The sequence below is a fragment of the Allopontixanthobacter sediminis genome, assembly GCF_009828115.1.
GTDB lineage: Bacteria > Pseudomonadota > Alphaproteobacteria > Sphingomonadales > Sphingomonadaceae > Allopontixanthobacter > Allopontixanthobacter sediminis.
The window spans coordinates 565,049-1,026,421 of sequence record NZ_WTYL01000002.1 but is presented as its reverse complement, the minus strand read 5'-3'; the positions used below and the strand labels follow the sequence as shown (position 1 = coordinate 1,026,421).

General features: G+C 60.1%; 424 protein-coding genes, 3 tRNA genes and 5 pseudogenes (1 of these 432 running past the window's edge). 189 read left to right on the top strand and 243 right to left on the bottom strand.

The window, feature by feature from the left end:
- On the bottom strand, positions 1-347 hold the 5' portion of the coding sequence (locus tag GRI65_RS10590) for a NupC/NupG family nucleoside CNT transporter (RefSeq protein WP_160756443.1). The gene continues 964 nt to the left of window position 1, outside the view; 347 of the gene's 1,311 nt are visible here — the first part of the coding sequence; it begins with the start codon at positions 345-347; its stop codon lies off the left edge, out of view.
- Positions 348-478: 131 nt separating this feature from the next.
- On the opposite strand from GRI65_RS10590, the gene GRI65_RS10585 reads away from it, so the two are divergent.
- Positions 479-1,168, top strand: a complete 690-nt coding sequence (locus GRI65_RS10585) for a queuosine precursor transporter (RefSeq protein WP_160756442.1) — start codon at positions 479-481, stop codon at positions 1,166-1,168.
- On the opposite strand, the gene GRI65_RS10580 is transcribed toward GRI65_RS10585, so the two are convergent.
- Genes GRI65_RS10580 through GRI65_RS10570 form a run of 3 tightly spaced genes read right to left on the bottom strand, consistent with a single transcriptional unit; the run spans position 1,165 to position 2,424 of the window.
- Positions 1,165-1,611: a DUF6691 family protein gene (locus GRI65_RS10580; RefSeq protein ID WP_202391252.1), complete on the bottom strand. Its 447-nt coding sequence runs from the start codon at positions 1,609-1,611 to the stop codon at positions 1,165-1,167. The genes GRI65_RS10585 and GRI65_RS10580 overlap by 4 nt on opposite strands.
- Positions 1,612-1,615: 4 nt before the next feature.
- On the bottom strand, positions 1,616-2,044 hold the full coding sequence (locus GRI65_RS10575; protein ID WP_160756441.1) for a YeeE/YedE family protein: 429 nt from the start codon (positions 2,042-2,044) through the stop codon (positions 1,616-1,618).
- A gap of 50 nt (positions 2,045-2,094) precedes the next feature.
- The gene (locus tag GRI65_RS10570; protein WP_160756440.1) at positions 2,095-2,424 is read right to left on the bottom strand and encodes an ArsR/SmtB family transcription factor; all 330 of its coding nucleotides are present in this window, start codon (positions 2,422-2,424) and stop codon (positions 2,095-2,097) included.
- Positions 2,425-2,552: 128 nt separating this feature from the next.
- Between GRI65_RS10570 and GRI65_RS10565 the strand changes: the two genes are divergently transcribed.
- Both GRI65_RS10565 and GRI65_RS10560 read left to right on the top strand, forming a co-directional pair.
- The gene (locus GRI65_RS10565; RefSeq protein WP_160756439.1) at positions 2,553-3,824 is read left to right on the top strand and encodes a DUF3422 family protein; all 1,272 of its coding nucleotides are present in this window, start codon (positions 2,553-2,555) and stop codon (positions 3,822-3,824) included.
- A gap of 157 nt (positions 3,825-3,981) precedes the next feature.
- The gene (locus GRI65_RS10560) at positions 3,982-4,467 is read left to right on the top strand and encodes a c-type cytochrome (protein ID WP_232844040.1); all 486 of its coding nucleotides are present in this window, start codon (positions 3,982-3,984) and stop codon (positions 4,465-4,467) included.
- A gap of 78 nt (positions 4,468-4,545) precedes the next feature.
- Here GRI65_RS10560 and hemA read toward each other — a convergent pair whose 3' ends face one another.
- From hemA to bchF, 14 genes are read right to left on the bottom strand one after another with little or no spacing between them, the layout of a single operon-like run.
- Positions 4,546-5,766, bottom strand: a complete 1,221-nt coding sequence (gene hemA / locus GRI65_RS10555; RefSeq protein WP_160756438.1) for a 5-aminolevulinate synthase — start codon at positions 5,764-5,766, stop codon at positions 4,546-4,548.
- Positions 5,767-5,785: 19 nt separating this feature from the next.
- Complete coding sequence (puhE, locus tag GRI65_RS10550) at positions 5,786-6,568, bottom strand: putative photosynthetic complex assembly protein PuhE (RefSeq protein WP_160756437.1); 783 nt, start codon at positions 6,566-6,568, stop codon at positions 5,786-5,788.
- Positions 6,562-7,638, bottom strand: a complete 1,077-nt coding sequence (gene acsF, locus GRI65_RS10545) for a magnesium-protoporphyrin IX monomethyl ester (oxidative) cyclase (protein ID WP_160756436.1) — start codon at positions 7,636-7,638, stop codon at positions 6,562-6,564. The genes puhE and acsF overlap by 7 nt, the downstream gene beginning before the upstream one ends.
- Positions 7,638-7,934, bottom strand: a complete 297-nt coding sequence (locus tag GRI65_RS10540) for a hypothetical protein (RefSeq protein ID WP_332872635.1) — start codon at positions 7,932-7,934, stop codon at positions 7,638-7,640. Before GRI65_RS10540 ends, acsF begins: the two co-directional genes overlap by 1 nt.
- The gene (gene puhC, locus GRI65_RS10535) at positions 7,931-8,407 is read right to left on the bottom strand and encodes a photosynthetic complex assembly protein PuhC (RefSeq protein WP_160756435.1); all 477 of its coding nucleotides are present in this window, start codon (positions 8,405-8,407) and stop codon (positions 7,931-7,933) included. The genes GRI65_RS10540 and puhC overlap by 4 nt, the downstream gene beginning before the upstream one ends.
- Entirely contained in the window at positions 8,404-9,021 is a 618-nt protein-coding gene (puhB, locus tag GRI65_RS10530; RefSeq protein WP_160756434.1) for a photosynthetic complex putative assembly protein PuhB, read from the bottom strand. The genes puhC and puhB overlap by 4 nt, the downstream gene beginning before the upstream one ends.
- On the bottom strand, positions 9,018-9,788 hold the full coding sequence (gene puhA / locus GRI65_RS10525; RefSeq protein WP_160756433.1) for a photosynthetic reaction center subunit H: 771 nt from the start codon (positions 9,786-9,788) through the stop codon (positions 9,018-9,020). Before puhA ends, puhB begins: the two co-directional genes overlap by 4 nt.
- 39 nt (positions 9,789-9,827) lie before the next feature.
- Positions 9,828-11,264, bottom strand: coding sequence for a BCD family MFS transporter (locus GRI65_RS10520; protein ID WP_160756432.1), 1,437 nt, complete (start codon positions 11,262-11,264; stop codon positions 9,828-9,830).
- On the bottom strand, positions 11,261-11,974 hold the full coding sequence (gene bchM, locus GRI65_RS10515; RefSeq protein ID WP_160756431.1) for a magnesium protoporphyrin IX methyltransferase: 714 nt from the start codon (positions 11,972-11,974) through the stop codon (positions 11,261-11,263). The genes GRI65_RS10520 and bchM overlap by 4 nt, the downstream gene beginning before the upstream one ends.
- Entirely contained in the window at positions 11,974-12,864 is an 891-nt protein-coding gene (bchL, locus tag GRI65_RS10510) for a ferredoxin:protochlorophyllide reductase (ATP-dependent) iron-sulfur ATP-binding protein (protein ID WP_160756430.1), read from the bottom strand. The genes bchM and bchL overlap by 1 nt, the downstream gene beginning before the upstream one ends.
- 13 nt (positions 12,865-12,877) lie before the next feature.
- Positions 12,878-16,465: a magnesium chelatase subunit H gene (locus GRI65_RS10505; protein ID WP_160756429.1), complete on the bottom strand. Its 3,588-nt coding sequence runs from the start codon at positions 16,463-16,465 to the stop codon at positions 12,878-12,880.
- Entirely contained in the window at positions 16,455-17,996 is a 1,542-nt protein-coding gene (gene bchB / locus GRI65_RS10500; RefSeq protein ID WP_160756428.1) for a ferredoxin:protochlorophyllide reductase (ATP-dependent) subunit B, read from the bottom strand. The genes GRI65_RS10505 and bchB overlap by 11 nt, the downstream gene beginning before the upstream one ends.
- A gap of 4 nt (positions 17,997-18,000) precedes the next feature.
- Positions 18,001-19,284: a ferredoxin:protochlorophyllide reductase (ATP-dependent) subunit N gene (locus tag GRI65_RS10495; RefSeq protein ID WP_160756427.1), complete on the bottom strand. Its 1,284-nt coding sequence runs from the start codon at positions 19,282-19,284 to the stop codon at positions 18,001-18,003.
- Positions 19,281-19,739, bottom strand: a complete 459-nt coding sequence (gene bchF, locus GRI65_RS10490) for a 2-vinyl bacteriochlorophyllide hydratase (protein ID WP_232844039.1) — start codon at positions 19,737-19,739, stop codon at positions 19,281-19,283. The genes GRI65_RS10495 and bchF overlap by 4 nt, the downstream gene beginning before the upstream one ends.
- Before the next feature lie 287 nt (positions 19,740-20,026).
- Between bchF and GRI65_RS10485 the strand changes: the two genes are divergently transcribed.
- The 7 genes from GRI65_RS10485 (at position 20,027) to GRI65_RS10455 (ending at position 26,698) form a co-directional block, all read left to right on the top strand.
- Positions 20,027-20,986: a cobalamin B12-binding domain-containing protein gene (locus tag GRI65_RS10485; protein ID WP_160756426.1), complete on the top strand. Its 960-nt coding sequence runs from the start codon at positions 20,027-20,029 to the stop codon at positions 20,984-20,986.
- A gap of 15 nt (positions 20,987-21,001) precedes the next feature.
- Positions 21,002-22,423 (top strand): transcriptional regulator PpsR, encoded by a 1,422-nt coding sequence (ppsR, locus tag GRI65_RS10480; protein ID WP_160756425.1) that lies wholly within the window; start codon positions 21,002-21,004, stop codon positions 22,421-22,423.
- Between the two features lie 90 nt (positions 22,424-22,513).
- A complete protein-coding gene (chlG, locus tag GRI65_RS10475; protein WP_160756424.1) occupies positions 22,514-23,416 on the top strand; it encodes a chlorophyll synthase ChlG in 903 nt (300 codons plus the stop codon).
- The gene (locus GRI65_RS10470; RefSeq protein ID WP_160756423.1) at positions 23,416-24,741 is read left to right on the top strand and encodes a BCD family MFS transporter; all 1,326 of its coding nucleotides are present in this window, start codon (positions 23,416-23,418) and stop codon (positions 24,739-24,741) included. The genes chlG and GRI65_RS10470 overlap by 1 nt, the downstream gene beginning before the upstream one ends.
- Positions 24,738-25,934: a geranylgeranyl diphosphate reductase gene (locus GRI65_RS10465; RefSeq protein ID WP_160756422.1), complete on the top strand. Its 1,197-nt coding sequence runs from the start codon at positions 24,738-24,740 to the stop codon at positions 25,932-25,934. Before GRI65_RS10470 ends, GRI65_RS10465 begins: the two co-directional genes overlap by 4 nt.
- Complete coding sequence (locus GRI65_RS10460; protein WP_160756421.1) at positions 25,931-26,413, top strand: TspO/MBR family protein; 483 nt, start codon at positions 25,931-25,933, stop codon at positions 26,411-26,413. The genes GRI65_RS10465 and GRI65_RS10460 overlap by 4 nt, the downstream gene beginning before the upstream one ends.
- 9 nt (positions 26,414-26,422) lie before the next feature.
- The gene (locus GRI65_RS10455; protein ID WP_160756420.1) at positions 26,423-26,698 is read left to right on the top strand and encodes a hypothetical protein; all 276 of its coding nucleotides are present in this window, start codon (positions 26,423-26,425) and stop codon (positions 26,696-26,698) included.
- Between the two features lie 108 nt (positions 26,699-26,806).
- Here GRI65_RS10455 and GRI65_RS10450 read toward each other — a convergent pair whose 3' ends face one another.
- The 8 genes from GRI65_RS10450 to GRI65_RS10415 all read right to left on the bottom strand — a co-directional run bounded on the left by GRI65_RS10450 (position 26,807) and on the right by GRI65_RS10415 (position 37,784).
- A complete protein-coding gene (locus GRI65_RS10450) occupies positions 26,807-28,312 on the bottom strand; it encodes a CoA-acylating methylmalonate-semialdehyde dehydrogenase (protein WP_160756419.1) in 1,506 nt (501 codons plus the stop codon).
- A 149-nt stretch (positions 28,313-28,461) separates the two neighbouring features.
- Entirely contained in the window at positions 28,462-29,322 is an 861-nt protein-coding gene (locus GRI65_RS10445; protein ID WP_202391251.1) for an FAS1-like dehydratase domain-containing protein, read from the bottom strand.
- 396 nt (positions 29,323-29,718) lie between these two features.
- Entirely contained in the window at positions 29,719-30,324 is a 606-nt protein-coding gene (locus tag GRI65_RS10440; protein WP_160756418.1) for a nucleotidyltransferase family protein, read from the bottom strand.
- Positions 30,311-31,240: an XdhC family protein gene (locus tag GRI65_RS10435; protein ID WP_160756417.1), complete on the bottom strand. Its 930-nt coding sequence runs from the start codon at positions 31,238-31,240 to the stop codon at positions 30,311-30,313. Before GRI65_RS10435 ends, GRI65_RS10440 begins: the two co-directional genes overlap by 14 nt.
- Positions 31,241-31,326: 86 nt before the next feature.
- Positions 31,327-33,522 (bottom strand): aldehyde oxidoreductase molybdenum-binding subunit PaoC, encoded by a 2,196-nt coding sequence (gene paoC / locus GRI65_RS10430; RefSeq protein WP_160756416.1) that lies wholly within the window; start codon positions 33,520-33,522, stop codon positions 31,327-31,329.
- Between the two features lie 2 nt (positions 33,523-33,524).
- Positions 33,525-34,475, bottom strand: a complete 951-nt coding sequence (locus tag GRI65_RS10425) for an FAD binding domain-containing protein (protein ID WP_160756415.1) — start codon at positions 34,473-34,475, stop codon at positions 33,525-33,527.
- Between the two features lie 2 nt (positions 34,476-34,477).
- Entirely contained in the window at positions 34,478-35,179 is a 702-nt protein-coding gene (paoA, locus tag GRI65_RS10420) for an aldehyde dehydrogenase iron-sulfur subunit PaoA (protein ID WP_202391250.1), read from the bottom strand.
- Between the two features lie 73 nt (positions 35,180-35,252).
- Positions 35,253-37,784: a cellulase N-terminal Ig-like domain-containing protein gene (locus tag GRI65_RS10415; RefSeq protein WP_202391249.1), complete on the bottom strand. Its 2,532-nt coding sequence runs from the start codon at positions 37,782-37,784 to the stop codon at positions 35,253-35,255.
- Positions 37,785-38,059: 275 nt separating this feature from the next.
- On the opposite strand from GRI65_RS10415, the gene GRI65_RS10410 reads away from it, so the two are divergent.
- Positions 38,060-38,563 (top strand): hypothetical protein, encoded by a 504-nt coding sequence (locus tag GRI65_RS10410; RefSeq protein ID WP_160756413.1) that lies wholly within the window; start codon positions 38,060-38,062, stop codon positions 38,561-38,563.
- A gap of 15 nt (positions 38,564-38,578) precedes the next feature.
- On the opposite strand, the gene GRI65_RS10405 is transcribed toward GRI65_RS10410, so the two are convergent.
- The 10 genes from GRI65_RS10405 to GRI65_RS10360 all read right to left on the bottom strand — a co-directional run bounded on the left by GRI65_RS10405 (position 38,579) and on the right by GRI65_RS10360 (position 47,532).
- On the bottom strand, positions 38,579-39,937 hold the full coding sequence (locus tag GRI65_RS10405) for an APC family permease (protein ID WP_160756412.1): 1,359 nt from the start codon (positions 39,935-39,937) through the stop codon (positions 38,579-38,581).
- Positions 39,934-41,274, bottom strand: a complete 1,341-nt coding sequence (locus GRI65_RS10400) for a DUF418 domain-containing protein (RefSeq protein WP_160756411.1) — start codon at positions 41,272-41,274, stop codon at positions 39,934-39,936. Before GRI65_RS10400 ends, GRI65_RS10405 begins: the two co-directional genes overlap by 4 nt.
- Before the next feature lie 88 nt (positions 41,275-41,362).
- Positions 41,363-42,154 (bottom strand): SDR family NAD(P)-dependent oxidoreductase, encoded by a 792-nt coding sequence (locus GRI65_RS10395; protein ID WP_160756410.1) that lies wholly within the window; start codon positions 42,152-42,154, stop codon positions 41,363-41,365.
- A gap of 163 nt (positions 42,155-42,317) precedes the next feature.
- Entirely contained in the window at positions 42,318-42,767 is a 450-nt protein-coding gene (locus tag GRI65_RS10390; protein WP_160756409.1) for a hypothetical protein, read from the bottom strand.
- 251 nt (positions 42,768-43,018) lie between these two features.
- Entirely contained in the window at positions 43,019-43,915 is an 897-nt protein-coding gene (locus GRI65_RS10385) for an FAD:protein FMN transferase (RefSeq protein WP_269816325.1), read from the bottom strand.
- Between the two features lie 119 nt (positions 43,916-44,034).
- The gene (locus tag GRI65_RS10380; RefSeq protein WP_160756407.1) at positions 44,035-44,838 is read right to left on the bottom strand and encodes a DUF4198 domain-containing protein; all 804 of its coding nucleotides are present in this window, start codon (positions 44,836-44,838) and stop codon (positions 44,035-44,037) included.
- Positions 44,839-44,889: 51 nt separating this feature from the next.
- Positions 44,890-45,408 (bottom strand): DUF2271 domain-containing protein, encoded by a 519-nt coding sequence (locus GRI65_RS10375; RefSeq protein ID WP_160756406.1) that lies wholly within the window; start codon positions 45,406-45,408, stop codon positions 44,890-44,892.
- A 20-nt stretch (positions 45,409-45,428) separates the two neighbouring features.
- Entirely contained in the window at positions 45,429-46,109 is a 681-nt protein-coding gene (locus GRI65_RS10370) for a PepSY-associated TM helix domain-containing protein (protein ID WP_160756405.1), read from the bottom strand.
- A 342-nt stretch (positions 46,110-46,451) separates the two neighbouring features.
- Positions 46,452-46,652 carry a hypothetical protein gene (locus tag GRI65_RS10365; protein ID WP_202391247.1) on the bottom strand — a complete coding sequence of 67 codons (201 nt, stop codon included), beginning with the start codon at positions 46,650-46,652 and terminating at the stop codon, positions 46,452-46,454.
- Between the two features lie 151 nt (positions 46,653-46,803).
- Complete coding sequence (locus GRI65_RS10360) at positions 46,804-47,532, bottom strand: M50 family metallopeptidase (protein ID WP_232844037.1); 729 nt, start codon at positions 47,530-47,532, stop codon at positions 46,804-46,806.
- 1,347 nt (positions 47,533-48,879) lie between these two features.
- On the opposite strand from GRI65_RS10360, the gene GRI65_RS10355 reads away from it, so the two are divergent.
- The 3 genes from GRI65_RS10355 (at position 48,880) to GRI65_RS15140 (ending at position 52,694) form a co-directional block, all read left to right on the top strand.
- Entirely contained in the window at positions 48,880-51,129 is a 2,250-nt protein-coding gene (locus tag GRI65_RS10355; protein ID WP_160756404.1) for a hypothetical protein, read from the top strand.
- A 213-nt stretch (positions 51,130-51,342) separates the two neighbouring features.
- The gene (locus tag GRI65_RS10350; protein WP_160756403.1) at positions 51,343-52,212 is read left to right on the top strand and encodes a phage exclusion protein Lit family protein; all 870 of its coding nucleotides are present in this window, start codon (positions 51,343-51,345) and stop codon (positions 52,210-52,212) included.
- A 26-nt stretch (positions 52,213-52,238) separates the two neighbouring features.
- Positions 52,239-52,694, top strand: a complete 456-nt coding sequence (locus tag GRI65_RS15140; protein WP_202391246.1) for a hypothetical protein — start codon at positions 52,239-52,241, stop codon at positions 52,692-52,694.
- 25 nt (positions 52,695-52,719) lie between these two features.
- Here the strand turns inward: GRI65_RS15140 and GRI65_RS10340 are convergent, their stop codons facing one another.
- From GRI65_RS10340 to GRI65_RS10295, 10 genes and pseudogenes are all read right to left on the bottom strand, one after another.
- A complete protein-coding gene (locus tag GRI65_RS10340; protein ID WP_232844036.1) occupies positions 52,720-53,349 on the bottom strand; it encodes a hypothetical protein in 630 nt (209 codons plus the stop codon).
- A gap of 89 nt (positions 53,350-53,438) precedes the next feature.
- A complete protein-coding gene (locus GRI65_RS10335; protein WP_202391245.1) occupies positions 53,439-56,444 on the bottom strand; it encodes an HsdM family class I SAM-dependent methyltransferase in 3,006 nt (1,001 codons plus the stop codon).
- Positions 56,441-56,773: a regulatory phage cox family protein gene (locus tag GRI65_RS10330; protein WP_232844035.1), complete on the bottom strand. Its 333-nt coding sequence runs from the start codon at positions 56,771-56,773 to the stop codon at positions 56,441-56,443. Before GRI65_RS10330 ends, GRI65_RS10335 begins: the two co-directional genes overlap by 4 nt.
- Before the next feature lie 259 nt (positions 56,774-57,032).
- Entirely contained in the window at positions 57,033-58,394 is a 1,362-nt protein-coding gene (locus GRI65_RS10325; protein ID WP_160756402.1) for a hypothetical protein, read from the bottom strand.
- A gap of 16 nt (positions 58,395-58,410) precedes the next feature.
- On the bottom strand, positions 58,411-59,493 hold the full coding sequence (locus GRI65_RS10320) for a hypothetical protein (protein ID WP_160756401.1): 1,083 nt from the start codon (positions 59,491-59,493) through the stop codon (positions 58,411-58,413).
- A gap of 13 nt (positions 59,494-59,506) precedes the next feature.
- Positions 59,507-59,848: a hypothetical protein gene (locus GRI65_RS10315; RefSeq protein WP_160756400.1), complete on the bottom strand. Its 342-nt coding sequence runs from the start codon at positions 59,846-59,848 to the stop codon at positions 59,507-59,509.
- Positions 59,849-60,916: 1,068 nt separating this feature from the next.
- Entirely contained in the window at positions 60,917-61,276 is a 360-nt protein-coding gene (locus GRI65_RS10310) for a hypothetical protein (RefSeq protein WP_160756399.1), read from the bottom strand.
- 162 nt (positions 61,277-61,438) lie between these two features.
- Complete coding sequence (locus GRI65_RS10305) at positions 61,439-61,780, bottom strand: hypothetical protein (protein WP_160756398.1); 342 nt, start codon at positions 61,778-61,780, stop codon at positions 61,439-61,441.
- Between the two features lie 67 nt (positions 61,781-61,847).
- Positions 61,848-62,366 (bottom strand): hypothetical protein, encoded by a 519-nt coding sequence (locus tag GRI65_RS10300; protein ID WP_160756397.1) that lies wholly within the window; start codon positions 62,364-62,366, stop codon positions 61,848-61,850.
- Between the two features lie 166 nt (positions 62,367-62,532).
- Positions 62,533-63,230: pseudogene (locus tag GRI65_RS10295) on the bottom strand (transposase); the annotation flags it as partial.
- Between the two features lie 219 nt (positions 63,231-63,449).
- Between GRI65_RS10295 and GRI65_RS10290 the strand changes: the two are divergent.
- From GRI65_RS10290 to GRI65_RS10255, 8 genes are all read left to right on the top strand, one after another.
- Complete coding sequence (locus GRI65_RS10290) at positions 63,450-65,036, top strand: class I SAM-dependent DNA methyltransferase (protein ID WP_160756396.1); 1,587 nt, start codon at positions 63,450-63,452, stop codon at positions 65,034-65,036.
- An 86-nt stretch (positions 65,037-65,122) separates the two neighbouring features.
- Entirely contained in the window at positions 65,123-66,400 is a 1,278-nt protein-coding gene (locus GRI65_RS10285; protein WP_232844096.1) for a restriction endonuclease subunit S, read from the top strand.
- Positions 66,401-67,420, top strand: a complete 1,020-nt coding sequence (locus GRI65_RS10280) for an SIR2 family NAD-dependent protein deacylase (protein WP_160756395.1) — start codon at positions 66,401-66,403, stop codon at positions 67,418-67,420.
- Positions 67,417-70,554 carry a type I restriction endonuclease subunit R gene (locus GRI65_RS10275; RefSeq protein ID WP_160756394.1) on the top strand — a complete coding sequence of 1,046 codons (3,138 nt, stop codon included), beginning with the start codon at positions 67,417-67,419 and terminating at the stop codon, positions 70,552-70,554. The genes GRI65_RS10280 and GRI65_RS10275 overlap by 4 nt, the downstream gene beginning before the upstream one ends.
- Positions 70,551-71,558, top strand: a complete 1,008-nt coding sequence (locus GRI65_RS10270) for a restriction endonuclease (RefSeq protein ID WP_160756393.1) — start codon at positions 70,551-70,553, stop codon at positions 71,556-71,558. The genes GRI65_RS10275 and GRI65_RS10270 overlap by 4 nt, the downstream gene beginning before the upstream one ends.
- 579 nt (positions 71,559-72,137) lie before the next feature.
- Positions 72,138-72,344 (top strand): hypothetical protein, encoded by a 207-nt coding sequence (locus GRI65_RS10265; RefSeq protein ID WP_160756392.1) that lies wholly within the window; start codon positions 72,138-72,140, stop codon positions 72,342-72,344.
- A gap of 378 nt (positions 72,345-72,722) precedes the next feature.
- Complete coding sequence (locus GRI65_RS10260; protein WP_160756391.1) at positions 72,723-73,844, top strand: hypothetical protein; 1,122 nt, start codon at positions 72,723-72,725, stop codon at positions 73,842-73,844.
- Positions 73,845-73,877: 33 nt separating this feature from the next.
- The gene (locus GRI65_RS10255) at positions 73,878-74,606 is read left to right on the top strand and encodes a type II toxin-antitoxin system PemK/MazF family toxin (RefSeq protein ID WP_160756390.1); all 729 of its coding nucleotides are present in this window, start codon (positions 73,878-73,880) and stop codon (positions 74,604-74,606) included.
- Positions 74,607-74,895: 289 nt separating this feature from the next.
- Here the strand turns inward: GRI65_RS10255 and GRI65_RS10250 are convergent, their stop codons facing one another.
- Positions 74,896-76,836 (bottom strand): DUF2075 domain-containing protein, encoded by a 1,941-nt coding sequence (locus GRI65_RS10250; protein ID WP_160756389.1) that lies wholly within the window; start codon positions 76,834-76,836, stop codon positions 74,896-74,898.
- A 39-nt stretch (positions 76,837-76,875) separates the two neighbouring features.
- Between GRI65_RS10250 and GRI65_RS10245 the strand changes: the two genes are divergently transcribed.
- Positions 76,876-77,640: a thermonuclease family protein gene (locus GRI65_RS10245; RefSeq protein WP_202391244.1), complete on the top strand. Its 765-nt coding sequence runs from the start codon at positions 76,876-76,878 to the stop codon at positions 77,638-77,640.
- Positions 77,641-77,903: 263 nt separating this feature from the next.
- Here GRI65_RS10245 and GRI65_RS10240 read toward each other — a convergent pair whose 3' ends face one another.
- From GRI65_RS10240 to GRI65_RS10210, 7 genes are all read right to left on the bottom strand, one after another.
- Entirely contained in the window at positions 77,904-78,431 is a 528-nt protein-coding gene (locus GRI65_RS10240) for a hypothetical protein (RefSeq protein ID WP_160756388.1), read from the bottom strand.
- A 153-nt stretch (positions 78,432-78,584) separates the two neighbouring features.
- Positions 78,585-79,700, bottom strand: coding sequence for a tyrosine-type recombinase/integrase (locus GRI65_RS10235; RefSeq protein ID WP_160756387.1), 1,116 nt, complete (start codon positions 79,698-79,700; stop codon positions 78,585-78,587).
- A complete protein-coding gene (locus tag GRI65_RS10230) occupies positions 79,700-80,176 on the bottom strand; it encodes a helix-turn-helix domain-containing protein (RefSeq protein ID WP_160756386.1) in 477 nt (158 codons plus the stop codon). Before GRI65_RS10230 ends, GRI65_RS10235 begins: the two co-directional genes overlap by 1 nt.
- 51 nt (positions 80,177-80,227) lie before the next feature.
- Positions 80,228-80,416, bottom strand: coding sequence for a helix-turn-helix domain-containing protein (locus tag GRI65_RS10225; protein ID WP_160756385.1), 189 nt, complete (start codon positions 80,414-80,416; stop codon positions 80,228-80,230).
- A gap of 78 nt (positions 80,417-80,494) precedes the next feature.
- Positions 80,495-81,046: a hypothetical protein gene (locus GRI65_RS10220; protein WP_160756384.1), complete on the bottom strand. Its 552-nt coding sequence runs from the start codon at positions 81,044-81,046 to the stop codon at positions 80,495-80,497.
- A gap of 55 nt (positions 81,047-81,101) precedes the next feature.
- A complete protein-coding gene (locus GRI65_RS10215; protein WP_160756383.1) occupies positions 81,102-82,322 on the bottom strand; it encodes a tyrosine-type recombinase/integrase in 1,221 nt (406 codons plus the stop codon).
- A gap of 185 nt (positions 82,323-82,507) precedes the next feature.
- A tRNA-Leu gene (locus GRI65_RS10210) sits at positions 82,508-82,594 on the bottom strand.
- 206 nt (positions 82,595-82,800) lie between these two features.
- Between GRI65_RS10210 and GRI65_RS10205 the strand changes: the two genes are divergently transcribed.
- Positions 82,801-83,754, top strand: coding sequence for an SDR family NAD(P)-dependent oxidoreductase (locus GRI65_RS10205; RefSeq protein ID WP_160756382.1), 954 nt, complete (start codon positions 82,801-82,803; stop codon positions 83,752-83,754).
- A 2-nt stretch (positions 83,755-83,756) separates the two neighbouring features.
- Here the strand turns inward: GRI65_RS10205 and GRI65_RS10200 are convergent, their stop codons facing one another.
- From GRI65_RS10200 to GRI65_RS10170, 7 genes are all read right to left on the bottom strand, one after another.
- Positions 83,757-84,257: an NfeD family protein gene (locus GRI65_RS10200; protein ID WP_160756381.1), complete on the bottom strand. Its 501-nt coding sequence runs from the start codon at positions 84,255-84,257 to the stop codon at positions 83,757-83,759.
- 2 nt (positions 84,258-84,259) lie between these two features.
- The gene (locus GRI65_RS10195) at positions 84,260-85,273 is read right to left on the bottom strand and encodes an SPFH domain-containing protein (RefSeq protein WP_160756380.1); all 1,014 of its coding nucleotides are present in this window, start codon (positions 85,271-85,273) and stop codon (positions 84,260-84,262) included.
- A gap of 107 nt (positions 85,274-85,380) precedes the next feature.
- Complete coding sequence (locus GRI65_RS10190) at positions 85,381-86,688, bottom strand: serine hydrolase domain-containing protein (protein WP_232844034.1); 1,308 nt, start codon at positions 86,686-86,688, stop codon at positions 85,381-85,383.
- 34 nt (positions 86,689-86,722) lie between these two features.
- Positions 86,723-87,625: a dienelactone hydrolase family protein gene (locus GRI65_RS10185; protein WP_160756379.1), complete on the bottom strand. Its 903-nt coding sequence runs from the start codon at positions 87,623-87,625 to the stop codon at positions 86,723-86,725.
- Between the two features lie 98 nt (positions 87,626-87,723).
- Positions 87,724-89,085: an acyltransferase family protein gene (locus GRI65_RS10180; RefSeq protein WP_160756378.1), complete on the bottom strand. Its 1,362-nt coding sequence runs from the start codon at positions 89,083-89,085 to the stop codon at positions 87,724-87,726.
- A gap of 44 nt (positions 89,086-89,129) precedes the next feature.
- On the bottom strand, positions 89,130-89,984 hold the full coding sequence (gene purU, locus GRI65_RS10175) for a formyltetrahydrofolate deformylase (protein WP_160756377.1): 855 nt from the start codon (positions 89,982-89,984) through the stop codon (positions 89,130-89,132).
- Position 89,985: 1 nt separating this feature from the next.
- The gene (locus GRI65_RS10170) at positions 89,986-91,008 is read right to left on the bottom strand and encodes an NAD(P)H-dependent flavin oxidoreductase (protein ID WP_160756376.1); all 1,023 of its coding nucleotides are present in this window, start codon (positions 91,006-91,008) and stop codon (positions 89,986-89,988) included.
- A gap of 206 nt (positions 91,009-91,214) precedes the next feature.
- On the opposite strand from GRI65_RS10170, the gene katG reads away from it, so the two are divergent.
- Positions 91,215-93,404 carry a catalase/peroxidase HPI gene (katG, locus tag GRI65_RS10165; protein WP_160756375.1) on the top strand — a complete coding sequence of 730 codons (2,190 nt, stop codon included), beginning with the start codon at positions 91,215-91,217 and terminating at the stop codon, positions 93,402-93,404.
- Between the two features lie 87 nt (positions 93,405-93,491).
- Here the strand turns inward: katG and GRI65_RS10160 are convergent, their stop codons facing one another.
- The 3 genes from GRI65_RS10160 to GRI65_RS10150 form a co-directional block, all read right to left on the bottom strand.
- A complete protein-coding gene (locus GRI65_RS10160) occupies positions 93,492-95,816 on the bottom strand; it encodes a TonB-dependent receptor (protein ID WP_160756374.1) in 2,325 nt (774 codons plus the stop codon).
- A gap of 94 nt (positions 95,817-95,910) precedes the next feature.
- Positions 95,911-97,080, bottom strand: a complete 1,170-nt coding sequence (purT, locus tag GRI65_RS10155; protein ID WP_160756373.1) for a formate-dependent phosphoribosylglycinamide formyltransferase — start codon at positions 97,078-97,080, stop codon at positions 95,911-95,913.
- 8 nt (positions 97,081-97,088) lie between these two features.
- Entirely contained in the window at positions 97,089-98,381 is a 1,293-nt protein-coding gene (locus GRI65_RS10150) for an aspartate kinase (protein ID WP_160756372.1), read from the bottom strand.
- 55 nt (positions 98,382-98,436) lie between these two features.
- On the opposite strand from GRI65_RS10150, the gene ubiG reads away from it, so the two are divergent.
- Positions 98,437-99,207, top strand: a complete 771-nt coding sequence (ubiG, locus tag GRI65_RS10145) for a bifunctional 2-polyprenyl-6-hydroxyphenol methylase/3-demethylubiquinol 3-O-methyltransferase UbiG (RefSeq protein ID WP_160756371.1) — start codon at positions 98,437-98,439, stop codon at positions 99,205-99,207.
- A gap of 5 nt (positions 99,208-99,212) precedes the next feature.
- Here the strand turns inward: ubiG and GRI65_RS10140 are convergent, their stop codons facing one another.
- Both GRI65_RS10140 and GRI65_RS10135 read right to left on the bottom strand, forming a co-directional pair.
- Positions 99,213-100,274, bottom strand: a complete 1,062-nt coding sequence (locus tag GRI65_RS10140) for a glycerophosphodiester phosphodiesterase family protein (protein WP_160756370.1) — start codon at positions 100,272-100,274, stop codon at positions 99,213-99,215.
- On the bottom strand, positions 100,253-100,603 hold the full coding sequence (locus tag GRI65_RS10135; protein ID WP_160756369.1) for an ArsC family reductase: 351 nt from the start codon (positions 100,601-100,603) through the stop codon (positions 100,253-100,255). The genes GRI65_RS10140 and GRI65_RS10135 overlap by 22 nt, the downstream gene beginning before the upstream one ends.
- 174 nt (positions 100,604-100,777) lie before the next feature.
- On the opposite strand from GRI65_RS10135, the gene GRI65_RS10130 reads away from it, so the two are divergent.
- Positions 100,778-100,942, top strand: coding sequence for a hypothetical protein (locus GRI65_RS10130; protein ID WP_160756368.1), 165 nt, complete (start codon positions 100,778-100,780; stop codon positions 100,940-100,942).
- A gap of 270 nt (positions 100,943-101,212) precedes the next feature.
- Here the strand turns inward: GRI65_RS10130 and ruvC are convergent, their stop codons facing one another.
- The 7 genes from ruvC to GRI65_RS10095 all read right to left on the bottom strand — a co-directional run bounded on the left by ruvC (position 101,213) and on the right by GRI65_RS10095 (position 104,358).
- On the bottom strand, positions 101,213-101,686 hold the full coding sequence (ruvC, locus tag GRI65_RS10125; protein WP_160756367.1) for a crossover junction endodeoxyribonuclease RuvC: 474 nt from the start codon (positions 101,684-101,686) through the stop codon (positions 101,213-101,215).
- Positions 101,687-101,699: 13 nt separating this feature from the next.
- Positions 101,700-102,050 (bottom strand): DUF3147 family protein, encoded by a 351-nt coding sequence (locus tag GRI65_RS10120; RefSeq protein ID WP_160756366.1) that lies wholly within the window; start codon positions 102,048-102,050, stop codon positions 101,700-101,702.
- Positions 102,050-102,799 carry a YebC/PmpR family DNA-binding transcriptional regulator gene (locus GRI65_RS10115; RefSeq protein ID WP_160756365.1) on the bottom strand — a complete coding sequence of 250 codons (750 nt, stop codon included), beginning with the start codon at positions 102,797-102,799 and terminating at the stop codon, positions 102,050-102,052. Before GRI65_RS10115 ends, GRI65_RS10120 begins: the two co-directional genes overlap by 1 nt.
- Positions 102,800-102,871: 72 nt before the next feature.
- Entirely contained in the window at positions 102,872-103,276 is a 405-nt protein-coding gene (locus GRI65_RS10110; RefSeq protein ID WP_269816310.1) for a GNAT family N-acetyltransferase, read from the bottom strand.
- Positions 103,277-103,331: 55 nt separating this feature from the next.
- Positions 103,332-103,649 (bottom strand): heavy metal-binding domain-containing protein, encoded by a 318-nt coding sequence (locus GRI65_RS10105; protein WP_160756593.1) that lies wholly within the window; start codon positions 103,647-103,649, stop codon positions 103,332-103,334.
- 73 nt (positions 103,650-103,722) lie between these two features.
- Positions 103,723-103,959, bottom strand: coding sequence for a DUF2312 domain-containing protein (locus GRI65_RS10100; protein ID WP_160756363.1), 237 nt, complete (start codon positions 103,957-103,959; stop codon positions 103,723-103,725).
- An 87-nt stretch (positions 103,960-104,046) separates the two neighbouring features.
- Positions 104,047-104,358, bottom strand: a complete 312-nt coding sequence (locus GRI65_RS10095) for a DUF1244 domain-containing protein (protein ID WP_160756362.1) — start codon at positions 104,356-104,358, stop codon at positions 104,047-104,049.
- 47 nt (positions 104,359-104,405) lie between these two features.
- On the opposite strand from GRI65_RS10095, the gene pyk reads away from it, so the two are divergent.
- From pyk to GRI65_RS10080, 3 genes are all read left to right on the top strand, one after another.
- Positions 104,406-105,875 carry a pyruvate kinase gene (gene pyk, locus GRI65_RS10090; RefSeq protein WP_160756361.1) on the top strand — a complete coding sequence of 490 codons (1,470 nt, stop codon included), beginning with the start codon at positions 104,406-104,408 and terminating at the stop codon, positions 105,873-105,875.
- 65 nt (positions 105,876-105,940) lie between these two features.
- Positions 105,941-106,492, top strand: coding sequence for a manganese efflux pump MntP (locus GRI65_RS10085; RefSeq protein ID WP_160756360.1), 552 nt, complete (start codon positions 105,941-105,943; stop codon positions 106,490-106,492).
- Positions 106,493-106,651: 159 nt separating this feature from the next.
- Positions 106,652-106,873, top strand: coding sequence for a hypothetical protein (locus GRI65_RS10080; RefSeq protein ID WP_160756359.1), 222 nt, complete (start codon positions 106,652-106,654; stop codon positions 106,871-106,873).
- 78 nt (positions 106,874-106,951) lie between these two features.
- Here GRI65_RS10080 and gltX read toward each other — a convergent pair whose 3' ends face one another.
- Together gltX and GRI65_RS10070 are read right to left on the bottom strand one after the other, a co-directional pair.
- Positions 106,952-108,283 (bottom strand): glutamate--tRNA ligase, encoded by a 1,332-nt coding sequence (gene gltX, locus GRI65_RS10075; RefSeq protein ID WP_160756358.1) that lies wholly within the window; start codon positions 108,281-108,283, stop codon positions 106,952-106,954.
- 27 nt (positions 108,284-108,310) lie between these two features.
- The gene (locus tag GRI65_RS10070; protein ID WP_160756357.1) at positions 108,311-108,745 is read right to left on the bottom strand and encodes a hypothetical protein; all 435 of its coding nucleotides are present in this window, start codon (positions 108,743-108,745) and stop codon (positions 108,311-108,313) included.
- Between the two features lie 122 nt (positions 108,746-108,867).
- Between GRI65_RS10070 and GRI65_RS10065 the strand changes: the two genes are divergently transcribed.
- Entirely contained in the window at positions 108,868-110,001 is a 1,134-nt protein-coding gene (locus GRI65_RS10065; RefSeq protein WP_160756356.1) for a serine hydrolase domain-containing protein, read from the top strand.
- 57 nt (positions 110,002-110,058) lie between these two features.
- Here the strand turns inward: GRI65_RS10065 and GRI65_RS10060 are convergent, their stop codons facing one another.
- The 3 genes from GRI65_RS10060 to rpoB form a co-directional block, all read right to left on the bottom strand.
- Positions 110,059-111,228 (bottom strand): S41 family peptidase, encoded by a 1,170-nt coding sequence (locus GRI65_RS10060; protein ID WP_160756355.1) that lies wholly within the window; start codon positions 111,226-111,228, stop codon positions 110,059-110,061.
- Between the two features lie 106 nt (positions 111,229-111,334).
- Entirely contained in the window at positions 111,335-115,651 is a 4,317-nt protein-coding gene (gene rpoC / locus GRI65_RS10055; protein WP_160756354.1) for a DNA-directed RNA polymerase subunit beta', read from the bottom strand.
- Between the two features lie 77 nt (positions 115,652-115,728).
- Positions 115,729-119,934 (bottom strand): DNA-directed RNA polymerase subunit beta, encoded by a 4,206-nt coding sequence (gene rpoB, locus GRI65_RS10050; protein ID WP_160756353.1) that lies wholly within the window; start codon positions 119,932-119,934, stop codon positions 115,729-115,731.
- Between rpoB and GRI65_RS10045 the strand changes: the two genes are divergently transcribed.
- The 6 genes from GRI65_RS10045 (at position 119,933) to rplL (ending at position 122,844) form a co-directional block, all read left to right on the top strand.
- A complete protein-coding gene (locus tag GRI65_RS10045) occupies positions 119,933-120,172 on the top strand; it encodes a hypothetical protein (RefSeq protein ID WP_160756352.1) in 240 nt (79 codons plus the stop codon). The two genes, rpoB and GRI65_RS10045, sit on opposite strands and share 2 nt — an antisense overlap.
- A gap of 303 nt (positions 120,173-120,475) precedes the next feature.
- The gene (locus GRI65_RS10040) at positions 120,476-121,015 is read left to right on the top strand and encodes a DUF2975 domain-containing protein (RefSeq protein ID WP_160756351.1); all 540 of its coding nucleotides are present in this window, start codon (positions 120,476-120,478) and stop codon (positions 121,013-121,015) included.
- Positions 121,015-121,221: a helix-turn-helix domain-containing protein gene (locus GRI65_RS10035; protein ID WP_160756350.1), complete on the top strand. Its 207-nt coding sequence runs from the start codon at positions 121,015-121,017 to the stop codon at positions 121,219-121,221. Before GRI65_RS10040 ends, GRI65_RS10035 begins: the two co-directional genes overlap by 1 nt.
- A gap of 96 nt (positions 121,222-121,317) precedes the next feature.
- Positions 121,318-121,551 carry a hypothetical protein gene (locus GRI65_RS15135; RefSeq protein ID WP_202391242.1) on the top strand — a complete coding sequence of 78 codons (234 nt, stop codon included), beginning with the start codon at positions 121,318-121,320 and terminating at the stop codon, positions 121,549-121,551.
- Between the two features lie 331 nt (positions 121,552-121,882).
- Positions 121,883-122,398, top strand: coding sequence for a 50S ribosomal protein L10 (rplJ, locus tag GRI65_RS10030; RefSeq protein ID WP_160756349.1), 516 nt, complete (start codon positions 121,883-121,885; stop codon positions 122,396-122,398).
- 77 nt (positions 122,399-122,475) lie between these two features.
- Positions 122,476-122,844, top strand: coding sequence for a 50S ribosomal protein L7/L12 (rplL, locus tag GRI65_RS10025; RefSeq protein WP_160756348.1), 369 nt, complete (start codon positions 122,476-122,478; stop codon positions 122,842-122,844).
- Between the two features lie 94 nt (positions 122,845-122,938).
- On the opposite strand, the gene GRI65_RS10020 is transcribed toward rplL, so the two are convergent.
- A complete protein-coding gene (locus GRI65_RS10020; protein WP_160756347.1) occupies positions 122,939-124,735 on the bottom strand; it encodes a cation:proton antiporter domain-containing protein in 1,797 nt (598 codons plus the stop codon).
- 148 nt (positions 124,736-124,883) lie between these two features.
- On the opposite strand from GRI65_RS10020, the gene GRI65_RS10015 reads away from it, so the two are divergent.
- The 3 genes from GRI65_RS10015 (at position 124,884) to groL (ending at position 128,418) form a co-directional block, all read left to right on the top strand.
- Positions 124,884-126,269 carry an MATE family efflux transporter gene (locus GRI65_RS10015; protein ID WP_160756346.1) on the top strand — a complete coding sequence of 462 codons (1,386 nt, stop codon included), beginning with the start codon at positions 124,884-124,886 and terminating at the stop codon, positions 126,267-126,269.
- A gap of 154 nt (positions 126,270-126,423) precedes the next feature.
- The gene (groES, locus tag GRI65_RS10010) at positions 126,424-126,711 is read left to right on the top strand and encodes a co-chaperone GroES (protein WP_160756345.1); all 288 of its coding nucleotides are present in this window, start codon (positions 126,424-126,426) and stop codon (positions 126,709-126,711) included.
- A 51-nt stretch (positions 126,712-126,762) separates the two neighbouring features.
- Entirely contained in the window at positions 126,763-128,418 is a 1,656-nt protein-coding gene (gene groL / locus GRI65_RS10005) for a chaperonin GroEL (RefSeq protein WP_160756344.1), read from the top strand.
- Between the two features lie 105 nt (positions 128,419-128,523).
- Here groL and GRI65_RS10000 read toward each other — a convergent pair whose 3' ends face one another.
- The gene (locus GRI65_RS10000; RefSeq protein ID WP_160756343.1) at positions 128,524-130,800 is read right to left on the bottom strand and encodes a DUF305 domain-containing protein; all 2,277 of its coding nucleotides are present in this window, start codon (positions 130,798-130,800) and stop codon (positions 128,524-128,526) included.
- 90 nt (positions 130,801-130,890) lie between these two features.
- Positions 130,891-131,688, bottom strand: coding sequence for a sterol desaturase family protein (locus tag GRI65_RS09995; RefSeq protein ID WP_160756342.1), 798 nt, complete (start codon positions 131,686-131,688; stop codon positions 130,891-130,893).
- 52 nt (positions 131,689-131,740) lie between these two features.
- Between GRI65_RS09995 and GRI65_RS09990 the strand changes: the two genes are divergently transcribed.
- The gene (locus GRI65_RS09990) at positions 131,741-132,319 is read left to right on the top strand and encodes a TIGR04282 family arsenosugar biosynthesis glycosyltransferase (RefSeq protein ID WP_160756341.1); all 579 of its coding nucleotides are present in this window, start codon (positions 131,741-131,743) and stop codon (positions 132,317-132,319) included.
- Positions 132,316-133,041, top strand: coding sequence for a glycosyltransferase (locus GRI65_RS09985; RefSeq protein ID WP_332872634.1), 726 nt, complete (start codon positions 132,316-132,318; stop codon positions 133,039-133,041). The genes GRI65_RS09990 and GRI65_RS09985 overlap by 4 nt, the downstream gene beginning before the upstream one ends.
- Here GRI65_RS09985 and GRI65_RS09980 read toward each other — a convergent pair.
- Together GRI65_RS09980 and GRI65_RS09975 are read right to left on the bottom strand one after the other, a co-directional pair.
- Positions 133,007-134,062: an SDR family oxidoreductase gene (locus GRI65_RS09980; protein WP_160756340.1), complete on the bottom strand. Its 1,056-nt coding sequence runs from the start codon at positions 134,060-134,062 to the stop codon at positions 133,007-133,009. The two genes, GRI65_RS09985 and GRI65_RS09980, sit on opposite strands and share 35 nt — an antisense overlap.
- Positions 134,056-135,111 carry a methyltransferase domain-containing protein gene (locus GRI65_RS09975; RefSeq protein WP_160756339.1) on the bottom strand — a complete coding sequence of 352 codons (1,056 nt, stop codon included), beginning with the start codon at positions 135,109-135,111 and terminating at the stop codon, positions 134,056-134,058. The genes GRI65_RS09980 and GRI65_RS09975 overlap by 7 nt, the downstream gene beginning before the upstream one ends.
- Positions 135,112-135,240: 129 nt before the next feature.
- On the opposite strand from GRI65_RS09975, the gene GRI65_RS09970 reads away from it, so the two are divergent.
- The gene (locus tag GRI65_RS09970; RefSeq protein ID WP_160756338.1) at positions 135,241-136,659 is read left to right on the top strand and encodes a dihydrolipoyl dehydrogenase family protein; all 1,419 of its coding nucleotides are present in this window, start codon (positions 135,241-135,243) and stop codon (positions 136,657-136,659) included.
- A complete protein-coding gene (locus GRI65_RS09965) occupies positions 136,656-137,651 on the top strand; it encodes a radical SAM protein (protein ID WP_232844033.1) in 996 nt (331 codons plus the stop codon). Before GRI65_RS09970 ends, GRI65_RS09965 begins: the two co-directional genes overlap by 4 nt.
- An 11-nt stretch (positions 137,652-137,662) precedes the next feature.
- Here GRI65_RS09965 and mtnP read toward each other — a convergent pair whose 3' ends face one another.
- Positions 137,663-138,529: an S-methyl-5'-thioadenosine phosphorylase gene (mtnP, locus tag GRI65_RS09960; RefSeq protein ID WP_160756336.1), complete on the bottom strand. Its 867-nt coding sequence runs from the start codon at positions 138,527-138,529 to the stop codon at positions 137,663-137,665.
- Between the two features lie 80 nt (positions 138,530-138,609).
- Between mtnP and GRI65_RS09955 the strand changes: the two genes are divergently transcribed.
- Both GRI65_RS09955 and GRI65_RS09950 read left to right on the top strand, forming a co-directional pair.
- Complete coding sequence (locus tag GRI65_RS09955; RefSeq protein ID WP_160756335.1) at positions 138,610-139,017, top strand: baeRF12 domain-containing protein; 408 nt, start codon at positions 138,610-138,612, stop codon at positions 139,015-139,017.
- Between the two features lie 108 nt (positions 139,018-139,125).
- On the top strand, positions 139,126-140,154 hold the full coding sequence (locus GRI65_RS09950) for a serine hydrolase (RefSeq protein WP_160756334.1): 1,029 nt from the start codon (positions 139,126-139,128) through the stop codon (positions 140,152-140,154).
- Positions 140,155-140,256: 102 nt separating this feature from the next.
- On the opposite strand, the gene GRI65_RS09945 is transcribed toward GRI65_RS09950, so the two are convergent.
- The gene (locus GRI65_RS09945; protein ID WP_160756333.1) at positions 140,257-140,508 is read right to left on the bottom strand and encodes a hypothetical protein; all 252 of its coding nucleotides are present in this window, start codon (positions 140,506-140,508) and stop codon (positions 140,257-140,259) included.
- 35 nt (positions 140,509-140,543) lie between these two features.
- Positions 140,544-140,813, bottom strand: a complete 270-nt coding sequence (locus tag GRI65_RS09940) for a hypothetical protein (protein ID WP_160756332.1) — start codon at positions 140,811-140,813, stop codon at positions 140,544-140,546.
- Between the two features lie 291 nt (positions 140,814-141,104).
- Between GRI65_RS09940 and polA the strand changes: the two genes are divergently transcribed.
- The 3 genes from polA (at position 141,105) to GRI65_RS09925 (ending at position 146,373) form a co-directional block, all read left to right on the top strand.
- Positions 141,105-143,954 (top strand): DNA polymerase I, encoded by a 2,850-nt coding sequence (gene polA, locus GRI65_RS09935; RefSeq protein WP_160756331.1) that lies wholly within the window; start codon positions 141,105-141,107, stop codon positions 143,952-143,954.
- A gap of 62 nt (positions 143,955-144,016) precedes the next feature.
- Positions 144,017-145,252, top strand: coding sequence for a sensor histidine kinase (locus GRI65_RS09930; RefSeq protein ID WP_160756330.1), 1,236 nt, complete (start codon positions 144,017-144,019; stop codon positions 145,250-145,252).
- Between the two features lie 38 nt (positions 145,253-145,290).
- On the top strand, positions 145,291-146,373 hold the full coding sequence (locus GRI65_RS09925) for a mechanosensitive ion channel family protein (protein ID WP_160756329.1): 1,083 nt from the start codon (positions 145,291-145,293) through the stop codon (positions 146,371-146,373).
- Positions 146,374-146,397: 24 nt separating this feature from the next.
- On the opposite strand, the gene GRI65_RS09920 is transcribed toward GRI65_RS09925, so the two are convergent.
- Positions 146,398-148,704: a CDC48 family AAA ATPase gene (locus GRI65_RS09920; RefSeq protein ID WP_160756328.1), complete on the bottom strand. Its 2,307-nt coding sequence runs from the start codon at positions 148,702-148,704 to the stop codon at positions 146,398-146,400.
- A 571-nt stretch (positions 148,705-149,275) separates the two neighbouring features.
- Here GRI65_RS09920 and GRI65_RS09915 point away from each other — a divergent pair.
- Entirely contained in the window at positions 149,276-149,983 is a 708-nt protein-coding gene (locus tag GRI65_RS09915) for a CoA transferase subunit A (RefSeq protein ID WP_160756327.1), read from the top strand.
- A gap of 113 nt (positions 149,984-150,096) precedes the next feature.
- Positions 150,097-150,732 carry a CoA transferase subunit B gene (locus GRI65_RS09910; protein ID WP_160756326.1) on the top strand — a complete coding sequence of 212 codons (636 nt, stop codon included), beginning with the start codon at positions 150,097-150,099 and terminating at the stop codon, positions 150,730-150,732.
- Positions 150,733-150,823: 91 nt separating this feature from the next.
- On the opposite strand, the gene metK is transcribed toward GRI65_RS09910, so the two are convergent.
- The 6 genes from metK to hisS all read right to left on the bottom strand — a co-directional run bounded on the left by metK (position 150,824) and on the right by hisS (position 158,073).
- Entirely contained in the window at positions 150,824-152,047 is a 1,224-nt protein-coding gene (gene metK / locus GRI65_RS09905) for a methionine adenosyltransferase (protein WP_160756325.1), read from the bottom strand.
- 41 nt (positions 152,048-152,088) lie between these two features.
- Positions 152,089-153,717 carry an apolipoprotein N-acyltransferase gene (gene lnt / locus GRI65_RS09900; protein WP_332872633.1) on the bottom strand — a complete coding sequence of 543 codons (1,629 nt, stop codon included), beginning with the start codon at positions 153,715-153,717 and terminating at the stop codon, positions 152,089-152,091.
- 60 nt (positions 153,718-153,777) lie between these two features.
- Positions 153,778-154,674 (bottom strand): DUF4167 domain-containing protein, encoded by an 897-nt coding sequence (locus GRI65_RS09895; protein WP_202391241.1) that lies wholly within the window; start codon positions 154,672-154,674, stop codon positions 153,778-153,780.
- Positions 154,675-154,908: 234 nt separating this feature from the next.
- A complete protein-coding gene (prmC, locus tag GRI65_RS09890) occupies positions 154,909-155,739 on the bottom strand; it encodes a peptide chain release factor N(5)-glutamine methyltransferase (RefSeq protein ID WP_160756590.1) in 831 nt (276 codons plus the stop codon).
- Between the two features lie 7 nt (positions 155,740-155,746).
- On the bottom strand, positions 155,747-156,814 hold the full coding sequence (gene prfA / locus GRI65_RS09885) for a peptide chain release factor 1 (protein WP_160756323.1): 1,068 nt from the start codon (positions 156,812-156,814) through the stop codon (positions 155,747-155,749).
- Positions 156,811-158,073: a histidine--tRNA ligase gene (hisS, locus tag GRI65_RS09880; RefSeq protein WP_160756322.1), complete on the bottom strand. Its 1,263-nt coding sequence runs from the start codon at positions 158,071-158,073 to the stop codon at positions 156,811-156,813. The genes prfA and hisS overlap by 4 nt, the downstream gene beginning before the upstream one ends.
- A gap of 122 nt (positions 158,074-158,195) precedes the next feature.
- On the opposite strand from hisS, the gene ppa reads away from it, so the two are divergent.
- Positions 158,196-158,750: an inorganic diphosphatase gene (gene ppa, locus GRI65_RS09875; RefSeq protein WP_160756321.1), complete on the top strand. Its 555-nt coding sequence runs from the start codon at positions 158,196-158,198 to the stop codon at positions 158,748-158,750.
- Positions 158,751-158,762: 12 nt separating this feature from the next.
- On the opposite strand, the gene GRI65_RS09870 is transcribed toward ppa, so the two are convergent.
- From GRI65_RS09870 to GRI65_RS09860, 3 genes are all read right to left on the bottom strand, one after another.
- A complete protein-coding gene (locus tag GRI65_RS09870) occupies positions 158,763-160,187 on the bottom strand; it encodes a mechanosensitive ion channel family protein (protein WP_332872632.1) in 1,425 nt (474 codons plus the stop codon).
- A gap of 2 nt (positions 160,188-160,189) precedes the next feature.
- Positions 160,190-161,536 (bottom strand): TldD/PmbA family protein, encoded by a 1,347-nt coding sequence (locus GRI65_RS09865; RefSeq protein WP_160756320.1) that lies wholly within the window; start codon positions 161,534-161,536, stop codon positions 160,190-160,192.
- 88 nt (positions 161,537-161,624) lie between these two features.
- Positions 161,625-162,002 carry a hypothetical protein gene (locus GRI65_RS09860; protein ID WP_160756319.1) on the bottom strand — a complete coding sequence of 126 codons (378 nt, stop codon included), beginning with the start codon at positions 162,000-162,002 and terminating at the stop codon, positions 161,625-161,627.
- A gap of 193 nt (positions 162,003-162,195) precedes the next feature.
- Here GRI65_RS09860 and lptB point away from each other — a divergent pair, with 193 nt between their 5' ends.
- The 5 genes from lptB (at position 162,196) to GRI65_RS09835 (ending at position 166,716) form a co-directional block, all read left to right on the top strand.
- The gene (lptB, locus tag GRI65_RS09855) at positions 162,196-163,023 is read left to right on the top strand and encodes an LPS export ABC transporter ATP-binding protein (RefSeq protein WP_232844032.1); all 828 of its coding nucleotides are present in this window, start codon (positions 162,196-162,198) and stop codon (positions 163,021-163,023) included.
- Positions 163,024-163,081: 58 nt separating this feature from the next.
- Positions 163,082-164,560 (top strand): RNA polymerase factor sigma-54, encoded by a 1,479-nt coding sequence (gene rpoN, locus GRI65_RS09850; RefSeq protein WP_160756318.1) that lies wholly within the window; start codon positions 163,082-163,084, stop codon positions 164,558-164,560.
- A gap of 174 nt (positions 164,561-164,734) precedes the next feature.
- Complete coding sequence (gene ctrA / locus GRI65_RS09845; RefSeq protein ID WP_160756317.1) at positions 164,735-165,430, top strand: response regulator transcription factor CtrA; 696 nt, start codon at positions 164,735-164,737, stop codon at positions 165,428-165,430.
- 85 nt (positions 165,431-165,515) lie between these two features.
- Positions 165,516-166,220 (top strand): tRNA (guanine(46)-N(7))-methyltransferase TrmB, encoded by a 705-nt coding sequence (gene trmB / locus GRI65_RS09840; RefSeq protein ID WP_160756316.1) that lies wholly within the window; start codon positions 165,516-165,518, stop codon positions 166,218-166,220.
- 82 nt (positions 166,221-166,302) lie between these two features.
- Positions 166,303-166,716, top strand: coding sequence for a BLUF domain-containing protein (locus GRI65_RS09835; RefSeq protein ID WP_160756315.1), 414 nt, complete (start codon positions 166,303-166,305; stop codon positions 166,714-166,716).
- Between the two features lie 7 nt (positions 166,717-166,723).
- On the opposite strand, the gene GRI65_RS09830 is transcribed toward GRI65_RS09835, so the two are convergent.
- Positions 166,724-168,985, bottom strand: a complete 2,262-nt coding sequence (locus GRI65_RS09830) for an NADP-dependent malic enzyme (RefSeq protein WP_160756314.1) — start codon at positions 168,983-168,985, stop codon at positions 166,724-166,726.
- Between the two features lie 138 nt (positions 168,986-169,123).
- On the opposite strand from GRI65_RS09830, the gene mutS reads away from it, so the two are divergent.
- Genes mutS through GRI65_RS09815 form a run of 3 tightly spaced genes read left to right on the top strand, consistent with a single transcriptional unit; the run spans position 169,124 to position 172,618 of the window.
- On the top strand, positions 169,124-171,787 hold the full coding sequence (gene mutS / locus GRI65_RS09825) for a DNA mismatch repair protein MutS (protein ID WP_456298124.1): 2,664 nt from the start codon (positions 169,124-169,126) through the stop codon (positions 171,785-171,787).
- A gap of 41 nt (positions 171,788-171,828) precedes the next feature.
- Positions 171,829-172,179, top strand: a complete 351-nt coding sequence (locus tag GRI65_RS09820; RefSeq protein WP_160756313.1) for a hypothetical protein — start codon at positions 171,829-171,831, stop codon at positions 172,177-172,179.
- Between the two features lies 1 nt (position 172,180).
- Positions 172,181-172,618, top strand: a complete 438-nt coding sequence (locus tag GRI65_RS09815; RefSeq protein WP_160756312.1) for a YidH family protein — start codon at positions 172,181-172,183, stop codon at positions 172,616-172,618.
- A gap of 19 nt (positions 172,619-172,637) precedes the next feature.
- On the opposite strand, the gene GRI65_RS09810 is transcribed toward GRI65_RS09815, so the two are convergent.
- The 5 genes from GRI65_RS09810 to gluQRS all read right to left on the bottom strand — a co-directional run bounded on the left by GRI65_RS09810 (position 172,638) and on the right by gluQRS (position 175,709).
- Positions 172,638-172,994, bottom strand: a complete 357-nt coding sequence (locus GRI65_RS09810) for a hypothetical protein (RefSeq protein ID WP_160756311.1) — start codon at positions 172,992-172,994, stop codon at positions 172,638-172,640.
- Between the two features lie 74 nt (positions 172,995-173,068).
- On the bottom strand, positions 173,069-173,938 hold the full coding sequence (locus tag GRI65_RS09805; RefSeq protein ID WP_160756310.1) for a 3-hydroxyacyl-CoA dehydrogenase family protein: 870 nt from the start codon (positions 173,936-173,938) through the stop codon (positions 173,069-173,071).
- A gap of 103 nt (positions 173,939-174,041) precedes the next feature.
- Positions 174,042-174,626 (bottom strand): cob(I)yrinic acid a,c-diamide adenosyltransferase, encoded by a 585-nt coding sequence (locus tag GRI65_RS09800; RefSeq protein ID WP_160756309.1) that lies wholly within the window; start codon positions 174,624-174,626, stop codon positions 174,042-174,044.
- Positions 174,627-174,641: 15 nt separating this feature from the next.
- Complete coding sequence (locus tag GRI65_RS09795; RefSeq protein WP_160756308.1) at positions 174,642-174,872, bottom strand: HIG1 domain-containing protein; 231 nt, start codon at positions 174,870-174,872, stop codon at positions 174,642-174,644.
- Positions 174,873-174,881: 9 nt separating this feature from the next.
- Positions 174,882-175,709 (bottom strand): tRNA glutamyl-Q(34) synthetase GluQRS, encoded by an 828-nt coding sequence (gene gluQRS, locus GRI65_RS09790; protein ID WP_160756307.1) that lies wholly within the window; start codon positions 175,707-175,709, stop codon positions 174,882-174,884.
- A gap of 144 nt (positions 175,710-175,853) precedes the next feature.
- Between gluQRS and GRI65_RS09785 the strand changes: the two genes are divergently transcribed.
- The gene (locus GRI65_RS09785) at positions 175,854-176,462 is read left to right on the top strand and encodes an HNH endonuclease (RefSeq protein ID WP_160756306.1); all 609 of its coding nucleotides are present in this window, start codon (positions 175,854-175,856) and stop codon (positions 176,460-176,462) included.
- Between the two features lie 436 nt (positions 176,463-176,898).
- Here the strand turns inward: GRI65_RS09785 and kynU are convergent, their stop codons facing one another.
- The 7 genes from kynU to dksA form a co-directional block, all read right to left on the bottom strand.
- Positions 176,899-178,119 carry a kynureninase gene (gene kynU / locus GRI65_RS09780; RefSeq protein ID WP_160756305.1) on the bottom strand — a complete coding sequence of 407 codons (1,221 nt, stop codon included), beginning with the start codon at positions 178,117-178,119 and terminating at the stop codon, positions 176,899-176,901.
- The gene (gene kynB, locus GRI65_RS09775) at positions 178,116-178,760 is read right to left on the bottom strand and encodes an arylformamidase (protein WP_160756304.1); all 645 of its coding nucleotides are present in this window, start codon (positions 178,758-178,760) and stop codon (positions 178,116-178,118) included. The genes kynU and kynB overlap by 4 nt, the downstream gene beginning before the upstream one ends.
- Positions 178,757-179,548: a tryptophan 2,3-dioxygenase gene (locus tag GRI65_RS09770; protein WP_160756303.1), complete on the bottom strand. Its 792-nt coding sequence runs from the start codon at positions 179,546-179,548 to the stop codon at positions 178,757-178,759. The genes kynB and GRI65_RS09770 overlap by 4 nt, the downstream gene beginning before the upstream one ends.
- Before the next feature lie 74 nt (positions 179,549-179,622).
- A complete protein-coding gene (locus GRI65_RS09765; protein ID WP_232844031.1) occupies positions 179,623-180,000 on the bottom strand; it encodes a DUF4112 domain-containing protein in 378 nt (125 codons plus the stop codon).
- A gap of 101 nt (positions 180,001-180,101) precedes the next feature.
- Positions 180,102-181,574: an ABC transporter substrate-binding protein gene (locus GRI65_RS09760; protein ID WP_160756302.1), complete on the bottom strand. Its 1,473-nt coding sequence runs from the start codon at positions 181,572-181,574 to the stop codon at positions 180,102-180,104.
- A 91-nt stretch (positions 181,575-181,665) separates the two neighbouring features.
- Entirely contained in the window at positions 181,666-182,052 is a 387-nt protein-coding gene (locus tag GRI65_RS09755; protein ID WP_160756301.1) for a PilZ domain-containing protein, read from the bottom strand.
- A 170-nt stretch (positions 182,053-182,222) separates the two neighbouring features.
- A complete protein-coding gene (gene dksA / locus GRI65_RS09750; RefSeq protein WP_160756300.1) occupies positions 182,223-182,681 on the bottom strand; it encodes an RNA polymerase-binding protein DksA in 459 nt (152 codons plus the stop codon).
- Between the two features lie 293 nt (positions 182,682-182,974).
- Between dksA and GRI65_RS09745 the strand changes: the two genes are divergently transcribed.
- Entirely contained in the window at positions 182,975-183,304 is a 330-nt protein-coding gene (locus GRI65_RS09745) for an SEL1-like repeat protein (RefSeq protein WP_160756299.1), read from the top strand.
- A gap of 28 nt (positions 183,305-183,332) precedes the next feature.
- On the opposite strand, the gene GRI65_RS09740 is transcribed toward GRI65_RS09745, so the two are convergent.
- Genes GRI65_RS09740 through GRI65_RS09720 form a run of 5 tightly spaced genes read right to left on the bottom strand, consistent with a single transcriptional unit; the run spans position 183,333 to position 186,650 of the window.
- On the bottom strand, positions 183,333-184,469 hold the full coding sequence (locus GRI65_RS09740; RefSeq protein WP_160756298.1) for a GNAT family N-acetyltransferase: 1,137 nt from the start codon (positions 184,467-184,469) through the stop codon (positions 183,333-183,335).
- Entirely contained in the window at positions 184,466-185,269 is an 804-nt protein-coding gene (locus tag GRI65_RS09735) for a glycerophosphodiester phosphodiesterase family protein (protein ID WP_160756297.1), read from the bottom strand. Before GRI65_RS09735 ends, GRI65_RS09740 begins: the two co-directional genes overlap by 4 nt.
- Positions 185,241-185,702: a RidA family protein gene (locus tag GRI65_RS09730; protein ID WP_332872631.1), complete on the bottom strand. Its 462-nt coding sequence runs from the start codon at positions 185,700-185,702 to the stop codon at positions 185,241-185,243. The genes GRI65_RS09735 and GRI65_RS09730 overlap by 29 nt, the downstream gene beginning before the upstream one ends.
- Positions 185,699-186,331 carry an HAD family hydrolase gene (locus GRI65_RS09725; protein WP_160756296.1) on the bottom strand — a complete coding sequence of 211 codons (633 nt, stop codon included), beginning with the start codon at positions 186,329-186,331 and terminating at the stop codon, positions 185,699-185,701. The genes GRI65_RS09730 and GRI65_RS09725 overlap by 4 nt, the downstream gene beginning before the upstream one ends.
- Positions 186,332-186,359: 28 nt before the next feature.
- Entirely contained in the window at positions 186,360-186,650 is a 291-nt protein-coding gene (locus GRI65_RS09720) for a DUF3572 domain-containing protein (RefSeq protein WP_232844030.1), read from the bottom strand.
- Between the two features lie 93 nt (positions 186,651-186,743).
- On the opposite strand from GRI65_RS09720, the gene GRI65_RS09715 reads away from it, so the two are divergent.
- Complete coding sequence (locus GRI65_RS09715) at positions 186,744-187,139, top strand: response regulator (protein WP_160756295.1); 396 nt, start codon at positions 186,744-186,746, stop codon at positions 187,137-187,139.
- On the opposite strand, the gene GRI65_RS09710 is transcribed toward GRI65_RS09715, so the two are convergent.
- Positions 187,126-187,692 carry a Pycsar system effector family protein gene (locus GRI65_RS09710; protein ID WP_202391237.1) on the bottom strand — a complete coding sequence of 189 codons (567 nt, stop codon included), beginning with the start codon at positions 187,690-187,692 and terminating at the stop codon, positions 187,126-187,128. The two genes, GRI65_RS09715 and GRI65_RS09710, sit on opposite strands and share 14 nt — an antisense overlap.
- A gap of 162 nt (positions 187,693-187,854) precedes the next feature.
- On the opposite strand from GRI65_RS09710, the gene GRI65_RS09705 reads away from it, so the two are divergent.
- The 3 genes from GRI65_RS09705 (at position 187,855) to GRI65_RS09695 (ending at position 191,061) form a co-directional block, all read left to right on the top strand.
- Positions 187,855-188,094 (top strand): acyl carrier protein, encoded by a 240-nt coding sequence (locus GRI65_RS09705; protein ID WP_160756294.1) that lies wholly within the window; start codon positions 187,855-187,857, stop codon positions 188,092-188,094.
- 2 nt (positions 188,095-188,096) lie between these two features.
- Positions 188,097-189,350 carry a serine palmitoyltransferase gene (spt, locus tag GRI65_RS09700; RefSeq protein ID WP_160756293.1) on the top strand — a complete coding sequence of 418 codons (1,254 nt, stop codon included), beginning with the start codon at positions 188,097-188,099 and terminating at the stop codon, positions 189,348-189,350.
- A 73-nt stretch (positions 189,351-189,423) separates the two neighbouring features.
- On the top strand, positions 189,424-191,061 hold the full coding sequence (locus GRI65_RS09695; RefSeq protein ID WP_160756292.1) for a tetratricopeptide repeat protein: 1,638 nt from the start codon (positions 189,424-189,426) through the stop codon (positions 191,059-191,061).
- A gap of 15 nt (positions 191,062-191,076) precedes the next feature.
- Here GRI65_RS09695 and GRI65_RS09690 read toward each other — a convergent pair whose 3' ends face one another.
- On the bottom strand, positions 191,077-191,721 hold the full coding sequence (locus GRI65_RS09690) for a YqaA family protein (protein ID WP_160756291.1): 645 nt from the start codon (positions 191,719-191,721) through the stop codon (positions 191,077-191,079).
- Between the two features lie 243 nt (positions 191,722-191,964).
- On the opposite strand from GRI65_RS09690, the gene GRI65_RS09685 reads away from it, so the two are divergent.
- The 5 genes from GRI65_RS09685 to GRI65_RS09660 all read left to right on the top strand — a co-directional run bounded on the left by GRI65_RS09685 (position 191,965) and on the right by GRI65_RS09660 (position 195,272).
- Positions 191,965-192,483, top strand: a complete 519-nt coding sequence (locus tag GRI65_RS09685; protein ID WP_160756290.1) for a hypothetical protein — start codon at positions 191,965-191,967, stop codon at positions 192,481-192,483.
- A complete protein-coding gene (locus GRI65_RS09680; RefSeq protein WP_160756289.1) occupies positions 192,470-192,958 on the top strand; it encodes a terminase large subunit domain-containing protein in 489 nt (162 codons plus the stop codon). Before GRI65_RS09685 ends, GRI65_RS09680 begins: the two co-directional genes overlap by 14 nt.
- A 23-nt stretch (positions 192,959-192,981) precedes the next feature.
- Positions 192,982-193,083, top strand: a complete 102-nt coding sequence (locus GRI65_RS15530) for a DUF2793 domain-containing protein (RefSeq protein ID WP_160756288.1) — start codon at positions 192,982-192,984, stop codon at positions 193,081-193,083.
- A 435-nt stretch (positions 193,084-193,518) separates the two neighbouring features.
- Positions 193,519-194,637 (top strand): OmpA family protein, encoded by a 1,119-nt coding sequence (locus GRI65_RS09665; protein ID WP_160756286.1) that lies wholly within the window; start codon positions 193,519-193,521, stop codon positions 194,635-194,637.
- A 101-nt stretch (positions 194,638-194,738) separates the two neighbouring features.
- The gene (locus tag GRI65_RS09660) at positions 194,739-195,272 is read left to right on the top strand and encodes a superoxide dismutase family protein (protein ID WP_160756285.1); all 534 of its coding nucleotides are present in this window, start codon (positions 194,739-194,741) and stop codon (positions 195,270-195,272) included.
- Here GRI65_RS09660 and GRI65_RS09655 read toward each other — a convergent pair.
- The 7 genes from GRI65_RS09655 to GRI65_RS15395 form a co-directional block, all read right to left on the bottom strand.
- A complete protein-coding gene (locus tag GRI65_RS09655; protein WP_160756284.1) occupies positions 195,269-196,849 on the bottom strand; it encodes a spinster family MFS transporter in 1,581 nt (526 codons plus the stop codon). The genes GRI65_RS09660 and GRI65_RS09655 overlap by 4 nt on opposite strands.
- Positions 196,830-197,534, bottom strand: a complete 705-nt coding sequence (gene queC / locus GRI65_RS09650; RefSeq protein ID WP_160756283.1) for a 7-cyano-7-deazaguanine synthase QueC — start codon at positions 197,532-197,534, stop codon at positions 196,830-196,832. Before queC ends, GRI65_RS09655 begins: the two co-directional genes overlap by 20 nt.
- 62 nt (positions 197,535-197,596) lie before the next feature.
- On the bottom strand, positions 197,597-198,034 hold the full coding sequence (locus tag GRI65_RS09645; RefSeq protein WP_232844029.1) for a DUF3617 domain-containing protein: 438 nt from the start codon (positions 198,032-198,034) through the stop codon (positions 197,597-197,599).
- Positions 198,035-198,099: 65 nt separating this feature from the next.
- On the bottom strand, positions 198,100-198,993 hold the full coding sequence (hslO, locus tag GRI65_RS09640) for an Hsp33 family molecular chaperone HslO (protein WP_160756282.1): 894 nt from the start codon (positions 198,991-198,993) through the stop codon (positions 198,100-198,102).
- A gap of 61 nt (positions 198,994-199,054) precedes the next feature.
- Positions 199,055-199,978 (bottom strand): ornithine carbamoyltransferase, encoded by a 924-nt coding sequence (argF, locus tag GRI65_RS09635; RefSeq protein WP_160756281.1) that lies wholly within the window; start codon positions 199,976-199,978, stop codon positions 199,055-199,057.
- Between the two features lie 4 nt (positions 199,979-199,982).
- A complete protein-coding gene (locus tag GRI65_RS09630) occupies positions 199,983-201,173 on the bottom strand; it encodes an aspartate aminotransferase family protein (RefSeq protein ID WP_160756280.1) in 1,191 nt (396 codons plus the stop codon).
- Between the two features lie 142 nt (positions 201,174-201,315).
- A complete protein-coding gene (locus GRI65_RS15395; protein ID WP_160756279.1) occupies positions 201,316-202,128 on the bottom strand; it encodes a cold-shock protein in 813 nt (270 codons plus the stop codon).
- A gap of 277 nt (positions 202,129-202,405) precedes the next feature.
- On the opposite strand from GRI65_RS15395, the gene GRI65_RS09620 reads away from it, so the two are divergent.
- Genes GRI65_RS09620 through GRI65_RS09605 form a run of 4 tightly spaced genes read left to right on the top strand, consistent with a single transcriptional unit; the run spans position 202,406 to position 205,825 of the window.
- The gene (locus GRI65_RS09620) at positions 202,406-202,843 is read left to right on the top strand and encodes a TIGR01244 family sulfur transferase (protein ID WP_160756278.1); all 438 of its coding nucleotides are present in this window, start codon (positions 202,406-202,408) and stop codon (positions 202,841-202,843) included.
- A complete protein-coding gene (locus tag GRI65_RS09615) occupies positions 202,843-203,262 on the top strand; it encodes a hypothetical protein (protein ID WP_202391236.1) in 420 nt (139 codons plus the stop codon). Before GRI65_RS09620 ends, GRI65_RS09615 begins: the two co-directional genes overlap by 1 nt.
- The gene (locus GRI65_RS09610) at positions 203,255-204,217 is read left to right on the top strand and encodes a sterol desaturase family protein (RefSeq protein WP_160756277.1); all 963 of its coding nucleotides are present in this window, start codon (positions 203,255-203,257) and stop codon (positions 204,215-204,217) included. The genes GRI65_RS09615 and GRI65_RS09610 overlap by 8 nt, the downstream gene beginning before the upstream one ends.
- A 24-nt stretch (positions 204,218-204,241) precedes the next feature.
- Positions 204,242-205,825, top strand: coding sequence for a GMC family oxidoreductase (locus GRI65_RS09605; protein WP_160756276.1), 1,584 nt, complete (start codon positions 204,242-204,244; stop codon positions 205,823-205,825).
- 114 nt (positions 205,826-205,939) lie between these two features.
- On the opposite strand, the gene GRI65_RS09600 is transcribed toward GRI65_RS09605, so the two are convergent.
- The 13 genes from GRI65_RS09600 to glpX form a co-directional block, all read right to left on the bottom strand.
- Entirely contained in the window at positions 205,940-207,307 is a 1,368-nt protein-coding gene (locus GRI65_RS09600) for an ammonium transporter (protein WP_160756275.1), read from the bottom strand.
- 20 nt (positions 207,308-207,327) lie between these two features.
- A complete protein-coding gene (locus GRI65_RS09595; protein WP_160756274.1) occupies positions 207,328-207,666 on the bottom strand; it encodes a P-II family nitrogen regulator in 339 nt (112 codons plus the stop codon).
- 148 nt (positions 207,667-207,814) lie between these two features.
- A complete protein-coding gene (locus tag GRI65_RS09590) occupies positions 207,815-208,534 on the bottom strand; it encodes an endonuclease/exonuclease/phosphatase family protein (protein WP_408609040.1) in 720 nt (239 codons plus the stop codon).
- Positions 208,524-209,084 (bottom strand): pyridoxamine 5'-phosphate oxidase family protein, encoded by a 561-nt coding sequence (locus tag GRI65_RS09585; protein ID WP_160756273.1) that lies wholly within the window; start codon positions 209,082-209,084, stop codon positions 208,524-208,526. Before GRI65_RS09585 ends, GRI65_RS09590 begins: the two co-directional genes overlap by 11 nt.
- Positions 209,085-209,115: 31 nt before the next feature.
- The gene (locus GRI65_RS09580; RefSeq protein WP_160756272.1) at positions 209,116-210,651 is read right to left on the bottom strand and encodes a peptide chain release factor 3; all 1,536 of its coding nucleotides are present in this window, start codon (positions 210,649-210,651) and stop codon (positions 209,116-209,118) included.
- Positions 210,652-210,653: 2 nt separating this feature from the next.
- The gene (gene pheT / locus GRI65_RS09575) at positions 210,654-213,056 is read right to left on the bottom strand and encodes a phenylalanine--tRNA ligase subunit beta (protein WP_160756271.1); all 2,403 of its coding nucleotides are present in this window, start codon (positions 213,054-213,056) and stop codon (positions 210,654-210,656) included.
- On the bottom strand, positions 213,053-214,153 hold the full coding sequence (pheS, locus tag GRI65_RS09570) for a phenylalanine--tRNA ligase subunit alpha (protein WP_160756270.1): 1,101 nt from the start codon (positions 214,151-214,153) through the stop codon (positions 213,053-213,055). Before pheS ends, pheT begins: the two co-directional genes overlap by 4 nt.
- 72 nt (positions 214,154-214,225) lie before the next feature.
- Entirely contained in the window at positions 214,226-215,110 is an 885-nt protein-coding gene (locus tag GRI65_RS09565) for a helix-turn-helix domain-containing protein (protein WP_160756269.1), read from the bottom strand.
- Between the two features lie 103 nt (positions 215,111-215,213).
- The gene (gene rplT, locus GRI65_RS09560; RefSeq protein WP_160756268.1) at positions 215,214-215,573 is read right to left on the bottom strand and encodes a 50S ribosomal protein L20; all 360 of its coding nucleotides are present in this window, start codon (positions 215,571-215,573) and stop codon (positions 215,214-215,216) included.
- Between the two features lie 42 nt (positions 215,574-215,615).
- On the bottom strand, positions 215,616-215,819 hold the full coding sequence (gene rpmI / locus GRI65_RS09555) for a 50S ribosomal protein L35 (protein WP_160756267.1): 204 nt from the start codon (positions 215,817-215,819) through the stop codon (positions 215,616-215,618).
- Positions 215,820-215,983: 164 nt separating this feature from the next.
- Positions 215,984-216,754: an inositol monophosphatase family protein gene (locus GRI65_RS09550; protein ID WP_160756266.1), complete on the bottom strand. Its 771-nt coding sequence runs from the start codon at positions 216,752-216,754 to the stop codon at positions 215,984-215,986.
- A gap of 1 nt (position 216,755) precedes the next feature.
- The gene (locus GRI65_RS09545; RefSeq protein ID WP_160756265.1) at positions 216,756-217,691 is read right to left on the bottom strand and encodes a ribose-phosphate pyrophosphokinase; all 936 of its coding nucleotides are present in this window, start codon (positions 217,689-217,691) and stop codon (positions 216,756-216,758) included.
- 110 nt (positions 217,692-217,801) lie between these two features.
- Complete coding sequence (glpX, locus tag GRI65_RS09540; protein WP_160756264.1) at positions 217,802-218,824, bottom strand: class II fructose-bisphosphatase; 1,023 nt, start codon at positions 218,822-218,824, stop codon at positions 217,802-217,804.
- 54 nt (positions 218,825-218,878) lie between these two features.
- Between glpX and GRI65_RS09535 the strand changes: the two genes are divergently transcribed.
- The gene (locus GRI65_RS09535; RefSeq protein ID WP_202391235.1) at positions 218,879-219,334 is read left to right on the top strand and encodes a hypothetical protein; all 456 of its coding nucleotides are present in this window, start codon (positions 218,879-218,881) and stop codon (positions 219,332-219,334) included.
- A gap of 9 nt (positions 219,335-219,343) precedes the next feature.
- Here GRI65_RS09535 and GRI65_RS09530 read toward each other — a convergent pair whose 3' ends face one another.
- Together GRI65_RS09530 and GRI65_RS09525 are read right to left on the bottom strand one after the other, a co-directional pair.
- A complete protein-coding gene (locus GRI65_RS09530) occupies positions 219,344-220,690 on the bottom strand; it encodes a homoserine dehydrogenase (protein ID WP_160756263.1) in 1,347 nt (448 codons plus the stop codon).
- 139 nt (positions 220,691-220,829) lie between these two features.
- The gene (locus GRI65_RS09525; RefSeq protein WP_160756262.1) at positions 220,830-221,675 is read right to left on the bottom strand and encodes a hypothetical protein; all 846 of its coding nucleotides are present in this window, start codon (positions 221,673-221,675) and stop codon (positions 220,830-220,832) included.
- Between the two features lie 338 nt (positions 221,676-222,013).
- On the opposite strand from GRI65_RS09525, the gene GRI65_RS09520 reads away from it, so the two are divergent.
- The 5 genes from GRI65_RS09520 (at position 222,014) to GRI65_RS09500 (ending at position 225,336) form a co-directional block, all read left to right on the top strand.
- On the top strand, positions 222,014-222,691 hold the full coding sequence (locus GRI65_RS09520; protein WP_160756261.1) for an energy transducer TonB: 678 nt from the start codon (positions 222,014-222,016) through the stop codon (positions 222,689-222,691).
- A gap of 81 nt (positions 222,692-222,772) precedes the next feature.
- Positions 222,773-223,558 (top strand): MotA/TolQ/ExbB proton channel family protein, encoded by a 786-nt coding sequence (locus GRI65_RS09515; protein ID WP_160756260.1) that lies wholly within the window; start codon positions 222,773-222,775, stop codon positions 223,556-223,558.
- A gap of 88 nt (positions 223,559-223,646) precedes the next feature.
- Entirely contained in the window at positions 223,647-224,180 is a 534-nt protein-coding gene (locus GRI65_RS09510) for an ExbD/TolR family protein (RefSeq protein WP_202391234.1), read from the top strand.
- 91 nt (positions 224,181-224,271) lie between these two features.
- Entirely contained in the window at positions 224,272-224,715 is a 444-nt protein-coding gene (locus tag GRI65_RS09505) for an ExbD/TolR family protein (RefSeq protein ID WP_160756259.1), read from the top strand.
- A gap of 186 nt (positions 224,716-224,901) precedes the next feature.
- On the top strand, positions 224,902-225,336 hold the full coding sequence (locus GRI65_RS09500; RefSeq protein ID WP_232844028.1) for an ExbD/TolR family protein: 435 nt from the start codon (positions 224,902-224,904) through the stop codon (positions 225,334-225,336).
- Between the two features lie 15 nt (positions 225,337-225,351).
- Here the strand turns inward: GRI65_RS09500 and GRI65_RS09495 are convergent, their stop codons facing one another.
- The 4 genes from GRI65_RS09495 to GRI65_RS09480 are packed head-to-tail and all read right to left on the bottom strand — an operon-like array spanning position 225,352 to position 230,377.
- Positions 225,352-227,808 carry a ligase-associated DNA damage response DEXH box helicase gene (locus tag GRI65_RS09495; RefSeq protein ID WP_160756258.1) on the bottom strand — a complete coding sequence of 819 codons (2,457 nt, stop codon included), beginning with the start codon at positions 227,806-227,808 and terminating at the stop codon, positions 225,352-225,354.
- A gap of 47 nt (positions 227,809-227,855) precedes the next feature.
- Positions 227,856-229,259 (bottom strand): phosphoglucomutase/phosphomannomutase PgmG, encoded by a 1,404-nt coding sequence (gene pgmG, locus GRI65_RS09490; protein ID WP_160756257.1) that lies wholly within the window; start codon positions 229,257-229,259, stop codon positions 227,856-227,858.
- 9 nt (positions 229,260-229,268) lie between these two features.
- Positions 229,269-229,559, bottom strand: coding sequence for a J domain-containing protein (locus tag GRI65_RS09485; protein ID WP_160756256.1), 291 nt, complete (start codon positions 229,557-229,559; stop codon positions 229,269-229,271).
- On the bottom strand, positions 229,556-230,377 hold the full coding sequence (locus GRI65_RS09480) for a division plane positioning ATPase MipZ (RefSeq protein ID WP_332872630.1): 822 nt from the start codon (positions 230,375-230,377) through the stop codon (positions 229,556-229,558). Before GRI65_RS09480 ends, GRI65_RS09485 begins: the two co-directional genes overlap by 4 nt.
- Before the next feature lie 133 nt (positions 230,378-230,510).
- Between GRI65_RS09480 and panC the strand changes: the two genes are divergently transcribed.
- A complete protein-coding gene (gene panC / locus GRI65_RS09475) occupies positions 230,511-231,377 on the top strand; it encodes a pantoate--beta-alanine ligase (RefSeq protein WP_160756254.1) in 867 nt (288 codons plus the stop codon).
- A gap of 21 nt (positions 231,378-231,398) precedes the next feature.
- Here panC and GRI65_RS09470 read toward each other — a convergent pair whose 3' ends face one another.
- The 7 genes from GRI65_RS09470 to GRI65_RS09440 form a co-directional block, all read right to left on the bottom strand.
- Entirely contained in the window at positions 231,399-233,081 is a 1,683-nt protein-coding gene (locus GRI65_RS09470) for a flotillin family protein (protein WP_408609047.1), read from the bottom strand.
- Positions 233,082-233,164: 83 nt separating this feature from the next.
- A complete protein-coding gene (locus GRI65_RS09465; protein WP_269816306.1) occupies positions 233,165-233,803 on the bottom strand; it encodes an OB-fold-containig protein in 639 nt (212 codons plus the stop codon).
- Positions 233,804-233,922: 119 nt separating this feature from the next.
- A complete protein-coding gene (locus tag GRI65_RS09460; protein WP_160756252.1) occupies positions 233,923-235,458 on the bottom strand; it encodes an acyl-CoA synthetase in 1,536 nt (511 codons plus the stop codon).
- A 191-nt stretch (positions 235,459-235,649) separates the two neighbouring features.
- Positions 235,650-236,282: a M23 family metallopeptidase gene (locus GRI65_RS09455; protein WP_332872629.1), complete on the bottom strand. Its 633-nt coding sequence runs from the start codon at positions 236,280-236,282 to the stop codon at positions 235,650-235,652.
- Positions 236,283-236,446: 164 nt separating this feature from the next.
- Positions 236,447-237,292 carry a ferritin-like domain-containing protein gene (locus tag GRI65_RS09450; protein ID WP_160756251.1) on the bottom strand — a complete coding sequence of 282 codons (846 nt, stop codon included), beginning with the start codon at positions 237,290-237,292 and terminating at the stop codon, positions 236,447-236,449.
- Between the two features lie 8 nt (positions 237,293-237,300).
- On the bottom strand, positions 237,301-237,792 hold the full coding sequence (locus GRI65_RS09445; protein ID WP_232844027.1) for a peroxiredoxin: 492 nt from the start codon (positions 237,790-237,792) through the stop codon (positions 237,301-237,303).
- The gene (locus tag GRI65_RS09440) at positions 237,789-240,560 is read right to left on the bottom strand and encodes a bifunctional [glutamine synthetase] adenylyltransferase/[glutamine synthetase]-adenylyl-L-tyrosine phosphorylase (RefSeq protein WP_232844026.1); all 2,772 of its coding nucleotides are present in this window, start codon (positions 240,558-240,560) and stop codon (positions 237,789-237,791) included. Before GRI65_RS09440 ends, GRI65_RS09445 begins: the two co-directional genes overlap by 4 nt.
- Before the next feature lie 117 nt (positions 240,561-240,677).
- Here GRI65_RS09440 and GRI65_RS09435 point away from each other — a divergent pair, with 117 nt between their 5' ends.
- Positions 240,678-242,363, top strand: coding sequence for a M28 family metallopeptidase (locus GRI65_RS09435; RefSeq protein WP_160756250.1), 1,686 nt, complete (start codon positions 240,678-240,680; stop codon positions 242,361-242,363).
- A gap of 16 nt (positions 242,364-242,379) precedes the next feature.
- Positions 242,380-243,363: an agmatine deiminase family protein gene (locus GRI65_RS09430; RefSeq protein WP_160756573.1), complete on the top strand. Its 984-nt coding sequence runs from the start codon at positions 242,380-242,382 to the stop codon at positions 243,361-243,363.
- Positions 243,364-243,433: 70 nt separating this feature from the next.
- On the opposite strand, the gene GRI65_RS09425 is transcribed toward GRI65_RS09430, so the two are convergent.
- Positions 243,434-243,808, bottom strand: coding sequence for a VOC family protein (locus tag GRI65_RS09425; protein WP_160756249.1), 375 nt, complete (start codon positions 243,806-243,808; stop codon positions 243,434-243,436).
- Between the two features lie 142 nt (positions 243,809-243,950).
- Here GRI65_RS09425 and GRI65_RS15390 point away from each other — a divergent pair, with 142 nt between their 5' ends.
- Positions 243,951-244,082 carry a hypothetical protein gene (locus tag GRI65_RS15390; RefSeq protein ID WP_269816305.1) on the top strand — a complete coding sequence of 44 codons (132 nt, stop codon included), beginning with the start codon at positions 243,951-243,953 and terminating at the stop codon, positions 244,080-244,082.
- Position 244,083: 1 nt separating this feature from the next.
- On the opposite strand, the gene GRI65_RS09420 is transcribed toward GRI65_RS15390, so the two are convergent.
- From GRI65_RS09420 to GRI65_RS09410, 3 genes are all read right to left on the bottom strand, one after another.
- Positions 244,084-244,788 (bottom strand): sulfite exporter TauE/SafE family protein, encoded by a 705-nt coding sequence (locus GRI65_RS09420; RefSeq protein ID WP_160756248.1) that lies wholly within the window; start codon positions 244,786-244,788, stop codon positions 244,084-244,086.
- Positions 244,789-244,840: 52 nt separating this feature from the next.
- Positions 244,841-246,862: a threonine--tRNA ligase gene (gene thrS / locus GRI65_RS09415; RefSeq protein WP_160756247.1), complete on the bottom strand. Its 2,022-nt coding sequence runs from the start codon at positions 246,860-246,862 to the stop codon at positions 244,841-244,843.
- Positions 246,863-247,097: 235 nt separating this feature from the next.
- Entirely contained in the window at positions 247,098-248,771 is a 1,674-nt protein-coding gene (locus GRI65_RS09410) for an alkaline phosphatase D family protein (protein ID WP_160756246.1), read from the bottom strand.
- Positions 248,772-248,932: 161 nt separating this feature from the next.
- Between GRI65_RS09410 and GRI65_RS09405 the strand changes: the two genes are divergently transcribed.
- The 7 genes from GRI65_RS09405 to GRI65_RS09375 all read left to right on the top strand — a co-directional run bounded on the left by GRI65_RS09405 (position 248,933) and on the right by GRI65_RS09375 (position 258,002).
- A complete protein-coding gene (locus GRI65_RS09405) occupies positions 248,933-249,106 on the top strand; it encodes a hypothetical protein (protein WP_160756245.1) in 174 nt (57 codons plus the stop codon).
- A complete protein-coding gene (locus GRI65_RS09400; protein WP_160756244.1) occupies positions 249,103-249,708 on the top strand; it encodes a hypothetical protein in 606 nt (201 codons plus the stop codon). Before GRI65_RS09405 ends, GRI65_RS09400 begins: the two co-directional genes overlap by 4 nt.
- Positions 249,705-249,941: a helix-turn-helix transcriptional regulator gene (locus GRI65_RS09395; RefSeq protein ID WP_160756243.1), complete on the top strand. Its 237-nt coding sequence runs from the start codon at positions 249,705-249,707 to the stop codon at positions 249,939-249,941. The genes GRI65_RS09400 and GRI65_RS09395 overlap by 4 nt, the downstream gene beginning before the upstream one ends.
- 174 nt (positions 249,942-250,115) lie before the next feature.
- On the top strand, positions 250,116-250,856 hold the full coding sequence (locus GRI65_RS09390; RefSeq protein ID WP_160756242.1) for an alpha/beta fold hydrolase: 741 nt from the start codon (positions 250,116-250,118) through the stop codon (positions 250,854-250,856).
- A 29-nt stretch (positions 250,857-250,885) separates the two neighbouring features.
- Positions 250,886-251,737 (top strand): tetratricopeptide repeat protein, encoded by an 852-nt coding sequence (locus GRI65_RS09385; protein WP_160756241.1) that lies wholly within the window; start codon positions 250,886-250,888, stop codon positions 251,735-251,737.
- A gap of 211 nt (positions 251,738-251,948) precedes the next feature.
- On the top strand, positions 251,949-256,682 hold the full coding sequence (locus GRI65_RS09380; RefSeq protein WP_160756240.1) for an NAD-glutamate dehydrogenase: 4,734 nt from the start codon (positions 251,949-251,951) through the stop codon (positions 256,680-256,682).
- A gap of 93 nt (positions 256,683-256,775) precedes the next feature.
- On the top strand, positions 256,776-258,002 hold the full coding sequence (locus GRI65_RS09375; protein WP_160756239.1) for an NAD(P)/FAD-dependent oxidoreductase: 1,227 nt from the start codon (positions 256,776-256,778) through the stop codon (positions 258,000-258,002).
- On the opposite strand, the gene queG is transcribed toward GRI65_RS09375, so the two are convergent.
- A complete protein-coding gene (gene queG / locus GRI65_RS09370; protein ID WP_160756238.1) occupies positions 257,986-259,068 on the bottom strand; it encodes a tRNA epoxyqueuosine(34) reductase QueG in 1,083 nt (360 codons plus the stop codon). The genes GRI65_RS09375 and queG overlap by 17 nt on opposite strands.
- 53 nt (positions 259,069-259,121) lie before the next feature.
- Between queG and GRI65_RS09365 the strand changes: the two genes are divergently transcribed.
- The 4 genes from GRI65_RS09365 to msrB all read left to right on the top strand — a co-directional run bounded on the left by GRI65_RS09365 (position 259,122) and on the right by msrB (position 263,441).
- On the top strand, positions 259,122-260,120 hold the full coding sequence (locus GRI65_RS09365) for an ABC transporter ATP-binding protein (protein ID WP_408609046.1): 999 nt from the start codon (positions 259,122-259,124) through the stop codon (positions 260,118-260,120).
- Positions 260,117-261,379, top strand: a complete 1,263-nt coding sequence (locus GRI65_RS09360; RefSeq protein ID WP_160756236.1) for an ABC transporter permease — start codon at positions 260,117-260,119, stop codon at positions 261,377-261,379. Before GRI65_RS09365 ends, GRI65_RS09360 begins: the two co-directional genes overlap by 4 nt.
- Positions 261,380-261,496: 117 nt before the next feature.
- A complete protein-coding gene (locus GRI65_RS09355) occupies positions 261,497-262,843 on the top strand; it encodes a cytochrome P450 (RefSeq protein ID WP_160756235.1) in 1,347 nt (448 codons plus the stop codon).
- Between the two features lie 100 nt (positions 262,844-262,943).
- Positions 262,944-263,441, top strand: coding sequence for a peptide-methionine (R)-S-oxide reductase MsrB (gene msrB, locus GRI65_RS09350; protein WP_160756234.1), 498 nt, complete (start codon positions 262,944-262,946; stop codon positions 263,439-263,441).
- Here the strand turns inward: msrB and GRI65_RS09345 are convergent, their stop codons facing one another.
- From GRI65_RS09345 to GRI65_RS09330, 4 genes are all read right to left on the bottom strand, one after another.
- Positions 263,442-265,211: a hypothetical protein gene (locus GRI65_RS09345; protein ID WP_160756233.1), complete on the bottom strand. Its 1,770-nt coding sequence runs from the start codon at positions 265,209-265,211 to the stop codon at positions 263,442-263,444.
- Positions 265,208-265,624 (bottom strand): GtrA family protein, encoded by a 417-nt coding sequence (locus GRI65_RS09340; RefSeq protein ID WP_160756232.1) that lies wholly within the window; start codon positions 265,622-265,624, stop codon positions 265,208-265,210. Before GRI65_RS09340 ends, GRI65_RS09345 begins: the two co-directional genes overlap by 4 nt.
- A 38-nt stretch (positions 265,625-265,662) precedes the next feature.
- On the bottom strand, positions 265,663-267,261 hold the full coding sequence (locus GRI65_RS09335) for an NAD(P)/FAD-dependent oxidoreductase (RefSeq protein ID WP_160756231.1): 1,599 nt from the start codon (positions 267,259-267,261) through the stop codon (positions 265,663-265,665).
- Between the two features lie 120 nt (positions 267,262-267,381).
- Positions 267,382-268,056 carry a PilZ domain-containing protein gene (locus GRI65_RS09330; RefSeq protein ID WP_160756230.1) on the bottom strand — a complete coding sequence of 225 codons (675 nt, stop codon included), beginning with the start codon at positions 268,054-268,056 and terminating at the stop codon, positions 267,382-267,384.
- Positions 268,057-268,382: 326 nt separating this feature from the next.
- Here GRI65_RS09330 and GRI65_RS09325 point away from each other — a divergent pair, with 326 nt between their 5' ends.
- Positions 268,383-268,841 (top strand): DUF4126 domain-containing protein, encoded by a 459-nt coding sequence (locus tag GRI65_RS09325; RefSeq protein ID WP_232844025.1) that lies wholly within the window; start codon positions 268,383-268,385, stop codon positions 268,839-268,841.
- Between the two features lie 88 nt (positions 268,842-268,929).
- On the opposite strand, the gene GRI65_RS09320 is transcribed toward GRI65_RS09325, so the two are convergent.
- A complete protein-coding gene (locus GRI65_RS09320) occupies positions 268,930-270,156 on the bottom strand; it encodes a hypothetical protein (RefSeq protein ID WP_160756229.1) in 1,227 nt (408 codons plus the stop codon).
- Between the two features lie 236 nt (positions 270,157-270,392).
- Complete coding sequence (locus tag GRI65_RS09315) at positions 270,393-271,190, bottom strand: alpha/beta fold hydrolase (protein ID WP_332872628.1); 798 nt, start codon at positions 271,188-271,190, stop codon at positions 270,393-270,395.
- Between the two features lie 200 nt (positions 271,191-271,390).
- Between GRI65_RS09315 and GRI65_RS09310 the strand changes: the two genes are divergently transcribed.
- Both GRI65_RS09310 and GRI65_RS09305 read left to right on the top strand, forming a co-directional pair.
- The gene (locus GRI65_RS09310; protein ID WP_160756228.1) at positions 271,391-272,035 is read left to right on the top strand and encodes a glutathione S-transferase family protein; all 645 of its coding nucleotides are present in this window, start codon (positions 271,391-271,393) and stop codon (positions 272,033-272,035) included.
- 103 nt (positions 272,036-272,138) lie between these two features.
- Positions 272,139-272,594 (top strand): tRNA (cytidine(34)-2'-O)-methyltransferase, encoded by a 456-nt coding sequence (locus tag GRI65_RS09305; RefSeq protein WP_160756227.1) that lies wholly within the window; start codon positions 272,139-272,141, stop codon positions 272,592-272,594.
- Between the two features lie 13 nt (positions 272,595-272,607).
- Here the strand turns inward: GRI65_RS09305 and GRI65_RS09300 are convergent, their stop codons facing one another.
- Entirely contained in the window at positions 272,608-274,659 is a 2,052-nt protein-coding gene (locus GRI65_RS09300; protein ID WP_160756226.1) for a GMC family oxidoreductase N-terminal domain-containing protein, read from the bottom strand.
- Between the two features lie 198 nt (positions 274,660-274,857).
- Between GRI65_RS09300 and GRI65_RS09295 the strand changes: the two genes are divergently transcribed.
- Entirely contained in the window at positions 274,858-275,511 is a 654-nt protein-coding gene (locus GRI65_RS09295) for a glutathione S-transferase family protein (RefSeq protein ID WP_160756225.1), read from the top strand.
- Positions 275,512-275,595: 84 nt separating this feature from the next.
- Here the strand turns inward: GRI65_RS09295 and GRI65_RS09290 are convergent.
- The 3 genes from GRI65_RS09290 to GRI65_RS09280 form a co-directional block, all read right to left on the bottom strand.
- A tRNA-Leu gene (locus GRI65_RS09290) sits at positions 275,596-275,680 on the bottom strand.
- Positions 275,681-275,827: 147 nt separating this feature from the next.
- The gene (locus GRI65_RS09285; RefSeq protein WP_160756224.1) at positions 275,828-276,109 is read right to left on the bottom strand and encodes an integration host factor subunit beta; all 282 of its coding nucleotides are present in this window, start codon (positions 276,107-276,109) and stop codon (positions 275,828-275,830) included.
- Positions 276,110-276,267: 158 nt separating this feature from the next.
- Complete coding sequence (locus GRI65_RS09280; RefSeq protein WP_160756223.1) at positions 276,268-276,615, bottom strand: GntR family transcriptional regulator; 348 nt, start codon at positions 276,613-276,615, stop codon at positions 276,268-276,270.
- A gap of 214 nt (positions 276,616-276,829) precedes the next feature.
- Between GRI65_RS09280 and GRI65_RS09275 the strand changes: the two genes are divergently transcribed.
- The 4 genes from GRI65_RS09275 (at position 276,830) to GRI65_RS09260 (ending at position 282,044) form a co-directional block, all read left to right on the top strand.
- Entirely contained in the window at positions 276,830-278,584 is a 1,755-nt protein-coding gene (locus tag GRI65_RS09275; protein ID WP_160756222.1) for a peptide MFS transporter, read from the top strand.
- A gap of 17 nt (positions 278,585-278,601) precedes the next feature.
- Positions 278,602-279,975, top strand: a complete 1,374-nt coding sequence (locus GRI65_RS09270; RefSeq protein ID WP_160756221.1) for an amidohydrolase — start codon at positions 278,602-278,604, stop codon at positions 279,973-279,975.
- Entirely contained in the window at positions 279,972-281,276 is a 1,305-nt protein-coding gene (locus tag GRI65_RS09265; RefSeq protein WP_160756220.1) for an amidohydrolase family protein, read from the top strand. The genes GRI65_RS09270 and GRI65_RS09265 overlap by 4 nt, the downstream gene beginning before the upstream one ends.
- Before the next feature lie 84 nt (positions 281,277-281,360).
- Positions 281,361-282,044, top strand: a complete 684-nt coding sequence (locus GRI65_RS09260) for an NnrU family protein (protein ID WP_160756219.1) — start codon at positions 281,361-281,363, stop codon at positions 282,042-282,044.
- Between the two features lie 15 nt (positions 282,045-282,059).
- Here GRI65_RS09260 and dxs read toward each other — a convergent pair whose 3' ends face one another.
- The 7 genes from dxs to rpe all read right to left on the bottom strand — a co-directional run bounded on the left by dxs (position 282,060) and on the right by rpe (position 289,700).
- Positions 282,060-283,985, bottom strand: coding sequence for a 1-deoxy-D-xylulose-5-phosphate synthase (dxs, locus tag GRI65_RS09255; RefSeq protein ID WP_160756218.1), 1,926 nt, complete (start codon positions 283,983-283,985; stop codon positions 282,060-282,062).
- A gap of 80 nt (positions 283,986-284,065) precedes the next feature.
- A complete protein-coding gene (locus GRI65_RS09250) occupies positions 284,066-284,530 on the bottom strand; it encodes a Fur family transcriptional regulator (RefSeq protein ID WP_160756217.1) in 465 nt (154 codons plus the stop codon).
- Positions 284,531-284,584: 54 nt separating this feature from the next.
- Positions 284,585-285,274, bottom strand: coding sequence for a peptide-methionine (S)-S-oxide reductase MsrA (msrA, locus tag GRI65_RS09245; RefSeq protein ID WP_160756216.1), 690 nt, complete (start codon positions 285,272-285,274; stop codon positions 284,585-284,587).
- The gene (locus GRI65_RS09240; RefSeq protein WP_160756215.1) at positions 285,271-285,408 is read right to left on the bottom strand and encodes a hypothetical protein; all 138 of its coding nucleotides are present in this window, start codon (positions 285,406-285,408) and stop codon (positions 285,271-285,273) included. Before GRI65_RS09240 ends, msrA begins: the two co-directional genes overlap by 4 nt.
- Before the next feature lie 138 nt (positions 285,409-285,546).
- Positions 285,547-287,136: a bifunctional phosphoribosylaminoimidazolecarboxamide formyltransferase/IMP cyclohydrolase gene (purH, locus tag GRI65_RS09235; protein WP_160756214.1), complete on the bottom strand. Its 1,590-nt coding sequence runs from the start codon at positions 287,134-287,136 to the stop codon at positions 285,547-285,549.
- A gap of 6 nt (positions 287,137-287,142) precedes the next feature.
- Complete coding sequence (locus GRI65_RS09230; RefSeq protein ID WP_232844023.1) at positions 287,143-288,963, bottom strand: heparinase II/III family protein; 1,821 nt, start codon at positions 288,961-288,963, stop codon at positions 287,143-287,145.
- A 62-nt stretch (positions 288,964-289,025) separates the two neighbouring features.
- Positions 289,026-289,700, bottom strand: a complete 675-nt coding sequence (gene rpe, locus GRI65_RS09225) for a ribulose-phosphate 3-epimerase (RefSeq protein WP_160756212.1) — start codon at positions 289,698-289,700, stop codon at positions 289,026-289,028.
- 332 nt (positions 289,701-290,032) lie between these two features.
- On the opposite strand from rpe, the gene GRI65_RS09220 reads away from it, so the two are divergent.
- Positions 290,033-290,533, top strand: a complete 501-nt coding sequence (locus GRI65_RS09220) for a DUF2141 domain-containing protein (RefSeq protein ID WP_160756211.1) — start codon at positions 290,033-290,035, stop codon at positions 290,531-290,533.
- Here GRI65_RS09220 and GRI65_RS09215 read toward each other — a convergent pair.
- Together GRI65_RS09215 and GRI65_RS09210 are read right to left on the bottom strand one after the other, a co-directional pair.
- Positions 290,530-291,447 (bottom strand): hypothetical protein, encoded by a 918-nt coding sequence (locus GRI65_RS09215; protein WP_232844022.1) that lies wholly within the window; start codon positions 291,445-291,447, stop codon positions 290,530-290,532. The genes GRI65_RS09220 and GRI65_RS09215 overlap by 4 nt on opposite strands.
- Positions 291,444-292,493, bottom strand: a complete 1,050-nt coding sequence (locus GRI65_RS09210) for a diacylglycerol/lipid kinase family protein (RefSeq protein WP_160756210.1) — start codon at positions 292,491-292,493, stop codon at positions 291,444-291,446. The genes GRI65_RS09215 and GRI65_RS09210 overlap by 4 nt, the downstream gene beginning before the upstream one ends.
- Before the next feature lie 151 nt (positions 292,494-292,644).
- Between GRI65_RS09210 and GRI65_RS09205 the strand changes: the two genes are divergently transcribed.
- Together GRI65_RS09205 and GRI65_RS09200 are read left to right on the top strand one after the other, a co-directional pair.
- The gene (locus tag GRI65_RS09205; protein WP_160756209.1) at positions 292,645-293,868 is read left to right on the top strand and encodes a M20 metallopeptidase family protein; all 1,224 of its coding nucleotides are present in this window, start codon (positions 292,645-292,647) and stop codon (positions 293,866-293,868) included.
- A 26-nt stretch (positions 293,869-293,894) separates the two neighbouring features.
- Positions 293,895-295,430, top strand: coding sequence for a long-chain-fatty-acid--CoA ligase (locus GRI65_RS09200; RefSeq protein ID WP_160756208.1), 1,536 nt, complete (start codon positions 293,895-293,897; stop codon positions 295,428-295,430).
- 230 nt (positions 295,431-295,660) lie between these two features.
- On the opposite strand, the gene GRI65_RS09195 is transcribed toward GRI65_RS09200, so the two are convergent.
- The 6 genes from GRI65_RS09195 to GRI65_RS09170 all read right to left on the bottom strand — a co-directional run bounded on the left by GRI65_RS09195 (position 295,661) and on the right by GRI65_RS09170 (position 302,501).
- Positions 295,661-296,695: a cell wall hydrolase gene (locus GRI65_RS09195; protein WP_160756207.1), complete on the bottom strand. Its 1,035-nt coding sequence runs from the start codon at positions 296,693-296,695 to the stop codon at positions 295,661-295,663.
- 94 nt (positions 296,696-296,789) lie between these two features.
- On the bottom strand, positions 296,790-297,458 hold the full coding sequence (locus GRI65_RS09190; protein ID WP_160756206.1) for a PEPxxWA-CTERM sorting domain-containing protein: 669 nt from the start codon (positions 297,456-297,458) through the stop codon (positions 296,790-296,792).
- A 931-nt stretch (positions 297,459-298,389) separates the two neighbouring features.
- The gene (locus GRI65_RS09185; protein WP_160756205.1) at positions 298,390-299,184 is read right to left on the bottom strand and encodes a CpsD/CapB family tyrosine-protein kinase; all 795 of its coding nucleotides are present in this window, start codon (positions 299,182-299,184) and stop codon (positions 298,390-298,392) included.
- 10 nt (positions 299,185-299,194) lie between these two features.
- The gene (locus GRI65_RS09180; RefSeq protein ID WP_160756204.1) at positions 299,195-300,661 is read right to left on the bottom strand and encodes a GumC family protein; all 1,467 of its coding nucleotides are present in this window, start codon (positions 300,659-300,661) and stop codon (positions 299,195-299,197) included.
- Positions 300,658-301,887, bottom strand: coding sequence for a hypothetical protein (locus GRI65_RS09175; RefSeq protein WP_160756203.1), 1,230 nt, complete (start codon positions 301,885-301,887; stop codon positions 300,658-300,660). The genes GRI65_RS09180 and GRI65_RS09175 overlap by 4 nt, the downstream gene beginning before the upstream one ends.
- Complete coding sequence (locus tag GRI65_RS09170; RefSeq protein ID WP_160756202.1) at positions 301,884-302,501, bottom strand: polysaccharide biosynthesis/export family protein; 618 nt, start codon at positions 302,499-302,501, stop codon at positions 301,884-301,886. Before GRI65_RS09170 ends, GRI65_RS09175 begins: the two co-directional genes overlap by 4 nt.
- 218 nt (positions 302,502-302,719) lie before the next feature.
- On the opposite strand from GRI65_RS09170, the gene GRI65_RS09165 reads away from it, so the two are divergent.
- The 4 genes from GRI65_RS09165 to GRI65_RS09150 all read left to right on the top strand — a co-directional run bounded on the left by GRI65_RS09165 (position 302,720) and on the right by GRI65_RS09150 (position 307,186).
- The gene (locus GRI65_RS09165; RefSeq protein WP_160756201.1) at positions 302,720-304,300 is read left to right on the top strand and encodes a tetratricopeptide repeat protein; all 1,581 of its coding nucleotides are present in this window, start codon (positions 302,720-302,722) and stop codon (positions 304,298-304,300) included.
- Entirely contained in the window at positions 304,285-305,736 is a 1,452-nt protein-coding gene (locus GRI65_RS09160; RefSeq protein WP_160756200.1) for an exopolysaccharide biosynthesis polyprenyl glycosylphosphotransferase, read from the top strand. Before GRI65_RS09165 ends, GRI65_RS09160 begins: the two co-directional genes overlap by 16 nt.
- On the top strand, positions 305,726-306,505 hold the full coding sequence (locus GRI65_RS09155; protein ID WP_160756199.1) for a WecB/TagA/CpsF family glycosyltransferase: 780 nt from the start codon (positions 305,726-305,728) through the stop codon (positions 306,503-306,505). The genes GRI65_RS09160 and GRI65_RS09155 overlap by 11 nt, the downstream gene beginning before the upstream one ends.
- A gap of 177 nt (positions 306,506-306,682) precedes the next feature.
- The gene (locus GRI65_RS09150) at positions 306,683-307,186 is read left to right on the top strand and encodes a serine O-acetyltransferase (protein ID WP_160756198.1); all 504 of its coding nucleotides are present in this window, start codon (positions 306,683-306,685) and stop codon (positions 307,184-307,186) included.
- Between the two features lie 3 nt (positions 307,187-307,189).
- Here GRI65_RS09150 and GRI65_RS09145 read toward each other — a convergent pair whose 3' ends face one another.
- From GRI65_RS09145 to GRI65_RS09130, 4 genes are read right to left on the bottom strand one after another with little or no spacing between them, the layout of a single operon-like run.
- The gene (locus GRI65_RS09145) at positions 307,190-308,188 is read right to left on the bottom strand and encodes a glycosyltransferase (RefSeq protein ID WP_160756197.1); all 999 of its coding nucleotides are present in this window, start codon (positions 308,186-308,188) and stop codon (positions 307,190-307,192) included.
- Positions 308,185-309,207: a glycosyltransferase family 2 protein gene (locus GRI65_RS09140; RefSeq protein WP_160756196.1), complete on the bottom strand. Its 1,023-nt coding sequence runs from the start codon at positions 309,205-309,207 to the stop codon at positions 308,185-308,187. The genes GRI65_RS09145 and GRI65_RS09140 overlap by 4 nt, the downstream gene beginning before the upstream one ends.
- Positions 309,204-310,391 carry a glycosyltransferase family 2 protein gene (locus GRI65_RS09135; RefSeq protein WP_160756195.1) on the bottom strand — a complete coding sequence of 396 codons (1,188 nt, stop codon included), beginning with the start codon at positions 310,389-310,391 and terminating at the stop codon, positions 309,204-309,206. The genes GRI65_RS09140 and GRI65_RS09135 overlap by 4 nt, the downstream gene beginning before the upstream one ends.
- 1 nt (position 310,392) lies before the next feature.
- Entirely contained in the window at positions 310,393-311,610 is a 1,218-nt protein-coding gene (locus GRI65_RS09130; protein ID WP_160756194.1) for a glycosyltransferase, read from the bottom strand.
- 115 nt (positions 311,611-311,725) lie between these two features.
- Between GRI65_RS09130 and epsI the strand changes: the two genes are divergently transcribed.
- Positions 311,726-312,466 (top strand): exosortase-associated protein EpsI, V-type, encoded by a 741-nt coding sequence (gene epsI, locus GRI65_RS09125; protein WP_160756193.1) that lies wholly within the window; start codon positions 311,726-311,728, stop codon positions 312,464-312,466.
- A gap of 195 nt (positions 312,467-312,661) precedes the next feature.
- On the opposite strand, the gene GRI65_RS15525 is transcribed toward epsI, so the two are convergent.
- Entirely contained in the window at positions 312,662-312,922 is a 261-nt protein-coding gene (locus tag GRI65_RS15525) for a hypothetical protein (protein WP_160756192.1), read from the bottom strand.
- Positions 312,923-313,136: 214 nt separating this feature from the next.
- On the opposite strand from GRI65_RS15525, the pseudogene GRI65_RS09115 reads away from it, so the two are divergent.
- A pseudogene (locus GRI65_RS09115) lies at positions 313,137-313,397 on the top strand (integrase core domain-containing protein); the annotation flags it as partial.
- 224 nt (positions 313,398-313,621) lie between these two features.
- On the opposite strand, the gene GRI65_RS09110 reads toward GRI65_RS09115, so the two are convergent.
- Positions 313,622-314,608 (bottom strand): glycosyltransferase family 4 protein, encoded by a 987-nt coding sequence (locus GRI65_RS09110; protein WP_160756191.1) that lies wholly within the window; start codon positions 314,606-314,608, stop codon positions 313,622-313,624.
- Positions 314,609-315,391: 783 nt separating this feature from the next.
- Here GRI65_RS09110 and GRI65_RS09105 point away from each other — a divergent pair.
- Positions 315,392-317,116, top strand: a complete 1,725-nt coding sequence (locus GRI65_RS09105; protein ID WP_232844021.1) for a hypothetical protein — start codon at positions 315,392-315,394, stop codon at positions 317,114-317,116.
- An 85-nt stretch (positions 317,117-317,201) separates the two neighbouring features.
- On the top strand, positions 317,202-318,503 hold the full coding sequence (locus GRI65_RS09100) for a hypothetical protein (RefSeq protein WP_160756190.1): 1,302 nt from the start codon (positions 317,202-317,204) through the stop codon (positions 318,501-318,503).
- A 411-nt stretch (positions 318,504-318,914) separates the two neighbouring features.
- On the opposite strand, the gene GRI65_RS15520 is transcribed toward GRI65_RS09100, so the two are convergent.
- Positions 318,915-319,229, bottom strand: coding sequence for a transposase (locus tag GRI65_RS15520; RefSeq protein ID WP_408609039.1), 315 nt, complete (start codon positions 319,227-319,229; stop codon positions 318,915-318,917).
- A gap of 152 nt (positions 319,230-319,381) precedes the next feature.
- On the opposite strand from GRI65_RS15520, the gene opgC reads away from it, so the two are divergent.
- On the top strand, positions 319,382-320,464 hold the full coding sequence (gene opgC / locus GRI65_RS09095) for an OpgC domain-containing protein (RefSeq protein WP_160756189.1): 1,083 nt from the start codon (positions 319,382-319,384) through the stop codon (positions 320,462-320,464).
- Positions 320,465-320,481: 17 nt separating this feature from the next.
- Positions 320,482-320,616, top strand: a pseudogene (locus GRI65_RS09090) (transposase domain-containing protein); the annotation flags it as partial.
- 699 nt (positions 320,617-321,315) lie between these two features.
- On the opposite strand, the gene GRI65_RS09080 reads toward GRI65_RS09090, so the two are convergent.
- From GRI65_RS09080 to GRI65_RS09070, 3 genes are all read right to left on the bottom strand, one after another.
- Positions 321,316-321,945 carry a hypothetical protein gene (locus GRI65_RS09080; RefSeq protein WP_160756187.1) on the bottom strand — a complete coding sequence of 210 codons (630 nt, stop codon included), beginning with the start codon at positions 321,943-321,945 and terminating at the stop codon, positions 321,316-321,318.
- Between the two features lie 99 nt (positions 321,946-322,044).
- On the bottom strand, positions 322,045-323,088 hold the full coding sequence (locus GRI65_RS09075) for a glycosyltransferase family 2 protein (RefSeq protein ID WP_160756186.1): 1,044 nt from the start codon (positions 323,086-323,088) through the stop codon (positions 322,045-322,047).
- Between the two features lie 63 nt (positions 323,089-323,151).
- Positions 323,152-324,519 (bottom strand): oligosaccharide flippase family protein, encoded by a 1,368-nt coding sequence (locus tag GRI65_RS09070; RefSeq protein ID WP_160756185.1) that lies wholly within the window; start codon positions 324,517-324,519, stop codon positions 323,152-323,154.
- Between the two features lie 272 nt (positions 324,520-324,791).
- Between GRI65_RS09070 and xrtV the strand changes: the two genes are divergently transcribed.
- A complete protein-coding gene (gene xrtV / locus GRI65_RS09065; RefSeq protein ID WP_160756184.1) occupies positions 324,792-325,679 on the top strand; it encodes an exosortase V in 888 nt (295 codons plus the stop codon).
- Here xrtV and GRI65_RS09060 read toward each other — a convergent pair.
- Positions 325,676-325,930, bottom strand: coding sequence for an XrtV sorting system accessory protein (locus GRI65_RS09060; protein ID WP_160756183.1), 255 nt, complete (start codon positions 325,928-325,930; stop codon positions 325,676-325,678). The two genes, xrtV and GRI65_RS09060, sit on opposite strands and share 4 nt — an antisense overlap.
- A gap of 110 nt (positions 325,931-326,040) precedes the next feature.
- Between GRI65_RS09060 and GRI65_RS09055 the strand changes: the two genes are divergently transcribed.
- The 9 genes from GRI65_RS09055 (at position 326,041) to rfbB (ending at position 333,049) form a co-directional block, all read left to right on the top strand.
- Positions 326,041-326,883, top strand: a complete 843-nt coding sequence (locus GRI65_RS09055) for an EpsD family peptidyl-prolyl cis-trans isomerase (protein WP_160756182.1) — start codon at positions 326,041-326,043, stop codon at positions 326,881-326,883.
- A 602-nt stretch (positions 326,884-327,485) separates the two neighbouring features.
- Positions 327,486-327,626, top strand: coding sequence for a hypothetical protein (locus GRI65_RS15280; RefSeq protein WP_232844020.1), 141 nt, complete (start codon positions 327,486-327,488; stop codon positions 327,624-327,626).
- Entirely contained in the window at positions 327,623-327,715 is a 93-nt protein-coding gene (locus tag GRI65_RS15510; RefSeq protein WP_408609044.1) for a hypothetical protein, read from the top strand. The genes GRI65_RS15280 and GRI65_RS15510 overlap by 4 nt, the downstream gene beginning before the upstream one ends.
- Positions 327,716-327,726: 11 nt before the next feature.
- A complete protein-coding gene (locus GRI65_RS09045; protein WP_160756180.1) occupies positions 327,727-328,584 on the top strand; it encodes a hypothetical protein in 858 nt (285 codons plus the stop codon).
- A 202-nt stretch (positions 328,585-328,786) separates the two neighbouring features.
- Positions 328,787-329,329, top strand: a complete 543-nt coding sequence (locus GRI65_RS09040; RefSeq protein ID WP_160756179.1) for a retropepsin-like aspartic protease family protein — start codon at positions 328,787-328,789, stop codon at positions 329,327-329,329.
- Positions 329,330-329,723: 394 nt separating this feature from the next.
- Entirely contained in the window at positions 329,724-330,608 is an 885-nt protein-coding gene (gene rfbA / locus GRI65_RS09035) for a glucose-1-phosphate thymidylyltransferase RfbA (protein ID WP_160756178.1), read from the top strand.
- The gene (gene rfbC, locus GRI65_RS09030; protein ID WP_160756177.1) at positions 330,599-331,144 is read left to right on the top strand and encodes a dTDP-4-dehydrorhamnose 3,5-epimerase; all 546 of its coding nucleotides are present in this window, start codon (positions 330,599-330,601) and stop codon (positions 331,142-331,144) included. Before rfbA ends, rfbC begins: the two co-directional genes overlap by 10 nt.
- Positions 331,141-331,998 carry a dTDP-4-dehydrorhamnose reductase gene (rfbD, locus tag GRI65_RS09025; RefSeq protein ID WP_160756176.1) on the top strand — a complete coding sequence of 286 codons (858 nt, stop codon included), beginning with the start codon at positions 331,141-331,143 and terminating at the stop codon, positions 331,996-331,998. Before rfbC ends, rfbD begins: the two co-directional genes overlap by 4 nt.
- On the top strand, positions 331,991-333,049 hold the full coding sequence (gene rfbB, locus GRI65_RS09020) for a dTDP-glucose 4,6-dehydratase (RefSeq protein ID WP_160756175.1): 1,059 nt from the start codon (positions 331,991-331,993) through the stop codon (positions 333,047-333,049). Before rfbD ends, rfbB begins: the two co-directional genes overlap by 8 nt.
- 245 nt (positions 333,050-333,294) lie before the next feature.
- Here rfbB and GRI65_RS09015 read toward each other — a convergent pair whose 3' ends face one another.
- Positions 333,295-333,762, bottom strand: a complete 468-nt coding sequence (locus tag GRI65_RS09015; protein WP_160756174.1) for a PEPxxWA-CTERM sorting domain-containing protein — start codon at positions 333,760-333,762, stop codon at positions 333,295-333,297.
- 514 nt (positions 333,763-334,276) lie between these two features.
- Positions 334,277-334,930, bottom strand: a complete 654-nt coding sequence (locus tag GRI65_RS09010) for a DsbA family protein (protein ID WP_160756173.1) — start codon at positions 334,928-334,930, stop codon at positions 334,277-334,279.
- 542 nt (positions 334,931-335,472) lie between these two features.
- On the opposite strand from GRI65_RS09010, the gene GRI65_RS09005 reads away from it, so the two are divergent.
- Positions 335,473-336,093, top strand: a complete 621-nt coding sequence (locus GRI65_RS09005) for a PEPxxWA-CTERM sorting domain-containing protein (protein WP_160756172.1) — start codon at positions 335,473-335,475, stop codon at positions 336,091-336,093.
- 381 nt (positions 336,094-336,474) lie between these two features.
- Here GRI65_RS09005 and GRI65_RS09000 read toward each other — a convergent pair whose 3' ends face one another.
- A complete protein-coding gene (locus tag GRI65_RS09000; protein ID WP_160756171.1) occupies positions 336,475-336,996 on the bottom strand; it encodes a PilZ domain-containing protein in 522 nt (173 codons plus the stop codon).
- A gap of 317 nt (positions 336,997-337,313) precedes the next feature.
- Here GRI65_RS09000 and GRI65_RS08995 point away from each other — a divergent pair, with 317 nt between their 5' ends.
- The 4 genes from GRI65_RS08995 (at position 337,314) to GRI65_RS08980 (ending at position 340,423) form a co-directional block, all read left to right on the top strand.
- The gene (locus GRI65_RS08995) at positions 337,314-337,682 is read left to right on the top strand and encodes a response regulator (RefSeq protein ID WP_160756170.1); all 369 of its coding nucleotides are present in this window, start codon (positions 337,314-337,316) and stop codon (positions 337,680-337,682) included.
- Between the two features lie 356 nt (positions 337,683-338,038).
- Positions 338,039-338,260, top strand: a complete 222-nt coding sequence (locus GRI65_RS08990) for a hypothetical protein (protein ID WP_160756169.1) — start codon at positions 338,039-338,041, stop codon at positions 338,258-338,260.
- Positions 338,261-338,278: 18 nt separating this feature from the next.
- Positions 338,279-338,545, top strand: a complete 267-nt coding sequence (locus GRI65_RS08985) for a sensor histidine kinase (protein ID WP_332872639.1) — start codon at positions 338,279-338,281, stop codon at positions 338,543-338,545.
- 933 nt (positions 338,546-339,478) lie between these two features.
- On the top strand, positions 339,479-340,423 hold the full coding sequence (locus GRI65_RS08980) for a fatty acid desaturase (RefSeq protein ID WP_232844019.1): 945 nt from the start codon (positions 339,479-339,481) through the stop codon (positions 340,421-340,423).
- Between the two features lie 385 nt (positions 340,424-340,808).
- On the opposite strand, the pseudogene GRI65_RS15505 reads toward GRI65_RS08980, so the two are convergent.
- Positions 340,809-340,919: pseudogene (locus tag GRI65_RS15505) on the bottom strand (PEPxxWA-CTERM sorting domain-containing protein); the annotation flags it as partial.
- A gap of 629 nt (positions 340,920-341,548) precedes the next feature.
- Between GRI65_RS15505 and GRI65_RS15275 the strand changes: the two are divergent.
- Positions 341,549-341,839, top strand: a complete 291-nt coding sequence (locus tag GRI65_RS15275) for an ATP-binding protein (protein WP_408609038.1) — start codon at positions 341,549-341,551, stop codon at positions 341,837-341,839.
- Positions 341,840-342,303: 464 nt separating this feature from the next.
- Positions 342,304-343,566: a hypothetical protein gene (locus GRI65_RS08970; RefSeq protein ID WP_160756166.1), complete on the top strand. Its 1,263-nt coding sequence runs from the start codon at positions 342,304-342,306 to the stop codon at positions 343,564-343,566.
- Between the two features lie 96 nt (positions 343,567-343,662).
- Here the strand turns inward: GRI65_RS08970 and GRI65_RS08965 are convergent, their stop codons facing one another.
- Both GRI65_RS08965 and GRI65_RS08960 read right to left on the bottom strand, forming a co-directional pair.
- The gene (locus GRI65_RS08965) at positions 343,663-344,259 is read right to left on the bottom strand and encodes a PEPxxWA-CTERM sorting domain-containing protein (protein WP_160756165.1); all 597 of its coding nucleotides are present in this window, start codon (positions 344,257-344,259) and stop codon (positions 343,663-343,665) included.
- A 282-nt stretch (positions 344,260-344,541) separates the two neighbouring features.
- Positions 344,542-345,195 (bottom strand): DUF642 domain-containing protein, encoded by a 654-nt coding sequence (locus GRI65_RS08960; protein WP_160756567.1) that lies wholly within the window; start codon positions 345,193-345,195, stop codon positions 344,542-344,544.
- A 680-nt stretch (positions 345,196-345,875) separates the two neighbouring features.
- On the opposite strand from GRI65_RS08960, the gene GRI65_RS08955 reads away from it, so the two are divergent.
- Positions 345,876-346,253, top strand: a complete 378-nt coding sequence (locus GRI65_RS08955; protein ID WP_160756164.1) for a PilZ domain-containing protein — start codon at positions 345,876-345,878, stop codon at positions 346,251-346,253.
- Between the two features lie 167 nt (positions 346,254-346,420).
- Here the strand turns inward: GRI65_RS08955 and GRI65_RS15270 are convergent, their stop codons facing one another.
- A complete protein-coding gene (locus GRI65_RS15270) occupies positions 346,421-347,095 on the bottom strand; it encodes a PEPxxWA-CTERM sorting domain-containing protein (RefSeq protein WP_232844018.1) in 675 nt (224 codons plus the stop codon).
- A 373-nt stretch (positions 347,096-347,468) separates the two neighbouring features.
- Here GRI65_RS15270 and GRI65_RS08945 point away from each other — a divergent pair, with 373 nt between their 5' ends.
- The gene (locus tag GRI65_RS08945) at positions 347,469-348,788 is read left to right on the top strand and encodes a hypothetical protein (protein WP_160756163.1); all 1,320 of its coding nucleotides are present in this window, start codon (positions 347,469-347,471) and stop codon (positions 348,786-348,788) included.
- A 431-nt stretch (positions 348,789-349,219) separates the two neighbouring features.
- On the opposite strand, the gene GRI65_RS08940 is transcribed toward GRI65_RS08945, so the two are convergent.
- Positions 349,220-350,530 (bottom strand): glycoside hydrolase family 130 protein, encoded by a 1,311-nt coding sequence (locus tag GRI65_RS08940; RefSeq protein ID WP_232844017.1) that lies wholly within the window; start codon positions 350,528-350,530, stop codon positions 349,220-349,222.
- Positions 350,484-352,121: a glycosyltransferase gene (locus tag GRI65_RS08935; RefSeq protein WP_332872627.1), complete on the bottom strand. Its 1,638-nt coding sequence runs from the start codon at positions 352,119-352,121 to the stop codon at positions 350,484-350,486. The genes GRI65_RS08940 and GRI65_RS08935 overlap by 47 nt, the downstream gene beginning before the upstream one ends.
- On the opposite strand from GRI65_RS08935, the gene GRI65_RS15265 reads away from it, so the two are divergent.
- The 6 genes from GRI65_RS15265 (at position 352,113) to GRI65_RS08910 (ending at position 359,298) form a co-directional block, all read left to right on the top strand.
- Positions 352,113-352,328: a hypothetical protein gene (locus tag GRI65_RS15265; RefSeq protein ID WP_232844103.1), complete on the top strand. Its 216-nt coding sequence runs from the start codon at positions 352,113-352,115 to the stop codon at positions 352,326-352,328. The genes GRI65_RS08935 and GRI65_RS15265 overlap by 9 nt on opposite strands.
- 1,378 nt (positions 352,329-353,706) lie before the next feature.
- Positions 353,707-354,243: a PEPxxWA-CTERM sorting domain-containing protein gene (locus GRI65_RS08930; protein WP_160756161.1), complete on the top strand. Its 537-nt coding sequence runs from the start codon at positions 353,707-353,709 to the stop codon at positions 354,241-354,243.
- Positions 354,244-355,076: 833 nt separating this feature from the next.
- A complete protein-coding gene (locus GRI65_RS08925; RefSeq protein WP_160756160.1) occupies positions 355,077-355,625 on the top strand; it encodes an RNA polymerase sigma factor in 549 nt (182 codons plus the stop codon).
- Positions 355,626-355,635: 10 nt separating this feature from the next.
- A complete protein-coding gene (locus GRI65_RS08920) occupies positions 355,636-356,367 on the top strand; it encodes an anti-sigma factor (RefSeq protein ID WP_160756159.1) in 732 nt (243 codons plus the stop codon).
- 288 nt (positions 356,368-356,655) lie between these two features.
- Positions 356,656-358,716, top strand: a complete 2,061-nt coding sequence (locus GRI65_RS08915; protein WP_160756158.1) for a YadA-like family protein — start codon at positions 356,656-356,658, stop codon at positions 358,714-358,716.
- Positions 358,717-358,755: 39 nt separating this feature from the next.
- The gene (locus tag GRI65_RS08910) at positions 358,756-359,298 is read left to right on the top strand and encodes a hypothetical protein (protein ID WP_202391232.1); all 543 of its coding nucleotides are present in this window, start codon (positions 358,756-358,758) and stop codon (positions 359,296-359,298) included.
- A 548-nt stretch (positions 359,299-359,846) separates the two neighbouring features.
- Here the strand turns inward: GRI65_RS08910 and GRI65_RS08905 are convergent.
- Complete coding sequence (locus GRI65_RS08905; RefSeq protein ID WP_160756157.1) at positions 359,847-362,816, bottom strand: EAL domain-containing protein; 2,970 nt, start codon at positions 362,814-362,816, stop codon at positions 359,847-359,849.
- Between the two features lie 287 nt (positions 362,817-363,103).
- Complete coding sequence (locus tag GRI65_RS15445) at positions 363,104-365,374, bottom strand: DUF11 domain-containing protein (protein ID WP_160756156.1); 2,271 nt, start codon at positions 365,372-365,374, stop codon at positions 363,104-363,106.
- Positions 365,375-366,279: 905 nt separating this feature from the next.
- Here GRI65_RS15445 and GRI65_RS08895 point away from each other — a divergent pair.
- The 10 genes and pseudogenes from GRI65_RS08895 (at position 366,280) to GRI65_RS08850 (ending at position 379,453) form a co-directional block, all read left to right on the top strand.
- Positions 366,280-368,268 carry a serine hydrolase domain-containing protein gene (locus GRI65_RS08895; RefSeq protein ID WP_160756155.1) on the top strand — a complete coding sequence of 663 codons (1,989 nt, stop codon included), beginning with the start codon at positions 366,280-366,282 and terminating at the stop codon, positions 368,266-368,268.
- Positions 368,269-368,398: 130 nt separating this feature from the next.
- Positions 368,399-368,757, top strand: a pseudogene (locus GRI65_RS15255) (integrase core domain-containing protein); the annotation flags it as partial.
- A gap of 798 nt (positions 368,758-369,555) precedes the next feature.
- Positions 369,556-369,693 carry a hypothetical protein gene (locus GRI65_RS08885; protein ID WP_160756154.1) on the top strand — a complete coding sequence of 46 codons (138 nt, stop codon included), beginning with the start codon at positions 369,556-369,558 and terminating at the stop codon, positions 369,691-369,693.
- Positions 369,694-370,189: 496 nt separating this feature from the next.
- Positions 370,190-371,461: an HD-GYP domain-containing protein gene (locus tag GRI65_RS08880; protein WP_269816304.1), complete on the top strand. Its 1,272-nt coding sequence runs from the start codon at positions 370,190-370,192 to the stop codon at positions 371,459-371,461.
- Between the two features lie 286 nt (positions 371,462-371,747).
- A complete protein-coding gene (locus GRI65_RS08875) occupies positions 371,748-373,367 on the top strand; it encodes a putative bifunctional diguanylate cyclase/phosphodiesterase (RefSeq protein ID WP_160756152.1) in 1,620 nt (539 codons plus the stop codon).
- A 101-nt stretch (positions 373,368-373,468) separates the two neighbouring features.
- Positions 373,469-374,113 (top strand): LysM peptidoglycan-binding domain-containing protein, encoded by a 645-nt coding sequence (locus tag GRI65_RS08870; RefSeq protein WP_160756151.1) that lies wholly within the window; start codon positions 373,469-373,471, stop codon positions 374,111-374,113.
- 65 nt (positions 374,114-374,178) lie between these two features.
- The gene (locus GRI65_RS08865) at positions 374,179-375,852 is read left to right on the top strand and encodes a protein kinase domain-containing protein (protein ID WP_332872626.1); all 1,674 of its coding nucleotides are present in this window, start codon (positions 374,179-374,181) and stop codon (positions 375,850-375,852) included.
- Between the two features lie 10 nt (positions 375,853-375,862).
- Positions 375,863-376,855, top strand: a complete 993-nt coding sequence (locus GRI65_RS08860; RefSeq protein ID WP_160756149.1) for a type VI secretion system-associated FHA domain protein — start codon at positions 375,863-375,865, stop codon at positions 376,853-376,855.
- Positions 376,856-376,920: 65 nt separating this feature from the next.
- Positions 376,921-377,625, top strand: a complete 705-nt coding sequence (locus GRI65_RS08855; protein ID WP_332872625.1) for a PP2C family protein-serine/threonine phosphatase — start codon at positions 376,921-376,923, stop codon at positions 377,623-377,625.
- Positions 377,626-378,004: 379 nt separating this feature from the next.
- Positions 378,005-379,453 (top strand): DUF1593 domain-containing protein, encoded by a 1,449-nt coding sequence (locus tag GRI65_RS08850; protein ID WP_160756147.1) that lies wholly within the window; start codon positions 378,005-378,007, stop codon positions 379,451-379,453.
- A 563-nt stretch (positions 379,454-380,016) separates the two neighbouring features.
- On the opposite strand, the gene GRI65_RS08845 is transcribed toward GRI65_RS08850, so the two are convergent.
- The 7 genes from GRI65_RS08845 to GRI65_RS08820 all read right to left on the bottom strand — a co-directional run bounded on the left by GRI65_RS08845 (position 380,017) and on the right by GRI65_RS08820 (position 386,614).
- Positions 380,017-381,939 (bottom strand): proprotein convertase P-domain-containing protein, encoded by a 1,923-nt coding sequence (locus GRI65_RS08845; RefSeq protein ID WP_160756146.1) that lies wholly within the window; start codon positions 381,937-381,939, stop codon positions 380,017-380,019.
- Between the two features lie 250 nt (positions 381,940-382,189).
- Entirely contained in the window at positions 382,190-382,714 is a 525-nt protein-coding gene (locus tag GRI65_RS08840) for a MarR family transcriptional regulator (RefSeq protein ID WP_160756145.1), read from the bottom strand.
- Entirely contained in the window at positions 382,711-383,286 is a 576-nt protein-coding gene (locus GRI65_RS08835; protein ID WP_202391231.1) for a JAB domain-containing protein, read from the bottom strand. The genes GRI65_RS08840 and GRI65_RS08835 overlap by 4 nt, the downstream gene beginning before the upstream one ends.
- 5 nt (positions 383,287-383,291) lie before the next feature.
- Positions 383,292-383,723 carry a hypothetical protein gene (locus GRI65_RS15130; protein ID WP_202391230.1) on the bottom strand — a complete coding sequence of 144 codons (432 nt, stop codon included), beginning with the start codon at positions 383,721-383,723 and terminating at the stop codon, positions 383,292-383,294.
- 38 nt (positions 383,724-383,761) lie between these two features.
- Positions 383,762-384,100: a hypothetical protein gene (locus tag GRI65_RS08830; RefSeq protein WP_160756143.1), complete on the bottom strand. Its 339-nt coding sequence runs from the start codon at positions 384,098-384,100 to the stop codon at positions 383,762-383,764.
- Between the two features lie 45 nt (positions 384,101-384,145).
- Positions 384,146-384,640, bottom strand: a complete 495-nt coding sequence (locus GRI65_RS08825; protein ID WP_160756142.1) for a response regulator transcription factor — start codon at positions 384,638-384,640, stop codon at positions 384,146-384,148.
- 849 nt (positions 384,641-385,489) lie between these two features.
- Entirely contained in the window at positions 385,490-386,614 is a 1,125-nt protein-coding gene (locus GRI65_RS08820) for a GGDEF domain-containing protein (protein ID WP_160756141.1), read from the bottom strand.
- Positions 386,615-386,942: 328 nt separating this feature from the next.
- Between GRI65_RS08820 and GRI65_RS15500 the strand changes: the two genes are divergently transcribed.
- Positions 386,943-387,152, top strand: a complete 210-nt coding sequence (locus GRI65_RS15500; RefSeq protein ID WP_160756140.1) for a transposase — start codon at positions 386,943-386,945, stop codon at positions 387,150-387,152.
- A 386-nt stretch (positions 387,153-387,538) separates the two neighbouring features.
- On the opposite strand, the gene GRI65_RS08810 is transcribed toward GRI65_RS15500, so the two are convergent.
- The 8 genes from GRI65_RS08810 to GRI65_RS08780 form a co-directional block, all read right to left on the bottom strand.
- Positions 387,539-388,345 carry an FkbM family methyltransferase gene (locus GRI65_RS08810; RefSeq protein ID WP_160756139.1) on the bottom strand — a complete coding sequence of 269 codons (807 nt, stop codon included), beginning with the start codon at positions 388,343-388,345 and terminating at the stop codon, positions 387,539-387,541.
- 184 nt (positions 388,346-388,529) lie between these two features.
- Complete coding sequence (locus GRI65_RS08805) at positions 388,530-389,288, bottom strand: glycosyltransferase family 2 protein (RefSeq protein WP_160756138.1); 759 nt, start codon at positions 389,286-389,288, stop codon at positions 388,530-388,532.
- A gap of 8 nt (positions 389,289-389,296) precedes the next feature.
- Positions 389,297-390,325: a glycosyltransferase family 2 protein gene (locus tag GRI65_RS08800; RefSeq protein ID WP_332872624.1), complete on the bottom strand. Its 1,029-nt coding sequence runs from the start codon at positions 390,323-390,325 to the stop codon at positions 389,297-389,299.
- A complete protein-coding gene (locus GRI65_RS08795; protein ID WP_160756136.1) occupies positions 390,322-391,533 on the bottom strand; it encodes a glycosyltransferase family 4 protein in 1,212 nt (403 codons plus the stop codon). Before GRI65_RS08795 ends, GRI65_RS08800 begins: the two co-directional genes overlap by 4 nt.
- A gap of 11 nt (positions 391,534-391,544) precedes the next feature.
- Positions 391,545-392,816 (bottom strand): oligosaccharide flippase family protein, encoded by a 1,272-nt coding sequence (locus tag GRI65_RS08790; RefSeq protein WP_160756135.1) that lies wholly within the window; start codon positions 392,814-392,816, stop codon positions 391,545-391,547.
- Between the two features lie 596 nt (positions 392,817-393,412).
- Positions 393,413-395,086 (bottom strand): gamma-glutamyltransferase family protein, encoded by a 1,674-nt coding sequence (locus GRI65_RS08785; RefSeq protein ID WP_202391229.1) that lies wholly within the window; start codon positions 395,084-395,086, stop codon positions 393,413-393,415.
- Positions 395,087-395,118: 32 nt separating this feature from the next.
- A complete protein-coding gene (locus GRI65_RS15385) occupies positions 395,119-395,250 on the bottom strand; it encodes a hypothetical protein (RefSeq protein ID WP_269816302.1) in 132 nt (43 codons plus the stop codon).
- Positions 395,251-395,398: 148 nt separating this feature from the next.
- On the bottom strand, positions 395,399-396,646 hold the full coding sequence (locus GRI65_RS08780) for a serine hydrolase domain-containing protein (RefSeq protein ID WP_232844016.1): 1,248 nt from the start codon (positions 396,644-396,646) through the stop codon (positions 395,399-395,401).
- A gap of 168 nt (positions 396,647-396,814) precedes the next feature.
- On the opposite strand from GRI65_RS08780, the gene GRI65_RS08775 reads away from it, so the two are divergent.
- From GRI65_RS08775 to GRI65_RS08755, 5 genes are read left to right on the top strand one after another with little or no spacing between them, the layout of a single operon-like run.
- A complete protein-coding gene (locus GRI65_RS08775; RefSeq protein WP_160756133.1) occupies positions 396,815-397,726 on the top strand; it encodes a LysR family transcriptional regulator in 912 nt (303 codons plus the stop codon).
- 56 nt (positions 397,727-397,782) lie between these two features.
- Positions 397,783-398,817 (top strand): N-acetyltransferase DgcN, encoded by a 1,035-nt coding sequence (gene dgcN, locus GRI65_RS08770; RefSeq protein ID WP_160756132.1) that lies wholly within the window; start codon positions 397,783-397,785, stop codon positions 398,815-398,817.
- Entirely contained in the window at positions 398,775-399,758 is a 984-nt protein-coding gene (gene dgcA / locus GRI65_RS08765) for an N-acetyl-D-Glu racemase DgcA (RefSeq protein ID WP_160756131.1), read from the top strand. The genes dgcN and dgcA overlap by 43 nt, the downstream gene beginning before the upstream one ends.
- A 53-nt stretch (positions 399,759-399,811) precedes the next feature.
- Positions 399,812-401,359 (top strand): N-acyl-D-amino-acid deacylase family protein, encoded by a 1,548-nt coding sequence (locus GRI65_RS08760; RefSeq protein ID WP_232844078.1) that lies wholly within the window; start codon positions 399,812-399,814, stop codon positions 401,357-401,359.
- A gap of 2 nt (positions 401,360-401,361) precedes the next feature.
- On the top strand, positions 401,362-402,606 hold the full coding sequence (locus GRI65_RS08755) for a dicarboxylate/amino acid:cation symporter (protein ID WP_160756563.1): 1,245 nt from the start codon (positions 401,362-401,364) through the stop codon (positions 402,604-402,606).
- Between the two features lie 2 nt (positions 402,607-402,608).
- Here GRI65_RS08755 and GRI65_RS08750 read toward each other — a convergent pair whose 3' ends face one another.
- Together GRI65_RS08750 and GRI65_RS08745 are read right to left on the bottom strand one after the other, a co-directional pair.
- Entirely contained in the window at positions 402,609-404,456 is a 1,848-nt protein-coding gene (locus tag GRI65_RS08750; RefSeq protein ID WP_160756129.1) for an amidohydrolase family protein, read from the bottom strand.
- The gene (locus GRI65_RS08745; RefSeq protein WP_160756128.1) at positions 404,453-406,450 is read right to left on the bottom strand and encodes a S9 family peptidase; all 1,998 of its coding nucleotides are present in this window, start codon (positions 406,448-406,450) and stop codon (positions 404,453-404,455) included. The genes GRI65_RS08750 and GRI65_RS08745 overlap by 4 nt, the downstream gene beginning before the upstream one ends.
- 114 nt (positions 406,451-406,564) lie before the next feature.
- Between GRI65_RS08745 and dacB the strand changes: the two genes are divergently transcribed.
- Both dacB and GRI65_RS08735 read left to right on the top strand, forming a co-directional pair.
- On the top strand, positions 406,565-408,124 hold the full coding sequence (dacB, locus tag GRI65_RS08740; RefSeq protein ID WP_232844015.1) for a D-alanyl-D-alanine carboxypeptidase/D-alanyl-D-alanine endopeptidase: 1,560 nt from the start codon (positions 406,565-406,567) through the stop codon (positions 408,122-408,124).
- Between the two features lie 228 nt (positions 408,125-408,352).
- Complete coding sequence (locus GRI65_RS08735) at positions 408,353-411,394, top strand: TonB-dependent receptor domain-containing protein (RefSeq protein ID WP_160756127.1); 3,042 nt, start codon at positions 408,353-408,355, stop codon at positions 411,392-411,394.
- A gap of 103 nt (positions 411,395-411,497) precedes the next feature.
- Here GRI65_RS08735 and GRI65_RS08730 read toward each other — a convergent pair whose 3' ends face one another.
- From GRI65_RS08730 to GRI65_RS08720, 3 genes are all read right to left on the bottom strand, one after another.
- Entirely contained in the window at positions 411,498-412,232 is a 735-nt protein-coding gene (locus GRI65_RS08730) for a GntR family transcriptional regulator (protein WP_332872623.1), read from the bottom strand.
- A gap of 4 nt (positions 412,233-412,236) precedes the next feature.
- Positions 412,237-413,139 (bottom strand): N-acetylmuramic acid 6-phosphate etherase, encoded by a 903-nt coding sequence (locus GRI65_RS08725; RefSeq protein ID WP_160756125.1) that lies wholly within the window; start codon positions 413,137-413,139, stop codon positions 412,237-412,239.
- A gap of 91 nt (positions 413,140-413,230) precedes the next feature.
- Positions 413,231-414,112, bottom strand: a complete 882-nt coding sequence (locus tag GRI65_RS08720) for a BadF/BadG/BcrA/BcrD ATPase family protein (protein WP_160756124.1) — start codon at positions 414,110-414,112, stop codon at positions 413,231-413,233.
- A 370-nt stretch (positions 414,113-414,482) separates the two neighbouring features.
- On the opposite strand from GRI65_RS08720, the gene GRI65_RS08715 reads away from it, so the two are divergent.
- Genes GRI65_RS08715 through GRI65_RS08705 form a run of 3 tightly spaced genes read left to right on the top strand, consistent with a single transcriptional unit; the run spans position 414,483 to position 417,123 of the window.
- The gene (locus GRI65_RS08715; RefSeq protein ID WP_160756123.1) at positions 414,483-415,496 is read left to right on the top strand and encodes an SIS domain-containing protein; all 1,014 of its coding nucleotides are present in this window, start codon (positions 414,483-414,485) and stop codon (positions 415,494-415,496) included.
- Complete coding sequence (nagA, locus tag GRI65_RS08710) at positions 415,493-416,653, top strand: N-acetylglucosamine-6-phosphate deacetylase (protein WP_160756122.1); 1,161 nt, start codon at positions 415,493-415,495, stop codon at positions 416,651-416,653. The genes GRI65_RS08715 and nagA overlap by 4 nt, the downstream gene beginning before the upstream one ends.
- Positions 416,650-417,123, top strand: coding sequence for a TIGR02594 family protein (locus GRI65_RS08705; protein ID WP_160756121.1), 474 nt, complete (start codon positions 416,650-416,652; stop codon positions 417,121-417,123). Before nagA ends, GRI65_RS08705 begins: the two co-directional genes overlap by 4 nt.
- An 86-nt stretch (positions 417,124-417,209) precedes the next feature.
- Here GRI65_RS08705 and GRI65_RS08700 read toward each other — a convergent pair whose 3' ends face one another.
- A complete protein-coding gene (locus GRI65_RS08700; protein ID WP_202391278.1) occupies positions 417,210-418,907 on the bottom strand; it encodes an AmpG family muropeptide MFS transporter in 1,698 nt (565 codons plus the stop codon).
- A 536-nt stretch (positions 418,908-419,443) separates the two neighbouring features.
- Here GRI65_RS08700 and lysA point away from each other — a divergent pair.
- On the top strand, positions 419,444-420,709 hold the full coding sequence (gene lysA, locus GRI65_RS08695) for a diaminopimelate decarboxylase (protein ID WP_232844013.1): 1,266 nt from the start codon (positions 419,444-419,446) through the stop codon (positions 420,707-420,709).
- A gap of 352 nt (positions 420,710-421,061) precedes the next feature.
- Here lysA and GRI65_RS08690 read toward each other — a convergent pair.
- Positions 421,062-421,138 (bottom strand) — tRNA-Arg (locus GRI65_RS08690).
- A gap of 163 nt (positions 421,139-421,301) precedes the next feature.
- On the opposite strand from GRI65_RS08690, the gene GRI65_RS08685 reads away from it, so the two are divergent.
- The 9 genes from GRI65_RS08685 (at position 421,302) to GRI65_RS08645 (ending at position 429,601) form a co-directional block, all read left to right on the top strand.
- Entirely contained in the window at positions 421,302-421,691 is a 390-nt protein-coding gene (locus GRI65_RS08685) for a hypothetical protein (protein WP_160756119.1), read from the top strand.
- 105 nt (positions 421,692-421,796) lie between these two features.
- Positions 421,797-422,258 (top strand): MmcB family DNA repair protein, encoded by a 462-nt coding sequence (locus tag GRI65_RS08680; protein ID WP_232844012.1) that lies wholly within the window; start codon positions 421,797-421,799, stop codon positions 422,256-422,258.
- A gap of 85 nt (positions 422,259-422,343) precedes the next feature.
- The gene (locus GRI65_RS08675; protein ID WP_160756117.1) at positions 422,344-423,075 is read left to right on the top strand and encodes a sterol desaturase family protein; all 732 of its coding nucleotides are present in this window, start codon (positions 422,344-422,346) and stop codon (positions 423,073-423,075) included.
- A gap of 53 nt (positions 423,076-423,128) precedes the next feature.
- Positions 423,129-423,572 carry a DUF2141 domain-containing protein gene (locus GRI65_RS08670; protein ID WP_332872622.1) on the top strand — a complete coding sequence of 148 codons (444 nt, stop codon included), beginning with the start codon at positions 423,129-423,131 and terminating at the stop codon, positions 423,570-423,572.
- Positions 423,573-423,732: 160 nt separating this feature from the next.
- On the top strand, positions 423,733-425,373 hold the full coding sequence (locus GRI65_RS08665) for a PAS domain-containing protein (RefSeq protein ID WP_160756115.1): 1,641 nt from the start codon (positions 423,733-423,735) through the stop codon (positions 425,371-425,373).
- A gap of 121 nt (positions 425,374-425,494) precedes the next feature.
- A complete protein-coding gene (locus GRI65_RS08660) occupies positions 425,495-426,463 on the top strand; it encodes an alpha/beta hydrolase (RefSeq protein ID WP_160756114.1) in 969 nt (322 codons plus the stop codon).
- Between the two features lie 10 nt (positions 426,464-426,473).
- Positions 426,474-427,829 carry a M48 family metalloprotease gene (locus GRI65_RS08655; protein WP_160756113.1) on the top strand — a complete coding sequence of 452 codons (1,356 nt, stop codon included), beginning with the start codon at positions 426,474-426,476 and terminating at the stop codon, positions 427,827-427,829.
- 18 nt (positions 427,830-427,847) lie between these two features.
- Positions 427,848-428,546 (top strand): DsbA family protein, encoded by a 699-nt coding sequence (locus tag GRI65_RS08650; RefSeq protein WP_160756112.1) that lies wholly within the window; start codon positions 427,848-427,850, stop codon positions 428,544-428,546.
- Positions 428,543-429,601 (top strand): M48 family metalloprotease, encoded by a 1,059-nt coding sequence (locus GRI65_RS08645; RefSeq protein WP_160756111.1) that lies wholly within the window; start codon positions 428,543-428,545, stop codon positions 429,599-429,601. The genes GRI65_RS08650 and GRI65_RS08645 overlap by 4 nt, the downstream gene beginning before the upstream one ends.
- On the opposite strand, the gene GRI65_RS08640 is transcribed toward GRI65_RS08645, so the two are convergent.
- The gene (locus tag GRI65_RS08640; protein ID WP_232844011.1) at positions 429,559-430,197 is read right to left on the bottom strand and encodes an HD domain-containing protein; all 639 of its coding nucleotides are present in this window, start codon (positions 430,195-430,197) and stop codon (positions 429,559-429,561) included. The two genes, GRI65_RS08645 and GRI65_RS08640, sit on opposite strands and share 43 nt — an antisense overlap.
- A 93-nt stretch (positions 430,198-430,290) precedes the next feature.
- Here GRI65_RS08640 and GRI65_RS08635 point away from each other — a divergent pair, with 93 nt between their 5' ends.
- The 5 genes from GRI65_RS08635 (at position 430,291) to GRI65_RS08615 (ending at position 434,476) form a co-directional block, all read left to right on the top strand.
- Positions 430,291-431,553, top strand: a complete 1,263-nt coding sequence (locus GRI65_RS08635) for a sensor histidine kinase (RefSeq protein ID WP_160756110.1) — start codon at positions 430,291-430,293, stop codon at positions 431,551-431,553.
- Positions 431,550-432,347, top strand: a complete 798-nt coding sequence (locus GRI65_RS08630) for a LytR/AlgR family response regulator transcription factor (RefSeq protein WP_160756109.1) — start codon at positions 431,550-431,552, stop codon at positions 432,345-432,347. The genes GRI65_RS08635 and GRI65_RS08630 overlap by 4 nt, the downstream gene beginning before the upstream one ends.
- A gap of 37 nt (positions 432,348-432,384) precedes the next feature.
- Positions 432,385-433,245: a carboxylating nicotinate-nucleotide diphosphorylase gene (nadC, locus tag GRI65_RS08625; RefSeq protein ID WP_160756108.1), complete on the top strand. Its 861-nt coding sequence runs from the start codon at positions 432,385-432,387 to the stop codon at positions 433,243-433,245.
- A 78-nt stretch (positions 433,246-433,323) separates the two neighbouring features.
- The gene (locus GRI65_RS08620) at positions 433,324-433,758 is read left to right on the top strand and encodes a hypothetical protein (protein ID WP_160756107.1); all 435 of its coding nucleotides are present in this window, start codon (positions 433,324-433,326) and stop codon (positions 433,756-433,758) included.
- On the top strand, positions 433,697-434,476 hold the full coding sequence (locus GRI65_RS08615; protein ID WP_232844010.1) for a ribonuclease T2 family protein: 780 nt from the start codon (positions 433,697-433,699) through the stop codon (positions 434,474-434,476). The genes GRI65_RS08620 and GRI65_RS08615 overlap by 62 nt, the downstream gene beginning before the upstream one ends.
- On the opposite strand, the gene GRI65_RS08610 is transcribed toward GRI65_RS08615, so the two are convergent.
- Positions 434,473-434,928 carry a nucleoside deaminase gene (locus GRI65_RS08610; protein WP_160756106.1) on the bottom strand — a complete coding sequence of 152 codons (456 nt, stop codon included), beginning with the start codon at positions 434,926-434,928 and terminating at the stop codon, positions 434,473-434,475. The two genes, GRI65_RS08615 and GRI65_RS08610, sit on opposite strands and share 4 nt — an antisense overlap.
- A gap of 200 nt (positions 434,929-435,128) precedes the next feature.
- Between GRI65_RS08610 and rpmB the strand changes: the two genes are divergently transcribed.
- Positions 435,129-435,428 (top strand): 50S ribosomal protein L28, encoded by a 300-nt coding sequence (rpmB, locus tag GRI65_RS08605; RefSeq protein ID WP_160756105.1) that lies wholly within the window; start codon positions 435,129-435,131, stop codon positions 435,426-435,428.
- A 100-nt stretch (positions 435,429-435,528) separates the two neighbouring features.
- Here rpmB and GRI65_RS08600 read toward each other — a convergent pair whose 3' ends face one another.
- From GRI65_RS08600 to xseA, 4 genes are read right to left on the bottom strand one after another with little or no spacing between them, the layout of a single operon-like run.
- On the bottom strand, positions 435,529-436,539 hold the full coding sequence (locus tag GRI65_RS08600) for an esterase-like activity of phytase family protein (protein ID WP_160756104.1): 1,011 nt from the start codon (positions 436,537-436,539) through the stop codon (positions 435,529-435,531).
- The gene (locus GRI65_RS08595; protein ID WP_160756103.1) at positions 436,536-437,447 is read right to left on the bottom strand and encodes a M23 family metallopeptidase; all 912 of its coding nucleotides are present in this window, start codon (positions 437,445-437,447) and stop codon (positions 436,536-436,538) included. The genes GRI65_RS08600 and GRI65_RS08595 overlap by 4 nt, the downstream gene beginning before the upstream one ends.
- Positions 437,447-437,650 (bottom strand): DUF2093 domain-containing protein, encoded by a 204-nt coding sequence (locus tag GRI65_RS08590; RefSeq protein ID WP_160756102.1) that lies wholly within the window; start codon positions 437,648-437,650, stop codon positions 437,447-437,449. The genes GRI65_RS08595 and GRI65_RS08590 overlap by 1 nt, the downstream gene beginning before the upstream one ends.
- Before the next feature lie 24 nt (positions 437,651-437,674).
- Positions 437,675-439,150 (bottom strand): exodeoxyribonuclease VII large subunit, encoded by a 1,476-nt coding sequence (xseA, locus tag GRI65_RS08585; RefSeq protein WP_160756101.1) that lies wholly within the window; start codon positions 439,148-439,150, stop codon positions 437,675-437,677.
- Here xseA and purD point away from each other — a divergent pair.
- Positions 439,149-440,447, top strand: coding sequence for a phosphoribosylamine--glycine ligase (purD, locus tag GRI65_RS08580; protein WP_160756100.1), 1,299 nt, complete (start codon positions 439,149-439,151; stop codon positions 440,445-440,447). The two genes, xseA and purD, sit on opposite strands and share 2 nt — an antisense overlap.
- 12 nt (positions 440,448-440,459) lie before the next feature.
- Here the strand turns inward: purD and GRI65_RS08575 are convergent, their stop codons facing one another.
- Positions 440,460-441,455, bottom strand: a complete 996-nt coding sequence (locus GRI65_RS08575) for an adenosine kinase (RefSeq protein WP_160756099.1) — start codon at positions 441,453-441,455, stop codon at positions 440,460-440,462.
- A gap of 145 nt (positions 441,456-441,600) precedes the next feature.
- On the opposite strand from GRI65_RS08575, the gene GRI65_RS08570 reads away from it, so the two are divergent.
- From GRI65_RS08570 to GRI65_RS08560, 3 genes are read left to right on the top strand one after another with little or no spacing between them, the layout of a single operon-like run.
- Entirely contained in the window at positions 441,601-442,299 is a 699-nt protein-coding gene (locus tag GRI65_RS08570; RefSeq protein ID WP_160756098.1) for an EI24 domain-containing protein, read from the top strand.
- Entirely contained in the window at positions 442,299-442,745 is a 447-nt protein-coding gene (locus GRI65_RS08565) for a hypothetical protein (protein ID WP_160756097.1), read from the top strand. Before GRI65_RS08570 ends, GRI65_RS08565 begins: the two co-directional genes overlap by 1 nt.
- A gap of 60 nt (positions 442,746-442,805) precedes the next feature.
- Positions 442,806-443,747 (top strand): hypothetical protein, encoded by a 942-nt coding sequence (locus GRI65_RS08560; protein ID WP_160756096.1) that lies wholly within the window; start codon positions 442,806-442,808, stop codon positions 443,745-443,747.
- A 9-nt stretch (positions 443,748-443,756) separates the two neighbouring features.
- Here the strand turns inward: GRI65_RS08560 and GRI65_RS08555 are convergent, their stop codons facing one another.
- The 10 genes from GRI65_RS08555 to GRI65_RS08510 form a co-directional block, all read right to left on the bottom strand.
- Positions 443,757-444,125 carry a HesB/IscA family protein gene (locus tag GRI65_RS08555; RefSeq protein WP_160756095.1) on the bottom strand — a complete coding sequence of 123 codons (369 nt, stop codon included), beginning with the start codon at positions 444,123-444,125 and terminating at the stop codon, positions 443,757-443,759.
- Positions 444,125-444,610: an SUF system Fe-S cluster assembly protein gene (locus GRI65_RS08550; RefSeq protein WP_160756094.1), complete on the bottom strand. Its 486-nt coding sequence runs from the start codon at positions 444,608-444,610 to the stop codon at positions 444,125-444,127. The genes GRI65_RS08555 and GRI65_RS08550 overlap by 1 nt, the downstream gene beginning before the upstream one ends.
- Positions 444,610-445,830: a cysteine desulfurase gene (locus tag GRI65_RS08545; RefSeq protein WP_160756093.1), complete on the bottom strand. Its 1,221-nt coding sequence runs from the start codon at positions 445,828-445,830 to the stop codon at positions 444,610-444,612. Before GRI65_RS08545 ends, GRI65_RS08550 begins: the two co-directional genes overlap by 1 nt.
- Positions 445,827-446,582 carry a SufD family Fe-S cluster assembly protein gene (locus tag GRI65_RS08540; RefSeq protein WP_160756092.1) on the bottom strand — a complete coding sequence of 252 codons (756 nt, stop codon included), beginning with the start codon at positions 446,580-446,582 and terminating at the stop codon, positions 445,827-445,829. The genes GRI65_RS08545 and GRI65_RS08540 overlap by 4 nt, the downstream gene beginning before the upstream one ends.
- Positions 446,582-447,337, bottom strand: coding sequence for a Fe-S cluster assembly ATPase SufC (sufC, locus tag GRI65_RS08535; RefSeq protein ID WP_160756091.1), 756 nt, complete (start codon positions 447,335-447,337; stop codon positions 446,582-446,584). The genes GRI65_RS08540 and sufC overlap by 1 nt, the downstream gene beginning before the upstream one ends.
- Positions 447,338-447,345: 8 nt before the next feature.
- On the bottom strand, positions 447,346-447,837 hold the full coding sequence (locus GRI65_RS08530) for an endonuclease domain-containing protein (protein WP_160756090.1): 492 nt from the start codon (positions 447,835-447,837) through the stop codon (positions 447,346-447,348).
- Positions 447,830-448,165 (bottom strand): hypothetical protein, encoded by a 336-nt coding sequence (locus tag GRI65_RS08525; RefSeq protein ID WP_160756089.1) that lies wholly within the window; start codon positions 448,163-448,165, stop codon positions 447,830-447,832. The genes GRI65_RS08530 and GRI65_RS08525 overlap by 8 nt, the downstream gene beginning before the upstream one ends.
- Positions 448,162-449,673 carry a Fe-S cluster assembly protein SufB gene (gene sufB / locus GRI65_RS08520; RefSeq protein ID WP_160756088.1) on the bottom strand — a complete coding sequence of 504 codons (1,512 nt, stop codon included), beginning with the start codon at positions 449,671-449,673 and terminating at the stop codon, positions 448,162-448,164. Before sufB ends, GRI65_RS08525 begins: the two co-directional genes overlap by 4 nt.
- Positions 449,670-450,149, bottom strand: coding sequence for an SUF system Fe-S cluster assembly regulator (locus GRI65_RS08515; protein WP_160756087.1), 480 nt, complete (start codon positions 450,147-450,149; stop codon positions 449,670-449,672). Before GRI65_RS08515 ends, sufB begins: the two co-directional genes overlap by 4 nt.
- Before the next feature lie 131 nt (positions 450,150-450,280).
- Positions 450,281-451,189 (bottom strand): helix-turn-helix transcriptional regulator, encoded by a 909-nt coding sequence (locus tag GRI65_RS08510; RefSeq protein WP_160756086.1) that lies wholly within the window; start codon positions 451,187-451,189, stop codon positions 450,281-450,283.
- 304 nt (positions 451,190-451,493) lie between these two features.
- Here GRI65_RS08510 and GRI65_RS08505 point away from each other — a divergent pair, with 304 nt between their 5' ends.
- The 4 genes from GRI65_RS08505 to GRI65_RS08490 all read left to right on the top strand — a co-directional run bounded on the left by GRI65_RS08505 (position 451,494) and on the right by GRI65_RS08490 (position 457,193).
- A complete protein-coding gene (locus GRI65_RS08505; RefSeq protein ID WP_160756085.1) occupies positions 451,494-452,525 on the top strand; it encodes a quinone-dependent dihydroorotate dehydrogenase in 1,032 nt (343 codons plus the stop codon).
- 10 nt (positions 452,526-452,535) lie between these two features.
- Complete coding sequence (gene ggt, locus GRI65_RS08500) at positions 452,536-454,272, top strand: gamma-glutamyltransferase (RefSeq protein WP_160756084.1); 1,737 nt, start codon at positions 452,536-452,538, stop codon at positions 454,270-454,272.
- Between the two features lie 98 nt (positions 454,273-454,370).
- Positions 454,371-456,173 (top strand): AMP-dependent synthetase/ligase, encoded by a 1,803-nt coding sequence (locus GRI65_RS08495; RefSeq protein WP_160756083.1) that lies wholly within the window; start codon positions 454,371-454,373, stop codon positions 456,171-456,173.
- Positions 456,174-456,188: 15 nt separating this feature from the next.
- Positions 456,189-457,193, top strand: a complete 1,005-nt coding sequence (locus GRI65_RS08490) for an NAD(P)H-binding protein (protein ID WP_332872621.1) — start codon at positions 456,189-456,191, stop codon at positions 457,191-457,193.
- A gap of 2 nt (positions 457,194-457,195) precedes the next feature.
- Here the strand turns inward: GRI65_RS08490 and GRI65_RS08485 are convergent, their stop codons facing one another.
- The 3 genes from GRI65_RS08485 to GRI65_RS08475 all read right to left on the bottom strand — a co-directional run bounded on the left by GRI65_RS08485 (position 457,196) and on the right by GRI65_RS08475 (position 459,317).
- Positions 457,196-457,720: a hypothetical protein gene (locus tag GRI65_RS08485; RefSeq protein WP_160756082.1), complete on the bottom strand. Its 525-nt coding sequence runs from the start codon at positions 457,718-457,720 to the stop codon at positions 457,196-457,198.
- 212 nt (positions 457,721-457,932) lie between these two features.
- Entirely contained in the window at positions 457,933-458,916 is a 984-nt protein-coding gene (thiS, locus tag GRI65_RS08480) for a sulfur carrier protein ThiS (RefSeq protein WP_160756081.1), read from the bottom strand.
- Positions 458,913-459,317 carry a MerC domain-containing protein gene (locus GRI65_RS08475; RefSeq protein WP_232844009.1) on the bottom strand — a complete coding sequence of 135 codons (405 nt, stop codon included), beginning with the start codon at positions 459,315-459,317 and terminating at the stop codon, positions 458,913-458,915. Before GRI65_RS08475 ends, thiS begins: the two co-directional genes overlap by 4 nt.
- A 165-nt stretch (positions 459,318-459,482) precedes the next feature.
- Here GRI65_RS08475 and GRI65_RS08470 point away from each other — a divergent pair, with 165 nt between their 5' ends.
- Complete coding sequence (locus GRI65_RS08470; protein WP_160756080.1) at positions 459,483-460,556, top strand: COX15/CtaA family protein; 1,074 nt, start codon at positions 459,483-459,485, stop codon at positions 460,554-460,556.
- Positions 460,553-461,284, top strand: a complete 732-nt coding sequence (locus tag GRI65_RS08465; protein ID WP_160756079.1) for a hypothetical protein — start codon at positions 460,553-460,555, stop codon at positions 461,282-461,284. The genes GRI65_RS08470 and GRI65_RS08465 overlap by 4 nt, the downstream gene beginning before the upstream one ends.
- Positions 461,285-461,373: the final 89 nt, after the last annotated feature.

The following is a 461,373-nucleotide window of genomic DNA, read 5'->3' as shown; positions in this document are numbered from 1 at the left end:
ACGCGCTGCATGATGCCGAGGTGGTAGAGGATCGAGACCAGCGACGCGAAGAACACGATCACCGGCAGCGCCCCGAGCGCAAAGGTATTGGACAGTGGGTTGTCCGCCCCGAACAGGAAGGCGGTGCCTTCATTGGCATAGGACAGCAATGCCGATACCCCGTCCGCCATGGTCCGGATAACCCGGCGTCCGGTGTCCGTCCCCAGCACCAGGAACGCCATCAGCAATTGCAGCGCGAAGGCCGCACTGACGATCCGCAACTTGATCCGCTTCTTGCCGACCGACAGCAGAAAGGCGAGAAACAGGATTGCAACTACGCCGATCAGGCTGTTCAGGAAAAGGGGCATGGGCGCTTTCGGGGAACGACAGAGAAGCGTTGCTATTCGCCTTTTGCGGCGCTGGCGTCAAATGGACTTATCAGCAGCGATCCACAGCGGGATACTTCCCTTTTTCGATATCAGCCAATAGGCATGGCGCGATGAACGACACCTCATCTGCGGCGCCGACCGTGACACCAGCGCCAACGCCGCCTGCCATCCCCCGATCGCTGTTCGTGTTCGCGCTGATTTACGGCGGAATGACGGTGATTGCCGGCGTGCTCGGGTTCAAGCAGGTGGCGCTTGGTCCGCTCGCGGTCGAGGCGGGGATTTTTGCTTTCCTGATGCTGGTGGTCCTGTCGAGCACGGTGGCGCAATTGCACGGGCAGGCCATGGCCAACCGGATGGTGTTCTGGGGTTTCCTGCCGCTCGCGGGGGCTGCGTTGCTGGTCTTGCTGGTGCTGGTGTTGCCGCCGTCCGTGAACATGCCTCCGGAAAACATTTCCGCATTCGAGCGGGTGTTGTCCCAGACACCCCGCATCATGGCGGCCGGGCCGGTCGCCTACGGCGTCTCGCTACTGCTCAACGTCTGGATCTTCGAGCGGCTGCGCGGGAAGAATGACAGCGGCGGCAATTTCAGCATCATGCTGCGCGGAGCGATTGCGTCTGCCCTCAGCCAGGCGATCGACACGCTGATTTTCGTGACGCTCGCCTTTTACGGCGAATTTCCGATCGGTTCGCTGATAGCCGGCCAGATGCTCGCGAAGGTCGCGCTCAGTTTCTTGCTGGTGCCATTCCTGATCACGCTGTTCGTGACCTGGGCGAAGACGCTCGACCGCAAGCCGCTCTAGCTCCGCACAAGGCCCGAACGGCTGCGAAGGATCGGCAGGTCGGTGACGCTGTGTAGCCACATGCCCGCCAACATCGCTCCTGCAAATAGCCAGGTCTGCCACGCGCCGAGCGCCAGCCCTGCGAGCGCTGGCCCGGGGCAATAGCCGACCAGGCCCCAACCCAGACCGAAGATAGCGCCGCCAATCAGCAATTGGCGGTCCAGGGTACGGTTCTCAGGAATATGGAAGGCGGTGTGCAGCAGCGGCCGCCGCATCCGGCGGGTCACTACATAGGCGAGTGCGGACGGAACCAGCGCTCCGCCCATGACAAACGCCAAGGTGGGATCCCACGCACCGAACAAGTCGAGAAACGCGATCACGCGCGCCGGATTGGTCATATCGGACAGGGTCAGGCCCGCGCCGAAAATGACTCCGGTCAGCAAGGCGGCAAGGACGTTTCGCATGATATCAGGCTCCGATTACATGGCGCATCACGCCGACCAGCAGGAAACCCGCCGCCATGAAAGTCGCGGTCGCGGCAATGGAGCGTGGTGACAGTCGGGCCATCCCGCACACCCCGTGGCCGCTGGTGCAGCCGTTGCCCAACCGGGTTCCGAAGCCGACGAGCAAACCGCCCGCAATAATCAGCGGGATCGAGGATGTGACGATAACGTCGGGCGCACGAACAAATCCTGCGATCAGCACAGCGCCGATCGGCAGCCCCAGCACGAAAGCCAGCGCGTGCGAGCGCCTGGGTCCGCTATCGGCAATTCCGGTCGCCCGGGCGAGCATTCCGCTTACCCCGGCAATCCGCCCGGACAGCAGCAGCAGGAGCGCAGCGGCAGTGCCGATCAGCAGGCCTCCGGCGAGGGCCACAAAGGGATCAAGCGGTTCCATCGAAGTTCCTCACAATGTTTCCAGCGAATGTTTTTGATTGGGCGTGCAAGTCACTTTCCGAGTTCCGGGCAGAAGATTTCATGCAGTAATTCCAGGACCCGAAGTGCGTTCGGATCGGCAATCCGGTAATGGAGCGACTGCGATTCACGGCGAAACGTGACCAGTTCCTGCTCCCGCAGCTTGGCGAGGTGCTGCGACAGGGCGGACTGGCTCAAACCAACCCGCTCGACCAGCGCGCCGACCGGTAGCTCCCCCGATGCCGCGAGATGACACAGGATAAGCAGCCGCGGACCACTCGACAGCGCACGCATCAGCGCAGCCGCCTCCTCCGATTTCTCAACCATGGCGGAAAGATCGATGGCATCAGCATTCAAACTCATGCAGTCCTTATATTCACTATTTCTAAATTAGCAAGTTCTTTTATAATCTGAAGGTCACAACATTTTGGAGGCAAATCGGCCACTTTGCTGTAGAATGTCGGGCATCGGGCGTTTCGAGGGGGGAGCAAGTGAGGCCGGACGACCATCCTTTGCGGCAATGGGCCGTCGACGAGATGCATCTGCGCCGGTTCGCGCCGGTGCCGCCCCATTGCGAAATCTTCCAGTCAGTCCGCCTGATCGAGGCGCAGGACCGCGATCGGGAAGACCGGATGCTGATTGGCGACAAGCCCCCGTTCGACGAATGGCGTCTTGCTTCCCGCGATGCCACGGGCAGCCATGCAGGCGGCATCATCTTCCTGTGGGAACGGCACACCGAAGCCAGCACCCTGACCCTGATTTTTCCCCACGAATGCCCCGCAGATGTCCGCGCGCCCTATATCGCCTGGATGGAACAGTGGGTCGGCTCCGTCGTGCGCGCCACCCGCGTCTTCGTGATCCCGGACCAAGATGAGGTCAACAACATCTCCGCCGCCAAAGGCATGGATGTGAGCGATCAGGTCTGTTCCGATGTCAACGGCGGGATCCGCATCTGGTCTGATTTCAGCCTGCGTGACGACGGGTACGGACGGTTGATCGTCAGCGCCGGTAACGTCTCCGATGCCGAACGTGGCCGGATCGTGCAGCGACTGCAGGAGCTGGGCAATTACCGCAATCTGGCGCTGCTCGGCCTGTCGACGGTCCAGCATTACGGCCCGCAGGCCGACAAGCTGGAGGAAGAACTGTCCGACCATGCCGACCGCGTGGCGCGGATGCAGGACAGCGCTCAGGACGACCGCCTGCTCCAGGAACTGATCGAGATATCCTCCCGCCTCGAAGTAATCCGCTCCGCCACCGGTTTCCGCCTCAGCGCCACCGCAGCCTACGCCGACGTGGCGGCGGACCGCCTGCAGGCGCTCGAGGTGCGGCCGGTCCCCAATCGTCAGAGCCTCGCCGAATTTACCGAGCGCCGCCTGGTCCCTGCGGCCCGCACCTGCGCGGTATTCACCGACCGGCTGGCCCGGATCGCCGAACGGATATCGCGGGTGATGCACACGCTCGACGTGCGGGTCGACACCAGGATCAAGGCCCAGAACCTGATCCTGACCAAACGGATGGAGCGCTCGATCCAGCTACAATTCCGGCTGCAGAGCCTGATCGAGGCGCTTTCCGTTATCGCAGCCGCCTATTACCTGATCGGCCTGGTCAAATTCCTGGTTGCGGGCGCAGCTGCGTGGCCTTTCGGTTCCACGACAGACCTGGTGATCGGGGCCATCACAATACCTGCAATCGCGGCCATTTATGCCTTCGTCCGGCACTCCCGCGGCAACGTGTTGAAGGAGGAGGATCTGGACACCGATTAGTTCGGTTTTACCCTCGGTGGAGCGGTCTGGGAAATACTTTCCATCTCGCCGGTATTAGGGTAGCAATGGAAGCATTGATCATCGGGTCAATAAGAAAGCTATGGGAGTGTATATGCTCAGACTTCAGGCAATGGCAGGCGCAGCCGTTTTAGCGGTTATGACAGCGGCTTGCTCGGGTGGAGAATCCGAACCCGCCGAACCCGCGGCAACCAGCGAACCGGCCGCGCCGGCAGCACCCGCTGCTGTCGAAACAACCGCCGCCGCTGATCCCGCTGCGGCCGCTGGGGCCCCCGCCGACCAGTGGGCGACTACTGATGGCATCGCCTATGCCAGCCTGACCGGTGACGCGGCCGCCGGCAAAGTCGTCTTTGCGCAGTGTCGCAGCTGCCATGTGACCGAGCCCGGCGTCAACAAGACCGGTCCATCGCTCGCAGGAATTGTCGGCCGTACCGCCGGATCGGTGGATGGCTACAATTATTCCCCGGCCAACGCCAACAGCGGCATAACGTGGACCGAGGAGCATCTGTATGCCTACCTCGAAAATCCGCAGCGCGTCGTCCCCAAGACAAAGATGATTTTCCCTGGCCTGCGCGACGCGCAGAAGCGTGCGGACGTGATTGCCTATCTCAAGAATCCAACCTGATCGATCGATCTTGCGGGAATGAAAAGGGGCCGGTCATCCGGCCCCTTTTTGTATCTGCATTCGGTTCGGCAATCGGAATCAGGCGGCAATATCCCGCCGCGCCAACTCGCAATGCGACCAGATTTCGCTCAGCGCCGAGAGCAACCGGTCGATATCTCCGTCGCTATGCACCGGTGACGGAGTGAGACGCAGCCGTTCGGTCCCCCGGGGCACCGTCGGATAATTGATCGGCTGTACGTAAATACCGTGGTTTTCCATCAGCCAGTCACTGATGAATTTGCACTTGTGCGCATCCCCCACCATCACCGGGATAATGTGGCTCGGGTTGGGCAGATGGGGGATGCCCATCCGGTCCAGCGCACTACGGACTTTCTCGACCCGGTCCTGCTGCCGTTCGCGCTCGGCGCTGCTTTCCTTCAGATGCCGGATACTGGCGCAGGCACCGGCGGCCACGGCGGGCGGCAGGGCAGTGGTGAAAATGAACCCGCTGGCGAAGGTGCGGACATAATCGCACAGGTTCTTGGATGCCGCGATGTATCCGCCCATGACCCCGAACGCCTTGCCCAACGTCCCCTCGATCACCGTGATCCGGTCCATCAACCCCTCACGCTCCGCCACGCCGCCGCCGCGCGGGCCGTACAAGCCGACGCCGTGGACCTCGTCGATATAGCTCATCGCGTTATGCGCTTCGCAAACGTCGAGAATTTCCGCGATCGGGGCTATGTCGCCGTCCATCGAATAGACGCTTTCGAACGCCACCAGTTTGGGCCGGTCGGGATCGAGCGTGGCCAGTTTCCGGTCGAGATCCTCGGGCGAATTGTGCTCGAAGATCATCCGGTCCGCCTGGCTGTAACGGATACCTTCGATCATCGAGGCGTGGTTGAGTGCGTCGGACAAAACCATGCAATTCGGAATGCGCGCAGCCAGTGTGCCAAGCGCAGCCCAGTTCGAGACATATCCCGAGGTGAACAGCAGCGCATCTTCCTTGTTATGAAGGTCCGCCAGTTCGGTTTCAAGCAACACGTGGTGATGGTTGGTGCCGGAAATGTTGCGCGTGCCGCCAGCACCGGCACCGCATTCGTCGATCACCGTGTGCATCGCCTGCAGCACCTTGGGATGCTGGCCCATGCCGAGGTAGTCGTTCGAACACCACACGGTGACGTTGCTGGTTTCGCCGTCAACGTAACGCGTCGCCTGGGGGAAATTCCCGGCCTTGCGCTCGATCTCGGCAAAGACCCGGTAGCGGCCTTCGTCCCGAACCGATTGCAGTTCGCTGCCGAAAAAGTTCTCATAGTCCATGTTCAATAAACCCCCATGGTTATTTGTCCGTCTGATCCATCCGTCCGTCAAGCGCCCATTGCCACAAGGCGGAATCGCGAAACGGGATTGCGAGAAAAATATGCTCGAGCGCGGCGAGGCTGCACAGGCAGCACAGCAGCGCGCCCTGTACAGCCGCGGGCGCGGTCTGGGCGTTGGCCGCCTGCAGTCCGAAGTACACTGCCAGCCCGCCGATGGCCGCGATGCTCAGCGGCAGTACCGGACGCAGACGCTTGGGGCCGAAATAGCTTTTGAGATAGGCCAGATGCACGGGCAGCAATTCGTCGCTCATGTTGGGAACACCCCAGTAGATATTGAGCTTGGACGACAGCCGGAAAATCAGCAGCAGCGCAAAGGTGTATGCGGCAGTCGGATTGCCGGTGAACGCGGCCAGCGACAGCAGCAGCCCGGCGGTCATGGCCAGCGCAACCTCGTGATGGATCAGCGCCATGGTGGCGGCGGAAAAACGCTCCCACCCTTGTGCGTTGGCGGGGCACGGTTCGCGGTGAGAACCCGCCACTGCGCCGGTCAGGAAGCTGATTTCGTGCCAGCTCCAGATCATCAGCCCGCCCACGAAGGACGCATAGACCGCCCAGATCGAGGTGATGTTGCTGGTGAACGCGACCAGTGTCAGGCCGCCGATCGCGCAGACCCCGGCAATTACCAGCGCCCGGCCGAACGACTGCCGGAATCGGTGGTTGAGCATCGCCACCAGCCCGGTGCTCACGAACCACAAGGCAATCACCACCGCGAACGGCAGGCCGAGATCGGCGAAACCTACCATGCGGGCTGCAGTCTCACGGTCTGCGGCAGTTCGTTGACCTTGGGCTTCATGAAAAACATCCGGGCGAAGGCAAATCCGGCCTTGGCCATGTTCGCACCCTTGCCCAGCGCGCCGGAGATTCCGCCGCGCGTCTTGGCATCCTCGATCCCGACCGATGCCAACCGCAGATCTTCCATCGCCCTGCGGAACCGCGGATCGTCGGTGTCGAGTTCGACCGGGAACACCTGCTTGCTAATCTGCGTGCAGATCGAGAAGACCTTGTAGCCGTATTCAGCCGGATCGACGCCCAGCGCCTTGTGGAACAGAGGCCGGTTGTGATCGCGGACATACATCGTGGCATAGACTGACAGCAGGAAGAAACGGATCCACAATTTGTTGACGCCCTGCAACAGCTTCGGGTCGGCACGCAGCAGTAGCGCGAAGGCCTCACCGTGGCGGAACTCGTCGTTGCACCATTCTTCGAACCAGTCGAAGATCGGGTGGAACTTGTTTTCCGGCCGCTTCGCCAGTTCGCGGAAGATCGTGATGTAGCGGGCGTAGCCGATCTTCTCCGACAGATAGACCGCGTAGAAAATGAACTTGGGCCGGAAATAGGTGTATTTCTTGGTCTTGGTCAAAAAGCTGAGATCGACCCCGATGCCCGAGCCTTTCAGCGTTTCGTTGATGAACCCGGCGTGGCGGCTTTCGTCCCGCGCGAGCAGCTTAAACAGCTTTTTCATGTCCGGGTTTTTCGTTCGCCGGGCAATCTCCGCATAGAGGATGCAGCCGGAAAACTCGGAGGTCAGCGAACTGGCAAGGAAATCGATAAATTCCTTCCGCAGTTCAGGCTCCAGACCTTCGATCACACCGTCGAACTGGTCGGTTTTGCGGAAGTGTTTCTTGTTCGGGTCGCCTTCCATTTCGGCCATTAGCCCGTCCCATTCGCGGCGCACCAGCGACACATCGATCCGGTCCATCGCTTCGTAATCGGTGGTGTAGAACCGCGGCGACAGGACGGTGTCCTGCGTGGCGATCGCCATGGTGTCGGGCGTATCGGGCAATTCGGCTGCGATCTTTGTATGGGCGTTCATCAGAGCCTCCCTGGGTTGAAGCTGACTTCGTAAAGCTCAGCCATCTCGAAATGGCCGGCGAACTTCGTCCACGCGCGGCGCAGCAGGCCGGCGCGGCGGACGGTGGCGCTGCGGTTGAAGGTAACCTTTTCGCCGAAGGACACCATCACCGGCGCGCCGTGAACCTGCACCCGGTCACCGGGGTAGATCGGGATATTGCCGTCAAGTTTCACGTGGGCGTGGAAACGGTCCGGGCTTTGTTCGATCTCGATCCGGCACCCGGTCTCGAACGCGCGGGATGACAGCAAGCCCATCATGACCGGGCTCCTTCGAGCATCTCGGCAAAGGTTGCGCTGTGATCGGCACCAAAACCGTGGATTTCGGCGGTCTCGCCGGTCTGCGGATCGGACAGCGACAGCGCGCCATTCTGCCAGCGGGTCAGCGTGAATGGCGGCAGCGGGCCGATCCCTTCGTGCATCCGCCGCTTGGCCATGCGGCGCATGGTGGCACGGGCGAACCCGCCTTCCCCGAAACCGATCACCTTCACAGTTTCGCCGGTGTCGGCATCGGTTACCAGCACCGCGCCGTCCTCCCGGTCGGCGAAGCGCAGGTTGCGCTGCTGGGCCGGGGCGACGTTGGCCGCCGCCCGCGACAATTCCGGATTGGCCGACTGCGGCACGATACCGAGACGGACCGCCCCCGCGAGGCCCATGACCGCCAGCAGCACCGCCGCAATCGCGATCAGGGCTTCGCGCGGAACGGTCGGGTCATGGTCATGGGCGTGGCTCATGCTGCCAGACCTTCCAGTTCGGGCTCGTCCACGGTGACCGGCGCCTGCGCAATCGGAGCAACCGGCTGCACTTCGCGGGCGGCGTTGAACAGCAGGCGAGCAACCCGCGCCGCATCGGGGATCGCGCGCAGCATCGGTTGCGGGCGGACGATCCTAAGCGACCGGGCATGCGGCCACAGCATCAGGTACCCCATGCGGGGTAGGCCCTTCAACGTCAGCACGATGCTGCCCGATCCGCCAGGCAAGGTCTTGAGGTTTGCCGTGTCGATTTCGCTGAGCGGGATGTTGATGCACTTGTTCAGCGCCACCCCGATCCGCAGGACGATCCGCTTGTTGGTGAGAGTATAGACCGTCGTCCGGTCGACCCCGTAGGCGAACAGGACCAGGAACCCGGTCACCACCACCGCGAACACTACCATCGCTGCTGCCGTGTTCGCATCGCTTCGCATCAGCGACACCCCTGCAATCAGGGCGAAGTACAGCACTGCCAAGCGGATATGGAGCGCGGTCGCCGCCAGCTTTTTCCATTCGGGCTTGCCCTGCCAGATGATGTGCTCATCTTCCGGCAGCGCTTCGGGCAGGCCGCGCGTCGGCTCATGATCGTATTCGCTCATAGGTAGGGCTCCTGCCGCTCGCGGTTGGCGTAGAGATACCCGCCGCCAAAATAGGCGACGATGCGCTCTTCTTCGTACAGCGTAATCGCGCCGGGGGTGACCGGGACCGGCGCCTCGGCGAACTGCGCGGCGTTCAGGGCGTCGATCACCACGGTCCTGCGGCTGCCCTTCACTTTCGCCATGGCCATCGGCGCCAGGACTTTGCGGACCCCGGTGTCGATTTCGAGATAGCGGATCTGGTGCTCCGCGCGGTCGACCCACAGGTCGGTGACGATCCCGGCGCTGTGGCCGTCCGCGCCGACCACGTTCATCCCGCGCGGGTCGGCGTCCTTGCGGTGGACGGTTATCGCCGGAACCATACCGATGGGAACAATGCGGTTGTGCCCCTCCGCATCGAGATCGGCATGGTTCGCCCGGTCGGCCCATGCAGCCGGTCCGATCCCGTCGACCAGCGGGTTGCCGGTCGGATAGTAGGGCGCCCCGGCGGAACGGAAGGTCCGCGCCCCGGCAACGTCCACTTTTTCGCGGCCCTTTGTCGGGGTCGTCACGGAACCGCGTCCGAACGGCATCAGGAAGGTTTTGGCGGTTGCCGAATGCAAGGCCCCGGCCGCGGTATCGACCCGGCCGGTAACCTCGTCTTCCAGCGGATATCCCTCGCGGCGATCCTCGCGACGCAGGTAGAAAATCAGGACAATGAAGAACAGGACGAAGGCGAGAAACACCATCTCCGTCACGTCGAACGTGCCTACGATCTTGATATCATCCATCTCACACTCTCCTAGCCAACTCTTTTCTTCGCCTGGCAATCAGGTCGGAAATTCATTCAATTCGAAACGTCCGCGGTGCGGTGCGCCGGTGTCTTGCCGCAGGGCAGCCACCTGTCCGACGACCGGGCCCAGCACAACCAACGTGACGAACAGGAGGAAGACCTCCAGCGAATAGACGGTGCCGTAGCCGGTTGCGCGGTCGGCCAGCGTCGCGCCCATCGCGTCGGTCAGCGCCAGATAGGCTATCCCGTCGCGGATCAGGCCGCCCAGCGCGATACCTGCACCGGCACAACTGGCCTGCACCGCACCCCATGCGCCGAGCGCCATTCCCGCCGCGCCGTCTTTCGCCAGCGCCATCGCCGCGATCATCGTCCCGACCGAAAACAGCCCGGTACCAAAGCCGATCGCGCCAGCACCCGCGAACAGCAGGGATGGCGAGGAAAGGGGCGCGGCGAACAGCGTCATCAGGAATGCGGCAATACCGACGACGAGGCCGACAGCAGCAAGGCGAAGCGGATCGGAACCGGCCGGCAGCCGCCTGGCGCACCAGGCAAATGCAACCAGCGCGCCCATCGCCCATGCACCGGTCAGGCTGGTGGTGGACCCGACGCCGAGCCCGAGGATCTCGCCGCCATAGGGTTCCAGCAGCGCGTCCTGCATCGAGAACGCCATCGCGCCGACACCAATGGCGAGCAGCAGCCGCCTGGTGTTCGGCTGGCTGGTGAAGGAGGCCCACATTTCGGAAAAACCGGGCGCAGGTTCCGGCGACATGGTGACCGCGGTGTTTCGCGCCTCCTGCTTCCACAGGGCGACAATGTTCAGGGCGATGGTGAGCACCGCGGCCCCCTGGATCACCTGGATCAGGCGGGTTGCGGAAAAATCGGTCAGCAGGTTGCCGATGGTAAACGCTGCCGCCATCATCCCGGCCAGCAGCATCACATAGAGCAGTGCGACCACGCTGGGGCGTTTGTCCGCAGGCGCGATGTCGGTTGCCAGTGCAAGACCAGCGGTCTGCGTGACATGCATCCCCGCCCCGGTCAGCAGGAAGGCGAGGCATCCCGCAGCCAGGCCAAGCGCGAAAGTATCGGGCCGGGTCAGCAGCACCAGCGCGAACGGCATGATCGCCAGTCCGCCGAACTGGCCGAGAGTGCCGAACCAGATGTAGGGAACCCGCCGCCAGCCGAGTACAGAGCGATGCGTATCGCTGCGATGTCCGATCAGGGCGCGGAAGGGGGCGATCAGCAGGGGGATCGCGATCATCAGCGCAACGATCCACGTCGGTGTTTCCAGTTCGACGATCATCACCCGGTTGAGCGTGCCGTTCAGCAGCACCGCGGCGATCCCAACGCTCACCTGGAACAAGGCGAGCCGGAGTATCCGTGACAGCGGCAAGGCGTCGCTAGCCGCATCCGCGAACGGCAGGAACCGTGTACCCACGGCTTGCCAGAACGTCACGGATGATGGCCGCTCGGTCACCGGCGCGTCACTCCCATGGCCTGCGATTTGTAGAACCCGCTCGACACGCGCCGGGTGAAATCAATCTGCCACATGGGCAGAGTCGCGGTAATCGACTTGATCAGGTGCGCTTCGCCGATCGGCTTGATCGCGGGCGAACGGTCGCTGCGCGGAAACAGCTTGCCCGCGACATGCATCGTGCGCAGTAGCGGCGTCCCGGGGGCAAAGGTAAACGCCATGTGGTTGGCCCGGCCGGACCATGCATCCAGCACCGCCACCACGTCGTCCGCGTCGTAATGGATCAGCGAATCCATCGCGATCACATGGTCGAAAATCCCGAGTGACGTGTCGCGCATGTCGCCCACGCGCCAGTCGATCGACAGCGCTTCCGGTGCTCGCTTTGCTGCCACATCGATCAGGCCCTGGGACACATCGATTGCCACCACCTCCGCGCCGCGTTCCGCCGCCGCAATCGCCAGCGCACCGGTGCCGCATCCCGCATCGAGCAGGCGCATCCCATGCATGTCGGCCGGCAAGGTGGACAGCAGCAGATTGCGCATTTCATCGCGCCCCGCCCGCACCGTGGCGCGGATTCCGCTGACGGGCACATCGGAGGTCAGGTCTTCCCACGCCTTGCGCGCGGTCTTGTCGAAATACTCCTCCAGCCGCACCCGGCTGTCGCGGTAGGTGGTGGACGCCCCGGGAGTATTTGCGTGAAGTGCCTGCGCCATTATTCGAACCCCAGGAATTCGAAGATGTCGCGGTCCTTCATCGGCGATGCGGTCAGCGGCTCGACCCCGTTCCACAGGGTGCGGGCGAGGTTCATATATTCCTCCCGCGCTTTGATTACATCGGGGCTGTCTTCCATTTCGAACAGGGTGCATTTTTTCAGGCGCGAGCGGCGGATTGCGTCGAGGTCGGCAAAATGGGCGAGCCTGCGCATGCCGATGGCATCGGCGAAACGGTCGATCTCATCCGTCGCGGCCGAACGGTTGGCGACCACTCCGGCCAGTTTCACGTTGTAGTTCTTGGCCTTGGCGTTGATGGCTGCGACGATCCGGTTCATCGCGAAGATGCTGTCGAAATCGTTCGCCGCCACCACGATGGCGTGATCGGCATGCTGGAGCGGAGCTGCAAAACCGCCGCACACAACGTCGCCCAGCACGTCGAAGATCACCACGTCCGTGTCTTCGAGCAAATGGTGCTGCTTGAGCAACTTGACCGTCTGCCCGACCACATAGCCGCCGCACCCGGTTCCGGCGGGAGGGCCGCCCGCCTCGACGCACATCACGCCGTTGTACCCTTCGAACATGAAGTCCTCGACCCGCAGTTCCTCGCTGTGGAAGTCGACTTCCTCCAGAACGTCGATCACCGTCGGCATCATCTTCTTGGTAAGCGTGAAGGTGGAATCGTGCTTCGGATCGCAGCCGATCTGCAGCACCCGGTGGCCCAGCTTGGAGAACGCCGCCGACAGATTGGAGGAGGTCGTCGACTTGCCGATCCCGCCCTTCCCGTAAACCGCGAACACCTTCGCGCCCTTGATCTCGTCCGCCGGATCCAGCGCAACTTGGACGCTGCCTTCTCCGTCGGGCGGGGCAACGCTGCCATCAAGTAGGGTCATCGCGTCATACTCCTCATTCTGCCGGAACCAGGCCTTCCAGCCGGTCCTCGAGATCGTTGCTCGCAGCCTTCAGGGCCGCCAGTGTTGCTGCGTCGGGGGTCCACAAATCGCGCTCGGTCGCTTCGAGCAGGCGTTCGGCCACCCGGGCCGAGGATTTGGGATTGAGCGTTGCCAGGCGCGCGCGCATTTCATCGTCGAGCACGAAGGTTTCGCTGATTTTCTGGTAGACCCACGGCGAGACCGTGCCGGTGGTGGCGGACCAGCCCATCGTATTGGTTACATGGCTTTCGATCTGGCGGACGCCTTCGAACCCGTGCTTGAGCATCCCCTCGTACCATTTGGGATTGAGCATCCGGGTGCGGGTTTCGAGATCGATCTGTTCGCCGAGAGTGCGCACTTTGGTGCTGCCCTGCGTGGCGTCGACGACATAGATCGGCACCGCCGCACCGCGCGCCTTTTCCACCGCGCGGCTGATCCCGCCCAGCCCGTCGACGTAATGGTCGATATCGGTCACGCCCAATTCGACCGATTCAAGGTTCTGATAAGTCAGGTCCACGCAGGCGAGTTCGCTTTCGAATAGCGCGCGGTGCTGGACCGGTGCGCCTTTCCGGCCATATGCGTAGCCCTTGTGCGTTTCGAACATGTCGGCGAGTTCTTCGGGATCGGTCCACGCCCCGCCGTCGATCATCATGTTCACATTCGCGCCATACGCACCCTGCGCGTTGGAGAAGACCCGGAGGCAGGCCGTTTCCAGATCGCAGCCGTGCTTGGCCTGATGCGACAGGCTGTGCTTGCGGACGAAGTTCCGGTCTTGCGGTTCGTCGGCCATGGTCGCGAGCCATGTCGCCTCCGCGATCATCCGGGTCTGCAGCGGCAACAGGTCGCGGAAGATGCCCGAGAGCGTGATGACCACGTCGATCCGGGGCCGTCCGAGTTCGTCGAGGGGGATCAGTTCGGCGCCAGCGAGGCGGCCGTAATCATCGAACCGCGGCCGCGCGCCGAGCAGCGCCAGCGCCTGGGCGACCTGGGCGCCTTCGCTCTTGAGGTTGTCCGTCCCCCACAGCACCATCGCGATGCTTTCGGGCAGCGCCCCGCCCGATTCCATATGCCGCGCGATCAGTTGGTCGGCCTGCACCGCGCCTTGCTTGCAGGCGAAGATGCTCGGAATACGGAACGGGTCGAAACCGTGAAGATTGCGCCCGGTCGGCAACACTTCGGCGTTGTGCAGGATATCACCGCCCGGCGCAGGCTGGATGTACGACCCATCGAGCGCGCGCATCAGTGAACCGAGTTCGTCGTTGGCATCGATCTTCGCTTCGAGTTCCGTCCGGTCCAAGGCGGGGGTCGCGGCCAGCATCGCCTCGACGAGATCGGCACGTTCTTCCTGTGACATCGCGCCGCCGAACACGTGCAAGCCGTGCGGGATCAGTTCGCGCTCGATTTCGTAGATCCGGCTCGACAGGGTCTCGAGATCGCCGGCCTCGATATCAAGCTGTGCGCAATGGTCGCGGATCAGGATTTCCAGCTCGGACCGCACCGGATCGGCAATTTCGGTCGTCCGGTAACGTTCGACCAGCGCCTTCAATTCGCCGAAGCCCTTGGTCAGGCCCGCTTCGGTCAGTGGCGGGGTGAGATAGCTGATCAATGCCGCGCCCGAACGGCGCTTGGCGATGATCCCTTCCGACGGGTTGTTCGAGGCGTAGAGGTAGAAATTCGGCAGGCTGCCGATCAGCCGCTCCGGCCAGCAATCGCCGCTCATTCCGGCCTGTTTCCCGGGCATGAATTCCAGCGCGCCATGGGTACCGAAATGGAGACAAGCGTCCGCGCCGAAATCCTTGCGGATATAGCGGTAGAAGGCGGAGAAGGCGTGGGTTGGGGTAAACCCGCCTTCGAACAGCAGCCGCATCGGGTCGCCTTCGTAACCGAACGCGGGCTGCACGCCGACGAACACATTGCCGAACTGCGCCCCGTAAACATGGATCGTCTGGCCGTCGCTCTGCTGGCGGCCGGGAGCCGGGCCCCATTGCGCCTCGATTTCCTTCAGATGCGGTTCGCTGCGGACGTGATCATCGGCGCTGATCCGCGCGGCGACATTGGCGTCCGCGCCGTATTGATCCGCGTTGCCCTTGATGATCATCTCCCGGAGTTCATCGACCGAGGCTGGTACTTCCGCAGTGTAACCTTCGCTCCTCAGCCGCAGCATCGTCGCATGGAGCGATTCGAACACCGCGAGGTGTGCTGCCGAGCCGGTCGCGCCTGCGTTGGGCGGGAAGTTGAACAGCACGATCGCCAGCTTGCGCGCCGCTTTCTCGGTCCGCCGCATCGCCACCATCGCCGCGACCTTGCCCGCCAGCGCACCGGCCCGTTCTGGGCAGCTCTGCATCGCGCGGACGCCGTCGGAGGAAGCGAAATGGCAGTTCCGGCTGCATCCGGTGCACCCTTCGGGCGATCCGTCCGACCGGCCGCCGAATACGCTGGGGGCAATGGCGCCGTCCAGTTCCGGAATGGCCAGCATCATCGTGCTCTCGATCGGCAGCAGCCCCTGCCGCCCCGCGCCCCATTGTTCGAGCGACTGGAACTCGATCGGATGCGCGGCGATATACGGCACATCGAGCGCAGTCAGCGTTTCGACCGCGGCATCGACGTCATTATAGGCCGGCCCGCCGACCAGCGAGAACCCGGTGAGGTTTATCACCGCATCGACCTGGACCGTACCATCGGTGACGAAATATCTGTCGATCGCCGGGCGCGAATCCAGCCCGTTGGCGAAGGCAGGAACCACTTTCAGCCCCTGGGCTTCGAGCGCTTCAATCATCCCGTCATAATGGCCGGTATCGCGGCCCAGCAGATAGGAGCGCAGCATCAGCACTCCGACGGTACCGACCGGCTGGCGGACGGCAGGCAGATCGCCCGCGTCTTCGCTCATCAGGCCTTTCATGTCGGGATGATAAACCCCGACTTCGGGATATTCGCGCGGCGGCGCGGCGGTCATCTGGCCCAACAGCGCAGCGCGTTCACCGGTGGCGTAACGGTCGATCAGCCCGCGAACCATATCGACGACATTGTCGTCGGATCCGGCCAACCAGTATTGCAGCGTCAGGAAATACTGCCGCACATCCTGCGCCGCGCCGGGAATGAACCGAAGTATCTTGGGCAGGCGGCGGAGCATCCGCATCTGGCCCGCCCCGGAACTGCCGCCCGCCTTTTTCGACCCGCGCAGCTTTTTCAGCAGCGCCAGTGGCCCCTTGGCGGGCTTGTCCATGCTGTAGTTGCCGAGCCGCGTCAGCTTCACAATTTCGGCGGTCGACATCAGTCCGACAATGGCATCGCATTCATCGCGCCGCGCCATCAGCGCGGGATGGATAGCCCGCACGTGATCTTCGAGGAACAGCATTGTGGCGATAATGAAATCGGCGCGCTGGATGTCGGCGGCGGCTCGTTCGAGGACCGTGGGATCACGGTCCCAGTCCGAAGCGGCGTACAGCCCTATGCTGACATTATCGCGGGCCAGCCGGACATTGGCACGCTCGACCGCTCCGGCGAGATGGTTGTCGAGTGTGACGATGACGACACGGACGGACGGGCGGATGCTACCGTGCATAATGTGCCTTCGCTTCGTAAAGGGTGGCCAGTTCGATGGTGGTAACGCCGTGTTCGGCGGCGAAATTCTCCGTGTTCTTGCGGGCCTTGCCGCGGACGAAGAACGGGATTTTCTTCAGCTCGCGCTCGGCGTCTTCGCTCCACACCGTTTCGGTATCGTTGGCCGGCTTAATAGCGGGATCAGACGCCGCGTTCTGGCCTGCATGGGGGCCAAGGTGCGAGGGACCAGCGCCGTCATTGAATTCGAAATCGTCGCTGAACATCGTCAGCAAATGCTCTTCCAGCCCCATCACCAGCGGATGGACCCAATCGTCGAACAGCACATTCGCGCCTTCGAAGCCCATGTGCGGCGAGAAGCGCGCGGGGAAATCCTGCACATGCACGGGCGAGGAAATCACCGCGCAGGGCATGCCGAGGCGCTTGGCGATATGGCGTTCCATCTGCGTGCCCAGGACCAGCTCGGGCTGCGCGTCGGCAATCGCCTGTTCGACGGCCAGATGATCGTCGGTAATCAGCGGCTCCACGCCGTATTTCTTCGCGGCGGCGCGGACATCGCGGGCGTATTCGCGATTATAGCAGCCGAGACCGACGACCTTGAAGCCAAGCTCCTCATGCGCGACGCGCGCGGCCGCGACAGCGTGCGTGCCGTCGCCGAAAATGAACACCCGTTTGCCGGTCAGGTAATTGGAATCAACCGAGCGGCTCCACCACGACAGGCGGGACAGCCCCTCGGCCAAAAGCGGCGCGGGATCGAGCTGGGCCAAATCAGCGATTTCGCGGATGAAATCCTGCGTTGCGCCAACCCCGATGGGCACGGTGCGGACGATCGGCTGGCCAAATTCGCGCTTGAGGTAATCGGCGGCGAGGTCCCCGGTTTCAGGGTACATTACAATGTTGAAATCCGCTTCGCCGAGCCGCGCGACATCCGCGGCGCATGCCCCGAGCGGCGCCACCACGTTCACATCGACGCCCAGTTTTGCAAGCAAGCCGGTCACTTCGATGATGTCGTCGCGGTGGCGGAATCCGAGCGCGGTAGGGCCGAGCAAATTGGCCAGCGGGCGGCGCGTGGCCGGATCGCTTGGCGTGCGTGTCTTGTCCGCCAAGGTGCGGACAATCTGGTAGAACGTCTCCGCCGCGCCCCAGTGCTCCTTGCGCTGGTAGCTGGGCAGTTCAAGCGGAATGACCGGGATCGGCAGGCCCATCTTCTCGACCAGCCCCGCCGGATCATCCTGGATCAATTCGGCAGTGCAGGACGCGCCGACCAGCAGCGCGTCTGGCGCGAACCGCTCGACTACGTCCAGGGCAGCGTCCTGGAACAGCTGCGAAGTATCTTTCCCCAGATCGCGCGCCTGAAAGGTGGTGTAGGTCACCGGCGGACGCTGCCCGCGCCGTTCGATCATGGTGAACAACAGATCGGCGTAGGTATCGCCTTGCGGCGAATGGAGCAGGTAATGGATGCCCTTCATCCCCGTCGCCACGCGCATGGCCCCGACGTGGGGCGGGCCTTCGTATGTCCAGACGGAAAGCTGCATCGCCCTACACCCTCAACACGTCGCGGCGACGTAGCGGGCGGGCGAACAGTTCCGCCAGATCACCCGCCTGGTCAAACCCGTGGATCGGCGAGAACACCAGTTCGATCGCCCATTTGGTGCTGAGCCCTTCGGCCTCCAGCGGATTGGCCAGGCCGAGGCCGCACACCGTCAGATCGGGGCGGATGGCGCGGACCCGGTCGAGCTGTTTGTCGACATCCTGTCCTTCGCTCAGCTGCACGCCCGGAGGTAGCGCGGCCAGCTCCTGCGTCAGATGCGTGCGGTGCAGGTACGGCGTGCCGACCTCGGTCAGCACCATGCCCAGTTCGTTGGCGAGAAACCGGGCCAACGGGATTTCGAGCTGGGAATCCGGCATGAAGAAAATGGTCTTGCCCGCCAACCGGTCCCGCTGATGAGCCAGGGCCTTGTGCGCGCGGTCCTGATAGGGCTGCAGGACGCGGTCCACGTGGTCGCTATCGATCGCGAATGCACGCGCGGCTGCGTGGAGCCAATTGCTGGTGCCTTCGACCCCGAACGGAAACAGGGCGTCGATGCGCGTCGCGCCGCGCTTCTCGAGCAGATGCGCGGTTTCGTTGAGGAACGGCTGGGCCAGCAGGAAACAAGTGTTGGGGCCGACACCGGGCAAGTCGGCCACGGCCCGCTCCGGCAGGCTGGCGACATTGGCAATGCCCATTTCCGCAAACAGCCGGCGGAACTGGTCTTCGACGATATCCGGCAGCGATCCGACCACGACCAGGTTTGCCGGAGCGCCCGCCGCCAAGACCGGCATTTCAGGCACCAGCGAGGCGAGGCAGGCGTCCTCGCCTTCGGTGAAGGTCGTTTCGATGCCGCTGCCGGAATAATTGAGCACTCGCACATGGGGCGCATGTTTCGCGCCGAGCCGCTGGGCGGCTTTCGACAGATCGAGTTTGATCACCTCCGAAGGGCAGCTGCCAACCAGGAACAACGATTTGATTTCGGGCCGCCGGGCCAACAATTGATCGACGATCCGGTCCAGTTCCTCGTTCGCGTCGGCAAGGCCCGCGAGATCGCGTTCCTCCATTATCGCGGTGGCGAAACGCGGTTCGGCGAAGATCATCACTCCGGCCGCCGATTGAAGCAGATGGGCGCAGGTGCGCGATCCCACCACCAGGAAAAATGCATCCTGCATCTTGCGGTGCAGCCAGATAATCCCGGTCAGTCCGCAGAAAACTTCACGTTGCCCGCGTTCCTTGATGACCGGAGCGCAGTCGCCTTCGGATTGCCTGTCGATGACTGCCGGCGCGTTCATGCCGCCACCTGCCGGGAGTCGCCCTGCAGCCGGGCCACTCGCAGCTTCCACAGGAACTGACCGGCATTGACCACATAAGCCGCATACGCGGCGAGCGCGACGTACATCCGTTCGTGGGTTGTGCCCCATCCATTGAACAGCATCAACACGTAGGCGGTGTGCAGCGCCAGCACCGCCATGCTGAAAACGTCCTCCCAGAAAAACGGTTTGGCGAACAGCCATTCACCGAAGACGGCCTTCTCCCAGATCGAGCCGGTGACCATGATCGCATAGAGTGCCATCGTCTTGATCAGGACGGATATCTCGGCCGCGCTTTCGCCCTCGCCCGTGGTCAGGAACCGGATCACCAGGAAAAGGCTGATGCCGAAAATCAGGAATTGAACCGGCGCCAGCACTCCCTGCACCAGCGTCCAGATCGACTCGTCACGCCGTGCCCGTTGCGCCGGAGTGTACAACGCTCCCGAGACCGCGGGACCCGCCCGCGCGGCGGGTTGGCGGACTATGGGTGCCGACTCGATGGCTACTCGTGAGGACAGCTGACCTTCTCCCGCTCTACTCAGAACAGGAAGCTACGACTCCACGGAACAAAGTGTCAAGTTTTTTGGACATCAAGAAAAGTTGACAGTGGATAGATTGCCAACGGCTTACAAATGGCATAGCATCCGAGTCGCGAGAGGCAGAATAACTGCCCCATGGCCGACGTTATGTCACGCCGACCAGGCTTCTTAGGGAGAGTCTGCACATGGCTACAGATTTCGGGCTGTCGGAACTTCGTTCAAGGTTCGATGACTGGCGATCCGCCAAGCTAAAGCCTAGAGCTGGCCCATCTGCCGAAAGTCCCGCCGAGATCGATATCTGCAGGGTCGTCGAGGACCCCGACAACTTCATAAGCCTGTCCGTCATCCTGGAAAATCTGGTTATTCCCGAACTTATCGCGCACCGTGACGGGGGTCATGATGGCTGGCCCTGCCGGATTGGCGAGAAGGCGCTGGCGGAAACTATCGGCACGGACCGGAGGCGGCCCATCTCATTGCGCGATATAGAATCATTCACCAAACTTTCCCTCGATTCCCAGACCAGCGCGATGCTGGATTTTATCGACAATTGCCTCGCTACGGGAAACTCGATCGAAGACATCTACGTGGACCTGCTGGCACCCACCGCGCGGCGTCTAGGGGAACTGTGGGAAGCCGACACAACAGACTTTGTTGATGTGACGATGGGTTTGTGGCGGATCCAGGAAGTGCTGCGCGAACTGACCCTTCGCATCCCGCCTCCAAACGCTTCGGGCCAGGGACAACGGTCAGCCCTGTTTTCCACCATGCCGGGGGAACAGCACAGCCTCGGGACGCTGATGGTCGCCGAATGTTTCCAGCGGGCCGGATGGGATGCGGAAGTCCTTATGGAGCCGACTCAGGCAGAGTTGACAGCCAAGTTCGTAAACAAGAGCTATGACATGGTCGGATTGACCATCAGTAAAGACTGCCCTACGGCCAGCCTCACCGGGTTGATCAAGGCGATCAGATCGGTTTCCAGTAATCCGGGAATTCGTATCATGATCGGCGGACGTTTCGTCAATACGCAGACCGAATTGGTGATTCAATGCGGCGCTGATGGCAGCGCATCCGATGCGATCAGCGCAGTTGCCGTGGCCGATGGACTGGTCCCCTTGAGAGCGCATGACAGCGTACCCAGAAGCTAGCCGGTTGTGAATGTGATGGACATCCGATCATCTGGCGGCAGCAGGATCCCGTTCAGCGATCCTGACGCGATGTTCGCCGGGTTCACTCGTGACGAGATTATCGAACTTGCCTGCTGCGCCGGCGATTTCCTGCTGGCGATCGACGAGAACGGGATTGTCCGCGACCTGGCTCTCAACGCCAACGACAAAGGTCTGGCGAGCCAGTGGATCGGCAAGAAGTGGGTCGATACAGTCACCGTTGAGAGCGTGGCGAAAATCGAACAATTGCTCGACCCCTATTATGGCGGCGAAGCGGAATGGCGACAGGTCAATCACCTGCACGGTGATGAAGGCGAAGATGTCCCGGTCAGTTACCGCGTTTTCCGTTCCACGGACAACCGTTCGACGATTGCGGTAGGCCGCGACCTCAGGGCGATCTCGGCCCTGCAGCAGCGCCTGTTGAAGACGCAGCAATCGATGGAGCGGGACTATCTGAACCTGCGCCAGACGGAAACGCGGTACCGCCTGCTGTTCGACAATATCTCCTATCCCGTTTTGATCGCGGATGCGGACAACCTCCAGATACAGCAGGCCAACCGTGCCCTGCATAGCCTGATCGATGCCGCGCCGGGAAGTATCGACGGGAAGGCCCTTACCGAACTGGTCGCCCCGGAATCGCGCGAAAAACTGCTCGGCCACGTGGGTGCAGCTTCGGTCAGCAGCTCGGCGGAACCAGTCGAACTCCGCCTGATCGGACTCGAGGGTACCGTGAAGTTTGCCATGTCGGCATTTCGCCAGTCCGGAAGGCAGTATTGGTTGATCAACATCGATGATGGCCAGCACGAAGTGCCAGCCCGCCAATCCGACCGCTACGTCCTCGATGCGGTGGAAAAGATGCCCGACGCGTTTGTCCTGACCGACGAGAAGCACGACATCGTGGTGGCCAACCGGTCTTTCGCGGAGCTGGTTCAATCCGCCTCGGTCGAACAATTGGTCGGCGTTTCACTGAGCCGGTTTGTCGGGCGCCCTTCGATCGATCTCGGCCTGCTAAAGAAGCAGCTCAAGGATCACCGGAATGTCCGCAATTTCGGTTCTGTGGTCAACGATCTCAACGGCGGTGTGGAACCGGTGGAAATTTCCGCCCTGATGATCGAGCGGGAAAAGCCGCTGTTCGGATATTCGATCCGCGCGATCGGCCGGCGCGAACGGGACCTGCCCACCGGCGGCCGCGAATTGCCGCGTTCGGTCGAACAGCTCACCGAGTTGATCGGTCGCAAGCCGCTCAAGGAAATCGTCCGCGAGAGTACCGACCTGATCGAACGCATGTGCATCGAGGCAGCTTTGGCGCATACCTCCGACAATCGCGCATCAGCGGCGGAAATCCTCGGCCTCAGCCGGCAGAGCCTGTATTCGAAACTCCACCGGCATGGCCTCGGGAACTTGCCCGGTAAAGAGTGATTTTGCGGTCCAATTTGCCGCCTCCCAACCTTTACATTGTGACTGTCCAAAAAAGTTGACACCTAGGCATGGTAGGCATAGCCTCCCCCTATGGCAGATTCGTCCCTCTCGGCAACGCCAGCGCGGCCTCCCGCACTGAGAGACGTTGTCGAGTTAACCAAGCCGGTCACGTGGTTCCCGCCGATGTGGGCGTTCATGTGCGGGGTGGTTTCGTCGGGTGTGTCGATCACCGAGAACTGGATATTTCTGGCCGCAGGGATATTGCTTACCGGCCCGATCGTTTGCGGGACCAGCCAAGTGATCAACGATTGGTGCGACCGGCATGTCGATGCGATCAACGAACCCGATCGACCGATCCCGTCGGGCCGGGTGCCCGGACGCTGGCCAGTATGGATCGCGCTCACAGGGACCGGTATTTCGCTAGTCGTCGGCGCACTGCTTGGCGTCTGGGTGTTTGCCGCAACCTGCGTCGCACTGTTTTTTGGCTGGGCCTACAGCGCCCCGCCCCTTCGTCTCAAACGCAGCGGGTGGCTGGGGCCGGCGGCGTGTGCGCTCAGCTATGAAGGGTTGTCGTGGTTTACCGGTGCGGCGGTGATGGTGGGAGGCTTGCCCGGTACCGGCATCATCGCAATTCTGCTTCTGTATAGCTTCGGCGCGCACGGGATCATGACACTCAACGATTTCAAAGCCGTCGACGGCGACCGCGCCACCGGGCTGCGTTCGCTTCCAGTAACACTTGGGGTCCGAAAGGCTGCGCTGACGGCATGCGCGGTGATGACCCTCGCACAAGTCGCAGTCGCCGCCTTGCTGGTGCAGTGGGGATTGGTTCTTTCTGCGGCCATTGTCGGTGCCTCTCTTGCCGCGCAAGTTGCCCTGATGGCGCGCCTGCTAAGCGATCCGCGCAAATTCGCGCCGTGGTACAACGCCACCGGCGTCCTGCTTTACGTCCTAGGAATGCTCGCCGCGGCGCTTGGTTTGGGAGGATACCTGTAATGGCGGCGCGGCAGCAGCCCCAAGGCCTAGGCTGGCTGGGCATCGTCCGCCTGGGCACGGTGCAGGCTGCCATCGGCGCGATGGTGATGCTCGCCACCTCCCTCCTCAACCGAGTAATGGTGGTCGAATATTCCGTCGCGGCAGCGGTTCCGGCCGGGCTGCTGGCGTGGCATTACGCGGTTCAACTGACCCGCCCGCTGTGGGGCCATAAATCGGACCAGTCACGCCGCCGCACCCCGTGGATTGTCGGCGGAATGGGGATTCTGGCATTCGGAGCGGTGCTGGCGGTCGATGCAACGATCCTGATGGCCGATCCTGGTTTCGGCGCCGCAATCCTCGCGCTGCTCGGCTTTACCATGATCGGGTTCGGCGTCGGCATGTCCGGCACCGCGCTTCTCGCGCTTCTGGCCTCGCGCGTTTCGGCGGAGCGCAAGCCAGCCGCCGCGGCGATTAGCTGGACCATGATGATCGCGGGGATCGTGATCGCAGCAGGCGTCTCCGGCGCGTATCTCGACCCCTTCAGCGAGGCCCGCCTCGCCATCGTTTCGAGCCTCGTGGTGCTGGTCGCCTTCTGCCTCGCGATGATGGCGCTGCGTAATCTCGAAGACCGCAACCCGCCTGTCCTGCAGCCGAATAACACCGGGGAACGGCAAAGTTTCCCCGACGCGTTACGAGAAATCTGGGCGGAAAGAGAAGCCCGCCGATTCACTTTCTTCGTCTTCATTTCGATGCTCGCCTATTCCATGCAGGATTTGATCATGGAACCGTTCGCCGGCTTCCTGTTCGAAATGACTCCCGGCGAATCCACCCAGCTTTCCAGCATCCAGCACAGCGGCATCCTGCTCGGCATGCTCGCGGCGGGGCTCGGCGGCAGTCTCTACACCCGCTATTTCGGGCAGAACCTGAAACTTTGGATTGCCCTTGGTTGCACCGGCTCGGCAGTCATGCTCGCAGGCCTGTCGTTCGCCGCGACGCAGGGCACCGAATGGCCGCTGGTGGCAAATGTCTTCGGTCTCGGCGTTGCCAACGGTATATTTGCCGTCGCAGCGGTCGGCGCGATGCTCGGCCTGGCCAGCAAAGGCAGCGGATCGGCCGAAGGGGCGCGGATGGGCGTGTGGGGCGCATCACAGGCCATCGCGTTCGGCATCGGCGGGCTGACCGGTGCCGTGCTGGTCGACCAGCTACGCGCAGCGACCGGACAGGATGCCGCGGCATTCCAGTTCGTTTTCATGGCCGAGGCCGTGCTGTTCATTGTCGCGGCGATCGTCGCGGTGGGCACCACGCTCGCGCGTTCACCCGTCCACGAAAGGACATTTCCAGCATGACAACTCAACCGGATTTCGATGCAATCGTCATCGGCGGGGGACCTTCGGGCGCGACTGCCGCGCATGATCTCGCGGTGCAGGGGTACCGGGTCATGCTGCTCGACAAGGCGGGGCGGATCAAGCCCTGCGGCGGGGCGGTGCCGCCCCGCCTGCTCAAGGATTTCGACATTCCGCAGTCGCTGCTGGTGGCGCATGCGAAATCGGCAAGGATCATCGCGCCGTCTAACAAGACGGTCGACATGCCGGTGGGCGACGGCTTCGTCGGAATGGTAGACCGGGATGTGTTCGACGAATGGCTCCGCGCAAGGGCCGGTGACGCGGGTGCCATGCGAATAACCGGAACCTGCGAAGCCGTGGATGACCGCGCGGACGGCATGGCTGTGGTTTCTTACCGGGAAGGCCGCAACGCGGCGGCGCAAACCGTCACCGCGCGCTGCGTCATCGGTGCGGACGGGGCGCGGTCACGCGTGGCCCAGCAATGCATCCCCGGCGGTGACAAGATGAAATGCGTGTTCGCCTATCACGAGGTGGTAAAGGTGCCGGACACGATCACCGAGGACTACGATCCCGCCCGCTGCGACGTCTATTATCAAGGGCATTTGTCGCCCGATTTCTACGCCTGGGTGTTCCCGCATGGCGAAACCGCCAGCATCGGGCTCGGCAGCGCGAACAAGGGCTTCCCGCTGCGTGAAACGACCCGTTTGATGCGCGAACAGACTGGCCTGTCCAAATGGGAAACGCTGCGCAAGGAAGGCGCGCCAATCCCGTTGAAGCCGCTCAAGCGGTGGGACAATGGCCGCAACGTGCTGGTCGCGGGCGACGCCGCCGGCGTGGTCGCGCCGTCTTCGGGCGAAGGAATATTTTATGCCATGACCGCCGGACGGATGAGCGCAAATGCGGTCAGCGAGTTCCTCCGAACCGGGGACGCGAAGGCGTTGAAGGGGGCCCGGCGCCAATTCATGAAGGCGCATGGCCGGGTGTTCTGGATTCTCGGGATGATGCAGTTTTTCTGGTATCGCAACGACAGCATGCGCGAACGCTTCGTCAAAATGTGCGCCGACCCCGATGTTCAGCGCTTGACCTGGGAAGCCTATATGAACAAGGAATTGGTCAGACGGGAGCCGAAGGCGCATATGAAGATATTCTTCAAGGATCTGGGGCATCTGATCGGGCTCAAGCCGGTCAAGGGATGAGCCGCGCCGCGTTTTTCCCGATCGTCATTGCGGCGGTGCTGGCATTCCTGACCGCCACGGTCGGCGGCACCATAACCGTTCTGGACGAGTGGTATTACGGCCTGCAGCAGCCCGCATGGGCGCCCCCTGGCTACATGTTCGGTGTCATCTGGACTGCTATCTTCGCCCTGATCGCGATCGCCGGCGTGCTTGGCTGGAGAGCCGCCCCGACCCGGCGCGACGCGGAAATCATGCTCGGTCTGTTCGCCCTCAACGGGTTCCTCAACCTGCTATGGAGCTTCATCTTCTTCCGCTTGCACCGGCCCGACCTGGCGTTCTTCGAACTCGTTGCGCTGTGGCTGTCGATTGCCGCGCTGATCCTGTTCTGCGGTCGCTTTTCGAAGGGTTCCGCCGTGCTGCTGGTACCGTACCTTGTCTGGGTGACGATTGCCGGCTTCCTCAATTACCAGGTGGTGCAGCTCAACGGCCCGTTCGGCTAAGATCGCCTGATGGAGGAATTCTTCTCCAGCGGACGTGCGGTCGATGTTGTGCTGGCGGTACTGGCGTTCGAAATGCTCTGGCTGAAATGGCGAGGCAATCCTTGGTCCGGAATACTCGCCGCACTGGTCCCCGCCGTACTGATGATGATCGCCCTACGCGCAGGGCTGACCGGATTGTCCTGGCCCTACGTTGCACTACCCCTGGCGGCATCATTCCCGGTGCACGTGTATGACTTGTACCGCAGGCGGATGCTGAGCGGAGATAAGGCGCAAAAGACCGGCTAGGCGGGCGCCGCCGCCGAGGTTGCAACAGCCAACCTCGGCGGGCCCAAGCTTACTTCAGTGTTTTGACCGCCACGTCCTGAAGGACTGCAGCGGTCCGCCCGCCTTGCCTCATCCCATGGTCGGAATAATGAACGCGTTTTCATTCGATCCGTCGGCAGTTCCATCGGGCCAGCGCTGGGTCACGGTTTTCACCTTGGTCCAGAACTTGAGGCCTTCGGTGCCGTACTGGTTGGTATCGCCGAACGCGCTGCGCTTCCACCCGCCGAAGCTGTGATAGGCGACCGGCACCGGGATCGGCACGTTGATCCCGACCATCCCGACGTTCACCCGGCTGGCGAATTCGCGGGCCGCATGGCCGTTGCGGGTGAAGATCGCGACGCCGTTGCCATATTGGTGCTCGCTGGGCAGGCGGACCGCTTCCTCGAAATCCTTCGCGCGGACGATCTGGAGAACCGGCCCGAAAATCTCTTCCTTGTAGCTTTCCATGCCGGTGGTGACGTGGTCGATCAGGGTGGGGCCGATGAAGAATCCCTTCTCATGCCCCTGCAGGCTGAAACCGCGGCCATCGACGACGATCTCGCCGCCTTCGTTTTCCGCCGTATCGATCCATTGTTCCACACGCGCCCGGTGTTCCGGGGTCACGACGGGGCCGTAATGGGCTTCGGGATCGTTCGAGACGCCGATCCGCAAGGCGTGGATCGCCGGGATCAGCTTCTCGCGGAGGCGGTTCGCCGTGTCTTCGCCCACCGGCACCACCACCGGCAGCGCCATGCAGCGTTCACCAGCCGAGCCGAAGGCCGCGCCGGCAAGATCGTTCACCACCTGGTCCAGATCGGCGTCGGGCATCACGATGCCGTGGTTCTTGGCCCCGCCCATCGCCTGCACGCGCTTGCCCGCCGCGACACCTCGCTTGTAGACATAATGCGCAATGTCGGACGATCCGACGAAGCTGACCGCGGCGATATCGGCGTGGTCGAGGATCGCGTCGACCATTTCCTTGTCGCCGTGAACCACTTGAAGGAGGCCTTCGGGCGCGCCTGCTTCGAGGAACAGCTCGGCCAGCCGGACAGGCACCGAAGGATCGCGTTCGGACGGCTTGAGGATGAAGGCGTTGCCGGCGGCGATTGCCATGCCGAACATCCACATCGGGATCATGGCGGGAAAGTTGAACGGGGTAATCCCTGCGCCGATGCCGAGCGGCTGGCGCATCGAATAGACATCGATGCCCGGCCCGGCGCCTTGCGTGTACTCGCCCTTCAGCACCTGGGGTATGCCGCAGGCGTATTCGATCACTTCCAGCCCACGCTGGATATCGCCCTTGGCGTCATCGATCACCTTACCGTGCTCGGACGCCAGCAACTCGGCCATCTCCTGCATGTTGGCTTCGATCAGTTCCTTGAAGCGGAACATCACGCGGGCACGGCGCTGCGGATTGGTCGCCGCCCATTCGGGCTGGACTTTCATCGCATTGGCCACCGCGCGGTCGAGCAGCGCAGCGTCGCCCAACGGCACTTCCGCCTGTACTTCGCCGGTAGAGGGGTTCCAGACTTTGTGCGTGCGTCCGGCTCCGGAAAAGCCCGCGCCGCCGGCGATGAAATGGTCGATCTGTCGCATGATGAAATCCTCGATTTTGTCTTGATTGAGCCGTTACGGGTTCAGGCAATCCGTTTGTGCTGCTGCCCTAACCGGCTTGGTGACCTCGCGGCAAGGGTGCTGCTCGATCGCAGGTCGAACTTCGTCCACGCGTTGCCCGGTCGAGCGCCTTACAGTACCTCGATGTTGGCGTCAGCGATCATGTTCCGTATCTCCCCTTGCTGCGTCCACAGTTCGATTTCTGCGCCCTTGAGATTGCCGCATATATGGAGCGGTATGCCAGCGATCGCCGGAGTTTGTGCGCGAAACTGGAAACGTGTGATCGGATCGGTGCAATGGCCGCTCGCCAGCCGCATCATCAGCTTGGCCTGCAGCGGGCCATGCACCACCAGGCCGGGGTAGAATTCCTCCTCCACCGCGTAGGCACGGTCGTAATGAATCCGGTGACCGTTCATGGTCAGCGCGGAGTAGCGGAACAGCAGGACGGGATCGGGATCAACCGCCCAAGTCCAGTCGGCATGCCGCATGGGAGCGGAATCGTGGGCCGGAATTGATACCGCGGCCGGTTCGCCGGCAGCGCCGCGATAGACGATGTCCTGCTCTTCGCTGATGGCCAGTCCGTCGTTCCCTTCAATGTCATGCCGCACGGTGACGAACACCAGCGGCCCTGTCTTGCCGGTTTTCTCGGTCACCGACAGGATCGTAGATGTTCTTGTCACCGAAGCGCCCAACACCAGCGATTTGTGGAAACGTATCCGACCGCCGGCCCACATCCTGCGCGCCAGCGCTACCGGCGGCAGGAACCCGCCCTTGGCAGGGTGGCCATCGCTCCCCAAAGCGGCGGGAGGCTGGACGTCCCAGAAATACAGCCAGTGGTCGAGCAGAGGCAGGACGTTCCCCGCCGCCAGGTCGCCAGCCCCGCCAAGCGCGCGGTCAAGCGCATTGCTGCGCGCCGGTTCCAGCGTGTCCGTGGCCGTCACGCTGCGGCCGATCCAGTCCTCGAATTCGTCCATCCGCCTGCCCGTTATCATTGCCTCCCAGAGGTACCGCCCAGTTGCGGGAAACACCAGCACTGCAATTGTGATAGCTCGCGATCACGTAACCAGACGGCCTTTACTCACAGCGCGGCAGACGGAACCTCTTGGCATAAAAGCCGTTTTTCCAAATGGTGAAAGGAACAAAGGTGATTTATGGGTACTGGTGAAATGACGTCGTGGCTCGGCTCTGGAACCCTAGCGGTTGCTCTGCTAATTGCGTTGGTATTGTTTCTGCGGTTCATACGTAAACCGCGCAACCGCCATCCGATGGACGGGCGGCGCGAACGTAATATCGATGAAATTCGGGAAGAAGTTGGCGAGAGGACGCACTCCCCTCCGGATTAATGCCAAAGGGCCATGCGAGCCACGCTTCCCGCTACCGCCGCGGGATTAGGCGGATGCTAACCGGGTGAGATCGTGTCGTGTGTCAACGTCCTGAACGCAACCGGCATCGCCGGTTGTCAGCCTCACCACGCCTTTCGTCCCTTCGAGAAATGCGCGCGCACCCTGATCGCCTTTCAACCGTTCAAGCGACCTGAAAAGATCACTCGCTATCGCCACCGGATGGCCGGGCGAGCCGCCGTATTCCGGAAATGCAGCAGGAGCGCCATCCATTACCGTCTTGAGTACTCTATCGGCCAATGCAGCCGATACGTTCGGCATGTCCCCGAGGAAAATAACCGCAGCGCGGCAGTCGGGCAGATGCGAAAGCCCGCAGCGTAGCGACGCAGAGAGACCATCTTGCCAGTCCGCGCATCGGACCAGTTCGAGCCGTTTGTCCCGCAGGGGTTCCAACGCCGCCTCGACCTCATCCGCCCGTGATCCCAGGATCACGGTGACGCGCTCTACCCGCGAGTCGAGAGCGGCGCCAACCGCCCGGCAAATCAGCGGCTGGCCAGCAAAGGGGGCGACCAACTTGGCGCCATCGAAGCGCGAGGCCGCGCCTGCAGCCAGCACGATCGCATGGCAGCCTGCGAAGGGTTCATGCCGCAGCATGGATTCCCGGTGACGCCAACTGCAGATGTAAACTTCCAATGCTGCGCTGGTTCTCGATAATCTCGGCAATGACCGCCACAGCCACTTCCCACGGCGATTGCGCATCGATGGCTATCCCGATCGGCGCATGGAGGCGGGATATCTCCGCCTCGGTCAGGCCCGCTTCAGCAAGGCCCACCCGCCGCTGGGCAAGCTTGCGGCGTGATCCCAGCACACCGACATAGCCCGCGCGAGAACGAAGCGCGGGAACGAGCGCCGCCTCGTCCAGATCGAGATCGTGGGTCGCAACGGCAACAGCCGTCCAGCCGTCGAGGTCGAACTCGCCAAGGGACTGGCCCAGTGGTCGGCGGTCATGGCGGATCCCGAAGGGAGCATCGCCGGCGGGACCGAAAGGAGCGAGCAGGACCGCCTCCCAGCCAATCGTCTTGCCCATCGCGCATATCGCCAGCGCGAACGGATCGGATCCGACGACTATCAGACGCAGGGCTGGATCGTAACGCCGCAAGATGGGCTCCCTACCAATATCCCCGCAATCTTCTGCAGGTACGCAGGTCCGCGTGGACCCGTCGCTCGTCCAGACAGCCGGGCGGCGGGTGGCGGTAAGACTGCGCAGCGCATGCAAGGCAGTGTCATCGGGAGGGACGCGCTCGACCGCGACCTCGATGCGTCCACCGCATGGTAACCGGATGTCGATGAACGGGCTCCCCTCGCCGTAGACCAGCGTGCGCGGCTCGCCAGACTTGATGACCTCGCGGGCATTCAGCGCCACATCGTCCTCGATGCAGCCGCCCGACAGGTAACCCCAGCTTGCGCGCTCGGTTACCACCATCTGCGCGCCGGGTGGACGCGGCCCGCCGTCCGCCGAGATGATCGTCGCCAATGCAAATGGCTGGCCCCGGTCCGCAGCCTCAAACATGCGCGGACGCACGTCGTCCTCAAGTCCGTGCACGAGCCACTCAGGGCTTTTGCTGGCTGGTCCTTTTTGCAATTCCCAAGTCACGATCAAGCGGCAGGGGGCAGCCGGTCGAGATACTTGTCGAGCGTGACCGGATATTCGCGCACCCGGACACCAATCGCGTTATAGATCGCGTTCGCCACTGCCGCTCCCGGACCGCAAATGCCGAGCTCGCCGACACCCTTGGCCTTCATCGGCGAGATGACCGGATCGAGCGTGTCGAGGAAAATGCATTCTTGGTGCGGAATATCGGCATGGACGGGCACTTCGTAACCGGCGAGGTCGTGATTGACGAAGAAGCCGAAGCGCTTGTCGACATGAAGATCTTCCATCAGGGTCGCGCCAGCCGCCATGACCATGCCGCCAATGACCTGGCTGCGTGCCGATAGCGGGTTCAGGATCCGGCCCGCGTCGCATACGGCGAGCATCCGGGTGACGTGGGTCTCGCCGGTGTAGGCATCGACCCGCACTTCGGCGAAGTGACCGGCGTAGGTCCCGACATCATAGCCGTCCTTGAAATCGCCGTAGTTCATTTCTCCGTCTGCAGTTAGCTCGCCCGCATCCGCGATGCGCCAGCTTTGGTTGTCCAGGGTTGCACGTCCATCTGCGAAATTCGCCGCGTCCGCATCGAAATTGAGCTTCTCGCCGATCATCCGGCGCAGGTTGACGCAAGCTGCGTACACCCCGGCGGTGGAACTGGCCGCGCCCCATTGGCCGCCCGAACCGGACGAAACCGGAAAGCTGGAATCGCCGAGTTTGACCGTCACACTTTCCAACGGCAAACCCATTGTCTCCGCCGCGGTCTGCGCGATGATGGTGTAAGAGCCGGTGCCGATGTCGGTCATGTCGGTTTCGACCGTGACATGACCGTCGGCAGACATCCGTACGCGCGCCGCCGATTTTGTCGTCGGGCCGGCGCGGTAACCCGCCGCCACGCCCATGCCAGTGAGCCAGCGCCCATCGCGCTGTTGACCCGGGACCGCATTCCGCTTCGACCAGCCGAACCGTTCGGCGCCTTCGCGCAAGCAGCGTACGAGGTGCCGGTCCGAAATCTTGGTGTCGGGGTCACCCGGTACCGTTCCGGACGCATCGTTGAGGATACGCAATTCAACCGGATCCATCGCCAGTTTTTCTGCCAATTCGTCCATCGCGACTTCCAGCGCCAAGTGACCCGCCGCTTCACCCGGTGCGCGCATGGCGTTGCCTTCCGGCAGGTCGAGCTGGGCGATCCGGTTTTCGATCAGGCGGTTTGCGCCCGCATAGAGTTTCGGCGTCTGCAGCGTACCGTTTTCGCCTTCCTTCTGGGTGATGTTGCCGGACCAGTTCTGGTGGGCGATCGCGGTAATCCTGCCGTCACGCTCCGCCCCGATCCGCAGGCGCTGGATGGTCGCGTGCCGGTGGGTGCCGTTGTTGAACATGAGCGGTCGCTGCATCGCAATCTTGACCGGGCGGTTGGCAGCCTTCGCGCCAAGCGCGGCCATGACAGCATCGGCCCGCACGAACAGCTTGCCGCCGAAACCGCCACCGATAAACGGCGAATCGACCCGGACGTTCTCCTCGGGCATCCCCAAGATCGAAGCCATGGCCTGCTTGCCCCAATGGATCATCTGGTTCGAAGTCCAGAGAGTGAGATCGGGTCCATCCCACGCGGCGATGGTCGCGAACGGTTCCATCATAGCGTGCGATTCGTCGGGCGTGGTGTAGGTCTCGTCCACTTTTACCGGCGCCGCGGCAAACGCTTCTTCAAATTTCCCAAGTTTCGCGAAATCACTGCCGCCCTCACTTGCCAGAGGCGCTCCGTCCTTCGAGCTGGCGAGATCGAAACTGCCGTCCACGCGGTCATACTCAGTGCCGATCAGCCCGGCCGCCGACCGGGCCTGCTCGAAGGTTTCCGCCACCACCACTGCGATTGCCTGATGATAATGGGAAACCTCGTTTCCCCCGAACAGCGGTGCGTAGTTGTAATCGCTGGTTCCAACGGGTTCGTGTTCGGTCGCTGCGACGATCGCGATCACACCCGGCGCGCGGCGCGCTGCATCGAGGTCCATCGACCGAATCCTACCCTTGGCAATAGCCGAACCGACGATCCAGCCATACGCCTGGTTGGCGGCCACGCCGTGACGTTCCGCCGCATACGGAGCTGTGCCGGTTACCTTGAGCGGTCCATCGATCCGAGGTGTCGACTTGCCGACGATCTTTGCGCGGTCGAAAAGGTTCTGTCCTGCCGGGGCGTTGAATTCCATCGTCAGCTCCTCGCGTCGGCAATGATGCCTGCCAGCGTTCGCTCGGCAAGCGGGATCTTGAACTTGTTCTGGTCGGTCGGGCGCGCTTCGGCGAAGGCCCGCGAGACCACGGCGGCGGCACCTTGGGGCAGCAGTTCCTCCGCTTCCGGCACGCGCCAGGGTTTGGGAGCAACCCCGCCGAAGGCAACTTGCCCCGTCTGGTCGTCCTGTATGACCGCCGCAACGGACACCAGCGCAAACGCATACGAACGCCGGTCGCGAACCTTGTGATAGAAATGCTTGCCCCCCCGCGGGCGTGGCAGCGTGACCGCCGTAATCAGTTCGCCGCGCTCGAGGACCGTCTCTTCCTGCGGCGTATCACCCCATAGGCGGTGGAAATCCGCTATCGGGATCGAACGGGTTGAACCATCTGGCGTGACCGTTTCCACGACCGCGTCCAGGACCCGCATCGCCACCGCCATATCGCCGGGATAGGTAGCAATGCAGGAATCGGAAATCCCGATTACTCCCAATTGCCGGGAGGATCCGCCGATCGCGGAGCACCCATCACCGGGCCTGCGTTTGTTGCACGGCATGTTGGTATCATAGAAATACGAACAGCGGGTTCGCTGCAGCAGGTTGCCAGCTGTGGTCGCCTTGTTGCGGAGCTGCCCAGAAGCGCCGGCCTGGATGGCGCGCGTCAGGACCGCATAATCGCGCCGCACCCTGGGATGTGCGGAAAGCATGGTATTCGAAACCATCGCTCCGATCCGGATACCGCCGTCGTCGGTATCCGCGATCTCCCCGAAATCAAGGTCCTGCACATCGACCAGGTGGGAGGGCGCTTCGATCTCCAGTTTCATGAGGTCGAGAAGGTTGGTTCCCCCGGCGAGGAACTTCGCCCCCCGCATTGTGGCAACGGCACTGGCCGCCTCGGCCGGAGTACGGGCGCGCTCATAGGTGAAGCTTCGCATCGTTACGCCTCCGCTACTTCGGTCATGGCCTCGGCGATGTTCGAATAGGCTCCGCAGCGGCAAATATTGCCGCTCATTCGCTCACGCAATTCGATGTTCGAGAGACCGATGTCGCCAGCAAGGTCGTCGGTCACGTGGCTCGGCACTCCGTTCCTGATTTCCTTGAGGACTGAAACCGCCGAGCAAATCTGCCCCGGCGTGCAATAACCGCATTGGTAGCCGTCGTGCTTGACGAAGGCCGCCTGCATCGGATGCAGGTCGCCCGGTGTGCCCAAACCTTCAATGGTGGTAATCTCGTCGCCCTCGTGCTGGACCGCCAGGCTCAGGCAGGAATTTATTCGCTCGCCGTTCACGATCACGGTGCAGGCACCGCACTGACCGTGGTCGCAGCCCTTCTTGGTGCCGGTCAGTTGCAGATGTTCTCGCAGCGCATCGAGCAATGTCGTGCGGGTGTCGAGTTCCAGTTCACGGGCTTCGCCGTTGATCTTCATTCGTAGGGGCATAATTGCCTCAACGGCCATACCGGCAGGAATATCCCGGGCATTCAGAATTGAATTGTGGGGAACCGCTGCCGAGACGACACCGCCTGCCAGGACGCCTCGGCGGGAAACTTTGAAAAATCCGTTCTCGGCCACCGCCTTCTCCTTTTCAGACGCGGTCAGCGCTGCTGAATACCGCCGATGCCGCGCCAAATTATCGCGCATTCTGGCTCGTTGACAAGGGCTCCTGTCGGAGAAAGCCACCGGGTTGGCGTTCAAAACCGCCAGGTTCGAACGCTTACGGCTCAGGCGCGTAAAGTTCGTCGGCGGCCAGCGCGAGAAACATGTAATTGGTCGCGCCGCCGCCCATCACATATTCTCCCTGCTGCCAGAAGAATGGCCATTCCTTCAGTTCGGGCAGATCCGGGCGTACCAAATTGGTGCCGGAGATTACGCCGCCCGGAATATACGACCAGTCCGCCCGATTGACGCCGTACGCAACCAGCGGCGAATCCGCCCCAACCCCGGAAACGAAGCTCTCGGTATTTTCGCCGGGATGTACCCCGAGCACGAAATTGAGCGCGTTGAGGAAGCTGTCCTGCGAGGTGGCATCCGGCCAAGCCTTATGAAAGAACCACTGGCGAACCCCTAGCGACTGGACCGTCCAGCCAGCGCCCCAGATTTCCGGTTCGTAGGGCACACCGTACGGGCTGTTGCTCTGCGCACTGCGGTCCATCTTTTGCTGATACGTCGCCACCGCTTCGGCGAGTCGGCGGCGGAAGCCCGCGGGCAGAAGCGGCTCGATCGAGGCGAGCCGCCAGGCGCTGTTCTCTACATCGGCGATGATCGCCTTTTCCATCGCAGCGAGCTGTCGGATGTAGACCGAATCGCGGGTCGCCTCGGCAAGTTCGGCGAGCGCGAATGTCTTGTTGCCGACACTGTCGGACCGCCCGATCGCCCGCTGGGTGAGCTCCCGCGCGGCCGCGATCGCCTCCTCGCCCAGCGGAGACCCGTTGGCGCGCATCACCCGGCCCGCCGCGGCCAGGCCTCCCGCGACATACAATTCGCGGTTCGGGTTGTCCTCGGTGAAGACCCAGCGGTCGTCCCAAAGGATCGGGTTGCCACTGGTGTCGAGACCCAGTCCCTCGACCGGTTTCTTCAGCGTGTTGTCGGTATGGTTGGCAGCGTCGCCCAGCATCACGTAGGCGCGCAGGCTGGGGGTGATGATACCGCGGTAAAGCCGTCCCAGCGACCGGTAGCCGCCGAGTACGGACAGCAGGCCGTGCTCGATTTGCTGTACCGCATCGTTGACCCCGTCCGGGTCGCGAATTTCCACCACCTTGCGTTCCTGGTCGATCGTGGTCGCGTCGTAATCGAGACCGAACTCCTCGACCATTTTGGCGAGCATGTAAGTGGTGCCAATCTGCGATTCGACGCGCAGGTCGTAGTCCCCTGCATCGTGCCAGCCGCCCCGGTCAAGCCCCGGCACGATATCACCCGGCGCATATTTGGTCAGGGTCGCATCGCCCTGCACATAACCATCGATATGGTTGAGCGAAAGAGGTGCCATCAGCGCATCGTCCATGTGGCCAAGGCCGTGCCAGACACGGTATTTCTCGTTCACGCGCATGTGGCACATCTGGACCGGCAGGAAGTATTCCAGCGTCGGCTGCCAGGCGTGCCGCGAATAGACTTCGTTGTCGATCCGGAATGGATGCGAAACGCTTTTCCCGTACGCGATCTGGTAAAGTCCCGGCGTATTGATCGCGCTGAAATCAAACGAGGCATAGTCGTACCGCAGGAAGTCACCCCAAGGCCGCGGCACCGCCGACAGGACCTGTTCGCGCCCTTTGCCGGTAAGCCGGTAAAGCGTAGCCGCACCCGCCGGCTTTTCCCCGCGTGCCATTTCGATCACCGCACGTTTCGGCTGTGCGGGCGCATAGCCGATTTGCGAGACCTGTATGACCGGACCATAGCTCCAGTCTGCGTCAGTATCCGGAGTGACCAGCCACTCGACCGCGCGCGTCGTCGCGCCGGCGGGTATCGCGGTCCGGACAATGAACCAACCATTGTTATGCGCCGAACGCCCGTCGATCAGTTCGAGTTCGCCCGAGCCGAGGTTCTCGAAGCGGATACGCTGCAGTTCGGTCTCGGGCGCAACCGTAAGGCGCTGACCGGTCGCCAGCGGTGTCGCAAGTTGCTGGCTGTTGGGATCCTGGACCGGGCCATTCTCCTGTGCGTTGCGCGGCACCGCCACCGCGCCGCCCGCTAGAGTAGCAACCGGGCCGTTCGGTTGGTTGTGGAACAGACCCGCCTTGCCGTCCATCAACCAGGCCTTGCCGAACAGGTGGCCCGGAAACAGCTCCATGTTGAAGCCCGCCTTGCCGATCCATTCGGGCGGCAATGGCTTGGCCAGGTCGACGGTGATGCGGAACCCGTTACCGCCCGCCGGCTGGACCGTGACGGTGTATTCGATTTCGAGATCGGGATAGAAAATCGGATTGAAACCGCGGCCGTCCTTGGCGGGGTCGGGATAGCGCAGGGTCTGGCGAATGGTACCGGTCGCGGCATCGATCGTGCGTTCGCCGGCAGAGACGGGCATTGGCGACCACTGGCCCGGCTCCGGTTCAAGCCGCACATCGCCATTCGCGGCGACACGGCGGCCATGCTGGACGATCGTGACGCCGGTCTGATGTCCGTCAGGATAGATATCGTCGAACACGATCACTTCGAGGCCGGGCGCCTTCAGATATCCCTGATCGCCCAGCGATAGCTCTTCCTTGGCCGGCCCCGACTGGGCCAGAAGCAGCGGTACGATTACCGCCAGCATGCATGTTTGCCTGATTCGCATCCAACTCACTCCCCAGCGCTATCGCCGCGCCTTTTACGCTGGCGAGGGTTTGATGGGCCGCTGGCTTTCAAGGCACAGTTTTGTTCCGATCCCAACATGGTAGCGCTACCACTCTGGCGGGGCGACGCAAGGGTAAGTTATCTGCCAATTGCCTCCCGCAACTTGGGTGCTACCTTACCCGTGACGCACGCCATTGTGTGCCAGCTCGTTGGGGGTTACAAAAGTCCGTCGCATCACTTCAGGGGAACAAGCCCATGCGATACGCCTGCCCGCTCATTTGCTTTCTTTCGATTCCCGGTGCGGGATGTGCACAGGAACACCCGCAACCCGGCGACGAGGCGGCGGTCGAACTAATTTCCGACGATGAAATCTTCAAGGCGGCAGGCTTCGAATTTTCAGGAGACAATTGGCGCAAATGCGGCGACCCCGGCTCCGCGAGCTACGAACCCGGCGCGATCATGGAACGCGGAGATTTCAACGGCGATGGCTTTCCCGATGCGCTGGTCACCGAAGGCGGCACATACTGTTTCGGAATGACCGGCTATGGATACACGCTGGTATCGCGGGGACCGGACGGTGCCTGGCGGATCATGGATGAACGCATAGGCATACCCGAATTCCTCGGCACGCTGGGGGCCGATGGCTGGCCGGATATTGAAGTCGGCGGCCCTGGCTTCTGCTTCCCCGTCATGCGCTGGAACGGCTCGGAATACGTCGCCAACCGCACCGAGTATGAAGGCTCGCCGTGCCGCCAGTGAGGCCCCGAGAGGCCGTCATGATGCAATTTCCAAGTCAATTTTGCGTCTCTCGCGCCCGAGATGAAGGCCTACCGGGACGCAGATGCCGATCAGGCCAGCGACCCACAATCCGCTGACCGGATCAGCGGCGACGACTGCGGCAAACAGCGCGATGGTGATCGCCAGGATCAGCGCGGGGAGAACCGGGTGACCGATTGCCCGGAACGGACGTTCCATGTCCGGGCGCTTTAACCGCAGCGCGAAGTACGACGCGTTGTAGAGCACTCCCGCGAAAATTCCGGTCGCGACCTGGATCTTGAAGACAAAGACATAGCCGCCGGTGAGAATCATCGGAATCGCGACCGCCGTTCCGATCAACATCGCCGCCCACGGTGTCCCGCCGCGATTTACCAGCATCGCGCTCCTGATGAACAACCCGTCCCGCGCCATGCCGTACAGGATGCGCGGATGGGTCATGACGAGGGCATTAAGCGTCAGCAACGCCATGATCGCAGCCGCCAGCCCGGTCACCTTCGTTCCCACCGGACCAAGCAGGCCCTCGATCAGCAGAGCTACCGGCAAATCGGATTCGCGCAGCGCCTCCAGATCGAGCACGGTCAAGACGCACAGGTTTATGGCGAGATAGACAACCAGCAGCATCACGGCCGAGGTGAAGAAGGCGCGAGGGATGTTGCGCGCCGGGTCCTTGTCCTCCTCGGCGAAGAAGGTCGGGCCCTGCCAGCCATCATAGGCGCCGAGCACGATCTGCAATGCGGTAATGAACGCGATCCAGCCGATAACTGCTTCAGGCGCGGAGAGCGGTGCGGCGACAGCTGTCGTGCCGGATGGCGCGATAGGCTCGACCACAAAGGCGGCAACGATCACGCAGCCGAGCAGCGCCAATTTGAGCATCAGGCCCACGATGTTCGATACGCGGCCCTCTTCGACCCCGAGCCAGTTGAACGCAGTGACGAGTAACAGGGCGGTGATCGCGATCGGCGCAGTGAACGCGGCAGCGGCCGGGATCGCGAACGTCAGGAACTCGGCAAACGCCAGGGCAAGCGCGGCCCCGCCAGCGGCGAATCCGGCCCACATCGCCCATCCCGCCAGCAGGCCCATACTGTCTCCGAACGCCTCCCGGACCGGAACATAGATGCCGCCCGCCCGCGGCAGGGCAACTGTGAGTTCCGAGGCAACATTGACCGACAGCAGCACGTAAACCCCGCCGAGCGCCCAGACGAATATCGCCGCCCAGAACAAGGGGACTTCGTTGGCCACCACGCCGGGAGTCCTGAGGATGCCCGCTCCGATGACCGATCCGGCCATGATCGCGATGCCAAACGGCAAGCCGAGGCGCTTCTGGAGGTCGGTGGCAGGTGGCCCGGGTGCGGTCATGCGGCCGCCGCCGTGGGTCGACGCAATTTCGGAGCCTGGGCATAGGTGAGGGTCCGCCAGATCCATTCGAGCGGTCCCATCTGAAAATGGCGCAGCCACAGAGGACTGGCGACCAGTTGAGCCGCCCAGATTGCAAACACGATATAATAGAGTTCGTGCCGTTCGAGCTGGCCGAAATAGCCCAGCCCGACGAAGAAGATCGCGCAGACCACCGAATGCGTGAGGTAATTGGTGAACGCCATCCGCCCAACGCACGCAAGTGCGTGCTGGAACCACGGAAGGATGCCGGAACGTGCAATCAGGAGCAGCAAACCCAAATGTCCCGCCGTGGTTGCGAGGCGGCCAAGGTCATAGGTCAGCCGCGTTTGGCTGTAGGCGAGCAGGCTGAAACCGTTCTCGATGATCCACCGGGTCTCAAGCGTGTTGACGGTCAGCCCGATGCCATATCCCGCTGCGATCAATGCCACGTAGTATCGAGTCCGCCGTTCGAGCGTGAAGACACCCAGTTTGAACAGCCCCAGGCCGATCAGCATCATGCTGAAGACATCGAAGAAGATGTGGCGATAGAAACCCCAACTCTGGGCGCGCCGCGTTTCTTCGGCAACCTGCGCGAGTGCACTGGTATAACTGGCGGTTCGTGCCCGGACGTAAGTTTGCTGCTCTTCTGCCGTGTATTCGAATCCTTCGAGCGCGCCTTGCCACTCTTTGGCTAGCTCTTTCTGTTCCGGAGTTACCTGCGCGTCCTTGTCTTGGACAAGTTCGTAAGCCGCGTGCTGCTCGAGCAGTGCCATGTTGTCCAGCAAACCCCAGGTGGCCCCGAACGCGAGCATGGCAGCCGCGATGGCGAAGAGCCATTTGGGCGCGAGCGTGCGGAACGGGAAGGCGATCAGCGCGATCAGGCCGTAATAGAACAGAATGTCCCCGCTCCACAGGAAGATGAAGCCGTTGACGAGGCCGAAAAAGGCCAGCCACAGATTGCGGCGCGCGTAGATATCCGCGACGTCGGTTCGGCCTTTTGCCTCGAGCCGCGACGTGAACAGGATGATGCCTGCGCCGAAAAGCATCGAGAACAGCGCACGCTGGGTGCCTTCGAACCCGATCTGGATTATGATCCAGGACAGCAGATTGAGCCCCTCGGCGCCGCCGGCATTCGTGGGGTTCCCGTAAGCATGCGGCAGGCCGAACCCGGTGATGTTCATCAGCAGGATGCCGAACAACGCGGCACCCCGCACGAAATCGAGTGCCGCGATGCGATCATCCGCCGACGCTGGTTGCGGGACATCGGGCGTCGCCTGCACGGATGTCATCAGGCGTACTTCAGTGGCTGCGGTAGCCATAGCTTTTACCCTCTCTGTTCGATCGTGTGGTCGGCATTATTGGCGCAGAAGGTGCTATCGTGATCGCTTGCATCGCGCCCCTTTCCGCTCAGAAAACCGAATATCCGCCGTCGACAGGCAGGGTGATGCCGGTGACGAAATCGGCGGCCGGGCTGGCCAGGAACACTGCTGCACCCGCGCACTCTTCCGGTTCGCCCCATCGGCCCGCCGGGGTACGCGCCATCAGCATCGCGTTGAAATCGCTCCAGTCGGGATCGCGGCGCGCGACCTGCGTCTTTTCAGTCGCTATCCAGCCCGGAGCGATCGCGTTGACCTGGATGCCGTGCGGTGCCAGCTCGATCGCTATGGATTTGGTCAACTGGACAACAGCTCCCTTCGCAGCAGCGTAGGACGGCAGGGCGGCCGCGCCGAAGATCGAATACATGCTGGCAAGGTTGATGATCTTGCCCCGCCCGCGCTGCTGCATCGACGATGCCGCCGCCTTCGCCAGCAGGAAAGTCGCGGTCAGATGCGTGGCCAGCGCGTTGTCCCAGCCTTCTTGCGACTGGTGCAGCACGCCTCCGCTGACATCGGCGTTGCCGGCGTTGTTGACGAGGATGTCGATCGGACCGAGAGCGCGTTCTACACTGGCAATCGCGAGAGCCAGCGCGGCGCGGTCGGTCACATCGAGAATGTCGGCATGGGTCGGTTGGCCGATCTGTTCGAGTTCGGCTTCGACCCCTGCGTTGCGATCTGGATCGCGCGCAAGGATTGCCACGGCTGCCCCAGCATTCGCAAATCCAAGTGCAATCGCCCGCCCGATCCCGCGGTTCCCGCCAGTGACGAGTGCGACTTTTCCTGACAAGTCGAAGCTCGGGCCCCGAAGGTGACCTTGCGTCACGCGGACGGCACCGGAAGCTGACGCCAACGATGGTTAATCTGGCCGAGTTTCGGTGCTGGCTGCGCCACGGCAAGATCCTCCTCTGCCGAGATGTCGGGATGAACTCCGGCGGGCGGCTGGGTCGCAATCCCGCCCGCCGAAGATCTGGCTGCGCTTTACAGCTTCAGCGCGGTTTGAGTTCCTGCAGCAACATCGAACTGATCACCGTGCGATATTCGGACCGGTTGCCGCTCGCGGCGATCTGTTCCCGAACCGTGGTTTTCGACCATGCATCGAACGCCTTGTTCCGGCGTTCTTCCTCGGCCGCATCGGGCAGGCTGGCGAACTGGGTCACGAGAAAGATGTCGGGTTCACCGGCCCGCGCGTTCGAATTGGCGTAGATGCCGTAATCGCTGATCCAGCTTTGCGACTTGGCGTATTCCTGGAACCTCTTCCATTCGGTCGCGAGCCACTCGGCGTATTTCAGTCCGCCTTCTCCATCTTCGACGACGACGCCGGCCATCGAGACGTATTCACCCGAAACCAGCGGGAATTCCTGCGCGGCAGCGGGAGCGGCAAATGGCAGTGCGATCGCCATAACAGCGGCGGCTAAGGTGCTCTTGATCAGTTTCACGATATTTCCCCTTTTAGTTGAACCCAATCCCGCGCCGCTTTCGGCAAAGCTTCGCCATCACCGCCGAACGGAGTGTTCGTGATCCTTGAAACTTAGCCTGCGATACGGTCTTGCGAGTTTCTGAATGCCCTGCGGGACGCATCGCGGTCAACCGGCTGAACCGTCAATAAAGCGTCAATTCGCCATACTTCAGGCCTCTCGCGGGTAGGCGGGCATCATCGGCCCATCGTTCATCAGGCCGAATATGAAGATCACGGGCTGAGCCACCGGGTCCAGGTTTTGCTTTCCCAGACTTCAGATTTCGTCACCATACGCGCAGGAATGGCATTGGCATTCGCAAACACGGCGCCTGTTTCCGGGCCAAGCACCATGATTGCTGTGGCCAGTGCATCAGCCTGCATGCACCCAGGGTGCAGAACCGTCACTGACAGAATGTCATCTGCAAGCGGCAGCCCACTTTCTGGTTCGATCGTGTGACCCCATGATTGCCCGGACGCGGCACGCCGGCGACGATAGTTTCCTGACGTGGCAACGGACCAGCCGAGTAGGCCAATCCGTGCCGACTGCGCCAAACTGGCGGGCGGTGTTTCAAGATCGACCCACCAAGGAAGACCATCCTGCCGCAAACCCGATGCACGCAGTTCGCCGCCGATATTCAGAAGGACGTGATCAACACGCAACTTTTTCAGTGCGATTACGCCGGCATCGACTGCAAAGCCCTTGGCAATGCCGGAAAAATCGAGCTTTAGTCCGCCCGGCTGGAGCAGGACCCGGCCGCGTTCCGATACCGCGACGTCACGCCAGTCAAGCTTTCGAGTCCCTACGGCGTCTTCTGAGGATGGGCGCTGGCAGGGACCGGCCGTATGGCCGAAACCCCATAGCTCGGACGCCCCGCCAATGGTGGGATCGAATGCACCCGAAGTAGCTCTGGCAATATTAAGCGCGCAATCGAGAACCAAAGCGAACTCGTTCCGCAATCGATGGCGGCTTCCCGGAGCGGCGTGGTTAAAGCGGCTGAGGTCGGATTCCTCGTCCCACTGGCTCATCTGCGCGATGACACGGTCGAAAACGTGATCAAGCGCGGTGCGCAGCATTCCATCGGTCATCTCCGGAGGAGCGACCGCCTCCAACGACCAATCGGTTCCCATCGTTCCGCCGTGAAGCCGCACAGTTCTGCCGCCGACCGGATGGGGCGGAAAATCCGGCATCGGCCCGGGAGGAAGCAGGAGTTGTTCGACCTCCTGCTGCCCTTCGTCCGGCATCAATTTCAGAGCGGCAGAAATTCGAGCACCGCGGTGTAAGAAGCACGGCGCCCTGGTTGGCCATTGGCGGCGTCCTGCGAACTGGAAACCTCGAGGTAATACATCCCGGCTTCGCTTGGCTGGAGCGTCACGCGGCCCTCGGCATCGGTGCGCAGCATCACGATCCCCGGTTCGTCCCGGTAGCGCGTCCCGCCAGCCACGAACTCGACTTCAAGGTCGGCTGCCGGCTGGCCATCGAGCAGGAAACACATCACTGCCGGTTCGCCGGCAACGATGTCGTTGGGGTGGGTGACGGGGATCATCTCGAGGCCGCTGCCCGTCGGCTGGAGCGCTGTGTCTGTCGGGGCCCCTAGCGTCACGAATGTCTCGGTTCGCGAATTGCTGCGACTGCTGCTGATGTTGGTCGCGCCTGCTGGTAAAGCGTCGCCGCTGCCGCGGAAGCGGTGACGTTCGCCGTTAAGCTCATATGATCCCATCACGCCGTCACTGACCAACGCGATCCGGTAGGTGCCCTGCGCCCTCAAGGGCACATCGAACATGCTGCGATAGGCTCCCGCGCCGAGAATGGTAGGATCGACCGGCGCACCATCCGGCCCGGTTATGACCAGAGAATCGAGTGCCATCGGGCGATGATCAAACAGGAACAGGCCGTTAGAGGCGGCGGCATCGACAGTCACGAGATCACTCTCACCTGCTAACACGGTTGAGGACGGGAGCAGCCAGCGGCGATGCGCTTCCGCTTCGCTGGGGAGTAGCGTGGACAGACCCAGAGCGAGGCCAAGAACGAGAAGACCAGGTTTGGCGAGCATGAACGGTTCCTTTTATGCGAATGATTGCGGCGGCTGAATTGGCTGAGCGGTTCAGCGCTTGGTGGTCAGGCGAACGGCGCCAAGCTCTGATTTACCCCGCGCGCTGGCGGAAGTGAGTGCTTTAGGTGGCCATTGGAATGGGACGGTTACAAGCTCTCGCCCGCCGACTTCACGGGCGGCTTCGACCTGCAAGTTGTAACTGCCGGCAGGAAGGTTTGCGAGCGGACGGCTGCCCTGCCGATATGTGCGGGAATGGGTGCCGGGCGCCTTGGTCGGCGCGGTGACGCCGTTGGCAGGCATCGTCATCGAACGCCCGGCGCGGCGCCACCACGTCCTCATGTCGGGAAGCCATTTGGCTCCGTCCTCGGGCTTGAGGTCGACATCGTACCAGACATCGAGCGTCCGCACCGACTTGCCGGCTGCATCCTCGATCCAGACCGCAACATAGGGCCGGTGGTATTCGGCGACTTTCAGCCGTGGAATCTCGACACTGATGGCCATTTCCTGCGCAGCGGAGGGAGCGGCGGCAAGGCCAGTGGCGGCGAAGGCAAAAGCGATTGATACCCGCATGGGGAAACTCCTGGTGCAGTTCAATGGATGAGGAAGAGGACGAGGAAGAGCGGAATCAGCACACCCGCGCCCGCGATGGGCCACGTTGACGGCCGCTTTTTTGCGTGAAGCTGGAGCAGCAACAGCCCTGTGAGGGAGAAGATCACGGAGGCTGCAGCAAATATGTCGATGAACCAGGACCAGGCCGTACCGGTGTCGCGACCCTTGTGGAGATCGTTGAGATAGGCAATCCAGCCGCGGTCGGTGGTTTCGTGGATCACGTCACCGCTAGACCGGTCGATCAACACCCAGCCATCGCCGCCCGGCTGTGCCAGCGGGACATAAAGTTCGGTTTCGCTCCACTCGGGCGCTCGGCCGGCCACGGCGACATTGGCTGTCTCGTCCAGCCATTCCGCCACCGGGGGCGGGACCGGTGTCTCCGGCCCAGCACTAGCCGATACAGCCTCCAGCGTTGCGACCAATGCGGCAGGCAGCGCATGTTCCTGCGTAGTCACCCGCGGCTCTTCCTCGATCGAGCCCGCATGGTTCAGGGTAATTCCAGTGACCGCGAACAGGATCATTCCCGCCAGACAGATCGCACTGCTCATCCAGTGCCAGGTATGAAACTGGCGCACCCAGAACGCAGGAATGCGGCGCTTGCCGGGCGTTCGCGTGCCGAGCTCCGGGCCGCAAGTCGTGCGCTGCGAAACTGGTGTATGCATTCTCAACTCGTGTCCCGCCAACCCATCCTGCACTGCCGTTATTGCAAGTTGTATTCAATAGCAACAAGCGGAATCACCGAATTTTTTGGGCGTCATGTATCTCATGTTCTTGTAGATTCTGCGCAGCCCCATGATGGGCCCCGACCCGGAGCAGAGCGTCCAAGCTTCTTGATTGTCCGCTCTTAATGAACCGCGACCGTGCGTCATCGACAAGCGCGCGATGGCAACACCCTCCTGCCGGTCATCCAAGCCTGCGAAAATTTGATGGAGCCGGGACAACCTTGGAATTGGGTAGTCCAGACCATGAATGACCGCTTCGCTAGCGGCCCCGGCAGGCGGTAGTCATCCCTTGGGCGTTACCCAAACCTCGACTGGAGTGATGAACTTTCCCTCTGCCGGCTTGCCGACATGAACCCGGTCAGCCTGTACTTGTTCGCCCGTTTCGAGATGGAACGTCACCCAAGGCTTGGGCATGCGCTCGAATTTGATCTTCTGAATGGCAAGGCCCGTAGACGAATTCATGATGGTTGCGACGACGCTCATGATCTGGCGCTACAGCCATGACAGTCATGAATCTACGAGCGGACTGGAGATAGCCCCGATTTTCAGATTGGCTTCTGAACTAACGACGGCTTGGCTACTCCCAGGTTCGCCTTTTTACGAAGGCAAGCGTTGAGTGTTCATTTCGCTTAGTTCATCGCCGGAACGCAATCCGGAAACTCCACCACAGCAAGGCCATAGTCATCGCACTGATGACAGCGCCCCAAAACCAGTAGGGTAGTAACAACAGATCGGCGATTGCGCCCGTATCCGACCGTTGGGGCGTTCCGCCGATGGAGCCCCCGGCACTGAAGAGATAGTCGAACTGCCTCCACACGCTGATACACGCCTGCACTCCGAGGAGTTGGATGCCAAAGCGCTGCCACGAGTCGGACCCCCGCAGCGCTAGTCCGAGGATCCCAAGTCCCATGGCGGGAAGGAATATCCACCCGGTCAGGGAGCGCACCCATATGACAGTGGATACGACCAATGCTCCGCCCAGAACCAACAAGGCAATACGCGTTGCTCGTGCGCTGCGAGACGCAATGATCAGCAGCGCTCCCGCGATCGCAGGGCCCAGGGGTCCGCTGGCAGCTATGAACGCATCCGTTACCCGGAAGCCGTCGGAAGGGCGGAGGGACATGGCAACGCCGGAACCATCAGGAAAGATCAGCAGTCGTTCGAATTGCGACCCTGTCACGATGGCGCCGATGCCGTGGCCCATCTCGTGAAACCAGGTCGCCAGAATAGTAAAAGGGTATAGAATTATGCTGCCGATATAGGTTTGCCACAGGACCACCGAAACCAGCGCGATGCCAAACAGCAGGCGCGCGCGCTCTTCATGATCCTGATGGGCAAGGCCTTTGGTCATCTGGAACTCCAATTGGGGACTGCGCGTCATCAGGCAACCGGAAATGCAAAAAAGTATGTGTGAACGAACGGCTGGTTCTGGAGAGGCGGCCGAGGCAATTAAACGGTGGCTTTGCAGATACTGTCGCCCAGGGGAATGGAGTGCGCCTCAATGCTGTCGAGCGCGCGCCTGCGCACGACAACCGCAATCCCGTTCGGACAGTTAGATGCACTCAGCCTGACAAAAATGACCCCAAACTGCGGATTTCAGGGGCTGGTCGTGATCTGGCACGAACACATTCTGGGGATTTGTTTTCGTTTTCCAGCACATTCCGCTCGATCGCGCATCTTTGCAAAGAAACAAATGGTGCCAGAAGAGGACTCGCTCTAGAGCATTAGTTTACTGATATTACTTGTTTATCTTACGCTGGCTTTCGATTGAGCCCCGATAGGGGCCCCACGACCCTACCGGTGAATGGGGTTCGAGTCCTGTTCTGCCGAATCGCGCAAACTTAGTGCGATTTTTCCTGCTCTTAATGTCTATTTCGCGCCCCAATTATAGTCATAACGAACTGCAAGGCTGGCGCCCAAAATCTGCCGTTAGCAAGTGTTTGTAGCGGGCGTCCTTGCGCCATGGCATCTCGTCAAAGGTTGGGCAATCGCGGTGGATGCGAGTTCGCGGCGCGGACTTCAGCTTGCGAACCCGTTCCATGCCCATTCGCGTTCCCGAATAGGCATTGGCAAAAAACCCTATCTGGTAGCGGCTGTGCCACGAGGCTATGCTCGGCGAGTGCCACATCGCGGTAATGAATTCGCTCGTCCGCTTCCCGGACCCGAAAAAAACAGCGACGACGGAAATGGCGCGCGCCTTCTCCTTGCGCAGCCTCTCAAGCGCCGATCATTGAGGAGTTTTCCCGATTGTTCCTTGACGAGATTGCGGATCATGTTGCCGATCCGGACCTCGCTGCCGAGGTCGTCGCCCCGCGGCGCGGCATCGAGCGGAGCTAACGGATCCATGGCATTCGCATGGACTTTAAAATAGTCGTCGCTCGGCTCGGTCTCGCGTAAAGTGCGACCGGCCATTCGATCTTTGCGGCTTCTTCCTGGAGAAGGCGGGACAGGGCGCGCTCGAAGGCCGAATGCGAAACCAGCATCAGCGCGCCGAGGAAGCGGGCGGCAAGCTCAAGGTCTTCGTCCTCGAACTGCGACAGCCAAGTTTTTCCATTCGCGTATCGGGCAGGCGTAGCGCGGCATCGTCGGGAAGCGATATCGATCGCGAATCATTTCCCGTCATGAGGCGAGCGTAGCGCTTTGATCAGGAGGGGAAAGCCGGACTTGGACGATAATGGCTTATTCGCCTATCGCGGCTGAGGAGCCGATTATGATTAACCCCGCCACACTTGCGCCCTTTGAGATCGCCTATGTTTTTGCGCTGCCCGATTGGGAGCCTCAGCAGGTAACACCGTTTCAGGGCTTTGCGCCGGGCCTCCTCGAATATCTGCCTTACTTCAAATATATTCCTCCGCTTCCCAGCGATCTAATCGAACCGACGCTCGAACTGGAAGAACGGCTCATTCGCCGGCGCGCTGGCGTTGGCGCCTGGAACTGGACGCCCATCAATCTCTCGACCCTGGTCGGCAAGCGCAAACCCCGTCCGGGGTTGCCCTTCATGGTCCTCTTCTCGGCAACCGAAGACACTGCAAAGCGGGTGTCCGCCTGGCGCCGCGACCTGAGGCTCAAGCCCATCCACATCAGCCTGCACAGGAAGGGCGGCGCGCTGCATCCCGAGGATCTGACAGAGGATGTTTTGCGCCATCATCTTATCCAACTCGCGCAAAAGGCAGGCCGGATGGACAAATCGCTCGATTTTGACGCGCATCTCGCGGCCTTGAATGCGTGGCGCCTGATCGATCGCCGCCCTTCCAGCCTGCATTTTCATTGGCACAATGTCACCGCGCCGAACGAAATGACGTTGATCGGCGCAGGAGAGCTCCCGAACAAAGAGGAGGAGGGGCGGCTGATCGCTCCGTCCGCACAGGATTATATCGACGCGATCACGCGATCGACCGAGGCGGTAATGGCGCTTTGGACCGACGAAGCGGAGGGCGGCAGGGATCCGGGCGAGCCTGATCTCACAGCGCTCGGCAACCGGCCCGATATCGTCCTGCTTGCACCTGGTATGTATCGCGGGAGGGTAAAGAAGATGGAGCGCCTTGCCGACGCGTCCTTTTTGAAGCGAGCCTTTCGCGCGCTCGATCGACAAAGAGGTTACACGATGGAGATGCCTTTCAATCCAGAAGGAGACGATACAACAATCGCGCGCCAACAGATTAGCATAGCGTCTATTTTTAGCCTGCGTGGGTCGGAAATGAAGCTAACGACGCTGGGTGTCGGCCTTCGCGCGACCGGAACACTGGCTGCGACGATCCGCCTTCCTCCGGCCGTGAATCGTACAGCCGGCGTGGTCGGCCAGCTCGCCCGTTTTTTACGGGCCCATGAAAACCCGCCGCGCGTCAAATCATCGCGTATCTTTCACATCGTCCAGGATGCGCTGCGCGACGCCATACCTCCCAAGCATCTGGAACTGATCGGCCGTTCGCGCAGCGGCATCAAGATCGTTGCCGACGCGCCGCTAGAATGGCTGCCAATTGGTGGATTGCCGCTCGGGATACGCTTTGACGTCTCGCGGATTGACACGACCCCCGGCAATCTGTTCCTCGACCAGATACGCGCGCCTGTCCCGCTTGCGATTTCGCCCGATTCCTTTCGCAACTATCTCGTTCTTTCGATGTTTGATGACGGCGATCAGATTGCGCCCCACCTGCGCGTTGGCGCGGTGAATACGATGGACGGACAGCAAAAGCCGATCATCGGCAAGTTTGCGTCACCGAAAAATCCCGAGGACTTCGCTGGCGAAATTAATCGCTTCCGGGGACCAATGCTGATCGTCGACAGTCATGGCGATCACCCCGATGGCGATGCGCCCGGTGGCCTGATCATTGGCGGTAAGGCGTTCGATGTCTGGAGTCTCCGCGGCAAAGTCCGGATTCCGCCGATTGTCGTCCTCAGCGCGTGCGACACCCACGGGTTCGACCGGTCGCACGCGACTGTCGCCAACGGCTTCCTCGCCTGCGGCGCGCTGGCTGTGGTGGGAACCTCCTTACCGATCCGGAGTAAACAAGCCGCCCGCTTCATCATGCGGCTGATCAATCGCGCAGTTCACTTCGGCGGTATCATGAGCAAGGCGGGCGTTCCGGTGCCTTGGTCGCATATCGTAGGCGGGGTGCTGCGCATGGATATCGCCGCCGATATCATTCGCGGGTTCGAAACAGACAGTCAGTTCGACGATACGGTTGGCGACGCAATACAGATCCAGACCAACAAGGATCTCAATCCCTGGCGGTCGGACTGGTACGAACGCCTGAAGGAGCGCGTGTTTGCCGCTTGTGCGATGGAGCGTGCTGCTTGGGATCGGCAACTGGCCGACTTGATCGCGAGCTCGGACGCGATCCGGTATGTGCATCTCGGCAATCCCGAAGCGATCCTAGTCGCAGCGCCCGATGTCGCGGCAGCGACATTCAGCGCTCTCAAGGGCGGTTATGCTCCGGAGATAGCACTCGCGGCAATTTGAAGGGAAAGGCCGGTATGGTCCCACGACAGCAAGTTCGTGCGCCGCTGCCTAGCCTTCTGCATTAGGTCTACTCTCCCGGCCCTACAGGAACAGTGGCCTCGAACTCGAATGGCTTGTCGAACGCATTGAATTGCTGCAGTCCGAGGTGAAGGCGGCCGCAGAACGTCGCCTGACTGAAGATTCCTGACTTGCACTTTTGTGAATTGATGATCGGTGACCCAGAGTGATTCCGAAAGGCTGACGACCGGCTTTTTCTCGCAAATACGTGAGAGCCCATTCCGTATCGCGCCTGAACGCGCCATCGAACTCGTCGATGAAATGGGCGGCGAAACCTGGCCGCTCGATTTCGCGAGTGGATCGGCCAACTTTGAGGCGCTGCCGAATTCCAAGACCATCGAAGGAACATATGCGGCGCTCCTGAGCCTGTGGGCCGTCGCTGCATCGGTATGGGCGATCTTCTCGACTGCCCGGATGGCGAGGGAGGCGGGTTACGAACAGCTCGACTTGATGACATTGCCGGCAGGTCGGATGGCTATGGAGCTCAAACGAGCGGCGCTCGAGATCATTCGGAATCCTGACGCGCCGTGGGACGAAGCACTTCCTGATCCGGACCCCGGTGCATCGAGATCGTCGTTCGACGGCCTGATAAACAATTTGTTCCTGGCGGCGGTAAGCTTTGTGGTCCTGCATGAGATCGGCCATCTCGTTATGGGTCATCAAGCCTATAGCGGCCGGTCCCACGATCAGGAGCGGGAGGCAGACGAGTGGGCGATTGCCTGGATATTGAAAAGCCCGCCCAGCGATAAGCATCGCGATTTCCGGGCGGCGGCCATCTGCGTCGCCTTTGTCTGGATTGGCCTAATTGACGAGGTGCGCAGGTCGAAAGTCACGCATCCGCCGGCGAATCAACGGTTAGGCGAGGCATTCAATTATTTCGAAAAACTCGGCGACGACTCTCTGGCGTTTGAGATCAGCAGCTACGCCCTAAAGGCGTATTTCGATCCAGTTAGCGAGAATCCGGCGGACGAGAATCCGCTCGACGGATTTATCTCTTCGCTCATGGCTTACTCACGCAGTGAATGATGGGAGCGGGCGTGAGGAGGGCAAAGATGCGCAAGGTTCCGACCGCAGAGGAGTTCGCGGCCTTCAAGGGCGCGCATTGCCACCAGCTCTGGGCGCGGGTGGGCCCCGATTGGATATGCCCAAGCTGCCGGCGATCGAAATTCCAGATTCTGCGCTGGACGAAGCGTTTTCCCAATTCGGACCATCCGTTTCTTGACTGGCTGGCTGCGCTGCACGAGCATCATGACCATGCGCGCAGCTGGGACGGCGTCGGCACCGCGCGCTTCAACCCGACAGTCCTTTGTGATCAGTGCAACGCAGCCGATGGCGTTGCCAAGCGCCGCCTGAAATTACCCGAGAATTTCTCGTTCACGCCCACGGAAATTGGGCAGTTCGTTACATCGCAGCCGCACGGCAAACATGTGCTGGACCTTGCGATGGCTGAGCGGATCTACCGCTCGCTTTGGACGCGCTCTGAGAATGGCTTTAGACGCAGGCTCTGACGGACGACGCCCATCCCTGCGGCGTTCAATTTGCTTGGAGCCAGACATGCCATAGGTCGATGGAACCAGGAACGTTATCTGGCGGTGACAAATGGCTAAAGGTGAAATTGCGTCCATGTTGCGAACGGCTCGAATCGCCCCCCATGCCGACTGCGATCGGCCCGACCTCGACATTGTAGGTCGCAGCATGGCTCGACTGTCCGAAATAAGGTGCGAGCTTGGCGGGAATGGTTGAACCATCGCGAACATATCCCAGCATGAACGCTTCGCGTCCTCCCCAGCCGTATTCCCCCACGAGGAATCGGCGTACGCCTTGCGAGCAATATAAGGTCTCGGTTTTGCCGCTCGACGTATCCAGCAGCTTGGCTTCCGCCGTAAGGGGAAATCGTGCCGATCGGTCCGTGAGCCAGATCGAGAGGTCCGGCTGCTTTTCCAGATGCGCGCCGTCGTAACTGATGCATTCATCGCTTCGTCCGACGCACCGAACCAAGCTGCGCCAAAGTCCAGACTCCTCGGTGTTGTCGTCGGCCATCGCATTGAGCCGGCTGACGAGGAGCGCGGTGACCTCGGGCTCGCTGCCGGTAGCGAGCGTTTGGGGCCATTCAATGCGGATCGCTGAAAATGCGGCAGCGATGGCTTCGGCGAGCACCATCATTATTGGCCCACCTATTGCAGGCAACGGCAAGTCCAGGCCACGCGTCAATTCGCCGACTTGGTCAGGGCGTGGCGTTGAGGCAGGCCCGCTCATTCGGCGCCTTTTCCCGTGAGGAATTCAAGTTCGTTCCAGACGATATGCTGGGCCAGAAGTCGAGCTTGGGTCGCAGTCCAATAGCGTTGTTGGGCAAGCCGGGCGACGAACAGCGTGTTCGGAGTGGCGTGCACCACCATTTCGGTAGCTGCGCTCGCGTCGGCCAGAAGGATCAATCCGTCCCAATGTTTTCGGACGTCGACATCGCAAGCGCCGCCGTTTCGTTCAATTATTATTCCACACCAAGGTGAAAGCGGGCGGGCCTTTATGGGTTTTGCTTTGACGACTGTGCCAAACCGCTTTGCCCATGGCGAAAGTTCGCGTTCGACCTGCGTGCAAAAGCCTTCCAAATCCCGTGGGGGCGCTTGCGCTGCTTTTTTTGCAGAACTGAATGGCGCATTATAGGTGAGCGTATCGGCGATAACCTGAAGATCGGACGCGCCCAAGCCATAGAGGTTTGCCGCCCATTGATCCACATCTGACCAGGAAGCGTCGCCCCGAACGAGGGCGTCGAACAGCGAAGAGACTTCCGTGGACTGGAGTTTGCTGAACAACCGCAAGTCGGGTAAAGGCAAGCGGTTGAGCGCGGCCTTTTCGACGACGTCGCGCTCGAACCCGAATTTGCCACTCGTGACGAGGGCAAACCACAGAGCGAAGCGGCTACCGAGCAAAAGAGCGAGAAATCGCACCAGTGTTTGGTCCGAGCCAAGTGCACCCGTGCTGAAGCCATAAAAGCTCTCATTATACGCAACTGTTTCGGCCGCCACGCCAACACGTAGTCTCACTCTGCCTGCGGGCGGCGACTGATGCACCAGCACCAGTGGCCCTGCGAAGATTGCTTGATCCCGCGGGTCGTGGATGCGGCGGTGCTGGAAAGCAAAAAGCCGTCCCGTATCAACCAGGATGTCATCGAGGCTCTTGGCCATGATATCGGGGAGACCGTGCAGATAGTCAGCCGGAACCCCCGGCTTGCCATCCCCGTTCTTGCGCGTGCGACTGCTTTTTTTAAGCGTTTGATATCCGTTGCCTGATCCGGTCAAATAGCCCTTGGGCGAGCCGCCGACGACCTCGCTCCAATATTCCGCAAGTGTAGGGAAGCCCTTGGAGCGGATGCGCTCCACCAAGGACAGGTCTGCCTTGGTTCCACGGAATAAAATCTTCAACAACTCGGGCGTACGCGCCAGATCTTCGGTCGCGATGATTTCGGCGGCATGGGCGTCAATCCGCATGCTGCCAGCCGAGTTTAGCGAAGCTTCTAGACGCGGGCTGATCAATCGGAACCCCGCATCGGGACCGGGAATACGGTTGGTGGCAATCAGCAAGCAGAAGGGAGCATCTATTTCGGGCCAGACCTTCGACTGGCGTAGCTCTGAGCCATTGATGACGGACGTAACATCGAGGGCACGGAAGAGTGCGAGTCTGGCGTCGGCCATGCCATCGCCCTGCTGAAAAAGCAGCCGGGCATGAAGCGCGAAGGCGATCTGGCCGCCCGGCTTGGCCCAGTCCATCGCCCGCCACAAAAAGGGTAGGTCAAGAACTTCATTGGGAAGCAGCGGCGCGATGTCTTTGCCGGCCCTGCGCGACGCGATACGCGCAACCTCGTGACGTACCAGCAACCAATCTGGAAGTTTGGTGCCGCTGGCCCAGGGCGGGTTCCCGACAACAATGTCGTAGCGACCACTGTGCTCCGGCCCAACCTCGGGACCGAGGCTGCCGAGGTGATGGCCTTTTTTGCCAACCACTCCGAGGCGATGCAGCACCACGTCTCGCAGATCATCGAAGCGCAGCTTATCGACCGGCTGAGGTTCGGGATCGAGTTCAATGGACAAAAGGTAGAGGCCTAGCGCCGCGAAGCGCAGTGCTGCCTCATTGATATCGAACCCAGTGATCTGATTGTAGAGAATCTCGCGCAGTTTTGCGGTGTCGGGACGCTTTCCGGAGACGCGCCAGCGGGCGGCGACCAACTCGCGAAATGCGGTTAGCAGGAAAACGCCGGCGCCAGCCGCCGGGTCGAGTATGCGCGCTTCCGCGCTGCCACCGCCCCGATCTAACGCCCGAAACGATGCGCGTACCAGAAGATCGGCGATCGGGCGGGGCGTATAAAACCCACCCTCGCGCCGCTGGCGAGAAGATTGATGGCTGCGCAGGTACAGCTCGTAAGCTTGGCTCAGCACGCCGACGGGAATATGAGCGAAGTCTAGGCGATCCCACCTTTCCTGCCAGTCGAGTTGAAGTTGGCCACCGGGAGCCCGGCGCATAATATCGCCGAGCACACGATAGGCGCTTTCGTTCAGCCTTTCGAATAAGCCTTCGCTGAGCGGCAGCAAGTCGCCGTTGAATATCTGATCCAGCCATGCCGAAGTTGCTTCTGCGCGCGTCGCGTCATCGAAGAGACTGTGGGAAGCTGGCAACGATCCGATATCGTCTGGCAGCAGATTGCGATCGCCAAGAAACCGCGTAAACAGCGCGCGGCCCACTAGCGAGATCGCATCTTCATCATCGACATCGGCATCTGCAATCAGGTCCTTGATTGCCTGCGTTAAGAGTTTCAAGACGACGTCGGAAATCCAGTTTTGCCGCGTGCGCGCCGCCTTGGGCCGGACGTTAGCGAGACGCGGCAAAAGATCGATGTCAGCAATTGTATCCAGACCCTCACGAACCCGAACCTGGCTCGGCCGCTTATTGTCGAGGGCAATGAGATAGACATCCAACCGGCCCGGCGCGACGACCCCAAGATAGGGCGCATCTCCGCGCATCGCGAGCAGGCGCCGCAAGCTTTGCAATTGCTCGTCGCTCGCTACCAGATCGGCTTCGACAAGAAAGATTAGTGGCGCTTCCTGCCACTCATATATTGCGCCGACTACCCCCAACGTATCGCTGCCGCGGCGCCGGGCATTTACCAAGGTTGCATAAGGCAATAGGTCTGGCGTGTCGGCATCGAGCAAATGCAGACTGGCAACGTCGCCGCCGTAGCGCGCCATTGTGGTGCGCCAGTCGATCAAGACGGCAGGTCCAGGCTGGCCTGGCGATCGCCGCCAAAATGCCCTCTTCGGGCGCCCCCGCGCGGCTTCTTCGGTGCCAACGGAACTTTGGCCATAGCATTCCGATAGTCTAGGCGATGCACGGCAAGTTCGGCAACGAGCACCGCTATAAATGCCAAGTGAACCGGGAGCTCGCCCTGACGCGCATAGTTAGTGATCGAGTTTGGGTTCATTCCGACCAAGTCAGCAAAGCCGCGCACTGTGAGGCCGGCACGCGTCAATTCGGTCAGAAAATCCGCATACGGCATCGCCCAGCAGTGCCCCACATTGTTTAATGTGACATAGCACATAGATTAATGTGGGCAACTTATTTCGAGAGTTCCAGAACGGATCCACGGGCGGGTCGAGGCAGCGATCACAATAGCTGTCACGGAGAACCGGCTTGGATGGCTGCTATCCAGTAGCCATGACGATGTGCGACGGGAGGGCGTAGAGAGCAAGACTTTCGCCTTCCGGAGCGATATGTCGCGACTTTTGCCATGGTGCAAGTGGATCGAAAACGTGCGCGACACCCGATTGGCGCACGATCCAGGGGAGTAGCGATCGACCTTATCGCCTAAGGGCCGCTAGGTCATCCGTCGTCGGGTTGCTATGAATCCAATCGCAACATGATCGAAGGCAGTGTGACGCAATGCTCTCTGCAAGGCCGCGTGAATCCACCCAATCGTACCCGAGCAAGCTGTTAGTGCCGTGAATAGTCAAACTTCGGGCCCTATACATTTCCCGCACAGCTTGCTTGACGGTCTTCCCGTTCTCGGTGAGCGGGTCATCCGGGTTAAAGCCAAGACGGGCTTTGATGAGGTCGCGAACGCCTGCATCTTCGTTTCCTCCCGTCAAAGCGTCGAGGCATGCGAAGTATTTGACAATCGCGATAAGCGGCGAGCGTTCACGACTGGCTTCATGGAACCACCAAAGCGCGGCGAATAGTGCGTTCATGACCGTAGGCCGGACCGGACTCTGCGACGGTTGCACGTACGCCGCTAGGGCCTGACCAACCGGCCCCCAGAGCCAATCGATGGTTTTACGCATCTCCCGCCATTCATCGGTGATGAAATGGCCCTTGATGCCCGAAGAGTCCGTGGAGGTGCGGACAAGGCCGTCGCCCGTAAAGATGATCGACTCGCGTCGATAGAGCGGCCCGTCATGCAGAAGGCCCATGCGATCCAGCGCCTTTGATGGCGTCTCCCAATGTAGCGCCAAGGTCGTAAGCGCGATCCGCGCGGCCAGCAACCCTTTCTGCTCGGCCACCTTGTGTGCCATTCCCGCTGTCACGACGACACAGACCGTATCGGTATCACCCACGGTAGCGATGGTGCCACGCTCCCACACGGTGTCGGACGTCGGCTTGCGGGGCCGGATACTACGGCCATCCCATCGCGCGCGGATACGACGGGCGCTTGTCGCGCTCAACCCGCCGCCAGCCGCCATCTCAGCGAGCCAAATGCGGCGATCAACAAACCTGACCGGGCCGATCCGAAGATCCTCCGTGCCCACGCCAGTCAGGGCCCAGCATCCTAATATCAGATCTTCGGTTGTCTGGGCCGGGCTGAGTGCCGAAGCCAACTCGTCGCAGGCCGCAGCAAAAACCTGCTCATCGATTACGAAACGTTCAAGGTCGTTGTCGACGCCCGCAAAGGCCGCACCGAAAGCGCGCCCAACGATCTTTGCCACGTCGGTTTTGCCAAACGACTTGGCGATGCGCGGGTCATTGTCGACGACGACCTTGGCGAAGGCGTCGATGTGCTTTTGCCCCGTTCGCGAAAACGGTAGCCAGCGACCGTTCCCGGCGGGCAGTTGCGGTGACGTGTCAAAGGGGCCTTCAGGTCGGAACGGCTCAGCAACTCGATCGGGTCGCTGTCCTAAGAGAAGCTCATCAATGATGAGGGAGGCAAGTTCCGCTTTAGAGGCCACCGCTTACCTCGACCCTTCAATCCGCATCCCAGCCGCCTTTACCGTCGCAAAACTCACATCCCTTGTAATAGCTGAACTCAAGATCGTAACCGAGCTGCATCTCACTGCACCATTCGCAGGACGGGATTTGCTCTGCATGGGCTAAGCAGTTCGCGCAGACGTATAGTTCGTTGTGCGGTACGACGCTGCCAGGGCTGGTGCAGAGGCCGCAATTCTTGACCGTGAGTTCGAAATACTCTTCATGTTCCGTGTCTAGAAATGCGACCAGATGCTTGCGTTCGATTTGTTGGTTACAGGTATCGCAGGCATCGCCCGCATTGTTGTAGCCGGTCAGGCGCAGCGTCCCTTGGCAATCCTCCTGCGGGCAGGGCATCGTCACAAGCGTATCTGTCAAGCCGCAGACACCACAACTCAGGTCGTCAATCACGTCATCAATGTAGACGACGCGGGCACTCGGAAAGCCGCAACTCGCGCAGCCGTGGAATGTCGCACCCTTCGCAGCCAATTCGACAAGCTGCGGTTGAAGCTTATCAAATACCACCTGAAGATATTCGCGCAGGCGGCGCATACACCATTCGACCCGCTGGATGCGTGGTCGGTATTCGACAAAATCGGATTCCCAAGTGCGGAACATGCGCAGCAAATAGTACCAGCCCAGCAACAGCTCCGCGGTCACCTTGGCTCGTGCCGTTTCCTCGGCCTCGCGTGACGTAGCCTCATGAAAGAAATGGATCATGCGGTTGCGGTGGGTGCTGATCGCTTTGAAGGCTTCCGGTGCTCCCGCTGGCAGGTGCTGATCGGCAATCTGCTCGAGCCGCTTTATAGCCTGATCCACGGTGACGGTTTTGGCGCTGCCGTTCTGAAAGGCGTGCCGGTCGGCATCCCCGCTTGTTGTGACGACTAAGGCCCAATGCTCCTTCAATAGCCGGGCTTTTAGGATCAATTCGATCGCCGTCGCAAAGTGAATCACGGCGTATTTCGGCTTCTTCTCCAGATCGGCTGCGGCTTGGTCGAGAAAGTCGAAAGCGCTATCGGCCATCTGACCGAAGATTACGCCCTCGTCGAAGGGCAAAACTTTGGCGGGCTTTTCCTTGCTCATGCGCTATCCAAGCTCAGAACGAGTCAATTAGCCAGTCCATTTTTTTGGGAGCATGATCGTTCCCCTCACGACTTCTGCCGGTGACGGTCAACACGTCATCCTTGGTCACAAGGTAGATATCGCGAGGCGCTACGGCTGCACGGATGACTTCGGCCACCACGGCAACTAGCAACCGCCCGCTCGCTGCATAGGTTACGAGGCGATCGCCGCTCGCCATGCCGAGCGCTTCACCGATGATAATTATGGCGTAGGTTGTGATCGTAATGTGCACGGGCCGCTTATCGACGGTTGCAACAAAACGCACTTGGGCTTCGTGCCGGTCAAAGTTTCCCGGGCTGACGATCCGAACGTTCACGGGGGCAATTCTGCCGAGCAAGACTATGTGCCGCAATACGCCGTATAGACGGACAGTCTATCGCAGCGCTCACAGGGCAGCTTTCGATGCCGCTTTCGATGTCCGGCGCGCTAAGCTCAGGCAGTTGATATCTGGCAAAGTCCGCTTTTACCTTCGGCAAGCTGAAAGCTGACTGTCAGCAAACGGCCTATCTCAGGACATTGATGAGCGCTTGATGGCAACGGCTGGTTTGAGGATCGTATCAAAGGGGCTGGAACGGCGGCTACCAGGGTGGACATGTGACAGACATGCTTGGTCTTGCCTATTGCTCGACTCTTTATTCGAACGTCGGCTCATGCTAGCACAACGGAAATCGTAGGGAGCATCAGTTTGAAAATTCTACTTATTATTGGAGCATTGCTTCTAGCACCGTCCGCACCGGCATCTGCTGCGGCATCCAAGACATCGGCCACGGCAAGCCCAGCCTGCACAAAGTTAGCTCAGGAGTTCGACAGCAACGAGAAGATGTTTTCGTTCAGCCATGACCTTAACGCACGGATGTTAAAAATGGAGCGAGATTCTCAAGCTCAGATGGCTCCGTATGAGCGAGAACTTGCCATTTCCGAAGCTCGGCTACGTGGGCTTGGAGGCACTCCGAACCGCAGAACCTCGTCCGGACCTTCTTCAGCCGATAAGGTAAAATTGGCGCGCGAGCGGATGGAAAGCGATGACGCCGAATACCTTGCAACCGGGGATCGAATTACAACCCTACTGATCGCAAACAAGTGCACACCTCCTGACCACGTCACTACGTGGTTTACGTATAGCAGCACAAATCCAGCCCGACCGGAGTAACCGTGGCGGTGGCAAACAAGAGTTCCAACCTAGCCAAATCCTTCTGGTTCGTTGGCGCAGCGACACTAAGCAACCGACAAATAGAGAACACTTAGGTCAATCTGTGACGGGAGTGTCCGAAAGGGCGTTCATAAGCTGCACCAGCTCATGACTGCCGGGCGGGCGCTATTCAGGATTGATACGCGCGCTCCGCCAACAGAATTGCTGCGTTTGTGCCACTGTTCTGTGGAGCGATTATCGCAACCGTGCTTCTTTGAGAACGTATGACCATGCTTCTCGAGCATTTCCGTAGGCTCGTTCCTCTTCTTTAGTGCGATAATCCAAGCCATTGCCACGCGCAGAGTGGCCTTTCTTCGAAAGCACGAATTGAACGAACTGATCTACGGAAACGTTCTTGGGATCATAATCGGGACTTCCAGCCAACGTTTCCGCTAGATGACCAATGATGTAAGCCTTCCGAAGCCCGTCGGCCCGTTGATCTATCTGATCCGACAATTGTTCCGCAACGAATCCGATGATGGCCCTGTGTGCGTCGGTGAGCTTGGCCCTCGCATTTTGGCGTTCATGCATAAGTTTTCGAAGATGCTTGTCCAATACGGCGCTCCCTACTGCAATGAAACTTTGCAATGGATCGCGCAAAAGCTTCGCGCGCCCCAACCTGCCGGAGTGAGATGATATTGAAACTTCGTCGATTGCTGATCCTCGCTACCCCATCTCCAACTCAACACGAGACCAGCCCAAATTGAATGCTCCAAATTAAGCGCAGGCTTGAACCGCGGCCCGATATTTATCGTCGACGCTACCCCACAGCTTCTTTGCCATAAAGAGAGAAACTAAAGATCGATCAATTACATCGACTACGATCTCTGGAGGGGCTCCAACTATGATCGTCGCACCAGTTTCCGTGCGCATCACGTTTGGAGAACCATAGATGTCTACAAACTTCAGAGACATGCACCGAGTGAGCTCTTCCGCAGATTTTGACGTTGCGACCTGGACAACCGGATCGTTGTTCCTGATGCCGGCTGCGCTCCCTGCGGGCGCAGTAGCGCAGCTGGGGGCGAGGAAAGCGGCAAAGGCAATGATCATACGCTTCAACGTTACAACTCCAATAAAATTTAGAAGACCCGTCGCGGCTTGGGCGGGCAATAGCCCAAATAGATTCTCAAAGTGCGATCTCGCTTGCTGATGCAGTATAGGCAAGTTCCCACGACGACTGCCCGAGGCCCGCTCCGCCGAACGCGCCATTGGTGAACTGTTTGAACCGCATGGTGATGCCATCCTTGTTCCACACTACGATTTCACCTTCTCTGGCGAGGATAGATTGTTCGCGGGCGCGCTGAACCATAGGCTGTCCATATTTTGCTGAAAGGGCCCCGAGAACTTTATCGGAACAACGCCCCCCCAAGGAGCCTTTTCCTTTTACCTTCACAGCATCGACAGTCCCACTTTCGTGGTGGATCTCGACTTCAGCTTCGCACCCTTCCAGGATTGTGACGTCCTCAATTTCAGTCTGCTTGGCCTTATGCCATTTCACTTTGCCACCGCGTTCTGGATACGCTGCGCGAACTTCAGAAACTGTCATGCCTGCACGAACCTGATCCCAAAGGACGGGGCGCGTATCTTGTGCTGATGCGGCGACGCTAATCGTGAGCAGCGCAGTTCCTATTGCAAACCGAATCATAATATCCCCCTGATTTTCAATGAAGAACGTAAAGCAGGAAATACATTGAGAGTAGATTAAACCGGCATATGATTTCAGAGAACAGCGTGATCTATCGCCATGCTGAATGGAACCGCGTGTTATGCGCTCGCCTTGAGGTTGGCGAATTCTAACGAGCTATCACCATGAGCAGCCGGTAAACCGTCGCTTCCGACACGAAGTAGCGTTTTCTGCCGATTGGCCGTACAGGTGGTTCGCGCGGACGCAGCTCCGACTGCTCTGGCGGCAGTTCGAAGATCTGATCATGGATGTGCGCCGGGATACGAGTCCACACCCTGTTTGGCGCAGATGGCCGACCCTCCAGCGCTACAAGCCCGCCTGCGAGATACCGATCATACCAATGGTAGAGGGTCGGGCAAACGATGCTGAGCTAGGACAGTGTTTGCTTGGAGGGCAGATGCGCTAGCTCGACGATGCGGATGATCTCCAGCTTCTCGAATGCAGGATACCTCATCTTTGGTCTCCCTCATCCGCGAGCATGCTTCTTTAGAGCAGACGGTTCTCCAGCGTCAGGTCGGCCACGCATTTATTTAGATCGTGCGACTCTCGTCGCAGATCCTTGACCTCATCACTTGTCGCTGCACGGGCGGTATCCCCCGCCGGTCGGCGTTTGCCAGCCGCCATGAACTCCTTCGACCAGGTGCAATATAGGCTCTGGGCGATGCCTTCCGTGCGGCACAGCTCGGTGATGCTGTCATTGCCGCGCAGGCCCTCCAGCACGATCCTGATTCTGTCCTCTGCTGCGAAGTGGTGCCTGATAGCTCGGCGGATGTCTTTTGCTACTCGCTTAGCACTCGCTTTGAGTTCCGAGGTTTTGGATCTCATCTTCGCTAATTCGTCACTACGACGAGACCCAAATCCTCCTTAAATCACAACATCAATTTTGTGCCATAGGTGCTGACGGGGAACATGCTTAGTTCAGGTTCGAATATCAACTGACATAAACCTGCGTTGGGTCATGCAACTCATTTCAAAGTAGGAGCAATCGGCGTTGCAGCGCTGCCTCCTTTCCCGCTAGAGCTATGTTAAAGGGGAAGTGATTCAATGGCATCTCAGGGAAATAGTGGCAGTGACCTTGAGTTTGAGGCAGAGCTATTCAAGGCGGCAGACAAGCTTCGTGGCAACCTTGAACCCTCAGAGTATAAACATGTCGCGCTGGGTCTAATATTTCTCAAATATATCTCGGAGGCATTTGAGCTTCATCGCAAGAAGCTTCTGCAAGAGGAGTATGCCGACCCGGAGGACGCAGAAGAATATCTGGCCGCTAATGTGTTTTGGGTTCCGCCTGAGGCGCGGTGGGATAATTTGCAGGCCAATGCCAAACGCCCGAAGATCACCTTTGTTGACGTAAATACTGGAAAGGAGCGCGAAGGCGATATCGGCAGCCTAATCGACAATGCAATGGATTCGATTGAGCGGGCCAACGCGTCAGTTTTGAAGGACGTCCTGCCAAAGGAATATGGCCGCCCGCAACTCGACAAGACAATGCTCGGTGAATTGATTGACCTTTTCTCGACAGTGGGGATGCACGGCGCAGGCAAAAACTCCCGCGACTTGCTGGGCCGAGCCTATGAATATTTCATCAGCCAGTTTGCAGGAGCTGAAGGGCGGCGCGGCGGTGAGTTCTTTACGCCTAGATCGGTCGTTCAAACCATCGTTGAGATGCTGGAGCCGCATAATGGTCGAGTTTACGATCCGTGCTGTGGGTCCGGCGGCATGTTTGTGCAGTCCGAACGCTTCATTGAAAGCCATCAAGGACGCCGCAGCGATATTGCCATTTACGGGCAGGAGCGCAATCACACGACTTGGAAGCTCTGCAAGATGAACCTAGCGGTGCGGGGCATTGATGCAGATATCAAGTGGAACAATGAAGGCTCGTTCCTCAACGATGCATTCCCCCAACTCAAATTCGATTATGCGATGGCCAACCCCCCGTTCAATATCTCGGAATGGTGGCAACCGCAGTTGGAAGGCGATGTCCGCTGGCAATTTGGCCAGCCGCCGGCTGGCAACGCCAACTTCGCGTGGTTGCAGCATATCATCCATCATCTTGCTCCACGCGGCACTGCTGGCGTGGTGCTGGCCAATGGCTCTATGTCGTCGCAGCAATCGGGCGAGAGCGACATCCGTAAAGACATGATCGAAAAGGACGTGGTAGATTGCATGGTCGCTCTGCCGGGCCAACTATTCTACTCTACGCAGATTCCTGCCTGCCTGTGGTTCTTGGCACGCGACAAGAGCGCCAATGGCCACCGTCACCGCAAGGGGGAATTCCTTTTCATCGACGCCCGAAACCTAGGCTACATGGTGGACCGTACAAGGCGAGAGTTTTCTGAAGACGACATTGCCAAGATCACCGACGCATATCACCGCTGGCGGGCGAAGCCGGAGGCTGGCCTTGGCGATTATCAGGACGTTCCGGGATTTTGTCGGTCAGCGACGCTGGAAGAAGTTCGCAAGCATGGCCATGTCCTGACACCGGGGCGCTACATCGAGGGTATCGAGGCGGAAGATGATGGCATATTGTTTGCTGATCGGCTTGCGGGACTTGTTGAACGCCTTGAATCGCATTTTGCAGAAAGTGCCGCGCTACAGAACAAGATTTCTGAAACATTGGCGAAGATTGCTTGATGCCAGTGCACACACTCTCACAATTGCTAAGCTTTACACGCGATGGGGAATGGGGTTTGGGCGAACCTAGTCCCGGTTTCGTGCCTATGCAGGTAATTCGAGGAACAGATTTTGAGCGAGTTCGATATGGTGATTTATCGACGTTGCCAATTCGATACATACGGGAGGATATAGCCGGACGCAAAGCGCTACAGCTCAATGATCTATTGATCGAAACGGCGGGCGGCACAAAAGATCAGCCAACTGGCCGAACTGTTTTTATAAACGAGCGGGTTATTCGACAAGCAAGGTTACCCCTCATCTGTGCAAGCTTTGCGCGATTTCTTAGGCCTGACCTATCTGCTGTTGATCCTGCTTATTTGTTTTGGAAACTACAAGCCGAATACCATTCAGGCGCGTTGCGCCCGTTCCATATCCAGCACACCGGCGTTGCCCGTTTCCAATACACACTGTTTGCTACAACCCATTCGTTTGAGTTCCCCGAGAATCTTAGAAAACAGCGCGAAACAGCAGAAATTCTATCTGACCTGGATGATCAAATTGAACTCAACCGGCGGATCAATGAGACGTTGGAGGGGATGGCGCTGGCAATTTTTCAAGATTGGTTTGTAGATTTTGGTCCAGTGCGCCGAGCTCAAGCGGGCACAACCGATCCAACCGCAGTTATGGCCGGGCTGACCCCGGACCGCCAACGCGCCGCCGGACTTGCAGCTCTCTTTCCTATGTCTTTCGGTAGTGATGGCTTGCCGGTGGGGTGGCTTGAAACCGAAATTGGCGATTTGATAAAAGCAGTGGGAGGCACAACACCCAGCACGCGTGATGACAGCCTTTGGTCCCCCGGACTGCATCATTGGGCAACCCCCAAGGACTTGTCGGGTATGAATGACCTCGCGCTCTTTGATACATCACGGCAGATTAGCGACGCCGGCCTTGCCAAGATCACTTCGGGGCTACTTCCCGTGGGTGCGGTGCTGCTCTCCTCCCGCGCCCCTATTGGCTATCTGGCGATTGCCCAAGTTCCGGTCGCGATCAATCAGGGCTTTATCGGCCTATTGCCTAATAAGGAGTTTGGGAGCGCCTATCTGTATTGTTGGTGCAAAGCTAACATGAACAAGATAACTGCCAATGCCAACGGCTCCACCTTTCAGGAAATTAGCAAAAAGAACTTTCGTCCGATCACATCGGCAGTTCCTTCCAGTGCCAAGCTTATCTCCGCATTTGGCGAAATTGCCGAGCCATTATTCGCAAGGATCGTGAGTGCCGCACAAGAAAATCGAACCCTTGCCGAAACCCGCGCCTATTTATTGCCACGCCTAATGTCTGGCGAGGTGCAGGTCAGCCCTCCTCAGGTGGGGGGGGCTTGAATGGAAGAGTATTTCAGGCAGCGGTTTATTGATGAACTGAACGAAGAAGGCGATATTGAGATTCGCACGAAGGTTTGGTCTCGTGCCGAAGTCTTGGCCAAAATGGATCAAGACATTTTTAACGGCTTGCTGGTTGATTGGGTCGCTGCTGAACGCGCGAACGCCTGCGATCAAGTAATGGAATTTTTAGACGAAAACGGCTGTCGCGATCGTTTAGAAGCACTCATCCACCGTATCAAGCAAGGTGCTGTAATTCCTTTCGTGGGCGCGGGAATGTCTTGCGCCAGTGGGCATAGGCTGTGGGGTGACTTTCTTAAGTCGCTGTTGGCGGATGCGCCGGACAGGGTGCAGGAGATTGATGCGTTTTTGGTTGCGGCCCAATACGAAGAAGCAGCTCAGGCAGTGCACGATATACTCGGTCCAGTGGTGCTAGCTGAGGAGGTATTTGCGAAACTTGGTTCCCACAAAAGGCGCGTGGACGGGCCGGTTCAGCTCTTGCCTCGCATCTTTGGGCAAGAGGTAGTTACGACGAATTTCGATTATGTGCTTACACATGCATATCACATTGCAGGTATCCCGTTCGCAAATACCTTCTCGGGGGCAGCGCTGCGAGATGCTCCTGGCAGGATTGGCAATGAACCGCATTGCTTGCTTCGTCTCCACGGTGAAGCCGATACTGCGCATGGTCGTGTCCTGACGTCACAAGAGTATTCAGCTACTTATACAGAGCAAAGGACATTGGCTGAGGTAATCAATGCGATAACAGGAACGAAGAGCCTTCTCTTTCTTGGGTGTAGTTTGACAGACGACCGCACAGTCGAGGCATTGAAACATCTTCACGCCAATGCACCAGTTGGTAGACCCCTCCATTATGCCTTTTTGCCACTCCCGGAGAATGACCGCCAGCAGCGCAGAGAGTTTCTGGCTGAGGCGGGAATACATCCAATCTATTACCCGACCGATGCTCATGACCAAATGATCGAGCAACTGCTTATCACGCTTTTGGAAGGTGTTGCATGAGCATCAACGAGGACATCGTTGAATTGGCAGCGTTGGAAACCCTGCAAGAGCTTGGCTGGTCCTATCTCCACGGCTCCGTGATCGCGCCCGATGGCGTCGCGCCAGAGCGGCGATCCTTCGGCGATGTAATTCTTATCGGGAGGTTGGAGTCGGCGATTGCCCAGCTCAACCCCGATGCTCTCGAACCGGCACGGAATGAAGGCCTGCGACGGGTGTTGTCGGGCGAGCTTCCCTCACTTGTCGAAGAAAATCGGCGCATCCATAAGTTGCTTACCGAAGGTGTCGATGTCGAATATCGAGACGAAACGGGCAAGGCTACTTCAACAAAGATTTGGCTCATCGATCTTGATCGCCCAGATGCCAATGATTGGCTCGCGGTCAATCAGTTTGCTGTTGTGGAGAACCGGGCCAATCGCCGACCGGACATTGTCTTGTTCGTCAACGGACTCCCCCTTGCAGTGTTGGAGCTGAAGAACGCAGCAGCTCAGAACGCGACGCTAACTGGTGCCTACAATCAACTGCAGACTTATTTGCACCAAATCCCCAGCCTATTCAGCACAAATGCCGTACTTGTGACATCCGATGGGATGGAAGCGCGCATTGGATCGATCACTGCTGACCAGGAACGATTCATGCCTTGGCGAACTGTCAATGGCGAAGACTTCGCCCATCGTGGTACGCCTGAACTGGAAACGCTCCTGCTTGGGGTCTTTGCCAAAGAGAATCTACTCGCACTGATCCGCGATTTCATCGTCTTTGGCGACAAGGGCGATGGCCCGTTCAAGATTGTTGCGGGGTATCACCAGTTCCACGGGGCAAAGAAGGCCTTGAGAGAAGCGATAGATGCTACGCGGCCAGAAGGTGACCGCAAGATCGGAGTGATCTGGCATACCCAAGGTTCAGGTAAGAGCCTCCTTATGGCGTTCTTCGCGGGCCTTGCGGTCAAATCGCAAGTGATGGAGAACCCCACCATAGTGGTTCTAACTGACCGGAATGACCTAGACGATCAACTCTTCGAAACCTTCGGTCTGTGTCGTGACCTTATCCGTCAGAACCCAGAACAGGCGGATAGCCGTTACGTCCTTAAGCAGCTTCTCGACAAGGCAGCGGGCGGTGTCGTGTTCACCACAGTGCAGAAGTTCTCGCCCGAACGCGGCGAGGAAAGCTTTCCGCTTTTATCTGATCGCCGCAACATCATCGTCATCGCTGACGAAGCTCACAGAAGTCAATATGGCTTTGAGTCTAAGTTAAACCGGGAAACCGGAATTCGGCGTTACGGCTATGCCCACTACATTCGTCAGGCCATGCCCAACGCATCTTTTATTGGCTTCACCGGAACACCCATTGAAGCAGCGGACATCAACACTCCGGCTATTTTTGGCGAATACATAGACGTTTACGACATCAGTCGCGCGGTGGAAGATGGTGCGACGGTGCCGATCTACTATGAAAGCCGTCTGGCACGTATCGAACTTAATGAGGACGAAAAACCACTGATCGATGCGGAGATTGAGGCGTTGATCGAAGATGAGTCTTTGACCGAAGCCGAAAAGATGAAGGCCAAATGGTCCGCCGTTGAAGCACTTGTCGGCTCTGACAAGCGGTTGGAACAGGTCGCGGCAGATATGGTGACGCATCTCGAAGCTCGTTTCGAAGCTTTGAACGGCAAGGCGATGGCCGTGTGCATGAGCCGCCGCATATGTGTTGCGCTCTATAACAAGATCATTGAGCTGCGCCCGGATTGGCATTCTGCAGAAGACAGTGAAGGCTTGGTCAAGATTGTGATGACCGGCGCGGCTTCTGATCCACTGGATTGGCAACAACACATTGGTGCAAAGAAGCGACGCGACGATCTTGCCAAGCGAGCGCGAAATCCTGACGATCCTCTGCGCCTAGTTATCGTTTGCGACATGTGGCTAACGGGCTTCGACGCGCCTTGCATGAATACCATGTATATTGACAAACCTATGCGTGGACACGGTCTAATGCAGGCAATTGCACGCGTGAACCGCGTGTTCAAGGACAAGCCCGGAGGGTTGGTCGTTGATTATATTGGCATTGCGCAGAACCTACGAAGCGCTCTTGGCCAATACACTGAATCGGACCGCGATAAGACAGGTATCGACGAAGCCGCAGCGGTTGCAGTGATGATGGAACGCTATGAGTCTATCCGCGATCTGCTCCACGGTTTTGACTACCGCCCAGGAGTGGATGGTCAGCCACGTGAACGCCTAATTTGCCTAGGCGGTGCAATCGACTGGGTGTTAAAATGGCAGGAATCCGAAGCTGCAAAGCAAAAGAATGAAGAAGACAAAAAGCGGGCCCACCGTCGCTATCTCGACATGGTGCTACAGCTCTCAAAAGCCTACGCGCTTGCCTCTGCGAGTGATGAGGCACGAGCCATACGAGATGAGGTCGGTTTCTTTCAGGCTATCCGAGCCTCGCTAGCCAAGAACACTGCGACGGGAAAAATCAGCGAAAAGGATCGCTCCTTCGCTGTGCAACAGCTTATCGATCGGGCGGTCGCCTCATCTGAAATAATCGACATCCTCAAGGTCGCTGGCATCCAATCGCCCGATATTTCGATCCTGTCTGACGAGTTCCTTATGGAGATCGAAAAGATGGATAAGAAAAATCTCGCACTCGAAGCTCTGAAGAAATTGCTCAATGGCGAGATTGTGAGCCGTTCGAAGACAAATTTGGTCGAAAGCCGTGCGTTTTCAAATCGGCTGGAAGAGGCGGTCGCGCGCTATCACGCAGGTGCAATTTCTGCTGTTGAGATGATCCAAGAACTTATTTCGCTCGCCAAGGACATGCAGGCGGCACGCGCGCGGGGTGAGGTTCGAGGATTAAGCCAGGAAGAAATTGCATTCTATGATGCCCTTGCCGAGAACGAAAGCGCGGTCGAGGCAATGGGAGACGAAAAATTACGCGTGATCGCACACGAATTATTGGAGCAATTGAATAGCAACGTCACCGTAGATTGGCATCAGCGAGAAAGCGCTCGCGCTCGAATGCGTGTATTGGTGAAGCGTATACTTAAGAAGTATGGATATCCACCTGACCTAGCTGATGAGGCCGTTCAGACCGTTTTGGCCCAAGCCGAAATTCTTCTTCGAGAGATCAGAAAATGAGAGATACCACGATTTGGGGCGTCCATATGGCGCGCGATCACGATTTGCGGCCAATAGAAAATGGCTACATCGCGATTGGCTGGCACAAAGTTGGCGATCTATCGTCGATCGCGCCTAACAGGGATGCATTCAAAGCCAAAGTTGCCGAGGCCTATCCAGAGAAAAAGCCGGGTGCAATCCCGGTTAACGCGGGTGTCATCTATCGGTTTGCGCTTGAAATGAAGGTAGGCGATATCGTCATATTTCCTTCTAAGCCAAATCGGATGGTCAATATCGGGATCATCGAGGGCGATTATCAATATGTTCCCGACGCCCCAGTAAGATGCCCAAACCGCCGCGCCGTAAAATGGATCGCGTCGGTTCCTCGTGCCTCTTTTTCTCAAAGCGCGCTCAATGAGATTGGATCAGCCGTCACGCTGTTCCAAGTGACTACGCATGCGGACGAATTTCTCGCAGCAATGGAGGGGGATGCGTTCGAGGCCCAAGATATCGACGAGGAAGTCAGTGCCGAGCAAGTATCGCTGCAGGTGGAAGAGTCGACCGAAGATTTCATTATCAAGCGTCTAAAAGCTAATCAGACGCCATATCAGTTCGAGCATTTCGTCGCACATCTGTTGAAATGCATGGGCTATCACAGCCGCGTCACACAAGCTTCCGGTGACGGGGGGATCGACATTATCGCTCACCGTGACGAACTCGGCTTCGAGCCGCCTATTATCAAGGTACAGTGCAAACAAATTCTAACAACAATTGGCAGGCCTGAAGTGCAGCAACTTCATGGCGCGATCGAAAATGGTGAACACGGATTGTTCGTTACGTTGGGGAGCTTTTCGCCTGATGCTCGCACCTTTGAACGCACCAAACCGAATCTGCGCCTTATCGATGGACCGATACTGATCGAGTTGATCTATTCACATTACCATCAGTTCGAGCCGCGCTATCAAATGCTTTTGCCTTTGAAGCGGACATACATACCGGGGCCTGCGATTGGCGGCCATGACTAGAGCTAATCGGGTCAAACGGAAGCCCTACAGATCGAGATGTAGCACCTGATGCTTCTGACGGGGAAAGGCGCGATTCGGCCTAACAGAGCTCAAACCCCATGCACCGGTAGGGTCATGGGGCCCAGATCGGGGCTCCATTTAAAAGCAGCGTAAGATAAACAAGCAATATCAGTAAATTAAAGCTCGAGAGCGAGTACTTTTCTGCTGAGTGAACCTTCAAGGTCCTGCACCGGGGCCTTCGCGGGCTAGGTCTTGCGAAGATACATCGAGTTTCAGAGGCCTAGCTTGGCAAATCGAAGACGGTAGTAGGACCGCCACCGTTGTCTGCAATTGGGCCGATAGCCGACAGTTCGGAGTTGATAGCTGGACACGATAAAGCTGCCGTTCGACACTGAAACTGCGCGCGTCCGCTTGCGACCAGAATGCGACGTTCGCTAATCGGGCTTTGAAAGGCAGCTTTCATCACTTCACGACATTCCCGATGCTTGTCTTGGCATACTCACGGATTCGACAATGAGGTTTGGAGACCGGCATCATATCGGCACCCACGCTTCGCGAAGCAGCTTATTCAGTTCGTGTTTGTACGGCGTCCAGTGGTCCGGCGAGGAATGCGCGCACATCGGATTGCCAGGTGCTAAGCTGGCTCACGATCGCGCCGGTGCAGTAACCGTTGCGCGTCAGCGTGGGTTCGAGATCGTCGATCGCGCACAACAGCACCTACTCGACGAACTCGGCCGCGACCGGCTTGGCGGCAAGCTGGAAGCCCTGCTCGAAGGTGAGGGTTGAACGCGCGACGCGCGATCGGCGACCAGAAAGGTGCATGATGCTAGGGGACCTGGATGAGGAAAGGGGAGAGCCTCTTACGAAGCTCTCCCCGAGCACCTTGCGGTGTAGTTCCAAAAGGCCGTTAAGCCGAAGCAGCCGAAGCTGTCAGTTCTATATAGGCCCAAGACGTTAAAATTCAACTCGCAATTGTGTCCTAAACCCCTGATTTCAGCCATTCCTTGCCAAACAGACGGAGAACCGCGTGATCCTATTCTCTTGATTTTTTTGATGTGTTCCAATGTTTTTGATGTCCTTGAATAACTTGATTACCTTGATTCCCTTGATGGGGACAAAAAGATGTGCTATCACGCCTTCATGGAACGATCGAGAAATGCGCCTTTGGACGGTTCGGCGTCCCATGAAGGCGAATCAGGCGGTATCGATCGCGTTCGAGGGAAGGGAAGAGGTGGCAATTTCCTTGCCATTGATCGTGCAGCCTGGGAACGCTTGTGGGAGGTCGAGACTGGCAACAGGCTGAACCTGGTCACCGCATATATCGTGCTGCTTGCCGGCACCGGCAGCGACCATCAACTCAGCAAATGGTCTGCCAAGGCATGCGAGCAACATACGGGTATGGGCAAACCACGGGCCAAGGTCGCGATCGACGATCTAATCGAGCATGGGTTTGTCGCGCACACTGATCGCTCAACGAAGCTTTATCCGCAATATCGTCTGCAGCCGATCCCTCTCGACAGCGACCCGATCTTTCTGCCGGTCGCGTTGGTAACGGGCATCGAGACTGAGGCTTCAATGCTTCGCCGTGTCCGCGAGACCGGCGACGCGCTGCTGCTGCGAATGCTGGTGGACCTCTATGGCCTGGTCCAGCTCGATGCGACATTCGGCGTGCCGATCAGCTCGCTGAGCCAGACTCCGCCCGAGGCTTATCCTGCCCGCAAGGTTTTTGAGATTGGCATCCATTCCGTCTGGGCCCTTCGCCTGGTGGGCGGGTCAAAGTCTGCGGGGGATGACTGGGCCGGTTATCATCGCTCGAAAAGCCGCCGCAAAGATGGAGCCTGGGAGGATTTCTGGGCGCGGGTGGCGATGCTCGAGAAGATCGGGGCCATCTGGTATGAAGCGTGGATCTTCGACAGCGAGGAATCGGACGCCGAGCCATTATTCCCGGTCGATCCGGCAGCCCTGTATCATCAGGGTGAAGGTGACGATGTCTATCATCTCACCCGCACGATGCTCGACGCTGCGGCCAACCTTTCGGAAGAGCGCAGCAACCTGCTCGAACGCTATGGCATCGACATGCTGGTGACGCTGGCGCAGCATCGTCGCGCGCCGGCAATCCGCGGCGTGGCGCGCATGCGGATTGAGGCGGATACGCCGGGTCGTCGACTTTCCTACTATAAGCGCCGTACCCAGATCGAAATTTACGAAGCCGGCTACACCCAAATAGCGCTCGATGCCCTGCGAGGTGAATTTAGTCGGCCAATGAATACGGCCACACCGCAATGAGACAAACAGCCTCCGGGGAAAAGTAGCCTTTCCATGCCGCATGACGATATTTCAGAAGATCAGCCGAATATGAAAGTGCCGCTCCCGACCGAGGACGAACTGCTCGCAGCGGGCTATGCGCCAATACCGACCAACGAAGATTTACTGGCGAAAGGCTTTGTCCCAATCAATTTTAGGAACATGCCGGCGGTCGAGAACATGACGACCGAACTCGGTCATCCGTTTCCGCAGCATCATGAAATTATCAAGGCCGGATACGTCCCGATCAGCCGCCGCGAGCGCCGCATTCAAAGCCGTCCGCGTGTCGGGCAGATGTATTGGGTCGATTTTCCGCACGACGCTTATGTGCCTGAGTTCGTGAACGAGCATCCCGGTATCGTCATTCGCGCTGCCAATTCACTGCACGACACCTGTATCATCCTGCCTGTCACCAGTGCTCAGCAGCAGGCGGGGACGCACTTTCATCAGCTCTCGAAAAACCCCAATCCCAAGGGCCATGCAGAAGGCCGGACGGCCTATGTCGTGTGCGATCACCTCTATACCGTCAATGTGAACCGGCTTCGCGCTATTTTGTCCCTGAAGGGCTCTCCGGTGTTCCCGAAGGTCGAAGCGCACGACATGACAGCGATCTTTGGAATCGTTGAAAAGGTTTTGGTTCTAGCGTCGGCCCCATCGCATGCGGCGGCCACAGCTGCAACGGCGGCGTCTGCCACCCCTGCAAAAGCCTTGGGGCCGAACACTCTGACGCTGGGAAAGAAGTAAGCGGCGCTATCAGGTTGGGCAAGAGAGCGTCTGCGACCTATCATCAACGCCAATCATCGCGGTTGCCCCATTGTACTATCACTGATCGTATATGCCCTTGTAACCGACGCGGAGGGCGTTTTCTTCAATTTTCCAGGCTCCAACCTAACACCCGCTGATCATGAGCCAGCTGCTCTATAGATCCATGAAATTCCGGTTATAATGCGAGCCTGCAGAGAACTGCCGGTCCGCAATTGGCCCACTTCCTGCCCTTAGTAGAGAAATTTGGCTGACCAGCTTAGATTGACACCTAAATACTGGAAAACCCACATTCTCTAAGAAACTCGTAGATCTCTTGATATACTTTCGATGGCCGCGTGTGATCATTCTCGGCTCCATCAGGCACAAAGACCACCAGACCCTGCCGCGCCCTCGTCAATAGCACCCGATAAGAGTTGGCAATGTATGACTGTCGCTCAGGATCGTTAACTGCCTGCCACTGCGACCCGCGGAATTGGAGCGTTTCCCAAGCACCGTCGGTCCAGCGAAGATTGGCATCCCAGCAGAGGCACGCCCAATCAAGTTCAAGACCTTGGACGTCAAACTCGGTAGCGGCATCCTCTAAGGCATCTGAAGAGCGAACGTCACCAACCTCAGCTAGAAACCACTTCTCAGGTTCGATCTTAGCCTTCACAAACACGCCGTGCGGCTTGAGGCGCGCCGCGTTTGATGAAGCAAGCAGCCCAGCCCGCTCTGCTCCCCGTCTTTGCGAACGAAGCCATTCTCGAGCCTGGTCGAGATCCCGCGTGATCAATAGCGGATAGTCAGAGAGCTCTGCATGGACCCGCTTGGCGGCGTCGGCATCACCATCGATCACGTGCCCAACAAAATCCGATAGTTTCTCAGCGCGAAACGAGCGGATCGAGGTCGCCAGGTGAAGTGAGGGCGCGTGCACCTGACCAGGTAATTTAATGCTCGTTTTAAGAGCATCAGGAATGTGCGCCTCCCAATGCGGAAACGACCTTTCCAATGCCCTGAGCCATTCATCGATGCCCGCTTCACCAGTATTGATCTCTTGGCCGCCACCAACCAGGCAGACAATCGCGCACCAATCTCGATGACGGTCCATTACACTGAGCAAGAATTCAGGCTCGGACATGGAAAATCCAACCTGGCCTTTCTTCTGCTGCATGAACTTTGATGTTTGCGCGACATCCCAGGCGCGCTGTGCTTCATCAAACACCACAACCTTCTCATCCGGCGCCAGAGCCGATGTCAGTGCATCATCGCGAAAATGATGGATGTTTTGGATAAACGCCGAAGCCCTTCTCTTTTCCAGAACCTTCGAACTCGGTTTCTCGCTCGCCTTTGACTGGGCAACAGCATCAAGCGCCAGCGCCTCCCGAAGCACGGCGACCAGTGGACCATTGCCAGACAAAAACACTGCATGCTCATCGGAATGCGATCGTTGCCGTGCGGTCGCTAGGTTTAAACCTGCGAGCGTCTTCCCGGACCCGGGGACGCCGGTAACAAAGCAAATGATCTTCTTCTTGTTGTTCTTGGCATCCTCAATCGCTGCCGACACATAGTCAGCCGTCTTGGTCAAATTTTCTGCGCCGGCTTCTGAGCGGGAGATCTCTTCGACATCGTGACCACTATACAAAGCCTGCGCGGCTTCCACGATCGTCGGTGTTGGCCGGTAACGGCCGGCAAGCCATGCGGCTGGATCGATAAAACCGCCTTCACCGTAAACTCGGCTGGTGAAATTGATCAGAGGAGCAAGCTCCTCTGAATTTACCCTTTGAGGTTGGGCGAGCCCGTCATCGTCCCATTCCAGCGCGCATGACTGTTCACCAGCCGCTTCTGTGGCCACCAGGATCGGAACAATGGATCGGTCGTGACTCGGCTGGTGGAAGTGCTTCAAATCGAGACCGTAGCCGTAAGTCTGATTGAGGCTCGATCGATCAAAGCTCTTCGATCCGACTTTGTATTCGACGACAAAGATGATGCCCGAGTGAAGCACGATGAGATCCGCCCGGCGCCCCATTCTTGGGATCAGAAACTCCATCGAGAAATGCGCGTCAGGTAATTGCCGGGCAAGTTCGCGCAAATGCGTGATCTGATAATTCCAGGCGGAACGCTGCGCAGGCTCGACCGCAAATGATAGTTTTCCAGCAAGCTGGCCGTAAAGCTCGGCATCGCTCACCCGACTTACTTCGGAGGCGCGGAGTGAGACAAATGTGCGGTGCATCGCCAATGAATGTCGTATAGACTGCAAAGAGGCAATGCTTTGAAGCGCTTAAAGGATTTTAAACTGTGCGCGGCCAATATAGCATCAGCATTCGGTAGAAGGTTGGGCATGCGACGCATTAGACTTGTTGGATCGCTGATTATTGGCGCACTTGCTGTTCCTGCACAGGCCGAGATTTTCGCGGGCACCGCGGAGGTGAGAGATGGAGACTCCCTGGTGATAGACGGTCGCCAGATCCGCCTATTCGGTATCGATGCTCCGGAGCTTGCGCAGACCTGCCAGACAGACGGCAAGGAATGGCCATGCGGCGAGGAAGCCAAGCTCAACCTAAAAAGCCTAGTCGAGGGCAAGCGGGTGGAGTGCTCCAGCGATGCTGTCGACATCCACGGCCGCCATCTGAGTGTGTGCAATACTCTCGGATCTTCCCTCAATGCGACAATGGTCGAATATGGATGGGCCGTAGCTTACCGCGAATACAGTTCAGATTATGTCGCGATCGAAACAAGAGCCAAAGCGGATCGAGCTGGCATCTGGAGTTCGACCTTCGTCACTCCCAGCGAATTTCGGCATGGACCTGAGATAGCGGCGGAAAATCGCGAACAGCGCTTAACTGCGCAGCGCAGACCACAGGCTCAGCAAGCCAAGTCTTATGGCTGCACCATCAAGGGTAACCGCAATCGCAAGGGTCAATGGATCTACCACTTGCCCGGTATGCCATATTACGACGTGACCCGCCCTGAGGAAATTTTCTGCTCTGAAGCCGAAGCGCGCGCTGCAGGATACCGGCGCGCGATCGTCCGCTGAGGAACGCGGTTTGCAGTTACATAACGTCGACCCTGAGAAACGACCATCTAGGCGTGCCGGGATGCTTTGCGCCCCCTTGTCGCTCAAATGCTGACTGCGGCTAACTGCCCGGCTCCATTTATTGAGGCGAGTCCTGTAGCAGGACCGATATCCATTCCACGGGTGTGGAGCGCTCGCGGTGAAGTGTGCCAATTAGATAGGCAAAGGGCCCCATGTGGGGCCCCTCCCTCAATACCGCAGGCCCGCACCTTTCCTCGATAGGCTCAGTAATCGACAAGGGTGATAAGCTGCGACGACTTGCGCTTAAGAAGCTCAATTTGGAGCAGGCTAGGCACGGAAGCCTCAAATTCTTTGATGAACTCGCCCTGCCGTTTCAAAATATTCTCGATGGCGAAGATCCGTTCAAGAAAATGGTCGCTCGCGTCGTATTGGTCTCCATCACTTTCAACCAACACAAGCTCGCGGCGAATGATTTCGCCCTTCATATTGTAGTCCGGTTTACCGACCCAAAAATGCCAAAATTCTGAGTCTCCAACGAAGGGAGTGCGGCTTTCCAACCAAGTGGCCCCGTTTTCAATGACCCGCCGTACTGAAGTAGTTTCAACGTTGAGATGCAGCGGCTCAAAGGGGCAATAGAGACAAGGGACGATGTCTTCCTCATCGACCCTATCAAAATTGACCCAATTATTCCAATCCTCCTCCATAATCTGTTTCGCAAATCCGAGCTGACGTTTGAAAGCCGTGGTGATGTCGGAAAGGGCAAAAAGCGGTTTTTGGAAAAAATTTGACATCTTATCGTTTCTTTCAATTTCTCGAGGCTGTTGGGATCGCTGGGCGGCTCTTAAAAAGAAACACAGTTTAGAGCCTTGCGCTCTCCCAATCGCGCGATTCCGTCATAGTCGAACGATTGTTCGCGGCGCGTAATCTGCTGTTCCAAGGGCATGTCATTTCTCTTTGTTGTTGATCCCGTTAATTAAGGCTTGGATGCTGGGTTGGGAGAGTATCTCCGCGAGTTGACGGAGATCTTGCGCCTCTTTCGCAGGCGGATTTGCCTCGATAGAGGAGAGAATCGTCGCCTGTTGCTGAAGCGGCACGGCACCGTAGCTAAAGGTCGTCATAAGCTCGTCGTGACCAAGGTTTTGCGACCAGGCCTTCATTTGTTCCGGAGTGTTACAGAGCCGCTCCCCGAGACGAGCGAGCGTCCGTCTGATCGAATGCGGCGTGTAATAGGGAACCCCGCCCGCTTCGAACGCGCGCTTGAAAATGTGCCGCACAGGATCGGACGTCTTCCAGTGCTGTTTCAACAAGCCAATCGGCCTAAGCCAACGCTGCTCATCGAGAGCCTGATGCGTCATTGGAAAAAGTGGATCGTCATCGCCCCACAGCAGTGTCTTCCGCAAATGACTCACGTAGTCCGCAAAAATCTGCCGGATCTCTTCGCCGACGGGGAAAAAGTAAGTCGTCTGCGTCTTGGCGAATTTTGTTTTGACCTCGCGCGCGTCCTGAAAGATGCTCCCGTCTGTTCGGACGTGCTTAAGTTTCAATGTAATAGCCGCGGACACCCGAATGCCGGTGAGGAGGAGCAACGCGATCAAGGCGCGGTCGCGTTTGTCGAGATCGGTCATCGCGGGCATAGAGAGGATCACATGCTTGACTTGCTCTACCGTCGGCGTCGGCTTTAGGGGCCGTTCGCTAGCCAGTCGCCGGTCGCGGTTGGACAGCTTGAAGTACTTTGCATCGGCGGGGCTTATCCGCGACTTGAAACCAGGTTGTTTCGACAGCCAGGTGAAAAACTTCTGTACCTGCATGAGTTTTGTGTGGACCGTTGAGCGGTTGCTCAAAGCGCTCGCACGTTTCCCGCCCGCCGCCAGCAGATGCTTTCGATAATTGCTGGCGTCCCCTGAGCGAAAGAGCTTGAACTCCGCCCAATCATTAAACCGCTCAAATTCGGCAATTGCCCTGGCAGCATGGTCGATCGTAACTTCGGCAAGCCCGTCGGCTTCGCGAAGCTCATGGAAGTAGCGACGCTTGACGCGCTCGTTGTCGGGATTGAAGCGCATCACACCCCCCCCTCGTTCAAAGGTTCGGTACGAGAAGGCTCAGCATCTGTGTTTATAGTTGCGACATCACCCTCATAGCGAACGGTAAGAGAACCCGCTTTAGTCGCGATATCGGCAGTGCGAACGCGCTGAAATATGCGCCGCGAGCAGTTGGGACAGCGGCCGACCAAGTCGCCATTCGTCGGACTGAGCGCGATAAAATCGACCACCTTCCCAGCGGGCTGGGTCACTTGCTTGCAGGCAACGCAATAGATCTGGCCTGGTCCGGTGGGCTGGCGCGGCTTGTTATGCGCCTGCAGGAATTTGCGAACGTCACCACCAGCGAAGAGGTATGGCCGCTTCCTGTCGATCGGGTGCAGCCCCTTTTTCGTCCAGGACCAGATTGTCGTCAAAGTGACTTTGAATGTGCCGGCAAGCTGCTCCCGAGTGTAGCTCAGGTGCGGCAGCGCACGGCGCGGATCGTATCGACGTGTCATGATCGGCAGCCACCGGTCACCGCCAAGCGGTGACCTAAATAGGCCCTCTGCTTAGTCGGCGGGCGTGATCAGAGCGCGGAGCGAATCGGCACGCACCAGCGTGCGGCGGCCAATGCGCGTAACCTGGAGCTGACCGGTAGCGATCAGTTCATAGATCCGCGTCTTGCCGAGCTTACTTACTTGCGTTGCCTCTTTGATCGAGAAAACTAAGGGCTGGGGGTTAGTGGGATTGAACGACATGTGAGCGGCTCCATCTGCTGAGGACCGCCTCCAGTTAGGTGAGGCCGCGCTAGTTCGCTACGATCGGCTTGACTCGCTTTAGTCGCGACACTTATCTGATTCAGGGCCCGCCAAGGCAGCGTTTGTGTCATCGCGCAGCGCGGCGAGCGCCGCTTCTCTCATCACCTGTACCTGCTCGTGCTTGGCTTCGCGTGAGGCATGTTCCTCTGCCTGCGCGACGGTATATTGCTCGTACTCTTCCACCGCGTTCACTGACCGGAGGATCGCTCCAGCGGTGGTGTTCTTCTTCTCTGCAGCGTTCTCTGCTGCAAATTGGGGCTTGTCTCCCAATTCTACATGCATTCGAAATGAGGCCGATTGCGCCAGCTGCGTCTTGGTCGGCTTTTTGCCCGGCGTTTTTGATGGCGCGCCCTTCTTTCGAGGGGCTTCGATAACCAGAACCCTGTATTTGGTGCGGCTTGGCTTCCCGGCGATCAGCTCGCAAAGTTCCGCGGCAATCCTACTATCAGGGATGCCCCGATTGACGCGGAGGTACTCAGCGAGGCTCGTCAGACATCCCTTGCGAAGATCGGCTATGACGCCCTCGGCAATAAGCGGCACCTCCAAACGAGTCTTGGCAAGCGGCACCACTCGCCGAAATCGTTTGTCTCGGACCGAAATTGCATTGACCGGTCGAACTGTTCGCTTAACCGCCACTGTCTTTCTCCCCGCGCTTAGCCCCGTTAGCACGAAGCTGATCGAGGAAGTCACTCCACCACTGCGCCATGCGGACGCGTTCTTCCCAGTGCTGGCCCCGATGGTAGATGCCGCGGACGACATTGTTGTCTTGGTGGGCCAAGGCGCGTTCGATCGCGTCATGGCTCCATAGCCCAGATTCATTAAGCAAAGTTGATGCTGTGGCGCGCATTCCATGCGCAGTCATCTCGTCTCCAGTGTAGCCCATCCTTCTGAGCGCGCCGTTGACTGTGTTCTCGCTCATCGGGCGGCCACGCGCGTGAAGCGATCGAAAGATGTAATTTGACCCGCCGTTGATCCCGCGCACTTCCTGCAAGATCGCGAGCACCTGACGCGAAAGCGGCACCGCGTGTGGGCGGCGGGACTTCATCTTACCTGGCGGAATGCGCCAGACCGCGGCGTCCCAGTCCAGTTCGTCCCACTCTGCGTGACGGAGTTCGCCGGGCCGAACGAACACGTGAGGCGCGATCTGAAGCGCGAAGCGCGTACTTGGGTACCCCTCGTAAACATCTATCGCCCTCAGTAACCCGCCAAGCTCGACCGGATCGGTGATGGCGGCGTAGTGCTTGGCCTTGGGTGAGATCAGCGCGCCCTTGAGCGGAGAGCACGGATCGTGCTCGGCGCGGAGCGTCGACACCGCGTATCGGAACACCCGCGAGGCGAAGCTACGCAGGCGCCGGGCTTTCTCGTAATGGCCATCACTCTCGTATTTCTTGAGCACGCTGAGCATCTCGTGCGGCGTGATCTCGGCGATTGGCCGGTGACCGATCGACTTGTTCAGAACGCTTGCGAGCCAGTTCGACTTGACCAGCGTTGCCATCGCCAAACCTTCGGCCTCGCGCTTGGCGATGAATTCGAAGGCAACCGCTGCGAACGTGTCTCCTGCGCGAATGTAGGCGGCGATCCTTTCCTCGCGCTTGCGGCGCGCCGGGTCACCTCCGCGGCCGATCTCGACGCGCGCTTCATCGCGCAGCAGGCGCGCTTGCTTCAGCCCCACCTCGGGATAGCTGCCGAACGACAACTTCTTTTCCTTGCCGTAATGGCGGTATTTCATCCGCCATAGCTTTGACCCGTTGGGCCGCACCAACAGATAGAGCCCGCCGCCGTCCGAGATTTTGAAATCGCGTTCCCTGGGGCTCGCTTGCTTCACTAGTAGATCAGTCAACGCCATGGGGCCTCGCCTCCAGAAATGGCGTCACCAGGCCCGTTTTGCGCGGGGGCCTCAGGGCAAGAAAGGCCCCCGAGGCCCCCAGGCCTATAACGAACGTCAACGATCGCCAGCGATCAAAACTGACATTTTTATACACGATTTCAAGGGGTTTGGAAATCGCCAGCGAGCGCCGGCGATCAAATTATTGGTGCCCAGAAGAGGACTCGAACCTCCACGTCCTTGCGAACGCCAGCACCTGAAGCTGGTGCGTCTACCAATTCCGCCATCTGGGCACCGGAGCGGTCCGGACTTCGAAGCCGGGCCGCGGGTAGGAGGGGGCCGATAGCGAAGCGGTTGCGGTCGTGTCAATCAGAATGCGGGGTGCCGCTCGCAATTGCTCGTGGCTGGATGACGAATGTGCGGCGCGAACGGTTGCGATAGGGGCGGCATTCCGGCATGGCGCGCACAGGTATTACCCGGATCGGACAGGCGGATAACGATGGCTAGCGGCAGGACGTTGCAGGACAAGCTGGTGGTGATCACCGGCGGAAGCGGATTTTTCGGGCGCCATGTCGCCCAGGCGCTGCTGGATCAGGGCGCACGTCTGCGCATTGCCAGCCGCAACCCGGAAAAGGCGTTTGTCCTCAAACCTCTGGCAAACCTCGGCCAGATCCAGTTCGCGCGTTGCGATGTCACCAATCCCGCCAGCGTGAAGGCGGCGATGATCGGGGCGGACGCGGTGGTCAATCTGGTCGGTGCCTTCGACGGCGATTTGATGCAGCTGATCGCGGGAGGGGCGGAGAATGTCGCGGAGGCCGCGGCGGACGCGGGCGCGGGGGCAATGGTCCATATCAGCGCCATCGGGGCCGATCTGAATTCAGAAGCGGAATACGCGCGCGCCAAGGCCCAGTCCGAACTGGACGTGCTCGCGGCGTTTCCTTCGGCGACGGTCCTTCGCCCGTCACTGCTATTCGGCGAAGACGACGGGTTTCTCGCGCTATTTTCGGGTATGATCTCGACCCTGCCGGTCCTGCCCGTGTTCGCTCCGCACGCCCCACTGCAGATGCTGTTCGTTGATGACGCGGCGGATGCGGTGGTGGCGGCTCTGGCCAACCCCGGCACACACGGCGGCAAGACCTACGAAATCGCCGGGGACGAGGCGATCACCATGCTGGAACTGCACCAGCGCATTGCCGCTGCCCAAGGCCGCAAGCGGATATTTATCGAAATGCCCGATACCGTCTCAGGCATCTTCGCCGCGCTGCCCGGTACCCCGATGGGCCGTGACCAGTGGATCCTTCTGAAGCAAGGCAACGTGCCGTCAGGGAAACATCCCGGAATTCATAAATTGGGTATCGACCCCCGTCCGCTGGAATTGTTCCTCGAACGCTGGATGGTCAAGTACCGCAAGCACGGCCGGTTTGCGCAGCGGATGCCGGGCGGCGGAGCTTAAGCTCAGGTCGGCTCGGGGCCGATCCCCGGTTCGTCGGCCGGCTTGACCTGGTCGAGCAGCGGTGCAGGTTCGACCACCAGGCGGGTGCCATCCGCGCCGGTGATCCGGACCCGGACACCTACTGCCAGGTCGGGACCGCGCGCCGCCCATTCACTGTCGCCGTAGCGGACCCGGCCGGCACCGCCCTCGATCGCTACGGTCACCACGGCACTTTGTCCGATCATCCGGCCCTGGCGGTCGTTCATGAGCGGATCAACGCTCGTGATCGGCCGGTCGCGCAGCCAGCGCTTGGCGGAAACAACGGCGATCAACGACAGGAAGATAAAATTGGTCACCTGCACCGCTACGCCGAGGTCGAGCACGAAGGTCAGCACACCGGTAGTCAGCGCCGCCAAGGCGAGCCAGATCAGGTAGACCCCTGGTACGACCATTTCCAGCGCGGCCAGCACAAGGCCGATCGACAGCCATATCCAGTGCGGATCAAGCGAGCCAAGATCGTCCATCGTCAGCTATCCCCGCTGCGCGGAACCGCCGCTCTCGTTTCACCGGCCCGCGGCACCCGCACCCGTTCGCGCGGGTCGGCTTCCGGGAGCTGGGTGGTGACATTGCCCGTCCCGGGTTTCATTACGTCGCCCAGCAACTCGCCGATCCCGCCAAGCGAGCCGATCAGCTGGGTTGCCTCGATCGGGAACAGGATGGTCTTGGCATTCGGGCTGGTCGCGAACTTGCCGACGGCCTTGGTGTATTCCTGGGCGATGAAATAGTTGATGGCTGCGTTCCCGCTCCCGGCGATGGCGTCGGAAACCACCTGGGTCGCCCGCGCCTCGGCTTCGGCGGCACGCTCGCGTGCCTCGGCATCGCGGAAGGCTGCTTCCTTCTTGCCTTCTGCGGACAGGATTGCGGACTGCTTTTCCCCCTCGGCGCGCAGGATGCGGCTGGCACGGTCACCCTCGGCCTCGAGGATCTCGGCACGCTTCAGGCGCTCGGCCTTCATCTGGCGCGCCATCGCTTCCGAGATGTCGAGCGGCGGGCGGATATCCTTGATTTCCACCCGGGTGATCTTGATGCCCCATGGCGAAGTCGCCTCGTCCACCACCACCAGCAGCCGGGCGTTGATCTCGTCGCGCTTGGATAGGGTCTCGTCGAGATCCATGCTGCCCATCACGGTGCGCAGGTTGGTGGTGGTCAGCGCCATGATCGCGCCATACAGATTGGCCACCTCGTAAGCCGCCTTGCCCGCGTCCAGCACCTGGAAAAACACCACGGCATCGACGCCGACCATCGCGTTGTCTGCGGTGATGATTTCCTGGCCGGGGATGTCCAGGACCTGCTCCATCATATTCACCTTGTGACCGACGCGGTCGATGAACGGCACCAGGAAATGCAGGCCCGGCTGAGCAGCGAGAGTGTATTTGCCGAGCCGTTCGATCGTATAGACGAAGCCCTGCTTGACGACCCGCACCATTGAAAACAACAGGACGACCAGCAGAATAAGCGCGAAGCCAAGAACGTAGCCCATGAAATACCCCTATAAACCCTAGCCTGTCATCGTAACGCCCAGGCGCATCACGGCAAGCAAAACCGGACTGTGCCCGGCGGCGTCATGCCAGGGTTCGGGCCGAACAATTACTGCGGATCAGGCCCGCGCGGGTCAACGAAATCTCCGTACACTGCCTCACGGATATCATGGTGCAGGGTCATGTCGAACGGCACCTTCTGCACTGCGAACACCACCGCCATGTCGTTGGCCGGGTCGACCCAGAACAGCATCGATGGCCAGCCATCCCAGAAAAATTCGCCAACCGCACCGGCGTTCTCCTCGGCGCTTGCAGGCGGGGCGATCCGGACGGCGAAGTCGAAGCCGAAGCCGACTTGTCCCTTGCCCGGCAGCCAGCCGCGCTCGGTCATTCGCGGATCAAGGTGATCGGTCGCCATCAGGCGGACGGTCGAGGGTCTTAGGATGCGTGTATCCCCCAAAGCGCCCTCGCCCAGCAGCATCCGGGCGAAACGCAGGTAATCGTCCACCGTGGAAACGATACCCGAACCGCCCATTCGCATCGGCTTGCCGCGAAAATTCGGCGTCAGCCAGACCTCCCGGTCCATCGGGCTGAGCGGCGCGCCGTCAGCCGCTTCGTAGATCATCGCGAGGCGCGCAAGCTGGTCCTGCGGCGGCGCCCATGAGGAATCCTTCATACCTAGCGGTTCGAATATCGCTTTCCGCACATAGGCGTCGAACGGCATACCTGAGAAATGGGCCACCAGCAGCGCCTGCACATCCACCGCCGCGCTGTATTCCCACTGTTCCCCCGGATCGTAAAGCAGCGGCACCTGCGGTATCAACGCGCCAAATTCGGCGAGCGATTTGTCGGCGGATAGCGGGTCGAGCCGCTGCCAGGCCTTGTCCGCCGGACGTTCGCCGCCGCCGTACGTAAAGCCGGCCGTGTGGCGCAGCACGTCGCGAATGGTCACGGGCCGCGCCGGGTCACGCAGCATCATCTTGCCCTCGGCGTCCATCCCGTCCGCGACCTTAAGGGCGGCGAATTGCGGCAGGTGGTCCGAAAGCGGATCGTCCAGGCCGAACTTGCCCTGTTCCCACAAAGTCATCAGCGCCACGCCGGTCACTGGTTTGGTCATGGAAAATATCTGCACCAGCGTGTCGCGGGTGAACGGCTTCTCTGCTTCGCGGTCCGCCATTCCGGCGGCCTTGAAATAGGCTTCACTGCCGTCTTTCCAGATTATGACGGAAGCGCCGGCGACCCGGCCTTCCTCCACCATGGTCTCCAGCGTCCGGTCAATCCGCGCCGGATCCAGTGCCATGCCGGCATCGGGGGATCGCGATGCGGCTGACGCATCGCGCAATGCAGCGCCCTGCGGTGACATGCAACCGCTCGCGAGCAGCGCCGCTGCCGCCATGCCAAGTGTGAGTATGCGCATTTTTCCCTCCCCCACGGATTAACCCCGAACCAACCTAAAGTTTCGAATACAGCGCCATTTTGTCGGCATAGGCTTTTTCCGCCGCTTCCTTGGCATAGGCGGGGCTGTCGATGACGGTCCAGCCATGGTCGCCGGCATAGACTTCGATTTGCGCCGGAGTGCCGGTCGCCTCCGCGGCAGCCCTTAGCTTGGTCTTTTCATCGGGCGCCTTGGCATCATCGTTCTGGGCGATGGCGATCAGATGGCTGGCACGGGTGACATCGAGCAGGTTGATCGGGCTGGTCGGGCTGTCCCCCACCAGTCCGCCGCCGTGGAAGGACGCCGCCGCGCCTACCCGCGTCGGCACCGCCGCAGCGGTCCACACGGTAAACGGGCCGCCCATGCAATAACCCTCGGTGCCGATGCCGCGCGCCGTGTCGACGCTGTCCTGCGCGTCGAGCCAGCCGATCAGTGCCTTCGCGTCGCGGGTGATCGTTTCGGCGGTCAGCTTGGCGCGCCACGGGCCGACCTTGTCCCAACCGCCGTCCGTGCGGAATTCAGCGAAGTCGGCGAATTGCGGAGCCTTCGTGTCGCGGTAATAGGGGTTGGCGACGAGCACGGAGTAGCCTTCCGCGGCGGTCCGGCGGGCCATCATCATGAAGGCATCACGCAAGCTCGCGATATCAGGCCAACAGATTACCGCGGGGTGCTTACCGCTGGCGGGACGCACGAAGAACGCGTCCATCATTCCATCGGGCGTCTGGATGGTGACATTGCTTTCCGTCAGGCCGCCTTCGCTTGCGGTAGCCCGGTCGACCCCCGCGCAGGCCGCCAGTGTCGCGGCAGCCCCAGCGGCGCCTATCGCGCCGAACTGGCGGCGGCTGAAGCCCGCCATCGCTGCTTCGCGCCAGTCAGCGTTGGTGGTATCATATTCGGCGGGGGTCGTTCTGTCGCACATGGGGGGAGGCTCCTGATTTCAACACATTGCAGCGCAGCAGTCTATCAGCCGGACCGGCGGCGTCCATAGCGGCTTAAGTCCAGCTGTTCGCAGCGCAATCAGGCCCTCCGCCGGGTCAGGTCGTAAACCGGTCCGAACCGGACCAGCGCCGCGCCAATGAACGGCAACGCCACGATCCACAGCCGTACCCCGGTCACCCCCAGCGGGCTGGCGATGCTGAGGACGGCGGTCGAGGCCAGGCCGACGCAGGCGAGCGCGAGACCGACACCGAGACGCCAGTGCGGCACGTCGCCCTTGGCCGCCGCCGCCGGGTTCTCCTTCGCCTGTTCGAACCGGGCGAAGATCATCACCAGCGGCAGGGTCACCGCGATATACAGCGCGAACCACACGGGCCGGGCTAGCCACCACGCCCCGCTGCCAGGGGCGACTTCCAGCCCCACTCCGCCGAGCAGATACGCCGCCACCATCACCAGCACGAAAGCAGTCAGGTGCCACAGGTAAATCGTCATGATCATGCCGTTGATCAGCACCACTCCGGTCCAGATGCGAATATTGGCCAGCATCCGGCGCGCCTGCGGCTCCAGCGCCAGGGCAAAGCCGGTTTGCATGATGCCCAGCGCCAGCAGCGCCAGTGTCGGCGGCATCGAATTGGTGGTCGCTTCTCCCGGAACGCCGATCATCGCCACGGGATAGGGGCCGATGAACACCAGCGCCAGCAGTGCGGCAAGCCCGGTTAGTCCCCATGCGAAGGCTCGCGCGGGCCGGGCGAAATAGCCTTCGCCCCAAGCATAGCCGAGCTGGTGCACTGCCAGCCACACGAAGGCGAAATTGGCAAATTTGACATGCGGCACACCGAACTGGAACGTGGCGATATCGACCGCAACCGCCCCGGCAACGAGTGCGAAAAACGAACCGAGCCCCCACCGCTTCCACGCCGCATGGGTCAGCGGAACGGCAGCGGTGACCATGATATAGACCGACAGGAACCACACCGGGATCAGCGCCAATTGCGCTGCCAACGCGACGATCTGCCGTTCCACGCCTAGCGCGGTCCCGAACACCGCGATTACCGTCCAGATCAGGAACAGCGGCAGGACCGGATAGATCAGGCGCCGGAACCGGCTGGTGAACCAGTGGGCATAGGTGCTCGATTGCCGCCGGTTCGCGGACCACGAGACGCCGTTGGAAAAACCGCCGACCAGGAAAAATAGCGGCATGACCTGGAACCCCCAGGTCAGCCACTGGGTCCATGGCAGGATGCCAAGCAAATGCCCGCCCTGCGCGGCGCCGTCTTCGATATAGGGGGCCGCGACCAGCCAATGTCCGACAACGACCGCGAGAATGGACAGCGCGCGAAGGAAATCGACGTAGCGGTTGCGTTCCGGCGGGGCCAATTCAGCCATTGCGCGGGCGCGGGACCAGACCGTTTTCCTGACCGGAGCCGCATTCGAATTGTCCATCAAGCCCCTACCCCCCGGTCTGATTGCTTCAGCGATATGGCATGTCAGCTGCGAAATACCACCGTCTTGCTGCCGTTGAGCAGCACCCGTTCTTCCAGGTGCAACCGTACCGCCTCGGCCAGCACACGGCTTTCGATCTCGCGGCCCTTGCGGACGAGATCGTCCGGATTATCAGCGTGACTGATTGGTTCCACCGCCTGATGAATGATCGGACCTTCATCGAGATCGGTCGTGACATAATGCGCGCTCGCCCCGATCATCTTCACCCCCCGCGCATGGGCCTGATGATAGGGTTTGGCACCCTTGAAGCCGGGCAGGAAGCTGTGATGGATATTGATGCAGCGGCCCGCGAAAAACGCGGACTGCTCGTCCGACAGTATCTGCATGTAGCGCGCCAGCACGACCAGCTCCGCCGCAGTGTCCTGTGCGATCAGGCGGACCTGCGCTTCCTGCTCGTCCTTCGTCGCCGCAGTGACCGGCAGGTGGTGAAATGGAATATCGCCAATATGCGTGTGGCTGATCGCATCTCGCGGATGGTTGGAGATGATCCCAACCGGCTCCATCGGCAATTCGCCGACGCGGTGGCGGTAGAGCAAATCCGCCAGGCAGTGATCGAACTTGCTGACCAGGATCAGGACCCGGCGCGGGCGGTCGCGCAGCACCAGTTTCCAGCGCATCCCGTATTCTTGGGCCAACGGCGCAAATTCCACGCGCAGTGTCTCGCGCTCTGCACTGCCCGGATCGAACTCGACCCGCATGAAGAACGCCGCCCCGACCTGATCGTTGAACTGCTGCGCTTCCAGCACGTTGCCGCCCCGTTCGTACAGGAAAGACGTGACCCGGGCGGTAATCCCGGGCCGGTCCGCGCAGCTGAGGGTCAGGACAAGCGGATCGGCCATGTTACCGGCGCGACAGGGCCGCTTCGCTCTGCGACATCAGTTGCTGCATGATGTCCGCGACTGGCTCTTCTTCCTTCAACATGCCGACCGACTGGCCCGCCATGATCGAACCGTTCTCGATATCGCCGTCGATCACCGCCCGGCGCAGCGCGCCCGCCCAATACTGTTCGATCTGCAGCTGCGCTTCGGTCATTTCGATGGTGCCGCTGTCGAGCAGCTTGGCCACTTCGATCTGCTTGGCGGTAAATTCCTCGGTGCCCTTGTTCTTGAGGGCACGCACCGGAATTACCGGCAGCCGCGGGTCGACCTGCACACTGGTAGCCGCGTCGCGGGCGCTGGCGCGGAAGAACGCTTTCTTGAAATTCTCATGCGCGATGCTTTCGGTTGCGCAGGCAAAGCGGGTACCGAGCTGGACGCCAACTGCGCCCATCTCCAGATAGCCGGCGATGGCTTCCCCGCGGCCAATCCCGCCGGCCACGAACACCAAGTGGTCTTCCGCCAACACCGGCAGGAATTCCTGTGCCAGCACGCTGGTCGACACCGGGCCGATATGGCCGCCGGCTTCCATGCCCTCGATCACCAGCGCATCGCCGCCGGCTCCGCGATCCTGGCGTAGCAGCTTCTTCGCGAGCGCCAGCGTCGGCGCGAAAACGATGACCTTGGCCCCGAATGCCCTGATCGCCTCGACACTGCCCTTGGGCGGAATGCCGCCTGCCAGGACCACGTGCGTGACCCCGTGCCGGGCGCAAACGTCGATCAGGTCGAACAGCGCCGGGTGCATGGTGATGAGGTTCACGCCGAACGGCCTGGAGGTGAGCTTCTTCGTCTCGGCGATTTCCGTGTCGAGCAGGTCCGGGGTCATCGCCCCGCAGGCAATCACGCCGAATCCGCCTGCGTTGCTGATCGCGGACACCAGGTTCCGCTCCGAAACCCAGCTCATCGCGCCGCACAGAACCGCGAATTCGCTGCCGAGGAAGTCGGTTCCGCGCTGCATCAGGGCGGAAGTCTTGGGATAAGCGGTCATTGCGGCTCCGGGTAAAATTGCGCCTGCGCCTTAGGGCGGTGCCACATGGCGGTCAAATTATGCTGGCATCCGGAGTGTCATGAAGTGACTGGCCCTTAACCTCATCTGTGATCGCATAAAACGATCAGGTTAATGGCGTTAATCGTTTCGAGTAATATCAGGCCTTCTGCTATAACGGTAAAATAATCTTAAAAGGAGATGGAATCATGGCTGAAGCAGACCCCCAGGCATCGGGTTGCCCGATGGGCGGCAAAGACGGCGGCTTTCGTTCGCTACTCGGTCGCACCAACCGCGACTGGTGGCCCGACGCGCTGCAGTTGGAAATCCTTACCCAGAACGGCGCCTCGCCCGATCCGATGGGCGACGATTTCGATTATGCCGAGGCGTTCAACACCCTCAACTATCAGGCGCTGAAAGATGACCTGACGGCGCTGATGACCGATAGCCAGCCTTGGTGGCCGGCGGATTACGGCCATTACGGCCCGTTTTTCATCCGTATGGCGTGGCACGCCGCGGGCACCTACCGCACCGCGGATGGCCGCGGCGGCGCGAGCAGCGGACAGCAACGGTTTGCGCCGCTTAACAGCTGGCCCGACAACGGCAACCTCGACAAGGCGCGCCGCCTGCTGTGGCCGATCAAGCGCAAATACGGCAAGCATATCAGCTGGGCCGACCTGTTCATCCTGACCGGCAATGTCGCGATCGAATCGATGGGTGGCCCCGTGTTCGGATTTGGCGGCGGTCGCAAGGACGTGTTCGCACCGGAAACCGATGTCTATTGGGGCACGGAAGAAATGTGGGTCGATCAGGGCGCTGAAACCCGCATCCATCCCGATGAAGGCAAGGCACTGGAAAATCCGCTCGCGGCGATCCAGATGGGCCTCATTTACGTCAATCCGGAAGGTCCGGGCGGCAATCCTGATCCGCTCCAATCCGCTCGCGACATGCGCGAGACGTTCGACCGGATGGCAATGAACGACGAGGAAACCGTGGCCCTCACCGCCGGCGGCCACGCCTTCGGCAAATGCCATGGCGCAGTGCCCGCCGACCAATTGAGCGGAGCGCCCGAATCCGAAGCGCTTCAACTTATGGGCTTCGGCTGGGCTACCGATGCGGAGCAGATCGAGAAGGGCCATATCACCACCTCCGGCCTCGAAGGTGCGTGGACCCCCAACCCGACACAGTGGGGCGGCGATTACTTCCGCTTGCTGTTCAAATATGACTATGAACTGGTGCGGAGCCCGGCGGGAGCGCAGCAGTGGCAGCCGGTCAATGCCGAGCAGGAAGACATGGCGCCGGATGCGCGCGATCCTTCCAAGAAGGTCCCGACGATGATGACCACCGCCGACATGGCGCTGAAGATGGACCCGGAATATCGCAAGATTTCCGAACGCTTCCGCGACAATCAGGCGGCGCTGGACGATGCCTTCGCCCGTGCGTGGTTCAAGCTATGCCACCGCGATATGGGCCCCAAGGTCCGTTATCTCGGCCCAGAAGTGCCGGAAGAGGAACTGATCTGGCAGGATCCGGTCCCCGCCGGCAAAATGCCATCGGATGGCGATGTCTCCTCGTTCAAGTCGGCGATCCTGGGCAGCGGGTTGACGACATCCGAACTGGTCAAGGCGGCATGGGCTTCGGCCTCCACCTATCGCAAGTCGGATCACCGTGGCGGTGCCAACGGTGCCCGGGTCCGGCTGGCCCCGCAAAAAGACTGGGCGGTCAACGATCCGGCAGAGCTTTCCAAGGTGCTGGTGAAGATCGACGAGCTGCGCGGCAATCTGTCGATGGCTGATGCCATCGTTCTGGCCGGGACAGCTGCGGTCGAGAAAGCGGCGCATGATGCCGGGTTCTCCATCTCCGTCCCGTTCACCGGCGGTCGCGGCGATGCGAGCGACGAGCAGACGGATGCCTACAGCTTCGAACCGCTCGAGCCCCAGGCTGATGGCTTCCGCAATTACCTGAAGGGCCGGATGAGTGTGAAGACCGAGGATATCCTGGTCGACCGCGCCAGCCTGCTCGGTCTGTCGATCCCGGAAATGACCGTACTGGTCGGTGGCCTGCGGGTGCTCGGCGCCAACAGCGGAAACAGCAAGCACGGGGTCCTGACCGACCGTCCGGGCAAGCTGACCAACGACTTCTTCGTCAACCTGCTGGATATGGGGACCGCGTGGAAGACGGTCGATACCAGCGGCGACGAAGAATTCACCGGTACCGACCGCGCAACCGGCGAACAACGCTGGACGGCAACCCGCACCGACCTGGTGTTCGGTTCCAACTCGCAGCTGCGTGCGGTGTCCGAAGTCTATGCCGAGACCGGCCATGAAGAAAAGTTCGTGAAGGACTTTGTGGCTGCATGGACCAAGGTGATGAACGCCGACCGGTTCGACGTGAAATAATCCCGAGCCCGATATCGGGTCGCAAGAAACCTCCCCGTGCCATCCGCACGGGGAGGTTTCCTTTTGGTGTGCCCGGTGTTCGCGCGATCAGTAGCGGGCCGTGACCTGCACCCCGTAGAAGCGCGGCTCTGCCGGAATGAAGGTCGGAATACCGAACGCGCCGCCGGTATTGCCAGCATCCAGCAGATAATCTTCGTTCGAAGCGTTGCGAATGAACCCGGCCAATTCGAAGGCCTCGTTTGCAAAGCTGACGCCTGCCCGGGCATTGAACAGCGTGACAGCATCCTGCGAAGTAACCGGGTTGTTGGGCAATTCGAAGAATATCCGGCTGCGATAGGTCACGCTGGGGGTAGCGAAGAAGCGGATCCCATCGCTGATCGGCGCATCGATGGTGAAGCCGGCTGCGGCCTGCCATTCCGGCTGCAGGCGAAAACGTGCACCGGAAAAAACCGGAGCGAAATCATTGTTTTCGTCGATCCCGCCGTCGATATAGCCACCATTGGCAAAGACGCTGAGCCAGTCGGTCGGTCGCAGCTGCACTTCCGCCTCGACACCGAAGTTGCTCGCCTTGCCAGCGCTTTCCGTCCGCGTGGTGCCATCGGATTGGGTGACGCTGACCTGGAACCCGTCATACTTCTGGTAATAGACGCCGAGCGATCCGGACAGGATGCCCGCTGCACCCTTCAGGCCGACTTCGTAGTTCCATACCGTTTCCTGCGGCACCACTTGAAGGTTGGGGGCGGCCACCCCGCCAACACGCGCCGCGCTCAATTGCACCACCGGCGACCGGCGACCCTTGGACACGGTGGCAAAGACATTCACATCGTCGGATATGCGGTAAAGAACGTTCATGCGCGGCAGGACCGCCGAAAAGCTGCCATCGGCCTCGTAAGTCTCTCCGGCAGTGTCGATCTGCCCGGGTATCAGCGAAAGACCACCCGAAAGCGCCGAGCGGGGCACATTAGCGAAATATCCCGATTTGCGCTGTTCGATCAGCAGGCGCACGCCCGCCGTGACCTCCAGCGAAGGAACGGGGATCCACGTCGCATCGGCAAACACCGAATAGCTCTGGTTGTCGCCCTGGTTCTCGAACTCCGACCGGTAGGGAATCGCTGTCGCCAACCCGCCGGTAGCTAGCGCCGTCACTTGCGCTGCGGTCACCACGCCGTTGCTGTCGACACACGGTATCCCGGGGATCAGCGGCGCGCCGAAAATAGTGGTCAGGCATTGCAGGAACACGCCTTCCTCGGTCGAGAACGGCACGTTCTGGCGACCATCCTCGGTGAAATAATTCCACCCGAAGGACGCTCGCCATGAAGGATCGTTGTAGCTGAAGCGGGCCTCATGGCTGAATTGCGAACCAACCGCGATCTCGGCAAATTCAAGGAACGGAGCGGCGCTGCCGTCGGCATCGAACACCTCGGCGCTGTCGAATTCGCGGTATCCGTTGACGGTGGTAAAGGTCCACCCGTCCGCAAATTCATAAGCCAGCGTGAAATTTGCATCATAGACATCGCGGACCAGGCCCAATTGCGCATCGCCCAATGGGTCTGCCGAAAACGGGGAGCCGCCCAGATTGGCCGGGCCAAACGGATTGGCGGGGCCGGCCTCCGTCGGGAAGGTGCCGGAAATGAACGGGGTGCCGCCGTTGCGCTGGCGGTCATACGTGCCGGTGAGGTCGATCGTCAGCGCGTCGATCGGCGTGAAGCGTAGCGAAGCCCGGACGCCAAGCTGGTCCTGCGCATAAAGCTCTTCCTCCTGCGAGGCGGCCAAATTTTCGACATAGCCGTCGCGCGTTCGCCATTCGAACGCGATCCGGCCTGCCACCACGTCCGATCCGGCATTGATATAGCCGCCAACCAATGTCTGGTCGAAATTGCCGTACCCTCCAGTCACTTCGGCCGAGAGACCGGGGCGGGGCTTCGCCGATACCAGACTGATCGCGCCGACCGCCGAAGCAGTGCCGAAGAGGGTCGCCTGCGGTCCCTTGATCACCTCGACCCGCTCCAAATCGTAAATCGACTGGTAGGAACCGCGCGAGCGAGAGATATCGACGCCGTTGTAATACAGCGTGACCCGTGGTCCTTGCTGCGCGGACCCGCTGTCCGACGTGATGCCGCGGATCACGATGCCGGGATTGTTGGCGCTCTGCTCCTGGATATTGAGGCCGGGAATATAGTTCGACAATTCGTCGAGATCGCTGACCCCCAGCTCCTTGATCCGTTCGCCGCTGACTGCCGAGATGGTGATCGGCACATCGACGGCGCGCTGTTCGATCTTTTGTGCGGTGACGACAATGGTGGTGTCATCCGCGGCGGAACCCCTCTCATCGACCGGCTGGGCTTGAGCCGCGCCAGGTATGAAAATAGCCGAACACAGCAAAGCGGCGTGAAGTGAAGTGAACCTGGACATTGGATGCTCCCTGAAAGGTTGCAGCGCCGCTATCCGTTCTATGTGAAACGATTAGGTCCTGCCGGTGACAGGCTGGTCATACGCGGGTGTCGGTTCAGTCATATATCAGGCGAACCTTGCCCGCCGCATCCGCTGCGGTCTGCCTGGCGTCGTCGGTAGTCCCCGCCGCGGCCAGCGCAACGCCCATCCGGCGGTAAGGCCGCGCGGTCGGTTTGCCAAAGATGCGGATGTCCGCGCCGCCCGCCATCGCCTCCGCCAGACCGCCGTACGACAGGGTGTCGCTGTCCCGATCCGCCAGGATCACGGCCGACGCGGCGGGGCGCGCGCGGATCGGGGCCGGGATCGGCAGACCAAGGATCGCGCGGGCGTGCAGGTCGAACTCACTCAAATTCTGGGAGATCAGCGTGACCATCCCGGTGTCGTGCGGCCGGGGTGACAGTTCCGAGAAGATCACCTCGTCGCCCCTGACGAAGAACTCGACCCCGAACAGGCCGTAGCCTGCGCCGTCTCCCGCAAGGTTATCGACCACCTTTGCTGCCATTTCCTGCGCTGCGGCAATCGCTGCGTCCGACATCGCGGCGGGCTGCCAGCTTTCCTGGTAATCACCGCGTTCCTGCCGGTGACCGATCGGCGGACAGAAGATTACCCCCTCGCGAGTGCGCACGGTCAGCAGAGTGATCTCGTAATCGAAATCGACGAATTGTTCGACAATCACCCGTGCCCGGTCGCCCCGCATGTTGGCGCGGGCATAGTCCCACGCCGCTTCCAGTTCTTCGGTGCTTCGAACGGTGCTCTGGCCCTTGCCGCTGGAGGACATGACCGGCTTGATCACGCAGGGCAGCCCGGTGAATTCGGCGCCCGCCCGCACTTCCTCGAGGCTCTCGGCATATTTGTAGCGCGAGGTGGTGAGCCCCAGCTCCTGCGCCGCGACATCGCGGATCGCATCACGGTTCATGGTCAGCTGCGCCGCGCGGGCGGACGGCACGATGTTAACCCCTTCCGTCTCCAGTTCGGCCAGCACTTCGGTGCGGATCGCTTCCACTTCGGGCACTACGAAATCCGGTGCGTGCTGGGCAATGACCGCGCGCAGTGCATCGCCATCGAGCATGGAGAACTCCTCGAACGCATCCGCCACCTGCATCGCGGGCGCGCCGGCATAGCTGTCGCACGCCGTCACATGGCAGCCGAGCCGCTTGGCAGAAATGGTGAACTCCCGCCCTAGCTCGCCCGAACCGAGCAGCAGGATCTTGTGGGTGTAGGACATGCCCCGCCCTACGCCGCTTCGTCCCCGACAATGTCCGGTGCGTCCAGACCGTAAGCGGTGTGCAGCACGCGGACTGCGAGTTCGGTTTCGTCCTCGTCGATCATCACGCTGACCTTGATTTCCGAGGTCGTGATTGCCTGGATGTTGATCCCCCGGTCGGCGAGCGCGCGGAACATGGTGCTGGCGACACCGGCATGGCTTTTCATGCCCACACCGACGACGCTGATCTTGGCGATCTTGCTGTCGGTGATGATCCGGTTGAAGCCGATGGTGCCGCGCTGGTCTTCCAGCAGGGCCTGCGCGCGCGCGAGGTCGGTTTGCGGCACGGTGAAGGTCACGTCGGTCTCGCCCTTGTCGCGGCCCACGTTCTGGATGATCATGTCGACGTTGATCGACGCGGCCGCAAGCGGTTCGAAAATATGCGCCACCGCGCCGGGCTTGTCGGGAACGCGGGTCAGGATGATCTTCGCCTCGTTCTTGTCATGCGCGATGCCGGTAACGTGCTGGCGTTCCATTTCACCATTCTCCAGAAGTTGTTCCATCTCCGCTTCGGAGACGATCATTGTGCCGGGCAGATCGTCTGCCGGCGTGGCGTCATCGTCGATGAAGGACGACAGGACCTGCACCCGCACACCGCTCTTCATCGCCAGCCCGACCGAGCGGGTCTGAAGTACCTTCGCTCCGACCGACGCCAGTTCGAGCATTTCCTCGTAAGTTACCGCTTTCAGCTTGCGCGCCTTGGCGACGATCCGCGGGTCGGTGGTGTAAACCCCGTCGACATCGGTGTAGATGTCGCAGCGATCCGCGCCGATGGCCGCCGCCACGGCAACTGCGGAGGTATCCGATCCGCCGCGCCCCAGCGTAGTGATCCGGCCCGAGTCCGAGACGCCCTGGAAACCGGGAATGACCGCGATCTCGCCCGCGTCCATCGACGCGATCAGTTCCGCGGCGTCGATATTGGCGACACGCGCCTTGGCATGGGCTTCGATCGTGCTGATCGGCATCTGCCAGCCGAGCCAGCTGCGCGCCTTGCAGCCGAGCGATTGAAGTGTGAGCGCCAACAGGCCCGAGGTAACCTGTTCGCCGCTGGCCACCACCACGTCGTATTCCGCTGGATCGAACAGCGGGTTCGCCTCGCGGCAGAAATTGACCAGCCGGTCGGTCTCGCCGGCCATGGCGCTGACCACTACCGCAACCGAATGCCCGGCGGCCTGCTGGCGGCGTACAATCCCCGCGACCCGGCGAATACGCTCGGTGCCGGCCATCGACGTGCCGCCGAATTTCATCACGATCCGCGCCAAAGTCTGCTGTGCCTCTCTGCTGGAACCAATTGCAGGTGGCTGTTAAGGGTGCAGCATGAGCGATGCAACTGTAAGTGTTGAACCGGTTTCTCCGGCAACTATCGGCCCCGCAACCATCCGGCCGGACGAAGCCGCACATTTCGGCGCGCTGGCGCGGGAGTGGTGGGATCCCAAGGGCTCCTCCGCCATGCTCCACCGGCTGAACCCGGTCCGGCTGGGCTTTATCCGGCATGCGGTCGACCTGCATTGGGCCGGTGATATCGAGAGCGTGCGCCCGTTGGCGGGCAAGTCCGCACTGGATGTCGGCTGCGGCGCGGGCTTGCTGTGCGAACCCTTTTCGCGGCTTGGCGCGGAGGTGACCGGCGTCGATGCCGCGGCGGAAAACATCGCGGTGGCTTCGGCGCATGCTTCGGGATCGGAACTGGCGATCGATTACCGTCACGGCGAACTCGGCGACCTCGGCCTTGGCCAGTTCGACCTTGTGACCTGCATGGAAGTGATCGAACATGTTGCCGAAAAGCCGCGCTTCGTGGCGCAACTGGTCCGGCATCTCGCGCCCGGCGGGTTGATGACCCTGTCCACCCCAAACCGCACCGCCGCCTCTCGCCTGCTGCTGGTCGAAGGCGCGGAAGCCGTGGGCCTTGTCCCCAAGGGCACCCATCACTGGGACGATTTCATCACGCCGGACGAATTGTCAGATCTGCTCCACGCCGCCGGGCTGGAGATCACCGAGATGCGCGGGATTGCTTTCGGCCCGCTAAAGGGTCTGCATCTGTCGGACGATATGGCGCTGAATTACATCCTCACGGCCCGGCGCCGGCAGTGATGGCTTTATTCGCGTGGCTGGACAGATAGGCCGCGGCTGGCACGAATGGCCGGCAAGGGATCGTCCGTAAACACCCCATCCACCTGCGCCCCTTTCAACAAGGCCCACAACGCAGGCAGATTTCCGGCGGCTGACGGGTCATCCCCAAATCGCAGAGCAGGCGGCAGGAAGGCGTTTTCCTTGCGCAATGTCCACGCATGGACCTGAAGCCTGGCTGCATGGGCGTCTGCCACCAATGAAGTCGGCGAGCCATCGGCGTTCAGCACCATCGGAATTGCGACGCCAATTGCGTCGGCATATTGCGCCACTTCGGCAAGGCCAGCCGGTCTCGCCATGTCGAAATAGCGCATCCCGGGCGAATCCGCCGGGCCGCCTTCCGGCGCAATCAGCTGGACCAGCTTCCACTCACTGGCAGAGTTCAATTGCCGGAGCGGCGCAGCTTCGAAGCTCTGGATGAACACCGGATCGGACGGCACCGACCCGGCGCGGTCCAGTTCGCGCAGCAACACAGCGGCCGTGTCGATGCCGGTTTCCTGCATCAGGAAGGATGGATGTTTGAGTTCAGGATACAGGCCAATCCGTTTTCCTGTCTCAGCTTCCCGGGCTTTGACCAGTGCGATGATCTCGGCGAATGTCGGCACCTGGTACAATCCGTCGAACCGTGCATTGGCTGGCCGGAGTTCGGGTAAGCGTTCCCGAGCACGCAGGGTGCGGAGTTCAGCCAGCGTGAAGTCCTCTGTGAACCAACCGGTGACCGCTTCCCCGTCGATGGTCTTGGTCCGTTTGCGGTCCGTGAAATCGGGCATTGCCGCGACATCGGTGGTTCCGGAAATCTCGTTCTCGTGCCGCGCCACCAGCACCCCGTCTTTGGTAATCACCAGGTCGGGCTCGATGTAATCCGCACCCTGATCGATGGCGAGGTCATAGGCCGCCAGTGTGTGTTCGGGCCGTTCCCCGCTCGCGCCGCGATGCGCGATGATCAGCGGACCGTCTGACTGCGCATGGGCCAAAGTGGGCATGACCGCCGCAACCAGCGCCAGCACTATCAGGTAAACGCCGCGTCCCATTCATCCTCCTTGAACCCGACAAGAAGTCCGCCGGGATATTCTGCCACTGGGCGTTTGATCATAGAGGGGTTCTGCACCATCAATGTGACGGCCTTGTTGCTGTCGAGATCGGCCTTGTCCGCGTCGTCCAGTTTGCGGAAAGTGGTGCCGCGCTGGTTGAGCAGCGCTTCCCAGCCCTTGTCCCGCACCCAGCCCTTCAGCCGGACCGGGTCTACGCCGACCTTCTTGTAGTCATGGAAATCATACGCGATCCCCCGCGCATCAAGCCAGCGGCGTGCCTTCTTGACAGTGTCGCAATTGGGAATGCCGTAGATTTCGATCTTATTCATGGATTTCCTGGACCCTCACTTTCGCCAATTCTATCGCCCTCTTCACTATGCCATGGAATTAGGACCGCTAAACGAAAATTGCGGAAAGAAGCTGCCTTCCGACAAACGGCACCATTGCGGAGATCTGCGGAAACATGCTCAATGTGTCCATACGATAGTTTGGAGGGCTGAGTTATGTCGGATGTGATGATGCAGTTGGTAGTGATGATCCTGGCTGTTGCCCAGCTCGTCGCCTTCGCAGCGGTGATCTATTGTGCAATCTATCTGCGCGACATTGTTCGCACTCTGAATAGGTTGGATGCCCGGCTTGTGAGCGAAGAAAGCGCCGACACCCGATAGACTGGCCGGCCCACTAACCACGACAATTCGGCTTTTAACCCGTTGCTTCAGGGCAGTTCCAGAACCACAGTTCCCCGCGCGTCGGGAACATATGACCCTAAGTGCGGTTGTGACCTGGTAACCGCCGAACCTTGGCGGCCGAAAGGAATTATTCAATGCGAGGCATCCTCGGACTCATCGTCACCGTTGTTATTATCGTAATCGTACTTCGGGTCTTGGGCGTCCTGTAGGAGCTACGCTCCGCCTAGCCTCATTGGTCTTTCGGTCCAGCTAAACGCCGCGTGTCAAATGCGCGTCGGCGATGGCTACTGCCAATGCGTCGGCCGCGTCGGCTCCCGCAATCACCGCTCCGGGAAGCAGGACCCTGAGCATGGCCTGCACCTGGACTTTGTCCGCCGCGCCGGTGCCGACGATCGCTTTCTTCACTAGCCGTGCGGCGTGTTCCGTCACGTCCAGCCGCGCGGTACCGCACGCTGCAAGCACCGCACCGCGAGCCTGCGCCAGCTTGAGCGTGGACTGCGGGTTCTTGTTGACGAAGATTTCTTCAGCCGCCGCGCGGTCTGGCTGATAGTCGGCGATCACCTGCGCCAGCCCCTGCTGAAGTGCGGCCAACCGCTGCGCCATTGGTGCTTTTGCGCTGGTGGCGATCTGACCGTTGGCGATGTGAATCAAGCGGCTACCCTCGCTGCGCACCACGCCCCAGCCGGTACAGGACAGCGAGGGGTCGAGGCCCAGTATCAGCATGGTTGCACCCGCTTCAAAGCCGGAGGCCGAAGCGCGGTTCGAAAGCCGCCATCAGGGTGTATAATGTCACGGTGAGCGCGCAGCCTGCTGTCAGGCTTATCCAGAATGGGATGCCCGCCCGCAGCATAATTGGCATCACCAGGAACATCGGTAGCGAGGGCAGCACGTACCAGAAAGTCGCCCCCGCGTGGACCGCCATATTCTCCGGGTCGGGCCGTTCGTGCCACAGCAGGATCATGCCCAGGACCGACACCAGCGGCAGCGACGCAACCAAGGCAGCAGTGGCCGGGAGCCGCTTGCCGATCTCCGCAATTGCAACGATCATCGCCCCGGCGACCATGGCCTTGGCGACGAGTGCAAACATCAGTCCTGGTCCAGCTTGGCCATGATCTCGTCGGACACTTCGTAATTGCCCCACACCGTCTGGACATCGTCATCGTCGTCGAGCACGTCGAGCAGCTTGAACAGCGTGCCCGCGCCCGCTTCGTCCATGTCCACGGTGATGTTCGGTTTCCACGCCAGCTTGACCGTTTCCGCCTCGCCCAGCAGTTTTTCCAGCGCACCGGCGACTTCGTGCAGGTCGTCCGCCGCAGTCCAGATCTCGTGTTCCTCCGCGCCCGACTGGATGTCTTCCGCGCCGGCCTCCATTGCGGCTTCCAGCATCTTGTCTTCGCTGCCCGCGGTGGCGGGGTAAACGATCAGTCCAAGCCGTTCGAAGCCGTGCGAAACGGATCCGGTGGCACCCAGATTGCCGCCGTGCTTGGAAAACGCGGTGCGCACATTGGTGGCAGTGCGGTTGCGGTTGTCGGTCAGCGCCTCGACAATGATCGCGCTGCCGCCGGGGCCGTAGCCTTCGTAGCGGACTTCCTCGTAATCATCGCCCTCGTTGGCGGACGCCTTGTCGATCGCGCGCTGGATATTGTCCTTGGGCATCGACTGCGCCTTGGCGCTGTTCACCGCCAGCCGAAGCCGGGGGTTCATGTCGACATCGGGTGCGCCCATCTTCGCTGCTACGGTAATTTCGCGGCTGAGCTTGGAAAACATCGCCGAGCGCTTTTTATCCTGCGCGCCCTTGCGGTGCATGATGTTCTTGAATTTGGAATGGCCTGCCATCGTGACTCTTCTGACTAACGCTGGGTTGGTTGTGCCATGCCCCTAGCGAAGCCAAGGCAGGGAGACAATCGGCTAAGGTACGATATCGAAATGCAGCGCGGTAATCTCCTCGCTGGCGAACTTGCGATACAGCGCGATTGCCGGTTCATCCTCCGGCGCGGTGTCTGCTTGGACGAAAATGGTCCACGTGCCAGCATCGCGGGCGATCGCCCTCACGGCATCGATCAGCGCGCTGGCCGCACCACGTCGGCGGTGGGTCTCAATTACTGCGAGATCGTAAATATGGACTTCGCTCCGGACCTGTTCAAATTTGTCGAGGCGATATCCCGCCAGTGCGCCTACGACCTCATTGCCACTGTCAGCCAACAGCGCAATATTCCGGTCGTCCGCCAGCCAGCGGCGGCAGTAATCCTCTGGCGGAACTGCACCGAGATAATCATCGGGCATCCCGAAGACCTGGGCGAACAGGGCGTTCATCGATCGAAAGCCCGCAACATCATTCCCCCCGAGCCGTCGGACGGAAATCATCGGTTCAGACCTTGACCGCGGTCCCGCTGGCGCTGACCATCAGCATCGAGCCCTTGTCGCCGATGACCTCGTAATCGAGATCGATCCCGACCACCGCGTTGCCGCCCATTGCCCCGCATTCGGCCTGAAGTTCCTGGATCGCCTGTTCTCGCGCGTCCCGCAGGATACGCTCGTACGATCCGGACCGCCCGCCCACGATGTCGCGGATGTTGGCGAACAGATCGCGGAACAGGTTCGCGCCGACGATCACCTCACCGGTCACGATCCCGAGATATTCCTTGATCGGCTGCCCTTCCAGCGTGGGCGTGGTGGTGACGGTGATGCCGCGGGCATCTTTCCAGGGTCCGGCCATAGATTACACTCCTGTCTGGTTCCGCCGCCAGAATAGCGCCCGATCAAGCGAGGCCAAGCGCCGATTTGTAGACGTCGAGAATCGTTTCCATTTCGCTGCGATCATCCGGCTTCATTTTCCGCAGCCGCACGACCTGGCGCATGATCTTGGGGTCATAGCCAACCGCTTTCGCTTCGCCGTAGACATCGCGGATATCGTCGGCGATGCCCTTCTTTTCTTCTTCAAGGCGCTCGATGCGCTCGATCAGCAGGCGCAGGCGGTCGTCGGTGGCTTCAGCCATGGTGTAGCTCCAGATGGTGTGAGAATCAGTCGAGGCGCCTAGTAGCGGGACCAGACCGCGCGGTGAAGCGGCCAGGCGAGGTTTTCCCTATCCGCTGTTCTTCGCGACGCTTTGGGCCATCCGGGCGAGCTGCTCGTCGGTAGCCGGCGACTGGTGCTTCGCCTTCCATTCGGCCGCGGGCATTCCGTGGATCACCTCCCGTGCAGATGCCTTGTCACCTTCGAAACCGGCGTCCACGATCCAGTCCGCCAGGCAGTTACGGCAAAATCCCGACAGGCCCATCAGGTCGATATTCTGTGCATCGTGGCGGTGCTGCAGATGGCGCACCAATCGCCGGAAAGCCGCGGCCGCCACGGCGTCGGGGAGATCGTCCAGCGGGCTGTTTGAATTCGTATCCATCATCATCGTCCTTGTGCTGTCATGCGGCTTTGGCATAGGCGGTAGCCATGGCAAAATCTCCATCGCACAAACTCGCCCCCCGCGGACGCAAGGTCAAGATCCTCGCAACGGTCGGACCGGCCAGCAGCTCCCCCGAAATGCTCCGTAAACTGTTCAAGGCGGGGGTCGATGCCTTCCGTGTAAACATGAGCCACGGCGAACATGCGGTTCACGCCGGGACGATTGCCGCGATCCGCGAGATGGAAAAGGAATTCAGCCGTCCAATCGCGATTTTCTGCGATCTGCAGGGGCCCAAACTGCGGGTCGGCAAGTTCAAGGATGGCCGCGCTGTGATCCGCCATTCGGGTCACTTCACGCTCGACCGGAACCCGGAACCCGGCGACGAAACGCGCGTGGAACTGCCGCATCCCGAATTGTTCGGCCTGCTTGAGAAAGGCCAGCGCCTGCTGATCAACGACGGCAAGATCCAGTTGAAAGTGATCCGCGCGGACGAAAACGAGATCCTATGCTCCGCCGTCGTGGGCGGCGTAATCTCCGACCGCAAGGGCGTGAATGTGCCCGATGCGGAGATCCCCATTCCTGCGCTTACGGAAAAGGATCGGCGCGACCTCGCTTTCGCCGTGCAGCAGGGAGCCGACTGGATCGGCCTCAGCTTCGTCCAGCGCCCGGAAGACCTCGCCGAAGCGCGCAAGCTGATGGGCGGTTACGGTGCGCTGTGCGCCAAGATCGAAAAGCCGATGGCTGTCCGCCGCCTCGATGAAATTCTCGAGATGTGTGACGGGGTGATGGTCGCGCGCGGCGATCTCGGGGTCGAGTTGCTGCCCGAAGAAGTGCCGCCGTTGCAGAAGAAGATCGTCAACAAGGCGCGGATGCTGGGCAAGCCGGTGATCGTCGCAACGCAGATGCTGGAAAGCATGATCGAAAGCCCCGCGCCGACCCGCGCCGAGGTTTCGGATGTGGCCAACGCAGTCTATGACGGGGCCGATGCGGTGATGCTGTCCGCCGAAACTGCTGCTGGCGAATGGCCGGAAGAAGCGGTCACCATCATGGACCGGATCGCGGTGCAGGTGGAACGCGACGACAGCTATCTCGCGCGCGTGCGCTTCCTCGATACCCCGCCCGATGCAACGACGGCTGACGCGCTCAGCCACGCCTGCATGACCATCGCCGACACCGTGCTGGTGTCGGCCATTACCGTGTTCACCGGCTCCGGTTCGACCGCTCGCCGGGTGGCGCGCGAACGGCCTTCGGTGCCGATGCTGGTGCTGACCCCGTCCAACCGGACCGCGCGCCGCGTCGCCCTGCTATGGGGCGCACATCCGGTAATCACTAAGGATATCGGAAGTTTCGAAGAGATGATCGCCAAGGGCAAGCGGATGGCCCTGCGGCACGGTTTCGGCAAGGCGGGCAGCAAGATGATCGCGCTTGCCGGGGTGCCGTTCGGGACTCCGGGCAGCACCAACCTGCTGCATGTCGTGACCCTTGCGGGTGACGAGCTGGAACGCCACGGCGGATAACGGGGTAATCCCGTATGTGCCCTTAAACTTGGGCTCAGGTTTCCGGACAATATTCACAGACAGTCATGATTTCGATTTCCCTCTTCCTGCTTTCCCTGGCGCTTGCCATGGACGCCTTTGCTGCGGCGGTCGCACATGGTGCGTCCAGCCGCCCGAACCACTTGGCGGCCTTGCGGATGAGCCTCGCCTTCGGGCTTGCCCAAGCGATCATGCCGCTGTTTGGCTGGGGCCTTGGCGTCGCATTCGGCAGCATTATTGAAGCGGTCGACCACTGGATCGCCCTGGTCTTGCTTGGCATCCTCGGCGTCCGCATGATCGGCGAAGGCCTGGAGCGAGATCCGGAAGAGACTGTCCGGCCGCTGACAATCTGGCCTTTGCTGGTGGCAGCGGTGGCGACCAGCATCGACGCCGCCGTCGCCGGTATCACCTTGCCGACATTCGGGGTTCCCATTCTCGCGGCGTGCGCCGTGATCGGATTGACTACCGCTGTGCTGACGTACCCCGGGGTGTATCTTGGCGCACTCGCGGGCGCGAAGCTGGGCAAACGGGCCGAAATTCTGGGCGGGCTCATCCTGATTGGCTTGGGCATAAAAATCTTTGTCGAGCACCAGTTGTAGCGCGGCGCGTTATTCCGCCCCGAGCGCCGTTAGCGGTCCAATTCCCTGCTAATCACGGCCATCGGCTCTGTTTTTTCCAACTTTGCGTGTTACTGCATTGCTATTGTTCGATTAGTGCGGTAGCCCGAGCGTCCCTTTAAAGCTTCATGAGTCGCAAATATGAAAATTCGTAACCTCTTCATTGCCGCAGCGGCCGTTTCGCTCGCAGCTGCACCTGCCGTTTCGGCAGCGGATACTGCCCGCGCTTCCGCGCCGGCAACCAGCGAAAGCGAACTTGGCGGCGGCGACGGCATCCTCGGTCTTCTGGCCGCTGGTGTTCTGGCTGCATTTATTGCCCTTACCGTGATCGACAACGATGACGATGAGGCGATCAGCGCTTAATTGCCGATCCAAAATGGTTGAATGAGAAACGGGGCTTCGGCCCCGTTTTTTATTGTCCGCGGCAACCAAGATGCTGGTTCAGCTCGCCGCTCGTTCGAGCCTCCGGCGGGCAGTTTCCTCGCCGAGCACCAGCAGCAATTCGGCCATATCAGGTCCGTGGTCCATACCTGTTAGCGCCTGGCGGAGCGGAAGGAAAAGCGGCTTGCCTTTCCGGCCGGTGGTCTTCTTGAGGGTGCCAGTCAACGCATGCCACGGGTCGCCGGCAGAGAAATCCAGCACCCCAGCCGCCTGCGCCAGATAGCCGCGGTCCTCGTCTGAAAATTCCGGCAAGTCGATCGGGCCCGTGACGATCCGCCACCATTCCGCGGCATCCGCCACGACCATCAAATTGGGCCGGACCGCGTGCCAGGCCGCTTCATCCATCCCGTCCGGCAGGCGGTGCTTCACCGCAGCGTAGTCCATCTGGTGCACGATGGCAGTGTTCAGCCGGTCGAGATCGGCGTCGTCGAACTTGGCCGGCGCGCGTCCAAAGCTGCCAAGGTCGAAACTGGCCACAAGCGCTTGGCGATCGGCAATCGGTTCTACCGGCTGGGATGTTCCGAGCCGCGCCAGCAACGCGGCGATGGCTTCCGGTTCGATCCCGCGTTCCCTGAAACTCTCGCAGCCCAGAGATCCGAGCCGCTTGGACAATTTGCCTTCCTTGCCCATCAGCAGCGCTTCATGCGCGAACCGCGGCGGCGCGGCATCCAGCGCTTCGAACATCTGCACCTGCACTGCGGTGTTGGATACGTGATCTTCGCCGCGCAGCACGTCGGTAATGCCCATCTCGATATCGTCTACCGCGCTGGGCAGCATATACAGCCACGATCCGTCGGCCCGGCGGATCACCGGATCGGATAGGCTGGCGGCGTCGAATTTCTGCGGTCCGCGAACTCCGTCGTCCCACGCAATCGGGCTGTCGTGATCGAGCAGGAACCGCCAATGCGGCGCGGTACCATCGGCGGCTTTCGCCGCGTGATCATCCTCGGTCAGTCGCAAGGCCGAGCGATCATAAATCGGCGGCAGGCCGCGGCCGAGCTGGACCTTGCGTTTGAGGTCAAGTTCCTGCGCGGTTTCGTAGGCCCGGTAAACGCGCCCGCTGGCCTTAAGGGTTTCGAAGGCGGCTTCGTAATGGCCAAGACGGGCGGACTGCCGTTCTTCCCCGTCGAAATCCAGTCCAAGCCATGCCAGGTCGGCGCGAATGCCCTCGACATATTCCTCGCGGCTGCGCTCCGCGTCGGTATCGTCTATCCGCAACATGAACTTGCCGCCTGCCTTGCGCGCCAGGAACCAATTGTGCAGCGCCGTGCGGATGTTGCCGACATGGAGATTGCCGGTCGGCGAAGGGGCGAAACGGGTGATTGCGGTCATGCCCCGCCACTTAGCGCCCCGCGCGGATTATTGCGAGAAGAGTGTGACCGTATGCCCTTCGCCTGAAAACTCGATCCCGTTGGCCGGTGTCCGCCGGACCTGGACCGCATCATCGAAGGCACGGGAAATCGCCTCCTCTTCCGGAAGCAGCGCGCGCCTGCAGCTCATCGAAGGAGTGCGCTCTGTCGCTAGCACGCCATCGGCCAACGCATAGCTCCATTTGAACCGGATACATTGCGAGAGAACCTCGATTTCCTGTTCCGAAATTGATGCGGAAATCCCGTGAGACAGGTTGATGTCCCGCCCGTCGACTCCCGCGAGACGGTACTCACCGGTCAGTGCCGCAGGATCTATGATTACGCCGTCCGCAACCACCGGGTCGCTGCCCGGCGCAAGAGGGTCGTTGTCCACCGGCGCACAGGCAGCAAGCGTTGCGAGGATGATGACAGGAATGATGCGCATGATTGCGGTATCCTTTTTGCAAGTTTCCGGACGATGCCCGGCATACACTTGTTCGTCCCCATCGGAAATAAGGGTAGCGAATTCCGCTGGATTGCCCTGTCCGGCCAGCTAACGTGCCGATCATGATAGATGATACAGAGCTCTCGCGGGCCATCACCGAAGCCCGGCTGCCGGGCGCAGCCTGCATGATCGTGGACCGCGACGGGGTCCGGTATAGCCGCAGCTATGGTTTTGCGGATGCCCTTACCGGGACGCCGATGGAAATGGACACGATCTGCCAGGTCGCGTCGATGACCAAGGCACTGGTGTCGGTCGGCGCGATGCAGTTGGTGGAAGCCGGACATATCGAGCTTGATGCACCCATCGGCGAAGTCCTTCCCGAACTGGCCGATCCGCAGGTGCTGGCCGGTTTCGACGAAGACGGCGCTCCGATCCTTCGCCCCGCCGCGCGGCCGATCACTTTGCGGCATCTGCTCACCCACACCTCGGGACTTGGCTACGCTTTCGTCCAGCCGGAAGTCCTGCGCTATTACCGTGCGGTAGGCATCCCGGCACCGGGATCGAAGGCGGGGATCACGATGCCGCTGTTGTTCGATCCGGGCGATGATTGGGCTTACGGTGTCTCGACCGACTGGGCGGGGTTGGCGATAGAGGCGGTCACCGGTACCGATCTGCAGACCTATCTGGACCGCCATGTTTTCGTGCCGCTTGGCCTTAGAAACACTGCCTTTTGTGACACACTGCCCGCCGGTGCGGCGAAGGTCCACACGCGCGCCAAGGACGGCGGTCTTGCGCTCAGCCCGTTGTACCTTGGCGGCGGCGAATTCCACGGCGGCGGCGGCGGCCTGACCTCGACCGCCGAAGATTATGCCCGCTTCCTGCAGATGATGCTGCGCGGCGGCGAACTGGACGGAAACCGGTTGCTGCAGGCGGAGACCGTCGCGGCAATGTCGCGCAACCAGATCGGGTCCATCCGCGCCGGCGCCATGCCCACCGCCATGCCGGATTTCGCCGCCCCCTTCGACACTTTCCCCGATCAGCACACCGGCTGGGGCCTTGGCTTCCTGATCAACCCGGAACCCGTCGCCGGCGGCCGATCGGCAGGCAGCATGTGCTGGGCGGGCATCTTCAATTCCTATTACTGGATCGACCCAACTGCCGGAATAGCGGGCGTATTTATGAGCCAGCTCGCACCATTTGGCGATCCGGGGGCGCTGGCGGCATTCGGCGAGTTGGAGCGGATGGCGTATTCGTAGCGCGCCATGCCCTACCCTGCATCAATTCACGCTGGTAATAACCACGCCTGTCAACGCTCAGCGCGGCCCGGCCTTCGGTGTGGGTTCAAACTCCTCCCGGGGCGTTCCATCGACAGCGTAAAGGCGCTCGACCGGTAGCTTCACAAGCAGACCAGAATTGGGCAAACGCTCGTCATAAACTGCACCCAGCAACCCTGCCATGCGGGCCCCCTCGACCGCCGCGCCCATTGCGTGGAAGCCTATTGCCAGACCTTCTCCCATGCTGCCCGTCCAGCGCCCAACGCGAACGGTGACAGTGCCTGAATGATACTTTCCTTCCCGGGGGAGGACCTGTTCGATCCATTGGCGGGCAATCCCCGTGCGGCGCATTTCAGCGGGCAGGTCGTGAATTTGATAGGCGGTCGGCTGCTCGACGAACCAGCCCATGATTCCGCGAGCGACGTTCGTGTTTCCTCCGCTGGCCGTATCCGTCAGATCGAGAATGATCGGTTGGTTGGTTGCCGCTGCGGCCATGGTCTGATCAAACGCCGCGATTGTATCATCGCGGCCCAATGAATCGTGGAACTTGATGATGAGGCTTTCATCCTCTTGGCTCACAGAAAGCGGCGGCTGGTCAGTCTCGGCCAATGCGTACAGGTTGGCCAATTCCAGGTCGCGCGGCTTATCCGATGCGTGCCGTACGGTGAGTTTCCTTGTTCTGTCGCGCCTGCCCGCCGCGAGGATGCGAGCAGCAAAGCCTTCATCGGTGGCCCCATCCAGACGCCCCAGATCTTTCCAAAAAGCGTCTACCGCGCTTTGAGTTGGCAGGCCGCCAATGCCAATGATGCGGTCTCCGGCTTTGATGCCTGCTTGTGATGCAGGGCTATTTTCGCGCACCTGCTCAACCACATAGCCGTCTCCATGCCGCTCAATCCATAAATCGCCGTAGCTGGGGAACACCGCCCAGCTGTCGGAAAGTGACGCGCCGGTGATCACATGATGATCAGCAAGCAGGGTCAGCGCTCGTTCCGCAAACCGGATCAATTCGCCGCGTGTGTTAACTTCCTCCGCCTCGGCCCTGAGTGTAGGAGTGAGCTCGAAGTCGCCATCGGGCAATCTGTCCAGATAGGCATATTGATAGTCAACCAATCGCTCCAGCAATTGGGCATCCTGTCGGAATTCATCGGGTTCAGCTGCACTTGCGGAATTGCTGACCAACAGCCCGCAGCAGATCAAAATCCGTTTCATGACCGTCTCTTGTTGCACCGACCATGGCTAGTCAACCATCAGGCCCTAAACAAAAAGCCCCGCCGGATCGCTCCGGCGGGGCTTTTTTGTGCATCGGACGCCAGACTTATTCAGCCGTATCGCCGTCTGCCGCATCCTTGTTCAGATACTCGCCGGCATCCGCATCGGTGCCGTGGGTTTCGCCCTCGACTGCCGCCAGCGGATCGTCGCCAATTGCGGCTTCAGCGCCTTGGGCGAGTTCCGCAGCATGCTCTTCTTCCGCGGTATTGGCAGCGATGATCGCGTCCTGGGCCTTCTTCCATGAAGCGCGGATGGACGCGTCACGGCTGTTGGCCGTTACCCGCATCCGGTTCATTCCGGCACCGGTACCCGCCGGGATCAGGCGGCCAACGATGACGTTTTCCTTCAGACCTATCAGCGAGTCCTTCTTTCCTTCGACCGAAGCCTGCGTCAGCACCCGGGTCGTTTCCTGGAAGGACGCGGCCGAGATGAAGCTGCGCGTCTGGAGCGAAGCCTTGGTGATCCCGAGCAGGATCGGCTTGCCTTCGGCGCGCTTGCCCTTCTTGTCGAGCTTGGCGTTGTATTCTTCCATCTCTTCCCGGTCGACCTGTTCGCCGGCCAGCAGGGTGGTATCGCCGCCATCGGTGATTTCAACCTTCTGCAGCATCTGACGAACGATCGTCTCGATGTGCTTGTCGTTTATCTTCACGCCCTGAAGCCGGTAGACTTCCTGGATTTCGTTGACGAGATATTCTGCCAGTGGCTCGATGCCCAGAACGTCGAGAATGTCGTGCGGGTTCGGACTGCCCGAAATCAGCGTATCGCCCTTCTTGACGAAATCGCCTTCCTGCACGTCGATCACCTTGGTCTTGGGGATCAGGTACTCGACTGGATCGCCTTCTTCCGGGATGATCGCGATCTTGCGCTTGGCCTTGTATTCGCGAACGAATTCGATCCGGCCGGAAATCTTGGCAATGATCGCATTGTCTTTCGGAATACGGGCTTCGAACAATTCGGCCACCCGCGGCAGACCGCCGGTGATGTCACGGGTCTTGGCGGCTTCGCGGCTGGCACGAGCGAGAATGTCGCCTGCCGAAACCTGCTGTCCGTCTTCGACCGAGAGCGAGGTACCCGGAGCCAGCATGTAGCGCTGGGCTTCGGTTTCGCCTTCATCGTCCAGGCTCTGCCCTTCGCCGAGAAGAGTCAGGCGGGGACGCAGGTCCTCCTTCTTCTTCCGGTTGGCGGACCGATCTTCCACGACCACGCGCTGGGCGATGCCGGTGGCTTCGTCGACCCGTTCTTCCATGGTCTTGCCGTCGACAAGATCCTGGAAGCGGACGATGCCCGACTGTTCGGTGATGATCGGCAGGGTGAACGGATCCCATTCGGCAATCCGGTCGCCTTGCTTAACCTTCGAACCGTCCGGCTGCATCAGCACGGTACCGTAAGGCACCTTGTGAATTTCGCGTTCGCGGCCCTCGGCATCGATCACCGCAAGCTCACCGGTCCGGGCGAGAGAGAGCAGACGCCCCTTCTTGTCCTTGATGGTGGGCATGTCGCGATATTCGATCTTGCCGTCCGAAATAGCTTCGAGATGGCTGGTTTCGTTGATCTGCGCGGCCCCGCCGATGTGGAAGGTACGCATAGTCAGCTGCGTGCCCGGCTCACCGATCGACTGCGCGGCGATAACGCCGACAGCTTCACCGATGTTGACCGGTGTACCGCGGGCGAGATCGCGCCCGTAGCACTTGCCGCAAACGCCCTGATCGGCTTCGCAGACCAGCGGCGAGCGGATCTTGGCGGACTGCACTTCAGCCGCTTCGATTTCCGCCACCATCGCTTCGTCCAGCAGGGTGCCGGACTTGACGATGACTTCTTCGGTCTTCGCGTTGATCAGGTCTTCCGCGGTGGTGCGTCCGAGGATGCGCTCACCGAGCGTTGCGATGACCGAGCCGCCCTGAACGATCGCACGCATTTCCAGCATGTTATCGGTCTTGCAGTCTTCCATCACGATGACGCAATCCTGCGACACGTCGACCAGTCGGCGGGTCAGGTAACCCGAGTTCGCCGTCTTCAAAGCCGTATCCGCGAGACCCTTACGGGCCCCGTGGGTGGAGTTGAAGTATTCAAGGACGGTCAGGCCTTCCTTGAAGTTCGAGATGATCGGCGTTTCGATGATCTCGCCCGAAGGCTTGGCCATCAGGCCGCGCATACCGGCAAGCTGCTTCATCTGCGCTGGCGAACCACGCGCGCCCGAATGGCTCATCATGTAGATCGAGTTGATCTGGGCTTCGCGGCCGTTCTCGTCGACCGGGCGGGCCTTGATCTCTTCCATCATGGCATCGGCCACCTGGTCACCGCAACGGCTCCAGGCGTCGATCACCTTGTTGTACTTTTCCTGCTGGGTGATCAGGCCGTCCTGATACTGTTGTTCGTAATCGGCCACGAGCGCCTTGGTCGTGGCGACCATGCCTTCCTTCGAATCGGGAATGATCATGTCATCCTTGCCGAAGGAAATGCCTGCCTTAAACGCGTGGCGGAAGCCCAGCGTCATGATGGCGTCGGCAAACAGCACCGTGTCCTTCTGACCGGTGTGACGATAGACCTGGTCGATCACGTCGCCGATTTCCTTCTTCGTCAGAAGACGGTTGACGATGTCGAACGGAACCTTGTGGTTCTTCGGCAGACATTCCCCGATCAGCATGCGGCCCGGAGTGGTTTCGAACCGCTTGAGCGCGATCTTGCCCTTTTCGTCGGCCTGCGGAACGCGGGTGGTGATCTTCGAATGCAAGGTCACCGCACCGATGTGCAGCGCCTGGTGCACTTCGGCCATGTCCGACAGCATCATGCCTTCGCCCGGCTCGCCTGCGCGGTCCATCGAAAGGTAATAGATGCCCAGCACCATGTCCTGCGAAGGAACGATGATCGGCTTGCCGTTGGCAGGCGAGAGGATGTTGTTGGTCGACATCATCAGCACGCGCGCTTCCAGCTGCGCTTCCAGCGAGAGCGGCACGTGGACTGCCATCTGGTCGCCGTCGAAGTCGGCATTGAAGGCGGAGCAGACCAGCGGGTGAAGCTGGATCGCCTTGCCCTCGATCAGTACCGGTTCGAACGCCTGGATGCCCAGACGGTGAAGCGTTGGCGCCCGGTTGAGCATGACCGGATGTTCGCGGATCACCTCGTCGAGGATGTCCCAGACTTCCTTGCGTTCCTTCTCGACCCACTTCTTCGCCTGCTTGAGGGTCATCGAAAGACCCTTGGCGTCGAGGCGGGCGTAGATGAACGGCTTGAACAGTTCGAGCGCCATCTTCTTGGGCAGACCGCACTGGTGCAGCTTCAGTTCCGGGCCGGTCACGATGACCGAGCGACCGGAATAATCGACGCGCTTGCCCAGAAGGTTCTGGCGGAAGCGGCCCTGCTTGCCCTTGAGCATGTCGGACAGCGATTTCAGCGGACGCTTGTTGGCGCCCGTGATCACCCGGCCGCGGCGGCCGTTGTCGAACAGCGCATCGACAGATTCCTGCAGCATCCGCTTTTCGTTACGGACGATAATGTCCGGTGCGCGCAGTTCGATCAGGCGCTTCAGGCGGTTGTTGCGGTTGATCACCCGGCGATAGAGATCGTTGAGATCGGACGTCGCGAAACGGCCGCCGTCCAAGGGCACCAGCGGGCGCAGTTCGGGCGGAATGACCGGCACGACTTCGAGGATCATCCATTCGGGGCGGTTGCCCGAATCGATGAAGCTTTCGACGACCTTCAGGCGCTTGATGATCTTCTTGGGCTTGAGCGTGGATTTGGTAACCCGCAGCTCTTCCATCAAATCGTCGCGTTCCTGCACGAGGTCGAGATCCATCAGCATGGTCTTGACCGCGGCGGCGCCGATATCGGCGGTGAACGCGTCTTCGCCGTATTCATCCTGCGCTTCGAGCATTTCGTCTTCGGTCAGCAGCTGGAATTTTTCCAGCGGCGTGAGGCCGGGTTCGGTGACGATGTAGCTTTCGAAATACAGGACGCGCTCAAGCTGTTTCAGCTGCATGTCGAGCAGCAGGCCGATCCGGCTCGGGAGCGATTTCAGGAACCAGATATGCGCAACCGGCGCAGCCAGTTCGATGTGGCCCATCCGCTCGCGGCGGACCTTGGTCACGGTGACTTCGACGCCGCACTTTTCGCAGACGACGCCTTTGTACTTCATGCGCTTGTACTTGCCGCACAGGCATTCGTAATCCTTTACCGGACCGAAGATGCGGGCGCAGAACAAGCCATCGCGTTCAGGCTTGAACGTGCGGTAGTTGATGGTTTCCGGCTTCTTGATTTCGCCGAAGGACCACGAACGGATCCGTTCGGGGGAAGCGATCCCGATCTGGATCTGGTCGAAGGTTTCCGGCTTTGCGAGCTGGTTGGTGAATTTTGTCAGGTCGTTCATTCTGGTCATCCCTAGTCGGGTGAAAATTTTTGGTGGAGCCGGAAAGGGGCGGCGTTGTGGCGCGCCGCCCCGTTCCCTTATTCCGCCGCTATCTGCATCGCGCCGTCATCGTCTTCGCCGCTGTCGATCGAAGACAATTCGACGTTGAGGCCGAGGCTGCGCATTTCCTTCACCAGCACGTTGAAGCTTTCCGGAATGCCGGCTTCGAAGGTATCGTCGCCTTTGACGATCGCCTCGTAGACCTTGGTCCGGCCGATCACGTCATCGGACTTCACGGTGAGCATTTCCTGCAGAGTGTAGGCCGCGCCGTAGGCCTGGAGCGCCCAGACCTCCATTTCACCGAAGCGCTGTCCGCCGAACTGCGCCTTACCGCCCAGCGGCTGCTGGGTGACGAGGCTGTAGGGCCCGATCGAACGTGCGTGGATCTTGTCGTCGACCAAGTGGTGCAGTTTCAGCATGTAGATGTACCCGACGGTAACCTGGCGGTCGAACGATTCGCCCGTGCGGCCATCGAACAGGGTCACCTGGCCCGAACCGGGCAGATTTGCCAGGTGGAGCATTTCGGTGACGTCCGCTTCACGCGCACCATCGAATACCGGCGTACCCATCGGCACCCCGTTCTGGAGGTTGCCCGCCAGTTCAATGATATCTCCCGCAGAACGGCTTTCCAGTTCGGCGTGGTACTGTTCGCCGTACACATGCTTGAGCGTTTCGACGACGACTGCCGGAGGGTTAACGCCTTCGTAGTCTTCACCGACATCGGGGTTCGCCGCGCGCCATTCTTCCAGCGCCGCAGTGACCTGCTGCCCCAGACCGCGAGCGGCCATCCCGAGGTGGGTTTCGAAGATCTGCCCGACGTTCATTCGTGACGGCACACCCAGCGGGTTGAGCACCACGTCGACCGGCGTACCGTCTTCGAGGAACGGCATGTCTTCGGCGGGCAGGATGCGACTGATCACGCCCTTGTTGCCGTGACGGCCGGCCATCTTGTCACCCGGCTGCAGCTTGCGCTTAACCGCCACGAAGACCTTGACCATCTTGAGCACGCCCGGTGCGAGTTCATCGCCCCGTTCCAGCTTTTCCTTCCGGTCGTCGAACTTGTCTTCGATGATCTTCACGGCATCGTCATACTGCGACTTGACCGCTTCGATCTGCATCTGGCGGCCGTCATCGGCGACGGCGAATTTGAACCACTCGAATTTCTCGAGATCGTCCAGAAGCGCCTCGTCGATCACGACACCCTTCTTGACGCCCTTCGGCGCGGCGGAAGCTGTCTGTCCGAGCAGCATTTCGCGCAGGCGGTTGTAGGTCGCCCGGTTGAGAATGGCGCGTTCGTCTTCGCTGTCCTTGCGCAGACGCTCGATTTCCTCGTTCTGGATCGCCCGGGTACGGTCATCGATTTCAATGCCGTGACGGTTGAACACACGAACTTCGACCACGGTACCGGCGACACCTGGCGGCAGGCGCAGCGAAGTATCGCGAACGTCGGACGCCTTTTCACCGAAGATCGCACGGAGGAGCTTTTCTTCCGGCGTCATCGGGCTTTCGCCCTTGGGAGTGATCTTGCCGACCAGGATATCGCCCGGGTGCACTTCCGCACCGATATAGACGATCCCGGCTTCGTCGAGGCTGCGCAGGGCTTCCTCGCCGACGTTGGGAATGTCGCGGGTGATATCTTCAGGCCCAAGCTTGGTATCGCGGGCCATCACTTCGAATTCCTCGATGTGGATCGACGTGAATACGTCGTCCTTCACGATGCGTTCGGAGATCAGGATACTGTCTTCGTAATTGTAGCCATTCCAGGGCATGAAGGCGACGAGGCTGTTACGGCCGAGCGCCAGTTCGCCCAGATCGGTGGACGGACCATCGGCGATGATGTCGCCAGGTTCGATCACGTCGTTCACCTTCACCAGCGGACGCTGGTTGATGCAGGTGTTCTGGTTCGAGCGCTGGAATTTCTGCAGCGTGTAGATATCGACGCCGGACTGGCCGGGTTCGACATCACCCACGGCGCGGATCACGATGCGGGTAGCGTCGACCTGATCGACAATCCCGCCGCGTACGGCCGAAATCGCAGCGCCGGAATCGCGGGCCACGGTTTCTTCCATGCCGGTACCGACGAACGGTGCTTCGGCTTTCACCAGGGGCACAGCCTGACGCTGCATGTTGGAACCCATCAGCGCGCGGTTGGCGTCATCGTTTTCCAGGAACGGAATGAGCGATGCCGCAACCGAAACCAGCTGCTTGGGCGAAACGTCCATCAGCGTGATCTGGTCGTTCGGCAGCATCACGAATTCGCCGCTTTCACGCGCCGAAACCAGTTCTTCCACGAACGTGCCATCGGCGTTCAGTTCGGCAGAAGCCTGCGCCACGGCGTGCTTCTGTTCTTCCATCGCCGAAAGATACTTCACTTCCGTCGTCACCTTGCCGTTCTTGACGAGGCGGTAAGGCGTTTCGATGAAGCCGTATTTGTTTACCCGGCTGAACGAGGCAAGGCTGTTGATCAAACCGATGTTCGGGCCTTCCGGCGTTTCAATCGGGCAGATCCGGCCATAGTGGGTCGGGTGAACGTCGCGGACTTCGAAGCCGGCGCGCTCACGGGTAAGACCGCCGGGCCCGAGAGCCGAAACGCGGCGCTTATGCGTCACTTCGGACAGCGGGTTGGTCTGGTCCATGAACTGCGACAGCTGGCTGGAACCGAAGAACTCGCGCACAGCGGCAACGGCCGGTTTGGCGTTGATCAGGTCGTTCGGCATCACAGTCGACACATCGACGCTGCTCATGCGTTCCTTGACGGCACGCTCCATCCGCAGCAGCCCGACGCGGTACTGGTTTTCCAGCAATTCGCCGACCGAACGGACCCGGCGGTTGCCGAGGTTGTCGATGTCATCGACTTCGCCCTTGCCGTCCTTCAGGTCGACCAGTTCCTTGACCACCGCCAGGATATCTTCCCGGCGCAGCGTGGTCACGGTGTCTTCCGCGTCCAGTTCAAGACGCATGTTGAGCTTCACGCGGCCAACCGCGGACAGGTCATAACGCTCGCTATCGAAGAACAGGCCTTCGAACAGCGCTTCGGCGGTTTCCTTGGTTGGCGGTTCACCCGGACGCATGACCTTGTAGATCGCTTCCAGGCCTTCGTCGCGATTTTCAGCCTTGTCGACCGCCAGCGTGTTGCGGATCCACGGCCCGATGGTCACTTCGTCGATATCCAGCAGATCGATCGTGTCGACGCCCGCCTTGTCGAGGATTTCGAGGTTTTCGAGCGAAACTTCATCGCCCGCTTCGATGTAGATGCGGCCGGTCTTCTCGTCGATCATGTCGCGCGCGGCGTAATGGCCGAGAATTTCCTCGGTCGGGATCAGCAAGGTGGTGAGCCCATCCTTGGCCGCCTTGTTCGCAGCGCGCGGGCTGATCTTTTCCTTGGCAGCGAAGACTTCTTCGCCGGTGTTCGCATCGACGAGGGCGAAATCGGGCTTCAGGCCGCGCCATGTTTCGGGCTTGAACGGGATCTGCCAGCCTTCGCCCTTCTTGCCGGACACGCGCTGCCACACAACGGTTTCGTAGAAGTGGTTGAGGATATCTTCGCTGTCGAGACCGAGCGCGAACAGCAGCGAGGTTACCGGCAGCTTGCGCTTGCGGTCGATCCGGACGTTGACGATGTCCTTGGCGTCGAATTCGAAATCGAGCCACGAACCGCGGTAGGGAATGACGCGCGCAGCGAACAGCAACTTGCCGGACGAATGGGTCTTGCCGCGGTCATGGTCGAACAGCACACCGGGCGACCGGTGCATCTGCGACACGATCACGCGCTCGGTACCGTTGATGATGAAGGTGCCGTTGCCGGTCATGAGCGGCATGTCGCCCATGTAGACGTCCTGCTCCTTGATATCGAGGACGGAGCGGGTTTCGGTTTCCTGGTCCACTTCGAACACGATCAGGCGCAGCGTCACCTTCATCGGTGCGGCATAGGTGATCCCGCGCTGGCGGCATTCAGTGGTGTCGTACTTCGGCGGCTCGAGTTCGTAATGCACGAAATCAAGCTCGGCGGAACCGGCGAAATCGCGGATCGGGAACACCGAACGCAGGGTTTTTTCAAGGCCCGAGACATAGCCGATCGAAGGATCGCTGCGGAGGAACTGTTCATAGCTCTCGCGCTGCACTTCGATGAGGTTCGGCATTTTCACGACTTCGTGAATGTCGCCGAAAATCTTGCGGATACGCTTCTTGGCGGTACCGGTATTGCTGTTCCGGGATACCTTGGGTGCCTTGGGTTTGGTCGCCATGGAGGTGATTCGCCTCTTTCAATTTGGCCGGAATCGCAAAATTCCGGCGGAAAATTCGTGCCACACGCTGAATTTCGCCATGGCCGGACACGCAGAAAAACCGCAGCGCTTCTCCTTCGATTTGAAGGAGTTGCTGCAGTTGTTGCATCGCGGCCATGAAATCCGCCGCTTCCTTTCGTGGCGAGCCCCCGCGCAAGGGCCCGTCTGTCTCGAAGCGGTCGGTGTGACGCTCATATAGGAGCGGGGCGGGCACCGGTCAACCATCCTGACATACCGTCCGCCGCGACGGCCTATCATCGCTAATCAACAAGGGACATATTGTTTTACGATATTATTGATTGACAATATGGCGACTCGGTATTATTGATTGTCGATATCAACCATATTGGAGATCAACAAATGACCCGTACATTCAACGCATTCGCCATCCTCGTTGCCATGCTGGTGACGACCGCCCTGATGACCCCGGCCGTTATAGTGCCTGCAGACCAGTATGCGATCACCGCCGAAATCGCCTGATCCGGCAACAGGGAGTTACACAATGACCAAAGCTGCCAAAGATCCGCTGCTGGCCATTGCCCGCTTCGTGCTGATGTTCTTTATTGTAGTCCTGGCAATCGCCGGAGCGGCGCTCGTGATCGCCTTGCCGCTGATGCTGTTTAACCAGGCCGCGCTGCTGGCCGAATTGGCGGCTGACGGAAAGGATATTGTGCCGGGGGTGATTCCTGCGGCAGCTTTTGTCCTCGCTGGCGCGGCGGGCCTGATGGCACTTGGCGTATACTTCCTCTTGTTGCTGCGCCGGATCGTCAACAGCGTCGGCGAAGGCGATCCGTTCATTCCGGACAACGCCAAACGTCTATCGCGAATGGGTTGGGTCGCGATCATTGCGCAAGCCGCCGCCGTACCGATCGGTATCGCCTTCGTCTGGGTGGTAGGAATCGCCGCCGATCCAAACGATCATGTCGATAATGATTTCGGCTTTTCCGGTACCGGCGTGCTGCTGGTGTTGATCCTGTTCATCCTCGCCCGAGTGTTTCGCAAGGGCACCGAAATGCGTGAAGAGCTGGAAGGAACCGTCTGATGCCGATCCATGTCAAACTTGACGACCTGCTTCACGAGCGGCGCATGACGCTGACCGAGCTAGCCGAACGGGTCGATCTGACGCTCGCCAATCTGTCCATCCTCAAGACCGGCAAGGCCAAGGCGATGCGCTTTTCCACGCTGGAAGCGATCTGCCGCGAACTCGATTGCCAGCCGGGGGATTTGCTAGGCTACGAGGGGGGGTAGCGGGCGAATTTGGAAACATGCGCCGCGCCGGGCGTTGAGAACCCAAGCGCCGGACGATCGTGTTTCGCGTGCAACCCACCTGAAAGGGATAGCCATATGAAAAAGTTCGCCTTTGCCGCCCTGCCACTGGCCATGCTCGCCGCAGCCTGCGATGGCCCCGCCGAAGAAGTCGGCGAGGAAATCGATGATGTCGCCGAAGCCCAGGGTGAAGTGATCGACGAGCGGGCGGAAGCGCTCGAGGAAATGGCTGAGCAAGCCCCGACCGAAGCTGAAGCAGCGGAACTCGAGTCGCAGGCTGAGACGCTTGAAGACACTGCCGACGGCATCTAACCGTCCGCTACATGCCACAGCACCGAAAGGCCGGACGGGGTTGACCCGCCCGGCCTTTCTGCTATCTGCCCCCTCGTTCACTAGGCCGACGGGTCTAGTGGACATCCGTCCGAGACAGTTGGTGATGGCAATCGGGTCATCTTAATTTCCAGCCTAGGCGGGGACAGAGATTATTCGCGGCAGGCCAAGGCCTCCGCACCGCGCAACTCCAAATGCTGGTTTGCGCACCTCCTTCCCCCTCAATGGACTCGCTCGTTCCAGCTTGCTGGAGCGATCACCGTAGCCGGCCGTGCGGGGTTTGCCCCGCGTGGTCATAATGAAGGAGTAAGGCATGGATCGTTCGCAAAAAACCGACGCGGTTGCAGCCCTGAACTCGACCTTTGCAGAGAGCGGCGTGGTTGTTGTCACGCGCAATCTCGGCCTGACGGTGGCCCAGTCCACCGATCTGCGCGCAAAGATGCGGGACGCGGGTGCATCCTATAAGGTTGCGAAAAACAGCCTTGCCAAGCTTGCCCTGAAAGACACGGATTACGAAGGCCTGAGCGAATTGCTCACCGGCCCGACTGCCCTGGCCACATCGACCGATCCGGTCGCTGCTGCCAAGGCTGCCGTGGAATTCGCCAAGACGAACGACAAGCTCGAAATCGTCGGCGGCGCAATGGGCAAACTGGTACTCGACGAAAAAGGCGTGAGGTCACTGGCCTCGATGCCAAGTCTCGACGAGCTACGCGGCAAGCTGGTGGGTCTGGTTATGGCCCCTGCGACGAAAATCGCACAGGTCGTCAACGCACCCGCAGCAAAGCTCGCCCGTGTATTTGGTGCCTACAGCACCAAAGAAGCGGCGTAAGCGGTTTTTCATCGAATCTATCCGCGCCAGGGGTAACCCCGGCACGGGCCAAACCATTATATCTGGAGTATTAAATCATGGCCGATATCGCCAAACTTGTAGAAGAACTCTCGAAGCTGACCGTTCTCGAAGCAGCTGAACTTGCTACCGCACTGGAAGAGACCTGGGGCGTCAGCGCCGCTGCTGCCGTTGCAGTTGCCGGCCCTGCCGCTGCTGCAGAAGCAGTGGAAGAACAGACCGAATTCGACGTCATCCTGACGGGCGACGGCGGCAAGAAGATCCAGGTCATCAAGGAAGTCCGTGCTATCACCGGACTCGGCCTGACCGAAGCCAAGGCGCTGGTCGAAGCCGCTCCGAAGGCTGTCAAGGAAGGCGTCAACAAGGCAGAAGCCGAAGACGTCAAGGCCAAGATCGAAGCAGCCGGCGGCACCGTCGAACTGAAGTAAGCTTCACACAGTTTTGCGGATGTCTTGAAGCATTCGCAGATGGAAGGGCGGCACTCGCAAGGGTGTCGCCCTTTTCCGTGTCTGGTGCGGGCGTCTATCCGGCTTCGTCGCGGCCCATCGCTTCGGAATCCGCGGCTTGCTGGGTGAAGATCATGTCCTTCGCGGCGCGAAGGTCGCCGGCATCGGTCTGCATTTTGAGGCGCTCCTGATCCCTCTCGCGGTAAATGCTCTCCGCCCTGTCGATCTCGGTCAGGCTGACCCCGAGGCCGTCCAGCGCCGCGCGGCCCATTGCCACCGCCGATTCCATCACTTCACGCACGGAATGGTCGATCGGCGCATCGCTCAGCTTGATCAGGGTCCGCCGGTCGAACGCCCGGACATAGATCCCTGCGCCGGGGAACGCTTCCTTCACGCCGTGCAGCAATTCGGGCTCGAGCTGGTCCCGGTCGATAGCGAAGACAATCAGATTAGCCTCGCCCGCCCCAGCCTGTCGCAGCAAGTCCAGCCGGGTCCCGTCGCCGTAATAGACTTTGGAGCCGAATTCCTGCGCCACATCGATCTGTTCGACATCGCTGTCGACCAGCGTCACGCGTACCCCGGCAGCCACCAGCAATTGCGCCACCGTCTGTCCGAACCGGCCGAAGCCGATCACCAGCGCACCGGCCCCGTCATTGCGGCCGCGCGAACTCGGTCCTTCCCGCTTGCTGCCTTTGCTGGCGGGTTGCCGCATCCGGCTCGCCGCCATCATCAGGAACGGGGTGGTCGCCATCGACAGGGTCACGATGGCGCCGAACAGGCTGGCGACTTCGCTGGAGATCAGCCCGCCCTCCCGCGCCTGGGTGAACAGTACGAAACCGAATTCACCGCCCTGGCTGAGCAGCAGGCCCAGCGCCAGCGCGCTTCGCCATGCCATGCCCACCGCCAAGCCGATGCCGAGAATGATTGCGCTCTTCACGGCAATCAGGGCGACCGCCATCATGATGACGAACAAAGGATTTTCCGCAATCGCGTTCAGATCGAGCATCATCCCCACCGCCAGGAAGAACAGCCCCAAAAGGATCGATCGGAACGGCTCGATATCGGCTTCCAGTTCGTGGCGATAGGGAGTGCTCGCCAACATGACCCCGGCAATGAACGCCCCAAGCGCGGTCGAAAGTCCCAGCCATTCCATGACCCATGCCGACCCCAGCACGGTGAACAGGCCGGCGACGACGAACATCTCGCGTTCGTTGAGATGGCCGATGAGCCGGAACAGTGGCCGCAGCACAAATCGGCCCGCGGCGATCAGTCCGCCGATCGTCGCCAGCGTGACCAGCGCCAGCTGCCAGCCCGGCATCCCCGCTTCCGCACCCGCACCGGCTTGGTCGGCGCTCATGGCCGCCACGATGGTGATCAGCGGGATTATCGACAGGTCCTGGAACAGCAGGATCGCGAAGGCGCGTTCGCCGAACGGAGTGCGGAGCCGACCGGAACTTTGCAGCATCGGCAGCACCTGCGCGGTGGAGGACAGTCCCAGCGGCAGGCCGATCGCAAGTGCCGCCGCCAGCGGATAACTCGCCGCAAAATAGATCACGGCCGAGACTGCCAGTCCGCAGGCTGCAACCTGCGCGAAGCCCAGTCCGAAAATCGCGGTCTTCATTCGCCATAACCGGCTGGGATCAAGCTCCAGCCCGACCACGAACAAAAGCATCACGATGCCCAGTTCGGCTATGTGGATCATCTGTTCGGCATCGCCGACCAAGCCAAGGACCTGCGGACCGACAACCGCGCCCGCCACCAGGTAACCCAGTGTCGCGCCGAGGCCGAAGCGCCGGAACAAAAGTACGAAAGCCAATGCGAAGCCCAGGAGCAGAACCCCGTCCCGCAGCATCGATGCGCCTTCATGTTCCATCAGCGTCTTCGTCCCTGCCGTATTCCTGCCCGATGGCCTAGCCGCAGCACGGTGCGAGTGAAAGGGGCAACACTTGCCGCGAGGAAGTTGCCGCAGATCACGCGGCGGCTTTTCGCGCGCGTCCGGCTCGCCTATCCGGAGCGGCTTTATGCCGCCTACAGCCACTCTCTCGCCGCCCGCCGGCCCATGGCGCACCGAATTTTCGGCGACGATGAAGCTTGCCTGGCCGCTGGCTGCGGCCAATTTGCTGCAGATGCTGGTCCATGCGGTCGATGTCATTTTCGTGGCGCGACTGGGGGAGCAGGAACTTGCAGCTTCGAGCCTCGCCATCGCGCTGTTCGGCCTGATCCTGTGGGGGCTGTCCGGCCTGACCGGGGCCGTTGCACCCCTGATCGCGGCAGAACTCGGCCGCCGCCGCCATGCGGTGCGGGAGGTTCGCCGCAGCGTGCGCATGGGCCTGTGGCTCGCCGTCCTGGTCGGGGCTCTCGGCATGATCGCCTGCCTCGGCGGGGAGCGGTTGATGCTGCTGACCGGACAGGACCCGAAGATCGCCGCCATGTCGGGCGACTTTCTGCAGATCATCATCTGGGCGATGATCCCGATGGTCCTCTCGAACGTGCTGCGGATCTTCGTTTCGGCGCTCGACCGGCCGATCTTCGCGACGATGATCATCGCCTCGGCCATCGGGGTCAGCGTACTCGCGAACTGGGTGCTGGTGTTCGGCAATCTGGGGGCGCCTGCGCTCGGGCTCGAAGGATCGGCGCTGGCCAGCGTGTTCACCTCCCTGTTCATTCTCGCGGCTTATGTCGCTGCGATCGGGTGGGACCGGAGGCTGCGGCGCTACCGGATCTTGGGTAATTGGTGGCGCACCGAATGGGGCCGGATGAAGGATATCATCCGCATTGGCACGCCGATCATGTTCACCATTTTCGCGGAGGCCGGGCTGTTCAGTGGGGCCGCGTTCCTGATGGGCCGGATCGGGCCTTCGGAACTGGCCGGGCATACGATCGCGCTGCAGGTTGCCGCGCTGGCGTTCCAGATACCGTTCGGCATCGGACAAGCCGCTACGATCCGGGTCGGATATCATTTCGGTGCGGGCGATACCGCGGCGATCGCGCGGGCCGGCTGGATCGCGCTCGCCATCGCGGTCGCGTTCAGCATGGTCACGGCGTCGATCATGCTTTTCGCACCGCTCACCGTCCTGTCGATCTATGTCGACGTCAACGCTGCCGGGAATTCGGCGATGGTCGGCTTTGCGGTGCAATACCTGCTGCTCGCGGCGATCTTCCAACTGGTCGACGCGGTTCAGGCGGTGTCCGCAGGCAATCTGCGCGGGTTGCAGGATACACGGGTGCCCATGGTCATTGCGGTGTTCAGCTACTGGGCTGCCGGTTTCAGCATCTCGATCTGGCTGGGTCTCAATTCCCCGCTCGCCGGTGTCGGGGTGTGGATCGGACTTGCGGCGGGCCTGCTGGTGGCGGCCATCCTGCTGACATGGCGCTGGGCGCAGCGCGGCCGCTTCGGACTGGTCTGAGCGCAGCGGCGCTTGGTCGCGGATCCGGAAAAATTATCCGGCGCGCCCGTTGACTCCGACTGGCGGCATCCACATATGCGCTCTCGTTGGCACTCTCATACCGGGAGTGCCAATCGACAAATATTCACTCATCTTGAAAGAAGAGGTCAACGATATGGCATTTCGCCCCCTGCACGACCGCGTTCTTGTTCGTCGGATTGAAGCCGAAGAAAAGACCGCTGGCGGCATCATCATCCCGGATAGTGCCAAGGAAAAACCCAGCGAAGGCGAAATCGTCTCCGTCGGCACTGGCACCAAGGCCGAAGATGGCAAGATCACTCCGCTCGATGTCAAAGCTGGCGACCGCGTGTTGTTCGGCAAATGGTCGGGCACCGAGGTCAAGCTCGACGGCGAAGATCTGCTGATCATGAAGGAAAGCGACATCATGGGGATCATCGGCTGAGCCGACGGACCCTTCGCTTTCCCCGTCTAACCCAATCAAAGGAATTTTATCATGGCAGCCAAGGACGTAAAGTTCTCGCGTGAAGCACGCGAAGGCATTCTGCGCGGCGTGGATATCCTCGCCAACGCAGTAAAAGTGACACTCGGCCCCAAGGGCCGCAACGTGGTTATCGACAAGAGCTACGGCGCACCGCGCATCACCAAGGACGGCGTTACCGTCGCCAAGGAAATCGAACTGAAGGACAAGTTCGAGAACATGGGCGCGCAGATGCTCAAGGAAGTTGCGTCGAAGACCAACGACCTCGCCGGTGACGGCACCACCACCGCCACCGTACTGGGCCAGGCGATCGTGCGCGAAGGCATGAAGTCGGTCGCAGCGGGCATGAACCCGATGGACCTCAAGCGCGGCATCGATCTCGCCGTGTCCAAGGTTGTCGAAAACCTGGTTGCGCGTTCGAAGGACGTGGCCGGTTCGTCCGAAATCGCCCAGGTCGGGATCATTTCCGCCAACGGCGACCGTGAAGTCGGCGAGAAGATTGCCGAAGCCATGGAAAAGGTCGGCAAGGAAGGCGTGATCACCGTCGAAGAAGCCAAGGGCCTCGAATTCGAGCTCGACGTTGTCGAAGGCATGCAGTTCGACCGCGGTTATCTGTCGCCTTACTTCATCACCAACCCCGACAAGATGACGGTCGAGCTTGAGAACCCCTATGTTCTCATCCACGAAAAGAAGCTGTCGAACCTGCAGGCAATGCTGCCGATCCTCGAAGCCGTGGTCCAGAGCGGACGTCCGCTGCTGATCATCGCCGAAGACATCGAAGGCGAAGCGCTGGCTACCCTGGTGGTCAACAAGCTGCGCGGCGGGCTCAAGATTGCGGCCGTCAAGGCACCTGGTTTCGGCGATCGCCGCAAGGCCATGCTGCAGGACATCGCGATCCTGACCAAGGGCGAGATGATTTCCGAAGACCTCGGCATCAAGCTTGAAACCGTCACCCTGGGCATGCTCGGCGAAGCCAAGCGCGTGTCGATCGACAAGGACAACACGACCATCGTCGATGGCGCCGGTTCGGCCGAAGACATCAAGTCGCGCGTGGGTGAAATCAAGGCCCAGATCGAATCGACCACCAGCGATTACGACAAGGAAAAGCTGCAAGAACGTCTCGCGAAGCTTGCTGGCGGCGTTGCCGTGATCAAGGTTGGCGGCGCGTCGGAAGTCGAAGTGAAGGAACGCAAGGACCGTGTCGACGATGCGCTGCACGCAACCCGCGCAGCCGTCGAAGAAGGCATCGTCCCCGGCGGCGGTACCGCGCTGCTTTACGCCACCAAGGCTCTCGAAGGCCTGAAGGGCGCGAACGACGACCAGACCCGCGGAATCGACATCGTGCGCAAGGCGATCCTGTCGCCAATCCGCCAGATTGCTGAAAACGCTGGACATGACGGCGCTGTCATCACGGGCAATCTGCTCCGTGAAGGCGACGAAACCATGGGCTTCAACGCGGCAACCGATACCTACGAGAACCTCGTCAAGGCAGGCGTGATCGACCCGACCAAGGTCGTTCGTATTGCCCTGCAGGACGCAGCCTCGGTGGCCGGTCTGCTGATCACCACCGAAGCCGCGATCTCCGACGCACCGGAAGACAAGAACTCCGGCGGCGGCGGCATGCCCGATATGGGCGGCATGGGCGGCATGGGCGGAATGGGCGGCTTCTAAGCTTCCCACCCGCGCCGTAGCGCACACACACAAAGGCCCGGCGGAGCGATCCGCCGGGCCTTTTCTTTTGTGCGTGCCGCCACCTGAAGGCGCGGCGACTAAAACCTATCGGGCAGTCACCATGTCCGGCCATGTTACCGGATACTGCGTCTGCGGGTTGAAGGTGCTGCCTTGGTCAGCCGCTTCGGCTGCAGCGATTTCCTCCGCGGTCAGGAACTCGCTCGGCTCCAGCGCGAACACATCCAGCCCGCGTGCAATCTCCGTGGCGTAGATACGGCCCCGGTAATAATAGGCCGACCAGTATCCGCCCATCGCCATCTGCTCGTCGCTGATCGGGCCACGGTCGAAATAGGCGATTTCCTTCGGGTTTGCGCTGTCGGTGAAATCCATCACGGAAATGCCGCCCTGATACCACGCCTGCAGGAAGATATCGCGGCCCGGCACCGGAATGATCGAGCCATTGTGCGCGACGCAATTTTCCTTGTCCGACTGCGGCGCGGGCAATTTGTACAGGCTGCGGAAGGTCAGCTCCCCGTCCTTGATGTCATAGATCGCGTTCGCACCCCAGTTGCGCGGATCGGATGCCCGGCAGCGCGGACGGCCCCCGCCGCCCCATTCGTCGGTGAACACGACCTTGGTGCCGTCGTTGTTGAAGGTCGCGGAGTGCCAATAGGCGAAACCCTTGTCGACGACTTCGTCGATTCGCTTGGGCTTGAGCGGATTGGAAATGTCGAAGACGATCCCGTTGCCCGAACACGCGCCGGCGGCGATCTTCAAGGCAGGGAAGACCGTGATATCGTGGCACTGGTCCGTGCGGTTGGTATCCTGCGTATCGTCGCCGTGATCTCCACCCTGCCACAGCCCGGCGAGGCGCCCCGTTTCGGGATCGGCGAACACTGTCGGACTGTCGACGATCCGCGCTGCCGCCGGGTTGGCCACCGGAATTTCGATCACGTCGATCCGGAACAAGGCGGTGCGGTCATCGCCCGGCACTTCACCAATGCACCCGGCCAGTTCTTCCTCGTCGCGCACACGGCTGGTGCCGGAATTATAGACCACGATCGATTTCGCGTCTTGCGACACGACCGAATGCGTGTGCGATCCGCGGCACGTCTGCACCTGGCCGACCTGGACCGGGCGTGCGAGGTCGCTGATGTCGAAGATCCGGAGACCGCGGAACCGTTCCGCGCTGACGTCGCCAGTAACTCCCTGCAACCCGCAGTCGACGCGGCCGCGGGTCTGTTCGACCGACATGATCAGCAGATCGCCGACCACGGACACATCGCCCTGGCCTCCCGGGCAAACTACCGAACTGACCAATCCGGGCACCCCGTCTTCGCCCAACTTGTAGATGTTGAAACCGTGATAATTGCCGGCCACCAGCGTATCGCCGGAAAATGCCATGTCGGTGTTGGCGAAATTCAACAGCGGAGACCGTTCGCTGAACTGGGTCTTGGTTTCCTCGGCTGCGCGAGTGCCCGGCTTTTCGGCCCCTTCCGCCGCATCGGCGACTACGGCATCGGCTGCGAGCTCCGCGGGCGTTTCCCCATCCTTGACGACGTTCTCGCCGGCATCCTTCTTTGGCTTTGGCAAAGCCAGACCAGCCGGGTTCTTGGGATCGAAAAAGCCAGCCGGTTTGGGCAGCGCTGCCAGCAGGCGCATGCCGCTGATCGCTTCGCCCGCATCACGGAAACCGGCGGCGAGGCCCGCGCGTGGATCGTCCGAAAGGCTGGCGAGCAATGCGTTCATCCGCTCGATCTCGGCCTTCTGGTCGGTGTTCACGTCGTTGGTGAACTCGAACATCACCGGATCATAGGCTGCCCCCGGCTGCTCGAGCAGGACCTTGACCATTTCGAGGGCGCCCTCGTGATGTTTGATCATCAGTTCGAGGAACAATCGGTCGAATTCGCCGCCACTCGCCGCCGCCAGCCGGGCCATGTCCTCGGCAGACGCCATTCCGGCCATGGCCTGCGTACCATGCCCCATCGCGGAATGGTCCATTCCCGGCGAGGTTGCGGGCTGCCCACGCTGGCCGAGCCAAGTGGTCATGAATTCCATTTCGTCGGCCTGCGAAGCGTCGATCCGGCCCGCCACCGCGACGATTTCTTCCTGGTTCGTCCGGTCCTTGACCAGCGCTGCCATCTCCACTGCCTGCCGATGATGGGCGATCATGTGTTGCATGAAACGGACATCAGCGGGCGAGAAGCTCGTGTCCGCCAGGGCAACCGCCTGATCCACGTCGATCTGCCGCGTCGCCTGCCCCGGCGCACCGGGCTGGACAATCTGCACATCCTGCGCGGCGGTTATCGTGGCGGAGGACAGCAGGACTGCCATGATTGAATGGCGCGCCAATCGGCGCGATGTGAACGATGGTGTGTGCATGTAAGATCGACCCTGTATTGAAATTCACCCAGTCCTGCATGGGCACTGAAATGCGCAAGTCCGTCAATAGCGTAGTGCGACCCCCGCCGATTACATTGTGCGTTTGGTCGAGGGGAACGGCTGGAACGGAGCGGCAAGCGAACTTTCGAGCCCTTCGTCCTGTTCCGCCGCCGGATCGTCCACCCCGATCACTAGATCGGCCTGCGGGATATCCTGCCGGAACGTGCCGTGAAGCCGGTCCCAGAAACTGAAGCCGCTGGTCCAGTTACTGTCGCGTTCGTCTCGCACGTTGGAATGATGGATCCCGTGCATCTTCGGGGTCGTCAGCACCGCCGACAGCCGTTCGTCCCACCTGCCTGGCAGCCGAAGGTTGGCGTGGTGGAACAGGATCGAGAAATTGAAGAATTGCCGCCATAGCGCGAGGCTCTTCGGGCTGGCCCCGGACAGCCGTACCTGCACCAGCCGCCAAGGCAGCGATACCAGCATGTCCGCCGCATGGAACCGCACCGCAGTGGACGCGTCCATGTCCGGATCGAGGTGGTGCACGCGGTGGAACCGCCACAGAAACGGCACCTTGTGGGTGGCGACGTGCCAGAGGTAAAATCCGTAATCCATCGCCGCGATCCCGCCGATGACTCGCAGCGGACGGGGCAACTGGCGGGCGAAACCCCTGCCGTTCTGCAAGTTGGAACGGGCGATGCGTCTGGTCAGCGGCTCCTCGACAACCGCAATTACCGCCGCGCAGCTCGCCCCCATGGCAATGTTGCGCATCGTACGCGGACCCGTCTTGCGGACGCGCGCCCGTAGCGGGCGCTTGCGCTCGCCAATCACTATTGCAGCCACGACGGCAGCGGCAGCAAGGGCCATGACAAGACGCGTTCGAGACATCACCAATCCATGCCCTATGGCCCCGCGCCAGTCGAGCCGCTATCGCCGCTGCATGGCCGAGCCGCTCATTTCGATTTTCGCCCGCTGGCCCGAACCGGGCAAGGCCAAGACTCGCCTGATCCCAGCTTTCGGGGCGGACGGCGCAGCGGCGATCTACACCAAGCTGTTGGCCCATACGGTGGAAGTCGCCCGCGCCAGCGGCGTTCCCTTCGAACTGCGGGTTACCGGCGCCTCCCCGGAGGATTTTCGCGCGGGGCTTGGCGAGGACTTAAATATCGTAGAGCAGGGCGACGGCGACCTGAGTGCCCGTCTCGGCCGCGTACCAGCTCCCGCGATCGTCATCGGCAGCGATTGCCCGGGATTGACGCCAGCAATCCTGCGGGCCGCGCACGATACGCTGCAAACCGACCCGATGGTGATCGGTCCAGCGAGCGACGGCGGCTATTATCTGCTTGGCTACCGCGAGGACGCAGGTTTCGCATTCGAAGACATGGAGTGGAGTACTGAGCGCGTGTTCGAGGAAACCCTGCGCCGGTTTGCCGCGCGTGGCATCCGACCCGCGGTTCTGCCCGAACTGAGCGACATCGATACGCCGGAAGATTTGGCGCAGTGGCCGGAATTCCTTCCGTGAGCGGTGTTACCCTGGTCATCCCGGTACTGGACGAGGAACGCGCGCTGCCAGCGCTGTTCGTCGTAATCGCGGCGCTGGACCCGCAGCCAGCGGAAGTGATCGCCGTCGACGGCGGAAGCAGCGATGCGAGCCCGGCACTGCTCAAATCCAGCGGCTGGCGCGTGATCACCACCTCGCGGGGCCGCGCCATCCAGATCAACGCCGGCGTGGCCGCGGCGAGGACCGAAATGGTCTGCGTTCTCCATGCCGATACGGTGCCCCCGCACGACATGATCGCGGTGATCCAGACACAGCTCGCCGATCGGGATTTAGCTCTGGCAGGTTTCACGCCGCTAATCCGCGGGCCCGACAAGATCCGATGGTTCACCACGTTCCACAACTGGATCAAGACCTGGTACGCACCGCTGATTACCCGGCCGCATCTGTTCTTCCAGGGAGTGCGGCTACTGTTCGGCGACCATGCGATGTTCTTCCGCCGCAGCCAGTATCTCGCGGTGGGCGGATGCGATCCGGGCACGCCGGTAATGGAGGAAGCGGATTTGTGCATCAAGCTGGCGCGCCTCGGCAAGATCCGGCTGGTCCCGCGCTGGATCGAGACTTCGGACCGGCGGATCGCCGCTTGGGGACCGCTGAAGGCCAACTGGATCTACTTCAAGGTCGGGATCATGTGGGCATTTGGCGCGCGCGCTAGGCTCGAACGGCATTACCCGCATATTCGCTGACTGGTTCGCCGGTCAGGAAACCCACGTCGATGCAGTGCGTGATAAGACGGTGCAGGTATTCCGCACCGGTTGGCGGACACGTCCGGCCTGTGAGCGCCTGCGCTTGGCGGTCATCAAAATGCGGGTCGCGCTGGAAATAGCTCGCATAAAGGCCCGCCACCCGGCGGTAGAGGCGGCGTTCCAGCGGCGGCAGGCTGGTGGGGTCGAACAGATCCGACGAGACCAGTTCCGGTCGGTGAAACTGCGGGAACGCGGCAATCGCAGCCGTGAATTCGGTCACCGGGATCGGCTGGCCGGAAACAAGGTGAAAGGTGCCGCCATCCGCCTTGTTCATCTTGCCGGCAATGTTGGCTAGCGAACCTGCGACATGATCCACCGGCACGAAATCCAGCGTCGCCCCCTCGCGTGCCGGCATATGGCGGACATGGCCCTCGGCGATCAGCTTAAACGCTGCATAGGTGGTATCGAACTGCCGAATGACCCCGCTGATACTGTCCCCCACGACTATGCTCGGACGCGCGATGGCGAAGCGGGCCCCGCTTGCGCGGATCAGCCGTTCGGCCGCCGCCTTGGATTTTTCATAGCCATTCGCGAAGCCCGCATCCGGCAGCGGTTCTTTTTCCAGAATTGGCCCATCCCTGGTGCCGCAGACATAGGCGGTGCTGACATGCAGCAGGGGCATGTTCCCGGCGCGGGCGAATTCCGCTGCATTGGCCGCTCCGCCGATGTTCACCCGGGAATATTCCTCCTCCCCGAGGTCGAAGCGGACGGTGGCGGCGCAGTGGACCAGCAGGTCGCACGTCTTGGTAAGCCGATCGAACTGGCCCTTGCCCCATCCGAACAGCGGCAAGGAGACATCGCCGGTTATCACTTCATGTGGTGTGACCAAGCTGCCGTCGTTGGCGCGAATTTCTCGCGTCCGGTGCACCATGGCCGTGACGCGGTGGCCTGCCGCAACCAACCGCGCGGCTAGCTCCCCGCCGATCAATCCCGCGGCGCCGGTCAGCAGGATGTTCAGCAACAGCTTGTCGATGCGTCGGCGGGACCGATGGTGATGCTGGCGAAGGGGCTGTCGCTGCCGCAGCCGGGAAACACGCCGTAATGCTTCGAAAAATCACCGAAGAATTCGAAATGCGGAGCAAAGCGGGTGTCGGCCAGCATCTTCCAGCTGTTGCCGCAGATCGGGAACCTCCGCCCCGCTTCGATGCTGTGGTGACCGTCGAGTTCGAACGCCCGCTCCGAACCGGCAACCGTGCCCTTGTACCGGACTGCCTGCCCGTAATCCTCGCATTCCGGTTCCAGTCCGTCCAGCTTGAACAGCCGGTAGGTGGCGGAATTGAAGGTGATTCCGCCCAGCTTTTCCGCGATCGTCGCATCGCCGATCGCCAGCGGCCGGCTGGTAACCAGGCGCGGATCGGCGAACCCTGCCGCCTTCGCGAGCGCGTGGAAATCGCCCCAGTACAGCGCGCCCGACAGGCATTCGCCGTGCAGCACGGGATCGTCCAGCAATTCGGCGGGGACCCGGCGGTCGGCGTAGACATCGGAGAAATACAGCTCCCCTCCGGTCTTGAGCAGACGGTGCGCCGCGGAGAATACGGCGGCCTTGTCTGCCACCAGATTGATCACGCAGTTCGATACGATGACATCGTAGTGCCCCTCGGGCAGGCCCAGCGCGTCGAGATGTTCGATGTCGCCTTCCACAAAGGTCACGTTCGATCTGGCGTAACCGAATTTCTCGCGGTGCCATTCGAGATGCTGGTTCGCCACCGCGAGTTGCTCCGGAGTGGTGTCCACCCCGGTAACCGAACCGGTTTCGCCGACCAGCTGGCTCAGAATATAGGCATCCTGCCCGCTTCCCGATCCCAGATCGAGGATATGCGCGCCTTCGACCGCCTGCGGGACCACCAGGCCGCAGCCGTAATAACGTGCGCGAACTTCGGGGTGAACATTCATCATCGCGGTCATGATCGGCGGCGGCGGTGCTTCGGCGGTGCAGCACGCGTCGGTCTTGAGGTCCTCCGAGCCTTCGAGCACCTTGCCGTAATAATCACGGCTGTTTTCGATATTCATGTAACTTCCGGTCCCTGGAATGCGAAAGGTGGAGGCGAGCGCGCCAAAAATCTGCCAAGGGCTTGGCATAAACGCATTCGCTGTGCAGCACCTTTTCGTTACACTTCACCACCAACTTCGGGATCAGGCATGAAATTTACCCACGACGCAATCGTGATCGGCGGCGGTGCTGCCGGTTTGACCGCGGCCGGGGGATGCGCCCTGTTCGGCTTGAAGGTTGCCCTGATCGAGGCGCACAAGATGGGCGGCGAATGCCTCAACAACGGCTGCGTCCCTTCGAAAGCGCTCATCACCGCCGCCAAGCGCGCCCAGGAAGCCCGCCGCGGGGAATGGATGGGCGTCACCCTCGCGCCGCCGCAGGTTGCATGGGCCGGTGTCCACAAGCACATCCACGATGCAATCGCGCATATCGAACCGCACGATTCGCAGGAACGGTTCGAGGAAATGGGCTGCGAAGTGATCCGCGAGCGGGCGCGCATCACAGGGCGACATTCGGTCGCGGTGGGCGGCCGCACCCTGACCGCGCCGCGCATCGTGATCGCTACGGGTTCCAGGCCGACCATTCCTCCGATCAGCGGCCTCGATAACGTACCCTATCTGACCAACGAAAATTTGTTCGAGCTACGCGAACTTCCTGGCCATCTGGTGATTGTGGGCGGGGGCGTAATCGGGATGGAGATGGCCCAGAGCTTCCGGCGGCTCGGCAGCCAGGTTACGGTGATCAATCCGGGCCGGTTGATGGGCCGCGACGATCCCGAGGCGGTCGCCGTAGTCCAGGCCCGGTTGGAAGCCGAGAGCACCGCGTTCGTATTTGGGAAAGCCCAAAGTGTCAGCGGGTCCTTCGGCGCGATTACGCTGCAGGTGTCGGATGGTCCGGCAATCTCCGGGACGCATCTGCTGATCGCCGCCGGGCGGACAGCCAATATCTCCGGCCTGGGGCTTGAGGATGTAGGCATCGAGACGGGCGATAACGGCATTATCGTCGATGCGCGCCGCCGCACTTCGGTGAAGTCGATTTACGCCATCGGCGACTGCCGCGACGGACCGCGGCTGACCCATTTGTCGGGCCATGAAGGTTCCAATGTCGCGCTCGAGATAACGACCGGCCTGCCCACCAAGGTAAATTGGAAAGCGCTGCCGTGGTGCACCTATACCGACCCGGAAGTGGCGCAGGTCGGCATGACCGAAGCGGACGCCCGCAAGGAATTCGGCGACAAGGTAACCGTGGTAAAGGAAGGCTTCGACCACAACGAACGCGCGATTGCGGAGGATGCGACGGACGGCTTCCTGAAGCTCGTCCTCAAAGGCAAGAAGGTCCTTGGCGTCACCATCGTAGGCAAAAATGCGGGCGAATTGTTGCTGCCGTGGAGCCAGAGCATCACCGGCAAGAGTGGGACTTTCGACATGGGCAGCGCGATAATCTCCTACCCCACTCGCAGCGAAATCGCCAAGGCCGCAGCTTTTGCCGCATGGGAGCCGACCGTGTTCGGATCATTGCCGAAGAAATATGTCGCGGTGGTCGCCAAACTGCGCAGGGCCATGAATTGAGCGGCGCGCGCACCAATTCCCGCAACGCGCCTTCCGGCCCCTCACCCTTTCGGGTCGAGGCAGCCGCGTTACCGCGCGAAAAGTTCGCCGATCCGCGCTGGACTGCCAAGGGCGAAGCGCGCGGAACGGTGCCGATGGCCCGGCTTGAGACTCTCTGGTTCAACACCGGTACCCTGTGCAACCTCGCCTGCGCCACTTGCTACATCGAGAGCAGCCCGACGAACGATGCGCTGGTATATATCTCAGCCGACAGCGTAGCGGGCTATCTGGATGAGCTCGAAAATTCGGCCCTGCCGACCAGTGAAATCGGCTTTACCGGCGGCGAACCGTTCATGAACCCGCAGTTCCTGGCGATGCTCGAAGACACCTTGGATCGCGGCTTTGATGCGTTGGTGCTCAGCAACGCAATGAAGCCGATGCGCCGCCATGAAGCCCGCTTGCTGGCCTTGCTAGAGGAGCATGGCCGCCGGTTGACGATCCGCGTCAGTCTCGACCATCACACCCAGGCTGCGCATGAAGCCGAACGCGGCCCGCGCAGCTGGGAACCCGGGCTTGCTGGCCTGAAATGGCTGTCAGACCACGATTTCTCCGTCGCGGTGGCCGGCCGCCTGCTGCCCGGCGAAGGCATGGAAGCTGCCCGCGTGGGTTACGCGGCGCTGTTTGCCAGTGAAGGTATCGCGATCGACGCTGGCGATCCCGCGCGGCTGGTCCTGTTCCCCGAAATGGATGAGGCAGCCGATATCCCGGAGATCACGACCGATTGCTGGGACATACTGAGCAAATCTCCCGCGGACATCATGTGCGCGACTAGCCGTATGGTGGTGCACCGCAAAGGCGAACCGGGTCCGCGCGTCGCCGCCTGCACTCTCATCCCATTCGATCCGGGGTTCGATATGGGCGAAACACTGGCTGAAGCGTCGGGCGAGGTTGCCCTTAATCACCCCCACTGCGCACGATTCTGCGTCCTTGGCGGGGCAAGCTGTTCAGCGTGAGCAGCTACGTTCTAGAGCACCCTTCTCGCCACGGCATCCAGCTTCGCGAGCATCGCAGGATCGCGTGCATCCGGGGCGGTGATCAGCGCGTGATCGAGAACGGTGTCGAGCGGTGACGGGCTGCGCTTTTCCGGCAATCCGCGAACGAACGCTTCCACCGCCGCCCGGGCAACCGTGCCATTGGCGTTCATCTGCGCGATGACCTCGCTCACCTCGACAAAGGCGGCATCGTCACGCCAGCAATCGTAATCGGTCACCATGCCGATGAGCGCATAGGGCAGCTCCGCCTCGCGGGCGAGTTTGGCTTCGGGCATGGCGGTCATTCCGATCACATGGGCGCCCCACTGGCGGTAGAGGTCGCTTTCAGCCCGGCTGGAGAACTGCGGCCCTTCCATCGCCAGATAGGTCCCGCCCCGGGTCATGGAACCGCCCGCCTTCCGGACCGCCTTCCCCGCATAGTTGGACAACCGCTCGCACACCGGCTGGGCCATCGACACGTGGGCGACCATGCCGGTACCGAAAAAACTCGACGGCCTGTTCCTCGTCCGGTCGATGAACTGGTCGACAACCACGAATTGCCCGGGCGGCAGGTCTTCCCGAAGCGATCCGACGGACGAGATTGCGAGCAGGTCGGTGCAGCCCGCCCGCTTCAGCGCGTCGATATTGGCCCGGGTGTTGACCTCGGACGGGGGTATCCGGTGGCCCCGCCCGTGGCGCGGCAGGAAACGCAGCTGGACCGATCCAATACGGCCGCACAGGATTTCATCGGATGCATCGCCCCACGGCGTATCCACCCGGATCCACTGCGCGTCTTCAAGGGTGTCGATCTGGTAGAGACCTGAGCCTCCGATGATCCCGATGGTCCAATTGCTTTTCATGCCCGCTTCCTAATCCAAGGCCGATTGCCTGCAACAAATATCGTGTTCGGGAGTTGGATAAACGACAGGAGACAAAACTTATGAAACTGCCTCACAATTCCTACGTCGCAATCGTCGACGGCGAAAACTTCATCCTCATGCAAAACAAGGGTCAACCGTTCGAACCGTCGTTGGAACTGATCAGCAAGCCTAGCCTTGACTCGACCAATTTCAGTGCCGGTGTCCGCCATCAGGACGATGCCGGGCAGCAGAGCGGAAACACCGACCTCAACGAACTGGCCCATGGCGCCGCGGCCGCAGAGCGCCTCAACGAAATGGCGATCGCGGGCGACTTCGAACATATCGCGATCATCTCGGACCCCAAAATCCTTGGCGAAATGCGCCGACATTATCACACGGAACTGAAGAGCCGGTTAGTCGGAGAGATCGACAAGACTCTTGCTGGCGAGCCGACGGACAGAATCGAAAAGGCCATTTCCGCAGCCTGACGACATATTTGGTCGCGGATGGGACACATTTGAACAGGTTTTGCTTGTCGCCTTAGTTTTATCGGCCATTAATGGAATACTAACCTTGATGGGGGTAATTCGACGGGCATGATCTTACGACCCGGACTATTCAAATCCGTCGGCGCTGCGGTCGCTCTCTTGGGAGCGACCCTCGTGCCGGTGGGCGCCGCAAATGCGCAAGGGGTGAATTTCGAGGCAGCTTTCGACAGCACCTTCGGCACCAAGGCGCGGGCGCCGCAGGACTTCGCGGCGGTTTACGACAACCAGCTGGAGCGGAAGATCGCTCTCCTCGCCAACGGCGAGAAGGGTCGCATTGGTGTGGCCGCGATTGACCTCGCAACCGGCGCGCAGGTCTCGATCCTTGGGGACCAGCGCTTCCCGATGGCCAGCACCAGCAAGATTGCGATAGCCGCAACCTTCATGGAGGGTGTCGAGCAAGGCCGCTGGTCGTTGTCCAGCGAATTTCCGCTGCTCGTCCCCGTCCGTTCGGCAAAGTATTCCAGCCGGGTCGCTCCGGTCAAACGCGGTGCCCATCTACCGGCGTCAGAACTGGTTGAATTGATGATCACCCGCAGCAGTAATCCGGCCACGGATGCGCTGCTTGCCGTGATCGGCGGCCCCAAGGCGGTAAACGACTGGACGCGCCGCGCCGGGATCCGTGAGTTCCAGCTGGACCGGGATATCGCTACCCTGGTGCGCGACGATGGCGAATTCGATCCGGCGGCACATATCGACGAACGTGACAGCGCGTCCCCGCAAGCCATGATCGACCTGCTAGCGGGCCTGTATCAGGGCAAGTTCTTGTCCGATTCCAGCCGCCGTGTCATTCTTGGCGCGATGGAACGCTGCCGCACGGGCACCCGGCGGATTCCCGCCCTGCTGCCGTCAAATGCACAGGTGGCGCACAAGACAGGGTCGCTCAACAACACTTCCAGCGACATCGGGATTATCGAAGCGCCGGATGGCCGGGCGATTGCCGTGGCGATCTATGTGACCGGCCAGGGATCGCGCGGTGCCCGCGAGGCGCGCATCGCCGAAATCGCCCGTGCCCTGTATGAAGGTTATGCCAAGTCCGCTCCGCAAAACTGGGCCAACGCGGCGTATAACGGCGGCTGATTCCTTCGTCACCGGTCGGGTCCGTCCGCGTCAATTCCGTAACAAAGAAGGGCGGCACCTCGCGGTACCGCCCTCTTTTCATGTTCGAATGAAATTCGAAGATTAGTCAGCCTGAGCTTCTTCTTCGGTTTCGTTCTGCATGGCGGATTCTGCGTCTGCAGCAGTTTCGTCAGTTGCAACAGCAACGTCGGCAGCAGCGCCTTCGACGGTTTCGCCGGCAGCTTCAACATTTGCTTCTGCATCGGCCATGGCCGAATCAGCAGCAGCTTCGGTGGTTTCCTGAGTGCCTTCCGAACAAGCGGCGAGGGTCAGGGCAGCGCCAGCAGCAGCTGCAGCAATTACGAACTTACGCATAACAAAATTCCTAATTCAAAATTGTAGTCTGAGAATTACTCAGCAGCAGCTGGAGTTTCTTCAGCCATTGCGTCTTCTGCGGTAGCTGCAGCCGTATCGGCAGTCGCTTCGGCAGTTTCGGCAGTCGCGTCAGCAGCAGCTTCAACGTCGGTAGCAGCTGCATCAACGGCTTCGCCAGCAGCTTCCATGTTTGCTTCGGCATCGGCCATCGCGGAATCGGCTTCAGCTTCAGGAGCAGCTTCCGAACAAGCTACGAGGGTCAGAGCGGCGCCGGCAGCTGCGGCAGCAAGTACGAACTTACGCATGTTAAAATTCCTTAAACAGCGAGTGATATCGCATGCCCCATCGGAGTCATGCGTGAGGTCGGCCAAAGTCGGCGACTTCGAGGTGCTGAATAATGGCGATAATGTGACGGCGCAAGCGGATTTACTCAAATCTGCCACTTTTCTGCCTCAATTTCGCCAAGATTGGCTCAAATCCGCCATATTTCGGCAAACAACCTGTGGAAAACATTCGCGAGCAACACGCAGGGAAGCGCTATCAACCGGTGATTATGCAGGCTGACCTTACCCGAATCCGCTGCTAACAGCGACACCATGTCCGAAAAACAGCATCTCTATCTGGTCGATGGGTCCGCCTATATTTTCCGCGCCTATCACCGGCTGCCACCGCTTACCAATCCGACTGGCATACCGGTCGGCGCGGTCTACGGGTACACCACGATGCTGTGGAAGCTGGCGACCGATCTCGACACCGCCGTGGGCCCTACCCACCTCGCCGTCATCCTCGACAAATCGAGCCAGTCGTTCCGCAACGATATATACCCGGAATACAAGGCCAACCGGCCGCCCCCGCCGGAAGACCTCATTCCGCAATTCCCGTTGATCCGCGATGCCACCCGGGCGTTCAGCCTCGCTTGCATCGAGGAAGAAGGACTGGAGGCGGACGATTTGATTGCGTCCTATGCCCGGTCCGCCGCGTCACGCGGGTGGGACGTAACGATCGTTTCCTCCGACAAGGACCTGATGCAACTGGTCGGCGACCGCGACGGGGACACCGGCGCGATCGACATGCTCGACACGATGAAGAACTCCCGCATCGGGATGGCCGAGGTGGAGGAGAAATTCGGTGTCCTCCCCTCGCTGGTCGGCGACGTTCTCGCGCTGATGGGCGATTCCGTGGACAACATTCCGGGCGTTTACGGGGTCGGTCCGAAAACCGCGACGAAGCTGATCCAAGAACATGGCAGCCTGACCGGCGCGCTCGATGCGGCGGCGGCCATGAAAACCTCCAAGCTCAAGGAACGCCTGCTCGAACATCGGGCCATGGCCGAGCTTAGCCGGGTTCTCGTGACCTTGAAAGAAGACTGCGACCTGCCAATTCCGATCGAGGATTTCGCGCTCGACGGGGTCCCACCCGAGCCGCTGACCGAATTTCTCCAGACCCATGGTTTCACCAGCCTCCTGCGGCGGCTCGATTCGGGTCGGGGCAGCCCCGGCAGGGCCAACGACCTCAACCCGGCGAAGCAGGTTCACGCCGCCGCGGGTACCAATTCCGATGCGGAAGGCGGTAGCCGCCAGCAATTACCGGAATTGCCCGCCATCGATCGCAGCGCCTATGTTTGCGTGCAGGACATGGACATGCTTCGGCAGTGGATTGGCCGCGCGATGGCCTTGAGGGTTGTGGCCATCGATACCGAAACCAGCGCGCTGGATGCGATGCAGGCCGACCTGGTCGGCATCAGCCTTGGCCTGGGGGCTAACGATGCCTGCTATATCCCCTTCGCGCATGGCGGGCATGACCTGCTGTCCGACACCCCGCAGCAAGTTGACCGCGAGGAAGCGCTGGCTGCGCTGAAGCCGCTGCTGGAAAGCGATGCGGTGATCAAGGTTGGTCAGAACATCAAATACGATCTCAATATCCTCGCCCGCTACGGCGCGAAGGTATCTCCGGTCGACGACACGATGGTGATCAGCTTCGATCTCGACGCCGGGCGCTCGATGGACGGGATCGGCGGCGGCCACGGGATGGACGAATTGTCCCAGCGCCACCTTGGCCACACCACGCTCACGTTCAAGGACATCTGCGGGTCGGGGAAAAAGCTGATCCCATTCGGCCAGGTGCCGCTGGACCGGGCCACCGAATATGCCGCGGAAGATGCGGATGTCACCTGGCGCCTGTACCAGCATCTGAAGCCGCGGCTGGCGATCGAAGGCGGTACCCGGGTGTACGAGCGGGTCGACCGTCCGCTCATCGAGGTGGTTGCCGGAATGGAGCGCGAAGGAGTCAAGGTCGACCGCGCCAGTCTTGCGAAACTGTCAGAAGGTTTTGCGGTCGAAATCAGCAAGCTGGAACAGGATATCCATGCGCTGGCGGGCCGGGAGTTTACCATCGGTAGCCCCAAGCAACTGGGCGATGTGCTGTTCGACACTCTCGGTTACAAGGGCGGGCGCAAGGGCAAGTCCGGCCAGTATTCGACCGATCAGGCGATCCTCGAAAAACTTGCCGACCAAGGTGCACCGATCGCCAACAAGGTGCTCGAATATCGCCAGTTATCGAAGCTGAAATCGACCTACACCGACGCGCTGCAGGCGGCGATCAACCCGCGAACCGGGCGGGTCCATACAAGTTATTCGCTGGTCGGGGCGCAAACCGGGCGGCTGTCCTCGACCGATCCAAACCTGCAGAACATCCCCATTCGCACGGCCATCGGCCGGCAAATCCGCGAAAGTTTCGTAGCGGAACTGGGCAATGTCCTGCTGGCCGCCGACTACAGCCAGATCGAGCTGCGCCTCGCCGCGCACATGGCCGATGTGCCGACCCTCAAGGAGGCGTTTGCCGAGGGGCAGGACATTCACGCACGCACCGCTCAGGAAATGTTCGGCACCGTCGACCGGGATACGCGGGCGCAAGCCAAGACGATCAACTTCGCGATCCTCTACGGCATCTCGCGCTGGGGACTCGCGGGCCGGCTGGGGGTAGAGGCCGACGAGGCCCAGGCGATGATCGACACCTATTTCCAGCGTTTCCCCGGCATCCAGCGCTACATCGTCACGACACTGGAGAGCGTGCGGGAGCGCGGCTATTCCGAGACGCTGTTCGGGCGCAAGACATGGTTTCCGCGGATCAATTCGAAAAACCCGAACGAACGGCAGGGCAGCGAGCGGGCCGCGATCAACGCGCCGATCCAGGGCACCAGCGCGGATATCATCAAACGCGCCATGGTCCGGATGCTTCCGGCCCTTCGCGATGAAGGGCTTGGCAATGTGCGGATGCTGCTGCAGGTCCACGATGAACTGGTGTTCGAACTTCCCGAAGGCGACGTGGAGGCAGCCAAACCGGTGATCGAAGCGGTCATGGCTGGTGCCGCGTTGCCCGCTGTCGAGCTGGATGTCCCGCTGGGGATTGAGATTGGCAGCGGTCCGAGCTGGGGAGCAGCGCACTGAATACCGGGACCGCACCCTCCCCGCCGGGATCGGGCAACAGGATCACGGCGCGTTGGACCAATTTGGCGCTCCTCAGCGTCATCGGCTTCGCGATGATCGCGGGGATGGTGCTCGTATTCCAGACGATCGCGGCCGAGCGGGCGGAGCGCGAGCAGGTCCGTGATACGAACGAGGTGCTGGTCGAACTGCGCAATGTCGGCAATGCGGCGCTCAACGCGGAGACCGGCCAGCGGGGATATCTGATCACGCTCGACCGCCGATATCTGGAGCCATACGAGACCGGCCGCCAGCAATACCAGCAGGCGCTTGACCGGTTGCGCCGGTCGGTCGGACCGGACGCTTCGGCGCGCCAGATTCAGCTGCTCGACAGGATTGAAAACCTAACCCAGGTTAAGTTTTCCGAAATGGACGAAAGTGTCGCCTTGCTGCGCAGCGGTGCGTTGCTCGACGCCCGAACCAAGCTGCTCAGCGACGAGGGGCAGGAAGCGATGGTCCGTCTGCGGCAGGCAATCCGCGAGATGGAGCAGATCGAAGGCAACCTGCTGGCGGATGCGGGGGCGGAAACGGCCCGCGCAGAGGCGCGCGTCTTGCCGCTGCTTTCCGCCGTTATGGCCCTGCTACTTGTTACCCTGATCCTGGGATACCGGCTGATCTTCCGCACCGCCCAAGCGGAAGCGCGCGCCGAACAATCCTTTGCCCTCGCCGAGGCTCGCGACCGGGCCGACTTGCTGGCGAGCGAACTAAATCACCGCGTCAAGAACCTGTTCGCCGTCATTCTTGCAATCGTGAGCATGAGCGCGCGCGACGAGCCCGAGGCCAAGCCGGTTATCGAACGGATCAGCGACCGGATCCGCGCCTTGCTGACCGCGCATGAAGTAACCCAGGGCACTGAAGACGAACCGCCCGCCTCGCTCCGGAACCTGATTGAAACTACGTTGGCGCCTTACCGTTCGGAATCGCTGCTGGCCGATGTGGATGGCCCGGAAACCCTGCTGCCGTCCAAGCACATCACGCCTTTGGGCCTCGTCCTGCACGAACTCACAACCAACGCGGTCAAATATGGCGCTTGGGCGAATGGCGGTTTGCTAGCCGTCAAGTGGCAGGTCGAGGACGAGCATCTAACCATTAACTGGAATGAAGATTGCGCGATCAGTGATCTCGAGCCGGAGCGGCAGGGTTTCGGCAGCATGTTGATGCACAGTGCCGCGCGCCAGCTGGGCGGGACCATCGACCGTAAATTTACTCCCGACGGCGCGGCGGTGCTGATCGTGATCCCGCTGGGGGATAAGGGACGGTAACCTTGTATCTCTGACGGCGAGGCAATAGTGCAGCCGTCATGTTTGACGAATATCTGCCGAGAAATTTCTCTTTCTCTTGGGAAGAGGCGGCAATTACCGCGCTTGCGTTCGCCGTTGTCCTGGTGGTTGCACTGTTGCTGCACTGGATCGTGTTCGCAATCCTCAGGCGCATCGCGTCTATGTCCTCCACGCCCGTCGACGGCATGGTGTTCGACCGGTTGTACAAGCCGCTGCGATGGTCGTTCATCGCCATCGGCATCTCCGTCCTCGCGGCGAGCAACGAGGACATTGCCAGAATTTGGGGCGTGATATCCGGATTTGTCGTCCCGGCCTTGCTCGGCTGGGTCACTCTTTCGGTCGCCAGGGCATTTACCGACGCGCTGGAATACCGCACCGAAATTTCCGTCGACCCGGTCGCCGCCCGCAGCCGCCGAACCCGCATCTCGATCCTTTCGCGCACCGCCACTTTTGCGATTGTGCTGATCACTACCGGGCTGATGCTGTTCAGCATTCCTGCGGTAAAGGAAGTCGGCGTGACACTGATGGCTTCGGCGGGCCTCGCGGCCCTGGCACTTGGCGCAGCCGCGCAGCCGACTCTCAAATCGCTTATCGCTGGTCTGCAGATGGCCATCACGGAACCGTTAAGGCTCGGCGACCTCGTGGTGGTCGATGGGCATACCGGAAGGGTCGAGGAGATCCGGATGAGCTTCGTCATAGTGCGCACGTGGGATGAACGGGCGATCGTGGTGCCCACATCCAGCTTCCTCGATCAAAGCTTCGAAAACTGGTCACGCACGAACGAAATGCTGACCGGGCCCGTTTACCTGCATCTCGATCCCGCGACTGATGTCGAGCCGATCCGCAAGGAGTTCGAACGATATCTGCATGAACAGGAATTGTGGGACGAGCGCACCGGGTCCATCTTGATGACCGAGGCGCACCCCGAAAGCATCGAGTTACGGCTTGCGGTCAGCTCGCGGACCATCGGCGATCTTTTCGCCCTGCGCTGCGCCGTACGCGAGCACATGGTCGCCTGGTTACGGAAGGAAATGCCCGATGCGCTGATCCGCCACCGCCTCGAAGTGGAAGCGGCGAATCAGCGGGTACTGCAGAGCCCGTAAGCGGCGAGAAGTCGGCCCTGCCGGCTAGTCGTGCTTGCGGTTCCGGCTCGGTTCGACCTGGCCTTCGTGCAGGAAGCCGATCGGCTGGACTTCGGCGGCGCGTGATTTCAGTTCACCGCGCATTTTCTTGTACTCGTCCTCCATCTTGACGGTCACCGTGGCGCGCGAATCCTTGAGCGCACCGGTGAAATCGGCCGCGGTCACTGTCTCCACTTCGCCGCCCGCCCGGCGTAGGGCGTTCAGGCCTGCGCGCCGCACCACATCCTCGAGGTCGGCGCCGGTGAACCGTTCGGCGCCGCTGGCTACGTCCGCTAGCTTCACATCATCCGCGAGCGGCATGTTGCGCGTGTGGATCTTCAGAATATGCTCCCGGCCCGCACGATCGGGGGTGCCGACATAAACCAGTTCATCGAACCTTCCGGGTCGGAGGAGCGCCGGGTCGACGAGCGTCGGACGGTTGGTCGCTCCGATGACCACCACCGACTGAAGTTCTTCAAGTCCGTCCATTTCCGCGAGGATGGTGTTGACCACCCGCCCGGTAACTTGCGGTTCGCCCTGCCCGCTACCGCGCGCTGGCACCAGGCTGTCGATCTCGTCGATGAAGATCACGCACGGCGCGACCGCCCTTGCCCGGGCAAACATCTTGGCGATCTGCTGCTCGCTCTCGCCGTACCATTTCGACAGCAGGTCGGAGCTTTTCATCGAGATGAAATTGGCTTCCGCTTCCTTCGCCACCGCTTTGGCCAGCAGGGTCTTGCCGGTTCCGGGCGGGCCATAGAGCAGGAAGCCCTTGGCCGAGCGAATGCCAAGCCGCCGGAATGCCTCTCCGTTCTTCAGCGGAAGTTCGATGCCTTCCTTCAGCTTTTCGATGGATTCGTCGATCCCGCCGATATCGTCCCAGCCAACGTTGGGCACCTGGACCATCACTTCGCGCATGGCCGAGGGCTGGATCCGTTTCAGCGCCGAGAGGAAATCCTCCCGCGTGACGCACAATTCCTCCAGCACTTCGGGCGGGATGGTGCGCTCATCCAGATCGATCTTGTGCATGATCCCGCGGACCGCATCGATCGCGGCCTCCCGTGCTAGCGCGGCCAGATCGGCACCGACGAAGCCGTGCGTCACCCGGGCCAACTCGTCGAGATCGACCTTGTCCCCCAGCGGCATACCGCGAGTATGGATCGACAGGATCTCCCGGCGGCCCTTCTCGTCTGGCACCCCGATCACGATTTCACGGTCGAAGCGGCCCGGGCGGCGGAGCGCCTCGTCGATTGCGTCCGGTCGGTTGGTAGCTGCAATCACCACCAGATTGCTGCGTGCTTCGAGCCCGTCCATCAACGTCAGCAACTGCGCAACCAGCCGCTTTTCCGCTTCGCCATGAACCTGGGTGCGCTTCGGGGCGATCGAATCGATTTCGTCGATGAAGATGATTGCAGGCGCGACGCGGGTCGCCTCCTCGAACACCTCGCGCAGCTTCTTTTCGCTCTCACCATAGGCGGAACCCATGATTTCCGGCCCGTTGATGGTGAAGAACTCGGCGTCGCTCTCGTTCGCCACGGCTTGTGCCAGCCGGGTCTTGCCGGTCCCTGGCGGGCCATGCAGCAGGACGCCTTTGGGCGGATCAACGCCAAGCCGGGTGAACAGCTCAGGATAGCGCAATGGGAGTTCGACCATCTCGCGCAATTGTTCGATGGTATCGCCCATACCGCCGACATCGTCGTAATTGACCACGGCGCGCCCGTCGCGCGGTTCCTCGAACTCGGCGCGAAGTTCGACTTCGGTATTCTCGTCGATGTGGACGATGCCCTTGGGCGCAGTCGAGACCACGGTCAGGCGAATCTGCGTCAGCGCATAGGCGGGGGTGTTGAACATCCGGCGCACTTCGGGCGGCATGTTCTGTACCGGCTGCTGCCCGGTCGTGGCGACCAGGTCACCCGCTACCACGGGTTTGCGAAAGAAATTGCGCTTCAGCGCCTGCGTCGGTCCCTGAAGCCGCATCTCACGCTGGGCCGGGGCGAACACTACGCGCGTGGCGGGGCGCGATTCGGCGACGGTTATGACCACATGCTCACCGGAACCTACCTCCGCGTTGCCGCGCTGGAGTCCATCTAGCCGGACGATCTGGAGCGCCTGATCCTCGTCATACGCGGGCATCGCGATCGCCGGAGTGCTCCGCTTGCCGGAAATTTCGATCACGTCACCTTCGGTAATTCCAAGGGCCTGGAACGCGGAGCGCGGCAGACGTGCGATGCCTTGGCCGCTTTCTTCCTGCCGTGCCGCCGCGACCTGAAGCCGCACCTTGGTTAGTTCGCTTGCTGCATCAGCTTCAGCCATCGGACGCATGCTCCTGGAAATTGTGGCGGGGCTTCCGCGAAACCCTCTGGGTCATAGCTAGGAAGCGTACCCTCGTGATGCAAACGCCCAATGGGACAAGTTGGTCCGCATCGAAGGTTTTATTGAGGTATAGGGCCCACTCACCGCACGGAGCGAAAGCGCTTCCGGGAGAAAGACAAAAAAAACCCGGCTGTTGCCAGCCGGGCTTTGAAAGTTTTGGGAGAGGATGCCTAAAAGGCACGTTCTTTATGTCCAAGACCGAGAAATTGTGCAAGTGCGAAAAACTCATCGAATGTTGCACAGTTTGCAACTGTTGGTAGAAGCTTTTGTAATCAATGTATTATGGTAGGTTATTAGCGTTCACGAGACATAAGGACGCAGGTGCACCCGAACTTATGGTGCAGTGCGCCATTAATCACCCCTCGCCGACTTCGGTTTCCACGACATCAAAGGGGCTGGCTGACGATTCGTCTGGCCTGTCACAATATTCCTTGGACTCTATAGGGTGACACGCGCGCGCCACCGCCCTAGAAATCGCCGCAAGAAGTTGATCGTCCAATCAGGAGCCACCATGAAAAAGCTATTTCCCGACGCAAAGGCCGCGCTCGAAGGCCTGTTGCGCGATGACATGTTGATTGCGTCAGGCGGCTTCGGATTGTGCGGCATCCCCGACCGGCTGCTGGATGCGATCCGCGACAGCGGAGTAAAGGACCTGACTTTCGCCAGCAACAACGCCGGGATTGATAACGAAGGGATCGGCAAACTGCTACGGACCCGCCAGGTCCGGAAGATGATTTCTTCCTACGTAGGGGAGAACAAGGAATTCGAACGGCAATTCCTGTCGGGTGAACTCGAAGTCGAATTCTGCCCGCAGGGTACTTTAGCCGAAAGGATGCGCGCCGGCGGTGCTGGTATTCCCGGATTTTACACCAAGACGGGAGTGGGCACACAAGTTGCCGAAGGCAAGGAAGTAAAGAATTTCCGAGGCGAAGACTACATCCTCGAAGAAGGGATTTTTGCCGACCTGGCGATCGTGAAGGCGTGGAAGGCTGACGAAACCGGCAACCTCATGTTCCGCAAGACGGCGCGGAACTTCAACCTGCCCGCCGCCACCTGCGGCCGGACCTGTGTGGTCGAAGTAGAAGAAATCGTTCCGACCGGCAGCCTCGACCCGGACTGCATCCATTTGCCCGGAGTGTATGTCCAGCGGATGATCGTGGGCGCACCCTATGACAAGAAAATCGAATTTCGCACCGTGCGCGAACGCGAAGCGGCTTGATGCGGCCAAAGCGATTTGCAGCGGCACGACCGCTCGGCCGGTCGTTCGCAGCCAACTGAGTTCTGCAGCCAGCCCCGGCGCGCCCCAAACATTCTACTGAAGGACCCTGAATTATGCCCTGGACACGTGACGATATGGCCGCCCGCGCGGCCCGCGAACTGCAGGACGGCTACTACGTAAACCTCGGCATCGGCATCCCGACCCTGGTCGCGAACCACATTCCCGAAGGCATGGATGTAACGTTGCAATCGGAAAACGGCATGCTGGGAATTGGCCCGTTTCCTTATGACGAAGATGTCGATCCCGACCTCATCAACGCCGGCAAGCAGACAATCAGTGAATTACCCAACACCGCCTATTTCGACAGCGCCGCGAGCTTCGCAATGATCCGTGGTGGCCATATCGACCTGACGGTGCTGGGCGCGATGGAAGTCAGCGAGAAGGGCGACATCGCCAATTGGATGATTCCCGGCAAGATGATCAAGGGAATGGGCGGCGCAATGGACCTCGTCGCGGGCGTCAAGAAGATCATCGTGGTGATGGATCACTGCGCGAAGGACGGGAGCCCGAAATTCATGCCCGAATGCACCCTGCCCCTTACCGGCCTCGGTGTTGTGGACATGATCATCACCGACATCGCGGTGTTCCAGCGGCCGGACCATGACAGCCCCTTCAAGCTCGTCGAACTCGCGCCCGGCGTGACGGCAGAGGAAGTAGCCGAGAAAACGACCGCGCATTACGTAAGCTGACCCGGCGCGACGACGGGGAAACCACACGCCGCACAAAAAAGGGCCCGCTGTGTAGCGGGCCCTTTTTTATTGTACTGTCGGCTCCGCGGAATCAGGCCGTAAGCGCTGCTTTCAGTTGGTCGACCAGATCGGTGCGTTCCCAAGGGAACAAATCCCCCTCCGCAACCCGTCCGAAATGACCGTAGGCCGCCGTGTGCAGATAGATCGGTTTGTTCAGGCCGAGATGGGTACGGATGCCCTTCGGTGTCAGCTTCACCAGTTCGGGGATCACAGCCTCCAGCCGGCTTTCCTCGACCGTGCCGGTACCGTGCAGATCGACATAGATCGAGAGTGGTTCCGCCACGCCGATGGCATAGCTCAACTGGATCGTGCAGCGCCGCGCGAGGCCCGCTGCGACGATGTTCTTGGCCAAGTAGCGGGTAACATAGGCCGCCGAGCGGTCGACCTTCGTCGGGTCCTTCCCGCTGAAAGCGCCGCCGCCATGCGGGCTTGCACCGCCATAGGTGTCGACGATGATCTTGCGTCCGGTCAGCCCGGCATCGCCGTCAGGCCCGCCAATTTCGAAGCAGCCGGTCGGATTGATGTGATAAACAGTGTTCTCGGTCAGCAGTTCTGCTGGCAGGATGTCGGCAATCACGCCCTTCACGTAGTCGCGCAACTCGCCGTATTTCACCGCGTCGCCCTCGCCCTTGTGGAAGAAGTAGCCCGGAGCGTGCTGGGTCGAAACCACGATCGCGGTTGCTTCTACCGGCCGTTCGTTGGCGTAGCGTAAAGTGACCTGACTTTTTGCGTCAGGCTCGAGGAACGGTGCCTTGCCGGATTTCCGGTCGGTCGCCATGCGTTCAAGGATCTTGTGGCTGTAATCCAGCGTTGCCGGCATCAGGTCGGGCGTCTCGTCCGATGCGTATCCGAACATGATCCCTTGGTCGCCCGCGCCTTCGTCCTTGTCATCGCCGGCGTCGACGCCTTGGGCGATATGGGCCGATTGCGGATGAAGGTTGTTTTCGAATCGCAGGGTTTCCCAGTGGAAGCCTTTCTGTTCGTAACCGATGTCCTTGACCGTCTGGCGCACGGTTGCCTCGACTTCTTCCGCAACACCCTCGGCCCAATTGCCGTCTGTATCCATGATCCCCTTGCCGCGAATTTCGCCTGCAAGAACCACCAGCTGCGTGGTGGTCATGGTTTCGCAAGCGACGCGAGCTTCAGAATCCTTGGCAAGGAACAAATCAACGATTGCGTCGGAAATCTGGTCGGAAACCTTGTCCGGGTGGCCTTCGGAAACGCTCTCGGACGTAAACAGATAGGTGTTGCGCATGATACCTCTGCAAATGGGGGAATCTGGATATAAAGAAATCTTTATGTGCTTGGGCGGTAGTAGCGCCGTCTCCACCGCGTGGCAACCAGCGATGCGCCAATTGCGGCCAGCGCCCATATCAGTGGCAGGAGGTTGCCCATCCGAGAAAACCACGTCGGTGCATTTGCCGGTGGAACCAGTCCGTCAAGCCGTGCGGCGCGGCCGGTAGCGATATGCGAACGGACCACACCATTGGCGTCGATCACGGCACTGATACCGGTAGTCGTAGAGCGCAGAACGGGAAGCCCTTCCTCGATCCCGCGCATCCTTGCCTGCGCCAGATGCTGCGGCGGGCCCCAGTTGCCGAACCAGCCATCGTTGGACGGGTTGAAAATATAATCCGGGCGATTCGCGCGGTCGACAACCTGGCCCGAAAACACGATTTCGTAACAGATCTGCACGCCCGCCCTGCCCCAAGGGCCCAGTTGCAGCGTCTGCGGCCCCGGACCAGGAAAGAAATCAAGGCTGCCAGCCACCAGGCGCGAGGCACCCAGCGGTTCGAGCAATGCACGGAGCGGGAGATACTCACCGCCCGGCACCAAGTGCGCCTTGTCGTATCCGGCCACGATAGCGCCATCACTGCGAATGGCGGTAACGGCATTGCGGGCGCCGACGGCTCGGCCATTCTCGATTTCGAGATCGACCGCGCCGGTAAGCAGCATGCCGCCCTCGCCAATCGTACGTCCGATCCGGTAGCGGGCAAAAGCAGGATCGCCCCCGACAGTCATCTTGTCGTAATAGCGCTGCGGATAGCCATCGCGCAGGTAATCGGGAATGCCCGATTCCGGCCACAGGACCAACCGCCGGGCGGTTTCCTCGCGCCTGACCGTCAGCCCGGCGATACGCTGGAACTGGCTTTCGTATTTGGTCCCGTCGTTAAGTTCGTCTTGCTCCAGATTGGGTTGGACGAGGGTAAAGGGCAGGGTTCCTTCCGCGCCTTTGGGGGCAGGCCAGTACATTCCCGCCGCGAGCAACACAGGCAGCAAAACCACCATCGGCCAGCGGCGCTCGATCAGCAACGCCAGCAGGCCTGCGCCAAGAATAACTGTCAGGCCGGACAGGGCGTAGGTTCCCATCCACGGCAACAAGGCCGCAAGGCCCGGGCGATCCAAAGGTCCGAGTAATATCAGACCGAGTGGGTCCCAGGCGTAGCCGGTGAACACCCAGCTCCGCAGCCATTCGGTAATCGTCCAGCAGCCCGCGAAACCTGCGCCGCCGATCAAAAACGCGGCATTTCGCCCGAGCCTGTGAGCGAAGCCGCAGGCAAGGGCAGGGTACACGGCGAGATAGAGTGCAAGCAGCGGCACCGCGAACCATCCGACCAGCGCCGGCATTTCGGCCTGATAGGTGAATGCGGTGGCGATCCAGTTGTTGGCGAGCGTGAAATGCGCGATGCCGAAGAACCAGCCATACAGGGCTGCGTCCTTGGTCGTCGGAGCGGACCGGATCATCCACGTCAACCCGCCGATTGCAAGCAGTGAAACCGGCCATAGCCCCAGCGGGGGAAACCCGAGTGCGGCCAGCAAGCCGAGAGCCATTGCCGCAAGGCGTGGTCGCGCCAGTATTTTCTGCATCGCCAAACCAGAGGTGGTCGGCGGCAGCAAGTTGTCCGCTCGGGTAACGCTATCCATGCCGACGGTTATCCATCATGATGACCGCCATTTCAGGCCAGAACCGCGCCAAAAGCGGCGTCAGACAAGCGTTTCGCTGTCATCGGCACGCTTGCGGCGGGGCCGGAGCGAAGCTTTTCGGCTTGGCGTGTCGTCCGAACTCTTACCGATCGCTGGCGGCAAAACGGCGATATCGATCTCGCCCTGGCTGCTTGCCGCAGCAGGCTTCGGTGCAGCCCGCTTGCGCGGCGCCCGTTCGGGCTTTGGCTGCAGCTTGGGAGCTGGCGCATCATCGAAATCGTCCGATGCATCGTCGTCCTGATCGCGGTACGACGATCCGCCACGCGAGCGGCCGTTAGCCGAAACCGACCTGTCTCCGTTGCCGCGGTCGTTATCGTTCCGGTCGTTGGAGCCCCGGTCATTGCTCGACCGGTCGCGGCTGTCATCGCGATCATCATCGCTGTCGTCGTCGCGTGAATCGTCGTCATCGGGACGGTAGCGCGAGCGGCGGGGACGACGGTTGTCGTCATCGCCGCGCGGGTCCTGGGACTCGTTCGACCGCGGATTGCCGGACCGTGCGTTGTTCCGGCCATCGTTGCGGCTGTCACTACGCCCGTCACCGCGGCTGTCGTTCTGACCGTCGTTCTGGCCATCGCCATCGTTCTGGTCATCACGCCCGCCCTTGTCGCCGCGCGGGGCTCGGGCTTCGTCCTGGCGGGCCTTGTTGTCGTTGAGAACGCGGAAATAGTGATCGGCGAACTGCAGGAAATACTCTGCCTGGACCCGGTCGCCGTTATGTTGCGCATCCTGCGCCAGCTTCTTGTATTTATCGAGCAGTTGCGGCGCGTTTCCGCGCGCCCGGCTGTCGATCCGGTTAAGCTGGTTTCCACCACCCCCGCCGCCACCGCCGCCACCTTGTGGGCGATTGGGATTGCGTCCGCGTCGGCGGTTACTGTTACTATTACGATTGTTGTTCAAGGAAGTGCATTCCCTCATTCGTGGCCATCGGCGGCGAAACTGCCGGCGCGGTCGCTTGAACTGCATGCCGCGCCCACACCAACGCGGGTCGCGGTGCCCCATCTGCATTCACCTCGAGCGACTGTGCCCGGGCTGCCTGACAAATTTTGGAGCTAGACCCAGCGGGTGGCGAACACGCCGCAAACCGCTGGTCTTGAAATAGAGGTAGACACTGCGGACCGCTTTGCCAAGCCCTTATTGCAACACCAGCACACGCGGCCTGTGGGCAAGATCGCGGTGCAGGGTAACATCGAAGCCGGCAGCGCGCCCCAGATCGGACACGGGGCCAGCCTGTCCCGCACCAATCTCGAGGATCGCCGCACCGCCCGGGACGAGCAAATCGCGTAGCTGCGGAATCAATATCCGGTAATCATCCAGCCCGTCCTTCCCAGCGAACAGTGCCGCCGCCGGTTCAAAATCGCGCACCGACGGCGCCAGCTCCGCGCCGCTTTCGACATAAGGCGGATTGGCGATCACCACCTCGAACTGGCCGAGATCGCTGCTCCATCCCGGCGTCCGCCAGTCGAGATGCAGCAGGTTGGCACGTTCCGCCACACCAAGCCGGGCGGCGTTGGCAGCCGCGACCTGTAGTGCGCGGGGCGAATTGTCGATTCCCGTCCCTTGCAGTTCCTCCCGTTCGGCCAGCAACGTCAGCAGCAACGCGCCTGAACCGGTGCCGCAGTCCAGCACCTTGCCCGGACCGCCACCGATACCGAGCGTGACCTCGATGAGGGTTTCGCTGTCACCGCGAGGGATCAGGACATCGGGCGTCACGATGAAGCTGCGCCCGAAAAAATCCTGATGTCCGAGGATTTGCGCGACGGGTTCATGGCCCGCCCTGCGCCGGACGAGGTCCGAGAACGACGGCGGGACGGGGTCGCCAGTATGACGCAACAGCAATTCGGACCGCGAAACGCCAAGCGCCTCGGCCATCAGCAGTTCCGCATCGAGCCGCGCGGTGTCGCTGGTTTTGGCCAATTGTTCCGCACCCTCCCGGATGGCAGCTGCGACCGTCTCCGCCACTATCGCGCGCTCAACTGTCGAGCGAGGCAAGGCGCTTCGCCTCATCCTCGGCGCTAAGCGCGTCGACCAACTCGCCAAGGCCGGGGCCGGCCAGCACTTCATCGAGCTTGTGCAGCGTCAGCCCGATCCGGTGATCGGTGACGCGGCCCTGCGGAAAATTATAGGTGCGGATGCGCTCGGACCGGTCGCCTGAACCGACCATGGCCTTGCGCGCTTCGGCCTCCGCGCCGTGGGCTTCGGCGCGTTTGAGATCGTAGAGGCGTGTCCGCAGCACCTGCATCGCCTTGTCCTTGTTCTTGTGCTGGCTGCGCTGGTCCTGCTGGATCACCACCAATCCCGTGGGAATATGTGTTAGCCGAACGGCGCTGTCGGTGGTGTTGACGTGCTGGCCTCCAGCCCCGCTGGCCCGGTAGATATCGATCTTGAGATCGTTCGGGTCGATCTGGACATCGACCTCGTCCGGTTCGGGCAGCACCGCGACGGTGGCCGCCGAGGTGTGAATGCGCCCGCCGCTTTCGGTCACCGGAACGCGCTGGACACGGTGGACGCCGCTTTCGAATTTAAGCTTGGCGAACACGCCGGTGCCCCGAATATTGGCGACCACTTCCTTGAAGCCCCCGACATCCGACGCGCTGAGGCTGACGGTTTCGACTTTCCAGCCCTGCTCGGCAGCGTACTTTTCATACATCCGGAACAGGTCCGCCGCGAACAATCCCGCTTCATCGCCGCCCGTCCCGGCGCGGATTTCCAGCATCGCGGGCCGTGCATCGGCGCTGTCACGCGGCAGCATGGCGATCGCCAGCGCCCGTTCCGCGTCGGGCAAAGCGGCACGCAAGGCTGCCAGTTCCTCGTCCGCCATTGCCTTCATTTCGGGGTCTTCGGACAGCGCACCAAGCTCCGCCATCTCGAGCCGCATATCGCGGATTTCGTTCGCGATCTTCGCGATCGGTTCGAGTTCGGAATAATCGCGGCTCGCCTGCACGAACGCCTCACCCTCCAGCGTCCCCGAAGCCATCCGCGCCTCGAGTTCCGCAAAGCGGTTGGTGATGTGATGCAGGCGTTCGGCGGAGATGGTCACTTGAGATCTTCGTCCGGGATGTCCCAGCGCGACAAAAATGCCCGAAATGCTTCGTCCTGGCGGTCAATCTCCGGCAGCGTAGCAAGCCAGTTTTGCACATTATTGCCTTCTCGGACATCCATGGAGATCAAGACCCCTGGGTCGGTTTTGCGAGCCTTGTCATAGCGCTTGCGAGGGCTCCCACTGGCGAAAAGCTCTGCACTGATCCCCATGCGTCTGAACATTGTCACCGCTGAAGCCGCGTCGGCCTCACGATCTCGGCTTTCGGCAGCGACTGCAATCTCAAGACGGCTTTCACCACACTCCCCGACCAACATCGCGAGCCGTTCAATCCCTGCCGCCCAACCGACAGCAGGTGTCGCAGGTCCGCCGAGGCTTTCCATCAGTCCGTCATAGCGCCCGCCGCCGAGCACAGTACCTTGGGCACCAAGCCGGTCGGTGACGAATTCGAACGCGGTGTGGCGGTAATAATCGAGGCCGCGGACCAGCGCTGAGTTGCGTGTCCACGCCACTCCGGCGGCATCCAACCCGCTCGTCACCGCTGCGAAGAAATCCTGCGCTTCGGCACCCAGGAAATCGTCGATCTGCGGCGCGTCCGCTACGAACGCGCGGTCCCTCGCGTCCTTGCTGTCGAGGATGCGCAGCGGGTTCTTCTCCAGCCGTTCTTGGCTGTCTTCCGAAAGCTCGTCCCGAACATCGCGGAAATATTCGACCAGCGCAGTGCGCCATGCCTCGCGGCTATCCGCATCGCCCAGCGTGTTGAGCTGCAGCGTCACCCCGTCGGCAATGCCCAGCTCCTTGAGCAACTGGTCGGCCATCGCCAGCAATTCGACATCGGCCTGCGGCTCACCCGCCCCGATGATTTCGGCGTCAAGCTGATGGAACTGGCGGTAGCGGCCTTTCTGCGGACGCTCATAGCGAAACAGCGGGCCGTGCGTCGCCAGCTTCAGCGGAGCGTGTTGCTGCCAGCCGTTGGTCAGGTAGGCGCGCGCTATTCCGGCGGTGAATTCGGGCCGTAGGGTCAGCGATTCGCCGCCTCGATCCTCGAACGAATACATTTCCTTTGATACGACGTCGGTAGTCTCGCCGATGGACCGGGCGAACACTTCGGTCTTTTCGAACACCGGCATCTCGGCGCGGCGGAACCGGTACAGCTTGCGCACCCGTTCGAAAGTCTCAACCACGAAGGCGAACGCCTCCGCTTCGGCGCCGAAGATGTCCTGCGTCCCGCGGATTGCTTGAGGTGTGTTGTTTGCCATGATGCCGCGCGCTTAAATGGTCGCCGCGCCTCCTGCAATGGCCGGGACCCCTGCTGACGATTATTGCAGTGCAACAAAAATAGTCTTGGCGGGTCGCCAACCGGAGTCTAGAGAGCCGCCTCATGAACATCGACATGATCCCGATCGGCGACAACCCGCCCGAAAGCCTGAACGTCATCATCGAAGTGCCGTCAGGCGGCGAGCCGGTGAAATACGAATTCGACAAGGCTTCCGGCGCGCTGTTCGTCGACCGGATTCTGCACACGCCGATGCGGTATCCCGCCAATTACGGCTTCATTCCGCACACGCTGTCACCCGACGGCGACCCGCTGGACGCGCTGGTGATCGCGCGCTCGCCGTTCATCGCCGGCTGCGTTGTCCGCGCCCGTCCGATCGGCGTGCTCAATCTGGAAGACGAACACGGCGGCGACGAAAAGCTGATCTGCGTGCCAGTCGACACCACGTTCCCCTATTATTCCGATGTCGGCGAACGCGGCGACCTGCCCTCGATCGTGTTGCAGCAGATCGAGCATTTCTTCACCCATTACAAAGATCTCGAAGCGGAAAAGTGGGTCCGTGTCGGCCTCTGGGGTGACGCCGCCGAAGCACGACAGGTCTTGGTGGAAGCGATCGAACGCGCCGCCGAAGCCAAGAAGGCCGCTGCCAAGGCCGAATAACGTACCCCGGCCCTATTCGACGGGCCGGTTCGAATCGAGCAGGTCCTGATCGGTAGAACCCGACGACCGCTCGGCATCGACCATCTGCTCAACTTCGTTATCCGGCGAGACATCGGCGGCTCCGCCTTCCGCTGCCGCCTTTGGCCGCGGTGCTTTCTTGCGTTTCGGCGCGAAAGTGGCCGGTAGCGCCGGTTGTTCTGGCTCGCCGGTCGTTTCGACGATTTCAGCGGAGCCGATGGGAAGCGGGGCCCCGGCATCGAAACGCAGGCGATAAATCGGTTCCGGCAGTGCAAAGCCCGACGCTTCCAACGCGTCCTTCACCGCGGGTATCGCTTCGCTGCGGGCTTTCAGCCAGTCGGTTTTCTCCTGGTCGATCCAGCCGAAAAACCGGATGACGATATTGGAATCGCCCACTCGATCCACCGAAGCGAAGGGAGGCGGATTGCCAAGGACAAAGCTCTGTTGGCGCAGCACGTCCACCCCGAGACGCCGGGCCTCGCCGGCATCGTCTTCCGCATCGATACCCAGTTCGAATTCAAACCGGCGCTGGGGGTTACGCGTGTAATTCAGGATCACCGCCTTGAATACGGAGGAATTGGGGATGCGCAAATGGTTGCCGTCCATCGTCATCATGATGGTCGCCCGGCTGGTCAGGCGGATGATCCGGCCTTCCAGATCGTCGATCACCACGTGGTCATTGGCGCGAAACGGTTGGCGCAGCGACATCATCAGCGACGCGACGTAGTTCTCGATCGTGTCGCGCATCGCAAATCCGAGCGCGATCCCGATCACCCCGGCACCGCCCAGAACCGCGCCAAGCAGCGCACCCGCGCCGATCATGTCCAGCGCGATGACCAGCCCGCCCACCACGAACACGAACCGGATGGCGGTCGCGATCAGATCGGCAAGGAAGCTGTTCGGGGCGATCCGGCGCCACACGGCACCAAGTCCGGCGATGAGATAGCCAACAAGGCCGATCACCAGCGCGACAGCGAACGCCGCGGCGATCAGCGGAAGCATAGCTACAAACCCGTCGAACTTGTCCGACAGGCTGCCCAATGCACCGAGATTGGCATCGACGGATACATCGCGCTCAAGCTCGTTTTCAACGGTCACCACCCCGTCGACCCGGTTTGCAATCGTCTCGGCGCGTTCGATCGCAGCGGCATCAGGAGCGAAACCGGTCAGCGACACAACCCCTTCGCTGACCGTCACATCCACCTGTGACATGGACGGCAACTGGTTGAAAATGTCCGTGATGCGCGCTGCAATCCGCTCGTCTGAACCCGCTTCAGCGGTACTCGCAATCTGCTGTTCCGGTGCGGCCGTGACGGCTGCAGTTTCCGCCGCGCTCGGGATCAGTGCAGCGGCTGGCGCGGCCAGCGGCAGGACGAGGAACAGCACGGCGGCGGCCACGATTCGCAACATTCTCGTCATGGCTATTCCCCTGCTACCACCATCCCGTCGACCCTTAGGGTCGGCACATTTATCGCGCGGTGCATTTCAAGGTCATCCGCTGCCGTCAGAGCGGCCATCATGGACAGAAGGTTCCCGGCAATGGTGAATTCCGCCACCGGACCGGCCACTTCGCCATTGACGATCCGGAAACCCGAAGCACCGCGGCTGTAATCGCCCGTGACCGGGTTGACGCCTTGCCCTGAAAGCTCCGTCACCAGCACGCCCTCGGTTATGTCGGCAATCAGGTCAGCCCGGCTGGCAGTCCCCGCCTCGAGATGGACATTGGTCGCCGATATGCCGGGCGCGCCGCTGCCGCCCCGCGCCGCGTGGCCGGTCGGGGTAATGCCCAGCTGCCGCGCGGCCGACAAATTGGTCAGCCATCCGGTCAGCTTGCCGCCCTCCACCAGGGCCCGCGGCAAGGTTGGCAGTCCTTCGCCGTCGAATGGCCGCGAACGCAAGCCGCGCAGCCGATGCGGGTTATCGAGAATGCGCAGGTTCTGCGGGAAAAGTTCATCCTCCAGTCGGCCCAGCAGGAAACTGGACCCGCGGGCGATCGCGGTGCCGGATATCGCGCCGAGCAGATGACCGATCAGGCTTGTCCCGACTCTCGGGTCGAACACCACCGGCATCGGGCCGCTGGCGAGGCCGCCCGGCCCCAGCCGCGCAACCGCTCTCGTCCCGGCGCGCTGGCCGATTTCGGCAGGCGGCGGCAGGTCCTCCGCGAACCGCATGGTCCGGTAGGCATAATCGCGCTGCATGTTCCCGCCCTCGCCCGCGATCACACTGGCGCTGAGCGAATGGCTGGTTGCGCCGTACCCGCCAACGAAACCGCTGCTGGTCACCAGTACTGCGACCGAACGTCCGAAGCTGGCGCTGCCACCTTCGCTGTTGGTCACACCGCCGACAGCGCGGGCCGCGTCCTCGGTTTCCTCGGCCATGGCGCGCAGGCTGCTGGGGCCGGGTTCGGATGTGTCTTCGAGCTCGAGATCGGGGAATGGAGCGCGCGCGAGCAATTCGGGCTCCGCAATTCCGGCATAGGGATCTTCCGGCGCAGCGCCCGCCATGGCAGCAGCCCGCTCGGCTAGTTCCTCGAACGCGGCTGCGGAAAAATCACTGGTGCTGATCGAGGCGGATCGCCGCCCCACGAACACGCGCAGGGAAATCTCTTCGCTCTCGGACCGTTCGACATCTTCGAGCTTGCGCAACCGGACAGAGACCGACTCCGAAGAACTCGCGCTGGCGACCGCATCGGCTCTGGTCGCCCCGTGCCGTTTGGCGGCGTCAAGCAGTTTGGCGCAGCGGTCCTGCGCGGTGACGGGGTCGATCATGGGAGCACAGGTGTCTTGGGCATGTCCCGGCCCTAGGGCAGGGCCGAGCCCCGTGCAACGTCTGGCCCCAATGGGCAGCCTGCCGGATTCAGACGGCGGCGATGGCCTTGAACAGCGCAGTCAATGCGAACGGCAGCCCGATTGCCAGCGCCCATAGCCCCAACTGATCGCGGCGATAGGCCGGGGCGAGCGAGCGGTCGGCCGCCTCGTCATCGCTCAGGCCGATCCAGCGGCGTTCGAAGAAGCGGCAGGCGGGAATTATCGCGGCGACGAGCACCACCAGTGCGAAGTAGGGAAGGATAGACCCGGCACCGCGCTCCATCGCGGCCACCGTCACGAATATCTGCAATCCGGTATAAACCAGCAGCGCATAGGCCACGTTGTTGCTCATGCCCCTGCGCCAGTCACATTTTCTCGTGGTGGCGACGCTCTTCGCGTGCGAGACTTTGTCAAAAGCTCGGCTCATAGATGTTTCCTCACCCTCTTATCCCGAACCGAGTATCTCAAACCTTTGCATAACAGTCAAATCGGGTAACATTGTTGTAACAAAGGGTGCTACCGCCCGAGCGCGCAGGCGTTTTCGAGTTCATGCACAAACCCTGCCAAAATTCTTCGCCAAGGGGTTTTTTGTCGGCGCTGCGCTGCTACATGGGTCGGTAATGACGATTTTGGAAAACAGTGACGCGGCGGAAAACGCCCCTGAAACCCCGGTTCCGGGCGCATCTGCCGTGCAAACCCCGGCTTCCGCATCCGCTCCAATTCCCCAAGGCGGGCTGGAAGTCGTGTCGATCGCCAAATCCTACGACAAGCGGGCGGTGCTGACCGATATATCCCTGACCGTCGGCAAGGGGGAAGTGCTCGGACTGCTTGGTCCCAACGGTGCGGGCAAGACGACCTGCTTCTATTCGATCATGGGATTGGTCCGCCCCGATTCGGGCCGCATCCTGATGGACGGCGAAGATGTCACCAAGCTGCCGATGTATCGCCGGGCGATCCTGGGCCTCGGTTATCTACCTCAGGAAACCAGCATCTTTCGCGGGATGACAGTCGAACAGAACATCAATTGCGTGCTCGAAATGGTCGAGCCGGACAAGGATACCCGAGCAGCCGAACTCGAACGGCTACTGGACGAATTCGGGCTGCAAAGGCTTCGCAGCTCAGCCGCCATGGCCCTGTCGGGCGGGGAACGCCGCCGCTGCGAAATCGCCCGCGCGCTGGCAGCGAAACCTTCGATCATGCTGCTCGACGAACCGTTTGCCGGGATTGATCCCCTGTCGATCAGCGACATCCGCGACCTGGTGATCGACCTGAAGGACCGCGGCATCGGGGTGCTGATCACCGATCATAACGTGCGGGAAACGCTGGATATCGTCGACCGGGCCTGTATCATTTACGGCGGCCAGGTGCTGTTCGCCGGTACGCCGCAGGACCTGGTGGCCGATGAAAATGTCCGCCGCCTCTATCTCGGTGAAGGATTTACCCTGTGATCCTGCAGCCATGACCTATGCCACCCCTCCAGAGCCTTTCCCAGTCGGAACCTGAATAATGGCATTGGGCCCGCGCCTGGACTTGCGGCAATCACAATCGCTGGTGATGACCCCGCAGTTGCAGCAGGCAATCAAGCTGCTTGCGCTATCCAATCTCGAAATCGAGACGTTCATTGGCGAGGCGCTCGAATCGAACCCGCTACTCGAAGCGGGCGAGGTCAGCCGCGAGGGCGGCGAACCGGACGAAATTCCCGAAGGTTCGCGAGAAGACGCGTCATCGGATACCTTAATGTCCGCGGGAAACGGCGAAGCCGACCGGCCGCTCGACATCGCCGCCGAAACGCTCGACCGCGACCGCGATACCGGCGACGGTGAGTGGGGCAGCGGGGGCAGCCAGTCGATTGGTGCGGAAGGCCCTTCGATTGACGAACGCGGCGGCGGCGCGATCAGCCTCGCGGATCATCTGAATGCGCAAGTCGGCCCGGCTGCGGGGGACGCGCGGGAGGAGTTTTTGGCGCGGTACCTGATCGGCCAGATCGACGATGCCGGCTACCTGACGATGAACGAACGCGAAGTGGCGCTGGAACTGGATGTGCCGGTGCCGGAAGTCGAACGCGCCCTTGCGGTGGTTCACTCGCTCGACCCCGCCGGGGTTGGCGCGCGAAGCCTCGCGGAATGCCTGGCGCTGCAAGCGCGCGAAGCTGATCGTTACGATCCCTGCATGGCACGGCTGATCGATAATCTCGACCTGATAGCCAAGGGCGCGTTCGAGCAATTGCGGCGAATGTGCGACGTCGACGATGAGGACTTTTCCGACATGCTGGCGGAACTCAGGACCTACGATCCGCGCCCGGGCCTGCAATTCGGTTCCAGCGAAGGCACCGCGGTCGTACCCGATGTGCTGATCGAGCAGGATCAGTCAGGCGGTTGGAAAATCTCCCTCAACGAAGCCACCCTGCCGCGGCTGGTGGTCAACCGCGATTACTACCTCGAACTGCGCCAGGGCAGCACCGACAAGGAATCCAAGGCCTGGCTGCAGGAACGCCTGGGTGATGCGAACTGGCTGATCAAGGCGCTCGACCAGCGGCAGAAGACCATCCTGAAAGTTTCCGCCGAGATCGTTAAGCAGCAGGACGGTTTCTTCCGGCGCGGGGTGTCGGACCTGAGACCGCTCACGCTGCGGACCGTGGCCGAGGCCATCGAGATGCATGAAAGTACCGTCAGCCGGGTAACCAGCAACAAATACCTCCACTGCGACCGCGGCACTTTCGAGCTGAAATATTTCTTTACCAGCGGCGTGGGCGCGGACGCGGATGGCGAAGGCGGCGCGTCGTCCGAAGCGGTCAAGGCGCGGATCAAGGGCCTGACCGATGCGGAGGACCCCCGGAAAATCCTATCCGACGACAAATTGGTCGAACTCCTTAAGGCCGAGGGGTTCGATCTTGCCCGGCGGACAGTAGCGAAATATCGGGAGGCCATGGGCATCGGCAGCAGCGTCCAGCGGCGGCGTCAGAAGAAGATGGCCGGGATGCGATGAGGCCTGCCCAAGGCGCTGCGAAATTTGTTTTCTCTCCGGGAATACCTTGGTTTACGCTTAATTAACCTTTTCTGTTCAGAAGTTGTGTGGTTAATATCGGTCAATACCTCTTGATAGGGGGTTACCGGCCATTCGGCCTGGGGCCAGGGATTTCGGGTTTAGGGGGACTTTCCCATGCGTGTACTGCTGATCGAAGACGAGCCGACGACGGCAAAGGCCATCGAGCTGATGCTGACGACGGAAGGCTTCAATGTCTATTCTACCGATCTGGGCGAAGAGGGCCTCGATCTCGGCAAGCTGTATGATTACGATATCATCCTGCTCGATCTCAACCTGCCGGACATGCATGGCTATGATGTGCTCAAGAAGCTGCGCGTTGCCAAGGTGCAGACGCCGGTGCTGATCTTGTCGGGCATTGCCGAAATGGACAGCAAGATCCGCAGCTTCGGCTTCGGGGCTGACGATTACGTCACCAAGCCGTTCCACCGCGAAGAACTGGTCGCGCGCATCCACGCCGTGGTCCGCCGTTCCAAGGGCCACTCGCAGTCGGTCATCCGCACCGGCAAGCTCGCGGTCAATCTCGATGCCAAAACGGTTGAAGTCGACGGTGCCCGGGTCCACCTGACCGGCAAGGAATATGCGATGCTGGAACTGCTCAGCCTGCGCAAAGCGACCACGCTAACCAAGGAAATGTTCCTCAACCATTTGTACGGCGGGATGGACGAGCCGGAACTGAAGATCATCGACGTGTTCATCTGCAAGCTGCGCAAGAAACTGTCTCACGCATGCGGCGGCGAAAACTACATCGAAACCGTCTGGGGCCGCGGCTATGTGCTGCGCGATCCGGACGCGAAGGCCGAAGCCGCCTGAGAATTCCTCTCTGAAAAATCAGTCTTCCGAACACAAAACCGCTCCAGGCCTTGCCTCGGAGCGGTTTTTCTTTAGCTGCGCTCGCATGACAGCGAATAAGCCGGGTGATCCGACCACTTTGAACCGCCTGTACGGGCGTACACAGGGCCGCACCCTGCGCCAGGGCCAGCAGGAACTGCTCGATACCCTTTTGCCCGCCTTGAGCGTGCCGGAGGAAGGACCGGTCACATCCGACGCGCTGTTCGGACGCGACGTGCCGCTACACTTCGAAATCGGGATGGGCGCAGGGGAGCATCTGGCCGCGCGGGCCGACATGTTGCCCGACCACGCCTTTGTCGGCGCGGAACCCTTCGTCAACGGCATGGTCGGCGCGCTGGGGCACGTCCGTGATCTCGGCATGACCAACGTCCGGCTGCATATGGGTGACGCGCTGGAAGTGCTCGCCCGGGTCCCGGACGGCGCGCTCTCCTTCGTCTACCTGCTACATCCCGACCCGTGGAAGAAGGCGCGTCACGCCAAGCGGCGGATGATGAACGACGGCCCTCTCGACATGATCGCCGCCAAGCTGAAGCCTGGCGGTGAATTCCGTTTCGGCACCGACCACCCGGTCTACCTGCGCCATGCCCTGATGGTGATGCGCCGCCATACGCACCAGTTCGAATGGCTGATTAGCGGCCCGAAAGACTTCCAGACCCGCCCCGGCGGCTGGACGGAAACCCGCTACGAGAGAAAGGCCCGGCGACAGGGTCATGAAGTCTGGTATTTTCGGTATCGGCGGAAAGAACCGTAGAACAACACGCTGCTGCGGTGACTATCCACACGCTGCCGGCTCAGGTAACATTGCCCGCTAGAAGTCTCTGGAGGTTCCGGAATTGAAGCAATTGATCTACTGTTCGCGCCCTTTCGGGTTCGATCGTGCAACGTTGGCGGGCATCCTTGTGGAAGCCCGCCGCAATAATCTTCGGGACGACATCACCGGTGCGCTGGTTTGCCGCCATGATCTCTATATCCAGCTGATTGAAGGACCCGAGGCCGAGATCGATGCGCTTTATGCGCGAATTGCCGATGACAATCGCCATTGCGAAGTCCGCCTGATCCTGTCGAATGACGTCAGCGAGCGGATGTTTCCCGAATGGCAAATGCTCGACGATGAAATGCCGACAATCACCTGGTCACCGGAAGAGGTTGCCGATGGCGCGATCGAGCGGACTACCCCGGCAGCCCTGTACGCAATGTTCGAACAGGTCGCGTCGCGGGCCCGGGCCCGCCCCGCCCCCGCGACCTGAGCCGGCGCTACCCGACCACGCCGGCCGCCGCGAGCACCGCCAGCGTCAGCACATCGGGCGCGATCGCGGTCATCGGGACGATCTGGACCGGCTTCTCCATCCCGATCAGCATCGGACCGATGGTGGCATCGCCGCCCAGTTCGCGCAGCAGCTTGGCCGATAGGTTGGCCGACTGCAGGCCCGGCATCACCAACACGTTCGCCGGAGCCGACAGGCGGCTGAACGGATAAAGCGCCATCACCTTGGGATTGAGCGCGGCATCGGGCGCGATCTCGCCTTCATATTCGAAACCGGGGTCTTCCTTGTCGAGGATCGCCACCGCACCGCGGATGGTGTCGAGCCATTTGCCGCTGGGGTTGCCGAAGGTCGAATAGGACAGGAACGCGACGCGCGGTTCGTGGCCCATCCGGCGGGCCACGGCGGCGGTTTCCTTGGCAATATGCGCCAATTCTTCCGCCGAGGGGCGCTCGTTGATCGTGGTGTCGGCCATGAAGGTCGTGTGGTTCTTGCCGATCATCATGTGGATGCCGAACGGCAACGCACCTTCCTTGGCGTTGAGCACCAGGTTCACTTCACGGGCAGACTGGGCGAATGTTCGAGTCACCCCGGTGATCATCGCATCGCCATGTCCAAGCGCGACCAGCAGGGCGGAGAACACGTTGCGTTCCTGATTGACCAGTCGGCGCACATCGCGCTCGGTGTAGCCCCTGCGCTGCAACCGCTTGTAGAGAAACTCGACCATATCCGGGACGAACTCGCAATCGGCCGAGTTCTGGATCTCGAAATCGCCGGGATTATCCGCGCCGAGCATGTGCAGTTTGTCCGCAACCGCCTTGGTCCGACCGACCAGCACTGGGGTGCCATAGCCGAAATCGCGGAACTGGATTGCGGCGCGCAGAACGACGTCTTCTTCCGCCTCCGCAAAAACCACCCGTTTCGGATTTGCGCGGGCGATGTCGTAGCTGTTGGTGAGGACCGAGGTCGTCGGGTTCAGGCGTGCTTTCAAGGCGAGCTTGTAAGCATCGAAATCCTCGATCGGGGCCTTGGCGACCCCCGAATCCATCGCCGCCTTGGCAACGGCGGCCGATACGACTTCCATCAGGCGCGGGTCGAACGGGGCGGGAATGATGTAATCGGTCCCGAATTTGTGGTTGATCCCGTAGGCCGCAGCCACTTCGTCCGGGACCCTCTGGCGGGCGAGCGCGGCAATCGCGTGCGCCGCAGCGACCTTCATTTCCTCGTTGATCGTGGTCGCCTGGACATCCAGCGCGCCGCGGAAGATGAACGGGAAACCAAGGACGTTGTTGACCTGGTTGGGATAGTCGGAGCGCCCGGTCGCGATGATCGCATCGGGCCGGACCGCCTTGGCATCGTCAGGCGTGATTTCCGGATCGGGGTTGGCCATCGCAAAGATGATCGGACGGTCCGCCATCTTCTTGACCCATTCGGGCTTCAGCGCGCCAGCGGCTGACAGGCCGAGGAAGATATCCGCCCCGTCCAGCGCTTCTTCCAACGTGCGCGCGGCGGTGTCTACGGCATGGGCGCTCTTCCACTGGTCGACATTCTCGCGGCCCGGGTAAATCGGGCCGGACCGGTCGCAAACGATCACGTTGTCGTGCGGCACGCCGATGGATTTGATCAATGCGGTGCAGGCCAGGGCCGCCGCGCCGGCGCCGTTCACGACGATCTTCACGTCCTTGAGGTCCCGGCCAGTCAGGTGGCACGCGTTGATCAATCCGGCTGCCGAAATGATCGCAGTACCGTGCTGGTCGTCATGCATGACAGGGATGTTCATCCGGTCGCGCAAGGCCTGTTCGATGATGAAACATTCGGGCGCTGCAATGTCTTCGAGATTGATCCCGCCGAAGGTCGGTTCCATCAGCGCGACCGCGTTGATGAACGCTTCGGGGTCTTCGGTATCGAGTTCGATATCGATCGCATCGACATCGGCGAAGCGCTTGAACAGGACGGCCTTGCCTTCCATCACCGGCTTGGACGCCAGCGCGCCCAGATTGCCCATGCCGAGAATGGCGGTACCGTTCGAAATCACCGCCACCAGATTGGCCCGCGCGGTATACTTCGCGGCGTTGGCCGGATCGTCGGCGATCGCCTGCACGGGGGCGGCGACACCGGGCGAGTATGCGAGGCTGAGGTCACGCTGCGTGGCCATCGGCTTGGAAGCGATGATCTCGATCTTACCCGGACGGATGGTTTCATGGTAGAACAGGGCTTCACGTGCTGTGAAACCGGTCTGCTTCTCGTCGGCCAAATTAGTCCTCCAGGTGCTCGGGAAATGCTTCGCCCCGTCCGTAGCGGAGGGTCGCTACCAAGGATAGTGCCAAGCGTCAGGGGAAAGCTTCCCCCGCCGCCTTTCCGAATCGGCAGCACTACGCGTAGGCCCCCGCGCATGGCGAGTACGAAGGTGGCGACCGGGGCCAAGGGCCCCACACCGATGATGCAGCAATATTTCGCGCTCAAGCGCGAGGCCGAAGGTTGCCTGCTGTTCTACCGGATGGGAGACTTCTTCGAACTGTTTTTCGACGATGCGCGGCAGGCCGCCGCGATCCTCGATATCGCACTCACCAGTCGCGGCGAGCATGACGGCGAGCCGGTCGCGATGTGCGGCGTTCCGGTGCATGCCGCGGAAGGTTACCTGGCGCGCCTGATCAAGGCCGGATGCCGGGTCGCGATCGCCGAACAGGTCGAGACACCGGAGGAAGCAAAGAAGCGCGGCGGGTACAAGGCGCTGGTGGCGCGCGAAATCGTTCGCTTCGTAACCGCTGGCACCCTGACCGAAGAAGCCCTGCTGGAGCCGCGCCGGGCCAACGTGCTGGCCGCCGTGTGCGAACTGCGCGGCACCATCGGCATTGCCGCGTGCGACATATCCACCGGGCGGATGGAGCTGGAAGAATGTACCCCTGAAAGCGCCGGAGCCGCGCTCGCGCGATTGGGCGCTAGCGAGCTGGTCGCGCCGGAGGAATGGGACGCGGCGCCCGAGGCCGCCGTCGCTCGGCCGCGGCATGACTTCGCTAGCGACGAGGGCGAGGCGCGCCTCAAATCACTGCACGGCGTAGCAACGCTCGACGGGTTCGGGAATTTCACCCGCGCCATGCTGGCCGCGGCGGGCGGGCTGGTGGCCTACCTGGATCATGTCGGGCGGGGCACTCTGCCGTTTCTGCAGCCGCCGGTGGCGCGCACCGGGCACGCCACCATGGCCATGGACGAAGCGACGCGAAGCAGCCTGGAAATCTTGTCATCGCAGCAAGGCGGCCGCGCCGGAAGCCTGATCGCGGCGGTCGATCGCTGCGTGACCGGCGCGGGCGCGCGGCAGCTAGCCGATGACCTTGGCGCGCCGCTGCTGGACCGCAGCGCCATCGAAGCGCGGCTGGCGCTGGTCCACTGGCTGCACGACGACCCTTTGCTCCGCGCCGACCTGCGCGGCGTTCTGCGCGCCTTGCCCGACATCGGGCGGGCGCTGGGCAGGATCGTCGCGGGCCGCGGGAGTCCGCGCGATCTCGGGCAAATTCGCGACGGGCTTGCGGAAGCGCGGCGAATTCGCGATTTCCTGTCCGCCAAGCCCGATCGCCCTGCCCTGCTCGAAGCGCTGCTGCCGGCCATGGGCGGGCACGGCGCGCTAGTCGATCTGTTGCAGCGGGCTTTGGTGCCGTCTCCCCCGACCGAGCGCTCGCAGGGGAGCTTCATTGCGCAAGGTTACGACGCGGCGCTCGACGAATTGCGCGAGATCTCCGGTAACGCCCGCCGCGCCATCGCTGCGCTGGAAGGCCGCTACCGCGCCGAAACCGGAATTGCCGCGCTGAAAATCAAGCACAACGGCGTGCTCGGCTATTTCATCGAGGTGCCTGCCAAGCACGGTGATATCCTGATGGCTGCCGACAGCGGTTTTACCCACCGCCAGACCATGGCCGGGGCCGTCCGGTTCAATTCGCTTGGCCTGCATGAAGAAGCGGGCCGCATCGCGGAGGCGGGGGGCCATGCACTGGCCGCCGAGGAAGCGCATTTCGAGGATCTGACCGCCAGAGTCGTCGAAGCGCGGCTGCTGATCGCCGACACCGCTGCCGCACTCGCCCGGATCGACGTGGCGGCGGGGCAGGCTGAGCGTGCAGCCGAAGGCGGCTGGTGCCGTCCCCAGATTACAGACGACAACTCGCTCGCCATCGAGGCGGGACGCCACCCGGTGGTCGAAGCCGCATTGACGAGTTCGGGTGGCAAATCCGGAGCCAGAACCGGATCGGGCGAACGGTTTGTCGCCAACGACTGCGTCCTTTCGCCGGACGACCGGCTGTGGCTGATTGGCGGGCCGAACATGGGCGGCAAATCGACCTTCCTGCGCCAGAATGCGCTGATCGTCGTGCTGGCGCAAGCGGGCGGCTATGTCCCAGCCGACCGCGCCACGATCGGACTGGTCGACAAATTGTTCAGCCGGGTCGGCGCGTCCGACAATCTCGCACGCGGGCGGTCGACGTTCATGGTCGAGATGGTCGAAACGGCCGCCATCCTGGCGCAGGCAGGCGAGCGCAGCTTCGTAGTCCTCGACGAGGTCGGGCGCGGGACTTCGACCTATGACGGACTCGCGTTGGCGTGGGCGGTGGTCGAGGCGGTGCATAGCGGAAATAAATCGCGGTGCCTTTTCGCCACCCACTATCACGAACTCTCCCGACTTGCCGAAAGCTGCGAGGCCCTGTCGCTCCATCATGTCCGCGCGCGGGAATGGCGCGGCGAACTCGTGTTGCTCCACGAGTTGGCGGATGGTCCTGCGGACCGCAGTTACGGGCTCGCTGTCGCCAAACTGGCCGGAGTTCCCAAGGCAGTGGTCACGCGCGCCCGTTCGGTCCTTGACCGGCTGGAGCAGGCACGGTCCGAAACGGGCGGAATTGCCGCCGGGCTGGGTGACCTGCCTTTGTTCGCCGCTGCCGCCAGTGCGGTTCATGACGAGCGCGTTGATCCAGTGCGCCAGCAACTGGATTTGCTGGACGTCGATGCACTGAGCCCGCGCGAAGCATTGGAAATGCTTTATTCACTGAAGCGGCTGACGACCGAAAGAGAACCTTAACGCTAAACCGCTAAGGGTACGGGATGCGTGGATACATGTTCATGAACCGCTGGGGTGCCCTGATTTTCGTCTTCCTGGCGGCGTTCGGCGCCGTCAGCCTGATTGGCGACGAGGATGATCCGGGCGTCTTGCTCGACGCAGCGGATGAATTGACCCGGTCCAAAAGCCAATACGAAGCCGATGCAGCGGCCTTGGCGCAGCCCGATGACCGGCCAGTTCTCGATGCCGATACCGGCGGCGAATTAACTCCGGATGAGGAACTGGAAGCTGAATTCCTGCCGGATGACGAATTGATTGACGACACTCATGGATTCGAACCTACGCCGGATATCATTCCAACCCCACCGGGCGAAGGTGTTGAAGAACAAGGCGATGTCGTTATGTACATCTAGAATGAGTGACTCGCGAAAAGACCCAGATCCCTCTGACGACCACGACCGGGGTGAAGCCGACCGGAGCACACCCAATAACAAGAACGAAGAACTGGCAGACCACCGTACGGACTGGGCCGAGGATCGTACGATCCTGGCGCTCGAACGGACCTTCGCAGGGTGGATGCGCACCGCTTTCGCCGCGATCGGCATAGGTCTCGGCTTTCGGGCTCTGTTCGGTGAGTTGGAACCGCCTTGGCTCGCACGGGCGATCGCCACACTGTTCATTGCCTTGGCCATTGTTTTGGCGATCAGCGCGGAAAGGCGAACTTGCCGTGCCTTTGCTCGGCTTTCCGCCCACGCCGTCGATACACCGGACCTGCCCAAGCTGCGTTGGTTGGCTTACAGTGTATCGATCGGCGCGGCAGTCCTGATCGCGGCGTTGTGGGTGTTGCGGTAATCCGGGTTATGGATCGAAGTTAGTTACCGTCACCGCGCAGGTTGTCGAGTTTGCCCTCGGGTCCCAGTTCGTCGACATTGTCATCATGGTTGGGTTCGCCCTTGAACGCATCCATGTCGATCCGGCCGCTGCTTTCCATGTCGCGCATATGGTCGATGATATCCTGGGTCGAATCGCCCATGGGATCGTTTGTGTTGGGGTCCTTCCGACTTTCCGTCGGGCTGCCCGCATCGGCGCGACCGCGTGCCTGCTGGGCGACCTCCTGAGCCTGCGAACGATGATCGTCCTGCTCGTCGTTATGCGTTTCCGGCGCGAAATCTGCCTGCCGCTGTTCCTGCGTCTTGATCTTATCGTCGCTCTTGTCGTGGTCGGTCATGGAAAAATACTCCTTCACCCGTTCAACCACCGGTGGAGGTTGCCTGTTCCACGAAACCTGCCGGTGCCGGAACCTTAGCGGGTCGGAACCGGCACCTCGCCGCTGTAGTCATAGAATCCGCGGCCGGTCTTCCGGCCGAGCCAGCCCGCCTCGACATATTTGACCAGCAACGGCGCAGGCCGGTATTTTGCATCCCCGGTGGTCGCCTGCAGGATTCGAACAATATCGAGAACCGTGTCGAGACCGACGAAATCCGCCAGCGCCAAGGGCCCCATCGGATGATTGAGGCCGATCCGGCAACCCTTGTCGATATCTTCGATGCTGGCGGTTCCCTGCCCCAGCACGAACGCTGCTTCGTTGAGCATCGGGATCAGGATGCGGTTCACCACGAAGCCCGGCTCGTCCTGCACTTCCACCACCTGCTTGCCCAGGCTTTCCGCAAATGCCCGGGTGCGTGCGGTGGTCTCGGCGCTGGTGGCGAGGCCGGGGATGATCTCGATCAGCCCCATAACCGGTACGGGATTGAAGAAATGCAATCCGATGAAGCGTGCCGGATCGGGCGCGAAATTGGCCATCCGGGTGATCGGTATCGAACTGGTGTTGCTGGCCATGATCGCGTCCGGGCCAAGCACCTTACCCGCTTCACCGAAGATCGCCTGTTTGATCGCCTCGTTCTCGGTCGCTGCCTCGATAATCAGATCAGCGTCGGCCATCGGTGCGTAATCGGCGATGGGCGTAATTCTGGCGAGCGCGGCTTCCGCATCGGCAATTTCGATCTTGCCCTTCCCGACCAGCCGGCCGAGCGCCTGTTCGATGCCTGCCTTGGCCTTTTCGGAGATGGATAACTCACGGTCGGAAAGCAGCACGTCCATGCCGTGCTGAGCAATCGTCTGGGCAATGCCCGAACCCATCTGGCCCGCGCCGATTACAGCAATCTTTTGCATCCCGTCGATCCCTTCGCAGTTGCAGCAAAGGCGTCTGTTAGCCGGTGGATGGCGACCTGCCTAGCCCTGCGCCATTGCCGTGCACTGCAAATCGAAGCAGGCCTCAGCGGTTGGCGCCGGGGATCCACTTGACGTCCGCCGCGCCGTCATCGTTGGCGATCCGTGCGAGCACGAACAGGTAATCGGACAGGCGGTTGATGTAGGCAAGCGCCGCCGGATTAACCGGTTCGGCGGCGGCAAGCGCGGTCACCCGCCGTTCGGCAGACCGAACAGTGGCCCGCGCAATATGCACCCGGGCGGCCGCTTCCGATCCGCCGGGAAGGACAAAACTAGTCAGGGGTTCAAGCCGCTCGTTCAGCGTGTCGATGGCGTGTTCAATCCATTCCGCCTGCGCCGGAACGACCCGAAGGACCATAGGCGAAGGCTCGAAGTCCTTCCCGCCAACTTCGCCCAGCGGTGTCGCCAGGTCGGCCCCGAGGTCGAACATGTCGTTCTGGATACGAAACAGCGACTGGGCGTGACCGGTGTTCGCCAGCGCTACGGCTGCGAGCCCGATCGCGCTGTTGGCCTCGTCGACCGCACCGATCGCCTCGATCCGCGCTGCGTGTTTCGCCTGGCGCGAACCGTCGACCAGGCCGGTCGAACCGTCATCACCCGTTCGGGTGTAGATCTTGTTGAGTTTGACCACCGGAGAGCTTCCGCCTCAGCGGGCGAACGCGAGGATTATCGCGACCACCAACACGGCGAGGCCCTGATACTTGATCCGGTTGAACATCATCTTGTTCTGCATGGTCTGCATTTCGATGAGGTTTTCGGACGTTCCGTTTTCCAGGTCGATCTTGGTCGTCTTGAGAAAGGCGACAATCCCGCGGACCAGCGAAACAACTACCAGGATGCACAGGATTACGAGCGCGATGATGAGGAATGTTTGCATGCAGCCTACTTAGGACGGGTCGAGCGAAATACCAGCGGGAAACCGACTTTGCCGAAGCGCTTGCGCAAGTTTCTGACCGTCCTCACCTGCCAGCCGCCGGTCCGCCAGCGACGGCGATCCGCGCCGCTTGGCCAGCTTGGTCCCGCTCTTATCCACCAGCAGGGCGTGGTGATGCCACCGCGGCACGGGCAAGCCGAGCAATTCCTGCAGCAACCGGTGGATATGGGAGGCGCTGAACAGGTCTCGTCCGCGGGTCACCAGCGTGACCCCGTCGCGCGCATCGTCGAGCGTCGCGGCAAGGTCGTAGCTGGCGGGCGCGTCCTTGCGCAGCAGCACGACATCGCCGGCCTGATCCGGCACCGCGCGCTGCTGCCCCGCCAGATCGTCCGTCCAATGGAGCGTGCCGGTTCGTGCCAAAGCCCGGGTGATATCGAGCCGCCACGCCGCGCCCTCGCCCGGGATGTTTTTCCCCTGGCAGGTTCCCGGATACACCGGCCCCTCCGGTCCGGCCTCAACGGCGGCAGCGGCAATGTCGGCCCGGGTGCAATTGCAGGAGTACAGCAGTCCCATGTCCTTGAGCCGCTGCGCAGCGTCGTCATAGCTGGCGAAGCGGGAGGATTGCGCGGGCACTTCGGTCCATTCCAGCCCCAGCCATTGCAGGTCGGCGCGGAATTCCGCCGCCAGTTCCGGCTTGCTGCGGACACCGTCGATGTCCTCCACCCGCAGCAGGAACCGCCCGCCTGCCGCGCGCGCGAGGTCATGCGCCACGATTGCCGAATAGGCATGGCCGAGGTGGAGCGGGCCGTTGGGGCTGGGGGCGAAACGGGTGGTGACCATGGCGGATGCCCTGCTCTAGGCGAATGCCCCGGCACCGGCAAAACACTATTGCGGCAAAAAGTTCTGGGGATTCGGTCGGTGTCACAGGGTTGACGCTTTTTGCCGCAAATGCTCCCATGCAACAAATCGGGAGTAGAACAAGACGTGTTCAAAGCCGAATTGATGGAGCGAGCGGCCCGTTTTCGCAGTGCCGCAGAAGATCCGACACGGAATGTCGCGGGCTGCCCGGCGCTCGTGCTCAACGCGGATTACACGCCGCTGTCCTATTATCCGCTCAGCCTGTGGCCGTGGCAGACGGCGATCAAGGCGATTTTCCTCGACCGGGTGGATGTGGTCGCCAGCTATGACCGGGAAGTCCACTCGCCTTCGCTGGACATGAAGATCCCCTCGGTCATCGCGCTCAAGCAATATGTGAAACCGAGCGAATTTCCGGCCTTCACCCGGTTCAACGTGTTCCTGCGCGACCGGTTCACCTGCCAATATTGCGGCGACAACCACCATCTGACCTTTGACCACGTGATCCCGCGCCGGCTCGGCGGTCGGACCAGCTGGGAAAACATCGTCGCCGCCTGCGCGCCGTGCAACATGAAAAAAGGCGGGCGGACACCGCAACAGGCTCACATGCCGATCCTGGTAAAGCCGATCCGCCCGACCAACTGGCAGCTGCAGCAACGCGGCAAGGCCTTCCCGCCCAACTTCCTCCACGAGACCTGGCGGGATTGGCTCTATTGGGATATCGAACTGGAGGCTTGAGGGATCTATTCCATTGCGGAGCTTGATCAAAGCTGCAAGCATTTGAGATCACGCCGATAATGGTTTTGGGGAGACTGACTCTTGGATGCACTACCTCCGGCACCGGTCCACTGCGAAGTTCGAACGCAAGACATCCTACTAACTGTGAAGGGGGATGAAGATGCCAAAGACTTCGCTGCAGAATTTGCCCTGTTCATTGGTGACGTAAGGCGACTAGATGGGGGTTGGACACTGGTTTCAGACAATGTGACCAACGGAACACGCACATTCGTCTTACGCGCACGCCCTGATGTGACGTATGATGCCGTGAGTGATGCGACCTCGAATGCGAATGGAAGAGGCTGGATAGCGCGTGTCACCTTCGACGTGCCTCGCTGCTCAGCGTAAGGGCGCGCGGCCTTAGTCACCCGATAGCAATCGGCCTTAACCGCTCACTTCAAGTCACTGCCGCGCGTTGCTGGAACTCCGGCTTGTCCCATGCACGGGTAGAAATGATGTCAGCCAGACCTTCCGCCGCAAGGAACACATCCTCGAACGATACATAGGCGGGGGCGAAGCCGAACCTCAGGATATCGGGATCGCGGAAATCGCCGATGATCCCGCGCGCAATCAGCGCCTGGCAGATCGCGTTTGCTTGCGTGTGGCGGAAGGACAATTGGCTGCCGCGTGCCAGTGGGTCCAGCGGGCTGACGAGTTCCAGATCGGGCAATTTCTCCGCCGCGCACTTCCGGAAAAACTCGCTTAGCGCGCGTGATTTTGCCGCGAGCCGGTTGATGCCGATTTCGGCGATCAGGTCGACTCCGACCTCCAGCGCGGCAATCCCGAGAATTCCCGGTGTGCCGGCCAGCAAGCGCGAAGCGCCCGGCGCGGGGGCGTAATCATCAGTAAAGGCAAATGGGGCCGCGTGGCCCATCCATCCGGTCAGGGGCTGCGACAGCGCCGCATGGTGCCGCTTGGCGACGTAAGCATAGGCTGGCGCGCCTGGGCCGCCGTTGAGATATTTATACCCGCAACCGACCGCGAAATCGGCGTTGCAGGCCGCCAGATCGACCGGCACCGCGCCGCCGCTATGCGACAGGTCCCACAGCACCAGCGCGCCCGCATCCTGCGCGGCCCGTGTCAGCCTGACCATGTCATGCGTGCGGCCGGCCTTGTAGTGAACATGGGTCAGCATCAGCAGCGCCACATCGCCGTCCAGCGCAGCCTCGAGATCGCCGGGTGCGGCCAGTCGCCGCTCCGCCAGACCCTGCGCCTCCAGCCCGGCGATCATGTACAGGTCGGTGGGGAAATTGCCCGGTTCGGAAAGTATCACTTTGCGACCCGGGCGCATGTTGAGCGCCGCGCCGATCAGCTTGAACAGGTTGACCGACACGCTGTCGCAAACGATGACTTCGTCCGCTTCCGCCCCGATCAACGGAGCTATCTTGGCCCCGACGCGCTGCGGCAAGGTAATCCAGTCGGCATCATTCCAGCTACGGATCAGCCCATTGCCCCATTCGCCGCGCACGACCTGTTCCAGCCGTGCGGGCGTATCCTTAGGCAGCGCGCCCAGCGAATTGCCGTCGAGGTAGACAACCCCTTCCGGCAGGTCGAAGCGTTCGCGATAATCCCGCAGCGGGTCGGCGGCATCGAGCCGGCGAGCGTCCTCCAAAGTCATTCCGCCAGCTCCCGCAGAATCGCGCGGCACAGCCCCGCATCTCCGCCCGCAATCTTGAGCGGCAGGGCAATCAGCTCGTACCGGCCCGCCGGGACATCATCCAGCACAAGCCCTTCGAGAATGCGCATGTCTTCGTCCAGCACCGCCTTGTGGGCCTCGATCGACTTGGAGTTCTGCGGATCCACCGATGGCGCATCGGTGCCGATCAGCTTCACCCCCTGCGCCGCGAGCCAGCGGATCGCCTCGGCAGATATGGCGGTAAAATCCTCGCGCCAGCCGTCATGGGGAAACGCGTCATAGGTCCTGAACAGCACCCGGTCCGCGCTGAGGATGGCGGGCAGATCACCGACGCCGATCATGCCCGAAACGCCGCGCGCATCGACCACCAGGCACTCGCCGATATAGGGGTCGAGTTCCACCGAAGCGATGTCCGCGGCATCGTTGCCGTAATGCAGCGGTGCGTCGCCATGCGTGCCGGAATGCGTGCTCATCACCATCCGTGCGACATTGACCGGCGATCCCGCCGCCATGTCCCAGGTGCGTTCGATGCCGAACTCGGTATCCCCGGGCCAAACCGGCAGTCCGGGGCGCAAGGTCTGGGAGATATCCCAGATCCTCCGGGCGGATTTCCAGCTGCTCATATCGCCGTCCGGACGGAAAGCAGTTCGGGGAAGAACACCTGTTTCAGCACGCCTTCCAGATAGGCCACGCCTGCCGTGCCGCCGGTACCGCGCTTGAAACCGATGATCCGCTCCACGGTCTTCAAGTGCCCGAACCGCCAGCGCTGGAAATGGTATTCCAGGTCGACCAGCTTTTCCGCCAGTTCATACAAATCCCAGTGCTTGTTCGGATGGCGATAGACTTCAGCCCATGCGGCCTCGACTTCAGCTGAGGCGCTCCATTGCCCGGATACATCGCGGTCCAGGACGGGTTCGGAAATCGCGAAGCCGCGGCGCGCCAACAGGCGGACGGCCTCGTCGTAAACGCTCGGCCGGTCCATTTCCGCGCGCAGCATCGCCGCCACTTCGGGCGTCGCTTCGTGCATGGTCACCATGTCGGGATTGCGCCCGCCCAGCAGGAATTCCATCAGCCGGTATTGTGCAGACTGGAAGCCTGACGATGTCCCCAGATGCGGGCGCAGCACGGAATAATCATGCGGAGTCATGGTGCTGAGCACGTCCCAGCTGCTGATCAGCTGGTTCTGCGCGCGGGCAACGCGGGACAGCATCTTGAAGGCGGGCCGCAAATCGTCATCCGCGATATGGTCGCGCGCCGCCTGCAGTTCGTGGAGGCACAATTTCAGCCACAGCTCACTCGCCTGGTGGACGATGATGAACAGCATCTCGTCATGCGCGGCGGACGCGGGATGCTGCGCCGACAGGATCCGGTCAAGGTCGAGATAGGAGGTGTAGGTTACATCGCGCGCCATGGCCTCGACCTATAGGCCAAAAGCCGAGGCGATTGAAACCGGCCAATGACAACGCGGCGAAAACCGCAGAATATCTAGCTGTCGATGACCCGGCTGGAAGGATGGTGCTTGTCCAGGTGGCGCTTGACGATCCGAAGGTTGCGGGTGTTGGACCGGAACAGAAGGTCGAACGCATCGCCTGCGATCGGGATCGCTCCGACGGCGGTATCGAACGCGACGTTGCCCGCCATCCGCCACAGTTTCCATTTCGGCAGGCCGATATTCCGTGCTTCCCACACGAGATAGGCGCCCATGGCGGCAGTCACCAGATCGCCGACCACCGGCACCAGTCCGACGATCGAATCGAGCCCAACAGGGTAGTTGACCCCGGGAATGGTGAAGCTGCGCTCCAGCAAATGCTCCATCGCCTCGATCCGCTTGCGCACCGATGCCGGATCATTTCCGATTGGCATTTCGAACGCCATCTTCCGGGTGCTGCCAGTCGGCCCTCCCTCATGGGGCGTTTGCATCCTGGGCGGTCGAACGGGATCGGCCATAGTTTTCTCCTTCGCTGTTAAGTGGGGCGAAGTGCGAGTGGGAACAAGGGATGCAGTCCCCAATTGTTCTCCGAAAAGCCGTCCACGCCGCCGCGAACCAGCGACCAGCGGATAGGCGCGCCGATGGGAATGTAAACGTTGGCGGCCGTCATTCTTGCTTCAGCTTCCGCCATCAGCGCGGCGGTCTGGGATTGGTCGGGTGCCTGCACGGCGCGCCGGACCGCCTCGTCAGCCTCGGGGGAACAAAGGCCTCTGTCCAACGAACAATGGAACTGGTTTAGAAACCACCGCGCGTCGGCATACCGGGCCAGACGGTCGACCAGTACCAAGTCGGCCGACGCGGAATTCGAAGCACGTTCGAGCACCAAGCCAACCGCCGCCAAATCGTCCGACAACTCGCGGAACAGCAGATCGGAACCAGGTCCGGGCGGCAGCGCAATCTTCAAATTACGCGCGGAGGGCTGGCTTCCGATGGCAGCTGAGACACGCCGGGCCGCCTCCGCCTGGCGCTGTTCGAGGGATAGCCCTTCCCAGCGCTCGCCGATGATCTTCGGATCGCCCGGCAGGCCAGGCGCGACGACGCGGTTCGTTGGTATCCATCCGCCGATGTTGAAGGGCTGCAGCAGGCTTTGCCGGTCGATCGCCAGCGCAATGGCTTCCCGGCCCGCCGCGGTTGCCAGCAAACCGCGTTCGCTTACCACTTGCAAACCGAGCATGCCGAGCGCCGCATCCAGCCGGACGGTTCCGCGTGACAGGGCGCCGGTGTCCGCCAGGGGCAAGCTGGCGAGAGTTCCGTTGAACACTGCATCCACCGCACGGTTATCGAACGCGGCGACGGCTTGTTCTGCGGGGAGCGCCTGCACCCTCACCGTTCGAACCGTCGATTCCCATTCTTCATCGATCGGCAAGCCCCTTAATTCCGGTGGCAAGGGGGCCAGCACGGCGATGTCCCGCTCACGCGTGAGGGTCATCGGCCCGGTGCCCTGTCGGTTTCGCCGCAAGCCGAGTTCGGGTTGGGCCAGCAACTGGAGGAATTCGGGCATCGGACCATCAAGGCGGATCTCCACGACCCGCCCGGTCATGGCCCGGATCTCCGAAATTTTCACAAGGTCCAGCCCCAGCGAGGTCCCGCGAACTTCCCGGATATTCCGGCGAAGCGCATCACGAACGCTGTTGCTGGTGAGCGGAGTTCCGTCCGCCCAATTGGTGTTGCGCAACCGGAAGATGTAGCTGAGGCCGTCTTCGGTCACGATCCAGCGCTCGGCCAGCGCGGGCACCACTTCGCCCGACTGGTTGAGCGAGACCAGTCCCTCCGCCGTGGCGGAGCGGATGTGCTGACCGGCCGCAGCCAGGCGAAAACCGGGTTCGAACAATTCCGTGGTGCTGCCGATGAAAGCGACGTTGACCTCGTCGTCCCCGGCGCCAGAGCCGCAGGACACCAGCGCGAGCGCAGCAGCCAGACACCCGGCGAGATGGAACAGACGGTTCATTCACCCCTGCCTAGCAGCTTGTCACCGCGTGGTCAGGACCGATTATGCATTGCAACCGAAGATTCGGGAATTGGCGTAAAACAAACCGCGATCAAATAGTGCGGAATTTGTCCGGCTGGTCCGCACCGGTATCGCTCTTGCCCGAAGTCGACCGCAGGAACTGTTGCTGGGCACTGCTTGCAGGTTGGCCGCTATCGGCAGGCGCGCGGGCCAATTTGTGATTGATTTCGTTATCGAACGCGATGCCGAAACGGTTGTCCTGCACCCAGGCGACACCGCCATCTATCCAGCCAACATTCCGAAGGTGAACCTTGAGCCGATTGCCCGGAACGACCGGAACGTTTCCTTCCGCCATCATTCCGCCAGCCGACAGATTGCGGACCTTGACGCGGAATTCCGTGGCAATTCCGGCAAGCCGCATTTCGGCAAGCAGGAACAGGCTGTCGCGAGCTATATTGCGGGTGTCGACAGAGGACATCTTCGCGGCATTACCTTTCGCCTGGTCAATTATCCAAAGGTCCCGGAACATTCGCCAGAGACGCGTAGCCCGACCCGAATAGCAGCGAATGGCTAAGGAAGCTTTAAGCACGGCTTCCGAGGAACCGGGGAGCATTGAAGTCCGGACGATATCCGGAGAAATTTCGGCGCTCAATCGTCGCGGGAAATTTTCTCGCGGCGCTCGTGCGCTTCCTGCGCTTCGACCGTCATCGTTGCGACGGGGCGTGCGATCAGGCGGCGCAGTCCGATGGGATCGCCGGTCACTTCGCAAAAACCGTATTCGCCCTCGTCGAGCCGGCGCAGCGCGGCGTCGATCTTGGAAATGAGCTTGCGTTGGCGGTCCCGGGTGCGCAATTCGATGCTCCAGTCGGTTTCGCTCGAAGCGCGGTCATTCATATCGGCTTCGCGGATCGGACCGTCCTGCAACGATTGCAAGGTTACACTGGATGCGGTGTGGATGGACCGCTTCCATTCCAGCAGCAGCATCCGGAAATAATTCTGCTGCGCATCACCCATATAGGGCTCGTCCTCGCCCGGCATGTAATCATGCGCGATCGATTTCTTCGCTTTCTCGAAAATTTCCATTTCGCCGGTTGCAGAAGTGGCCATCTGGTCCTCTCAAACCTCAAAAAAAACGTCGGGTTGCGCCCTTGTAATTCCTCCGCCGCCTTTTTCTGACGACAGCGGGCTCACATGTTTGGCGGGCCTATAGGCGGCAGCGTTTACCCATACAAGCGGCAATCCGTTGTCCGCCCCTAAAGCACACAGAATTAAGCGCAGCCGAACGCGCCACCGCGCGGCTCGGGATATTTTTCTCCGCCGCGTTAACTGTTTGTTGACCATAAAGGGCCGAGGAATTGATCACCGGCGGCAAGGGGGTCGCCAGCAACGGGGGGTTATCCATGACACTGTCGATTATCGAAACAACCAATGCCGAACCGGCTGACAGCGCCGCCGCAGATTTGCTGGTAGCAAGCTGCCTGGCTGCCGCTGCCGAAGGCGACATCGCGGCCTATTACACGCTCGGCGTGGCTTTTTCGACGGGTTGCCACGGGGTAAACTGCGATCTGGTCGAAGCGCACAAATGGTTCAATCTCGCCGCCGTCCAGGGGCACGAAGAAGCCTCCTGGTGCCGCGCGGACGTATCCGACGAAATGACCGCCCGTGAAATTGCCGAGGCCCAGCGCCGTGCACGCCAGTGGCTGAGTGACGGAATTCGCAAGGCCGCCTGACCGCTCCGCTTCCGCTGTGCGGATAGCTTCAGGTTTTCTTGAACGGCGTCCGTTCGCCCAGGAACATCTGGTCCGATGCGACGCCCTGCCTTTCCCGCTCGAGGAAGTCCGACACGGCGCTCCGAAATCCGGGGTCTGCAATCCAATGCGCCGACCAGGTCTTGACCGGTTCATACCCTCGGGCAAGTTTGTGCGGACCCTGCGCCCCCGCCTCTACCCTCGATAGACCGCGCGCAATCGCTGCGTCGATCGCCTGATAGTAACACAGCTCGAAATGCAGGAACGGTCGTTCCTCGGTGCACCCCCAGTAACGGCCATACAGCGCGCTGCCGCCGATGAAATTGAGCGCGCCGGCAATCGGACGATCGCCGTCATACGCCAGCATCAGCAACACCCGGTCACCCATCCGTTCGCCCATCAGGCTGAACGCTTCCCGTGTCAGGTAAGGGGTGCCCCACTTGCGCGCTCCGGTATCCTGGTAAAACACCCAGAATGCATCCCAGTGCGCCTCGTTGATTTCGCTGCCTGCGAGATGGCGGAACGTCACTCCCTCGGCCGCGGCGGCGCGTTCCTTGCGGATCGACTTTCGTTTCCGCGAAGCCAGTGCGTCCAGGAAATCATCGAATGTCGCATAATCGCGGTTGGCCCAGTGGAACTGGATGTCATTACGCAGCAGCCACCCGGCCTGTTCGAACATCTCCAACTGGTCGGGCGCGATAAAGGTCGCATGAGCGGAGGAAAAATCGTTGCTGGTGCACAGTTGTTCGGCGGCGCGCAGCAAGGGTACCCCGTAAGCGGCGTGACGCGTCAGGATGCGCGGCCCGGTTGCCGGGGTAAACGGCGCTGCGATTTGCAACTTCGGATAGTAACTGCCGCCCGCACGGTGCCACGCGTCGGCCCAGGCATGATCGAATACATACTCGCCCTGGCTGTGGCCCTTGGCGTAGGATGGGAGCGCGCCCATCACTTTGCCCGCGGTATCTTCGATCACGATTGGTGCCGGGTTCCAGCCTGTCCCCGGTCCCACGCTGCCGGAATCTTCGAGCGAGGTCAGGAAGTCGTGGCTGACGAAGGGATTATCACTGCCCGCCAGATGGTCCCAGACATCGCGTTCGATAGCCCCGACGCTGCCCACCACGCGCGCCGTCAGGGAATTTTCACTCACGCCCCCTGCTCGCTTTCCGGTGCCGACCTCGCGATCCCTTCGCCTTCGGCGATCGCGGCATCGGCATGAAGATCGACGACCTCGCGGTGGGCAGCGCTGCGCACTGTCCAGCTCAGCACCGGCAGGCCGCGGCGGCGCTGGGCCGCGGCGAATGCGCTGGGCAGGTCGCGGATGTCGTAAGCAAGGAAATCGGGTTTGGCGATCCACAGGGCGCTATGCCGCCGCCATCGGCCGGCAAGCGACTTGGCATTTTCCTCGGTTACGACCAGACCGCGCACGGTGTTACGGGAATGGCTGGCGAACCACCTGGAAACCCGCGGGTCGAAGCTCATCACGGCGTGGCGGCCGCGATACCCCTCGAGCGCGCGATGGACCGCAAGGCACAGCGGGCGGACCCGGCGATCGTTGCGGCTCTTGATTTCGATCAGGACCGGGACCGTGCCATCCACCTGGTCGAGGAAGTGTTCGAGCGTGCGGATGTATTCGCCATTGCCCGACAGCGGGATCGTCTCGATTTCGCCAGCGGTGCGGTCGGAAACGGGGCCGGTCTCGTCCGTCAGCCGGTCGAATTCCCAATCATGGAACACGACCGCGCGGCCATCGCCGCTGCGCTGCACATCGCATTCGATACCATATCCCGCTGCCATGGCGGCAGCGAAGGCCGCCGTGCTGTTTTCAGGGATATCCGCGCCGTGGAGGCCCCTGTGGGCATAAGTCCATTCTCCCAGCCAGCCGACCCGCTTCGGAGGCGGAGCGGGCGCGCGCCAACAATCAATCGGAGTTAAGAGCAATGATCGCATCCACTTCCACGGCGGCGCCAAGCGGCAGTGCCGGCACCCCGACAGCGGCACGGGAATGGCGACCGATAACGCCGAACACTTCGAACATCAGATCCGATGCGCCGTTGGCGACCTTGGGCTGGTCGGTGAAATTCGCGGCGGAATTGACGAACGCTCCGAGCTTGACGATCCGGGCCACCCGGTCGAGCGAAATATCGGTCGCCCGCAATTGCGCCAGGATCATCAGGCCGCAGGCCCGCGCCGCCGCAATACCATCGTCGAGCGAGACATCTTCGCCCAGCCGCCCGGTCACCAGTTTCCCGTCCACGAAAGGCAGCTGGCCCGAGACATAGGCCAGGCCGCCATGCACCACGACGGGGACATAGCTGGCTACCGGTGCGGCGGCAGCAGGCAGGACGATCCCCAGCTCCGCCAGTCTTGCTTCTGCGCTCACAATGCATTCTCCTGTTGCAAACGGTCGATGAGCCACGGGGTGGCCTCGGCCCAAGTATCGATCCGGGCGTGTGCGTGACCCGCCTGGTGCGCGCACGTTATGTGGGGGGACAACATCGGTTCCCCGCACAGATGCAGCCGCAGGACATCCGGCACGGTGTCGGCAGCCGATTGATGGTGCTGCGGCAGATCGTCGATGAAGATCGCCCGGCTCGGCTGATACTCCTCGAGGATAGCGGCAAGCGCAGGCCCCTTCGGACCCTGGTTGGTGAACACCCGCGCATGGATTCCGTGCTCCGCTAACTGGCGGGCGCGGCGTTCCTGCCGCTCGTCGTTCAGATTGGTCAGGATCACCACATCGGCATGTTCGGCAACCGCGTTGATCCCCGAAATCGCGCCCTCGATCGGCAACTGCCGGTCCATCTCGGTATCGAAGAACCCGCCGAGCAAGCGCCAGATGTCGCGTTCCTCCACCGGCTCGCCAGTCGAATTCCAGCGCATTGCCGTAGCAAAGTCATTTCCCTCCATCCGGAAGGTCACTCCCTGGCTCTCCCCCAGCCAGTCACGGAAGTGGGCGACCATGTGCAGCAGGACTTCATCGCAATCGGAGATTATCAGCGGGCGGTTCATCGTGAATTTCTCATTTCGGGTCGTATTGTTATCGGGAAAGCGTTTCGTGAGCCGCGATCAGTGCCGCAGGCGTCACGTTCAGGGCGTCGGCTGCCAGCACCAGGTCGGGTTCGTGATTCGCGAGGAACTCCAGAACTGCCGCCATTACCGGCCGATCGGTGAGGTTATTGCGCAACACTTCCGGTGTCAGCCCAGTCAGCGACAGCAGCCGTTCGGCCCGCGCAGGTTCGCTCAAAACCCACGCAAGCGCCGAGAGGGCCAGCGATTCAGGATCGCCGGATGAGTGATGAGGAGATTCGAAACCTTTGGTGATTGTCAATATCCTGTGGAAAGATTACAAAGTGCCCAAGCAGAACATAGGGGGCGGCTTCTGGTTGATGGGGTGAAAGCAATCGAAGCAACAACACAGTCAGTGGCAAAGAGAGTGCTGGTTGTCGAGGATAACGATCTAAACCGTAAATTGTTCTGCGATGTCCTCAAGGCATCGGGATTTTCGGTGGAACCGTGTGCCGACGGCGAACTCGCAATCAACGCCGCTCGGGCCTTCGATCCCGACCTGGTTATCATGGACATCCAGCTGCCGAACATTTCCGGAATGGAACTGATTGGCCAACTGAAGCGTGACATGTCGCTTGCTCGAATTCCCGTGCTGGCGGTTACCGCCTATGCCGGGAAGGGTGACGAGGACCGAATCCGTGATGTCGGGGCCGAGGGCTATCTTTCGAAGCCGGTTTCCATCGGACCTTTCATGCGGGTGGTCATGGGATTGCTCGAACCCAAACCCGCTGCACTCGTCACGGCTGGATGATTTCCGCTGCGAACACCAGCAGCGTGACAAACAGGCCGACGATGAAAATCCGGTAAGCCAGCGCGAGGTAGCGGTATTTGCGGCGCTGAAGCACGCACCCGTTCTGATAGAGATCGTGCATCATCGTGCGCAACACCGTTTCATCACGGGTCATGTCAGCCAGCAGGCTCTCGGCCCACTCGGGTTCGTCGATTGCCGTGAAGTGACCAAAGAAAAGCCGGTTCGGCACAGACTTCGGATCCGCGCCCGGTTTGCCGATCGACGGGACCACCGCGATGACGGCGCACACCGAACTAAGAAACGAAAACAAGGCCAGCAACACCAGCGAACAGGGCATATCGCCGGTCAGCGAGCGGCTGATGGAAAGGGAAAAGACGAGGAACGTTGCTCCCATCAGGATGGAGGCCTTCTGGTCCGCCATCTGCGACAGGGTCAGGGTGTTGATCTGCGCCGTGCGGATCATGTGGATGGCGTTTTCGGAAAACACCCGCTCCGGCGTCTCTGCACTCGAAGTTACAGGGGGCGGACCGTGTTCTTCGGGTTCTGATTCCATCGCTGCTGCCCCCCTGCTGAGCTGCCCTGATCGGACAGCGAGGGCTTGCCAGCGCGGCTTGGCCTTGACAAGCAGGGATCGAAACCGCTTTTCCGCCGCAATTGGGTGGCAATTGGCCGCCAAACCGCGAATGCGTAACTTGATAGATTGGAAATACCCGTAATGGACCGTGCTGCCGTCGACAGTTCCATCCGCTCGCTGATCGAGCCCTTCAACAAGAAAAACGTCCCTATCGAGGAAGGCACGACCTTTGCCGGCGATCTGGAATTCGACAGCCTGACGGTGATGGATTTCGTCGCCGCGATCGAGGATGAATTCGATATCATCATCACCATGAACCAGCAGGCGGATATCGAGACTTACGGGCAGTTGGTCGACGCTGTGAACACATTACAGAATTGAGCATGAACGACCATTCCTCCACGCCCGGCGCCGACAGCTCCGGTACGCCTGCGGCGGCTACCGACCTGTTCAGCAAATTCGATCCGCTGATCCAGCAGCGCGAACAATTGCTCGCCGCCGGAATGCAGGATCCCTTCAGTCTGGTGATGGAGAAAGTACTCTCCCCCACCCGGGCAATTTGCAACGGGCGCGATACAATCCTGCTCGGCACATACAATTACATGGGGATGACGTTCGATCCCGATGTGATCGAAGCGGGCAAGCAGGCGATGACCGATTTCGGTGCCGGCACCACCGGCAGCCGGGTCTTGAACGGGACCTTCCAGGGACACCGGGAATGCGAGGATGCGCTTCGCGAATTCTACGACATGGACCACGCGATGGTCTTCTCGACCGGCTACCAGGCCAACCTCGGGATCATCAGCACAATCGCCGGCAAGGGCGATTATATCATCCTCGACATCGATAGCCATGCGAGCATCTGGGATGGCTGCGCGATGGGCAATGCCGAAGTCGTGCCTTTCAAGCACAACGATATCGAAGCGATGGAAAAACGCCTCAAGCGAGTGCCGGAAGGCGCCGGCAAGCTGGTGGTGCTGGAAGGCGTCTATTCGATGCTCGGCGATGTCGCCCCGCTGAAGGAAATGGTCCGGATCGCCAAGGAAAACGGCGCGATGGTGCTGGTCGACGAAGCGCATTCGATGGGCTTTATCGGCGAACACGGCCGCGGCGTCGCCGAAGAAGTCGGGATTATCGACGAGGTCGATTTCATCATCGGCACGTTCTCCAAGAGCGTCGGGACGGTCGGCGGATTTTGCGTATCGAACCATCCGAAGTTCGAAATCATGCGGCTGGTTTGTCGCCCCTATGTGTTCACCGCCAGCCTTCCGCCCGCCGTGGTCGCCAGCACCGCGACCTCGATCCGCAAGCTGAAGCACGGTTCGAACAAGCGCGCACATCTGTGGGAAAATTCCCGCACCCTGCACCAGGGCCTGCGCGATCTCGGCTTCGAACTGGGCACCAAGCAGGCCGAGAGCGCCATCATCGCCGTCATCATGCCCGATCTGGAACGCGGCGCGATGATGTGGGAAGCGCTGCTGACGGAAGGGCTCTACGTCAATCTGGCCAGGCCTCCTGCGACACCGGCCAACATGACGCTGCTGCGCTGCTCGCTTTGCGCCGAACACAGCGCGGAAGAAGTCCAGACGATCCTCGGGATGTTCGAACGGGCAGGCAAGGCCGTCGGGATTATCTGAGACGGTCTCAGACCTTGCTTCGGGCGTTTCGGTGTGGCAGCCACATCGCGGGTCAAGTTGCGAGAGATATCTGATGATTTCGAAGCCGATGATCCGGATGGTTACGGGCGCGCTTGCGCTCGGTGTCGTGTCCCCGCTTTGCGCCCAGGATCAGCCTGCGCCCCAGGTCAGCCAGCCTTCTGCGGCGCCCGAAGCAGTCCATATCGATGATCACCACGATTCGGCCGCGGTGGCGCGCCCGGCGGAGACTGAACTGCTGGCCGGTTACGGAAACGGCGGTTTCCCGATCACCACCGCTGTTCCCGAGGCGCAGGCGTTTTTCTCTAATGGGATGGAACTTGGCGCCGCCTTTGCCCACCAGGCCGCGATCGATGCGATGAAAGAAGCGGTCCGGCTCGATCCGGATTGCGCCATGTGCCTGTGGGGCGAGGCCTTCATGTCGGGTCCGACACTGAATTACGGTATGGACCGGGCTGATCGCAAGCCCCTGCTGGCATTGGCCCGCAAGGCAGCGAAGATGGCGAAGGCGTCCGGCACTCCGATCGAACGTGACCTTACCTTGGCTTTGGTCGAGCGGTATCGGGGCGGTGACGTCGACAAGCGCGACAGGGCCTTCCACAAGGCGATGGAAAAGCTGTCCGGGCGCTACCCCGCCGACGATGCGGTCCAGGTCCTGACTGCCGACGCTTCCCTGGTTGCTGCCAGCGACGAAGGCGAGTGGGAGCCAGCAGCGGTGCGGGCGATGCAGCTTCTGGAACCGGTGCTGGCCCGATCGCCCGGCAACACCCCCGCGATTCATTTCTATATCCACTCGAGCGAAATTGCCGGCCAGGCGGCCAAGGCCGAACCGCAGGCGGACCAGCTTGCTGACCTGGCGCCAAATGCCAGTCACCTGGTGCACATGCCCTCGCACATTTTTTACTGGGTCGGCCGTTACCAGGACGCTGCCGACATGAATTTGCGCGCTGTCCGGATCGATCAGGCCAACGCCGCGCGGCTTGGTCATGGCGGCGAACACGGGGTGTTCAAATTGCCGTATCACTCACACAACGTGATCTTCGGGCTTGGCGGCGCGATGATGGCAGAGGATTCCCTTACCGCGCTCACGCTGGCGCGACCCCTGGTCGCATCGACGCAGGACCGAGAAGAGGGGTCGCCGATCATGCAGTTGCTATCCGCGGCGGGATATTTCGCGCTGGCCCGGTTTGACGATCCTGCTTCGACCCTTGCGCTGCCCGAACCGAAATTGCCTTATCTGAAGGCGGCTTGGCATTACGCCAGAGGAGAGGCCTACGCCGTTCAGCAGGACAAGGGCGGTTTGTCGGAAGAAATTGCCGCTCTTGCTGCCATCGTCGCGATTAAGGGCAAAGGTGCGGCTGTCGAGGAGGACAGCTCGCCGGCACCAGACCAGATGCTTGGTATCATTCACGAAGTCCTGACCGGGCGTCTCGCAATGATGGAAGGCCGATTTACCGATGCCGCCACCGCGTTCCGCAACGCTGCCGAGATCGAGGAGACCGATGACTTCTCCGTTTTCTCCGATCCGCCCGCATTCTGGTATCCGGTCCGCCGCGACCTCGCCGCCGCTTTGTTCGCGCAGAACGATATGACCGGCGGCATGGCTGAGGCTGAAGCGACCCTTGCATTGCGCCCCAAGGACCCGGTGACCCTCACCCTGATCGCAAAAGCTGGCGGGGCGGCTGCGGACTAGAGCTGAAAAATACGCCTATTTCGCGCCGTTCAGCTCTGCTGATACGCAAGGATCGTTTGAGGGTGCTTCGTCACCTCCACCGGCAAGTGCCGACAGGGCGATAAATCCGCCAACCACCAGCACGACGAATGCGGTGGTGACGGAGATCAGGTATTTGTCGATGAACAATTTGATCGGCGCCCCGAAAACCCGGAACAGTACCCCCACCGTCATGAAGATCATCGCGCGCCCGACGATGCTCGCGATCAGGAACGTGGCGAGCGGCATGGCAGTGAAGCCCGCGGTTATGGTGAGCAGCTTGAATGGTACCGGCGTCGCCGCCGCCAGGATTACCGCCTGTGCCCCATACTCATTGAGGGTGCAGCGGGCTGCAGGAAAGCTTTCCGTCAGGCCGAGCGCGGCGATCAGCTGTGCTCCAACCGCATCATACAGGAAGTAACCGATCGCATAGCCCAGGAGAGCGCCCAAGACCGACGCCGCAGTCGCGACCGCGGCGAAGCGCACTGCCTTCTTCGGTTCCGCCAAGCACATCAGCCCGAGCAGGGGGTGCGGCGGGATCGGAAAAAAGCTCGATTCGATGAAGCTGAAGAATGCCAGCCACCACACGGCGTGGCGATGCGCGGCCTTTTCCATCGTCCAATTATACAGTCCGCGCAGCAAGGGCCGCCTCCCGAGTCGATACGCCCATGACAAGGCGGGCCAGTGCCGCCGCGATTAGTCCAGGCCCTGCCATGCCGCAAGCGCCGAGAAGCGAATGGACTCGATAATTGGGCGTAATTAACCTATTTGGCACTTTTGTATTGACATCGTCACACTCTTTGGTTAGTTAATTGGAACATCGCAACAGACCGATTCGAAAGTACGGTCTTCGCGGTTTCCCCTTTACAGCACGGGTAACTTTTTATGGCGACATCATCGCCCGGCGGCGCAATGCACGGTCGGAACATTCCTGCCTGGCGTGAACCCTTCCTGGCAGCGCTGGCGGAAAGCTCGAACATCGCCGGATCGGCCCGCGCGGCAAAAGTGAACAAAAGCACAATCTACAAGCATCGCCGCGAAAATGCGGATTTTCGCAGCGCCTGGTTCGATGCGCTGTGCGAAGGGTACGATAATCTGGAAATGTCGCTCCTTTACCGGCTGCGGATCGGTGAACTCGAAGGCACGAAAACCAAGGCGCGACGCAAGTTCGATAACGCCACCGCCTTCCGCCTGCTCGCCGCACATCGCGAATCAGTCAGCCAGCGCAAGGCACTGCGCGATGATGAAGGCGAAGACGCGATCCTCGCATCGATCAACACCAAACTGGATGCGATGCGGGCCCGGGAGAAAGCCGTCCAGATCCTGATCGCACAGGACAGCGCGAGCTCGACGGCAATGTGCCCGGCGTCGGAAACCGAAAACGGTGCCGATGACGCACATTGACCGCCTCCGCTTACTGATTTCGCTGGAAGGCGAAGAACGGCACATCTTCCTCGCAGCCTTGTCTCAGAGCGAGAAAGACGAATTGCGGTTTCACTGGAATATCTGGGCAAGGTTCGAACAACTGCCCCCACCGGGTGACTGGCACATCTGGCTAATCTGTGCCGGACGCGGCTTCGGCAAGACGCGGGCCGGGGCCGAATGGGTCCGGCATATCGCCAAGCACAACAAGGACGCCCGGATCGCACTGGTCGGGGCATCCATTTCGGAAGTGAGGGCAGTGATGGTGGAAGGGGAAAGCGGCATTCTGGCCACGTCGCCGCCGAAGCGCTTGCCCAATTTCGAACCGTCTCTGAAGCGGCTGACGTGGCCCAACGGAGCGCAGGCGAAGCTTTATTCGGCCGGCGAGCCCGACAGCCTGCGCGGCCCGCAGGACAGTCATGCCTGCATGGCCATGCCCAGAAGGAGTTTTTTGTAAATGAGGCCCATGCCCTGATTGATATGCTGCTCCATACCGCTGTCGAGAGTGAGGCTGATGTGCCACCAACTGCTAAAGAAGATGGCCAATGTTGGCTTATTGGCAACAGTCCGACCGGAGAGTAGTCAGATTATGCAGGAAATCTGGCGGGCTGGATCTCGGGTACATGGATGTACATTACCCCGCAGAATGGCATGCGGATCATGGAGCCGGCGACCGGGCAAACGATCTTTTACGCAAATGGCTGGCAGAGAGCAGAGACCCCCGCTATACCTTCCGGAGGTCAGATCGTTGATGCCGAAGCTCGCCAAGCAATCGATCATCTGATCCAGTCCCTCAGGAGTGCCGGAATTTTGTCTGCACCCTGAAGGGAACAAACGTGGCGTCGCTACGTTTGGGATGTCGATGGGAGTGATTTGAAGGCGAATTTAAACAAAAACAAGGGCAAACGATGCTTTCTTGCAACAGTTTAGAACAATGTCTGCTTGCCACTTCCTGAGGGAAAAGTTAGAAAACCGCCATTCGGTGGTTTTATTCGATTATATAAGGGGAATTTCATAATGCGGAAACTCGTCATAGGAATGGCGATGGCCTCAACGGCCCTCGCATCGCCTGCACTAGCCCGCGACGGCCAATGGTATGTGGAAGTCGGCGGCGGACCAATGATTGTTGAAGATTTTGACTTCGACGTAAATGACGGCACGGACACGATTTCGGTCGATTCAGACGCTGGCTACGACTTCGGTGGCCTGGTTGGTTACGATTTTGGCGCTTTCCGGCTTGAAGCTGAAGCAAGCTATCGCGAATCTGACATTTCCTCGGTCATCGTTGGCCCCGGTGGTGTTCCTACCGGCCCGACTGGCAACTCCGGTTCGGGCACGTTCGAAGCGCTCGGCGATCTGAATGCTCTCAGCTTCATGCTCAACGGTTTGGTTGACTTCGGGGACGATGACGGCCTTCAGGGCTTCGTCGGTGGCGGCGCTGGTGTCGCTCGTGTCGATGGTAACTCGACGATTTCCTCCAATGGCCCCGGTGTCTTCGACGATTCCGATAGCGGCTTTGCATACCAGGTCCTCGCCGGTGTACGCGCACCGCTCACGGAGAACTGGGATGTTGGTCTTCGGTATCGGTTCTTCACTGCACCCGATGTCGGCCTGATCGATTCGCTTGGTCGTGATCTCGACGGTCGGTACCGGTCGCACTCGATCCTGGGTACTCTGACCTACAACTTTGGTGGTGAAGCACCGCCGCCGCCACCTCCGCCGCCGGTTGCAGCCCCGCCGCCACCGCCGCCGCCAGTTGTGGCTGCTCCTCCTCCTCCTCCGCCTTGCAACAAGGGCCCGTATATCGTGTTCTTCGGCTGGGATAAGTCGGACATCACTCCTGAAGCTGCGACGATCCTCGACAACGCCGTGTCGGCTTATCGCAATTGCGGTACCGCATCGGTCATGGTTGCTGGTTATACGGATACCTCCGGCCCACCAACCTACAACGTTGGTCTTTCGAACCGCCGTGCTGCGGCTGTCGAATCCTACATGGTTGGTCGCGGCATCAACGGCTCCAACATCTCGACGGAAGGCTTCGGTGAAACAAACCTGCGCGTACCGACCGCAGATGGTGTTCGCGAATTGCAGAACCGCCGCGTTGAAGTCACTTACGGCCCAGGTTCGGGCATGTAAGCTTCGCGCAAGCGATAAAAATCGAGAGGGGGTCGGAGCAATCCGGCCCCTTTTTCGTTTTAGGGACAGTGAAAACTCAAAACCTCACCAGGAGACCTCCAATGAACCGACCTTCCCTTCTCGCTTGTGCTGCGGTCGCACTCGCCTTGCCAGCTTGTACGACGGTAGATGACATGTCATCCGAAACGCTCGCGGCCGCAACGATGAGCCGGGCAAATGGGGCTCCCGCCGGGACGGTGGAACTTGTCGCTAAGGGTGATCGGCTTTCCTTAGTGGTGGCGGCTACGGGACTTCCGCAAGGTGCACATGGCTTTCACTTGCATACGACCGGCACATGTACCGCCCCCGACTTTACGTCGGCAGGCGGCCACCTCAATCCTACCAACAACAACCACGGTACGATGAGCCCAGGCGGCAGCCATCTTGGCGACTTGCCTAACCTTACGGTCGGGAGCAGCAGTGTGACAACAAGCACTATTGAATTGGCCGATACCAACCGGTCACAAGTTCTCGACTGGCTATTCGATGCAGATGGGACCGCAGTCGTCATCCATCAGGACCCTGACGATTACAAGACCGATCCCTCGGGCAATGCCGGTCCGCGCATCGCTTGCGGCGTTCTCGAACGTACCTAGATCCCGGGTTCACCCGCCGCTCGAGCGCGCTCGATCAAAGTGCGCTCGGCGGTGGGTACTGTCCTGTAAGCAAGGACAAGGAGCACGGTGCCGATCGGCGCGGCAACCAGCATTGATAGTACGCCAATCGACAGGCTGCCTGTCATGGTGGACACTTGCCCCGCCATATACGGGCCCAACGCGAGGCCGACCAATGTAGTCGATAGGAAGAACGTAGCTGTGGCCGTGCCTCGCATCCGCGGTAGGACAAGATCCTGCGTTGTCGCCGCGGCAGCTCCGAGTGCCGAACTTCCGAATAGGGAAATCAGGAAGTTCAGAAAATAATAAAGCGTTACATTCTCGGTCGTGAACGCGAAGATCAACGGGATGACGGGCGCCAACACCCCAAACATGATGACGAGGATACGCCCACCCGGATTGCGTTCGCGCAGCCAATCGGACACCCTGCCCCCGATAATGACGCCCAGGAAGCCGCCAAGCGCACCGCCGCCGCCGATCCAGAATCCGAGAACGGCCTTCGAAGCTCCCAGCACACGCTCCGCATAGGGTGCCGCCCAGAACGACACCGAATAGGACGCGAAGGCGACCATTCCGTATCCCAGGATCGTGTAGATGAATGCGGGACTACCCCAGATTAGACGGAACGCCGGGTAATCACGCTGACGCAACGAATTGGCCCAAGAGAACACCGCGTAATAACCAAGGCCAATCGCACCCCATTGCTGGTAGCTACCGGTAGCAGCGCCCATTAGCCATGCGAGCCCGGCAATCACGACTGCAGCCGCAAGATTTACCAGAAACGGCCCTGTCCCCCGCTGGAGTGCCGATATAAGCGTAAAGGGTGGGACTACCGCAAATAGCTCATTGGCGAAGCCCCTGAAGGGTCTTTCAATCTTCGGTTCAGGGAGCCCCTCGATTGCTCCGCGCGCTGGCTCTCGCAGGGTAAACACCCAAATCGCCAGTAGAAGCCCCGGGATCCCAACCGCCATAAAGGCTGCTTGCCAACCAACAAGCCCCAGCGGCCCGCCGCCAGGATATGCATTGTTCCAGCCCTCCACGATCAGGCCGCCCAGCATTAGCGAAATGCCGGCACCGAGATAAAGACCGGCGGAATAGATGGCGAGCGCCGTGCCGCGCATCTTCTTGGGGAACCAGTCGGACAGCAGTGAATAGGCCGAGGGGCTTGCCGACGCTTCGCCGACGCCGACACCAATCCGTGCCGCCGCGAGCTCCAGCCCGTTACGCGCAAAGCCTGAAAGCGCGGTCATTGCCGACCACAAGGCAAGTCCGATAGTCATCAACCGTACTCGGTGCCAGCTGTCCGCCAGCCTTCCCAACGGGATGCCGAACAATGCGTAGAACACTCCAAACGCGGTCCCGTAGAGAAAACCCAGGTCGGCGTCGGTGAGGCCAAGATCGGCTTTGATGTCGTTTGCCAGGATCGACAGGATGTTCCGGTCGATGAAGTTAAGCATGTACACCAACACCAGAACGCTCAACGCGTACCAGCTGTAAGCGGGCGCCTTTTCGGCAATTTCCCCGGTGGTCACGGCTGGCTCAGTGGGCGGTGTTGGCATATTCGATCCCATCCTGAAGCCCCGCATCGGCGAAGCCTTTCCGGCGCAAGCGGCAACTGTCACACAATCCGCAGGCCATGGCGTCTTTGGTTGGATTATAGCATGACCAGCTCATCCCCGGATCGAGCCCCAAGCGGCTTGCTTCGGACGCTATGTCGGCCTTGGTCATGTACTGGAGTGGAGCGTGGATCGTCAGATCCTGCCCTTCGGCGCCCGCCTTTGTTCCAAGGCGCGCGGTCTCCGCAAAACTGGCGATGAATTCGGGTCGGCAATCGGGGTAGCCGGAATAATCAAGCGCATTAACGCCGATAAAGATGTCCTTCGCTCCGATGGTTTCCGCCCATGCCAGGGTGAGCGACAGGAATACCAGGTTGCGTGCGGGCACATAGGTCACCGGAATATCCGTCCCCACCCCGTCCAACGGGACGTCGATATCGTCGGTTAACGCCGAGCCCCCAAAGACACTCAGATCAAGCTGCAATTCCACATGGCGCGCCGCATTCAGATGTGCTGCAATCCGCCGTGCTGCGCCGAGTTCGACGGCATGGCGCTGGCCATAATTGATCGTAAGCGCGTTAAGCTTGAACCCAGCTTCTTTCGCGATGGCGGCTGACACCATCGAATCGAGACCGCCCGAAAGCAGCACGACCGCAGGCCTTGCCGGTGTCTCAATATCCGTTCCCATTACGAAGGGGCTAGGCGGAATTGCACCCTTCGGCAATGGGCGGCGGCGCAGTTACCAAAACTTTACCGGCAACTTCCGACACGGCGCGCTTCGGCTGCGAAATCAAACGCCCGCGTTCCGGCGATGCCGGAGGACTTGATCTGCACCAGACTGGTGGTTTCCTTCCGAATACTGGTCAAGCCGTAGCCATTGCCGGGACAAGTGTACTGTACCGTCGAATGCGTAGCTGTATTATCGACCACATATTGGGTGCACTCACGCCCGGGATGACGCAGCTGTATCAATTCGCGGCCAGTTCGCAGGCAAATCTTGCGGGTTGGCGCCCCATCCCGAAAACGAAGCTCCCATTCACCAGCCTGAAGTTCGCCAAGCATGGTAAGCGACGGCGCCTGCGCCGCTGCGGGCGCAAATAAGAACGCCGCGGGCAACACCGCAAGAACAGCCCTTGACCAAAAGCGCTTCGAACTTTTCTTCGGCATGGGAATAGCTCGATCAATCATCACAGAGAGCCCTATATATCACGGAAGTGAACATAGGCAAAACGTGCCTTACGAACGGTGAATCGTTAAGCGTGAATAGGAAATATCCTTGAGCAGAACGCGCAATCGACCCTGATGACCCCGTCATCATCCCGCATGTCGACACGCTCTTCTTCTGGAAATCTGCGGATCACATCGCCATAATGTTCAGCCGAGCAGCGGCAACCGCGCACAAGGTGCGCGCCCTGTTCGACCCGCACTTCATCCTCCTCATGGAACAGCCGCCAGATCAGTGCCTCCAATGAAAGCTCGCGGTCGACCAGCTCGTCATAGCGCGTGCTTCCGGCGAGGATGGCGACGTGCTCCCATTCCGGATGGTCGAGCCTCGCATGCAGCCGTTCGCGGCCTTCTTCCCCGTCGGGCAAATGCTGGATCAGGATGCCCCCGGCGATACAGCCCCGCACATCATGTCGTGCACCTACCCTGATCAGCGTGGGCAATTGTTCCGATTGCAGGAAATAAGCTTCGCAAGCAGCCGCCAGAGTTTCCCCTTCGAGCGGGACGATGCCTTGGTAACGGCCATTTTCACCCGGAAGGTCGAACGTGATCGCCAGATAGCCTTTCCCGAACAGCGCGCTGAGCGGCGGATTGGCTCCCAGTTCACCGAACCTCTCGCGGTCGAAATCCACATAGCCGCGAAGTTCACCGGAGCGGTAATCACACACCAGCAGCTTGACCACGCCGGCTTCCGTTTGCGCCTGCATCGTCAACTGCCCCGCATCATGCTTGAGCAGACTGCCCAGCAATGTCGCGAGCACCAGCGCTTCCGCCAGAAGGTGGGTTATGGCCGGCGGATAATTGTGTGCCGAGAGAATTTCGTCGACAACAGTGTCGATGCGCACGGCCCGGCCGCGCGCATCGCGGGCGGGCAAAGTGAAATGGAGCAGGCGATCGGAAAAGGTTTCGGCAGGTTCGGTCATCGCCGGAATATGGTGGCGAGCCGCGCAAAGTTAAGGGGGTAAGCCACCGTCCGCCGCACCATCACAACTTGCCCAAGCTCCACAGCAGGATCGACTTCTGCGCATGGATCCGGTTTTCCGCCTCGTCGAAGACCACTGACTTTGAACTTTCAAACACCTCCTGCGTCACTTCGTCCCCGATATGCGCGGGCAAGCAATGGAGAAAACGGGCGGACGGTTTGGCCAACGCCATCAGGGCCTCGTCGACCCGGTAGGGGGCCATCGCCCCAAGCTTGTTTTCGACATTGGCTTGACCCATCGAAACCCACGTATCGGTCACCACGATGTCGGCGCCGCTGGCTGCCTCGGCTGCGTCCTGAGTCAGGGTGACATTGGCCCCGCCGGCCCTCGCCATCGCGACAAATTCCGGGTCCGGCTCAAAACCCGACGGCGTTGCCACCCGGACGTTGAATTTCATCAGTCCGGAAGCTTCAAGCACCGAGTGAAGGACATTGTTGCCGTCACCGAACCACGCCACTTCCAGTCCCGGCAAGGCCTTGCCCTGTTCGATGATGGTCAGCAGGTCCGCCACGATCTGGCACGGGTGCGACCGGTCGGTCAGACCATTTATCACCGGCACCGAAGCGTAATGGGCCATCTCCTCGACCTTGGCGTGGTCATCGGTTCGCAGCATGATGGCATCGGCCATCCGGCTGAGCACGCGGGCCGTATCGGCCACACTTTCCCCGCGGCCGAGCTGGCTGGTGCCGGAATCGAGGATCAACACGCTGCCACCCAACTGCCGCATCGCGATGTCGAAACTGGCACGGGTGCGGGTAGAGCTCTTTTCGAACACCATTGCCAGGACATGACCCGCCAGCGGCGCATCGGCATCCACTTGCCCTTTCGGCCAGTCGGCACGAGCTGCCTTGCGATCCTGCGCATCGTTCAGCATGGCCGCGATCACGTCGCCGCCGGCGTCACTCAGGTCGAGAAAATGGGGCATGGCTTCAGGCTGCCGTCGGAGCTGTGTAGCTGGCCGCACCGGCAGACAGCTTGTCGAAGAATTCCTCGATCTCCGCATCCCCTATCACCAGTGGCGGAAGCAAACGGAGCGTGTTGTCGCCCGCTGCCACGGTCAGCAATTGGTGATTGTCGCGCAAATGGACGAAGAAGGGACGGGGTTCGACCTTCATCTTGAGGCCCAGCATCAGGCCCCTGCCTCGCACCAGTTCGAACAGGTCGGGGTAATTCCCGATGAACTGTTCCAGCCGCGTGCGGATGCGTTCACCCTTCTCGCGAACTTCGGCCAGAAATTCATCGTTCCCGACCGCATCGAGCACGGCCATCCCTGCGGCCATCGCCAGCGGGTTTCCGCCATAGGTGGAACCATGCGTGCCGAAGGTCATGCCGCGTGCGCCCTTTTCCGTGGCGAGGCAGGCGCCGAGGGGAAATCCGCCCCCGATGCCCTTGGCCGTCGCGAGAATATCGGGATCGATCCCGTATTGCTCGTGCGCATAGAACGTGCCCGACCGGGCGACACCGCACTGCACTTCGTCCAGCACCAACATCAGATCATGTTCGTCCGCCAAGGCGCGCAAACCCTTGAGAAATTCCCCGGAAGCGGGGCGAATGCCGCCCTCTCCCTGGATCGGCTCAACCAGAAAACCGGCGGTGTTGGGGCCGATGAGCGCCTTGGCAGCTTCAAGGTCGTCGAATTCGCAATATTTGAACCCGGCCAGCAGCGGCAGGAACCCGTGGTGCATCTTTTCCTGGTTGGACGCGCTGATCGTGGCCATCGTCCGGCCATGGAAGGCGTTCTTGAAGGTGATTAATTCGTAGCGTTCCGAATTGCCGTTAGCCTGGTGATAGGCGCGCGCGGCCTTGATCGCGCACTCGACAGCTTCGGCGCCCGAATTGGTGAAGAAGACCGTATCGGCGAAAGTCAGGTCAACCAGCCGCTGGGCCAGTGCTTCGCCTTGCGGGCTGCCATACAGGTTCGAAACATGCATCAGGGTGGCGGCCTGTTTCTGGATCGCGCCGATCAACCCTTCGTGCGAATGGCCCAGCAGATTGACCGCGATACCGCTGGCGAAATCAAGATAACGCGTCCCGTCTTCGTCGATCAGGTGGCAGTGTTCCCCGCGGACCGGCCGTACGCCGCACCGGGGATACACAGGCATGAGCGGAGTGATAGACATGGAAGATTCCTCGATAATTTGCACAAGCTAGAGCTGGACTAGACGGCTGAACGACAAATGGCGACCCTTGCAGGGGCCGCCATTTGCGTCGTTTTATGATCGGGCAATGATCCGGCGATCCGCCGGATATCTTGCAGACGAGCTATTCTTGAACGGGCACAAGATTAACCGCCGAGTGCTTGCCTCGTCGGTCGACCTCGAGATCGAATTCGAACCGCTCGCCTTCGTTGATGCTCTGCAGGCCGGAGCGTTCAACGGCACTGATGTGCACGAACGCGTCTGGCTGTCCATCATCGCGGACCAAAAAGCCGAAGCCCTTCATCGCGTTGAAGAATTTCACCGTACCGGTTGCTTTTTCACCAGTCAGTTCACGCTGTGGAGCGCCGCCTGCCGGGCGTTCGCTGCGTTCACTGCTGCTGGCACCGCCGCCGCCGCCATCGGTTACCGGAATGATATCGCCCACGATCTGGAGATCCTGTGCCGAAATCTTGCCGCCGCGATCAACCAGGTTGAATTCGAGCGTCTGGCCTTCTGCCAGGCCGGCAAGACCCGCACGCTCGACTGCACTGATATGGACGAACGCGTCTTCACCGCCGTCATCCTGCTGGATGAAACCGAAGCCCTTTTGAGAATTGAAGAACTTTACCGTTCCCTTGCCCGTGCCGACCACCTGGGCAGGCATACGGCTGAAACCGCCGCCACCAGCGCCCGCGCCCGCGCCAGGACCGCCCCGGGGAGGACCGCCGGGGCCACGACCACCGCCGCCGCCACTGAACCGGTCGCCGCCACCAAAACGGTCGCCTCCGCCTCCGCCGCCGCCAAAGCGATCACCACCGCCATAGCTGTCGCCGCCGAAGCCACCTTGAGATTCACCACCGAACGGCGAGAAACTGTCTTCACCGAAACCATCGCGCTTATCGCGTCCCCGGCCCCGGCGCCCTTTATCGTAACCCATAATAAACTTCGTACCTTCGTCACGCCGCCCTAATCACCATGCCGGAACGCGGGCGGAAAGCGCACCAGACATTTACGGTAGAAGCAGAAACTTGTCTGAAATCCCACCAAACAGGCAACAATCATAGCGCAAATTCCATGCCTGCGCGAACATTTTAAGTAACGGCCTCGGCGTAACCCAAAAATGTGACATTTTCGCATAGTATGGCGGTGTGCGGGTTGCACGTTTGCGCTGTCAGGCGCAGGAAAGAGGTTACATTTATGCAGGACCCCAAGTCATGAGCCAGTTCCGCCGCCTTTCCGATTCGTTCATGGCCAGCCCGCAGATTTCGCTGGAGGATATCGGGGCCGCGCAGAAACAGGGGGTAACCCTGATCGTCTGCAATCGGCCTGATGACGAAGATCCGGGCCAGCCATCGAGTAGTGAAGTCCGGGATGCCGCCGGCGACAAGAATATCGAATTCGTCTGGATTCCGATTTCCGGGGGGAACTTCAGCGACGCGCAAATCGGCGAAATGATCGACGCGCTGGATTCGGCCGAAGGACAGGTGCTGGCCTATTGCCGCAGCGGAACCCGCTCCACCCTGCTGTGGGCGCTGGCCGAAGCGTCGAAGGGTGCCGACCCCGACGTGCTGGAGCAGCAGGCGGCGCTGGCCGGTTACGACTTGGCACCCGTCCGTCCGGCCATGGAAGAATTGGCCCAACGGAGGAAATAGTGGGGGCCGCTGCGCAGTTTGTGGCTTCGCTTGCCGCCATCCTGGTGCTGGCGTGGATCGCCCACCGGATGGGGCTGGGCCGCGATGTTCGCATCCGGGACGCCGACCATGCGAAAGGGCTCGCGGACGAAGTGATATGCGGTTTTGCCGCCGATGATGCTGCCGTAGACGATGCTGGCCGCGCAGCGCTGGTCCGGGACCGGAATGGGCGAACCGTCCTGATCAAGGTCCATGGAGCGCAGTTCTCCGGTCGGTTGCTTGGCGCCGGTTCGACTGCCTCGGTCCGCGAGGATCACGGCCGTACGGTGCTGGAAATAGACACGGGCGAGCGGCTGTTCGGCAGGGTGACTCTCGATATCGACCGGCCCGACAACTGGGTGCAATGCATCAACCCTGCCAAGGCCGGACACCATGCCTGATTTTTCCCCGATCGACTTCGCCGTTCCGTTTTTCGTGGTTTTGGTGCTGATCGAGATGATCTGGGCCCGCCGCCGCCGACCGGAAAGCTACGAGCCGCGCGACACGCTGACCTCACTTGCCTTCGGGCTGGGCAGTTCGGTCGCCGGACTGGTTACCGGCGGCGCGGTGCTGGCATTGTCGCTGTGGCTGTACCAGTTCCGCATATTCGATTTCGGCGATGAATGGTGGAGCGTGTGGTGGGCGTGGCCGCTATGCTTCGTGCTCGACGACCTGGGCTATTACGTCTTCCACCGCTGTGCCCACCGGGTCCGGTGGTTCTGGGCGAGCCACGTGAACCATCATTCCAGCCAGCATTACAATCTGTCGACCGCGCTACGGCAAAGCTGGACAGGCTTCTTCGCGTTGTCCTTCATCTTCCGCATACCGCTCACGCTAGTTGGTTTTCATCCGGCGATGATCCTGTTCGTCGGCGCGTTCAACCTTATCTACCAGTTCTGGATCCATACCGAAGCAATCGGGCGGATGCCGCGCTGGTTCGAGGCGGTGATGAACACCCCCAGCCACCACCGGGTCCACCATGCGACCAACCCGCTGTATCTCGACCGCAACTACGCGGGGACATTCATCGTCTGGGACCGGTTGTTCGGCACGTTCCAGGCGGAGACGGAAAGCGAACGCATCCGCTACGGGATCGTGCGCCAGCTCGGCACCTTCAACCTGTTGTGGTCGGTGTTCCACGAATGGGTCGGGATCGCGCAGGATGTCTGGCGGGCACCGTGGCGGCACAAGCTGCCGTATCTGTGGCGTCCGCCGGGCTGGACCCATGATGGCAGCCGCGAAACGTCCGACATGATCCGGGAACGCTGGCTCGAACATGGCCGCGCAGCTTCGGACGACATGGAAAAAACAGTCCCGAATGACAACCCGATTGCCGGACAGGAAAAGCCTGCCTAACCTCCAAAGAAAAACGGAGAGAGCATGGACCAGTTCGACATTATCGTCATCGGCGGGGGGAGCGCGGGTAGCGCGGCAGCGGGGCGTTTGGCACAAGACCCGGCCTGCAAGGTCTGCCTCATCGAGGCTGGCGGCACCAACGACAATTTCCTGGTCAAGACGCCCGGCTTCATGCCGTTCCTGCTCAAGAACACCAATTATCGCTACGACACAGTCCCGCAGAAAGGTTTGAACGGCCGGGTTGGCTATCAACCGCGGGGCAAGGGTCTGGGCGGATCGAGCGCCATCAACGCGATGGTCTATATCCGCGGCAACCGCTGGGATTATGACCGCTGGGTCGACCTCGGCTGCGATGGCTGGGCCTATGACGACGTGCTGCCCTACTTCAAGAAAGCAGAGTGCAATGTCCGGGGCGCGGACGAATTCCACGGCGCCGACGGACCGCTGCATGTGTCCGACCAGCATTACCTCAACCCCACCAGCACCGCTTTCGTCCAAAGTGCCGAGGCGCTCCAGCTGCGCCGCAATGACGATTTCAACGGCGAACGTCAGGAAGGGTTTGGCGTCTACCAGGTTACCCAGAAGGACGGCGAACGTTGGTCGGCCGCTCGGGCTTACGTCGAACCGCTCAAGGAAAACGGCAATCTACGCATCCTGACGCGGACACTGGTCGAAAGGCTGGTCATCGAGAGCGGCCGGGTAACCGGAGTGGCAATCCGGCGCGGGAAATCGCGCGAGATCATCACCGCCCGCAAGGGAGTGATCCTGTCCGCCGGCGCGTTCAACAGCCCTCAGATCCTGATGCTGTCGGGCATCGGCCCTGCTGCCCACCTGCGCGATCACGGCATCGCAGTTGCGGTCGACAAGCCGGCTGTGGGCAGCGATCTGCAGGACCACGTCGATTATGTGTCGAGCTGGGAAACCGCATCGCAGGTGCCCATCGGCGACAGCCTCGCGGGCACGGTCCGGATGGTGAAGGCGATGGTCGAACATCGCCGCAAGCGGACCGGGATCATGACCACGCCCTATGCCGAGGCAGGCGGATTCTGGCGGGTAATGCCCGATGCGCCGGTCCCGGACGTGCAGTGGCACTTCGTGCCCGCCATGCTGGAAGACCATGGCCGCGAGAAGGTGAAGGGGCACGGTTTTTCCCTCCACGCCTGCGTCCTGCGGCCAGAAAGCCGTGGCACGGTGCGCCTGAATACCGGCGCCCCCGCCGCGCCGCCGCGGATCGATCCCAATTTCCTCGACGATGACCGGGATATAACGGTTCTGCGTGCCGGGGTCCGGCTGTCGCACCGGATCGCCGAGGCATCACCGCTGGCCGACTACGCGCCGAAGGACCGGCATCCGGTCAATCTCGACGACGATGCTGCGCTTGACGACATGATCCGCAGCCGCGCCGATACGGTTTACCACCCCGTTGGCACCTGCCGGATGGGTGCCGATGCTGACAGCGTGGTCGATCCTCGGCTCAAGGCGCGCGGAGTGGAGGGGCTGTGGATTGCCGATGCCAGCATCATGCCGCGGCTGGTTTCCGGCAACACCAACGCGCCCAGCATCATGATTGGCGAACGGTGCAGCGAGTTCGTGAAAGCGGCCCTCTAAACTTCAAAAAAAGGGCCGGAGCGGCTGGCTCCGGCCCTTATAGGTGATGTTCGCAGGAGGAACATGGGTTGGCGAGCCGGGCGGGAGAGGATGCCCGGCCCACCAATCTCGGTGTCAGTTGTAAGCGCGTTCTCCGTGTTCGCCGATATCGAGGCCTTCCTGCTCGATCTCCGGAGTAACCCGAAGGCCGATGACAGCCTTGACGATGAAGGCGATGACCGCGGTGCCGACAGCGGCCCAGACGATTGCAACCGCAACGGCGATGACCTGGGTGACCAACTGAGCGCCCATGGCGGTCGATCCGTCACCGGGTCCGCCGAACTGCGGCTGGTACACGATGCCGGTGCCGATGGCGCCGATGATCCCGGCAACACCGTGAATCCCGAAGACATCGAGCGCATCGTCATAGCCGAGCTTGTTCTTCAGCTTGGCAACCGCGAAGTAAGCGATGGCCGAAGCAACGAAGCCCAGCACGATCGCGCCGAAGGGTCCGCTGTTGCCCGCCGCCGGGGTTACCGCCACCAGTCCGGCGATAACGCCCGAGCAGAAGCCCAGCGCCGAAGCCTTGTGCCCGGCAAGCCGTTCCATCAGCATCCAGGAGAAAGCGCCCGCTGCCGTTGCGACAAAGGTGTTGATCATTGCAAGGCCGGCAATCCCGTCCGCTTCGAGTTCCGAACCGGCGTTGAAGCCGAACCAGCCAACCCACAGCAGGCCGGTGCCGATCATGGTCATCACCATCGAGTGCGGAGGCATTGGTTCGGTCGGGTAGCCCTTGCGCTTGCCGAGGACCATGGCCAGCACCAGCGCCGAGACACCGGCGTTGATGTGCACCACGGTACCGCCGGCAAAGTCGAGAGCACCCATTTCGAACAGCAGTCCGCCGCCGGCCCATACCATGTGGGCGATCGGGAAATAGACGACCGTCAGCCAGATCGCGGTAAACAGCATCGCAGCGGAAAACTTCATCCGCTCCACCGTTGCACCGAGAACCAGCGCGGCGGTGATGGCCGCGAAGGTCATCTGGAAGCTGACGAAAACATACTCGGAGATGACTTCGTCCGAGAACGTCGCCGCCGTGCTGTCGGGCGTGACCTGGCTGAGGAACAGGTTGCCCCAGCTGAAGAAGGCGTTGCCCTCGGGCCCGAACGCGGTGGAATAGCCCCACATCACCCAGATCAGCATGGCCAGCGCCGCAGCGCCGCCAACCTGCGTCATGGTGCTGAGCATGTTCTTCGACCGGGTCAGGCCGCCGTAGAACAGCGCCAGGCCCGGCAGGATCATCAGCAGGACCAGGATGGTGGAAGTCATCATCCAGGCGTTGTTGCCCGGGTTGGCAACCGCGGGTGCGGCTTCTGCCACGGCAGGAGCGACTTCGGCCACGGTTTCGGCAACCGCTTCGGCGGCTTCCTGCGCGAACGCGGCGGTGGCGGCAAACATCGACGTGCCGAGCACGCCTGCGCCGCAAATCATTTTACGGATCATCGTCATATCCCTCATGTCAGTCATAGGGCCGTATCGCCGGTTTCACCGGTGCGAATGCGGGTTGCCGAAGCGAGGTCGAAGACAAAGATCTTCCCGTCGCCGATGCTGTCGGTGCTGCCGGTTTCCATGATGGTTTCGACCACCTGGGCGGCAATCTCGTCGCTCACCGCGATTTCGATCTTCACTTTGGGCAACATGTTGGTGGAATATTCGGCCCCGCGGTAAATCTCGGTCTGACCTTTCTGGCGGCCGAAACCCTTGACCTCGGACACGGTCATGCCCGCGACGCCGACAGCCGTGAGCGCTTCGCGAACTTCGTCGAGCTTAAACGGTTTGATGATGGCAATGATGAATTTCATCGAGCCCCCCTGCTACTAACCGGACGATCACCGGCATCGGCAAAAGAGCAATCTTCGTGCCAGAATCCTAAAGCGCAGGGAATCCTAACGTTTGGGTAACAATTCCATTCCCGACCTTCAATGATTTTGCCGTTATATTAGGCAATGCCTATTTTCTAGGCAGGCGTGCAGATGTCCATACGGGCAAATGGTCAGACGCTTCGGCTGAGGAGCGGCTGTGATGGACTCCCATCTGCATGCCGGTCCATTCGCGGGACAGGATAATCCGGTCGAGCGGTGCCAGCGGTCGGCGGCTGGGGAAGCTGCGGCCAGGTGACAGGACCTGCCATGGCGGCACGAACGCTCGCATGATTCCGCCGCGGTGCCCCCATTGGTTGAAGTCGCCCATCACCACGGTCGGGCAAGCGACGTCCTGGCTGCCGCAATGCTTCAGGATCGCGCGGACCTGGTCGTGCCGCCGCAGCCCAGACAAATCGAGGTGCGTACCGACCACCCGGAAGCGCTGGCCGTCGGCCTCGATATCGGCACTGATCGCTCCGCGCGGCTCGAGCGTGGGCAAGTCGATCGGCGTGGCGCCGAGTATTTCGAGATCCCGGCGCACCAGCAAGGCGTTGCCATGCCAGCCGAGGCTGCGCGGCCGTTTGGCCACATCGATCGCACGCCATTTGGTATCGTCAAGCGCAGCGCGGGAAATCACGGTCGCCCGGTCGCCGAACCGCAGGTCGACTTCCTGCAAGGCGACGATGTCGGCGTTCATTTCGCGCAGGACAGCAATAATCCGCTCGGGATCGCGCCGACCATCGGTGCCCACCGCCTTGTGGATGTTGTAACTGGCGAACGTCAGTTGCATGAGGGGGTCAGGCGTCACCGGCAATGTAGCGATCGGTCGGCCGCGCGGGCAACCCGTCGATACTGGTGACGCGGGCGGCGGTCTTGGCCGTCCACTTGGCCGGGTCGGCCTGCGCGTGATACTTGACGAGCGTCGCCCGTTCTTTTTCGAGCTCCATGACCGGCACGCCCCAGCCGCAGCTGGTCTGGACCGATTCGACCGCGATATCGAAGATCTGCCTGGTACCGGGGAGCAGCACGAAGTTCGCGGCGAGCGCTTCCCACCCTTCGTCCTGGGGAAGCACGGGTGTGCCTTTGCCGTAAATTCGCAAGATCAGCGCGGGCTGCTGGAAGTTGCAGAACATGATCGTGATCCGCCCGTCGGCCAGCAGATGCGCGTTCGTTTCGTTGCCCGACCCGCCGAGATCGAGATAGGCGACACGATCAGGCCCCAGCACGCGGAACGCGTCGTAGCCCTTGGGACTGAGATTGATTCGCGCGCCCTCCGCCGCCGTGGCGACGAAGAAGATCGGCTGGTTTTCGATCATCGCGATGTGATCGGCGGTTAGCGTGTCGGAAAAATCGGCCATGACGGCATGTTAGGCCGGGAAAAAATTCTTGTCACCGTTCCTTGGTGGCGGAGAAAACCAGCTCGGGGTGCTTTTCCTGCTGGTAGTTCACATCCCATGCCGACCGGGCGAGGAACACCAGATCGTTGTCGCGGTCGCGGGCCAGATTGGCGCGATTGAACCCCTCGAACGTGGCCACTGCCTCGTCGCTGCCGCGTATCCAGCGCGCGGTGTCGAACGGCGCCGGTTCGAGCACCGCTTCCACCTTGTATTCCGCCGACAACCGCGAAATCAGCACTTCCAGCTGCAACTGGCCGACCACACCGACGATCCAGTTCGCGCCAAATTCGGGATAGAAAACCTGGATCACGCCTTCTTCGGACAGGTCGTCAAGCGCCTTCCTGAGCTGCTTGGTCTTGGTCGGGTCCTTCAGCACCACCCGGCGCAGGATTTCCGGCGCGAAATTGGGGAGGCCGGTGAAGCGAACGAGGTTCTTTTCCGACAAACTATCGCCCACCCGCAGCGTGCCGTGGTTGGGAATCCCGATAATGTCGCCCGCTTCCGCAGTGTCCGCCAGTTCCCGGTCCTGCGCGAAGAAAAGGATCGGCGAATGGATGGCGATCGGCTTGCCGTGCCCGCTAGGCGTGAGCTTCATGCCGCGTTTGAAGGTGCCGGATACCTGCCGCATGAAGGCGATCCGGTCGCGGTGATTGGGGTCCATATTGGCCTGGACCTTGAAGATAAAGCCGGTCACTTCATCGCGGTCGGGCGAAATCTGCTCGTCTCCCGCAGGCTGCGGACGCGGCGGCGGAGCGAAATCGGCAATTGCTTCGATCAGTTCGGTAACACCGAAGTTCTTCAGTGCCGATCCGAAGAAGACCGGCGTCAGGTCGCCGTTGCGGTACGCTTCCAAGTCGAACTCGGGATAGCCCGCCTGCGCCAGTTCGGCTTCGTCGGCGAATTTTTCCGGCAGCACCGGGTCCTTGTCGCGCCGGCCCTTGAATTCCTTGCTCGGGCCTTCCGGCCGCGCGACCATACCCGTGGTGAAATCGAGCACCCCTTCGAATTGCCCGCCCATGCCGATCGGCCAGCCTTGCGGGCTGACATCGAGCGCCAGCATGTCGGCCACTTCATCCAGCAGTTCGAACGTGTCGCGTCCTTCGCGGTCGACCTTGTTGACGAAGGTGATGATCGGCACCGAACGAAGCCGGCAGACCTCGAACAGCTTGCGCGTCTGCGGCTCGATCCCCTTGGCCGCATCGATCACCATGATCGCGGAATCGACCGCGGTGAGCGTGCGGTAGGTATCTTCCGAGAAATCCTCGTGGCCTGGCGTATCGAGCAGGTTGAAGGTGATCCCCTCGCGCTCGAACGTCATCACGCTGGACGTCACCGATATGCCGCGCTGCTGTTCGATCTTCATCCAGTCCGACCGCGCCCGCCGCGCCTGTCCGCGCGCCTTGACCTCACCCGCGAGATGGATTGCGCCGCCCTGCAGCAACAGCTTTTCGGTGAGCGTGGTCTTGCCGGCATCGGGATGCGAGATGATCGCGAAGGTGCGGCGCGGGTTTTGTGAATTGGATGCCATGATCAGCCTCGCAGCTCCCCGCCAAGCTTGGCTGCGGACGCCACGATGCGGTCGGAGATTGCCTTCAGTTCTTCGTCCCGGAAACTCTTCTCTCCGGGTTGCAGCGTTACTTCCAGCGCCAGGGACTTTTTGCCCTCGGGGACGCCCTGCCCGCGGAAGTCATCGAACACTCTCACCCCCGTAATGCTGGCCTTGTCCGCACCGGCAATGGCCCGGACAAGGTCGGCAGCAGGCAGCGCGGCCGGCACCAGGAAGGCGAAATCACGGCTGACCGATTGCAGCGTGGGAGGAGCATAGGCTGCGCGCGCGAAACCGCCCGTGCCCTTCTTTGCCGAGACCGCATCGAGAAAGATCTCGACCGCAACCACAGGGCCGGAGACGTCGAACGCCGCGAGGGTGCGGGGATGCAGCGCGCCGAAGCGGGCCAGCACGTTCTTCGGGCCCAGGCGCAGGGTTCCGGACTGGCCGGGATGGAACTGGTCGCCGGCCTCAAGCATCGTCTGCAGATTGCCGGTCGGCGCACCAGCTTCTGCCAGGAGCGCTAGAGCCTCCGCCTTCGCATCGAGAGCATCGAAATAGGCGGCCTTTCCAGTGGCCCATCCGCGTGCGGACTTTTCGCCGGCGAGCACGGCGCCAAGAGTCAGCCGTTCGTCGCTCGAACCGTCGGCATTGCGGAAATAGCGGCGACCGATTTCGAACAGACGCAGGCCGGGCGCGCCGCGATCCTGGTTGCGCTTAACCGCCGCCAGAAGGCCCGGTAGCAGGGAGGGCCGCATGATCTTCATGTCTTCGCTGATCGGGTTGTCGAGAACCCACAGCGGTTGGCCATCGGCAACAAAATGCTCCGCCTGCGCCCGCGGCAGGAATGACCAGGTCACAGCCTCATTCAAGCCGCGTGCCGCCGCAGCGCGCCGTACGCGCCGTTCAAGGCTCTGGGCCCGGGAAGTGGTCGGGGCGGCCACCCCGTCCGCACGGGGCAAGGCGGTGCTGGCGACCTTGTCGATGCCGTGGATCCGCACGACTTCTTCGACCAGGTCGGCTGGCCCTTCAATGTCATGGCGGCGCAGCGGCGGGGTGACCGACCACGGAACGCCGGACGCATCCACCACAAAATCGAGCGATTCGAGAATCCGTTGCTGCTCGCCAGGATCAACCGAAATCCCGCCAAGCCGCTGGGTCAGGGCCGAATCGAAAGCGACCGCCTCGGCGGCCGTTGGCGGCGATCCCGCGCGAAGGATGTCCGACGGCGTTCCGCCCGCAAGCTCCACCATCAGTCCGGTCAGCAGGTCGAGGCCGTCTTCGAGAAACGCGGGGTCCACACCGCGCTCGAACCTTGTGCGGGCATCGGAAGTCAGCCCAAGCTTGCGCCCGGTCGCGCCAATCCGGTCGGAATCGAAATAGGCGATTTCCAGCAGGACGTCCGTTGTCGAATCGGAACAGCCCGAATCTTCGCTGCCCATGATCCCGGCAATGTCGTGCACCCCGTTATCGTCGGTGATCACCGTCATGGTGCTGTCGAGGGTATAGGTCTTTTCGTTGAGTGCCTGGACCTGCTCACCCTCGGCGGCGCGGCGGGCAACCACTGCGCCGTGAAGCTTGGCCAGATCGTAAACATGGGCGGGGCGGCCATAGCCGAGCATCAGATAATTGGTCAGGTCGACCAGCAGCGAAATCGAACGCTGCCCGGCGCTCGTGAGCCGTTGCTGCAACCAATCGGGAGAGGCGCCGCTGCGGACCCCCTTGATGACCCGGCCGTAGAATGCCGGGCAGCCTTCCGGATCGTCGATCCTGATGTCAACCGGGCAAGGCCCCTGCGCCGCGAAGTCCGGCATTGCGATGGGCTTGAGCGTTCCCATGCCCGCCGCCGCCAGATCACGCGCGATGCCGTAAACGCCCATGCAATCGGGCCGGTTGGGCGTAATCGCCACGTCGAAAACAGGGCTGGCCCCGTGATATTCCGCAAAGCTGGATCCGACCGGAGCATCGGCGGGCAGTTCGATTATCCCGTCATGCTCGTCGCCCAGTTCGAGCTCGCGCACGCTGCACATCATGCCGGACGATTCGACTCCGCGGATCGCACTCTTGCGCAGAACCATGCCGTTAGCCGGCACCACCGCTCCCGGCTGACCAAGCACGCCTTTCATCCCGGCGCGCGCATTGGGCGCACCGCACACGATCTGCTGCGGTTCGCCCGTCCCGGTGCTGACCGTAAGCACCTGCAGCTTATCCGCATCGGGATGGGGGGCAGCGGTCAGCACCTCGGCCACCGTGAAGCCGGCGAGCCGTTCCGCCGGATCTTCCAGGCCTTCGACCTCCAGGCCGATCCGGTTCATTGCCGCGGCCAGGTCGGCTGCACTCGCGCCGGTTTCGAGATGGTCTTTCAACCATGTGAGGGAGAACTTCATGCCCGTGCTCCCACACCGGCGGAGAGGGTCGGCTGGTCCAACGCGCTGAAACCGTAATGCTGTAGCCAGCGGATATCGCCGTCGAAGAAAGCCCGCAAATCGTCCATCCCGTATTTCAGCATGGCCAGCCGGTCGACCCCGACGCCGAAGGCAAAGCCCTGCCATTCATCGGGATCGAGCCCGGACATTTCCAGCACCCGGGCGTTGACCATGCCTGACCCGAGCAATTCCATCCACGCATGGCCCGGCGCATCGCCGCTGCCACCGAGAACCCGGCGGCCATTATCGAGCGCAAAGCCGACATCGACCTCCACCGATGGTTCGGTGAAAGGAAAGTAGGACGGGCGCAGCCGGAGCACGATATCGTCGCGCTCGAAGAAGGCCTTGAGGAAGGTTTCCAACGTCCACTTCAGATGCCCGAGATGGATCCCGCGGTCGATCACCAGCCCCTCGATCTGGTGGAACATCGGCGTATGCGTGGCGTCGCTGTCCGACCGGTAGACCCGGCCCGGGGCAATGATCCTTACCGGAGCGCCTTCCGCCACCATCGTCCGGATCTGGACCGGCGAGGTGTGGGTGCGCAGCAGCATCCGGCGGCCCTGATTATCATGATCGGGGAAATAGAACGTGTCGTGCATCGCCCGCGCGGGGTGGCTTTCGGGCATGTTGAGAGCAGTGAAATTGTGCCACTCGTCCTCGATCTCAGGACCGGTTTTGACGGCAAAACCGAGATCGGCGAAGATTTCCGCCAGTTCGTCCATAACCTGGCTGACGGGGTGCACACTGCCGCGCGGCGTTTCCGGGGCGGGCAAGGTCAGGTCCAGCGTTTCGGCAGACAGACGCATTTCCAGTTCGGCATCTTCCAAGGCCCGCTTGCGGGCGGCCAGCGCCTCGGCAACGTCGGCGCGAGCGGCCTGGATGGCCGGTGCCTGTTCCTGGCGTTCGTCCGGCGTCATCTTGCCCAGCGTCTTGAGCAATTCGCTGATCCAGCCCTGCTTGCCAAGCGCGTCGATCCGCAGCGCTTCGAGCGCGTCCAGCGTATCGGCGGCGGCGATGGCGGCAAGGCTGGCCGCGGTGCGATCTTTCAATTCAGTCATAGGCTGGCCCGCTAGCGCCAATTGCCGCGCAACGCAAAGCGCGTTTGCCCACGCGCCTGTCTGGCAGCAGGATCAAAGCGTCGGAGGGGCATCCAGGGTTTGCACCGGCGAACCGAGCACGCGTTTCCGTTCCTGCATGAACGCCGCAAGGATCGGATGATCGAGGCCCGCGTATTCGCTCGGCGCCATGCCAAGGAAATCGTGACAGTCGCGCACGAAATGCGACTGGTCGACATAGTGGGAATCGATCGCGCCGATCCATCGGAGCGACGGGTCCAACATGTAACGTGTGAGGCTGCGCATGAAACGCTGTCGCCGGAGCAGCAGCTTGGGCGAAAATCCGAAGTAACGCAGACTCAGCCGTTCGAGGGTGCGCGGGTGAACGCCGCATAGCTCGGCCAGTTCCGAGACATCGGGAAGTTCCGGCTCGATCAGCGCGGTATGGATGGTCTGGATCCGCGGATCGAGATTGCCAAAGCGCGGCGCCTCTTTGAGAAAGAATTCTTCCATGATCGCGAAATGATCGGCTGCGGAAGCTTTCGATGCTTCGAGCAACTGATCCGCTAGCGGCACGAAATGGGCAAAATCGTTGGTGGTCCGGCCATTGTGCACCGTGTTGGCGTAGGTGGCGGCAGGCTGGCCGACGAACGTTGCCCAGCCCAGCGGCAGAAATCCGATTCCCCACATGTGGGTCCTGCCGATGGTAAAGTGCAGTGGGCCGCTGCTTGGTCCGGTCAGGACCAGATCGGCATCGGCCAGTACAGGGTGTACGCCGATCTGGCTTTGCGGCGTCTCGCCGTCGAAAATACGCAGGCCGCCCCATTCGGGATGCAGCCGGTCAGTCAGGAGAGCTCCCGGGACAGGAGCAAACTCGGCAGTATAAAAGCTTGTAAAAAATCCGGCCAGATCTTCCGAAGGCTTGTGGAAACGGGCCGTCACCGGCTGTTTCGTAACCATTGTGCGTCCCCATTTGTTATTGGCCGATCATAGGGCAGAGACGCAAAAAGGAAAGGGCGGCCCAACGGACCGCCCTTTCCTGTATTCCGAGGTCAAATTCAGCTTACGCCGGAAGTGCCTTCTTGGCCTGTTCGATGATGGTCTTGAAGGCAGCGCCTTCGTTCATCGCCAGGTCGGCCATGACTTTCCGGTCCAGTTCGATGCCGGCCAGCTTGGTGCCGTGCATGAACTGCGAATAGGTCAGGCCTTCGGCGCGCACGGCGGCGTTGATCCGCTGGATCCACAAGGCGCGGAACGTGCGCTTCTTGATCTTGCGGTCGCGGTAAGCGTATTGGCCAGCCTTCTCGACCGCCTGGCGCGCGACGCGGATCGTATTCTTGCGGCGGCCGCGATAGCCCTTGGCCTGCTCCAGTAACCGCTTGTGCTTGCTGCGGGTTGTTACACCGCGTTTAATGCGTGGCATGTTTCAGTACTCCTAAATTCAGAACTCTGCGGTCCCTGCGGCTCAATCGAGACCGTACGGGGCCCATTTCTTGATTGTCCGGGCATCAGCGTCGGAAATCACGGAAGTGCCGCGGTTCTGGCGGATGTACTTGGCACTGTGATGCGTAAGGCGGTGGCGTTTGCCAGCCACACCATGCTTCACTTTGCCGGTTGCAGTGATCTTGAAGCGTTTCTTCACACCGCTCTTGGTCTTCAGTTTGGGCATTTTCGTCTCCTGTTCAGAAACACGTACTGTCAGCCCTGGCAGCCCTAACGGCCAGGCCAACTCATGAATCACGTGTAGTGAAGCGCGGGCGTATACAGCGGTGGCGGGTTAAATCAAGCGTTTCGGCGCGCACTCTCGGTGCCGGTGGCACACACCCTACGGCCTCAGCCCATGGCTTCGAGGACTTCTTCCAGCCGGGCTGGTTCGCCCAGCGCCAGCACCCGCCCGTCACTGTCGGCGTCGAGGGGATTGCCTTGCCAGTCTGCCATCAAGCCGCCGGCGCCCTCGACGATCGGGACCAGTGCGGCGTAATCATACAGCTTCAGGCCAGCTTCGCACACGACATCAAGGTTTCCGCCGGCCAGCAGGCCGTAATTGTAGCAATCGCCGCCCCACACCACGATCTTGGAGGTTTGCGCTGCGAGCGACATGAAGGCAGCGCCGTCCGCGTCGGAGAAATACTGAGGTCCTGATGAGGCTAAAGTGGCGTCGGACAGGGATTTGCACGAGCGGGTGCGCACCGGGGCGCCGTTGAACGTGGTGTCCTGGCCGATGCGGCCCGCCCACCGCTCGCGTCCCACGGGCTGGTCGATGATACCGAGAACCGGCCAGCCGTCCTGAACCAGCGAAATCAAGGTGCCGAAGATCGGCCGCCCGGCCATGAAGCTGATCGTCCCGTCGATCGGATCGAGCACCCACTGGCGCCCGGCGCTTTCGTTGCGGGTCCCATATTCCTCCCCGATGATGCCGTCTTCGGGGGCTTCACTTTCGAGGATCGCCCGCATGGCCGCTTCCGCCGCCTTGTCCACTTCGGTCACAGGCGATTCGTCCGCCTTGCGTTCATGCGACCAGTCACCGCGAAACATCGGGCGGATGACCGAGCCCGCCGCGTCCGCCAGCCGGTTTGCAAGTTCCAGATCGCGCGCCGTCGCCATATCAGTCGAACAGGCTGGAGACGGAGCTCTCGTCGGCGATCCGGCGGACGGCTTCGCCGATCAACGGTGCGACAGTCAGGATCCGGATGCGGTCCGAATCGATCGCCGCGTCGGTCGGCAGGATGGTATCGGAAATCACCAGTTCCTTCAGCGCCGAGGCATTCACCCGCGCTACCGCACCGCCGGACAGGACACCGTGCGTAATGTAGGCGGCCACGCTGGAAGCGCCGCTATCGAGCAAAGCCTGTGCCGCGTTGCACAAGGTGCCACCCGAATCGATGATATCGTCGATCAGGATACAGTGGCGCCCCTGCACGTCGCCGATGATGTTCATCACCTCGGATTCGCCCGGCCGGTCGCGCCGTTTGTCGACGATCGCCAGCGGGGCATTGTCGAGCCGCTTGGCGAGGGCGCGGGCGCGGACAACGCCGCCGACGTCGGGCGATACGACCATCAGTTCCTGGTCGCCGTAACGGGCCTGAATATCCGCCGCCATCACCGGCGCGGCATACAGGTTGTCAGTCGGGATATCGAAAAAACCCTGGATCTGGCCGGCGTGGAGATCAACCGACAGGACGCGGTCGGCACCGGCTTCGGTGATCAGGTTCGCGACCAGCTTGGCTGAAATCGGGGTGCGCGGGCCGGGTTTCCGGTCCTGCCGCGCGTAGCCGAAATAGGGCACGACCGCGGTGATTCGCCGAGCCGAGGCGCGCCGCAACGCATCGATCGCAATCAGCAACTCCATCAAATTGTCGTTCGCAGGATAGCTGGTCGACTGGATGACGAACACGTCTTCGCCGCGGACATTCTCGTGGATTTCGATGAAGATTTCTTCGTCGGCAAAGCGCCGGACGCTGGCATCGGTCAGCGGGATTTCGAGATATGCCGCGATCGCCCGTGCCAGCGGCAGGTTCGAATTGGCGGCCATGATCTTCATGCGGTATTCCCTTTGACGGCGTAGGTTGCTGCCGGATTAGCCAACCCGCCGCCTATTGCAACCGGGCGCGGTACTGCCCTGTTGACAGGGAGCACCCAACTTTGGCGAACTTACTCGGAGTGATGTTCGCCCTTGATCCAGCGAACCGTGCCGGAACTGGCGCGCATCACCACGCTTTCGGTCGTCATCCGGCCGCCCTTGTAGCGCTTGACGCCGTCAAGCAGCGATCCGCCGGTCACGCCGGTCGCGGCAAAGATGCAATCGCCCTTGGCCAGGTCTTCGAGTTTGTAGATCCGTTCCAGGTCGGTAATGCCCCACTTGCGGGCGCGGGCTTTCTCGTCGTCGTTGCGAAACACCAGCCGTCCGTTGAACTGCCCCCCGACGCACCGCAGCGCCGCGGCCGCCAACACGCCTTCCGGAGCGCCGCCGCAACCCATGTACATGTCGATCGTGGTGTCTTCGTCCGTCACCGCGATTACCCCGGCCACGTCACCGTCCGGGATCAGGTAGATGCCGCAGCCGAGGCTGCGAAGTTCGGCAATCATCTTGGCATGGCGCGGCCGGTCCAGGACGCAGACGACGATATCCGCCGGGTCGACACCCTTGGCCGCGGCCACCGCCCTGACGTTTTCGGTCGGGCTCTTGGCGAGGTCGATGACGCCCTCCGGGTAGCCTGGGCCCACCGCGATCTTGTCCATATAGGTGTCGGGCGCGTTCAACAGGCACCCGGCTTCCGCCGCTGCCAGCACAGCCAGGGAATTTGGTCCGGCCTTGGCGGTGATGGTGGTGCCTTCCAGGGGGTCGAGCGCGATATCGATCTTCGGGCCCCGACCCGGCGCACCGCCCACCTTTTCACCGATATACAGCATCGGTGCTTCGTCACGTTCGCCCTCGCCGATCACCACGGTGCCATCGATTTCCAACTCGTCGAACGCCCGTCGCATCGCCTCGACTGCGGCGGCATCGGCGGCCTTCTCGTCGCCGCGCCCGATCAGCTTGGACGCCGCGATGGCGGCAGCTTCGGTCACACGGACCATTTCGAGCACCAGGGCGCGGTCGAGTACGCTGCTCTTGTTGACCCGCTTCCGTTCGGGGGCCGGTGTGCTGGCGGCGGAAGTGGTGCTATCGTTCATGGCTAATTCAGTCCCTTTGGCGCGGTAAGGGGCGCTTAAACAGGGAGTCACTGAATGTCGAGAAGTGCCGGACTTGCGGCGTTGATTATCATCATCGCCGGAAATCCCGCCTACTCCCAGGATCAAAGGCCCGTCACGGCAGAGCAAGTCGCCGAACGCGCGCAGGAAGCTTACGGTCCGCCGCCGCCGGAACCCGAGTGCGCCCCGCCAGAGGGCGACGAAATCGTGGTCTGCGCACGGGAACAGGACAATTCCCAGTTCCGGGTCAAGTCCTCCACCGAACTCGATCCCGAATCGGAAGAAGCGCTGGCGGACGGCCTGCCCCGCGCCCCGGACGTGGCTGGGCCGGGAATTTTCAAAGGACCCGCGACCGTCGGCGGCCTGTGTATCCCCGGCCTTCAGAAATGCCCGCCGCCGCCGGCGTTGATCATCGATCTCTCCGCCCTGCCCGAAGCTCCGGAAGGTTCGGACGCTGACAAGGTCGGCAAGGGCGAAATTCCCGGACGGTAGGTTTTCGCCCTACCCGGAGATAATCTGCATCACCAGCGGCGTTGCCGTCAGGCTGGGCGAAGCTTCGAGTAATGCGAGCGCCCGCGCAATGTTCTTTTCCGGTCCCTCATGCGCCACCATCGCCACCAGCACTTCGCCGCCTTCCGATACCCGGCCTTGCTGGATCAGGCTTTCGATGGAAACCCCGGCATCCCTCATGGCCGCGGTAATTTCCGCCAGCACACCCGGCCGGTCGGTGACCGTGAAGCGCAGGTATGTGCGTCCGGTGCGCGCGCCCGATCCGGCCGGTTCCATCGCGACCATTTCCGCGACCGGAATCGAGAAGGGCGCCGAGGTTTCGCCCCGGGCAATGTCGATCAAATCGGCCACAACCGCGCTGGCGGTCGGCCCGTCACCCGCGCCGGCGCCCTGGAACAGCAGCCGTCCGGAAAAATTGCCTTCCGCGACCACCGCGTTGGTTGCGCCGGTAACATGCGCCAGCGGATGCCCCTTGGGCACCAGACAAGGCTTGACCCGCTGGAGCAGGCGCTGCGTTCCGTCCCCGCCCGTTTCGACATCGGCCATCCCGATCAGGCGAATGACGTAACCGAGTGCATCGGCCTGCGCGATATCCGCGGCACGGACTCCGGTGATACCTTCGCATTCGACATTACCGAAGTCGATGCAGGTCCCGAACGCGATCCCTGCCAGGATGGACAGCTTGTGCGCCGCGTCGATACCGCCGACGTCGAATGTCGGGTCGGCTTCGGCATAGCCCTTGGCCTGTGCCTCCGCGAGGACGGCAGAAAAATCGGCCCCGGTCGCTTCCATCGTCGACAAGATGTAGTTGGAGGTTCCGTTGAGGATGCCGTAAATCCGCTCGATCGCGTTCGCCGCGGTGCCTTCGCGCAGCCCCTTCACCACCGGAATTCCGCCGGCAACCGCCGCTTCGAATTTCAGCGGAGCCGGAGCGGCTTCGGCCAGGCGGGCCAGTTCCATCCCGTGATGGGCGATCATCGCCTTGTTGGCGGTGACCAGCCCTTTGCCGGCAGCGATGGTGTTGCGGGCAAGGGTCAGCGCCGGACCGTCCGAACCGCCGACGAGTTCGACCACCACATCGACATCGCCGCGCGCGGCCATGGCGGTCATGTCGTCTTCCCAAGCAAATCTGCTGATATCGACGCCGCGGTTCTTGGACCGGTCACGCGCGCTGACCGCTACGATCTCGAGCGGGCGGCCAGCCCGGGCACGGACGATATCGGCGTTGGTCTCCAGCAAGCGAATCATTCCCGCACCAACGGTGCCGAGGCCCGCAAGCGCGATACGCAGCGGCGGGCTGGTTGACGGTTGGGCCGGAGACGAGTGGTCCTGTGCCATGATCAGAGGGGCTTCCTGTTGCGCGCTGAGGCTGGGTCAGGAGACGCCCTCTGCGCAGGCGAACACGATTGCGCAAGCCTTCACGCGCGGCCCGCGACCTTTCCTGCGCCCGAAAAGTCGGCCCGCGCAGGCCGAATGCCTACAGGCGATTACGCGGGCAGGGTCCCAGCTGGCTCATCATATACTGGTAATCTTCGGCGGCTTGCGCGCGCGCAGCGGCGTCACGGGACAAGTTCGCCTCACCCGGTAATTCCTGCGGGAGGAAGCAGGCAAGCCGGTACCACTCCAGCGTGTCCGGTCGCGGCGGAACGGCGGACTGGTCGACGATCTCGCTGAAGGACACACCCCAGGTCGGTTGCTGTCCCGGGCGGCGGATCACCGTCACCGATACCGGGGCGTCCCGGCGGGTCGATAGGAACAGCTGGGTTTCGGATTCGCCGACCAAATTGCCCTTGACCGACAAAGCGTCCTGCACCCCGGTCACCACCGGCGGCGCGTCGGGCGCCACCAGGCCAGACAGGATCGGCCGGACGCGGGCTTCCAGTTCCGGCGTCCAGCGTATCTGCGCGCCCTGACCGACCAGCTGGATTTCTCCCGCCCGGCCCGGAACCGCCTTCGCGAACAGAAGCATGTCCTGTTTTTTTAATTTCGGCGCACGCCCTTTCGCATCGAGCGGCACGTCAACAAGGTATTTCACCGTTTCCCTAACCGGCGAATTGCCGGTCAGCAGGGCAAGCGTGTCGGCCTCGACATACAATCGCGCCATGCCCGGGGACAATCCCGGTGCGCGTTCGGCCTTCACTTCGGCTTGCTTGCGAATCTTGACCTGAAGGACCATGTTTGACGCGTCTGACAGGTCCACGAGGTCGGCATAGGTCGATTCGCGGGCCATCGGCTCGGCTTGTGCCAAGGCCGTAGCAGCGGGGGCCAGTGCGATTGTCCCGGCTACCACTGCGGTGCCCAACGCCTTCATAATATTCGACATTACGTGTTTTTCCAACTTGGTTGCCTCGCCGGACGAGTAGCGATTCGCGCGACGATTGTTTGACCAGAAGCGCAGTGAATCCGCCGTTAACCGACAAAGCGTTTGCTAGGGCTGTTCTTCGAAGCTAATGCAAGAATACGATTGGATGAAGCTAATAAGACACGTTCAATCAGGCCCATACCGGGCCAATCGGGTCCGGTCGGCCGATAAGGCAACCAAATTCGTTTGGCCTTTCAGGGTGGACAGCAGTGAATATGCTCTGGCAGAGGGGGACTCTGACCTGAGCCGTTTGGGTAGGTGTGTTCACCTGCCCGCAGACTATGGAGTGATGCGACTGAATGGCCTACGCTGACCAACAGATGAGCGGTAACCGGATTATCGCTCTGATCATTGTGGGGTTGATCCATGTGGCCCTGGGCTATGCGCTGATTACCGGGCTCGCCTATGAGGCGGTGTCCAAGGCAATCGAGCGTGTGACGACGGTCGACATCGAAGAGCCGCCACCACCTGAACCCGAAGACGAACCACCGCCGCCGCCTGAGCCTGATACCGCTCCGCCGCCGCCGGTTGCTCCGCCGCCGCCGATCAGCATCGCGGTCCGTCCGCCGCAGGTCCAGACCCAGCCGACAATCCCGCCGCCGGCACCGCCAGCGTTGCGGATTCCGCCTGCGCCGGTTGGCCCGCCGCCTCCGCCGCCTCCGCCACCACCGCCCCGGGTACAGCCCAAGGGCGCCGAACCGCGCGGCAATCCCGCCAACTGGGCGACCGCGAACGACTATCCGTCACGCGCTCTCCGCGAGGAACGCGAAGGAACCACTGGTTTCCGTGTCAACGTCGGCGCAGACGGCAGGGTAACAAATTGCTCCATCACCAGGTCCAGCGGTCACCCTGACCTTGATGAGGCAACATGCAGGAATATCACCCGGCGCGCCCGCTTCCGGCCGGCGACTGATGGCAATGGGGATCCGACCACGGATACCTATTCGAACGCGATACGGTGGGTGATACCCGAATAACCGGCGCTCGCCGGCCCAAGGGGTGGGCCGGTGAGGCCACAATGATTTTTTGAACAGCTTCTTTCTGAGAGGAAACTCGCAATGCTTATCGAACTTCTTACCGTAGCCGCTGACGCAGCACCGCAGAATCAATTCGGCTTCATGGAAGCCATGGAACAGGGCGGCGTGATCGCATGGTCGATCTTCACCGTTCTGGTCATCATGTCCGTCGGTTCTTTCTACATCCTGATTACCAAGTGGATGGAACAGCAGAAGGTCTTCAACCAGTTCAAGCAGATCCAGGCCGGTTTCTGGCGCGCGGGTTCGCTGAAAGAAGGCGCAACCAAGCTGGAAAAGAACAGCGCATGGCGCCAGTTGGTCGACGATGGTCTCGCTGCGGAAGCGCAGCACACCCAGATGACCGACAGCCTCGAAGCGCATGACTGGATGCACGGTTCCCTGGCTCGTTCGGAAGCAGCGATCAACTCCAAGCTTGCGGGCGGCCTGCCGTTCCTCGCTTCGGTTGGTGCAACTGCCCCGTTCGTCGGGCTGCTCGGTACGGTTATCGGTATCTACCGTGCCCTGATCAACATCGGTCTCGCCGGTTCGGCATCGATCGACAAGGTCGCCGGCCCGGTTGGTGAAGCTCTGATCATGACCGCTATCGGTCTGCTCGTGGCTGTGCCTGCAGTGCTTGCCTACAACTGGCTGCAGAGCCGCAACAAGCGGATCGCCGAGCTGCTCGCGGGCTTCTCGACCGACCTGCTTGCAAACATCAACTCCAAGGGTGCCGTTCGTCCGGCCGCAATGACCAAGGCGTCGACCCAGCAGGCTGGCGCAGCGGCCAAGCCAGCTGCCGCCCGTCCGGTTACCGCACCTAAGGCCTGATCGGGATTAAGGGGGCGGTTGAAACGGCCGCCCCCGACAATCACCAAAGCGATCCAATGTATTTAGTAGTTCAGGATAGGATTTAGCCATGGCAATTTCGGCAGGCGGCGGTGGCTTTGAAACGCCGATGTCAGACATCAACACCACGCCGCTCGTCGACGTGATGCTGGTGCTCCTCATTATCTTCCTTATCGCGGTTCCGGTTGCGATCCAGACAATCGACAAGCTGCGGCTGCCGATCATGGAATCCGTCGAATCGAAGGATAAGGTGGAAAATCTCTTGCTGACCATCAGCACGACCGATGCTGCCGGACGGAGCGCTGGTGAACCAGGGTTCGAAGGCGCATCGCGCGATGGCGAATGCCGGATCTATTTCAACAACACGACGCCGGTTACGTCGCAGGAACTGTACGATCAGTCGTTCGAACGGCTCGATAATATCGTAAGCCGCGCCGGCGGCCCCGAAGCGATCATGGAGGATCCCGATCTGATCCCTCAGGTTCACATTCGCGGCGACGTGAACGCGCCGTGGCAGTGCGTTGCAGGAACCATCTACAACGTGCAGGCAGCTGGCTATCCAACTGTTGGCTTCATTTCCAATCCGGTCGACCCCAACGGCTGACCGGTCAGATCGGGCGGGCTTCGGCCTGCCTGGTCACGGAACCAACTTAGGGCCTGGTAATGCTAGGCTGAATATTCAGGAGTAACCCACGATGGCAATTTCAGGCGGCAAGGAAGACGGCTCGCCGATGATGGAGATGAACACGACGCCGCTGATCGACGTCATGCTCGTTCTGCTCATCATGTTCATCATCACCATTCCCGTAGCGACGCATTCGGTCGATATCGACCTGCCGCAGCCAAGCTCAGTGCCGCCGCCATTGGATCAGGTCGACCCGATCAAGAACAAGATCGTTCTTACCCAGGCAGACGAAATCCTGTGGAACGGTACACCGATCAATGACAACGAACTGGTGCGTAACTTGCAGGAAACGCTGGCGTTCGAAGTCGAGCCGGAACTCCAGTTCGAACCTGAACCGCGCGCAAGCTATGACTTGTCGGCCAAGGTTCTCAACATCATCAAAGGTTCCGGCGTTTCAAAGTTCGGCTTTGTCGGTAACGAAAAGTATCGGGAATTTGGAAAAGCTGGCGCGTAATCGCCCCAATTCCTGAATTTCCTGAGAGGGGGTGGAGCGATCCGCCCCCTCTTTTTTGTCTGTGGTGATCTCGCTAGTGCCCTTCTCGCCCGAGCTTGCAACCCGCGGATCGGCCCGCAGTACGTTCATCCCTTGTTGGCCTGCTAGTAATGATATATCATTGGATCACCTTCCGGGAGAATGAACATGGCCGCTTCCTTCGCATCCTCCGCAGCACGCACCGTTCCCCAGGCCATGGGCGCAATGAACACCACGCCGCTGATCGACGTGATGCTCGTCCTGCTGATCATGTTCATCATTACCATCCCCGTCGCCACCCACTCGGTGGACCTCAACCTTCCCCGGGGCGATGTCGTTGCTCCAATGTTCGAGGACAAGAACAAGATGGTCATCGACGGGCAGGACCGTCTTTACTGGAACGGCCAGCCTGTTACCGAAGCGGAAACGTCGAGCCTGCTGAAAGATACGCTGCTGCTCGATGTCGAGCCGGAACTGCAATTCGAACCAGATGCGATGGCGAGTTATCAGGTCTCTGCTCGGATGCTCAGCACCATCAAAGCCAGCGGGGTCACCAAATTCGGCTTCGTCGGCACCGAGCGATATCGCGAATTCGGCAAGTAATCCGTCGCTAACGCTTCAATCATCCTCGCTGACGGCCGGCGGATCAGCTCTCATCGCGGCATCGGCCAGGCTTTCAGCCTCCAGAAGCAATTCGTCATCGACCGCACCCTGGGGCAGGCTCTCTCGCCCGATTACTACCATGACCGGCACTGCCATCGGGCTGACCCGGTCCAGCCGGACATGGACAAGTTGCTCCTCGGCCCGATCGAGAAGCGCGCCGAGCCGTCCGATGTCGGTCATCTTCGCCCGGGCATCGGCCCAAGCAGCGTCAAGCAGGATATGATCCGGTTCGTATTTGCGGAGCACGTCGTAGATCAGGTCGGTCGAGAAACTCACCTGCCGGCCGCTCTTGCGCTGCCCGGGCTGCTGTCGTTCCACCAGCCCGCCGATCACCGCGACCTCGCGGAATGCGCGGCGGAGCAAGTGCGAACTCTCGACCCACGCGGCGAATTCATCGCCCAGTATGTCGGGCGACAGCAGCGGGGCGGGATGCTCGACCCGCTTCAGCCCCCACACCGCCAGCGAATAATCGTTCGCCACGAAGCCACCGGGCTGCAGGCCCATGGTCTCCATCCGCCGGGTGATCAGCATGCCCAGCGACTGGTTGGCGTTCCACCCCTCGAAGGTGTAGAACACGGAATACTCGCGGTTCGCGTGCGGAAAACTTTCGACCAGCAACTGACCCGGTCCCGGCATCATGGACCGGTAGTCCTGCATCTCCAGCCATTCGCGAACATCGTCCGGAAAGCGGCCCCACCCCGCGCGGTCGTCCAGCATTTCGCGCACCCGGTCTGCCAGATGTGTCGTCAGCGGCATCCGTGCGCCGCCGTAAGACGGGATCATCGCCGATTTCTTCGACGCGCGCACGCTAACCTCGCCGTCCTTGATCCGCTCGACCTCGAGGCTGACTCCGGCAAAAGCGAAGGTATCGCCCGGAGAAAGGCTGGCCGCAAACCGTTCTTCCACCCGCCCGAGCGACCTGCCATTGCGAAAACGGACGTCATACATCTGGCTGTCGATGATGATCCCGGCGTTCAGCCGGTGCCGAGCGGCCTGCTCCGGATGGCTCAGGCGCCACATACCGTCTGCGTCGCGCGTGATCCGCTTGAACCGGTCATAGGCCGTCAGCGAATATCCCCCGGTCGCGACGAAGTTCAGCACTCGCTGCCAGATCGTCTCATCGATCCAGTTGTAGGTCGGAGAGGACCGAACCTCCGCCAACAATCCGGCTTCGTCGAACGGCGCGGCGCAGGCGCAGCCCATGATATGCTGGGCCAGCACATCGAGGCCGCCGGGCAGGAAATCCTCACCGTCGCGCTGCCCCTGGTCGACCGCTTCCTTGGCCGCGGTAGCTTCGAGGAACTCGAACCGGTTGCCCGGCACCAGCACCGCACGGCTGGGTTGATCGAGCCGGTGGTTGGCCCGGCCAATCCGCTGCAACAGGCGCGAGGAGCCTTTTGGCGCCCCCATCTGCACCACCAGGTCGACATCGCCCCAATCGACCCCGAGGTCTAGACTGGCCGTAGCGACGAGCGCGCGCAGCTCGCCCCGCGCCATCGCTCCTTCGACCTTGCGCCGCGCCTCTTTCGACAGCGACCCGTGGTGGATGCCGATCGGCAATTTGTCCTCGTTCACATCCCACAGGTGCTGGAAGATGTATTCCGCCAGAAACCGGGTGTTGGTGAAGATGAGCGCGGTCTGGTTCGCCCGGATCAGGTCGTAAATCTGCGGGATTGCCCAGATTGCCGCATGGCCGCCCCACGGAACCCGCTCGCCTTCCGGGAGGAGAATTTCGACCTCGGGCGGCGCGCCTTCCTCCCCGATCACCAGGTCTACCGCGCCGACATCGCCCCACGGGGCAAGCCACGCGCGAAACTCCTCCGGCCGGGCGACGGTGGCCGACAGGGCCGCACGCTGGAGGCCGGGCGAGAGCGCCTGCAACCGGCTGAGGCACAAGGCCAGAAGATCGCCCCGCTTTCCGGTGGCAAAGGCGTGGACCTCGTCGATCACGATGCGCTTGAGGCCCGCGAAAAGCTCGAAACTGTCCGGATAGGATAGCAACAGCGATAGCGATTCCGGCGTTGTCAGCAGGATATGCGGCGGCTTGCTACGCTGACGTTTCTTGCGATCGGACGGTGTATCGCCGCTGCGGGTCTCGATCCGCACGGGTAGCCCCATTTCCTCCGCCGGAATCATCAGGTTGCGCTGCACGTCATGCGCCAGCGCCTTTAGCGGCGAGACATACAGCGTGTGCAGCCCTTCGGGCGGTCCATCATCGCCGAACTGGCTGGGGCAGAACTCGGCCAGCGTCGGCAGGAACCCCGCCAGCGTTTTCCCCGCCCCGGTGTCGGCCACCAGCATCGTGTGGTGCCCGGCCAGGCTAGCGGTGAACATGTCAGCCTGATGGCTGCGGACGCGCCAGCCGCGATCCGAGAACCAGTTTTCAATCTCCGGAGGGAAACTTGCCTGCATCACCGCTCAACCGGTCGGCGCAGGCCATCGGTTCCACGGACCCGCCATCAATGTCCCGCGTTTTCGCCGCGTTCGAGGCCGGAAAGGGTCAGTTGCTCGTCGATCTGGCCCATTAGCCGATCCAGCCCTTCCTGCGTCTCGCTTTCGGCCCGCGCCACCAACACGTCCTGGGTGTTGGAGGCGCGCAGCAGCCACCAGCCATCCGCGTTGGTCACCCGCACGCCGTCGGTACCGTCGACCACGGCGTCGGTTTTCGAAAGGCGGTCCTTCACTTCCTCGATCGCGGCGAACTTGCGGCTTTCGTCCACCTGGAAGCGCATTTCCGGCGTGTTGACCATCGGCGGCATCGCGCTGCGCAGTTCGGTGACCGATTTTCCGAGCCGCGCCGATGCCGCGATCAGGCGAATTCCGGCGTAAAGCGCGTCGTCATAACCATAATAAGTATCGGCAAAAAACACGTGTCCGCTCATCTCCCCGGCGAGAGGTGAACCTGTTTCCTTCATTTTGGACTTAATCAGGCTGTGACCGGTCTTCCACATCAGCGGCTTACCGCCATGCGCGGAAACATGGTCGAACAGCGCCCGGGAAGCCTTCACATCCGCGATAACAGTAGCACCCGGCATGCGCGCAAGGAGGTCCTCGGCATAAATCATCAGCAATTGATCGCCCCAGATGACCCGGCCTTCCCCGTCGATGGCACCGATCCGGTCGCCATCGCCGTCAAATGCGACCCCGAAATGGAGGTTCTTCTCCGCGACCAGCGCCCGCAGGTCCTCCAGATTGGCCTCGACAGTGGGGTCCGGATGATGATTAGGAAAATTACCATCGACATCAGTAAACAAGAGATGATGCTCGCCCGGCAGGCGCGCGGCGAGGGCCTCGAGAGCGGGGCCGGCGGCGCCATTGCCTGCGTCCCAGCCGATGCGGAGACCGTCCAGAACATTCGTATCGATGCCTTCAAGGCCGAGCAGGATGCAATCGATATAGTCGTCGAGGACCGGGCGGCTCTCAACCGTTCCGGTACCATCGTCCCAGTCGCCTTCGGCAGCCATCCTTCCGATCGTGAGGATATCCTCGCCGAAAAAGGGCCGACCCTGAAATACCATCTTGAAGCCATTGTAATTGGCGGGATTGTGGCTGCCTGTTATCTGAATGCCGCCATCCACATCTTCGGCTGAGGCCTCTGCATAATACAGCATCGGCGTCGCGCTCATCCCGATTGCGACGACATCGCAGCCGCTGGCGTTGATCCCCTCGATCAGGGCGTGTTCCAGGATGGGGGAACTGACCCGCCCGTCATAGCCCACAGCGATCCGCGATCCGCCCGCGCGGCGCATCAGGGTGGCAAAACCGCGGCCAATTGCCCGGGCGTCGTCGGGCCCCAGCGTCTCGCCGATAATTCCGCGGATGTCATATTCCCTCAGGACCGTCGGATCGAATTTGTAAGTCATGTCAGTTCCTCAACCGGGATGGGGTAATTCGTCGATCAGCAGGTCGCGCGCGGCGTTTGCCTCATGCACCTGGGCGTTGGTACCACCCCGGTCGGGATGGACCATGGCAACCAGTCGCTTGTGGGCTTCGAGCACTTCCTGACGCGAGGCAGTGGCGGACACCCCCAACAACTTTCGAGCGCGGAACAACGCTTGCTGGCGGGTACTGTTCTTGCCCGCGAGAAACTCCCACGGCCATTTGCCGAACGCAAGCTTGCACCCGACCGCGATCACCGCCGCGATCACCAGTAGCCGCATCATGCCGCTGCCGCCTTGGTACCGGGTGCAGGCCCGTCATTGGCAGCCGTATCACCGTGCGGCAGATTGAGCCCCGCCAGAAGCGAGCGCATTTCCTGCCGCGCAACCACATGGCTGGTGCCCAGTTCGCCCAAGTGACCCTTGTCCAGCAGGGTCAGCCCGGATGGAAAAAGTTCGCGATAGATCACGCGTTCGGACAATCCCTTTGCGACCCGGAAACCGGCACGCTTGGATAACTCCTTCAGCGCCTTTTCGATCCGGAGCATATTGCGGGCCTCGACGTGGCCGGTGCGGTTGCGCACCACGACCCAATCGATTTCCTGACGGCGCGACAAGGCGCGGGCCTTGCGGGTTTCCCAGATCAACTCGGCATAGAAGCTCAGCCGGCGGACCTTGAACGTCTCGGCATCGACCTGTCCGATGAGGTCGAAATCCACGAAACTGTCGTTCAGCGGGGTTACCAGGGTGTCCGCCTCGGTTGCGGCATGGCGGGCGAAGGGATCGTCGCGCCCGGGCGTGTCGACAATGAGGAAATCGGCGCCTTCGCCAATCCGGCGGGCGACGTCTTCGAATTCTTCGACGGTGGAACCAGTGAAGGTCTCCACTTTTGCACCCGGAAGCCTGATCCCCCGGCGAATTTCCGTTTCGCCGCGGTTTTCGAAATACCGCGCGAAAGTGCGCTGGCGCGGATCCAGATCTACCGCGGCGACCTTCGCTCCGCGATACGCCAGCGCGACCGCGACATGAACCGCGGTGGTCGATTTGCCGGTTCCGCCCTTCTCATTCGCAAAGGTAATCCGGTGGGGAGCTTTGTCGGGCACGGCGGGGCTGATCCTTCGGTGTGGCGATCGGGCTGGTCCCGACCGGTTTCGAATGTGATTGTTGCACGTTGTTTTTACACCCCGCCAACGGCTAGGGGTCTCGACAAGTTCTCTTATCGGAGGGGCCCGCCCCGTGCAAACCATCACCCGTCTCCACATGTTGAGAAATAGTGCAGCTTCGTTACGCCGCGATGTCGCTACGCTGGCGCTGGTGCCGACCATGGGCGCCCTTCACGAAGGTCACCTCACCCTCGTACGGGAGGCACGGCTGCTGGCCGACCACGTCTGCGTGTCGATATTCGTCAACCCCAAGCAGTTCGGCCCGAACGAGGATCTGGACGCCTATCCACGCCAACTGGAAGCGGATTCCGCGCTGCTCGAAGCCGAGGGCGTGGAATTGCTGTGGGCTCCCTCCGTGGAGGAAATGTATCCGTCCGGTTTTGCGACCAGCATATCGGTGGCCGGGGTGACCGAGAATTTCTGCGGCGCGGACCGTCCCGGCCATTTCGACGGGGTGGCGACGGTGGTGTGCAAGCTGTTCAACCAGGTCGGGCCCGATGTCGCCTGCTTCGGCGAGAAGGACTGGCAGCAACTCGCGACCATCCGCCGCATGGCCCGCGACCTCGATTTGTCGGCGCCCATGGCAGACCGGATCATCGGAATTCCCACGGTACGGGAACCGGACGGGCTCGCGATGAGCAGCCGCAATCGCTATCTTTCGCCCGAAAACCGCTCCGCCGCCGCGACCCTGCCGCGGGCAATGAAGGACGCAATTGGCCAGATCGAAGCCGGGGAGGCCGTTAGCGCGGCCCTCGCCGAACTGCAGAACCGGTTGACGGAAGCGGGGTTCTCATCGGTCGACTACGCCGATCTCGCCGATGCCGACAGCCTTGAGTTGCTGCGGGCACGGGGCAACACGCCAGCCCGCCTGCTGGTTGCCGCCCGCATTGGCGGCACCCGCCTGATCGACAACATGCCCGTGAGCGCAGCGCCGGATTAGCGGCAGGCTAAGCTCTGCGGCTCAGGCTTCCACTGGACTGGCTGGTTCTTCGGCTTCGTCCGGCGATCCGGCATTGGTCTTGGTGTTGGGCTTGGACGCCGACTTGGCAGCAGAGGGGGTGCCCGGTCCAGCTTCACCCACACTTCCGCCGACCAGCGATGCTCCTCCAGCCAGCGCGCCGAGCGAGCTGCCATCGAGGCCGAGTTCCTTCAGCAAACCGTCCAGCACCGGTGCCTGTGCACGGTAAGCAAGCGCAGCGCTGACGGCGTCGGACGCCAGATTGCCGGTGCCGCCGCCCGACCCATTACTACCGCCGTGTCCGCCGTGATTGGTCAGGCCGTCGACCTGCACGATCTTGATCGAATCGATTGCTTCCATCGGCTTAGCGCTTTCCCGGATCAGTTCCGGCAGCACTTTCAACAAGGCCAACTTCGTCTGCAGGCTGATCTGGTTCATCGACAGGATGTTGGCCGCTTCGTTGATCGCACGCTGGCCGGCAGCTTCCACTTCGAAGCGTACGCGGGATGCTTCGGCGCGTAGCCGCTCGGCATCCGCCTCGCCCTGCGCCGCCATTTTCACTGCTTCGGCGCGGTTGCCTGCAGCGTCTTTCTCGGCTTCCGCCTCGACCCTTACCTTGATCGCATCGCGTTCGGCGGTTTTCGATGCTTCGATCAGCTCGATACGCTTTTCACGATCGGCGATTTCGGTTTCGCGCGCGGTCAGGACGCCTTCTTCGGCGGCGACCGCCTTGGCCCGGGCAGCGTCGGCTTCGGCTTTTGCCTGGCTTTCTTCGCGCGACTTGTTCTGGACCGCGATCTGCTGTTCCTGGCGAGCGATCTCGAGGGCCTGGGTCTGCGCGATCCGCGCTTCTTCTACGACACGGTCGGCTTCGATCTGCTGGGAATCGACTTGGCGCTTGGCCTCGATCCGCGCCGAGTCCGCTTCCCTGCTACGCTCGGCCTGTTCCCGTGCGACTTCTGAAGCCTGCTTTGCGCGGCGCATTTCGACTTCGCGTTCCTGTTCCAGGCGGGCGAATTCATTGTCGCGCCCGATCTCGAAACTTTTCTGGTCAGCCTCGAGGTTTTTCATTTCCATCTGGACCCGCGTATCCTGCTCGATGTCGTTGCGGGCCTTCTTGCGGAGCTCGATCTGCTCGGTCAGCTTGGTCAGGCCTTCCGCATCGAACGCGTTGTTGGCGTTGAAATGTTCGATGCTGGTCTGATCGAGCCCGGTGAGCGAGACCGATTCCAGTTCCAGCCCGTTCATCGCGAGGTCGCTGGAGGATACCTGCTGGACCTTCTGGACAAAATCGGCCCGCTGCTCGTGCAATTCGTTCATCGACATTCCCGCCGCAACCGAACGCAGCGCGTCGACGAATTTGCCTTCGACGAGGTCCTTCAGTGCTTCGGGATGCATGGTCCGCAAACCTAGCGTCTGCGCGGCCATGGCGATCGCTCCGGCATCGGGCCGGACACGGACGTAAAACTCCGCCTTCACGTCGATGCGCAGCCGGTCGAGCGTAATCAGCGCGTCGGCATTCTTTCGTTCAACAGCAAGCCGAACGGTGTTCATGTTGACCGGCATGGTTTCGTGCAGGACCGGAAGGACCATGGCGCCGCCATCCATTACCACCTGTTCGCCGCGAAAGCCGGTTCGCACGAAGGCCACTTCCTTGGTCGCGCGGCGATACAACCGCGTTATCATGACCAGAATGATGAGCAGGAGGAGGAATCCGCCCCCGCCAAGTGCCGCCCAGAAAGTGAAACCGTCCATCATGTGCCTTTCATTCAAACTGTCGGCGCCAGTTGGCGCTCTGCAAGGGGTACCGCGTAAAAGGTCTCGCCATCCCGGCGAACCAGCAGAACTTCTTCACCCTGGGTCAGGACCTGGGCGCTGTCGTGGGGTTCGATCATGACCTGGTGCGGGCGCCCGTGACGGTCCATAACCTGCCCGCGGGCCGGCGAGAGGTGCGCAGCACGGCCGATCGAAATGGTCGCGCGTCGGCCCACGAGGGTATCGGTGCTGACCGCGGTGGTTTCGTCCTGCGGCAGAAGGCGGCCGAGCGGCCGGACTATCACGCCGGTAGCCGGAAGCGCCGCCACTCCGGCAAATGCTGCGGCAAGCAGGCTGTATAGCGGCGCGCCGAGCAGTCCTTCCGCAAGCATCTGGATACTGAAACCGAGCCCGGCGAACAGGAACAGCAGCGCTCCCAGCCAGATCGTGAAAGGCACCCGGCCAAGGCCGATGATGGTGGCCAGGCTGTCGGCAAATCCGGTGCCGCCCAAACCTTCGACGGTATCGCTATCGATATCACCGTCCAGCCCGCCGTCGGTGCCGAAATCGCCAACCCCGATCAGTTGGACAATTGCCAGCAACGCAAGCAGGAGCATGGCTACCGAAAACGGCAGATTATGGTCTGCAAACAAGTTTATAGCTGCGCCCCCTCGCCGATGCCCCGTCCGATATGCCTAGCAGAGCAGCGCCTGCCGCAACAGGACAATCGATGCGCCCGTACCGATTTTGAACAGCGTCGCGCGGCGAAAGCTCAGGCGGTTTCCGCGCGCGCCAGATATTCGTCCTTCAGTTTGCGCTTGTACAGTTTCCCGTTCGCTTCACGCGGGAGGTCGGCACGGAAATCGAACAGGCGCGGCAGTTTCAGCCGGGCGAGTTCGCCGGACAGATATTCGCGCAATTCGGCGGCGAGCGCATCGCCCGCTTCGGTCATGTCGACCGGCTGTACCACCGCCACCACGCATTCGCCCATCTCCGCGTCCGGCGCGCCGATAACGGCGGCATCCATCACCTTGGGATGGCCGACGAGCAGGTTCTCGACCTCCTGCGGGTAGATATTGACCCCGCCCGAAATGATCATGTTGCTGCGGCGGTCGGTCAGATACAGGAAGCCGTCTTCATCCAGCCGCCCGATATCGCCGAGCGTCGTCCACCCCTCGGCGTGGGTCACCTCAGCGGTTTTCCCGTCGTCCTTGTGGTAGGCGAACGGGTGCGGGCTTTCGAAGTAGATCACACCCTCCTGGCCCATCGGGACTTCGCCGCCGGATCCATCGCAGACATGCACTGTCCCGAGGATCGCTCGCCCCACCGTCCCGGGATGGGCAAGCCAATCCTCGGAGCCGACCATCGTCATTCCGTTGCCTTCGCTGCCTGCATAATACTCCCAGATGACCGGGCCCCACCAGTCGATCATCGCCCGCTTCACCGGTACCGGACACGGTGCCGCGGCGTGGATCGCATGCTGGTGCGAGGACAGGTCGTACCGGCCGCGCACGTCCTCGGGCAATTTGAGCAGGCGGACGAAATGCGTCGGCACCCACTGGCTTTCGGTAATGCGGTATTTCTCGATCGCTGCCAGCGCGCCTTCGGGATCGAATTTCTCTATCACCACCACCGTCCCGCCGAGGCGGTGGACCGTGGTGCTCCAACCCAGCGGGGCCGCGTGATACAGCGGCGCGGGCGAGAGATAGCGGCTGCTGCCGTCGGTAGGGAAATGGAACCCGTGCACCGCCAGCATCATCAACGGGGTTCCGGCTTGCACCGCCGGATTGGCGGGGGGCGCCGGGACGATACCCTTGGGCCTGCCGGTAGTGCCGGAGCTGTACAACATCACACGCCCCGCGGACTGGTCGGCGATCGGCGCAGCAGAACACGCGGACAGGGCGCTTTCCGCGGAATGTTCGCCGTCACCGCCGTAGACGAGCACCGGCAAGTCGAGGCCCGCCGCCTGCATCCGTCCCACGAGATCATCGAACAGCTTAGTCGTTATCAGCAGCCGTGCGTCGCTATCGCAAAGGATATAGGCCACTTCGCTGGCGGTAAGGTGGGTCGAGATCGGCACGAGGATAATGCCTGCCCGCTGGGCCCCCCAGTAAATCTCGTAATAGCGCGGCGAATTTTCCATCAGCACCGCAATCGCATCCCCCGCCGCCAGACCGCGGGCGCGCAGCAATTGCGCCACGCGGTTCGCGGCTTCGTCCATCTGGCGATAGGTGATCGTCTCGCCGCTGCCGGCCATGATCACCGCCGGATGATCGGGCCGCGACTGCGCGTGCTGTATCGGGTGCATGATGTTCCTCTTCCGCCGCCAGATTAGCCGGAGTTCAGGGGACAACAAGGGAAAACGAAGCCTGCCGGGCAGCGGGAGGCCGGGTTCTTTCCCGCAAAAGGAAAGGCGGCAGGATCGCCCCTGCCGCCTTTACTCAGGACACCCTCTCCGATGTCAAACTGGTATGTATCTGTCTCGCTAGGCGGTGAGGATTACTCGGGGCCGCCCTGGCCGCCTTCGTCCATCACGAGCGCGAACGCCTGCTGTGCTTCGGATTCGACCATGTAGGGAATGGGGTTTACCGCCTCGCCGTCCATGCGGACTTCGTAATGGAGGTGGGGACCGGTGGAACGGCCGGTCGAGCCGACATAACCGATGATTTCACCCTTGTTGACGCGCTGTCCGGCGGCGACTGCCAAACGGGACAAATGCGCATAGCGGGTTTCGAGGGCCGCACCATGCTGGAGCGAGATATACAAGCCGTAGCTGCTGAAGTGGTCGGCGCGCGATACGATGCCATCGGCTGTCGCATAGACCGGCGTCCCTGTCGGAGCGGCAAGGTCGACACCCTTGTGAGCGCGGCGACCGCCAATCACGGGGTGGGTGCGCATGCCGTAATCGCTGGTCAGCTTGGCAGCTGCGAGCGGCATGATGGAAGGAATTGCAATGGTAGTGGTCGGGGTAGGGGAGGAAGCGCCGGGGCCGTCAAGCGATTGCCAGCTGGCGAACAAATTGCGGAACTGTTCGTCACCGCCGCCCATCGGGGAAGTCCGGGCATCGCGCGCTGCGGCCGAGATGTCTGCCGAGGCGGCACTGGAGTTGGCAAGCGCCGGGTGTGCACCCATAGTCAGAAAACCGAAGAGCATTGCAGCCGCTGCAACCATCCGGCTTTGCTTAAGAATAGCAATCACAGACCCGTCCTTTTCTGCGATGTCTTGAAACACCGCCGAGACCCCGTTTCCCATCCGAACTACCGACTGCAGATCGCCGTGAAACTTTTTTTGAAGCTTTACGGAACTTGCCGCCGCTTCGTTGATTGTTGGGTTATCCGTGTATTCGTTAACGGCGCAATAGCGCTGTAGTAGTCTAGCGACAAACCGGCTGCGAGACGCGCCGAGTCGTTGAATGGCGGCTTCAAACTCCCCTTAAAATGCTCTGCGACCAAGGATTTCCAACGTTTTTGCGGATTCTCCCCAATTGAATCACACAGAGCGGTGAAATGCTTTGTGCCAAACCCGACGTGCCGGATTTCATCGTCAAGTATGCGACTCAGGATTTTCGCACCGTGCGCGTCGCCTTGCGATTGCACCTTGGCCAAGGTGGCCGGGGTGACGTCCAGACCGCGCGCTTCCAGCACCATCGGCACCACCGCCAGCCGGGCCATCACGTCGTGGCTTGTCCGCGCCGCCGCTTCCCATAGGCCGCCATGTGCGGGCAGAAGCCCGTAATGGCTCCCGAGTGTCCGGAGCTTGCGGTCGAGCAGGACGAAATGCATCGCCTCGTCCGCAGCCACCGACAGGAAATCGGACGTGAACTCCGGAGGCATCTCGCCGCCGAATCGGCCAACCATGTCGAGCGCGAGGTCTATCGCGATGAATTCGATATGCGCCAGCGCATGCCACAAGGCGATTCGCCCATGCTCCGAGCCACCCCCTCGCCGGGGCATTTGCGAGGGTTGCAGCAGTTCGGGGCGCGCGGGCCATGACGGCTGATCGGGCATGGCAACACTGAAATCGAAGTCCAGCCGGCCCTGCCTCCAAGCCCTCGCCACGGTGCGGGTCGCCATCACCTTGGCGCGCGGGTCCGCCGTCAACAACGCGGCGCGAATCGCGGCGGCGACACCCGTATCGGTCATGCTCCCGCTCAAAGCGCCCGGGCGGCTGCCAGCACTTCCTCCGCGTGGCCCTTCACCTTTACCTTGTGCCAGACTTGCGCGGCCTTGCCCCCGGCGTCGACCAGCACGGTCGTCCGAACCATGCCCATGTAGGTTTTTCCGTACATCTGCTTTTCCGTCCATATCCCCAGGGCATCGGACAGGCCACCGTTCTCCGCATCGGTCGCGAGGGGCACGGTCAGGCCATGTTTGGCGATAAAATTGAGATGCTTCTTTGCCGAATCCTTGCTGATCCCGAGGACCGCGGTGTTCGATGCAGCGAATTGGTCTTTCAACGCCGAGAAATCCTTGGCCTGGCTGGTGCAGCCCGGGGTGTTGTCCTTGGGATAGAAGAACAACACGACTTTCTGCCCCGCGAAATCCGAAATGCCTACCGTGCCGCCGTCGGTTGTTTCCAGTCCGATGTCGGGAATGGTGTCGCCCGCCTCGATAGTCTGCCCTGGCTTGATATCGCCCATCATTCAGTCTCCAGATCGGTTTCGAGAATCGCTTTCCAGCTCCGCGCGACGCTTTGCCGTGCCGCGGTGAAGTCATGCAACAGGCTTGTTCCGCTGACGCAGCCGCAGGCCTGCGCCAGCACGGCAAAGGCGGCCGGGGGCGGCTGCTGCAGATCAGGGGCCAGCAACCGCGCCGCGACCAGCATGCGGATCATCAAGTCGTGCGCGGGGCCGAGTTCTTCGGGCAGGTAACCCTCCGCCACCAGCGCAGAAATCGCGGTCCCCAGATCGGGATGAAACGCGGTCCGCTCGCGCAGTTGCAGGTAATGGACGATGAACTCGAGGTCGACCAGCGCGCCGCGCAGCAGTTTCGCGTCAAGCGGTCCCTTGGGGGATTTGTGCGCCGCCATTTCGCTGCGCATGTCGAGCAGGCTGGTCCGCAATTGGGCCGGATCGCGCGGCGTGCCGAGAACGTCGGCAACCAGCGCCTCCAGTTCCTCCCTGGCGGAGGGCGATCCGCACAGCACCCGCGCCCGGGTGAGCGCCATGTGCTCCCACGTCCACGCGCTTTCGCGCTGATACCGGGCGAAGCTGTCGAAACTCACCGCCAGTGGCCCTTGGGCGCCCTGCGGCCGCAGCCGAGTGTCCACTTCATACAGCGCGCCTTCGGCAGTCGGGACGCTCAGCGCCGCGCTCACCCTGGTCGCCAGCCGGTTGAAATAAAGCGTCGTGCCCAGTGGCCGGCAGTTGGCCCGCCCGCCACAATCCGATTCGCCTTCATGCGTGCCGCTAAACAGGTAGATGATGTCGAGATCGGACGCGTGGGTCATTATCCCGCCCCCCAGCCGGCCCAGCCCGAGCACCACCAGCTCGCTGTCCGCAACGAACCCGTGCGCCTGCACAAAGGATGCGTTTGCGGCCTCCCCCGCGACTTCGATCGCCGCTTCGGCGACGCGCGAGAGCGCCGCGCCGATCGCCAGCGGATCGTGCGCCGCGCCAACCAGCTGGACCCCCAGAGCGAAGCGCTTTTCGCCGGTGACGATTCGGATGCGGTCCAGTCGCTGTTCATAATCGGCGGCGTGGCCGTCTGCCGACCTCATCGCCTGCGCCAGCTCCAACACATTGCCCGGCAGGTCCAGCGCGCTGCGATCGATCAAAGTGTCGAGCAATTCCGGGCGCCGGCCGAGTTCGCCAGCCAGCGGCGGCGCCAGGGTGAGGATCTTGACCAGCTGGTCGAGCAGCGCGGGCCGCGCCTCGAGCAGGCGGAACAGATTGATCGCGCTGGACGCGCCCGCCAGCAGTGCTTCCCATCGCAAGATCGCGCCGTCCGGATCGGATGCCTGTCCCAAGGCTTCGATGAGGTCCGGCAGGATCGCCTCGAAAGCCGCGCAGGCGGCGGGGCTGCGGAGCGTGCGGAAGCGCCCATCCGTCCAGCCGCGTATCCGCTCCAACAGCGCTTCAGGGTCCGCGAAATCGAGCCGGGCAACCAAGTCTGCAAGACCACCGCTCGACTTCTGTGAGCCGGGCACCGAACGGTTTTCGGCATCGATCAGCCGGTCGAACCGCGCGCCGACCTCCTCGGTCAGTTCGCGCACTTCGGCGACCATTGCCGCCCCGTCCGCAAAGCCTTCCAGCCGTGCGACATTGTCGAGCGCCGTGCCGGACGGCAGTGCATGGGTCTGCTGGTCGTCAACCATCTGCAACCGGTGTTCGAGCGTGCGGAGCCGGTCATACGCCGCGCCGAGGACCGCGGCGTCTTCGGCCGAGATATGACCCGCCGCCGCCAGCGAATCCAGCGCTGGCCGGGTACTGCGCTGGCGCAGTGAGGGGTCGCGTCCGCCGTGGATCAATTGATGCGTCTGGGCGAAGAATTCCACTTCGCGAATTCCACCGCGCCCGTGTTTCAGATTGAAGCCGGGGCCGGGGACCTTCGGACCACGGTAATTGTCCCGGATCCGCGCGGTCAGCCGGCCGATTTCCTCGATCGCCCCGAAATCGAGGCTGCGGCGCCATACGAAAGGCCGGATCGCCGCCAGGAATGCGCGGCCCGCGTCGATGTCGCCGCTGCACGGCCGCGCCCGGATATAGGCCGCCCGTTCCCACGTCAGCGCGGAGGATTCGTAATGGGTCAGCGCGGCATCCAGCGAGATCGCCAGCGGGCTGACTTCGGAAGCGGGACGGAGGCGCAGGTCGACCCTGAAAACATAGCCCTCGGCGGTGTTCTCCGACAGTATCTGCACGATGTCCCGGGCATAGCGCTGCGCCGCCTCCCCCGGCTCGTCCCGATCGCGGCGCGGAAGCGTTTCGGGGTCGAACAGCAAGATCGGGTCGATGTCGGAACTGTAATTGAGTTCCTGCGCGCCGTGCTTGCCGAGCGCCAGTGCGATCATTCCAGTTGGCATCCGGGTCGGCTTTTCTTGAAGGTCGGCGTCCGGCACGCGCCGTAAAATCGCTGCCCGGATGGCGGCGTCCAGCGCGCGGTCCGCGAGGTCGGACAATTCCTGCATCACCCGGCCCACCGGAAACGCACCCGCCAGATCGCCGACCGCCAGCGCCACGGCATACGCGAGCCGCTCTCGGCGCAAGGCCGTGCGGACATCGGCAATATCCGCACCCGCTTCCCGCGCATGAGCGAGCGCATCCTCTCCCCGGCCGGCAGCAAGCATCGCCGCCAGCTCCGGCATTCGCTCGAGACCGCGCGCCAGGAACGGTGCGTGCGCCCGGGCACGCGTTAGGGCATTGTTCCAATCGGCTTCCATCGCGGCGCTGTCTGCCCGTCCCGCGGGTGCCATGCAAGGACGGTGCGCGGTGGGATGCGGGAGGATGGGCCTTGCCGTTACCCACCAGCTTTGCAACAAAGGCCGCCTGACACGATGTAAGCCGGGGGGATCCCCGAAAAGGACCGATAAATGTTGCAACGATTGACCAAGACAGCGCTGGCCTTGGCGCTCATACCGGCCTTGTCGGGCTGCAACACCGTCAGCAGCACCGAACTGGAAACCCCCGAGGTCGCGGCCGGCGACATCTCGATCCAGACAATGAAGGAAGTTACCAAGACCCTTTCGTCCGACGAGTTCGAAGGCCGGATGCCCGGCACCCGGGGCGAGGAGCTGACCGTCGCGTTGCTGATCGAGAGATTCGCCAATGCCGGGCTGGAACCGGGCAACAAGGGATCGTGGGTCCAAGAAGTGCCGCTGGTCGAGATTACCGGCACGGATTACGCGCCGCTCACGGTGTCGGGGAACGGCACCGAAATGTCCTTCGCGCCGTCCACCGACTGGGTCGGCGTGACCTACCGCGAAGATGCAGCGACCACTCTGGAAGACAGCGAACTGGTGTTCGTCGGCTACGGGATCAATGCCCCGGAAAAGGGCTGGAACGATTACGAAGGCATCGACATGGCCGGCAAGACCGCGGTCATCCTGGTGAACGACCCCGATTACGAGACCGAGGGGCTGGAAGGCGATTTCAACGGCCGCGCGATGACCTACTACGGGCGCTGGACCTACAAATACGAAGAGGCCGCCAAGCAGGGCGCGGCGGGCGCGATCATCATTCACGACACTTTCCCGGCCGCATATGGCTGGAACGTGGTCGAAAGCAGCTGGACCGGGCCGCAGGCCTATGCCCGGCGCGGCGAGAATGCTCCCGCACTCACCACCATGAACGGCTGGGTGCAAAAGCCGGTAGCAGAAAAAATCCTCGTTGCAGCAGGCAAGGATCTCGGCGAATTGTCCGCCGCGGCGAAACAGAAGGGCTTCACCGCTGTTCCGCTGGGCCTCGAAGTATCGACCAGTTTCAAGAACGACATTCGCCGGTTCTCCTCCAAGAACGTGATCGGGCAATTGCCGGGTGCCAAGCGTCCGGACGAATACGTCCTCTACACCGCGCATTGGGATCACCTGGGACGCTGCACGCCGGACGAGACCGGCGATGACATCTGCAATGGGGCCATCGACAACGCTACCGGCACCGCCGCCCTCGTCGCGCTGGCGGAAGCGCAGGCGAAGGCGGGAGCCGCCGACCGGTCGCTGGTGTTCCTGGCGGTGACGGCGGAGGAATCGGGGCTGCTCGGCTCCGACTATTACGCCGCCAATCCGGTTTTCCCGCTCAGCCAGACCGTCGGCGGGGTCAATATGGACGCGCTGTCCATGGCCGGACCTGCGAAGGACATCGTGGTGATCGGCCCGGGCAAATCACAGCTCGACAAGTTCCTCGACAAGGCGCTGGCCGACGAAGGCCGCGTAGCCGTGCCGGAAACCACACCGGAGAAGGGCTATTACTACCGGTCCGACCATTTCGGTTTTGCCAAACGCGGCCTGCCGATGCTGTATGTCAAAGGCGGCGGCGACCTGGTGACCGGCGGACCGGCAGCTGGTGCGGCGTATGAGGATGCCTACCGCGAAAACGCCTATCACGGTCCGAACGACGAATATGACGAGAATTGGGACTGGACCGGGGTGGAGCAGGATCTGCAGGTCTATTACCGGCTCGGCCGCATGCTGGCGATGACGCGGGCTTGGCCGAACTGGGTCGAAGGCGACGAATTCCGCGCCATCCGTGACGAAAGCTGCGAAGCTGACGGCGGCTGCTGAAAAAAGTACGGCTGCCATGACACTCCGGATGCCGCCCGAATGGGCGCCGCAGGATTTGCTGTGGATCGGCTTTCCCCACGACGGAGAGGAATGGCCGGGCTTTCTGGCGCGCGCGCAGGAACAGATCGCCGGTTTTGCCAATGCGGTTGCCGACAGCGGACAGGACGTGCGCCTGGTGGTGCGCGATGCTGGCAACGAAGCGCGGGCACGAGAACTGGTCAGCGGTAAGGTGACGCTGGAACGGCGCGCTTACGGTGATATCTGGCTGCGCGATACGGGGCCGCTGGTGGTTGCGGACGGAGGCGGGCGCAAGGCCGTGCGGTTCGGTTTCAACGGCTGGGGCGGTAAATATCTGATGCCGGGGGACCAGACCATCGGGGCGGAACTGGCCGCGGACGCGGGCCTGCCCGTGGAAGTTGCCGACTGGATCCTGGAAGGCGGCGCGGTCGACGGCGACGGCACCGGACTGGCGGTGACGACCGAGCAATGCCTGCTCAATCCCAACCGCAATCCTGGCCTGACTCGCGAAGATATCGAGCAGCGTCTGGCAGGCGACCTCGGCTTCGAACGCGTGCTGTGGCTGGGGGACGGGCTGGTGAACGACCATACCGACGGTCATGTCGATAATCTCGCCCGCTTCGTCGCGCCCGGCGTTCTGGCGCTGCCGCGCGCGACCGGGGCGGACGATCCCAACGCCGCAATCTACGCCGACGCCAAGCGCCGCGCGGAGGCGTTCAGCCTAATTGTCAGCGAAATTCCTTCGCCGGGCCGGATAGAGCGGGACGGCCGGATCGAACCCGCCAGCTACGCCAATTTCGCGGTCACCACCCGTCTGGTGGTGGTCCCGACCTTCGGTTCGCCGCACGATGTGGACGGCGTCGCGGCCATCGCCGCCATGTTTCCGGATCGCGCGACCGTTGGCCTGCCCGCCGATGCAGTGCTGGCGGGTGGCGGCGGCTTCCACTGCGCGAGCCAGCAGTTGCCTGCGGTTGAGAGCTAGCTATCCGGAGGTCACATGCGCAGTAATGAGGTTCGATTTGCCTGAAATCGGGTGGTAAGCTGCCTCAGCGCTATTTCATCAGACTGGACGGCCAGCCCACTCGAACCAGTAGTCCGTCTGGCGACCCGACCGCGAACTCGTAAAGGCCCCACTCGCGATGGCGTAGGATGCCGCCGGGACGGATGATCAGATCATCGACCATTTCGGCAATGGTTTCGACATCGGGAGTCCTGATGAAAACACCGAACGGATTATGTTCCGGGACCCGCCAGATACCTTCGCCTGCTTGCGTAAGATGAACTTCGCAGCCCCAACCAGTCATGATGATGTAGTCGTCGTCTCCGCCACTTCGGGTGAAACCGAGGCGTTCCCAGAAATGGGGAGCAGTTCGCAGTTCATTGCACGGAACAATTGCGAAGGCTCCGGTGCTAGGAATATCTCCCATGAATTCCTCCTGTCTCGCCACTCCGTATGAACATATGCGGCTCGCCGGGAAAGTCTGCAATGTCGTCGTCAGCTGACAAAACAAATTGCCGGCGCTCCCAACTTTAACCTTTCGTTAGCGGTTATGCCCGACAACAGCCCTCATGGCACAAGCACTTGCATTTGCGCGCAGCGTCGAGGTCTCTCCGGTCGAGACGCTTCGAACGATTATCGTTGGCGGCTGCGCTGCGGCGTTGATCATGGCGGGCCAGTTTCTCCCCGCCCTCGGCCTGTAAACTAGACCAGCTTCGCCAGCGCGCCGATTGCCGCCGCGCCCAGCACCAATCCCGCAAAACTGCGCCATAGCGCCGGACTTACCTTGCCGAAGGCGAAGCCGCCCAGCGCGTTGCCGATCAGGATCGCGGGGAACAGAATCGCGGCCAGCACCGCGTCCTTCATCTCCATCAACCCCAGCGCCAGCGCGGCCAATGACCCCGCGATAGAGGTCGCCAGGAAAATCGCCATCATCGATGCGCGGGCCGTCTGGGGATCGATTGCGCGCCGCAGGTAGTAGGGGATCACCGGCGGCCCGGGCATTCCCGCGAACCCTGTCAGCACCCCGGCCGTTATCCCCGTTGCCCCTGTTTCCAGGAAATGCGGGCGGTAGGTCTCGACACGTTTCGGCAACAGCACGATAATGAAGGCCGCGATCGCGACCATCGCGATCAGGAAGCGGGACACCGCCGGATCGGTGATCGCCAGCGCCCACAGCCCTAGCGGGGTCGCCACCATGGCGAGGATGGAAATCGGCCAGATCGATGGTTCCGAATGGCCGGCCACCTTGCGCAGCCCCACCAGTCCGATCAGCAGCGCCAGCAAATTGCTCGTCACCACCGCCGATTGCGGCGAAATGACCAGCCCGAGAACCGGCACTAGCAAGATCGCGAGGCCATACCCCGACAGGCCGCGAACAAACGCCGCAGCCAGCCCCGCCGACACCATCAGGCCCAGCTGTTCCCAGGTGAAACCCGCTAGCAGGATAGGACCGAGCCGGTCAGCTTGCCCGCAGGTCCGGTGCGGTTGCCTCGGCCTTCAGCATCGCAATCGCTTCGTCCAGCGAGACGAATTTCTGCTGCTGTTCGCCCAGCGTGCGAATGGCGACGGTGCCTTCCTCCGCCTCCCGGTTGCCGACCACCAGCAGGTGCGGAACCTTCTTCACCGAATGGTCGCGCACCTTGTAGTTGATCTTCTCGTTACGCACATCGAGTTCGGCGCGAATACCGGCTTGCTGCAGGCGGGCGAGCACGGTCTGCGCATAGTCGTCCGCGTCCGAAACGATGGTGGCGACCACCGCCTGCACCGGAGCCAGCCACAGGGGCAGCTTGCCAGCGTAGTTTTCGATCAGAATACCGATGAAGCGCTCGTACGATCCGAAAATCGCGCGGTGCAGCATGACCGGGCGGTGCTTGTCGCCGTCTTCGCCGATGTAATGCGCGTCGAGGCGGTCTGGCAGCACGCGGTCGGACTGGATCGTGCCGACCTGCCACGTCCGCCCGATTGCATCGGTCAGGTGCCATTCCAGCTTGGGGGCGTAGAACGCGCCTTCGCCGGGCAGTTCTTCCCAGCCGAATTCCTCGGTGGCCATGCCCGCTTCGATCACCGCGTTGCGCAGTTCGTCCTCGGCCTTGTCCCAGTCGGCGTCGCTTCCGAAGCGCTGATCCGGGCGCGTTGCGAGCTTGATCGCGAATTTCTCGAAGCCGAGGTCCCTGTAAACCCGGCTGGCGAGTTCGCAGAACTGCCGCACTTCGGCGATCACCTGATCCTCGGTGCAGAAGATATGCGCATCGTCCTGCGTGAACTGGCGCACCCGCATCAGCCCGTGGAGCGCGCCGTGCGGTTCGTTACGGTGGCAGCAGCCCATCTCGCCCAGCCGGATCGGGAGGTCGCGGTAAGACGTGATGCCCTGCTTGAAGACCAGCACATGCGCCGGGCAATTCATCGGCTTCAGCGCCATCCACTGCGCGTCGCCGGAAATGACTGGACCTTCGTCATCGACGTTGGGCACTTCGTCGGGAATGACGAACATGTTTTCGCGGTACTTGCCCCAATGGCCGGACTGTTCCCACTGGCGCGCGTCCATCACCTGCGGGGTCTTGATTTCGCGGTAGCCGCCATTGTCCATCATCCGGCGCATATAGGCTTCCAGCTCGCGCCAGATCTTGTAGCCCTTGGGATGCCAGAACACGCTGCCGTGGGCTTCTTCCTGCAAGTGGAACAAATCCATCTCGCGGCCCAGCTTGCGGTGGTCGCGCTTGGCGGCTTCTTCCAGCCGCACCAGATGTTCGTTCAGCTGTTTCTTGTTCAGCCAGCCGGTGCCGTAAATGCGCGTCAATTGCGCGTTCTTCTGGTCGCCGCGCCAATAGGCGCCCGCCACACGCATCAGCTTGAACGCCTGCGGGTCGAGCTTGCCGGTGCTCGCCAGATGCGGGCCGCGGCACATGTCGAGCCAGGAATTTTCGGTATCCTTGGCGCCGCTGCGATAGACCGTCAGCTCTTCGCCTTCGGGCAATTCGTTCGCCCATTCGGCCTTGAACGTCTCGCCATCGGCCTGCCACTTGTCGATCAGTTCCTGACGGGACCACACTTCGCGGATCAGCGGCTTGTCGGCCTTGATGATCTCGCGCATCTTTTCTTCGATCGCGGGCAGATCGTCCATGCCGAACGGTTCGCGGCCAGCCGGAGCCATCACGTCGTAATAGAACCCGTCGTCGGTCGATGGGCCAAAGGTGATCTGCGTGCCGGGCCACAGCGCCTGGACCGCTTCGGCGAGCACGTGGGCGTAATCGTGCCGCACCAGTTCCAGCGCGTCGGCCTCGTCCCGGCTGGTGATCAGTTCCAGCCGTGTGTCGCCGTCGAACGGCCGCATGATATCGCGCACTTCGCCGTCCACGCGGGCGGCCAGCGCGGCCTTTGCCAGGCCGGGCCCGATCGCGGCGGCCACATCGGCAGGTGTCGAACCCTGCGGCATTTCGCGCACCGAACCATCGGGCAGGCTGATCTTCAGCATTTCACTCATCGAAACTGTCTCACCTGTTCTTTGAGCGCGCCATGGCACAATGCAGCGCGCGCCGGAAGTCCGGTGTCGGGAGAATGTCAGCTTCGGGAGGTGACACCATGCCGCCCGAAACCGGGCGACGGTGGCTGCGGATCAGGCCGCGACCAACCGCCCCGGAGTGATCCGGGTGGTAGTGGTCGTGGTCAAGGTGCGCATGTGCGTCATGCCGCAGCCATAGCAGCAGCGTTGCAGCGCATCAACCTACGTCGAGCGTTTGGCTGCCTGCCTCGCTGGTGATCCGTTTCGTTCCGGCCAGCACGGTGGACCGCGTCCTGATCCCTTGCAGGAAGTGATAGTCGGTGGTGATCCGGGCGGGAGTGAGTTCGACCGCCATATAGCCGCGCTGGCCGGTGTCCGCCCATTGCAATTGCGCGTTGCCTGCTACTTGCCGGGCGGCGAATTCCTGAGGCTTCAGCAGCGGGAGGTAATATTCCGCGCCGGGCGAAGTCACCGAATGTCCGGCGAACTCTATCCCCGCCGCCGCGCCGCCCCGGTCCAGGTTCGACGCCCAGCCGTTGTGGCTGTCGCCCGCCAGCACCACCATATTGGCGTTCGCGTCCTGCGCCGCGCCGAGCAAGCGGTCGCGCGCGGCCGGGTAACCGTCCCACGCGTCCATGTTGAACGGCAAGCCGGCCTGCGTAGTGGCGTTGACGACCTTCAGCCTCTGGCGGACATTTTCGGGAAGCCCGTCGATCACTCCGTCGAGGTCAGGCAGCGACAGGGTCATGCTCGACATCACGATTTGCTGCGCCAGCACCTGCCAGGTCGTGCCCGAGCGACGCGATTCGCGAACCCCGTCGTACAGCCACGCCTCCTGCGCGGGCCCCATCAGGCTGCGTTCCGGATTGCGCCACGCGCCGTCGCGGAATGTGTCGAGCGCGGCGGCGAGTTTGTCCGGATCGCTTTCGACTCCCTTCACGATGTCGGACATGTCGAAAGGCTTATCGCGGCCAACCAGCCGTGTTTCGAGCCGGAAGATCGTGGCGAGGGTTCCGACATCGTATTTTGCCCAGGGCTCGTCCGATATCGGCATCCATTCACGGTAGGCCTGCATCGCTGCGCGCTTGCGGACCTCCCATTCACCCTCGATGTCTGGCTGGTGGTTTTCCGCGCCATCCCGGTACGCGTCGTTCGCGCTTTCGTGGTCGTCGGGCACGGCAACCACCGGGAACAGCTGGTGCAGCCGCTGGAGGTCGGGATCGCTGCGATACGTCGCATAACGGAGACGGTAATCGGCGAGCGCGACGATTTCCGACCGTGGATCGAGCAACCGCCCCGGCAGGGCATCCTTCGCCGCGGGATAGGTCCCCGCACCGTATTCATAGATGTAGTCGCCGGTGTGGATCACCAGGTCGGTTTCGTCCGTCTCCGCGATGTGGGCGTAACCGTTGAACCACCCGAACCCGAAGTTTGAGCAGCCGACCACTGCCAGCCGGAACCGCGGAGTTTCACCCACCGGGAGCGTGCGGGTGCGGCCGATATCGGAGACTGCTCCGCCCGGCGCGATGAAGCGGTAATAATACCAGCGGTCGGGCTCCAGCCCTGTCGCAATCGGCTTGACGCAGCCATCGCGTTCGGGGAGCGCATCCACGTTCCCGCCCGAAACAACCCTGCCGAAATCGGTGGTCTCGCTGACTTCGTAACGCAGGGTGGCGGACGCATCGCCGACGTAGCGGGTCCACAGCAAAACCTGCGCCGGTCCCGGCTCCCCGCTCGCCACCCCGTGGGTGAACCCGCGCATGGTGGACGCTGCAGCGGCGAACGGCGCGGCGGCGAGCCCCGCCCCCAGCACACCGGCCCGGAACAGGCTCCTGCGGTCCAGTGAAAGCGCGGTGCGGGGATGGGTGGTCGGCGGGGGCTGGGTCGTCATGGCGATGATCTACGTCGATTTCATTGCAGCACCAAGTCGGTTTGTACGCCCCTGACAATGTGCAGCTCATGACAAGCAACATAAGCTTATTGTCAATCATGCTTGACTTTATCGCGAATCGAAGTAAACCGTCCTTTACATAGTGAAAAGGAGCATTGACCATGACCCAATATCAGAAAGCGTTGTTGCTGTCGGGCGCGATGATCGCGGTGGCTGTCCTCGCAATCTTCGATTTCGTGCCGGAGGAGTTTGCGCAATACGGGCCAGTCGCCCTGTTGGCGATTTTTCCTTCCGCTTGGCTGGGCAAGAACCGGACATGCCGGGTGAAGCAATGAGCGGCGGATCCAAACACGCGGGCCGGAAACCGAATTTCTGGGCCGGAATGGGCCTTGCCATTTTTGCGTTTTTGATCGCGCTGAATACTACGGGTGCGATCAACCGGACCACGACCCTGATCCTGCTGGCGATCCCGATCTTCATGGTGGTCCTGTACGTGCGCGCCCTTGGCCGGCAGCCGCGAACTAACGCCTGCGCCGGCATGGCCAGTATCCGGTACACCCGCGGGATTGCCATTTCCTCCGCGGCCTATCTAGTTGGCCTGGGGACCGCGATGTCGGTGTGGCGCAACTACGATCCGTCCACCGCCGTCACTTGGCTTCTCGCCATGCTGCCGATCGCCCCGATCTTCTGGATGATCTACGTCATGGGGCGGTACATCGTGGAAGAAACCGACGAATACCTGCGGCACCGGGCAGTGCTGGCATCGCTCGTCGGACTGGGCTTCGTGCTCGCCATCGGATCGTTCTGGGGATTCCTCGAAACCTTCGAACTGGTGCCCCACGTGCCGGGGTGGTGGGCCGTGCCGATCTGGGCGGTAGGTATGGGCCTTGGGCAGGGCTGGCTGGCGCTGCGGGACCGTGCAGGGGGCGAAGAATGAAAAACCGCCTCAAGGTCCTGCGTGCCGAACGCAGTTGGAGCCAGCAGGATCTGGCGGAGAGGCTCGAAGTCTCGCGCCAGAGCGTGAATGCGATCGAAACCGGCAAGTACGATCCCTCCCTGCCGTTGGCCTTTCGCATTGCCGAAACATTTGGTATGTCTATCGAAGCGATATTCCTGCGCGACCCTGCGGCGTTGCCAGGCGAAAATGGCCAAGTTGAAAAGGAAGGATGAGACGATGCGATTCCTGACCTTGCTGGCAGTCGTACTGCTGGCCGCGTGCAACAACTCCGAACCGGGCCGCGATAACACCGTCCCGCTGCACCTGCCGGAAATCTACTGACCTTACGATTCCGCCGCCGAAGCGCATCTTGCTCCTGAACCCGCGTTGGGCAAAAAGAGCACCATATGACCGACATCCAGTTTCACACTTTGCCCGGTGGTCGCCGGATCGCCTTCCGCCATGCCGAAGGAACGGGGCCCACGCTGGTGTTCCTGCCGGGCTATATGTCCGACATGGCCGGCAGCAAGGCCGAGGCGGTGCTGGACTGGACTTTGGAGGCGGGTCGCAATTGCCTGTTGCTGGATTATTCGGGCTGCGGCTCCAGTCCGGGCGATTTCGCCGATGGTACGCTGTCGCTGTGGCGGGACGATATCCTCGACCTGATCGGGATTAAATGTTCCGGCCCCGTCATCCTCGTCGGATCGTCAATGGGCGGCTGGTTGATGCTTCTGATAGGCCTCGCGCTGGAAGACCGCCTTGCGGGCCTGGTCGGCATCGCCTCCGCGCCGGATTTCTCCGACTGGGGCTACAGCGAAGAACAGAAAGCCCGGCTGGAACGCGGCGAAACGATCCATGAGCCCAATCCCTACGGCCCGGAACCGACTCCGACACACGCCAAATTCTGGCACGATGCGCAGTCGAACCGGTTGCTCACCGGCGAGATCCCGATCACGTGTCCGGTTCGCCTGCTCCACGGACAGAGCGACGGTGATGTTCCGTGGGAAGTAAGCCTGCGACTGGCAGAGCAGCTTCGTTCGGACGACATACAGGTGACGCTGGTAAAGTCCGCCGATCATCGCATGTCGCGCGATGAGGATATCGCCCTGCTGCTGGGCACGATTGCCCGGCTGCCCGTCTTCGCCTGATCCCCCGTTCGCTTGATAAAGGCCCGCCTATGTCCCTCTTGCTAGCCGCTCTTCTTCAGGTTGGCGCGGCACCCGGCACTCAACCGGTGTCCCCCGTTCCCGACGAACTGTGGGAGCAGCGGCGACTCAACCGGGAAGCGACCGAGCAGCGCGAAGATGCGGCCAGCGTTACCGACAACCGGCTCGCCAAGTGCGCCGCGTTGATCGAGATCGATCCGGCCGCCGCGCGAACCGAGGCCAGCAACTGGCTGGAAACCGACGGGCTGGAGCAGAAATCAGATGCCGCGCAATGCCTCGGGATGGCGGAAGTACAATTGGGCCAATGGGAAAATGCCATCGCGGCGTTTATCCGGGGCCGCGACGTAGCTCTGCCCGGAGCGTCCAAAACGCGGGCCCAGCTCGGCGCGATGGCTGGTAATGCCCAATTGGCAGTGGGTGATACCGCAGCATCGCTGGCAACACTTGAACAGGCGGACAGGGACGCTGGCCTCGCCGGCAACGAAGTTCTCAAGGGTGAGATCGCGCTCGACCGGGCACGGGCGTTGGTGGCGCTTGGCCGTCTGGACGATGCGCAGTCCGCTCTCACCCTTGCCCGCACCGCACTGCCTTACAACCCGCAGGCTTGGCTACTGTCCGCCACCCTTTCGCGGCGGCTGGACACGCTGGACGATGCGCAGCGATTCATCGAGGAAGCCGCGCTTCTTGCACCGACAGATCCTGAAATCGGCCTGGAGGCCGGGGTGATCGCCGTGCTTGGCGGACGCGACGATGCGGCGCGGCGGAGCTGGACTTCGGTGGTCGAGTTGTCACCCGGCAGTCCATTGGCGCAGACCGCGCGCAGTTATCTCGCGCAGCTCGGGGAAGTTGGCCAGACCGAGTGAGCCGGGGCTAGGTCCGGTTGGAAAGGGCGGTTACCTACTGTCGAACTGTGTCGAAACCCTTTAGGGTACCGGCAACCAAAGCGCACGGAAGGCAGGACAAATTCCCCAAACAGCGGCTTGCCGCACTCGGGACATCCGACTATCCGTGAATTTTTGCTGCACGGTGCAGTAACATTATAACAAGGCTGAGCGGCCTGCAGGAGCTGGACGGATGGGATCGAAAACCACCGCAACGACTCGAAATTCATCTTCCCCCGATGGTAAACTCACGGCGGCGCTGACCGACCGGATCAGCAATTCGCTGTTGCCCGGCGATACCCCCTTTGCGCGCGACAAGGTCGCCGACGCTGCCGCGTTCCTGCTTGGCGCCATCCAGCAGCGCACTCCGGGCGAGGCGATCGTTACGCTGGTTTCAGCGAGCGACCAGCGCCGCTTCATGCGGATCGCGATCGTCAACGAAGACATGCCGTTCCTGGTGGATTCGGTCGCCGCGACCATCGCCGCGCAGGGCCTGTCGATCGACCGTCTCGTCCATCCGGTGATGCCGGTGGAGCGGTCGGACAGTGGCGAATTGCTGGAAATACCCGACAGCAAGACGGACAAAACCGTACAGGAATCGATCATCTACGTGGAAACCACGCGGATCGATGCGCGTCAGCGGCGCGATCTTGAAAAAGCCCTGCGGGTAACTCTTGGCGACGTGCGCGCTGCGGTCAAGGACTGGCAGAAACTCCGCGATGCGATGTGTGCGGACGCGGATTTGCTGTCAGGCGAAGGCGCGGCCCTGCTGCGGTGGCTCGACGACGGAATGCTGACCCAGCTGGGCCACCTGACGCGGCACCGCGACGGTTCGCTGAGCGACCTGCTCGGCATCTGCCGGCGCAGCGCGAACCAGATCCTGGCCGATGCGTCCTATGACCGGGCCTTCGCCTGGTTTGACCTGGCCCTGACCAGCAAGGCGAAGGCGAAACGGCTCCAGGCCCCCTTGGTGATCAAGGCCAACCTGCTGTCGCAGGTGCATCGCCGCGTACCGCTCGATCTGTTTATCGTACCAGTTGTCGAAGACGGCAAAATTGCCGCGCTGTCCGTCCACGCGGGCGTGTGGACCAGCGCGGCGCTGGCCGCCCCGCCGAGCCAGGTTCCACGCCTGCGCACGCAGTTGACCGAGCTGATCGACAAGTTCCATTTCGACAACAAGGGCCATGCCGGCAAGGCGCTGTTCCACGCCCTGACCGCGCTGCCGCACGACTTGATGATCAGCTTTCCCAAGGCCGACATCGAACGGGTCGCGACGACCATGATGAGCCTGGTCGACCGGCCGCGCCCACGCCTGGCGATGGTCCAGGCCGCCCTGTCGCGCCATCTGTTCGCGTTTGTCTGGTTGCCCCGGGACCTGCTGTCGACGCAGGTCCGCAAGCAGATCCAGAACCTGCTCGAAACCGGTGCCAACGCCGAATTGCTCGACTGGAGCCTGCAAGTCGAAGGCGGCAATCTGGCCATGCTGCGGTTTGTCCTCGATATTCGCGGCGGACAGCCGGTCAAGAGCGAGAGCGAACTCGAAGCGGCGATGCAGGATATGCTGCGCGGCTGGGCGGAAGCCGTCGAAAGCGAACTGGCCGAACATCTCGAGGCAGGCCGTGCCGCGGCCATTGCCACACGCTTTGCGGAGGCTTTTCCCCTGTCCTACCGGAGTGTCTACGGAGCCACGGAAGCCGCGCTCGACATCCTGCGGATGCGTCACCTGACATCGGCGGAGCCAGGCACATCGGCACCCCAGGGCGACGAGCGCAGCGCCCGGCTGTATCAGCTTGCCGGCGATCCCGAAGGCCAGCTTCGCCTAAAAATTTACGAACACGGCGGCACGTTGCCGCTGTCCGATTCGGTGCCCGCGCTGGAGAATTTCGGCTTCCGGATTCTTGGCGAGACCCCCACGGTGCTGGACGAAGGTGAGTTGGGCGCGATCCACGATTTCACCCTGGCCCTGCCGGAAGGCGACCGCGCCGCCGAATTGCTCGAGCGGTCTACCTCCATCGAACAGGCGATCGCCGCGGTATTGAACGGTTCGGCGGAGGATGATCCATTCAACCGCCTGGTTATCGGCACAGCGCTGTCTGCGACCGAAGCCGACTGGCTGCGCGCGTTCTACCGCTATTTGCGGCAGGCGGGGATAACCTTCACCATCTACACCGTGGTCGATGCGTTGGGCCGCGCCCCTGCGGTCACTTCGGCGCTGATCGACCTGTTCACCTGCATGCACGACCCCGCCTTCGAAGGCGACCGCGATGCCGCGGCCCAGAAGGCCGAGAACGCCATCCGGCAGGGCCTGTCGCAGGTGTCCGCGATCAACGATGACCGCCTTCTCCGTCTCTACCACGCCCTCATCGGCGCGATCCTGCGGACCAACGCCTTCGTCGGCGCGTCGGCTGAGGCACTGGCATTCAAGATCGAATCGAAGCTGGTCCCCAACCTTCCCAAGCCGGTGCCGTGGCGGGAAATCTTCGTTTATTCGCGCCGGGTCGAAGGGATCCACCTGCGCGCCGGACCTGTGGCGCGCGGCGGCCTGCGCTGGTCCGACAGGCGCGACGATTTCCGCACCGAGATCCTCGGCCTGATGAAAGCTCAGCGGGTCAAGAACGCGGTGATCGTGCCGACCGGCGCGAAAGGAGGCTTCTATCCCAAATTGCTGCCCGCGCCCGCAACCGACCGCGAGGCGTGGGCCGCAGAGGGCCGCGCCAGCTACGAGATTTTCATTCGCACGCTGCTGTCGATCACCGACAACATCGTCGACGACAAGGTCGTCCATCCCGACAACGTGGTGATCCATGACGGCGAGGACCCGTATTTCGTGGTCGCAGCAGACAAGGGCACGGCGACTTTCTCCGACATTGCCAACGGCATTGCCGAAGCCCGCGATTTCTGGCTCGACGATGCCTTCGCCAGTGGCGGTTCGAATGGTTACGATCACAAGGCGATGGGCATCACCGCGCGCGGCGCGTGGGTGTCCGTCCAGCGCCATTTCCTGGAAATGGGCGTGGACGTGCAGAACGATACCATCCGGGTTGTCGGCTGCGGGGACATGTCGGGCGATGTTTTCGGAAACGGCATGCTGCTCTCGAAATCGATCAAGCTGGTGGCCGCTTACGACCACCGCCATATCTTCATCGATCCCGATCCCGATCCGGCAGCAAGCTGGAAGGAACGGGCGCGGATGTTCACCCTGCCGCGGTCCAGCTGGGAGGATTACGACGCCAAGCTGATTTCCAAGGGTGGCGGCGTGTACAGCCGGTCGCTCAAGCAGATTCCCTTGTCGGCGCAGGCCCGCAAGGCCCTCGGCATTGACGCCAAGACGATCGAGCCCGACGCGCTGATTTCCGCGATCCTTGCCGCGCCGGTTGACCTGATCTGGTTCGGCGGCATCGGGACCTATGTCAAAAGCTCTTCCGAAAACAACATCGCGGTCGGCGATCCGGCGAACGACAGCCTTCGCGTCGACGCCGCCATGCTTCGCGCCAAGGTGATCGGCGAGGGCGCCAATCTTGGTATCACCCAGGCCGGCCGAATCGAATTCTCGATCCTCGGCGGGCGCTGCAACACCGATTTCATCGACAATTCCGCCGGGGTCGATTGTTCCGACCACGAGGTCAACATCAAGATCGCGCTGGCTGCCGCGAAGCGTAGCGGCAAGCTGTCAGAGAAGAAACGCGTGGCGCTGCTGGCGTCGATGACCGACGAAGTCGGGGCGATGGTGCTGGAGGACAACCGGCTGCAGGCGCTGATCCTGTCGATCGCGGAAACCGGCGGCGCAAAATCGGCCGCCTCGCAGATCCGGCTGATCGAAACGCTGGAAGAAAAGGCCGATCTCGACCGGCGGACGCAGGGTCTCGCCGACGGAACCACCCTGGCGCGCCGTGCGGCCGACGGGGTGGGCCTGACCCGCCCTGAACTGGCGGTGCTGCTATCGTCCACCAAACTGCTGCTGCAGGACGCGATCGAGAACAGCGCCCTGCCCGACGATCCGGCGATGGAAGAGGTCCTGATGACCTATTTCCCTGCTGCGATGCGCAAATCCTTCAAGACGGAAATTCTCGGTCACGCACTGCGCCGCGAAATCATTTCGACGGTGCTGGCGAACAAGGTGATCAACTGCCTTGGCCTGGTCCATCCGTTCGAACTGGCAGAAGAAGAAAGCGCCCAGTTGGCCGAGGTCGCCAGCGCATTTTTCGCCGCAGTCGAATTGTTCGACATCGACGCGCTGTGGGCGCAGCTCGATACCGCCGAATTGCCCGAATCGGCGCGGCTGATGCTGTTCGAGAAAACTGCCTCTGCTGTTCGGGGCCAGATGGCCGACCTGCTCCGGCGCGGCGCAAGCACGACAAGTCCATCGCAGGTTGTCACGGAGCTTTCGCCCGGGATCGAAGAACTGTCCGATGCGAAGGACAGCTTGCTGGCCGCCGAATCCCGTCAGCAATCGGCCAAGTTGCGTGCCAGTTTCATTGCCGCCGGAACGCCGGAAAAACTGGCAGCACAAGTTGCGCATCTGTACGATATCGACGGCGCGGTCGGGCTTGCCAGCCTGTCGCGCGATGCGGAAATCCGGGCACCCGAACTGACCCGCGCCTTCACCGATCTGGGATCGATGCTCGGTCTTGACTGGGCGCAAGGGACCGCAGCCCTGATGGAACCTTCGGATGTGTGGGAACGGCTTCTGGTTGCGGGCCTCGCACGCGATTTCCAGCAGATGCGGCTCCAGTTCCTGCGCCGGCTATCCCGCCGCAAGAACGCCAAGGCCGATCCGGTCGGTGCGGTCGCTGCCTGGGCGGACGACAACGCCGCCGCGATTCGCCAGTTTCGCGCGATGATCGGCCGGGCGCAGGCGCACAGCCCCGTCGCGCCTGCGGTATTGGCCCAGATCGCGAGTCAGGCGCGCAACGTCCTGGGCCGGTAGAGCGATCTTTCCCGGTCGGTGCCGGGTGTATTGCCCCGGGGCAGACGCGCCTAATGGGTTGACCCCGCGGAGGATTGCGACAAACCACGTCGCATGGATCATGCAGACGTTATTATCGTGGGCACCGGCCATGGCGGCGCGCAAGCGGCCATCGCTCTTCGCCAGAACAATTTCGAGGGGTCGATCATCCTGCTCGGGCGGGAAAAGGATCCGCCGTACGAGCGCCCACCTCTTTCGAAGGAATATTTCGCCGGAGAGAAACCGTTCGAGCGGATCCAGATCCGCCCGACGCAATTTTGGGCGGAAAAGGACATCGACCTGCGTTTGGGCAGCTACGTCACCGACGTCGACTGGATGGACCACACCATCACCCTGTCCGACGACACGAAGCTGACCTATCGCAAGCTGATCTGGGCTGCCGGCGGCGATCCGCGGCGGCTGTCCTGCGCCGGGGCCGACCTTGCCGGCGTGCATTCGGTGCGGAACCGCGCCGATGTCGACCGGATGGTAACCGAACTCGCCGGCGGTCCGAAGCGCGTCGCGGTGATTGGCGGCGGCTATATCGGGCTGGAGGCCGCGGCAGTGCTGCGCAAGCTCGATCACGAAGTAGTCCTGCTCGAAGCCCTCCCGCGGGTACTGGCCCGGGTGGCAGGACAGGAATTGTCCGATTTCTACCAGGCGCAGCACCGCGCGCACGGGGTCGATTTGAGGCTGGAAACCACGGTCGAACGGCTCGAAGGTGACGGCGACAAGGTCACCGGCGTAAAGCTGGACACCGGTGAGATAATTCCGGCGGACCTTGTCGTGGTCGGCATCGGGATTGTTCCCGCAATCGGCCCGCTGATCGCCGCGGGTGCCGCGGGCGGGAACGGGGTCGATGTGGACGAGTTCTGCCGGACCACCCTCGACGATATCTACGCCATCGGTGACTGTGCTGCCCACGCCAACCCCTATGCCGACAACGCCGTCATCCGTCTGGAATCGGTCCAGAACGCGCATGATATGGCAAGCACCGCGGCGCGCGCGATCTGCGGGGACAAGCAGCCGTATAACGCCTTCCCTTGGTTCTGGTCGAACCAGTATGATTTGAAACTTCAGACCGCAGGGCTGTCCCTGGATTACGACCAGACCGTTCTGCGCGGCGATCCGGACAGCAGCAGGTTTTCGGTAATCTACCTCAAGGAAGGGCGTGTCATCGCGCTCGATTGCGTCAATTCGGTCAAGGATTACGTCCAGGGCCGCAAGCTGATCGAAGCGAGGTTGGTGCCGGACCCGGATATCCTGGCCGACGCGGACACCCCGCTCAAGGAACTGCTGTAAGTTCGAGCTGATCCAGCGCCCAACGCGCAGCCTCGGCAACTACCTCGTCGCGGTCGCCGGTCAGCGCGCGCACATGGCCTGCCAATGCCATGTCGCCGCTGTTGCCAGCCGCGATCAGGCAATTGCGCACGAACCGGTCACGGCCGATGCGCTTGATCGGCGATCCGGAGAAGAGGGTCCGGAAGCCCGCATCGTCCAGCGCGAGCAAGTCAGCCAACGCGGGCGCGGTAAGTTCGGCGCGGGGCAGGAACGCCTTGTTGCGGGCCGCAGCATCGGCAAACTTGTTCCACGGGCAAACCGCCAGGCAATCATCGCAGCCATAGATGCGGTTGCCCATTGCGGCGCGGAATTCCTCGGGGATCGGCCCTTTGTGCTCGATCGTGAGGTAAGAGATGCACCGCCGCGCATCCAGCCGGTACGGCGCAGGGAAAGCGTCGGTCGGGCAGGCATCGTGGCAGGCGTGGCAACTGCCGCACTGGTCCTGATGCGGCGCGTCGGGCGCGAACGGCAAGGTGCAATAGATCGCCCCGAGGAACAGCCAGCTGCCATGCGCGGCGCTGACCAGGTTGGTATGCTTGCCCTGCCAGCCAATCCCCGCCGCCTGCCCGAGCGGCTTTTCCATTACCGGCGCGGTATCGACGAAGACCTTCAACTGCGGCTCGTCCAGGCCGCGCGCCCGGCATTCGGCCACCAGCCAGCGGGCCAGCGCCTTCAGCGCCTTCTTCACCGTATCGTGATAATCGCCGCCCTGCGCATAGGTCGAGATACGCGCCTTTTCCGGTTCGCTTTCCAACGCCAGCGGATCGGCCGACGGGGCATAGCTCATTCCCAGCGCGATCACACTGGCGGCGTCGGGCCACATGCTCTGCGGGCCCTGCCGCACTGCGGCGCGTTCCTCCATCCATTCCATCGTGCCGTGATGGCCGGCATCCAGCCATTCGCGCAGCCGGTCCGCCTGCAATGGATCATCTTCCGCCGGCGCAAAGCCAATCGCCGCGAAGCCCAGCCGCGCGGCTTCGCGTGTCATCGCAGTCTTCAGGCCGTCCATGACAGCGGCGTTAACCATTATTGGGGTTGCTCCCGTTCACGCACGGGGGGTAATCGGCGCGTATGGACATGATGCTAAGCGAAGCCACCGATGCACACAATCCCGCATCCGGAGGCATCCTCGAGACTTCCAGGCCCATGGCGATCGAGGCGCGCGGCCTGGTCAAGCGTTTCGAAGGGACCACGGCGGTGGACGGGGTCGACCTGGCAGTACCCGAAGGCGCTATTTACGGTATCCTCGGCCCGAACGGAGCGGGCAAGACCACCACGCTACGGATGCTGCTCGGCATCATCGATCCCGACGCGGGCATCCGGCGGATATTCGGGCATGACCGGCCGCACGACATTGCGCGAATGATCGGTTACCTGCCGGAGGAACGCGGTCTGTATCCCTCGATGAAGGCGTATGAGGCTATCGGATTCCTCGGCGCCCTGCGCGGTCTGCCGCTGGCCGAGGGCAAGCGGCGCGGGCGCGAATTGCTGGAACGCCACGACCTCGGCCATGCGGCGGATCGGCAGATCCGCCAATTGTCGAAGGGGATGGCGCAGACCGTCCAATTGCTCGGGACACTGGTGCACAAACCACGGCTGGTGGTGCTGGACGAGCCGTTTTCCGGTCTCGACGCGATCAACCAGGGCAAGCTGGAACTGATGATCCGCGAGCTGGCCGCCGAAGGCACGACGGTAATCTTTTCCACCCACGTCATCGCCCACGCCGAACGGCTGTGCGAAGGGGTTGCGATCATTGCCGGCGGCAAGGTTCCTTACGCGGGATCGGTTGACGAAGCGCGGGACCGGATCCCGGCGCAAGTACGGCTCGAAACCCGCGCCGAACACGGCCGCTGGCGGGACGCCTTGCCAGCCGATGCCCGGCGCGAAGGGGATTTCTGGATGTTCTCGCTGCCCGAAAGCGGGATCGAGCCACTGCTGCGGGCGCTGATCGAAGGGGAAGCGGGCATCCTGTCGCTGTCCATCGAACGCGCGGGCCTGCACGATGCTTTCGTCCATATTGCCGGTGAAGCCGCCGCGCGCGCCCTGACCGAACAATCCGCCGTGGAGGCCGCCCGATGAGCCCGTCCGAAACAGCCGGCGGGCACCGCAAGTCCCGCCTCAACTTGTGGAGCGCGGCCTTCGTGATTGCGAGGCGCGATTTCCAGGCGATCCTGTTCAGCCGCGCGTTTCTGTTTTTCCTGCTCGGGCCGGTATTCCTGCTCGGCGTCGGCGCACTGTCGAGCGGCGTGGGCAGCCAGATCCGGGAGGAGACCGTAGATCCGGAAGTGGGTATCGCGATGAGCGTTCCCGACACCGCCGCAATGCTGGCCGCACACACGGCATTGGCGGAACAATTGGGCGGGGCAATGCCGCCCATGATCGCTGTCGAAACCTCCCCCCAGGATGGCAATCTGCAGCAGGCTGCGGAAGCGATTCTCGAGGAGCGTCAGGGGAATTATGCCGCGATCGTGACCGGCACACCGGCAGCGCCGGTGATGACCGGGACCGCGGACCAGCTCGATCGGCTCGGCGGCCGGGTGGCGTTGGTTGCCGCAGCGGCGATCGGCGAGGCGCCGGCGAAATTCCCCGAAATCACGACTCAGGAAGTCGCTACCAGCGGCGCGAGTGAGAAAAGCAGCCGCGTCGTCACCGCGCAGATCAGCCAGATGCTGCTGTTCCTGCTGACGATGCTGCTCGCCGGGATGGTACTGTCCAATCTGGTCGAGGAGAAAGGCAACAAGATTATCGAGGTCCTCGCCGCGGCAATCCCGATGGACGCGGTGTTCCTCGGCAAGCTGTTTGCGATGCTGGGCGTGTCGATGGTCGGGATCCTGGTCTGGGGCTCGGTCGCCGGAGTGCTGGTGCTGGTGGTCGGGGCCGATCTCGCCGCGCTGCCGCCGCCTGCGGTCGGCTGGCCGCTGTTCCTGCTGCTGGGCGTGGTCTATTTCTCGATGGGTTACTTGCTGCTCGGATCGATCTTCCTCGCGATCGGATCGATGGCCGCCACGGTACGCGAGGTGCAGACGCTGTCCATGCCGGTAACCATGCTGCAGCTGCTGGTGTTCTTTTTCGCCAGCTACGCGATGGCCAGGCCCGGTTCCCCCATGGAAGTGGCCGCGGTGATTTTTCCGCTCTCATCCCCCTTCGCCATGATGGCCCGCGCGGCCCAGATGGAGGCGCTGTGGCCCCACGCGCTTGCAATACTGTGGCAGGTATTCGCAGTAGCGGTGTTCATCAAGGCGGGCGCAACGCTGTTCCGCAAGCGGGTGATGAAATCCGGTCCGCAGGGCGTTTCGAAGAAGCGGCGGTTCTGGAACCGTAAGCCCGCGGCGACCTGATCGGCTCGGCTGAAATTTAGGTCGCATTTCGCCACCGACTATTGACAACAAGGTAAGTAAGCGCAGGATAGTCCCGCGATTGCCGACCGGTCAGGCGGCGACGCGAGGAGAGATCTGATGGCAACCCAACCGGCAGATGTTTCGGCGCCGCAGGATTCGGCCGCGCCGATTTACCGAACCCACCCCACGGCAGTAGAGGCGCTGGATGCCCATTTAAGCGAGCACCCCGAGGACCTTCCGGTCCATACCCAGGCCTGGGACGTCAGCCGCAGCGACATCTATGTCGAGGACCGGTGGCAGCCGGTCTTCGCAGAGATGCGCGAGAAGGAACCGGTCAACAAGGTTACCGGCAGTCCGTTCGGCGATTACTGGAATGTGACCAGTCACAAGGCCATCCAGCACGTCGAGGCCCTGCCCGAGATATTCAGCTCCTCGTGGAAAAATGGCGGAATCACGATCCTCGATCGCAAGGACGACATCGTCGCCGACCGGAAGTTCGAACTGCCGATGTTCATCGCCATGGACCGGCCCGAACATACCGGACAGCGGCGCACTGTCGCACCGGCCTTCACGCCGGCGGAAATGACCCGGCTGACGGGTGACCTGCGCGCGCGCACCAGCGAAGTGCTCGACACCTTGCCCCACGGCGAAACCTTTGACTGGGTGGAGAAGGTCTCCATCGAACTGACCACCCAGATGCTCGCGGTCCTGTTCGATTTCCCATGGAAGGACCGGCACCTGCTGTCGTTCTGGTCCGACTGGGCTGGCGATACCGAAGTCGCGCTGATCCCCGGCCTCGACGAAATGCGGCATACCGTGCTGATGGAGATGGCCGGCTATTTCACCCGGCTGTGGCAGGAACGGGCCGACGCCGGCGAGGCGCCCGACCTGATATCGCGGATGATCCACTCGGACGCGATGAGCGACATGAGCCCGCAGGAATATATGGGCAATCTGGTCCTGCTGATTGTCGGCGGTAACGATACCACCCGTAACACCATGTCCGGCATTGTGCATTCGATGGACGCATTCCCCGACCAGCGGTCCCTGTTCGAAAACGATCCTTCGGTAATCCCCAACGCGGTGCAGGAATGCATCCGCTTCCAGACCCCGCTGGCCCATATGCGCCGCACCGCGACCGAGGATACCGACCTGTTCGGCAAGGAAATCAAGGCCGGTGACCGGCTGATACTATGGTATCTTTCGGCGAACCGCGACGAGGCCGTGTTCGATCATCCCGACACGCTCGATTTCACCCGCAACAACGCCCGCCGCCATCTGGCGTTCGGCTACGGCATCCACCGCTGCGTCGGCGCGCGGCTGGCTGAATTGCAATTGCGCATCCTGATGGAGGAAATGCACGCCCGCCGGATGCGCGTGAACGTGGTCGGCGCGGTGGAGCGGGTGCGAGCCAATTTCGTCCACGGCTTTCGTAAACTGGAAGTACGGCTGGAAAAATTCTAACCCCCGGACACTCGCTTGGCTTGGCCGTTAAGGTGAAACTTTTGGGCGCTAGGCTGCGTATATAAAGGACAACAAGATCTTTTCGCCCGAGGAAACCCCCATGATACCGCATCAAACGCCCAGCCGACGCAATGTCCTGACGCTCATCGGAACGGCTGTATCGGGCTTCGCTCTGGCTGGCTGCGGATCGTCTCCGGCTGAAGCACGGACTTTTCCCAAATCGCTGACTGAGGCGGAATGGCGCAAGAAACTGACCGAGCAGGAGTTTTACGTCCTCCGCCGCGCAGGGACCGAACGCGCCTATTCCTCGCCGCTCGACAAGGAAAAACGCAGCGGTGTCTTCACATGCGCGGGTTGCGGCAACCGTCTTTATTCCTCGAAAACCAAATACGACAGCGGAACCGGCTGGCCCAGTTTCTACCAGCCGCTGTCAGGCGGTATCGTAACCGATACGGACTACAAGCTCGGTTATCCGCGCACCGAAGTGCTGTGTGCCGATTGCGGCGGACATCTGGGCCACGTCTTCAGCGACGGCCCGCGCCCGACCGGCAAACGCTATTGCATGAACGGCGCGGCGATGGATTTCATCCCCGCCTGATCACCGCTTGATGCGCCAGATCCTGACCGCACCCCCGCCGGGGACCGCGACGGGTTCCAGCCATGACGGCTCGTCGCCGCCAAGCAAGTCTGCCATGAACCCATCCGGCATGGTCCGGGCGTAATTACGCGCTTCGACCAGACCCGGACACACCGCCACATAACGCGTCCCCCGCGCTAGTAGTGCTGCTTCGGCTTCAGCGGCGGAACCGATGAATATCCGGATCATCGCTGCCATTCCGGGGCTGCCCCGATGATGCCCGGTGGCAATTACCGAATGGGCCGTCGAATTCAGGAGTTCGGGCCCCATATCGATCGGGGCAATGATTTCGCCTTCCGGCAGTTTGCGCAGAGTCGGCAGAGCATCGCTGATCGGACAGTCCGCAGTTTGCGCGCCGTTATCCTTGGCGCGCACTTCCGTCGGGATCAACGCGGTCAACAGGCCAAGCGGGAGTGCCGGCATCAACGCCAACGCGGTTCCGGCCAGGGTCGCGATACGGCGGCCACGACTGCGCATGTTGCGGGCCGCGCGGATCCACACGGCGATCTGCCAGCCGAGCGGGATCGAGGCGATCGCTCCGGCCACCGCCCCGGCGCGGGCCACGAATAACGCAATCAGCAGCGCAGCGCCCAGCAACATGGCATAATCATACCACCACTGGCGCAGCCAATCGCTGCTCCGGCCTGCAAGCTTGACGGCTGCGAGCAAACCAAGTGCCGGCGGTATCAGCATTTGCATCGCCAGGGCGGGCGATTGCTGCCACATCGGCATCCCTTCGCTCACGTTGCGATACCAGTATTTTGTCACCAGCGGATCGAGCGCTTCGAAGCCGCCGCCGGCGCATTGCGGTGCGGCGAAATAGACGATCCCGGCGGCGCCCGCCGCGATCACCGCAAATCCGGACAACAGCGCGCCGCGCGGGATCGGCTCGCAGTGCGCCAGCACGAAGATGGAAACACCGCCCCAGCCAAACACGGCGAGATGCACTGGCGACACCGCGTCACAATATTGGGCCAGGTCGGAAAAGCCCCGCGTCCCGGCAAAGATCAGCGCAGAGACGACGGCCAGCGATCCCATGATCGATGCCATGCGGCAACTGGCCCGCCGATCCCCCAGCCAGCGAAGCGCGGCGACCCCGCAGATGGCCAGCGCCAGGGGCAGGCCTTCCACCGAAATGGAGATCCACAAGGCCAGCGCGAAGCCGGTAAGCGCGCCGCCCAGACGCGGGTCGCGGGCCATCATGCCGTTCAAGGCCAGCAAGGCCAGCACGATCTGCCAGCCGTGGTGGTCGATCCTCAGTGGCCCCATCTGGATGATAACCGGTACCGACACCGCCATCACGAGACACGTCATCCCGGCTGCTTCGGCTCCGATCAGCCGCCAGGCAATGCGTGACGCCAGCAACAGTGCGATACCGAATGTCAGCAACGGTACCATGATCGCCGCTGCGATCTCGGCGGCGCCCTGCGCCATGAACAGGGAGAACAACCAGATCAGCGCCGCAAGCGGCACATCGACCAGCCGCGACCAATGCATCGGTACCCCGCCCGAAACGGCGTCGACCCGGTATTGATGGACATCGAACCAGCTTTGCCCTGCCAGCAGGTCCCGGACTTGCATCAGCCGCATGACATCGTCGGGATCAGGAAAACGTCCGGCGGAAATGCTGCCAAAGCTGGCGACCAGCATCAGGGCGCAGACCGCCACCCACACGAGTGCGGTCCGGACCAACAGTTCCGGCTCGAACAAGGGGCGCCTGCGGTCGATCATGCCTGCGTCCGGGCGCGGAAGACGATCCTGGCGCGAAGCAACCAAGTCGCCGTGAAACTGACCATGATGGCGGCCAGTTTTGCCAGTTTAGGGTCGATCCCGGCCAAATCGGCAGCGCCAACGATCGCAGTGGTCAGGACCAGGCCGACCAGTGCCGAAACGACGAACAGCGCTTTCTGCCGGTTCCGGTCGCTCCCGCGTTCAGCGACGGTGTCGTGGAACACGGCGCGGCTGGACAGCAGCCAGTGCGCGAAGATGCCCAGCGCGTAGCCGAAAGCGGAAGCCGGTGCCGCCGCGACGCCAAGCGCCAGCAACGCCAGGAAACTGCCGAAATCCACCGCCAGTGCCCCGGCGCTGGCGAACAGATAGCGGATCAGACGGATATCGCGCAGCCTGGTCAGATATGCGGTCATCGTTTGCCCCCCCTGCGGTCCCCCCGCCGGAATTTGTTTCACGCAGCCCTGGAGCTGCCCTTTATCGCCGAAATCCGTTCCGGAACCCCGCGCAGCGAATTGAGCGCCGCGGATTGATCTTGCGTGACTAGCAAGCCCTCGTCTGCATTTTCGCGGGCAGGGAGCGCGGCTTCAGCACCTTCGGTCCCGGCTTCATGATATTCGGCGTCTTCGTTGACGCACCAGGTGTCGTACACGCGGGTGCCGGCGAGGATATTCTCGGTCGTCAGCATCGCGGTCATCATCGCGTGATCCTGGTTGTTGTAACGGTGCATGCCGTTGCGGCCGACCAGATGCAGGCTGGGATATTTCCCTTCCAGTTCCCGGCGCATGGCTTCCACGTTGGCGGCGTAATCCTCGTCATAGACCGGATAGGCCTTCTCCTGGCGAACCACTGCGCCGCCGATCACGTCGGCAGGATCGCACAGCCCGAGGATGTTCATCTCCCGGGTCGCCAGCGCGATCAGGTCATCGTCCGAAGACGCCCACAAGCCGTCCCCTTCGAAACAGAAATATTCGAGACCGACGCAGGCGACATCTTTGTTTGGCACCATTTCCGGCGACCAGCTGCGGAAATTCTGCACCCGGCCAACCTGGACCTGGTCATCGTGGATGTAGATCCAGTTGTCGGGGAACAGGTCCGCGGATTTAATCTTGAGTGCGACCGTCAGGAAGTCCCGGTATTTGAGTTTGGAAGCGTTCAGCGTGGTATCGGGCAGCGGGTGCAGCCGCGCCGCCAGCTCGCGCATCGGCGCGGAGCTGATCGCGTCTTTCGCGGCGATAACGATCTTTCCATCCGGCCCGTTTGCGGACATGCGCCACCCACCGGAGCCGTCGCTGGCAAGCTGTTCGAGGCCATGCCCCATGATTACGGTGCCGCCGGCCGCGACAATCTTGTCCCGTGCGGCATCCCACATCATTCCGGGGCCGAGCCGCGGATACCGGAACGTTTCGAGCAGCGTCTTGGCTGCCTGCCCGTCGTTGGGCTTCTTGTTGAGGCCCAACGACCGCTTGAGACCGTCGACCACCGCGCTCCACAGGGACAGGCCCTTGATGCGTTGGGCGGCCCAGTCGGCGCTCATCTCTTTGCACGGCATGCCCCAGACCTTCTCGGTGTAGGTCTTGAAGAAGATGGAATAGAGTTTGTGGCCGAACTGGTTGGTGGTCCAGTCTTCAAAACTTCTTACGTCTGCGACGGGAAACAGCTTGTAGCGCAGATAGCTGACCATGCAGGCAGTGGAGCGCAGGATGCCAAGGTTCGCCAGCGCTTCGAAAGCCCGCAGCGGGTACGAATAGAATTTGCCCTCGTAATATATCCGGCTCATCCGGGGGCGCTGGATGAAATCGTCCGGCAGGATCTCGTCCCACAGATCGACGACCTGTTGGCTCTTGGAGAAAAACCGGTGCCCGCCAATGTCGAACCGGTACCCTTCATGCTCGACCGTCCGGCTGATTCCGCCAACGTAGACCGGATCCTTCTCGATGATCGCAACCGTCTTGCCCTGCTTGGTCAGCAAATAGCCTGCGGTCAGGCCGGCCGGGCCCGCACCGATAATGGCGACATCGACGTTCAGTTGCTTGGCGGTTTGGTGATTCATCTGTGCCCCGGTCCATCTTCTGGTCCGGGAGTGAAGGAAAATGGTTAGGGGAAGGTTAATTTCGCCGATTTGATGGCGTCATGACAGCGCGCGCGCTGCTGGTTTGTGGCGGCTAACAGCCTAGGAATGCGCCGGTCCCGAGGTTCGTTTCTGCAGGGCATGGACGATTTCGGCCAGGTCGCCGATGCGGAAGGTGGTGTCGAAGATCAGCCCGTATCGTTCGCCCTGGCGCCAACGGACCTTCGCCTCGATATCCGGCATGGTACGGCTTTCGATCCACATCGTCTGGGCAATCTTCAGATGCTCGCCGGTTTCGATCATCGCGCCCTGCTGGGAGATATTGTGCAGCACCGCGTGATATTTCGCGCCGGAAATCGCCAGTTTCACCGGTAATTCCGCGGCAAAGCGCAACTCGCGCTTGGGAAACCGGCTCGACCGGCGGATCATCTGTTCGACGTCGACCGGCGTCAGGAACTGGAACCCTGCTTCACCTGGTTTTTCCCAGATCGACCGGACCGGATGGCGGTCCCCGGTTTGCATTTCGAGTACGAACCGGGAATCGATATCGGCGGGAAGCTGCTCGACTGGCGGGAGCGGGTGAAACAACCGGACACTGATACCCTCCGCCGACACGTCCCGGATGACACAGAGATATTCCGCTCTGCCGCATACCAGCTTCGCCGTACGGATGAGCAGGGTAAAGCGCGGCGCAGCCCGTTCTTCGAGCGCGACCGCAGGCGGCAGTTCCTGGTGCTGTACGACGCCTAACGTCCCGCCGATTTCTTCGTAACCCATTGCTGCCCCTTGGACCATTCTGTCAAAACCCACGACGAGGATCTTTACCCGAATGAAAGCTAGTTTCCCGCTATCACCGGCCTAGGGGCCATTACTGAAAATTGTGTTTAAGAATTGCTTTCTTGCGGCCGGTTCGCCGAATGTTTTTGGCAGGTGCGATTTGCCAAGTCCGGTGGGATGAAGGCGCAGCATATGCGGGCGATACACGGGACCCGGTGCGTCTGCTCGCTGGCCCCCGCGATGAAGGCAATTCGCGCACACCAGTTTGCCGGATCGTTATGCGCAGTGGTCCGTTCAAAAGGCAGACACTTGCGAAAGGATTTGCCATGCTTCGTTCGATCCTGATGGGACTGGTTGCCGGCCAGCGATCCATGACTCCGCTGGCTGTACTAGCCGGTGCGGCGCGTGAGGGGCGCCTCCCCTACGACAATGCGGAGGCAGCGCTGCTTTCGACACGTTTCGCCGCTGCTGGCGGCACCGCCATGGCTGGTGCCGAAATGGCGGGTGACAAGATGGAGACGGCGCCCGACCGGACCGTGTTTCTCGGCCTGCTGGCGCGCACGATCACCAGCGGTTTCGCGGGCGGGGCGCTCGCTCCGCCAAGGCGCCGTCTCGCCGGGGCGGCACTCGGCGTCGGTGCGGCGATCGCATCTTCGCATGCGGGGCTGGCTGCGCGCAAATGGGCGATGCGGCGCTGGGGGCAGACAGCAACCGGCTTTGTGGAAGACGCCATCGTTCTGGCAGCAGGTTGGGCAGTCGCCAATACGAGGCCGGTGAACGCCTGACGCGCGGCGGTCTTCCGAAAGCGGCGCTGGACAGGGCATCCAGAACTGAAACACGCCGTTTCGTGCGTATGCGACCCAGCCGATCAGACTATTCGCAGAGCCCCGCTGCCCGCTTCGCAATACCGGCAAGGCCCTTGCACTTGGGTTTAGCTGACTGCGGCGGCGCGGCGGGGTTCGCCGATGGGGTGCCCGCCATCATTTCGTCCATTCCGGGCATGCCGAGCGCCAGCATGGTAGTCGAGCGGAAGCGGACCCGCGCGATCCATTCGGGCTTCCACGCGATCTTCGCGTCCGCCGGGCGAGGAGGGAATGCAAAATCGTTTTGCGGCCCGTAAGCTGACAGGTTGGCCATTGTCATGTCTCCGCCCATTTGTCTGACCTCGGCTGGGACGGTGCAACTGGTCTGGCTCGGCGGCATGACGGTCTTTGCGGCGATGAGTTGGGAGACCGCCGCAGGCGACATCCAGTCCGACAGGGCACCGCCGAATTGCTGGGTCGCGGAACTGGACCACCAGACCATTTCCTGGACCTCCCCGCCTTTTCCCGACTGGTCCGTCAGCTTGGCCGAAATACCCCACGCGTAATATCCGGTCGCGTCGGCAACTGGCTTCCAGCTCAACGAATACGCTCCGCTCGGCATCGCCTGCGACTGCGTCTGCAGTGCGGGCATGAAGTCCCGGTCGAGCGTGAAGTTGATCTCGGGCGAATAGCTGGCGGCAATCCGGTGCACTCCCCGTAGCGAGGCATTGCCGGGTACCGCCTTGGCATCCTTGCCGTTCGGCCAATCGCCGTAGGTTGTGCTGGCACTGGGCAGGACGGTCCAATCGCCGGGTAGGTTTAGCGATTGGGCGTAAAGACCCGGCGGTACTTGACCCTTGGCCAGCTTGGAAAAATCGATAACCAGCGGCTGGCCTTTGGGCGCGTGTTCTCCGCAGCCCCAGAAGATATAGAGCCGGGCCTTGGGAAGTTCGCCCATCGGCCCGCCTTCGCGCGAGGTTCCCGGCTTTCCGGCAACAGGTGTGACCAGCGGCACCGATTTGCCCAGCCCCGCACCGGCGGGCATGAAATGATCGGCTTTCGGCGCGCCCGCTGCTGGGCGGGTGGAGCCGAGACGCAAGATTAGTTCGTGGGCCGCGCCGCCACCCCGGCCGGTCAGCATCGCCATCGCGCCATTCAGTCCGCCGCCCATCGCGCCAAAGCCCGATGTCGTTCCGGCGTCCATTGTATAGCGCGCGATCGGCGGCGATTGCTGCTGCGCCGCATAGGCTGTTACCGCCAACACCGCTGTGCCGACGGCAGATATGCCCAAGGCCATATTTGCACGCTGCTTGCGACGGCCTGTCTTCGAAAAACTACCAAGAGTGCCAAGCATGATTACCCCCTGTACGGAAACCCCGGGATTGCTCGCGACTCGTTTTTATTCGCAGACATTACTCTGGCAGCAGATCGAATTACACTGAATTCCGGTATCGCTCTTGAAAATCATGACGGAGGTGTCGTTCGGTGCTGACGTGACTTGCCAGTTGCCCGGATAATTTAATCGGCCGCTGCTCAGCGCTGTTCGCTACCAGTCGATCGGAGAACCAATTCAGCCGCTTCCTGCGGGCAATCCCAGATCGAATAATGGCCGCTTTCTTCGAACCAGTGAAACGCGGCATCCGGGAAGGCAGCTTGCGCACGGGCGGCCTGACGGGGCGGGCACAAGCGATCTTTCCTGCCCCAAGCGATGGTGACGTTTCCAGAGGCTGGCGAACCGGGTCCCTGCTGTGCGGGGCCGCGGGCCAGATCCTTGATCAACGCGGGCACAGTCGGCGTTTCCGCAAACGACCGAAGTTCCCTCTCGACCATTTCGCCAGACAATGCCCAGGGCCGCGCCGAGAGTTGCGCGAGCAAGGCGGTGCGGGTCACTGGCGAACGGCTCAACGCGCCAAGCTGGCCCTTCAGCAAACGCAAAAGCCTGACCGAAGCACCGAGCGTCCATCTGAAATAGGTTCGCTCCCAACCCTGCCAGAAACCGCCGGGATCCAACGCCACGATATTCCCCGCACAGCCTCGTCTCGCCATTTCCAGGACCAACCGACCGCCGAGCGAAAAGCCAGCAACATCGGCGGATTCCAGATTGTTCTCCCGGATGTAGGCCTCCAGACTGTCCGCCAACCCAGCAAAGGTGCCGCTGTCGGCGCGAACGGGAGATGCGCCATGCCCGGGCAAGTCGATCATGATCACTTCTCTCTGCGCGGCCACGAACGGGAGAACAGGGGACCAGGACTTCCAGCTGCCCCCAAGCCCATGAACCAGCAGGAGTTTTCGGCCAGCACCCTCTGTATGCGTTTCGATTGACGGTACCACCGGACTCTCCTCTCGGGAGACCAACGCCTTTGTCGAAGTTGCGATCCATTGTTGTCCGGGGTCACCGCCTCGATGCCGCCCCGTGTCCATGGCTAGACCGCAGGGATCGGTGCGGAACCGGGCTTGCTCGGGCAAGTGAAGACAGCTCAAAGCGGACCCTAAGTGGTCTTCGCGCGTAGGTACGGCAAAGGAGACCCAGTATGTCCAACAACCAGACGACCCTCTACACCATGCCTGGAACCTGCTCGCTCGCCGCGAATATCGCCGTCGCCTGGATCGACGCGCCGGTCGCAGTCGAAAACTTGGCCTACGGTGACCACAAGAAGGATGCCTATCTGGCGATCAATCCTAAAGGAAAGGTGCCCGCGGTGCGCTTTCCCGATGGCGATGTGCTGACGGAGCTTTCCGCGATCCTCGCCTGGCTTGGCGCAGAGCACGGCGGTGAAAATTACGCCCGCGACAGCAAGCTTGGCCGGCGCGAAGCGGAGGCGTTATCGTACATGACGACGGAAGTTCATGGAGCTTATGGCCCCCACTTCGCAGCGCAGAAATTCGCGAGGAGCGAAAGCGCGCAACAGGAAGTAAAGCAGGCCACTTACGGCACACTGCGCGGCCATTACGAGCGGTTGGAGGAAAACCTCTCGGCTTCCGGCGGTGACTGGTATCTGGGGCAAAAGAGCTTCGCCGACGCATTCCTTTATGTGCTGGTGCGGTGGCTCGATCAGACGCCGTTATCGCTCGATGACTATCCTGCGCTTGCCGCCCATCGCAGCCGCATGGAAGCGGACGACGGGGTAAAGGCTGCACTCGCGCGCCAGGATATGGAGCCGATGGCCTCGGCCTAATCACTTCCGGCATTGATTAGACCTGTAGCTGTTGTGAGGTCATTTGGCCCCGCAACCTGCGTCGCAGGTTTTCTCGCGGCGCTCGCTATGCCATCTAACCAAAATGCGGATTGCCTTATACGAGCCCGAGATCGCCGGAAATGTCGGGGCCATCCTGCGGCTCGGTGCATGCATGGGCGCAGCGGTTGACTTGATCGAACCGATGGGGTTCGAATGGGACGATCGGCGGGTCCGGCGGACTGCCATGGACTATATCGACCATGTCGAGATTTCCCATCATCCTACATTCGATGCTTTCAGGACGGCCACGGCGCCCAGGCGGCTGATATTGTTCACGACCAAGGGAAAACAATCGGCCTATGATTTTCAATTCCTGCCGGACGATGTGCTGCTTTTCGGAAAGGAAAGCGCTGGCGTGCCGCCAGAAATAGCCGATGCATGCGATGCCCGCGTGCGTATCCCGATGCGGCCCGAGGTGCGATCGATGAACCTGGCAATGACGGCTGCACTGGCACTCGGGGAAGCCCTGCGCCAGACGGCCGCCCTGCCGGATTGCTAGAGCGCGGGCCCCGCTAGTCAAACACACGCCGACCGAAGGTAACCCGGTCGGCCATGGCCATGGTGGTCAACTGCGCGTTGACGCGGATGCAGCTGGGCATCACGCTGGCATCGGTGACCAGCACGTTGGCGGTACCGTGGACCCGCTGGTCCAGATCGACGACACCCTTGTCCGGGTCGGCGTTGATCGCGTTGCCGCCGTGGGGGTGGCTCGAGGATAGCACGACATCGTCGGGCTCGCTGATGTTGTTCCGATAGAAATCGTCGATGTCTATATCACTCATCCCGGCGCTCAATGTTTCGCCGTGCAGCAGCGCCGGATACACCTCCAGCGCGCCACCGGCAAAATGCACCCTGGTCATCACCGACAACGCCCGGCGCAGTACCGCAAGATCGCTTTCCTGCAGAGTGAATCCCAGCTTGCCGCCCTTGATTTCGCCCAGCCGGTCAGCGGGAAACAGGGCCCCGGCCGATGCCAGCCGGTTATAATTACGCATCCGGCGGAAATGTTCGTCAAACCAGCCCGGCACCAGCGTGCCCATGCTCATCGGCGGCTGGAAATGGCTCTCGATCAGGAAGTCGCCACGATCGATGTACGTTGCCATCTGGTCCTCGTCCCACGCCAGCACCGGATCAGGCATCAGCGCGGGGACAGGGCAGGCGATGTTGAGGGATATGCCCTTGCCGGTTCCCCCGATGCCGCTGGAAGACAGGATATTGCTGGACGCGATTGTGCCCGCGGCAACCACCACGCCCTTGGTCACGCGGATCGTCTTGGCCCGGCCATCGGGCAGTACGACCTGCACCGATGTCGCCACCTGCCGGCCATCGAGGGTGGGCGCGCCCCAGCCGATGTGCGAAATTTCCGCCTGGGGCAGGATCCGGGCTTTGCGCGGCGCGATCAGCGTCGCGTGCCGCAGGAAGCTTTCCGGCATCGCGCGCTTGCGGCCATAGGGGCAACCGGTGTTGCAGTAACCGCAGGAGACGCAGCGATTGTCCTGGGTCTTCGCGCCCCAGTTCTTGCGGAACCAGCCGGAAATCGCGCGCTGATCCAGCGGATCGTTCGAGGTGGCGCGGTAGGCTTCCCAGCCGCTCAGCAGCCGCGTACCATTGCTGCGCCCCAGCCGCCGGTCGATCTCGTGGACGCCCAGCCGCGCTTCGACCCGCGCGTAGGATGTCTCGAGCACCTCGGACGCGATGCCCGCGCCCAACGCCTGCCAGGTTGCCAGCACAACATTGGCGTCGGGATGGGTTTCACCCTCGCGCTCGAGCCGCAGGCAGATGCCGTTGTTGATGACGGTCGACCCGCCCACGGTGCGCCCTTGGAATACGATGATATCGCGGTTGCGAGTGGTCTGGATCGCACCATCCTTGAACAGGCTGGATGACATGCGCGCCTCGTGGGGGGTTATCCGGGTGCTCGGCAGATAGGGGCCAGCCTCGACCACCAGCACGTCATAGCCCTGATCAGCCAGGTTGGACGCTGCCACCGCGCCGCCCGCACCCGAACCGATAACGACCACCTCGACGCTGTCCGGGATCGCATCTTCGCTGATGAACACGGTATCCGGCAGGTCGTTGCCGCTGAATTCTTCGATCATCGGATCGTCCGGCGTGCCCGCGCGGGTGCGGTGGCGTGGCAGTGTATATCCGATGGAGGTGAAAACCGGGTTCGCGCGGTTGGCATCTTCCTCGGAAGCGTGGCCGGGATCGGCCTCGTCCGCATCCAGCCAGTGGCCATAATAGCCGGCATAAACGATGCCGCGAATACGGGCCATGTCCTGGAAGATATCGATCCGGCTGTTTTTCAGGCGCCGCTCGATGCGCCAGATGCGAAACCCGCGCGGGCCGAAATGCCACACCGGCCCGCCCAGTACGACCCACGCTGCGACAACCGATAGCCCGGTGTTGCGCGGGGTGCTGCCCACGATGTTGGCAAACATGCGCTGGAGGTTATCAACCACCTCGCGGGGGCTGATCGCCATGTCATCGGGCGGGGCAAACATGGTTTCCGCAAGCCGGCGCCAGATCGCGGCGACGAACGGGTTGAACGGCTTGGCTTCCATGATGCGAATTCCCCCTGTCCGCTATATCTAGCCTGACACTTCGCCCAGTGATTGTAATTTTACGTCTGCTATACTCCGCTCCTTCGTGCAGTTCCAAAGTAGACGAAGGTAGCGGCACTCGGCGGTTGCCCTGGGAGCGGCAAGGCACGTCGACAATCTGACTGTGATGGTTCAAGGTCGGACGACGAGGGAGTTCGCATGACGATGGAATTGTTCGCCCACCCGTTCTCCTCCTATTGCCAGAAGGCACTGATCGCCTTTTACGAGAACGACATTCCGTTCCGCTATCGAATGCTGGAAGACGAGGGCGTGGGCGATACGCTAGCCTCGCTATGGCCGATGAAAAAATTCCCGACGCTGCTTGACGATGGGCGGGTCATTTTCGAAGCGACGGCGATCATCGAGCACCTGCATGTAAGGCACCCTGGACCCGTGACGCTCATTCCCGAGGATCCCGCTGAGGCTGCCGAGGTGCGGATGCTCGACCGGTTCTTCGACAATTACGTGATGACGCCCCAGGGAAAGTTCGTCGTCGATGCGCTGCGTCCGCCGGACAGCAAGGATCCTTACGGGGTGGAAGAAGCCCGCAAGATGCTGGAAACAAGCTACGCCTGGCTGGACCAACGCATGCAAGGCAGGACGTGGGCGGTAGGCGACAGCTTCTCGCTGGCCGATTGCGCGGCAGCACCTTCGCTGTTCTATGCCGACTGGACGCATCGCATCCCCGAACATTACGCAGCCCTCGCCGCCTACCGGGCGCGCTTGCTTCAACGTCCGTCCTTCGCCCGCGCGGTCGATGAGGCGCGGCGGTTCCGGCACTATTTCCCGCTTGGCGCGCCAGACCGCGATTAGATGCAGGACGGCGTCACAAATCGCCGCGGCTGGAACCCGATAGACCGGAGCAGGATGGACGCTATCTTCGGGTCAATCCGGATGTGGTGCGGGTGACTGGACTCGAACCAGCACGATCAAGGATCAGGGGATTTTAAGTCCCCGGCGTCTACCATTCCGCCACACCCGCCCATCCCCGGTCACGGGGGCAGCACAACGCTGCCACTAACGCGGGATTGCGGCCCTGCCAATACATCGGGCATCAAAGGGACGCGCAGCCCCTTGCCGCAAGGCTCGGGAATCGGCTCGCGTGAGCTTTGGATGCAGCGCCCGGACCTTATTCCGCGTTGAGCCGCTGGCGCATTTCCTTGCCAGGCTTGAAATAAGGCACCCGTTTCCCAGGAACGTCGACCGGTTCCCCGGTACGGGGATTGCGGCCCTTGCGCGCATCGCGTTCACGTGTCGAAAAAGCGCCAAAGCCGCGCAGTTCGACCCGGCCGCCTTCGGCCAGGCGCTGGGCGATTTCCTCGAAGAAGATGTCGACCACCTGCTCGATTTCATCGTTATGCAATTCAGGATTGTCCTTGGCCAGCGCCTGCAGCAGTTCCGATCTGATCATATCTTTCCCCTCGTCCGACGCACCCGGCATTTCCGGGCAAATCGCGGCGGATCATTATTTGCAACGCCCCTGAAAATGGCGCTAGTTAATTTTCTGGCGGACGTCAAAGTGACAGATTGTACGGTTTCGCACAATAGAGAGGATAGTGGCCGCCGGGCTCAGGCCGATTCGGTTTCGATCAGGTCCGCCGGGTCGATACCGAGACGCTGCATGCGGGCTTCGATTTCCGGCCATTCGGAGGCGATGAAATGTTCGCGTTCGGCCCGCCGCAGCTTGGCCGCCGCGCCGGGAACGACATACATTCCAACTCCGCGCTGCACTTCGACCAGGCCGTCGGTCTGGAATTGCTGGTAGGCCTTGGCCACGGTCAGCGGATTTGCCCCTTGTGCGGCGGCGAAGGCACGCACGGACGGCAGCATTTCACCTTCGGGGTATTTGCCTTCGATGATGGCTGCTGCGATGAGGTCACGCAGCTTGAGATAGACCGGGCGGGACTGTTGGGGCATCGGAATTCCTTGCTGGGTGCATCAGTGCCATAATACAGCGCGGCGCGTCAAGACCGCGCAGCGGTGACCGCAGCGAAACAAAACCTTTGGAAAACGGCAGTTTCAGCTGAAACTAACGCTTCACATGCCGAAAACAGGCGTTAGTGTGCACGGTTTCCAAGCCGCGCAGCAAGACGCGGCCTTCAGGGTCCAGATCAGAGGGAATACCAGCGCAATGGCGACGAAATATGCCGAAAACGGGGATGCCGCCGGCACTATCCTCGGCCATCCAAAGGGGCTTTTCATCCTCTTTTTCGCCGAGATGTGGGAACGCTTCTCCTATTACGGCATGCGTGCGCTTCTGATTTTCTACCTCACCAAGCACTGGCTTTTCTCGGACGAGGAATCGGGCGTTATTTACGGCGCTTACACCGCCCTGGTGTATATTACGCCTGTGGTCGGCGGGTACTTGGCGGATCGCTATCTCGGACAGCGAAAGGCGGTGCTATTCGGCGCCGTGCTGCTGACGCTGGGTCACTTCTTCATGGCGTTCGAAGGTGCGCCGCGCGCCGGCAATACGGACAATCCGGTAATCTATGTCTTCTGGCTGGCGCTCGCCCTGATCATCGTCGGATCGGGTTTCCTGAAGGCGAATATTTCGGTCATCGTGGGCCAACTTTATCCCCGTACCGACGTGCGCCGCGACGGTGCGTACACGATTTTCTACATGGGCATCAATCTCGGCGCGGCGCTGGGTTCGCTGCTGTGTGGTTACATCGGCGAGACCTATGGTTGGGGTTACGGCTTCGGGCTTGCCGGGATCGGCATGCTAGCTGGCCTGGTGGTGTTCATCTGGGGCAGGCCACTGCTCCTTGGACGCGGCGAGCCAAGCCAGCCCCTCGGCAAGAGCACCGAATGGAGCATTTACGGCGTCGGGTTGCTGCTCGTCGCGCTGTGCTGGGTCCTGGTGCAATATCAGTCAGTCGTCGGCGGCCTGCTCGGCACGTTCGGGGCGGCGCTGGTTTCCTACGTGCTCTATATCGCCACCTTCCGGCTGGCTTACGGTTCCTATCGCGCTTCTCCGCAAATGCCGGTCAATTTGTTCATTGTCGGCGCGACAGTCACCGTCCTCGGCATGTTGGTCGTGGTAGCATTCGACCCCGCTCTCACCATCGTACCAATTGTCGGGCTGGTGATCATGATCGCGGTCATGGCACAGCAGATGATTTCCAAGACGTTCCATGACCGGGACCGGATTTTCGCGGCGATGTTCCTGATCATCACCTCGATCATTTTCTGGGCTTTGTTCGAACAGGCCGGATCCTCGCTGAACCTCTTCACCGACCGGCACGTCGACCGCGGCGGAGTGCCTGCATCGGTTTTCCAGTCGATCAACGCGATCTACATCATCCTGCTGGCACCGATTTTTGCTACCTTGTGGACGGTGATGGGCCGCAAGGGGATTGAACCCTCGACCCCTCTCAAGTTCGGCCTCGGCGTAATCCAGGTCGGCCTTGGCTTCCTAGTCCTAGTGTGGGGCGCGCGTTCGGTCGGACTCGATGTCCCTGTGCCGGTGTTGTTCATCTTCCTGATCTATCTCTTGCACACCACGGGCGAGCTTTGCCTGAGCCCGGTCGGACTGTCGGCGATGAACCGGCTCGCTCCGTCTCACCTCGCGTCGCTGATCATGGGCGTATGGTTCTTCGCTTCTGCCACGGGTAACTTCGCGGCTGGCCTGATCGCCGCCGCTACCGGCGCGGAAGGTGTTGGCGAGGCATCGGGCAAGGCTGTGGTGATCGACGTGTACTCGACGGTTGGCTGGACTGCAGTGGGTGTTGGCATCGGGGTGATGGTTATAAGTCCGCTGATCAAGAAGCTGATGCATCTCGACACCCTTCAGGACGACAATGTCGGCGACGATCTGGAAGGCCAGGCGGAAGCTGGCGAACCCCAGGCCGCCGGTATGCACCCGACCACCAAACCGGTATAAGTATGGAGACCAACCGAATGCGCTTTCGTGCCTTTGCAGTGGTAGGGTGCGCAATGGCGCTCGCGGCCTGTTCAACCACCGGAGGCGCGGACGGCGTCAACTCGGCGGACGCGTCCGGTTCGGCGGATGCACCGTATCCGTCGACATACGAAGCCTATCCCGGCGCGCCGACCGCGCTGGTCGGTGCGACGGTCTATGACGGCACCGGCGGCCGTATCGACAGCGGTACAGTCCTGTTTTCGGGCGGCAAGGTGGTGGCCGTGGGCGGGCCGGACCTGGCGATTCCCGCTGGCTACACGCGGATCGACGGTGCCGGAAAATTCGTCACTCCGGGGGTGATCGACATCCATAGCCACCTGGGCAACTACCCCACCCCGTCGGTTGACGCGCATTCGGACGGCAACGAAGCCACCAGCCCGACCACGCCCGAAGTCTGGGCGGAACATTCCGTCTGGCCGCAAGACCCCGGCTTCAGCCGCGCGCTGGCTAACGGCGGCATCACTTCGCTGCAGATCCTGCCCGGCAGTGCAAACCTGACGGGCGGCCGCACGGTTACCTTGAAGAACGTCCCATCCCGCACGGTGCAGGGTATGAAATTTCCCGGCGCGCCTTACGGCATGAAGATGGCGTGCGGGGAAAATCCCAAGCGCGTTTACGGCGGCCGCGGCCGGATGCCTTCGACCCGGATGGGCAATTTCGCGGTTAACCGCCAGATGTGGCTCGATGCGAAGGAATATGCCGACGGCGACCGCAAAAAGCGCGACCTCGCGAAAGAAACGCTGGCGGGCGTGTTGGACGGCGACATCCTAATCCACAACCACTGCTACCGCGCGGACGAAATGGCACTGGTCATGGATATGGCCAAGGAATTCGGGTACACGGTCAGCGCGTTCCACCACGCGGTTGAAAGCTACAAGATCGGCGACCTGCTGAAGGAAAACGGCGTCTGTTCCGCGATCTGGGCCGACTGGTACGGCTTTAAGATGGAAAGCTATGACGGCATTCCCGAAAATGCCGCGCTGCTGCAGAAGGCCGGTGCCTGCGTGGTGATCCATTCCGACGACGAAAACGGTATTCAGCGCCTGAACCAGGAAGCGGCCAAGGCGCAGGCTGCAGGCCGCCGGATGGGCATAGAAATTCCCGACGCCGAAGTGGTCTCGTGGCTTACCCTGAACGCAGCGAAGGCCATGGGCATCGATTCGATGACCGGCAGCCTCGAAGCGGGCAAGATGGCCGATGTGGTGCTGTGGAACGGGGATCCGCTCAGCGTCTATTCGCGGCCCGAGAAAGTCTGGATCGATGGGGCGCTGATGTACGATTATGACGATCCGAAGCGCCGGCCGGTCAGCGATTTCGAGCTTGGCCAGCCCGGTGAAGGAGACGTGAAATGAACCGTCTCGTCAAACTTCCGCTGCTCGCCCTGACCGCCGCGCTCGCGGGTTACACCCTTCCCGCCAGAGCGCAGGATTTCACCATCGTGAACGCCAAGCTCGCCATCGGTGACGGTTCCGAGCCGATCGATAACGGGGTGGTCGAAATTCGCGGCGGCAAGGTGGTGTCCGCCGGACCAGCCGCAGGGTCTGCTACCCGCACCGGCACCGTGCTGGATGCCGAAGGCGCGTGGGTCACGCCTGGCATCTTCGCGGCGATTACCGATATCGGCCTCGTCGACGTCGGCGGGGTCGATGAAAGCAACGATACGCGGGCGAGCGATTCGCCGTTCAATATCGCGCTCGACGTTTCGACCTCGATCAATCCGGCGGCGCAGGACATCGGCGTCAGCCGCGCAGGCGGCGTCACGCGTGCAAGCATCACACCCTCACCCGGCGATTCGATTTTCGCAGGACAGGGAGCAATCATCGATCTCGGTGCGGATCCTAACGCGGTGACAATGCCGCGCGCATTCCAGATGGTAATCCTCGGCGAAGGCGGAGCGCGCCTCGCTGGTGGCAGCCGGGTGGCGACCAATGTCGCCCTGCGCAACGCCTTGCGTGAAGCCAGCGAGTTCGCGTCCGGCACCTGGGAAGGCGAGGCCGCCTTGCTGACCCGGGCCGACGTGGCGGCGCTTGTGCCAGTAATCCGCGGCGAACAGAAGCTGTATATCTATGTCGAGCGCGCAGCTGACATCCGCGCCGTGCTGGCCATGCGCAGCGAATTCCCGAAGCTCGACATGGTCCTGATCGGGGCCAGCGAAGGCTGGATGGTCGCGGATGCACTGGCGGCAGCCAACGTGCCGGTGATCGCCGAAGCGCTGGATGATCTTCCGGCGAAATTCGAGCAGCTGGCAGCGACACAGAGCAACGTGGGCCGGATGGTCGCCGCCGGTGTTAAAGTGGCCATCGGCGGCATGACAGGCACTGAACAGCCGCGTAACGCCACACAATATGCCGGAAACCTGGTCGCCCTTAGCCGAGTCCCGCGCGCTGCGGGCCTCACATGGGGACAGGCGCTGGCCGCAATAACTTCAGTCCCGGCCTCGATCAGCGGAATGGACGGCAAGCTCGGATCGCTGACCGCAGGCGCGGCCGGTGACGTGGTGATCTGGGACGGCGATCCACTGGAATTGTCGTCTGCCCCGCTACGCGTGTTCATCGACGGGGTCGAACAACCGGTCGATAACCACCAGACCCGCCTGCGCGAACGCTACCGCGACCTGGACGAAAGCGATCTGCCCAAGGCATACGACTGGTAAGACCGTGCACCCGGCGCAAGCATGTTATTTGCAGTTAGGTTTTAATCTGCTACCAATGTTGCAGTCCGCTTCGGGAGATTGCCCATGGATGCCGCGCTTGTTTCGCTAATCGCCGCTTCGGCTTTCTTCGTAGGCAGCCATTTCGCCATGTCGCACCCGCTGCGCGCGCCGATGGTTCGCGTGCTCGGCCCGACAGGTTTCCAGGGTGCGTACAGTCTGATCAGCATTGCCGCGATCGTCTGGATGTATTTTGCATTCAAGGCTGTGGATGCCCCTGCCCTGCCGCTGTGGGCCGGATTTGATGATGTCAGTTGGGTCGCCGGAAGCCTGTTCACCTTGCTGGGAATGGTCCTGCTCGCCGGGTCTTTTGCCGGAAATCCTGCTCTGCCCGCCCCGGGGGCGGAGGATGCCGCACGGAAGGAACCGGCGGGCGTGTTTCTTATTACCCGGCACCCGATGATGTGGGGCTTTTCCCTTGCCGCAATTGGACACCTTATCGCCGCCCCGACGTCGCGCACGCTGGTGGTGATGTCCTCCGTGATCATGCTCGCGCTGGTCGGTGCCAGGATGCAGGACCGCAAGAAGGAAACGCTGATGGGGGATGCGTGGCGCCAATGGGAAAGCCGCACCAATTACTGGCCGCGCTGGTCCCGCCTGCTGCAAGTCAAACCGGCGCTTTGGATGGCAGGGCTAGCCTTGTGGCTGCTCCTCACCTGGCTGCATACCCCGGCTGGCGGACTTCCCGCAGGACTATGGCGCTGGATCTAGCCTGACAGCTTTGCTTCAGGCCCGGGCCTCTTCCACACCTGCGGAATTGTGCCGCAGCGCCTTCAACACGGTATCGACGATATTCGGAGCGTTGAGACCTGCTTCGTCATACTGCTTCTCTGGCGCGTCATGGTCCTGGAAGATGTCCGGCAGGCGCAAGGTGCGGATCTTGAGGCCCGCGTCGGTCAGACCGAGATCGCTTGCCAAGGTCAGCACATGCGCGCCGAGGCCGCCGATGCTGCCTTCTTCCACAGTCACCACCACTTCATGCGTGCGGATCAGTTTCTCGATCATCTCACTGTCGAGCGGCTTTGCGAAGCGCAGGTCGGCTACGGTCGTGCTAAGGCCCTTGGCTTCCAGCTGGTCGGCTGCCTTGAGCGCTTCTGCCAGGCGTGTGCCGAGCGACAGGAGCGCGATCTTGCTGCCTTGGCGGACAATCCGGCCCTTGCCAATTTCGAGACGCTGCGGGGTTTCGGGCATTGGCACACCGACACCAGCGCCGCGCGGATAGCGGAAAGCGATTGGGCCGCTGTCGTGGCAAGCGGCGGTGTAGGTCATGTGGACCAGTTCCGCCTCGTCGGCAGCGGCCATGACCACGAAATTGGGCAAGGTCGCAAGATAGGTGATGTCGAAACTCCCGGCATGGGTCGCTCCGTCCGCGCCGACCAGCCCGGCCCGGTCGATGGCGAAGCGGACCGGCAGATTTTGGATCGCCACGTCATGCACCACCTGGTCGAAAGCGCGCTGCAGGAAGGTCGAATAGATTGCGCAGAACGGGCGCATTCCCTGCGCCGCGAGGCCTGCGGCGAAGGTGACGCCGTGCTGCTCGGCAATGCCGACATCGAACGCCTTGTCCGGATGCGCCTTGGCGAATTTATCGACCCCGGTGCCGGACGGCATCGCGGCGGTGATCGCGCAGATCAGCGGATCGGTGTCCGCCAGTTTAGCCAGCGTTTCGCCGAATACGTTCTGGTAGGCGGGCGGGCCGCCGCCCGGGCCCTTGTCCTGCTTGCCGCTGACGACGTCGAATTTGGCGACGCCGTGATATTTGTCGGCGCTTTCTTCGGCCGGGCCGTAGCCTTTACCCTTCTTGGTGACGACATGGATCAGGATCGGGCCCTGTTCGCTGTCTCGGACATTTTCCAGCACCGGGATCAAATGGTCGAGATTATGCCCGTCGATCGGACCGACGTAATAGAACCCCAATTCCTCGAACAAGGTGCCGCCGGTGACCATCCCGCGGGTGTAGACTTCGGCCCGCTCCAACCCGGAATGCACCCGGCGGGAAAACTTGCGGGCGACCTTCGATGCGAGGCTGCGGAGGCCGAGATATTCGCTGCTCGACACCATCCGCGCGAGATAGGCGCTCAGCCCGCCGACCGGCGGCGCGATCGACATATCGTTATCGTTGAGGATCACCACCAGCCGGTTGCCGGCCTGTTCGGCGTTGTTCATCGCCTCATAGGCCATGCCCGCGCTCATTGCGCCGTCGCCAATGACTGCAATCGCCTTGCCCGGCGTGCCCGCCAGCTTGTTGGCCACGGCAAACCCGAGGCCGGCCGAAATCGAAGTCGAGCTGTGCGCTGCGCCGAACGGATCGTATTCGCTTTCGCTTCGCTTGGTGAACCCGCTCAACCCGCCGCCCTGCCGCAGGGTACGGATCCGGTCGCGCCGCCCGGTCAGGATCTTGTGCGGATAGGCCTGGTGGCCGACATCCCAGATCAGCCGGTCTGTGGGCGTGTTGAAAACGTAATGGATCGCCGTAGTCAGTTCCACCACGCCGAGGCCGGAGCCGAGGTGGCCGCCGGTGCTGCCCACGGTGGAAATCATTTCGGCGCGAAGTTCATCCGCCAGTTGGCGCAACTGGCCTTGTTCGAGCTTGCGCAGATCGGCGGGGACATCGACGGTGTCGAGAAGCGGAGTATCGGGTCGAGAATTCATGGGGACCAGCCTACACCGCGAATTAGTGCCTGTCGATGAACGAAAACACCTCCGTCAGGAGGGTGTCGCTGCCGCCTTGCCTAGCGACAACCGGCGCAGAGCCCGCGAATCTCGATGATCGGACGTTCGGGCTTGAAGTCGGCCCCTTGCGCGACGCCGCGCACGGCCTTCGAAATGTCGTCATTATCCACATGCGTCGCTTCGCCGCATTCGTCGCAGACCAGGAAGATGCAGTCGTGGGTGCAGCCCGGATGGCTGTTCGCGAGATAGGCGTTCGCGCTTTCGACCCGCATGGCGAGGTTGTTGCTCACGAACAGGTCGAGAATCCGGTACACGCTGTTGGGCGCGACCCGCTTGCCCCGCGTTTTCGACAGGTTTTCGGCGATGTCGTACGCCGAGGCCGGGCGTTCGTGCCGGGCCAGTTCCTCGAACACGTCGGACCGCATTCCGGTCCACTGTTCGCCAGCCCCCGTCAGCGCGGTCCGCGCGGCTTCGACCAGCGTTTCGCCGGCGTGTTCGCTATGATCATGGTGATGTTTGGCCATGGGCGGCATATAGCGACGCCGCCGGAAAATTACCAACCGCGAAGGCGGTCAGGCTTAGTTCCGCTGGAAGCTGGCGCTGTATTGACCCGGGTATATCGCCTTCAGCGCGCGTACCTTGGGCATATCCCAGCGCACGATATACGGATGGCGCGGATTTTCAGCGAGGAAATCCTGGTGCTCGCTCTCCGCCTTGTAGAATTTCCGGTAGCTTTCGATGCCGGTCACTATCGGCTTGTCCCATTTGCCGGATTTCTTCATCTGCGCGAGATACGCGGCCGCGACGGCGCGCTGTTCCTTGCTCATCGGGACGAGAGCCGCGCGGTATTGCGGCCCGACATCGGGGCCCTGCCGATTGCGCAGTGTCGGATCTGCACCCACCGAGAAAAATATCCGCAGCAACTCGTCATACCGCACCACGGCGGGGTCGTAGACCACCCGAACCGCTTCTGCATGTTCGGTAACACCGGTGCCGATCTGCTTGTAAGATGCGGTAGCCGCGTTGCCACCGTGATAGCCGGAAACCGCGCTCTTTACGCCCTTTACATGGCTGAAAACGCCTTCGATGCCCCAGAAGCAACCACCGGCGAAGATCGCGGTTTTAAGCCCGCTACCTTCCTTGGCGGTGCGCGCAGCGGCGGGCGCGGCAACCACATCCTCCGCAGCGGAGGCGGACTGGCTGCAACCGGACGCCGCCAGGCCGAAAGCGGCCAACAGCGGGGTGAGGGCGACTAATCTGCTTTTCATCGCAGGACCTGCGCAACTGCATCCGGAGCAGCATCAAGCCACATGTCCGGCGCGACCTGGAAACTGACCGCCAAAGCGCCCAGCAAAAAGCCGATGGTAAAATTGCGCACAAGATCCGATTTCAATAAAGACATGACGGCTCTTTTCTCAAAAACTTCGTTCCAATAGAGGTCCAGATTACGAACCCGCTACTTACACTTCGCTGAATTGACCTGAAAGGTTTCAGCAAGCACGACGAATTGTCTTGTTTTCGCGGTAGAGCGGTACGCCAATCAGTGGCGGAAGTGGCGCATTCCGGTGAAAATCATCGCCAATCCCGCCTCGTTGGCGGCGTCGATGATTTCCTGGTCGCGCATCGATCCGCCAGGCTGGATCACCGCCGTAGCGCCCGCTTCCGCCGCTGCCAGCAATCCATCGGCGAAAGGAAAAAACGCGTCCGAGGCCACTGCGCTGCCGACCGTACGAGGACGGTCCCAGCCATGGGTGCCCGCGGCTTCGGACGCTTTCAGCGCGGCAATGCGCGAACTGTCGCGGCGGTTCATCTGGCCTGCGCCAATACCGGCGGTCACGCCGTCCTTCGCATAGACGATGGCGTTGGATTTGACGTGACGGGCCACGGTCCACGCGAACATGCAGTCCTTAAGTTCCTGCTCGGTCGGCGCACGCTCGGTGACGATCCTGAGGTCATCCGGGCCGATCGCGCCATTGTCGCGGTCCTGCACCAGGATGCCGCCAGCGATGATCGCCAGCGTCTGGCCCGGACGGCGGGGATCCGGCAGGTCGCCGGTTATCAGGAGGCGCAGGTTCTTCTTTTTTGCGAACACTTCGCGCGCGGCATCGTCCGCACCCGGCGCGACGACGACCTCGGTGAAAATCTGGCAGATCGCTTCCGCAGTGGGTCCGTCCAGCGGGACATTGCAGGCAACGATCCCGCCAAAGGCCGACACGCTGTCGCATTGCAGCGCCTCGTTCCACGCTTCGAGCAAGTTCGGGCGCTGGGCCACGCCGCAGGGGTTGGCGTGCTTGACGATTACCACCGCAGGGGCCGCATCGCGGAATTCCGCAACCAGTTCGAACGCGGCGTTGGCGTCGTTGTAATTGTTGTAGCTGAGTTCCTTGCCCTGGATCTGCTCGGCTTGCGGCAGACCCTGCGTGTGCGGGCCAGCCGGCAGGTACAGCGCCGCATCCTGATGCGGATTTTCGCCATAGCGAAGCGTGCCGACCAGTTTGCGGGTCATGCTGACCATCGGCGGGAATTTCTGTCCCTGGTCGGCGAAAGCGAACCATTGGCTGATCATCGAATCGTATGCTGCCGTCGCCGCGAATGCCTTGGCGGCCATCGCCTTGCGGAAGTCGGTCGAGGTCGTCCCGCCGGATTGATCCAATTCTTCCAGCAGGGCCGGATAGTCGGACGGGTCGGTGACTATGGTCACGAACTGGTGATTCTTCGCTGCGGACCGGACCATGCTGGGTCCGCCGATATCGATGTTTTCGATCACCTCGTCCCGATCGGCACCCTTCGCCACGGTCGCTTCGAACGGGTACAGGTTGACCACCACCAGGTCGATCGCGCCTATGCCGTGCTGCTCCATCGCGGCGGCGTGTTCGGGATTGTCCCGCACGGCCAGCAGTCCGCCGTGCACCATCGGGTGCAGCGTCTTGACGCGGCCGTCCATCATCTCGGGAAATCCGGTCAGGTCCGCCACGTCATGCACGGTCAGGCCCGCATCGCGCAGCGCCGCGGCGGTACCGCCGGTGGACACCAGCTCCACACCCAGCGCATCCAGCGCCTTGCCCAGCTCGGCCAATCCGCTCTTGTCGGACACTGACAGCAGCGCCCGCCTGATCGTTACCTTATCCACTCGAAACTATCCCATTTTCTTGAGCAGCCAGGAGAAAGTTCCTCCGCTGCGAGACGTCAGTCCTTGCAGGACCAGTTGCTGGATCGGCTGCGGCCGCCCCTGCCCGTCGACCCACATGCTTTCTTCGATATCCAGTTCGCCGCCGGCCGAAGTGTTGCCTAGGCGGAACTGCCAGTAGGTACCGTCGGGCAGGGCCAGTCCGGCGCCCTTGCGGTCATCCGACAGGCCCAGTTCGATGCCCGGCCCGATATGGAACCGGATCGCAAATTCGATCTTGCCGCGCTTGCCCTTGCCAGAGGGGACGAGGAGGTCCTCGCCGCGCAGTTCGCTGCCGTCGTCACGCAGGATAAGGATGCGCCGATGCACCAACCCGAAACGCGCGGCATAGCCGTCGTGGCTCGCCTCGATCCGAGAAGCTTTGCCGCTGTCCAGTTCCAGCATGCGCCGGTTGACCTCGACTTCCTCGACCCCCTTGCCGAGCTTGCCGTTGATCATCACCGCCGTGGAATTGACGTTGTCGAGCGCCAGTGTGGAATGGGCGGCAGTGGCGCGGAGCCCCTGTTCGATCCGGATCGGGGTCTGCCCCCCGGCGAAGCTGGCGCCGCCGCAATTGACTATTATCCGGCGGCCTTCGCATGACAGTTCGAACGCCAGGGTGGAGGCACATCCGGACCGTGCATGGCGCGCGCGCGGCGGCGGTGCGGCGTCGAACTGCAGGATCGTCTTGCCGCCGGTCAGGCGCTGGTAGCCCCATTGGCGAATGTCCTTGAGCGGGCGGGTGCGCACCCCGCTCGCCTCGATCAGCGCGGCCACGCGGTCGGCCCGCACGGCGCCTGCACCCTGCCAGCTGCCAAGCCCGCCATCGCCGTGCATCAACGCCAGCAGCGGCGGGACCAGCAGCACCAGCATGGCATCGAGCGCGGCAGGCGTATCGCGCCCCGCCGCCCGGTAGCAGGCCGTCAGCTTCACCAGCAATTCGATCGCGTCCATCTGCGCAAGCGGACTGCGGGACAGCACGCCGCCATCGTCCGCAACGAGTTCGCCCAGCGCGCGGATCAATCCGGCCTCGCCAAACAGGCGGCGCGGCTTGCCTTCGGGCAGCAGCAGGCCCGCCGCGGTGATCGCGCACCACCCGGCGACTTCGCCGAGCACATCGTCGCCGCGGGTAACGTTCCGGTCGAGCCAGCGGGCAGTCTGCGTAATTGCATCAAGCGCTTCGGCGCGGACCCGCTCGTTCTGGCCGGACAGGATCAGCGGGGCATAGACCAGCCAGTTGAGGAGCCGGTGCCCGGCATATTCGACATTCCACGCCGGCCCTTTCCCGAGGCCGGTGCCGGGAGCCTTCTTCGCGGGACCATTCGCCGCCAGCCAAGCCGCCAGCACTCGTTCCGCGGTCGGCACGCATTCCTCACGCGGGGCACTGGCGGCAAGGTCGCCGAGCCAGGAAAAACCGTGCACCACGCGCTCGAACGGCGCGGTCAGCCGGGCTTGCGGCGAAAAATCCAGTTGGCCGATCGGTGCCTTGACCCCGTGAACCAGGAAATGCCCCATCCGCAGCGCCACGCCCGCGGCACGGTCGCCCTCCAGCGGACATTTGACCGTGGCCAGCATCCGGGTGCGCGCTGGCTTGGTGAACGGCGAGGTCAGGGTGGAGGACGGTACGCCAAGCCGGTAGGCAAGCCGGATCAGACGTTCCCCGGCGCTGATGGCAGGCGGAGAGAAATCCGTCAGGACCAGCGACTTGCCGGGTTCGAGCACCGAGCCTGCCGCACCGTTTTCCTCGAACACCGTGACCAGGCTTTCGCCGGGATCCTTTCCCAGCGGCATCGCACTGCCATCCCCTGCGGCCGCTTGATCCCGTGTCCGATCCTCTGCCACCGCATTAACCATCAGGCGTGCTCCCCGCCGGGTCCGCGCAGTGCCGCAATGTTGGCGGCATAACGATCGGGTCCGCCCTTGAAAGTGGCCGATCCGGCGACCAGTACATCTGCCCCGGCCTCCACGCACAGCCGGGCCGTTTCTGTATTTACTCCGCCGTCGACTTCCAGCCGGATGTCGCGGCCGGTCTTGTCGATCATTTTGCGCACCGCCTCGATCTTGCCAAGCTGGCGGTGAATGAAGCTCTGCCCACCGAAACCGGGGTTGACGCTCATCACCAGCACGAGGTCGATGTCGTCGATCAGATAATCGAGCATCTTGGCCGGCGTGCCCGGATTGAGCGAAATACCCGCGAGTTTCCCCAGTCCCTTGATCGCTTGCACCGTGCGGTGGATGTGCGGACCAGCCTCGGGATGAACGGTGATGATGTCCGCGCCCGCATCGGCGAAGGCTTCGAGATAGGCATCGACCGGGCTAATCATCAGATGCACGTCGAACGGCTTCTGTGTATGAGGTCGCACGGCCTTGATCACGTCAGGCCCGATGGTGATGTTGGGGACGTAATGGCCGTCCATCACGTCGATATGGATCCAGTCCGCACCGGCCGCGTCGATGCTGCGCACTTCTTCCCCCAACTTCGCAAAATCGGCGGACAGGATCGAGGGTGAAATCAGCGGCTGGGCCATGGTTGAACGCTTCTTTCAGGTAAACCGCGCAAGTGTGGTTCGGTATCCGGTTAGGGGTGACCTTACCGCGCCGCAAGCGCCCGTGCGGTGCTTTTCCACACCGGCCCCCGCGTTATTCCCGCTCCGGGACATCAGCCGACCCGGACATATCGCTGGATGAACGCGGAGCAATGCGGCAATTCAGGGGTAATTCATGGTCCGGATGGCAGTTGGGGCGCCATATGTAAGGGGGCAACCGGCCGGCAATCACGCTGCGAGCCCATCCCCAGGCGCTGTCGGTCCATATCAATCAGGGCGATAGGCTGACACCCATGATAGAACAGGGATAACGAATGACGAGATCTGTTTCCGCCGTGAAAATTGCTGCGTTCTCTCTAGCCGCGGGCGGCCTGGCCATGTCCGTGTCCGCCGCCGCGCAATACAACCAGGTGCTGGGCAACAATCTGGCGAAATGCGCGCCGGGCGCAGGCCCCGCCGTCAAGGTGACGGTCAACGGCATCAAGCAGTCCAGCGGCAAGATTCGCGTGCAAAGCTACAACGGCACCAAGGCTGACTGGCTGGAAAAGGGCCGCTGGCTCGCCCGGGTCGAAGCACCGGCGAAAAGCGGAACAATGGTTTTCTGCGTCCCTGTTCCGTCCAGCGGGACCTATGGGATAGCGGTGCGCCACGATGTGAATGGCAACGGCAAGACCGATATCCGCGAAGATGGCGGGGCCATGTCGAACAACCCCAGCATCAACATCTTCAATCTCGGCAAACCCAGCTACCAGAAGACCGCCTTCAACGCCGGCAGCGGCGTGACCTCGATCAGCGTCACGATGAAGTACTTCTAGGCTCGTCGCTTCCGCCACAGGCTGAACAGGACGCTAGGCGCCGCCAGCAGCGGATGCTTCTCCCGCCATGGGGTCAATTCGACCGAAATGCCGGTATGGCGTTCCAGCTTCCATGCGCCATAACGGGCCGCGCCCTCGAAAGTGGTCGTTGCCTTGACCAGTCGCAGCAAGTTGAGCGGCTTGCCCAATCGCCGCCGCGCCGACCACCAGCGGAGGATTTTCTTGCGCTGTGCCGGGTCCAGACGCGGCGTCAGGCTTGTACCGTCCCGGTCATAGGCGATATCCTGTGCCGACAGGGCGAGCGGTAGAAGCCCGGCGAAATGATCACGGTTGACTGAGAGTATCGAACCCTCCCGGCCAGGCTTCTCGACCCGCAGTTCGGCCTTGTAGGTCGCGCGAAACAGCGCCCGCCAATATTCTTCCGCCGTGCCGCTGGCGGGCCCCAGGGCGGCCGCCAGTCGCCCTGCAGTGCAGGCGGCGGCGGCGACCGCCGCGACTACGTCCCGGCGAATTGCCTCGTCCGCCTGCCACACCAGCGCGCTTGGCTGCACGAACCGCGCCCAGATGGTGGTATCGCGCCGGGTGCCCGCTGCGGCCTGCGCGAAAGTGGACAGCGACATCTTCGCGACTTTCGCCCTGAGATCATGGCTGCCGCATTCGCGTTCGTGATAGCTGACGCGCGGCCAGATGCGGTCCTGCTGCGGCCCCGGCATCAACAGGTAGAAATCGAGCACCCCGTCGAGCTCACCGGTACGAAGGTTCGAGCCATAGAACAGCACCGCCGCCGCCCCCGCTTCCTGCGCGAGCTGCGCCGCAAACTGCGCTACGACCGGTTCGACCGGCGCGTCCAGCGCGGCCTCGATCCGGCCCGTTAAAGCCGCACCGGTCGCCAATTCGGGGAGATCGCCGCTCAAGGCACGACGAAGCGCAGTTCCGGTCCCTCTGTCACGTGGTACCGGCCTGCAGGGAAGATTTCGCCGTCGAGGATAAACCCGTCGTCCAGCGTCAATTCGAACTCGTCGGCCTTCGCGAAATGGACGCCCGCGCGGGTTACCCAGTCAGGGCTCCTGCCGGCCACAACCGCCGGTAACATCGCCAGCAACCGGCGGCGCGCCGTGTCCATTACCGCGATCCGTAACCCTTCCTGATGGGGGCCGAACAATTTCATGCCGAGCGGTAACCGCCCAAGGGTAGAAGCGATCAGAATCCAGCGACGCGCGGGATCGCCAAAGCCGCTATGCGGCATCGGTTTGCGGCCTGGCCCGAGCAGAAGCTCCATCCCGGTTCCGCGCCGCCAGCGGTTGCGCGCACTGCCGAGCAACGCCTGAGCCACGCCCCATGCGGCCGTGACCGCCACCGCGAGGCTGTTGAAAGCGCCAAGCCGGTGTGCGTCCTGCCCCGCCTTGATCCCGGTCTTGAACGCGCCCGCGCCCAGGATGAACCCCATCATCGGTGCCGGCGCTTGCTCACCGCCGTCTGCGGGGAGCGGGGTCATCACGATACCGCGCCGATGGACGCGCCGGCCATGTTCGAACGCGGCAACTACCCCTGCCAATGCCCAGTCCGCCGGAGCGCCCAGATCGACATTCAAAGCGTTGGTCTTGCCCCGCGGCAACACAGCGAGCGCGGGCCAGTCGTCGCCCCATACCGGTAACCCGCTGGTCAGGACATCGCGAACCGTCCCGTCACCACCGTTCATCACCAGCAGTTCGATCCCGCGGTGCTTGAAATCGGCCAGGATGCCCGGCAGGTCGCCGTGTCCGGCCGGTTCGGCTATGATAACATTCGCCGGATTGCCGCCTTGCTGCACCGGAAGCTCCGCCGCGGCCTCCGCCGGGTGGCGGCGTTGCAGGTTGTGATGGCTGTGCCGGTTGTAGATCACGCCCACTACCGGGGCCGGGCGGGCTTCACCGTCCCATTCTGGCTGCGGCAGCGGGAAATGTGGGTGGGCAAGCGTCATGGCCCGGTCGCATTAGCAAGGAAACCGGACCTGCTCCACAACAGATATTCCGCCCGCACCGGCCGGCTGTCCAAGTCAAATGGCTCGAAGCCTTTTCTCCGCCCGATTCAGTGGGGGCGACGGGCCCGATTTAATCCGTTAGTATCCGCCGATGTTGCATCCCGAACTGCTCGCCTCCGCCAATGCGATCGCCGACGATATCGTGGCCCTGCGGCGCGCGATCCATGCGGAACCGGAACTGGGGCTGCATACTCCGCTGACGCAGGCCAAGGTGCGTGCGGCGCTCGCCCATTTGCCGCTGGAATGGCGCTCCGGCTCGTCGACCACCGGCGAAATTGCCATCCTGAAAGGCGGCAAGCCCGGCCATCCGTGCCGGAACCGTGTCCTGCTGCGGGGCGACATGGACGCTCTGCCGATGCCCGAACAGACGGGCCTCGATTTTGCGTCCACCATCGACGGGCGGATGCACGCCTGCGGCCACGACACGCATACTGCAATGCTGGTGGGCGCGGCGCAGATCCTCTCGGCCCGGCAAGCCGAACTATCCGGCGAAGTGATGTTCATGTTCCAGCCCGGCGAAGAAGGCCATCACGGTGCGCGCTTCATGCTGGACGACGGGCTGATCGGCGGTACGCCGGGCGATCCGCTGCCGGACGCCGCCTTCGCGCTCCACATCATGCCCAACGCGCGGCACGGGCTGATCGCAGGCCGGTCCGGCGCGCTGATGGCCGCCGCCGACCAGTTCGAAATCATTGTCGAGGGGCGCGGCGGACACGCTTCCATGCCGCACGACACGCTCGATCCGGTGCCCGCCGCCTGCGCCATCGTCACTGCGCTGCAAGCGGTCGTGACCCGTCGCTTCAACGCCGCCGACGCAGTGGTGGTGACTGTCACCAGGCTCGATGCCGGGACCGCGCATAATATCATCCCCGACCATGTGACATTGCGCGGCACGATACGCACCCTGTCACCGGAAAACCGCCAGCTGGTCCAGCGCCTGATGTGCGAGACCGCCAGCGGGATCGCGGCCGCGCACGGGGTCACCGCCAAGGTCGAGATCACAGAAGGATTTCCCGTCACCTTGTGCGACGAACGTGCGGTCTCCCTTGGACGTAAGGTGACCCATCAGATGCTCGGGGCGGACAGCTGGAAAGACCTGCCCGCCCCGATCATGGGGGCGGAGGATTTCTCGTACGTGCTGGAAAAAGTGCCCGGCGCGATGTTCTTCCTGGGGGTTGCCCCCAGCGGGAAGGACTGGAGCCAATGCTGCGGCATCCATTCCAGCCGGATGATGGTGGATGAAACCGCACTACCGCTCGGCACGGCGATCATGGCCGGCTGCGCGCTGCGGTTTCTGGAGCAAGGCTTCGAATAGAAAATAGGCCCGGGGATGACGATTTTATGAGCGAGACGGAATGCTGGACTTTCAGCGGGGCGCTGGCGCGTCACGCAGCGGAACGCGGCGACGCGGCAGCTTTGCGCTTCGGGCCGCGGGTCACCAGTTTCGCCGAATACGACCGGCACGCGACACAGATCGCCAACGGCCTCGCGGCCATGGGCCTGACCAAGGGCGACCGGATCGCCTACCTCGGCAAGAACAGCGATTACGCGGTCGAACTGTGCCTCGGCGCGGCGCGGTTGGGCGCCGTGCTGGTACCGATTATCTGGCGGCTCGCCCCGGCGGAAGTAGAGTTCATCCTGCAGGATTGCGGCGCCAAAGTGCTGTTCATCGAAGAAGCGTTCGCCGGTGCCCCGTGGGACGGCGCGAGTGTGACGATGGAAAGCGACTTTGCCGTATGGCGCGATGGGCATTCCGACGATCCGGTCACGGCGGCGATCACCAGGGACGACGCCTTCCTCCAGCTCTACACTTCCGGCACCACCGGCAAGCCGAAGGGCGTGGTGCTGAGCAATTTCAACGGGTCAAACATGCGCCCGCGCCTGGAGGCGGAAAATATCTACTGGTACTGCGCCGCGCCAGGCGATTCGCTGATCATGGCCATGCCCTACGGCCACATCGCGGGCGTCGGCGGCGCCACCGGTGCCGTGCTGGGCGGCCAGGAATTGATCATCCACGCTGAATTCGACCCGGCGCTGATGATCCGCGACGTGGCGGAATATCAGGTTAAATGGCTGTTCCTGGTGCCCGCGGCGCTCGGCATCATGCTGGCGCACCCGGCTGCGGAAGGTGCGGATTTCTCCTCGGTGAGGGGCCTGACATATGGCGCTAGCCCGATTCCACTCGACCTGCTGAAGGAAGGCGTGTCGCGCCTGGGCTGCGACTTCGCACAGCTTTACGGCCTTACCGAAACCTACGGCGCGATCATTTCACTCGCGCCCGACGATCACCGACCGGGCCGCGAACATGTGATGCGTTCCGCCGGTAAAGCGATGCCGGGCGTCGAAATCCGCATTCTCGACGGCGACCTGAAGCCGCTGCCGCCAGGCGCGACCGGCGAGGTCGCGATCCGGTCCGACTGCGTGATGCTGGAGTACTGGAACCGCCCGGAAGAAACCGCGAAGGCCCTGATCGGTGATGGCTGGTTCCGCACGGGCGACGCGGGCATGCTCGACGAGGATGGTTACCTGTTCATCCAGGACCGGATCAAGGACATGATCATCAGCGGCGGGGAGAATGTCTATCCCGCCGAAGTGGAAAGCGCGGTTTACGGCCACCCAGACGTAGCCGACATCGCGGTGATCGGCGTCCCCGATCCGAAATGGGGCGAAGCGGTCAAGGCGATCATCGTGCTGCGGCCCGGCAGCGACCTAACGGAAGCGGACGTAATTGCCTACGCACGAACAAGGATTGCCGGCTTCAAATGCCCCAAATCGGTCGATTTCACGGACGCCCTGCCGCGCAACCCCTCAGGCAAGATCCTTCGCCGCGAACTCCGCGCTCCGTATTGGGAAGGGCTGGAACGCCAGGTAAACTGACAGCATTGCAGGTGGATGGTCGTTAGAACTAGCCCACCCGACTGCATTCGAACCAGTGACCTCTGCTTTCGGAGGGAAAAGGCTAATCTCAAAAATGGCAGAAATCCGCCATTCTTAACTGCATATATAGCAGAACAAAGAAAGATCAAAGCACGAAAGTCCGCTAGATTCACCGGAGTTACACCGGAGTCAGACTGCAGCTCTCAACTTCGGCCGAATCTATTTTGGGACTATTTATCTTCAAGCAGACGGGGCCGTTTATCGACCATTTGGTATTCTGTTTCATCGCTTTTTAGCCTTGCCCCAGGAACCGTCAGGTCACTGCCCGCGCGCGGAATTGAAGAGCCAGCGTCAATTAGCAGCTGTCCATCGGGCTGGGCGGTCATTCCAGTCGAGGGCGAGGTCGAGCTGGCCTCTTGCGGGTTGAGGCCAGCAAGGTCAGCCAAATCGATCATGGCCTCGGCCGGCGATGCAGTGAGCAAAAGACCTGATAATTGCGCGGCCGCTCCAGATGGAATGAGTTCCGTGTTTGAATAGCTACTGGTGAAGGCCGCGCGCGTGCCATTCCGTCCTCTCCACCGGTAGAAAATGTGAGATCCGATCGGTCCGATCTTGGTCAGGCTGCCGCTCCAATACGGTACTACGAAATTTGCGTGATAATGTGTGGCCAGACCAACATTGGGTTCTACATATCCAGAGAGAGCCGCTGCGGCCACCGATCTTGCTCGCTGCCAAGCGGCCGCCGATGGACGCCGTCGAAGCGATCCATCGCACGTGAAGGTAAATTGACAGCCGGTAAGACGCTGCGACCCTTGAAACACTACGCCGCAAATCGAGTTCGGGTATGCCGGGTGCCGCACTCGATTAAGGACGACCTGTGCGACAGCGCGCTGCCCACTAGTTGATTCTGAGGCTGCTTCGTAATGAATGGCTGCAGTTAGACAATCGACCGCGGACAACTGTCCAGCACCGGAAGACGAGAGCGACAGAATATTAAGCGATCGGGCAGCGACGATCGGCTCGCTTGATTCAGGAATGGCTGCATTGATCTCGATAGCCTGCTCTGGAGCAATTCCTTCTTGGAACTGGAACACTTCAAGTTCAGGTGGCTGAATAGCGGCACCTTGATCGGGATCCAAGTTCCTCAATTCGCTATCTGACGTGTGTGGTAAAGCAATGTAAACTGCGAAGAGCGCAGCGAGCATGGCAAGCCCGCAGATCGCAAGCAGCGAACCAATACCTAAAAATCGATGTGCTCGAGCCATCCTTCGCCATATTACCTGATTGGTGCGAATAAACGAAAAGGGCCGGCCAATTTGGCCGACCCCTTTGCAAAAATTGTAACTAACTTGGCCGTATTCAAGCGAACTGGAAACGAACCTGCGCTTTTTGACGGCGACGCATGGAAAAACCAACAGCGCCTAAGCCAAGAATCATAAGCATCCAAGTGCCTGGCTCAGGGACGGCACTAATAACCGCATCCAAACGCAGTCCTGCGGGGTTGCCACTATTGCCGGTATCATTTTGAACGCGGAATACCAAATTGTTCTGAGCGCCGCTTCCGAGGATCGCAACTTGCTGATTAATTCCGATGCCAGAGCCGTTGAACTGCGATGCAGACCCACCGTTAACGAAAATCGAAACGTTGTTAAGAAGGACTTCCACTACCCGGTTGTCGGACCAGTAAGTGCCAACAAACTGCGCCACGGTCGCCATGCTATTAAGAGTAAATACGGTAGAATAGGAAATGGTCGTGGCCGGCTCGGTTGCGGTACCAACGCTAGTAGGCGTTATCCAACGTGCGCCGTCGTTATTCCCGTTCTGACCGGCGGGCGCTCCACCACTGGTCCAAGCAGTGTTGATCGCGGTAGGGATAAAAGCTGCGGCACCGCCAATCAGCCAGTTAGCGTCAACCGTACCAACATCTCCCTGGCCTGTGCTAACATCGACGGTTTCAGCCGCCGTGGCCATTGTCGCGGGCAGAGTTATGGCCGCTAATGAAAACGCAATTGCAAAGCAATTTTTCATATTTGGTTTCCTATCATAAACGTGAGTGAAGAGCGCGCGCCACCGCAGTCGAAACGAAGCAGATTGTACTGACCGCCCCCGGAGTGGCATTGTCGCGCAATTTTCTAACGAATTACGCGGGACCCATAAGGAAGTCTGGTGCTTCCTCTTGGGTAGCACATCGCCGAATTGTTAATATAAGTCAACGCGCTGTTAACGACATTTGGAAAAAACACAGGTGCTTCAACCGACTTCTGTTTGATCGTGCCGAGCTCAAAAATCCTATCTATGTGATTTCCCTTATAAATTTTTTGAAAAATTGATTTTTCCTAGATGGGCTCATTTCGTCACTTATTGCGATAGCGTTCCAATTTGGGATTCGCTTACATGGCGTTCAACGCCAAACGGTAGGCTCATATGCGACTGATTCGCAGTGATAAGCGCTCGCAAAGCGAGTGCGCTCGTACTCAGGAAACAAGCCACTAGAGGCTTGTACATCAGTCAGAAGTCCACGAGTGAGAGCTGCCAATGTGCGCGTACGTTATTTTCGTTTTCTGTCACCGAATATTCCAACCTGTCTGGTTTCCCAAGCGGAACAGATTGTCGGTGGCGAGATGCAAATCAGTAATTGATGCGCGAGCCTAGGCTCGTCTGAATTTGAGTTCGGAAGTTTCGACCACTGATCTTTACCCATTCCAACCTTAATGAGTATAATCTGGCGATCGCGCAAACCGACCGGCTAGGCTTAACCTTGCCAAAAAATGCACTGACTTTGGCTCTGGGTCAGTGTTTTGGTACCAAGCAACTGCAAAAAACGATCTCGGCCTATTCGACTGACATGGATTGGAATATTGCCCGACTTGCGCTCGTTCGCGTTCGGCGGAAGCGAAATTCAAAGAGTGTTGTTAGACCTAAAAAGAGTGTTGTTAGACCTAAAGCGAGCGCACGAGCGCTAATCGCTGTAGTAATTGTCGTATTTACCGCCATATCCGTAAGGGTCTGCAATGCCCCCAGTGAAGCGATTAAACACTGTTCCCAACATCGGCGTTGGGTGAAGAAGCTGCATCGAGCTTTCTAGCTGCTTCTTTGTTGTGACCCCCTGCTCCACCACGAGCAAGATACCATCCAAATGTTCCGCCACCAGCATTGCGTCGTCATTTGCGAACACCGGGGGAAGGTCAAAAATGACGATTGCATCATCACTCAGTGCGCGTGCGCGCCTGATGAGTTCCAGAAGGCGGTCGCTGACCATCAATTCTGCTGAATTTACTGGGGTTGGGAAGGTCGGGTAGACTATCAGATTGCTAGTGCCAATCCGGCGCCCGATGGACGAGAGAGGGACCTCTTCGCCAAGCAAGTAGTCAGTGAGGCCTTCGGGGCCTTCTAGACCAAAGATTTCGGCAACTGTTGAACGGCGCAAATCGAGGTCGATCAATACAGTTTGCTTGCTCGACAGCTGGCTCATCGATGCAGCAAGGTTGCTTGCCACGAAAGACTTCCCTGCATTTGGAGCTGGCGAGGTCACGCCTATCAAGCGTCCGCTCGATGCCGCCAACTTTTTGATAAGCTGCGACCGGAGAAGGTTGAATGTGCGAGAGCGCGCATCTTTGGATTCAAACCCTACCAGCTTTTGACTGATCTCCGGCTGCGCAATTTCAGGCACTTCCCCAATCCCGGGCAAGGGCGAAATTCGGCTTTCCTTAGTTGCTCCGCTGAAGGGCTGCGGTAGGTCAGGACGGCTGTTCATCTATCCATTCTCAGCTGTTTGTGCGATGCAACGCGCGCGAAGGGAAGGGAAAGAAACGCAACAATCTTTTAAAAAATGTCGGCCGATCCGTAGTTACCGGGTCGATGGTCGGGATCGAGACTAGCGGCATCGATCCGGTCACAGCGCGAATATCCAGCATATCACGGATTGGCCGATAATAAAGCTCGACCAGGAGGACCAGGAAAAGTCCGAGGCCCAAGCCAAAAGCCAGCCCACCAGCAATGAGCAGTGGCCGATTAGGTGATCTTGGCGAGTCAGGAACAACAGGTGGATCAATCACCGACAGGCGCTCACCCTTTTGCTCGCTTTCTGCCTTTGAGCTCGCCTGTGCCGCAAGGAGGCGAGTCGATACGCCCTCGTATTGAGTATTTAACGCCTCCAGCTTTTGCTGCTGCTGAGCAATTTCCTCTTGCACCAGCGGCGCGCGGGCTTGCGCACTTTGGGCAGTTGCCAAGCGCCCTATTTCTTGCGCCTTCGCCGATTGCAAGGCAGCGATTTGAGCGTTGTTTGAAGATATCTGCTGATCAATCGTATCTGCGGGCAGCTTATCGAATTTGCTCTCCGCCAGTCGCTTGGCCTCAGCCAAGCGCCGCTTAGCGAAAGCAATATCAGGATGATCGTCGGAATATCGGGCTCGGGCCGCGGCGAGTTCGGCCTCGGCACCAGCCACTACGGGGTCGCGCTCGGGTGACGACTTGCGTGCCTCTCTTTGCGCCGCCAACAGAGCATTATCGCGCTGGAATGCAATTATCTGAGCGTCGTAGCTGCTCCCGGATCCGCCCATGAACATGGTGCCGGCACTCGATAGAGCAAGGCCGTTCTGGGCCTTAATGGTCTCTATCGTGGCTTCCAGTTCGCCGATCTGGCTTTGAAGCGCCGTCGCCTGATCAGTCAAGAACTGAACAGTGTTGGCAGCTTGCTCAGAACTTTTTGTCGCATCGATCAGGAGAATTTGCTCAGTCATGTCCTGCGCAACAGCTTGGGCCTGGGGCGCGGCCTTATAATCGAAGTTCAGTGCGAAAGCGATTGTCGCTGCCCTGCCACCTCCCTGAAATTCTGACGAAACCGCCTCGATCGTCGTCGCATCGCGCATCTCTTCGATGATTTCAGATAGCGACCCGCCCGCCTTTTCGTCGTTATAAAGGCGATGCTTCTGGATAAGCTCAATTAAACGCGGCCGGCTCAAGACCTGCTGCCGAATTTTCGCGATCCGTTGATCAACAATATCCAGTTCTTGCGTTCCGATCACGTCCTCTGGAAGCTGCGGCGATTCTACAAGCAAGGTCGCGGTCGACCGGTACACTTCTGGAAGAAGGAATGACGCGGCGATCCCCGCAATAAGGCATAGGATCGTGGGAACCAGCAGCCAGCGATAACGCTCCTTAAGGATCGTCGGAAGATGCGCGAGCAAGTTGCCGCCCTGATCTTCCTCGTTGTCATAGCCTGCGTCACTCATTTCGCTCTACCGATTTTTACAGAAATGCCGACAGCTCCCTGGAAGTTGGACCTCCGTACTTCCAGATCATCAGAACTGTTAGAGTAGCCCGCGCTGGCGAATAACCGCAATCTCTCATCAAGCTGACGTTCGTATCGGGCGTAGCTCCTGATACTTTCGAACTTCCCGCCGGAGCCACTTAGGGGAGCAGAGGCAACTGCGTAACTCCCGCCCAGTTGTACATTCTCCCTTTCTGACAATCTTAGCGAATAGGCGGTACCAATCGTACTCTGCTTGCGAACGCCTCCAATTGCCGAAGGAAGAACCTGGCGCGCCGCATTCAAGCAGAAATTGCTCAGCACGCCGCTATGACAAAGGCTCGCATTACCCGAAATTGAAGTTGATGTTTCCCTGCCAACGACCAATTGTGTTCTCGTGATCGAAACGCCAAGGCGTCCAGAAAAATCTACTCGCGGGAAAATTCGCGCTCTGGCCGAGACTTGCGGCGAAAGCGTCTTCGCGTCGCCAACCCGTGTGCTTTTGAAGTTGCTTACGCTCGCCTCAACTCCGCCGCCAAGCACCACATACTCACTTATTCGACGCGAAAACTCTGCTCGCTGCATGGCAAAATCTGAATCGTTCAAGCGCGCCGAATTATATCGTTGCGCCCGAACCGAGCTCGACCAGCGAAGATCGTCGAATTCACTTAGTTTGAATTGGACGGAGGCGTCCACAGCCGCCAGATTGCGGCGTTGGCGATCGGCGAAGAGGGTAACGTCATCGAAAATGGGCGAAGTCGGCACGGACGGCTCTGGCTCACCAAAACCAATTGTGGGACCGTTGAAATCGGTTGTAGTGACGGTGCTGGAAACCGATAATGACGCGCCTGCATTCAGGCGCTCGCTGAGGTCGCGCTGCACTGCGAGATTTAGGGCGAGGTTATCTACCGAATCGTAAAGCCGAGCATACTCCACGTGCTCAATCCTGGCGGAAGCCCGAATGCTGCTAACCTCATCAGACTGGTAGACAGTAGGGACTAGCTCAAGTCTAAAAGATGCAACTTCCGGATCGTCATTAAATGACAAAAATGGATTACTGTCGTAGGCAGTAGAGGCGGAAACCGTGAGTTCGCTGCCCGAATCCGCATTTGCCGGGACGGCGATCAACAAAACCGCAGAGAATGTCGAACAAGTGCATCCAACACCGAGCGCCTTGGGCCTGACCAGGAACGTATTGCCGATTCTCATGGGACGATGACGGTATCGCCGCTCTCGATGATCGGAATAGCACGCACGGCTTCAGAACTTATAGATTTGCTGCGCAGAATTCCCGAAAGGCTCGCGGGAATAGTTGTCAGCGCGCCGCCCGACTTTCGAATGATGACGATATCATCAAGACTGGCAAATTCGTCCGTACCACCTGCAAAGCTTATCGCTTCCAGCAGCGTAACGTACCGACCGGGCGTAAAAATGCCTGCCGATCTCACCTTGCCGATCACTGAAAACTGCAAACCCGCCGGGTTGGTGACCGCGACTGTTACGTCCGGCACATTGCCATCAACGTACTTTTGGGCAAGCGCCGCAGCTATCGTTCGCTCAATCTCCTGAGGGGTACGGCCTGCGCCCTGGATTGAGCCAACCAACGGAAAGCTGATGGAACCATCGGGCAACACTTTAACCGAGCGTTGCAACTGGTCTTCCCGCCAGACGTTTATTTCGAGCTCATCACCCGGATTGATCCGGTACACGGGCAAACCCGAAACAGAAACGGGGGAAGCGGCGGCCTGGCTAATCTGAAGGGCCGCAGGACCCGAATCCCGTGCGCTTGCGGGAGCAGCACCCATAATCGCAACAGAAAACATCAATGCTGACGCAAAATTCACTTGCCACCTCTATTTGGAAACGCTTCGCACCAGCGGAGGCGCCGATTGGCCTGACTTAGCAAAAAAAGTCAACCTTTATAACCCAAATCCTCTGGCAATTTCTTAGCCACGCGCTATGCGCGGACACCACGGCAATTACCTCGAGACGCAAGGCAGAACGTTTGTTCCCTCTCCTAGCAGCGCGCGGCGCCCACAGATTGATTTTGGCCGTGGCGTTGCTGTTCTCTGCGTCGGGTTGCGGTGACCCTCTACAACGCGCTGCCGACAAAGCCTTGTTGGCACAGTCACAACTCTCGTCCGGAAACCTGGATGATGCACGAGAGAATGCCCGCGAGGCCATTTCTGCGCGCGATGACGTTGCTGATTACTACGTGCTCCTCGCCCGGATTGAGATGGCGGCCCAGCGCCCAGCAAGCGCTTTTAACGCCTATTCAATGGCATTGGACTTACAGGCTGACAATCTAGAGGTCCTCCAGAATATCTCAGAGCTGGGCCTGCAAACAGGTAATATCCGCGAGGCACGAGAAGCGGCAGACCGAATTTTGCTGCTCACGCCCAACTCGACGAGGGCAATGTTGGTCAAGGGTTTCATAGCTATTGACGACGGCCGAATGGACGATGCTGAGCAAATGGTGTCCAAAATTCAGGAGATAAATGCCAACGATGAGGGCGGAATAATTCTTTCAGCGCGAGTGAATGCAATAAAAGGCGATGTCGATAGGGCCTTGGCAACTGTTGTTAATGCCATTGCCGAGATCGGCGAAACGGAAGCTTTGAATCTCACATTGCTCGAGGTTTATCGCCGAAAAGGTGATTCGCAGGGAATGCGAAAAGTATTTCCGACTATTCTAGAATCTATGCCAGGGAGCACTGATTATCTCTTCGACTACGTTAACTTGCTGTACAAAACAGGTGAACCGGCAATGGCTCGCAGCGAAGCGATTGAAGCCATCCAGGCAAAGCCAAATGATCTTCAGCTTTATCAAACCCTCAGCACGTTGTGGCTCGAATATGACCGAAAGCCTCTTTCGAACTCGCAAATTAGCTATATCGCGCAAAGTGGAACACGCGCAGCCCAGCTATCCCTCGCCCGCTTTTACTACGCAGCAGGTAACTATGAGGCCGCACTCAGACTTTCCAAAATTCCATTCAGCGCTGGCGTGCCCGAAGCGCAGGGTCTGGTAGCTAGAATTCGGCTTGCGCAAGGTGATGCCAAAACAGCGGGAACTCTTGCTACAAAACTCCTCGAGCGTGACGTGAGGAATGCAGATGCGCTGCTTGTTCGAAGTGCGTTACATCGATCCGCCCGGCAATTCGATCGAGCAATAGAAGATGCCAGCCTGGTAGTGTCAGATTCGCCGCAGGAGTTTGCAGGCTACGTCGAACTTGCCAGCGCCTATGCCGCAGATGGTAACCTCATTCGCGCGCGGCAAACTTTTGAGCGCGGCATGGACATTCTTCCGCAGAGCACGATGTTGGCGGATGAATATAGAGATTTCTTGCTTCGTGTCGGTGACACGCAGCGTATCGTGTCGCTTTACCACGAACTTGCACTAGCGAAGCCGTCATCCGCCGCGACATGGAAGGCCTACGCGAAGATGTGCTCCAATTTCGGCGGAGCGCTCTGTGCTAGCAAGGCGACGTCCGGAATGACCAGGGCTCGCATGAGCCTAGTAATAGACGAGCCGCCAGGAACGCCGCAGCGCAGAGGTCTGTTTGCTCGGATTACGCCCGAAGAAGTATGTGCAGCTAGCGGGGGTTTATGTACGGAGAACTGACAGCGGCGCCAAAACGCACCAACGGGCATATTCGATTCACGTCGAATGTACTGCGCTCGCTGGGTATCGCGAACGATCTTGCATGCTTCGTTTTCGCATACCTGTTGGCGGTCGCCGCTTATGACCTGACTATTGGGTACTATTATGACGCACGGCTCCACAGGACCGGCGCGATAATCTTATGCATCAACTATTTCCTGATCCGTATGTCGCGCGGCGGCTATTCCGGCTTCAAGGGGCAAGGAGAGGATGTCGGGGGTAGTTCTCTTGCCGATTTTTTACTCGCAGCTGCCCTCACCAGTTTGGTCATATTGCAACTCCAGATGATGCCGGAATTTTCCCGCGGCATTGGGCTGTATTTCATTGGCTTCAGCATGACCGCAATCTTTCTGAGCAGGATTGTATTCAGAAAATTTATCTGGGCGCTCATGGACAAGGGCGTGGTAGGTCAGCGTGTGGCGATTTACGCCGAAAGCCCGAAGGCAGCCGAAAAAGTTGCAAGCCTGCTTGAGCTGGAGCGCCTACCTCATCTCAAAATAATCGGCTTTTCCGATGACCGCCGCCGCACGCAAGGCAAAGAAATCAGCCTGCCGTATTTAGGCGGTTTCGAGGCCTTGTTGCAGCTTGCACGAGCTGGGAGTCTCGATCAGGTTATTCTGGCTTTACCTAGTATTCAACAAGAACGGCTGGATCATATTGCTGAGGCGCTCAGCGCTGCCTCGATTGATCTTTGTGTCCTTCCAAGGGAAACAATGGAGCTGAAACCAGGATACCGCATAGGCTTTCTAGGCGGATTGCCCGTGTTCGCCATTTGGCAGCAGCCGATACGAGATATTGATGGAGTCATGAAAGAACTCCTTGACCGCAGCTTGGCGCTCCTTGCCGTAATTGTGTTCGCGCCTCTCCTTGTGCTTACATCCTTGGCGATCAGGTTGGAAAGCAGAGGCCCGGTCCTCTTCAGGCAGAAGAGGTTCGGCTTTAACAACAACGAGATATCCGTACTGAAATTTCGATCGATGTACACGGACCGGCAGGACGCTAGCGGAGCTGCGCGTACGCAGAAAAACGACCCGCGAATAACCCGGGTAGGACGGCTCATTCGGCGTACCAGCATCGATGAATTGCCGCAGCTTTTTAACGTACTCCGCGGCGACATGTCACTTGTCGGTCCAAGGCCGCATGCAACAATGATGCGCGTTGGGGACAAATATTACTTCGATGCGGTTAAGGGATACACCGCGCGCCACAGGGTTAAGCCCGGCATTACGGGGCTAGCACAGGTAAGGGGTCTGCGGGGAGAAATTGCTACGACCGAGAGAGCCCTCAAGCGGGTCGAGTACGATATTTACTATATCGAAAATTGGTCGCCGCTGCTCGACGTCCGCATCCTAATTGAGACTGTTCTGAAGCTGGCTTGGGACAGAAATGCCTACTAAGCTCCCGGTGTCGCACTTTCTTGGGGTCGACTTTGCCCACTCTAACTTCGAGAAGGTTGCTCAGGAGCTTGATCGGCTGTCGCAGCGCGAGGCGTTTAGCTATATCGTCACGCCCAATGTTGACCATATTTTGATGCTCAACCCCAAAGCTGAAAATCCATCAACGGTTGCATTTAAGAATGCTTACGAGGCAGCCGAAATACGGCTCTGCGACAGCCGTATTCTGCAGAAGTTGGCAGGTTTTCATGGAATCAAGCTGGACGTGCTCCCTGGCAGCGATCTTACCGCCTATCTTTTTCAAAATGGCTTCTTCGTAGGGCGTAAGATTGCCCTCGTAGGCGGCGACAAGGAGATGGTGCCGGAGTTGCTCGCGCGCTTCCCTAGTTTAGAAGTTGTACAACACCAACCTCCAATGGGTGTCTTACAGAACCGCGATGCGGTTAAAGACATCATTGCCTTCATCGATCAAGAACGCTCAGATTTCATATTATTGGCAATCGGGGCGCCGCAAAGCGAGATTATCGCACATGAGTGTTTTAAAGCCGCAAAGTCGCGCGGCGTTGCTATATGTATCGGAGCATCGATTGAGTTTCTGCTCGGTCGTAAAAGCCGCGCGCCGAAATGGATGCAGCAGTTAAGGCTCGAATGGGCGTTTCGACTATTAAGTGAGCCTCGTCGGCTTTGGCGACGGTACCTAATACTCGGCCCCAGGATTTTCCTGGTTGCATCCAATTGGAGAAAGGATCGCGACGATTCTACAGCACTATGACTCCGCCTCAGAAATTGACTTTGCTGCCATTAGGTTTTGAGGGTTAATAATGGTGAAGATGAGGATAGATTGAAGAACTCTGCGTTGGAGAAATCCCTCGAAGGTTGAATGCGAGGGGCAAAGATCTAAAGACTCACAACTCGATCCGAACCGATAGGCACATAAAGCAATACTCTAATGAGCGAGACTGAAATCTCAGCAGATATTCCCGACTGGTCGCGCGAGAGTAAGTCAGCGCGATCATGGAATCCGTCACGATCGCTACTGCGAAGCATTCGGGACTATCAGAATGCTAGAGGGCTATTTTCTCCTGTAGCCCGCAAATTTGCGATTGTGAGGCATCGCCTCTGGTCAGTCGTCACGGGAGCCGACATTCCGATTAACAGCACTATTAAGGGCGGCCTGCTTCTTCCTCATCCAAATGGAATTGTGATCCATCCGCAAGCCGAAATTGGATGTAATTGCCTTATATTCCAACAAGTAACGATCGGAGCTACACGCGGAGGTATACCTACAATAGGCGGACATGTCGACATCGGCGCTGGTGCGAAGATCATTGGCCCTATAAAAGTCGGTGACCATGCGAAAATTGGGGCCAATGCAGTGGTCCGAGAAGATGTACCCCCACACGGTGTATTTGTCGCAAATGCAGGTATGATTTTGAACAGAAAACAGTTTTGAAATTCATTTGTATTCGATGATCTTTGATCTTCTATTTAGCAGCAAAGTCGTGCCAAATTTCAAGGCCCCCAGAGCTTCAGCGAATTTTCCTATTACAGCCAATGCCGCCAATCGTATCGCGGGTGATTGCGGCGCTCTGCCCCTGTGCCAAATCCGCAGAAATTGCATTACATAGGGAATAAGGAGATACATAGTCCCGCTTAGCGGCCAGCCCATTCCAAAAAATAAAATCGGGGCGGTGACCATGAAGGTCGGCCAGATTAGACCCCAAAATAAGAATCGTGCCGTCTGCCGTTTCCAAGCCGCCAAACTTCCGCCCCGATGACGCCACAAGTGTTCGGTATACGCAAAACCGGCCCTTACTGAACGACGCCACCATTGATCGAACCTCAGAATTGCGGCGTCATGCGTACCCATTTCAGCGTCGATGCGCCAAACTGACCATCCCCGAGCTTTTAAGCGAAGACAGAGATCAGGCTCCTCGCCCGCGATCAAAGTCTCATTGAACCCGCCAACAGACAAAAATGCTTCAACGCGGTGCATCGCGATTCCGCCGCAGCTTTCTGCCTCTCCAAGGGGTACGTTCCACTCGTTATCGCAAAGGCGATTATACACGCTATCGTTCGGCCTTTGCTCCCTTAGCCTTCCGAAAACTGTTGCCACATTTTCATTGGCTTGAAGAAAACCTGCAGCAATATCAACCCATTCTGGGGAAATCACGCAGTCTCCATCGACGGTTTGGATATAATCAATACCGTTGTGCAATGACATCAATTCTATGATGCCTGTATTGCGAGCGCGAGCGGCAGTGAATGGGCGGTCCGAGGACAGTGGGGTAGCGGTTACCCCTGTAGCTAACGCATGTTTGAGGCTGCCGTCACTAGATCCGGAATCGACATAAATTAGCGCTCGCGCGTCCCGCAGACTTGCGAGACTTGCCTTGAGTCGATCACCTTCATTTCGTCCAATGACGACTACACCGACTTTTGATATTGAATTCACTGTTGTTGGGTCCAGAACGGCAATCGGTTGGGTGTCGACTTAACGGTCTGGACTGATGCGCGACAAGCAGCATTGGTCGGCCATAGGCCCGCTCTCTTCATGCCAAGAAATTCGCCTGGCACCCCCCGCGAACGGTAACTTGATGACAAAGCTAAGCGAGGGAGTCTAACGAGAGAAAAACCAGCAAGCCAAGCTAGGTTCGCGAGAAATCCCTTCCACCTCCCTCCAGTTAGCGCAAAGTATCGTTGTCTAGACCGGAACCAGTAGCTTGGCTTAGGTCGCCGCGAGTGAAGCCCATCAACCCCTGTTGACGCCCCGCCTATGTGAAATACCCGACTACGGGGTTCAAACCAAATGTCTTTTCCAAATCTCTTTAGTCGATGCATCAGTTCAACTTCCTCGAAGTATAAAAAAAATCCATCGTCAAAGAGGCCTATGCGATTCAGAGCTTCAAACCGTAGCATGACGCTAGCGCCGGAAACCCAATCCACTGGACCCGCTTTATCAAGTTCTATTACTAAAGGTCTCAAGCCCAACAGACAGCTCAGGGCGAAGGTTTGCGCGCCCCTTACAAATTCGCTGGCAACAGACGGAAAGCTAAATGCCGAAGCAGTACGAGAACCGTCGGGCTCAAGTAACTGGCTGCCGACTGCGCCGACCTCGTCTTTGTCGTCGAGAATCTGAGCAAGAGCTGCAATCGCACCGGGCTCTATTTCCGTATCAGGATTCAGTAAGTAAATGTAGGAGGGTTTCGGGTTGCTATTGCGAAGGATCGCCTGATTGTTCGCCCAGCCAAATCCCCCGTTAAACCCCAAAGGTAGTAGTTCGGTCCAGCGTCCAATTCCCGACGTATTCAAAAAGGTGCGAAGCTCGCTTACCGAACCGTCATCGGAGCAGCCATCAACCAGGATGGCAGAGAGATCTATCCCGGTTTCTCGCTCCCTCGCGACCGCCTTTAGACATCTCTTAGTCAATGCCGCGGTCCGATAATTAACAATGATGACAAGAATTTTGGTCAATGCTTATGTCCCGCGTCATTAGGACGTTCTGTCCGGTTCCACTCAGCCGTATGACCTTTGGCAAGGCGCCAATATACGGGGAGTTTCCAAGCGAGATACAAAGGTAGTCGCAAAAGTGCCGCGAAACTGAGCCATTGCCTTCCTTCAATAATCCAATTTAGTAAAACTGCTACAACTGCTATAATTAAGCATAGGGCTACTACCGCGAATGCTAGCCAATACCCTGTCATTGCCATGATTAGCCCCAACAAGATGAGAGTTGCTACGCCAGCGAGCATAAGAAAGGCTAACGGCGGCACAAGCAGATGGAGCCCCAGCTGGAAGAGTTTTCTATTACGCTTCCTGATTCCTTCTCCAAGCAAACTAAGGCCGTGCGATTTTGCCATGGCAAGAAAGCCATGCTCCCACCTTGTTCGCTGCCCGAAAGTCGCCGACTCGCCCGCTGCTGCACTCAAAGTGGTCGCTTGTTCGAGGAAAATTGGCGCGTAACCAGTTTGCGATAGATGAATACCTAGTGCTAAATCCTCGACGATGTTCGCCGTGTCGAGTGGAGCTTTCTCAAACATCGTCCATGGGAATGCCATTCCGCTACCGGTGAGCAATGCCGGGCCGCCCAATCGGCATGCTCCTCGCTGTCGCACGACATTTTTCAACCAGAAAGCAAAATTTGAGATTTGCACGTTGGGCCGCGCCGAATGATCTGCCTTCAAGATATATTTAGCTTGGATTGGCAAATTTCGTGCGATGCAAGTTTTAGCGAGCGCCTCAATGGACAAGGCATCGATCTGGCAATCGGCGTCGAGGATTATGATGCACTCTGGTGGCGATGACTTTAGGTGGTCGCGGCCGCAGGCTAGAGCATAACCCTTGCCCTTATTCATAGGATCCATCCGCTCAATCACAGCGAACCCCGACCGTTTCACTATTTGCGCAGTACTGTCACTGCAATTATCCGCGACCACAAGTATCTGCACGTCTTCTGTCAAGGTTGGCGCCAACCTCTCGAGCGTGTCCTGAAGTATCTCGGCTTCGTTATGGGCAGGCATTAAGATCGTCGTTACAGGAAAATCCCCTGAAAGTTTCGCGGATCGCAGTCGTACGGCGCCGAAAATCGTCTCGGCCGAAAATATGCAAAGGGCCATAATAACGGGTAAGGCGACAAACCAACAAAGCACGACCACCATACTAGCCTAGCCTCTGGCAATGATTTTGAAACAAGCGATAAAGTTGCTGACCGTTAAGGCGAGCATTATGCAGGTCTGCGACTCGCTCCCGCCCAAGCTTCCCCATTTGAGATATTTTTTCATCAGACGCATCGATCGCGGCACTCATAGCCTCGACGAGCGCATCGATTGATCCGGCGGGAATAAGCCATCCGCAGCTCTTATCGACCAGCTCTGGCGTCCCTGCGATCGCAGTCACGACGACGGGGCGTCCAAGCGCCAAGGCTTCCATGATCACCACCGGAAGGCCCTCGGCAAAGCTTGGCAACACCATGGCTCTAGATTTGAGGAGATGATTAATAACCGTTTCTGAATTCGACCATCCCGCGATTTCTACAACATCGTGCAGATCGTAACGATCAATCAGTGCTTCGACTTCTTTCCGCATCTCCCCATCGCCAACGAGAGTGAGCCGAAACGATTTTCCCTCACGATTCAGACGAGCAGCGGCCTCGATCAATAGCGGGATGCCTTTCTGCGCGCTGAGCCGAGCGACAGCACAAAGATGCGGGACATCTGGGAACGGCGTCGAAATGCGGTCAACAAAAAAGCTAGCATCGACCCCGCAGCGAACGACTTCGATTTTGCTCCAATCGACCAAAGAGCTCCAGCGCATTAGTTGGCTGCGGCCGTAGTCGCTGATTGCGACGCAAAAAACAGCATCGGCAATCTTCCCACGGAGGTCGAGTGCTTCTGGCAAGTCGAACTCGTCAGGGCCATGAACCGTGAAGCTGAATGGAACCCCCGAAAGCCTGCTGGCAATTCGAGCGACCATTGCCGGGTTGGTCCCAAAATGAGCGTGTAAATGGTCAATTCGATCAGCTCTCATACGCAGTGCAAGATTTGCGGCTTCCGCGAAATAGGCGACTCTGCGGACGAGAGTAGTGGGTTTCCAATTAGCTTTCGCGAAGGCTATCCTAATGGCCGCCAAGCTGTTGATGGGATGCACAACAATAATGCGCGCTACGTCGAATAAGACGAAATGGATTCGCATGCTCAAGATTACCGCTGTTTTATCAAACTCGGCTTGGTCCAGCTTGTCCGGCAAATTTTCGACATCAGCGCGGCGAACCGAAAAGCGGTAAACTTCGGCCCCTTCCGCTTCAATTGCTTCAATTTCACGCCGGATAAAACTGTGGCTCACAGCGGGATAGCGGTTTATCAGGTAAGCAATCTTCACCGCTGGATCCTCGAATGACAGAAGCATCCGTCGACTAACCGGTTAGGACGCCTTTGCAAGCCTAGGCTGATTTCCCTAACGAACATTTCGTTGGCGAGTTAGAGAAACGCCGCGTATGGCAATGCTCAAATTAGAAGATGTGATGAAACTAGACGAGACCCCTTCGGCCGCAATTGAAGCGGATGGAACTCCGGTGATCGATCGCCGGAGCCTTTTGGTTGGCCTGAGCCTCGTCGGCGGCGCGGTATTTTCGCACTTAGTGGCCCCCCGAGCAAAGGCAGCAGCCATTCCGGAAAGGGAGTTTCAAGGTTTAATACCAGCGAAAGTAGGCGGATGGACGTCACGCAAGAGTAACGAAGTAGTCCTTCCTGCGGAAGACGATTTAGAAGCAAAACTCTACGAAAACTTGGAGACCCGTATCTATGAAGGGCCCGGTTTGCCGTCGATTATGATGCTAATTGCTTACAGTAGCGTTCAGGAAAATGATGTCCAAGTCCATCGGCCCGAGGTCTGTTATCCCGTCGCAGGATATCCGATTTTGGCTGCGGAATCAGCCGTGATCGAATTCGGATCGGGAAAGATTGACGCCCGAGAACTAGTTGCGGATAGAGGCGGCCTCAGGGAAAGAATTTTATATTGGGTGAGAGTCGGCGATGAGTTTCCGGTGGGCTGGTCGGAGCAGCGGTTGACTATGGCCAAGAAGACCCTTCTTGTCGGGTTTCCGGATGGATTGCTATTCCGAGTTTCTGCGCTCGAAGATGATAGTAATTATACACCGCAATCGCTCCGTATTTTTGTGAAAGCCTTCTATGAATCCTCGTCAGAGGCTTTTAAGAAAAAGGTATTGTTAGGATAAGTCAACGCAGCCAGGAACGATTGACGATCCAGTACAGTGGCTCAATTGCCTCAAGTGTCCTTGTAGCGGTCATAGTAGATGCATCACTGTTCCGATCAGGTCGTCAGTTTGTAGCTTGGCTGGAGCTGGACACCCGCAACAACCATGGTTTTGGTGGCGTGATTGGCCTTGTCGCTTGGGGCGGCGTGCGAGGTGTCATTTGAGCGCGCCGATGGGCTGTTCTGTGATGGTTCCTTTCGGCTTTTCAGCGCAATTGTTGGATTTCAGACGCGGGTATCCCGTTGCCGCGCGTCGTTCATGGAAGATCAGCCGGTCAAAATTGTAGGCGAAGTTAGCAAGTGTGAGTTTGGCCTCGGCACGCGCGAGTCCAATGGTGCGGATAAAAAGTCCGTAGCGGTTCTTCTGATGCGAGTACACATGCTCGACCCGGGCCCCGCACTGCTGATTTTTCCGCATTGGCTCTGGCCGTTCTCTCGGGCAAGGCTTTGCCCTTGGGCTTACGGTGATGGATGCGGCTCTTGAGCATTTTTCGCGCCAGCCACCGCTCGTTCTTCTTCGAGCGATAGGCGGTATCGGCCCACACATCACCGGCCGTGTTGTTCGTATCGATCACATGAGCCAGTTGGCGTTCATCGCTCTGAGCGGCCGAGGTCATCATTGCCTTACGGATAAAAGCTTCAACGGTCGGATGCGCGATGAATTGCTGAACGAGACGCTGTTGCTCAGCCTGGTGCATGACCGGGTCGAGATCGCCGGCTGGGTGGAAGATTACAACCGGGGAGAGACCGCACTCCGCCCTTGGCTACGCAACCCAGGCGGCCGTCGCCGCCGAACTGAATAAGCAATGGCTTGCTTCGCTACGCCCTGCGGACTCCGCAACGCAGCCCTTGCTTCGACCGCGCTCATGCGTGAAAAGACGGCTCGACGCTAACCCCAGTTGGTGGAAAGCTCAGGGGTCAGGTTAGGGCCAACCTACGGGCTTCATTAGGGCCATCAGCCATACGGTACTGTGCGAACAGACCGAACAAATGGATTCACCCGACCGATATGTTCACCTACAGAAAAACTCTTGCGCAGCGGGGCCGTACACAGATGGACCAACAACGGCTGCACCTTGACACACTTTGCTTGATACGAGCTCTCCACTTCGTCACCTTAGGCAGAAACGCCTGCCGCTTGCAATAAAGCGTCTTGGTAAATTAGCAGCATTCGATCGATTTTTTTCTCCCAATCAAAATGCTCTTCAACCTTTTGCCGGCCCGAACGCCCCATATTACGAGCAAGTGTAGGGTCGCTGGCAAGTTTCCCGATCGCCTTTGCAAGGTTAGCTGCAAAATCGGCACGGGGAATTGGTGAGACTAATATACCGCAGGACGAATCAACATAGTCGGCCGGGCCTCCCCAATTTGATGCAATGACGGGCAAGCCCAACCCCATAGCCTCAAGCACGACCGCACCGCCACATTCGTGGACGGAATTGAGGATCAATGCATCAGCGTTAGATAGCACTTTAGCGCATTCCGGCTGGGATAAAAAGCCGTGGAAATCAACGGCGTCGTTCAAACTCAGCGCTCCGACCAAGGCTTTCAAGGTTTCCATCTCCTCCCCCTCACCCACAATTGACAGTCTCGCGTCGATCCCATTGGAACGCGCAAGCAGCAATGCGTGAAGCGTTAGATCAACGGCTTTCAAGGCAATTAGGCGGCCTACGAAAGCGAGCCGGAACGGATCGTTGGATAACCGAACTTGGTGTCGAACTTCTGTGCGCCAAATAGAGAGATCAACGCCATTCTCCACTAATGTAACTAAACGCGGGTGATCGATCACTGGTAGAGCAGCTCGCGTGCGCGCGTTCGCTACTAATAATACTGCTGCTTTCCGCTTACCTGGTATGATCCGATTAACGAATACTGCAGCGACCCTGGCTGCCGCGGTAAATCTGCGGGAAAGAGCACTCTCAAGATCTTCGTATCCTGACGGATAAGTCATGCCCCCATTCATCGGCCCGATCACCACAGGCACCCCAAGTCCGTGCAGGCTTGACGGCGCCTTCGGAGAGACTGGTATCGGTTGATGAATTAAATTGACGTTGCCAGCATCGACCAATTGCCTGACGAGTTTGCCCACATAGATCTCGTTCACCAAATTTATTGCTACGCCAAAAAAATTAGTCCGCAGCGACGTAGGAAAGAATCCTCCAATTCGCCAGATAGCGCGATGCCAAAAGGTGTCTGCGATGAAATGGACGTATTGAATGTCGTTTCCGAGGACCCTTTGCAGGTTTGCGCGATTGCGATCATGAGCGATCAGTTGTGCTGGGTAGCCGCGCTTACGCAAAGATCTAAAGTAGATTAGCGGAAGGAACGCCTCGCCTCCCAAGGCGGAAGAAGCATTTGGGGCCACTATAAGAATGGCAGGATCCGGAGTAAGAGACATCAATTCAGTCGTTTAAGGTAGCTCATAAATCACTGCTATCCCATGCTAGGGAAATAGTGAAGGCGCAAAAAAGTCCCTCAAATGGCAGGAATTTTTTCCGATACAGTAAGAAGGCTCTTAATGATTTAGAAAAGGGGTTAAGTGCTTGCAATATCGAGGCATACAGCGAGCGCACCCCCTATGGCCGCCCGTGATCCGATGCCACGCGGACTTCCTCTATCAGAGTGACATCGACAGCGAGTAGAAGTTTAGGTGCCATCCGCAATTTATGGGCCCAGATGTCCGACCTATCCGTTGGCTTCAAAGTAATTTAGCCGTTACATAGGGGCCCGTTCGACCGTATTCCCCTCAGCAGCCTCAGTCGAAATTCTAGTTTGCTCAACTTATCTCGGAGGAATTGGTTGCGCCAAAATCCCGTATTGCCGTACATGACCTCCGAGCGCATAGCCCGATCCACGATGCACCTCACTTTACCCGAAAGATGAAATCATGACGATAGGTCGTCGTCCATTGCTGATCGCCTCGGTGTCTGGTGTAGGGGTGTTGTCCGGCGGCCTTGCTAGCTTCTGGGATTCGAATAGATCAATAGCCGCAACTGAGCACGTAGCGCGCAGCAACACGTTTCCCAAAATCCCTATTGGAATGAACCTTGCCCCCATCGCTGATTGGGAGCCAGGTTTTCCATTCAGAAACCTTTTTCTTGGCGCACGTCCTTGGCTCACTCGGAATCTCATCAGATCGGGCCCACACGATACCAAGCTGCAAGGCTCATTTCAGTTCGATAGGGACGGATATCCGCTACAAGTACCAGTTGCCTCGCCAGATTCGAGTGAACCGCAAACCGTCTTCACTTATCTCCCAAATTGCCGAGAACCAGGTAACTACATTCTTCTTTATGATGGCGAAGGTGACATTGATGGAGTTGCAGCGACCAAGGTAATTTCACGAAAGCCTGGCCGCTTGAAATTGAAAATGTCCCAAAATTCGCAATCGTACGAAGGCTTAGTCATAAAGCGCTCTGTTTTGGGGAATCACATCAGAAATATTCGCCTTGTACGAGAATATGATGAAACAATTGATCTCAATGAATCTCCGTTTTTGCCAGAGTTTCTCGAATTTTGTAGGCCATTTCATTGCCTTAGATTTATGGAGTGGGGACAAACAAACAATTCGCTCGAAGAAAACTGGGAAACCCGAAAGCGGCCAACCTTTTATACTATGGTCGGCAAAAGTGGGGACCCCGAGGCGACGTATGGCCCAGCTCCAACGCCCTTTGAAATGAAGTTCTCCGGGGGCGTGTCGATCGAGCTGATGGTCCAGCTCTGCAACACGCTCAAAACCGATCCATGGTTTTGCATTCCCCATCGCGCAACAGATGACTATATAGCCAAGTTCGCGCGGCTGGTTAGAGAAACGCTCGACCCCGGCCTTAAAGTCTATCTCGAATATTCAAACGAAGTCTGGAATTGGGGCTTCCATCAAGCAGGGTGGATGCTCCGGTCTCCCTTGGCCGGCGCGATCGTCGAGATGAATGGCGGAAATGCCTGGAAAGATGATAAGAAATTGGAAGGTGTGGGCCATCCTGAGCGGATCGGCGCTCTGTTCCGACGAACATTTTCGATTTGGGAGCGAGAATGGTCGGGCAATGCGCAAAGGCGATTAACTCGCGTTTGCGCAGTTCAAGCCGCTTGGTTCGATGCATCTAAACGCACAATCCAGTGGTGTCTGGACCATGGCGGTGCTGATGCCGTTTCCCCGGCGTCTTATGTCGGCCCAGATAATGCTATATACGAGAAATGGTCGGCGCAAGGTAAAGATCTGACACCGGAAATGGTCATCAATGATATTAAAGCCGTAATTCAGTCGCTAAGGTCGAGCGGGAGCTTGGCGCAGACGATCGCATTCGGTAAACAACACGGCCTCACTTATGTTGCTTACGAAGCGGGGCAGCACATTCAGGCGAAAGACCAAATCGAATTGCCGTACAGCCCGGCATTGGCGGCAGCCCAGACGCACCCAGAAATGTATGATCTCTACGTTGAACTTTTAAGGCTAAATCGCGACCTAGGTTGCACGCTGCTTTCTCATTTCAACAGTGTCGGGCGGCAAGGTACGCGCTGGGGAAGCTGGGGAGCAAAGGCCAGCTACGACGCCCCCCTAAAAGATAGCCCCAAAATGCGGGCATTGCTCGATTGCAACGTCACGCGAAACTAAGCCATTATGCGCTGACGAAAGGGCTTCCGAAATTCCTAACCTATTGGCCTATGTAATGCTGGCGGTATGCCCCGTTGCGACCGTAATGCTGTTTATCCTCTTGCCCGCGCACCGCGCTCTCGTGTGGTCAGTTTTATGTGCCTATCTGATCCTCCCCGTCGGAACATCTTTCGAGATGCCTTTTTTTCCGTCACTTGACAAAACAACGGTTTCCAACCTTTCCATTCTGCTTTGTTGTCTTTTGTTGGTGCGCGAAAATTGGCTTAGGGCGCTAAAAGAGCCAGTGCTGATGACGTTGGCGGCCACCTTCACCCTGTCTCCTTTCATTACGGCAACCTTCAATGCCGAGTCGTTAGTTTTTGGGGGCCGGTTCATTCCGCCAATGTCGATGTACGACGCTTTTGCGCAATCGGTACTCAATGTAATCACCTTGATCCCTTTTATTGCCGCATATGGCTTAATTAACAACGATCAGCGGCGGTGGCACGTCATCATCATATTAGTTAGCGGCGCCTTGGCATACTCGGTTTTGATGCTGATCGAGGTTCGCCTGAGTCCTCAGTTGCATCGCATGATCTATGGCTTCTTTCCGCATAGTTTTGGTCAGCAGATGCGGGCCGGCGGTTTCCGACCCGTAGTGTTTCTTGGCCACGGACTGTTGGTGGCGATCTTTTGCGCGATGGCTTTGACTGCAGCAATTGCTCGTTGGCGTGAAGCAAGGGGGCCGATTAAGATGCGCGCGGGCCTGATTGTTACCTATTTTGCGATTCTTCTGCTGCTGTGCAAGTCGACCGGCGCCATCATCCTAGCAGCAGTCTTCGCCCCCCTCATTGCGTTCCTGCGCGCGAAACGCCTCGCGGCGATCAGCGCGGCTGCGTGCATCACCATCTTGCTGTACCCCGCAATTCGAAGCGCAGGATTAGTCCCTATCGCCACGATCTCAGATCTGACAGCGTCATACAGCGCTGACCGAGCGGGGTCTTTGGGTGTTCGGCTGATCAATGAAGATCAATTGCTAGAGAGAGTCTCTGAGAAGCCGGTCTTTGGCTGGGGAAGCTGGGGACGCAATCGCATCTATTCGCCTGATAACGGCAGCGATCTGAGCACCACCGATGGAGCATGGATCATTACAATAGGCACATGGGGATGGGTCGGCTATCTGGCTATGTTTGGGCTACTGTGTGCTGGATGTGTGCGGCTTTTGTGGAGAAGAAGCAGTCAGGTATCAATATCAATGGGATCCGCTGCGATATGCGTGCTTCTGGCAATCAACCTGCTGGATAGCATTCCAAACGCATCGATTAGACCGATTACTTGGCTCTTTGCTGGAGCTATTTTCGCAATACGTGCGAAAGAGGGTGGCCAGTCTCAGACAAGTATTCGCTAAGTTTATGTGGTCGTCATACGTTAGGAAATATGTCAATCGGCGCGCCAAGGCAAACCACTTTCGGAGCTGAAGCAAGCTAGATCGGACCCGCTCCATCGCGCTGCGCACAACGTAGACATGACATAGCCCGACCGGAGGCGTGCGTTGCGCACTACATCGTTTGGTTGAGTGCTGTTGGAGTGATCAGCTACGGTTTTTTCAATCGCCAGCACCGGCTTTGACCGTGTCATAAAGGTGCGCAACAACGCGCCTCGGCTCTAATCGCAATTGGTAGAACGCCGGGCGGCGAGAGCGCCGCTCGTGCTGATCCTGGCTTCCTCAAAGAGGCCGATAATCGGGTCAACCGCTGTGCAGCCCTAGAGCGCCGTCGCGAACTACATTGTCGTGATCGCAGTGTCCTAGTGGGCCTTTTCAGTGCATGCGCCGACCCAGACGATATTGTGCCGAGCGGGAAAGACCGCTCCGCTGTGCAATGATTGCACCAGCCCCTATTTGATCGGTCGAGCATCGAGCCGCCAAGTGCTTCTGTAGCCGTTCGTTCTCCTGCGCCAAATTGCGCAGATGTCGGGCGTCCAACAATTCCAGACTGCAATACTTGAACTTCCCCTTGCCAAATTTCGCCGACAAGATCGCGCGACGGCAACATACCTCCGCCGTCGCAATCCTGACCTCCTGTTCTTTCAAATCAGCGATGATTTGCTCCCCGCTAAACCTGTTCCGCGTCATACGTCCGACTCTTTGTTTACGTCTCCCCTGTAAGAAGCGTATGGCGGTCTAGGCGTCGGCGAGATTTTACGGCTCAAGCTGCAATGTCTCCCGAAAAAATGGCTCGGTCCGCGAGCCCTGCGCCTTGGGACACTGAATGGTGAGGCAGATGCATGCGGCTTGATCTTGTAGATGGCATTAGAGGGCACCTGCTGATCGGGATGTTGATTGCACATCTGAGCTTCGCCCCTGGCATGGCTGCTCTTGGTTACTTCCACCACCACCAGTTAATCGGCATGTATGATGCCGAGTTCTTTATACCGATTTCAGGATTTATCATCGGCTATCTGTTTGCTCAGCGGATGAACACTACCAGCCTCTTCTACAAATTCCTAAATGCCCGCCTGTGGACAATCTATAAGTACTATTTGCTGAGTGCTGTACCGTTCCTAATTATCGCGTTTTTCGCCAACCCTTCCTTGTCAATCATCGGACCGCTGACGAACGTGGCGGTGATGCAGGATGGCGGCGCGTACTCGGATATTTTGCCGATCTATTTTTACTGCTTCCTTCTGCTTTATATGTTGTTTTGGATGGTACCGCATATCGGCTTTGTGCTGCCGCTGATAGTTTCTGCGACAATCTATCTATGGAGCCAGAGCCAGTATCAGACCGGAATGTTCGGCCTCAGCTCACGCTTTGTCATTTTTGACATCGCTGCATGGCAATTTCTATTTATGCTGTTTCTTTTCTTAGGCGCACGATCCAAGGATGCGGCAGAAGTAATGCGCCGCATACCTATCCGCACCTACTACGCGGCATTTGCTCTGCTGGTCATAGTGCTTGTAGCTGGGCGAATACCCCACCCGTATCCGACCTCGTTTCCCGGTTATGAGGAGCTAAACCCCAATTGGCCGCGCATGCAATTGCATCCATTGTTTTTAGCCAAAATCCTCACTGTCTGCCTTCTATTCACCTTGGTCCTGCTGAGGCCTGAGGGGTTTCTGAAATGGCCCAACCATTTTGCCAAATGGTATTTCGCGTTACCGTTTGTCAGAAACGTTGGAAAGTACTCCATCCAGATGTTCACCCTTCATGTCTTTATGATGGCGCTCTTCAATATGTTGAGCAATGAATTCACTTTGCCGATGCAATACGTTTTTGCGATAGGGTTGCTTGCCTTGTTCATTGCTGCTCCGAACTTGTGGGTAAATTTCAAGAAGCGCAGATCGGCCTTCGTTGAGGCACCAGCCTAGACCCATGTGTTAGGGTGTCCGCCGTCATCTACACGCTTAACCAGACCGACAAGCTGGGCGATGTCGATCCCCACGCTTGGCTCGCCGATGTCCTTGCCCTAATCGCAGATCACCCCGCCCCAAGGCTCGACGAGCTGCTGCTGTGGAACTGGGCGGTGGACCCTCAGCCCTCGCCGGATAAATCGGGCTACGCCGCGGTCCTCACCGGATGGATACGCGGCACACCTCGGCAACGCAGGCGCCCGGCGCGAAAGCCTCGGACAGCATCCGCAGCCGTTCTTCCTCGCTCCAGCTTCGGCGCCGCGATGGCCCCAAAAAACAACGTCACCTGACCCAACGACCACCCCTAAGCGCGCTCAATACCTCCTCGGACAAGGCGGCAACCGCCGTATGGATACGTTCCGCGCTCCCGCTTTTGGCTTCCAGCTGAAGTGGGCCGCCAGGCTCACCCCAGCCTTGCGGAAGACATCCGCCACCCGCGTGCCTTTTCGCCCTGCTCAACGACGAAAGCCTTGTGGGCGTCCATAAACTTCGATCCCTTGATGCCGTAACTCTTCATCGAGCAAAGGATAAACGGCGGAAAACCTTAATGGCGGACGGTTCAGTTTGCTGGTGGCAAAGCAACCGTTAACACTACCACTGGATCGCCGTCCTTGTTCAATTACGCAAGATGGTCTTACGAGGTAAACAGGCTAGACGGCCAAATCTGCGATCGCTCCCGTCTCGAGCAATTAGCGCGCAAATGCGAATGGTTATCGAGGGTGTCCAACTCTTCATTCGGCGGATTGCTGCTAGATGATCAGAGCAAAGCTCCTCTGGACCTCGTTATAGTACAACTGGGTAATTCCCACTTATGCAGGATCGTTTAGCGACTTCTCAACCATGGCGAGTGGCACGACTTGAGTGCCAATATGGAATACTGCGGCGCGCCCCACGAATATTGGCGAACCTAGATATTCTTCAATCATGTGGTATTGCGGACGCATTGAATAGTCGTCGAACATCAAAACCGATTTAGCATGGGCATTATGTGCCTGGCGCGCACTTTCCAACGCACAAGCGACACGGTAGCGTCCATCAATTAAAATGAATTGCGGGAATGGTGCTGAGCCCCAAGGCGCTGTTACATAGCGCTTAGCCTTGGTTGCGCTTGGAAACAGCGGCATACCCCATTCGCGAGTAATTCCCATACTCGCCACAATCTGGGTAACTGTGTTGCCATGCAGCTGGGCTGCCACTGCTTGTGCATAGAATCTGTCATTTTCCACACTAATTGTCTTAACGCCTAATCGGCTTGCGTAAACCGTGCTGCCGCCTGAACCGAATTCAACATAATTCAGAGCCAAGCCAATGTTTTCCTTGAAGAACTTCACTTCCGCTGGCGGCATGTAGGGCTCATTCCCTGGAGGTGAGAAACCCTTGAACCGTTGGCGGACAATGAACTTCAGAAGTCCTGGAAAATCTTTGAATATCGGGTGCATTTGGCAGTTACCTCTATGCAGAACATTCTTTGCGGACCTAAACCCACAATATTACATTTAACAACAATTTTAAACGAGAGGTCAGATAAGCACACGAAATCAGAACTTCAGGTATCTGAGTTTTGCACGCTCAGTCATTACAAGGAAGTTGCGTTCTAGTAATTCTTCTGGAGTTGGAGAGGCAAGTAAGTTACTTGTGTTAAACCTAAACTGGTGGCCGCTCTTGACGATCGACGCGCGTCTTGAAGTCTCATCATGAGATACTCTCCCTTCTGCGAGTAGATCCATTTCACGAGAAATATAATTGCCAGAAAACTTATAATGCTTGAGGAGAGCGGTGAAATCTGCAATCCGTAAACCGGTTGTCAAATGTGGGTGCCTAAAGGGATGAACACCCTCTTTATAGTAAAATAAAGGATGCTTTGTTAGACAACAGTCCTCATTGAAGTACCTCTTTCTGATTCCGCCAAATTTCCATGTAACTTCTTCATTCGAAATCATATTGTTTTCGACTAAGCCGGAGAATGGGACATTTGAGCTGAAATAGTCCATATCTGTCAGGCAATCCAAAGAATAGAATTTGCTACTCTTTGTAGACTCATAAAAGCTCAGCGAAGACTCCTCAACTAAACTTCTATCCGGAACAAGATCGAGCATCTGTGCTATCAACCCAGTATAGCCTTCGTCCAATAGGCTTCTTCCAAGCTCCCTAATGCACATTTTTTCAGATCCCGCATAATCGAAAAGTTCGTCTGGATCAACTGCTAGCCTCCACCCCTCCGTACAGAAACTCTTAGAAATTTCGTGCCGTATCGGCGTCTGATAGTCACGGAAATTTAAATCAGTAGATAGCGTAATCGAGTTTTTCCATCTTGCAGTAATATCGACAGAGTTATCGCTTGAATTATTGTCAACATACACAAAATAGCGCGCACCTATACTCCTATAATATTCATAGAAATACTCAAGATAATGAGCCATATTTCGGCACAGTAGCACCACTACTATGTCACCGCTTGGCAGGTCTATAAATTTTTCGCCAGAAACCCAGTGTAGGGATTTTCTTACGTAATTTTTCGTCCATAGCGCCGATGCCGCCGCACCAACTTTACTCAATCCCTTGCTAATGAGACCCTGGGTCATGATATTAACCAATGAAAGGGAGAAACACCCATGATCCAAAAGCTCATCTTGAGAAAATCTCTGTTAAGACCAGAAAGTATAAAAACCGCTTATACACTGGATGAAGAAAATAGTAATTAGCGCGATTGCGTCTAACCTCAAGTCGGCCAGTCCGATTTTATGAGATACATTCCAATTGAACGCAACGACTGCTAGATTTGCTACTCCGACGCCGTAAAGCATGCCGACAATCCCATAAATCTCGAAACCAACTGTAACTCCTACAATCCTTAAAATTGCCGACAAGAAAATTATAAAGAAGTACGATGAAGCTTTTCCGACGGCCAAAACTGCGCTCGTATATCCTGCACTCACCGCGCTAATAGCGTTCGCAAACGCTATTGCGACCAGATAGCGCCCAGCGGAGTGGTACCTCGGATCGTAGAGGAACTCAACGAGAGGTTCTCCAAGCAGGATCACAGCGGAGGATAACAAAACCGATATCGCTAATGTACGCTTTCTCAGTGCTCTCAATATAGTGAAGCCATTCTGAGGCGAGGCCCGATATGTCTCAGCGAGCACGGGCAAGCCAATTGCTCCAGCTAGTTTCATTGCCAAATCGTTTGGAATACCTGCGATGGTGTAAGCTATGGCAAGTATGCCAAATTCGGCCGGTGTAATAAAGCCGGCCTGGATAGCTCTGAGCCCCTCGCCGCCGACGTATGTAGCCATGGTAGAAAACAATATCCAACGACCGAACTGGATCAGCGATCTGACGGAATCTTCATCCAATGCAATTCGGTGCCGGTGCCGAGGCAAAAGGGCAAATCCTATTGCAACGACCACAGCGGCACTTGCGATATTGGCGACTGCTAAGGCCCACACCGATCGCCAGAAATATACCAACGTGACGAGCAGTCCAATTGAGATGACTTGCCCCAAGACCTGAACAATTGTTATTCTCTTGAAATCCAAACGGCGTTCGGCAGTTGCCATAGCGATGGACGTAAATCCGCTTATCGCCGCGGTAATGCTGAGCAAAGCCAGAAGTGGGAAAAGGATCGGCTCTTCATAAACCAGTGATATGGGATAGGCGATTGCCGCGCCGATGGCGCATATCAGTATCCCCCGTGCGATCTGGATTGTCCACGCGGTGTTGAGAAATTCTGCTTGGTCGCCGCGAATGTCGCGAATGACGGCAGGTTTCAGGCCGATATCAGAAAACATCGCCAAGCCGACGAGGAATACGGTAGCCAAGGCCATCAGACCGAAAGCTTCGGGAAACAAGAGCCGCGTCAAAATTAAATTAGAGCCCAGCTGCAAAGCTTTCTGCACTGCGAAGCCAGCGCCTATCCAAGCCCCTGAGTGTACCGCGCGGCTTCGCAGTGACAACGCTACATCTTGGTCGCGGAAAAGTGCCTTAAGGAAAACCAGTCGCTGCTTGACTTGCACAGAGTGGGAGTCCGATCAGGTGGTTCAAAATTGCGTGGCAATGGTTCGAGCCCTAGCACTTACCTCTTTAATGTCGAATCAAAATCCGGTGGGTTCAATGCAGTGGTCGACATGGCCAAGGGGGCAGGGCTAGTTGAAAGTAACTCCGTCCGCCTATGGGCGGCAATTAACTTGCCTCAGCATCTGTAAGTTTGCTAAACAAACAAGCTAGGTTGTTCGCCGCAACCTCTTATATCGCGGCTTTCTAACTCTCCTAAAAGCGAAAGTCGAAATTGAAAGCATCTGGGAATCTTCATACAAAGCGCGCGCCTTACAATTGGGCGCGGCGTTTCTCGCCAGCCCTAATCGGGCTAATTGCAATTTCCTACCCTACGTGGCAGTTCGTCGCGACAGAAAGCTGGTCAACGGAACAGGGTTCGCTCGGTCCGTTCATTCTCGCGTCTGGTGTTTGGCTTCTGTTTAGAATGCTTCCAGAAACCAAGGTTGTGCAGTCGCGCCCACCAGCGTGGCAAGCCTTTGGCGCCATCTTTCTTATGGCAGCCGCGCTGATAGTGCTTCGCATCGCGGCGGTGATCGAACTCGAAGTTTATGCGTTATATGGGCTTCTAATTGCCCTCCTATTCGCATTCATTGGTTGGCGCGCAATTAAGATCTTGTGGTTTCCGCTTCTCTATCTTTTGTTTGCGGTCCCATTGCCAGATAGCCTCGTCGCAGCCCTCACCAACCCGCTGAAACTTTGGATCAGCGACACTGCCGTCGCCCTATTGTATCTTGCCAACTATCCGATTGCCAGCTCCGGTGTCACCATTCAAATAGGCCAGTATCAACTTCTCGTGGCTGCAGCCTGCGCCGGCTTGAGCTCGCTCATAACTTTGTCGGCTCTCACTTTATTTTATGTATACCTGATCCATCGGTCGAATTGGCGCTATATGATGGTACTGATCGCAGCGGCAGTGCCGATCGCGATATTCTCTAACCTCGTTCGCGTGCTGCTCCTCATTCTAATCACGTATCATGTGGGCGAGGCCGCGGCGCAGGGGTTCCTCCATAACTTTGCTGGAATGACGACATTTGCAATCGCGCTGATCATGATTTACGCCCTAGACAAGGTCGCTCAGACGATCATCGCGTTTCGCACCAAAGAACTGAGGGTCGCCTAAGAGGCACCGGGGTCCGAAGCCGTAAACGGCTTCAAGACGAAATTGATGTAAGCGAGAACACCCACGAGAAGCGCGACAGAAACCAACATATATCCCTCGTTGCCGAGATAATTTGCTACCGCACAACCAACTGCCGGCGGCAGATAATGGTGTACCTTGTCACGCGATTCATCTTCAGAGGACCGCTGCAAAAACAGAACGGCAAGCCCGACAAAGATTCCAACAGTGACCCAATCGTAGACAGTTTCCAATTTGGCATCCCCGTTGTTGTGAGCGGTCCGCAAGGTCGCTATAGCACCCCATCATGTTGATGTAGAATGCCAAACCGCGCAGACTCTTCATTCAATTGTTGGGGACCTAAGTGACTTTCACCTTTACCGCAAGACTGGCATTGGCCAGCGCCGTGTTGATCAGCCTTACCGCCTGCAGCAGCGAGCCGACCGGGCAAGTCGTAGCCGTCGTGAACGGTGAAGAGATCACGCAACAAGAACTGAATGCTGAGATATCCGAGTTGCCAGCACCTCCTGTAGGGGACAAGGAGGCAATTCGAAGGCAGGTACTACAGCAGATCGTCGATCGCCGCCTGATCTCGCAGGTAGCAAAAGAAGACGGTCTCGATAAGGACCCGATGTACATTACTCGGCAAAGGCGCCTGAACGAAGAGCTCCTTGTGCAGATGTATGGAACCAAAATTGCCGACACAGTGCGCGTTCCTGACGCCGCATCCATCAAGAAGTACCTGGCTGACAATCCCGGCAAGTTTAGTCAACGGACCGCTTATCTCGTGGATCAGATCAGTTTCGACCTTCCCAACGATCCAAGCGTCCTCAAGGCACTCGAGGCCGACAAATCCATGGCAGACGTCGAACAAACTTTGAAGAGATTCAATGTGAGCTACGACACGGGAAAGAACACGATCGATTCTATGAGCATTCCCACACCTGCTCTCAACCAGATCCTAGCGCTTCCACCCGGCGAGCCTTTTGTGGTGCCGACACAGGGGAAGATAGTGGTTAGCGTGATCACTGGCCGCCAGGCAGTTCCAACCAGCGAAGAAGATGCAACACCCGTTGCCGCTCAAACCATGCGCGCCGAAAACCTAGGGAAAGTTTTGCAGACACGCTTGGACGAAGCCAGAACGAAGGCGACTATAACTTATCAAGAGGGGCTCGCGCCGGCACCCAAGAAAACACCGACAAAATAAGCGCCTAGAGCTGGTTCGCTGAGTTTCGCCAGATCTGTGAGCATGCAGTCCACACGATATAATTGGTTGATAATAGGTAAATTACTTATCATAAGCACCGAACATTGAAAGCGGGGTTGTAGTGCCAGAACAAGAGGAAACAGGGAGCGGTAATACGGTTCGTTCGAAAACGGCCGTAGCTCTGATTGTTGGCATTGCTTTGATTGGGTTTACGCGCCTAGAGGATCGCGCCATCATCGGGGCGCCGGATTCAAAGGCTAGCCCGATCGCTGCCATGGCAATCCCTCCGTCTGAGGCCACCGACGACGGGTCGTTTTCGGACGATCCAGACGGCATGGTGAGGGTTTCCGACGCCTCTCGGATCCCGCGTAACCGAATCCGCCGAATTTTGCGGGACCGTGACACGAGCAACGTTGCTACTCGCAGTATCAATCCAGCCATTGCCGCGCCGCCAGGTGCCGCCATCTCTGGCGCAGCAGTCGACCCGGCTGCCGCTGCGGCAATGTTGGAAGCCTTTTCCCCGGCGGCAGACACGACCCCTACGGCGTTTGCGGCATTGGGGCCAGCTTTCGGCCCAACTGCGACACCTGTGTTTTCAGCGGGTGTCCCAGGCACTGGGGGCGGAGGCTCTGGCGGCGGGGGGACTGGTGGCGGCGGCGGCGACAGCAGCGGTGGAGGTACCGGCGGATCAGACGGTGTTCCGGTCACAGCAGTTCCCGAACCGTCAACATGGATCACCTTGATCTTAGGCTTTTTCGGTGTCGGCGTTGCACTTCGTCGTCGAAACAGGGTCCGTAAACCGCGACTCTTGGCCGTATCTTCAAGTCAATGACTGGCCGAAACGTGTCGTTCATTCCATTATCGGTGGTCAGGCTCGCTGCACGCGCATGGATCGTTCTCTGCGCCCTATACTTTCTCTGGGAAGCGGTAAGTTATAGGGGGTTCTTTGGCCGGCTTGCCGAGTTGCAGCTTGGATATTTCGGGGCCTATGCTCCTCTGCTCACCTTTCTCTTCTTGTTCTGCTTAGCCGCCCTACCGGCTTGGTTAGTCCTTAGGGTTTTGCGCAAACGCGAGAACGCGGAACAGAGTATAGAGCAAAATCGATTGAATCCAATTAAGCGCGCGAAAACCCTCCGAGCGGTCCTGTATGGGTTCGGCATGGCTGCATGTCTGGTGATTGCGGGATTTGTGATATTCACACTATTCATGCTACCGGGAACGACGGGTGCGCGGCAGACGATAGCTGCAAGTGATTTCGGTGTCGTCTCCGTTGAAGAAGGGCCGGCTCGTATCGTCGGAGGCGAAGTGGGTGAAATCATCTTCTTCGGACAAGACTGGTTCCTAGGTGACGATCGGATGGCTTTTGCTCCGTATCGCGCCGCTGGGCAGGGAAAGTCAGCCCGCGTGTTTGTGCAACTCGACGCGACCGATAGGAACGAGTTGATCGGGCTCACTCAAAAGCCCGCGTGGTCCGGCCTTCTTGTTGAAGGTGGGCTTCCAGGGACTGCACGGGCCTTATTCAACTCCATCGGAGTTGGCATAGGCGATCCGTATTACACCCTTTATATCGATAAGAATTCACTCGAAATCCGCTATTGGCTTCAAGCCATCCAATGGGCAATTCTAGCCGCGTTTCTGCTGATTTTTGGAAAAGTTCAATCTCGCCGGATCCGGCGGATGGAAGCTGAACTAAGCGCTTGATTCTGAAGAGGCCTTCCTTGCCAGTATAAACGAAGTGATTTTCAACGGTCGGCAGACGAGTAGAATGACCTGAAGGGCCCGTAGTTCCCGCTTCAAAGGTATATCGATTTCCAAACGCTCTGCACGAAACTTTCTATTAGTTAATGGTCAGTTAGGCATCCTCCGAAACGTAAGCGAAAAGCCATGCCGCTAGCCTGCGTGGATGAGGCAAATTCTGCATTTTACGGCTGGGGTGGTAGCCACGGTGGCTATAACGCCCTTTTTTGCGCTTCAGGATGCTCGTTTGCCGCCGTCTGCGTTTGCTACGCGAACTGCCTCAGTTCAGCTACAAACAGACGGCGCACTTAAAGGGATTCAGCGAGCCGACAACGGACTGTTCTTTGTTGATGGCAATATGGGATCTGAAACGGTCCGTTTCCTGGTGGATACAGGGGCGAGTCATATGGTCCTAAGCCATGAGGCTGCTCAGAAAATTGATTCTTATGCACGCTTGGCGGATACCGAGAAGCTCTTGACAGCTGGCGGTGTGGTCGATGTCGATTGGATCGTGATTAAAGAGATCGCATTCGACGGTCACGTTATGAAGAATTTAAAAGCGGCCATCCCGCGCAAAGATGTTGGCGTATCACTGCTCGGACAAAATGGGCTCGCCCAGTTCGCTTCGATTCATATCGACGGTGACCACCTGACCTTTAGGGGGTCTAGCCCTGCCCTTGCCAAAAAAGTTCCGCCGGAAAACGATTAAGTTGCCACAGATGCGGATTTACGGCTCGCGATACTTCATGACTGTCTAAGGAGTTTGAGAAGAGCAAAAATCCCGAGACGCAGTGCTCAATTTGCGCGAGGGTTGTTGGTTCGGATCAGAGCTCGCACTTCAGATCCGATGGATCAGCGGCGCTCAATGATTATCCACTCGGTACGAATATGTGAGGCCCTACCCAGGCGGTTGTCGATGTGGACGAGGCTTGGAACGAGGGGAAGCCTTTCACACAGCCGCCGAAATTCTGAACAGATGTCGGTCATAATAAATTTTGTTTTTGTATTAAAACCCGTCCGGGCATGTGCCTTCCATTGCATTCGTTTCTCAGGTTTGCGAGAGCACGCTTCGAAATCAGACCGACACGAAGGCTCCATGAAAAATGCGCAAAGGGATCATCCTTGCAGGAGGGTCGGGGACACGGCTTTATCCCCTTACCAAAGCAGTCTCGAAACAGCTTATGCCTGTCTACGACAAGCCGATGATCTATTACCCGCTATCGGTACTGATATTGAGCGGGATTCGCGAAATCCTTGTCATCACAACACCGCATGACCTTGCTGCGTTTCAAGCCCTACTGGGAGACGGGCGGGATTTGGGTGTGGCCATAAGTTATGCCGTCCAGCCGGAACCAGCTGGCCTGGCTCAGGCCTATCATATCGGGGCCGAGTTTGTCGGGACAGGTCCTTCGGCGCTCATCTTGGGCGACAACATTTTTTATGGGCATGGCCTATCCGACATGCTCGCCCGGGCGAGTTCACGCACGAGCGGCGCCACCGTGTTTGGCTATCACGTCGATGATCCAACCGCCTACGGCGTCGTTTCTTTCGACAAATCCGGCAGAGCACAAACCATCGAAGAAAAGCCAGCGTCGCCGAAATCCAATTATGCAGTCACGGGCCTCTACTTTTATGACGGGCGCGCGGTGGAACTCGCACAAGCAATCAAGCCATCGTCTCGCGGCGAACTGGAAATTACGGATCTCAATCGCATGTATCTGGAAGCGGGTGACCTCGATGTCGAGCTCATGGGGCGTGGGTTTGCCTGGCTGGATACAGGTACGCATGGGTCGCTGATCGATGCAGCCAACTATGTCCGGATCACCGAAGAACGGCAGGGATTGAAAATCTGTTGTCCCGAGGAGCTCAGCTGGAGAATGGGCTTCATTGACGACGATGAACTGAAGCGGATCGCCGAACCTTTAAGGAAGTCAGGTTACGGCGAATATTTGCTCAAGCTGCTCGAAGCGGGATCACAATGGAAGTAACACCCACCCCAATCAAGGACGCGGTGGTAATCCAGCCGCGCGTCTTCGGAGACGAGCGCGGCTTTTTCATGGAAAGCTGGAACCAAAAGACTTTCTGCGAAAAAGGTTTGAACCTGGATTTCGTGCAAGACAATCAAAGCCGTTCTTCCCGCGGGATCCTGCGGGGCCTCCACTACCAAAATCCGGCTCCGCAGGGCAAACTCGTCCGAGTTACAGCAGGCTCGGTATTTGACGTAATCGTCGACCTACGCCGATCTTCTCAAACTTTCGGCAAGTGGTTCGGGCTGGAACTGTCGTCCGCCAACAAGACAATGTTGTGGGTTCCGCCAGGAATGGCGCACGGGTTCCTTTGCCTCGAGGATGGAACGGACTTCCTCTACAAATGCACCGACCTTTACGATCCATCTTCCGAGCATTGTTTGCGGTGGGATGACCCAGAGGTCGGTATATCCTGGCCTCTTGACGGGATTGTTCCGCAATTGTCCGCGAAAGATCAGAACGGGCGATCGTTAGCAGAGACCGTGGGTTACCCATGAAGGTCTTGATTACGGGCGCGGAAGGGCAGTTGGGGCGCGCCTTGGTGCAGTGCGCGCCCGCGCATGTCACCATAGCAGCACTTGGTTCGATTGCGCTCAACATCACTGACGCAGATTCGGTAGCGAAGGCCTTTGCCGATCACGCCCCCGCTGTCGTCATCAATGCGGCCGCGTTCACTGCGGTGGACTTGGCTGAAACCGAACCAGAGCGCGCCTTTTCAATCAATCAGGCTGGCGTGGCGCTTCTTGCCCACGCCGCACAAACCGCAGGTGCCCGTTTGGTGCATGTTTCGACCGACTTCGTGTTTGGTGAATCTGACGCTGTTCCTCGGAAGCCAAGCGATTACCCAGCTCCCATGAGCATTTATGGCGCCTCGAAGCTAGCCGGGGAGGCTGCCGCAGGACCGGACGCTTTAATCGTTCGTACGGCTTGGGTTTATGCCGCGAACGGCCAGAACTTCGTCAACACGATGCTGCGCCTCATGCGCGAGCGAGACGAGGTGCGCGTCGTGGCAGACCAGGTTGGCACGCCCAGCTGGGCTTCTTCACTCGCCGAGGCAATTTGGGCTCTTACACTGCAGGGCAAGGTGGGGATATTCCACTACACTGACAGCGGAGTAGCCAGCTGGTATGATTTCGCGGTAGCGATCCAAGAAGAAGCGTTGGAACTTGGCTTCCTCGATCGCGCCGTTCCGATCGTCCCTATTACGACCGCCGATTATCCAATGCCTGCCAAAAGACCGGCATTTTCGGTGCTCGATAAAACTGAGACATGGAAAGCACTTGGAGGCATAGCGCCGCATTGGCGCGTTCAATTGCGCCGGATGCTGAAGGAACTTGTGGATCATGGCTAATCTTCTCGTGACCGGGGGCGCTGGTTTCATTGGCGCGAATTTCGTGCGCCATTGGCGTAGCGGGCACGGCGCTGACGAGATTACTGTGCTGGATCTGCTAACCTATGCCGGAAACCCGGCCAACCTCGCCGGACTGAAGGAGGTCGATCTTGTAGAAGGTGATATCTGCGACACTGGGTTGGTCTCTCGCCTTCTGAAAGATCGCAAGATCGATACTATCGTACACTTCGCCGCGGAAAGTCATGTCGACCGGTCAATCTCCGGTCCAGACGCCTTTGTCACTACGAACGTCGTGGGAACGCACAGCATGCTGAAAGCTGCGCGTCGAGCCTGGCTGGATAGTGGATCGGGCCAGCCGCACCGGTTTCATCACGTATCCACCGACGAGGTTTACGGCTCGCTGGGGCCCAACGATCCCGCGTTTAGCGAAACCACCACCTATGAACCCAATTCGCCCTATTCGGCGTCAAAAGCCGGCTCGGACCACTTGGTGCGAGCCTATCATCATACCTACGGACTGGATACGACCACTAGTAACTGTTCGAACAATTACGGCCCGTACCAATTCCCCGAAAAGCTGATCCCCCTTTTTCTGATCAATTGCCTCTATGGCCGGAACCTCCCGATTTATGGCGACGGCATGAATGTGAGGGATTGGCTTCATGTGGAAGACCACTGCCAAGGCATTGAACTAGTCTTGACGAAAGGCCGCACCGGAGAAACCTATAATATCGGCGGCGGCCAAGAATTGCCCAATTTGAAGGTTATCGAAGAAATCTGCACCGCGGTCGATCAAGCCTTTGCTAGCCGTGGTGGCTTGGCGGCCAAGTACCCAGATGCGCCTGCGGCGCGAGGCGAACCGTCCGCTTCCCTTAAGACCTTCGTTACTGACCGCGCCGGCCACGATCGCCGCTATGCAATCGATGAAACCAAAGTGCGGAGCGAACTGGGCTATCGGCCCGAGCGCGACTTCACTGTAGGCTTTGCGGAAACATTGGCTTGGTATCTTGATAATGAGAACTGGTGGCGCCCATTATTGGGCCGACAGTAGCGTTTGCATCTCACTTTATCCATGAAGAGTCAGGATTCTTCAAGGAGCCGAGTTGTCCTCCGGACGCCCGCGTTCGGAAAATTCGTTTCTGAAAAGGCACAAGGGGCTTGTGTGGATTGACAGATGGTTTGCCGTTCTGAGGCTTTCCATTACATCAATCGGAGTGAGCTCAGTTTCCGTAGATTTTTCCAGAAACAAAAATCGCTCCGGTTACAGCGTCTTCTGACTTCAATACATATAGAGCATCAACTGAAAGCGAACCGTGATGAATGGGTCTTTCGGCGCCGCAAAGTGAAGCCGACCAGACCAAGACCTAAGATAAACATCGCCCAAGTGGCGGGCTCGGGAACAGCAGGCCCACTGGTCGAGTACAAGGCGGCATTTGAGATCCCGCGGAAGTTCGTAGTAAAGGTCATAGGCCCTGTCCCTGCATCAATCTTATAGAAAACAGTGGAGTTACCCGGCCCTCCGTCATGCGTGCTCCCGCCGCCCCAATGAATTGCGAGAAAGGAGATGCCTGAAAGCGGGGCTGTAAAGCTGAACGTTTGACCCCTGAAATCGCCCGCAAATTCGAGCTTGTTGCCTGCGATCCAGGATGATTGTCCAATTGAACCACCGCCAATAGAGCCCCAAAGAGCCGTACGGGCAGCGTTCGCCTCCGGACTGTCATTATTCAGATTGCCAGACGCCTCGATGCAAGCGATGGCGTTCAAAGTAATGCCTTGCTCGCAGGGAACTGTGGGGGGAGGAGCCGGCTTCGCTGCAAACGCAGGGCTCCCAGCCAGAACAGATGCGGCGATGGCCACTCTAATAAACTTCTTTCGCATTTGCCCCCCAACAACTGAGCGCGACTTCAGTTTCAGAATCGGTTTAAGTATAGCTGCCAATCTTAACGGACTGCTTGCTCTTTTGAAAGAAGAAGCCTCCAGCTGCCCCAAATTGGGGCGCTTGGACTATCTGATTCCCGGACCTTAAGTTCACACAACCTATGTTCGAGGCAATAGGCCTAGCAGCGTGACCCTTAGCCCACCGGGTTTGGCACGCCTTCGTGCGTCCGATGAGCCAGCGCTTGGCTCTTTTCCAAGCTTCTACTGTCCATGCGGCACTCCATGGGGGGAGGCAATTAATCTGACCGATTCGGCCTACTAGCTTTGAGTTGCAGCCCGACGAAAATCCTTTTGAGACACTTTGGTCTTACTTCCTCGCCGCTATGCATTTTCCTGTGTGCTAGCGGCCTTCGGTTCGCCGACCTTTCTCGAATGCGTCTGTGAATTCCCCCTCATCGAGCCCCCCTGATACAAGCGTCGGGCCGATGAGATAGCCAGGGGTGCCGGCCAATCCTAAGCTAAATGCGTCCCGGCGATTGAGGTTGAGTTGCTGACGAATTTCCTCCGAGTGGTCGCGCAGATCACTTTGAATCTGCGCCCAATCGCCGCCAGACCCGGTAACCGCCTCGCGCATTACTTGCTCACTGAGTGGCCGCCGCTCGCTCATCAACTGCCGATGGACTGCAGGATAGATATTCTGCCGGTCCGACGCGATCGCTATAAGCGCGGCTTCTTCTGAGATCGGTCCAAAGATTGGCCAATCTCTATAAACTACGCGAATGTGACCGTCTTTTTCCACAGCCGCCATCATCTGCGGGTCCGCAAGCTTGCAAGCGGGACATTGGTAATCGGTGAACACAACTAGGGTTAGCGTCGGGTCGTCGACCTCCCGCGAGGGTGAAGACCGATCGTCGAGGATTGCCTGCGCGGTCGCGTTAGAACTGACATCAATGCCAATTGGAGAGGTCCGGGTCAGCAATTGGGCCGCGGCGAATGCGATAATAGTAACAATAAATAGCTGTATCAGGTCCTTGCGAGTTAACTTTGCGGCCATGCTCCACCTTCCTTGGACTCCTCGGTTGCCTCTCGCTAATTCCCGTCAACTTTTCCAGCAAGCAAATGGTCTGCGTTCTGTCTCGAGTAAAAATCTCCGGTCATCACAAACTTAATGGAATCATTTCTCGTAAGCGCTAAAGTTTTGAAAACCTCGAGCCTGGGTTGCTGCGTAGTCAGCGGTGCCTGGCTTTCGCGCAATATGGTGCTCGCTACCTCTCAAGGTGAGCGAAGCCCTCTATTAAAGCGATGTTTGGTTGCTCGAAATCGAGCTCCGCCAGCGACCTTTTATAATTAACTCTTTGCGACCTCAAATCACTTGGGGGTACTTGTCGCTTCGGGAACAGCGGAACGTGCAGATGTCTGCTCGTTGCTGCCAGTCCAGATTCAGGGGGAGCATGGTTCCTAATTGATTGTGGCAAAACGGGATTCTTTGGCAATGAAGTATCGTTTGCTAATTATTAATATCTGATTATTGCTCGAAAAGAGCGGAAAGGAAGTCCTTCTCGCGCAAGGACTCGATGACAAAACAGGGAAATGATAATGAAAGAGCTACTTTCGCTTGCATTTGCTGGCTCGATTGCGTTCGCAACGCCTGCGATGGCGGCCGAGACCATAATTGATTTTTCAACTTTTGCCGACGGCACGCCGATCACCTCGGTGGCTGGGGTAACCTTTTCCATGGGCGGCGGACCGAACGCTTCTTCGACACCGTCAGCAGTTTGCGTTTTTACTGCTTGCCCCGTGGCACTTTCAAATTCTGATACCAATGACTATCCTACAAATAGTGTTTTAAGCGCCGTTTTTGGCAATGTTGTTTCGAATGTACGCTTCACCTTCAACAACTATGGTACTAACAACGGCTCATTTTACAGCGCGTTTGATGAGAGCGGCGCATTGATTAGTAGTGCCGTTATTGATTCGAGTAACAACTATACGGACTTTATTAGTGTTGGCGGGGCTGGAATCAAATCATTGACTTGGAATAATAATTCTGGTGGGAGCTCTAATTGGCAATTTGGCGTGGGGGCATTGGGATTTGAAACAATGTCCGCTGTGCCAGAGCCGAGTACTTGGGCACTACTGCTCTTGGGTTTTGGCCTTATTGGCGGATCAATGCGCGCGGCTCGTCGTAAGGGAAGCATCGCGGTTTCTTACGCCTAAGCGGTCGGGAATAGAGCCGTCGATGCTTCTGTCGGCGGCTCTTGGCGTTACACCGACCTCAAACTTAGCTGCTTCGGTAACAATCTAAATTGCCAGGCACCATTTTTGATCTACCGTGGACATGTTGGGGCGCGGCGCTCTGCCGACATGCTCACCGGCTTCCCCAGCCGGGACTGGAGCCAAGCCGCGTCTAACATTACTTCCCGACCTCGAACCACTCGATTCTGAGTTTTTCCACCTTCCCCAGATCCGGTGGGCTGGTTGCCCCGGCTGAGTTTGCTAGCAGAATGGCGGAGGAATATCCGAATGGCTGCAACATCAAAGAATTTAAGCAACGCCATCAAAGCCACCGCTCGTTCGGTATTGAGCTGACGCAGCTACTTACATAGCGAATGAGTAGACGGTCGCGATGAGAACGGCCCAGAGTGAGAGAGACAAGTAAAAAGCAATTGACCAGTTCAGCGGAGCTTTAACGTCGACTTTGCTGTCTTCCAGACCATCATCAGTACCTTCGGCGGTTGCGATCTCACGGGCCGCTTGAGCAGGGCTTGACTTCAGCAAGGCTGCACTGACGGCGCCCACCGAAACAGTTTCGTCGAATTGACAACCGGAGAACCTACCACTTTGCCAAACCACCCTAGCTTGAACGGGGCCACTGCCCGGCAGGACCACCTCAATCACGTCTTCGGTCGATAATGTTGTCAGCTCTGCTTTGAGCAGCAGTCCGCCTTCAGAAATGTCGCGGATTTCAACCTGGGTCTCTCCCTTTGAATGGGAGCTTGTTACGGCGGAGAGCGTAAGTGACCGGCGCTGTCTACGAGGCTGAAAAAATCCTTCCGCGGCGTCCACCGGAAAGCCCTCTTCGCTGTCCACTGGATTGTTTAGTGTCGCTCTGAAGCGCATTGGGCATCCTTTCATTCTTTGAATGATCGGAAGAATCTAAAATTGCATGAACCGCTTCGTGCAGAATACTCCGTACTTCAACTACTTGAGATAAATATCGTCGGTGCCTGGCCCTCGCAATTTTCGGCCTTTTCCCGATGCCGAAGACAATCCTGCGCCTGAAATGTGACTGAGATTTGGTTTAGCGCGCTCCGCTAAGTTTACCCGGATCGATATCTGCCAGAAGCTCAATACGGGAACTGGCAGGTCGGTCGGGCATTCGATACCCGAACGGCCCCCAGCTGTCGCAGGCCCTAACCTACCTTGAATGGATGCATATGTTAAAACGCGTACTCGTCATTGAGGACGACCTACTTAACCGCATGATGTTATGCGCTGTCTTGCGCGAAGGCGGTTATCAAGTTGAGGAAGTCGTGGACGAGCGGCTTACGCTTAAGGAGGTCGAGGAATTCGGTCCCGACTTAATTGTGCTCGACATTCATTTGCCTCATATCTCGGGTATCGACATCATCAAATTGCTGAAGTCTAACGTGCGGCTGCGCGATATCCCAGTCTTGGCTGTTACTGGATTTGTCGGCAGAGGGGCAGAGTTCAAAGTCCGCTCCGCTGGAGCAAGTGGTTATCTCGCTAAGCCGGTATCTATGAAGCCGTTTCTTGAAACCGTTGGCGGGCTGATCGCCGCTTAATGCCGTTCTTTTGATTGCAATTGTCGGGGTTCCGTAGCTGGTTGATACTGGCCGCCAGCACCATTCCCCACAGACGCTTTGTGGTCCTACCTGACGGACACCGCCACAATGCTAAAGGACCCTCCCCCTCGGTCGCTCATGCCAAGTGGCAAACCCTCTTGGCATGAGCTCACTGCGTTGAAGGGCCAGCTATGCCAATCAGAGAGAAGCTGCATTCAGGCTGACAGTACTAAACCATAATCCAGTCCAAGTTCGAAGTAGAAAGAGCGCGCTAGGGAATTCTGGCATCGGCGGCGGGGCCGCCGTGCTGGCGTCAGTCGAGCCTGGAGGACTGCGCATTCAAGGCCGGAATGGTCATGCGCGATATCCGAAGTATGCCTGCGCAGCCGCGCGCAGATTCGAAAGAATTCGATGTGGGCGTAGCAGTTTCCGAGGCTTTGACGATCGCGCTCATGAACGTCTCAAGTACTATTCAGGTAACCAACACCGCGTGCAGCGGGTTGATCGCGATTGGCGTTTCTATTCAAATTCAGCAAATCCTGATCAATTTGATCCGGAATGCATGCGAAGCCGTGTGAGGATTTGAACGGCCTGAAATAGCCATTGTCGCGATGGCAAGGGACGGCGTTGCTTCAGTTTCTGTCTGCGATAATGGCCCCGGGCTCGCCCCCGAGATGATGACCAACCTGTTTGATGCCTTTTTTACTTCCAAACCGGGAAGAAGCGGTCTTGGCCTTTCGATCAGCCGGACAATTGTCGAAGCGCACTCAGGGAAATTAACCGCACCCAATAATCCCGACGGGGGAGCAACTTTTCACTTCACGATACCATTGGCTAAAGGAAGGCGACTAAAGCCTTTCTAACTCAGCAACGTTCCTACGAACCGTAAGCATTGAACCTTGCCGAGAGTGTTCTCGCCGATATGGCGTGCCGCGAGAGTATCGGCGCAGAGGACGAAAACCAGATCGGCAATTGCCGTTACGCAACGCTTCAGGTTCCCGCGCAACATAGACAGCTCAACTGCGTGAAAAGAACTTTCTAACAACGCCTGTCGAAGCGACTTCTTCGGTTTCAGTCCTTGCCAGCTGCCGGGACAACCGGTCATGTCGGAGAGCTAACTCACGTAAGCGCCGCGCTACGAGCGGATCGGGGTGACCGGACGCAAGTTGGCGGGCCTTTCGGGCCAGCTGCGAATAATGGATTGAGTCACGTAATTCCGACATGCCCCAGCTATAATACTTAACCACCGCAGAGATAACTATTCTAAAGTCTAGTTCTGTTTTAGCACACCTGTCTTCCGGAGGTGAGAGTGGCTCGTACCTCTGTCAAATCGATATTCGAAGCTTCGTGACCAGCAGCAGTCTGGCAATCTCGGGCTAGACTGAGGCAAAACCATCAACAAAATAGACAATGTAGGCACTTTGCCGGAACCTTGAAATCGGAAGTTTATCAAAGGGTTGAGCCGCCTCCGTTGCCCACGCAAGACAGTCAGGTTTCTGCGCACCGACATGGCGTTAGCCTTAAATAAGCCTCATCGTTTGCCATTGCGCAGCGCAGCAACCTCGCTATTTACCCTTAAGCGACGTCAGGAATGCTCGCTAGATCTGTAACCGCACTGAATGCTTCCGCGGCATCGATGCTCGTAGCGCTATTTGGAACCTGCTGTCTTGAAACATAAATTGATGGCCGAGAATGGCGTCGCCGCTGGCGCGGACGCCGCGACGCTAGAGCCGCGACAACTCGTCTCCGACCTTAGACCTTTTGCACAGGCACACACGGGACGAAGCATTTGGGAGTTGGCGATAACGCTGGGTCCGCTGTTCGGCATCGTTCTGGTTATGCTGCTCGCGGTTAAGTCCGGCCATTACCTAGCTTTCGCGCTCGCGCCGCTAGCGGGAGCGCTGTTGCTCAGAACCTTCATCATTCAGCATGATTGTGGTCATGGCGGGTTTCTACCCAAACGAACTGGCAACGATTGGACCGGACGAGCTTTGGGCGTGCTGACATTCACCCCGTATGATTGCTGGAAGCGATCTCATGCGCTGCACCATGCAAACACCGGCAATCTCGATGCGCGCGGATTTGGTGATGTCGACACCCTGACGGTACGGGAGTTCTATTCGCGCAGCCGCGTTCAACGCGTGCTGTATCGGATTTATCGCAATCCGATCGTTCTCTTCGGTGTGGGCCCGGCGTACCTTTTCCTCCTGCGGCACCGGTTGCCGATCGGCTTGATGAAGGAAGGGCCGCGGTACTGGGTCAGTGCGATCGCGACTAACCTTGCGACCGCCGCCATTCTTGGCTCCCTGATGTTCTATTTCGGAGTTGGCACCACTGCGCTGGTTGTCCTGCCAATTCTGTTGATCGCAGCGTCAACGGGAGTTTGGTTGTTCTACATTCAACATCAGTTTGAACAGGCGCACTGGGATAGAGGACCCGATTGGTCGTTTCACGACGCAGCCTTGAAGGGCAGCTCCCATCTCGACCTGCCGCAACCGCTGCGCTGGTTCACCGCGAACATCGGGGTGCATCATGTGCACCACCTCGCTAGCCGCATTCCGTTCTATCGCTTGCCGGACGTTCTCACGGCATATCCGGAACTGCGTCGCCTCAACCGCTTCACCGCGTTCCAGACACTATATCCTTTGGCGCTCAGTTTGTGGGACGAAAATTTGCGAAGACTTGTTAGCTTCCGAGAAGCAGCGTCTGGAGCAGCACGCAGCAAGGCACGTCAGGCATAGTTTATCCCTTTCGGCGTTTAGAGTTCAGAACAAATCCCCGCGATCGGGTTGAGAGCGGCGGATCGGCTTTCGATTTGTCCGAGGCGTGCTGATGCATTCACAATCGAGGGGGGGGAGTTAGCCCGCGGCGATAGCTGAACTTTTAGGGTCGGATCTTCGTAGCCAGCTGCTGCGTCAAAAGCTGCAGCCAAGGCCGCGGACATGGCGGGTCATCTGCGGCGCGAGAGAGGCTGCCTTTGAGGCGCCATTCGTCCAGAGGGTCGGCGACCCTTACGACCAGATCCAGTCATAAGCGAAGCTCTGGCCCCACCTTGCGCTGGTTCATGATATAAAAGCGCCGCCGATCCAAGGACCGGCGGCGCCTTATCAATGTGTCGATGAAGCTTTAAGCGAAGGAAGGGGAGACCGCTTTCTTCCTTCTAGAACGCATGGCACCGCCGACCAAGCCAAACCCAAGCAGCATCAGTGCCCAGGTCTCCGGTTCAGGAACTGCGGATTGTACCAAACCAATGGTGAACGTATCCCCAGCCGCGAATGGTCCTACCAAACCAGTACCAGTGTTACTAAAATCTACACGCAATATTCCAGACGTGAGCGTGACGTCGGAGGAGTCGAAATTGCCAACGCTTCCGGAAAGTAGATTAGCTGACGTCCAGGGGTTCGTCAGGTTTTGGAACTGCAGAACTGTCCCGCCTAACAGACCAGACGACAGTGCTCTGATCGACAATATTCCGGAGCTGAAATCGATCCCAAAAAATCCGCTAATGTTGAATTCGTCGCCCACGCCAACGACAGCAGAAGCCTGGTTGCAACTGAAGGCCCCTGGGCCAACTTCAGCGCAAGTTACATTATCCAGGATTGTTGCGGCTTGTGCGCTTTCGGGCGCGAGGTTTGATAAGCAAAGCGCGCTCGCAATTAACAATAAACTCTTCATGATGCATTCCCCAATGCTTGGCGATAGCCGACTGTCTGATGATTTTTTTGCAACCCAATCCTACGGTTAACGCTGCCGCAACTATTAGCAAGATGTCGTTATTCTTTACACATGCCGAACGCTTGCTGCATCTCGACCTCGTCGTTCTGGACAGAAGGGGATAGCCGCCGTTCAGCCGGTTAGGCTGAGCGATGCTGTTGCACCGGCTGAGCAAACTCCATGAGCGCACCAGCGTGATCATGATGACCAACCTCAGCTTCAGCGAATGTTGGGATGTGTTCGGCACAAAATCCCAAGGGACCAGGTTAACCAGTGCTCTGCTCGATCAGCAGACCCATCGTTGCCATATTCCGGGGACTGGCAATGACCGCTTCCCAGTCATAACCCGCTCGGCAGACCCAAAGATACGAACGGAACAAGTGACAGGGCGACGAGACCCCAGCATCGCGGGACATGAACTATCCCGCGTCACGTCGCGATGAAAAATCAGAATTTTCCCAGTTCGACCTTTTAGCGAAATCAACAGCCCCCCCTTCCTGACTTGGAGGACCAACTGTCCCGAACTTGGACAATCAGCACAATCTCGCGAAGTTGGCTTGGCGAATTCAGATCCGCGTCCCTTAAGCTATAAATGCAGATTGAAAAACACATCGGTGAGTGGGCTGACCAGACGAAACTCTTCAAAGAGTTTGCGTTTCGCCTTGGGTCGAATTTGACGGCCCCTTCCAAAATCGGTCGAAATTCAGAGAAGGCCTTTCACCATGGGTGAGAAGGCTGACAACGCCTCGGATCTCCGAGAGAGACTGGTTGCCCTGGACACACGCTTTTCAAGTGCGTTTGAAAAGCAGCGCCACCTGCGCCTTGACGCTGAACAACTCAATCTTCTTGTCGCGATTGGACTGTTCGACCTCCTTCAGAAGAAGATTAATAAGCAAAGGAAGATTGAGTGCAAAAGAAGGAGCTTTACCGGCGAGGAGGCTACTACCTCGCCTTCGATGTCAGGAGCGACGGGACGCCCCGGTCGAACAAGATCTACATTTTCTGGTACGACCCCGTCGCCGGACGCGTCCGAAGCCTGTCTACGCGCTCTGCGGACATTGAAGACGGCAAAGCGCAGCTAGATCAACTCTACGAAGCCAATCAGAAGGGATTCGTCGTCTGCCCCACATGCGGTCAAGCTCTGTCTGGTAACGAACCCCCTTTGTTGGCCACGGCAGTTGCAGAGTACGGCGCGGCTAAAGCTGATTACAAAGCGGCAAGCTACCGGCTCGAACACGTGCTGAATTACCAGATCGCTAAAGGGCTGGAGAGCACAAGAGTTGACGAGGTCGACGATATTTGGGTTGACGCGTTTCGTGCCTGGGCGCTGGAAGTGCCAATCACGAGTGCAAAAGGAAATTCTCGCAAGAGAACACCGGGTACCGTGGAAGCAAGCGTTCTCCAACTGCGCGCGGCTGTGAACCATGCGTTCAAGAAGCGGAAACTGGCTTCCCGCGCTGAATTCAAAGTCAAATCAGCTAAGGTGGTCAGCAAATCACCCTGGTTCCGAATGTCCGAAAAGCAGCTCGTCGCGACTTTTCGCTATGCCCTAGTGAGCGATTACTCGAACGATGTGCCTAGCAAGCAGGTCGAGAAGTGGAGGATCGATCGGTTGCAATTGCTTCAATTCCTCAGGCTTAGCGTTTGTACTTGGGCGCGGCCGGACGCCGTGATGGATTTTTCGACCGCCCCGGCCCGTGGACAATGGCAAAAAGAGAATGGCTACATCGATCTCAATCCCAATGGCCGGGCGCAGACCAAGAAGTATCGGCCGCTTTTGCGAGCGCCGCGGCAACTGATACCGCATCTAGAAGCTAATTTGGGACCTTTTGTGAAAGTAGCATCGGTCCGTACTGCCTGGCGCCAAATGACCCAAACTCTCAACTTCCCCCAAGATGCTCAGAGCGGAACGAAGTTGGTCAGGCGGAGCGTGTCTAATCTTCTACGAGCCGAGCTAGAACATGATGGGCACTGGCAGCAGGGCCGAATCTATCTGGGCCACGTGCAACCTGACGAGTCTGACAAATACGCCACCGCCTATCACACCCTATACACGAGCCATGCCTTGGCGGCGACCGAAGCGCTGATAGATAGAATTGAGACTGCCGCCCCCGGCGCTTTTTCCCTGAACGATACCGATACCGTACCTGAGCTCGAACCGCGGCCCTAAGCCGAAAAGTCAGTATGTCATTAGAGGGCGTCTATCGACATTAGTTCAGCGCGTCGGATCTTTAGCACCTGCACACTGACGGACATTGGTCGAAAGTTAGGCGTAGCTAACCGTAGCGCGAACGCTCGACCGCTTGCGCATGGCATACCCAATTACGCCGATGCCCAGGAGCATCATGAACCACGTCGCAGGCTCTGGCACGGCTGAAACTGCCAAGGAGATTCCGCCGGTGTTATCGGAAAGATTGTCATCATAGATAAAGAAGCTTGCCGATCCCGGAGACGCAAGCGTGAACGACGTTTTATATACGCCTGATGACGCAAATGCCTGAGCGGCGGTCGAATAGTATCCGCCAGTTGCCTGCGGTCCAATGCCGCCGCTCGCATTCCCATCACCAAAAAGGTAAGTTGTGCCATCGATAATGAAACGGGCACTATTCTCGAAGCCAAGCCTGCAATTAGCGCCAAGACTATCGCACCCACTTGTAGTGCCAAAGCGATTGAATGCGGTGAATAAGCTATCAACGAAGACCAGCTCATAAGTGCCGGCGGCTAGATCCAGATTTACAGCATTATCGCCATTCAACGATGCATTACCCTTACCATCTAGGTTGATGATAGAAGCAGCGGTTGCAGAGGTCGCCGCAAGCGTCGAGCAAGCAATCGCGCCAACAATGGCAAATTTACGAAGCATCTAGAATTCCTAAGACTGAGCCTGTTTCGCGCTGCAATAACTTCAATCTTGATGCTTGCCAATTTATTAATGTTGGGGAAATGAAGCGCGTGCTCGCAGCGCCAGCACGGGTCGGCCAACCGCAGCACCAGGCGGCTTGGGGTAGCCTTTGTAGCATTGCCAAATTGTCAACAGGCCCAACCTAATAAAATAGGCCCCGCCTTGACTAAGGCGGGGCCCACAATCTTTTTTGGATTCGACCGAAGTGTGCCTAGGTTGAACTAGGCCATACCCTTCGATTGTTCAAAAAGCGTAAGAAACCCGGGTCCGCGCCCGCTTTTGCCGGCGCATTGCAAAACCTATGGCTCCAATTCCAAAAACCAGGAGGAGCCAAGTAGACGGTTCAGGAACCGCGCTAACCGAGACTGCATCCAAAAGGATGCCATCGTTGGCACCGCCAAGAAGGTTTGTAAAATTGAGGGTGGCGCTTGACCCTGTGGCCACGAATGTCCCGGAAAACATCTGCCAGTCGAGGTTGGCGTTCGAGCCTGTAGAATGAGTTATGATGCCTGAAAGGCCATCGACCGAATAGGAAGCAGAAGCCGAAGGCAGACCAGAGAAAATATTGTGCGAGTAAGCAAACTTGAAGAGATAGAGCTGCCCAGCAATCGTGCCGAAGGTCTGGGACAACGAGCCAACTCCGCCCTCACCAATAAGGTCAAGATACTGTGTGCCATCAAGCGCCAAGTTGCCTGCGGCGCTTGCAAAAGTGCCGTTCACAACATTGACGTTTCCAGATCCGATTGTCCAACCTGGCAATGACGCGGTTGGGACAGTACTGCAGCAAGGGTCGGTAATTTCTGGATTTTCGAAGCTGCCGTTCGTGATCAATTCTGCAGCAGAAGCAGGTGATGCGGTCGCAGCAAGAGTGGCAGCAATCAGTAGTGGCTTGATCATGAACAAACTCCCCGCTGTATTAACGATTCTTGCCCAATTAGCACTTTATCAATTTTTCGAAAAGCAGCTATTTTGCCGGCGGCGCCACAACCTACCTAAAATGCTTACTTATCCCATTACGAGACAAATTTTCGTCGCCTTATGAGCGATTCAAAAGCATTTGATTAAGCTAAGTTTCTGAAAAAAATTCATTTTATTATAGATTCGACAAATGAAACGGTAAAATATGAAGAAAACCTTTCTTGCCGCTGTATCGGCGTTGGCATTTGCGTCATCGGCACAAGCGGCAACGGTTGTTCATACAGGAACTCCGGTCGGAGGTACGGAATGGTCCCTTACTCCTTCGCAGAGTTTAGCGGGTTTCTTCGCTGTTTCCGCGCCTACCACGATTACATCATTAGAAGTTTCATCCGTAACTCTTCTTCTAACCCAGGAAGCGTCGTAGCAACACTGTACTCCAGCGGCTCAGTGCCTTCGGCAGCAACTACGCTATTTTCAACCGCTTTTAACGTTGGTGGCACACCGGGAGATTGGTTCGGTGCATCAGGCCTGAATTGGAACAATATGGAACGGTCGTGCGATGCTAAGCAGTCGTGATTTCTCACTTAGCGAATCTACGTATGGTCCAGGCTGGATCGCTTCATGGGGCATCAAGCCGCGGGCATGTAATAAAGCGGCAAATGAGCATAGCAAACCAGCACGTCCGCCGCCTACACCCTCGCCTTCGACTTGGAATTGACGCCACTTTTCAAGGCTTCGACGGCCTGCAGTCAGTAATCCTGTACGATCTATCCGCGACTGGTGCCAAAGTCCTGTTGGAGCATGCCCGCCATGTTTCCAAAGGTATCCTCGCATGGCTAGATTACGAAGCGTTCGGGGACATTTCTTGGCGCAAGGGTAGGTGGTGCGGCATCCATTTTGACGAAGCAATCAGCAACGAATGGCTCCTTGGAACTCGCGCATTGTCGCCAACTCTAGATCAAGCGGCCAAAGCCAAACTGCTCAGCGAAGCAGAAAGTTTCGTTACCGGAAAAACTGGGACCGAACACGGCATGTGACGTGACCCCCAGCTTTCCAAGTTCGATTAAAGTCCTGCCCTGATGGAGGGAGGGTCGAGATGAAGAGAACGAGGTTTACGGAAAAACAGATCATCGACGTGTTGAAGGAAGCGGACACAAAAACGCCGCCGACTTAAAGCCGACGGCGCGTCTTGCCAGATAACGGCTTAAGCGTATGAGACTGAAGAAGTTTGCTTACTGCGCTTGCGCATCGCGGCGCCCATCGCGCCAAATCCAAGAAGCATCAGCATCCACGTCATGGGCTCTGGAACCGCGCTAGTTACGGCCTGAAAAGATACAGCGTCAATCATTGGGTCGTTAGCACCAGTATCACCCATGCCTTGGAGGAAAGTAATCTTTGTGGATCCGCTATTCGCGAAATAGTTGATCGTTGTCGTAGTGAATGGCTTTCTAAACACACCTGAGCCGTCAACCCCCAGACTGAAGGTACCAGCTAGAACATCATTGAAAAATACACTGAGACTAGAAATTCCGGATTGATTTTCGGAGCTTAGACCAAAGGTCAGAGCATACAGTATCCCTGAAGTCGTTGTGACGGTTTGCTCTATGCCATCGCCGACCATGCCATTCGCAAAACCGTAGCCGCCGAAATCGTAAAAATACGCCCCATTATAAGCTGGAGTCCCGAAAGCCGAATAAGCGATCACGCCATCACTATGACCGACATTGGTCCAACCAATTGGGGTTGCGGTCTGGCTAGTTGACGCTTCGAAGTCGCCATTTACTATCAACTCCGCCCCAAAGGCCGGAGTGGCGGCAGTGATAGTGGCTAGCGACGTTGCAGTAATTGCCTTCAAAAAGCCCAACTTTTTCATCATCATTTCCCCCAATATGTTACACGACAATTACGCTTAAATATCCGTTAACTAGCAGTTGTCGATTAAGCAACTGTCGGATTTATTTACATATTGATGTCAAGGTGAAGTCTGAAAGTAGGAAAGCCTCCACCTGACCTACCTCCAGCCAAAGGAAAAGGCTGGTGCTTGATAACCAATGCTTGCCGCCTAACCGGCCTTTCTGCATGAAATGTTGTAGAGCCAGCAATTCGCATATGTTTGAAAAGAACTGGCGTAGTCTAACCTTTCTGACGGCTGAGCCGGAGCATCCTGCTCCCGTCGCCTTTAGATCTAAAAATTAAGGCATGGCGCTGGGCTTGCGGCGCAACTGTTCAATTATTGAGCGATCAGACCGCCAATGTTGGTGGATGGTAAACGTGCGTTAGTCTATGTAAAATCCATGCCTACTAAGCCCTCTGTCCGCCGCCTGCGCAATGGCGCGGCGCTTATCACTTTGCTTGCTGCGGTATTCGCCTTCATTTTTGTCGATGCGGGCGCCGCAGTGAAGCCCTCAGCGCGGCCGTCAGCGCAGGACGTCGGCTCCGCAAAGGAAGTCTGGAGCGAGCTGAGGTCAGCGCAAAAAACCGGTTCTGCAGCGCAGGTTGAATTCAGCGCTGAAACCATAGCAGGCCTGGCAGGCTTGCTAAGCGATGTGACCGGGATCCAGCGGGTTGAAGCGCGGCTAGAGAACGGGACTTTGTCCATTGGTGCCAGCATTCCTCTGCCACTTGGGCTATGGGTGAATACCGAGTCAACAGTTGCAGGTCACCACACCGGGTTTCCAGCCTATCACCTTAAGGTTGGCCATATCAGTTTTCCACCGCCGGCCTCGAGGTGGCTGGTAGACCTGGCGCGTTGGGGCCTTGGCTCGGGCGGCGCGCAAATTCCACCGCTAGATGAGCTCGTTAGGCGGGTCATCATTGAAGATCAGCGCGTCATCGCTGAAATCGCGCTGCCACGAAATACCAATGTCGTCGACAAAGTCATGGCAGCGGGATCCGTCGGCATCGACCAAAGCCTAGTCAAGAATTTGTACTGCCTGGCCGCCGCTGATCAGCTGAGGAACCCGTCTGATAGGTTGCCGGTTTTGGTGAACCGCATATTCGCCAACGCACCATCCGCCGAAGAGGCCAATTACAACCGTGCAGCGTTTGCCGCTCTTGCTTTGCTAGTTGTCGGCGAGCAGGCTGAAGCGCTTGTGCCCGAGGCGGCTAGCCAAACGAAGAATTGCCGATCGCCAAGGCAGCCGATTTATCTACATGACCGCGAGGATCTGGCGAAGCACTGGGTTTTCTCTGCCGCGCTTACCTCTGTCCTGGGAGCTAGAATTGCTGCCAATCTGGGCGAGTGGAAGGAACTTAGTGACAGCCTGCCTGATGGATCAGGGTTCTCCTTTGTCGACCTGGCCGCTGACCGTGCAGGGATGCAGGCCGCACTTATTGCCCAAGACCCTAAAACGGCAGTTCTCGCGTCTCGCGCATTGAAATCAGCGCGGCAAGACGACCTCCTTCCCCATTCGCTGCTCTACGCTCCTGAGGGGCTTTCCGAGGCGTCATTCGCAGATCGGTTCGATGGTCTTGAAGCCAAGAGGTATGATGAGGCTGTTGCCCGTATTGACCAGAGACTGGCGCTAAATCCAATCACTGCGACGCCGACTAAAACTGCAGGTAGGCGCTAGGCGCTTGAGGCGTGCCGCTGCCTTATTCGCAAATCCGGCAAAGCGACTTCCCGCCAAATCCATTCTGCTTGCTCGATGAGGCGGATCGCGAACTCCGAGCCGCCCGAGGTCAAATGGACGCTAAGCCTTCCCTCGCTTTGGATAGCCCGCGTTATGCTTCCTAACGTCTTGCCTGATTTCCTCCGAGTTTGATTAAAATGCGGCTCTGCATTGATGCCGCTTTCGATGCAGGCTGTCATCCGGGCGTTCTCCTGGCCGGCTTTACTGCAGTTTGCCGAAGCTAGCCGATCCCGGAGAAATTCATCGGTCACGAACCCGAGAATTCGCGTATTGCCTGTCTTCAACGGGTCAGTTGTTGATTTGGGCAAGTGATCAGCGGCGAACGAAAGGTTTTTATTGAGCGTCCGGGTTATGGTTCAGCGCACACGTCGTCAGCTCATCGTCTTAATCAGATCGTCAATCCCAACATTGGCGAATCCGACAGAGCTGTCCGAGATCCCGTAAGGGATAATCAACTGTTCGCCCACGCGCATCGCGCCGCATGTGTAAATCACATTGGGAACATACCCTGACCGATCCGCATTTTCCGCGGTCAGCACTGGTTCGGCCGTGCGGGCGAGCAGCTTGGATGGATCGTTCAGGTCGAGCAAAGCGCAGCCCAGCGCATATTTTCGCATCGCGCCCACTCCATGGGTAAATAGCAGCCAGCCATGTTCGGTGCGGATCGGGCTGCCGCAGTTGCCGATCTGGATGAATTCCCAAGGGTATCGCGGTTCCATCAGCAGCTTGCCTTCACTATCCCACCTGTCGATCCGGCTGCTTTTCAGCAGGAACAGGTTCTTACCATCCTGCCGGCCAACCATGGTATAGAGGCCTTCTACTTTCTGCGGAAAGAGCGCCATGCCCTTGTTTCGGCCCGCGCGCCCATCAATGGGTTCAAGGAGGAAGCGGCGAAAATCCTTTGTTCGAAGCAGTTCCGACCGAATGGTGGAGCCAGAATAGGCGGTATAGGTGCCAATCCACTCGTAATCGCCGGGCTCGTGCTCGAACCTAACCAGTCGCAGGTCTTCCAGGCCATTGCGTTGCTGCTCTGTAATTGGGAAGATGACAGTGTTGGACAGGCTGCTGTCCGGGTGCCGGTGAACGGTCACCGCACTATCACTATCCGACAGGCTGGCATCGTCAAGCTCGACCGATGTGCCAAACGCGCTTTGCGGCCAAAGATCCATCCGCCCGTCGGGATAGGCGATGCCTTCGCGAAAGACGATTGAGCTGATGTGTCCCTCGCCCACCGCACGCAGCGACATAACAAACCGCACTGCTCCGCCCAAGCACCCGCTCTGGTCAGGGTGAGGCACGATGGACGGATTCATCAGCGCCGCCGCCGCATAGGTATATTCGTGGCAGAAATACGCGCCGATCAGTTTTTCGCGAGTGGGCGAGAAATTTTCTTCCGCCAAGTCGAGCGAGCGCTCAACCTCGGACCAGCGTTCGGCGAACATGGCTTCAGTTTGCCAATGCCGTTCGCCGAAATCGGCCATGACCTTTCGGTACTCGTTGTCGACTACCGAATCGCTCAGCAAGCGCACATCTTCGACTAGGCTAAGGGCGCGGTTGCCCTCGGCGTGCTTGGCCTGCCAACCAAGGTGAAACGGTCGAAGAACAACACGCGAAGGGTCGGCGTGCAGTCGCAAATCATGAATAAACAACGGGCCGTGATCCGCCTTGCTCTGTGTGGTCAACCCGTTTCCCCGAATCCTGCGTCTGGCCGCGGATCAGCGCTAGCATGGAATGATAGCTCAAATGAAACGCCAGAATGCTTTCTGCACCGCAATTCAGGTTTGCCCCCCGGGGATTGATGCCATCGCGGCACAAGCCGGAGTCCGGATCGGCCAGCACAACTCCGCGATCATTTGCGCCGAAGAACCATCGCCACGCCGCCATACCATGCATATGCCAAAGCTCCGCACCATCCACCCGATACGCAGCGGCACACGCATCGAGCACAGCCTGCGCTTCCAGTGGTTGTTGGTCGAACGGCAGCTGGTCGTAGGGAAGCCCGAAACCTTCTGAGCCAATCGGGCGGAAATGGCCGCCGGGCGCCGTTTGCCGTTGGCAAATCCATGCAAGGGATTCCTGCCCAAGCGCGAGCCAGTCTTGCCGCTGTAGCGCTTGGCCGGCCGCTATCAAAGCTTGCGGCAGCCGAGGATTGTCATACGCGGCCACCGCTTCGAACCAGATCCAATCGGGGCGGCGCGACCGCTCCAGCAGATGTGCCAGGATTTCTGCTCCTCGAATGACCGCGGCACGCGACGGTTCATGTCCAGGACGCTGCGCCACCATGGCGGCGGCGCCGAGCGTTACGAAGGCAAGCGTGCGTGGGCTATCCAGTGCTTGCGAATGGCCGAGCACCGTATCGTAAAGGCGCGTCGCCCATTGGCGCAGTTCGGCATTCGGATTGTCGATTGCCGTGCGCGCCAAAGCCCAGATGGCGCGGCCGTTGGAATCTTCGGATCCCCTTTCTTCGCACCATTCGCGGTCAAACCGCATGAAGTTGCGAAATGCGCCAATATCCTCGTTCCAAGCGTGCTGAATAAAGGCAGCATAGATCGTGGCCAGCTTTATCCGTTCATTTATCGAAATGCCGGCGGCGACATTCACAAGCATCAACGCTCGCACATTATCGTCAAGACAATATCCATGCCTCCGGTCGGGAACCGCCCCTATCGCGTGCTGCAACATACCGGTGCTGTCACTCATGCGGCGAACCGCATCGAAACTGGGCTCCCGTACGCTTTCGGCACATAGCGGTTGGGCAACTGAACGTTCAATCATGTGCGAGACTGCGTCGGCGAACCGCGGCCAAATCGTCAACCGGCCGCGGTCATAAGCGCGCCTCTTCTGCGTGGCCAGCCGGGCAGGATCGTTTAGAAGGCTGCACACTGCCTGCGCGATAGCCGGTGCCGATTTGGGCTCCACCAGAATACCCACGCTGCCGCCTAGCAGTTCGCGGGCATGGATATAGGGCGTGGAGATTACCGCCTTGCCCAGCGCCACGGCATAGCTCAGCGTGCCACTGGTCGACTGCTGGAGGTTGGGATAGGGTGTGAGATAGATGTCGCAGGCTTCCAGCTGGTCGAGCAATTCCGTTGTGTCGAGAAACTGGTCCTCCCATTCGATAGCGTGCGAGACACCCGTCGATTGCGCCAACTCTTTTAGCTCATTTCGATACCTCTCACCCTCGCTTGCAATTAGATTGGGATGCGTGGCCCCGACGATGCGATAAAGTACCGAGGGGAACGCACGCAAAATTTCTGGCAGCGCTTGGATCACGGTTTCCAGCCCTTTGCCGGGTCCCAGAAGGCCGAACGTGGTCAGAACCGGCCGCGTGCCGAGGCCGCGCGCGGCCTTGAACGCATCCTCCCGCCCGAAGGGGCGATCGGGCGCACCATGTTCGATGACCTCGACAATTTCTCTAGGCGCATGGTGCTGGGCAACAAGCCGGTCGCGCGACAGCAGGCTCATTACCATGATCCGTGATGCGCGGCGCACCAGATGGTCGACAATGCGCCGCTGGTTGTCGGAAGGTTGTTCAAGAACCGTATGGAAGGTCACTATCAGCGGCGCTGCGATCCGGTCGACGAAATCAAGTACCATCGCCCCATCGGGTCCACCATATATGCCGAATTCGTGTTGCAGCCACACAGCGTCAGTTTCCGTCGAATTTATTGCGGCTGCCGCGTCAATATAGCTGGAAGGTTCCTGAGGATTAATCGTACCGGCGACTGTGGACCTAATCGACTCACTGCAGCTTGCGCTCATCGCCCACAATTGGAACCGCACATTCGTGTGGTAACGACCCACGTGTTTGACCACGTCCGAAGCGAATGTCGCAAGGCCGCATTTGCGCGGCGGCTGCGTGCTGATCATGGTCACAAGGCGTGACTGGTTCTTCAGCCGAAAAGGGACAATTGTCTGAAAACCGGTTGAGGCAGTAGGGGATTCCCGCGTGGCAGACATCTGACCGGCTCCAATTTGTTATGATAAAACGCTATTGTACGACAAGCGTTCCGCTGCAGTGCACAATATAAGTTAGACGGTTCGGCTCATAAACTTGCAGTCTGCAAATCGCCCGATCACTCTATCCCGGATACGCCTGCAGGATTAGCGACTGGCTGCGCATCGCCATCCTATACGACAATCCAAAGGTCGTGCCGCCATTACCGGTGGTCGATGTGAAACGTGCCGTCGCTCACAGCATAGCCTTCGGACCCAACGCGGGCTTGAGTCTGCTGGACCAAATTGCCGAAGTTGCCTTGATGCCTTCCTATGCGCCGCTGCCGGCGGCAAGGGGCGACCTATTGTTCCGAGCAGGTCGACCGGCCGAAGAGCGCTTGCAATTCCTAGCTGCGGCCGCGATCACCCGCAATTCGCCGGAAAGGAACTTATTACTTGCGAGAGCGGCCGCTTGTGACTGCCAGTCATAAACCCTGAAGCCCTTGCTCGCGCGATTACCTGCAAGGTAATCGTTTGGCCCACCCCGCCGCGGATGGGGGTCTATCTCCAAACCCTCTGACCCCTGCCATTTGTTGCCCAATGCCTTTGTGAACGAACGGCTGTTTCGGTAACGCGATTCGGGCGCTGGAACGTATGCTCTGTTACCGGTTGCCGACCTCCGGCTCAGGAGAGCCAATCCAAGCGCGGATGACCCTACGTTGTAACTCTGCACATCTCGCCAAAAATGCTTGGTCCATCAGGTTTCCTACGATCAATTCGTTGCCATGGTTGCACCTATCGAAAAATTTCGTTTGAAGCGGTATTTTTCTAGAAAAAACAATTAACTAGTTACGAACTTCCGAGTGTAGCGAAGGCAAGATGACCTTGGCACTTTTTCACATTTCATAAAGGATATACCCAAATGAAATCATCATACTTCTTAGTAACCAGCGCAATTGCCGCGAGCCTCCTAACTGCTGTGCCCGCATCTGCTGCTACACTGCTTTTCGATCTAAGCGGATCGAGAAATGCAACCTTCACACTCGAAGTCGATCCGGTGGTTCCTGATCGTGTGAACAATCAGCCATTGCTTGGTGGCAGCCAAATCTTTTTCAATAACGTCCCTGGAACATTCAACGGAATCGCCGGAAGCGGAAACGTCAACTTCGGCTCCGGCAGTATCCTCGCAGCGCTGAACATAAGCGCGCCCGGGCTCGGATTCACACAATTTGGCGGCGCAGACCTCTTCTCTTTTGTCGATGGGCGCCCGGTTTTCAATACGGGAACCTTCAATTTTTCAGGCATCGCAACCGGTAGAAGCACTCTGATCATTTCTGAAGTGTCTGGGGCTGTCCCAGAACCGGCGACATGGTTGATGCTAATTCTTGGATTTGCTGCCGTTGGTGGATCAATGCGGATGAAGCGCCGAAAGACTAGGGCCACAATTGCCTATGCCTGAAAATCGACAGTTTGATGTCGCTAAAATCATATGCAAGTCGTGAAATGTCTCACTGGGTTATGAATGCAATGGAGCGAGCTACCGGGCGAACGCAATCGATACTGGTCGTTCATCGCTCGTAGCTGCTGTCGGCGCGGTTCTGTCGACCGCTACATAAGGTTATTGTTTCTGAGCCTTGGTTTGGTGCGTGGCCTAAAGCATGAGAAGCGAAAAGGCCGAACTCTCGTGCCTCCCACCCTTAAACCCAAAGCATATTTGTGAGGGCCCTTTCGTTAGGATTATCTGAAAAGGGGGCTCTGAGCCATTACTTGCCGACAGCAACTATGGCTGCGGTCACTTCAAACTCGGCAACGATCTAAACTTTCCCTCCCGACAGGAATGTTACGTCGATCGCAACCGAAACTCGATTGATGCGTAGTACATTTTGGAAGTCAGATCTGGAAACTCTGGGCGATTTGTTAGGCTTGCTCGCCATTTGAAACAGTTCAGAACGTCGAGGCTCCGCCGAACTCGCAAAGTTGCCCGATCAATTCGGCGAAATTCGGCACTTTGGGCATCCGAGTAGGAAAGGATCATTTTGCTCTTCTTTGGTTGTGCTCGCGTTGCCATTAATCGGCAAACGAAGCGTCTGGCGCACTGCAAAATGGGGCGCAGAACATCAGCCTTCAGAATTGTGTATTCATTGATCTGGGTCGCACAGAATGCACGTAAAGCTAGTTCACAAATGATTGGTGCCTCGTCTAACCAACAGCATTTGAACCCAAATCCGGGCTTCAATTGGTATTGGTAGTTTCTTGGAAAATCCTGCGCAGGTCATATTCGAGTGAGATGACATGGAAGATCGCCGAACTGCATTGAAGATTGCTCTAGCAAAAGTCGCATCGGGGGATGAGGCGGCTATGGGCATACTATACGATCAGACCAACAGAGTATTGTACGGCAGCATTCTTCGTATCGTGCGCTCCCGGGGGCGAGCAGAAGAAATATTGCAAGATGTTTATATGAAGATTTGGCGGCGCGCGGGCACGTACCGATCGGACAAGGGCAACCCGATCACCTGGCTGTGCGCGATTGCGCGAAATTCAGCCATCGACGTCGTACGCAGAGAAGGGCGTATGACGGAAATCGGTGACGACGTTCTCGAGAATTTTGCCGATGATGCCAAACCTGCCGATGACTGGCTTTGCGACATGGAAGATCAAGAAGCCTTGCGGAAATGTATCGAAACCTTGCGATCCGATCATCGAACGTCAATCAGGCTGGCATATTTCGAGGGATACACACAATCTGAGCTTGCTAATCACATTGGCGTACCGATCGGTACCATCAAGAGCTGGATCAGCCGCGGGCTGATGGGATTGAAGGGATGTCTCGGTGGTTGATAGAGAGCAAATGGAAACTGAAGATCCTTTCATTCAGGCCGGCAAATATTCCTTGCGCGTACTTGAGGGTGAGGAACTGGTGCAGGCGCAGCGCGCTATTCTAACTGATCCGTCGTTCGTACAAGCCGTTGAATGGTGGGACCGGCGGCTAGGAACCATGGCCGAGGAAGCGACCCAGTTTGCGCCCTCTAGCGCTACACGGGAAGCGATCCTTAACCGGATCAAACACGAAAGTGCTGCTGATCGTAGAGTGGTGACCATTCAGCCGAAAGCCGAACGCCCCTCCAGGTTGAGCGTCGGGTTCGCCATGTTTGGCACCGCTATGGCCGCTGCGGCGCTGGTCTTATATGTGTCGACTCCGGCAACCAATCCACCAGTTGGTCCAACAACATTTGAAGGCGCCCAACCTCAGCTGATCGCCCAATTACAAAATGAAGACGGCACTTCCCGACTGGCGAGCCTCATAAATCCCACATCCCAGCGACTATCGGTACGCGTCTCCGGCCTGGAAGCGGGTGAGGGCCAAGTAGCAGAGCTGTGGGTGATACCGGAGGGCGGCGTGCCGCAATCGCTCGGCTATATCCCCAATTCTGGGGTGCTTGAGCGAAACCTAACAGGAGCGGAATCTGAATTGCTCCTGCCAGGCTCATCCTTGGCCGTCACATTCGAGGAAAACACTGGGGCTCCTCACGAAGCACCCTCCCCTCCAATCCTGTTGATCGGAGCAATTGACAGCGTCTAGTCAGGATGCGGGAGTGAAGCGCCCACGGAGACTGCGCAAAACCTATCCGCAGACCGCATCCATCATTTTTTTCGGTCTTACTGCAACCGAAAGCGCAATGGCTTCGTAGGTGCGCCCGTTATCCGTTCGGGATGGCGAGCCGAGGATGCGGATGGAGTTGCCCCGACAAGAAGATGAGTTCACGATAACGTGGTCTTGCTTCAACTTTCGGCGATCAAACCTACGCCGCCGACTGGCTTTCTGATCTGTTAGAGACAGGAAGAGATACTTCCCATGACAAATTGTTACTTGAAGAAATTCACATTCGCGCTCTTGAGCGGCACCGCCATACTGGCCGCGCCAGTTTTGATATCGACACCGGCAGCAGCGGCCGAATGCCTTTTAGACTCCAATGACAATGGTGTTGCCGATGCGGGCGACACCGATGGAGGAGCGACATCCACGGATGATACCGCATTGGCATGCGGGACAAATGCTGACGCGCAAACAGCCAATTCAACTGCAATCGGCAATGGTTCAACCGCGAACGGTGTAGACGCACTTGCCGTCGGTGACGCCGCCTCTGCAACGGGCAATTCCACGACCGCTGTTGGCGGCGAGGCGGTTGCAACCGGACCTGGCTCCACGGCTCTTGGCTGGCAGACAATGTCGGGCGAACGATCTACTGCTGTTGGTCACCTCGCCACCGCAATTGGTATCCGATCAGTAGCAATTGGAGAAAATGCGGACGCGCAGGGCAATAACGCTACTGCGATCGGCAACGAGTCCATCGCCAATGGAATTGATGCAATCGCCATCGGCGACACTGCTATCGCGAACGGCAATTCGACGACCGCTGTTGGCGGAGAAAGCGTCGCAACCGGCCCTGGCTCGACGACCTACGGTTGGCAATCAATGTCAGGCGAACGCTCCACCGCGCTGGGCCATCTGGCTACAGCGACGGGAGTTCGCTCGGTAGCAATCGGCGAGAATGCTGATGCGCAAGGTGATAATGCCACCGCCATTGGCAACGAAGCGATAGCTAATGGGATTGATGCATTGGCAATCGGCGACACCGCCATGGCGACCGGCAATTCCACCACAGCAGTTGGCGGCGAAAGTTCGGCAACAGGACCTGGCTCAACCGCATTTGGCTGGCAGTCAGTATCAGCCGAGCGGGCGACGGCATTGGGTCACTTGGCCACGGCAACTGGAATTCGCTCTATCGCAATTGGTGAAAATGCTGATGCGAAAACAGATAATTCCAGCGCGATTGGCAACGAAGCCATTGCCAACGGGATTGACGCTCTAGCCTTGGGCGACAGCGCTTTTGCCAGCGGAAACTCGACTACTGCGCTTGGCGGCGAAAGCGTTGCCACTACCCCTGGGGCGACTGCGCTTGGCTGGCAATCGGCAGCGACAGGCGCAATGGCGACGGCTGTGGGACATCAATCGACTGCCTCTGGCGCGCAGAGCTTCGCCGGCGGTGAAGATTCAATCGCGTCTGGCAGCAATGCAATCGCGCTCGGCAATACCGCGCAGGCGACTGGAGGAGACTCCATTGCAATTGGCGGCAATCGCGACGGGATGAGCGGATTCTCGACCATTGCAAGCGGCCCTTCGACTACCGTTGTCGGCGGGCAATCATCAGCCGTTGGCGCAGGTGCGACAGCATACGGTTGGAGGGCAAATGCCACCGCTGAGCGGGCGACCGCGCTAGGTCATCTCTCGACTGCCAGTGGGGTGCGATCGGTTGCAGTAGGCGAAGCTGCGTCGGCAACAGGTGCTGGAGCAATCGCCTTAGGTAACCAGTCGGTAGCATCTGGCGCCAATTCGGTAGCTATCGGCAATGGCGCTACGGCTGCCAATGATGGTCAGGTCGTTATCGCATCGCTGAGCACCAGTACGACGTCGCAGACTGGTGGCCTATCTTTCGTCACGGCCGATTCTAGCGGTACTCTCGGCCTGCAGTCTGGGCCGGATTTCTCTGGTTTCGCCCAGCAGTCCTCGGTCAGTGCTAATAGCGCAGCAATCAGCGCAAATGCGACGGGAATTGCCGGTCTACAGGCGCTCACCTCAGCACAGACCGGACAGATTAATGACTTGTTCGGGGAAACCGCAGCCAATCGTGCTGCCATCAGCCGTGCCAATGAAGGTGTCGCAATGGCATTGGCAATGGAGTCGCCGGCGCTTCCTTCGGGCGCCAAATTCGGTGTGTCGGGCGGCGTAGGTTATTTCGAAAATCAGGGCGCCGGTACGATTGCGATGTCAGCTCGAGTGAGTGACAAAGCGTCCATTTCGGCCGGGGTCGGCGTCGGCTTCGACAGCGGTGAGGTCGGCGCACGCGGCGGCTTCCAGATCGCTTGGTGATCTGGTAATCTGACGCTCATGCAAGGAACTATCGAGATAATGGGAATGTCGGGGCGTACCGCCCCGACATTCTTCCGCGCCGCCGCAACTAGCCTTATGTTTATGGCAGGATTCGGCTTGGCACCTGTTGCAGCCCAACAGGTACAAACCCCTCCCGTTTCGATCCAGCCGCCAGCTTCGGTCCGACCGGTACCTGGCGCTCTCGAACTATCGAAGTTGCTATGGTCAACAATACTAGCTGTCGACCATGCTAACCAGTCTGGCAATTATTCAGTTCTTCGGGACATGTCTGCCCAAGGTTTTCAAATAAATAACAATGCAGCAAATCTCGCGAATGTTTTTTCGGGCATTCGTAACGCCAAAATTGATTTGTCCAATGCGTTGCTAGTTCCACCAACATACAGCGAAGCTCCCCGCCAAATCCAGCCTGATGTGTTTGAGGTAAAAGGGCAGTTTAACCTGCGCCCGACGTCCATCTATTTCGACATGTACTTCCAATGGGAGCAGGGGCGTTGGAAGCTTTTTGGCATCGATATTCAGCCTATTACTATGGTCGATTCCATGCCGCCAACTTCGAACTGATTAGTTGCCGTACCTTCACATAATGGAAAGACCACGGCATTGTGCCCGGTGCGGAATTAGGGATGGCTGTTGTAGGTAAGATTTACGCCGCTGCCGCGCGCCGCGCATTGTAGCGCTGCGCTTAGTCCGAAGCCGCGGCTTGCGCCGGCGATGATTGCGATGGTTATATCGAGGGTGCTTATTGTGGAACCCTTACCTACGCCGCCACGGCCACCCCTGCTCCTCCGGTTTCTGCCCTGATACTGCTTATTCCTGCTTTGTCATCTGGGGGGGCGCTTGTCGGGGACATCTTGCTCCCAGAGTAGCGGGTTCTGCTATGAATATGTCTCACCGGGAGCCCGCTATGGCCGAACATGGCAGGCGCGCAGGCCATAAAGTTGAATTTATGGCAGGGTTAAAAGCAGGGAATGAGCCGAACAATAACGGCTTTGTCGGCGCAAGTGCCTAACGGCCTAATGGCCAACCTTGGTTCAAAAGCCGAAATCACTTCGTCGAGCTTTTTCCTTAGCAGTTGTCACGGCCAAGTCAGTGGTTGGACGGCAGCTAAACTAAGGCTCACCAAGCTTTGAGGGTTCGATGCAGTTGCGAACGTCGTCGATTTCCAGCCCCATTAAGTCGGCCCGAGAGATCGCAGTCTGCCAGCTGCCGGCGAAAGAGATGTAAGGTTTTCCGGTTTTAGGATTAGCGATCAAATACGGGCAACCTTCCAGTCGTGGCAGCTGAGCAATTAAGTCGGCGGCTTTTTGCGACAAGGGAACAGATCGGCTTTTGCCTGAATTCGGGTCGGGCATATGCCAGACTTTGTCATCGAGATCGAACTGGTTCCATTGCGCTTCGCTCAGGTCGCGCTGCCTGACACCGGTGAGCATCAGCAAAGCAACGACAAATTTCAAATGCTGATTGTGACTTTCGGCGACCGCGGCGTTCAGGCGCTCGATTTCATCGGCGCTCAGATGCCGCTCGTGTTTGGCTTTGCGGCTTAGCGCCTTGCCCTCCACATTCGCAATCTCGCGAACATTGAAGCGCTGCAGTAGCAGGATCATCTGTTCGATGGCGGCTTGGCCGGGCGTATCCCGCCTTCTCGTGCTTTCGAACCAATCCGACAAATACTGAGTCGATATTTCATCGGGTCGCATCTGGCCAAAATTGGGGAGGACGTGGTCGCGGAGTAGGGTGGTTTCGGTTTTGTAGCGGCCGGGATCGTCGCCTATGGAGTCTAGATAAAGTCTCGCAAGAGAATTGAGCGTCAGATTAGCTTCTGCGCCGGTACCACGGGGACTGCCTAATCGTACTGGACCGTCCGTCGTCTGCGATGCCATTCCCAGCCTGCCACGAAGCTCTTCCAGCTCTGCAGAATTATTCTCGGCAATAGCCGGCGCAACTTCAAGCTCGTGGTTGCTGGAAATGCCTAACGAACGAAGTTGCAGCTTGGAAACCCTGTGCCGAGGGTGAAACCGACCTTCCTCGTCCCGGTCAAGCGGGCTTTCGAACTGCACACCGGAAAGACGACTGTGATTACGTACCACCTTGGCAAAAACCAGCTGGCCTTCGGCAAAATCGATTAGCAATTTGCTGCCCGTCGGCACGTTGTCGAGGCCTTCGATGAGCGCGCCGCTTTCGGACAGGTTTCGAATGAGAATTGTGCGGCAATGATTTCCGAAAATAGCTCTGACTCTACGGTAGACCGACTTGCGGTCGCTTCGCTGGTGGGAAGGCCCGTTGGGAGTTATAGCCCAATTGCCCGAATGGAGCTGGTCGTTGACGACAGCATTCTGCACGGGCTTGCTGTAGATATAGCCTTGCACGTGGCTGACTTTAAGATCGCGGATCAAGCTGAGCTGATCTTCCGTTTCGATCCCTTCGGCAGTTGTTTCCATCTCGAGCGCATCAGCCAAGGCGACAATGGCGGCGATAATGGCGGAGTTGCGCGAGCCGGGTAGAGTGGCGGCATAAACGAAACTTTTGTCAATCTTGATCTTGTCAAACGGAGCAGTGCGCAAATATCCGAGCGAGGAATAGCCGGTGCCGAAGTCGTCGAGAGCAAGCCGTACGCCAATTCGTTTCAGAGTAGCGAACGTTTGATCGGTATCCTGGCTTTCGCTGAGGAACACTCCTTCGGTAACTTCCAGTTCCAGGCGATTGGCTTCCAGACCTGAATTGGCCAGCGCCGAAACTACCAGATTGGGCAGCAGGCCGCTGGCGAACTGGATTGGCGAGATGTTGACTGCAACCCTGATTTTTCCTGGCCATTTGGAGGCATCATCGCAGGCACGGCGTAATACCCATTCACCCAGTACGGAAATCAGATTGGCTTCTTCGGCGATGGGGATGAATAACTCAGGCGAGATCGGGCCGCGCGTTGGGTGACACCATCGCACCAGCGCTTCCACGCCGGTGGCTTTATTGTCTGCGCATCTGACGATCGGTTGGTAGTAAACTTCGAATTCGTTTCTTGTGAGGGCATCGCGCAGATCTTCTTCAATGCCCCGGCGATCTTTGGCCCTTTCTAGCAACTCCTGTGAGAAGAATGTGGTGCAGCCGCGACCATTCGCTTTCGAACCATAGAGCGCCAGGTCCGCGTTCCGGATCAGATCATCCGCCGTAAGACCATTATGCGGGCTCACCGCAATGCCGACAGAAGCGCCGATACTGCAGCGCTTGCCATCGATGGAATAGGGCTCTGACAAGCAGGCAATAATCTCGTTGCCCAGCGCCTCGAGAACCCCCCTGTCATCTGAGTTGCGCACGAAAACATTGAACTCGTCGCCGCCCAGACGGAAGATCCGCTCCCGGTCACCCACAAGCTTGAATAGGCGTTGTGCAACGAATTTGAGCAGCGCATCCCCCGCTGGGTGGCCAAGCGTGTCGTTGACCTGTTTGAACCTATCGAGGTCGATGAGCAGGATCGCACATGGCTCTTTATGAAAATGGTATTTGGAAAGATGTGCATCGAGAACTTGCGACATGCGCAGCCTATTGGGCAACTCGGTGAGCGAATCGCACATTGCTATCCGCGTCGCGTTCTCAGAAGATTCGCGTTGTGAGGTGATATCGACACCGCTTCCGCAGTAACCCGTGAAATTGCCACCATCATCAAATTTCGGGGTGCCAGAAACCGACCACCAACGGCGCTGTGGGCCAAAAGCATTGGTAACGACAAGCTTTGAAAAGCTGCTGTTCCGGATCATCGCGAATGACAAGGTTCGGCCAGCTTCCAACTCGTCCTTATTTTGTAGGAACAAGTTGGCGAAAAGCGCCTTGGCGCCTTCACCCGCGCCCGCACCAAGGACCGAAAGCGCATTGGGAGTGAGGTATGTCAGTTCGCCTGCGCAATCGGTCGCCCAAAACCATCCTTGCGCAGCGTCCTCAAAGGCGCTGATTAGGTTTTCGGGGTGAGGCGGTTTCAACGAAGTGCGCTGCTCTTCTTCCAAGACGTTGCGACCTGCGACTGATGGCAAGAAATCGCTGGTTTCGTTCTGGCTCGCGCGCTCCAAGCCAAGAAAACCAAATTTCGACATTTATGTGGCCCCGCGCGCTATTCACTAAAGACCTGTCAGTTAAGCAGTTGGTATTGCCGAACAGTAAAAAAGCAGAAGATCCTCGCCATCATGAACGAACTTACAGCCTTTTCGGTGATCGCTACCCGCCACCAATTAATCGGCTTTTGCCGACCGAGAGTAACCAGGCTGACTATAAGCGGTCCCACTTCCGTCTTCAGTCGACGACAAGCCATCGGCAGCTTCCGGCAGTCCCGTTTCAGATGCATGAGATCGGCTTTTTTGCAGGGGGGGGGAGGCAGGATCGCTCACTGTAAGATCACGTTGAAAACTATCGCGAAGCTGCCAGAGGCGGCGAGGGTTGCTGCGGTGGCGGTGATGGTCGATCCGCTGGCGGACATCCCGAACGGATCGCTTTCATCGCTGCCCGTGGCATTCGCATCTTCCACCATTGTGGCGCTTTCGCAGCTGGTGCCCGTTCGCATGGTTCCGGCGATCAAGACTACGTTCAGCGGCAGGATGTCCGTAGCAATTACGGAAGTTGCAGAAGTGGCACCGGGATTGGTTATAAGGATGCAATAGCGCACGGTCGCACCGGGGATCGCCAAGGGATCGGTCGGCCTGATGCCATCTGCGACTACCCCGCTCGATTTGATGACTGTCAGAGGCGTGGTGCGTACGTTTGCATAAGTGCAAACGATCGTGGTTCCGGCATCGGAAGGACTTATCATCAATGTGTTGTTAGTTAAGGCATTGGTGCCCGACAAGGTTCCGCCGGTGCAAGCGAGCACCTTCTGGTAAAGCGCTGCATTACCAGCGGTGAATGTTTCGGCGCGGATCGTGCCGACGTCACCGGAAAAAACAGTCACGGAGGCGCCGCTATCGGTCTCATTGGTGGTGTTTGCGACCGATGCGAAAGCGACGGTATTGTTGGTGAACCCTGCTGTCGCTGGCAAGCTCACCGCATTGTTGACGATGGCATTGACCCAGTTCTTCCGCAATTGCAGCACCGCAGACCGGCGCGAATTGGTGAAGGTGCATACAATCGCCGTATCGGCTGGATTGACAACAAGAGTGGTTCCGGCGAGCGGCGTGTTGTTGCCGGTGCAGGCAAGAGTAGCGTTATAATTGAGCGGATTGCCAACAGACCAGATCTCTGAAATCGTGCCGCTTTCCGCCGCGTAGACGGTTATTGCGGTTGCGGAATCGGTTTCGTTCGTGGAATTTGCTACGGCTGCTAGGCTGGTGTTGTTGATCAGCCCGGTAATGGAAACGCTTGTTGCGTCCAGAACTATCGCGTTCGTCCACTGCTTGCGGATGGTCAAGGTCGCCGATCTTCGCGTGTTCGCGTAGGTGCAGGTTACTGCACCGCCAGTTGGCATGGTGATCGTTCGGCTCAGCCCCGTTCCGGTCACCGATACTGCTGCATTATCGCTGTTTTTGCGGCATTCTAGAGTAGTGTTGTAGTTTGCCGAACTGCCGGTCGTATAGCTTTCGGTCAGCGTCAGCGTTTGCCCGGCGAGGGCCACTGCAGTAGCATTGGTTGATGCTCCGCCGACAACTGAAGAGCCTGCGGTTAAAAGCGCCCCGCCGGTGATTGACAGACTGACCGCATTTCCGACAATTCCATTGGTCCACTGCTTGGCCAGCACCACCGGGGAATCGTCATCGGTTATCGTATAGGTTGTGCTCGCAGTGGCAGCCCCGCCGCAGCTAACAGTATTTGACACGGTGTAGGTCGTTTGGGCCAAAATTGCCATTTGGATGGTTTCGCTGTTTTCGGCGATAGAATCGTTTAGGATGACGATGCCGAGCGGCACGGTGGTGTTGGTGTAAATGCCCGCCGGGATGTTCACGCTGAAAGTGGCGCCACCGCCCGGCGTGGAAAAATCGGCGCCCCGTGTCGCCGTTCCGCCAGTGATCTGGACCGTGACAGTGCGCGGGGTCAACAAGGTACCGCTGACTATCAAGGCTGGCAAATTTGCCGTGGCTGTTGATTCGACACCGCTCGACGCATTGGTGTTGAATTCCACGAAGGGATTCAGATTTATCCGGATGTCGTCCAGAAAATTCCCGAAGGAACCAGGATTGGTGGTGGTGAACTGTACGCGCTGTAGGCCGGAGGGCCCCGAATAAGTGGTACTGCCGGTATTGACGTTCCAAACGTTGTTTATCGTGGATGATTGCGTTGCAAGATTTTGGACCAGGGTGCCTGATGTAGTGGCGATCTGGAACGAAGCGGTCTGTATGGTTGCTCCGCCAGCGCGGGCGCGGTGGGCAAATGACCAACCAACTTGTTCTCCGTTGATCATGCAGATGGTCTGGTACAAAGCGCCGGGGACATTGGCATTCATTTCCGCATGGACGGAGCCATTATAGGACGGCACGCTATTGAAATTTGTATCCCACAGTTCGATCTCGCCCGTCGTCGCGTTCCAGCCCTGGACCTGTCCATTGGATAAAATCTGAAAATTGGCCGCTCCCGGTCCTTGCGGGTCGTTCGACTCGAACGACGGATTAAGGATTGCGCGTTGTTGGGCCTGCGCCGGGGCGCACGCCCAGAACAGTGAGATCACCACGCACCAGATAATCAGACACAGTTTAAACACCGATAACATATTGCAGATTAGGGTTAAAAACAGTTTAAGTTAGCCTGCTGTTGTGGGGCAGGCTTATCGCGCTTGCACTGTTGCTCCCGTCATCGACTTTATTCGCCGCCGCTGCACTGCCGGCCCGATACCGATGCCAGCAAAGCGGCCGGACCAAGGGACGTTCTCGCCTCCCAATTCTGCCGTCCATTTATGTCAGATCTGGAAAGGTGGCACCGATGAACGTGCCCGCCCCCTGATTTCAGCCATTTTTGCGAGATGCTTCTTCATGAACGTATGGCCGGTTTCGGAAGAGCGATCTGGCAGTTAAACGGCCGCTTTTTCGGGGTGGATTCAATCGTTGTTACTATCAAATTTGCAAACGCTCTTGAAGTTTCGGTCGAGGTCATTTTTCAGCTTCAGAGAACGTAGGTCTTAAAGGCATAAACGTGCCAATCAGCTTATTACCCCGCTTCCGATGCTTAAAGAACCGCGCCCCCCGTAACCACTATTCATCGCACATTGTTCGCGCATGAACGAATGGCGGGTTTCGAAAAGGCGCTATTCGCCGCTAAACTACCATTTAGTCGGCGAATCCAGCCAACCGGCGATTTGCCGCGCTGAATTTCGGTTAAACGGGGCGAATTGGTCGCAATCGCATCGACATATACGTCCACCAACGTCCGCATCGATGCCGGTGGTCGGCTCGTGTGATGAGCAGTCTGACTTTGAGGCCCTCTTGCAGAAGCGAGCGAACGAAAATGCAGTCATTGGACAACAGTAAAGCCGCGGGCGGGTAGTTCATTCCCACCGCTGAGTGCAGGCTCCATGTAACTTTTTCAGTTCTGGATGACCAATACATCCTCTAAAGCGAAGATAATCTCGGGAGGAAAACTATGCGCCTATTACTTTCTGCGAGTCTTCTTGCACTTTGCGTAACAACCGACATTGCTCCATTAGCGGCGCAACCGACCACAGACTCAGCTACATCCTCCGATGCCCGACAAGTTGAGGTCGCTGAACGCAGTGCATTGGTAGTGATCCCTGCAGGTTGGACGCAGACCCAGCGCAAAGGTGCCACAGTCATTACAGCGCCAGAAGGCGATGTTGCGATCGCATTTCTCGCCATCTCGGGCGCCGCGGATGCGGATGCCGCTGTGGTGGAGGCGTGGAACTCTTTCATGCCCGGTTTTGCCCGGCCGGTACGCTTGGCACAGGATGCACCAGGCCGCGATGGCTGGGAAAGCGCTCGAATTATTAATTACGATATCGCGCCAGCCGAAAAGCACGTGTCGCAAGGAGTCGCTTTAAGACAGGGTGATAAGTACACAGTCGTACTGATCGATGGTGCGCTCGCGACGCTCGCCAAGCGCGGCGGTCAACTTGGCCAGCTCACCGGGAGCCTGCGGCCTGCTGGTTTCACCAAGGAGAATTTCGCCGGAAAAGCCTCGCATAATCTAGATGAAGTGCGCGTTGCCGAGCTGGTTAACTTTGCCAAGGAAGCAATGACGGCGCTGGAAGTACCGGGTGTGGGTTTAGCCCTCATCGACGAAGGTCGAATCATTTACGAAGGTGGCCTTGGTGTGAAGGACGTAGCCAGCGGCGCGCCCGTCGACAAAGACACCTTGTTCATGATTGCCTCCAATACCAAGGGCATGGCGACGCTGCTGCTCTCCACCCTAGTGGATGAGCGTCGGCTCGATTGGGACAAGCCAGTTACCGATTATATGCCTGATTTCCGCCTGGGCAGTCCCGAGACTACCAGCAGGGTCATGGTGAAACACCTCGTCTGCGCCTGTACGGGACTGCCCCGCAAGGACATGCAATGGTTGTTCAATACCAATCCTAATACTCCCGCCAGCGAGACTTTTGTGCAACTCGCGGCGACTGAGCCGACGAGCGGGTTCGGCGAGGTATTCCAATACAACAATTTGATGGCAAGCGCTGCGGGCTATCTTGGGGCTCATATCCTCTATCCAGAGATGGAACTGGGCGCGGCTTATGACAAGGCGATGGACGAGCGCATTTTCGGCCCCTTGCGGATGAACAACACCACGCACAGTGCCGCCGAGGCTATGGCAGGAAATTGGGCCAAACCTTATGACGTCGATATCCGCGGCGAAGTTGAGCCGATTGATCCCAGAAACAACGACACCGTAGTGCCCTACCGGCCGGCCGGCGGGGCTTGGTCATCGGCCCACGACATGGCGCTCTACGTTCAGAACGAGCTATCCGAGGGGGTGCTCCCCTCCGGTGAGCGCCTTGTTTCTGCCGAAGCTCTTCTCGCCCGCCGAGCGCGCAACGTGCCAACTGGCGACGGAGAATGGTACGGTATGGGGCTCGAAGAGGACGCTAGCAAAGGTGTCAGCATTATCCAGCACGGCGGCAGCATGTTCGGCTACAAGTCCAACTGGTTCGCTATCCCATCCGCGGGTGTGGGGGCGGTTGTGCTAACCAATTCGGATGGCGGATATGCACTTGTCGAGGCGGTAAAACGCAAGCTGCTAGAGGTATTATACGACGGCAAGGCCGAAGCAGGCGAGAACGTATCTACAGTCGTTAGGCGCTCGGAAGAAAGTCGTGAAAAGCTGCTCAGCGAACTGACCTGGCCGGCAACCTCCGAACATGTTGCCATGGTGCTGGGAAGCTATAGCAATTCCGAACTTGGCCCGCTCTCGCTTACTTCGGAAGAGGGTAAGCTGATGATGCGTTCGACAGCTATCTCCTCTGAAGTAGCGACAAAAACTAACGAGGATGGGAGCATTTCGCTCGTTACGGTTTCGCCCGGATTTTGGGGTGCGGACATCCTGATCGGTGAGCGGGATAGTAAACGAGTGCTCATCCTCAACGACAACCAGCACGAATACGTGTGGGAGAAACAGTAAATTGTAAGGGCGCAAAATTCGGACACTTCCAGTTGCGCTTGCGGAGAGGAAGCAAGCGCAGACATTCACGGAAAACCCTGATCACCTACGTCACCGGATCGAGCGCCGCCAAAGCGGTCGGTGAAGACAGCATTACGTCGCGCCGGGCAAGCCGATGCAGAACGGCTTATGCGAGAGCTTTAACGGCCGGATGCGCGACGAACTGCTCAACGAGACATTGTTGCTCATGCCCGGGTCGAGATCGCCGCACGGTTGGATGACTAGAACCGGGAGAGAACACACTCATCCCTTGGCTACGAACCACCGGCGGCGTTCGCCGCCGACCTGCAAAAGCATTGGACTGCTTCGCTACGCCCTATGGCCTCCGCTAAGAAGCAGATTAGGTTGCACGATAGCCTGCAACGCGGCCTTGTTCTGATCAGAACCAAGATGATACGCGGCTATTCCAGTTCCGAGATGGTCGACCAAGACCGTATTTCGGCTTCGTAGAGTTGTAGCAATTGGTCGATTTCTAAGCACAAAGATTCGGGTAGGAAACGACCCGGGGGGCCCATACCGGCTCGGTCGCATGCACCAAGATTGTCGCGAACTGCGAATATCTCGTCCGGATCCGGCCGGCTTTCTGGCTCAGGAACTCGCTTCATATAATTGCCCCATGATCTGAGCCCGAAAATGTTCGAGGCACAAACTTAATACGCAAAATCTTTTTGCACGCGCTTGCTCCGGGTTAAACTTCCGTAGCAGCCGCAAAGTGGAAACGCATGACCCAAGGCACAAACAACTTGAAGTCGTAGCCATGGGTGACGTGAAGGCTTGACCATTGAGGCGGTATTCTAAACCAAATTTAGGCACCTGGCTTTTTCTAGATGCGGTCAGGCCGGATCGCACTGAAGCAAATGCTATGTCATAATCCCTATTGCGGTTGGACATCATCGCCGCTCGCTGCAGAACCTGGGGCCACAATCTAACACGATCAATCCGGGGACTTGCCCCCCGCTATGACAGGTCTTCCTAGTTATCCTGTATGCAAACGACCTTGTCCCCTCGCCTGATCATGTTTCAAACAGCGAGCATCGGACCTCCAGTCCGGTAATCGGTCCATCCGTAAATATACGAGGGTTTGAGCCTACGCGCGTTCACAACTACGCAAGCGCCGGACTTGTAATGAGGAGCCGAATGGTTGGTCCCATTCGATCCCTGGCCCCGTCTTCCAAAGGCGGGGCCACTTTTTGATCCGGCAGTTCAGATTTTTGATTGCCGCGTAGGCTTTGGAAGCAGGAGCACCACATGAACGAAATGCAGAAGCTCCAATATCGGATCAAGATCCTCGAGACTAATGTTGACGAGCTGCAGCAGCAGATTAACGAGGAAGCGAACAAGGGCGGTCGGCCCGCTCGCCAGATAAAAAGGCCTAAAGCCGACTAACGCTTCATAAATTCGAATGTTAGTGCTGCCCGCTTCACGAAGGCAAAGTCGAAGCATGGAATTTTAGCCGGAAAGCAAGCGAGGGCCGCTCTTGATTGCGAATAAAGCCAGAAATTTCGAATGGTAAAGTGCGTCCCGCAAAGGCGAATTATCCGCTGCAGGGCAGCTCTTGAGTGTTGGAACGAACCGTCGCGGCGGTGATAGCTATGGATAGCAGTTCGCGCGCTGAACCGGCTCTGACCCTCCGAGACTTCAGGGAGTCCTAAACATCGCGCGTTTGCCATACGCTGATCCGTTGCTGAGAAACTGGCAAACAGCACACCTGCACCCGCATCTAGGTTAAACTACCTAGACCGCCGTACCGAAAATGCAGCACTTCCGCTTGATACGACACCACACCCTGGACCGCAAATCGTAGATCCTGGAAAACCGGTCCAGGCGCAATGGGATAGTTTCAAAAACACCGTCTTCGGATTTCAAACCTGAGTACGACAAGATGCCGCAAAAAATCTCATGCGATCAGGTCAAGAGCGGAATGTATATCCTTAAATTCGGCGGATCGTGGTTCGATCATCCGTTTTGGCGCGCGAAATTCCTAATTGAGACGGAAGACGATGTCATGCGCGTGCGTGAGTCAGGGGTACCGTATGTCATGATCGATGAGAAGCGCGGCATTCCTGCCGACGAACCTCCAAGGATAATTTCGGCCCCGCCGCTTCGGCATCAGAGATCCAATAACGCGATTCCAAGCAAAAAGGCAGTTCGCGGGTCCGAATTGAAAGGTGACGAAACCCGGGTGGCTGAATATCGCCGCGCGACAGCTTTGGTGTCTCGGTCCAAGACAAGGATCGCTGGCGTTTTTGACGAAGCCTTAAGCGGGTCTGCTATCGACATTGAGGCAGTTGCTTCCATAGTCGATGAGATCAGGCAGTCAGTGGCACATAGCCCTCAGGCTCTGCTAGGCGTCACTCGGCTTAAAAATAAGGACGATTACACGTATCTCCATTCTATTTCCGTTTGCATGCTAATGGTAACAGTTGCCCAGCATCTGGAAATGAACCACTCCGACATACGCGACCTTGGTCTTGCCGGTCTTTTGCATGACATCGGAAAGTTGAGTATCGCCGACCATATCCTGAACAAGCCAGGCCAGTTAACCGACGAAGAGTTCGATAATGTCCGCGGACATCCCGAACAGGGCTATAGATTGTTATCTAGAACGCCCGACATAAGCGAAACCGCTTTGGACGTCTGTCGCCACCACCATGAAAAGGTCGACGGAACCGGGTATCCCTTTTCACTTAATTCCAACTCGATTTCCTTTGCCGCTCGACTCGGTGCTATTTGCGACGTCTTTGATGCGCTGACTTCAAACCGCGCTTACAAACAGGCATGGACCCCAGAAAAAGCGATCTGCGAAATGTGGGGTTGGAACGGGCATTTCGACAGCGAGATATTGTTCCATTTCATGCAAGCCCTTGGGATATTTCCACCAGGCATGCTCATCAGGTTGAGCAGCAATCGGTTGGCCATCGTTCTCGAGCAAAAACCATGGCGTAGAGGGGCGCATGCGCTTATCTTTTATTCAGTGACTGAATCGATGTTTCTGAAACCGAAAGCCGTCATGATTAGCAAGAACTACGATTGCGAGACTGTCGTTTCCGCAGAAGACCCGGACGATTGGGGCTTCAGCGATTGGCAGGGATTACGGGAACGACTTGCGCCAGGAGTGGTAGTCCTGACAGCAATGGAAGGTGCAGACCTTTAGACATCGACGCAATAGCAAGGCTTGAGGTGTTTTAAAGTTCGTTCAGCGCATCAGGATCGCACAATTCCGTGTCGACAGAAGGCTGAGATTCAGGCCTACGTCGGTCCACTATCTCGAATTCAGGAGCCAGACTATGCCTTATTATCCCGGCTAAACCGGAATTATCTTCTCGGCAACTCCGCGCGCAAGAATTCCGCCCGCCTGCTAACCATGCGTGGGTTCAGTGGCAGCCTCTTTTCCGACTCTTGTTTACTTCATGGTATCACTTCAACCCTAAGCGGTTGGTATGCAAACAAGTTTCTTGCAGAGAATGGCCCACCTTACCGCCGGTTACGCGCCCTTCTTCCTGGCCGCGGGCGCGGGCTTAGTAATCGGAACTTTCAACTTGGTCCCGGAAGGATTTGCCAGCAAATTGCTCGCAGTCCTGATGATCGTATTTGCAGCATTCCTGTATTGGCATCACCGCCGCGGAAAGGAAATCGCGCAATTCGCACAACGTCTTGATGGGCTCGAAGTTACGTCGCCAAACGTCCCTCCAATGGCCAGATTGCGTGCATCTGTCGCGACCGCCGAACGACGGTTGCTCGAACTCAGCGCACGAACGATTGACCGACATGGAGTGACGGGCCTTCCAACACGTGAAGTACTACTGAGCAAAATGGCCGACGATTGTGCAGGGACGATCGGGGTTATCTCGTTTGCCGATTTCAACCGCTTATGCGCCTTTGATCCTGCGTTGGCAGACAGAGCCCTGATACAATTTGCGGGCAGGATTACCCGAATGGTCGGTCGAGATTCTTTGGTGGCCCATGTAGACCGATCCGATTTTGTTCTTTGGTTTGGCCCAGATGAAGCATCACCGGATGTCAGGGCGCGATTGATTGCGATTTGCTACGCGCTTAGCGAAATGCTCGCTGACGAATGCTTGGACTTGATCCCGGAAACCCGAGTTTATCAAGCCGCCTATCTTACAACAAGCGAGCAGCCCTCACACGCGCTTTCCCGCGCCTTGGCCGCATGCGCGTCTGGAACGAGGGTCAACTCTGCAAAGAGTGCTGAGCTGTCTGTAGACCAAGTACGCGAGGATTATGGTCTAGAACAAGATCTGCGTACCGCGTTGGCGCAGAACGAGTTTGAGCTGCTCTACCAACCTCAAATCGACGCTTATTCGGGCCGTGTCTGCGGCGCAGAGGCGCTACTTCGATGGAACAACCCTTTGCGGGGCGTAATATCGCCGAACAAGTTTGTGCCCTTACTCGAGAGTACCGGTTTGATTGGCGATGTTGGTATCTGGGCACTTAATGCAGCTTGCCGGGAAGCACGTACTTGGCAATCCCGAGAATCAGGAACCATCAGTATTGCAGTCAACATATCCAGCTGTCAGCTAGAAAGTGGGGATCTTGCCGTCCGCATCGAGCGAATACTCGAATTGCACGAACTTCCCGCGAGAGCGATTGAAATCGAACTCACCGAAACCGTGGCGGCGGCTGACCTCGGGCGGGCGGCAGAATTTTTCCAGAACCTGCGGTCAAAAGGTATCAGTAGTGCGATCGACGATTTCGGGACAGGCTTCTCAAGCCTGTCTTCGCTGCGGTCACTCTCGTTTGACAAGATCAAGATTGACCGGGAATTTGTGAGTGAAGTCGACCGGCGAAGCGACAGCCAGGCAATCTGCCAAAGCATTATCGCACTCGCGCGTGGGCTGGGCATCCGCGTTCTAGCCGAAGGAGTGGAGAGACAGGAGGAATACTTGTGGTTGCGCAAGCACGGCTGCAACGAGTTCCAAGGCTATTATTTTTCCAAGCCGCTAAGCAGCAGCGAGATAGGCCCCTTCTTTAGCCATAAATCCGCTTTGGCTGCACTCCTAGCACCTGAACGAGCCTACTCCCAAATAGCATCCAACTAAGGGTTCGCACCATGAGCATACGACTAACTTCATCGCGTCATTTCGTTTCGATCCTCGCAGCGTTGGCCTTAACGGCTTGTGCGTCAACACCCGGTGCCGAGATGTCAATTACATCCACGGCTACGGCACCGCGCGGCGACGTTGACGGGGTTCAGGCCCTGTTGATGCAGGGCGACATTAAGGGTGGCAAGAAGCAGCTCAAGTCGCTTTTGAAGGTCTATCCGATGGACCCGCGATTAATGCTCCTGCAACAGTCTATCTCCGAGAACCCGACCGAGCTGCTCGGGCCGGCCAGTTATTCTTATACGGTTCGCGGCTCCGACACGATAGAAGGGTTGGCTGAGCGTCTTCTCGGGAACAAGCTGAAAGCTTATCAACTTGCGCGCTACAATCGCCTGAAGACGCCGGCGGTGCTCGTAAGGGGGCAGATCCTCCGGATCCCCGGGGGGAGCTCTGTCCGCGAAAGCGCTCCTGCAGTTGTACGCAAAGCTCAACCTGTACGGTCCCCAGAAACTAGCGCCTCACCGGTAAGCAAAGAGGCTTCTGCTCCGCCAAAGCCTGCTGCTCAGCCGGCAGCTGCAAGCAGAGCACGTTCCGCAGGCTTAGCGGCTCTTAATCGCGGGGCGGTAAACGAAGCGATCAGGCAACTTCAACGTGCCCACTCGCTCGATCCAGATAACGAACAAATATTTTCGGATCTCCAACGAGCGAAGCGAATTGCGAGCACCGTCCGGAGCCGCCGCTAGATGGGATAAAGAGTACCTTAACTAACCTCTGTTACCATCTCAATTTCAAGGAGTTAGGTGACACCGTGCAGATTTTGGGACGCTATCGGATTGACGCGCGACTAGGCGAAGGAGCCATGGCTGACGTCTATCGGGCTTATGACCCGGACATCGGGCGCGTAGTTGCAATCAAGGCCCTCAAGGCCGAGTATCGCAGTGACAGCGAATTTAGTGCTCGGTTCGTACGGGAGGCGCGTGCTGCAGGTGCTCTTCACCATCCAAACATTGCTACGATCTTCGATGTAGGGGAGGCAGATGGCATACCTTACATTGCAATGGAGTTGGTCGAAGGACAGCCGCTTGACCAAGTCCTGCAAGCGTCTGGTCGGATACCGTGCAAGCGGCTCTTGCGCTTAGCGATCCAGTTGAGCGATGCTTTGGCATTTGCCCATGCGCAGGGGATCGTCCACCGCGACGTCAAGCCATCAAATATCCTTCTTTCCGGCGACGGGAATACTGCCAAGCTTCTCGACTTTGGTGTTGCACGGATAGGTTCGGGCGGCAACGACGGCTCGGAAGAGCGTTATCTGGCGCGGACCCAAGCCGGTCAGGTCATTGGTACTCCGCGCTACATGAGCCCCGAACAAGCGTTGGGCTTGGCCGTGGATAATCGTTCGGACCTATTTTCGCTCGGCGCTGTACTCTATGAAATGACGACCGGAAAGACCGCATTCGGATCGACCGGTTTAGCGACATTGGCAATACAAATTGCGCAAGAAAGGGTCGCGCCGATCGACCAGTTCACGGCCGATTGTCCCAAGGGTGTGGGCCAGATAATTGAAAAGCTGCTCGCCAAGAAGCCAGATCAGCGATTTGCCGATGGTTGCCAGGTGTCGAAGGCTCTGGCGCATGAACTTTCAGCTCTGTCGGACGAAGATACAACCAGCCCCAAGGGACTGTCGATATCGTTTAAGTTGCCGCTGGCATTGGTCAGTATCACGCTCATCACCCTAGTGTTTGCAATATCCGCAACCCTCGCGCGTCAGGAAAAAATTCTCGAAAAGATGGCCACAACATCCGGGGACATGGTCGCCAAGTTTGTTAGCAACAACATCGCGGTAATGATGGCGGATAACGCGGGACTGCCACCTAGCGAGCAGGACTGGTCACCGCTGCAGGCGTTTGTCACCACGGCGGCCCTTGATGAAGGGGTTCGCGGTGTCGTCGTAAGCGATGCCAGCGGCATTATCAGGGCAGCTACAGATCGTAAGCTTGTCGGACAACAATACACAAAGCCTTTAGACGAAACGGTGCTTTCAGCAGAAGGCGGTCTGTCGGTAACCAACGCCTCTGATGCCAATGATCTTCGATTCACTCGGCCTATCCAATACGCTGGCGCTAATTTTGGATCGGTTGATTTGTTGCTGCCGCGCGACGATCTCGACGCGGCTATGGCAAAGTCGCACAACGACATGATGATCTTGGCCTCGATCATAATCCTTGTCGTTTGGGCAATAAGCTACCTAAGCGGTGCGCTGGTGACGAGACCGCTGCGCCGACTGATGCAAAGCTTTGATGCGGCGCCAAAGCGTGATTTCGCCATGCGCATTTCGCACAAGAGGCGTGACGAATTCGGCATATTGTTCGACAGCTTCAACCGGATGACGGAAGCGGCTGAAGAGCGCATCAATATAACGCCAACAGTACCGCAATCGATGGATGCAACGCGCGTTCAAATAGCGCCGCGCAAGGCTGCTTGAGGGACCCGCCATGTACCTTCTCCAACTGTTTGACAGCGATAACGCGGTACAGCCCCTCGACGCACGGATGCTTAGGGACGGTGCCATCCTCTTGGGGCGCGATACGAGTTGTGACTGGGTTATTTCGGATCCCGATAGAGCATTATCACGAGAGCACTGCGAAATTGCCGTGACGATGGACGGCCTGATTGTTCGGGCGATCGGCGCTAACGGAGTGTTCGACGGGTCCAGCGGGGATCGTCTGCCTGATATGGTCGACACATTTACACCAGTTCCTTTCAGCTTAACGTTAGGACGTTTTCGCATTGTAGCCAGTCTTGCGCCGGGCATAGATGGAGAGATGGACACCGGCAGAACCCTCGTTTTATCACCGCCGCTGGGAACTTCGAGCCAAGTCCCAACCGAATGGTGCGACGGGCAAGCTGCACCGCGGCTGTCAGGGGAATCACTTCTCGAAGCATTTTGCCGGGGGGCAGGTTTGGATGCTTCGATGCTTTCCAGCGAGGATCCAGGGGAAGTCATGGAGCGCGCCGGTGCGACATATCGCCAGATGGTTATCGGTATCGCTGACTTGATGATGGAAAGGGATAGAGCGCGCGGTCGATTTGATCTTAGCCGAACCACTATTGCCGGAGCAGGCAATAATCCGTTCAAGTGGGCTCCCACTCAGCGACTAGCGATCGACCTCTTGCTTGATGGCGAACGTGGGTTCCTTTCAGGGCCCGCAGCAATAACAAACTCACTAAAATTGATAAAGCAGCACCTGATCGCCAGTTTTGCCGGTTTCCACGCGGCGCTTAAGACCGCCGTCAAGGCCTTTGACGGGGCAGAACTGGACAATTCGATCGACACGAAAGCGAGCTTGCTGAAAAGCCGGGCGACCCTTCGAATGGCTCAAGTAGAGGCGCGCTATGCGGATCTTTCCGAGCAGCTTGGCGGTGCGGCGGGCTCGCTGGATCGAGCATTCGTCAAAGCGTACGCTGCCTCCGAGAAGTCAGAATGAGTATCCCTGACCGACAAAGTTCGCGGACATGTCTCATCAAACTGAGCAAGCCAGGATATACTTCGGTGTCGCGCACGCACGTGGGTCATGTTCGCAAGATAAACGAAGATAGAATTCTCGACCGGTCAGATCGCGGTCTCTGGGCCGTGGCAGACGGGATGGGCGGTCACCTGGGAGGTGATGTTGCGGCAGAGATGGTTATTAGTGAACTACGGGCTCTGGCAGATGGGATGGTCCCCGTAAGTGACCAAGCAATAAAGATCGCCTTGGATCGAGCGAACGAGAAAATCCTCGAATATGGTGAAGTTGTCGGGGGAATGGTTGGTTCGACAATCGTCGGCCTGCATATTGACGGGGATCGTGCCAATTTGTTTTGGGCCGGCGACAGCCGCGCCTACTTGTTTCAAGGTTCGCGTTATCGTCAGCTTACTAAAGATCACAGCGTGGTGCAGGAACTCGTAGACGCGGGAGCTATCGATCAGAAGTTCGCCGCCGGGCACCCGCAAGCCAATGTGATCACCCGTGCGCTTGGCGTGGATGCAACTCTCCAAATTGACTTCACTTTACAGGCAATCGAGCCAGGCGACGTCTTCCTCCTGTGCTCGGACGGCCTTAACAGCGCACTTGAGGGTTGCGAGAAAGAAGAACGCGACTTCGAAAATGATGGGGCGATGGCTGATCGGATCCTGCAAGAGGCGCTGGCCCTCGACGGTAGCGATAATATCAGCCTGGTGCTGATAAGTATCGCAAGTCGCGGTGGCGCAATATGACAAAGATCGCGTTCAGGTAGTTTGATTGATCGGGGCACGCGGGAGTCCGAACAGGCGATATTCGGCGCCTGCGAGGCGAACAGTTGCCCTTCTAAGACTCTCTCGACCACAATCCATTCATGAGTGAGAAAGTCGGCACAGAGAGACAATGGCGTAAGCTCGCATTTGCTGGTTTATTAGCCTTATGTCTTGAGGCTGCAGTGTGAATTCCGAACCGCCGGCGGACAGGTTCGAGATGCTGAGCGATAGTTAAGCGCGCTTTCAATTTTAACGTTGTATTCTGGACGCGGTATTGAAACCAATTCAAAAAGTGACGCGCGTCTCTTTCAACTGCATATCGGGTTGAATACAATTGCGACGTGCTCTGAAGGGTTCATGCATGAACGTGCCTCTAAGAAAGATGATTGCCGTCGTATCTCTGCCGCTCGCACTGTTGGGAATGCCAGTGCTTGCGCAATCCTCAGGAGCGCAATCTCGTGTGTTTGTGCTTACCGATATCGAGGCAGATCCGGATGATACTCAGAGCCTCATCCGTCTGCTGCTTTATGCCAATGAGATCGACGTCGAAGGGATGGTTGCCACAACATCAGTCCATAAGCGCACTTCGGTGTCACCAGAGTCATTACATCAGGTGTTGCAGCACTACGCTTCAGTACTGCCCAATCTTAGGCAGCACGACCCGCACTATCCCGCAGTGGAAGAACTTGTCGCCACGATTTCTGCCGCCCAGCCTGTTTATGGGATGGGCGGCGTAGGCCCTCGGATGGATTCGCAAGGTTCTGCGGCGCTGCTACGCCAGATCGAACGCGAAGATGACCGACCCCTGTGGATCGCGGTGTGGGGCGGCGCGAACACGCTGGCGCAAGCGCTCTACCGCCTGCGTGAGCGCCATTCGCCTGAGGTTCTCGCTGACATCGTAGCTAGGCTGAGAGTATATGCGATCTCCGATCAGGATGATGCTGGCCCGTGGGTCAGAAAAAACTTCCCCAAACTGTTCTACATTGTCAGCCCGGGCGATAATTATGCCGCATCGACATGGATCGGGATCAATTCGGTTATCGGAGGGATCGACAACACCACCATTAGCAACCGCTGGCTGGCGGAAAATATTCAACAAGGCCACGGCCCGCTTGGAGCAGCCTATCCTGATGTCGCATGGGGAATGGAAGGCGATACCCCAACTTTCTTGTCGTTAATCCCAAACGGTCTGAACGTGCCCGACCGGCCGGACTGGGGCGGATGGGGCGGGCGATATGAATTGCGGTTACCCCCGTCCTTGCCTGCCGATACCGCTAACGCCGGGGGCGGTTTGAATTTCCACCCGGAAACGCGGCCTATTTGGACCGATACCTACGATGCGTATGGACCTCCCAAGCGGCCTGAATTCAACCGGTCGATTACTCGCGGAGAGGTGGTGGACACCAGCGCGAAGGCAACCGTGTGGCGCTGGCGCGACGCCTTTCAAAACGACTTCGCGGCGCGGATGGATTGGACCGTCCTGCCTTATGGAGAAGCCAATCATCCACCCGTTGTGAAAGTCAAACCCGCTGAAGGGCCTACTGTCCGATCAGGCGAAGGCATATGGGTCAGTGCTCGCGGGACCACTGATCCAGACGGCGATAGCCTGACATACTTTTGGTTTCACTATCCAGAAGCCGGTACGTATCGCGGCTCGGTTTCTGTCGGTACTGAAAACGCAGATGGCGTTTGGATCATAGCACCCGAGGTTACTCAGGAAGAAACCATTCATATTATACTTGCCGTGACCGACAAGGGCGCCCCGCCCCTAACCCGATACGCGCGTGTGATTGTCAAGGTGAAGCCTTAGGCTAAGAGCAAATCGCAAACTCTTGGGCCAACAGAACTTTTGGCCACTACAATGCCTGTGCCGCCACGCACCCGCATCGGCCTTGATAGATCAGCGTATCCCTCGCGATTACTCTGCAAAGCGGACGCGTTTACCAAATTGATCATATTGCCTGTCGGCAACGATCCAAGTGAGCCGACCGGGCAAGACCGTGTGATCTCCCCACTTGCTCATCAAGACGGATGTTTTGCAGCTAAGACTCCGTCGTGCCTTACGTTTTAGCAAACCTCGGAAGGTTCATTGCCGTCGAACCATTCGTTTCTCAAGTTGAGCTTTAAGCAGGCAGTATATTGCCTAACGGATAGGTCGAAGACACCGACGGGCGGAAATAGATTTAAGCGGCGGCATGAGACCCGTTTCTCATGATTCCGGTTGCGGCACCGGCAAAGGCAGCCTCCACAAGCGCGGACCCCTACTAAAAACGACGCCATTCTGACCGACCGCCGTCGAGGCCAGCATGAGCCCAACCTCTGAAGGCGCTTTCAGGGGCTATGAACCCGATCTTCCATTTGCCTTTTCGACCATCAATTCACCGTTGCGTTAAATCTGATTGCAAAAGTCGAGCTGCCGATCAGCGTGTTGCGCGTGGCGGTAATTACACCATTTGCGAATGACGCTCCGATCGGATCGACTTCGTCTCCGCCCGTGTCGTCATCGTCCTCGATCGTGTTCGTAGTCGAGCAATCGTTGCCAGAGGTCAAACTCCCAGCAATGTAGGTTACCGCGGAAGGTAACGGGTCAATTGCCACAATGTCAGACGCAGTTGCGCTGCCGGAATTGGCGACCACAATGCAGTAGGAGCGCATTGCTCCAGGTATTGCCTTCGGATCTACCGTGCCATTTACAGGGTCACTGATTAGCACGCTCGTCTTTTCGACAGTAAGGACAGAATATGGATTGCAAATATTGATATCATGAATGGCAATGGCTTGCTGGCCGGGGTTCGCGGGTGCGAGCGAATGATTGCCGTAAGAGATCGTGATCGTATCGACCGGCTGGCCGAAGGTCACAACGACGTTGCCGTTTGACTGGTTGTCGGCGGAAAGCACGTCACCGAACGCAGAATTTCCGATTACGTAATTGGCGAGCCCGTTAGTAAGGGTGGGCGTCACTGCAGCGCCGTTATAGCTTCCTGTTACCGTCACCATGTCAGAAAACTGGCCGGCGGCGTGGTCAACGTCGAAGATCTTGAACTGGAGCCCCGGGACCGCCAGCGCGAAGGAAATCGATGTGGTCACCAATGCGCTTTGGCTCGGCAGATCAACAAGCTGGATAAGTGACCGCTGCGCCGGCGTATTTCCCCCAGTCATCGCACTCTGCAACGCGGGCGACTGACCTCCGTAGGTCCCGTTACTGAGAAATGTGCCGGGGTTGGAAATCGAAAAAATGGCTGAGCCTATGCCTGTAATCGCATAGCTGTTCGAAAGGCTTGCGGACGTCCATGCCCTAGCATCCCAGTCGAATAAGACAGATCCCTGGGGGCACTGAAGTATTGGCGCTGTCCCCGCCACGCGCGTACCCGACACCGTAAAGCTACGGCTGCTATAATCGTCTTCGGTAATTACCCCGTTCCCGGGTGTCGAATCGAAATCAAAGGCAGACGATGACGCAATCTCGGCGGGATACGCCACCGTTGCGCCTGGACTTGCCGTAACGTTGACGTTGATCGCCAGATTTGCCGACTGACCTGGTCCAAGTGAACCAACCGACCAGATCCCGGATGCGCTGTTGTAGGTTCCTCCCGATATACTGGCGAGGGACACGCCGGCGGGAAGCGGGGCGAAAACCGTGATCCCATTTGCCGCTAGGGACGATCCGGCGGCGTTCGTTAGGCTTAAGGTGTAGGTCACCAGGCCTCCTGCAGCCGGAGAGGTCGTGCTGATCGCCTGGCTCATAGATAAATCGGCGTAAGCAGAGGGACCTGCCGTAAGGAAGAGGTCGGCTTGGAAAAACGTGCCCGAATCCTGCGCAAACTGATCGCAAATCTGGAGCGTCCAGATCCCCATAGCCCCCTGCCCGGAGAAACCCGCAAGCGGTTGCTGCGGCGAATAACTGTTATTGTACGGCGGCACGATTGTTCCCACCGCTGCGGTGTCGTTCTGGGTATACGTCGTGATTGAATTTGGCGCAGCGTCATCAAACAAGACATTGAAATTGTTTGCGCCAACGCTGCCCGAGCCGCTTGTCAACCTTATGCTTGTGCCTCCAGGAGACACGAGGTTCATGACCAGATCGCCGCGATAGCTGTGCGAGGCAAGTACCCCAAGTGTTACGTTTGTAACAACAAAACTCTGACCCACGGTGAACGTGCGGGTGAGCGGGGCAGCACATGACGTCGCGCTATCATTGATGCCATTGGTCGCGCTGTCAGCGCTGTTTGTGTATTGGTTGATCGCTTGAGCATTTGCGGCGGACAGCGGGACGGATAACGCGAAAGCAAATACCAATAACGCGAGGCAAAGGGTGAGCCATAGCCCAGTCGTCCCGCTACCTAGACAATTTCTTGATGCGTACATGGTTAGGGGTTCGTAGCGAACCTCGGTAAAACTTTTCTTAATCCTCGAGACGCCAACGCGTCGTAGTGGTGCAGGTTGGCCCGCGGTTGTTATAGCCAGCGAGGCCGATGACTGCGCCCCTGCTGCGCCCTAAAATCTTAAGAAAGATGGGGAACTCCAGCTTGGAGCGGTGCACTTTGCATCAATGTCCCAAGACATCGACCTGACTTGAGGGCGAAGCCACCTTCGACACTTTCGCGCGGCGGGACAGATAGCCAGTCATAAGGTTCTGGCCCTCCGGCGATAATTCGACCATTCGAACGCGGTCATCATGACTTGCGCGCGAAGACAATACTAAACCGTGTGATTCCAGCAATTTAAGGTGCCGAAGCGCAGTGGTCATGGGCGCCGTACTGGCGATGCATGCGCTTGATATCGATACGAGACGGCCTTTGGCCTGTTGCACATAAAGATCGAGCAGGATGTCCCATGCCGGTTCGCCTAGAATGATTTCCTGCAGGCCGGGAATACGCGCGCGGCGCAGGCGATATTCCTCCTCAGCCTGCTGGGCCAAATGAGGTTTCGACATGTACTCGGAGTCAGTAGGCCGTGCTCGACCAAACCGGAAAGCGCTAGAATTGCTCTTTTCGAGAGAGTCGGCCATCGCGATAAGCTCAAAAGCCATTTCGCGAAGTCTGTCAGGCCCCTCATTTCCAAATTTATTCACCAATTGCGCCCTTTTTTCATGCTGTATATCTGCGACCCGCCAACGATCAGATGATCGATTATGAAGATATCAAGCTGCTTGGCTTGCTGGACCAAGTGTCGTGTAGAGTTAATATCGGACTCGCTAGCCCGGGCTTCGCCCGACGGATGGTTGTGCACCAGCAGGATCGAGCGGGCGTCCAATGCCAGCGCACGGCCGAACAAAGTCCGCGGCCTTACTGCGACCGACCAGGCACTCCCAATGCCAAGCTCTTCTTCGCGAATGAAATGGCAATTTTGATCGGCGAAGAGAGCCAGCAGTGTCTCCTGCCGGCGCCCTTTCATTCGCCGGCCAAGGTACGTAAGCAAATGCTTGTCACTTGCACAAATGGGTCCGTCGGTAAGCGCCTCGGTAAAGCTGGCCTCGATGAGATCCTTTGCAGCAACTACCAGTTGAGCTGCCAACCTCTGACCATTAAGGATGCTGGTAAGACGTTCAATATCGGCGTTTACGACGTTGCGGAGCGAAGCGAGCTCTTGAAGCAGGCGTTCAGCAGCTGCTGGAGCTTCATCGCCAAGTGCTATGCGCAGCAATCTTGTCAGATCCTTTGTTTGAGAGCAGTCCTCCTCGAATGCAAAAGTGTTCCGATGGCTAGAAGAATGATCAGCAAATACGAGGGCGCCCTCGTGAGAACCGCGTAGGTCCATCCCCACATGTCGAGACTGAGCACACGCACAAGGTGCGACATCAGTGACAGCAGCTGGGCGGATGCGGCGAGAAGTATCCATAAACGGTTTGCTCGCAATGCTATTGTGAGGATGCTATAAAAAGCAGCCAAATCAATGATTAGGTGCCCAAGGTCGATCGTTTCTAACTGGGCAGCTTTTCCAAACGCTACGTGGTAAAAGGGGTCGGCCACTGACATCGCGACGAGAGTTACGGCAACGCCGCGCTCAGGAGCACCACCCTTTTTCCAAGCGTAGAGGGCAACGATTGCAAGCAAGGACATCTGAAGCGCATAACGAACCATGTCTTCTTGCGCGCAGGCCGTTGCCCGCTTGTCAACATTTAGGCCGCTTTGAGGATGCTAGACTGTTCTTCATCGAGACCGGTCGGGCGGTCGGGGCAGGTTGGCTCGTCCATGGTTCCAGTTTCACAGCCAAGTTGGGCAAGTTGACCGTGGGCGCGCAGAATGTCAGATTGAACAGATATCATACCTCCAATTGCTTTGTGCAAACGAGATAGTGCCACTTGCCCGGTAGCTTCACGAATGCCCGTATCTCTCTGTGCGGTTATCGCCGTAGTGAAGACTTCGGTCATTCTGAGAATTGCCTCGTCAATCGCGACTTCTGCATCGGGAACTTGGCGGGAAAGGCGTGCTGCAGCGGTGTGGACTGTGAAAGGCATTAGGAAACTCCTGATCGGTTCAATAGGACCGGAGCTCGCTTGCGCCTAGATTAGAGTCTGAAGACCCTGCATCAATGCTAGCAAGAGTAGGACCAGAACTACCATCCCGAGAGCACCGGCAAGGACAAAACCAAGCTTGGCGCCGATAGAGAGGCGTTCCGGCTCGATCTCCGGAACGGCGGCTGTCCAGCTTCTCCACGGTGCAGGTTGCGGCATAAGGCCAACATCTGCAAATTCGTAAAGGGCGTCGTTCCGCTCGTCTCCGTCCGATTGACCCTCTAAGCCGTTTTTTGAAACGGTGATTGGTTCACCGGTGAACCAATCACCGTCTTGATCTACTCGTTTATGGTCCTTGAACAGGCGCACCGCTTCTTTGCGCGTCGCCGCCCCCAAACGTCTCCGTGCGTCGTCAACGCGCTTGTCAACGGAATGGGAGGAGATCCCGAGGCGCAGGCCGATCTCTTTGGATGACAGGTGGTCAGCGACTAGCTCAAGCGCTTCTTCCTGCTTTTCGGTTAGTAGATTTTCCTTCGTGTACATGCCACGAGCGCCCCTGAAAGTTTGGTCTCTTTAATCAACCACCTTGAGGCCTAATCGTGCCGAGATTTGGGTTTCTCAGCTGGCTGACCCCAACTCCTGCTTTAGCAGTTCGATCGAATGACTCAAATGGATCGCGGGTACCGCTAGCCCTGAATCGTCCAATTCGATCAGAATGCCATCTAGCAATTCTATCCAGCGCGCAAGTGTTGCGCCCTCCACGGCTGGCAGCTCGCTAGGCATCATCGTTAATCCATCCCCACTCAATTGGCGACCACCTCGCCCATAGCTAATACGCTGCTGCCCCCGAAAAACTCGGACGAACGCGAATCCGCAACCCATAGCGGCGAATGGTTACCGTAGATTACCCAAAAAAAGCGAGGAGTTTTACCTGTTTGACAAAAATAGTAGGCAAAATTTATAGCTACGGTGACATTTCGAAGTTTGATGGCGCGAGAGCTTGGATGTTATTCGTTCGGCGGTATCACATTGGCCCAAACTTTTAGTAACCGCTGAAAGCGATCATTCCTGCAAAACGACAGTGACCCGGTGGTGACACGTGGCAGCGGATCAACTATTACTTCCTTCACGATGCATGGACCGTGAAGGGCAGCGAGGCCTCCCCCAGCGCTGGTTTGATCAACTCATTGGCCTCACGGCTTTCGTTTGCGAAGTCTTTCTAACGCTAGCTATGTTCCAGAAACGACTGGCTACAACGTAGAGCGTAGTCACGATTTGCATAATTTCGACCGGCTTCCGGTTAGAGATCGTTTCCTCTGTGAACCGCCGTGCGCTTGAGCGAGCCTCACGCGGCCCGCAAGGTGCCATAACTCGTCGCCGAGAAGGATGTTCTCACCCTGCGCGACGGAAGTCGAGCACCGTCGGTTCACGAAACACAGCGATACCGCCACCCAAACCCTTGGCATCAAGCAAGGCTTGGTCTGCGCAGGAGACCAAGTGCTCCAAGCCATATCCCTGCTCGGATGTGAGAGTGTAACCGACGCTCGCCCCCACCTGAATTGTACGGCCATCCAGCTTGTATGGCGCGCCGAGAGCATTTCTGATCCGCTGGGCGAGCAATTCTGCCTCGGCGAGGTCCGCTATGCCCGACTGGATCACGACGAATTCGTCGCCGCCGGTACGAACGGCGAAGTCCCCCATTCGCAGCAGTCCTGACAGGCGTTGGGAGACGGTCTTCAGTAGAGCGTCGCCAGTGGGGTGCCCATAGCGATCGTTGACGGGCTTGAAACGATCGAGATCGAGGCAATGCACAGCCGTCATCAACTTCTTCGCAGCGACAGCAGCGAACTTTTCGCCGAGGGCCAATCGATTTCCCAATCCCGTCAGTGCATCGCTACGCGCAAGTCCTTCATACAGGTTGCGCATATTGATCCCATCAGCCACGTAGCGATAACGAGATACCATGCTGTGCATACCACCGCCGAGAAAGATTGCCAGCACTGCAGCAACCGCCCAATAGCTAGGGTTCCCTGTGAGGAGGGCCGCTACAATCGTGGGAATGACTGCGGCAAGCATCGCAGTCAGCCCTATCCTGGGGCGGTACGATATCCCCGCAGCGACACCTGCGCTGTATCCGACCAGCAATGCGACGATCAACGTTCTCGCTTCGGGAGTGGCGACGATGAAAGCCCTGGCGCTGAACGCTCCAAAGATCGCGGCAAAGAGCAGATATGGGATAGCGAAGATCCGCTCGAGTTCCCTGGCCCGCGCAAAGCGAAGGTTTTCGTCCAACGACTCTCGACGATACAGGACCAAGACCAAATATCGCCAAATGGCTGCGGTTGTACCGGCTACGATCAGCACATCGAGCATCCGGTCGTGCGTTTCGACGACCACCGTCAGCCCAGTGGCGACGAAACAGAAGCCCATGATCAAGGTGTTGAAGCGTGTCGAAAACAAGCTTCTGACAAGCTCAATATGGGTGCTCTCAGGCAGGGAGTCGTGGATCCTGTTCATGGACATATGCATTGGCAGGATCGATGTTAATATTTCCGGCTAACTGGCGAACTTTTTGGCCAACACGACGGCACGGCTTGGTCACAACTGGGAATTCAATGGGCAGGCGGCGGTGCAAAATGGGATTCGGCAAGGTGATCCACGGTGAGCTGGAGGCGGCCATTCACGAAACGGCATACAATCCCCGTTACATCAGCTCTGCACTCGCTGCGGCAAAGGCGCTAATCGATGGGGTCACGGCGACGGCTCCCGGCGAGTTCTCATGAGCAACACCGTCGAACACAGCGAAATTGTTTAGCCACTCTCCCTGTTTTTTCCTCCAGTTTGAATGAGAGTTTTCTGGCAATGTCACACTTGGAAGGAGCGTGCCGCGAAGAGACATCGATATAGCGAAGAACAGATTTCCAATGCTTCGAAGCAAGCCCAAACAGAGACGCCGATGGCAGAAGCACAGTGGCGGATGGGGATTCCGGAGCAGACATTTTACCGCTGGAATAAGCGGTACGAGGGCCCGGGTGTTGGCGAAGTGCGGCATTGAAGCAGCTTGAAGAGGAGAGCCGGAAGCTCAAGCAACTTGTCGTTGGCTTCAGCCGCGACAGGCACATTTTGCAGGAGGTTCTGTCAAAAAAGTCTGCTTCTTGCCCGGCAGCGCGAGTTTGCCCGATACGTGCATTCGGCTCACTGGGTCAGCGAGTGGCGCAGTTGCTCCGCGCTGAACTTAGGCTGGCAAAGCATACGGTATCGGCCAATCAAACTGACCAAATGGTGCACAGGCGCTGGAGCTGTCCCGACGCGAAGAAAAGCCGGCGTTTGAGGCGGGGCAGTAGGGCCGAACAACGCCTGCAGTGCCCTCAGTTCGAAGTTGTTGCTGCCGGAGGTTTTGTCCGCGCCAAACGTGGAAGTGGCAACCCTGTTGTCAACTGGCTATGCAGGTAAATAGAAGACATTGTCATGCTGTTGGGACAACAATTGGTCTCGGCTAACTTCGAGAAGCTTTGATGAACGCTCCTTGCCTTTGGCGAGGCGGAAGGGCCGGTAGAGCCCGGTATCCATAACCATGTCATGTGCTATCATGTGATCTACACAGACTGCGGTCGATACCTCCATGGAAATTATGGGCCGCTTGGCAAGGGTTTCGGATGCGCCGGCCAGGACTTCAGCCTCAAAACCCTCGACGTCAATCTTCAAAAATTGAACTCGTTGACCGTCAAGCTCCTCATCGAGTGTTGAGACCTTAACCTGCCCCGCAGGCCGGTAATCGACATCGGGTCTAATCAAAGATGCCCGCCCGATATTTACCGAAGGAACGTCATAGATTTGGGCCTCGCTCTTGCCTGAACCCGCGGCCATCTGAAGCGGTTGAACGTTGGAGCAATTGTTCAATTCAATGTTTTGGATTAGCCGCCTGTAGGTTTCAGGATGAGGTTCGAACGCGACAACCTTGCCCTCTGGTCCGACGATTCTGGAGGCGTGCAGCGTCATCAGGCCGAGGTTCGCGCCGACATCAACAAAGGTGTCGCCAAGCTTCAGAAATCGACTGATCACTGCTAGTGTTCCAGCCTCGTAGGTTCGATTTCGATACATACGCAGCTCAAGTGCGTCAGATGCAGGCCGGAGTGCGATGCGGTATCCGCCCCGCATTGTTTGGACAGCTTCATTTGGCACAGGCATTAAGTTGCGCAAACGTCTTGCCAGTCCCGCCAAGGATGGGCCGCGCAATTTTGTTCGCATATTGCTGCTAGCTCCCTTTGACGTCAGGACCAGACGTCGGATGGCCCAACCCGTGTTGGTAAACGGCATCTCGCAGGCCAATCAAGATTAAACGTGATCCGCGGCCCTCGCCGGTCCTGCGATCCCGGTCTGCCGTTTGCCTTCTCAAGTGAGTGAGAGGAAAGGAAAGCCTTTCAGTTACCACCTATCTCTCGCCATTTGTGCGCAAACCACGCGAATGCAGCCTGGGTCCAAGGAAGCAATAGAAAAACCAGTCCATGGCGGTGGCTGGACTAAGTTTGTACACCACACGTTCGAAAGGTGACCAACTGCGGGCCGTGCTCCCCTCTGGCCTCTGCGATGCGTGAATTATGTGATTGCGCGCATAGACGAATGGTCCCTGCTTACGCATACGTTGAGCGATTTCATGGTCGAACAGGATATAGGGCCAACTTGCATGCTCAAGTCCGCCGGCCCGCTCGAGCATGACTCTGCGATAGCAATGCCCGGCACCACCCGCATGGCATTTGTCTGGCCAGATTTTGCTCAAAATCCATTTTAACCCACCTGTGCGGCGAGACCGATCCTCACCCACATTGAACGCCAATGCAGCAGAGGCGAGCGGATTGTTGTCCAGCAATCCAATTGCCCTGCCCACATATTCGGGAGGATACCAAGTGTCGGCATCCAAAGTGGCGACATAGGGCGTTTGCGCCGCCGCAAGGCCGCGGCGGAGTGCAGGTAGCTGTCCTTGCCGCTGCTCCTGCAATATTTCCCAAACAAGCCAGTCAACATCGCGCAGCAGCTCGCGGGCAATTGTAGAACTGCGGTCGCGCGACATGTTGTCGACCAGAACGAGCCGAAAGCGACGATCGTCTTGCGCGACAAGGGAGCGCAGTGTTTCAGCAATATAGCCCTCTTCGTTGTAATAGGCCATGACGAGGGTTACGCGCGGTTCTACCATATCAATTCCTATGCCCGACGCCTGGACAGAATTGCGAGAACTTCTCGCGAAGTCGACATTGGGCGGCGTCTGGCCAGGCGAGTGGCGATACCAACTGCGCCGATTAACGATCGGTGCCGCATTTTCGCAACGCCTTTGAGGATTTGATTTACCGTCAACCCGCGGATTATAGCGCGATCATGGTCTGATGGCTTGTGCAGGGTTTCGAAAGCCTGTTCGACGGCAAGGATTGTGTGAATAACTTCGCTTGGCCTCATGCCACCGGTTAAGTCTCCATCGATCACAAAACTGGCCAATGCTCGTAAATTCGCCTCGCTCTCTTGCGGGCAGGTGCGCCGCAAGGCCTCCGTGGAGATCGTAACGGCGGTTTCCGCCTGCTGTGAACGATGTGTCTTTGAAATATTCGCGTCATGCTCACGCAATTTCACCACAGGAACGGGTAATCGATATCCCTCCCCGTGATCCAGAAGTTGCTGGTACATTCTGAAATCCTGAGCAGTCAGACGATCCTGGCTATATCTCAGCGGCTCGTGGTCTGCGGATATCCGCTGAAAGGTGGCGGACGAATGGACGATGGGTGCCGTGAAATGAGCGAGATATCGAAACGGAAGCGGGTTCAGCCCGGAACGTCCCGAACGCCCCGACACCCCATCGGAATTGATCGCAATTTCAATGCCACCAACCACAAATACTTCCGGGTTCTCGTCGAGATAGCAAACTTGCCTGTCCAGCCTGTCCGACAGGGCTATGTCATCTGCGTCCAAACGGGCAATATATTCGCCTCTGGCACGATCCAAAGCTCGGTTAGCGCTGGGATAAGGGCCCAAATTGCGCTCGTTCCGGATGAGCACAATTCTGTCATCCCGCTTGGCAAGTTGCTTCAGGATCACCGGCGTCTCGTCAGTAGAGGCATCGTCGACGATCAGAAACTCGAAATCAGTCAGTGTCTGATCGAGAATGCTATCAACCGCTTCCCGTAAAAAGCGGGCGCCATTATATACAGCCATGACGACAGATACGCGAGGGGAAATAGTCACCTCGTGCGTCGATCGGTTATTGACTGGTAGAGCGCGTCGTAGCGCTCGGCGACCTTGGCCCAATCATGTTCGCGCGCCGTTTTCAATCCGCCTTCGCGCAATTTTGCGGCAAGTGCCCGATTGTCCAAAAGTCGGCAAATCGCAGCCGCCATATCTTTGGGGTTGCCCGGATCGCACAGCAAACCATCAACCTCATTGGTAACGACATCGCGGATGCCAGGCACATTGTTGCCCACAAATGGCGTTCCTGCGGCCATTGCCTCAATCGCTACCAAGCCGAAGCTTTCGCTTAGGGAAGGAAAGGCAAACACGTCGGCTGCAGCATAAAGCTCTGCCAAAGCCTGTGGCGGAAACTGTGCGCAACCGGGTGAATTCTTTATTGGTGGTTTCAGGTCAATCTTGTCTGCAACACCTTTGAACCTGACCAATTCAGCCAGCGCAGTCACCCCTGCGCCAACAATTATCCAACGAATTTCGCGGCCATCATTCATAAGGTTTGCTACGATTTCTGGGATAAGGTGCAGGCCCTTCCGCGTTTCATTGCGGGCCACCGTAAGTATCAATGGTGTGCTCTGATCCAGCCCAAGCTGTACTCGCGTCTGCGCTCTCGCGGAACGCGCTGCATCTATTCGCTCCGCATCAACTCCGTTCGGAATTCGGGTTATTTGGTCAGCATCTACCGCCAACTCCAAGAGGCAATCGTAAATGGAATCTGAAATTGCCGTGACCGCCTGAATTTTTGGCGCCAAGTCACGCACCCGCTTGTCATGCTTGGCATATCGGCGAAATCCGTACCCGGTCGATTCCTCTACCTGCAAGTCAGCACCATGCGGCGTGACGACCATCGGTGTGCCTGAAGACGTCAGAGCGCCGTGCGCCATCCAGGCCGTGGGGTAAAGCCAGTGTATATGCCAGAGGTCGAACTTCTCACGCCATTGATGATAGCGTACGGCCAGATCAACTGGCAAACGCATGCCTACAGAATAGAATGGCATTGATGCAGGAAGGCGCGGCGGCAAAGGGAGCGATCGATAGGGAAAATCGGCAAGCTGCAAGGCCTTCCACTGTTTCCAGCGGGTGACTAAGGTGACGTCATGTCCCAATGCCTGCTGCTGGCGGATCAGGCGATCAACCACCACCTCTAGACCGCCCACCGACGCAGGTTGCGCGGACATAGCCAAGTGAGCAATGCGCAGCGTTCTCGACATTTTCCGTCCCGTTAGTGTTCGGTTGTCCGGCTCTTGCGCAGGACAAGACCCAAAACGGTTGGGTCAAACCGGTACCGGCTTATGGTTAAGATTAACATAACGCCGGTCCAGACAGCCAATCCTCCGCTCAACGAAATCGCTGCGCCAAGTGCTCCCAGTCGAGGGATTAGCACAAGGCCCAGTGCACCATTCGCAGCTAGGGCGACAATTTGCGCAGACAGGGCCCTGCCGCCCTTTCGCTCCATCAACAGCAGCATGCCGACAGGACCGCATGCTGCGCTGAACACGTGGGCTGCGCCGACAATCCAAAGTAGCGGCGCGCTCTCTTGGAACTCGGGTCCAAACACCAGCATGATCCAAGGGCCAGCCACCGCTATCGTCAGCGCAGTTGCCAGAGTGATGACGGTGGTGGTCCAGGTAAAGGTTGCGGTGATCGAACGGATTCGTTCAACTTCTCCGCGCTGCCAGAGTTCTGCCACGCGAGGCGCAAATCCCATTCCTGCCGCATAGACCGGCAGCATCAGGACTGGTGCGAGCCGTATGACCGGCTGGAACAGTCCGGTTTCGCGCGGGCCGGATAGCCAGCCGAGCAACAAGGTGTTGCTCTCGCTCAGCAGAATGTATGTTATTGCCAATCCCAGAAATGGCAGTGCGGCCTTGGCGTGATGGCTTTGCGGTCCGCTTGGCTTGGGTGCGGAGAAAATCGGGCGTTCGCTCGTCCGCAGCCATGCCATCGCTATGATGGCAGCCACACCAAGAGCTATCACGCACGCCATCATGTAGTCTCTGGGGGTAATGCGAAGCCCGGCTATCAGCGACAGCAGCATGGTCAGGGTCAGCGCGGCGGGCCTTATGATCTGGCCGGGAACTTGCGCCTGAACCACGCGGCCAAAACCTTGCGCCAATCCATGCAGCAAGGCGATTATTGCTATGGGCAATATCGTCAGCGCGCCAATGCCGAGCAAGGGGCGAAAGGCTGGCGACGGCAAATTTGTGGCATAACTTACCCAAGCAAGTGCGATTGTGGCGATAGCGCCTAGGCCAATGACGACAGTGGCAGAAAAGCCGATGAAGCCGCGCACGCTGCTTCGGTCATCACGTGCCAGAAGTGCCGGCACTTCGCGCACTGCCAGCGCCCCGAGGCCTGACTGGCACACTGTGGCAACGATGGTCACGATGGCAATCACCAGCGCAACCGAGCCATAGCCGCTGGGCTTAAGCAACCGCGCGACAAGCACCGCTTGCGCGAACGAAAGCGCGAGGCCCGCCAGGCGTATCCCCACGCTAACTCCACTAGCGCGCGCGATAGGCCCGGCGACAAGCGCGCGGCCTTGGTCCATTCCGGCACTCAGGGCTGTTACAAGTCTCTTCACGGGATCGGATTGGCTCCTCGACTAGTTATTTTGGTTCTAACGTAGACTATCTTTGAACAGCGGTCGGCGGACCCGCCGGTCATCCATGTAGCCGTGCGGATGGTTAACTTTCCCAATGCCCGCACTTATGGGAAGATTAGCTTAATGGCATTTCCCTTTCGTCGAGCAGGGCGCTAGAACTTCGATGGCCGATCGCACAGGATCGACTCGTTCTTGCGATCTAGACATACGCGACATGAAAGTGATGGGCACTCAAATCACTGGGAAATTTTAGTCTGAATGTTCGGTAGGCCATTGTTTTGCGCCAATCCCTTCAGATCCTGTAACTTCGCCTTGATCTCTACACGCTCATCGGCAGTCCTGGACTAAAGGTCACCGAAGGAGCCAGCGAACCCGTCAAGAGCTCCCTTCAAAGCTACCTTCCTTTCCAGAACATCGGCAGGCACAGACGGTTAGCTTTGATCGGGCCGTCGTAACTTTGCTCCGATCCTTCGAACAGGCGCATGTTACTCATTCCCTTTGACGGTGATGCTACGAGCCACCCCGTCGCGACGCTGGTCGGCCCCACCATCGAACCGGCCATTGCGGATGATGACGCCGTGGATACCCGAATCCTCACCCGAACCTGCGCGCACGACCACCCCGCGTTCCGCCATCGCGGACAGCAGAGTCGGATCGAACCTGCTCGCCTCCCCGTTGATCGAACCGCCGCGCGCGACGAGGTTGGGCAGGCCAATCGCCTCGGCCATCGGCATGTCCCAATCAATCACCCCGATCAGCGCCTTGGAGACATAGCCAAGGATGGCATTCCCCCCCGGCGAACCGATAGCGCCGACCAGGCTGCCATCGCGTGCCAGGATCACCGTCGGCACCATCGAGGAGCGCGGGCGCTTGCCCGGAGCGATCGCATTCGGTCCTTCGGGCACGAAGGAAAAATCTGTCATCTGGTTGTTGAGGAAGAACCCGTCGACCATTCGCCCGCTGCCGAAATAGCTTTCGACGGTTGTGGTCATGGAGACGGCATTGCCTTCGCCGTCGATAACGATGAAATGTGATGTGCCCGCCACTTCGTGCGTGGCGTCGAGACCTGCCTGCACCGCTCCAGGCGGCGACCCGGCGGCGGGCGGCGACCCGGCATGGTCAGCAATCAGCGCCGCGCGCGACGCGACATAGACGGGGTCGAGCAGGCCGCGCACCGGCACGTTCGGAACGTCGCCGACATAGGCATCGCGGTCCGCATACATCAGGCGGCTGGCTTGCGCATATTTCACCCAGGTCAGCGGATCAGACGGGCCTCGTGCATCGATGTCGGTGTGCTCAACCATGGCCATCAATTGCAGCAGGCCAACCCCGCTCGACGGTGGAGGCGGGACGCACAGGACGTAGACGCGGTAGCTATGGCATAGCGCCTCGCGCACCACAGGGCGGTATTCGGCAAAATCGGTCTCGGTCATGCTGCCGGGGAGCACACCTGCGCGTACGCGAGCGACGATGCGGCGCGGGGTTTCGCCGACATACATCGCCTCAGCCCCTTCCGCCGCCAGCCGCCGCACGAAACCGGCATAGGCGGGGTTGCGCAGTACTTCGCCCGCGCGGATTTTCTCACCGCGGGCATTGCGAAAGTAGCCGACCACATCAGAAGCGCTCGCTTGCGCGCTGGTGCCATGGACGAAGCTTTCCAGGCGAGGGGTGACGGTGAAGCCTTGTTCGGCGGTGCGGATCACATCGCCGAACAGCTGGTTCCAACGCAGTGAGCCGTGTTCGCTGTGAGCGAGGTCGAGCATTCTCACCACGCCCGGCACCCCGCTCGCGCGTCCACTCACTACAGCGACGGGAAACGGCAGGGGGGTGCCGTCCGCGCGGAGGAACATGTCGGGCGTGGCTCCAGCCGGTGCGGTTTCGCGCCCGTCATAGACTGTGACCGCGCCGGTGGCAGCGGCATAATGGACCATGAATGCCCCGCCACCGAGTCCGGAGCTTTGCGGCTCGACTAAGGTTAGCATCGCCTGAATGGCTATGGCCGCATCAACAGCGGTTCCGCCTTCGCGCAGCACGTTTAGCCCGGCTTCTGCCGCCAGCGGATGGGCTGCGGCGACAAACGCCTGACCGCGGAGGCTCGCTGCCGCTTCGGCTACTGGCGCTTGCCGCACCACAGGCGTGATTGGCGTACACGCTGCCATCGCGCCGACTAGGGCAAGGAGCGCAAGTCGTCTCATGGCTCTACCGCCAGCGCACCCGGTCGGCGCGGAACGTCACCGCCAATAAAGAACCCTCCTTCGAAAATGATCAACTTCGCACTGCCCATCGCTTCACTGGAGGTGACATCGTGTCCGCCCTCAGTCACCACCGCGCGGAGTCTTCCCCAGCGACCGAGGAAGTTCGAGCTGGACGAGAGTTTCGTCCTTGGCGTAGCGCGCGCCGTTGGGCGTGTAGAGTGTGGCCACGCCAGACGTGTTTGCAGACAGCCGTTCGGGGCGGGCGCGCTCAAATCCCTATTGCCCAGACAACCGCTCCTGTTCCGGGAAGAACTCGCCCCTCGCCAGCTCTTCCTCGACCCGGGTATATGCAGAGTGCAGCCCGGTATCGGCGTCGAGCACGTCGGTGGCAAAATAGACCACGCCTGTCTGACCCGCCCGATCAAGCCACAAACCCGACTTGAGACCGTAGGCATCGCCGGCGTGTCCGACACGCTGGCGCCCGTCGGCGAACGGGTCGTCGCGGCAGTCCGGACCCGGAGTGGCAAGCGTCTGTGTGGCAAGGCCGTAGCTGCACAGAAAGCCCTTCTCCGTCACGCCATTATTGCCATCGAACCGCCATACCGGTTCCTCCAGCAGCCGGACTGACGCGGGGGAAAGGATACGGGCATCGCCAAGCTGGCCGTTATTGAGCAGCATGCGGCCGATCTTCGCGAGGTCCAGCGCAGAAATGCGTAAGCCCCCCTGGGGCGAAAAGATCGCTCCGTTCGCGCCCGCTTGCCACCTGGCTAAATCACAGCTCCCGTCGGTCGCAGGGGTAACGGGGCATTCGGGCCGCGCACCGTGGTTGTCGTCCTTGGTCGGCTTGCCACTGCGATAGAGTACGACGCCTCGCGCAACCGCCGCGTCGCTGCAAGAAACCCAGTTGAAACAAGCGTCGATAGATAGCGGTTCCAGAACCAGGCGGTCGACCAGCCGATCGAACCGTTCCCCGGTCGCTCGCTCCATCACGGCGGCGACTACGGGAAAGTTGAAATTTGTGTAGCGGAAGTAGCCTCCCGGCGCGTGCGCCGGATCCCAAGCCAGGGGATCGGACAGCACGCGCTGCAAATCTGCATCCAGCGGAAGGACGTAGTCGACGGTGTCGGTCAGGCTGGAGGTGTGAGATAGCAGCTGGCGCAGCGTAATCGGCACATCAGGGAAGGCTGGGTTATGCAAATGCCAACCGAGCACGTCCGAAACGTCCGTATCCAGATCTAACTGGCCCTGCTCGACCAGCTGCATCACGGCAATCGCAGTCACCAGTTTCGAGATCGAAGCGATGCGCACGGGGACATTAGCCGTAACCGGCCGCTGCGTCGTTAGGTCGGCAATACCGCGGGTCTCGACCGCGATCACGCCATTTTCGTCAAATGCCACCCGCACGGCGGCGAGCGGTTGTTGGCGGATCACGTCGGATTCTTCAGCAGCCATCGCGACCTGCATATTCCCAATTCCCATCCAAACCAGCAATACTGCGGCGGCGCTCGTGAAACTGCGCTTCATAATGTACGCCCCCTATTGATCGAGTCCGCAGACAAAGCTCGCCTACCCCGTTTTTTTACTTCCGACGAGACGATAACTGAACGGGGCGGTGAAGCAAACACGTGGCGCCACGATCCGCATCAGCCTACCGTGGCCACTGGCGAAAGCAGCAAGGGGGAAGTCAGGCGAATGAAGTTGCGGCATATCGAGATTTTTCACGCCGTTTACGTCAACGGTTCTGTCAGCGCCGCGGCGCGGGCGCTGCACGTGTCCCAGCCATCAGTTTCGAAGGTGCTTCGTCATGCGGAATCCTTGCTCGGTTTTCCGCTGTTCGATCGAACCGGCGGAAAACTGATCGCAACCGAAGATGCACACGCCTTATTCGGTGAAGTCAGCGAAATCCAGGATCGGGTCTATGCCTTACGCGAGGCGAGCCGCAACTTGAAGCGTGGGGCAGGTGCGGTCCTTAAGATTTCAGCCCTGCCCTCGATTGCGCTCGACGCACTTCCGGTAACGGTCACGCAGTTTCTACGCTCCCACAGCGATGTGAAATTCGACCTCCAGACCATTCATCACGAGGACCTGCTCCGCAAACTGTATGAACGCGAAACCGACGTGGCAATAGCGTTCGAGGTGCCTGCTGATACGCCGATCGGCCACCAATGGTTGGGGGCGGGCGAACTGGTGGTCCTTTATCGAGAGGCGGACTTGCCCAACGCTCCGGCACGGATCGAACTGGAACAACTGGTTGGGCGCCCCCTGATCAGCCTTTCTGCCAGCGGGCCGATCGGACAGCTTTTCAGCAAGGAAGTGCAGCGGCAGGGCATAGAACTTGACGAGGTCATTTCAGCGCGCACATTCCATATCGCCACGGCACTGGTCCGGCATGGAGTTGGCATGACTGTCGTGGATAATTTTACCGCCCGGGCTTCCCTCACCCCCGGCCTGTCCATGCGCCCGCTCATGCCCCGGCTGACTTTCGACGTTTACGCGATGCACTTGCTAAACAGGCCTCCCAGTGTGTTGGCGAACAATTTCCTGAAAGCACTGGCAATTACCATAGGCACGCAGTCGCCGCCGCCGCATAACGGCGGGCTATAGCGGTCCGTCGTGACAGTATGGCAGGGGCGCAGGGCAGGAGGTTTAGTCTTGCTGCCATGATCCCCGCTCCGTTTCTCCTTTACCTTGGGCACAGCTCGGACAGTGTCGGTATCAAGACGTCGCGCGGGCTGGCTACATTCCGACCAGAGGACTGCGTCGGGGAATTCAGGAGCATCGATTGCCCCCTTACGCTCGGCCTGCCTCGGCTCACTATGGAAGCCGCTGTTTTGGCGGGCGCCCGGACTATGGTGGTCGGCATCAGCAATGCCGGCGGGACTATGAATGCCGAAGTGATTATCGATGCCGCCGCTGCGCTCGAAGCGGGAATGAACGTCGCTGCCGGCTTGCACCAGCGCCTCCGGGATATTCCGGAACTGGTCGAGATCGCTGTACGGCGCGGACTGCTGTTGATCGATGTGCGGGATCCGCCCGGCAATCTTGAAGTCGGTAATGGGCGGCCCCGTGCAGGGCACAGGTTACTCACGGTGGGCACCGACTGCTCTGTGGGAAAGATGTACGCCTCGCTCGCGCTGGTCTCAGCGATGCAGAAGCGCGGCATAGTCGCCGATTTTCGAGCTACTGGGCAAACAGGCATGCTTATCGCCGGCGAAGGAATTCCGCTTGATGCGGTGATTGCCGATTTTATTTCCGGCGCGATCGAGCGGCTCGCCCCGTCCCGCTATGACGACGGGTGGGACGTGATTGAGGGGCAAGGGTCGCTCTTCCATCCTTCGTTTGCTGGTGTTTCAACCGGCCTGCTGCATGGCGCCCAGCCGGAAGCGATTGTGCTTTGCCACGATCCCGCACGGGCCGAGATGCGCGGTTTGCCCGGTCGTGCTTTGCCTTCGCTCGACCGATGCCTGACCGCCAATCTCGACGTCGCACGATTGACAAGCCCTCACGTGCGGGCAGTTGGCATCTGTTTGAATACTTCGACCTTCTCTGAACCTGCAGCGCATGACCAATGCGCGCGGACCGCGGATTCGCTGGGTCTGCCCTGCACCGATCCCTTCCGCTTCGGAGTGGATTCCATCCTAGATTATATGTCATGCATCGAACCGTCTCAGCGCGTCACAAGCGCTTCGTCCTGAAGCAACCGTTTCGGATCGCACGCGGGGTTAAAACCGCAGCGGACGTAATTACGGTGGAAATCGCCTCCGGCACGGCCATCGGTCGCGGCGAAGGCGTGCCCTATGGGCGGTACGGCGAAAGCATCGAGGGAGTTCTGGCGCAGATCGAAACGGCCCGTTCGGCAATCGAGGCCGGGGCCGACCGGAATGCCTTGCAAGCGTTGCTGCAGCCAGGTGCGGCGCGCAATGCGATCGACTGCGCATTGTGGGATCTGGAAGCGCGCGAAAGCGGGATCGGGGTGTCTAGTCGGCTGGGTGACCCGCCACTCGAACCAATCCGCAGCGCACTCACAATCGGTATCGATACGCCTGCAGAAATGGCGCAGGCTGCAACCCGGCTGGCGCGGGTTCCATTGCTCAAGGTCAAAGTCGATTCAGACGACCCGGCCGCAAAGATTCGCGCCGTCCGCAACGCTGCACCCTGCGCGGCGCTGATCGTGGACCCCAATGAAAGTTGGGACGAAGCCCTGGTCCGCCAAATGGCTCCGGTATTGGTTGAATGCCGCGTCGATGTACTCGAACAACCGGTTCCAGCCAGCGAAGATAGCTGGCTTGCGGGGTATGTCAGCCCCGTCCCTATTTGCGCAGACGAATCCGTTCATGTGATCGGCGACTTGGAGTTTGTCGCTACATGTTACGACGCCGTCAACGTAAAGCTCGACAAGGCGGGCGGCTTGACCGCTGCGCTGGCGCTGGCGCACGCAACCCGCGAACGAGGGCTGAAGCTGATGAGCGGGTGCATGGTCTGTTCCTCGCTCGGGATTGCCCCAGCCCTGCACATTGCGCGTATGGCCGACTGGGCCGACCTTGACGGACCGATATGGCTGCTGGAAGACCGTACCGGCGGCGTTCGGGATGCAGATGGCCGCCTGTTTCCTCCAATCGAGGGGTTTTGGGGTTGAATTCATGGTCGAGCCGAAGACCCTGCCTGCGCGCTATAAGCGTGGCTGCTGCGTTGCTTGCAACGGGTTGCGCCACCTCTGGACCGTCAGAGCGGCTTGGCACTCTGAGCGCCGATCTGTTGATTCGTGGTGGTACGGTTTACCCAGGCGGCGCTGAGCCATTCGGCGGCGATGTCGCGATATCGGACGATCGCATCATCGCAGTTGGACCGTCGCTGCAGATCGCGGCCAAACGGGTAATCGACGCGTCTGGCATGATTATAGCGCCCGGCTTCATAGATCCACATACTCATATGCAGCCGTGGCTAACGAGTGCTGAGGCGCACACCCGAGTTCTGGAGCCATTTTTGCTTCAGGGGGTTACGACCGCCTTCATCGGAAATGACGGCGGCGGGCCGATCGAAGTCGGTGCGCTTCTCGATAGCGCTTCGGCCCGTCCCGTCGGCGTTAACTACGCGGTGTTTACCGGATTCGGCACGATCCGCAGCAAGGTGATCGGCAATGCCCGCCAGACGCCGACCGATGGCGAACTGGCCAAGGAGCAAGCGCTGGTCCACAAGGCCATGTGCGAGGGAGCAATTGGCATTTCGACCGGACTATTTTACGCTCCGCAGAGCTTTTCGAAAACCGACGAGGTGATCGCACTCGCCGCCGTTGCCGGGGCAATGGGCGGTATTTACGATACGCATCTGCGCGACGAATCCAATTACAATATCGGCCTTTCCGCAGCAGTCGACGAGGCCATTCGCATCGCGCGAGAAAGCGGTATTGCAGTCCATATTTCCCATATCAAGGCGCTTGGTGTGGATGTTCAAGGCAGCGCTCCGGAGATAGTTGGCAAAATTGAAGCCGCGCGAGCAGAGGGTCTGGCAATAACCGCAAGTCAGTACCCGTGGTCCGCCAGTGGGACCAGCCTGGTTGCGTCGCTGGTTCCGCTGTGGGCGCAGGACGGCGGCCGCATCGCGATGGTGGAGCGTTTCGACGATGCGCAACAGACCGAAAGATTGCGCGCCGGCATTGCCGATAATTTGCGGCGGCGCGGAGGAGCCGGCGCCTTGCTGATTGTCGAAGGCGACTGGAGTGGCCAAAGGCTGCGCGAGGTTGCCGAAGCGCTAAGCACGGACCCCGTGACGGTGGCAGTTACCATAATCCGCCGCGCCGATCCTGCAGTGATCTCGTTCAATATGGACGAAGCTGACATCGCAGCTTTCATGCGCCAGCCCTGGGTCATGACCGGTTCCGATGCATCGCCAAAGCACCCTCGTACTTACGGTAGTTTCGCCCGGAAATACGACCTCTATACGCGGCAGGAGCGGATATTGTCGTTGCAACAGTTCATTGACAGCAGTTCCGCAACAACTGCCGATTTCTTCCACCTTGAAGGGCGCGGTCACTTGCGTCCCGGCGCTTTTGCCGATGTGGTGATATTCAATCCTGAGGCCTACTCTTCCTTGGCGACATACCAAAATCCGGACGTTCCGGCGACAGGAGTGCGCACCGTGATCGTGAACGGACGGATAGCCGTTGACGACGGCAAGGTGACGGGCTTGGCTGCAGGCCGGGCATTACGGCACCAGCCACCTGCCGGGAGCTGCGATTGACCATGCTGCTGCGCTGGACACGGATTACACTATGGAAGCGTGTACTGGCGGCGCTGGTGCTGGGGGTCGTGTTCGCACTGGTTTGGCCAGATGCGACGCCGATGGTGGAGATCGTCGGCAATCTGTTTGTTCGGGCTATCAGGATGCTGGTTGCGCCGATCGTGCTCATCACAATCGCGGCCGGCATCACTGCGCTCGCTGACCCGCAGCGGCTGGGCAGTGTCGGCGGGCGCACCGTGGGCCTTTTTGCAGTGACGACTGCCATTGCGGTGGCTGTCGGGATGATTGTCGCCACATTGCTGCAGCCCGGGCTCGGGGCCGATCTGGGTACCGCAGCCCCTCATCCGCTGGGCGAACCGGTCACTATGTATGACCAGATTGTCGGTATCGTCCCGACAAATATTGTCGAAGCGCTGGCCAACGGGGACATGCTGGCGCTGATCTTTGTCTCGATTCTGATGGGCGTCGGCACCGTGCTGGCAGGGGAGGCGGGCAAGCCATTTGCCGCGCTGTTGCAATCGCTGTCCAAGGTCCTGCTGCGCGTCGTCGGGATCGTCATGGAATTTACACCCTTCGGCGTCTTCGCGTTGATTGCTAACGCGGTGGCGCAGAACGGCGCGGCGGTGTTCATCAATGTCGCCTGGCTTGCAGCGGCAGTCGTGCTCGGCTCAGCGATCCAGATACTGCTGGTGCACACATCCATCCTGAAATTTCTGGCAAGAGTGCCGATCGCGCGTTTCGTGCGCGCAATTGTCGATGCCTTGGCAGTCGCATTCTCCACTGCTTCGAGCAGCGCAACACTGCCTGTCGCGATGCGCGTGGCCGAGAAAAACGTGGGCGTAGCACCTGCAATCGCCGGCACCGTGCTGCCACTGGGAGCAAGTATCGGTAAAGATGGGACAGCAATGTATGTGGGGCTGCTCAGCATTTTCGCCCTGCAAGCGTTCGGCATCGAATTGACGCCGGCGATTTATGCGACGGTCCTCGTCACCGGTGCGCTTGCCGCATTCGGAACTGCGCCGGTCCCGTCGGCATCCTTGTTCATGTTGGCCGCCGTGCTGTCGGCGTGCGGGGTTGCGCCGGAACAGACCGCGCTGGTCGTCGGCTTCGTGCTGCCCTTCGACCGGTTACTGGACATGACGCGTACCGTACCCAGCGCATTTGCAAATCTCACCGTAGCTACGACCGTTGCCCGATGGGAGGGTGAGCTGGACGACGACGCATTGCAACGAAAGCCGCTCTTGTGAATTTAAGGACGGTAAAATCGTACATCGCCCAGCTCGAGCGACACGGTCCCGCCGGTTTCTCCGGATAATTCGAACCTAAGCGCTCGCAGCTGGGTTAGGTCGAGCCTCGCCTCCGAATTACGGCTGCCAAACTCGGAAAAAGGGATTCTCAACAGCTCCCCGTCAGCCGCAGGTTCGAACGTTGCAGCGAACCAATCGCCATCATCGATAGCGTAACTCTCCAGAACCAGGCGATAATTGCCGCGCCCTTTGGCACGCAGCTCTATGCCGGCAAAGTCGCTGGCGTCGGCAACATTGATTGGACCTCGAGTAAGGGGCAAGTTCCACTGAGCATATGGCCGGGACGAATCGCCCATTCGCGCAGCAAGCAGGGTCATGCCGTCACGCGCAGCGTCGAGCGCGATCATCGTCGAGTGATCCGTGCCCCGATCGGTACTGATAAACGGTAAGGTGTCCAGATCGGTGCGTCCGTTACTCCGGGCCGAGGTCAGGATCGGCCCCGTCATCCTGACTGTGGGCATGGGCGTGAATGTGGGAGAATCGGCAAGTTTACGCAGAATATCCAGCGGGACAGCGCAGCCCGATACCCATACGCGAGACACTTTCCACAAATCCTCGATCCGCTTGTCAGGCCGCCCGTCAATCAGGACCAAGTCCGCGCGCATGCCGGGGGCGATCGTACCGCGATCATCTGCCTGATGCATGATTTCCGCGCTTGTTCTGGTCGCCGCGACAAGCGCTTCCGCAGGTGTGAAACCCAGCTTGGACAGCCACCGGATTTCGCGGACGGCGGCTGGTCCGTGGTATACTCCGTCAACGCCCGCATCACTACCAATGCCAATTGGTATTCCGGCTTTCTTCAATCTCGCAATGTTCTGTCGCATGATTTTCCAGCGGCGGACATCATACGGCCTTATCGGCGACTGCTTCCAGGCACGAACCATTCTCTCTCTGGCGCGCTCACCAGGATTAAGCTGCGCCCATTCGCCTGAAGTGAACTCCCGTTGCGCCTGGGGTTCGAATGCCACCAGCGTCGCAACATAGGCCGTTTCAGAGCCCCGCATGAGGTCGATCAACTCACTATCGACCAGGGCATCCCCTATTCCGTGAACTAGCGCATCGACATCAGCTGCCGCAGCCATCTTTGCACCCTCCAGCGTGACCGTGTGGGTTACGACCGGTTTTCCCGCCTTGTGAGCATCGGTCACAATTGCGCTGAGCGTGGGCTCGTTCATGGAATTCGTGTCGCCGTCGCGGCCATATCGCCAACCATCGACGAACACTTTGATAACGTCTGGATCATACGCCAAGGCAAGCGGCATTCGCACATGCGCCGCCCGCGCAGTGGTTGCCTGCATGGTGAAAAAGCTGCCCCAGCCATATTCGGTTCCGTGCCCTCCCGGCACACCCATCCGGACTGCATGCCGCAGGTGCGGTGCCCACAGCCCGTTCGGCGCGCGCACCAGATCGCGAACCGGCGCAATCATCTCCCCCGAAACCGAGTAATCATTGACCGTAGTAACTCCGGCCAACAGATATCCTGCAAAGGCCTTGCCCAGATCTTCTGGCGTATCGTAGGCGGGCGAGCGCAAATGCGTGTGCAGATCGTGGAGGCCCGGGATCAGCGTTTTGCCTTCCCCATCGACATGCGCCGCACCTTTGGGCAGGTCTAGCCTGTTGCCCACTGCGACAATGCGGTCTCCATCAATCAGCACGTCCTGCACCCTCGCGGGTGCGCCCGTTCCATCGAAAACGCGTGCGCCGGCGATAAGTGTGATATCCTGCGCTCGAGCATCCTGCACCGCGAGAACACAGGTGACCCAGGCTAATATCGAGATCAGCCTGATCAAGGCGGAGTTGTCCGCTGTTTGACATGGCGATCGAGAAAATCGGCGGTGGCGCGATAGCTTGCCAGCCAATTGGAATGGCGCAGGAAACTGTGCCTTTCATCGGGAAATACCAGTTCCTCGAATGGCACACCGCGCGCGGCAAGTTCACGGGCGAGCAATGGTGACTGAAAAAATGGCACATTTGCGTCGTCATCGCCGTGGATAATCAGCACAGGCGATTCCCAGGTATCGAGTGCGCCGAATGGCGAACTGTCCCATTGAAGTTGGCGCGCCTCTATCTGCTCGGCAGGAGAAAGGCTGGGGGGCAGATCGCGAAGCATGGTGTGGACTCCGTGAAAGTCGACCCCGGCGGCAAAAAGCGAACTGTCCCGGGCAAGTGCAAGGGCCGTCAAATATCCACCCCAGCTGCCACCCCAGACGCCAATACGCGAAGGATCAATTTCACCCTTCCGATCAGCCAACCAACGTCCTGCAGCGATGACGTCCCGATATTCGCTTGCTCCGTCACGCGCGATGCCTGGCGCATCGCGGAACGCCAGGCCATAGCCGGTGCCACTGCGATAGTTTACCGATAGTACCGTATACCCCTGCGCAGCAAAATGCTGGTTAAGAGCATATGCCTTCGAATAATAGCTGCTTGGGTGAAAGCCGGTCAGCATCTGGCGGCGTGGCCCGCCGTGCAGATACACCAGCGCAGGCCGCGGTCCTGCGCCGCGGCCTTCGTATAACTGCGCGTAAACCGTCGCACCATCATCCGCCCGAAATGTGACGGATTTCGGCACGACTGCACCTCGCAGCGATAGGTCCGGACGCAAGGCATAGTTCGAGCCAGTCGCCAAGCCGACATAGGCCGGGCTGTCTTCATCCGTCGCGATCAACGCCACAGCGCGCCCGGCGATCGCAGGGTAGCTTTCGATGCCCAGCGTCTCAGTTACGCGTTCTGGCGCTTTGCCTCTGGCCACTCGCCATAAACGATGCCGGTCGGGCTCCGCGACATTACCCACGAACAGCAGCGATTGGCCGTCCGGATCGAGCATGAACGTCTCGACTTCGAATTCACCCGAAGTAAGTTCGACGGCATCCCCGGTGCCGTCTGCGGCAATTTCATATACGTGCAGCCAGCCGTTGCGCTCCCACGGGAACAGCAGACGGTTGTCGGCAGTCCAAAACAGATTTTGTTGGCGGGTGCCGGCGTATCGCCCCCCTTTGCCGGCAGGAGCACGCCAGACTGTGCGCGCATCACCGGTTGCGGCATCCGCCACTTCGATGCTCCAGTACGATGGCGTGCCATCGTCGCCCCGGGCGGGCGGTTCTCGATATTTGATAAAGGCGACCTTGGTGCCATCAGGCGAAAAGGTCGGGTCGGCGGCAAAGGACAGACCAGGCGAAATATAACGTACGCGGGGAGAGCCGATTTCATAAAGCGCAGTGTAGGCATGGTCGCCGCGATTATTTACAAACAGGAGCTGCTTGCCATCGGGCGAAAACCGCAAGTTCCCGATACTTCCACGCACTTGTGCGATTTCGCGAGCGCGCTGGCCCTGTTGCCAAAGCCAGATCACATTCCTTCGTATGAACGCTATTTTGCCATCTGGCGCGAAGACTGGCGACTGACCCTGACCGATCACCCGCGGACTCCCGCCTGCCAGGCTGAGGATCATGACCTGCTGCTGCGGCAGCTGGGCCGCGTTACCCGGATTTGGGATTGCACCGTCGGCAAATTCCCCGTCCCCACCGCGCACAAAAGCCAAGCGCTTTCCGTCGGGGCTGAGCTTCAGGTCATAAATTGCAAACCCATCGTCGGAACGGAAGGTGGTGACCGGCCGCGCGGTTTCGTCAGGCCCGCCAATCCAGATGTTGCGAACGCCGGCGACATTCTCCACCCATGCGAAACGCTCCGCTTGTTCTGCACCAACCAGATCGCTGGCGACGGGCATTGCCAGTGCCGCATCCAGATCTTCCACGGGGGCGGCGATCGCGTATTGCGATAGCATCAGCCAGGCGACACCGGCTCCGCATGCAAGGCCGAATCTGCTTATCAAGGATGTGAACCAGTTCATGACCGCTGTGTGTGAAGCTCCCGTTGCCTAGGTGCAAGAGGACTGATCTTGCAGAATGCTTACAGGTTATACCGGCTTGAACCATTGATCTGCGCGCGATGGTGTCATCCCGGCTTGCCAGTGCTGGGGCAACGCCTAGAGTTGCCTCCCATGCGATTTTTCATCACGCTTATTGCCTCGTCTATCGCGTTTTTGGCGTATCCGGCCGTCGCCGAGCCGTTTGAGCATCAGGTTAATGCAATTCTTGAAGAGGCTGGTGAGGGCACGCGATGGGGTGTGGTTGTCGCTGACTCGACTGGAACGGAACTGCTTACGATGGACCCCGATGGTCGTTTCATGCCGGCTTCCAACACCAAAATATTCACCACCACGGCCGCTTTGTGGTTGGCGTCGAGCGGCGATGGCTTGACCGATCGGGGCGGCGGGGCAAGCGTGCGGTTGGTCCCCAGTGGCCGGACGGGTCCGCCCGATGCCGTGCTGACGGGGTATGGTGACGCTTGGATGTCAGGTGCAGCGGATTGTGCAAGCGATTGCCTTTCCACTCTGGCCGATGCCGTGGCCGGTCGCACCCGTGAGGTTCACGACGTTATCGGTGATGCCACCGTCTTCCCGGACCAGCGCTGGAGCCCGGGGATGAGCTGGAACAACATTCCTACGCGTTCGGGCACCGCTATTTCAGCGCTGAGTATCGACAGCAACGAGTTGGCGGCTACCATTTCGCCGGGTGCGCTTGGCAATCCACCAGAAGTTGACTTTCCAACGTATTTTACTGTCGAGAACTACGCACGGACCGTGCCCGGCGCCAGCGAAGCGATCACATACGATCGTGTGCCGGGCAGTCAAACCTTGATACTGACTGGCACGATCGGCACCGAAAGCGAACCAAGCCGTTTGCGTCTGGGTGTCGATGATCCGGCCCATTACGCGGCCTGGCAATTGGCTGAGATGCTCAGAGTGCGCGGCGTTCGTGTTTCCGGTAATATCGATGTTCGCCGCCGCCCGCTGCTGCCGGAAGATGATCCGGCGATCCGCGGCACTGCACCCGCCGCGCGCGCGCCCGAGGAACCGGCGTTGGCGTATCTCAACCCGCCCCCACTGGATGATGATATCCTGCTGATAAACAAGATCAGCCAGAACCTGCACGCCGAGCTGCTGCTCCGCCGGCTCGGACGAATCCGCGGATCCGGCTCGATCGCCGATGGCCAGGCGGTAATACGCGCGATGCTGGACGAGGCGGGTGTGGCGGAACACGGCGTCAGCCTGTCAGATGGATCGGGCATGTCTAGCTACAACCGGGTCTCTCCCCGCAGCATGGTGCGCCTTTTGACCTGGGTCTCGGGTCAGCCGTGGGGTGACCAGTGGCGCGTCACGCTGCCGGTTGGCGGCAAGGATGGAACGCTCGGCAGGCGGTTCACCGATACCGCGCTGGCGGGCAGGATCTCAGCCAAAACCGGCTCGATCAATGCGACCAGGGCGCTTGCCGGCTACATGACCGCCAGAAGCGGCCGGCAACTGGTCTTCGCCATCTATGCCAATGATGTGCCGGATGATGTCGATGCGACCGCAATAATGGACCGGGCACTGCTCCAGATCGCCGCAGCTAACTGAGGCGCGTGACGCAACCGGTTGCCGGGCGCGAATCGCAAATGTCCCAATCGAATGCGCCTGCTGTTGCACGCGGTCAGTGCATCGCGTCGATGGCCATAAAACTATTTCCAAGCAGGCGATTTTGGTGCCAATTGCCACAAAGTTATGGGCGCTCGAACGATTAATATAGCGCTTTGGTGGCAAAGCGCTTCTTAATGCAGCGGGGAAAACCAGTTCAGACATGGGGTAATGAAAATGCGTTCGATCATCACCACGAAATCCGCGCTCGCGACCGGCTGTGCGCTTGTTGCCATCGTATCTCTGCCCGCCATGGCAGCAGCGCAAGATGAGCCGACGCAACCTGCAGCGACGCCGACTGGGGCACAAACGCCTGATAGCGACGCCACAATTACGGGCGCCGACAGCGATGACACAAGCTCCCGGGAGATCCTGGTTACCGGCTCGCGGATCAGGCAGGATCCTAACAGTAGTGCGCTGCCGCTGCAGATTATCACCTCGCAGGATTTTTTACGCGAAGGCATTGAAAGCCCAGAACAGCTGATCAGCTTGCTCAGCACGAATGGCAACGGTGCAGACAATCTGGCATCAAATTCCGACGTGGTGGGCGGGGCACAGCGGGGTACCAACGGTCTTTCGGCCGCCAATCTGCGCGGTCAGGGGGCAGCCTCTACGTTGGTCCTGCTCAATGGACGCCGGGTGGCTGCGCATGGCCTTCAGGGATCCGCGGTGGACGTCAATCAGATCCCCTTCGCGGCAATCGAGCGGGTCGAGGTGCTGAAGGATGGCGCTTCCGCCATTTATGGAACCGATGCAATCGGCGGTGTGATTAACTTTATCACCAAGTCAGATTTCACAGGCCTCGCGCTCAACGGCTTTGTCGACATTACCGAACAGGGGGACAGCCCGATCTACCGGCTGTCTGGCACCGCCGGATATGGCGATCTGCAGGCGCAGGGATTTAATATCATGGCATCCGTCAGCAAGAGCTGGCGCGGCATCCTGCGGGGCGAAAATCGCGACTTCGTTAACGGCAATCAGCCGGAACGCGGCCTGTCGATCGATACGCGCGGGACACCTATCGCAACCGCTTTCGCCAATGGGGCCAATGCAATATTTGCCCCAAACGGCAGTCTGCTCAGCGGAGTTCCTCTGCCCATTCCGGGGACAACCTCAAATGCAAACGGCGGGATAAACTATCTCGACTTGCCTGGCGGCGCAGGGTGTGAATCGTTCGATGGCGGGATGGCGTATGACAACGAACTCTGGGCCAATACTCCTGCAACATTTGCGTGCGCTTGGGACACCGGTCGCGCCGCGATCCTGCAGCAGCCGATCGAAACGCTGACCTATTACGGGAAAGCCACAGTTGCACTTGGCAATCACCGCATTTCTGCCGAAATTACCGGGTCGGACGCGGATTCGTCCAAACAATTCTCCAGCAACCAGTACTCAGGCAACACCAGCACGACCCCACTCTATTACCCTCTGAACGCGCTAACCGCTGATACGTACAATTTTGTCTATGACCGGATTGTCGCCGAATTTCCTGCAATTGCGGTAAACTATGGAAAGCCTATCTCTTATCGCTGGCGCTGCGTTGTTTGTGGTCCGCGGGAATACAAGACCAACACAAAGACCTTGCGTGCTGCCCTGGCAATCGAAGGTCCGCTGGGTGGTAGCTGGGATTATGCTGCAGGGGCATCTTATGCGCGCAGCGAATCCAATTCGGTACTAGGCAGCGGTTATGCCTATCGGGGCATTTTCTCTTCCTCGGCACGTGCTGCTGCATCAGGGGTGCCAGGCGCGGTCTCGGGTGGCATCGATCCGCGTGCACCGACTGCTCCGGGCGCGTCTGCTCCGGGTATCGTAGGCCTGCTTAACAGCGGTATTATCAATCCGTTTTCGGTCACTCAGACCCCACAAGCGTTGGCAGCGCTCGACGCAGTGTCCGCTTCCGGCGTTACACTCTATGGGGGCAAGTACGAGGTAAAGCAGGTCGACGCGTCAATTTCCGGATCGCTTTTCGATCTGCCCGGCGGCACGGTGAAGATGGCAGCGGGTGTCGACTACCGCCGGGAAACCTACAGCTTCAACGGTTCAGCCGATGCCGAGTTCGACCGTCCGGAAATTTTCAACGTCGCCTTCGACAACGTCAACGCCCTCGCCCCGCAAAGCCGCGATGTGAAGGCGGCGTATGCAGAAGTGCTTGTGCCTGTCTTTGACATGCTCGAGATAACAGTTGCGGGCCGAGTGGACGATTACACAGGCTTTGGAACCACCTTCAATCCCAAGGTAGCGGGCAAGTTCCAGCCGTTCGAATGGCTGATGTTCCGGGCATCCTACAACACGGGTTTCCGGGTGCCGACCTTCAACCAAATATTCAATGGCGTTACAGAGTCGCCCAACCCAGGCAACGCTCTGGTCGACCCGACGACGTGTCCGACGGGCGCAGTCGACCCGGCTGTTCCCGGATGTGCCGCAATCACCCCAGATTCCCTGAGCGGAGGCAACCTCAACCTCGGCCCGGAAACCTCTGAACAATATTCGGTTGGAGTGGTGTTCCAGCCTTCACCATTGTTCAGTGCTGCTGTCGATTTCTGGTCCATTGCAGTGGACGACACAATCGGCGCACTGACAATCAGACAGCTGCTGGACAACGCGGAGTTCTTTCAGGACCGGATTGTCCGCACCGGCGGCATTATCACTCAGCTCGACGTGACTGCAGACAACATCGGTTCACGCCGTACGAAGGGATTGGAGGTTGCGCTGCGGGGCGGGTTCGACACCATGGGCGGGACGCTGCTTGCCGGACTCGACGGAACCTGGCTGCTCGAAAAGAAGGAAAAGTTCCTGCCCAGTGCGCCTTATAGCGAAAGCCAGATCGGGCTGTTCACCTTCGCTGGCGACCTTGGTCTGGAATGGAAGCATAATGCGTTCGTGACCTACAGCAACGAACGCTTTTCAGTGAGCCTCAGCCAGATCTTCCGTAAGGGGTACAAGAATCTGGCCTTGCCAGGCATAGCAAACGGGACCGTCACACGGCCGGGCTTCAACGAATTTGTCGATGATTATATCACGTACAACTTCTCGGTCGGCGTGAATGTGATGGAGCAGTTCCGCCTTACCGCGGGTATCAGGAACGTGTTTGACGCGGACCCTCCCTTCGCGATCACATACGACAGCAACTTCGGCTCGGGCAGTTCGTGGGAACCACGTGTTGCGGACCCCCGCGGCCGTTCGTTTACAGTCGCGGTCGAGGCCAAATTCTAACGCGATCTCCTTAATGGGGCCCCTGCCGCCGAACCGCCGTTGGCAGCAGGGGCCCGCTTCATCGAGCTGACCTCGATTTTCCAATCTCGTGATCAGCCATATGTCATCGTGGGTTGCCGCCAGCCCCTACAACCAGCTGCGAAACGAAATCATACCGGTCGCCGCGATAGGCTGATCGGGTATATTCCAGTATTTCCCCATCTTCTGATTTGCTCGACCGCTCAATTCTCAGAATCTCGGCTTTTTCCTCTATGCAGAGGATCCCGGCTTCGGTCGGAGTGGCAAGCGCCGCGCGAATTCTCTGGGTGCCCGATACAGGCTTGGCGCCATTTGCGGTTAGCGCCTCGTAAAGCGATCCTTTCACCGCGCTCAGGTCTGGCAAGAATTTCGCCGGTACGACAGCATGTTCAATGGCCAGGGGTTCGCCTCCGGATAATCTAACCCGCCCCAACCGGACCACCTCGATGGACGCTGGAATTCCCAGAGCGTTGGCTTCATCCTCTGTCGGCAATGCGTAAGTTTTGATTATCCAGATCACCGCGGAATCTTCGCCGCGCGCTTTGGCATCATCACTAAAGCTGCTCAATTCCGAAACCGGCGCTTCGATCCGTTTCGCGACGAATGTACCCGATCCCTGTTTGCGAAACAGCAGGCCTTCCCGGATCAGTTCGTCGATTCCCTTGCGAACAGTAATGCGGGACATTCCTGTCATCGCGGTCAAAGCTCGCTCCGATGGCAAGGTATTGCCCGCCTTCAGGCTACCGTCATGGATGTGGCTGCGCAGATTGCGTGCGAGCTGCTGATAAAGCGGTGTCGAATCTTCCGGCTTCGCTGCCAAACTGTTATGCATCGGTCTCTTTCGAAGTTTGCATTGCCGTGATCGCCGCTCGCGGGTTTCCGTTATTGGCGGTGATCAGGCGATCTGCTTCGTTGCGGTCCGCTCCAAGCGCGATGAGTACAGCTGGCAAAACCCTGCGATCGGCTTGTTCAAGAGCGTGTTCGGCGGCGATCTGATCGACACCGGCCAACGTACGGATCATGGCGTGTCCACGAGCGAGCAGCTTTTCATTCGATATGCGAAGATTGACCATCATGCCGTTGAACACCAGGCCACGCCTCAACATTATCGCGGTGGACAACGTGTTCAGTACGACCTTTTGGGCCGTACCCGCCTTCATCCGGGTCGAGCCGGCGATGACTTCGCTGCCGGTCTGGACGCAAATGCCGAATTCGGCTTGCGCCTCCAACTGAGAACCAATGTTACTGGAAAGTCCAACCGTCAGTGCACCCCGTTCCTTGGCAGCTCTGATTACTGCGACCGTAAAAGGGGTCGATCCGCTTGCGGCGACTCCGATGACAACATCATTCGCACCTACCTGGTTAGTGCTGACCTGACGCTTGCCTTCCTCGGCATCGTCTTCCGCGCCCTCCGCGCTTTCTACAAGGGCAGCCAGGCCACCGGCCATCAGGAAAACAAGCCTACTTCTCGGCCAGTTGAACGTCGGGTACAGCTCGACCCCGTCCTGCACGGCAATCCGGCCTGATGTGCCGGCTCCGGCATAAATCAGCCGTCCCGCTGGACCCAGCCTAATGGCAGCAGCATCAGCGGCAGCCGCAATCATTTCGCTCTGGCTTCGAATTGCAGCCAAGGCTGCCATATGCCCCTCCAGCATGGCCTCGACCGCTGAAATCGTCGGCCACTGGTCAATCTCTGCAAATCGGCAATCGATGAGTTCGGTGGTCATGTTCCGGCCCCCTCCAAAACACCGAACATAGCGCCTCTGTCGATTGCCAACTGTCCAAGGTCCGTATCCAACGGGTTCGTCATTCTGATAATCATTCCGCTCGACCTGGCGGTAGCCCGCGAAGCTGTGCGAGTTGAATTGCGCCCTGCAAGGCATCCCCCATGGGAGCTCGAAGGCGCTCCCGCACCCCTGCCGCAAGCCAGTCATGGAGGCGTGGAGCAAGACCGCCCATAAGGCAGCAAGTCGGCGCCCCGCGATCAAGCAGGACACGTATCAGCCGGTCGATGCGAAGCGCGGCTTCCTGCACGATCGGCTCGGCCACGGGGTCGCCCCTGTTGGCATGGTCCATGACCAATGGTGCAAATTTCGCGTAATCAGTCGCGTTTGCCTTATCCATCCACGCGACGATTTCTCCCGCCAGACCCGAAAATCCGTCGATGATTTCCTGTGTCATGGGCGTATGTGCAATTCTGCCATCGCGTGCCCAGAGTGAGCGCCGGATCGCGCGCAAACCCAGATCGGCGCCGCTGCCCTCGTCTGAAATCGGAAAACCGTAGCCACCGACAACCACCGTCTCGTCACCTACGCGTGCAAACCCCACGCTTCCCGTCCCGACAATGACGATGCCCCCATCCTGCCCGAGATGAGCGCCGAGGCAGGCAATCGCTGCATCGCTGGCAATCGCGAGTGAATCATAGGGAAACGGATGCTCCCGCAAACCCTTGAGGACGCCTTTTCGGTTTAGTCCCGAAATACCGATACCTGCGCGGATACGCCCCACATCGCCGCGACCCAAACCTGCTGAAAGAACCGCCGCGCTGCTCGCGTCTTCGATCGCCTCGATCGCTAAAGCGAGCCCAATTCGCGAGTTGGCTGGGCCGCCTTCACCGGCTCCGAGGGTGCGACCTTCAGAGTCCGATATTCGCGCACGTGTGTGCGTACCGCCCGCATCAATTCCAAGGTAATATGTCATCTGGTTCTAGCGGTCCCGTAGTTGTCGCTGCTGACTAACACTCCGTCCGAATGATCGCAATTGGTATTAATACCACTGCGGCTCCATATAGGGCATCATTCGGCCAACTTCGTACGTCCGGCAAAGGACCGATCAGCGCCATACCCACGCCAATCGCGGGTTTGCTTCATGATGCAGCATTTACGGCGGCTGATACATGGTTGATAAGGTATGACCAATTGACATACCCTTCATCCAATTCTGTTTAACCTGACATCAATTTTCGAGCAGAAACCGGAGAAAATTCCGTGCGGTGGACCCAGATTGGTATTATAACCACCTCATGTTACCGTCGTCCGCTCGTCTCAACGCGAACCAAAGCCGTATCAGTATGGTGGCAGAAGCGGCGGAGGCTGCCGAGGTGACGAGGCGGCAGCTTACCTGGTGGGCAGACAGCGGCGAGCATGTCCTGCACAGATTGCACGCGTGTGCCCCCATGCAGGTAGCAACCTGCGGCCGTGGGAGTTCGGACCATGCGGCCAGCTACGCGAAGCATTTGATCGAGACGGTGATCCGCCTGCCCGTGATGTCGCATTCACCATCAACAAGTTCGATATATGAAGTTGAGCTGGCAGGTTTAGAGCGAACGCTATTCCTCGTTATCTCGCAGTCCGGCCGAAGTTCGGACATCTTGCTCTCGGCAGATGCAGCGAAGGTTTCTGGGGCGTTGGTCTGCGCAATCGTGAACGACGAATGTTCGCCGCTTGCAGACATCGCCGATGTCACGATCCCCCTGCTTGCAGGAACTGAAACGAGCATTGCAGCGACCAAGACCTATATTGCATCGCTATTCACGGTGTTGATGCTGGTGGGCTCATGGGCGAAAGAATCAGGGTTGCTGGAAGCTGCGTCTCGAACGCCGAACCTGCTCACCGAAGCTTGGGCAATGGACTGGAGCGAAGGCACTGCGACGCTGACGCAGGCGCGCAATATGTACATCATCGGCCGGGGCCCCACATTTGGCATTGCGCAAGAGGCCGCATTAAAGCTGAAGGAAACCTGCGGCATTCATGCCGAAGCGTTTAGTGAAGCGGAAGTTCGGCATGGGCCCATGGAGTTGGTAAAAAAGGATTTCCCCGTATTGCTGTTCATACCGGGGGACAGGGCATCAACCGGGTTCTGCTCTCTTGTCGATGACTTTGTCGGGCGCGGTGCACAGGTGATCGTCGCCGGTGCCAGCTATCCCGGAACGGTGCAGCTACCGACAGTGGCGCATGTCCGCGCGGAGGTTTCGGCGATTTGCATGATCCAGAGCTTTTACAGAATGGCCGCGCAGATTAGCGTGGCGCGGGGTCTTGATCCTGATCGACCTGCCCATTTGCGCAAGGTTACGGATACATTGTGAGCGCTTACGCACTTTTTGCCGACCGCGTGCTTACTGACGAAGGGTTTGCCAAAGGCTCGTGTGTCATTGTCCAAGATGGACAAATCGTCAGTATCATTTCAACAGCAGACTGCCCCGTTGACATCGTGCGAGCAAAACTGACCGGTGACCTGGTGCCGGGCTTTATCGACCTTCAGGTTAACGGTGGTGGCGGTGTGCTGCTTAACGATCGGCCGAGCGTGGAGGGCATACGAAAAATCGCGGAAGCGCATCGCACATTCGGGACAACAGGTTTGCTTCCAACCCTGATTAGCGATGATCTCGATACTATTTCTCGCGCCATTGCGGCGGTTGACCAGGCAATCGCGGCTGGAGTTCCCGGCATTCTCGGCATTCATCTGGAGGGGCCGTTCCTGAATGCCCGCAAAAAGGGCATTCACGACGCCAGCAAATTTCGCACGCTGGACGAGGCCGCGCTTGACCTCATTACCTCGCTCAAGAACGGCAAAACACTCGTGACGCTGGCGCCCGAACTTGTGGCGTGTGACATGATCCGCAAGCTCAATGAGAGAGGCGTGATCGTTGCTGCTGGCCATACAGCGGCCACCTATGAAGAAATGGACGCAGCTTTAGCCTGCGGAGTTTCCGGATTCACGCATCTTTTCAATGCGATGCCGGTAATGGAAAGCAGGGCGCCAGGCGCAGTCGGCGCCGCGCTCGGCTCCCCTTCGGCCTGGTGCAGCATGATTGTCGACGGCCATCATGTGCACCCTGCGATGCTGCGCATTGCGCTTGCAGCCAAGGGTGCCGAGCGGATCGTACTGGTCACCGATGCCATGCCGAGCGTCGGTTCGGCCAACGAAAGCTTTGACCTCGGCGGGCAAACAATTACGGCCACCGGGGGCAAATGCGTCTCGGTTGACGGAACCCTTGCCGGTGCTGATCTCAACATGGCGCAGGCGGTTCGAAACGCATCCTTGATGATGAACGTCCCTATCGAAAGTGCAATTCGGATGGCGTCCGCCAATGCAGCAGCGGCCCTTGGCATCAGCGACAAATCTGGCGCAATCCGCCCCGGACTGAGTGCGAATTTCGCATTGCTGGATGCCAGCGGCTTTGTCAGCGCCACATGGATCGACGGAGTCGAATACCGCCCAGCAGATGGGTCCACGACATGAAAGAGAGCAATATGCCCCTATGGCTCGAAGTTGCCTTGCAGGAAGAAGCGGCCGGGGTTGCGGAGACCGGTTCGAACCAGCGCATTCTTGCCTATCTGGCGACCTGCGCCGACCTCACCGAAAGTGAACTTTCCAATGACGCAACCGCATGGTGCGCAGCATTCGCAAACTGGTGCATGATGGAAGCAGGTTTGACCGGGACAGGCACGTCCTGGGCACGGGACTGGTTCCACTGGGGTGTCAACGATCCCGAGCCCGGCCTTGGTTCGATTGTCGTATGGAAACGCGCTGAAAGCGGCAACCTTGACGGTCCCTATGGTCACGTGTCGTTTTTGCTTGAGGCCAAAGATGACCAACTGATCGTGCTGGGCGGCAACCAGAAGAATTCCGTTTGCCGCCTGCCCTATCCGCGCGAAGGATTGCTGCGAGGCGATTACTACAGCGATGTCGCTTTCAGAAAGCCGGGCTAGCCGAGTCGTCTTAGCCTTAGCAGAACACAGTTTTGGCGGTGCATTTTTGCGATTTGACAGACGCTTTGTTCGGCAAACACCCAAGCTTATTGCACCGCGAGTGAAGCCGACCCCGATCTGCGATCTCTCCGCGCCACCCGCGCCCATTCGACCAGACACAAAAACACGGCAATGAAGCCGATCTGCGTCGTCAGGACAAAGACGTCATAGTATCCCTGATTTTCGATCATCTCGCCCAATGCCCCTCGTCCGAGCGTGCCGATCAACAGGGTGAGCGACGATAAAAGGGCGTATTGCACCGCGCTATATTGTTTGGAAACAATTGAGGACAGCCAAGCGATGAACGCAGCACCTGCAACCCCGATCGCGAGATTTTCGAACCCGATAGTCAGCGTTAATTTGGCAAGCTTCGCACTGCCTCCGGGCAGTTGCTCGATCGCCCAGGTAAAGCCGATCGCATCGCTTAGCGCCAGCATGCGCGCGCCGCCGATAGCCAAGTCGGCGTACAGCAAATTGGTAAGCGCCGCCAGCAACGCGCCTATAGTCAGGGTCAGCATCCGGCCCAGCACCGTCAGCATATAGCCGCCTATGGCGAGTCCCAGAATGATCGCGCCCACCCCGAAGAATTTCGATGCGAAGGCAACCTCGTCATTCGTATATCCCAGCTCGCCGAGATAGAATGGATAAGCGAAAGTGCCCCAGATCGCGTCGCAAATCCGGTAGGTCAAAACCAGGGAGATAATCAGGACCAGTGACCACCCCAAACGCCCAACGAATTCGATGAGCGGCAACAGCAGCGCGCGATACAAATGATCGAACACATAGGCCGCGCCGGTGCTAGGCGGCGCATCTTCCGCCAGCAAATGTTTCCCGCCGTGTTTCTGTGCCGCCAGCCAACCCGCGACAAGAGCGGGCACCACGACGGTCGCCACGATTATCCACGGGCCCCAATTGACTGTGAAGTCAATCGGGTTGGGCCTGTTTGCCGGCGCATAGGTCAGCGACATGAACATGAAGGTAAGCACGCCGCCGATGGCGCCAGCCCACAGTAGCGCCACGATCGCAAGCGCCCGCCAACGGATGGCTGGCTCCAATTCGCCAGCCTTGCGCAAATCGAGCAATTCGTCGTCCAACACGCCCTCGCGGCTACCTTTTCGAGCGTCATTGTCCGGTGCCCACAGCCCGACTATTCCGATCGCAACAAGAATCGCACCCATCACCATATACGTGGATGGCCAACCGATGCGGGCAGCAATAATGAGCCCAAAGGCGCCGCCAACCAGTGCGGCCAGGCGATACCCCATCTGGTAAATGGTCGAGAGAATATCGATCGTCGCCTCTTCGTCTGCCACATCGATACGCCAGGCGTTGATGGCGATATCCTGCGTCGCCGAGGCAAGCGCGCCGATCCCCGCAAGAAGCGAAAACCAGCCAATGTTTTCGTTGGAAGGGTGACTGAAACTCAACAGTAGCAAAATGATGCCGATCAGGAGCTGCGCCGGCACAATCCACTGCTTGCGCCGCCCAAGCCGGCGGAAACCGGCTATGTCGACCTTGTCGATCAGCGGCGACCACAAAAACTGGAAAGCATAGGCCAGTCCGATGAGAGAGAAGACGCCCATCGTTTCAAGTTCAACCTTGGCTTCGGTCAGCCAGGCGTAAAGCGTCCCCAGAAACAAGGCGAAAGGTAATCCACTGGCAAAGCCGAACAGCAGCATAAAACCTGTTTTGCGATTGGACAGAGCAAGTCCAAGCACGCGCCAGGCTGACCGCTTTTCCTCCATTGTGGCTTCACTTATCAATGATGTCTTGCCTTGCTGTGGATCACACCAAAAAGATCAGTTCAGTCCTCGGCGATCGTAGGTATGTTTGGCCCGTAACAAGGGCCATGCCCACCAATATCGGAGCCGTGGCCCTAAAGCTACGAAGCGCGCGCCCCCCCTCCTGGTTGTGCCACTTTGCCAAAACATGACACCACCTTCGCCTACACAGTTTGACGAAACCGAATATCAGTCAAGATACTGTTTTATAAGCTTATCAGGATGACAGAAGTAAAGCTTCTGTCCAACGCATTACAGAACAGGAGGCGCCATGATGGGACGCTTCACAATCGTCACATCAACATCAGGGGATCTCGAAAACTATACCGCAGGTTATAGGTCACGGCCTTAAAACACTGCCCAAAATGAGTGACCGCGAGCAAGCTTGCCGTAAAGTCGGCCGGTTCGCAAACCAGCAGACAGACATCCCCGGATCGCAAATGTCCCAGCTCGTTGTTGCGGCACAAGTGGCCAAGGATCCATAATCGAGGCGAGTACCAATGAGGAGTCAGTTCAGGCTTCATAACGGTGTGATGCATTGCGAACGGGTCCCGCTGCCGTTGATCGCCGAACAGGTTGGCACGCCCGCCTACGTTTACTCGACCGCCAGCATGAGAAATCAGGTGCTCGCGTTGAGGGAAGCTCTGGCGCCAACGGGCGAACCGCTTATCGCATACGCCGTGAAGGCCAACCCGAATGCCGCGATTCTCACAACCTTCGCTGCCGAAGGGCTCGGCGCAGACGTCGTGTCCATCGGTGAATATGTCCGGGCGCGAGCCGCCGGGATTGCGCCTGAGAAAATCGTCTTCTCCGGCGTGGGAAAGACCGCAGATGAAATGGCCGCCGCGCTCGATGGCGGCCTGTACCAGTTCAATATTGAATCCGCCGAAGAAGCCGAGATGCTCTCGCAAGTTGCGCAAGCCGCTGACAAACGTGCGCCTGCGGCGATCCGGATCAATCCGGATGTCGAAGCGGGCTCCCACCCGAAAATTTCGACCGGAGCCGCACGAAACAAGTTTGGCATCTCGATGGCTGAGGCACTCGACATCTTTGGCAGACTTGATGCGTTTCCAGGTTTGGACCTGCGCGGAGTTGCGGTGCATATCGGGAGCCAGCTGACCAATCTCTCCGTGCTGGAAACTGCGTTCACAAAAATCGGAGATCTGGTCTCAGGGTTGCGGGATCGCGGTCATGAAATCGCGACAGTCGATCTGGGTGGCGGGTTAGGGATCAATTATGACCCGCGAGACGCGCTTGCCCCTAGCCCGGCCGATTATGGTGCCATGATCAGGCGAGTGTCCGCCTGCTGGGGTGTCCGGCTAATCGTTGAACCCGGGCGCTTGCTGGTCGGAAGCGCCGGGGTCCTCCTCACTAGGGTCATTCGCGTAAAGGCAGGTGCCGTGCATCCTTTTGTGGTTCTGGACGCCGGGATGAACGACTTGATGCGGCCAGCGCTTTATGACGCGTGGCACGCAATCAATGCCGTTAACCCAACCGGGCAGCAAATGACGGCCGATATTGTCGGCCCAGTTTGCGAGACAGGCGACACATTCGCATTGGGCAGGATCATCGACCAGGTAGACGCAGGAAGCCTGGTCGTGATCGGTCAGGCAGGCGCTTATGCGGCAACAATGGCCTCCTCCTATAATTCACGCCCCTTGATTTCTGAAGTCATGATAAATGGAGAAGATTGGGCGATCGTGAGGGAAAGAGAAACCATCCAGTCCTACTTGGTGACCCCTCCCTTGCCGCCTTGGCTCCGATAATTGCCGCAGGCACTGAATGCACGGAATGAACTGTGCTGGCGGGAGGTGAGGAGTACCACCGCCACATGGGCGAGGCTCGCGGCGATATTATGCAACTTGTTCACCAGGCTAAAATCGGTGGAGGCTCACTCAAAAAGTCGAGGCCCTGCCCTAGGGTCACGTGCAACCAAATAAATCGGATAAGTACGCATCGGCCAATCATGCCCTTTACACCAGCCGTGCACTCCCGGCGACCGAGGCTGATCGATCGGATCGAGGCGATGATTCCCGGCGCGTTCTCATGAGCAACACCGGACTTGCACCGGAATCATGAATCGAAGTCAGCCAAATTCACTGTAAGTCATTGAAATGATGGTGCACCCGACTGGATTCGAACCAGTGACCTCTGCCTTCGGAGGGCAGCGCTCTATCCAGCTGAGCTACGGGTGCCGATGCTTCACCGTTGCCGTGCAACCAGTGCAGCCAGCGGTGTGGACAGGGGCGCGCTTAGCAAAGGGTCTGGCTGCTTGGAAGCACAATGTTGTCTGCCCGCTGCCACAACCCCCGCGCATTAGCGATTTGGCAAGCGGTCTGCCGTAAGGATCGCTGGACCATGAGCATCCACACTTCCGATTTTCACCCTGACGAACCGAAACCGGGGATCGCCGGCACGCCCGGTACCGCGCTTGCCGAATCGGCAGCGCGGCATTGGGACGCATTGCATACCGCGGCCGGTGCGGTCGCCGGGCTCGCGCACTTGCCGCCGGAAGATGCACCCTGCGGTGCTGCAAACTTCGCCTCGCTGCTCGCAGCAGCGCCTCCCTGGAAGGCGGAGCTGGCAAAAAGCGCGCTCAGTGATATCGCGGCATTCATGCAATCGGGCCTGACCGCATTACTTGCCGTGCATGCGGAAAACCGGGAGCCTTCGGCCGCCGCCCATGCCTTGTGGAGCGAGTTCGTCCATGCCCGCGATGCGGTGCTGAAGATCCTCCCGCACCAGTAACCCGGCGCTGGAATCAACCCTAAAGCAGCTTGACCAAGTTCTTGCTCTGTTCCAGAACGGGGCATGACCTTGCAAGCTCCTGTCCTTGATTCTCTCGCCCCTGCAATGACCGGGGAAGCGCGCGCGGTGGTTCGCGGGATTTGCCGCCTGTTTGCCCGTAACGATATCTGGTGTCTGCCGGAAATGGTGCTGCGGAATGGCCGGCGGGCTGATCTGATGGGGATCGATCCCAAGGGCCGGGTGGTGATCGTCGAAATCAAGGTCAGTCGCGGCGATTTGCTGGGTGACGGGAAATGGCCCGATTATCTCGACTATTGCGACCGGTTCTATTGGGGTGTCCCGCCCGGGCTGGACCGAACACCACTGGACGGGCCAGACTTCCAACCCGATTGCTGCGGGGTTATCGTAGCTGACGGGTATGACGCGGAAATCATTCGTCCGGCTCCCTCGCACCCGCTGGCCGCCGCCCGCCGCAAGGTAGAGGTCGAGCGGTTGGCGCGGGCTGCGCTCCGCCGCCAGTTGACGTCTATCGATCCCGATTGCGCGCCGTGGGGAAGAATCGACTGATCGGCTTGCTCTTGCCGAGTTCTCGCGATCCGCACCGCACAGATTTCCGCTGTATCCACCGATAGCATTGGGCCATAGAGGCGCGATGGTAATGGCGATAATCATTTCCGCCCTGGCGATGACGGCAATCGTAGCGATCCGCTATGTGCTGACGAGCGGGCTGTTCGCCTGGGCGACGGAGCGCGTGCTCCCCGGGCATCACGCCGGGCTAGGACCGCAGATCCGCAAGGAAATCCGCTGGTCGCTGCTATCCGCGGCGATCTACGGGGTGCCAGCGGGTATCGCCGCATGGGGCTGGCAGGAACGCGGGTGGACGCTCATCTACACAGAGTGGCAGCAATTTCCCCTGTGGTACCTGCCGCTGAGCCTGCTGATTTACCTGTTCGCGCATGATACGTGGTTTTACTGGACCCACCGGTGGATGCACCGGCCCCGGATTTTTCGCGCGGCGCATGCGGTCCATCACGCCAGCCGCCCGCCCACCGCCTGGGCGGCCATGAGTTTCCATCCGTTGGAAGCACTGACTGGCGCGTTCGTAATTCCGCTGCTGGTGTTCGTGATCCCGGTGCATATTGCGGTTCTGGGGTTGGTGCTGGCCGTCATGACTGTCATGGGCGTGACCAACCACATGGGCTGGGAGATGTTTCCACGGAAACTCGTTCATTCTACCTTGGGTAATTGGCTGATAAGTGCCAGTCACCATCAGCGCCATCACGAGCAATACACATGCAATTACGGACTATATTTTCGTTTCTGGGACAAGGTGTGCGGCACGGACCGCGGCCTTTCGCAAGAATTTTCGGCGCCGGAACGATAACATCCACTCGAGAGCTGCGCCGCGGGGCCGCCCGGTTTTCGGGCGCGGCGCTGGTGGCGGGTCTCGTCGGTGCGGCGGCTTTGCCGGGCAGTGCGATTTTCGCTCGTCCCGCGGCGCAGGCCAGCAACATCACCGTGACGGTCACCAATATGCGTTCGGACGAAGGGGTCGTTCGGGCCTGCATCACGGCGACGTCGAAGGGTTTCCCCAAGTGCGATCCGCGCGATGCAGCCAGCATCAACGTCGTGGCACCCGCGGCGGAGACAGTCACCGTCAACTTCAAGAATGTCACCCCCGGCCGTTATGCCATCGCGCTGCTGCATGACGAGAACAACAACGGTAAAGCCGACCGGGCCCTGATGATGATGCCGACCGAAGGGTTTGGCTTCTCGCGCGATGCAAAGGTTCGGATGGGTCCGCCCAAATTCGAAGATGCGGCGTTCGATGTCGCCGGCAATCCGATCGTCCAGACCATCCGGATGCGCTACATGTTCTGACACCCGGCCCGAATGCCCGGTGCTGACGTCATAACCGAAAATTGGGCCCCATCCCTCAAACCCGATTGCGCCACAGTTTAACGCAATGTTTACCATGCCGCGCCAGAAGGTTCCTTGACACGTCATTCCGGTGACACGGTTTAAGGGGGCTTTCACAGCCATGGATACGCTTCGCGGCAATTTTGGGACGGATGATTTTGACCAGGCAAAGTTCGGGGATGCCCTCGATGATGGCCTTCGTGACTGGGGCGTTACAGAAGACGCGTCCGAAGAGGACAGCGTCAGCGAACCCCCCCCCGCCGCGATCGGTACCGACGAACGCCGTATGCAGGTCCGGGCTTACAACCACTGGGCCAGCCTGCTGGGCGATTACAATTTTCCGTTGATCGAGGATCTCGAACCCGAAAGCCTGCCGGATTTCGGACCCTACAGCGTAGTGCTCGACTTCACCCTTGGGATGGAGAACCCGGGCATTCAGTATCTCGGCGACCAGCTGGCGGTGGAATGCGGCACGCATGAGGAAATCGATGCGCTGTCGGACATTCCCAGCCGTTCGCTGCTCAGCCGCATTACCGATCATTATATGCAGATCCTGGCCAACCAGGCCCCGATCGGCTTCGAGGCGGAATTCGTCAACCAGCGCGGCGCGACCATCCTTTACCGCGGAATCCTGCTACCATTTTCCAGCGACGGCGAAGCGATCGATTTCATCTACGGCGTGATCAACTGGAAGGAAATGGCCGACCAGATGACTACCGATGAACTCATGCTTGAAATCGACCAGGCGCTGGGCAACCCCGAAGACGATACCGGCGAACAGGGCGGACCCCTTGTAGCCGAAACGCTGCGCGCCGCTGATCCGGTAACGGAATGGGCCGATGGACCGGCCGCCGAACCGCAGCCGGTATACCAACTGGGCCTCGACAACGAGTTCGAAGACGAGTTCGAAGACGAATTCGGCGAAGACGAAGACGATGAAGCCGAGGATGAGGACGCAGGCGACAGCCTGCCCTCGCCGCTGTTCGGCGCGAAAAAGTCTGCCGGCCTGTCCGCCCCGCGCAAGGTTCCGCTCGATCTTTCGGCAGGGGATTTCTTCGTGGCAGATGATCAGACCGATTATTTCGGAGCTGAATACACCGCCCCCGAATACACTGCCCCCGAATACGCGGGGCCCGAACACAGCACGCCCGCACAGGACGAGGGCCTCTTCGATTGCCTGGCATCGGCGCGCGAACTAGCTTCGGTGGCCCGCAGCAGCGAAGATCGCAGTCGCTCCGCTCTGTATGCAGCGGTTGGCCGTGCCTATGATTTTAGCCTGGCGGCGCAGGAAGAAGAACAGGAATTCGGCGAACTGGTTTCGGCCAACGGGCTGACGTTTCAGGAACGTGCTCCGATGACCCCGGTGGTAAAATTGGTGTTCGGGGCCGACTATGACAAAACCCGACTGACCGAATACGCCGCCGTGCTCAGCCATGCGCACCGGATGGACATCGGCCGGGGCCAGCTCGCCGGTTTCTTGGCGCAGGCCGAAGGCGGTCTCAAGGGCGTGGTCAGGGCGGAACGTCAGCTGCGCCGCGAAGACAGCGGCAAGGACGGCGAACAGGCCGAAAGCCCGCAGGAAAAACTGGCCCGCAAATTACGGAACATGCCGACGCATTCTTTCGACGCGCTGTCGTCCGACGGCGACGAATTCGCGCTGGTCATGATCCGCCGGATGCCGGACGGCGAGATTGTGCTGCTCGGCGAAATTTCCGGCGATGCGCCAATGGTCGAACGCGCTGCCCGCAAACTGGTCGGCTGACCGCTTCCCGGCAGCGCTTCCGGCCGCCAATATCGCCGGTTCGGGCTATACCTCGTAGCGCGGTGCCGCTAGCACACCGCAAGGCAGGTCCCTCACGGACCGGGTTTGCGACGGGGGCTACATGACGAAGAAGGGATGGCGCCGGATGGGCTGGATCACGCTTGGCTTGGTGGTGGTCGCGGCCAGCGGCGCCGCCATGTTCCGCTTTGCCGTAACTCGCAACGGTCCCGCCGTAATCGACGCGGTCGACCGGGTCGCTGGCGGCGCGCGCGGCGTGGCGCTCGTCCACCGCGAAACCATCGGCCCCGACCCGCAACAGAAGATTGCCGTCTACAACGCGGAAGGCGACGAAGCAGCGAAGCCGGTGATCGTATTCGTCCACGGCGGCAGCTGGCGCAGCGGCGATCCCGATGATTACAGCTTTGTCGCCCGCGCGCTGGCCCCGGAAGGCTTCACCGTCGTGCTCGCCGGATACCGGCTCGGCAATGGCGGCGAATATCCCGCCATGCTGCAAGATACCGCTTCGGCCATCGCCTGGACCCGGCAAAATGTCGCCCGGTATGGCGGCGATCCGGACGCAATCCTGGTCGCGGGCCATTCCGCCGGAGCCTATAACGTGGTGCAAGTCGCGCTGGACCGGCATTGGCTGGAGCGCGCCGGAGTTTCGCCCTCGGTAATCATGGGCGTTGTCGGATTGTCCGGGCCTTACGATTTCCTCCCGCTCGACAGCGATTCCACCAAGGCGGCGTTTGGCGATGCGCCCGATCTGCCCGCGACCCAGCCGGTAAATTACCTGCGCGCCGATGCCCCGCCCATGCTGCTCATCCACGGCGAGAAAGACACGCTGGTCAAACCGCGCAACACCCAAGCGCTGTACACCGGGCTGATCGCCGCCGGGGGTACAGTCACCACGGTCTATTTTCCGGAGATGGATCACAACGCACCGCTCCTCGCGATGGCCAGTCCGTGGCGGAAAAATGGACACGTCGTGCCCGCAATCGTGCGGTTCGCAAACTCGGTGGCTGCATCTGCGAAAGCAGAGGGCGCCGCGGCCAATCCTTCAGTTCCGGTTCAGGCCACGATACGCTAAGAGAGCGGACATGCGCTTGCTCACCCGCCTGATTGCACTGCTGGCCGCCGTGTCGCTGATGGCCCAGCCGGCCACCGCGCAATCCGTCCTGCGTGACGCGGAAACCGAGGCGCTGCTGCAGGAAATGGCGGAACCGCTGGCGCAAGCGGCAGGGCTGGCTCCGGGGAACATTCAGATCGTCCTGATCAACGACCCGTCGATCAACGCCTTCGTGGCGGGCGGGCAGGTCGTCTATATCCACAGCGGGCTGATCGACGCGGCCGATACCGCCAATGAAGTGCAGGGCGTGATCGCCCATGAAATCGGCCATATCACCGGCGGACATGTGATCCGCAGCGGCGAGGGTTTCGGCAAGGCGGCCAACATTTCCATCCTGTCGATGGTGCTGGGCGTAGCCGCCGCGCTGGCCGGCGCCGGGGAAGCGGCAATGGGCGTGATTGCCGCCGGACAACAGGCCGCAGTGGGAAGTTACCTGTCCTTTTCTCGCGTGCAGGAAAGCTCGGCGGATGCGGCAGGGGCCGAATATCTGTCCAAGGCCGGGATTTCAGGCCGCGGTTCGCTGGAATTCTTCAAGAAATTGCAGAACCAAGAATTTCGCTATGGCTACAGCCAGAGCGACGAGGCAGCCTTTTCGCGCACCCACCCGCTGTCGGGTGACCGGATCGCCCGCTTGCGTGAAACCTACATCGTCGATCCCGCGTGGGAGGCACCTGCGGATGCCACGATCCAGCAGCGGTTCGAGCGGGTCAAGGCCAAGCTCTTCGGCTATTTGACCGAGCCGAAGCGCACGCTGCAGCAATACCCGGCCAGCCGAACCGATGTGCCTGCGCGTTATGCCCGGGCCTACGCCTATCATAAGAATGCCCAGATCGAGCAGGCATTGGAAGAGACTTCGCAGCTACTCGCCGCCGATCCGCAAGACCCCTATTTCCTCGAATTGCAGGGCCAGGTCCTGCTAGAATCGGGCCGGCCCGGAGAAGCTCTTGAACCGCTGCGCAAGGCCACCGAACTGACCGGCAACCAGCCCTTGATCGCCTCGATTTTCGGTCACGCCCTGATCGCCACCGAAGACCCGCGGAATTTTCCCGAAGCAGAAAAGGTGCTGCGTCTGGCGGTGGCGCGGGACCGGTACAACCCTTTCGCCTGGTACCAGCTCGGCGTGGTCTATGCCGCCGAGGGGGACATGCCCCGCGCGCGGCTCGCCAGCGCCGAACAGCAGGTAATGAGCCGGAAGTACGAGGAAGCGCTGCGCAGCGCGCAAGCCGCCGAGGCGGGCCTGCCGACGGGGTCGCCCGATTGGATACGCGCGCAGGATATCGGCATGCAGGCACGCGCGGAGCTTGAAAGACAGCCCAAGCGCCGGTAGCGCCGCGGGATCATGCAGATGTCCTTCCGCTCTCTCGCTCTCACCGCGCTGGTTTCGCTGATTTTCGGCTTCACCGGCGCCGCCGTGTGGTCGTTCAGCGGGCTGGGCGATAGCCATACCCGCGCCTACCTGCTCGAAAATCCCGACCTGCTGCCGGAAATGGCCGAGCGGTATCAGCAACAGCAGGGCGCAGACCGTCTGGCCGGCATCGAGGAGCGCGTGCAGACCCCGTTCCCCGGCGCAGAATTCGGCAACCCCGACGGATCTGTCACGCTAGTCGAGTTTACCGACTATGCCTGCGGCTATTGCCGGGCAAGCCAGGAACATGTCGCGCAGCTGGTCCGGGACAATCCCGACTTGCGCGTCGTAATCCGCGAATGGCCGATCTTCGAAGGCAGTGACAAGGCTGCGTTGGTGGCGCTCGCAGCGGCGAAACAGGGCCGTTACCAGGCCTTTCACGATGCGATGTTCACCAAGGGGGCGCCGACCGAGGCAGCTATCGCGGCAGCGGCGGCGGAGGCTGGCGTGGACATGGCAAAGGCACAGGAATTCGCCGCTTCGGGCGAGGCGAAGGCCGAACTGGCCAGCAACACCGAACTGGCGCGGGAGATCGGCTTTGGCGGAACACCCAGCTGGGTGATCGGCGGCCAGCCTTTCGAGGGCGCCATCGGGGTCGAGGCCTTGCAGCAGGCCATCGACGCCGCCCGAAACCGGTGAGACTTCCAAAGATTGCGGACGCGGGCCTGCGCCTGCGCTATTTTCTGATCATCGCCCTGATGCTGGCCGCACCGATTGCACAGCCCGCGCACGGTGCGGACGACACTTCCGCGCAGTTGGCAGCGCTCCAAAAGCGCGACGAGCTGGTCCAGTCGATTGGCTGGAAACTGATCACCGGAAACGCAGCCTTCTGTTCCGAGGCCCGGCCGGCTGTCGGACTATTGCTGCAGGATGTCGCCGCCTTTGGAAATCCCGCCGCCGTGCGCGCGGCAATGGGACTTGCAGGCGATATCGCGGTCCAGGCCCGCGCGGCGGGATCCCCCGCGTTCCGGTCCGGACTGCCGGTGTTCGCCGAAGTGCTGGCAGTCGATGGCCAGCCGATGAGCAGCCTACCGCCCGCCGACAAGGAAACGTGGCAGCGCCTGACCACGCTGCATCAGAGAGTCAACGAGGCTTTGCGTGATCGCGGGCAGGTCGAGATTGTCTGGAGCGGACCGCAGGGCGCGCCCATCACCACCCTGCTGGTCGGCGAGACGGCCTGCGCCAGCGGGTTCGAAGTCATCGCAGGATCCCGCCGCGCCTCAGCCAATGGCCAGCGCGTGGCGATCGGGGCAGATTTCGTCGGGTTTTCCTATACCGAGGAATTGCTCGCAGCCGCCTTGGCGCACGAGTTTGCGCATAATCTGTTGGGCCACCCGGGCTGGCTCGACGCGAACGGGCGCAAACGGCGCAACATCCGCGTGACCGAGCGGGAGGCCGACCGCCTCATGCCATGGCTGTTGGCGAACGGCGGCTACGATCCGGCGGCGGCGGAGCGATTTATGCGCGAATGGGGCCCGGGCAATGACGGCGGCCTGTTCCGGGGCCGAACCCATGACGGGTGGGACGAACGCGCCGAATTCATCGCCGCCGAATTGCCCCTCATTGCGCGCAGCAAGGCCGCGAGCGGATCGGCGGACTGGCGGAGGGGCTTCCGACGGGAAATCGAGTCCGCGCCGCCGCGCGCAAACGCCTATTCGGCGGCTTCCGCCGCATCCGGATCGTCCATCGAATAAAGCGTCGCCAGCGGCCGCGCCATTACCCGGTGCACCATCGGTTCGAAAAACTCGAGCGGTTCGCTTTGATAATCTGGATCGAACGAAGCCTGATCGTATTTTTCACAGAATTCCGCGCAGGCTTCGAAATTCGGGCTGCCCCGGAATTGTTCGCGCGTTTCGCGGTCTATCCCGAGATAATGGAAGTAGTAATAGCCCTGGAAATGCCCGTGCTGCTGGCAAATCCAGTGCAATTGCTCCCGCACGAACGGTTTGATGATCGCCGCAGCGACATCCGGATGATTGAAGCTGCCCAGCGTGTCGCCGATGTCGTGCAACAGGGCCATCACGACATATTGCTCGTCGCGGCCGTCGCGGTAGGCACGCGTGGCGGTTTGCAGCGAATGTTCCAGCCGGTCGACCGGGAACCCGCCAAAATCCCCGTCAAGCAGCCGTAAATGTTCGAGCACCCGGCCAGCGACGCCGCCCGCGAATTCGCGGAAATGGCCCGCGATCAGCGCCCAATCTTCCGCCGTTCCTTCCTTCATTTCCCGGAATTTCGCCCGCTCCGGCCGCTGTTCCGGCCCTTCCGCCGACATTTTCTGTTCGATGCCCATGGCCGCTCTCCTTGATCGCCATGCTACCGCAACCGTGCCGATGCGCAAAACAAACTGACGAACTGCCGCAAAATCGGCTAAGCCTGCCACGCTATGGCTATGCTGCCCTTCCGCCCGACCCCTTTCTTCCGCAACAAGAACCGTGCGTTCTGGTATCTCCAGATCGGCGGATGGGCCGGCGTGACACTGTTTCGCGCAGCCTCCGCGCTGGTCAATTCGCAGCCACTGGATTTCCTGGTCCTGATCCTGATCGGATCGATCACCGGGTTTTCGATCAGCCTGGTTTTTTCGGTAATCTACCGCATGCTGATCGACCGCAGGCCGCTGGTAACCTGGGGTGTCACCGCCGTGGTGCTGGCCGTCGGTGTGGGTCTGTACGCCTTTGTCGATAGCTGGGTCATCAGCCTCTATTCCGACCGGGAAACCGGGCTTTTGCAGCGCTTCTTCAGCTATTTCTACCTCGACCTGACCCTGCTGGGTGCGTGGTCGGCGCTGTATTACGCCATCAACTACTACCTTCAGGTGGAACGGCAGGCCGACCAGCTCGAACGGCTTGAAGCGCAGGCAACCGCCGCGCAGCTCGCGATGCTGCGTTACCAGCTAAACCCGCATTTCCTGTTCAACACGCTGAATTCCATCAGCACGCTGGTGCTCCTGAAGCAGACCGAACCGGCCAACGCGATGCTCACCCGCCTGTCCTCGTTCCTGCGGCACACTTTGCTGACCCAGCCGACCGGCAAGGTGACGTTGGACCAGGAAATCGAGACGCTCAAACTCTACCTCGGCATCGAACGCATGCGGTTCGAGGAAAGGCTGCGAACCGATTTCCAGATCGAACCCGCCGCGAGGGAAGCGATGCTGCCTGCCATGCTGCTGCAGCCGCTGGTCGAAAACGCAATCAAATACGCGGTGTCGCAGCAAGAGGAAGGGGCCAAAATCAGCATTGCCGCGCGGGTCGTCGGACCACAGCTTCGGGTCACCGTTTCGGACACGGGTCCGGGCTTGAATGCCAGCGGACAAAGGCACAGGCTGCCAGGCGCAATGACAGGAGAAGGACGGACGGAATCCACCGGAGTCGGCCTTGCCAATATTCGCGATCGATTGGTCCAGGCTTATGGTGATGCACAATTGTTCGAAATCCGTACCCCGCCTGAGGGCGGTTTCACCGTCGTCATCGAATTGCCGTTCGAAGACATCGACAGCGAAGAAGCCGCTTCTGCCGGGTCACCGCAGGTTAAGCCGGAATCCATGAAACCAGAGACCGCTCCGGCCGTTAAATCCACGGTCGCAGCCCCCACAAACGCCGCTCGGGTACCCCTCCCCGGCTTCGAGCGCCCGATTGGATCCAAAATATGACAATTCGCACCATTATCGTCGACGACGAGAAGCTGGCCATCCAGGGCCTCCAACTGCGGCTCGAGGCGTTCGACGACATCGAGATAATCGAGACCTGCGCCAACGGGCGCGAAGCCATTCGCAAGATCAAGACCGAAAAGCCGGACCTGGTGTTTCTCGACATTGAAATGCCCGGTTTCGATGGCTTCAGCGTGGTCAAGGGCGTGATGGAAATCGAACCGCCGCTGTTCGTGTTCGTCACCGCCTACCAGGAACATGCGATCCGTGCGTTCGAGGCCAACGCAGTCAATTATCTGATGAAGCCGGTCGATGTCGACAAGCTGGCCGATACGGTCGAACGGGTGCGGGTCCGGCTCGCCGAGAAACGCTCCGCCGAAGAAGCCGTGAACCTGATGAATGTGCTCGCCGAAGTGGCGCCCGATGCCGCCGAGGAATTCGCCGACAGCGAAGGCGAATCGAGTGAACGCTTCGAAAAGCTGATCAACGTGAAGGATCGCGGGCAGATTTTCCGTGTCGAGGTCGGCTCCATCGAGCATATCGAGGCAGCGGGCGATTACATGTGCATCTTCACCGGCGACAACTCGCTGATCCTGCGCGAAACGATGAAGGACCTGGAACGCCGTCTGGACCCGCGCAAATTCCAGCGCGTCCACCGCTCCACGATCGTCAATCTCGACCAGGTCCGACAGGTGAAGCCGCACACCAATGGCGAATGTTTCCTCGTCCTGGATTCCGGAGCGGAAGTGAAAGTCAGCCGGTCATACCGCGACGTGGTAGCGCGCTTCGTGCATTGATATTGAGCCGGACGAGCAAACCGTCCAAGACGGCGGCATGACCTTCGTTCTCCCCGGCTTCGACCTTGACCGCTTTGTTCACGACACCCTGGCGGAAGACCTTGGCGAGGGTCTGCCGGGCGGCGGGCGCGATGTTACTTCCGAGAGCGTAATCCCGGCGGATGCGCGCTTTTCCGGCGTGATGGACAGCCGCGATGCAATCAGGGTGGCTGGGCTGCCCTTGGCCGAAGCCTTCTTCCGTGCCTGCGATCCCGCAGTCGAGATCGAGATACTGGTGGCGGAGGGCGCAGAAGCGCTGCCGGGAACCGACCTGATGCGCCTGTCGGGCAATGCCCGCGCCCTGCTGACAGCGGAACGCAGCGCGCTCAACTTGGTCCAGCACCTGTCCGGCATCGCAACGATGGTGCGCGCCTATGTAACCGCGATGGACAACCCCGCCTGTACGCTGCTGGACACGCGCAAGACCATTCCCGGTTTGCGCCATCTCGAGAAATACGCCGTGCGGATGGGCGGCGGCGCAAATCACCGGATGGGCCTGTGGGATGCCGCAATGATCAAGGACAACCATGTCGCCGTTGCCGGGGGAGTGGCGGAGGCGGTCCGCCGTGCCCGCGCCGCCGGGGTCGCGACGATTATCTGCGAGGTTGACCGGATCGACCAGATCGAACCGGCGCTGGGAGCCGGCGCAACCCGTCTGCTGCTCGACAATATGGAACCTGAAACCTTGCGCGAGGCGGTGGCGCTGGTCGCCGGGCGGGTACCGACCGAAGCCTCGGGCGGGATCAACCTCCAGACCATCGCGGCGAAAGCGGCAACGGGTGTCGATTACGTGTCCGTCGGCCGCCTGACCCAGAGCGCACCCGCGGCGGATATCGGGCTGGATTTTACCCCGCTTTAGGGCGCTTGTGAGCTGCGGGAATTTCCGCCAGACAGGGCGCCTCGCCAACGGGCGATGTCCTAGGGGGAGACAAGCGCAATGCGGCCAAAATCGATCATCCTGTTCGAACGCCTGTACCTGGCGTCGATTGCCGTCACCGCGATCAACACCTGGCTCACCTATGACCGTACCCTTGGCCAGATGGAGCGGGACCCGACACTCGGTGCGCTCGGTTGGGGTGCGGGTATGTTCATGGCTGTCCTCGCCGTCAGCCTGCTTGTTTCCCTGCTGCTGTATTATCTCGTTGCCTACCGTGCCAACGTAATCGCGAAATGGGTGCTGGTCGCATTCACCGCGTTTGGATTGCTAGGCGTGCCGGGTGCCTTCGCGACATTGGCAGGTGCCGAACTGGTTACTGTGTTGCTGCTGAACCTGCTGGCGCTGGCGGCCGTTGTCATGCTGTTCCGGCCCGATGCGCGGGACTGGTTCGCTGACTCATACGGGTCCGACGGCGATCCCTCCGCTGGCGAATAGTTTTCGCCACCTCGCGCCCGGATTGGCTGCGGTGATGGCTGTCTCGGGACAGCCCGCGCTGGCGCAGGCCTACCAATGCCGGATGCCTGCGAAGGTGTCGGTGCCGGTCATCGTTCCCGATGGTCCGGTTCAGCGGTTGCCAGTCACCGGATACACGCTCGCGCTCAGCTGGTCGCCGGAGTTCTGCAAGAACCGGGAGCTGCGCGGCGGGAACCGCACGCAATGTTCCGGTTCGAATGGCCAGTTCGGCTTCGTCGTCCACGGTCTATGGCCCGAATCGCGGCGTGGATCATCCGGCAGCTGGCCGCAGTGGTGTCCCGCTGCCGGCGCACTGACCCCGAACGAGACCCGGCGTAACCTGTGCATGATGCCTTCCCCCGCGTTGGTCGCGCGCCAGTGGGCCAAGCACGGCAGCTGCATGACGCGCCGCCCGAAAACCTATTTCAAGGTCACCCGCATCCTGTGGGACAGCCTCGTCTTTCCCGACATGGACCGGCTGTCGCGCGAGCCGGGCCTGACGGCAGGGGAAATTCGAACCGCAATCGCCTCGGCCAACAGCGGGATCGAACCGGAGAATATCGGGATCGACCTCGACCGGGGTGGCTGGCTGGAGGAAGCGCGAATCTGCTACGGAAAACGCTTCCGCCCCGCGCCGTGCGACCGCATGCGCTTCGGCGCGGGTGATAGATCGCCGGCGAAGATCTGGCGTGGGCTCTAGCGCCGCTCGCGAAAGAACCCGCGTAGCAGCTCCGCCGATTCCTCCGCGCCGATACCTGAATATACCTCTGGCCGGTGGAGGCATTGCGGCTGTTCGAAGACCCGGGCACCCTGCTCCACCGCCCCGCCCTTGGGGTCGGATGCGCCGTAATAGAGCCGCGCCACCCGGGCGTGGCTGATCGCGCCCGCGCACATCGCACAGGGTTCCAGCGTGACCCACAACTCGCAATCGTCCAGCCTTTCGCGCCCCAGCGCCTTGGCCGCCGCGCGAATCGCGGAAATCTCGGCGTGGGCGGTGGGGTCATGATCCTCGCGCGGGGCGTTGTGGGCAGCCGCGACAATATCTTCCCCGCGCATGATTACCGCGCCCACCGGCACTTCTCCCGATTCGACAGCGAGCCGGGCCTGTGCCAAGGCTTCCTGCATTGGTCGGGGGATTGGCCAGCGTGTCATGCCCAGCGGGTAGCCCGCGCCGGGGCTGACGGCAAGAAAGCTGATCCCGTATGTCCGCTCGGTCCGTCAGCCCACAACACCGGAAGGCATTGACGATTCGTCTCCGTAGCGCTAAGCGCCCCGCTTTCCGTAAGCACACGGACCTAGCAACTCGCCCAGAGGCTTAATGCTGACGGGCCCGCAATCGAACGAGATTTATCATGTCGCGCATCTGCGAACTGACCGGCAAGGGTCGCCAGGTTGGCAACAACGTCAGCCACGCCAACAACAAGACCAAGCGCGTATTCCTGCCCAATTTGCAGAATGTCACGCTGATGAGCGAGAAGCTTGACCGCAGCTTCAAGTTCCGCGTTTCCACCAACGGTCTCCGGTCGGTGGAGCATGTCGGCGGGCTCGACAATTGGCTGATCAAGACCAAGAACGAAAAGCTCAGCGACCGCGCCGTGAAGGTAAAGCGCGAACTGAAGAAGCTCGACGCGAAGGCCGAACAGGCAGCCTGACGGGCTAACTTGCTGGGCACCGTGCCCGGTATGTTCATCGACGAACCGGATCAAGGCGCGCGGCCCGGCTGCGCGCCTTTTCCTTTGTCCGTGCGCCGGGTTAGTTCGCCGTGCCGCCCGCAGGGTTCCAGCGCATTTCCAGCAGGTAAGTGTTCTGGAAACTGTTGCGGTTGTCGTCTGAAACCAGCCACAGGTCGAGCAGTCCGTCCGGCCGCGGCCACATCGCCAACCCCTCATAATTGTCCGACGGGTTTGGCGGGGCGAACTCAGCAATGACCCGGCCCGACCATGTCCCGCCCGGATAAATTTCGGCAGGGTCTGCCAGCACCAGCTTCGCGGTAAAGCGCGGCATTATCTGCCAGTGGAGCGTGCGGACCAGGATCAGAACGCGGCCATCGGGTATCTGGACCATGTCGACCGGACGGTATCCTTCGGGCGGGCCGAAATTGAACTCCGCCGCGCGTAATTCTTGCGCCGGATCGTCGACGGGGTCCGCAGGAAACAGCAACCCGGCAAAATCCCGGCTCCCCCAGCCACGCGACCCCTCGGCGAGCACGATGAAACGCCCATCTGCCAACCGCGCTATTGCTTCCGCGCCCTTGTTGGAGGAGAAGTTGCCCATTTGCGGTGGGCGAACCCCGCGCGGATTTCGCATCCTCTCATCGCGGCGCTCGATTGCGTTGATATCTTCATATCCGATCCAGATCCGGCCAGTTCCGGGATCGCGAGTCATGGATTCGGCGTCGATCAGGCGTTTTTGAAGTTCGATCTTTCCGGAAAGATAACTCAAATTTGCAATGGGCGAACCAGCGGCCGGCAAAGACAGCCGCATTATCCGCCCCAGGTCGCTCGCAGCAATCAATTGCTGCGGTCCCGTTGCAATCATGGCCGAGTAGCCGCCGAAATGGTTGCTATTGCTGGCTAGTTTCCAAGCGCGCAGGATTTCGACCTCCCCCACCGTCCTGATCGGCGTGGCGATCCGGGTGAAGGTAACCGGAGCATCGAAATCGGGGGCCGGCAATTCGGTCCGGATCCAGGTAACGGGCGCCAGCGCCGTCGCAACCATCACCGCCAGGATCATCCGCCACCGTGCGACGATAAGGCGCTTCACATCGGTCCGGTAAACAGCAACGGATCAAGCCGGGCGTCGTGCCATTTTATGCTCCAGTGGAGATGTGGGCCAGTGGCACTGCCGGTAGCGCCGATATTGCCGAGATACTGGCCCTGTCGAACCACGTCTCCCGTCTTCACCGCGAGCTTCGAATTGTGCAGAAACGCACTGTTGAGGCCCATTCCGTGATCGATGATCAGGAGATACCCCTCAAGCGAGAACGGTTCCTCCGTTGCCAGCACCACCACCCCGTCAGCGGGCGCGACATAAGGTGCACCGCTGGTCCCGGTCGCGATGTCGATCCCGGAATGGTAGCTACCCGGCACCCCGGCGTAGATACGCTGCGAACCGAAGCGGCCCGAAATGCGGCCCTGGACCGGCCAGATGAATTTCTGCCGCCAGCCGCCGCTTTCTGCCAGTACATTACGGGCGGCGTTGATCTGCGCCAGCTCCGGGCGGCGGCGCTGCATGAACGCTTCGCTCGCGGCGCCGGTCGGCCGCGCGAGGTTGACCCGCTCAATGTTCCACGCGCGCGGGCTTATCGCCAGCGGGCTCTCGATCACCTTGCCACTGCCAAGCCGCGCTGAAAGCGTGACGGTGCGCGCAGCATCACGGTCGAACGCGGCAAAAAAGTTGCCGTTATCGTCGACAGTAAGATCACGGTCACCCAATCTGGCCGACACGGTTCCGCCCGGCGCCTGCCCGCGAATCCAGCCGCCTTGCGTCAGTTCACCATCGAAAACGAAAGTGCTTGGCCCGGTCGGGAGCTTTGCGGGCAGCCGCGTTGTCGCCGCCGGTTTCGGCGCGGGCAGCGGCTGGACCACCTCGGCCGTGCCCGGTTCCGGTACCACGGCGCAGCCAGACAGGATCACGGCCGGAACGACAGCGGCCAACGGCAGGCGGAACATCAGCTTGCTTCCAGTGCACGCCGGGTGGCGATCTCCGCACTTGCGTAAGGTTCCTGCAAGTCCACGCTCCAGTAACGCAATTCTTCGAGCGGCACCGGTTGGCCTGTGACCGCGCACAGCACATGTTGGCCGGCCCGCATCACGCGAAAACCGTTGGGACCGTAGATCAATTGAGCGGCGCTATCGCCTGAGGACATCAGCATGGGACCGTCCTTAGCAAATCCGGCCTAGCCGAACAAATCATCTTGTTGGTCTTTTGGCGCGATCTGCGCAGGTTTTCTCGCCTTGGTTGGAGCCTTGGCGCTTTCCGCCTGTCCCGCAGGCACCGCATCGAGCGTCCCGTCGGCAAATTCGATCGACAGCCGGTGCTGCGTTGCTGCCGCTGCGCGGCTGCGCAGCAAGGCGCCGTCCGCGCCGGTCACCAGCACGAACCCGCGCTTCAGCGGTGCCTTGGGGTCGAGCGAGAGATAGAACCTTTCAAGCGCGGCAAACCGTTCGCTCGTCCGCTGACTGCGCTGGTGGAGCAGCGCCGGGGTCAGCCGGGCAGCGACCAGCCGATTGCGCGCCTGGTCGATCCGCGAGCGCAGCAGCGGCGCGGACAGCCGCGCCTTGTCGGCCATCAGCAGAGCGCGGGCTTGTGCCGCAGCGTCGGACAACCCCCTCCGCAGCCGTTCGGACAGATCGTCCAGCCGCTGTGCCTGGGGCTGCAGCAGCGCATCAGGACGAGGCAGCCGCTGGACGCGGGCATCCAGCCGTTCGCGGCCGAGCACGACCGGGCGCGGTGCGGCGCGTTTCTTGCGTAGCGCCAAATCCTCTACCGCCGCGAGCAATTCGCTGCGCACCGGGACCGCCATTTCAGCCGCCGCCGTCGGGGTCGGGGCGCGGGCATCGGCGACAAAATCGGCCAGCGTCGTATCGGTTTCATGGCCGACGGCAGAGATGATCGGGATCGTGCAATCGGCAATCGCGCGGACGACCGCTTCCTCGTTGAAGCCCCACAGGTCCTCTACCGACCCGCCCCCGCGGGCAACGATCACGAGGTCGGGGCGCGGTACCGGGCCGCCAGGCGCGATGCCGGAAAAGCCGCGAATCGCCGCGGCGACCTGGCTTGCCGAACCCTGCCCCTGCACCAGCACCGGCCACACCAGCACATGGCTGGGAAACCGGTCTGCCAGACGGTGCAGGATGTCGCGAATCACCGCGCCGGTGGGGGACGTGACCACGCCGATGATGCGCGGCATGAACGGCAGGCGCTGCTTGCGTTCGGGCGCGAACAGCCCTTCCGCCTCCAGCCGCTGCCGGGTTTTTTCCAGCAGCGCCAGCAGCGCACCCTCCCCTGCGATCTCCATGCTGTCGATCACGATCTGGTATTTGGAACGGCCGGGATACGTGGTCAGCTTGCCAGTGGCGACCACTTCGATCCCGTCTTCCGGCCGGAACGACAGGCGCTGGGCGTTGCCGCGCCACATGACCCCGTCGATCACTGCCTTCTCGTCTTTCAGGCAGCAATAAAGGTGCCCCGAGGCCGCCTGCTTGACCCCCGACAGCTCCCCGCGCAGCCGGACGTAACCGAACTGGTCTTCCACCGACCGCTTCAGCCGCGCCGATATTTCGGTGATGGTCAGCGGCTCTGCGTTGTCGCCAGAGCGGCTTCGCGCTACCAGCCCGCCAGAATTGTCATCGCTTTCGAAAGGGCCGGGCATGAATATCCTGCTGTTGGGATCGGGCGGGCGCGAACATGCGCTGAGCTGGAAGCTGGCGCAATCCCGCTTGCTGTCTGGCCCGCAGGATAGGCTGTACGCCGCGCCGGGCAACCCCGGAATTGCGCAGCACGCGGACTGTGTCCAGCTCGACGCCGGCGATCATGCCGCCGTGATCCTGTTTTGCGACGAACACCGCATCGGATTGGTCGTGGTCGGCCCGGAAGCGCCCTTGGTCGACGGGCTGGCCGACAGCCTGCGCGGCGCCGGAATATCGGTGTTCGGACCCGGCAAGGCGGCAGCGCAGCTCGAAGGCAGCAAGGGCTTCACCAAGGATCTGTGCAAGCGGGCCGGAATTCCGACGGCCGGGTATGTGCGCACCCGTTCCTTCGACGAAGCGGTGACAGCGCTGGACGCGTTCCAGCCGCCCTATGTGCTCAAGGCCGATGGCCTCGCCGCGGGCAAGGGGGTGGTCATTCCGGAAACCCGCGTGGAAGCGATTGCCGAGCTGGAAGACATGTTCGGCGGGCGCTTCGGCGCAGCTGGCGCGGAAGTCGTCATCGAGGAATTCATGCGCGGGGAGGAAGCTAGTTTCTTCGCGCTGACCGACGGGGCGACGATCCTGTCCTTCGGCTGCGCGCAGGATCACAAGCGCGTGGGCGAAGGCGACACGGGTCCGAACACCGGCGGAATGGGTGCCTATAGCCCCGCGCCGGTGCTGGACGCGATGACCCGCGGCGTGGTGCTCGAAAAGATCATCGCCCCGACCGTGCGCACCCTCGCCAATGAAGGCACGCCGTATTCCGGGGTGCTGTTTGCGGGCCTGATGCTGACCGACCACGGGCCAAAGCTGATCGAATACAATTGCCGCTTCGGCGATCCCGAATGCCAGGTGCTGATGACCCGTTTGCACAGCGACCTCGGCGAATTGATGCTCGCCTGCGCCGACAACCGGCTGGGAACATGTGAACCGGCAAAGTTCGCCAGCGCGACGGCGCTGACCGTCGTGATGGCTGCGAAGGGCTACCCCGACGCCCCGGAAAAAGGCGGCGCGATCGACCTCGGCGCGGCGGAAACGGGCGGCGCAAAGATTTTCCACGCGGGAACCAAGCTGGCCGGGGACGGAAGCCTGGTGGCCGATGGCGGACGCGTGTTGAACGTCACCGCTACCGGCAGCACCGTTACCGATGCGCAAGCGGCTGCCTATCGCGCGATCGACGAGATCACCTTCCCCACCGGCTTCTGCCGCCGGGACATCGGCTGGCGCGAAGTCGCGCGGGAAGCGAAGTCCCTGGCCTGACGCAAACCTAGTTTACCCCAGGCGGGCGGCCACCAGCGCTTTCAAGTCGGCTTCCGGCCGGGCGCCGTAATGCGAGATGACCTCGGCCGCGGCGACCGCGCCCATCGTCAGGCAGTTTTCGAGGCTTTCACCGCGCACATGGCCGGCGAGGAAACCGGCCGCGAATAGATCGCCAGCGCCGGTAGTGTCCACGACCTTGTCGATCGGTTCGGCAGCAACCTGTGCCCGCACGCCGTCGACGATGGCGACCGCGCCTTGCGCGCTGCGGGTAGCGACGAGCACCGGAACGTCCGGCGCGATCTGCGCAAGTCCGGTATCGAAGTCCGCTTCGCCCGTCAGCGTCGCGAGTTCGCTTTCGTTGACGAACAGGATGTCGATCAGGCCTTCCTTGATCATCTTGCGGAAATCGACCCCGTGGCGGTCGATCACGAAACTCTCCGAAGCGGTGAAGGCAACCTTGCGGCCGGCATCGCGCGCGACGCCAATGGCCCGACGCATCGCGCTGCGCGGTTCTTCGGGATCCCACAGGTAGCCCTCGAGATAGAGCACGGCAGCGTCCGCGATCGCTGTTTCATCGAGCGCCGCGGGCGGCAGGAACTGGCTGGCGCCGAGGAAGGTGTTCATCGTCCGCTCGCCGTCGGGGGTGACGAAGATCAGGCAGCGTGCGGTCGGCGGATCGCCGGCGCGAACGGGGGTCGCGAAATCGATGCCCGCCGCCCGGATATCGTGGCGGAACACTTCGCCCAGCTGATCGTCCGCCACCTGCCCGATGAACGCGCACTTGGCGCCCAGTGCGGCGAGACCAGCGAGGGTGTTCGCGGCCGAACCGCCGGAGATTTCCTTCGCGGGGCCCATCGCGTCGTAAAGATCGCGGGCACCGTCTGTGTCGATCAGGGTCATGCCGCCGCGGTTGAGGCCGAGCTGCTCGATCAGCGCGTCTTCGCAGGGGGCCATCACATCGACGATGGCGTTGCCGATTGCGATCACGTCATATTTGGGAGCAGTCATGGAAATCCTTGGGAACTGGGTTGGTTGTCGGCGCGCCTAGCGGCTCACGTCGTCCGCGCCAAGACCTGCCGGAAATTCGTCGCCATATGCTGACGCAATCTGGCCAGTTGACTCCGACGGTCGGGGCACGGCACAGCCGGAGGCGATGACCGGCCTCCCCTTTGCCTTCGCCCGCGCTGTCGGACAATTATCCGACCCGGCAATCCTGCGGGTGCTGGCGCGGAGCCTGGCGGTTACCCTGCTGGTTTTCGCCGTCCTCGGCGGAGCCTTGTGGCTGGGTCTGTACCGGACGCTGGTGGATCAGGGCGTCGCATACGGCGCGGAGCTGGGCACCGTGGTTGCCATCGCAGCGACTGTGATCGGCGGCTGGCTGCTATTCCGCGTGGTTGCGCTTGCGGTGCTCCAATTCTTTGCCGACGACGTGGTCCATGCGGTCGAGGCGAGACACTATCCCGCTGCCTTGGCAACCGCCCGGTCGATCCCGTGGCAGGAGGAATTGCGCAATTCACTGCGGTCAACAGCCCGTGTGCTGCTGGTCAATCTGATCGCGCTGCCTTTTGCGCTCGCACTGCTGGTCACAGGGGTCGGCACTGCGATCCTGTTCTGGGCGGTAAACGGCTGGCTGCTGGGGCGCGAGTTGCAGGACATGGTCTGGCTGCGCCATTCCGGTCCGAAAAACAGCCAGGCAGAGAGTCCTCCCCCGCCAATCGGCGCTGGCACCCGCTTTGCACTGGGCGGACTTGTTGCTATCCTGCTGACCGTGCCGTTCCTGAACCTGCTCGCGCCGATCATCGGTGCTGCGGCGGCCACGCACCTGGTCCACCGCCCGAGGAAACCCGATTGATGACCCGCCTGATTGCTCTCGCGCTGATCCCGCTCCTCGGGGCCTGTGTCGCCGGTTCGCAGACGCCCGCTCCCGGGACCGGCGCTTCCGTTGCGGTTCCTCGGGCTGGCGCGCGTCAGCCCGTGCCCCCACCGTCGCGGCCCCGGCCTGTAGACACAACTGGGGCATTTATGTCCCCTCGGGTGATGAGCCTGCCCGGGACCGACGGGGTGATCGGCGCCAATGCGGCCGACTTGCAACGCGTGTTTGGCCCCGCGCGGCTCGACGTGTTCGAAGGCGACGCGCGCAAGCTGCAGTTTTCCGGCGAACCCTGCGTTCTCGACATCTACCTGTATCCGATGCGAAAAGGCGCGGAACCCGCCGCGACCTATGTCGATGCCCGCCGCTCCAGCGACGGCCTCGATGTCGACCGGGCCAGCTGCATTGCGGCGCTGCGGCGGCGCTAACCCGAAATTAAGCACATTGCCTTATGGCGGGTCCCCGAACAATCGAGGGACAACACGCCCATGGGTATCGAGTTTGGAAATCTTGTGGCCAAGATGCAGGCCCGCGCCGTAATCGGAGCAGACGAAATCACCGCGCTTCGCAAGGCCGGTTGGAGCGACGGCATGGTCAGCCGCGCCGAAGCCGAGACCTTGTTTTCGATCAACGGTTCTCTCGCGGCGCCCGACGCCCAATGGTGCGACTTCTTCACCGAGGCGGTCGGCGAGTATGTCGTCAACGGTACCGAGCCCAAGGGTTATGTCGCGCAGGAAGAAGCCAATTGGCTGGTCCAGCAAATCACCCGTGACGGCCGCTTGTGCGCCATGTCCGAGCTCGAATTGCTGGTGCGGATTTACGAACGTGCGCGCAATGTGCCCGACTCGCTAAAAGCTTTCGTTCTCGCGCAGTTGGAACAGGCGGTGCTGACTGGCAAAGGCCCGACCCGCAGCGGCGGCGAATTGTCGGATACCCATGTCAGCAGCGCGGAAGCGCAGATCCTTCGCCGGATGCTGTTCGCGCCTGCCAGCGACCGCCCGGCGGCAGTCAGCCGCCGCGAGGCGGAAATGCTGTACCGTTTGAAGGATGCAACGCTGGGCGCCCCTAACGCGCCGGAATGGAAAACCCTGTTCGCGCAGGGTGTGGGCAATTACCTGATGGGTTATGTGGCCGAAAGCGCACAACTCGACCGTGTGCGGGCACTGGAACTGGAGGCCTTCGTAGCCGATAACCGGGCCAGCATCGGCGGTTTCATGGGCCGGATGGCAACGACCAGTCCCCGCGCCTTTGCCGAAATGTTCGGAAAGCAGTCCCCTGCCGCCGGCGTGGCCGACCGGGTCGCGGCGGCACAGGAAGTTAGCGGCGATGAGCGGCTTTGGCTCGAAGGCCAGATCGCCCGCAACGACCAGATCGACGAATACGATCAGGCGCTGCTCGATTTCATCGACAAAGTTACCGCCGAAGGCTGACCGAAAAGGTCAGACCATGAAGCTTTCACCGCAGCCGCAGGCACCCTTGGCGTTGGGGTTTTCGAAGGTGAAGCCGGCGGTGAAATCGTCCTCCACCCAGTCCATCACCGATCCGACCAGATAGAGCACACTGGCGCCGTCGATATACAGCACTCCGCCCGGGGTCGTGATCTTCTCGTCGAATTTTACTTCCTCGGTAACGTAGTCGACCGAATAGGCGAGGCCGGAACAGCCGCGGCGAGGGGTCGACAGCTTGACCCCGATCGCGTCTTCGGGCGCCTTCGCCATCAAATTGGCGATGCGCGCCTCGGCGCCCGGCGTCAGAGTGACGGCGGCGGGGAGTTGGCGGGTTTTCACGGTCGTTTGATCGTCGGACATCACAGCATCCCCAGTTCAAGGCGCGCTTCATCGCTCATTTTGCCCGGGTCCCATGGCGGATCCCAGACCAGCACCACTTCCGCATCGCGCACCCCCGGCACCGCGCCTGCGCGCAATTCGACTTCGGACGGCATGCTCTCGGCGACAGGACAATTCGGCGTGGTGAGCGTCATGCTGATCGTCACATCGGCGTCGGGCGACACATCGACGCCGTAAATCAGGCCAAGATCGTAGATGTTCACCGGGATTTCCGGATCAAAAATTTCCTTCAGCGCGTCCACCACGGCTTCGTACAGGTCGCCGCCCGGCGCACTGGGCGCAACCTGTTCCGGTTTCTTGTTCAGGAATCCTTCGAGGTAATCGCGCTTGCGCTCGAGCTTTTCGCCCATGCTCTCCTGCGGCGATTCCAGGTCTTCCACCCGCGCGCGTTTCGGCGCTGCGACTGCGTCCACTTCCTCGACCGCGATCTTGCCCGGTTCGTTCATCAGCCAAAAATCCTCGTTGTGCGTTCAATCCCGCGCAGCAGCGCGGCAATATCGTCTTCATCGCTGTATAGTCCGAAGCTGGCGCGGGCGGTTGCCGGCACGCCCAGATGGGCCATCAGCGGCTGGGCGCAGTGGTGGCCGGCCCGGATCGCGACATTCTCTTCATCCAATATGGTGCCCAGATCGTGCGGGTGAACCCCCTCCATCGCAAAGGAGACGATTCCTGCCGATTTCTCCGGCCCGAACAGGCGGATCGAATTGATCCCGCGCAATTCGTCGCGCAGCTTCGCAGCGAGCGCGCTTTCATGGGCGAAGTGGCTTTCCATGCCGCCCACGCTTTCAACGTAATCCACCGCCGCATGCAGCGCGATCACCTCGGTGATCATCGGCGTGCCCGCTTCGAACCGCTGCGGCGCGGGGGCGTAGGTGGTTTCTTCGAAAGTCACTCTGTCGATCATCGCACCGCCGCCCTGCCACGGGGGCATGGCGTTCAGGATTTCCTCGCGTGCCCACAGCACGCCGACGCCGGTGGGGCCGTAAAGCTTGTGGCCCGACCAGACGTAGAAATCGCAATCGAGTTCCGTCATGTCGAGCCGCATGCGCGGGGCCGCCTGGCAGCCGTCGAGAAGAAACTTCGCGCCCACGGCATGCGCCAGTTTCGCGGCACGTTTGGCGGCCAAGATGGACCCGAGCACGTTGGAGACATGCGCCAGCGCGACGATCTTGTGGGCGGGCGTGAGCATCCTTTCCATCGCATCGAGATCGATCCGGTGATCTTCCGTCAGCGGGCAGACATCCACTTCGGCACCGGTTTTCTGCGCGACCATCTGCCACGGCACGATGTTGGAATGGTGTTCCAGCTGGCTGAGCATGATCCGGTCCCCCGGCTTCAGATTGGCTATGCCCCAGCTGTGCGCGACAAGGTTGATCCCCTCGGTCGCGCCGCGCAGGAAGATCACTTCGTTCGGGCTGCGCGCGCCCATGAAGGCGGCAACCCGTTCACGCGCGGCTTCATAGCCCTGAGTCATTTGGGCCGAGCGAGAATAAACGCCGCGATGCACGGTCGCGTAATCGCGGCCCAGGGCGTTGCTCATTGCATCGATGACCGCCTGCGGCTTCTGCGCGGTCGCGGCGGTGTCGAGATAATGCCACGGCTTTCCGTCGCCCGTCACCATGCCGGGGAAATCCGCCTTCCGGCTCAAGACCGCAACGTCGTTCATACGGCGTCGCCCAGTTTTTCGAGGACATGGCCGAGCATCGCTTCGCGCGCTTCGTCATCCGCCATCGCGGCGAAGGCATCGCCGATGAAGGCCTGCACCAGCAGCCGCCGCGCAACTTCGGGCGGCAAACCGCGTGCGGCCATATAGAACGCAGCGCTATCGTCCAGCGCGCCGATGGCGGCACCGTGGGCGCATTTCACATCGTCGGCGAAGATTTCGAGTTCCGGCTTGGTGTTGGCGGCCGCGCCTTTTTCCAGCAGGAGCGCGCGGAAATTTTGCGCCGCGTCGGTCTTCTGGGCATCGCGGACCACTTCGATCCGGCCAAGGAAATTCCCGGTCGATTTGCCCCACTGCACCGCGCGCACGACCTGGTTGGATGTGCCATGCGGCTCCGCATGGATGACCCTTGTAACGAATTCCTGGACCGCATCACCGCCGCCGACGGTCACACCGCCGAATTCGAAATGCGCGCCTTCCGCCAGAGTGACTTCCAGCTCCAGCCGGCGGTACCTGCCGCTGGCGATTGCCGCGAAGCAGGAGAAAGTGCCACCTGCGCCGACGCTGACGCGCAGACGTTCGGTGCCGCTGGTGTCCTCGAGGAAAGTGAAGCTCTCACCATGCGTGTCGCCAGCCGGTACGTCCAGCGTGCGCCATTGCCGGATCGCCGCGGGGTCCGCCGCCGCGAGGTAGGCGCCATCGGAATAGCGCCAATCCTCTTCACGAGTAGTGGGAAGGGTAGCAAGTTCGGTCATTACGCGGCTTCTTCCTGCACGACCGTTTCGTAGCCTTCGCTTTCCAGCTGGTGCGCGAGTCCGGCGCCGCCGGTCTTCACGATCCGGCCATTCGCCAGCACATGGACATAGTCCGGCTTCACATATTCGAGCAGGCGCTGGTAATGGGTGATCAGCAGCACCGCCCGGTCGGGCTTGCGCATGATCGAGTTGATGCCGTCACCGACGATCCGCAGCGCGTCGATATCGAGGCCGCTGTCGGTTTCATCCAGCACCGCGAATTTCGGGTCGAGAATGCCCATCTGGACCATCTCCGCGCGTTTCTTCTCGCCGCCGGAAAAGCCGACGTTGACCTGCCGCTTGAGCATTTCCATGTCCATCCTCAGCAGCGCGGCCTTTTCCTTGGCCAGCTTGAGGAACTCGCCGCCCGACAGCGGATCTTCGCCCCGCGCCTTGCGCTGGGAATTCAGGGATTCGCGCAGGAACTGGACGTTCGACACGCCGGGTATTTCAACCGGATACTGGAATCCGAGAAACAGGCCCAGCGCGGCGCGTTCGTGCGGTTCGAGGTCGAGCAGATCCTTGCCCTGGAACGACACGCTGCCGCCGGTGACTTCATAACCGGGCCGGCCGCCCAGCACATAGGCGAGCGTCGACTTGCCCGCGCCGTTGGGACCCATGATCGCGTGGATTTCGCCCGCGTTGATGTCCAGCGTGAGTCCGTTGAGGATGGTCTTGCCATCGATTTCGGCGGTGAGGTTGTCAATTTTCAGCATAAAATCTCTCAATATCCCGCGTTGTACGCGTCCGCGACGGGCGTAACCGGCGGAGTTCGCGGCCGGCGGGGTTTTTCGAACGGGGTTTTCAGCATCTCGAGGATTTCCGCGCAGACTGCATCGACATCCTCCAGCACCGCTTCGTTGGTGAAGCGCAGCACGCGAACGCCGACTTCGGCCAGCTTGCGGTCGCTCATCGCCTGCAGCTCCGCATCGATATCGAGGTCGTCGATCTCGACCACCAGCCACACGGTCGGACAGGCGAAATCGACGATGGAGGTGCCGACGATATACTGCTTCTTGAACTTGAACCCGCCGAGCTTCTGGTTGGCGAGCCGGGTCCACAGCAGTTTTTCCGCGTCGGTCGGATTGCGCCGCCGATCGCGCGCCATGTCATGCAGCCGGTCGAGCCGCTTGCCCTTGACGCCCCAACTGTCACGCGGGTCGCCAGCGTCCGTTTTAGGACCGGTACTGATCTTGAGAGTCTTACGTTCAATCATGTCTATTTCTTTCAACCGAAAGGCTGGCCTCGCTGCCCGGTGATTGCTGGACAACCGTGTCGAGTGACTTCGCAACTTCCACGAGTTTCTTGCTGGGCTTGTCCCTCAATACGCTCAGGCACGCTTGCCTCTTCGCAGCAAATTGAGCCTCGCTTGGAAAGTAGGGCAAACTCAAGCATTCTGCGTATCGATTTGCCGTGCGCAGATCGCGGCTCGACATGGTTTCTGTTCGAAGAACCAGCGAGGTGACAACCTCGAATTCGCCGCTCCGCTCCAACTCAGCGGCTGGGGTGGCAAGGGCCGCAAGGAGTGACAGTCCCTCGATCACCCGACGCTCCCCTCGAGCGAGATCGCCAGCAGCTTCTGCGCTTCGACCGCGAATTCCATCGGCAATTGCTTCATCACTTCTTTCGCGAAACCGTTGACGATCAGCGCCACCGCTTCTTCCGCATCCAGTCCGCGCTGCATCGCGTAGAACAGCTGGTCGTCGCTGATCTTGCTGGTGGTCGCCTCGTGTTCGATCTGGGCGCTGGGGTTCTTCACCTCGATATAGGGCACAGTGTGCGCGCCGCTGAGGCTGCCGAGCAGCAGACTGTCGCACTGGGTGAAATTGCGCACGTTGTCCGCGTTTGCCCCCACGCGGACAAGTCCGCGATAGGTGTTGTTCGAATGGCCCGCGCTGATCCCCTTGGAAATGATCGTGCTGCGCGATCCCTTGCCGTTGTGGATCATCTTGGTGCCGGTGTCGGCCTGCTGGTAATTGTTGGTCACCGCGACCGAGTAGAACTCGCCCACGCTGTCCTCGCCGTTGAGTACGCACGAGGGGTATTTCCACGTCACCGCGCTGCCGGTTTCGACCTGGGTCCAGCTGATTTTCGACCGCGCGCCCTGACATAGCCCGCGCTTGGTGACGAAATTGTAAATCCCGCCCTTGCCTTCGCTGTCGCCGGGATACCAGTTCTGGACGGTCGAATATTTGATCTCGGCATCGTCCATCGCGACCAGTTCCACCACCGCGGCGTGGAGCTGGTTTTCATCGCGCATCGGGGCGGTACAGCCTTCTAGGTAGGACACATAGCTGCCCTTCTCCGCGATGATCAGGGTGCGTTCGAACTGGCCGGTGTTTTCGGCGTTGATCCGGAAATAGGTGCTGAGTTCCATCGGGCAGCGAACGCCCTCCGGAATGTAGACGAAGGTGCCGTCCGAAAAGACCGCGCAATTGAGCGTGGCGAAGTAATTGTCGCGCATCGGCACGACCTTGCCGAGCCACGCTTTCACCAGATCGGGATATTCGCGGATCGCTTCGCTGATCGAGCGGAAAATGACCCCGGCGCGTTCGAGTTCGGCACGGAAGGTGGTTGCCACCGACACACTGTCGAACACCGCATCGACGGCGACCTTGCGTGCGCCTTCGACCCCGGCGAGCACTTCCTGCTCGGCAATCGGGATGCCCAGTTTCTCGTACACGCGGAGGATTTCCGGATCGACCTCGTCAAGGCTGCCGATCTTTTCCTTCGCCTTGGGTTCGGCGTAATAATACGCGTCCTGGTAATCGATCGGCGGGATGTTGAGCTTGGCCCAGTCGGGCGTTTCCATGGTCTGCCACAGGCGGAACGCCTTCAGCCGCCATTCGAGCATCCATTCGGGTTCGTTCTTCTTGGCCGAAATGAACCGGACGGTATCCTCGCTCAGCCCCTTGGGCGCGAAGTCCTGTTCGATGTCGGACGACCAGCCGAATTCGTATGTTTCCAGTTTCTTGGCCGCATCGCGCGCGGCCTTGTCCTGGATGTCGGCATCCTTGATACCGGCGGCGGGAAGAGTGGTCTGTTCGTTCATACAAAATTCCGTTCGCTTCGAGCGAAGTCGAGAGGTCTGGCTGGGGATGGTGTCTCCACTTCGCTCGGCACGAACGGAGTGGAGAGATCGGTAAGGGCGATCGAGGCCAGCGCGCCGCGCATCGCGTTGTTCACCGCGCCCCAATGGGGCCGCACGGTGCAGGTTCGTTCCAGCGCGCAATCGTGCTTGCCGTGTTCGACACAGGCCGTCAGCGCAATCGGGCCTTCGACCGCTTCGACAATATCCGCGATGGTGATCGCCGCCGCCGGACGGGCGAGTTGCAGGCCGCCGCCGACTCCGCGGACCGAGCGCAGCAGGCCGGCCGCCGTGAGCTTGCTGACAAGTTTCTGGACCGTCGGCGCGGGCAGGCCGGTTTCGGCGGCAAGCTCCGCCGCCGACACGCGCATGCCGCCGCAATGGCGCGCGGCGGCGCACATCGTGACAACGGCATAATCGGCCATGCTGGACAGGCGCATTGCGGGCTTCCCGGTTAAATCAGACGAATTTGTTCCGATTTCACCTAGTGACGCATTTGCGCGGTTTCAACGCATAATCCCTTGTTGCGAGTCGTTAGCAGCCGTGCGATGCAGGTCGCCGGCCGGTGCCGTCAGATAAGGTCCTGCGATCCCGAATTGATCTCGCGGAAATTCTTCGGGTCGAGCATCTCGGTCAGGAACGGGTGGTCTTCGTTGCCGAGCCGCGCCGGGGTCCGGCCCGCAAACAGGCGAATTTCCCGGATCATGTGCGGCTGGTCGTAAAACGCGTCATAGACCTTGGCCTCGAATTCTGGCGTGAGGTTCGGCAGCGACAACAGGGCCGCCGCCCGCAACCCCCGGTATTTCCTTTTGAGCGCTACCGGCGGCATTCCGAAATACCGTTCGACCAACCGCTGGACCTGGCGCTTCGAGTAACTCGAACGCTCGAACAGTCTTTCGAGCGGCGGATCGAGCGATTCGCCGAGCCATTGGCCGGTCTGCCGCATCAGTTCGGCATGGCGTTCATTCACCGGACGAAGATTTTCGCCAATATACTCCGCCAGGCGCATGGCGCAGGCCGTGCTGTCCATTGTCCCGTCAAGGTAGGCGGCGCACAGCTCGTCGCCCATTGCGGCGACTTCGGGACCGAGCCATTCCCCGGCATCGAGCAGCCGGTTGGCGTGCTTGCCAGCGTCCATCCCGGTCAGGGCAGCCCACCCAAGCGGCGACATGGCCGCGCCGATAGCGTGAAACGGACCGGCCATCTCGAACGGACTGGCCGCTATACTCGGGGTCAGCAGGTTGATCCGGTGCGAAGGGTCTTGCACGCCTTCCGCGAAATACATCACACCCCGACCTTGCGGAAACAGCGACAAATGGCCGATTCCCGCGGGCTGGATCTCCTTGATCTCCGGTTCTTCGCAGCGGAAATAATAGAAGGTGGTGACATAGTCGGATAATGCAGCGGGGACCGAAATATATTCGATCTGCATCAGGGACGCGCTGGTAAGCTGCTTGGCTTCGCCCTGCGCAGTGTTCACCAGGGTTCCTTCAATAGAAATACACAAGTGCCCAACAAAAAAGGGGCGGCTCCTTGTGTAAAGGAACCGCCCTTAAAGTCGAGGAACTCTTTGCATTGCTGCCAGAGCCCTTCGGGTCGCAAAAACTCTATACGCGCACCCAAACCGATTCTGATTGTATGTAAGCGACAGAAAAAATGAAAAACCTTGTCATGATGTTACCAATCGGTTGCAAACCCTTGGCGCACAAGAATGTTGTGATCGTTCACCGAACCGGTTCGCGGCCAAAGTTGCCGGGATCGGCGGGGCCGGATAGAGGCAGTTGATGATTTTCGATTTACTTCGCCCGGGGCTGTTCGCGCTCGATCCGGAAGCCGCCCACGGCCTGACCCTGGCCGCATTGAAATGCAGTCCGCTCAGGTCTCCGCCCGCCGCCGGTCCGTTAGCCATCGACGTGGCGGGACTGCAATTTCCCAATCCGCTCGGCTTGGCGGCCGGGTTCGACAAGGACGCCGAAGTGCCCGACGCGCTGCTGGGGCTGGGGTTCGGCTTCGCCGAGGTCGGGTCAATCACGCCCTTGCCGCAGTCCGGCAACCCGAAGCCGCGCCTGTACCGCCTGGTGGAAGACCGCGCGGTGATCAACCGGATGGGCTTCAATAACGGCGGGGCAGAAAGTGCGCGCACCCGGCTGGAGCGGCGGATGGGCCGGAATGCGGGGATCGTCGGCATTAATATCGGCGCCAACAAGGATTCGACCGACCGGACGGCGGATTATGCGGTGATGACCCGAATGATGGCGCCCCTCGCCAGCTATCTGGCCGTCAACATCTCCAGCCCCAACACCCCCGGCTTGCGCGCGCTGCAGGACGAGGGTGCTCTCACGGGCCTGCTTGATGCCGTCATTGCCGCGCGGGGGAGCAACACCGCGCCAATTTTCCTGAAGGTGGCGCCTGATCTCGAACCCGCCGACATCGATGCTATCGCGCGCATCGCGGTCGACAAGCGGCTCGGCGCCCTGATTGTATCCAACACCACCATTTCCCGGCCAGCGCTCAGATCGCGTCACGCCGCCGAAACGGGCGGCCTCTCGGGCGCACCCTTGCGCGACCTCGCGCAGCAGCGACTGCGTGATTTCCGCAGCGCGACCGGAGGCTCGATTCCGCTGGTCGGGGTTGGCGGAATCGCGACTGCGGAAGACGCGTGGGCGCGGATCAGGGCGGGCGCGAGCCTGGTCCAGCTTTATTCCGCGATGGTTTACGGCGGCCCCGGCCTGGCGCGGCGAATAACCCGCGGACTGGAGCAACTGATGCGGCGCGACGGATTTTCCGGCATTGCGGAAGCGGTCGGCAGCGAATAGCGCTGGGATCATGAACATGCGCACCCTGACATTTCTCATCTCCGGCGTTCTCCTGACGGCGTGTCAGCCGCTCCAGTCCGAACGTCCGGATTTCGTCTCCCGGCCTTTGGCGGCCCAACCGGCGGAACTGGATCGCGGGCTGGTCAGCGCGGCTGATCCGCGCGCCGCCGAAGCGGGTGCGCGGATGCTGCGGATGGGCGGCAGCGCCACCGATGCGGCGATTGCGACCATGCTGGCACTGACCGTGGTCGAGCCGCAAAGCTCCGGCATCGGCGGCGGCGGGTTCTTCGTCCATGCCGCGCCCGACGGCACAGTGACCACGATCGACGGGCGGGAAACCGCCCCTTCGGCGGCGGAACCGGACTGGTTCCTGGACGAAGGGGGCAAGCCGCTCGGTTTTCGCGAGGCGGTCATCTCCGGCCTCAGTGTGGGGGTACCGGGCAATCTCCGGCTGGCGGAAATGGCGCACCGGCAATACGGCAGGCTGCCTTGGGAAACCCTTGTCCAGCCGGCGTTCGAACTGGCGCGTGACGGCTTCGAGATCAGCCCGCGGTTTCATGAATTCCTGGTCCGCTCGCCCGACCGCTCAGCTTTCGATGCGTACGGCAAGGAATTGTTCTACGACGCTGCCGGGGAGCCCCGCCCCGCCGGGGCCCGGATCCAGAACCCGCGCTTGGCGGCGACCCTGCTGAAACTTTCCGCCGAAGGGCCCGACAGCTTCTACGAGGGCTCGTTCGCTGCAAATCTGGCTGCGCATGTCGCGGAGGCAACCCCCCGTCCGTCCGGCATGAGCGCAGAAGACGTAACCACCTACACTGCGAAACCGCGCGAACCGGTGTGCGGCATGTACCGGGTTTACCGGGTTTGCGGCATGGGCCCGCCATCGTCCGGGGCGACGACGGTGCTCGCGATCCTGAAGCAGTTGGAACCGTTCGATCTCGCCGCCAGTGGCCCTGGTTCGGCCACCACGTGGCACTTGTTCGCCGAATCGCAGCGGCTCGCCTATGCGGACCGGGAACGGTACTTGGCCGACGCCGATTTTGTGCCGGTACCGGTCGGCTGGCTGGTCGACGCGGATTATCTGGCGACGCGCGCCGCGCTGATTTCGCCGTCCTCCACGATGGCGGCGGTCGAGGCCGGCATTGCGCCGCAGTCCGCCTTGGCACCTCCCGACGGCAACGAACCACCAGAAAGCGGGACCTCCCATTTCGTGGCTGTCGACAGCGCCGGGAATGCGGTCAGCTACACCTCCACCATCGAAGGGTCGTTCGGGTCCGGGCTGATGTTCGGCGGTTTCTACCTCAACAACGAATTGACCGATTTCAGCTTCACCCCGTCGGAGGATGGCCGCGTTGTCGCTAACCGGGTTGAAGGCGGCAAGCGCCCGCGCAGTTCGATGGCGCCAACCGTGGTTTACGGCCCGGACGGCAGGCTGATGTACATTGTCGGCGCGGCAGGCGGCGGGACCATTCCGGTCCAGATTGCCAAGACACTGATCGGCCTGATCGATTTCAACCTGTCCGTGGACCAGGCGCTGGCCTTGCCGCAGCTCTATTCCCCCGGCGACGTAGTGGTAATCGAAGAGGGCAGCGCGCTGGAAGCGATGGTGGATGAACTGAAAGCGCTCGGTCATGCGCAGGTTACCGCGCGTTCGCTGCCGCTCAAGGCAAATGCGGCGCAGTGGACACCGGAGGGCTGGATCGGCGCCGCCGACCCGCGCAGCGAAGGCGTTTCCATCCGCCAGTAGCGCCCACCAACAGTAGTCTTGCCGCTTGGCTGCAGGCAGCCTAGATCGAACCTCCAGACCCGCGGTGACGGGCCACATTGCGGGAGCAGGAGCGGGTTTTGCAACTATCCGATATCGACCAGGCAAATAATCTCGTCAGTCTGTTCCTGACCCGCGCGGCGGAGCGGGGCGACCACCCATTCCTCGGTGCCAAGGTCGACGGAACCTGGCAAACCATCAGTTGGCGCGAAGCGGCTGACCGGGTGTGCCTGCTGGCGGAAGGACTTCGTGCACTGGGCCTGACGGACGGCGACCGGGTGGCGCTAGTGTCCGAGAACCGGCCCGAATGGTGCATCGCCGACCTGGGGATCATGGCGGCGGGCTGCGTTACGGTCCCGACCTATGTCACCAACACCCAGCGCGACCATCAGCACATTCTCGACAATTCGGGCGCCCGCGCGGTAATCGTCTCGAACGCCAAGCTGTCGGTCCCGCTGATCCCCGCGATCATGGGTTCCGGCATGGCCGAACACATGATCGCGATCGACGATATCCGCAAATTCCAGTCTGGCGGCATCGCCTGCCATGCCTGGTCCGAGATGCTGCAAGGCGATCCGGCGGCGGCCCGCAAGGCAGTGGAAGCGCGGATTGCCAGGATCAGGCGGACCGACACCGCCTGCATCATCTACACCAGCGGTACCGGCGGCGCGCCGCGCGGGGTGATGCAGCACCATGGCGCAATCCTGTGCAATGTCGCGGGCGCAGCCGCGATCGTGGAGGAGGATTTCGGCATCGGCAACGAACGCTTCCTCAGTTTCCTTCCGCTCAGCCATGCCTACGAACATACCGGCGGCCAATACCTGCCCATCGGCATGGCCGCAGAGATCTTCTATTCCGAAGGGCTGGATAAACTTGCCAGCAATATCGAGGAAGTCCGCCCGACGATCATGGTTGTTGTCCCGCGCCTGTTCGAAGTGCTGCGGACCCGGATCATGAAACAGATCGAGAAGCAGGGCAAACTGGCGAATTACATGATGGACCGCGCGCTGGCGATCGGCGAAAACAAGCGCGGAGGCCGCACGCGGCTGCGGGACCGGCCAATGAACCTGATCCTGGAAAAAGCGCTACGGCCAAAGATCCGCGCCAAGTTCGGCGGCCGGATCAAGGCAATGGTTTCGGGCGGGGCGCCGCTCAACCCGGATGTCGGCATTTTCTTCGACGCGATGGGTCTGACGATGCTGCAGGGTTACGGCCAGACCGAATCCGGCCCGATAATCAGTTGCAATCGGCCAAGCGCCGGAATTTCGATGGACGGGGTCGGCCCGCCGATGCGCGGGGTAGAAGTCAGGATCGCCGAAGATGGCGAGATCCTCTGCCGCGGCGAATTGGTGATGCAGGGCTATTGGCACAACCAGGCCGAAACCGATCGCGCGCTCGTGGATGGCTGGCTCCACACTGGCGACATCGGCCATCTCGATGACGCCGGACGGATCGTGATCACCGACCGCAAGAAGGACATGATCGTCAACGACAAGGGCGACAACGTCGCTCCGCAGAAGATCGAGGGCATGCTGACCCTGCAACCGGAAATCGGCCAGGCCATGGTGGTCGGCGACAAGCGGCCATACATCGTCGGCTTGATCGTGCCGGAAGCCGAATGGGCGTTCGAATGGGCCCGTGAAAATGGCGAGAAATTCGAACTGAGCGAATTGCAGAAGCTGCCGGCATTCCGCACCGCAGTCCGGGCAGCGGTGGACCGGGTGAACAAGGAATTGTCGGTCACCGAAAAAGTACGCCAGTTCGCCTTCGCCGACGAAGCCTTCTCGGTCGAGAACGAGGAAATGACCCCGAGTCTCAAGATCCGTCGCCACAAGATCAGGGACCGGTACGGCGACCGGCTTGCCGGATTGTACCGCGCATGATCGCCCACGGGGTTCGTGACGACAGCTGACCAAGAACCGGTACGCGTCTGCGTGCTGGGCGCTACCGGCACGATCGGACGCGCCGGGGTGGAAGCGCTGGTGCGGCGGGGGTACGAGGTAACCTGCCTGGTCCGTCCAAGAACGAAGATTAGCGGAACCTCCGCTCCGAAAAGTCTCGACCGCCTGCGCGAAATTGCGGGCGTAAAGGAAGTCGATCTCGCAGACTCCGCATCACTTCGCAGTGCATTCGAAGGTCAGGGCTTCATTGCCGTAGTGTCCTGCATGGCATCGCGCAGCGGAGCGCCTGCGGATGCGTGGGCGGTGGATTACCGCGCGCAATCGGCGGTGCTGTCGGCGGCGAAGGAAGCCGGCGTGGACCATTTCGTGCTGCTCTCGGCCATCTGCGTCCAGAAACCGTTACTCGCGTTCCAGCATGCCAAGCTGGCGTTCGAAGCGGAGCTGGCCGCTTCCGGCATGCGCTATTCGATCGTCCGGCCGACCGCGTTCTTCAAATCGCTGTCCGGCCAGATCGAACGTGTCCGGCGCGGCAAGGCGTTCCTGCTGTTCGGCGATGGAACGCTGACTGCCTGCAAACCGATCAGCGACCGCGACCTGGCGGAATATCTTGCCGATTGCCTCGACGACGAGAGCAAATGGAACCGCATCCTGCCGATTGGCGGGCCGGGACGCGCGATCACCCCGCGGGAACAGGGCGAGGCGCTGTTCGCGATGCTCGAACGGCCGCCGAAATTCCGGTCGGTTCCGGTCGGGCTTTTCGATGTGGCTGTCGGAATACTGGGGACACTGGGACGGGTCGTGCCGTCACTGGCGGCAAAGGCCGAACTCGCCCGCATCGGCCGCTATTACGCCGCCGAATCGATGCTGGTGCTCGACCCGCAGACCGGACGGTACGATCCGGCAGCAACGCCTTCGACAGGGCGCGATACGCTGTTCGGTTACTATCAGGCGGTGATCGACGGGACGTCCACGCTGGAGCGCGGCGACCACGCAGTCTTCTGACGTCAGGCCGCGGCTTCGTCCACCCAATCGGGATAGAATGCGGGTTCCCGGTCGGACCAACCCGGCGCGGTAGCGGCGGCTTCGCTCAGGGATTTGAGCAGGTCCTTACGCCGGTTGGGGCGGATTTGCGGCAAGGCAGCCGCCGCACAGAAGGCGGAGGGCAGCCACGGCCGAACATGCGCGCCGAGCAGGCGTTCATAGAGGAACCGGTAGGCGGAAAAACTGGTCAGTCGTTCCTGCGCCAAATCGAAGGCGGACACCCGCAGAAGCTTGCCCATGAACGGCTCGAGATCGTCGAAACCGGTGCCGCTCGGCGCCGCGCCGCGGAGGCCTTTCAGTTCCTGGTAGGAGACGTACTGGCTCCGGATCGAGGCGTTTTCCGCCGCATCCCGCGCCCATAATTTAAACGCATCATGGCGCCCCAGGCCGATGTCCAGGCTACGCTTGATGTAGCGCTGTTCGGCAGGCGTGAAGCCTGCGAATTCACGCAATTCGGCGATCGTCATGGATGCGGTGCTGGTCGTCATCGTGCGAAACTTTCCCTGTTGCAGGAATGTTTTCGCCCAGCATGGTTAATATCGCGTTATCGATGGTTGATTGTGGTGCTCGCGGCGAGATGCCTGAACACATTCAGATCAGTCGCGGTTGCCAGAACGCGACCGCGTGACGGCCGGTCAGGCCGCCCCCGCGGAGGCGTCGGCAAAGCCGACTGGCCGCGAGCGAAAAAACCAATTCCCGTTCAGATCAACCCCGCCAACGGGCTGCTCGGATCGGCGTATTTGCGCGTGCCCATGCGGCCTGACAGGTAAGCATGCCGTCCTGCCTCCACGGCCAGTTTCATCGCGCGGGCCATGCGGATCGGGTCCTTCGCCTCGGCAATGGCGGTGTTCATCAAAACCCCGTCGCAGCCAAGTTCCATTGCGACGGCCGCATCCGACGCGGTCCCGACCCCGGCATCGACCAGCACTGGAACGCTCGCGCCTTCGACGATCAGGCGGATGGTGACGCGGTTCTGGATCCCGAGACCCGAGCCAATCGGCGCACCCAGAGGCATTACAGCGACCGCGCCCGCTTCTTCCAACTGCTTCGCGGCAATCGGATCGTCGGTGCAGTAGACCATTGGCAGGAAGCCCTCCTTTGCCAGAACTTCGGTTGCCTTCAGCGTTTCGCGCATGTCGGGATAGAGCGTGCGCGCCTCGCCTAGCACCTCGAGCTTCACGAGGTCCCAGCCGCCCGCTTCGCGCGCCAGCCGCAGCGTACGAATGGCGTCATCCGCGGTAAAGCAGCCCGCGGTATTGGGCAGGTAGGTAACTTTTTTCGGGTCGATGAAATCGGTCAGCATCGGCGCTTTCGGATCGCTGACGTTGACCCGGCGCACGGCAACCGTGACGATTTCCGCGCCGCTCGCGTCCAGTGCAGCGGCGTTCTGCGCGAAGTCCTTGTATTTGCCGGTGCCGACAATCAGGCGGGAGGAGAACCTGCGTCCGGCAACTTCCCAGCTGTCGTCATAATGATCGCCGCCGCCGACGAAGTGCACGATTTCGAGGGTATCACCGTCCGCAAGCGGCACGTCCGCCAGGGTCGAACGCGGCACGATCTCGCCGTTACGCTCGACCGCGACCTTGGCCGGGTCGAGCTCCAGTTCCTGCACCAGGGCAGCGATCGTGGGAGCGGAAGTGCGGCGGGTTTCGCCGTTGACGGATACAGTGAGAAGGGCGTTCATGCCCTGCCAGATAGCGACCCGTGCGTGTGGCGCAAGTTGAGTATATGGCCCAGCGTCACCAGCGACACCCCGATAATCGTCAATATCGCTTCCTGCGCCCCGTGCGGAACGGCCAATGCCCCGCCCATGAAGGACAGGCCCATCATCGCCACCACGAAGGGCGCCATGCGCCGGTGCCGCAATGCGCCGAGGCCGATCGCCACCGCCGCGATCAGCAGCGCGACCACCAGGCCGTAACGATGAATCTCGGGGGCCAGCAGCCACTCGCCGCCGATCCCGATGGCGGAGACCACCACGATACTGGCGATGCAATGCAGCGCACACAGCCCCGAGAGGAGTATTCCGGCGCGGTCAAGCCGCGCGCGAATCGAAGGGAGACCGCTGCGCATCGTGAATGCCATGTATGTGACAATATATCATTGTGCAAGGTGTTTGCGTTCGGCCCACCGTGTTTGCCGCAAGGTTTGTCGCCACCCCCCGGATATTGCACAAACTTCACCTCCCGACGCAAAGGATGCACGCCCAAGAGTCTTGCTCTTTTCGCGTTCTCAACCCAGTAGAGTTCAATGGTCGCAGCACTTGCTCATGAAAACATTACCGGTCCGACGCGGGGGCTTCACCGGCCCTTGATACTGGCGCGCTGGTTATGGGTCATGGCGGTGATGGTGGTGGTCATGGTGGTGGTCGGCGGGATTACCCGGCTGACCGAATCGGGCCTTTCCATCACCGAATGGAAGCCGATCATGGGCGCCCTGCCCCCGCTTAACGAAGCGCAGTGGCTGGCGGAATTCGAAGCGTACAAGCAGATCCCGGAGTATCAGCTGGTCACCGGACCTGCGGGCATGACGCTGGCGGATTACAAGTTCATTTTCTTCTGGGAATGGTTCCACCGGTTCTGGGGCCGGTTGCTGGGCCTCGTTTTTGCGCTCCCGCTGGCGTGGTTCTGGATCAAGGGCATGATTCCGGCGGGCTATAAGCCCCGGCTGCTGGCCCTGCTCGCGCTGGGCGGAATGCAGGGAGCGTTCGGCTGGTTCATGGTCCGCTCCGGCCTGTCGGGCGAGATGACCGATGTCAGCCATTTCTGGCTGTCGATCCATTTGCTGACCGCATTCTTTACACTGGCCGGCTTGGTGTGGACCGCGCTGGACCTGCGGCGCCTCGGGATACTCGGTGCAGCCCGGCCCGCGCGCTTGACCGGTGTCGCCGTTTTCGCCGCATCGATCCTGTTCATCCAGTTGCTGCTGGGCGCTTGGGTTGCCGGCCTGAACGCCGGGCTCGCTTCCGACAGCTGGCCGCTGATGCAGGGGCGGTTCATCCCCGAATACGACGGCTCGCGCGGATTTTTCTACGCCCTGACGCATGATCCCTACCTGCTTCATTTCGTCCATCGGTGGTGGGCGTGGGTCACCGTTGCCGCGCTGGTGATACTGGCGCGCAAGGTTCGGCCGCTCGACCGCCGGGCCTCGATCGCGATCCATTCGGCTTTCGGCATCCAGATCATCCTCGGCATTGCGACCGTCTGGTCCGGAGTGGACCTGTGGATCGCAACCGCGCACCAGCTATTCGGGGCGCTGCTGGTGGCGGCGACTGCATGGGACGCCCATGTCCTAGGCCGGCGCAGGCAGGACAGGCCGGCGTGAGCCAGTCGCGCCGGCAGTCCCTGCGGTTGATCGCAGGGGCGGCAATCATGCCGCTCATGGCCGGAGCGTTTCCGAGAATTGCCGCCGCAGCCGAAAATCCGTTCGATCCCCCCGCCATACCGATGCTCCTGTCGCGCACGGTGCTGCGCGATCTGCCTGATGGAGCGCAAATATCGGTCCATCGCAGCTGGGAAGTCCGGTTCGAAAGGGAGCGGGACGGGTTTTCCGTCAACGGGTCGCAGATTTCGGTCGAGGTCGACGCTCCGCCAACCTTGCTCGCGCTTGCGCAAATGGAGCAGTCGCGGGAAGAAATCGGCCTGTTCCCGATGGTCCTGTCCACTGATGGAACGGTCATCGGCGGCGAGGAAAGCCCAGGTTCCATCTGGTTCGACCGCGCGGTCAGCGAAACAGCGGAGCAGATCGAAGCCGCCCGAATTCCCGGCACGGAAGCGGAGAAAGTGCTCGGCGCGCTGTCGGCCCTGCACCGGTCCGCGACCGGGCTGACGGGCAAGGTTCCGCGCGACCTGTTCCGGCCGCGGTCGCTCGAATGGCAGCTCGACCGGACGATGGATTTGCCCGGCGGCCTGTCGGGGACCATCGCAGTCCTGTTCAACGCGCGTCTGGATGCTGCAGGCGGCCTGATGGAGCGGTGCGAACGGCAGATCGTGTCGACGATCGGCGGCTCCAGCCGGACTTCCTCGGAAATCTGGAACCTGGCCCGAACTTAGCGCGCCCCAGACACCTTTCAGGCATGGCGGTATTATTTTACCTCTGCCAGAAGGCGCGGATTTGCTTGACTTGGCGGCCGTAAACGAAC

Bases quoted from the DNA above. Each gene is read 5' to 3' on its own strand.
- GRI65_RS10585 (WP_160756442.1), top strand. From the start codon at position 479: ATGAACGACACCTCATCTGCGGCGCCGACCGTGACACCAGCGCCAACG.
- GRI65_RS10580 (WP_202391252.1), bottom strand. From the start codon at position 1,611: ATGCGAAACGTCCTTGCCGCCTTGCTGACCGGAGTCATTTTCGGCGCG.
- GRI65_RS10575 (WP_160756441.1), bottom strand. From the start codon at position 2,044: ATGGAACCGCTTGATCCCTTTGTGGCCCTCGCCGGAGGCCTGCTGATC.
- GRI65_RS10570 (WP_160756440.1), bottom strand. From the start codon at position 2,424: ATGAGTTTGAATGCTGATGCCATCGATCTTTCCGCCATGGTTGAGAAA.
- GRI65_RS10560 (WP_232844040.1), top strand. From the start codon at position 3,982: ATGACAGCGGCTTGCTCGGGTGGAGAATCCGAACCCGCCGAACCCGCG.
- hemA (WP_160756438.1), bottom strand. From the start codon at position 5,766: ATGGACTATGAGAACTTTTTCGGCAGCGAACTGCAATCGGTTCGGGAC.
- puhE (WP_160756437.1), bottom strand. From the start codon at position 6,568: ATGGTAGGTTTCGCCGATCTCGGCCTGCCGTTCGCGGTGGTGATTGCC.
- acsF (WP_160756436.1), bottom strand. From the start codon at position 7,638: ATGAACGCCCATACAAAGATCGCAGCCGAATTGCCCGATACGCCCGAC.
- GRI65_RS10540 (WP_332872635.1), bottom strand. From the start codon at position 7,934: ATGATGGGCTTGCTGTCATCCCGCGCGTTCGAGACCGGGTGCCGGATC.
- puhC (WP_160756435.1), bottom strand. From the start codon at position 8,407: ATGAGCCACGCCCATGACCATGACCCGACCGTTCCGCGCGAAGCCCTG.
- puhB (WP_160756434.1), bottom strand. From the start codon at position 9,021: ATGAGCGAATACGATCATGAGCCGACGCGCGGCCTGCCCGAAGCGCTG.
- puhA (WP_160756433.1), bottom strand. From the start codon at position 9,788: ATGGATGATATCAAGATCGTAGGCACGTTCGACGTGACGGAGATGGTG.
- bchM (WP_160756431.1), bottom strand. From the start codon at position 11,974: ATGGCGCAGGCACTTCACGCAAATACTCCCGGGGCGTCCACCACCTAC.
- bchL (WP_160756430.1), bottom strand. From the start codon at position 12,864: ATGACCCTACTTGATGGCAGCGTTGCCCCGCCCGACGGAGAAGGCAGC.
- GRI65_RS10505 (WP_160756429.1), bottom strand. From the start codon at position 16,465: ATGCACGGTAGCATCCGCCCGTCCGTCCGTGTCGTCATCGTCACACTC.
- bchB (WP_160756428.1), bottom strand. From the start codon at position 17,996: ATGCAGCTTTCCGTCTGGACATACGAAGGCCCGCCCCACGTCGGGGCC.
- GRI65_RS10495 (WP_160756427.1), bottom strand. From the start codon at position 19,284: ATGAACGCGCCGGCAGTCATCGACAGGCAATCCGAAGGCGACTGCGCT.
- GRI65_RS10485 (WP_160756426.1), top strand. From the start codon at position 20,027: ATGGCTACAGATTTCGGGCTGTCGGAACTTCGTTCAAGGTTCGATGAC.
- ppsR (WP_160756425.1), top strand. From the start codon at position 21,002: ATGGACATCCGATCATCTGGCGGCAGCAGGATCCCGTTCAGCGATCCT.
- chlG (WP_160756424.1), top strand. From the start codon at position 22,514: ATGGCAGATTCGTCCCTCTCGGCAACGCCAGCGCGGCCTCCCGCACTG.
- GRI65_RS10470 (WP_160756423.1), top strand. From the start codon at position 23,416: ATGGCGGCGCGGCAGCAGCCCCAAGGCCTAGGCTGGCTGGGCATCGTC.
- GRI65_RS10465 (WP_160756422.1), top strand. From the start codon at position 24,738: ATGACAACTCAACCGGATTTCGATGCAATCGTCATCGGCGGGGGACCT.
- GRI65_RS10460 (WP_160756421.1), top strand. From the start codon at position 25,931: ATGAGCCGCGCCGCGTTTTTCCCGATCGTCATTGCGGCGGTGCTGGCA.
- GRI65_RS10455 (WP_160756420.1), top strand. From the start codon at position 26,423: ATGGAGGAATTCTTCTCCAGCGGACGTGCGGTCGATGTTGTGCTGGCG.
- GRI65_RS10450 (WP_160756419.1), bottom strand. From the start codon at position 28,312: ATGCGACAGATCGACCATTTCATCGCCGGCGGCGCGGGCTTTTCCGGA.
- GRI65_RS10445 (WP_202391251.1), bottom strand. From the start codon at position 29,322: ATGATAACGGGCAGGCGGATGGACGAATTCGAGGACTGGATCGGCCGC.
- GRI65_RS10440 (WP_160756418.1), bottom strand. From the start codon at position 30,324: ATGCTGCGGCATGAACCCTTCGCAGGCTGCCATGCGATCGTGCTGGCT.
- GRI65_RS10435 (WP_160756417.1), bottom strand. From the start codon at position 31,240: ATGTTTGAGGCTGCGGACCGGGGCCAGCCATTTGCATTGGCGACGATC.
- paoC (WP_160756416.1), bottom strand. From the start codon at position 33,522: ATGGAATTCAACGCCCCGGCAGGACAGAACCTTTTCGACCGCGCAAAG.
- GRI65_RS10425 (WP_160756415.1), bottom strand. From the start codon at position 34,475: ATGCGAAGCTTCACCTATGAGCGCGCCCGTACTCCGGCCGAGGCGGCC.
- paoA (WP_202391250.1), bottom strand. From the start codon at position 35,179: ATGCGCGATAATTTGGCGCGGCATCGGCGGTATTCAGCAGCGCTGACC.
- GRI65_RS10415 (WP_202391249.1), bottom strand. From the start codon at position 37,784: ATGCTGGCGGTAATCGTACCGCTGCTTCTGGCCCAGTCGGGGCCGGCC.
- GRI65_RS10410 (WP_160756413.1), top strand. From the start codon at position 38,060: ATGCGATACGCCTGCCCGCTCATTTGCTTTCTTTCGATTCCCGGTGCG.
- GRI65_RS10405 (WP_160756412.1), bottom strand. From the start codon at position 39,937: ATGACCGCACCCGGGCCACCTGCCACCGACCTCCAGAAGCGCCTCGGC.
- GRI65_RS10400 (WP_160756411.1), bottom strand. From the start codon at position 41,274: ATGGCTACCGCAGCCACTGAAGTACGCCTGATGACATCCGTGCAGGCG.
- GRI65_RS10385 (WP_269816325.1), bottom strand. From the start codon at position 43,915: ATGGGAACCGATTGGTCGTTGGAGGCGGTCGCTCCTCCGGAGATGACC.
- GRI65_RS10380 (WP_160756407.1), bottom strand. From the start codon at position 44,838: ATGCTCGCCAAACCTGGTCTTCTCGTTCTTGGCCTCGCTCTGGGTCTG.
- GRI65_RS10375 (WP_160756406.1), bottom strand. From the start codon at position 45,408: ATGCGGGTATCAATCGCTTTTGCCTTCGCCGCCACTGGCCTTGCCGCC.
- GRI65_RS10370 (WP_160756405.1), bottom strand. From the start codon at position 46,109: ATGCATACACCAGTTTCGCAGCGCACGACTTGCGGCCCGGAGCTCGGC.
- GRI65_RS10365 (WP_202391247.1), bottom strand. From the start codon at position 46,652: ATGAGCGTCGTCGCAACCATCATGAATTCGTCTACGGGCCTTGCCATT.
- GRI65_RS10355 (WP_160756404.1), top strand. From the start codon at position 48,880: ATGATTAACCCCGCCACACTTGCGCCCTTTGAGATCGCCTATGTTTTT.
- GRI65_RS15140 (WP_202391246.1), top strand. From the start codon at position 52,239: ATGCGCAAGGTTCCGACCGCAGAGGAGTTCGCGGCCTTCAAGGGCGCG.
- GRI65_RS10340 (WP_232844036.1), bottom strand. From the start codon at position 53,349: ATGATGGTGCTCGCCGAAGCCATCGCTGCCGCATTTTCAGCGATCCGC.
- GRI65_RS10330 (WP_232844035.1), bottom strand. From the start codon at position 56,773: ATGTGCTATGTCACATTAAACAATGTGGGGCACTGCTGGGCGATGCCG.
- GRI65_RS10320 (WP_160756401.1), bottom strand. From the start codon at position 59,493: ATGAGCAAGGAAAAGCCCGCCAAAGTTTTGCCCTTCGACGAGGGCGTA.
- GRI65_RS10300 (WP_160756397.1), bottom strand. From the start codon at position 62,366: ATGATTCGGTTTGCAATAGGAACTGCGCTGCTCACGATTAGCGTCGCC.
- GRI65_RS10290 (WP_160756396.1), top strand. From the start codon at position 63,450: ATGGCATCTCAGGGAAATAGTGGCAGTGACCTTGAGTTTGAGGCAGAG.
- GRI65_RS10285 (WP_232844096.1), top strand. From the start codon at position 65,123: ATGCAGGTAATTCGAGGAACAGATTTTGAGCGAGTTCGATATGGTGAT.
- GRI65_RS10280 (WP_160756395.1), top strand. From the start codon at position 66,401: ATGGAAGAGTATTTCAGGCAGCGGTTTATTGATGAACTGAACGAAGAA.
- GRI65_RS10275 (WP_160756394.1), top strand. From the start codon at position 67,417: ATGAGCATCAACGAGGACATCGTTGAATTGGCAGCGTTGGAAACCCTG.
- GRI65_RS10270 (WP_160756393.1), top strand. From the start codon at position 70,551: ATGAGAGATACCACGATTTGGGGCGTCCATATGGCGCGCGATCACGAT.
- GRI65_RS10255 (WP_160756390.1), top strand. From the start codon at position 73,878: ATGCCGCATGACGATATTTCAGAAGATCAGCCGAATATGAAAGTGCCG.
- GRI65_RS10250 (WP_160756389.1), bottom strand. From the start codon at position 76,836: ATGCACCGCACATTTGTCTCACTCCGCGCCTCCGAAGTAAGTCGGGTG.
- GRI65_RS10240 (WP_160756388.1), bottom strand. From the start codon at position 78,431: ATGTCAAATTTTTTCCAAAAACCGCTTTTTGCCCTTTCCGACATCACC.
- GRI65_RS10235 (WP_160756387.1), bottom strand. From the start codon at position 79,700: ATGCGCTTCAATCCCGACAACGAGCGCGTCAAGCGTCGCTACTTCCAT.
- GRI65_RS10230 (WP_160756386.1), bottom strand. From the start codon at position 80,176: ATGACACGTCGATACGATCCGCGCCGTGCGCTGCCGCACCTGAGCTAC.
- GRI65_RS10225 (WP_160756385.1), bottom strand. From the start codon at position 80,416: ATGTCGTTCAATCCCACTAACCCCCAGCCCTTAGTTTTCTCGATCAAA.
- GRI65_RS10215 (WP_160756383.1), bottom strand. From the start codon at position 82,322: ATGGCGTTGACTGATCTACTAGTGAAGCAAGCGAGCCCCAGGGAACGC.
- GRI65_RS10205 (WP_160756382.1), top strand. From the start codon at position 82,801: ATGGCTAGCGGCAGGACGTTGCAGGACAAGCTGGTGGTGATCACCGGC.
- GRI65_RS10200 (WP_160756381.1), bottom strand. From the start codon at position 84,257: ATGGACGATCTTGGCTCGCTTGATCCGCACTGGATATGGCTGTCGATC.
- GRI65_RS10195 (WP_160756380.1), bottom strand. From the start codon at position 85,273: ATGGGCTACGTTCTTGGCTTCGCGCTTATTCTGCTGGTCGTCCTGTTG.
- GRI65_RS10190 (WP_232844034.1), bottom strand. From the start codon at position 86,688: ATGCGCATACTCACACTTGGCATGGCGGCAGCGGCGCTGCTCGCGAGC.
- GRI65_RS10185 (WP_160756379.1), bottom strand. From the start codon at position 87,625: ATGTGCGACAGAACGACCCCCGCCGAATATGATACCACCAACGCTGAC.
- GRI65_RS10180 (WP_160756378.1), bottom strand. From the start codon at position 89,085: ATGGACAATTCGAATGCGGCTCCGGTCAGGAAAACGGTCTGGTCCCGC.
- purU (WP_160756377.1), bottom strand. From the start codon at position 89,984: ATGGCCGATCCGCTTGTCCTGACCCTCAGCTGCGCGGACCGGCCCGGG.
- GRI65_RS10170 (WP_160756376.1), bottom strand. From the start codon at position 91,008: ATGACCGCTTATCCCAAGACTTCCGCCCTGATGCAGCGCGGAACCGAC.
- katG (WP_160756375.1), top strand. From the start codon at position 91,215: ATGGCTGAAGCAGACCCCCAGGCATCGGGTTGCCCGATGGGCGGCAAA.
- GRI65_RS10160 (WP_160756374.1), bottom strand. From the start codon at position 95,816: ATGTCCAGGTTCACTTCACTTCACGCCGCTTTGCTGTGTTCGGCTATT.
- purT (WP_160756373.1), bottom strand. From the start codon at position 97,080: ATGTCCTACACCCACAAGATCCTGCTGCTCGGTTCGGGCGAGCTAGGG.
- ubiG (WP_160756371.1), top strand. From the start codon at position 98,437: ATGAGCGATGCAACTGTAAGTGTTGAACCGGTTTCTCCGGCAACTATC.
- GRI65_RS10140 (WP_160756370.1), bottom strand. From the start codon at position 100,274: ATGGGACGCGGCGTTTACCTGATAGTGCTGGCGCTGGTTGCGGCGGTC.
- GRI65_RS10135 (WP_160756369.1), bottom strand. From the start codon at position 100,603: ATGAATAAGATCGAAATCTACGGCATTCCCAATTGCGACACTGTCAAG.
- GRI65_RS10130 (WP_160756368.1), top strand. From the start codon at position 100,778: ATGTCGGATGTGATGATGCAGTTGGTAGTGATGATCCTGGCTGTTGCC.
- ruvC (WP_160756367.1), bottom strand. From the start codon at position 101,686: ATGCTGATACTGGGCCTCGACCCCTCGCTGTCCTGTACCGGCTGGGGC.
- GRI65_RS10120 (WP_160756366.1), bottom strand. From the start codon at position 102,050: ATGTTTGCACTCGTCGCCAAGGCCATGGTCGCCGGGGCGATGATCGTT.
- GRI65_RS10115 (WP_160756365.1), bottom strand. From the start codon at position 102,799: ATGGCAGGCCATTCCAAATTCAAGAACATCATGCACCGCAAGGGCGCG.
- GRI65_RS10110 (WP_269816310.1), bottom strand. From the start codon at position 103,276: ATGAACGCCCTGTTCGCCCAGGTCTTCGGGATGCCCGATGATTATCTC.
- GRI65_RS10100 (WP_160756363.1), bottom strand. From the start codon at position 103,959: ATGGCTGAAGCCACCGACGACCGCCTGCGCCTGCTGATCGAGCGCATC.
- GRI65_RS10095 (WP_160756362.1), bottom strand. From the start codon at position 104,358: ATGGATACGAATTCAAACAGCCCGCTGGACGATCTCCCCGACGCCGTG.
- pyk (WP_160756361.1), top strand. From the start codon at position 104,406: ATGGCAAAATCTCCATCGCACAAACTCGCCCCCCGCGGACGCAAGGTC.
- GRI65_RS10085 (WP_160756360.1), top strand. From the start codon at position 105,941: ATGATTTCGATTTCCCTCTTCCTGCTTTCCCTGGCGCTTGCCATGGAC.
- GRI65_RS10080 (WP_160756359.1), top strand. From the start codon at position 106,652: ATGAAAATTCGTAACCTCTTCATTGCCGCAGCGGCCGTTTCGCTCGCA.
- gltX (WP_160756358.1), bottom strand. From the start codon at position 108,283: ATGACCGCAATCACCCGTTTCGCCCCTTCGCCGACCGGCAATCTCCAT.
- GRI65_RS10070 (WP_160756357.1), bottom strand. From the start codon at position 108,745: ATGCGCATCATTCCTGTCATCATCCTCGCAACGCTTGCTGCCTGTGCG.
- GRI65_RS10065 (WP_160756356.1), top strand. From the start codon at position 108,868: ATGATAGATGATACAGAGCTCTCGCGGGCCATCACCGAAGCCCGGCTG.
- GRI65_RS10060 (WP_160756355.1), bottom strand. From the start codon at position 111,228: ATGAAACGGATTTTGATCTGCTGCGGGCTGTTGGTCAGCAATTCCGCA.
- rpoC (WP_160756354.1), bottom strand. From the start codon at position 115,651: ATGAACGACCTGACAAAATTCACCAACCAGCTCGCAAAGCCGGAAACC.
- GRI65_RS10045 (WP_160756352.1), top strand. From the start codon at position 119,933: ATGGAGGTGATTCGCCTCTTTCAATTTGGCCGGAATCGCAAAATTCCG.
- rpoB (WP_160756353.1), bottom strand. From the start codon at position 119,934: ATGGCGACCAAACCCAAGGCACCCAAGGTATCCCGGAACAGCAATACC.
- GRI65_RS10040 (WP_160756351.1), top strand. From the start codon at position 120,476: ATGACCAAAGCTGCCAAAGATCCGCTGCTGGCCATTGCCCGCTTCGTG.
- GRI65_RS10035 (WP_160756350.1), top strand. From the start codon at position 121,015: ATGCCGATCCATGTCAAACTTGACGACCTGCTTCACGAGCGGCGCATG.
- GRI65_RS15135 (WP_202391242.1), top strand. From the start codon at position 121,318: ATGAAAAAGTTCGCCTTTGCCGCCCTGCCACTGGCCATGCTCGCCGCA.
- rplJ (WP_160756349.1), top strand. From the start codon at position 121,883: ATGGATCGTTCGCAAAAAACCGACGCGGTTGCAGCCCTGAACTCGACC.
- rplL (WP_160756348.1), top strand. From the start codon at position 122,476: ATGGCCGATATCGCCAAACTTGTAGAAGAACTCTCGAAGCTGACCGTT.
- GRI65_RS10020 (WP_160756347.1), bottom strand. From the start codon at position 124,735: ATGGAACATGAAGGCGCATCGATGCTGCGGGACGGGGTTCTGCTCCTG.
- GRI65_RS10015 (WP_160756346.1), top strand. From the start codon at position 124,884: ATGCCGCCTACAGCCACTCTCTCGCCGCCCGCCGGCCCATGGCGCACC.
- groES (WP_160756345.1), top strand. From the start codon at position 126,424: ATGGCATTTCGCCCCCTGCACGACCGCGTTCTTGTTCGTCGGATTGAA.
- groL (WP_160756344.1), top strand. From the start codon at position 126,763: ATGGCAGCCAAGGACGTAAAGTTCTCGCGTGAAGCACGCGAAGGCATT.
- GRI65_RS10000 (WP_160756343.1), bottom strand. From the start codon at position 130,800: ATGCACACACCATCGTTCACATCGCGCCGATTGGCGCGCCATTCAATC.
- GRI65_RS09995 (WP_160756342.1), bottom strand. From the start codon at position 131,688: ATGTCTCGAACGCGTCTTGTCATGGCCCTTGCTGCCGCTGCCGTCGTG.
- GRI65_RS09990 (WP_160756341.1), top strand. From the start codon at position 131,741: ATGGCCGAGCCGCTCATTTCGATTTTCGCCCGCTGGCCCGAACCGGGC.
- GRI65_RS09975 (WP_160756339.1), bottom strand. From the start codon at position 135,111: ATGAATATCGAAAACAGCCGTGATTATTACGGCAAGGTGCTCGAAGGC.
- GRI65_RS09970 (WP_160756338.1), top strand. From the start codon at position 135,241: ATGAAATTTACCCACGACGCAATCGTGATCGGCGGCGGTGCTGCCGGT.
- mtnP (WP_160756336.1), bottom strand. From the start codon at position 138,529: ATGAAAAGCAATTGGACCATCGGGATCATCGGAGGCTCAGGTCTCTAC.
- GRI65_RS09955 (WP_160756335.1), top strand. From the start codon at position 138,610: ATGAAACTGCCTCACAATTCCTACGTCGCAATCGTCGACGGCGAAAAC.
- GRI65_RS09950 (WP_160756334.1), top strand. From the start codon at position 139,126: ATGATCTTACGACCCGGACTATTCAAATCCGTCGGCGCTGCGGTCGCT.
- GRI65_RS09945 (WP_160756333.1), bottom strand. From the start codon at position 140,508: ATGCGTAAGTTCGTAATTGCTGCAGCTGCTGCTGGCGCTGCCCTGACC.
- GRI65_RS09940 (WP_160756332.1), bottom strand. From the start codon at position 140,813: ATGCGTAAGTTCGTACTTGCTGCCGCAGCTGCCGGCGCCGCTCTGACC.
- polA (WP_160756331.1), top strand. From the start codon at position 141,105: ATGTCCGAAAAACAGCATCTCTATCTGGTCGATGGGTCCGCCTATATT.
- GRI65_RS09925 (WP_160756329.1), top strand. From the start codon at position 145,291: ATGTTTGACGAATATCTGCCGAGAAATTTCTCTTTCTCTTGGGAAGAG.
- GRI65_RS09920 (WP_160756328.1), bottom strand. From the start codon at position 148,704: ATGGCTGAAGCTGATGCAGCAAGCGAACTAACCAAGGTGCGGCTTCAG.
- GRI65_RS09915 (WP_160756327.1), top strand. From the start codon at position 149,276: ATGAAAAAGCTATTTCCCGACGCAAAGGCCGCGCTCGAAGGCCTGTTG.
- GRI65_RS09910 (WP_160756326.1), top strand. From the start codon at position 150,097: ATGCCCTGGACACGTGACGATATGGCCGCCCGCGCGGCCCGCGAACTG.
- metK (WP_160756325.1), bottom strand. From the start codon at position 152,047: ATGCGCAACACCTATCTGTTTACGTCCGAGAGCGTTTCCGAAGGCCAC.
- lnt (WP_332872633.1), bottom strand. From the start codon at position 153,717: ATGGATAGCGTTACCCGAGCGGACAACTTGCTGCCGCCGACCACCTCT.
- hisS (WP_160756322.1), bottom strand. From the start codon at position 158,073: ATGGCAAACAACACACCTCAAGCAATCCGCGGGACGCAGGACATCTTC.
- ppa (WP_160756321.1), top strand. From the start codon at position 158,196: ATGAACATCGACATGATCCCGATCGGCGACAACCCGCCCGAAAGCCTG.
- GRI65_RS09870 (WP_332872632.1), bottom strand. From the start codon at position 160,187: ATGACGAGAATGTTGCGAATCGTGGCCGCCGCCGTGCTGTTCCTCGTC.
- GRI65_RS09865 (WP_160756320.1), bottom strand. From the start codon at position 161,536: ATGATCGACCCCGTCACCGCGCAGGACCGCTGCGCCAAACTGCTTGAC.
- GRI65_RS09860 (WP_160756319.1), bottom strand. From the start codon at position 162,002: ATGAGCCGAGCTTTTGACAAAGTCTCGCACGCGAAGAGCGTCGCCACC.
- lptB (WP_232844032.1), top strand. From the start codon at position 162,196: ATGACGATTTTGGAAAACAGTGACGCGGCGGAAAACGCCCCTGAAACC.
- rpoN (WP_160756318.1), top strand. From the start codon at position 163,082: ATGGCATTGGGCCCGCGCCTGGACTTGCGGCAATCACAATCGCTGGTG.
- ctrA (WP_160756317.1), top strand. From the start codon at position 164,735: ATGCGTGTACTGCTGATCGAAGACGAGCCGACGACGGCAAAGGCCATC.
- trmB (WP_160756316.1), top strand. From the start codon at position 165,516: ATGACAGCGAATAAGCCGGGTGATCCGACCACTTTGAACCGCCTGTAC.
- mutS (WP_456298124.1), top strand. From the start codon at position 169,124: ATGGCGAGTACGAAGGTGGCGACCGGGGCCAAGGGCCCCACACCGATG.
- GRI65_RS09820 (WP_160756313.1), top strand. From the start codon at position 171,829: ATGAACCGCTGGGGTGCCCTGATTTTCGTCTTCCTGGCGGCGTTCGGC.
- GRI65_RS09815 (WP_160756312.1), top strand. From the start codon at position 172,181: ATGAGTGACTCGCGAAAAGACCCAGATCCCTCTGACGACCACGACCGG.
- GRI65_RS09810 (WP_160756311.1), bottom strand. From the start codon at position 172,994: ATGACCGACCACGACAAGAGCGACGATAAGATCAAGACGCAGGAACAG.
- GRI65_RS09805 (WP_160756310.1), bottom strand. From the start codon at position 173,938: ATGCAAAAGATTGCTGTAATCGGCGCGGGCCAGATGGGTTCGGGCATT.
- GRI65_RS09795 (WP_160756308.1), bottom strand. From the start codon at position 174,872: ATGCAAACATTCCTCATCATCGCGCTCGTAATCCTGTGCATCCTGGTA.
- gluQRS (WP_160756307.1), bottom strand. From the start codon at position 175,709: ATGGTCACCACCCGTTTCGCCCCCAGCCCCAACGGCCCGCTCCACCTC.
- kynU (WP_160756305.1), bottom strand. From the start codon at position 178,119: ATGACTTTGGAGGACGCTCGCCGGCTCGATGCCGCCGACCCGCTGCGG.
- kynB (WP_160756304.1), bottom strand. From the start codon at position 178,760: ATGAGCAGCTGGAAATCCGCCCGGAGGATCTGGGATATCTCCCAGACC.
- GRI65_RS09770 (WP_160756303.1), bottom strand. From the start codon at position 179,548: ATGGCGCGCGATGTAACCTACACCTCCTATCTCGACCTTGACCGGATC.
- GRI65_RS09765 (WP_232844031.1), bottom strand. From the start codon at position 180,000: ATGCCAATCGGAAATGATCCGGCATCGGTGCGCAAGCGGATCGAGGCG.
- GRI65_RS09760 (WP_160756302.1), bottom strand. From the start codon at position 181,574: ATGAACCGTCTGTTCCATCTCGCCGGGTGTCTGGCTGCTGCGCTCGCG.
- GRI65_RS09755 (WP_160756301.1), bottom strand. From the start codon at position 182,052: ATGTCCTCTGTCGACACCCGCAATATAGCTCGCGACAGCCTGTTCCTG.
- dksA (WP_160756300.1), bottom strand. From the start codon at position 182,681: ATGGCCACTTCTGCAACCGGCGAAATGGAAATTTTCGAGAAAGCGAAG.
- GRI65_RS09745 (WP_160756299.1), top strand. From the start codon at position 182,975: ATGACACTGTCGATTATCGAAACAACCAATGCCGAACCGGCTGACAGC.
- GRI65_RS09735 (WP_160756297.1), bottom strand. From the start codon at position 185,269: ATGCGATCATTGCTCTTAACTCCGATTGATTGTTGGCGCGCGCCCGCT.
- GRI65_RS09725 (WP_160756296.1), bottom strand. From the start codon at position 186,331: ATGAACCGCCCGCTGATAATCTCCGATTGCGATGAAGTCCTGCTGCAC.
- GRI65_RS09710 (WP_202391237.1), bottom strand. From the start codon at position 187,692: ATGGAATCAGAACCCGAAGAACACGGTCCGCCCCCTGTAACTTCGAGT.
- GRI65_RS09705 (WP_160756294.1), top strand. From the start codon at position 187,855: ATGGACCGTGCTGCCGTCGACAGTTCCATCCGCTCGCTGATCGAGCCC.
- spt (WP_160756293.1), top strand. From the start codon at position 188,097: ATGAACGACCATTCCTCCACGCCCGGCGCCGACAGCTCCGGTACGCCT.
- GRI65_RS09695 (WP_160756292.1), top strand. From the start codon at position 189,424: ATGATTTCGAAGCCGATGATCCGGATGGTTACGGGCGCGCTTGCGCTC.
- GRI65_RS09685 (WP_160756290.1), top strand. From the start codon at position 191,965: ATGGCGACATCATCGCCCGGCGGCGCAATGCACGGTCGGAACATTCCT.
- GRI65_RS09680 (WP_160756289.1), top strand. From the start codon at position 192,470: ATGACGCACATTGACCGCCTCCGCTTACTGATTTCGCTGGAAGGCGAA.
- GRI65_RS15530 (WP_160756288.1), top strand. From the start codon at position 192,982: ATGCTGCTCCATACCGCTGTCGAGAGTGAGGCTGATGTGCCACCAACT.
- GRI65_RS09665 (WP_160756286.1), top strand. From the start codon at position 193,519: ATGCGGAAACTCGTCATAGGAATGGCGATGGCCTCAACGGCCCTCGCA.
- GRI65_RS09660 (WP_160756285.1), top strand. From the start codon at position 194,739: ATGAACCGACCTTCCCTTCTCGCTTGTGCTGCGGTCGCACTCGCCTTG.
- GRI65_RS09655 (WP_160756284.1), bottom strand. From the start codon at position 196,849: ATGCCAACACCGCCCACTGAGCCAGCCGTGACCACCGGGGAAATTGCC.
- queC (WP_160756283.1), bottom strand. From the start codon at position 197,534: ATGGGAACGGATATTGAGACACCGGCAAGGCCTGCGGTCGTGCTGCTT.
- GRI65_RS09645 (WP_232844029.1), bottom strand. From the start codon at position 198,034: ATGATTGATCGAGCTATTCCCATGCCGAAGAAAAGTTCGAAGCGCTTT.
- hslO (WP_160756282.1), bottom strand. From the start codon at position 198,993: ATGACCGAACCTGCCGAAACCTTTTCCGATCGCCTGCTCCATTTCACT.
- argF (WP_160756281.1), bottom strand. From the start codon at position 199,978: ATGCCCCATTTTCTCGACCTGAGTGACGCCGGCGGCGACGTGATCGCG.
- GRI65_RS09630 (WP_160756280.1), bottom strand. From the start codon at position 201,173: ATGTCTATCACTCCGCTCATGCCTGTGTATCCCCGGTGCGGCGTACGG.
- GRI65_RS15395 (WP_160756279.1), bottom strand. From the start codon at position 202,128: ATGGGTTACGATAAAGGGCGCCGGGGCCGGGGACGCGATAAGCGCGAT.
- GRI65_RS09620 (WP_160756278.1), top strand. From the start codon at position 202,406: ATGAGCCAGTTCCGCCGCCTTTCCGATTCGTTCATGGCCAGCCCGCAG.
- GRI65_RS09610 (WP_160756277.1), top strand. From the start codon at position 203,255: ATGCCTGATTTTTCCCCGATCGACTTCGCCGTTCCGTTTTTCGTGGTT.
- GRI65_RS09605 (WP_160756276.1), top strand. From the start codon at position 204,242: ATGGACCAGTTCGACATTATCGTCATCGGCGGGGGGAGCGCGGGTAGC.
- GRI65_RS09600 (WP_160756275.1), bottom strand. From the start codon at position 207,307: ATGATCCGTAAAATGATTTGCGGCGCAGGCGTGCTCGGCACGTCGATG.
- GRI65_RS09595 (WP_160756274.1), bottom strand. From the start codon at position 207,666: ATGAAATTCATCATTGCCATCATCAAACCGTTTAAGCTCGACGAAGTT.
- GRI65_RS09585 (WP_160756273.1), bottom strand. From the start codon at position 209,084: ATGGCCGATTTTTCCGACACGCTAACCGCCGATCACATCGCGATGATC.
- GRI65_RS09580 (WP_160756272.1), bottom strand. From the start codon at position 210,651: ATGGCATCCAATTCACAAAACCCGCGCCGCACCTTCGCGATCATCTCG.
- pheT (WP_160756271.1), bottom strand. From the start codon at position 213,056: ATGAAGTTCTCCCTCACATGGTTGAAAGACCATCTCGAAACCGGCGCG.
- pheS (WP_160756270.1), bottom strand. From the start codon at position 214,153: ATGACTGAATTGAAAGATCGCACCGCGGCCAGCCTTGCCGCCATCGCC.
- GRI65_RS09565 (WP_160756269.1), bottom strand. From the start codon at position 215,110: ATGGTTACGAAACAGCCGGTGACGGCCCGTTTCCACAAGCCTTCGGAA.
- rplT (WP_160756268.1), bottom strand. From the start codon at position 215,573: ATGCCACGCATTAAACGCGGTGTAACAACCCGCAGCAAGCACAAGCGG.
- rpmI (WP_160756267.1), bottom strand. From the start codon at position 215,819: ATGCCCAAACTGAAGACCAAGAGCGGTGTGAAGAAACGCTTCAAGATC.
- GRI65_RS09550 (WP_160756266.1), bottom strand. From the start codon at position 216,754: ATGGCGACGGCGCGCGATCTGGAACTTGCAAACCGGCTGGCGGACGCG.
- GRI65_RS09545 (WP_160756265.1), bottom strand. From the start codon at position 217,691: ATGAAGATCATGGCCGCCAATTCGAACCTGCCGCTGGCACGGGCGATC.
- glpX (WP_160756264.1), bottom strand. From the start codon at position 218,824: ATGAACGATAGCACCACTTCCGCCGCCAGCACACCGGCCCCCGAACGG.
- GRI65_RS09535 (WP_202391235.1), top strand. From the start codon at position 218,879: ATGTCGAGAAGTGCCGGACTTGCGGCGTTGATTATCATCATCGCCGGA.
- GRI65_RS09530 (WP_160756263.1), bottom strand. From the start codon at position 220,690: ATGGCACAGGACCACTCGTCTCCGGCCCAACCGTCAACCAGCCCGCCG.
- GRI65_RS09525 (WP_160756262.1), bottom strand. From the start codon at position 221,675: ATGTCGAATATTATGAAGGCGTTGGGCACCGCAGTGGTAGCCGGGACA.
- GRI65_RS09520 (WP_160756261.1), top strand. From the start codon at position 222,014: ATGGCCTACGCTGACCAACAGATGAGCGGTAACCGGATTATCGCTCTG.
- GRI65_RS09515 (WP_160756260.1), top strand. From the start codon at position 222,773: ATGCTTATCGAACTTCTTACCGTAGCCGCTGACGCAGCACCGCAGAAT.
- GRI65_RS09510 (WP_202391234.1), top strand. From the start codon at position 223,647: ATGGCAATTTCGGCAGGCGGCGGTGGCTTTGAAACGCCGATGTCAGAC.
- GRI65_RS09505 (WP_160756259.1), top strand. From the start codon at position 224,272: ATGGCAATTTCAGGCGGCAAGGAAGACGGCTCGCCGATGATGGAGATG.
- GRI65_RS09500 (WP_232844028.1), top strand. From the start codon at position 224,902: ATGGCCGCTTCCTTCGCATCCTCCGCAGCACGCACCGTTCCCCAGGCC.
- GRI65_RS09495 (WP_160756258.1), bottom strand. From the start codon at position 227,808: ATGCAGGCAAGTTTCCCTCCGGAGATTGAAAACTGGTTCTCGGATCGC.
- pgmG (WP_160756257.1), bottom strand. From the start codon at position 229,259: ATGACTTACAAATTCGATCCGACGGTCCTGAGGGAATATGACATCCGC.
- GRI65_RS09485 (WP_160756256.1), bottom strand. From the start codon at position 229,559: ATGATGCGGCTACTGGTGATCGCGGCGGTGATCGCGGTCGGGTGCAAG.
- GRI65_RS09470 (WP_408609047.1), bottom strand. From the start codon at position 233,081: ATGATAACGCGGTTGTATCGCCGCGCGACCAAGGAAGTGGCCTTCGTG.
- GRI65_RS09460 (WP_160756252.1), bottom strand. From the start codon at position 235,458: ATGCACCCGATACAGCACGCGCAGTCGCGGCCCGATCATCCGGCGGTG.
- GRI65_RS09455 (WP_332872629.1), bottom strand. From the start codon at position 236,282: ATGGGTGCACACCCGGCGCTTGCCAACTCCAGTGCCGCCTCGGCAGAC.
- GRI65_RS09450 (WP_160756251.1), bottom strand. From the start codon at position 237,292: ATGACCGATACGGGTGTCGCCGCCGCGATTCGCGCCGCGTTGTTGACG.
- GRI65_RS09445 (WP_232844027.1), bottom strand. From the start codon at position 237,792: ATGATGGGCGATATCAAGCCAGGGCAGACTATCGAGGCGGGCGACACC.
- GRI65_RS09440 (WP_232844026.1), bottom strand. From the start codon at position 240,560: ATGGCACCCGCGGGACGGGCAGACAGCGCCGCGATGGAAGCCGATTGG.
- GRI65_RS09435 (WP_160756250.1), top strand. From the start codon at position 240,678: ATGTTGCAACGATTGACCAAGACAGCGCTGGCCTTGGCGCTCATACCG.
- GRI65_RS09430 (WP_160756573.1), top strand. From the start codon at position 242,380: ATGACACTCCGGATGCCGCCCGAATGGGCGCCGCAGGATTTGCTGTGG.
- GRI65_RS09425 (WP_160756249.1), bottom strand. From the start codon at position 243,808: ATGGGAGATATTCCTAGCACCGGAGCCTTCGCAATTGTTCCGTGCAAT.
- GRI65_RS15390 (WP_269816305.1), top strand. From the start codon at position 243,951: ATGGCACAAGCACTTGCATTTGCGCGCAGCGTCGAGGTCTCTCCGGTC.
- GRI65_RS09420 (WP_160756248.1), bottom strand. From the start codon at position 244,788: ATGGTGTCGGCGGGGCTGGCTGCGGCGTTTGTTCGCGGCCTGTCGGGG.
- thrS (WP_160756247.1), bottom strand. From the start codon at position 246,862: ATGAGTGAAATGCTGAAGATCAGCCTGCCCGATGGTTCGGTGCGCGAA.
- GRI65_RS09410 (WP_160756246.1), bottom strand. From the start codon at position 248,771: ATGACGACCCAGCCCCCGCCGACCACCCATCCCCGCACCGCGCTTTCA.
- GRI65_RS09405 (WP_160756245.1), top strand. From the start codon at position 248,933: ATGACCCAATATCAGAAAGCGTTGTTGCTGTCGGGCGCGATGATCGCG.
- GRI65_RS09400 (WP_160756244.1), top strand. From the start codon at position 249,103: ATGAGCGGCGGATCCAAACACGCGGGCCGGAAACCGAATTTCTGGGCC.
- GRI65_RS09395 (WP_160756243.1), top strand. From the start codon at position 249,705: ATGAAAAACCGCCTCAAGGTCCTGCGTGCCGAACGCAGTTGGAGCCAG.
- GRI65_RS09390 (WP_160756242.1), top strand. From the start codon at position 250,116: ATGACCGACATCCAGTTTCACACTTTGCCCGGTGGTCGCCGGATCGCC.
- GRI65_RS09385 (WP_160756241.1), top strand. From the start codon at position 250,886: ATGTCCCTCTTGCTAGCCGCTCTTCTTCAGGTTGGCGCGGCACCCGGC.
- GRI65_RS09380 (WP_160756240.1), top strand. From the start codon at position 251,949: ATGGGATCGAAAACCACCGCAACGACTCGAAATTCATCTTCCCCCGAT.
- GRI65_RS09375 (WP_160756239.1), top strand. From the start codon at position 256,776: ATGGATCATGCAGACGTTATTATCGTGGGCACCGGCCATGGCGGCGCG.
- queG (WP_160756238.1), bottom strand. From the start codon at position 259,068: ATGGTTAACGCCGCTGTCATGGACGGCCTGAAGACTGCGATGACACGC.
- GRI65_RS09365 (WP_408609046.1), top strand. From the start codon at position 259,122: ATGCTAAGCGAAGCCACCGATGCACACAATCCCGCATCCGGAGGCATC.
- GRI65_RS09360 (WP_160756236.1), top strand. From the start codon at position 260,117: ATGAGCCCGTCCGAAACAGCCGGCGGGCACCGCAAGTCCCGCCTCAAC.
- GRI65_RS09355 (WP_160756235.1), top strand. From the start codon at position 261,497: ATGGCAACCCAACCGGCAGATGTTTCGGCGCCGCAGGATTCGGCCGCG.
- msrB (WP_160756234.1), top strand. From the start codon at position 262,944: ATGATACCGCATCAAACGCCCAGCCGACGCAATGTCCTGACGCTCATC.
- GRI65_RS09345 (WP_160756233.1), bottom strand. From the start codon at position 265,211: ATGATCGACCGCAGGCGCCCCTTGTTCGAGCCGGAACTGTTGGTCCGG.
- GRI65_RS09340 (WP_160756232.1), bottom strand. From the start codon at position 265,624: ATGACCGCATATCTGACCAGGCTGCGCGATATCCGTCTGATCCGCTAT.
- GRI65_RS09335 (WP_160756231.1), bottom strand. From the start codon at position 267,261: ATGAATCACCAAACCGCCAAGCAACTGAACGTCGATGTCGCCATTATC.
- GRI65_RS09330 (WP_160756230.1), bottom strand. From the start codon at position 268,056: ATGGGTTACGAAGAAATCGGCGGGACGTTAGGCGTCGTACAGCACCAG.
- GRI65_RS09325 (WP_232844025.1), top strand. From the start codon at position 268,383: ATGCTTCGTTCGATCCTGATGGGACTGGTTGCCGGCCAGCGATCCATG.
- GRI65_RS09320 (WP_160756229.1), bottom strand. From the start codon at position 270,156: ATGGCCTTGGGCATATCTGCCGTCGGCACAGCGGTGTTGGCGGTAACA.
- GRI65_RS09310 (WP_160756228.1), top strand. From the start codon at position 271,391: ATGTCCAACAACCAGACGACCCTCTACACCATGCCTGGAACCTGCTCG.
- GRI65_RS09305 (WP_160756227.1), top strand. From the start codon at position 272,139: ATGCGGATTGCCTTATACGAGCCCGAGATCGCCGGAAATGTCGGGGCC.
- GRI65_RS09300 (WP_160756226.1), bottom strand. From the start codon at position 274,659: ATGGAAGCCAAGCCGTTCAACCCGTTCGTCGCCGCGATCTGGCGCCGG.
- GRI65_RS09295 (WP_160756225.1), top strand. From the start codon at position 274,858: ATGACGATGGAATTGTTCGCCCACCCGTTCTCCTCCTATTGCCAGAAG.
- GRI65_RS09285 (WP_160756224.1), bottom strand. From the start codon at position 276,109: ATGATCAGATCGGAACTGCTGCAGGCGCTGGCCAAGGACAATCCTGAA.
- GRI65_RS09280 (WP_160756223.1), bottom strand. From the start codon at position 276,615: ATGCCCCAACAGTCCCGCCCGGTCTATCTCAAGCTGCGTGACCTCATC.
- GRI65_RS09275 (WP_160756222.1), top strand. From the start codon at position 276,830: ATGGCGACGAAATATGCCGAAAACGGGGATGCCGCCGGCACTATCCTC.
- GRI65_RS09270 (WP_160756221.1), top strand. From the start codon at position 278,602: ATGCGCTTTCGTGCCTTTGCAGTGGTAGGGTGCGCAATGGCGCTCGCG.
- GRI65_RS09265 (WP_160756220.1), top strand. From the start codon at position 279,972: ATGAACCGTCTCGTCAAACTTCCGCTGCTCGCCCTGACCGCCGCGCTC.
- GRI65_RS09260 (WP_160756219.1), top strand. From the start codon at position 281,361: ATGGATGCCGCGCTTGTTTCGCTAATCGCCGCTTCGGCTTTCTTCGTA.
- dxs (WP_160756218.1), bottom strand. From the start codon at position 283,985: ATGAATTCTCGACCCGATACTCCGCTTCTCGACACCGTCGATGTCCCC.
- GRI65_RS09250 (WP_160756217.1), bottom strand. From the start codon at position 284,530: ATGGCCAAACATCACCATGATCATAGCGAACACGCCGGCGAAACGCTG.
- msrA (WP_160756216.1), bottom strand. From the start codon at position 285,274: ATGAAAAGCAGATTAGTCGCCCTCACCCCGCTGTTGGCCGCTTTCGGC.
- GRI65_RS09240 (WP_160756215.1), bottom strand. From the start codon at position 285,408: ATGTCTTTATTGAAATCGGATCTTGTGCGCAATTTTACCATCGGCTTT.
- GRI65_RS09230 (WP_232844023.1), bottom strand. From the start codon at position 288,963: ATGCCGCTGGGAAAGGATCCCGGCGAAAGCCTGGTCACGGTGTTCGAG.
- rpe (WP_160756212.1), bottom strand. From the start codon at position 289,700: ATGGCCCAGCCGCTGATTTCACCCTCGATCCTGTCCGCCGATTTTGCG.
- GRI65_RS09220 (WP_160756211.1), top strand. From the start codon at position 290,033: ATGACGAGATCTGTTTCCGCCGTGAAAATTGCTGCGTTCTCTCTAGCC.
- GRI65_RS09210 (WP_160756210.1), bottom strand. From the start codon at position 292,493: ATGACGCTTGCCCACCCACATTTCCCGCTGCCGCAGCCAGAATGGGAC.
- GRI65_RS09205 (WP_160756209.1), top strand. From the start codon at position 292,645: ATGTTGCATCCCGAACTGCTCGCCTCCGCCAATGCGATCGCCGACGAT.
- GRI65_RS09200 (WP_160756208.1), top strand. From the start codon at position 293,895: ATGAGCGAGACGGAATGCTGGACTTTCAGCGGGGCGCTGGCGCGTCAC.
- GRI65_RS09195 (WP_160756207.1), bottom strand. From the start codon at position 296,695: ATGGCTCGAGCACATCGATTTTTAGGTATTGGTTCGCTGCTTGCGATC.
- GRI65_RS09190 (WP_160756206.1), bottom strand. From the start codon at position 297,458: ATGAAAAATTGCTTTGCAATTGCGTTTTCATTAGCGGCCATAACTCTG.
- GRI65_RS09185 (WP_160756205.1), bottom strand. From the start codon at position 299,184: ATGAACAGCCGTCCTGACCTACCGCAGCCCTTCAGCGGAGCAACTAAG.
- GRI65_RS09180 (WP_160756204.1), bottom strand. From the start codon at position 300,661: ATGAGTGACGCAGGCTATGACAACGAGGAAGATCAGGGCGGCAACTTG.
- GRI65_RS09175 (WP_160756203.1), bottom strand. From the start codon at position 301,887: ATGAGAATCGGCAATACGTTCCTGGTCAGGCCCAAGGCGCTCGGTGTT.
- GRI65_RS09170 (WP_160756202.1), bottom strand. From the start codon at position 302,501: ATGTTTTCTGTTGCGATTATGGGTGCTGCTCCCGCAAGCGCACGGGAT.
- GRI65_RS09160 (WP_160756200.1), top strand. From the start codon at position 304,285: ATGTACGGAGAACTGACAGCGGCGCCAAAACGCACCAACGGGCATATT.
- GRI65_RS09155 (WP_160756199.1), top strand. From the start codon at position 305,726: ATGCCTACTAAGCTCCCGGTGTCGCACTTTCTTGGGGTCGACTTTGCC.
- GRI65_RS09150 (WP_160756198.1), top strand. From the start codon at position 306,683: ATGAGCGAGACTGAAATCTCAGCAGATATTCCCGACTGGTCGCGCGAG.
- GRI65_RS09135 (WP_160756195.1), bottom strand. From the start codon at position 310,391: ATGGTGGTCGTGCTTTGTTGGTTTGTCGCCTTACCCGTTATTATGGCC.
- epsI (WP_160756193.1), top strand. From the start codon at position 311,726: ATGGCAATGCTCAAATTAGAAGATGTGATGAAACTAGACGAGACCCCT.
- GRI65_RS15525 (WP_160756192.1), bottom strand. From the start codon at position 312,922: ATGCGGAAAAATCAGCAGTGCGGGGCCCGGGTCGAGCATGTGTACTCG.
- GRI65_RS09105 (WP_232844021.1), top strand. From the start codon at position 315,392: ATGACGATAGGTCGTCGTCCATTGCTGATCGCCTCGGTGTCTGGTGTA.
- GRI65_RS09100 (WP_160756190.1), top strand. From the start codon at position 317,202: ATGCTGTTTATCCTCTTGCCCGCGCACCGCGCTCTCGTGTGGTCAGTT.
- GRI65_RS15520 (WP_408609039.1), bottom strand. From the start codon at position 319,229: ATGACGCGGAACAGGTTTAGCGGGGAGCAAATCATCGCTGATTTGAAA.
- opgC (WP_160756189.1), top strand. From the start codon at position 319,382: ATGCGGCTTGATCTTGTAGATGGCATTAGAGGGCACCTGCTGATCGGG.
- GRI65_RS09080 (WP_160756187.1), bottom strand. From the start codon at position 321,945: ATGCACCCGATATTCAAAGATTTTCCAGGACTTCTGAAGTTCATTGTC.
- GRI65_RS09075 (WP_160756186.1), bottom strand. From the start codon at position 323,088: ATGACCCAGGGTCTCATTAGCAAGGGATTGAGTAAAGTTGGTGCGGCG.
- GRI65_RS09040 (WP_160756179.1), top strand. From the start codon at position 328,787: ATGAGGCAAATTCTGCATTTTACGGCTGGGGTGGTAGCCACGGTGGCT.
- rfbA (WP_160756178.1), top strand. From the start codon at position 329,724: ATGCGCAAAGGGATCATCCTTGCAGGAGGGTCGGGGACACGGCTTTAT.
- rfbC (WP_160756177.1), top strand. From the start codon at position 330,599: ATGGAAGTAACACCCACCCCAATCAAGGACGCGGTGGTAATCCAGCCG.
- rfbD (WP_160756176.1), top strand. From the start codon at position 331,141: ATGAAGGTCTTGATTACGGGCGCGGAAGGGCAGTTGGGGCGCGCCTTG.
- rfbB (WP_160756175.1), top strand. From the start codon at position 331,991: ATGGCTAATCTTCTCGTGACCGGGGGCGCTGGTTTCATTGGCGCGAAT.
- GRI65_RS09010 (WP_160756173.1), bottom strand. From the start codon at position 334,930: ATGGCCGCAAAGTTAACTCGCAAGGACCTGATACAGCTATTTATTGTT.
- GRI65_RS09005 (WP_160756172.1), top strand. From the start codon at position 335,473: ATGAAAGAGCTACTTTCGCTTGCATTTGCTGGCTCGATTGCGTTCGCA.
- GRI65_RS09000 (WP_160756171.1), bottom strand. From the start codon at position 336,996: ATGCGCTTCAGAGCGACACTAAACAATCCAGTGGACAGCGAAGAGGGC.
- GRI65_RS08995 (WP_160756170.1), top strand. From the start codon at position 337,314: ATGTTAAAACGCGTACTCGTCATTGAGGACGACCTACTTAACCGCATG.
- GRI65_RS08990 (WP_160756169.1), top strand. From the start codon at position 338,039: ATGCGCGATATCCGAAGTATGCCTGCGCAGCCGCGCGCAGATTCGAAA.
- GRI65_RS15275 (WP_408609038.1), top strand. From the start codon at position 341,549: ATGCTGTTGCACCGGCTGAGCAAACTCCATGAGCGCACCAGCGTGATC.
- GRI65_RS08965 (WP_160756165.1), bottom strand. From the start codon at position 344,259: ATGCTTCGTAAATTTGCCATTGTTGGCGCGATTGCTTGCTCGACGCTT.
- GRI65_RS08960 (WP_160756567.1), bottom strand. From the start codon at position 345,195: ATGATCAAGCCACTACTGATTGCTGCCACTCTTGCTGCGACCGCATCA.
- GRI65_RS08955 (WP_160756164.1), top strand. From the start codon at position 345,876: ATGAGCATAGCAAACCAGCACGTCCGCCGCCTACACCCTCGCCTTCGA.
- GRI65_RS15270 (WP_232844018.1), bottom strand. From the start codon at position 347,095: ATGATGATGAAAAAGTTGGGCTTTTTGAAGGCAATTACTGCAACGTCG.
- GRI65_RS08945 (WP_160756163.1), top strand. From the start codon at position 347,469: ATGTTGGTGGATGGTAAACGTGCGTTAGTCTATGTAAAATCCATGCCT.
- GRI65_RS08930 (WP_160756161.1), top strand. From the start codon at position 353,707: ATGAAATCATCATACTTCTTAGTAACCAGCGCAATTGCCGCGAGCCTC.
- GRI65_RS08925 (WP_160756160.1), top strand. From the start codon at position 355,077: ATGGAAGATCGCCGAACTGCATTGAAGATTGCTCTAGCAAAAGTCGCA.
- GRI65_RS08920 (WP_160756159.1), top strand. From the start codon at position 355,636: ATGGAAACTGAAGATCCTTTCATTCAGGCCGGCAAATATTCCTTGCGC.
- GRI65_RS08910 (WP_202391232.1), top strand. From the start codon at position 358,756: ATGGGAATGTCGGGGCGTACCGCCCCGACATTCTTCCGCGCCGCCGCA.
- GRI65_RS08905 (WP_160756157.1), bottom strand. From the start codon at position 362,816: ATGTCGAAATTTGGTTTTCTTGGCTTGGAGCGCGCGAGCCAGAACGAA.
- GRI65_RS08895 (WP_160756155.1), top strand. From the start codon at position 366,280: ATGCGCCTATTACTTTCTGCGAGTCTTCTTGCACTTTGCGTAACAACC.
- GRI65_RS08885 (WP_160756154.1), top strand. From the start codon at position 369,556: ATGAACGAAATGCAGAAGCTCCAATATCGGATCAAGATCCTCGAGACT.
- GRI65_RS08880 (WP_269816304.1), top strand. From the start codon at position 370,190: ATGCCGCAAAAAATCTCATGCGATCAGGTCAAGAGCGGAATGTATATC.
- GRI65_RS08875 (WP_160756152.1), top strand. From the start codon at position 371,748: ATGCAAACAAGTTTCTTGCAGAGAATGGCCCACCTTACCGCCGGTTAC.
- GRI65_RS08870 (WP_160756151.1), top strand. From the start codon at position 373,469: ATGTCAATTACATCCACGGCTACGGCACCGCGCGGCGACGTTGACGGG.
- GRI65_RS08860 (WP_160756149.1), top strand. From the start codon at position 375,863: ATGTACCTTCTCCAACTGTTTGACAGCGATAACGCGGTACAGCCCCTC.
- GRI65_RS08850 (WP_160756147.1), top strand. From the start codon at position 378,005: ATGAACGTGCCTCTAAGAAAGATGATTGCCGTCGTATCTCTGCCGCTC.
- GRI65_RS15130 (WP_202391230.1), bottom strand. From the start codon at position 383,723: ATGGTTCGTTATGCGCTTCAGATGTCCTTGCTTGCAATCGTTGCCCTC.
- GRI65_RS08830 (WP_160756143.1), bottom strand. From the start codon at position 384,100: ATGCCTTTCACAGTCCACACCGCTGCAGCACGCCTTTCCCGCCAAGTT.
- GRI65_RS08825 (WP_160756142.1), bottom strand. From the start codon at position 384,640: ATGTACACGAAGGAAAATCTACTAACCGAAAAGCAGGAAGAAGCGCTT.
- GRI65_RS08820 (WP_160756141.1), bottom strand. From the start codon at position 386,614: ATGAACAGGATCCACGACTCCCTGCCTGAGAGCACCCATATTGAGCTT.
- GRI65_RS15500 (WP_160756140.1), top strand. From the start codon at position 386,943: ATGAGAGTTTTCTGGCAATGTCACACTTGGAAGGAGCGTGCCGCGAAG.
- GRI65_RS08810 (WP_160756139.1), bottom strand. From the start codon at position 388,345: ATGCGAACAAAATTGCGCGGCCCATCCTTGGCGGGACTGGCAAGACGT.
- GRI65_RS08805 (WP_160756138.1), bottom strand. From the start codon at position 389,288: ATGGTAGAACCGCGCGTAACCCTCGTCATGGCCTATTACAACGAAGAG.
- GRI65_RS08795 (WP_160756136.1), bottom strand. From the start codon at position 391,533: ATGTCGAGAACGCTGCGCATTGCTCACTTGGCTATGTCCGCGCAACCT.
- GRI65_RS08785 (WP_202391229.1), bottom strand. From the start codon at position 395,086: ATGGCAGCGTGTACGCCAATCACGCCTGTGGTGCGGCAAGCGCCAGTA.
- GRI65_RS08780 (WP_232844016.1), bottom strand. From the start codon at position 396,646: ATGAAGCGCAGTTTCACGAGCGCCGCCGCAGTATTGCTGGTTTGGATG.
- GRI65_RS08775 (WP_160756133.1), top strand. From the start codon at position 396,815: ATGAAGTTGCGGCATATCGAGATTTTTCACGCCGTTTACGTCAACGGT.
- dgcN (WP_160756132.1), top strand. From the start codon at position 397,783: ATGATCCCCGCTCCGTTTCTCCTTTACCTTGGGCACAGCTCGGACAGT.
- dgcA (WP_160756131.1), top strand. From the start codon at position 398,775: ATGCATCGAACCGTCTCAGCGCGTCACAAGCGCTTCGTCCTGAAGCAA.
- GRI65_RS08755 (WP_160756563.1), top strand. From the start codon at position 401,362: ATGCTGCTGCGCTGGACACGGATTACACTATGGAAGCGTGTACTGGCG.
- GRI65_RS08745 (WP_160756128.1), bottom strand. From the start codon at position 406,450: ATGCTATCGCAATACGCGATCGCCGCCCCCGTGGAAGATCTGGATGCG.
- GRI65_RS08735 (WP_160756127.1), top strand. From the start codon at position 408,353: ATGAAAATGCGTTCGATCATCACCACGAAATCCGCGCTCGCGACCGGC.
- GRI65_RS08725 (WP_160756125.1), bottom strand. From the start codon at position 413,139: ATGACCACCGAACTCATCGATTGCCGATTTGCAGAGATTGACCAGTGG.
- GRI65_RS08720 (WP_160756124.1), bottom strand. From the start codon at position 414,112: ATGACATATTACCTTGGAATTGATGCGGGCGGTACGCACACACGTGCG.
- GRI65_RS08715 (WP_160756123.1), top strand. From the start codon at position 414,483: ATGGTGGCAGAAGCGGCGGAGGCTGCCGAGGTGACGAGGCGGCAGCTT.
- GRI65_RS08705 (WP_160756121.1), top strand. From the start codon at position 416,650: ATGAAAGAGAGCAATATGCCCCTATGGCTCGAAGTTGCCTTGCAGGAA.
- GRI65_RS08700 (WP_202391278.1), bottom strand. From the start codon at position 418,907: ATGGAGGAAAAGCGGTCAGCCTGGCGCGTGCTTGGACTTGCTCTGTCC.
- lysA (WP_232844013.1), top strand. From the start codon at position 419,444: ATGAGGAGTCAGTTCAGGCTTCATAACGGTGTGATGCATTGCGAACGG.
- GRI65_RS08685 (WP_160756119.1), top strand. From the start codon at position 421,302: ATGAGCATCCACACTTCCGATTTTCACCCTGACGAACCGAAACCGGGG.
- GRI65_RS08680 (WP_232844012.1), top strand. From the start codon at position 421,797: ATGACCGGGGAAGCGCGCGCGGTGGTTCGCGGGATTTGCCGCCTGTTT.
- GRI65_RS08675 (WP_160756117.1), top strand. From the start codon at position 422,344: ATGGTAATGGCGATAATCATTTCCGCCCTGGCGATGACGGCAATCGTA.
- GRI65_RS08665 (WP_160756115.1), top strand. From the start codon at position 423,733: ATGGATACGCTTCGCGGCAATTTTGGGACGGATGATTTTGACCAGGCA.
- GRI65_RS08660 (WP_160756114.1), top strand. From the start codon at position 425,495: ATGACGAAGAAGGGATGGCGCCGGATGGGCTGGATCACGCTTGGCTTG.
- GRI65_RS08655 (WP_160756113.1), top strand. From the start codon at position 426,474: ATGCGCTTGCTCACCCGCCTGATTGCACTGCTGGCCGCCGTGTCGCTG.
- GRI65_RS08650 (WP_160756112.1), top strand. From the start codon at position 427,848: ATGTCCTTCCGCTCTCTCGCTCTCACCGCGCTGGTTTCGCTGATTTTC.
- GRI65_RS08640 (WP_232844011.1), bottom strand. From the start codon at position 430,197: ATGGGCATCGAACAGAAAATGTCGGCGGAAGGGCCGGAACAGCGGCCG.
- GRI65_RS08635 (WP_160756110.1), top strand. From the start codon at position 430,291: ATGGCTATGCTGCCCTTCCGCCCGACCCCTTTCTTCCGCAACAAGAAC.
- GRI65_RS08630 (WP_160756109.1), top strand. From the start codon at position 431,550: ATGACAATTCGCACCATTATCGTCGACGACGAGAAGCTGGCCATCCAG.
- nadC (WP_160756108.1), top strand. From the start codon at position 432,385: ATGACCTTCGTTCTCCCCGGCTTCGACCTTGACCGCTTTGTTCACGAC.
- GRI65_RS08620 (WP_160756107.1), top strand. From the start codon at position 433,324: ATGCGGCCAAAATCGATCATCCTGTTCGAACGCCTGTACCTGGCGTCG.
- GRI65_RS08615 (WP_232844010.1), top strand. From the start codon at position 433,697: ATGCGCGGGACTGGTTCGCTGACTCATACGGGTCCGACGGCGATCCCT.
- GRI65_RS08610 (WP_160756106.1), bottom strand. From the start codon at position 434,928: ATGACACGCTGGCCAATCCCCCGACCAATGCAGGAAGCCTTGGCACAG.
- rpmB (WP_160756105.1), top strand. From the start codon at position 435,129: ATGTCGCGCATCTGCGAACTGACCGGCAAGGGTCGCCAGGTTGGCAAC.
- GRI65_RS08595 (WP_160756103.1), bottom strand. From the start codon at position 437,447: ATGTTCCGCCTGCCGTTGGCCGCTGTCGTTCCGGCCGTGATCCTGTCT.
- GRI65_RS08590 (WP_160756102.1), bottom strand. From the start codon at position 437,650: ATGCTGATGTCCTCAGGCGATAGCGCCGCTCAATTGATCTACGGTCCC.
- purD (WP_160756100.1), top strand. From the start codon at position 439,149: ATGAATATCCTGCTGTTGGGATCGGGCGGGCGCGAACATGCGCTGAGC.
- xseA (WP_160756101.1), bottom strand. From the start codon at position 439,150: ATGCCCGGCCCTTTCGAAAGCGATGACAATTCTGGCGGGCTGGTAGCG.
- GRI65_RS08575 (WP_160756099.1), bottom strand. From the start codon at position 441,455: ATGACTGCTCCCAAATATGACGTGATCGCAATCGGCAACGCCATCGTC.
- GRI65_RS08570 (WP_160756098.1), top strand. From the start codon at position 441,601: ATGACCGGCCTCCCCTTTGCCTTCGCCCGCGCTGTCGGACAATTATCC.
- GRI65_RS08565 (WP_160756097.1), top strand. From the start codon at position 442,299: ATGACCCGCCTGATTGCTCTCGCGCTGATCCCGCTCCTCGGGGCCTGT.
- GRI65_RS08560 (WP_160756096.1), top strand. From the start codon at position 442,806: ATGGGTATCGAGTTTGGAAATCTTGTGGCCAAGATGCAGGCCCGCGCC.
- GRI65_RS08555 (WP_160756095.1), bottom strand. From the start codon at position 444,125: ATGTCCGACGATCAAACGACCGTGAAAACCCGCCAACTCCCCGCCGCC.
- GRI65_RS08550 (WP_160756094.1), bottom strand. From the start codon at position 444,610: ATGAACGAACCGGGCAAGATCGCGGTCGAGGAAGTGGACGCAGTCGCA.
- GRI65_RS08545 (WP_160756093.1), bottom strand. From the start codon at position 445,830: ATGAACGACGTTGCGGTCTTGAGCCGGAAGGCGGATTTCCCCGGCATG.
- GRI65_RS08540 (WP_160756092.1), bottom strand. From the start codon at position 446,582: ATGACCGAACTTGCTACCCTTCCCACTACTCGTGAAGAGGATTGGCGC.
- sufC (WP_160756091.1), bottom strand. From the start codon at position 447,337: ATGCTGAAAATTGACAACCTCACCGCCGAAATCGATGGCAAGACCATC.
- GRI65_RS08530 (WP_160756090.1), bottom strand. From the start codon at position 447,837: ATGATTGAACGTAAGACTCTCAAGATCAGTACCGGTCCTAAAACGGAC.
- sufB (WP_160756088.1), bottom strand. From the start codon at position 449,673: ATGAACGAACAGACCACTCTTCCCGCCGCCGGTATCAAGGATGCCGAC.
- GRI65_RS08515 (WP_160756087.1), bottom strand. From the start codon at position 450,149: ATGCGCCTGTCCAGCATGGCCGATTATGCCGTTGTCACGATGTGCGCC.
- GRI65_RS08505 (WP_160756085.1), top strand. From the start codon at position 451,494: ATGATTTTCGATTTACTTCGCCCGGGGCTGTTCGCGCTCGATCCGGAA.
- ggt (WP_160756084.1), top strand. From the start codon at position 452,536: ATGAACATGCGCACCCTGACATTTCTCATCTCCGGCGTTCTCCTGACG.
- GRI65_RS08485 (WP_160756082.1), bottom strand. From the start codon at position 457,720: ATGACGACCAGCACCGCATCCATGACGATCGCCGAATTGCGTGAATTC.
- thiS (WP_160756081.1), bottom strand. From the start codon at position 458,916: ATGAACGCCCTTCTCACTGTATCCGTCAACGGCGAAACCCGCCGCACT.
- GRI65_RS08475 (WP_232844009.1), bottom strand. From the start codon at position 459,317: ATGGCATTCACGATGCGCAGCGGTCTCCCTTCGATTCGCGCGCGGCTT.
- GRI65_RS08470 (WP_160756080.1), top strand. From the start codon at position 459,483: ATGGTCGCAGCACTTGCTCATGAAAACATTACCGGTCCGACGCGGGGG.